Here is a 461,373-nt window from a genome sequence, read left to right on the forward strand (position 1 = left end):
ACACAAATGTGGGTGAAAATGGGACACAGTTATCAACGGGGCAAAGACAGCAATTATTATGTGTCAGAGCACTTCTTGCAAAAAGATCACTCTATATATTTGATGAGGTGACATCTAGTGTGGATTCAGAGACTGAACAAAGTCTTTTAAAAATCATAAAATTAATCTCAAAAAAAGCTATCGTCGTTTTTATCACTCATAAGACTAGACTTATTAAAGAAATGAATCATGTTATTTATTTTGATCCTAATCATTCACAAATTTGTTCGACAGCAAATCAATTATATCGAACACAATCAAGCTTCAGAGATTTGGCAGATTGGCAAGAACGATTGGAGGAGAGTTTAGATGCGAAAACAAACTAACAATTCATTTAAAACAATGTTAAAACAGATTATGGGAATAAAATCCTTAGTTCCTTTCTTAGCTTTGGCAATTTTGTTTGCAATATTGGGATTTATCGTCAGCATCTTTATCCCCTCTTTTCTTGTCATGTTGGGTCTTGATGCTATAAAAGAAAATTCAATCTCTGTCATAAGCCTCTCTATTTTAGTTATTTTAGCTTTTTCAAGAGGTTTGTGTCGTTATGGCGAACATTTTTTGGTCACTATGTTGTTTTTAAAGTTTTGGCTAAATATCGTAGAGATATTTTTTCGGCATTGCGTCGGAAAATACCTGCTATACTTGACACAAAAAATAGTGGTGAGCTTTTTAAAATGATTAGCGAAGATATTGAAGCAATGGAAATCTTTTTTGCGCACACACTGGCTCCAATTTGTACGGCTTTTTTATCAGCTTTACTCATATTTTTGTATTTTGGACAGTTTAGTTTGTTACTTTCTTTTATTAGTCTGTCATCCTATTTTGTAATAGCATTTTTAATTCCAGCACTTATGCTAAACGTCTGACTCCTAAAATAAAAAAACTCCAAAAAGAAAAAGCAGAGTATGTCAATGTGTTTATTGATTCTCTAAATGGGATGTATGATTTAGTGCAATTCCATTGGGAATTAAGAAGATTCTCTGAAATCCTTCAGAAGAGTCAAAAAGTAAATCATTCTGAGAGAGACTTATCAACAATTCATTATATTCAACAAGTTATCACTTATTTTTGTTTAGCTATCTCGTTATTAGTATTCTCAATAGTCGTTTTAATAGGAATCAATACTGGTCATATTAACCTTGAAAATGGTATTATATTAGTAATTGTTTTTACGTCTTCTTTTGCACCATTTTTAGAATTGAGTCGATTACCTTTAGGGTTAAAAAAAGCTTTAAACGCAGCTGAACATATACTAAAAATAGTAGAAGAAGTAATGCCTATCAAAAAAGGACATCACCAACTTGATCAAATGAAATCTATCATTTTTGAAGATGTTACGTTTTCTTATCCTAATAGATCAAGAGATGTGATAAGAAATCTTAATCTTATTGTAGAAAAACCAATTATTATTGGGATAAAAGGACAATCTGGTGCTGGTAAAACCACTATTATGAAACTCATAATGAGATGGTATGATAAGCAAATAGGGAATCTTTATTTAAATGATTTTGAAATAGAAACATTAGATCCTAGAAAGCTTCAAAATAAAATTGCCTTTGTTCCACAAGTCCCTAAATTGTTTCATCAAACCCTTAGAGAAAACCTTGTTTTTGCTAATAATAAAATCAGTGATCAAGCTATTTTTGAGATGGCATCTGATCTTGATTTGACGGACAAATTATTATCTTTACCACATGGTTTAGATACTGTTTTAGATGGTAAAATCGTATTTTCTGATGGTGAAAAGCAACGACTAGAAATCTTAAGAGCCTTGATTAAGGATGCTGATTGTTATCTTTTTGATGAACCAACCGCAAATCTTGATTCTCTAAATGAAGCTAGATTTTTGAAGGTAGTTAATAAATACTGTAAAGGCATAGTTATTATTATTAGTCACAGAGCATCAACTTTATCTGTAGCTGATAAGATTTTAACATTAAATCAAAATAAACTTGAAGAGGTAATACGAGAAAATGAACAAATTGAAAGTTAATGATATTATGACAATTGGAGCACTTTCTGCCTTATATTTTATTTGTGTTGGTATAGGTACATTACTTGGTATTCCTTTCGACAAATCTGGAAATATGTTTTATGCTCCTGCATTTGCAGCACTTCTTTCTGGAACAGTATATTTGCTAATGATAGCAAAAGTTAAAAAATTTGGAGCTATTACAATCTTAGGGACTATTATGGGGATCTTTTTCTTCCTGACAGGACATTTTTTTGCGGCTGTTCTTCCAGCTATTATTTTTGGACTTATAGCTGACTGCATTGCTTTCTTAGGGAAATACCAATCCAAGTGGATTAATTTATTTTCTTTTATTGTCTTTTCATTTGCTAATAGTGGACCTATTATTTTAATGTGGATTTTAAAAGATATCTACATTCAATCACTTCTTGATAAGGGAAAGGATATGTCTTATGTCAATAAAGTCATGTTGGATTTTAACCTTTCAACAATTTCCTGGTTCATCTTTACAGTGGTTGTAGGAGCTCTTCTTGGTGGTTTATTTGGAAACTCATTACTAAAAAAACATTTTCTAAAATCAGGGATGATTTCATGAAATTAGATGTTAGAACAAAATTATTACTTTTAGTATTAGCCAATCTCACATTCTTGTTGAGAACACATTCATTCATTCTTTTGATGATTGGAAGTGTTATGACTGTATTTTTATTTTTAATGGGTAGTCAAAAAACGGCCAAACATTACGCAGAAGCTCTATTGTTTATAGTTCTTACAAGTTTCTTTTGGGATAAATTGCCACTTTTTATGGTTAGACCAATTTCTATTTTTATCGTTGTTGCCACCTATATTTTACCTTGTTGTATAGCAGCCAGTATTTTGATTAAAACTACTAGTGCTTATGAATTAGTTCATGGTCTTCGAAAACTACATTTTCCTGAAACGGTCTTATTAACTTTTGCAGTGATGTTACGATTTTTACCTTCCATAAAAGAAGAAACTAGAATCATTCATCAATCTTTAAAAGTTAGGAGTATTTTTCTACATAAAAGAGATATTCTTTTTCATCCAAAAAGTTATTTTGAATTTTTACTTGTACCTTTGCTGATGTCATTATTGAGAAAAAGTCGTGATTTAACATTGTCTACATTAACAAAAGGCTTAGCCATTAAAAATCAATCAACAAATTATTATCAATCATCATTTAGCTGGAAAGATTGGGGTGTACAGATTTGGATTCTAGTTACAATTATCATGATGCTGACGTTCTCCTAAGTGCTGAAAACTTATCTTTTACATATCAAAGGGAAGATAAGGTATCTTGTCTGATAAATGATATTCAGTTAAATCCAGGAAAAGTATATGTTTTATGTGGAAAGTCAGGTTCAGGTAAATCTACTTTTTTAAAATTAATAAATGGTCTCATTCCAGATTATTTTCAAGGTCAAATTGAAGGTTTTCTCAGAGTTCTCAGTCATAGAATTGGTGAAGATAGTGTCGAGGTGCTTTCTAATGATGTAGCGAGTGTCTTTCAAAACCCCTCTAGTCAATTTTTTTATGAAAGGGTAAAACATGAGCTAGTCTTTCCTTGTGAAAATAAAGGAATGTCAACATATCAGATTGAGAAAAAACTCAATCAACTGTTATCTGAATTTCATATTGAGGATTTATTAAATCGTCAATTACGTTCTTTATCAGGAGGTCAAAGACAATTAGTAGCTATTGCAACAGCAATTATGCAGTCAACAGCCTTAATTATTTTAGATGAACCTACAGCTAATTTAGATCATGATGGCTGTGAGATTGTCAAACAAAAAATTAATTATTTAAAATCTCAAGGGATATCTGTCATAATAGCTGAACATAGACTCAATTATTTAATCGATGTTGCTGATGAATTTCTTTATTTTGAAAATGGTGTTTTAAATCGTCAATTTTCGATAAATGACTTACTTAGCTTAGAAAACAAAGAACGAAAAGAATTAGGTTTAAGAGCATTTAAGATACCAGCGATTTGGGATTATAAAAAGGATAAAATGTGTGCTCAATTTTACTTTAAAGATGATGAGTATGTCATAAGTCAATTAGCAGTTAAAGCCGGACAGGATTTACTTCAAAGCTATCAAAAATTGAGTTTTAAAAAAGGTCAAATCACTTCGATAATTGGTAAAAACGGAATCGGTAAATCAAGATTAGCAAATTATCTCTCTGGTTTGTTAGAAGATAAAAACGCACATTTTATGTTTGACGGAAAGTCCCTGTCACAAAAAGAAAGATTACAAAAGACTGCTTTTGTCATGCAAGAAGTTCAATTACAATTAGTTGCAGATAGTGTTATTAATGAAGTCAATTTAGGGCATAAGCCTCATCCAAATACGGATGCTATCTTGGAAACATTGAATTTACATGCTTTAAAAGAAAAACATCCGATGACTTTATCTGGTGGTGAACAACAAAGACTCATGATTGCTGCAAGTTTATTATCGGATAAAGAGATTTTTATTTTTGATGAACCAAGTTGTGGTTTAGACTTGCTGCAAATGAAGGCAGTTGCTAAATTGTTAATAGATTTAAAACAAGAAGGAAAAATTGTTATCTTAATTTCACATGATGTCGAATTATTATCTTTAGTATCTGATAGGATTTACCAAATCCAATAAAAAAACAGTTAATTAAAACTGTTTTTTTTATTGGATTGTTTCTAATAATTGTTGTGCTGAAGTCGTTGGGAGAATTCTAATTCGTTTTAAAGATAATAAACCATCTGAAACTGAAGCTAATCCTTCATGAGTTGTAACACCAAGTTTATAATTCAAACTTTGAGCAATGTTTAGTGTAGAATCATTATAGCGACCAGAAGGATATGCAACAGCGATTGTATTTTGATGGAGTTGTTCATCCAGATAAACTTTTGAGTCTTTTAATTCGTTTTTTTGAACGGTGTCTGATTGAAGGGATAAATCAGGATGATTAACAGTATGATCTTGAAAAGACATTCCGTCTTTCTTCATTTCTAACATTTGTGTGATTGTTAAATTACCTTTACTCCCAGATTGTGTCAAACCAGTGATAACGTTATTAGTCGCTTTTGCTTTATATTTTTTTAGAATTGGGTAGGCAACATTGTAAAAGTCAATCATACTATCATCAAATGTAAGCCATACATATTTATGACTTGGCTTTTCATTTTTACTAAGAATCCTAAAGGCTTCTTCAGGTGTTAAAAAGTAATAACCATTTTGACTAAGAGCTTTAATTTGGCTTTCAAAAGTGTCTGGAGAAACAATAAGATTTTCATTAGCTTTTTCTTCTTGTCCCATGACATGGACGGCATGATACATTAGTATTGGTACTTTTAAAGGATCACTTGCTTTTTGCCAAACTTGTTTTGGACTAGAGCCCTTCTTATTACTATTTGTTACTTTTTTTGATTCACCTTTGTGAGAACTTTTTTTTGACTGTTTTGTCATAACTTGAGTGAATTCTCTAACAGTATGATTAATGGAGTTACTTTTATAATGATAAATGAGTACTCCAACAAATAGAACACAAAAGACTAATAGAAAGCAGTTTAAGATAGCAAGGCCTTTCCTTTTTTGACGACGATGACTCCTATTTGCCATATTTATCTCCTTATTAATTTATAGTAGTAATATTGTATCATTTTTTTAAACAATATTATCATTATATTAGAAAAAATGTATTACATTTAATGACATATCAAAAAGCAAGAATAAAGAAAATGTTTGGAATTTCTAAAAAAATAGTGTGCTTAAAGAATATAGAATAGTGTTTAATGGTATAATGTTATTAATTATACATTTTTATGATCTGAATATTAATGTTTGTTTAGCCAAGGAGTTATTATGAGTATCAATATTGCAATATTAGGTTATGGAACAGTAGCTAGTGGTTTACCAATTATGATTAACCAACAAAAAAAACAAATGACTCAGTTTGTTGGAGAAGAAATCAAAATTTCAAAAGTTTTGGTGAGACAAAAAAATACCTTTAATGAAAATGCAGCAGAACAATTTGGTTTTACATTAGTTGACAACATCGATTCAATCGTAAATGATCCCACAATACAAATTGTTGTTGAATTAATGGGAAGAATTGATCCTGCCAAATCTTATCTAATGAAAATCTTGAGAGCAAAAAAGCATCTTGTTACTGCAAATAAAGATTTAATTGCACTTCATGGTCAAGAACTTGAAAAATGCGCAAAAGAAAATAATGTTGGTCTCTATTATGAAGCAGCTGTGGCTGGCGGCATTCCAATTTTAAGAACTTTAGCAAGTGCTTATGCCTCAGATCATATTACAAAATTATTAGGTATTTTGAATGGGACATCCAATTTTATGCTAACAAAAATGTTTGAAGAAAATTGGTCATATGATCAAGCACTTTCTAAAGCTCAAGAATTAGGTTATGCGGAAAGTGATCCAACAAATGATGTTGAAGGCATTGATGCGGCTTATAAATTAGCTATTTTATGTCAGTTTGCTTTTGGTATGAGAATTCCATTTAACGAAATAAGTCATCAAGGAATACCGTCAATTACTAAGGAAGATGTTTCTGTTGCAAGACAATTGGGTTATGTAATTAAGTTAGTAGGCCATATAGAAGAAGGTAATAATGGTCTTGAAGCAGAAGTTGTTCCAACTTTTATTTCTGTTAAACATCCATTAGCTAGTGTCGATGATGTTATGAATGCCATTTTTATAGAATCTGATGGTATTGGAAATGCAATGTATTACGGTGCTGGTGCTGGTCAGATGCCTACAGCAACATCAGTATTGTCTGATATCATGACAATTGCAAAACAAGTTCATAATCATTTACCAGTAGATCATTTTAATAGATTAGATCAAACTATTGTTAGTGGAATTGAAAGTCAAACTGAGGTAAAGAAACAGTATTATTTTGCTTTTGAAACACCAGACTTAAGTGGCCAATTTATGAAGATTGCGTCATGGTTTAAAGTTGAAGGCATTTCATTTGAACAAATTTTACAGGAAAAAGGGACTAACCAACTTGCTAGAGTGGTTATCATAACTCATGAAATGTCAAAAAAACAAGTAGAGCAATTAAAAAAACATATCAATGAAAATGAAGATATTCAATTATTAAATGTATTTAATGTGATTGAAGCATAAGAAATAAAAAGAGAAGTGTGAAACAAGATGAAAATAAGAGTTCCTGCAACATCCGCAAATATTGGTCCAGGTTTTGATTCAGTAGGTTTAGCTGTTACTTTATACCTAGAAATTGATGTCATTAAAGAAAGTAAAGAATGGTATATTGAACATGATTTAAAAGGAGTGCCTAATGATGCTACTAATTTATTAATTTCGACTGCACTCCAAATTGAACCCAATTTAAGACCTCATTATTTGAAAATGACGTCATCAATTCCCTTAGCAAGAGGATTGGGCTCGTCTTCTAGTGTCATAGTAGCTGGTATTGAATTAGCAAACCAATTAGGTAATCTTAACTTATCAATTGATGAAAAGTTGAACCTAGCTACAAAGATTGAAGGTCATCCTGATAATGTAGCTCCCGCTTTACTTGGTAATTTAGTCATTTCACAATATTGTAATGAAAGGGTACAATATATCAAAACGGACTTTCCAGAAACCGCATTATTGGCTTATATTCCAAATTATGAATTAAAGACTAGTGACTCTAGACAAGTTTTGCCTCAATCACTTGATTATAAAGAGGCGGTCCTTGCTTCTTCAACAGCAAATGTAGTGGTAGCTGCATTAATGTCTGGTAATATTGTATTAGCTGGTAAAGCAATTGAGCAGGATCAATTTCATCAACCATATCGTTTAAAATTAGTTAAAGAATTTAATACTGTAAGAGATCTTTCTAAAGCTAGTGGAGCCTATGGAATATACCTTTCAGGAGCTGGTCCAACATTAATGATACTTATTGAAAAGTCTAAAGTAGACCAATTAAAAACTAAGATTGAACAGTTAAATTTAAATGGGGATTTAGAAATATTAGATATTGATAAGAAAGGTGTACAAGTTGTCTAAAGAAACAAAAGGGATATTATTTGCGTTATTAAGTTATTTACTTTGGGGATTTTTATCTCTTTATTGGAAATTACTATCACATGTAGAAGCTTATCAATCTTTTTCTTATCGAATTGTTTGGACTCTTGTAACCATGTCATTCTATATATTAATTTCAAACAGGACAAAGTTTTTTAAGAGTCAGATGAAAACATTATCGTCTTCTAAAAAAGCTAGTTTTTCAATTTTATTGGCTGGTATATTTATTTCAATCAATTGGGTAACTTACATCTGGGCAGTTGGACATGGACAAGCTACCGAAGCTAGCTTAGGCTATTATATGATGCCGTTAGCATCTGTTTTGCTCTCTATTATCTTTTTAAAAGAAAAACTTTCTTTGGCAGCAAAATTATCAGTTCTACTGGCCTTTTGTGGTGTTGCTTATCTTGTTTTTCAAACAGGACATGTGCCTTTTGTTTCTTTGATTTTGGCTCTATCTTTTTCAATCTATGGTTTGATTAAAAAAAATGTGACGTTATCTAGCGATGCTTCAATGTTAGTTGAAGCAATCATCATTTTACCATTAGCTTTATTTTATATTTTAGTTATTAGTAAAACTCCTCTTAGTCACTATACTTTTACTGAAAATATTCTCTTGGCTTTTTCTGGAATTGTAACTGCCATTCCCCTATTGCTATTTGCAGAAGGTGTCAAAAGAGCACCTTTAAATAAAATAGGATTTATTCAGTACATCAATCCAACGATACAACTCTGTATTGCAGTTTCTATCTTTAAAGAGCCTTTTGATAAGTCCTCATTTCTTGGCTTTTTACTTATTTGGATAGCTATTTTCTTATTTGCGATTGGTCAATTTTTGGAGGGCAAGTCTATAAAGCAAAATGAACTAATGGAATAATGTCTTGATTAGTTCTATGATATAATAGGTTTATTAATTAAAAGGAAGTGTCAAAGTGACTTATGAAGAAGTCCTAGATTGGATTCATTCGCAATTAAAATTTGGAATAAAGCCAGGTATCGAAAGAGTAAAATGGTTGCTCAATGAACTTGGTAATCCTCATCAACAGTTAACAGCAGTTCATGTTGTCGGTACAAATGGTAAAGGATCGACTGTTAATTACCTTCAAACGATATTTTCTAGTGTAGGATATGAAGTTGGAAGCTTTACTTCTCCATACATTATGGATTTTAGAGAGCGTATTAGTCTTAATGGCAATATGATTTCAAAAGAAGATTTGGTATTTTTAGCTAATCACATTAAACCAATAGTAGAAAGATTACCAATAGAAACCGGCTTTGAACCTGCAACAGAATTTGAAATTATAACGGTTATGATGTGTTATTACTTTGGAAAGGTTCATCCAGTTGATATTGCATTCATAGAAGCTGGTCTTGGAGGTTTATATGATTCTACTAATGTTTTTCATGCAAAGGCAGTCATTTGTCCGTCTATAGGACTTGATCATCAAGATATTTTAGGAAAAACTTACCAAGAAATAGCTCATCAAAAAGTTGGAGTTTTAACAGCTGGAGAGCCATTTATTTTTGCAACCGAAAAACAATCAGTAGAAAAGGTTTTTTTAACTGAAGCAAATGAGAAGTCTTGTCCCACATATCAATTTGATAAAGATTTTTTTATAACAAGTCGTGATAACGGTTTTGATTTTGAATATAAAAATTTTAGAATAACTAATATTGTTCTTGATATGAAAGGAAAACATCAAATGATTAATGCCAGTTTAGTCATTATGACTTGTTTACTTTTAAACAAGGATTTTCCAAAATTATCAGCAGATTTGATTAAACTTGGACTTGAAAAGAGCCATTGGTTGGGACGTACAGAACTACTAAGCAGTCATTTAATGATTGATGGTGCTCATAATCGTGAAAGTGTTGAGGCACTTGTTAAAGTTATGCAAAACGATTATTCTGATAAAAAAATTCATATTCTTTTTTCAGCAATAAATACTAAACCAATTGATGATATGTTAGCAATGCTTGAAGAAATTGGTGAACTGACAGTAACTTCATTTCATTATCCACGAGCAGTTGCCTTAGACCAATACCCACAAAAGTATCGAAAAGTAACTCAGTTTCAAGATTGGTTGAAATCTTACCAAGAGGATTCAGAAACTGATTTTTATCTGATTACAGGATCTTTGTATTTTATATCAGAAGTTAGACAATATTGGTTAAAAAAGAATAATAATTAATGACAATAAAGGAGACTAATGTGGCAGATCAAAAGAAAATGGAAGCTGCAATATATCAATTCTTAGAGGCTTTAGGAGAAGATCCTGAGAGAGAAGGACTGAAAGACACTCCAAAGCGAGTTTCAAACATGTATTTGGAAATGTTTTCTGGCTTACATCAGGATCCTAAAAACGAATTTACGGCCCTTTTTCAAGAAGATTATGAAAATCTGGTTCTTGTCAAGGATATTCCTTTTTATTCCATGTGTGAACACCATTTAGTTCCATTTTATGGGAAGGTCCATATTGCTTATTTGCCACAAGATGGAAAAGTTACAGGTCTTAGCAAATTAGCACGTGCAGTTGAAGTGGCTAGTAAAAGACCTCAATTGCAAGAACGACTTACAGAACAAATAGCCGATGCTCTAGATCAAGCACTAAATCCGCAAGGTGTCTATGTTATGGTTGAAGCTGAACACATGTGTATGACAATGCGTGGCATTAAAAAACCTGGAAGCAAAACGATCACAACAATTGCAAAAGGACTTTACCAATCAAATGATTCATTAAGACAAGAAGTTATGAGTTTAATTAAATAAGGAGTTTATATGTTTATTGGTCGCCACAAAGTTGATGGAAATGCCTGTGTGATGGGAATCTTGAATGTTACACCAGATTCTTTTTCAGATGGAGGGTTTTATCAATCCATTGATGAACAACTTAAACAAGTTGAAAAAATGATTGCCGAAGGTGTTAAAATTATAGACGTTGGTGGGGAATCAACTAGACCTGGTGCAGAATTTGTACCAGCTGAAGTTGAAATTGCAAGGGTTGTTCCAATTATTAGAGCAATCAAAAAACGATTTGATATTTTAATTAGCATTGACACCTATAAAACAATAACTGCAAAAGCAGCATTAGAAGCAGGAGCAGATATTCTAAATGATGTTTGGGCTGGTTTGTATGATGACGATATGTTTGCATTAGCAGCAGAAAAAGATGTTCCTATTATGATAATGCATAACCAAAAACATGAAGGTTATAAAAATGTGACTCAAGACGTTTGTCAGTTTTTAGACAAACGTGCAAAAGTTGCACTAGAAGCTGGTGTCAAAAAAGAAAATATCTGGGTTGATCCAGGATTTGGTTTTGCTAAAAATGAAGAAGATAATATTCAGTTGCTTCGCGAATTGGAAAAAGTTACGAATTTGGGTTATCCTGTGTTGTTTGGTATTTCAAGAAAACGTACGGTTAATTATCTTTTAGGTGGAAATCGTCAGCCATTAGATAGAGATTTGGGAACAGCTGCACTAAGTGCTTATGCCATTTCTAAAGGATGTCAAATTGTACGTGTTCACAATGTTGAACTGAATGTTGACATGGTTAATGTCATTAGCCAAATAATGAAGGAGAAATAATGGACCATATTTTATTAGAAGGATGTCGCTTTTACGGGTATCATGGTGCATTATCTGAGGAAAATAAGCTTGGTCAAATTTTTGTCATTGATTTAGATTTAACTGTTGATTTAAAAGCGGCTTCCATTTCAGATGATGTTGAAGATACTGTTCACTATGGTGAAGTTTTTGAAACCGTTAGACACATTACAGAAGAAAAACAATATCATCTTTTAGAAAAATTAGCAGCAACAATTTGTGATCGCTTATTCTCACAATTTTTAAAAATTGAATCAATAAATATAAAAATTAGAAAAGAAAATCCACCTATTGCAGGACATTATGATAGTGTAGGAATTGCCTTGGAGAGAACAAGATGACGATAGTTTATTTAGGTTTAGGTTCAAATCTTGGTAATAAAGAATATTATTTAAAATCTGCCTTAGACCAAATTGCTGGATTGCCAAAGACCCATTTAAAACTCATTTCCCCCTTTTATGTTACTGAGGCTTGGGGGAAAACGGATCAAGATGATTTTCTCAATTTAGTCTGTCAAATCCAAACAGAATTGAATGCACTAGAGTTACTAGAGTACTGTCAAAAAATTGAAGTTGATCTTGATCGCGTTCGTCATGAAAAGTGGGGTCCTCGTACTATTGATATTGATATCTTACTATTTGGTAATGAACTAATATCTAAACCTACTTTGAAAGTACCACATCCTTTTATGACTGAAAGAGCATTTGTTTTAGTGCCATTATCTGATATTGCACCGCATGATTTACAAATCAAAGGGATTCCTTTATATCAGTTTTTAGAAAAAATTGATTCGTCAACTGTAAAGCGAAAAGAATAAAACCATTACATTTATCTTGTAATGGTTTTTAAGTCGTTTTTATAAGGAATAGTTTGTCGAAAATGGTATTATTCAATACCAAATCTACCATTGAGATACCATGTTGGTAATTTATAAGGTCTTTCCCAAGTATCGTATTTATGATCATAACCATCTTCGTTAATTTGTCCAGAAGGTAATGTTTCATATTGATCATCACTAGCATCATACCAGTTTGGAAGTTTATAAGGTCTTTCCCAGTTATCAAACTGATGATCATAACCCCAGTCATTTTCCTCGGCCTGTGTTGTCTTTGTGGCTAATCCAAGGAAGGCAATAGCAAGTAACCCTGTTGCTACAAGTTTTGATAATGATTTCATTTCATCTCTCCTTTTATAGTAATTTTTTTAATTCTATTGTATTAATCAAATAAAACAAAAGAACAACAATCATTATACGGATTAACCTTTTGTGTGTCAATCCTATTTTTCCTAAAATTTATCATAAATAATATGACAATTTCATAAAATATTTATATATTAATGACAAGTCAAATAGAATGGTCCATATGATGGCTTTTATATGTATTTGTTTTTTCAGAAAATTTTGTATAACTGCAAACTTAAATAAAGATTTTTTCAAAATAATTGTTAAAAAGATGAAGGACTTTATCGTTATTTGTTCTAAATTTTGATATAATATTTACGGCTTTGTGCTAAAACGAAAAGAATAAGAAGAGAAAAAAATGACATACTTAAATGATTCCCTAAATGGTATTGATATCAGGGAAAATGAACCCTTAAAAAATTATACTTATACTAAAGTTGGAGGCCCAGCAGATTTTTTGGCATTTCCAAGAAATCGATTTGAGCTTGTGAGATTAGTAAAATATGCTAATCAAAATGATATTCCTTGGATGGTACTTGGTAATGCAAGTAATCTCATTGTTCGTGATGGTGGCATTCGTGGCTTTGTGATTATGTTTGATAAATTAAATACTGTCAAAGTTAATGGGTATACTATTGAGGCAGAAGCTGGAGCAAATTTAATTGAAACTACCCGTGTTGCCAGATTTAATAGTTTAAGTGGTTTTGAATTTGCATGTGGTATTCCTGGAAGTGTTGGTGGTGCAGTTTACATGAACGCAGGAGCTTACGGTGGGGAAATTGCTCATATTTTGTTATCTGCTCAAGTATTGACACCTGAAGGAGACATAAAAACCATTCAAGCCAGAGATATGGCATTTGGTTATCGTCATTCTGTTATTCAATCCACTGGAGATGTTGTTATTTCAGCAAAATTTGCTCTCAGACCTGGTAATTATGATCAAATTACGCAAGAGATGAAACGCTTAAATCATCTTCGTCAATTAAAACAACCTCTTGAGTATCCTTCATGTGGTTCTGTTTTTAAGAGACCAGTGGGACATTTTGCTGGGCAGTTGATTATGGAATCACAATTAAAAGGCCATCGAATTGGTGGTGTTGAAGTTTCAGAAAAGCATGCTGGCTTTATGATTAATGTCGATAATGGAACAGCAAATGACTATGAACAATTAATTGTACATGTTATAAAAACAGTCGAAACTAACTCTGGAATTCGTCTAGAGCCAGAAGTTAGAATTATTGGTGAAAAATAAGTTGGAGGAAAGCAATAGTGAGCCAACCCATTATTGAATTTAGAAATATTAGTAAGACTTTTGATGATAGCGGTACCAAAGTTTTAAATAATATTAATTTTGAACTAGAAGAAGGAAAATTCTATACATTACTTGGAGCATCAGGTTCTGGGAAATCAACCATTTTAAATATTATTGCGGGTCTCTTAGAAGCGACTTCTGGTGATGTCTTACTAGATGGTAAACGCATCAATGATGTTCCCATTAATAAAAGAGATATTCATACCGTTTTTCAAAATTATGCTCTTTTTCCGCATATGACTGTTTTTGAAAACGTGGCTTTTTCTCTAAAATTGAAAAAAATCAATAAACATGAGATTAAAAATCGAGTTGAAGAAGCCTTGAAAATGGTTCAATTAGAAGGCTATGGGCAACGATCAATTCAAAAACTTTCTGGTGGACAAAGACAACGTGTTGCTATTGCACGAGCCATTATAAATCAACCTAAAGTGGTTCTATTAGATGAACCTCTTTCAGCATTGGATCTAAAATTACGAACAGAAATGCAGTATGAATTAAGAGAACTGCAACAACGTCTTGGAATTACTTTTGTTTTTGTAACACACGATCAAGAAGAAGCATTAGCTATGAGTGATTGGATTTTTGTTATGAATGACGGTGAGATAGTTCAATCAGGAACACCAGTTGATATTTATGATGAACCTATCAATCATTTTGTTGCCAATTTTATTGGAGAGTCAAATATCCTTAATGGCAAAATGATCGAAGATTACTTGGTTGAATTTAATGGCAAACGTTTTGAATCTGTTGATGGTGGAATGAGACCAAATGAAAGTGTTGAAGTTGTTATTAGACCAGAAGATTTGCAGATTACGTTACCAGAAGAAGGTAAACTACAAGTTAAAGTCGATACACAACTTTTTAGAGGGGTACATTATGAAATTATCGCTTATGATGATTTAGGCAATGAATGGATGATTCATTCAACACGCAAAGCCATAGAAGGTGAAGTGATTGGATTAGATTTCACACCTGAAGATATTCATATCATGAGGTTAAATGAAACAGAAGAAGAGTTTGATGCCAGAATTGAGGAATATGTTGATACTGAAGATCATGAAGACGGATTGATCAATTATATAGAGGAGGAAAGAAATGAAGAAAACCTCTAATCTGTTTTCAATTCCTTATATTTTATGGATCTTTTTCTTTGTTGTCGCACCAGTTGCCCTTTTAATTTTTAAATCTTTTTTCAATATTCAAGGACAATTGACATTCAGTAATTATCAGGTGTTCTTTAGTTCATTTACTTATTTAAAAATGAGCTTCAATTCAATATTATATGCCGGCATAATTACTCTTGTGACACTTTGTGTTGCTTATCCAACAGCTTTGTTTTTGAGACAATTAAAGCATAAACAACTTTGGTTAATGTTAATTATTTTACCAACTTGGGTCAATTTACTTTTGAAAGCATATGCTTTTATGGGAATATTTGGTCAAGAAGGAAGTTTTAATCATTTTTTGACATTTATGGGAATTGGTCCAAAACAGCTTTTGTTTACGGATTTCTCTTTCATTTTTGTGGCTGCTTATATTGAGTTGCCTTTTATGATTTTACCTATTTTCAATGCTTTGGATAATATTGATGATAATATTATTAATGCAAGTAGAGATTTAGGTGCTAATGAACTTCAAACATTTTCAAAAGTTATTTTTCCATTATCGATGAATGGGGTTAGAAGTGGTGTTCAGTCAGTTTTTATACCTAGTCTTAGCTTGTTTATGTTAACACGATTAATTGGTGGAAATCGCGTTATTACCTTAGGAACAGCTATTGAACAACATTTTTTGACAACTCAAAACTGGGGAATGGGGTCAACTATCGGTGTCGTTTTAATTCTTGCAATGGTACTAACAATGTGGTTAACAAAGGAGAGAAGTAAATGAAGAAATTTGCCAATATTTATTTAGCCATTGTTTTTGCTCTCCTTTATATCCCTATCTTTTATTTAATTTTTTATTCTTTCAATAAAGGTGGCGATATGAACCACTTTACTGGGGTAACCTTTAGTCATTACAAAAATATGTTTTCGGATAGTCGTTTGATGATTATTCTTATGGAAACATTCATTTTAGCTTTTTTAAGTGCTTTAATTGCTACCATTATTGGAACATTTGGTGCTATATTTATTCATCAATCTAATAAAAAATTTCAAACAGCTGCTTTATCAGCCAATAATGTATTAATGGTTTCACCAGATGTTATGATTGGTGCGTCTTTTCTTATTTTATTCACAATGTTGAAATTTCCTCTTGGCATGTTATCCGTCTTGCTTAGTCATATTGCATTTTCTATTCCCATAGTGGTTCTTATGGTTTTACCAAGATTAAAAGAAATGAACGAGGATATGATTAATGCTGCCTTTGATTTAGGTGCCAATCAATTTCAGATGTTAAAAGAAGTAATGCTACCTTATTTGACTCCAGGAATTATTGCAGGATATTTTATGGCATTTACCTATTCCTTAGATGATTTTGCAGTTACTTTCTTCTTAACAGGTAATGGTTTTACAACGTTATCAGTTGAGATATACTCACGCGCAAGACAAGGTATTTCTTTAGAAATTAATGCACTTTCGACGATAGTATTTTTATTTTCTATTTTATTAGTGATAGGTTATTATTTCATTTCTCAAGATAAGGAGGAACGAAATGCGTAAATTGTATTCTTTTTTTGCAGGGATTACCATAGTTATTCTTTTCTTAACTATGATAACAGTTGTTACGAAAAAACAGTCTGGTAGTTCTGCACAGTCCGATAAACTTGTTATCTATAATTGGGGGGATTATATTGATCCCGACTTATTAACAAAGTTTACAAAAGAAACAGGTATTCAAGTTCAATATGAAACATTTGATTCTAACGAAGCCATGTATACCAAAATAAAACAAGGTGGAACTACCTACGATATTGCAGTTCCAAGTGACTACACCATTGATAAAATGAAAAAAGCCAACTTACTCTATAAATTGGATAAATCAAAAATCAAAGGTCTATCAAATATTAGTCCAGAATTTTTGGGTAAAAGCTTTGACCTTAACAATGACTATTCTATCCCCTACTTTTGGGGAACTGTAGGAATTGTTTACAATGATCAATTAGTCAAAAATCCTCCAAAACATTGGATTGATTTATGGAATAGTGAGTATAAGAATCAAATTATGCTTGTTGATGGTGCTAGAGAAATAATGGGGATTGGTTTAAATACTTATGGCTACAGTTTAAATACCAAGAACCAAGCTGAATTAATCAAAGTTGAAAAACGCCTTCAAGGTTTGACTCCCAATGTTAAAGCAATTGTTGCTGATGAAATGAAAGGTTATATGATTCAAGGAGATGCTGCTATAGGTGTCACCTTCTCTGGCGAAGCAAGTGAAATGCTTTCGTCCAATAAACACCTTCATTATGTTTTACCACAAGAAGGGTCAAATCTATGGTTTGATAATATCGTCATTCCAAAAACAATGAAACATAAAAAAGAAGCATATGCTTTTATTAATTTTATGCTTGATCCAAAGAATGCTGCTCAGAATGCTGAGTATATTGGCTATGCAACACCAAATGAAAAAGCCAAAGAATTGCTTCCAAATGAAGTGAAGCGTGATAAAGCATTTTATCCTGATCAAGAGACAATAAAACACTTAGAAGTATATGATAATCTTGGTGATAAGTGGTTGGGTATATATAATGACCTGTATTTACAATTTAAGATGTATCGAAAATAATAGTTTAAATCTCTATCCTTAAAAGTTAGAGATTTTTAAGTGTCTTTAAAATGTGCTAGAAAGTTACTGATTTCTTTGATACAATGGAAGGTAACAGAAAGTGTGAGGTTAGATGGAAAATCATAGAAATGAATTTACTTTTTCAAGACAAAATATTTTAGGTTTCGTTTGGACAGGACTCTTGGTTGGTCTTGTCTCTGGAACAGTTGTGAGTTTATTTAGGTTATCAATTGAAAAAATATTTGAAAGAGTTGTTGAGATTTATCATCAATCCCATCACAATCATTGGCTTTTATTACTAATCATTTTTGTTAGTTTAATTTTTGCTTTTATTATTGGATTTCTTGTAAAATCAGAACCTGATATAAAAGGATCAGGTATTCCTCATGTTGAAGGGGAATTAAAAGGAATGCTTCATCCAAATTGGTGGAGTGTCTTGTGGAAAAAGTTTATTGCTGGCGTACTTGCTATTTCAATGGGATTTATGCTGGGTCGCGAAGGTCCTAGTATTCAATTAGGTTCTATGTCAGCCAAAGGCTTATCAAAATGGCTTAAATCAAGTAGGGTTGAAAAACGAGTTCTCATTGCAAGTGGTGCTGCGGCAGGACTTTCAGCAGCTTTTAATGCTCCGATAGCAGGACTTTTATTTGTTGTTGAAGAAGTTTATCATCATTTTTCAAGATTGGTATGGATTTCAGCTTTAGTTGCCAGTTTAGTTGCTAATTTTATTTCTTTAAATATTTTTGGTCTCCATCCCGTTTTAGGATTTCCAAATCATTTAACATCTCTTGGTTTATACCAATATTGGATTTTACCAGTTATGGGAATTTTCCTAGGACTTTTGGGATATTATTATGAAGTCATTATTTTAAGAATTCAATGGGTTTATCAAAAACTTGAAGGTATTTTTAGATTACCTCAGTATTTAAATGTTATTTATTTAGTGTTTGCTATTTTACCAATAGGTTATTATGCGCCTCAATTATTAGGTGGTGGTAATGGACTTATCATATCGATGGCTGGAAAATCACCAACTTTACTGGTTGCCCTAACTTATTTTATCATCCGATTTATTTGGAGTATGTTGTGCTACGGTTCTGGTCTTCCTGGTGGTATATTCTTACCTATATTGACCTTAGGCTCATTAGCTGGTTTATGCTTTGGTCTTTTATTTGAAAATCTTCATCTCATTTCACATGATTTGATTCCTCTATTTATCGTTCTAGGTATGTCTGGTTATTTTGGAGCTATTTCCAAAGCTCCTCTTACTGGTATGATTTTAGTCACTGAAATGGTTGGTGATATGAGACAATTAATGAGTATAGGTGTTGTCACTTTATTTGCATATATTATTATGGATTTTCTAAAAGGCGAACCAATTTACGAAGCTATGCTCTCAAAAATGAGTTTATCAAAACCCAAAGAACTTATTGAACCAACACTTATTGAATTAACAGTATCTGATAAAATAGCTGGAAAAAAAGTCAGAGATTTACACTTACCTCATAATGCTCTTATAACAACTCAAATGTCTGGGAAACACTCTGAATTAGTATCTGGTAATACGATTCTTAGGTCTGGTGAAACAATCTTTTTAGTCGTCAATGAACCGGATATTGCTAAAATCAGAGCATATTTTATGGAAACTTAAAAAGACAGAATTTATCATAATAATTTGGCTAACCTCCAATATTTTGATATGATAGAAACAGGTTTTGTTGCAAGAATAGTAGGTATCGATATGATAATTGATAAAGTTTATAACAATAATATTGTTCAATTAATAGGTGAGAACAAAGAAGAAATTATAGCAATGGGAAGAGGTATTGGTTTTCAAAAAAAACCAGGTCAAAGTATTGACGATACACAAGTTGAGAAATGGTTTGTACCTCAAAATCAAAAAGTTTCTGATGATATATCGACAGTATATAGTGATCTTAGTGAGCAAGAAGTCGAAGCTGTTTTAGCCATTATTCAATTGGGTCAAAAAGAACTAGAGATGACATTTGATGCGGCACTTTATATTGCATTAGCTGATCATATTCATTATACAATTGAGAGAATCCAAGATGGTTTTAGTATTAATAACCCTTTATCCTGGGAAATTAGAAAATTTTATCCAAAGGAATACACGGTTGGTCAAAAAGCTCTTGATATTATTAAGGATAAATTGAATATCAATTTACCATCAGATGAAGGTTCTTCTATTGCACTACATCTAATCAATGCCCAAAAAGATTCAGGTATGGTTGAAAAGAATTGAAAAATGGCTAGTTTAGTTATCGCTATTTTAGATATTGTAAGATTGTACTATGGTAAACATTTTGATGAAGATAGTGTGTCTTATAATCGCTTTGTAAAGCATCTTCAGTATTTTGCTCAACGAGTTTTAAATGGACAAGTTCAAGGAAGTAACGATAGTTTTTTATTTGAACAAGTGAAGTTAAATTACCCTGAAGCATATAAATGCACTGAGAAGATTAAGGACTATTTACGTACGACATTTGATTTTAAAATGAGCAGTGATGAACAGGTCTATTTGACTATTCATATTCAACGACTATACAATAGTAATTAAAAAAGTCCCTTTTTAAAGGGACTTTTTTAATTTTTAGGATTTATCAGTGTCATACTCTCTTTAGGCTTTGAATAATTAAGTCGGTATTGACTAGGTGTCATATTGTAGTAGCGTTTAAATTGTCGATTAAAATTGGATAGATTGTTAAATCCAATTTTATTAGCAATTTCTAAAATAGGAGAAGTAGAATTGATGAGAAGTTCACATGCTTTAGATAATCTTACCTTGATAACAAATTCGGTACAAGAAGTGCCAGTGTGTTGTTTAAACACAGTCATAAAGTGCGTTTTACTATAACCAATGAAATCTGCAAGTTTTTCAATAGATAAGTCACTTTCGTAATTATTATTAATAAAATCAATTAATTCTCTGATCTTTTCATTTTTACGATAAACATCTTCAGTACTCTTTTTAATGACGTATTTATAATAATAAAGGTAGTACATCAACTCATTTATCTTGGATTTTAGAAGTAATTCAAAATGCCTACCTTCCTTTTTACTGAGATCAAAAATTTGGAAGAGACACTTTTTAATCTCATCATAGCCCTCCATATCAGACGTAATGCGGTAAATGAACTTGTAATAACTATTTTGTAGAGGTTGTAAATAACGTAAACTAACTTGGTCAATAATTGAAGCCCCAATCATATCAAGATGGAATTGAAACGTTTCCATATGATGCTCTTGACTACCAATCGGATGTATGGAATGCATGCCATTAGGTCTTACGAGAATGATATCGCCTTTTTGACTATTAAAAAAATCATAATCTATATGGAAACGTGCACTCCCTTCATGAATAAAGTTAATTTCTAATTCAGGATGCCAATGAAATAAAATATCTGGACTTCCATTTGAAACAATAGTATTGAAATAATGATATGGTAATAAATGATTATTTTCGTTCAAAACATCTTGTTTAAAAGGATTTTGCTTTAATTTCAAAATAAACCACCTCTACTTATTTTCCTATAATAGTATTATATCAAAGTCCTATTGCTAAAGCTCTCATAAGTTTTTGATTTGACAATATGTAATATAAATGTAACAATTGAAATATAAAAGACATAATTAACTTTAATATGTCACAATGGACTATTACAATTCAGAAGTTTTAGGAAAAGGAGATTACCATGAAACGTTATCACAAACAAATCTTATTGTGTGCTTCAGTTATTGCTGCAGCTTCATTTAGCCATAGTGTTTTTGCTGATCAAGAGAGTGTTTCTACGACACAAGATTCAATTGAGACAAACCAAGCAGATCTAGTAGTTAATTCTAGCCAAGAACTTAATGGTAAAAGTGATGAGTTGACTCAAGAAAGCTCAATGAGTAATGAGGCTATGGAAAATTCTTCAGATCTGACAGCATCATCGATAACAAATAATGATAAAGTGACCGACGAGGTACCAGATGATAACCAAACGACTGATTACAATACAGATGTGGAAAGTCAACCTCAGACAAATACTAATCAAGAAATCAAGACTAATGACTCTAATAGTGAAGTAAACTTAGATAATAAAGTCAAAGTGACTTCTCAAATTACAGGAACTCAAGTTTCTATTAATCAATTTGAGCCAGATAAAGGACAATTTGATGTGACTGTAGATTCTAGCCAATCACACGAAAACATTGAACATATTGCTGTTGCAGTTTGGTCTGAAAATAGTGGTCAAGATGATTTAAAATGGTATCAAACTTCTCAAGTTGAGAACCAAAAAGCTGTCGTCAGCGTTGATACTAAAAACCATCAATATGATATCGGTGTATACAATATCCATGCTTATATTACTTATTTGGACGGCCAAAAAGAAGGTATTGCACTTAAACCAATTGAAATACCTCTTGTAAAACCTGATATTACCATCAATGAGAACACAGTTACCATTAATTATAAAAGACCAGCACCTAATGGATCAAAATATGAAACAGCTATATGGTCAACAGAAAATGACCAAGATGACCTTAGATGGTACAAAACTGACGGTAAGAAGATATTATCTATTGATCGTAGACTGCATAAAGGAAATACTTATAGGATTGATAGTTACATCTCTAAAAACAACACATTAAAAGGATTTGATAGTCAGATTGTATCAGTTAAAAAAGAAGCCGTAAAAGAAGATGTAGCTAAAGAACCTTCAACTGAAGTTATTAGAAATGAAAATAACTACCAAGTTCTCATCAAAGAGGTTAATGATACTTTTGAACCGGTAACATTAGCTCTTAAATCAAGTTCTGATGATTCTGATTTGAAGTGGTATAATGCTTCCAAATTACAAAATGGAAACTATCAAGTTACTATAAATGATTCAGATTTTTCAAATAGTCAAAATCTTGAAGCAACAATTTATGGAATGTCAACTAATGGTAATATGACGAAGTTGAAGACTGTTATGTTAAGAGCTAATTCTGAAAGACCAAAAGAGCCGCAAATAAAGATGGAAAAAGAACAAGATGGCTCATATTTTCTTTCATTTAACAATATTCCTTCAGATTATCAAAAATTAAAAATAGCAGTTTGGTCAGAAAAAAATGGTCAAGATGATTTAAATTGGCTCGATGCAAAGCAAGTCACAGATAATCAATATCAATTATACTTGTCATCGTCATTATTACATGAAGAAGGAAACTACTTTTTACATGTTTATGGACAACAAGCAAACGGTAATATGATTGGACTTTTTGCAAAAGAAATCTCAAAACAAACTGTTAATCGTAATGATATTATTCTGAATCAGTTCTATAATAATGATTTAAATTCAGACGATAAGGCTAAATTACTATTTCCACTTGCGAGTGAAACTTCTAAAACAAAAACATCTACTGGAAATACTTATATAGCAGGATATGATGCTTGGTATATTTATAATCGCTTTTCTGAAACTGGTGAAACCTTATCAACCTCATTAGGAAATGCAAAAGATTGGTTACAAAATGCTCAAAAAGAAGGCTATGAAACAGGAACTATAGCCAAAGTTGACTCTATTGTGACTTTTGATCCTAATGTGGATGGAGCAAGTAGCGATGGTCATGTTGCTTTTGTTGAACATGTCAATAGTGATGGTTCCTTTATTATTAGCGAATTAGCAACACCAAATCGTTACAATTATAATATAAGAATGATTAAGCCAAAATCAGGAATTAACTTCATTTATCGAAAAAATGCAATTGATAAAGTTACTTCTAATGATGATAATCCAATCAAACCAGTTGATTCAAAAAAGGGTGATATCAAATTAAGTCAATTTTACAATAGTCAATTAACTGAAGAACAACAAGCAATCTTAACTTATCAAAGTCCTAGTCAAAAAGCATTAAAAGAAGGTTTTGATGGCAATCAGTATACTAAAGGTTATGCGACATGGTACGTCTATAACCGTGCTGTTGAAACTGGTCATAAAGTACCTTCAAATTTAGGAAATGCTGAAGAATGGGCAAAAAATGCTTCCAATCAAGGAATAAAAGTTGATGATCATCCTCAAGTTGGAGATATGGTCCAATTTGATCCAGGAGTTGCTTATGCTAGTCAGCAAGGTCATGTCGCTTTCGTGGAATATGTCAATAGTGATGGTAGTTTTCTTATCAGTGAAATGGCCACTCCACAAGCATATCAACTCAATTGGAGAGTGTTAAAAGCTCAGTCTGGTATGCATTTTATACACCTTTAATCTATAACCTCTGCCTTTGCAGAGGTTATTTCATATGATAATATTACTTTTTAAAAGGATAAAAGAAGCTATCGTAAAAAAATTTACCTATACTAATTTTAGAAATGTATTATTAATTGAAAAACACTCAGTAAATCTCCATGAGTGTTTTTCAATTTGTCATAATATGATTGATTTCAAAAATTTGGTATACTAAAGGGTAAATAATGGAGGAGTAAGGTATGCTTGAAGTCATTACATCACAATTAGAAGATTACCAAAATCGAAAATTAAAACAATTTCAATTAGCAAATGAAAAAGAAGACAGACATGCTATTGTATTTACGGGTGATTCTATCATTGAGTATTATTTAATCCGTAAATATCTAGGAAGGCATAAACACCTGATTAATCGAGGAATAGCTGGAACATATACGGAATGGCTAATAAATCACATCGATGTACAAGTTACAGATTTGCTGCCTGAAAAAGTTTTTATTCAAATTGGGACTAATGATATTGGTCTTGGCTTCTCGGAAAAAGATATTGTTAATCATATCAAAACAGTAATTGACATAATTAAAGAAAAAATACCAGATACTGAAATTTTTTTGCTATCCTTAGCTCCCGTATCAGAATTAGAAGAATTTTCAAAAACTGTTAAAGTAAGGACAAATACGGTAATTGATCAAATCAATCTTCAATTATCAAGCATTGTTGGTGCAGAATATATTGATGTCAATACCACATTGAAAGACAATTCAAATCAACTAAAAAAAGAATTTACAGTTGATGGTCTCCATTTATCACCTCAAGGTTATCAACAAATTTCCGAAATCATAAAAGAAAAAATAGAATAACAAAACTAAACTTTAGTGTTTCAATACTAAAGTTTTTTATGATTTGATGTAAATCAAAAACATACTATAGTATAAGAAATTCAAATGATTTACAAAGTAAAATAGGTGAAATCATTTTATACTTTTTATGAGACATAAAAAAGTTAAGTGACATTATGTTAACAATAGTCTGATTACTTTTATTGTTAGTATTGTCTAGTTAAAAAAATAGTCTACAAAGATGGTTAAGAGGTAATAATATGATAAAAATGATTGCAGCCGATATGGATGGTAAATCCTTAGATGAGAATGGTGAATTTGACCGTTCACGTTTTATACAATTATTGGACCGACTGGATAAAGAAAATATTAAATTTGTTGTAGCAACAGGAAATGACATGGAACGGTTGGGTATGATGTTTGGTGATTTATGTCAAAGGCTTTATTTTGTTGCTGAAAATGGAACACATCTTTTAGAAGGTTTACAAACCCAAGTTCATCAAATGATTGATGAGCAATTGGTAAAGGACTTTTTGCGCTATTTTCAAAATCAGCATGCTCATTATTGTATTTCCTTATCAACTGAACAATCAACTTATATGCTTGAAGGAGCTCAATTTCCAGTCAGTTCTTTGAGGGCTATTACACCAGAGCAGCAAGAAATGTTTTTAGGTCGTGTCAATCGTGTCAAATCTTTTGAAAATTTTACTGAAAAGATAACAAAAATTTCCATGTTAGTTGAAGAATCAGATTGTAAAACGATTATGACTGATTTCAATCTGCACTTTAATGGTAACTTAACTGCTATTACAAGTGGATTTGGCTCAATTGACATCATTCAAACAGGTTATCACAAAGCATGGGGACTAAGTTATTTTATGGAAAAATACCATGTACTTCCAGAAGAAGTGATGACTTTTGGTGATGTCGGTAATGATATTGAGATGTTAAAATTAGCAGGTTTTTCATTTGCAATGGATAATGCGCCTTTAGAAGTGAAGCAATCTGCAAAATTCATTGCACCAAGTCATACAGATGCTGGTGTATTTCAAGTTGTAGAATCTTATCTTGATAGTTTGAAGGCATAAGTTTCAATAGTAGTCTAGTTCTTTGATACTTCTAGAGTTTAAAAATCATATTATAGTATAAGAATTTCAAATGATTTACAAAGTAAAAGGGTTACAATAAAGATATACTATTAGTGTAATTAATTTAATAATGAATGGAGTTTATAAAATGACAAAAGAATTTCCAAAAGATTTCCTTTTGGGTGGTGCAACGGCCGCTAATCAATTTGAAGGTGGCTTTGGTGAAGGAGACTTGGAAATACTTGAACGTGGAAAAGTAGATATCTATACTTTCTCATATTACATGACAAACAATATCACAACACATCAAGATGTTGAACAAGTTGCTGGGAACTTCTCTTCTGGTGCAAAAAATCCTTATCTAACCTATTCTGATTGGGGATGGGCACAGGACCCTGATGGTTTACAATATTTCCTCGAAAAAATCTATGATCGCTATGAAATTCCACTAATGGTTGTTGAAAACGGCTTAGGTGCTTTTGATACAGTGGGTGAAGATGGCGTTGTTCATGATGATTATTGTATTGATTATCATAGAGAACATGTTAAAGCTATGTCTAGAGCCATTGATAATGGTGTTGACTTAATAGCTTATACAACTTGGGGCTGTATTGATATCGTTTCAGCAGGTACTGGTGAAATGCGTAAACGGTATGGTTTCATTTATGTTGATATGGATGATGAAGGAAATGGAACTTTAGAAAGAACACCAAAAGATTCATTCTACTGGTACCAAAAAGTGATTTCTTCAAATGGTGAAGATTTAGAGTAAATGTAACAAGTTGATTTAAACTCAATAGTTACAAATAGAACAAATTAAGAGGTGTTTTGAATGTCAGAAAATAAAGCTTTCCCTAAAGGATTTTTATGGGGTGGTGCTACTGCAGCAAACCAAGTCGAAGGAGCATATGATGCTGATGGTCGTGGCTTAGCAAATGTTGATGTTGTCCCAATTGGTAAGGATCGTTTTCCAATCATTTCAGGACAAAAGAAAATGTTTGATTTTGAAGAAGGTTATTTCTATCCGGCAAAAGAATCTATTGATTTTTATCATCACTATAAAGAAGATATTGCTTTGTTCGCTGAAATGGGATTTAAGACTTATCGTATGTCAATTGGTTGGACTCGTATTTTCCCTAAAGGAGATGAGTTAGAACCAAATGAAGCAGGACTTCAATTTTACGAAAATGTTTTTAAAGAATGTCGTAAATATGGTATTGAACCTTTAGTAACCATTACACATTTTGATTTCCCAATGCATTTGATTGAAGAATATGGTGGTTGGCGTAATCGTAAGGTGATTAAATTTTACGAACGACTCTGTCAAGTTATCTTTAATCGCTACAAAGGTTTAGTGAAATACTGGCTAACTTTCAATGAAATTAACATGATTCTTCATGCACCATTCATGGGAGCAGGATTGTACTTCGAGGAAGGTGAAAATCAAGAAGAAGTTAAGTATCAAGCAGCTCATCATGAATTAGTCGCCTCAGCGATAGCAACGAAAATTGCTCATGAAGTTGATCCAGAAAATAAAGTAGGCTGTATGTTGGCTGCTGGACAATATTATCCAAATACTTGTCATCCAGATGATTATTGGGCAGCAATGAAAGAAGATAGAGAAAATTATTTCTTTATTGATGTTCAAGCGCGTGGTCAATACCCAAATTATGCTAAAAAGAAATTTGAACGGGAACATTTAAACATTAAAATGACAGAAGAAGACTTGACTTTATTGAAGGAAAACACTGTTGATTTTATTTCATTCTCATACTATTCAAGCCGTGTTGCTTCTGGTGATCCAAAAGTTAATGAACAAACGGAAGGTAATATTTTTGCCTCAATTAAAAATCCGTATTTACCAGCATCTGAATGGGGTTGGCAAATTGATCCATTAGGATTACGCATTACTTTAAATACCATTTGGGACCGTTACCAAAAACCAATGTTTATCGTCGAAAATGGTTTAGGTGCAGTTGATACTCCTGATGAAAATAGCTACGTTGAAGATGATTATCGCATTGACTACCTAAGAGCCCACGTTAAGGCTATGAATGAAGCTATTAATGAAGATGGTGTTGAATTACTAGGTTATACTACCTGGGGACCAATTGACTTAGTGTCAGCTGGCACTGGTGAAATGAAAAAACGTTATGGATTTATCTACGTTGACCGTGATAATGATGGTAATGGGTCACTAAAACGTTCTAAGAAAAAATCATTTGATTGGTACAAAAAAGTTATTGCAAGTAATGGTACTGATATTGATTAACCAAAAAAGCCTAGTTTATTCTAGGATTTTTAGAATTAGATATTCTAAGTATGTTATTTTCATTTTTTAGTGTATAATAAGACAAAAGGAGAAAAAATGAAATTTGAAAAAAGGCAAGTTGCTTTAATTGTGCTTGCATTTGTAATCTGTTATGCCATTCAATCTTATTGGTCATTTGGTTCAGATGTCGTCAGTACTACCTTTCATGCCAGTAAACCCTTTTTAGTGGGTGCTGCTTTGGCATTTATCGTTAATATCGTAATGAATTTATACGAATCTGTTTATACAAGATTTGTTAAGTCAAAAAAGTTACTCAGAGCTAAAAGACCGATTTGTCTGATATTATCTTATTTAACCTTTTTAGCAGTTATTGTTTATATTTTTTCAATTGTTTTACCAGATTTGATTGCAAGTATTACCAGTCTTCTTCAAGTGGATCCAAAAATATTTAGTGATTTTGTTGAAGAATTAAATGATAATAAACAAATCGCAAAACTAATTAATTATTTAGGAAGTAATGCTGATGTGAGTGCTGCAGTTTCCAACTATAGTCATCAAGTTTTAAAGCAAGTCTTATCTGTTCTAACAAATATGTTGACCTCTGTCACAACAATTGCATCAACGGTACTGAATGTTTTTATCAGCTTTGTGTTCTCCATTTATGTCTTAGCTAATAAGGAGCAGCTTGGAAGACAGTTCAATCTTTTAGTAGATACTTATACAGGAAAATACGCTTCAACGATACATTATGTTGTTAATATTTTGAATTTCCGTTTTCACCGATTTTTTATTGGTCAGAGTATGGATGCCATTATATTAGGAACACTTACGGCAGTAGGGATGATGATTTTTAAATTACCATTTGCAGCGACGATTGGTGTCTTAGTTGGTTTTTCAGCATTAATTCCAGTTTTTGGAGCATTCATTGGTGCTTCAATAGGTTTTATATTGATTCTGACGGAATCATTTCCAAAAGCAGTTTTCTTTATTATTTTTATTGTGATATTACAACAATTTGAAGGAAATGTTATCTATCCTAGAGTTGTCGGTAATTCTATTGGTTTACCAGGAATGTGGGTCATTTTAGCTATCACTATTGGTGGTGCCTTGTGGAATATACCTGGTATGTTGGTTGCTGTTCCTTTAGCTGCGAGCCTTTACCAAATTTTGAAAGATCATATTATCAAAAAGAGTTTAAAAACTAATGTTTAAACTCTTTTTTTTTCGAATAATAGTATAAGGAGTTGTATCAATGTATCAATTAAAAGTAAACGAAAGCAATCAACAACCTCGCGAAAGATTAAGACAATTTGGACCAGAAACACTAAGTAATCAAGAACTACTAGCCATTTTACTAAGGACTGGCCTAAAAGATAAACCAGTCCTTGCACTTGCTGATCACATTCTGAAGAAAATACCATCTTTAGGAATTTTTAGTCAATTATCCTTAGCAGAGCTAGAACAACTAACAGGAATAGGTAGTGTTAAAGCTGTCGAAATAAAGGCTATGATTGAATTCTCAAAACGTATTTTTCAATCTCAGTATCAATTTGAGGATAAAATCAAATCAAGTCAACAATTAGCAAAAAGATTAATTTATCAAATTGGTTTTCACAAACAAGAGCATCTATTGGCCATATATTTAGATAGTCAAAATAGAATTATAGAAGAAAAGGTAATATTTAAAGGAACTGTTACTAAATCAATTGCAGAACCACGAGAAATTCTATTTCATGCTTGTAAAAATTTAGCAACATCCTTAATATTAGCACATAATCATCCCTCAAATAATGTTTTTCCAAGTGACTATGATATTCAATTTACTGCTAAAATAAAACGATCATGTGAAGAACTAGGCATAAACTGCCTAGATCACATCATCGTTGGTAAACATCATTATTATAGTTTTAAGGAAAAAAATCAAATTATTTAGAGTTTATTAACAACATAGTCAAATAAATCTTTTTCTTCCTGACGTTTATGGCAAAGCATCTCAGGATGCCATTGAACACCTAAAAATCGGATATCGGGGTTGGTAGAAGTCACAGCTTCAATCGTATCGTCAGTTGGGTCAGATGCGATAACTTCCAGACCACTGCCTAATTGTTTTATTGATTGACGGTGAAAAGTATTGACTTTATTTTTTAGTCCATAAATGGGCTCAAGTATCGAATCCTTTTTATGGTAAATTATTGTGTTATGGTTTCAGAAGGTTCTAATTGCCAGTGATTGGGTATATTTTGATTTAAAGTACCACCCAAAACAACATTCATAAGTTGCATACCACGACAGACAGTAAAGATAGGTTTCTTAAGTTTGATTGCTTCTTTAATTAATGCGATTTCAAAGAAATCTCTTTCAATCATGAAATCATCTTCATAAGCTTGATTGCTTTCTCCATAAAAATTTGGATCTACATTTTGTCCACCAATAAGTATGAGTTTATCCACCATCTGAACATACTGTTTTGCCGTCTTTTCGTCAACAATTGGTAGAAGAAGTGGAGTGCCCCCAGCCTCCTTAACACCTTCTACAAATCCTGTTGGTGCATAAGACCATGGAATATCATCTAAAGATGGATTAAGGCGTTGGTTAGCTGTTATACCGATAATTGGTTTGGACATGTTTTCTCCTCTAATTAGTCATTTTGAGATTGATTCATAAAATAAAGTAAGGTTTGTAATTCACTAGTCAAATCAACATACTGAACAATTACCCCTTTTGGTACTTGTAAATGAACAGGTGAAAAACTTAAGATACCTTTAATTCCAGCATCAATTAGTTCATCTGCGACTTGTTGAGCTTCAGTACTTGGAACAGTGAGGATAGCAGTTTCAATATTGGTTTCTGAGAGTTTTTCTTTGATTGATGAAATACCATAAACTGGAATGCCGTCTTGTGTTTTGCTACCAACTAGTTCATTATCATCTGTATCAAAACCAAGCGCAATTTGCATTTTATTACGATCATGGAATCGATAGTGAAGAAGAGCTCTTCCAATATTACCACAGCCCACTAAAATAACATTAGTAGTAGAATGATCATTTAAAATATCTGCAAAAAAGTTCATTAACTTTTTAACATCATAACCGAATCCACGACGTCCAAGTTCTCCAAAGTAGGAAAAATCACGTCTGACAGTCGCAGAGTCAATCCCCATAGCATCAGCTATTTGTTTTGAACTTGCTTTGTCAATTTCATCTGCATGGAAACGTTTAAAAATTCTATAATAAAGTGAGAGACGTTTTGCAGTCGCTTTAGGAATTGTTTTCTCAATAGTCACGTTTTTTTCTCCTTGTTATTTTTTCAACACTATTGTAACAAATAGCTTGTGAATTCTGCAACAATATAGGTTTTATTTTGCTATAAAAAAAACCTATAGTAGCATAGATTTTTTAAGCTTTAGTTTTTAAACGTTTAGTCAAAAAGAGATAGAGATCACCAATATTTCCAGTGTAATCAATCGTTTCACCATCTAATTCAACTTTTGAAACTTTGTAGTAATCAGCAATATTAATGGCACAAGCAAAGCGAGACAGTTCAAATTCTTCAAAATTGTCATAGGTAAGAACTTTCTCTTGTTTGCTGTCATTTAAGTAATTAATTGTTAGCATAAGATATGCCTTCTCTCTAATATTTATTATAATTATTAAAGCGAAAATATTACTTTTTGTCAAAAATACCGCGCTCAACAAGACTATCCATTAAGAAATAAAACTTATCTTGTAAAATCTTATGTTTATCAGATTTAAAAATATTAACAAGACGAAGACCAGATTTATCAGTTATTGCTAATTTAAAAGCATCTAGTCCTTTATTTATTGTAATCTTTAAAGGAAAGCCTTCTCCAGAATTAGGAACCTCTTCTAGTAATCTGGTTAATTCATAATTTCCAATTTTTGTTTGATTAAAGGTAGTATCTCTTAATGTATAAGCTTTAATATTATTGCTTATACTATAAGTGAATTTACAATCTGTTAAATGAATTTCTTTTTCAAATGCCATTATTATTTCCCTAATATTGTATGTAGTGCTTTACTAAGCTCACTGATATCTTTTTCAGTATTTAATTCAGAAAGACTAATTCTAACGGACTCTTCAAGCCTAGATGAAGAGTCACCATAAATGCTTTCCAAAACATGACTTGGTTCGACTGCACCAGCAGTACAAGCCGATCCTGTTGAAATAGCTATACCCATTAAATCAAGTTGCGTCAATAAAATATCATTTTTCTTACCAGGAAATCCAATGTTAATCACGTATGGTAAGCTATTTTTTGATTCATTTAAATAATAGTTTAAATCAGAAATAGACTCTAAAAAGTATGATTTTAAATGAGTAACTTTTTGCAGATTATCATCTCTATTTTGAATAGCTGTTTTTAATGCTTGAGTCATTCCAGAAATTCCAATTAGATTTTCCGTACTAGCTCGTCTTTTATTTTCTTGGTCACCTCCGTGAAGAAGGCTATCGAATTGTTGTGAACGATGATAAAGAAGACCGATACCTTTTGGTCCATGAAATTTATGTGCAGATAGTGATAGGAAATCAATATTATCTTTTTCAAGATTAATATCCAATTTACCAGCTACTTGGACCGCATCAACATGGAACTTAGCTTTATGATGTTTTAATAAGTCACCAATTTCATGAATTGGTAATATCATTCCGGTTTCATTGTTAGCATACATTGTACTGACTAAAATAGTGTCATCTCTAAGTGCTCTCTTGATAGAATCTACTGTAATTTCACCATCTTCTGGTTTTATATACGTAATTTGAAAACCAAGTCTTTCTTCTAAATATTTCATGGTATTTAGAACTGAATGATGTTCGATTTCAGTAGTGATAATATGTTTTCCATTTTCCTGATTAGCTAAAGCATAACCTTTTATTGCGGTGTTATTACTCTCAGTACCACCTGAAGTAAAAATGATTTCTAATGGAGAAGCATTCAATAATGATGCGATTGTTTCACGACTCTCTCTTAGTTCCTGGCTAGCTTTTCTTCCAAAATGGTGCAGACTTGATGGATTTCCAAAATTTTCCATTGTTTTAGTCATTGCTGAAATAACATCAGGTGTTAGAGCTGTAGTTGCAGCATTATCGAGATAAATCATAAATTATTTTTCTTCCTCTGGATGATATGAAAATAGTGGACTAAGTGGTTTTCTTTCGTGAATACGAATAATAGCTTCAGCAATTAGTTCACTTGCTGAAAGATAGGTAATGGTTTCTGGAACTCGTTCTTTTGTTTTTACTGAATCAGTAACGACAATTTCTTTAATAGGAGAAGCATCCAATACATCGGCAGCACCTCCCGCAAAAATACCATGACTAGCAACAGCAAAAATATCAGTTACTCCACCTCTTTCAAGAATCTTTGCCGCTTCAGCAAATGTTTTTCCAGTATTTAAAATATCATCTATCAAAATGGCTTTTTTACCAGCAACATCACCGATAATATAGCCTTCTTCGCGTTCAGAGTCATCTTGAGCATAGTCAATTATTGCTAATGGTGAATTAAGGTATTCTGCTAAACTACGAGCTCTTTTAATTCCAGAATTTTTTGGACTTACGATAACAGTATCGGTACCAGATAAACCTTTTTTACAATAATAATCTGCAAAGAAAGGAACAGTGAAGAGGTTATCAACAGGAATATCAAAGAAACCTTGAACCTGAACGGCATGTAAATCTAAGGTAACAACACGGTCAACACCAGCTTTACTTAGCATGTTTGCAACAAGTTTTGCTGTAATTGGTTCCCGCTGATTTGCCACACGATCTTGTCTTGAGTATCCAAAGTAAGGAAGAACAACATTAATTGAATTTGCACTTGCACGTTTACAAGCATCAATCATAATAAGAAGTTCCCACAAGTTATCATTGACAGGGAAACTAGTTGATTGAATGATGTAGATGTCATCTCCACGTACGGTCTCTTCGATGTTGATCATAATTTCTCCGTCAGAAAATTGACGTGTTGATAACTTTCCTAATGGAATACCTGAAGCTTTAGAAATTTTTTCAGCAATTTCAATGTTTGAAGTTAACGAAAAAAGTTTAATTTGCTTATCAGCATAACGTTCAGTCATGATTTGAATGTTCTCCTTATTTTTAAACAAAGTATTATCTTATAACTTTTGTCAAAGATACGTAACCATTACTATTTTACCAAAAAATTTAAAATAATTCAGTTAGTTTAACAATTATTATTTTAAGAGTGTCTGACTAAATCTTGCAACCTTACTTTTAGAGTATTTGAATTGAATATTTTCATTGATAAGAAACTGGTTGAAATCTTTTTTTCCTTGATTGCTATCACTAACCTCGAGTTCTAATTCGAAATCTGTCACATTAGAATACTCATTAAAATCAATCGCTAATAGTCCGATAGGAAGTTTAACTTCTCTTCTTTTTGTGGTTAAGTGACCAAAACATTTGATGTCATTTAAAGTAATATTTTCTTGGTTTAGAATTTTTGTAATATCGTTAGAAGGAAAGTTATTCGTTTGGATAATATTATTGGCTTCTTCGAGTGATAACTTGATATTGTACTCTTTATTGCCAACTTCTTGTGGAATTTTGAGTGTTATCTCAGCTTTTTGGCTCAGAATTCGGATTCTAAGAGACATTTTATGAGATTTTAAAGCATAATTGGGAGTATCAAAATAATAATTAGTTTGTTCAAAAATAGGATGTGACTTATATTTTTCCGAAAGTTTGTCATATTCCGTTTTTGTTAATAATGTTTTATATTCAATTTCAAGATTGGTTGCCATGTCTTTTCCTCTTTTTAACTTCAATTATGGTATAATAAATTGTTATGTTAATTTTATAAAAAACTCACATTTTTGACAAGAAAGGAGTCGTTTGATGGTAGTAGATTGGGAACAATTTTTAGATCCTTATATTCAAACAGTGGGCGAGTTAAAGATTAAATTACGTGGGATACGTAAACAATTTAGAAAACAAAATCGCCATTCTCCGATTGAGTTTGTGACTGGTAGAGTAAAATCAGTCGAAAGCATTCAGGAAAAAATGATTAGAAGACACGTTCTTGAAGAGAATATAGCTCAAGATATCCAAGATATTGCTGGTCTTAGAATTATGGTCCAATTCGTAGATGATGTCGACGAAGTGCTATCCATTCTTCGCAAAAGACAAGATATGAAGATTGTTTTCGAAAGAGACTATATTCGTCATATGAAATCTAGTGGCTACCGTTCCTATCATGTTGTCATCGAATATCCTGTTGATACTATTGATGGACAAAAAAAGGTATTGGCTGAGATCCAGATTAGAACTTTAGCAATGAATTTTTGGGCAACGATAGAGCACTCTCTCAATTATAAGTATCAAGGTGAATTTCCAAAGGAGATAAAACGCCGTCTAGAAACAACAGCTAAGATAGCACTTGAACTTGATGAAGAGATGAGAAAAATTAGAGAAGATATCAGAGAAGCGCAGCTTTTATTTGATCCAGCAAACCGTAAATTAAGTGATGGTGTAGGAAATAGTGATGACACAGACGAATTATACAGATAAAGTAACTCGCGTTGCAATCATAGCAAATGGAAAATACCAAAGTAAGCGCGTGGCCTCAAAACTTTTTTCAATATTAAAAGATGATAACGATTTTTATCTATCAAAGAAAAACCCAGATATTGTGATTACAATAGGTGGTGATGGTATGTTATTATCAGCATTTCATATGTACGAAAAAGAGCTAGATACTGTTAGATTTGTTGGTATCCATACAGGTCATCTTGGATTTTATACTGATTACAGAGATTATGAAGTTGATCAGTTAATTGAAAATTTAAGAGCAGATAATGGTCAAAGTGCAGCTTATCCAATATTAAAAGTAACAATTTACTTAGAAAATGGTAAGGTTATTAAGGCAAGAGCTCTAAATGAAGCGACTATTAGACGTATTGAAAAAACAATGGTAGCAGATGTTATCATTAACAAAGTACCTTTTGAGCGCTTTAGAGGAGACGGAATGTTGATTGCAACACCAACTGGCAGCACGGCATATAATAAATCTTTAGGAGGGTCTGTATTACACCCTACAATTGAAGCCCTTCAACTGACTGAGATTTCTAGCCTTAACAATCGTGTCTATCGTGCGTTAGGTTCTTCAGTTATTATCCCCAAAAAAGATAAAATCGAAATCATTCCAAAACGTCTAGGAACCTACACCTTATCAGTTGACAACAAAACATTTCATTATAAAAATGTCACAAAAGTTGACTATTCAATTGACCATCATAAAATTCATTTTGTTGCATCAGAAAGACATACTAGCTTTTGGGAAAGGGTTAAAGATGCTTTTATTGGAGAAAGTGATTCATGATTTTTGAATTTATTGCTGACCGTCAAGTAAAGGTCAAAACATTCTTGAAATCACATGACATATCAAAGGCTTTACTAGCTAAAGTAAAATTTAAAGGTGGCAATATTTGGGTAAATGGCATAGAACAAAATGCCATTTATCTTTTAAATATAGGTGATGTGGTGAGGATTCAAATACCAGATGAAGAATCTCATGGAAGCCTTGAACCAATTGACAAAAACTTAAATATTGTCTATGAGGATGATCATTTTCTTGTTATTAATAAGCCACCTGGAATTGCTAGTATTCCAAGTGCTATTCATTCCAATACAATGGCAAATTTTGTGAAAGCTTATTATCTTCAAAATAAATACGCTAATCAGCAAGTTCATATTGTGACAAGACTTGATAGAGATACAAGTGGTTTGATGTTATTTGCAAAACATGGTTATGCTCATGCAAGACTTGATAAGCAATTACAGCAAAAAGTTATTGAAAAAAGATACTATGCTCTAATTTCTGGAAAAGGAAAACTAGCTAAAAAAGGTGATATTATAGCACCTATTGCTAGACCAACTGATAGTATCATTACACGATGTGTTGATTCTTCAGGCAAATATGCCCATACAAGTTACGAAATTGTAGAAGCATTTGAAAATGATATTTATTTAGTTGACATTAGACTTCATACTGGAAGAACACACCAAATTCGTGTCCACTTTTCTCATATTGGTTTTCCCTTACTAGGAGATGATCTATATGGTGGTAGAATGGATTGTGGTATTGAGAGGCAGGCTTTACATTGTCATTTTCTGAAATTCACTGATCCATTTACAAAAGAGATTCAGGAACATTCATTAGACTTGACAGAAGACTTTGACAGCGTTATCATAGGTTTACAGAAAAAATAGATTGAGGTTAATATTTTATGAGTATTCGTACTTTATTTGGTGGATTAAGAGAAAAAGTTGTTGGAAAAAATATGAAAATTGTTTTCCCAGAAGGTAATGATGAACGTGTCGTTCGTGCTGCGGCTCGTTTAAAATTTGAAGGATTAGTTGAGCCAATCATCTTAGGTGAAGAAAAGGAAATTCTTAACTTATTGACTGAACTTGGATTTGCTGATCAAGTATATACCATCATTAATCCAAATGATTATCCAGAATTTGAAAAAATGAAAGAAAGTTTTGTCGAAATTCGTAAAGGTAAAGTAACAATGGAAGATGCTGACAGACTTTTAAGAGATGTCAATTACTTTGGTGTTATGTTGGTTAAGCTTGGACTTGCTGATGGTATGGTTTCTGGCGCGATTCATTCAACTGCTGATACAGTTCGACCAGCTTTACAAATTATTAAAACAAAACCTGGTATTTCAAGAACCTCTGGTGTTTTCTTGATGAATCGTGAAAATACTGAAGAAAGATTTGTATTCGCTGACTGTGCTATTAATATCGACCCAAATGCACAAGAATTAGCAGAAATTGCCTTAAATACTGCAGAAACAGCTAAAATATTTGATATTGATCCTAAAGTTGCAATGTTAAGCTTTTCTTCTAAAGGATCTGCAAAAGCACCACAAGTTGATAAAGTGCAAGAAGCAACGAAAATTGCTAAAGAATTGAACCCAAATGTTGCATTAGATGGAGAACTACAATTTGATGCTGCATTTGTACCTGCAACAGCTGAAATTAAAGCACCTAGAAGTGATGTAGCTGGTCATGCTAATGTCTTCGTCTTCCCAGATTTACAATCTGGAAATATTGGATATAAAATTGCACAACGTCTTGGAATGTTTGATGCTATTGGACCAATCCTTCAAGGATTAAATATGCCTGTTAATGATTTGTCTCGTGGTTCAAGTGCTGAAGATATCTATAAATTAGCAATAATCACTGCCGCTCAAGCTTTAGATAATGAAAAATAATAAAAAGAGTTGATTTTCAACTCTTTTTGATTAATGTAAAAGAACTTTTTTTAAAAAGGAGAAAGTAATGACTAAAATAGCAGTTGTAACAGGTTCTTCAGCTGGCTTTGGTGAAGCCATTTGTAAAAAATTAGTTGCATCACATTTAAAAGTAATTGGTATTGCAAGAAGAGAAGAAAAATTAGTTACCTTACAAAATGAACTTGGTAAAGATTATTTTTATCCTATTTCAGTTGATATCACAAATCACCTTGAATTAGAAAAGGCATTGAATGAGTTACCTGAAGATTGGAAATCAATTGATATTTTAATTAATAATGCAGGGTTAGCCTTAGGACTTGATAAAGCACAAGAAGCTGATTTTTCAAATTGGACAACTATGATTAATACTAATGTGACAGCCTTGACATTTTTAACAGATCTTTTATTACCTAAAATGGTTCAACAAAATAGTGGATTTATTATTAATTTAGGATCTACGGCGGGAACAATTCCTTATCCAGGCGGAAATGTATATGGAGCAACCAAAGCTTTCGTAAAACAATTCTCACTTAATCTAAGAGCTGACCTTGCGGGAACTAAAATTAGAGTGACAAATATCGAACCTGGTCTTTGTGAGGGGACTGAATTTTCTTATGTTCGTTTCAATAACGATGAAAAACGTGTTAGTCAACTTTATGATGGAGCGCATGCGATTACAGCTGAAGATATTGCTAACACCGTTGATTGGTTGATTCAACAACCTGAACATCTTAATTTTAACAGAATTGAGATGATGCCAGTTTCACAAAGCTATGGTCCACAACCAGTATTTAGAGATTAAAGAAAACCACTTCATTAGAAGTGGTTTTTAAAAATCATTAGAAATAGAAGGTCCTGACGTCACATCTGACCAACCAACTATAGCTTGAGCAGTCTCTTCAAGGTACATTTTTATTAATGGTTTTATATCATAAGTCAAGTCTAATACTTGTTTTAATTGACTTTGGTCATAAAATCCAAAGTAAGATTGCACAAGAATTTGATCAAAAGATTGTTGGGGTACGAGATAATGTTTTGCTTTCTGCGTTTCTTTTAGTTCCTTCAAAGACCAAGATTCCATATCTTCATCGTCATTTAATTGAAAGAAGGGGTCCAATTTTTGATTATGATATTGTAATTTTCCATTTTTATCAAAAAGTCTTGCTTGTAATGGGAAAAAGTCTAAAATGAATTGTCTTTTTTCAAGGTAAAAATTGGTCAAAAATTGAGATAATTCAAGTAATTTTTTGGTATCAGTAAAAATATGATGATTTAAATCAAAATAATAGCGATGTTCTTTTAGGTTGTTAAAATAGATGGTATTTTGCTCATCGTGATTGTCACTGTTATCAAAAACAAAGAAAAAATCACTTTGATCAGCATTTTCATTGGTTTCTGATTCAAATAAAAACAGATGATTAAAGTGTTCTTTTAAAAAAGATGCTAACTCCACATGGTGTTTGTTAGACTGATCAACAATAAAGGTTGTTTTCAATAGATAATTCATACCTGTATGATAAGAAGTTTTGTTTAAAATAGCAATTATTTTGTATTATCAATCTCAGAGGATAGTATCAGAAAATAGTAATATTTGGAGAGCATTTTAACGTAATAACAGATAAACTAAAGCTAATAAAAGGAGGCACAAAATGACTCAAAAAATTATCTTTTTAGATGTAGATGGTACTCTAGTCGATTATCATAACCGTATACCAGAATCAGCAAAAACGGCAATTAAAAAAGCACGCGAAAATGGCCATTTAGTTTATGTTTGTACTGGGCGAAGTCGCGCAGAAATGCCACAAAATATTTTGGATATTGGCCTTGATGGTATGATTGGAGGAAATGGTTCTTATGTGGAACATCATGGTCAAGTTGTCATGCATCAAATGATCTCAAAAGAAGATTCAAAAGCCATTGTTGATTGGCTACATGACCGTGGTCTTGAATTTTATCTTGAATCCAACAATGGTCTGTTTGCAAGTGAACATTTTAGAGATGCTGCACGTCCTGTTTTAAAAACATATGCTCTCAGAAAAGGGAAGTCAGAAGAAGACGTCAAAGATCAAGAAGCTGAAGATGCTTTACATGGTCTGGTTTACAATGGTGAACTCTATCGTGATGATTTAAATAAAGTCTCTTTCATTCTAAATGATTATCAAGATCATTTGGACTCAAAGGAAGCTTTTCCAAATCTTGAAGCTCATACTTGGGGCGGCCGTGGGGAAACAACCCTCTTCGGTGATTTAGGTGTTAAAGATATAACAAAAGCTCATGCAATTGAGGTTTTATTAAAGCATTTAAATGCTTCAAAAGAAAATACGATTGCCTTTGGCGATGCCTCTATAGATATCCCTATGCTAGACTATTGCCAAATCGGTGTTGCTATGGGAAATGGAGGACCAGAAATCCTCAAAATGGCGGATATGATTACAGATGATGTTGAAGAAGATGGTCTTTATCATGCTTTTGAAAAACTTGAGCTCATATAAAGCAATCAATTGCGATTGCTTTTTTTAAAACTATAAAGTCAAAAAATTTGACTTTATTTAATGAAACAGATAGACTTCTTTTATGAGGTGTTAGTTATGAAAGCTGTACAAGTTAAAAAACCAGGTGGTGCTGAAGTATTAGAATTAGTTAACTTACCAAAGCCAGTCCTAAAAAAAGGATGGTCATTAGTAAAAGTATTAGGATTTGGAGTTAATCGATCTGAAGTTTTTACCAGACAAGGTTACTCACCAAGTGTCGTTTTTCCTAGAGTTTTAGGGATTGAATGTGTAGGAATAATCGAAGAAAGCTCTGATGAGAGTTACTTTAAAAAGGGGCAACTAATCATTTCAATCATGGGAGAAATGGGACGGGATTATGATGGGTCATATGCAGAGTATGTTTTAATCCCAAATCAGTCAATTTATCCAATTAAAACTAGTCTCAGTTTGGAAAAATTAGTCTCTTTACCCGAATCTTATTACACTGCTTTTGGTTCTATGAAACAATTACAAATTAAAGAAAATGATCGTATTTTAGTTAGATCTGGTGCTTCTGGTTTAGGAATTGCATTCTTAAAATTGGTGAAAGCATTAGATATCTCGGTTGAAATAACAGCAAGTGTTCGTCATGAAAGGAAAGTCAATCAGTTAAAAGAAGCTGGATTTGATAAGGTTATCTTAGAAAAAAATTGTCAATTAGAGACACAAGAAACTTATGATAAACTATTAGATTTAGTTGGACCTAAAGTCATTGATGACAATTTAAAACATCTCTCTGAAAATGGTATTATCTGTATTGTTGGATTATTAGGGGGACAATGGGATTTAGAAAATTTTGATCCTATTATGAGTTTAAAAAATAGAACTTATTTAACTGCCTTTTATTCGGGAATGGTTACTAAAGCTGAACTTTTAGAAATGTTGACTTTCATAGAAAATCAAAAAGTTGACATACCAAAACCTAAAATTTATTCACTAGATCAGATTCAAGAAGCTCATCAATTTATTGAAGGGACAGATGCTTTTGGTAAAGCAATTGTTTTATTGGAGGATAATAGAGGATAATAATGGATAAAATGGTGAAAGAAAGTAAAAATTATATCAGACTTTTTGATCAACAAATCAGTCTTTATGAACACTATGCTCGAAAAAATGGGTTACAAGGTAAAAGCTTGCAATTACTTTTATGGCTTTATTACAATCCAAATGGTATTACTCAAAGTTTTTTAGTTGAAAAGACACTGTCAACAAAACAAGTTGTCAATGCTACTGTTAAATCGTGGTTAAGTAAAGGATTTGTAACGTTTCAAATCTCTCCTGAGGATAAACGTAAAAAAGTCATTAAACTAACACATCAAGGTTTTGAATTTGCAAAATCAATTTTAAAGCCTCTTGAACAAGCAGAAGGGAATGCACAAGCATTTTTAAAAGAACAAGAACGAAAAACACTCATCAAATTAGTTGATAAGTACACTCAGGCATTAGTTACTGAATTGGAGAAAATATGATTGAATTTAAAAATGTTTCCAAAGCATTTAATGAAACGACGGTTTTAAAAGAACAAAGTTTTACGATTAATGATGGTGAATTAGTCGTTCTGGTTGGACCAAGTGGCTCTGGAAAAACCACACTTTTAAAAATGATTAATCGCTTAATTGACCCTAGCACTGGTCAGATATTAATTGATAAAGTCCCTCAAGATCAAATGAAATATAGAGATATGCGACTTGAAATGGGATATGTTCTACAACAAATTGCTCTCTTTCCAAATCTTACTGTAGCAGAAAATATTGCTTTAATTCCTGAAATGAAAGATTGGTCTAAAAATGAAATTTTAAAAGAATCTAAGAAATTACTTGATATTGTAGGTTTAGAACCTGATCAATACCTCAATTGTTATCCTAAAGATTTGTCAGGTGGTGAGCAACAGCGTGTTGGCATCGTTAGGGCAATCATTGCACGACCTAAGATATTATTAATGGATGAACCTTTTAGTGCGTTAGATCCAATATCTCGCAAACAGTTACAAGATTTAACGTTAAAGATTCATAAAGACTATAAAATGACAATTGTTTTTGTAACCCATGATATTGATGAGTCCATGATTTTAGCTGATCGAATTGCAGTTTTACATCAAGGGGTAATTTGCCAGATGGATGCACCGGAAATTATTCAAAATTCCCCAGCAAATGACTTTGTAAAAGGATTATTTGGAGGTCATGTTAATGTCTAAACTCATATCAACATTCCAAGATCGTTATTCTGAATGGGTAACTGCTTTAGGTCAACATATTCAAATTTCACTTTTAGCATTAATGATGGCGCTCTTTATTGCTATTCCATTTGCTATTTTATTAACCAAAAGTAAACGTTGGTCTGAAATTTTTCTCCAAATAATTGGTGTTTTACAAACTATTCCATCACTAGCTTTATTAGGTTTATTTATTCCTCTCATGGGGATTGGTACTATTCCAGCAGTGACGGCACTTATCATCTATGCTATTTTTCCAATTATGGCTAATACCATTACCGGTTTAAACGGAATTGAACCAAGTCTGCTTGAAGCTGGTACAGCTTTTGGGATGACGCGATGGGAAAAACTGAAAAAATTTGAATTACCATTAGCCATGCCTGTTATTATGTCTGGTGTTAGAACTTCAGCTGTTTTAATCATTGGGACTGCAACTTTGGCAGCTCTAATTGGGGCAGGAGGTCTAGGATCATTTATACTACTTGGGATAGATAGAAACAACACAAGTTTAATATTAATTGGTGCTATTTCATCTGCCATATTAGCAGTCATTTTCAATTTACTCTTGAAGTATCTAGAGCATTCATCTTTGAAAAAAATTGCTATTGCCTTTTTCACAACACTTGCTTTGCTTATTGCATCTTACACTCCAGCACTTTTACATATGACCAATATAATGCAGCCTAAGAAGATAACTGTTGCTGGAAAAATGGGAGCAGAACCAGAAGTACTCATTAATATGTATAAAATATTAATTGAAGATAATACTGATATAGAAGTTGAACTCAAACCTAACTTTGGAAAAACGAGTTTCTTATATGAAGCATTGAAAAATGGAGATATTGATATCTATCCTGAATTTTCGGGAACCATAACTTCTTCCTTGTTAAAGAATCCACCCAAACTTTCAAATGATTCTCAACAAGTCTATCAAGAAGCTAAGAGTGGTATTTTAAAACAAGATGATTTAAGTTTTTTAAAACCCATGGCATATCAAAACACTTATGCTGTAGCTGTTACAAAAAAACTAGCAAATCAGTATCATCTTAAAACAATATCTGATTTAAAACAGGTTGAAAATCAGGTAAAAGCTGGTTTTACTTTAGAATTTGCTGATAGGCAAGATGGGAATAAAGGATTGAAATCTCTTTATGGTCTTAATTTAAATGTATCAACGATGGAACCAGCACTACGTTATCAAGCAATTGGTTCAGGAAATATTCAAGTTACTGATGCTTATTCAACAGATGCCGAAATCATCAAATATAACTTAGTGACCCTAAAAGATAATAAAAAACTCTTTCCACCTTATCAAGGGGCACCACTTATGAAAGCTTCATTACTTAAGAAGTATCCAAAATTAAAACCCGTTCTAAATCAATTAGCTGGCAAAATCACTGAAAAACAAATGAGTCAAATGAATTATCAAGTCAGTGTCAAAGGAAAATCAGCAAATAAAGTGGCACATGACTTTTTGCTAAAAGAAAAATTAATTTCAAAATAAAAGGAACTCTGATATTCAGTTCTTTTTGTTTTTCATAGAATAGTATCATGAAAGCCTTTTATATCATTAGTTATTAAAGACTAAAGGATTTATAATATAAGTATCATAATAAAAGGAGACTGTTTTATGTTACATAAAACCTTAAAGCCATTTCCAAAAGATTTTTTCTGGGGTGCATCTAGTTCTGCCTATCAAGTTGAAGGTGCTGCTTTAGAGGATGGTAAAGGACCATCATGTCAAGACATTAAAGAAATTCCAGAAGGAACTTCTGATTTATCTGTTTCAGTTGACCATTATCATCGTTTTAAAGAAGACATTGCTTTAATGACAGAAATGGGATTCAAATCTTACCGTTTTTCTATTTCGTGGACAAGAGTTTTACCAGAAGGTACTGGAAAAGTAAATCAAAAAGGGATTGATTTTTACAATCAATTAATTGATAAATGTTTGAAATATGATATTGAACCAATTGTAACAATGTTCCATTTTGATATGCCAGCAGCTCTTGATGAAAGAGGATCTTGGTCAAATCGTGAATCAATTGATTGGTTTGCAGAATTTGCAACACTTATTTTTAAAGAATTTGGTGACCGTGTTAAGTATTGGTTAACAATTAATGAACAAAATATGCTCACATTAGTCGGTCCTGTAATTGGAACTTTACATGTACCAGAAGGAACCACAAATCTAACAAAAGAAATTTACCAACAAAATCACCATCAACTTGTAGCACAAGCAAAAGCAATGCAAATCTGTCATGACTTATTGCCTGAAGCTAAAATTGGACCAGCGCCAAACATTTCATTAGTTTATGCAGCGTCTTCAAAACCAGAAGATGTTCTTGCTGCACAAAACTTTAATGCAATTCGTAATTGGCTTTATCTTGATGCGGCTGTTTATGGTGTATATAATAATCTCGTTTGGGCTTATCTTGAAGAGTATGATGCTGTACCAGAAGTAACTGAAGAAGACTTAGCTATTATGAAAGCTGGAAAACCTGATTTTATTGGTTTTAATTATTACAACACTGCTACAGCAAAAGCATCAGATGGTACTGAAACAGAATTTTCAACTCATGCTGATCAACAATCAAAACAAGGTGTTGCTAATGTCTTTCAAACTGTTGATAATCCAAATTTACCAAAAACAGAATTTGGTTGGGAAATTGATCCAATGGGATTCCGTGCAACAATGCGTGAAATGTATAGTCGTTACCGTTTGCCAATGTTGGTAACTGAAAATGGTCTTGGTGCTTATGATACACTAACTGAGGATGGTAAAGTACATGATCCATACCGTATTGAATATTTACGTACTCATATTGAACAAATCCAATTAGCAATTACAGATGGTGTAGACATGATGGGTTATAACCCTTGGTCTGCAATCGATTTGATTTCTACTCATGAAGGTATCAAAAAACGTTACGGCTTTATTTATGTCGATCGTGATGATTTTGATTTAAAAACACTCAATCGTTATCGTAAAGATTCATTCTTCTGGTATCAAAAAGTTATTAAATCAAATGGTCAAGATTTAAGTGACTAAAACTAAATAAGAAGATAAGACTCTGTATTACTATAGAGTCTTTTTCATTTTACAAAATAAATAAGAAATAGGACTTCGTGATAGCTAAGATAGCTAGTCACATCAAGAAAATTTTGTTATAATGAACTGAGTCTTAATAGAGAAAACAATCATTCTATTTTAATAAAGAATGAAAAAGGTGCTTTGGAAGAACTGAGTACCTTTTTTATGCCCTAAAAGGAGGAAATATGAATACTAATAAATGGCGCGTGATGCCTGCAATTATAGCGACTGCAATATTAAGTTTTTGTGGTGTTTTGATAGAAACATCAATGAATGTTACTTTTCCAACATTAATGACGGAATTTAATGTCAAAGCCACATCAATCCAGTGGGTAACAACTGGTAATTTATTAGCGGTAGCAGCTATTGTTCCCTTATCAGCTTATCTTATCAAGAATTTTTCTGAGAAGTTTATTTTTACATTAGCCAATGCTTTTTTTATTGCAGGTGTTATCATTGATAGCTTTGCACCAAGCCTTTTTATTCTTTTAATTGGTCGAATTTCCCAAGGAATTGGGACAGGAATTGCTTTACCATTGTTGTATCATATCATTTTGGAAAAAATTCCATTTGAAAAAAGAGGTTTGGTTATGGGAGTGGCTACAATGACGACTTCTTTAGCTCCAGCACTAGGACCTACTTATGGCGGTTTGGTTTTAGCAAGTCTTGGCTGGAAAATGATTTTTAGTTTATTATTGCCTTTGCTGATAGTATCTACTCTTGTTGGATTATCTTCTATACCTAATAAACACATCCAAAAGACAACGAGTCTTAATGTTTCTGCTTTTATTTTCTTAGGTATAGGTCTTTCATCCCTCTTATTAGCAATTGAAAAATTATCTTTTGTTTGGCTTATTTTATCGCTCTCTAGTTTAGTTATTTTTTATTTTCTAAATAAAAGAAAGGTGTTACTTAATCTTCATGTTTTTAAAAATAAACCTTACTTAATTCTACTGATAGCAGTATTGATTTTTCAGATGGTTCCATTAGCACTTTCTTTTGTATTGCCAAATCATATTCAGTTAGTACTTGAAAAAACGTCTACGCAAGCTGGATTATTTATGTTTCCGGGTTCTATATTAGTTGCTATTTTAGCCCCACTTTCTGGGATTCTACTGGATAAGATTGGACCTTTTAAACCAATTATGATTGGTTTGGGAATTATATTATTTGGTTTGGTTGGGATGAGTTTGTTATTTCCATATGCGCCATTTTTTATCTTGTTACTCTGTGATATTACTGTAAAATTGGGTATGGGATTAAGTGGTAGTAATTTGATTAGTAGTACGTTAACAAAACTTGATAAACATGAAGCAACTGATGGCAATAGTATCCTAAATACTTTGCAACAATTTTCAGGAGCATTTGCAACAGCAGTGGCATCTCAGATTTTTTCTCTTGGGCAAAATTCTGAACTTAAAAATGGAGCTGCTATTGGCGGTAGAAATGCCGTTATCTTTTTAGTAATCATGGTTATTTTAGCGATATCATGTGTCCTCTATCTGAAAAAAGAAAAAGAATTATAGCAATTTGTATTGCTAATTTTTTATGACAAAAGCCGAACAATAAAAAGAAAAATACGTTAAAGTTTGACTATTCTAATAAATATAGACTAAACTATTATAGGAAAGGTAAGTATTTACCTTCCTATGCCTTGGTGGCATAGGAAGGTCATTTGAAAATATAAGGAGAAATGTCTTATGTATAATGACATGCCCGTATTTGATTACGAAGATATTCAATTAGTTCCTAATAAATGTATTATTTCTAGCCGTTCTGAAGCTGATACTTCAGTTAAATTAGGAAACTATACTTTTAAATTACCAGTTATTCCAGCAAATATGCAAACGATTATTGATGAGTCTATTGCAGAAGAATTAGCTGAAAAATGTTATTTTTATATCATGCACCGTTTTGAAGAAGATAAACGACAACCCTTTATCAAAAGAATGCATGATAAAGGTCTCATTGCATCTATTTCAGTTGGGGTAAAACATTATGAATATGATTTTGTTAGTTCATTAAAAAATGATCAACCTGAATTTATTACAATTGATATTGCACATGGACACTCCGATAGTGTTATCAATATGATTAAGCATATTAAAAAAGAATTACCTGAAACATTTGTTATTGCTGGTAATGTAGGGACACCAGAAGCTGTTCGTGAATTAGAAAATGCTGGTGCCGATGCTACAAAAGTCGGCATTGGCCCTGGTAAAGTTTGTATTACTAAAGTTAAAACCGGCTTTGGAACTGGTGGTTGGCAGTTAGCTGCACTTCGCTGGTGTGCTAAAGCTGCACGTAAACCAATTATTGCTGATGGTGGTATTAGGACACATGGTGATATTGCTAAATCTATTAGATTTGGCGCAACGATGGTTATGATCGGTTCATTATTTGCAGGACATATTGAAAGTCCTGGAAAAACAGTGGAAATCGATGGTCAAACCTTTAAAGAATACTATGGTTCAGCATCTGAATACCAAAAAGGTGAACACAAAAACGTTGAAGGTAAAAAAATTCTGTTACCGACAAAAGATCATTTAGAAGATACCTTAATCGAGATGCAACAGGATCTTCAAAGTTCTATCTCCTACGCTGGAGGAAAAGACATAGCAAGTTTAACTCGTGTTAATTATGTGATTGTTAAAAATTCTATTTGGAATGGAGATAGTATCTAAAAAAAGCATTGCTATTTTGATGATTTATGTTAAAATGAGCATAATATAAAATGAATAAATACTTATTTATACTGTGAATTGGCGCAGAGTCTCTACAAGACACCGGAAATGTCTAACAATAAGTGAGCATAGAGCTTGCTTGGTTTATACCTAGCAGTGTCTTTTCTGAATTGAAAAAACACTGTAGCAAGCTCTTTTTCTTTTTGATTTAGGAGGTAATATGAAATTATTGGAAGATCGCATTCTAAAAGACGGTAATATTTTAGGCGACAATATTTTAAAAGTGGATAGCTTTTTAACTCACCAGGTGGATTTTAAACTGATGACTGAAATTGGAAAGGTTTTTGCTAAAACCTTTGAATCTCTAGGTATTACAAAAGTTGTTACAATTGAAGCATCAGGAATTGCTCCAGCTCTATACGTTGCCCAAGAACTTGATGTTCCAATGATTTTTGCTAAAAAACATAAAAATATTACCATGACAGAAGGTATCCTAACAGCAGAAGTATATTCATTTACAAAACAAGTCACTAGCACTGTTTCAATAGCTAGTAAATTTTTATCACAAAATGATAAAGTCTTAATTATTGATGATTTTTTGGCTAATGGACAAGCAGCGAAAGGGTTGATTGATATCATTAATCAGGCTGGTGCAAGTGTCGAAGGAGTCGGTATAGTTATTGAAAAATCATTTCAAGATGGTAGATCTTTATTAGAAAATAGTGGTGTTAAGGTAACATCACTGGCGCGTATTAAAAATTTTGAAAACGGTAGTTTGAATTTCTTGGAGGCCGATGCATAAAATGTCTACACAAAACCAACACACACATTCCCGATCTGCAATTTTAGGAATACAGCATTTATTATCCATGTATGCCGGTTCGATTCTGGTTCCTATCATGATCGCAGGTGCTCTTGGTTATTCTGCAAAAGAGCTAACTTATTTGATTTCTACAGATATTTTTATGTGTGGAGTTGCCACCTTTTTACAATTAAAAGTGACAAAACAAACGGGTATTGGGTTACCAGTAGTTTTAGGGTGTGCCTTCCAATCAGTTGCTCCATTATCTATTATTGGGGCCCATCAAGGTTCAGGAGCAATGTTTGGTGCTTTGATTGCTTCGGGTATCTATGTCATCTTAATTGCAGGGATTTTTTCTAAAGTTGCTAATTTCTTTCCACCAATCGTAACAGGTTCTGTTATTACTACAATTGGTTTAACATTGATTCCCGTTGCAATGGGAAATATGGGAAATAATGTTTCTAAGCCAACTTCTCAAAGTATGATTTTGGCATTATTGACTATATTAATTATTCTTTGTATTCAAAAATTTACAAAAGGATTTATTCGCTCTATATCTATTCTTATTGGTTTAATTGGAGGAACGATAATTGCTGCCTTTATGGGTCTTGTTGACACAAGTGTTGTTACAAATGCACCATGGGTACATGTTCCGACACCATTTTATTTTGGAATGCCAAAATTTGAAATAACGTCCATTGTGATGATGTGTATCATTGCCACCGTTTCAATGGTCGAATCTACTGGTGTTTACTTAGCTCTCTCAGATTTAACACAAGACCCGTTAGATAGTAAACGTTTGCGTAATGGTTACCGTTCAGAAGGTTTGGCTGTATTACTTGGTGGATTATTCAATACTTTCCCTTATACAGGATTTTCACAAAATGTTGGCTTGGTTCAATTATCAGGAATCAAGACAAAAAGACCTATTTACTACACTGCAGTATTTCTTATCGTTATTGGTTTGTTACCTAAATTTGGAGCAATGGCTCAAATGATTCCAAGTCCTGTACTTGGAGGTGCTATGTTAGTTTTATTTGGAATGGTTGCTCTACAGGGTATGCAGATGTTAAATAGAGTAGATTTTAAAAATAATGAGTATAACTTCATTATTGCTGCAGTTTCAATTTCGGCTGGAGTTGGTTTTAATGATACAAACTTCTTTTCAAGTTTACCAACAACTGCTAATATGTTTTTGACAAATGGCATTGTCATAGCAACTATAACATCAGTAGGACTAAACCTCGTTTTTAATGGGTATCAAAAGAAATAAAAAAAATGATGCTTAGCATCATTTTTTATTTTGGTAATAAATAACACTTTTGTTTTAACTCATCACTAATAATAATATCTAATGCTTGGGTGACAATAATTCCTTCAATTCCAGGTGTTGCATTTATTGTTTCTAAAGCTAAATGAATATCTAAACCAAATAAGCGACTTGTCCAAATCTCACAATCACAGGATAGCTTTGCGACTATTGTTAAACTCATCATCTTAGTTTCAATAGGGTAGCCAGTTTTAGTATTAAAAATATGGTGGTAGGTTTTACCATCAGTTGTCTTTAATTGTCTTTCATAAACCCCTGAAGTTACAACAGATTGATTAAGAATTGGAAGAATTGCTAGATTATTTCCTCTTTCTTTATAAGGATTTTGAATTCCCACATTCCAAATGTGATTGTCACGTTTAGGATTTGGTCCAAAAACGAGAATATTCCCCCCTAAATTAATGAGTGCAGATGTGGCACCATTTGCTTTCAAAAAATCGATAATTCTATCAGCAATATATCCTTTTGCAAGAGCGCCCAAATCAATTTTCATACCAGTTTTACTGAGAAAGACGCTTTTTTTATCTGTATTTAAAATAATATTTTCTGGATGACAGTAGCTTAGTTTGTCTTGTATGGTCTGATCATCAGGTTTTTTTGCGTCAGAAAAACCAATTCGCCAGGTCTGAACTAATGGACCTATGGCAATATTTAAATTTGATGGGTCATCTAAGCTGTGTTTTTTTCCAATTGTTATCAATTCAAATAATTCGGGATGAACAATGACTTTTTTTACACCAGCATTTTGATTAACAACAGCTAATTCAGAACTTTCATCATTAGCACTGAATCGTTTGTTATACAGATGAAGCAGTTCAATGACTTCTTGAATCAACTGGTCTGCTTGTTTACTTTCGATTTGAATGTCAATTCGTGTTCCCATTAAAAAAATGGATTGATTTGCTAGCATAATATCTCCTAGTCTTTTTTTAGGATTTCTTTTTCATCTCACCTTGAGGGAAGTAGGTCCCTTCTTTCAAATCATTAATAATGACATGAATGTTTTCTTTTGGTGCTTCAGCAACACGAGAAATGACTTCAGTAACTTCTTTTGCGATTTGATTTTTTTGCTCCTGAGTACGACCTTCAAATAAATCAATATGTACAAATGGCATAAAGATACCTCCTTTTTATAATAGTTTCATTATAACATAGATTGATTTAAAAAAGGCAGTAAGCCCACCTTCGCCAAATGCATAGATTTATGATAAAATAGAGTGATCATAATTGAAGGTAGGTTGTCTTTTGGCACAATTGTATTATAAGTATGGTACCATGAATTCTGGTAAGACCATTGAAATTCTAAAAGTTGCTCATAATTATGAAGAGCAAGGAAAACCAGTTGTTATTATGACTAGTGCACTAGATACAAGAGATGGTTTCGGAATTGTTTCTAGTCGTATTGGGATGAGAAGAGAAGCTGTCGCTATTACGGATGACATGGATGTTTTTTCATTTATTGAAAAGATGCCTGAAAAACCTTATTGTGTATTAATCGATGAATGCCAATTTTTAACTAAAAAACATGTTTATGATTTTTCCAGAGTTGTTGATGAATTAAATGTACCTGTTATGGCATTTGGTCTAAAAAATGATTTCCAAAATGAACTTTTTGAAGGTTCCAAATACTTACTTTTACTGGCAGATAAGATTGATGAGATAAAAACAATATGTCAATTCTGTAGTAAGAAAGCAACAATGGTTTTGAGAACCGAAAATGGAAAACCAGTTTACGAAGGAAACCAAATCCAAATAGGTGGTAATGAAACTTATATACCAGTTTGTCGAAAGCATTATTTTCATCCAACAATTGAAAATAGAAAAGATGAAGAAGGATAGTACAAAAAATGAATATATACGACCAGTTACAAGCTGTCGAAGATCGTTATGAAGAATTAGGGGAACTATTAAGTGATCCAGAAGTCGTTTCAGATACAAAACGCTTCATGTCCCTTTCAAAAGAAGAAGCAAGTATCCGAGATACTGTGACAACTTATCGTGAGTACAAGCAAGTGTTGCAAAACATTTCTGATGCTGAAGACATGCTTAAAGAAACAAGTGGTGATGCTGAACTTGAAGAAATGGCTAAAGAAGAGTTGAAGGACTCAAAACAAACCAAAGATGATTATGAAGAACGACTCAAAATTTTACTTCTTCCAAAAGACCCTAATGATGATAAAAATATCATTCTTGAAATTCGAGGTGCTGCAGGTGGAGATGAAGCCGCACTTTTTGCAGGTGACTTATTGACCATGTATCAAAAATTCGCTGAAAGTCAAGGTTGGAAATTTGAAATCATGGAGGCTTCATATAATGGCGTTGGTGGTATCAAAGAAGTTGTCGCAATGGTTTCAGGTCAATCTGTTTATTCAAAATTAAAATACGAATCAGGTGCCCACCGTGTTCAACGTGTTCCTGTCACAGAAAGCCAAGGTCGTGTCCATACTTCAACTGCCACCGTCTTAGTGATGCCAGAAGTTGAAGAAGTTGAATATGATATTGATCCAAAGGATTTGCGGGTGGACATTTATCATGCATCTGGTGCGGGTGGACAAAACGTCAATAAAGTTGCCACAGCAGTTCGTATGGTTCATATTCCAACTGGCATCAAAGTTGAAATGCAAGAAGAAAGAACCCAACAAAAAAATCGTGATAAAGCAATAAAAATCATTAGAGCTAGAGTTGCTGATCACTTTGCGCAAATTGCTCAAGACGAACAAGATGCGGAACGCAAATCTACAATTGGTACTGGAGATCGTTCCGAACGTATTAGAACCTATAATTTCCCACAAAATCGCGTAACTGATCATCGTATTGGCTTAACACTTCAAAAATTAGACACTATTTTATCTGGAAAAATGGATGAAGTGGTTGATGCCTTGGTACTTTACGATCAAACACAAAAACTTGAAGAACTTAACAAACAATGAATTATGCACAGGCATTCAAAGAAATAGAAATAGCATTAACACAAGTAGGTGAGGATAAAGAAAACCTCACTTATGTTTTTAAAGAATTGAAAAGTTGGACATCTCTTAACTTACTAATGCATTTAAGAGAAGAAATCACGACTGAAGATCAGTTGCTTTTACAAGAAATTAAACAAAAATTATTAGATCATCAGCCACCACAATACATTACTGGAAAAGCTTATTTTAGAGATTTACTATTATCGGTTGATGCTCGTGTTTTGATTCCTAGACCAGAAACCGAAGAACTTGTTGACTTGATTTTAAAAGAGAATCCAGAAAACAGGTGTTCAGTGTTAGACATTGGAACAGGAAGTGGAGCAATTGCTCTGTCATTAAAAAAAGAACGTCCATCATGGTGCGTTCAGTCTTCTGATATTTCTTTGGAAGCACTTCAATTAGCAAAGCAAAATGCTAAACAAAATAACCTTAATATCTCTTTTATTCATTCTGATATTTTTAGTTCTATTTCAGAAAAATATGATATTATTGTTTCTAACCCACCTTATATTTCTTATGATGATAAGGCCGAAGTTGCAAAAAATGTTATTAATCATGAACCACACTTAGCTTTGTTTGCTTCAAATAATGGATATTCCATCTATGAGTCAATTGCTAAAGAGGCATCCTATTATTTGAATGAATCTGGAAAGCTCTATTTTGAGATAGGTTATAAACAAGGAGAAACAATAAAACTCCTATTTGAAAAATATTTTCCAGAAAAACGTGTTCGCATTTTGAGAGACCAATTTGGAAAAGATAGGATGGTGATTGTCAATAATGGATGATTTAATAGAAGATCTAAATCAAAACAAAGCTGTCATTTTACCAACAGAGACTGTTTATGGTATTTTTGCTAAAGCTTTAAATGAGAAAGCTGTTGATTCAGTTTACCAATTAAAACAGAGACCTCGAGATAAGGCTATGAATTTAAATATCTCTAGCTATGAAGACATCGTTCGTTTTTCTAGTGAACAACCAATCTATTTAAAAAAATTAGTGAGTGCTTTTTTACCAGGTCCATTAACCATTATTTTAAAAGCTAATCAAAAAGTACCTGTTTGGATTAATTCAGGACTTAAATCTGTTGGTTTTAGAATGCCAAATCATCCTAAAACATTAGCTATCATAAAAAAATGTGGTCCTTTAATTGGTCCATCGGCTAATATTTCTGGACAAGAAAGTGGTAAATATTTTAAAAAAATTAGAGAAACGTTTGGGGAGCATATCAATGGCCTAGAAGATGACTGCGCTTTAACTGGAAAAGATTCCACTATCCTAGATTTATCTGGAGATAAAGCTCTTATTTTGCGTCAAGGTGCAATTACAAAATCTGAACTTTTAAGAGAAGTTCCTGAATTAGAATTTTAGAGGAAAATAATATGATATTTGATCAAGATGATTTGGAAGTTTTTGACCAAGAATTATGGGATGCTGTTAGAGCTGAAGAAGAAAGACAACAAAATAATATTGAATTAATAGCTTCAGAAAATATTGTCTCAAAAGCTGTTATGAGAGCACAAGGTTCTGTATTAACCAATAAATACGCTGAAGGTTATCCAGGAAAACGTTACTATGGTGGAACACAGTATGTTGATGTTGTTGAAAACTTGGCTATTGAACGAGCTAAAAAACTCTTTGGTGCAAAATTCGCTAATGTTCAACCTCACTCTGGAAGTCAAGCAAATGCTGCGGCATATATGGCTTTAATTGAACCTGGTGACATTGTTTTAGGCATGGATTTAGCTGCTGGCGGTCACTTAACTCATGGCTCTCCTGTTAATTTTTCTGGAAAAACTTATCATTTTGTTGGTTATAGCGTTGATCCCGAAACAGAGTGTTTAGATTATAATCTTATATTAGAACAAGCTAAAGCAGTAAAACCAAAATTAATCGTTGCGGGAGCTTCAGCTTATTCCAAAGCAATTGATTTTAAAGCTTTTAGAGAAATTGCTGATCAAGTAAATGCTTATTTGATGGTTGATATGGCTCATATAGCTGGCTTAGTTGCAGCAGGTCTTCATGAAAATCCTATTCCTTATGCTGATATCACGACTTCAACAACTCATAAAACCTTACGAGGACCAAGAGGTGGACTCATTTTAACCAATAATGAAGATTTGGCTAAAAAAATAAACTCAGCAGTTTTCCCCGGATTACAAGGTGGGCCCTTAGAACATGTGATTGCTGCTAAAGCCGTTTCATTTAAAGAAGCACTTGATCCTGCTTTTAAAGATTATGCTAAGCAAGTTATTGCGAATACAAAAGCAATGGCAGAGGTTTTTAATGACCATCCAAAATTTAGAGTAATTTCAGGCGGTACTGAAAATCATGTCTTTCTTGTAGATGTTACAAAACTTGTTGAAAGTGGTAAATATGCACAAAATCTTTTGGATGATGTTAACATTACCTTAAATAAAAATAGTATTCCTTTTGAAACTCTCTCACCATTTAAAACATCTGGAATTAGAATTGGTGGTGCAGCTATTACCAGTCGTGGTATGACTGAGAAAGAGTCTCAATTGATCGCAAACTTTATCATAAAGGCATTAGAAAACCATGATAATCAAGATATTCTAAATACAATTAAAGAAGATGTTAAACAATTAACCGATCAATTCCCAATATATGAGCATAACTAAATGATGGATTTTTATATTAAACAAATTATTATTCATCAGTTCACGCCAAATGATACTGAACTGATTTTATCTAAGGAAATACTTGAGATTACACCTAGAATTGATGATTATTTTAGAAAAAAGCTAAGTAAAGTCTTTTCTGATGATGCCAAAAGAGGACAATTTGAAAAGGATAATGCCTTTTTAGACTTAATGTCAGATGATTTAAAAGAGACATCCATTAAAATTGCTAAATTATGGAAAGAAGAATTTGTTATTTCTGACAATCAAAAGACTAATGACTTGGTTTTTATCCAATTTGATAAAGAAGGTATCGAACATTTTGCTTTTTTAAGAATAGCATTGAAAGAAAATTTTATTCATCAATATGAAGATGATAAAAATCCTATTGGTCTTTCTCAAAATAATTTACCAAGTGCTGCACAAACACCTGATGAAGCATTAATTATTAATAAAAAATCATTGTCTTATTACTTGATTGAAAAAAGGGTGAAGCACAATGGTTCATTTGCAAATTATTTTTCAGAAAATTTATTAAAAGTTGAACCAGAGCAATCTGTTAAAAAATCTATAAAAATGGTTGAACAGACTGCGCAAAAGATTGCTGGTGATTTCAATCAAGATGATTTTCAATTTCAATCAAAAGTTAAATCTACAATTTATCAAAATTTGGAAGAAAAAAAAGAGCTATCTCCTGAAGCATTAGCCGACCAACTTTTTGATCAAAATTTAACTGCAAGGCTTACGTTTGTTGATCGATTAAAAGAAACGATTCCTCAACCTGTTAAAGTTGATGATATTGATCATTCAAGACAAACCAAAAAATTGGAAAATCAAAAACTGTCACTCTCAAATGGGATTCAATTGCTAGTTCCTAATGCAATCTATCAAGATGCTGACACAGTAGAATTTATTCAAAATCAGGATGGAACCTATTCTATTCTTATTAAAAATATTCAGGATATTAAAAACAATTAAGATGAAAAAATGGTTAAAAAGACTTATCATTATTGGAATCTTGCTGATCATTGGGATACAATGCTATCGGATTCATGAAAATGTTAATTCTGTAATGGCCTATAAGCCATTAGTGGAAAAAACGCTTGCAAGTAATGATTCAAAAGCTAATGTTAATATTGTTTTAGCTATGATTTATACGGAAACTAAAGGAAGCAGTGATGATGTTATGCAATCAAGTGAGTCAAGTTCGGGCGTTGCAAATTCAATAACTGACTCAGAAACTAGTATCGCACAAGGGATCTCTTTGCTTTCAGAAAATTTAACAAAAGCAAAGGAAGCGGGTGTTGATAACTGGACTGCCATTCAGGCTTATAATTTTGGTAGTGCCTATATCACATATATTGCGCAACATGGAGGGAAAACGACTATACCTTTGGCAAAAAAATACTCCAAAACAGTTGTTGCTCCAAGTCTTGGTAATAAAAGTGGAGAAACTTATTTTTATTATCATCCATTAGCTTTGATTTCTGGTGGCAAGCTCTATAAAAATGGTGGTAATATTTATTATGTAAGGCAAGTCCATTTTAATTTATATCTAATTGAATTGATGACTTTGTTTTAGGAAGGAAAGTATGAAACACTTAATGCATTATTTTAAGAGGTATCTCAAAGAAACAATTTTGGGACCTCTTTTTAAATTTTTAGAAGCTTGCTTTGAACTGTTAGTTCCATTAATCATTGCAAGTATTGTTGATCAAGTAATTCCAAAACATCAGATTAATGGCTTAGTTATGCGAATTGGACTTCTCATCTTATTGGCAGTTATTGGTATTACAGTCTCCTTATTAGCTCAGTATTTTTCTTCAAAAGCTGCTGTTGGATTTACAAAAATACTGACACAAGATTTATTTAAAAAGGTTATGACATTATCAAAGGTTGATAGAGATCAATTGACTGGATCTAGTCTTATTAATCGTCTCTCTAATGACACTTATCAAATTTAAACCAGCATTAACCAATTCTTGAGACTCTTTTTGAGAGCACCTATTATTGTTTTTGGCTCAATTGTAATGGCATTTACAATTAATAAACAACTTACGTTTTGGTTTTTAATCATGGTTGTCTTCTTATTTTTAGTGGTCATTTTGCTATCGCGAATACTAGCACCTTTTTATCAAAAGATTAAAGTTAAGTCAGATCAAATTGTGGCCATGACGCGTGAGCAAATTCAAGGTATGCGTGTTATTAGAGCATTTACTCAAACTCAAAGTGCCATTTTAGAATTTGAAAAAAATAATCAAGATTTTACCAATGTTCAATTAAAAGCAGCTTATATTTCCAGTTTGGTAAATCCTTTAACTTTTTTACTGGTTAACATGACCTTAGTGATTATTTTGTGGCGTGGGAATGTCATGATTCACAGGTCTTTATTAACGCAAGGTATGTTGGTTGCTTTGGTTAATTATTTGCTTCAGATATTAACAGAATTACTTAAATTTACGATGTTAGTGACTTCTTTAAATCAAGCATTTATTAGTGCTGATCGTGTATGGCAAATCTTTGAAAGGCCTTCTGAGCCTATTTTTGAGCCTATTTTTGTCCCACAAACGAAATCGAATCATGTGATTGAAACTAATCAGTTAACATTTTCTTATCCTAATAGTTCAGAAGCTTCGTTAAAAGACATTCAATTTGAACTAAAAGAAGGAGAAACACTTGGAATTATTGGGGGAACTGGTTCTGGAAAGACTACTCTTGTCAACCTTATTTCAAGTTTGTATCGTAAGACAACTGGTGATTTAATGATTTTTAATGTAGGTCATCCACCTGAAAATCTTAAAACATGGCGAGATTGGGTAGCATATGTACCGCAAGAAGCTCAATTATTTGAAGGTAGCATTAGATCAAACCTCACTCTAGGGTTGAGTGAAAATCCTAGTGATGAAATGATATGGGAATCACTTGAAATGGCTCAAGCTAAAGATTTTGTTCTTGAAAAAGAAAATCAATTAGACACGACTGTTGAAGCTTTTGGACGTAATTTTTCTGGTGGACAAAAGCAACGCCTAACGATTGCAAGAGCTCTTTTAAAAAGAGCACCAATTTTAATTCTTGATGACTCAACCTCAGCTTTAGATTATTTGACAGAAAGTCGACTGTTAAAAGCTATCAAAACTTCAAAACAAAAAATGACACTTGTTATTGTATCCCAAAGAACAAGGACTTTAACATCTGCTAATCATATTCTAGTCTTAGATAAAGGAAGTCAAGTAGGGTTGGGAAATCATCAGCAACTTTTATCTGAAAATAGCTATTACCAGGCTATTCATCAGTCACAAGAACAAGAGACTGGAGGTTCTCATGAAAAGTAAACATGCTAAAGGAACTCAAAGTCGTTTAGTTTCTGAACTCATGCAAAATAAAACACTGTTCTTCATTGCATTCATTGGAACCATTATCCAAGTTTTCTTAACTGTTTATTTGCCAGTTTTAATTGGGCAAGTTATTGATGCTGTTGTCAATGTTAATAGTGATGAAACACTTTATGGTATTTTGATAATGATGTTGGTTGTTATTGCATTAAATACCATTATCCAATGGATTAATCCAATGATATATAATCGTTTAACTTTAGATTATTGTATGAATTTGCGTCAAAGAGCAATGTCCAATATTCACCATATCGCCATTAGTTATTTGGATAAAAAAAGTATTGGTGATTTAGTTAGTCGCGTGACTACAGATACAGATCAGCTGAATAATGGCTTGTTACTTGTTTTTAATCAATTTTTTGTTGGTATATTAACGATTATTTTTACTATTATTAGTATGGCACGAATTGACATTTTGATGCTCTTATTAGTTTTGGTATTAACCCCATTATCCTTATTTTTTGCTAGATTTATAGCTCAAAAAAGCTATCATCTTTTTCAAGAACAAACAAAATCTCGAGGTCAACAAAGCCAATATGTTGAAGAAATGGTCCGACAAGCAGAATTAGTACAATCGTTTAATGCACAAAATCAGGTAAATAGCGCATTTAATAAAATTAATGAAACCTATGCTAATGTTTCGCAGTCAGCCATTTTTTATTCTTCAACAATCAATCCTTCAACACGATTCATCAATAGTGTCATTTACGCTCTGATTGCAGGTGTCGGTGCTTTGCGCATTTTTTCAAATGCTTTTAGTATTGGTCAATTAGTGACCTTCTTAAACTATGTCAATCAGTACACAAAGCCTTTCAATGATATTTCATCCGTTTTGTCTGAATTACAAAGCGCCCTTGCTTGTGCGGAAAGACTCTATACAATCATTGATGAGCCAGAAGATTTTGATAGAAAAGAAAAGATCATACTCAAAAAGACCATAAAAGGAGAAATCACATTTGAAAATGTTTATTTTGGATATGAAAAAAATAAACCTTTGTTAAAGAATATTAACTTTTCCATACCTGCTGGTTCAAGAGTAGCTATTGTCGGTCCTACTGGTGCAGGCAAATCAACACTTATCAACTTATTAATGCAATTTTATGCTATTGATTCTGGCGATATCAAGCTTGATGGATATTCTATTTATGACTTTAATAAAGAAGAATACCGTCATTATTTTGGGATGGTACTACAAGAAACTTGGCTAAAATCAACAACGATTGCACAAAATATCGCTTACGCTTTTCCTAAAGCTAGTCAAGCAGCTATTGAAGAAGCAGCAAAACTCGCAAATGCCGATTTTTTCATTAAGCAATTACCTAAACAATATCAGACACAAGTAGAAGATAACAGAAGAGATTTGTCACAAGGTCAAAAGCAACTCTTAGCCATCTCTAGAGTATTCTTGAAAAAGCCAAAAATACTTATCTTAGATGAAGCAACATTATCAATTGATACTAGAACTGAGAAATTAGTACAAGGTGCTTTTGATACATTAATGGAAAAAAGAACAAGTTTTATTATCGCTCACCGTCTTTCGACAATTCAAGAAGCTGATTTAATTTTAGTTATGAATAAAGGTAGTATCATTGAACAGGGTACTCATGATAGTCTGATGTCAAGTAAAGGGTTTTACTATAATATGCAAATGAGTCAATACCAATAAAAAAGTTAACAAAAGTGTTATAATACAAAATTGTTTACCACTGAACAAACCTTTTATTATTGCTATATTAAAAAAATCACAAAATAATAAAACTCCCATATATCAATCATGTAAGGGGTTTTATTTTGTTAATAATAATCGTGAAAAAAATAACGAAATTTGAGCAATGTACTTTGTGACTCAAATCACCTATGCTATAATAGTTTTTGTAACAAAATTTATGAAAGAGGTTACTTATTATATGAGTAAAATCGTTGTTGTTGGTGCAAACCACGCTGGTACATCAAGTGTTAATACAATTCTTGATAATTATGGAAGTGAAAATGAAGTTGTTGTTTTTGACCAAAATTCAAATATTTCATTTTTAGGTTGTGGTATGGCACTTTGGATCGGAAAGCAAATTTCTGGTTCGGATGGTCTATTCTATGCAAATAAAGAACTTTTAGAGTCTAAAGGTGCAACAGTTTACATGAAGTCTCCAGTTCAATCAATCGATTATGATGCTAAAACAATTACTGCTTTAGTTGATGGAAAAGAACATGTTGAATCATATGATAAACTCATTTTAGCAACAGGTTCACAACCTATCTTGCCTCCTATTGAAGGTGCAGAAATTAAAGAAGGTAGCTTAGAATTTGAAGCAACGTTGGAAAACTTACAATTTGTAAAATTATTCCAAAATGCACAACAAGTTATTGATAAATTGCAATCAAAATCTGATGAACTCAATAAAGTTGCAGTTGTTGGAGCTGGTTATATTGGCGTTGAATTAGCTGAAGCTTTCAAACGTCTAGGAAAAGAAGTTGTCTTAGTAGATGTTGTTGATACATGTTTAGCAGGTTATTATGACCGTGACCTTTCAGATATGATGCGTAAGAATCTATCTGATAATGGAATCGAACTTGCATTTGGTGAGACTGTTAAAGCCATTGAAGGCAATGGCAAAGTAGAACGAATTGTAACAGATAAGACGAGTCGTGATGTTGATATGGTTGTTTTAGCTGTTGGTTTCCGTCCAAATACGTCATTAGGAAATGGTAAACTTGAAACTTTCCGTAATGGTGCCTTTCTTGTAAATAAAAAACAAGAAACAAGCATTAAAGATGTTTACGCAATCGGAGATTGTGCAACAGTTTATGATAATGCTATCAACGATACAAACTACATTGCTTTAGCTTCAAATGCACTTCGTTCTGGTATGGTTGCTGGACATAACGCAGCAGGTCATGAAATTGATTCTTTAGGTGTTCAAGGATCAAACGGTATTTCAATTTTTGGCTTGAATATGGTTTCAACCGGTCTTACTGAAGAAAAAGCAAAACGTTTTGGTTTTAATCCAGCAGTAACTGAAATTACGGATCAACAAAAAGCAGGTTTCATGGAACATGGTAATTATGATGTAACACTTAAAATCGTCTATGACAAAGATAGCCGACTTGTTTTAGGAGCACAAATGGCTTCTTATGGTGATATCTCAATGGGTATTCACATGTTCTCACTCGCAATTCAAGAAAAAGTAACCATTGATCGTTTAGCACTTCTTGATTTGTTCTTCTTACCTCATTTTAATCAACCATTATCATATATTGCTAAAGCTTCACTAGCAGCAAAATAGAAATAGAAAAAGAAAAGACTTGGTTTATTCCAAGTCTTTTTAATATAAATCAAAAAGCCATCTAGCAAGATAGCTTTTTTTAATCTTTAATTTTTAGCAGCTGCAGCAAATTCTTCATTTTGGAATGCTTGATCAATAATATCTTTTAATTGAGTTGCAGAAGCTTGCATTTTTTGAAGTTCAGCATCATTCAATGGGATATTAACAGGACGGACAATACCATGTGCACCAACTACGGCTGGTTGACCGATGAAACAGTCATTAACACCTTTATATTGACCTTCTTGGAATACTGAAAGTGGAAGAACTGCATTTTCATCATCTAAGATAGCTTTAGTAATACGAGCGAGAGCTACAGCGATACCGTAATAAGTTGCTCCTTTTTTGTTAATAATTGTGTAAGCAGCATCACGGACACCTTCAAACAATTCAACAAGTTCTTCACCGTTAAAGTTTTGAACATCTTTAAGATAATCTTCAAGGTTAACACCAGCAACGTTAGCATGAGACCAAACCGCAAATTCTGAGTCACCGTGTTCACCCATAATGTAAGCATGAACTGAACGAGCATCAACATCTAGTTTTTCAGCAAGTGCTTGACGGAAACGAGCAGAGTCAAGAGAAGTACCTGAACCGATAACGCGTTCTTGTGGGAAACCAGAGAATTTCCAAGTTGAGTAAGTTAAAACATCAACAGGGTTAGCAGCAACTAGGAAAATTCCTTTAAAACCTGATTCTACAACTTGAGTCACGATTGATTTGTTAATAGCAAGATTTTTACCCACTAGATCTAAACGTGTTTCACCTGGTTTTTGAGGAGCACCGGCTGTGATAACTACTAAGTCAGCATCAGCACAATCTTCATATTTTGCAGCATAAACTTTTTTTGGTGACGTAAAAGCAAGTGCATGGCTAAGATCAAGTGCATCTCCAACAGCTTTTTCGAAAAGTTGTGGAATTTCAATAATACCTAATTCTTGAGCAATACCTTGGTTTACAAGTGCAAAAGCATATGATGAACCTACGGCACCATCACCGATTAGGATAACTTTTTTATGTTGTTTAGTTGCAGTCATTTCTGAACATCTCCTTAATTTTTTTCGAAGCTTAATTAGTTCGTACAAATTCATTCTAACGCTTTGTGAAAATTTTGTCAATATTTTGCATGAAAATTTTGTGAAAAAGCTGTCAATTTACAAAACTGATTTTAAATCGGTTTTGGGTATCGCTTACAAGATGAAAAATAAGCCATTTTATGATATAATTGTAGAGAGTTACAGACTAGAAAAGGAGCATTCCTTAAATGCAAGATAGAAATTTAATTGACGTTAATCTAACGAGTGAAATGAAAACAAGTTTCATTGATTACGCCATGAGTGTTATCGTCGCAAGAGCATTGCCAGATGTTCGTGATGGCTTAAAACCGGTTCATCGTCGTATTCTTTATGGGATGAATGAATTAGGTGTGACACCTGATAAACCTCATAAAAAATCAGCACGTATTACTGGTGATGTCATGGGTAAATACCATCCTCACGGGGATTCATCTATTTATGAAGCAATGGTAAGAATGGCTCAGTGGTGGTCATATCGTCACATGTTAGTAGATGGGCACGGTAACTTTGGTTCTATGGATGGTGACGGTGCCGCTGCACAGCGTTATACTGAAGCAAGGATGAGTAAAATTGCACTTGAAATGCTACGTGATATTAATAAAAATACCGTAGATTTTCAAGATAACTATGATGGTTCAGAACGTGAACCACTTGTTTTACCATCACGTTTTCCTAATTTATTAGTTAACGGTGCTACTGGTATTGCTGTAGGTATGGCTACTAACATACCACCACATAATTTAGGTGAGTCAATTGATGCCGTCAAACTTGTCATGGATAATCCTGAAGTCACAACTAAAGAATTGATGGAAGTTATTCCTGGGCCTGATTTTCCAACTGGTGCCCTCGTCATGGGAAAATCTGGTATACATAGAGCTTATGAGACTGGAAAAGGATCAATTGTCTTAAGATCACGCACTGAGATTGAAACAACCAAAAATGGAAAAGAACGTATTATTGTTACTGAGTTTCCTTATGGAGTCAATAAAACAAAAGTCCATGAGCATATTGTAAGATTAGCTCAAGAAAAACGGGTAGAAGGAATCACTGCAGTCCGTGATGAGTCAAGTCGTGAAGGTGTGCGATTTGTCATTGAAGTGAGACGTGATGCATCTGCCAATGTTATTTTAAATAATCTTTTCAAATTAACAAGTCTACAAACTAATTTTAGTTTTAATATGCTTGCCATTGAAAAAGGTGTTCCGAAAATCTTGTCTTTACGACAAATTATTGATAATTATATTGAACACCAAAAAGAAGTCATTGTTAGACGGACACAATTTGATAAAGACAAGGCAGAAGCGAGAGCTCATATTTTAGAAGGCTTGTTAATTGCACTTGATCATTTAGATGAAGTGATTAGTATTATTCGAAATAGTCAAACAGATGTTATCGCTCAAAATGAATTGATGAGTCGCTTTGATTTAACTGATCGCCAAAGTCAAGCTATTTTGGATATGCGTCTTCGTCGCTTAACTGGTTTGGAAAGAGAAAAAATCCAGTCTGAATATGATAATCTGATTGCTTTGATTGCTGATTTAGCTGATATTTTAGCAAAACCTGAAAGAGTTATTTTAATTATCAAAGAAGAAATGGATGAGATTAAGCGGAAATATGCGGATGCCAGACGTACAGAACTTATGGTAGGGGAAGTTATCTCTCTTGAAGATGAAGACTTAATCGAAGAAGAAGATGTTCTTATCACACTTTCTAATAAAGGCTATATTAAACGTTTAGCTCAAGATGAATTCAGAGCTCAAAAACGAGGTGGGCGCGGTGTTCAAGGAACAGGTGTCAATGATGATGACTTTGTTAAAGAGTTATTATCTACTAATACACATGACCATGTCTACTTTATGACTAATAAAGGTCGTGTCTATCGTCTTAAAGGTTATGAAATTCCTGAGTATGGTCGTTCAGCTAAAGGATTACCGATTGTTAATCTCTTAAAATTAGACGAGCATGAAACTATTCAGACAATTATCTCTGAAAAAGCAGATCCTGATAAAGAAAATTATTTCTTCTTTGTGACAAAACATGGTGTTGTTAAACGCACAAAAGAATCTGAATTTAGAAATATTAGACAAAATGGTCTAAAAGCTTTAGGTCTTAAAGAAGGCGATGAATTAATCAATGTTTTCCTAACGAATGGTACTGATGATATTATTATAGGAACAAAACTTGGTTATAGTGTTCGTTTTAATGAGTCTGATGTCAGATCAATGAGTCGATCTGCGACTGGTGTTCGTGGAGTCAAATTGCGTGATGAAGATCAAGTTGTCAGTGCTGCTAGAATTACTGACAGCCAGGAAGTATTAGTCATTACAGAAAATGGCTATGGAAAACGAACAGCAGCGACTGAATACCCAACTAAAGGTCGTGGTGGTAAAGGTATTAAGACTGCCAATATTACAAGTAAAAATGGTCCTTTAGCTGGATTGTTAACAGTGAATGGTGATGAAGACATCATGATTATCACCAATACAGGTGTCATTATCCGGACAAACGTAGCTAATATTTCACAAACTGGAAGAGCTACTCTCGGTGTGAAAGTGATGCGCCTTGATCAAGAATCTAAAATCATGACATTTACACTTGTTGATTCTGAAGCAAAAGAAATTGAAGAATCAGTAGAGGAGGACTAGTCCCTTGAAAAAAAGACAAGTGACAAAATCTAAAGTTTGGAACTTTTTAAGATGGTTACTAGTAGTTATTCTATTAACAATTGGTTTAGCTCTTATTTTTAATAAGTCAATTAGAAATACTATTATTGCACATAATACCAATAAGTACCAAGTCTCAAAGGTATCAAAGAAAACACTCGATAAAAATAAGAAAACAAAAACAACTTATAATTTTTCAAGTGTAAAATCTGTTAGTACAGATTCTGTTCTTGAGGCACAGATGAACTCACAACAGCTACCTGTTATTGGTGGTATAGCAATACCAGAGGTTAACATTAATCTACCAATTTTTAAAGGTTTAGGAAATACAGAACTAACTTATGGCGCTGGAACAATGAAAGAAAATCAAATTATGGGTGGTGAAAACAATTATGCACTAGCTAGCCATCACATTTTTGGTATCACTGGTGCATCAGATATGCTTTTTTCACCATTGGAAAAAGCAAAGGTTGGTATGAAAATCTATCTTACAGATAAAGATAAAGTTTATACTTATGACATCTCAAAAGTTAATGCTGTAACACCTGAGCATGTTGAAGTTATTGATGATACTCCAGGAGTCAGCGAAGTGACTCTAGTTACTTGTACAGATGCTGAAGCTACAGAACGAATTATCGTTCATGGAACCTTAACAAAAACTGAGTCATATACAAAGGCTTCAAAAGAAATCAAAAAAGCGTTTGATACCTCATACAATCAAGTAGAATTATAACCAAAAAAACAATCAGTTGATAGCTGGTTGTTTTATCCCAAAAAAGGAGAAAAATGAATCTAGATACTATCCACCATATTGCTATCATCGTATCTAATTATGAAAAATCAAAGATATTTTATGTTGAAAAATTGGGCTTTGAAATTATCAGAGAAAATTATAGACCTGAAAGAGCCGATTATAAATTAGATTTAAAATGTGGCTCAATAGAACTTGAAATTTTTGGAAGTTCACTTTCAGACAAGAATTATCAAGCACCTCCAAAACGTATTGGTTTACCAGAATGGCCACGAGAAGCTTGTGGTTTAAGACATTTAGCTTTGAAAGTGACAAATATCGAAGAAAAAGTTGAAGAATTAAAAGCGTTAGATATCAATGTAGAACCTATTAGACATGATACTTTTACTGGTGAAAAAATGACATTCTTTTTTGATCCAGACGGACTGCCTTTAGAATTACACGAGTAAACTTTTTGTCATTAGATTTTCATTATTTAATTAGCATATCATGATTTTATTAAAGAAATATGTTATAATATTATTTTAAAAGATTAATGGAAATCTAAGATATGTTTAAAAAGATAAAAAATATATTATCATTGTGCCTTATTCTTTTTCTTACAATTGGGTTTATTGGGTTTATTTCTCAAAAATTAAGACAAAGAAATAGAACAATAGCAATAACTATCAATAATTGGTATGCTTCTTCAAAAACTGACAAAAGATTGACAGGAAGTCATGAAAGGCAAAATCAAAAGGAAGAAGTTGTGGTTAATATTCAAAAAGGTGGCTATGTTACCAAGAAAAATGAAGCCTATTATTATTATGAAGGAAACATTCCTGAAAATAGTTTAATAAGTAATCAGTTATGCCTTCCTAGTACTTATCATTTTAAAAAAAGTGATATCAAAAAAGAGTATGAAGAATACTTTGTTGTTAAAGTTGAAGGAAAATTGTATATTGTTCTAAAGAATCCTCATAATAAAAACAATATTCGAGAAATTGAGTAAGCTTTTTATAGTTTACTTTTTTTCATACACTTCCCTAAAATCATGATATAATACATATCTAAGGGAAAAAGAATAGGAAATTTAATTTTACGAGGTTATTATGTCTTTAAAAAAATGTTTAACGCTATTTACCTTTATTGTAATGGGACTTTTGATTGGACAGACAACAAGTTATGCAGCAAGTTCTTCATCGGTTCAAAAAGCAATCGATGAATCTTATGTTCAACCTGATTATGTTTTAGGCTATTCATTATCAGAGGATCAACGAACACAAACGTTACAGTTATTAGATTATAATGATGGTGTTGATACTCAAATCAAGACACTAACAACTAGTGCTTATGCAAAAATTATGAATGTGGCAGATGATGCTAGTTTACAACTTTATTCTTCAGTAAAGATTCAAAAATTAGGTAATAGTGAAACGCTAAAAGTGTCTATTGCCACACCTGAAAATATCACAAAAGTCACACAAGATATGTATCGAAATGCAGCAGTTACACTTGGTATCGAACATGCTAGTATTATAGTAGCATCTCCAATTGCCGTAACTGGCGAATCTGCTTTAGCCGGAATTTATTATTCACTAGAACAAAATGGTGTGACTGTACCACAAGAGAACAAAGATTTAGCTCAAGAAGAATTAAATGCTCTATCTGATATCAATTCTGAAAACCAAGGAAAAAGTGGTTATGATTCAGATAAGTTAAACGTTGCATTAACAGATATTAAGTCAGCCGTCGCAAAAGGTGGGTCTAACTTATCAAAAGAAGAAGTTCAAAAGATTGTTAATGACACGTTATCGAATTATGGTTTGAAAGATAGCATGACACAAAATCAAATTAATTTAATCATCAATTTTGCACTTAACTTGTCAAATAGTGATGTTATTTCGAATTCAAACTTTAGAAAAACTTTGAAATCATTAAAAAATAGTATTGTCTCAAATGCAAAAGATCATTTCACTAATATCAACCTAAATTTTGATGCTAATAAAGCTATAGAAACTGGCAAAGGTATTTGGGAACAAATAATTGCTTTCTTTAAACAATTTTTTAACTAATAAAAAACCCCTTAAAATAAGGGGTTTTTAGTTTATCAAAAATTAAATAAGATACAAAACAGTTAAGTGTAGAGGGTAAAAAGCGTAGAATCCCCATATAATGACTGGTGAATTAAGTCCACGTTGACCATTATAGTGATTCAGTAAATAAATTACTGGCAACAATCCAAAACTTGAAATGACATCAATCCAGTCAAGTACTGTCAAATCATCTAATGGTTTGGCGCTAATAAATAACCAAATCATGATGAAACAAGCAATAAGGATTGTATTTCTAATAGCTTTTTGATTACCATGATAAAAATAAAAAGCTAAGATAATTGGTATTCCAAAAGGTACCCAGTCAAATAAAAAGGAGCAGAAAAATAGAACTAGTAAAAGAAAACTTTTAAAAAAAGGATTAATTCGAGATGCTATAACTATCATGGATAGAAGACCAAGGAATAAGGTGAATAATATATTGTTTGGTAATAAACTTGAAAAGTGAAAGGTAAGATAGAAAGTAAGGCAAAAATAAATAGTCTTAGGGCGTATTTTTTTACATTTTTAGTATAAATAAAACCTTCTACCAATAAATATGCCATGATTGGAAAGGTAAATAAGCCAATAAACTCAGTCAAAAAATAAAGATAAGGATAGCTATTTGCAACTTGAAAAACATGACCAAAGTGATTGATAAACATGGCAATAATAGCGATGATTTTTAAATGGAATGCATTAAATTTAATGTGCATAAGACTCCTTTATAATTGAAAAATACATGTCTATTGTAACATAAAGAGAATATAAAATAATAAGAATTACTTAAAATAATGAGAAAAAAATGAATTTTTTTGATTGACAATCATTATTTTATGTCATAAACTTAACTGGTTAAGTTTATAATAAGGAGGAAACATTTTAAAAATCCAATTTTTTATTGTTTAGAAGGGAAGTATTATGAAAAATAAAAAAATAATTGGTGCTGCAACTGCTGCGGTTTTACTCTTTAGTGCTTGTTCATATGAATTAGGCAGATATCAGGCTGTTCAAAGTCAAGATAACAGTATTTCTTATGTAAAGCGTCATCACAAACCGATAAAATCTGCAAAAAATTCTGATAAGAGTCCTGATCAAATTAGTAAAGAAGAAGGAATATCTGCAGAACAAATTGTTGTAAAAATTACTGATAAAGGCTATGTAACATCTCATGGGGATCATTTCCATTTTTACAATGGTAAAGTACCTTATGATGCTTTAATAAGCGAAGACTTAATTATGAAAGATCCTAATTATGTGTTTAAGAAATCAGATGTTATCAATGAAGTAAAAGATGGTTACATAATAAAAGTTAATGGTAATTATGACCTTTATTTAAAACCTGGAAGTAAACGTCAAAATGTTCGTACTAAAGAACAAATTGCAGAACAAGCAGCAAAAGGTGCCAAAGAAGCAAAACAAAAGGCACACAATCATAACAAATCATCCTCAGATACTGCTACTGTTAAAGCAATTAATCAAGCCAAAAAAGAAGGTCGCTATACAACTGATGATGGTTATATTTTTAGTCCAACAGATGTGATTGATGATATGGGAGATGCTTTTCTAGTACCACATGGAAATCATTTTCATTATATTCCTAAAAAGGATTTGTCACCAAGTGAACTTTCTGCAGCACAAGCATACTGGAACTCAAAAACTGGAAAATCAAAAGTTAATCATGCTGTAAATCAAAATAATCCAAGAACAGAAAGAATTAACCATTCACATCAACCATCAACTCATGTAAATACACCTATTCCAAATTGGTCAAACCCAATTATTCCATATCAACCTGAAAAACCTGGCCATACTGTCAATCATGACAATTCTATTAAACCAGCTTTACCAAAAAATGATAAAAACCATAAACAACAAGATAATCAATACCAAGAACTTTTAAATTATCTTTATAGTTTACCTAAAGAACAACGACATATTGAAGAGGATGGCTTGATTTTTGATCCAAATCAAGTGACACGCGCAACGACATTTTGATTTGTTGTTCCACATGGTGATCATTGGCACGTTATCCCAAGAGAAAGATTATCTGCTTTAGAAATTCAATTAGCTGAGATGCATTTAGGCATCTATCAACCTAAATCGGATGCTCCAAAGACAGAAGAACCTAACACTAAGAAGTCAGATAAAGATAAAATAGAAAATCCAAATTTAGAAATAAATCATAAAAAGGATTCTCATAAAGCTGATAGTCATGAACATGCTGTGACACCTTTAGAGGAACGTCAAGGAAAACCAAATTCTCAGATTGTCTACAGTCCAGAAGAAATAAAAAAGGCTAAAGCAAATGGTCAAACAACGACAAGTGATGGTTATATTTTTGATGCTAAAGATATCATAAACTTTGATGGTCAAGGATATACAACACCACACATGGACCATATTCATTATACTTTGGCTAAAGATCTATCTAAAGAGGAAAGAAAAGCTGCTCAAGAATTTTGGGAAAAACATAAAGAACAGCTTCTTGCTAAAAAGAAAGAAAATCATAATAAGGCTAATGAGATATTGAGTGATAATCACAAATATAAAGCTAAGAATTTGATTGACTTATATAAAGAAGTTCCCGAAAAATTAGTGGTTCCATTGAATAAAATGTATTATCAATTGCAATACACAACACATATGAAAGGTAATGATACTTTTGTTCAACCACATCATGACCATTTTCATTATGTTAGCTTTGATATGATTGCTCAAATGAAAGCAATTCCTGAGGGATACACAATTGCTGATGTTTTTTCAACTGTTAAATATTTGATTAATCACCCTGAGTCTAGACCTATGAAAGATGGCTGGGAAAGTAAAGAAGGACATATAACACAACCTGAAGAAAATGAATCTCCTGTGCCAACCGAAAGGCCAAAAAATCAACAACTTTTAACAACAGTTAAAGATATAGCATATGCTTATACTTATGACGCTTCTAACTGGCAACAGTTTGAAACAAAATTGAAAAAATGGATGGATGAATATGAAGTTTCCATTGAAGAAATGCAATTCTATGATAATGGTGTTGTAGGTTTCCCACAATGCTTTGGTAGTACCATTTACATTGATGAGTGGACTGAAGAAGAGGTTTCTCTTCCTCAATCAGCTTATATTATTGGTAAGTTAGTCAAAGCAGATTTGTATGAAAATGCTACTTCATCTTATCTTAAAGAACTCTCAACGTTTTACAATGAAAAAACATGGGAAACTCTAGAGGCTAAATTGTTTGAAAAAGAGATTGATTTAAATAATGCTACTTTCTATTCAGACGGAAGTGTTGGTTACAAAGATAGTAAGGGCAAAGAAATCTATATTAATATTAAAGAGTTAAAAACTGTTGCAAACCCTTCTCAAAATGCTAACATTATTGGTCAGAATGGTAAATTTATTGGCAAACAAAATGTTGTTAAGTCAGACGAAAAGCCAAAAAACAATCCATCTGATTCCACACAAGCTAGTCCTAGAGAAAAGAGTAAATCAGAGAAACCTCTAGTCGAAACTAAACCCGAAGAACCCAAAAACAATGAAACCAACATTCAGAATGAGCAAAATGAGGGTCAAGATGTTGATCCAGAAATGTATGCTTACGAGTCAAAAGTAAAATCTTTATCTGCTAAATATGGTATGAATGAGACTGCATTTGAAGATGCTATCACAAAAATTGGTAGTCACTATAGAGTTTCAATGGATCAAATTCAATTTAATGATGTCTTAACATTTACAAGTCAAGGCAAAACTATTCGTTATGACATTGTAAATGGTAAAGAACTATAATTTTTTAATGATTGTTTCCTCTTTTAACAAAAAGCACGTCATCATGACGTGCTTTTTTAGTAGTTTAGGTAAGCAATAAAAGCTGCAAAAATAATGGCAGGTAATAAATTGGCAACTTTAATACGCTTGCCAAAAATCAAATTAAGCCCAACACAGAATATAAGGATGGAGCCAATTAAAGCAATATTTGCAATAGCTTCAGAAGTTAACAATGGTTGGAGTAGTCTAGATAAAATTGCAATACTTCCTTCAAAAAGAAAGACGGGAATTGCAGAGAAGACACAACCTTTTCCAAGAGAAGTGGTCATAACCATGATGATAATAAAATCAAGAACACTTTTTGTAACTAAAAGACTAATGTCACCATTTAAAGCATTTTGGATGGGCCCTAAAATGGCCATGGCACCAATACAAACAGTTAATGATGCTGTAACAAAAGAATTTACAAATTGGTTATCATTAGCATTGCCAGATTTTAATTTTATCCAATCACCAAAGTTCTCAAACCTAGCCTCGATTCCCATTACTTCTCCAAAGAGTGCTCCTAGTGCTAAGCAAGCAACAACAAGCATGCTTTGTCCACTTGAGAGACCATGATGAGAGGATAATTTTAACATTCCAGACATAGCACCTGAAATACCAATGAAAAGAATACTTATTCCTGAAGCCATTGTTAAACCATCTTGATGATCTTGATTAAGGTAATGACCTACAATACCTCCCAAAAGGATTGCAATAGTATTTATTATTGTACCTAGTAAAAACATAACTTTCTCCAACTCAAACTTTCTCTATTATATCGAAAGTAATGACAAAGTACAAGATAATAAAAAGACTAGCAATTGCTAGTCTTTTTATTTGATACCTACCATCAGTTTGTCAATTTTTGGGACATAAAAAAGTAGTAAGAATGCAAATAGAATCGTGATGACACCTACAACGCCGTAATAAGCTACTTCGTGGCCTGTTGTGTAGAATTTTACAATCTGAGCATTTATAGCTTGTGCAGAAGCATTACTTAAAAACCAAATTGACATCATTTGAGCTTGAAATGCTTTTGGTGCTAGTTTACTTGTAACTGATAGACCAATAGGTGAAATTAACATCTCACCAACAATAACGATAGCCCAACTCATAATTAACCAGAATGGACTAACTTTTGTATTAACTCCAAAAAGTAAACCTGGCAACATCATCCATACAAAGGAAAGACCAGCAGCAATCAAACCATAAGCAAATTTTTTAGGTGATGAAGGTTGTTTGTTACCTAATTTACTCCACAAAATAGCAAATAGAGGAACAAACAACATGATGAATAATGGGTTAATACTTTGGAAAAAACTAGATGGAAAATGAATTTGTTGTCCAAAGAAATTAAAGTAAAGTCTTGTTTGTTCATCTGCAAATAGAGCTAATATAACTGAACCTTGCTCTTCAATTGACCAAAATAGGATTGATGCAATAAAGAGTGGCAAATATGCCCAGACTCTTGATCGTTCAATTTTAGAAATTTTTGAACTTCTTAAAATATTAAAAAAGTAACGAATAGGAATGATAATTGCAATAATTGTAAAAATATTAATAATCATTGCTATCGTTAAGAGATGGAACAATTGTAAAACAATTAATACAATTGCAATAATTAAGAAGGCAACAAGAAGATTTTTCTTTAATACCTTTTTCTCTTTTTCAGATAAGGGATCGGTTGGGTAAAGACTTGATTCAGAGAAATAATTTTTTCCGTCTCTGACATATTGAACTAAACCAAAGAACATGCCAATAGCAGCAAGTGAGAAGCCTAAATGAAAATTAATGTTTTGTCCTAAATAACCAACCAAATAAGGTGAGATAAATGCTCCGAGGTTAATTCCGAAAACAAAAATACTAAATCCTGAATCTCGTCTAAGATCATTCTCATCATAAAGACATCCAACCATATCAGATACATTTGGTTTTAATAATCCTGTTCCCAGAACAATTAAAGCAATAGATGTAAAAAGGGCACCTTTACCAAAAGGAGTTGCAAGAGCAATATGCCCAATCATGATAAGGATACCACCATATAAAACTGTTTTGCGACTACCCAACAATCTATCACTAATAAAACCACCTAAGACTGAAGACAAATAAACCAAGGAACCATAGATAGCCATAATGGAAGCAGCAGTAGATTTATCCATCCCTAAGCCACCTTGAGTAACACTATAATACATATAATAAAGTAAAATAGCGCGCATACCATAATAAGAGAATCGTTCCCACATTTCAGTAAAGAAGAGGGTTGACAATCCTCTTGGATGACCAAAAAATGTTTTCTTGTTCATAAATAACTCCTTCTAAAACACAACTACTATAATATAGTAATTATTTTGACATGTCAAATTAAGACTATTATCATTTTATACCTCTAATTTTTAGAATATTATAATTTATGTTTTTTTAATGGTCTTTAAGTGACCTTAATGAAAAAATAGCCTTAGAAGACTATTTTAATGAAAGTATTTTTCTAGAGTTACGAGAACACTATCGTCATTATTTGATGGGCAAACAAAAGTAGCTGCTTGTTTAACATTTTCTAGTGCATTAGCCATGGCATAACTAGTACCACAATAACTTAACATTTTAATATCATTTCCACCATCTCCAAATGCTAAACAATTTTCTGGTTTAATACCCCATCTTTTTACTAGCTTTTCTAGGCCAGAAGCTTTATGGCATCCAGGTAAAATAAGATCAATAGATCCATGACCACTTGTTGTTGGTTCAATAATATGTCCCAAATGTTTTTTGAATAAATTAAAGTAAGTAATTGTTTCTTCTTCAGGTACTGTAGGTGCAAATTTTAGGATTTGGTCATCGACTTTTTTAAAATCATCTACCCATTTTAAATGATGGTAGTAGACACTAGTTTTATCAAAGAAATCTTGATCGACACTTCCTCTTTGGCAATAAGCACTCTCTTTGCCACATAAAACATTCTTAATTTCAGGATAAAGACGACAAAAGTCAATGACTTGCTCGGTGCTATCTTTTGAAAATTGAGCTGTATAGACTGTATCATTATGATCTTTAATAAAAGCACCATTTTCAGCAACAAATGAAATCGCTTGATCAAACTCACTAAAAAGATCTCTTAATTGATAATATTGATTACCACTTGCGACAACAAAATGACAGCCTGATTCAGTCATTTTAGATAAAATTCTTTGAAATCTATCTTTATCACAACTATAATCTGATCTGACAAATGTACCATCAATATCAACTGCAACAAGTTTAATTTTCTGATTGATAGTCATACAATATCCCCCTTAACTATTACAAATAGTTTAACACATTTTGAAAACGTTTCACAAAAAACAAATACCTTTATTTTTTGATTGAAAAAATATAAAAAAATGCTAAAGTGACCATATGGTTTGTATACATGTGGCTTTTAATTAGTCTAGATAAGTTTCAAGTAGAAATGAGGGTTTTTATGGAATACACAAGATTAGGTAAGACAGGTCTGGAAGTTTCTAGAGTTTGTATCGGAGGAATGTGTTTTGGTGATGACAACCGAGGTGGTATGCACCAAGATTGGGTTTTAGATGAAGAAAAGACTAGAGAAGTGATTAAACATGCTCTTGATTTAGGAATCAATTTCTTTGATACAGCAAATGTTTATGCTTACGGGTCAAGTGAAGAGTTTATTGGTAGAGCTATTAAAGAATTCGCTAATAGAGATGAAGTGGTAATAGCTACAAAACTCTTTTTCGGTGATAGTGCCAACCCTGGGCCTAATACAACTGGCTCATCAAGAAAAGCAATTTTTAATCAAGTCAATGCTAGTTTGAAACGACTTGGAACAGACTATATCGATCTCCTTTATGTTCATAGATGGGATTATAATACGCCAATCGAAGAAACCATGTCCGCTTTGAATGATTTAGTAAGAGCTGGAAAAGTTCGCTATATTGGGGCATCAACAATGTATGCTTGGCAATTTCAAAAAGCGCAATACACTGCAGAAAAAAATGGTTGGACACCATTTTCTGTTATGCAAAATCATTATAATTTGCTTTATCGAGAAGATGAAAGAGAAATGATTCCATTTTGTAAAGATTACGGTGTTGGTTTAGCACCGTATAGTCCATTTGCTGCAGGTCGTGTTATTCGTGATTGGGATGCTGATACTGCACGCAGTAAGCACGATCAAGTTGCTGTTTCTAAATATGATAGTACCAAAGAACAAGACCAAGTGATTGTGAAGCGTGTAGCTGAACTAGCAGAGAAGTATCAAGCAAGTCGTCCACAAATTGCTTTAGCTTGGTTGTGGGAAAAAGGTATTGATTCACCAATTGTAGGTGTTACAAAAACAAACTATTTAGATGACTTTATGGGAGCATTTGAAATCACGCTATCCAGTGAAGATATGGATTATTTAAATCAAGCTTATGTTCCACATCAAGTTGTTGGTGCATTATAAAAACTAGGTTTAATAAACCTAGTTTTTATTTTCTTTAAAAGTAATTTTTAATAGGAAGGGAGCTATAAGAGTCGTTAAAATAACAACAATAACAAGTGTTGAATAGGTTGCTTTGGAAATGAGTGATTGACTGAGACCTAACTGAACAATAATGAGTGCCATCTCACCTCGACTTACCATTCCACCACCTATTGTTAATGCATTACGTCTATTGAACTCAAATCCACGAGCAACAAGATAAGACGGAATTAATTTTGTTAGAACAGCTAAAACCGTAAAAAGTACAATTAGCGGTAGATTTTTTAACATACCATCAAGTTGAAGTGGGAGTGCAATAGAAGCAAAAAAGATTGGAATGAAGAAGAGATATGAAAATTGAGCAACTTCATGGGTTAGTTTATCCGCAATTTTTAACTGGCCAATCCCTAATCCTGCAAAAAACGAGCCAATAACTGCACTCATACCAACTTTATCAGCTAGTATTGCCATACTAAAACAGATAATAACCGCTAAGAAACTATTTTTCTCAAAATAATCAAATTTTGAAACAAAACGAAAGATGCCTGGAATCAAATACTTAATTAGAAAATATAAAAAGATGAAGAATAGAACTTGCAATCCAAATTCTAATAGTAGATTTTGATTTTGACCGCCACTAGTACTTGAAACAAAGAAACTAAGAAGAAGGACAGCTAAAATATCGTCTGCGACAGCGGCATCTAAGATAACAGCACCAGTATCTGATTTCACTTTATTGTATTCCTGTAAAACTTCAACAGTAATAGAAACACTGGTAGCCGCAAAAACAATACCATAAAAAAAACGAAGTTTTCATTTCATAACCAAATAGTTGAGTTGTTCCATAAAAAATCAATAATGGGACTAGAACACCTGTAATGGCAACTAATAGACTTGGCTTAATGTATTTTTTTAATAAAGATAGATTAGCTTCTAGCCCCGCCAGAAACATTAATAAAATGACACCAATTTCCGAAAGAAATGAAACAATGTCATCGCTTTTAACCCAGTTTAAAAGGGCTGGACCAATAAAAATACCAACTAAAAGTTGACCAACAACGGCCGGAATACCAATACGACTGGAAAGCTGTATCGCTACTAAACTACTAAAAAGAATAATGGTTAAATTAATAAGTTCGTGCATTTTTCTTCCAAAAAAACAATAATGTTAGTATTATACCATTTTTATGTCGATAATTTTAGTAATATAACTTTTTCTTATATCATTATCAAATGTCGATTGTCTTGTTTCTAAATAATCTTATTGAAAATATTGTAAAAATATCTTATAATTCAATAGAAAACATGAATGATTAAGGAGAATAAATGAACAAGATTCGTTTTTGGGCTTATTTACCAACCTTATTATTATTGCTATTATTTGTATTAATACCTTTAGTAAATCTATTAATACCAACTTTATTTTCAAAAGATGGCTTTATATCTGGTTATATTGATTTTTTTAGTTCACTTTATAATTTAAAAATTCTTTGGAGAACTCTCAAAATTTCTTTTGTTGTGACTCTTATCTGTGCCCTTTTAGGGGTTCCAACAGCTTATTTTATTTCTGGCGTATCTTCAAAAGTAAAAGGATTACTGATGGCCTTAACTTTATTTCCGATGTTAACTAATTCTGTTATTAGAGCTTTTGCGTGGATTACTATTTTGGGTAAAAATGGTGTTATTAATAACTTACTAACATCGTTAAAATTTATAAACCAACCATTCTCTTTGCTTTATACTGAAGGCTCCATCATTGTTGGGTCGGTTTATTTATTTTTGCCTACTATGATTATTACATTGGTTGGTGTAATGGAACAAATTGAAGATGATATTTTAGAAGCAGCATCTACTTTAGGAGCTAGTCAGTGGAAAATTATTTCAAGCATCATTATTCCTTTAAGCCTACCTGGTACAATTGTTGGTAGTATTTTAGTCTTTACTGGAACTTTAACGGCATATACAACACCTCAATTACTTGGTGGTAATAAAAATATGATGTTAGCAACCTTTTTGCAACAAAAAGCAGTTACTCTAGGTGATTGGTCAAGCGCAAGTGTCATCGCTTTTATCATGATTGTAATCACTTTACTCGTAATGAAAAGCTTAAATCTGGTGGCTAAACGGGTAGACAAACGAAATCAAATAGGAGAAGTAACAAGTTGAAAAAGAATAAAAGCATAACGGTCATTTCATATTTAGTTTTTGGATTCTTATTTATTCCCCTTTTAATTATTGTCATAACATCTTTTGGTACACAAGCAAGCATTCAATTTCCAATAAAAGGTTTTACACTTGATTGGTATAGTGTTGTATTTCACTCAGCCTCCTTCATAGCTAGTTTTAAAATATCTTTAATAACAGGTGTATTGGCTACTTTAATTGCTGCTTTAGTTGGTGTTCCAGCTGCTTATGCCTTAAATAGAGATCATTTTAAATATAAAGAATCGTTAAATTCATTTTTTCTTTCTCCATCTCTCATTCCAGGAATGGTGATAGGTTACATGATTTACAATATGATTATTATTCAATTACATCTACCTGTCATTCCAGCCTTAATTATAGGTCATATGCTTATTAGTCTTCCCTATATTATTAGAGTTGTTGGTTCAAATATTCAAAATTTAGATGAATCTATTGAAGAAGCATCATGGACATTAGGCTATACCCAGACGCAAACTTTTTTTAAAATAGTTTTACCTAATATCACATCTGGGATTTTTGCAGGTTCTTTATTGTCTTTTGTTAATTCCTTTAATAATATTCCAGTAAGTATGTTTTTAACTGGTCCTGGAGTTACGACTTTACCAATCACTTTATTGAGCTATTTAGAATATAACTATAATCCAGCAGTTTCAGCAATTTCAACATTACTAATGTTATTAACCATTGTTTTAATGTATCTTATTGATAAAACTTTAGGTTTATCATCAATTATGTAATTACAAAAGGAGAATAAATTTTGTCAATTGTAGAATTAAACGATATCAGAGTGTCTTATGATAAACAAAATGATATCTTAAAAAACTTATCGTTATCCATTAAAAATGGTGAGTTGGTTTCATTGCTAGGACCAAGTGGATGTGGAAAAACGACGACATTAAGAGTATTAGCTGGATTAATCAAGCCAAATGATGGACAAGTCATTGTCAACAATGAAGACATTACAAAAGTACCAGTGCATAAAAGACATTTTGGGATGGTATTTCAAAGTTACGCTTTATTTCCACATATGACGATTTACGATAATATTGCTTTTGGGTTAAAAAGATTGAAATTAACTAATGACCAAATTGAAAAGAAAATCAAGGAAATTGTTAAGATTTGTGGTCTAGAAGGATTTGAGAAAAGACTACCCAAACAACTATCAGGTGGTCAAAGGCAAAGAGTTGCTTTAGCACGTGCTCTTGTTATTGAACCGAAAGTGTTATTACTAGATGAGCCATTAAGTAATTTAGATGCTAAATTAAGACTAGCAATGCGTCTTGAAATTAGAAGAATTCAACAAGAATTAAATATGACAACTTTATTTGTGACACACGATCAAGAAGAATGTTTCTCAATATCAGATAAAGTTGCCATCATGAATGAAGGTGTTATAGAGCAATTTGACACCCCTGAAAATATATATCGAAGACCAATCACAAAATTTGTTGCAGAATTTATAGGATTTGAAAATTTTATACCGATTACAAAAAATCAAAATACTTTAGTCTATACTGATAAATCAGGTAGTCATTATGATTTTTTGATTGAAAATAAGACAAATAGTACAAATGGTCTTTTAACTATACGTCCAGAAGACATCATTATTAATCGAGGAGGTGAGATTGATAGCGTTAATCAAAAAGTTGGAAAAATTAGAGTAAGAACCTTTTTAGGAAAGCAATATCAGTATGAAGTCAAAACTGATATCGGCAGCATTCTTGTTACTTCTGATGATTCTCAAAAATTTGAAGTTAGTCAAGAAGTCACATTGACATTTAAAAAAGAAAAATTAGTCTTTTTAGTTAAGTAATTGGAGGAATAGAAAATGAAAAAGAAAAAGTGGTTATCTAGTATCTTGATTTTAGGAGCAGTTGTCTCTTTAGCAGCTTGTGGTAACTCAGAAGCAAATGTCTCAAAATCATCTTCAGGTAGTGATTCAAAATCATCAAAAACAACGACAATGAATCTTTCAACATTTGCTTTAAATCAAGATATTGTTGAATCTACCGTTATTTCACCTTTTGAAAAGGATAAAAATGTTGACGTAACTTTAGATGTTGGTACAGCTGAAGAACGACTTACAAAATTGGAATCAGGAACAACAGAAGTTGATGCTATTGAACTTTCACAAATTAATGCATCTGAAGGAAAAACAAAAGATTTATTTACAAAAATCTCAAAATCAGAAGTTCCCAATATCTCAAATTTATCTGACGGAGCTAAGGCTATTTGGAAAAAAGGACTTGGGGTGCCTTATGCAGTAAATAGTATCGGAATTATCTATGACGAAAAAGCTGTTGGTTTCAAAATTAACTCATGGGATGATTTATGGAAAGCATCATTAAAAGGTAAAATTTCAATTCCTGATATTTCAACAACTTTCGGTCCTGCTATGTTATATGTTGCTAGTGATCATGCCGGTAAAGATATTACATCTGATAAAGGAAAAGCAGCATTCAATGCCTTAGAAGAACTTTCTCCTAATGTTGTAAAAACTTACTCTAAATCATCTGATTTAGCCAATATGTTTTCTTCTGGGGAAATAAGCGTTGCCGTTATTGCGGATTATGCTTATTCTACAGTTGACGCAGCAAAATCTGGTCTTACTTACAAGGTTCCAAGTACAACTTATGCCAACTACAATACAATCAATGTACCAAGTAGTGCTAAAAATAAAAAACAAGCTTATCAGTACATAAATTGGAGAATAAGCAAATCACTTGAAAAAGAAACTGCAGTTAAATTAAATGAAGCTCCAGTAAATACTACTGTAAAATTATCTTCTGATGTTGCTAAAAATAAAACTTATGGAAAAGTAGCCAAGAAAGCAAAAAGTATTGATACAACTTTCGTCAATAAACAACTTTCTGATTGGGTAACACAGTGGAATGAAATATTAAATCAATAATATTCTGTTCAAAAAGTCATGTATTTGTACATGACTTTTTATGGCACATGATTAAAGGAGACAATTAGTGAAAACAGCACTGATAAATGGATGGATTTTAAGCCTGGATGATGATTTCAATGAATATAATCCAGGCTATATCATAATAGAAGATGACATCATTCTTGATGTAGGTCATCTTGATGACTTTAAGAATGATGGTATAGAATCAATTATTGATGTTAATGAAAATATTATTATCCCAGGAATGATTAATGCCCATACACATGTAGGTATGATTCCATTTAGAAGTCTTGGAGATGATATGAAAGACAGACTAAGAAAGTTATTATTCCCACTTGAAGAGAATCTGTCTGAAGAATTAGTACGAGCAAGTACAAACTATGCTATGGCAGAAATGTTATTAGCTGGAATAACTACTTTTGCAGATATGTATTATTTTGAAAATGCAATTGCTGAAGAAGTTGATAAAATGGGAATGAGAGCATTACTTGGTGAAACGATTCTTAACATTCCTACCTGTGATGGAGATGATCAACCTTATTATGGTCTAACGTATGCCAAAAATTATATTCCAAAGTGGAAAAACCATCCACTAATTAAACCAATGTTAGCACCACACGCACCTAACACTAATTCAAAACACATTCTTGAAGAGATAAAAACAGTCTCTAAAACTAATGGTGTACCTATTATGATGCATGTTTCTGAAATGGACTATGAGATTGATTACTTTAAAAAAGAATATAATCTAACTCCTGTTGAATTTTTGAATGCTATTGGCCTATTAAGTAACGATTTTTTAGCAGTTCATTGTATTCATCTTAGTCAGAATGATATTAAATTGCTCAAAAAACACGATGTCAACGTTATTCATTGTATTGATGCTAATATGAAATCAGCCAAAGGGATTATGCCATTAAAAGAGGTATTAGAAGCAGATATTACTGTTGGTTTAGGAACTGATGGTCCAAGTAGTGGAAACACATTAGATCTTTTTACAGTTATGAAGACAATTGCTTATGCTCAAAAAACCTATAACAAAGATAGAAGTATTTTCCCATCAAGAGAGATCTTTTACTTAGCAACGAGAGGCGGTGCTAAAGCTATAAGAGAAGATAATCACATTGGACAATTAAAAGCAAATTATCAAGCTGATATTGTGGTTATTGAAAGAGAATCTGTTAATATGTTTCCGATTTTTGACCCGTACAGCGCATTAGTCTATAGTGCAAATAGTTCTAATGTTAAAGATGTTTGGGTTGCAGGAGTACAGTTAGTTAAGAATAAACAATTAGTAAGACGTGATTTCCAAACCATTCGAAATAATCTTGACTTAGAAATGAATTCCTTTAGAAAAAAAGTAAGTGAATTACAAAATAATAAATAACAATCATGAGCCTATCTTTAATTTTTTGTGTAAAGAATGGATAGATTATCATTATAAAAAAACACTTTTCATTTTTTCATTTCAAAGTCATTACTGTTCCAATTATTCACAAGATGATACAATAGAAATGAATTTGATATTAGTAGTTAAAAGATTTCTTTTATGGAAGGAGATTGTGTTGACACATCGTATTTATCAGATGTCTTTCAAGAGTGTTTTTGAAGCACTTATTGCAAAAGCTGAACGAAAAGAGAGAACAGCTCAGGAAGTTTTTCAATTAACATCATGGTTAACGGGTTATAGTCTTCAAGAAATAAAAGACATTCAGAATTCTAATATGAGCTATGGTGATTTTTTTAAGAATGCACCAGAATTAAACCCGAAGCGGGTTAACGTCACAGGAAAAATTTGTGGTGTTCAAATAGAGACTATCGAGAATCCGATAATGCAAGATATCAGATGCCTTGATCGTTTAGTTGATTGGTTAGCTAGAGGTAAAAGCTTAAAAGATATTTTTGAGAAGTATGATTTTTAAGGAGATATGATGCTAGAAATTACATATTTAGATGCAGGAAAACGTGAACAAGTTGTAATTTTTGATACTTATAACGAATTTGTACGGTCTGAGCAAGCTTGTTGGCATGACATACATGATTATTTTAAAGCGTTAAAAGTTGTCTATAATGGACATGACTTAAATTTTCAAGGACCTTATGGTGATATTTATCAATTCTTGTTAAAACTTGCTTTAACCCAATTTGAAGCCTAAAAAAAGGAAAAGACAAAATATTGTCTTTTCCTTTTTATTATTTATTATGTCTATTCCCATTCCACAGTAGCTGGTGGTTTACTTGTAATATCATAAACAATTCGGTTGACGTGATCAACTTCATTTACAATACGTGTTGAGACTTTTTTCAAGACATCCCATGGTAATTGAGCAAAATCTGCCGTCATTCCATCGATTGATGTGATCGCACGGATGGCGATTGTATAATCATAAGTCCGACCATCACCCATAACTCCAACTGAACGAACACCAGTATTAACAGTAAAATATTGCCAAACATCACGATCTAAGCCGGCTTTTGCAATTTCTTCACGCAATATAGCATCAGATTCACGAACAGTTTCTAATTTTTCTTCAGTAATTGCTCCCATGACACGTATAGCTAACCCTGGACCTGGGAAAGGTTGACGCCATACAATTTCTTCAGGCATCCCAAGTGCGATACCAAGTGCTCTAACTTCATCTTTAAACAATGTATTTAAAGGTTCAATCAGTTGAAATTGCATGTCTTCTGGAAGACCACCAACATTATGATGAGACTTAATCGTTTGAGCAGTTTCAGTTCCTGATTCAATAATATCGGTATATAGAGTTCCTTGAGCTAAGAAATCCACACCTTTTAATTTACTTGCTTCATCATCAAAAACATAAACAAATTCATTACCAATAATTTTACGTTTTTTCTCAGGATCTTCAACATCAGCCAGTAAATCAAGGAAACGTTTCGACGCGTCAACTCGTATAATATTCAGTCCAAATTTACCGCCAAGCATACCCATAACTTGATCGCCTTCGTCTTTACGTAGAAGTCCATGATCAACAAAAATACAAGTTAATTGATCACCTAGGGCACGTTGAAGTAGAACTCCAACAACTGACGAATCGACACCACCAGAAAGGCCAAGTAGAACTTTTCGATCACCAACTTGTTGACGTATCGTTTCAACTTGCATGTCAATGAAGTTATCCATTGACCAATCACCACGCGCACCACAAATAGTAACCGCAAAGTTTCTTAGAATATCATTGCCATATTCAGAGTGACGTACTTCTGGATGAAATTGGATACCGTAAAATTGTTTTTTAGTATTTTGCATAGCTGCAAAAGGACAGTCAACTGAATCCCCTATTAATTCAAAGCCTTCAGGAATTTCAGTAACCGCATCACCATGACTCATTAAAACCAATTGTTCTTCAGGTGTATTGGCAAATAAATCAGATTTTGTTTTTAAACGTAGTGTTGATTGCCCATATTCGCGATTGCCAGCTTGACCAGCAGGTAGGACTTTCCCACCTAGTTTATAGGTGATTAATTGCATTCCGTAACAAATACCAAGAATAGGAATACCAAGATCAAAGATAGCTTCATCAATACCGAAAGCATTTTCTGCATATACAGAGTTAGGACCACCTGATAGGACAATCCCAATAGGGTTTATCTCTTTAATTTCTTGAGCAGAAATTTTATGGCTTTTTAATTCTGAAAAAACACCAAATTCACGTATACGACGTGCAATCAACTGATTGTATTGGCTACCATAGTCTAAAACAATGATTTTTTGAACATCATTAAGTGTCGTTATGTCAGTCATTACTATCCTTTCTTTTCTCCTAATCATTTTTGACCAAGAGTTATCCCTATTATTATAGCATAATTTAACTGATTTAGCATTAGAAATTCTCTCAAAAAAGCTTAATGAAACTTTCTTTTTATGATACAATGACAACTGAGTCATTTTAAGTATAGAAAATGTGGAGAAAGTAGTAGTGACAAGTAAGTCAAAAAAAAGAAAGGGGCTTTTTAGATTAAGAGAACTAGTAGTGATTGGGGTATTAATTTTAATGACACTCTCATTAGTAGTCTCTTCAGGAGGCCTTAAAAATATCATAGATACTGTTGATTTTTCATCCTTTTTTACAAAACAAGAACCGTCACTTTACAAAAAAGACCAAGAAATTCAAATAAAGTCTTCAGCTACAAAAACCTTTGCCAATACTTCTATATCAAAGAAAAGAAAGTGGATCGGTTATGTGAAATCAGTAGATTTGTACTCTCCCAATAAAGCTTCCAAAGAAAAGTATTACCTTTATCAAATTTCTTTTGGAAAGAAATTTAAAACGATAACCGTTAGAGAGACTGATTTACAATTGCCAGAAAAACCTCTCTATCAAGTTGGCAATGTTATCCAAATTGCAAAGTCAGCCCAAAAAGATTTAAACCAATCAGATATTAGTTCCTATCATAGTCAATTAGCAACTATTTCTAAAGTTTCTTTTAACCATAAAAATGCTGATGGTGGTTACCAGTACAATCTCACTCTAATGGATCAAGAGAAACAATTATCACATATTGCTGAACAAGATTTAACAAGTGTTTATCATGTTCCTTTAAAAGAAAACAATAGCGCAAAAACAAACAATGCTATCTTAAGAAAAGCTTTTAAAGATGCTAAGATACATCCTGGTAGGGTTCTTTATTTTCCAAAAGGCGAATTTAAAATTGGTAGTCATGTACCATTTAAAGATTATCAAATTTTACCGTCAAATACAGAATTACGAGGTAGTAAAACAACTTTTAAAGTTGAGGGGACAGCGTATTGGTTTGGTCTAGCAACTGGGTCCAAGGCAAATGACGGATTGAAAAATTTCACAATGAAAAACCTCCATTTTACAGCAAATGATATGGTAAATGGAGATCAATTTATGTTAATGGCCAATCATGGTGATAATTGGTCTATTATTGGCAATAGTTTTACAATGGTTCACAAAAAAGGAAGTCATGTTTTTGATTTAGGAGGTGTTCAGAATGCAACTTTTGATAGTAATATGTTTGTCGGTTATGCCCCAGATTTAACATCTGTTGAAACCATACCGCCTCAGCAAAATTTACATGATTATTATGCTGAGGCTATACAATTTGATGCATCCAGTATGGCCCTTTGGGATGGTGGGATTATCAGAAAAGTTGATTCTAATTATTATAAAAATAATCAAGAACAACATCTAACGAATAATGTTACCGTATCAAATAATAGCTTTCTACCTTATACCGATCAAAATGGAATCATAATTGCCTATGGGGCAACTATTGGTCAGCATTCTTCACTTGTCGGAAAAGCAATTATTACAGGAAATATTTTCAATAATACTCTAGTATCACGCTACTCACAAAGTAAAAATCTTTGGGTTATGAAGCCAATTCACTTTCCAAAAAAATCAGGAGAAATTCTTTCCAATAATTTTATCAATTAGAACTAAAATCAATCAAAATGTGCTAAACTATTCTTATCAGTACCTAGGAGGGGTTTATGTTACCAGCTTATCTCAAAATTCATGATGCTATAAAAAAAGATATCGATCAAGGTCTTTGGAAAATCGGTGTAAGGCTCCCTAGTGAACGGGATCTTGCTGACCAATTTCAGGTAAGTCGCATGACTTTGAGGCAAGCTGTTACTTTATTAGTTGATGAAGGTATCCTTGAAAGACGTGTTGGAAGTGGTACATACGTCGCTAGTCAAAGAGTTCAAGAAAAAATGAGAGGAACGACTAGTTTTACAGAAATTGTTAACTCACAAGGTAAAAAACCTTCAACAAAGCTCATTTCTTATCAACGTCAGCTTGCCAGCGACACAGAACGTAAGCAATTGCAATTATCAGAAAAAGAATATGTTATTCGTATGGAAAGAGTTCGTTATGCTGACCAAGTGCCCTTAGTTTATGAAGTCGCTTCAATTCCTGAGAAAGTAATCTCTGGTTTTAAGAAGGCTGATGTGACAGAACATTTTTTTAAAACGTTAACTGAAAATGGACGTATCATTGGAAAAAGTCAACAAACCATTTATGCAAAAACAGCAAGTGAACGCGTAGCAAATTATCTAAGTATTGCAAGAGGGCATGCCCTATTAGCTCTTACACAAGTGACTTACTTTGATAATGGACAAGCTTTTGAATATGTTCGAAGTCAATATGTCGGTGACCGTTTTGAGTTTTATTTTGAAAATAACTAAAGTATTGGTCAGAGTCAGTAATCTCTGGCTTTTTTTAAAAGAATTCTACTGTTAAAGTTATTTGTATTGTGGTAAAATATAGCTTATGGAAATTGAAAAAACAAATCGTATGAATGCGCTTTTTGAGTTTTATGCAGCTCTTTTGACTGATAAGCAAATGAATTATATTGAATTATATTACGCTGATGATTATAGCTTAGCAGAGATTGCAGAGGAATTTGGAGTTAGTCGTCAAGCGGTTTATGACAATATCAAAAGAACTGAAAAAATATTAGAAGACTATGAAATGAAGTTACATATGTATTCTGATTACATTGTTCGTAGTGAAATATGTGATCAATTATTAGAAAAATATGCAAAAGATAGTTTTTTAACCGAACAAATTTCCATTTTAACAAGTATTGATAATAGAGAATAAAAAAACTTATTAGTCACATAAACGTGAAAGTCTAACGGAGGAAATAGATAAACAATGGCATTTGAGAGCTTAACGGAACGCCTACAAGGCGTCTTCAAAAATATTCGTGGTAAGAAAAAATTATCTGAAAAAGATGTTCAAGATGTTACCAAAGAAATTAGACTAGCATTATTAGAAGCTGACGTTGCACTACCTGTTGTCAAAACTTTCATCAAACGTGTTAGAGAAAGAGCAGTTGGTCATGAAATCATTGACACACTTGATCCAACACAACAAATAGTTAAAATTGTCAATGAAGAATTAACAGGTATTTTAGGTTCAGAAACCGCTGAAATTGAAAAAAGTCCAAAAATACCAACAATTATTATGATGGTTGGTCTTCAAGGTGCTGGTAAAACTACTTTTGCTGGTAAATTAGCCAATAAATTAATCAAAGAAGAAAATGCTCGACCAATGATGATTGCTGCCGATATCTATAGACCAGCGGCAATTGATCAATTAAAAACACTTGGACAACAAATACAAGTTCCTGTTTTTGATATGGGGACTGATCATTCAGCAGTAGAAATCGTTACTAAGGGTTTAGAAAAAGCAAGAGAAGACCGTAATGATTATGTTTTAATTGATACTGCTGGTCGACTTCAGATTGATGAAACATTAATGGCTGAATTACATGATGTTAAATCGATTGCTCAACCAAATGAAATCCTATTAGTCGTTGATAGTATGATTGGTCAAGAAGCGGCCAACGTCGCGCGTGAGTTTAACAATCAACTTGATATTACAGGAGTTGTTCTTACCAAAATTGACGGTGATACACGTGGTGGTGCAGCGCTATCCATCCGTGAAATTACAGGAAAACCAATTAAATTCACTGGTACTGGCGAAAAAATCACTGATATTGAAACATTCCATCCAGATCGTATGTCAAGTCGTATTCTTGGTATGGGAGATTTATTAACACTCATTGAAAAAGCTAGTCAAGAATATGATGAAAAAAGATCTCTTGAATTGGCTGAGAAAATGCGTGAAAATACCTTTGATTTCAACGATTTCATTGACCAGTTAGATCAAGTCCAAAATATGGGACCAATGGAAGATCTTTTAAAAATGATTCCTGGTATGGCTGGTAACCCAGCATTATCAAATATTAAAGTTGATGAAAAACAAGTTGCAAGAAAAAGAGCCATTGTATCATCAATGACACCTGCTGAACGTGAAAATCCTGAATTGTTAACACCTAGTCGTCGTAGACGTATCGCCAATGGATCTGGAAATAGTTTTGTTGATGTCAATAAATTTATTAAAGACTTTAATCAAGCTAAGCAAATGATGCAAGGTGTGATGTCTGGGGACATGAATAAAATGATGAAACAAATGGGAATCAATCCTAACCAAATGCCAAAAAATATGCCTAATGGAATACCTAATATGGATAACATGGATATGTCCGCATTAGAAGGTATGATGGGACAAAACGGTATGCCTGATATGAGTTCAATGTTTGGTAGTGGTTTAAAAGGTAAAGTTGGGCAATTTGCTATGAACCAAGCAATGAAACGACAAGCAAATAAGATTAAAAAAGCTAAGAAAAAACGTAAAAAATAAAGTTATAAATACTGCTTTAACAAGTAGTATTTTTTATACAAGAATAAAGGGGTATGATGAACATTAAAAAGAAAAAATCGAAAGGTGTCTTTAGAAAAGTAAAACGAATAAAATCAGACTTACCTGCTGTTTTTTTATCATTAAAAGATAATAGAACACCATTCATAGCAAAAATAATAGCAGGAGTTCTTGTTATCTATGCGCTCTCACCAATTGACTTTATTCCTGATTTTATACCATTTATTGGTTATCTAGATGATATCCTTATATTGCCAGGTTTAATGTTTATTCTTATAAAGCTTATCCCTGAAGATGTCTGGAAAGATGCACAAATGAAGTCAAAAAAACTGTGGTTAAATGGACGACCAAAACATTGGTATTATGCCATTCCAATTATCTTATTTTGGATAATTATCGTGATTTGGTTGATTCATATTTGGAAGACAAATTTAAAAAATACATAAATTTATTTATGTATTTTTTATAGTTTATCCAGTGCATTTTTTTGCTCATCATTGACAATATGGGTATATAGATCTGTAACCTGTGTAGAAGCATGACCAAGTTGATGACTTACCATTACTTGTGATTTAGTTGCATCATATAATCTTGTAGCTAGAGTATGTCGTAATTTATGCGGTGTCACTCTGATTTTAAAGTCCTGAGAGTATTTAGCAACCATTTTTTCAATACTTGATGCATCAATACGATTAGGCAGTCCTCTATATTCAGTTAAAAAGAGTGCCAGGTCTTGTTTTTCAGCATGATATCGAGATTTTCTAATTTTTAAATAGTTTTCAATATAGGGTTTAGCAAAGTTAGCAACATTAACTGAATCTCGTTTACCACCTTTTCGAGTGACATCTATAACCATTAAGTTTAAGTTTAAATCTTTCATATCGAGATTGACTGCCTCAGATAAACGCACACCAGAAGCTAATAATAAGGCAATTATTGCTAAATCTCTCTCTTTATTTTTCTTAAAGGATGATTTAGCACGATTTGATAATTTTACCTCATAGTCATGATCTACATAATCTAAAAAAGCCATGGTTTCATCACCTAAAAATAACTTTTGTTTAATATTTTCAGCTCTTGCTGCCAAAGTCTCTTTCTTTTTCTTAGTAGCAACCTTCTTCATGACATTCCGATAGAAGTAGGGCTCACCATTTTTATCTTCAACCTCTTCTGTTAAATATTTATACAAACTTGATAATGCAGAAAGTGTCCGATTAATTGTTGTTTGTGAGACACCCTGTTTAGTTGAATAAGTATTTAAGGATGGTCTTTCTCTAAGATATAATATAAAAGATTCCATATCTTTTTTGGTCAGATGTTCCAAAGTAGATAAATCAATGTCAGCAATTTTTGAAGCCTTTGATATATCAGCATCAATTAACCACTCAAAAAAGCGTCTGTATTCTTTTAGATATTCATATAGGGTTGTAAAACTATAAGGAACAGTTAATTTTGATTGATAATAATCTAGGACAAACCATGGCATTATTGTCTTTAAATCTTCAATTTTTTCCAGTAATAGGTCACGTCTCATCGTATAATTGTTACTTTCTTTATTTTTTATATTAATATAAGTGTATCATACACTTATATGTTTTTCAAGAAAATTACAGTTTTTCGGAAAGATGTTTGGAGGTTTCCTTTTAAAGACTTAACTTTAATTAATGACTAACTATACAAAACTATACAAAAAACCAATCCATTATGACTAGAAAAGATCAATGCAATGGATTGGTTTTATTTTTTATTCTATTTATCACTTAACTGTCTAGCATCGTATTTCATTTTATTATTACGATAACTATTTATAATGGTTGGTATTGCACCAATCGCTGTAAAGATATAAACCTTGAATAATTCAGCATAGTAAACATTCCCTTTAATATAGCCTTCTTTAATAAGTTGAGATATTGATTGGAAAGCTCTGAAAAATCCAACTTTATAGTAATTTGCTACAGAAATGGCAAAGCTCGTTTTATGTCCAATATAGGTCATAATAATCATCATAATGATTGAGATCACAATTCCTTTGAAACTGAGTTTTTTAGCCAGCAATTCATAACCTTTAACAGTACAAATTCCCATAATAATACCGGATATTGCTGCTACAAAACCTAATTGACCGATTATGACAATACTAATTGCGCCAATTAAAGAACCAACGAATGCACCAACTAATCCTAGGCCAATAATTTCATTAACCATTTCATTTTTTTCAGCTAATAATTGTGAAGAAAATTGTTCAAAATTGGCTTCTGTCGTAAGTAATAAACGGTTTGAAAGTTGATAAACACTTGTTTGACTAACTTGACCAGATACTTCATCAGTATTTTGGTAGCCATTCTCAGCTAAAAAATCACTGGCAGCAATCAAAGCTTCTTCTACTCTGGTATTGATTTTAGGACCAATTCCAGGTGCCTTGATATCGAAAGAAAGATGATATCCAGAAACCAATGCACTACCAAGGGCCTTTGTTGATTTACTTAACGTTTTAAAATCTTCGCGTTTTGGCTCTTGATTGTCTTTAGAAACTGCGAAATGAAGTGTCATATAGCCACCACTATGCATTACATCTTGAACGTAAAAGCTAAAACCATTTCGTGTCCCATGTACTAATTTTAATTTTTCGTCAAATTCACTTGAAATGATTGTGCGATATCAGCCATCTTTTTCTTTGTTACCATAGTTAAAATCCTCCCTGAAATTATGGCAACAAATGATTTTTTTATTTTCCAACAATTTAACTTTATTAAAAAATACTAATTATTAATAAATTATGGTTTAGGCGGTTTTAAGCTGTGCCCAAGGTATTCATAAACTCTAATTATTTTATTTTCCTTTATATCTTTTAATTTAAAATAAAAATAATGATCTTGTTTATCACTTGCATATTCTTTATTTAGGCGAAAATAAGATCTTTGAGCCATTGCCATAGATGTTAAGATATCATTACCAATAAAGGTTAAAGGGATATCATAAGTAGTTAATCTATAGTAATCTCTTTCAAACTTTAAATAATTTGCTGAAAAATAGTCAAATTGTAAGGCATTTTGGCTTAATTCCCAATAATTCATCAGCACCCTCCTATTCTTCAATATCAATATTCAAAATATCTCTATAAGCGATATTTTGATAAGATTTATCGTTTTTTTGTAAACTAAAATCATCTATCCCTAATCTTTTTACTCTACCTATAACCTTATTTACTGTATTTGACTGGTCATCTTTTAAATGAAAAATAACCATCAATTGATTAGCGTAGAGTTGACTTATATAAAGATAACGTTCTTGATCCGTCAAGCTTGTTTGAAATGAAATACTGGTTAAATGATCATCCATAGCGCTGGTATGCTCTGATAAAAAAAATCCCATCCATTTTGCCATACCTCGATCTTGAAAATATCTTGCTGATTCAAAAGGTAAATAATAACGATCAATCATTTTAATCCATCTAATCCCCCTGCAGAATGTCCACCAATCAGTTTACTACGTTCAATCCTTCTAGAACCTTCTAATAGAACATTGGCTTTTTGAAGTGACAAATAACCAAATTGGTCTCTGACAGCATCTATAGCACCTTGTAAATTCTCAATTTTCTCTGTTTTTTCGACATCTTCGAATAATGAAATGAGTTTATAATTCTCATCAACAAAATGACTATAACGAACTGCAATTTGTCGAACAGCCCCACCTGAATACTTTTGTCGAAATAAGAATAAGGCTTTATCAATTAGTGTATCAGTAAGATGTGTTGGCTCCAGTTTCATCTGAGCTCGAATAGGCTGTTTGCCAGACTCTGTTTTAGAGTAGCCAATATAAATACTGATATTACAAGTTTGTTTTTTTAATCTTCTTAAACGGATAGCGACCTGTTCAGCCATTTCTGAAAGAACTAATTCAATCTCACTTTGCATCACATAATCTCTAGGCAAAATTTGAGAGTTTCCAATTCCTTTTGAATGAGTCTTATAAGGTTTGTGAACATTACTTTCATCAACACCATTTGCATGAAACCATAATTGAACACCCATGATTCCAAACTCTTTTTTCAAATTATCAGGATTACTATTTGCTAATTCTCTAATGCTATAAATCCCCATTTTTTGAAGACGCTTTTCCATTGCTTTTCCAATTCCCCAAAAATCAGTCAATGATTTGATTGACCAAACCTTGGTTTCAACATCTTCATAAGACCAATTGGCTTGTAATTTGGGTGTTTTTTTTGCTTCATTGTCTAAAGCAAGTTTAGCCAAGAGAGGATTCGCATTAGACAATCCTGCTGCTGCGTAGATTCCTGTCTTTTGAAAAATGTCATTCTGAATCCGTTCTACAATTGCACTTAATTTTTGTTTTCGATTAACTTTTGGATTATCATAAAAGTAATTTAAAGAAGAGGTTAAATCAATAAAACCTTCATCAATGGAATAAGGTAAAATATCTTTAACTGAAGCATAATCTTGAAAAATAGTTTGAATTTCAAGATTTTTCTTAATGTAAAGGTCCATACGCGGAGCAACTATTAAGGTTCTTTTTGCCCATAGCTCTAAGAGGTCGCATTCTTTTTGACTTAATGTATGTCCAGATAAAAATTGATGTGTTAATCGCCTTGTTTTTAAATCAAAAGGTAAATCGTAAGCACGACCGACATTTTTTCGCCCAAATACTTGTTTAAACATAGGAGAACTGGCTAGAATTAAGCCATTAGAGTTTTCCCCACGAGACATAACACACAAGGATGTTCTTAGAGGATTTAAGCCCCTTTCAATACATTCTACGCTTGCATAAAAAGATTTCATATCAATAAATGCAATATCACTGCGAGGCTCTCTTGAATAGTCAATAAAACCCATAAACTATTACGATTCTAGTGGTTTGAAGTTTCCGACAATAAGCCCGATAATTCTTGGGTCTTCAGAAAATGGAGCAAATTTATCAGGATAACGTTTATTTAAAGAAACCAAACGTAAGCCATCTTCTTCGCGATAAACTTTTTTAATATAAGTTTGACCATCCCAATCAACAGCATATATAGCACCATCATAATCAAATCCTGTTTGTTTTATAAGAACAACTTCACCATTTAAATAAACCGGTTCCATGGAATCTCCAAAAACCCAAGAAGCAAAATCATGATCAATTTCTTCATCGTAAAAGACAGTATCAAAATTCCCATCACCAAAATAAGTATAACCTGTACCAGCAGACAATTTTTCAAAGACTTTATACTCAAAGCGATTTTTTTCTTTAAAGTCACTAACAACCTTTTGCTGATTTAAAAGTTCTTTAGAGTAAGTAAGCGTCTTAGATTGATTAATCTCATTTAATTGACTATAAACTTCCACAATTTCATATTCTGATTCAAAATAAGCATCATCTACTTTCAAAATATGAGCTAATAATGTTCTGTTTTTTTGATTAGGTTGTGTTTTGCCACTTTCCCAATTAAAATAAGAAGGCCTTGATATTCCCAATAAGTTTGCTAATTTTGCTTGACTATAACCGAGTTCTTCTCGTCTTTTTTTTAATTTAGTATCTGAAAACATAGAGCACCTCTTTTGTTAGTTTATAAAATAATATTATTCTAAAATTTAACAATTGTCAATCTAAAAAACTGCATATGCAGTTTTTTAGAGATCTTTATCTTTGAAAAACAGTTACAGTTGTTCCTTTATCAACTTGACTAGTAATTAAAATACTTAGGCCAAGTTTATCAGCAATTTGTTTAGCCATATATAATCCTAATCCAGTTGCTTTTTGATGTTCATGTCCGTTAAATCCAGTAAAACCTTCTTCAAATAAACGCGGAATATCTTCATCTAGTATTCCAATACCTTTATCTTGTATTGAAATACTTTTATTCTCTATCTTTATGATAATATCACTACTTCTTATACTATATTTAATAGCGTTATCGATAATTTGATTTAAAATAAAAGTCATCCATTTACGATCTGAAGTAATTAGCCAATCACCATCAATGGAAATACTCAGTGACTTGGTAATACAGATTGTGGCATATTTTTTAACAATTTCTTTTGTAATAGAGTTAATTGAAAACTGTTCAAAACGATAATCATCTTGATTTTGATTGAATTTTAAGTAGGAAAGTAGGTTATTCAAATGATTATCTAATTGTAACAATTGTTGTTGAACATTTTTACTCGTTAAATGCTCAGTTTGAGCCATCAACGATAGAGCTGAAAGTGGTATTTTCATTTGATGAGACCACATCTTGATTAAATCATTAATTTGAGACTCTTGTGTCTTATACTCAAGAATAGTATTTCCCTGTTCTTGAGACAACTGCTGAATAATTGTAAAGTATGCTATTTCAGATGGTAAAGTAAAAGACTCTAATTCATAAACATAAATAAAATGTTGTAACGTTTTAAGTTTCTTTTGAAACCTGAGAAATTGAATAATTGAGAAGACTGTCAAGCTAAATCCATTACATAAAAAACTAATTATCAAAAAGTAAACTGGTACATGAAATAACTCAAATATGATCCAAAAAGATAAAAATAAGAGACCATATAAAAAATACCAAATACGATACTCTTTAAAATACATTCGCATCATTTAATAAGATACCCCACTCCTCTAACTGTATGAATACGATTGAAGCCAATTGTTTGTAGTTTTTTACGTAATCTAGTCATATTAACATTCAAAGTATTATGATCGATAAAGTTGTCGTTTTCCCAGAGTCGTTGTAAAATATCTTCTTTAGAAACAACCTGCTCTTTACGACTGATTAAAAAGGCTAAAATCTTAGTTTCAGTAGGTGATAAAGTGACTGTTTCTTCTTGATTTTTAAAGATACCGTCTAGACTTAAATGATAACCACCAATTTGTAAATCATCACTAGCAAATTGGTGGCTTCTCCTCAATAATGCTGCAATTTTAGCTTCCAAAATCATTAATGAAAAAGGTTTTGAAATAAAATCATCACCACCCATATTAAGAGCCATAACAGCATCCATATCATCATTACTACTAGAAATAAAAATAATAGGCACTGTTAATGATTTTCTAATTTCACTTGTCCAATAAAAACCATTAAAATAAGGCAATCCAATATCCATTAAGATAATATCTGGAGAAAGTGATTCTACTTCATTTTTAATATCTCTAAAATTTAAAACCGTATAAACATCATAATTTTCCTTTAGATGTGATTTTAGTAAACTAACTATTGTTTGATCGTCTTCAATAATATAGATTTTTTCTTTTTTAATCATATTCTTATTTTAACAAAAAAGTGGCTAAAAATCGCCACTTCTTCTACCTTTCGATAATAGAGTAATAGGTTTTACCTGTTAACCTATAAATTAAGAAATAAATACCAATAATAACTAATATAGTTATTGCACTAACTAGATAAATCATACTACTATTAAGAACTCCAAAAATTAATAGCATTTGTTTAAGCATAGTAAGAGCTATAACAAAGTGGATAATCGCTAAGGCAATTGGCATGAAAAATACCATCAAAATTTGAGAGTTAATCGTTTGTTTAACTTGTTTTTGACTCATTCCAACTTCTTGTAGAATGTGATAGGCCTTTTTATCTTCAATTCCTTCTGAGTATTGCTTATAGTAAATAATCAGAGCAGTTCCTAAAATAAAACTTAGTCCAAGTAAAAATCCTGTGAAAAGAAAACCGCCAGTCATTGCATAAGTACTTGATAAATAATCAGATTTGTAAGATAAATGACCAATGACTTTTTTATTTTTGTCATAAATAACCTGGTTCTTGTCAGAAATAAGTTGTCTTTGCTTTTGTGTCAGGTTAGCATAGGCTTTGTATGTACCTGTGCTATCCTGATTGAGGTCACTAACTGAGGTTACTTTATGATAAATTTTTGCTAATACTGCTTCATCACTAACTACTAAAATACCAGGGTTATAAGTATTAGTCACTTCTGGAAGTTTAGCTTCTTGAAGATTTTTGATGTTGTCAAAGGACATTCCTAATAAATTAAAATGTTTAACAATACTATCTCCTTTTTGAGTGTAAAAAGCTGTTTGATTCTTTGAAAGATGTGGTATTTTGTTACCTAGAGCTTTAAAATCTTTTTGTGTCATAAGATAAACATACCCAATCTTACTATACTTAGGTTTTAGGAGATCATCTTTAGTAATAAGAACCTCTTTTTGTCGAGTAATTGGAATCGAAATCAATTCACTACGATAAAATAAATAATCTTTTTGAGTTAAATTAAGCTGATTAAAAACATGCTCTTGATAGTATGCTTTAGGATCCACCTTATCAGGAATATTTAGTTCTAATGTAGTATTTTTGGGATATAATTGTCTCGCCATATTATTAGTATTATAATAAAGTGCGGTTGTTGTTGCGATTGTTACAAATGTCATAATGGACAAAATAGTAATATTTGCCAGACCAACGGCATTTTGTTTCATTCTAAAAATCATTTGTGATGTAGACACGAAGTGTTCCGGTTTATAAAAATAAGCTTTATTTTGACGTCTTTTTTTAAGATACCAAGTCATGAATGAAATGTAAAACAGATATGTTCCAATAATAACAAGAACAACAGCAATAAAGAAGCGGTAAAGAACAGCAAGGGCTGCTATATGTTTCGATGAGAGTGATAAGTAATAGCCAACAGACAAGGCCACAATAGATAGTAAAGCTAATAAACCATTTCCTTTTGGCTCTTTCTCCCCTTTTTCTTGTTCTTGAAAAAGCATTAATGGTGACGTTTTTCTGATCTTAATTAAACCTACTATCTCACAAATTAAGAAAATAAAAGCAAAACTGAGAATTGTTATGATAAATGCTGATGGACTTAAAGTAAGTCTTAGTTGATCATAATGAATTAGATTGACAAAAATAAGGTAAAAGACATGAGAAAAGATGGCTGAAACAAGACTACCAATCACAATTGTAAAAAAATAGATAATGACTAATTCTAATGTTGATATGAGACCTACTTGTTTTTTGGTCATTCCCAAAATATTATAAAGGCCAAATTCTTTTGTTCGCTGATTAAGTAAAAAACGATAGCTGTACACTTCCATAATTAAACTAAAAATGGATAATACAGCGACACTGAGTCCGAGTAATATTTTACCATCTTGCATTGATTTAGAGATTGGACTAAATAGAATAATCAGTACAATAGCATTAAGTGAAAATAAAATAACACTTGATAAAACAAAAGGTAGCGTTACTGAAATAGAATTTTTACAATTTCGCCAAGCAATTTTGAGGTAGAACATCTTATTCACCTCCTAACAAAGCAGACATTGTTAATGAAATTTCTTTACTAAACTCTTGATTTTGTCGGTTTCCACGATAAATTTGATGAAAAATACGACCATCCTTAATAAATAAAACACGATGGGCATGACTAGCCGCATTCGCAGAATGGGTTACCATTAAAATGGTTTGACCATCCAAATTGATCGTTTCAAATAAATTTAATAAATCTTCAGAATTACGATAATCTAATGCTGCTGTTGGCTCATCAGCTAACAATAATTGAGGGTAAGTGATGAGACTTCTAGCAATTGCGACACGTTGTTTTTGGCCACCAGAAAGTTCAAAGGGTCTTTTGTCTAACAAGTTTTCAATTCGCAATTTTTCAGCAATCTCAACAAGTCTTTTTTCCATAGTATTTATACCTTTACGATCCAAAACTAATGGTAAGAAAATGTTATCACGAACAGACAATGTGTCCAAAAGGTTAAATTCTTGAAAGACGAATCCTAAATTCTTTAAACGAAATTGTGCTAATTCACTCTCTTTAATTTTTGTGATATCAATATTATTTAAATATACAGAACCATTATTTGGTTTATCCAAGGTAGCAAGAATATTTAATAAGGTGGTTTTCCCAGATCCAGATTCACCCATTATGGCTATGAACTCACCCTTTTCAACTTTAAAATCAACATCTTGTAGAGCTTTAGTGACTTCCTTAGAAAAACGAGTCCTAAATTCTTTTTCTAAATGATTTATTTCTAAAAACATAAAATCTCCTTATCTATATTATATCTTATTTAATAACCAAAAAAATAATATGACAGAATTAAAAAATCAGCACAATCTATTAGTATTAAAACACTAAAATATTGTATGATGATATTTACATCGTTATTTCTTCAATTAGCTATATATTTATTATAAAAGAGTACTAAATGATTAATCTTACAACTAACGATTTAAACCTTACAAGTTTGTAAGTTTTAAAAATTAAAAATTATTCATTTTCTGATATAATAAAGAAAAACAAAAGACTGGGAGAAAAGTCATGGCAAGCAGTAAAGGAAAACTAAAAAAGTTTTAGGACCAGTATCAAAAGTAATATCAGTTATTCCTGATACTACTGAAATCATAAATAAGACTATTGACAATACCAGACCCATTATTGAAAAACATATGGATCAACGACATGAAAAACAAATGAATCTTGTTAAACTTGATGATGTGGTTAACTTACCAGTTGATGAAGCTAAAGCTCATCTTGAAACGTTAGGATTTGTCGTTTCTCGAATTTTAGTTAAACCAGAAGCAAAGTACCATAATGCACAATTAAATGAAGTTGTTAGAATGAGTCCAACATCCAGTAAAGAACCCAAAGGCTCTTTAGTCAAACTTTATTAAGTTGATCTATCTGTCATTGAACAAAGTCAATTATTAGCCGATGAAAAGACTTTAAAGAATGTTGAACGAAATCAAAAAATTGCAGATACTCTATCATCTGTTAAACATATTAAGTTACCATTTGGAACTAAAAAGTAGCTCTCACGAGCTACTTTTTTAATAGTTTAGATAAGGTTGAAGAGCCTCTAAAGAACGTTTCGCAACTGCTTCGTAGCGTTCCTTTTTATCTCTAATACGAGGACCTTCAAGTTCTTTGATGATTCCAAAATTAACATTCATCGGTTGAAAATGTTTACTCTCAGTATGTGTGACATAGTAAGGTAAGCTTCCTATTGCCGTTGTTTCTGGAAATATGACTTCTTCTTCACCTTTAAAAAGTCTAACAGCGTTAATTCCAGCCACTAGTCCTGACGCAGCGGATTCAACATAACCTTCAACGCCAGTCATCTGACCTGCAAAGAAAAGATTTTTATTTGCGCGTGATTGGAAAGTTTGTGTTAAGAGATTTGGTGAATCCATATAGGAATTACGGTGCATAACGCCGTAACGAACAAATTCAGCATTTTCCAAACCAGGAATCATTTGAAAAACCCGTTTTTGTTCACCCCATTTTAAATGAGTTTGGAAACCAACAATATTATATAAACTTCCAGCAGCATTATCTTGACGAAGTTGAACAACTGCATATGGTGTTTTATAGTCGCCATCACGAGGGCCTTGATAATCATCAGGGTATTCAAGACCAACTGGTTTCATCGGACCATACAACATTGTTTTTATGCCTCTTTTAGCCATTACTTCAATTGGCATACAACCTTCAAAATACTTTTCTTTTTCAAAGGAATTTAATGGTGCTTCTTCTGCTGTTATCAATGCTTCATGAAAATTCATAAATTCTTCTTTTGTCATCGGACAATTAAGATAGGCTGCTTCACCTTTATCATAACGAGATTTAAGATAAACCTTTGTCATATCAATCGTTGATTTATCAATAATTGGTGCGGCAGCATCATAAAAGTAGAAACCATCTCCACCATTTAGTTGATGAATTTTTTCAGCTAAAGCATCTGATGTTAATGGTCCTGTTGCAATAATAGTGATGGCATCTGTTGGAACTTCTGTTATTTCATCTCTAATAACTTCTATTAAAGGATTTTTTTCAAGTTCATCAGTAACAGCCTGTGAGTAGCCCTCTCTATCAACTGCCATTGCACCACCTGCAGGAACACGGTGGGCCTCACCAGATCTCATGATAATTGAATCTAATCGACGCATTTCTTCTTTTAGTAAGCCGACAGCATTGGTCAAACTATCACCACGAAATGAATTTGAACAAACTAATTCTGCAAAATTGGCTGTTTTATGTTGAGGTGTTCCTTTAACACCACGCATTTCATATAACTTCACGGGAATACCACGTTTGGCAATTTGATAAGCTGCTTCAGAACCAGCTAAACCAGCACCTATAACATTGATATAAGATTGAGACATGCACTAATACCTCTTTGACCAAACAACACATTCAGTCACAAATCTTTCTATTTTTACTTTATTTTGTTCATTATACCAAATTTAGAATTAAAGGAAAACAAAAACAATGTTACATAATTATAATTATGTAAAACTTATAAGAAACATATCCAATAACTAGTAAAAACTATCAAAATACTAAAGAGTGATCCAATCAAATAGTATTCTGCAAAAGATGGACTTTCAGCAATTTTATTGTAACGAGCAATTGATTTTGCAGTGAAGACCAGACCAATTGAAGAAAATTGACCAATAGCAATGCAAATGCCAATAATCATACGTTCTAAAATGCCAATTATTGCTCCTGCTCCCAAGATTGTATCCATTTTTTCAAATTGATCAGGTTGGAACTTACCAAATAAAATTTTAAAACTGATATTGGAAGGTTTTGTAATCAATACTAGGAATAATATAATTGTTAGACTATGTGTTGAGATTGGAAGTTGAAAAGCATCTTCAATATCAAAATGACTAACTATGACAATAACAAATAAATGAAGAAACTGATCAATTAAAAAACTAAGATTTTGAGTCAATTGAAACCACTTAATCAAATATGGCTTCAAAAAGTCAATAAGCGCATGACTTAGAAAAATAATCACAAAAATGATCCAAAACTTAGGATTAAATAGCATTAATATTAGTAAAGGAAATGCAACACCATACATATGTTTGATAAAAAATGACCAGTCTTTATTTTTAAAATCAGCAATCTTTTGAGATTGCAACTGATAGTCAGACAAAAAATGACAAATTAATAAAGCTGTTAATAAAGGATGTGAATATAAATGTAGTGACGATAGTTCTGTCATTCGTAAACTCCTTCTTTTAGGACACAGCAAAATTTTGAGCTAATTTTCGACTTCTGAGATAAACTTTTAAATGGCTACTTTTAAGTCGCTTAGAAAGAGCACTTGGATTTATAGAAAGTTTATTAGCCAATTGTTGATGATCAAAATGTTCATCGTAGATACCAAGTTCTAATAAACCATTAAAGACTTCCATTTGGCTCGCTCTCCAACTTGCCTTTATTGCATCTCCAGAGGAAATCAAGGCATTCATAACTTGATTTTTTTTCATATTTTCCGATTTAAAAGTTAGAAGTGTATCCCCATAATCATTTTTTTGATGTAATTCTACTATGGCTTCTCTAGCGTACCAAAATGCAGGGCCATCGGCACCAATACTCATTTCAGGGTTGATACTAGTTTTAATATCACCAAATCCTAAACCAAAACGAACTGATATTGGAGACAAACGACTTATTAAGACATCAATAATTTGGAAAACTGGTGCTGTTCTATGTAGAATAGCTTGAAATTCATCCCCAAGAGTTATAAAAAATTGGGAAGCAATGACATCTCGATAATCTGTATTTAGTTGATCTAAAACATCATTTAATCGCTGTTGAAAAGCTTCTCTATCCTGTATCTTTTTAGAATTAATGATATCACCTATAATAGCAAAGTACATAAAGTAAACCAATCCTTTTTGTTTTTTCTATTATAACAGAAAAAACAAAAAAAGTCTATTATAATAGACAATTTACGAATATGTATTTATAATAGACTTTTTATTTTTAGTTTACTCGTGTGTCTGTAGTTCCAGTATTGATCACATCAACAGAAGCATTCAAAGCACTTTCAATTAGATTTTTTACTGCTTCATCAGTATAATAAGCAATATGATTGGTATAAATAACTTTGGGATGATCTAACAAAGCTTTGAATACGGGATCGTTGAGCTTTTGATCAGAAAGATTTTTAGGAATATAAGGGCCTTCAAATTCGTAAGTATCAATTCCTGCTCCAGCTAACTGATCCTTATCAAGAGCAGATAATAAAGCTTCCGTATCAATTAGAGCACCTCTAGCCATATTAAGTAAAATAGCATCTTTCTTCAATAGAGAAAATGTTTTTTCATTCAAAAGATGATAATTATCAGCAGAAGGTGGCATATGAAGTGAGATCACATCTGATTGTTTTAAAATATCTTCAACAGAATCTTGATATTCAAGAACCCCATCCATCAAAGAAGAGGGATAAAGGTCAAAACCAATAACACGACAGCCAAATCCTTTAAATATTTTTGCAGTTGCTTGACCGATTCTACCTGTGCCAATGATACCCACTGTCATATCTCCAAGGACACGACCACGAATAGGAAGTGTCCAAGAAAAATTGTGTTTTTCAATTTGTTCTTGGATTTCCCTAACCTTTCGAATTAAATTTAAAGCAATTGTGACAGTAAATTCAGCAATTGATTCTGGAGAATAACTAGGGACATTTGAAATAACAATATGATGTTTTGAAGCTTCTTCTAAATCATACATATCCACTCCTGCACTTCGTTGTGCAATTTGTTTTATACCTAGATTTTCTAACTCAGCATACACTGCTTTATCCAGTGGTCCCACTTGAGAATTGACAATACCATCACAATCCGCTAAATCAGAAAGAGTATCAAGGGTTAATGCTTCAGGTGTCATAATAACATCAATATTATTTTGACTTGACCAATGATTAATTAACTCAACTTCTTCATCTCTTACATTATATACTTTTAATTTCAAAAAACTCACAACTTTCTAGACATCTAATTTATAATCTGTCGTATCAATCAATTTAAAAACATGAATAAACAAATAATTAAAAATGGCATTCAGAACAATTGGTGCTAGCACAAAAAGTACTATAATAATGATAATATTACCAAATGACCAACCACCTTTAGCCAAATTTAAAGCGTTAATTGGTCCAATTAAACCACTAATGCCAAAACCTGCACTAGCTGGTGTTCCTTGAATATTGAAAAGAGCACCTAGAATTCCCATGATACTAGCAGAACAAAGCATAGGTAGCATTATTTTTGGTTTTGAAAGAACATTAGCCATCGAAATTTTTGGAGAACCTAAGACATGAGCTAACGAAGTTCCTTTTGAATTAACAGACCAACCTGCCATACAAAGACCAAAACTGGCTGCACATATTCCTAAATTAGCAGCACCTGAACCTACACCTGAAAGACTGATGGCTAAAGCAATACCTACTGTTGTAATTGGTGAAACAATTAAGAAACAGAAAATCACAGCAATCAACAAGGACATTAAAATAGGTTGTAATCCAAGCAATGATGCGATTCCTTGACCAATCATTGTTGTAATCATTTTTACATATGGTAAAATAAATCGTCCAACACCTCCAACGAGTAAAAGTGTTACTGTTGGTATCACAATTAATGTGAATGATTTTGTTTTATCAGCTAAAAATTGAATCAACAATACACCAAGTGCTGCAGTAAGTCCCATATTGATAATATCACCAGTACCTTGCATGCTGATAGTACCATTATGAAATAAAGGTGACCCGCCTGCAAACATAACAGCTAACCCTAATGATGCAGCTTGAATAGGATTAAATTTAAAGTTTTGACCAATAAAAATTCCGATAACAAGTCCCATCATTGTATTTGCAATGGATGTTGCCGCAATTAAAGTCCCAAAACCACTCCACATTGGTAAGAGTGCTTTCATTAATTCACCTAAAATAGCACCAGGTATTAAAACAACAACTGTTCCCATCGCTAAACCATTTAAAATATTCATGATAAAGCTTTTGGGACTTTGTTTGATATTTGTATCTGACATAAAAAACTCCTTAATATTTTGTTTGTGATTTCACTAACTATATAGACTATACCATAATCATTTTCAAATGAAAAATTGTTAAAATTTATAGTAGTATAAAAAATGATAATAGTTTGAAGTTTTTTTCACAATATTGACCTTTAAGTTAATCTTTTTTATGCTATACTATCTATATAGTAAAGGAAATTAGAGATGGATATCAGACAATTAAATTATTTCTTAGCTGTTGCAGACACAAAAAACTACTCCCATGCTGCGAAAAGTCTTTTTGTGACACAACCCACTTTGTCACAAAGTATTAAAAAGTTAGAAATGGAACTGAATACTACTTTGTTTAATCAAAATGGGCGTCAGCTTATTTTAACTGAAGCCGGAGATATCTTGTATTCAAGAGGAAGCCAGTTGGTTTCTGACTTTAACCAAATCGTTTCTGAGATACAAAAGATAAATCATGAAGATAAAGAAGTTATTAGACTTGGCTTAACATCTCTTTTTGCGATTCAATTCATGACTCAAATATCAGCATTTATTGCAACTCATGCAAATGTTGAAGTTACCTTGATTCAAGAAGGTTCACGAAAATTACAAGACCTTTTATCAGAAGGAAAAATTGATATCGGATTACTCTCATTTCCCATTATCAATCCCAATATCAAAATTGAACCTCTAAATACCTCAACAAATGGTTATCAAGTTAGTGTCGTTGCCCCTAGTGACCATCCATTATCTAGTAAAGAGTCCATTCATTTAGCTAATCTTAAAGGAACAAAGATTGCTTCTTTAACAGAGCACTATATGTTAGGAGAAATGCTTCCAAGACGATGTCGAGCATTGGGTTTTGAACCTAACATTGTTTTCAAGCACAGCGATTGGGAGATACTACTGCATAGTTTAACTAACCTTGGAGCAGTCACATTATTACCAAAGGAATTTCAAACTTTAAGTAAAGTTGACGGATTAACTTGGATTGATTTACAAGATAAAAATGATTTTTACCCAATAGGGATAGCTTATCGTCATGACACAATTTTTACACCAGTTGTAGAAGATTTATTACAATTAATCAAAACTAATTAAAAAGTAGGTTATGACCTACTTTTTTTATGACGTTTCTTCTGTTCGTTTTTCTCAAAAATAATAATAAAGGATACAACTAAGATAATAAAAAGAGAGAAAATAACGGGAAACTTCTTTTCTTTCAATAACATCCAATGAAAAAAATGAGAATTTCTTTTTGGTAACTTTTTATTGTCTTTTACTAACCTTACTTTAACATGATTTTTTATGATTGGTGAGATAAGATCTGGTGCATTTATCACTTTAAGATAATCATTTTTAATTTCGTATTGCGGTTTTTGACCATTTTTAATACTAAAAAAATAATCTTGATGAACGAGATAGGTTTTTCCATTAATAATGTGTTTACCTTTAGGAATCCAATTTTTAAATTGGTAATTTTGAAGACTGTATTCAAATAATGCATTTCCTATCGGATGTCTTAAAAATTCTCCCTCATCATCATCCCAATTGCTTACACCTAATACAACTTCGATTAACCTATGTGGTCCACGTTTAATAGTCGCAACATAGTTATATGCAGCATGAGGACTAGAACCTGTTTTTAAACCATCAATCCCTATCATTCCATACTTGTCACCAGGCAGTGAATGATTATAACCATGAAATGTTTCTTGAAAAGCTGTACCAGGTAAAACCGTTACACTTGTATTTTTGGTATATGTTATGATATCAGGAAAATTTTTAAGTAAGTGAAATGATAAAATTGCCAAGTCTTTTGCTGTTGTTTCATTAAAAGCATTTTTGTCATATCTTTTTGGATTATATAAACCTTCAAAAGAGCTAGCTTCTGCTCCACTTGCATTAAACCATTTCGTTTTTGTCATGCCCAAATCTTTAGATTTCTGATTCATTTTGTCAAGAAACTGATCAGGATTATCAGGTGATATTAAATTTGCTAACATTATTGTGGCAACATTGGAAGATGGAACCAATGCCATTGTTATCAAATCAGAAATAGTGTAAGAATGTCCCACTACAATACGATTATTACTTAAAGCATGGATTGAAGCTATTTTCTGATCATTTGTACTGGCGATTACTTGAGTTTGTGTACTGATTTTTCTTGTTTTATCGCTTCCATAACCAAATAGATTGTCATCAATTTACTAATACTTGCAGGATCATGCTTTATATTACTTTGATAATCATATAAAATCTGACCAGTATCAGCATCAATTACAAGAGCCGATTTTGGTCTGTACTGCTCTACTACAGGAAAAGCATAATGACTTGTAATAGACATAACATCATCTGCATGAACACTATCTGAAAAGAAGATAAGTGATAAAAAAATACAACTAAAAAATCGTTTTATAATCATTACTATTACCTTTATATGAGTTTATTATTGATTTTATGAGATTAAAATAATAATAACAAAAGTATAGCATATATGATCCTATTTTACTTTAAAAAAAAATAACCTATAAAAATAGATTATTTTTTATTTTATTTTTTCTTCTTCGTAGTCACAATTTTCATTGCTACATACAACTTGTTTACCACCACCACGAATTTTTTTCTCGACAAGATAATCACCTGATTTTGGACAATTTCGCCCAATAGGGATATCCCAAGATGTAAAATCACATTCTGGATAGCGATCACAACCATAAAACACACGATTTTTCTTGGTTTTACGTTCTATTACCTGTCCTTTTTTACATTTTGGACAGGTAACACCGATTTCTTTTGTGATAGCTTTTGTATTGTGACATTCTGGAAAATTACTGCATGCATAGAATTTTCCGTAACGTCCTAATTTTATAACCATAGGGTGACCACAAACATCACAGTCAAAGCCAGCAGGTTCATCTTTTATTTGAATCTTCTCAATTTCGACTTCTGCTTTTTCCAGTTCATTAATAAATGGTTTGTAGAACGAATCAATAACGTGCTGCCACTGCTCTTTCCCAAGCTCTACTTCATCTAATCGTTTTTCCATCTCAGCTGTAAATGTCACATCTACGATATCTGGGAAAAACTCTATTATAAGATTATTTACAATTTTACCTAATTCTGTTGGTTCAAAACGTTTTGCTACTAATTTTACATAATAGCGTCTTTGAATAACTTCTAATGTAGGTGCATAAGTTGATGGCCGTCCAACACCATTTTCTTCTAATGTCTTTATTAATGTTGCTTCTGAATAGCGTGCAGGTGGTTGTGTAAAATGTTGTTCTGGACTTGTGGAATCCTTTTTAACAACATCTCCTGATACCATTTCTGGCAGTGTCTTATTCTTATCAGAATCATTATAGACTGCCATATAGCCTTTAAATTTAACTTGACTACCATTAGCAATAAATAAAACACCATTTTGCTCAATATTAACTTTTACAGTATCAAATACGGCAGCAGTCATCTGACTAGCAATGAATCGATTCCAAATTAAAGTATATAATTTTAATTGGTCTTTATTTAAGAATTTTGCTATTGATTCTGGTGTATAAAAAACATTTGAAGGTCTAATAGCCTCATGAGCGTCTTGAGCACCACTAGCATTCTTAACTTTATTGCCATGCTTAGAATAATTAGCTCCAAAAGTTGAGGTAATATATTTAGCTGCATCGTTTTGAGCAACAGGACTGATACGTGTAGAATCAGTACGCATATAAGTAATCAACCCTTGCGTTCCATTTGTACCAAGATTAATTCCTTCATAGAGCTGTTGAGCAACCATCATGGTTTTACGTGTTCTAAAATTTATTTTATTTGCAGCATCTTGTTGTAATGAAGATGTTGTATAAGGTAACGGAGCATTTCTCTTTCTTTCTTTCTTTTCAACTTTAGAAATATCGAAATGAGTTGAATTAAGAAGGCTCATAACTTTCTGAACATCATCATTCGTTTTTAATGGATATTTTTTTCCATTTATTCCATAAAAAGATGCTTTAAATTTTTTATTTCCTTTTTTAAACGTCCCATCAATTGTCCAGTATTCTTCAGGCTTAAATTGTTTAATTTCATTTTCACGGTCAATAATTAATTTTAAAGCAACTGATTGAACACGACCAGCTGATAATCCTTTTTTCACCTTCTTCCATAGTAATGGTGAAATAGAATAACCGACAATACGATCAAGTACACGTCTTGCTTGTTGTGAATCGACTAGATCCATATCAATTTGACGCGGTTCATTAAATGCATTTTTAACGGCATCTTTTGTAATTTCGTTAAATACTACACGATTTTGATCTGCTAAATCAAGATTAAGAATATGTGCTAAATGCCAAGAAATGGCTTCTCCCTCTCTATCCGGGTCACTTGCCAGATAAACTTTTTTTGCATTTTTAGCATCTTTTTTTAAAGCATTAATAAGAGGTCCTTTACCTCTTATATTAATATATTCTGGTTCGTAATTATTATCAAAATCAATTGACATTGTTGATTTCTTTAAATCTCTAATATGGCCAACCGAAGCTACAACTTTATAATTACTACCAAGGTATTTCTCAATCGTCTTAGCTTTTGCTGGGGATTCAACAATAACCAAATTTTTTTTTGCCGTTGTCGACTTTTTCTTCTTTGTGGTTTTTTTAGCTGTTTTGCTAGTTGATTTTGTTTTTGTTACCAATATTTCCACTTCCTATAAGTATTAAACTTATAGAATAATATACCATTTTAATTAAACTGTCAATAAAAAATATTTGTTCAATCAAAGAAACCTTTTAGTCAGCACTGATAATGTAATAATATATCTTGACCGCTTGTAACGCAATAAGCACCTTCTTTGATCAACTGATGACAACCCTCTGAATAACCTGATAGTGTGGATCCTGGTACAGCAAAAATATCTCTTCCTTCTTCTAATCCTCTTTCGCAAGTAATCAAACTTCCAGATCTTAATTTTGCTTCTATTATTAAAATTCCTTTTGATAAACCTGCAATAATACGATTCCTTTCAGGAAAATGGAATTTTAATGGTGATTGGTTAGGACCGTATTCACTTAACACTAAATGATTTTTTGACAAATAATTTTGTAAAACTTTATTTTCTTTGGGATAAAAATAATCTAAACCATTTCCAATAACAGCTATAGTTGAACCTCCAAATTTTAAAGAAGACATATGAGCTGATGTATCTATCCCTCTAGCAAGACCAGAAACTATAATATATTGATTTCCCAATTCCTTTATGATTTTCTCTAATACTTTTGTTCCTTCTTGACTACAATCACGAGAGCCGACGACGGCTATTTTAGGAAGTTCTAAAATATCAAGATTTCCCTGATAAAAAAGTAACACAGGTGGATTATAAATTTGCTTTAAAGACTCAGGATAAATAGAATCTAAAATAGAAAAACTAGGAAATTTTAAAAATTCTTTTCGTAATTCTTTTGAATCAATTTTCTTATAATTTTCTATAAAAGAAACTGGATCTTTAGTTTGTGAAACTACCGCTATATCACGAATTGATAGTGATTTTTGATTTTTCTCTTGATATGACAATACATTTAAAATAGCTTTGTTTGCTAAACCTGATTTTTTTAATTTATATAATTCAAAGTTATTCATAATTACCTCTCATTATATAGATTCGAAATAAAATAAAAAAACCAAATTAATTGGCTTTTTATTTTATTTCTTTAATTATTTTTGCAGGATTTCCAGCTATAACAACATTATCTTTATAGGATTTAGTAACGACACTTCCTGCTCCAACTACTACATTATCTCCCAAAGTAACTCCAGGTAAAATAGTAACTCCTGCTGCCAACCAAACATTATTTCCTATGGTAATTGGCAAGCCATATTCTAAACCTGAAAGCCTTTCTTTAGGGTCTAGAGGATGAATGGGTGTCACTAATTGACAATTTGGACCCATCATAACATTGTCACCGATATAAATTGGAGCAACATCTAAAAATGTATCATTAAAATTAGCATAAAAATTTTCACCAAGAAAGATATTGGATCCATAATCACAAGAAAAATAGGGTTTTACGGTTACATTCTCTCCTGTTTTGCCAAACCATTCTTTAATCAAAACTTGTCTCTTCATTTTGTCAGGCTCATTATTAAACTGATAGATATATTGATTTGAAATTCGTCTCATTTCTGTTAATTCTGGATCTTTACAATCATATAATTCTCCAGATAACATTTTTTCTTTTTCAGTCTTCATTTAATCTCCTAAAAAATTGTGTTGTCATTATAAGACTTAATAGGTTCAAAAGATTTACGGTGTATTGGTGTTATACCATATGTTTTTATTCCTGCTAAATGGTTTTTAGTACCGTAACCAGCATTATGATCAAAGTCGTAATTAGGATAAATTTTTGCAAAATCAGTCATGATATCATCTCTAGTGACTTTTGCCACAATTGAAGCTGATGCTATAGAAAGTGAGTTTGCATCTCCTTTAATCATTGATTTTTGAGGTATTTGTGTATCCAATGTCATTGCATCTATTAATAGCAAATCAGGAATTAAAGTCTTGGACAAATTGGAAACTGCTTCAAGCATCGCTAGTTTTGTTGCTTCATAAATATTTACCTGATCAATAATTGTATTATCTTTAATCCCCACTCCAACAGCTAAAGCGCGATTTAGGATATCTTGATAAATAGCCCTGTGTTTTGATTTTGGTATTTTCTTTGAATCATTCAATCCTTTAATTTTACAGTTTTTAGGTAGAATAACCGCAGCTGCAACCACTGGACCTGCTAGCGGACCACGTCCTACCTCATCAATCCCTGCAATTTGACAATAACCTTCTTGATAAGCTTGTTTTTCATGAATAAGCATTTTATCTAGTCTTTCAGATTCTGCTAAATCTGATAAAATAGCTTTTTGGCGTCTCGTAATAGCTACTGAAACACCTTTTCGATTATCTTTAAGGTATTCTTCCCATCTAGGATCATCTATCTTATCTATTAAATTGAGTTCCTCTGTAATTTTTTTAATTGTTTTCATTTAATTCTACATCATCTACAAGGTCTAAAGTGTAAGTTCCTAATTTTCCTTCTCTCACTTCCTTCACAAACAGTTGATAAAAACGATCATATTCTTCTTTAAACCCTAGTTTTGAAGTTAAAGACATAATTATCTCTGGAGCTTCTTCTTCCAAGTCTATATCTTTAAATCGTTTTTTTAATCTCTCCGGATAATTATTTTTAAAGAAATTTAAACCAAATATTGTGACATCATCCATTGGTAACAGTTGATCTTTAATTGCACCTGTCAAGGCTAATTTTAAGCCAACTTGCTCGTCTTCAAACTTTGGCCATAAAATTCCTGGAGTATCTAATATTTCTAAATCTTTATTTGATTTTAACCACTGTTGCCCTTTAGTAACGCCAGGTTTATTTCCTACAACTGCTATTTTCTTACCTGCTAGCCTATTCATTAATGTTGTCTTTCCAGCATTTGGGATACCAATAATCATAGTCCTTAAAGTTTGTTTTTGAATCCCCCTATCTTCCAATTTTTTTAATTTATCAGTCATTAATGCTTTGGCAGCATCAGTTACTTTTTTGACGGTAGATTGTTCTTTTGAGTTGATAGAAAGTGTTTTTATACCTTTTTTCTCATAAAAATCACGCCATTGTTTTGTTCGTTGTGAATCAGCTAAATCAGCTTTATTTAAGATCATTAATTTTGGTTTATCACCAACTATCTTTGTTAGCATCGGGTTAAGGCTTGATAATGGTAATCTTGCATCAACTAAAATCGTCACAAAGTCAACATGTTTTATATTTTCTTGTACCTGACGTCTTGCTTTAGACATATGTCCAGGAAACCATTGAATAGTAGCCATAGAGTTTAAATTCCTTTCGTAGCAAGGTTTTTTGCATGTAAAACCTGCCTGTTTTCTGCTAGGCACCAAGCAGGCACCAAGATTTTGTATTCACCAAGTTAGTCTATAACCAACAACTTTTTGTTTCCCTTCTCTTATCTTAAATAAGAAATATCAAATGACTTGTAATATTTTGACAGATCTTTCTTGAGTTTAGGAATTATATTTGCTGTTATATGTGAAGGTGTATAAGTTGATTTTAGACCAAGTTTTTCTCTAAAATCAGCTAAAGTAAATTCAAGTATTTTTGAATCAAAATTATTTTCTATTTCATCATTTAATATTTTAGAATATTTACTAGACCAAGCTTTCAATGCTTCAAATCTAAAATGATTACTATTAATAAAATTATCTAATGCTTTAATTGTTTGATCTTGAGATGCTCCTTGACTATGAGTATACGACATTGTTGTTTCATAGTTAGCATGCCCAACACGTTCCATAATTTCTTTTATAGCGACTGACATACCCTCACTTTGTAAATAAGTGATATGCATATGCCTAAATGAGTGTGGAGTTACATGCTTTGTCCATTTGAAACCGTATCTCTCTTCGCAGTTCTTGGTAAGTTCAGTTTCAACACGAGCGAGAACTTCTCGGAAAGAGTGCGAAGTGATTGGTGAACCGTATTCTGTTCGAAAAACACTCTCAGAGAATGTAAATGCTTCACAAGGGTTTGCATTCGCATAACAATCAAAATCCTCACTGCGCCTTATAGCTCTTAAAATAGCATCACACGCCACTTTAGGTAACGCAACATCTCGATCAGCATTTATAGTTTTAGTATCATCAAAGTAAAATTCCGAAACTTTCAAATCATGGTATTGCAAAGCTTTATCAATATGTAATACTCCTCTCTCAGCATCAAAATCATCCTTTGTGAAAGCAGCTTCCCCGATTCGAAGTCCTGAAAATAGTAAAACTATAGCTAAGTCATAGTAATTTGGATTTCTTCTTCGACTTAGAGTTTCAAAAAAAGCTCTAATTTCATGAATTTCCAAAAACTTAGCGTCACGTTTTTTCTTGGCTTCACGCTTTTTCTCAAGGGATGTTTCTAGTTTAATTACAGACATCGGTGAAAAGGGAATGACATTGTAAAGGACACCATGATTAAAAATTTTATTACAGGTGCTTTTTATATGTGTCATCGTAGATTGTGATGCATTGTATTTCTCCATATAGGTAGTCAAACACTTTTTCATCAACAATGGTGTTAAACGTTCGAGTAAATAATCATCACCAATAATTTCACCAAGACGTTCTAGCACAAAAGCTTCTCGTTTCACTGTCTGAGACTTGACAGATACAGACCATGTTTCTAGCCAATTCTTCTTCAGCTCTCCGAAAGTTCTTATCAACTGAGGATTGAATTGGGCTTCACTACCATTTATTAATAACTCAATTTTATCTTCGAGCTCTCGTTGTGCTTGTTTTCGAGCGCGACTTGTGTTTTTATGATAACTGACAACAGCTGTCTTCCATTTTCCAGTAAGTGGATCCTTATATTTATCTACAACCTCATATCGTGTAATTCCTTTTGAATTAGTTTTTGTTCTATAGTACATTTTCTTTTCCTTAAACTTGAAATGAAAAATCAATCATAGAAATATAACCATCCTATATTATACCATGATTCTCCTTATTTTACCGCCCTTTGTTTCCATCTTAAAAACTCTTCAAAGCCTTCCAAATTAATAAAGACCAATTTATGAGTTGGGTTTATCACATATTCTTTAAACTGTTTATTATCTCTCATTTCACCCAACCATCTATTTAGTGTATATTGATTAAGACCTTCCCATCTCCTTAATATAGCTTTTTTATCTGCCCACTCAGCTATACTATTCTCAACCGATACAAATTTAATTTTCATAATAACTTCTCTCTTTTTTATTATTTTCCTCAGTGGGTATGACTGGTTAAATCACTCATGGGTATTTCACTCGCTGTCCTTTTACGCTGGCAGCCTGAACGGTCAGAAGTATCATTGTCCTTATTTGTAGTCATGGCAGATAGAGGACCATTCTATTTTATAGCTGATTGTTATCGCTCCTATCCCTGCGAATCAAACTAAAATGCTCGACAAATAAGAAAGTCCCACCTCGGTTTATTCAATTGTCAATGAACAAATCAAGGAGAGACTATTTTTTTGATGGATACCTATAAGGAAAATCTGTAAGTCCTAATAGATAATCAATATTAACACCATAAATATTTAAAATTTTTATAAAGACTTCTGCAGACAATATTCTTTCCCCCCTTTCTATTTTCGCATAAGCAGAATGAGTAAAGGAAAGAATAGTAGCAACTTCTTTTTGAGTTAGGTCATTATCCTCTCTCAAATCTCTTATACGTTGGTACATCTAGCTTTCTCCTATGAAAAAGTATAGGATACTTTTAGACGTATTCTTTGAAATTGTCCTATTTGGACAGTGGTGATTAATTTGTAAACTTTTAAATTAAAATCACAACTATTTTCCAGTAAATCAAATGAAGAAGAGGTTAGTATATTGTTGCATAAAACTGAATTAACATAAATTTTCAGATTATTTATAACAAAAAAATAATACTCAACATATCTTCTTAATTGTGGATTTACAAACGTGATTAACTAGAATAGCTTTTAGACTATCATCCAAACATAATACTGACATTAGCATGAATCAAACACCTTCTCTATAAAATAATTCAAAAGACAATACTGCCTTTTGAATTAAAAACTCTTCATAATTATCAACTATAATATTGTAATATCAAAACATTTCACTGCTGTTTCTCCAGGATTAACAAAACTTACTAATCGCTTATCCTCCACCGTGTCGTTTTCTTCCAATGATGTCGATAGACCACTCCATGGTTCTAAGGCAATAAACGAACTTTTATTTATTGTTGACCAGAGAATTAAATTCGGAAAATCAGAGAAATCTAATGTCAATCCTTTATCGTGTTTTTTTGAACGAAGTGATACACTTCTTGATTGAATATCATCTAAGGTAATAGCATCATAATCAAAAAGCGAATAGTCTAAATCGATAGTTTTTTGTTGGTTTAGGAAAGCAGTACGGTTCTGCACATCTAACAAGCCTGTTTCAGGAAATGCTTTAGGAACTTCACAGGTCTCCTCTTTTTCAAACTCCAGATAGTAATCTTCATACTGTTCACCATCAAATAGTGGGCAATTAAATCCAGGGTGGCCACCAATAAAGAAAGGCATTTTTTTATTATCTTCGTGATTTGTCACTTGATACTCTGTTCGAATTGTGTTGTCATTCAAAGTGTAGATAATTTTTAATTCAAACTGATAAGGAAAATTTTCTAACATGTTTTCATTTGGTGTGATTGTAAATGAAACACTATTTTCTGAGATTTGTTCAAAAGTAAAGTTTTCTTTTCGGACTAAACCATGACGAGGAATTTGTCCTTTATGAAAAGATCCATCTTCATTTTTGAAAAAGCCAATATCATTTCTTAAACTACCACAAATCGGAAAGAGGACAGGAGCTTGTCCGCTCCAGTATTCTGGATTACCTTGCCATAAATATTCTATCCCGTCACTGTCTTTAATAGAAGAAAGTGCGCCACCAAATTCTTTAAATTGTACTGTTAACTCTTCATTTGTTAATTCAATTACCATTTTATTCTCCCTATAAACAAAACAAGAGCGTTAGTGCGCTCACCAACACTCTTATTTTGTGTAAAAATGTATTAAAGAAGTATTTATAAAATTATTCAATCACTTGAGTTTCTGCTACTTTTTTATACCAGTAGGCACTCTTCTTAGGATAACGTTCTTGTGTCTCAAAATCAACATAGAAGAGACCGTAACGTTTCTCATATCCATTTGACCATGAAAAAACATCCATCAGAGACCAGATAAAGTATCCTTTAACGTTAGCACCATCTGAAATCGCATCAGAAATCACTTCCAAATGTTTTTTCACGTAGTCAATACGACCATCATCATAAACTGTTCCGTCTACAAATTCATCCTTATAACCAAGACCATTTTCAGTAATGTAAATCTTTTTATAATTAGGATAGTCTGCTTTTACCCGCATAATTTGATCATATAGACCTTGAGGATAAATAATCCAATCCCAATCTGTTTTCGGAACATTTACTGGTGCTTCTCTTCTACCAACACCTTTAATTTGGTATTTGGAACTTCCTTTTTCACCTTTACCGTTATGAATGATTTCAGTCTCGCCATCAAAAACTTGCATCCAATCACTCATATAGTAGTTAATACCAAGGAAATCATTTAAATCTTTTGCAGCATCCAGTGCTACAAAATCTTCTTCACGAAGATCAAGTTCACCACCATTCACCTCAAGGATATGGTTAACACCTTCCATTGTTTTATCTGAATACTTACCAAGATAAGTTGCATCAAGAATAAATTTATTATGGATAATATCTTCAAGTTCAGCCGCTCTAACATCGTCAGGATTGTTAGCATCAAATGGATACTTAGTTGGAAGAGCATGTACAACACCGATTTCACCTGAATAGCCACCGTCTTTAAAGAGTTTCACGGCACGAGCATGAGAAACCACCATATTATGATGAGATTGAAAAACTTTTGCCAAATCATATTGGATACCTGGAGGGAACTTACCAACCAAGTATTGACCATCACCAATAGGCCCAATTTCGTTAAATGTTGTCCAATAGTTAACTTCTGAGAATTCTTTAAAACAGAATTCTGCATAATTTACAAAATGTTCAATGTTCTCACGATTGAGGAAATCACCATCCGAGTGGAGAGCTTCTGGTGTATCAAAATGGTGAAGTGTAACAAAAGGCTCAACATGACGCTTATGACACTCTGCAAAGAGATTATGGTAGTATTCTACTCCTTTAGGGTTAACTTCTCCTTTTCCTGTTGGGAAAATACGAGACCAGGCAATAGAGATACGGATGCCGTTGACACCAAATTCTTCACTAAGTTTCAAATCAACAGGGTAACGATTATAAAAATCACTTGCTGGTTCAGCAGTGTACCAATAGTTGTCTTCTAAGTATTTATCCCAAGCTACTGGTCCTTTGCCATCTGTGTGGGTAGCTCCTTCAGCTTGGTAAGCAGCTGTAGCACCACCAAAAATAAAATCTTTAGGTAATGTTTTAGTCATGATATACCTCTTCTAAATTTTCATTTCACTATAAAGGAAGATTGAGTTCCCCCAACCTTCCCTTGCGAAATATTATTTTTCCATTTGTTCTTTAACGAAGTCCAATGCACCTTGACCATCGCGAGTCAATTTGATGTATTGAGCCCCTTCTGTTTTAGCTAATTTAATATCAAGTTTATCAGTTTCCACTTTCATATCTTCATAGTTAGAAGCTACTTGAGGTGCAAGGATAACAAGTTGATATTGTGGTAAGATTTCACGGTGAGCACCATAGCTTCCTGCTGCTGCAGTGACAGGTGCACCATATTCTTTAGCTGCTTTATTTAAAGCATTTGCTAGTAGTCCACTTGTACCACCACCGGCACAAAGAACGAGCACATTAGTTTGATCAGTGATTACTTTAGTTTCTTTAGCTGCTGATTTTTCAAGAATAGCATCAGCTTTCTTAGTGTCAAAGTTTGCTGCTACTTTTTCTTTTAGCGCATCAGATGAATTCGTACCTGCTGCTTCTTCAGCAAGAATTTGCTCATCGTATACTTTCAAGAATGGGTAGTAGATAATGACATCAACAACGATTAACAAAGCTGCCAAAATGAATGCTAGCACTTGGAAGTTTGTCCCAAGAATAAGACCTAATGGAGCTGGTGTTGTCCAAGGCAAGTTTGCAGTAAAACTGTTCATTCCAAGTGTATCAATAAAGAATTTGAAAATCCATACATTGACAATTGGTGCCAAAATAAATGGAATAAAGAAAATTGGGTTCAAAACAAGTGGAGCACCGAACAAGATTGGTTCGTTAACTCCGAAGAATGTTGGAACAACAGATGCACGTCCAATGGCTTTGTTACGTTTTGATTTTGTTAACCACATGAACATGAATGGAACGACGAGAGTTGCACCAGTACCACCCATGGTAACGATGAACATTTGAGTCCCTGAAGTCAAAATCTTGTCCGCATGTTCACCAGCCTGAAGTAATTGAAGGTTGGTTTCAGCATTTGCGTAAGTAATCGCTGCAATGGCTGGTTCAACAATAGAAGGACCGTGGATACCAACAAACCAGAAGAAAGCAAATGCACCGAAGATAATAGTGATTCCAACATAGCCATCTGCTGCTTGGAACAATGGTGCAAGAAGTTTACCAATTGATTCTGCAACGTTAACGCCTAAAGTAGTATGAACAATCAATTCAATCACATAAAGAAGTACAACTGATAACGTGAATGGAATCAAATCCTTAAATACTTGAGAGATATTTGGTGGAACCTCTTCAGGCATGCGAATAGTGACATTGTTTTTCACACAGACTTTATAGACATTTACGGTAATAAATGCTGCGATGAAGGCTGTCAACAAACCTTTTGTTCCCATAAATCCAGTTAAGAAACTACCGTCTTTTGCTGGATTAGCCGCCATTAGTAGAAAACCTACAATAGCAGCAAGCATGGTTGAAATAAAGTTGATTTGGTTCGTGCTAGGCAATGAGCGGTTCATTGAATCGGTTAATGCTTTCGCAGTCGTACCAGCTACAAACAAACCTAAAATACCCATTGAGTAGTTGTATGGTGTCATCAAAAGATTCTCAATATCTTTACTCCAATGGAAGCCCCATGCATTTGGAACATAGGCAATCAAGATAAAGATACTTGAGAACAAGATGACTGGCATACCAGCGATAAAACCATCACGAATAGCACGAAGATAGATATTTCGAGAAATTTTCTCGAAGAAAGGTTTCCCTTTCTCAATCTGAGCAATTAATCCATTCATTATTTTGCTCCTCTCTTATAAAGTTCAATTATGTGTTTCATTAAATCTTGCAATAAAATGGTAGTCATTAAATGATCTTGACCATGCATAAGAGTAACACTATATGCCAAATCTTCTCCCGCAGCTTCTTTTTGTAGTAGACTTGTTTGAGCATTATGAGCATCGTTCAAGCATTCACTACCTGCTGCGATTAATTCTTCTGCTTTAGCATAATTCCCCTCTTGCGCTGCTTTAAGAGCTTCTAAGAATTTAGAGCGGGCATCACCAGCATAGGCTACGATTTCAAAACCTAAAAGAGTAGTTTCTTCTCTATTCATTGTAGTTTCCTCCGAAAATAATGTTAAATTTTTTCAGTCCAAGGACTTGCAGTTTTATCTAGTACTTTGTTTAATTCGTCAATATTTTTGAAACCTTCTGTACGCAACCATTCACGAGCTGCTTTAGGTCCTTCTTCAATATAGACTTTTACAGATCCTGCCCAAGTAGCACGTCCACACAATACACCATTGAATTTTGCGCCTGATTCTGCTGCAAATTCCAAAGTATCTTGGAACAACTTGGCTGAAACACCTGCACTCAAGTAAATGTATGGTAAATCAGTAGAAGCTTCTTGATCACGGAAAGCTTGAGCTGCTTCTTCTTTTGTAAAGAGAACTTCACCTTCTGCAAAGCCTTCTACAAATTTCATGTTTACTGGAACTTCAACTTTCAACACGTCAACACCAAAGCGTTCTTCTGAGAATACTTTCATTGCTTCGTTAACTTTATGAGCTTTAACTTTTGCAAACTCAGGACTAGCATTGTCAGAGATTTTCTCATCATAAGTTAGAATTTCTAGGTAGAATGGAATATCTTCTGCTTGGCATTCAGAACCAATACGTTCAATGTAAGCTTTTTTCTGCTCATTGACATCTTTATCTCCATCAACATCATAGTAAAGAAGGAATTTAACTGCTTCTGCACCAGCTTCTTTAATACGTTTCGCAGACCAAACATCTAAACAATCAGGTAAGCGACTAGTTGTTGTTGCATCGTATCCTGTTTTTTCATATGCCAACAACAAGCCTGCTTCTTCTGAACGAACACGACTTGCTGGCAAGCCATATTCAGGATCAAGTAAAATTGATGATGCAAATGGTGTAAGTTCTTCAGAAACTAAACTTTTAAGCTCTTCAATTTGTTCTACTGTTGGTTCTTCTGTTTGATGTTGGGCCATCATACGTTTGAGAGCTCCACGTTGGTCGAAGGCTAAGGCAGAAATAACACCATCTACACTTAGTTTCTCCATGCTTTTACGTTTGTTTTCAGTTAAAGTAATTGTCATTTTTTATACCTCTTTGACTTTAATAGATTGATATAACTTATCGTAATTTTCCATGTTAACATGCCCAGTTGTTTTTTCTTGCGCATTTAACATACCTAAGACATTTGCTTTTGTTAATAAAGCTCGATCATCTTCATCATTCGCTAAACCCGAAGCGATACCTGCTACTGTAGAATCACCAGAACCTACAGCGCTTACAATTTCGATTTTAGGGATGTCAACTTTATAAAACGTGTCCTTGTGTTTTGCAAATACACCATTAGCACCAAGAGAAACGATTATCCATTCAATTCCTTCAAATAGTTCATCTTGTAAGACTTCTTTTAAGGATTCAAAATCATTTGTCATTTCTTTACCTAGAAGTTGAGAAAGTTCTTCAAGATTAGGTTTGATAACTGTTGGTTTACTATCACCTTTCAATACTGCTTCTAGAGCATTTCCAGAACAATCCAGAACCGTTTTCTTTCCATTAAGGTTGGCAATAGTAATCAATTTCTGATAGTAATCATCTGGCATTCCCGCAGGAAGACTACCTGACATTGTCACTACGTCAACATCATTCAATAAATATTTAAAATGATTAGTAAATCCATCAATTTCATCTACACTTAACATCGGTCCTTTTTCTAAAATCTCAGTTTGATTACCTTCGTGTAATAAAGCTATACAAGTTCTGGTATCGCCTGAAATTTTATAGAAGCGACTTAAAATCGAATCAGGAAGATGATTAATGATAAAATCACCACTTTCTCCACCTATACAACCAGTAGCTTTGACTGTTTCACCGAATTCATTAAGAACTCGGGAAACATTCAAGCCTTTACCACCAGGTGTCTTTGTAACATCTACAACTCGATTTACGGTATCGAATTGTAGCTCATCCAAAGGGTAGGAGACATCAATAGCTGGATTTAAAGTAACTGTTAAAATCACAATAGCTCCTTTTTTTATATTTATCCCTATATTAGTATATTCAAATATTAGTCGTGATATTCACCACGGTCCCATTTTTCTAAGAATTCATCAAAGAAGTGTGGGTTATTTTGATCCTGACTAGCATGTTGTAAGCTATCAATTTTTTCAATCAATTTTTTATTTTCTTCAGTTGGTTTGTATTCAGCAGCTAAGAAAGCATCGATAATATCATTCATCAGCAAACCACCGATAATTTTTCCACCAAAACCAATAACGTTTGCGTTAAGTTCTTCTTTTGAGTAGATAGCAGATGTCATGTCTCTGACGAGTGCTGAACGAATTCCAGGAACTTTATTTACGGCATTTGTAATACCAACACCAGTACCACAGATAACAACACCTAGTTCTGCTTCACCACTTGCTACTGCTTCACCAACTTTTTTACCAAAAATTGGATAGTGTGTGCGGACATTATCGTATGTACCGCAATCAATGATTTCATGACCTTGTGATTTCAAATAATCAACAACAGCGATTTTTTCATAAGTAACAATATGGTCACAACCTACAGCAATTTTCATTTTTGTTCTCCTTGTTTTAACCTATTTCAATCAATTAGCACATTTTATTAAGCATGTCGACACGAACTTGATGACGTCCACCATCATATTCACCTTCAACAAAGCCTTTGACAATGTTTTTTGCAATTCCTGGTGCACTAATTTCAGAACCAAGCGTAATGATTCGAGAGTTATTGTGACCTCTTGTCATGTATGCTGAGCGCTCATCTGATACTTCAGCTGCCACCATTCCTTTAATTTTAGTAGCCACCATGAAAGAACCAACACCATACGCATCAATTACAATACCCAAGTTATCTTCGGATGCATTAACTTCTTTTGCGACAGCGAGAGTTGTATCAACGAAGTCACGAACTTCATTTTCACTGACATCAATGACTTCGTATTTACCTTCTTTAAGGTAATCTTTGATAACATCTTTAAGTTCTGTACCTGCTTTGTCAGCACCGATAATAATTGCCATTTTATTTCTCCTATGATTTAGAATAAGTAAATGTGGAAAACCTACGTAGATAGTTAATTAACGATTTGCAAAATCTTTTGAAATAACGCTTACATTATTTCTATGACCTTATAATACACCTAACCAACATAAAAGTCAACACTTTTATGTTTATTTTTTAAAAAAATAAACATTATATGTTTATTTTGGTTGGTTTTATGTCTCAAAAATGATGTTTTGTGTGTTTTCAAAACTTTCATAAACCTTTAACAACAATAACTATTCTATTAATCAGTATTAAATCATTCTTTCTTATTTTTTAGTAAGCGTTTCATATAAAACATTTTTATGTTTTGTTAGTCTCCTTTTTAAAAATATTTTTGTTTGTTTTGTTTGATTTTTTGGTTGTTATTATGTTATGATACCTTTAATAGTTATATTATAAGAAACTGATAGGAGGTAAGAATGAAGAAGAAAGAACGTCATGAAAAAATTCTCGATATCTTAAAAGTTGACGGTTTTATAAAAGTAAAAGATATTATCGATGAAATGAACGTCTCAGATATGACCGCTAGGCGAGATCTTGATACATTAGCAGATGAAGGATTACTTATCAGGACTCATGGTGGAGCTCAATACTTAGATAACCCTTCAACAAATGACGAAGGCCACGAGAAAACGCACACCGAAAAGAAAGTCTTACAAACTAACGAAAAGAAACAAATCGCACAAAGAGCTAACGATATTATTAAAGATGGTGAAACTGTCTTTATAGGTCCAGGAACAACTTTAGAGCATCTAGCTGTCGAATTGAAAAATAGAAATATAAGAGTTATTACAAATAGCCTTCCTGTTTTTCTGATTTTACATCCGAGCACTACTATTGACTTGATTTTAATTGGTGGTGAGTGTCGTGAAATTACTGGTGCTTTTGTTGGGGCTATTGCAATTAATAACCTAGAATCATTAACATTTTCAAAAGCTTTTGTCAGTGCAAATGCTGTTTATAATAATTCGATTGCTACCTACAGTGACCTCGAAGGAGAGGTTCAAAGAGTTGCCTTGAATAATGCTGTTGAGAAAATCCTTCTAGTTGATAGTACCAAGTTTGAAAGTTATGATTTCTATAACTTCTACCAGCTAGAACGAATGGATTTAATTGTGACTGATAAAAATGTGACAACTGAAATGATAGAAAAGTATGAGAAATTTTCTAAAATAATTATTGCTGATAAGTAATAATAGCTTTCAAAAAGGATAATCTAGATACTTCTTAATTTATTATTAAGGAGTGTCTTTTTCTATCGAATTTTTTAGTACACCTTATTTATGTTAGTTTTTTCTAACGTAATAATGAACATTCTTAGCAAAAGTCAAAGTAGTAATAATCGTGAGTGATTCTCGTGTTGATACTGTAGTTGAAGCTATCATTTCGGCAGTTCAAACTGGAGAAATTGGAGATAGTAAAATTTTTATTATTCCAATTGAAGATGCTATTAGAATTCGAACTGGACAAAATAGAGATGAGGCTTTGTAACATCATTAAGGTAAATACTTAAAGGCTATTCAAAAATTATTACTATTTATATTAAAAATCCCTCTGTGACGATGGACATCAAGAATTAAACTTTGATTTTAATTCTTGACGTCATCAGTCTATTTGCAGAGGGGTTTTATAGCGTTTAATACATGTTTAAAGCTCTAAGTACTTATTAAAGACTGTCTCAATTTCTTCGATCTCATGTGCTTCTTTAAAATCATTTTTAAAGTCATTTTTCATAAGAATTCTAGCAATTTTTGAGAGATAAGTCAGATGAGTTGAACCAACTTCTGTCTCTGGAATAAATAAGGCTATAACAGAATCAATGAGTTTACCGTCCATAGACTCCCACTCAACTCCATTTTTTAGTTTTAAAACAGCAATACCTGGTTTTATGACCGCTTGACTTTTAGCATGTGGAATAGCAAATCCATCCATCATGCCTGTTGTTCCTTCTTCTTCACGAGATAACAAACTTTTATAGACTTGATCAGTATCATCTGCATAATCGTTTTCGACAACAAGACCTGCAAGATAAGCGAACACATCTTTTTTTAGTGGCATATCAACATCCACCCGAATTAAATTTTTATCAATCATTCTTTAAACCCCTTTATTTATTTTAGACTTTTGTAAAAGTCCCATAAGGAGACCGGATATAACCGCCCCGATAAAAATTGCTAAGACCCATAGAGCTGCGTGAGTCACAACAGGCAGTACCAAGAAGCCACCGTGTGGCGCAGGGACTTGAACTTTCCAAAGATATGTTAGTACAGCTCCAATTGAAGAGCCAATCATTAAGATAGGGAGATTACGTAATGGATCTTTAGCAGCAAATGGAATAGCCCCTTCAGTTATATGAGTTGATCCAAGAATCAAGTTAGCAAGACCAGCGTTTTTATCTTCTTCGCTGTAATATTTACGGAAGAACAAAGTTGCAAAGAATGTTGTCAGTGGTGGTACGATACAAGCAGCTGATACACCTGCCATAAATGTTGTGTTACCTTGACCAAGAAGAACAGTACCTGTTACGTAGGCAGCCTTATTGATAGGTCCACCCATGTCAAAAGCACTCATGCAACCAATAATAATTCCAAGAAGGAGAGGATTCGCATTTTCAAAACCTGCTAACCATAACATCATGGATTCATTAACCCAAGCCATTGGTGCATTTATCAGTGCCATAAAACATCCGGTTAGAAAAACTCCTATAACGGGATATAAAAAGATTGCTTTCAAACCATCTAGTGATTTAGGGAGACCCTTAAGAAGTTTAATTAAACCAAGAACGATATACCCCGCTGCAAAACCGCCTAAAATACCTCCTAAGAAGCCCGATCCTCCATTCGCTGCCATGAGACCAGCTACTAGACCGGCAACAAAACCTGGTCTTTTAGCAATAGATTCAGCAATAAAAGCCGCCAAAACAGGTGTCATCATTCCCATTGCAACACCACCGATATCATTTTTTAGCATAGCCGCAAACCAGTTATATTGGTCACTTTTAGGGTCAAATGAAAAAATACCAAACAAGAAAGATACAGCGACAAGCACTCCACCAGCTACCACAAAAGGTAACATGTGAGAAACACCATTCATCAAATGTTTATAAATTTGACGACCGAAATTTTCACGATGTTCTTGCTTTTCTTCAACAACATCTTCTTTAATATCGCCTTTTTGAATAAAACCTTTGCCATCTATTGCATCTTGCACTAGTTTTTCAGCATTTTTGATACCTTCTCCTACAGATACATTGATAACTCTTTTACCAGCAAAGCGTTCTGCTTGAACATCCTTATCTGCTGCTATAATAACGGCATCTGCATTCGCAATTTCTTCTTGTGTCAGTTGATTTTCCACACCAATTTGACCGTGCGTCTCAACTTTGATTGAGACATTCTTATCTTTGGCAGCCTGTTCAAGAGCTTCTTGAGCCATGTACGTGTGAGCAATACCTGTTGGACAGCCTGTTGCTGCTATAATTTTATAAACCATCTGTAATCTCCTTAATTTTGATTTGTTTTTTTAATAATTCAACATCAGTAAAATCTGTAAGTCCTGGTCGAAAGGCCGTTGATGAGCCTGCTGCTACTGCTTGAGCAAGACATTCCACTTCGGAGTGTCCTTTCAATTTATTGGCAAGAAATGTTCCCAAAAGTGTATCTCCCGCACAAGCTGTGTTAACAACTGTTCCGCTTGGTGCGTTTGCAAAATAGACCGAGTCACTTATGAGTAAACAGCCTTCTCCCCCCAATGAAATGAGAACATTTTTCGCTCCTTTTTCCTGAAGTAATTTTCCTTTTTCGACTAAATCATTTAATGAAGGATTTTCTAGTTGAAACCATTCTGATATTTCTTCGTCATTTGGCTTAATTAAATATGGTTTAAATACTAAACACTCAATTAGTTTTGAATCGCTGATATCATAAATGAGATTTATCCCTCTTTTTTGGCAAATTTGGCCAATTTTTAAAAAAATTTCTGTGGAGATCCCCCTTGGCAAGCTTCCTGATACAATCAAGAAGTCATCTTGGTTTAAGGATTCAAATTGCTTTAATAGCTCTTCCTGGGATTCTTTTGATATAATCGGTCCCTTGTTAACCAATTTAAATTCCTGATTTTTCGACATGACCTGAGTGAATACATTTATCCTAGTCGTTCCATCTACTTTGACAAAATTTGCCAAAATAGCTTGTTTTTTTAACTCATCTTCGATAAAATCACCTGTAAAACCAGCTTTAAATCCTAAAGGTGTACTATCAATACCGAGTTTTTTTAAAATAATTGAAACGTTAACCCCTTTACCATTTGCTTGTAACTCATCATAGATGGTCCTATTAACTTTTTTATCCTCTATATCTTCTGTCTGAATAAACATATCTATCGCAAGATTCATTGTGCAAGTATAGACCGACATAAAATCACCACTCTTTTATTTTTTTTATTATCATTAAAATAACACAAATAGCTTGTAAGGGTTTTCTGATATTCAAGCAATATTGAAATGCTTTACATTACTTTCGGAGAATATATGACGACATCAAAAAAACAACTAACACAAACCGAGACTTACACTTGGGATTATTTAAATGAGCATTTTCAAGAAATTATCAACCTCAATATTTCCGAAGTCGGAGAGATTATCAGTGTTTCTACCGCTACTATTACCAGAACGCTTCAAAAAAAGGGGTATCGTGGCTTTGTAGATTTTAAACACAGTATGGCCAATAATGCTCAGGATGAATTAAATATCCTAACAGAACCTCTATTGAATGACGAAACTAAGATTTCAATTTTAAAAAGTTACCAGGAAGTCACTCGAACATTGAATATGCTAGATTTAAAAACTCTCAATAACGTGGTGGATCTCTTACTAGATACAGAAAAAGTCATCATTTTTGCACGTGGTTTTTCAGAATTATTGGGAACAGAAATGCAAACTAAATTGTTGCTCTTAGGCATCTATACTGAACTCTATACCGATCCCAATATCATTCGTACCATTAGTAAACGTTTAGATACAAAAACGTGTGTCATCTTTATTTCACTAAATGGTGAAACGCACTCTTTACAAAATGCTGCTAGCAACTGTCAAGAACGACTGATACCCAGTGTTTTAATTAGTTCCAATCAAGCTGGAAATCTCGGAAAGCTAACGGATTATCAATTATATGGGTTTAAGACAGAATTAACCTATTTCCCTGATTTCGAGGTCCATTCAAGATTGCCACTTTATATTATTATGAGGCTACTTTTAGATACTTTAGCAGTAAATATGAAAGCGTAAATGCTAACCATTCTAAAACACCTACGCTCCTGCACAGGTGTTTTAAAATTTTTATTGAAGTGGACTTAATCTTCTTTCCAAACGTCATCAATGATTTCTTTCACTAAAGCTAGTTTCTTCCATTGATCTTCCTCAGTTAGGATATTACCTTCTTCAGTTGATGCAAATCCACATTGCGTTGATAGCCATAAGTTTTCTAGTGGCAGATACTTTTTAGCTTCTTGGATTCGTTTGATAACAGCTTCTTTTTCCTCCAATTTTCCATTTTTTGAAGTAATAAGTCCTAAAACTGCAACTTTTTCCTTTGGTAAGTGACTTAATGGCTCAAAACCCCCAGAACGTTCATCATCAAATTCCAAGAAATAAGTCTCTGCATTTTCTCGAGCAAAGAAGGCTTCCGCAACATCATCATATGGCCCTTTAGAAGCATATGTTGAATGGTAATTTCCTCTACATACATGTGTATTGATCATCAAATCATTTGGTAGATCTTTGATGGCATTGTTATTAACAAAAAGGTAATCTTCAATAACATCTTGCTTACTCAATCCTTCTCTTTGTCTTGTTTGCCAGTAATCTTCATCAATTAACATGCCCCATGTACAATCATCCAGTTGAATTGTTCTAGCACCAGCTTCGTAAAGTGCTAAAATTTCTTCCCTGTAAACTCTCGCTATATCCGTTAAAAATGAGCCTCTATCTTGATAAAAATCACCGATAGAATTGACATTCTTACCTCGTTCCAATTCCGCCAAAAATTGTGCTGGAGCTGGAATGGTAATTTTGGCTTCAACTCCTTTATCATCGGCTATTTTCTTGTAAAACTCAAAATGAGAGATAAAAGGATGTTTTTCTTTTGTAAACCCTAATGTCCCACGCAAAACAGCGGTATCATCTCGAGTTTCTTCATCGTGAAATAGGTAACCACGACCAAAATGCTCATGTGATACACCATTTAATCCCCAAAAATTATCTAAATGCCAGTAAGAACGACGAAATTCACCATCAGTAATTTTATCAAGACCTGCCGCAACCTGTTTATTCACCAACTCTATAATAGCTTTATCTTCAACTTCTTTTAATGCTTCCTTGGAAATATCACCATTATCAAATTGTTGTCTCGCTACCTTTAATTCTTCAGGACGTAAAAAGGAACCAACATGCTCAAAATACTTCTTAACCATAGACATCACCTCATATAAATTTTTAAATAGTTTACCAAACAATACTATAAGAGTAAATTATATATTTCTAATGATTTGATATAGTTATTGGTTATATCTTTTTAACTAGGATAACGACCTATGGTATGAATTTATTCCTTAAAAAATGAATCATACCAAAGAAATATCATCCCGATTTTCTCTCTCAAGTGTATTTCCTTTATTTAACAAGCTCACAAACATCTCCAATTTTCTAGCTAATCCTTCGTACTCATCAAGATAATGTCCTAATTCCTCTTGCAGCACTCTTATTTCGTCATTCACCTGTTCTAGTGTGATTGATTCTGTTAAATTAAATTTTGAAAAGTCATACTTTGCTAGTTTTCGACTGATCGGTTCATCACTCTTCAAATTGATAAGCACTTCCGCCATCTTGTTTAAGGTGGCGATTTTTTCGTTGGTTTGAGTCAGTTTTATATCCAACTCTGCTATTTCCGCGACGAGGTTATCTTTTATTTCCTGGTATTTCTTATCTGTCTCGGTTAACTCGATCAAAAAATTAATTTCAGAAATTTTTTCCTGAAGTCTTGCAACTGTTGGTCTTCTGTAAGGTATCATCTGACTATCATTAGTTAACTGCCTAATTAAAGTTCGACCTTTAATAAACTGATTCTTATCCGAGTAGTTTTTGTTATAGATAAAGTATGAGGTTGTCTCACGGATATAGACTTTATATTTTTTCTGATTCTCTTCTTCCATAATATCCAATTGATAGTTGGGAATGAAAACAAGACCACTCTGCTTAATACCAAAAGACACCTTGATATAAATTCCCCCATCAACTAACTTCTCAATTTGGTGTTCTGCAAGCTCCACTTCAAATTCATGAACAGAATCTCTCTTTTTCTTAAATTCTTCAAAGGCTTCCTCAATTTCTTCAGTGGCTACCTTCTCCTTATCACGTTCTTCGTGAAAAGCATGATATTGTTCTTGAAGACTTTCAACTGCCTCTGAGAAAACAAATACCTTATCTTCAAAATAATTCTGAAAAAAAGCAACATCATATAACTTTTTCTCACTTATTTTTTTATGACTCAGACTTATCTGCTTGCCATTTTCTTCAAGAGTAAAGGTCACATTTTTTTGTTTTAAGTCAATGGATAGATTCAATTCTTTTGCTTTTGTCAGTAACTCTTCTAAAGAATTAACGAGGGGCAACAGAAATTCTAGCTGACTTTCAATTTCTATCTTGGCAAAATGAGTATGGAAAAAGTCTTCATCATATAAATCTCGTTTACTGAGTTGACGGCCTCGGATTGGTTTAGTCATTGCTCTATCGGTCATCATGAATCGACTATGCTTCTGACTAAAATCAATATGAACATGTAACTGCTCTGCTTTTTCTAAAAAATCATCAAAGGACTTTGACTGATGCATCAAAAAATAAAGGCGCTGCTTCAGCTCAAACTTATGGCTCGACTCCCTATATCTTTGATACTCTCGATACGAAGAGCGCTTCTCGATAATTTTTGTCCCCGCCATTTTAGAAATGCGGTCTGAAATCATACGGAGATTTCGTTCCAAGGCATAATTCCATATCAATTTTTTATCTGAATTTTGATCTATAGAATTGATTAGGATATGGTTGTGGATATGGTCTTTGTCTGTATGGGTTACCACGATAAACTTAAAGCGACCTCCAGTCAATTCCATCATAGTCTCGTAACCAATGCGGTTAATTTCTTCAGGGGTTAAATTATCTTCAGGAGAAAAAGATTGGATGAGATGATGGGCATGAATATTTTGCTGGTGTTTTTCCTGTCGATCATTTCTAGATTCATACAACTTGTCATTATTGGTAAAGTTAACATTGTACATTTCAACCATTTCTTCATAACTAGGAAAATCTAAGTAATTGCTCATGCCAAAATCAGATACCAATTTTAAATTGTTCGTTTTATCGGGATTGAGGATATATTTTATCAGGCGTCTACGATATTTTTTACCATGTGTCGCAAAATGTTTAGTGACTACCATGAAACTCCTTCAGTCTTTTCACTTCTACTTGGAATTCTTTGTCTACTTCCTTAATTAACTCTCCTACTCCTTTACTCAAGTCTTGTAATTGTTCCTGAGAAATCAAATGACTTTGGTTAATAGCACGCGCAATTTGATTGATATTATTTCCAATCCGTCTCAATTCAAAAACCAACTGGTCATAAGCATCCGTGTTAATTGTGACGAAAGACATATTGGGATTAAGCAACACTTTCCTAGCATAGACTGAGAAATTTTGACAATTACTCTTAGCAATTCGCTCATTCAATTGATGTAACTCTGAATCTGTTAGAAATACTTTTTTGAGATTGGTACGATAACGATAAACCATAGTAGCCTCCTATCTCATGTATTTTTCACAAAACTCACGACTGAGTGGCTGTGCTTGATTGACTTCCGCAATCAATTCTTGAACACAGGTCAATAAGATTGACACATGTTCTTGAGTCACTTGGTGATTCTCTCTTGCTATAATCAAAACCTCATGCACATCTCGACTAATCTGCTCAAATTTTTGAGATTGCCAAAGAGAGAACCACTCTTTGGCAGCTAACTGTTTGTCATCAATCATCAAAATTTTAGCTCTCACAAAGGGAGAAAAGTGACGATAGTTATCAACCTTCATCATATTTTCAATTTGATTTAGCTCATCTGCCGTTAGATTTACCTCTTTTCGAATGTCACGATACTGTTCAGACATCTCTTTCCCTCACTTTCATCCTTTCTCGGGTAAAACCCGCCCCCGTGTATTATACGGGAAATTTCCTAAAGACCTTGTTCGGTCTTTGCGAGCTCAGGCATTGTGGTCACAATAACCCAAAATCTAATCGCCAGCTGAACTAAACCTTACAGGTTAGTCAGCCGACGATAAGAAAATATGGTGGCTTCGCCCCCAAACCCCCAATAGAAAATCAAACCTTGATTTTTTTAGGAATGATATAAGGATAACAGGGATGATTTGGAAAAGGTATCACAACGTAGAAATGGAGGTAAGAAAAAAGAGAGCTAGATGCTCTCGGAAAAATCACATTTTTTATTTAAAAATTATTTGTGGAGTAGTAGTCACATTGGAAGATATTTCTTCAAACACTTCAGCTTCAACTGGTATTGGAAATAGTTCCCCAACAAGAAAAGCTGTTCCAGTTGGTAAATAAGAGAATCTAGATAACTGATTTTTATTAATGTAAGGGATTGTTTGTAAAAGATACTCTAGATCAATATTATTTTTTATTCGATGTATAATATAATTGTTACACTGTGATAAAACTGTTGATGAAAGTTCACTCGGTCTCTGACTAGACAGCAATAAGAAACAACCAAACTTTCTCCCCTCTCGCGCGATTTTCTTAAATACTTCTACTTCATGAAACTGACTGTTCTCTTTTATTTTTGATATATAACGATGTGCTTCCTCCAAAATAAATACATTTACCGTTCTTTGCTTTAATGTTAAAATTTTATTCTTAGAAAATTCTTTCTTTAGGACATAGGTTGTAAAGAATAAAAGTAAATCATCGTCCATTTCAGATACTGAATATACAACAGTTTTCGAATCAATAGATATTTCACCATTTTCAAAAAGTTTAGAGTACCGTGTCTGTATATTTTTTATACGAGTTTCAAGTGTTCCTGAATATGCACGTGCTTGACTATTCCCTTTACTTTCTTCAAGAAGAAATACATAATTTAAAGCGATTAGTAAATTTTCAAAGCTATCCACCTGATAATTGGCTTTTTCAATTTTTCGACTTAAATAACTATACTCAACTTCTCTATTTGTAGCTTGTAGTAAATCATTTAGGAACTTTTTCTCACCTCCTTGAGGAAAACTCCCATATTGTGAGCTATACTTTGAAGTGTCTATGCCAGTACCATCTAGAATACCAACTATTTTAGTACGTTTTGTCACAGCATCAGTTTGCTGATTAGTATAAAGATTATAAGCAATGAAACATTTCAACCAAGATTCGTCAATCGATTTTGTCAATAAACAGTTAGCAATTTTTAAGGCCATCTCAATAACAGGTAATTGAACTAATTCAGAAGGCTTAACCAAATTCAACCAATCCTGATGATCCAAATTTAATATATCTATACCATAGTCTTCCAAGACATTAATAATTTTAACGCCTGGTAGTTGACCATATTCATCATGAACATCAAAAATATGTAGTTTTAAATTGTCTGAGTCTATCTTATTTATTTCTGAAATAATTTTACGTACAGTAGTAGACTTTCCTGAGCCTGTGTTACCTAATATAGCACTATGATGTGTCAACAGTTTATTAGGATCAATTTTAGCAACATATCTTTCTTCAATCAAGCCAAGCGAAAGACTGTGTTTTAGTTTATTCTCATTGAAAATAATATTAAATTCTTCAAGAGTTGTTAAATAAACTTTATCTTGCAGAAATGGATATTTCTTTAAATTAAACTCAACAAAATCATTCTTTATCATACCAATCGGAACACATTCAAAGTTTCCTGAATAACTAAACTTTGCAGATTCATCAGCCGATAATGGCTGTTCTTTATCGGAAACCTTTACAACCTGATAAATAAATCTTTCATCGAAACGATTTTTTATTGTTACATAATCAATAACTCCCTTAGCAAGATAAATTTGCCCTTTGAAATTATAATTTAATTTTTTAAAATCACTAACTTCAAAAATCAATCTGTCATAAGAAACACTGACAACCTTACCAATACTATTCATTATTATCCTCTTCTACATCACTTGAAACTTGTTTTTGATAATTCAAGAATTCTTCCGATATCACATTGAAGTGGTGAGCATTTTTATTATCAAATTGCCCACCAATTAGATGTAAGTCTCTATTTTTAAATTCTTCATAAAAATCGTTTAACTTACTTTCATTTTTATTTCCAAAAATTATCAGATTAAAATCTTGATTCTTTAAATTTTGTGAAATAATTGTATTAATGTGTTCATCTGGAAAACCATATCCCATAACAATCAAAGTTGTATTTTTCTTTTGCAAACAGTTCGAGAATTCTCTAAATAATTCAGAATAAGGAGCTTGAGCTGTCTCTTTGTGTTTCAACATTGTAGGATAAATAACCACGACATCATCATCCGTTACCATAGAATTTGACTGATATAAAAATCCATCTTCCCCACTAATCCAATTTATCGATCCGTGAATCTTATATAAATTCGCTTCTTTAAAGACCGGTTGCCATTTGTCTTTGTATCTGTTAGTATCATCTACTAGCCTATATTTAAATTGATTTATATCAAATCTCTTAGCTAAAGTAGAGGGGAAACCTGTTGTATAGACTATATTGTTGGCTTCCAAACTGTATTCATTAAAAAGGTCATAATTCGTTGTGAAAATCGAAATTTTTGAGCTTTCTTCAGTACGATTTGAAAAAACAAATTTATAGAAATCAGCGTAAGTTTGAAAAACATCTCCCTTATATGAATCCGAATCTAATTTAGGAATAGAAGCTATAAATTCATCTTTTAAAATTTGAAAAGCATTTAATAATTGTTCGTTATTTGGACTAAAGTTTAAGCCATTCTGTATCCAGTTTAAAAGAGATTCTATATCGGAGAAAGAACTACAAAAATTTTCATAAATCTCTAACAATTGTTCCTTATCCCACAGTTGACTCCGAATAATATGGTTATATAAATCTGCAATTGTTTCCAAACTATGGCTTTCACATAATCGTACAATCACTCCCTTAAGAATCTCTTTATCATCAAGACTATTTATTAATAAGTTGACGTTCTTCGTATCCAAAAATTTTTTTATTACGCATAATATATCATCATATTTTCCAATTATAGTTTTCATAGTCTGTGACATAAGCGGGATTGCTGGTACAGAACAACCTGAACCAATAAAAAATACCAAATTTTCAGCGGAAAATTGTGTTTTGATAAAACTAGAAATATTTTGTTTTTGTTGATCTAAATCTAGTCCTTCGTTTTCATCTTTTCCTTGATAAAAGTGATATATTGACATAAATGTGACCTCCGATTAAATTAGTAACTACTTAAGTATTGTTATAAATCTACTTCAATTCTTGCATCTCCCTCAACCGTTCCTGCCCCACTTTAAGCATCTCCTCCTCCACCGTACTCCATTTTCCAAATAGGCATTCTTGTAGGACATCAGCAGCTGAGCCTTCATCCATTCCAGAATCATAAACACAGGTTCTATCCCTCTGATAAATTTGAATCTGTTCAAAGAGTTTATCAGTTTCTAATTCTCGTAAGTTATCAAGTAAATGCTCTACAATACCATCGTGATGTTCTTTAGGAGTTGCTCTAGCCTGACTTGGATTAACTGCATAAACTTCTTCATAACGGATTAAGGTGCTGAGATAGGACAATTCAGGCTTGGTTGCTATCAAAGCTAATGAGACTTGATAGCCTCGTGATTTCAATAGCCGAGCAGTTTTTCGCGGGACTTCTGTCGTTCTCAAAGTTCCTTCGATTAACAAATGATACCCCTGCTTACTTAGCTCATCTACAAGATGTTCCACCATTTTTCTTGCAAAACCTTTGGTATAATCCACGCTATTTTTACCGTATTCATCTTGTAAAGCTAGATAATTCGGGTGTAAAGAACGATAGCTGTCACCGTCAATAATAATGATATTGCCTTGGAACTCTTTCTGCTTGATACGGTGTATCGTTGTCTTACCCACTCCGCTTTGCCCACCAATTAAGATGGCTTTGGGGTTAACTGATGTCGTTTTACCACGAGTTAAGGAACGAAGGGGCCGTTTTAAGGCTAAGTCAAAGTCATCTTTGCTAAATTCTTCTAACCGCATTAAGCCACCACCTGATGATGAGCAAGCTCCAACATGCGCTCAATACCATCCAAATAACCATTGTAACGCTCCACTTCATCAAACGTATTAACAAGGTAAATCTTGGTATTGATAAGGTCTGACAAGTCATCACTCATTAAAATCCAAGGATTGGTCTCATCGTCAAAAGCGATTCCTTGACTATCTTGATAGCGATATAGTTGAGATAAAATCGCTGCGCCACGCTCTTTGATGACTTCTATTTTTAGCGTCAATTGATAATCTTCTACTGGTGTTAACATCTTCTCTTCTCCTACAATATCAACATAAGAAACATTGAATTTCTGACAAATGCAGTCTATAAGTTCTGTTGTGACTGAACTCGTACCATTTTCATAACGGCTAAGGCTATTTCGTGAAATTCCAACAATCTTTGCGAATTCTGGTTGTGTTAAATCATGGGTTTTACGTAACGATTTGATATTCTCTCCAATCATAGATGATCGCCTCCTATTTAGTTACTTTCATTATAACAAAAAAAAGCGAATAATGCACCATTTTTGGTGCGCTATTCGCTTTTCGGTTTCTTCGCCTGCCTAAACTGCTCTATCCGCTTTTCAAGTTGCTCAGTCTTCAATATATTCTTAGCTCCAGTAATGGTCTCATCTAGGATAGGTTCTATTGGCAAAGTTTCAGGAGACATTTTTTCATCTCTGTTAGTTTGACTTGTAGCGTCAAAAACGACATCTAATAATTGGTTGACCTTATGTAAGTCCGATTCAGACATTCCTGATAACCGATGAATAAGACGCTTAAAACTATCTTGATGTTGTGTTCGTTTTTTGAATAACTTCATCTTCTCTCCCCATAAAAAGCAGCCCTTGTAAGGACTGCCTCACTTACAAGTCATCAATAGCTGCTGAAATGGCTTGTAATTTCTTATTTTGCTTATTTTTGTCATCAATCAACTGGTGCAGCTCTTCAATTTTCTTCTGACTTTGACGAATATCCCCATTGTTTTGATCCATCACATCAGCTAGATATTGCTTGTAGTCGTTTGTAATGGTTGAGGAGTGCTTATCTTCTGGTATGCATTGCTCTTGAGTCTTTTGCTGTGGAACCATCTGATTTTTAGACTTTTGTTGTTCCATTTCAAAGGTTGCCACATAATCAACGTCTTCAGCGCCCTCTTGGTTTTCTTTATGAAATAGTGCCGCAATCTTCGCACGTTCTTCTGATGAAGACGTTGGTGTGTTATCATCTAGTGGTTGGTCAAAGGTCCAATCTTTTGTCATGTGTTATTCCTCATTTCTAGTGTCTGATAGTTTGAGTTCTTGTTCTTCTTGGCCAAAAGCCTGCGTCAATGCTTCATCAAAAGTCCAGGGACTATTTTGTTGCCGTTTGATAAATGTACTGTACATAGCCGTTTGTAATTGACTGCGATAAGTTTCTAAGTTTTCCGTTTCTTTCGCAACCTTTTCCTCTTGCCTAGCTACTCTTTCGGCTAGGCGTTCAATCACACTCATAGGGTGTCCTCCTTATCACTTTCTAGATTAAGCTAAGAAACTTGATTTTGTTATCACAACTCTAAAGCGGTATTTTTTCTAGGTGGAGGGTTACTTCTTAAAACTTGTAACTTGGCCGATTGTATCACATCTTTTAGAGAATGATTACTATGACCTTTCACAATATCGTTCCAATCTGCTTTAGTTTCTAGTTCCTGTAATGGTGGTAAGTCTGTTTCAATGGGAAGTCCTTTCTCAGATAATTTCTGACAAAAGTCTCGCCCTGCTTCATCATTATCAACAGCTAATGTTATCAAACCTGGGTGGTTCTGAAAAAAGATAGTTGTTTCTTGTATGATACGAAGAAAATGCGCTAATTTACTTGGCTTGATATTATCTAAAAAATTGAGCTTGTCATGTTCCTCTGCTGTTAACCTTAGTGTCTGATAAGCAATCACAGAGAGTTTTAAGCCTTCCATAGAAACCAAACGCACATCTGATAACTGCTTCTGATGGAGTTGATAATAACTCATCATATCAATTACCGATTCACAAAAGATAAGGCGTTTCGGTTTTCCAATATCAAAGCTCATTCCCACATATCCATGAGACCCTTTCATGATTTTCTTGAGGTAATCTCGATCATGTCTCTGAGCATTTTTGACAAGCCCTTGAAGACTTGCCCCCTCTAGTTGTCCATGATGATTGTAACTCTTAAAGACAAGGACTGATTCTTGAAAGGTCTTTGTCTGGTAATGAGCCTGTGCTAATAGACCTTGTCTGCCAAAAGCATTTATAGTCTCGTCACTTAAACCACGAATATCATTCAGGTATATCCGTGCTTGGTCAAATGGTTCTTCCCTTAGATAATAACGAAAGGGTTGGTAGGTCTCTTCGACTACCTTAGCTTGTTCAAAGTCTCCAGTTTCAAGGTAAGACAGAGCTTCTTTAAAAGACACTCCTGTCATTAACTGAACGAAATCAATCACATCTTCCTGGATGTCACGTGAAAACCATTTAAAAGTATTGGTATCCGCAAAAATCCTAAAGGAATCATGTTCTGGATGTTCATAGACTTGCCCTGATAGTCGTTTAAAAGAATAACCTAGACTTTCTGCCACCTCTAAAATTGCCTTTTGTTTTACTCTTTCAATTCTTGTCATGCCATCTCCTTATTAAAAAAAGCAGAAGATAAACTCCTGCTAGTTGGTCTCACTTGTAGTAGTGCCTTGAATCTTTGGAATGCTTGAATTTACTTCATCAGAAGACTCTTTTAAGTCCTCTAGCTTCCCATTCCAAATGGTTACCTGATTGACAAGGAGTTTATCTGACAATTTGGCATAAGATAATTTAAGAGAGGTCGTTTCTGTCTGTGTGCTTTTCTGAGCCTTATCGCTGATATCAGACACGTAAACAACCTGATAAGATACTTCCGCAAAAGCTTCATTTTCTTCTGTATTGACATAGATATTGGCAGACTCAAAGCGATAATCCAACATATAGTCTTTATAGACTTGGTTGATGGAATCTTCTTGACGAGCTACCTCTTCCTTAAAGACAGAATCTGTCATATAGGGCTTGATACGGTTGTTGTTCTCACCCAGCTTTTCCTTAGTATAGTATTGGGTGAGGAATTCCTTGACTAGCTCATCAGAGAGAACACTCGCCTTCCCTTTTTCTTTCTCTTTGATCAGTAGTTTATGAGCTTCAGTCTGAATCTGTTTCTGCGTGTGATTGGTTACAGACTGAGAACCAATAGTGTAGCCTATCATCACGATAAAGCTAGTCACAGCTAAACCACCGAGACCAATTAGAAGCCTAGCTTTCATTTTATTTAACATAGACAGTGCCATCTCCTTTTTTAATAAGATAGCCCCATCATAACAAGATTGACTTGGAAAAATTATCACAAAAAAGAAAAGGACTACCTAACTAGGTAATCCAATAATTATTATGAAGTCTATATTTTATAATAGTAACTATTCAAATGATAAATAATTTTCAAAAATTATTTTTTCTACCTCTTTTTTAATTAATTCTTTTTCATAAATACCAATCATTACACTATCATAATTTTTAAGTTCATCAGCAATCCCATCTAAATACGTATCTAGTGTCAATTGATTTCTTTTAAGATAATTAAGTAAAGCAAACTTAAAATCCTCTTTATAATCTTTATCATTAACAATTCTTAAATATTGATTCCCTTGACCTTCTGTCAATTTTAAAGTAAAAAATTTCAATAAAGACCCATCGAGGCTATATTTATAACCACTCAATCTATATTCAGCTTTTTCTTTAATAATATTAACCATAAATTCTTTTTCATCATGCTTTTCATCCCTCCACCATTTCCAATGTAAAAGTTTTTCAAGCAACAAAATTGAACTTAAAGGTAACTTTCCAAAATCATAAGAAGTTAGTAATTCCATATTATTTAGTAAAAAGTTACTCATAGATGAATTCAAAGTTTTATAGTCATCAGTGTAGCTAGGAAATAAATTAGGGGTTTGAGACAGACCTATTAGGTATTGTTCAACTAAATCTTGTTTTTCCCATCTTTCTTGCAACTCCACTCTTCTAAAACCATGTGTATTGGTAGACAATATACTTTGAACTACTATGAGTTTTAATTTAGGAATCCCTTTGAAATCTTTCAAAAACTCATCATCAAATAGTTCAATATCTCTTGTCTTAAATACCTTTCCAAGAACTTTCGAACCAAGACTCTTACCATATTTAATCTCATTGATTATTGAAACCATATCATTATAGATTTTTTCTCTTTCTTCTTTTATTGGTGGTAAAACTTCTGATAGAATCTCTATGTAACTTTCAACACTCGAATCCCAATTCGAATTTTCTGGATAAAGCAATTGGTACAAAGCAAATGCTCCACGATAATTAGCAGACATGGTTTTTACTATTTCTAACAAATTCGTAAATTGTGAGTTATTGTTATCGATATATTCAAAGTGATCAGTTAGGTACTTGAAGCAAGTTTTGGAATAACCAATCTTATTATCATAGTCTCGGATGATTACTTCATCACTATCTCCAAAAGAATCTAATATAATTTCAGGTTCTCTTAAATTAGGAAGAAATACATCTGATAGATTATCCGAACTTCTATATTTATCAAAAAGAATATTCCAAACATTTTCTTCATATTCATCATAATAGTCTCTAATCTCATTACGTTTAATATAATACTGTCTTCCGTCTTTACAATGGAATTCAATTTTAAGTATATTTGGATACAAAGAAATATATATATTATTACTATCAGATTTATATTTAATCTCGGAATAGTATGATGAATAAAATACATCTATCTTTTCGATTTCCTCATAATAACTTTTAGAAATTCTAAGATTAGAAGTAGAGATTGTTTTTTCAAAAATAAATTCACCGCCTGGGTTATCCGTTTCCCAATAATTTTCCCTAATATTATTTTGAGAAATCTTTTCCTGAATTAGGTATACCATCTGAGAAATTGATTGTTTATTTTTAGCCATTTTCGCTATTTTTTTAAACATATAAATATGTATATTATTAATCTCACTAAATTCATACGAATTAAGTGATAATCGTTTGATTTTATGGTTACACTCTACATCTAAAATAGGTTTCTTATTAAAAATACCCCCCCTGGATTCAAAGATACATTCACTCTCTATCCAGCGTGTATCCTTTTTAATCAATTTATCAAATATTTGAGCATCTAATTTAAATAAAGTAATAGCAAAAGAAATCAATTTGTCATCTTTAAAATCAATATTAGATATTAAATCGTATTTCTCTTTTATAAAGTACTTATAATTGACTATATCTCTATCTTCAAATTTGTCAAGAAGTTCAGTATCTATAATTTTTAAGTAAATAACTTTTAAAAATATAATTTTGTCTATGTTATTGTCAATATTAGACAAATCCATCTTGACTTGTCTAAAATAACTCTCCCTTGCTCCGTAGGAAAATTTTTGCTTGATTAATTTATTAAAGTATTTATTATATCTATTTTCAATATCCGATTTAATAACTTCTTTCAGACCTCCATCTGTTTTTTTGTTAATAAATATGGTTATTTTTGCGACTTTTAAACTAAACTTCAAAAGAAAAATAAATAAAATCAGTAGGAACCCAACTACAGACTGCCAAATATATTGATAGTGAATAGCAACTGATAAGTTGACTTTAACCATGAGAGGAAGAACAATCGATAGTAATAATGAACCAAAGAATTCCCAACTATTTGTTACATGGTACCAAACATTGCTTTTTGTCAAAAAATCCATTTTTTGATAGCCTAAGTAGGTTCCATTCTCTTTATTATCATACCCAACCATGAATTGTAGAAAACCGACATAAACTCCAAAACTTGCCCATATTGTCAAGACTAGAGAAAATAGTGATAATAAATCTAAATTGTTATCGCTAGTTTGAAATAATAAAATCTCATATTGATTGCATACCCAATAAATATAACTCACAATTGACCAAAATAATATATGGGAAAAAATTTTGATTTTAACACCTGAAATTAATTCATCCATAAAAATTGAAAATCTAAGCCAAAAAAACTTCATTATATAGGACAGTACAAAAATAGGACAGTACAAAAATAATTATTGGGAAATATAGGATTAATTTTTCAAGCAAACAAAACACCTCTTCTTTTTTCTAATCATTAATGATTATACCTGATATATATAAGGCACACAATCACTATTACGAGTTCGTTTCAAAAATAATCTATAGAAAAGGACTACCTAACTTAGGTAATCCCATTACGTTATGCCATCCGACTTCTAACAACTTTTCTAACAAGTCCAAAGACAAGTAAAAGATTAAAAATAATATAGAAAGTGGTAAAGCTCAAAATACCATTGGTGGCTAAATCTTCCACATAGAGGTATCGTTCTGTAAAAAAGAGGTAAATTCCATAGACTTCTGTGAAAGCTAAAAATCCGATTAAACCAATGACAAATAAGCTTCCAAGCATCTTCGCAATCTGGTAAAGGACAAGCAAAATAAGCCCTGTTGCTGCGATAATGAAAAGACTTTGAATAATTTGTTCAATCATATCTGTACCTCTTTCTACGCTAATTGCTTACAATAATAATCTGCCTGTCCCTTGTCTAGGTCATCCAGTTGTGCCACTAGGTTAAGATACTCTTCTTTGGTGACCTCATCTAAGTCTGGAAAGTCATTCTCACGAGTCATGATAATTACCTCTAATTGACCAATGATTTCTCGCTTTGAAAAGCTGTAATCAAGGGTTTCATCTTCATATTGTTCCTTTAGGACTTGATAGTTAGCTCGGTCTTCGGAGCTTGTAAAACCTTGTGCTAACCATTCTTCTAATTGGTAACGTATATCTTCTACTGTCTGGGTCATAATCAATTCTCCTTTGATGATTTCTTAATGTCATTTTACCGCGCTCATTATTTTTTGTCAGCCTTTTTCTTAAAAATCAAGCGAAAGTTGTTGGTCCTGTTGCGGTTGGATCGCTTCATTGAACTTAGCTAGGGCTGCATCAATTTCCTCAACCTCTGCTTCTTGTTCAACCAAAGGGGCAAGGATGTCATATCTGGCTTTAACCAGCTGATAATCCTCTTCTTTAGGAAAGACCTTTTCCACTTCAACCCTTGCGACTGATAGCTTATCTTTCAAATTGTTAGCCATTTCTTCTGTCTTTTCTTGGTCTTCTAGGATATGGTCAATGGCATTAGTAATGTGTTGGATGGTTCCCACATCTGATTTCAAGTCTAAAGAGACAGAATACTGGTTGCTTCCTGAAATGGTTAAAGACACCATATCTGGCAAGGGCTCACTAGGACTTCTGGTTGCCATTTTAAGCTCAAACCCTCTAAAGGTTGCAAGCGTTCTTACTTCTTTGGTTTCAGAACGGTTATAGGTAATGAGTTTACGTAGATAGTCTCCAGCTTCTGCACGGTTATCCATCATCTGATTATCAAATCGCATGGCAAAATCTTGTGACTTAGTTTCTAAGGATTGGGCAATATCTCGGTCATATTGACTAAGGCGTTTCTCTAATACAGGGAGGTTCTGCTCACAGTAAGAAATGGTATGGCGATACTCATCTTTGGAGCGATTAAAGGCACGCTTTTGATTGTCCAATACCGTCAACTCATTCTCTAGTTCCATTTTTAGTTTGAGATAAGGATTACCTGTCGCTAAAGCCTTAAAGTCTGAAGCAGTCATGGTTTGTTCATCAATGTCTTCTGCCGACCGTACTGGGTCTTTAGAGGTCATGATTTGCGTGATATATTTGAGTTTATTCTCCTGAGTTTGCCAGAGGTAGTTGTCGAAGCTCCCTTTCGTAATGTAATGGTAAATATCTACCTCTTGGTGCATATTGCCTTGACGAATTAACCTACCATTGCGTTGTAGGCTAAGTATCCAGCGCCTTACCGTATTACTACGGCAGGTTTCCAAATACTCGCCCCCGAACCGTACGTACACCTCTCAATGTATACGGCTCTCCATTTATAAACTCAATCTAACTTGCCATGATGTAATTTCTTATGGCAATCTTTACACAGTGCTATTGTTTTCCGTTGTCTAGAAATCATCAAACGTTCCCAAAAAGTTTTCCCTTTTAAATCCTTGAGTTTTCTCACATGATGGATTTCTAGGGAACTGTCGGTTGCTTGACAATATTCACAACGATTTGCTTTTAATCTATCAATTAGATTTGTACGACTGAAATATTTTGCCGTATTTGGCAAATTATCGTTTTCAAGGAAAGATTTCTTTTGACGTCTAAAACCTCCGTTATAGAAATAACGGGTCATTGTATCTCCTTTACGTCCAATATACTGTACCCTGAATTGACCATCCTTTTTATATTTACGGATGATGTGAGATTTAGTCGTACGATACTTGGTCGCATAGGTTTTATACATGCTATATTCCATAATATACTTAAAGCGATGGAGGATAGAACTGTTGTTAGCGATACAATAATAGTTATAAAAACCTCTTATTTCCGCATTGTAGCGTTCTAAAATCTCTAAATCATCACAGTCTTTCATAAAATAACGAGCTGTTGGTTTCCAAACTTCGTGACCTCTATGATAAGTCATTTTCATAGCCCCATAGGACAGTAATCTATCTCGAATCGTTTCAATAGAAACCTCTAAAACCAATCTACCTGTATAATTTCTGACCAATCGCCCTACCGAATCACGTTTGGCTAAATTGGATTGGCGAATGTACAGATGATAACCCAGAAACCTCGCTTTATCTCTTGCATTGGTAATCAGGGTTTTCTCTTCAGAGAGTTCCAATTTGAGAACCGTTTCCAAATAGTCCTTAATGTCTGCTTTAATACGACGAGCGTCCTCTTTACTTCCAATCACACCACAGATAAAATCATCTGCATATCGGGTATAGGTTAGACGCTTAAAACTACTATCCATAGGGTCGCTATGAGGAATCAATACTCTTTCCTTTTCTAATTGACGAATACGTTGAATGGCTTCTTGGCGTTGGTTTTCCGTCGAAGTACACTCTAGTGTTCTTCTTGCTTTTCCCAGTGCAATCTCATTTTGGCGATATTCTGGGGTGCGTTTACGGTATTTCCCTTCACAGAAGTTCTTCACATAATCTGTCATATATTTATCAAACTTATCCAAATAGATATTGGCTAGAATTGGACTGATTATTCCTCCTTGTGGAGTTTCTGAGTAGGTTTTGTAGAATTTCCAATCTTCCACATATCCTGCATTGAGAAATTTACGAATCAGGCGTAAGAAACGCTCATCCGTAATTCTTTCTCGTAGAATTTGAATCATCACATCGTGGTTGATATTATCAAAAAACGATTTGATATCTCCTTCAATAAACCACTTTACTCCTGTATAGGTTTTCTGAATTTGAGTAAGTGCTGAATGACAGCTTTTATTCGGACGAAAACCATGGGAAGAGGATTCAAATTGTCCCTCGTAGATGGATTCCAAAATCATTTTGATAACCTGTTGTAAGAGCTTATCATCAAATGATGGAATACCTAGTGGACGTGGCTTCCCATTCTTTTTAGGAATATAGGTTCGTCTTGATGGATGTGGCTGATAAGATTCATCTTTCAGGGAATCAATCAATTGGTCAATTCTAGCCATACTCATACCATCAATCGTCAACTCATCTACTCCAGGTGTCATGTGTCCTGGGTTAGCGTAAATCGTTTGATAGGCAACTAAGTACATTTCTTTGTTGTAAAGTAAGCGATAAAGTCGCTCAAATTGATAGTTTTTATCTTTACTGTGTTTTGTTAGATTGTTTAACACATTTTGAGGATTTCTCATGGTGTCTCACACACCTTCCTTTCCATAATGTTAATGTTATAAACTGTTCCCCTTCGCCATGTACGTGCCATTAACACGCTCGGACTACTATGTGAACTCCGTTACCTTATCAAATATTCATAAACCTGATGTTTAATAGCTTTTACAAGCGTTTTGACTTAGGTAATCTCCGTTTAGCTGGTATAGTAACATAGCTTGATAATTTCTTCGGATAGGACGTTCATCTGTTTTCATTTACTATGAATACGCTATGGAATCCCTTTGCTTCATTATCTTATCCAGTGATAGTGAAGTTCCATAGTATGAGGGTTTTAGTTATCTTACCTCACAGTCCCGACACAGACCGTTTAGACTATCCTTCAATCAGTTTAGATTTTATCCTTATAATTATCTCAGTAACATCTGTTACATTGTCATCTCCTCATTCAGTCGTGATGTGATAACTCATCAACTTATGAGTTTCCCAACGTGCTTTGTTCCCTGATATTTGGTTTCCCTCACAGGTTAGTTGGGTGATGATAGGCATTAAGGTCACGCCTACTACTTTGCCAAAAGTAGATTGACTATACCGCCTTTACGGACGCACGAACAATATCAGAGGGACGCCAGGGAACGTCTAAATGGTGGACTGCTTTCATACGAGACTGCACGTTTAATCCTGTTCCACCTTTTTCCGTAGAAGTCATGAGAATCCTGACTTCCCCACTATTGATCTTGCGTGACAGAGAGTTTTTCTTGTCATCCGTATTAGCGTCATGGACAAAGGCAATTGCTTCTTTGGGAATCCCTCTATCCACTAAGAGGTCTTTCAATTCATTGTAAACGTCAAAGCCCTCTTCCTTATTCTTAGGCGTTCCAATATCTGAGAAAATCATCTGGGTAGCTTTATCATCTTCTCCCTCACGGTAAATGCGTTCCACATTGTCCACTACTTGAAGAATCTTCTGATTGTCCGATAAGGTATAGGCTGGGTCAATGAGGCGCATATCAATAGCTAGTTTTCTAGCTTCCCCAGTTATCTTTAACATGTTATCGACACTAGGGTCAACGCTGCCTGACTTGATAGCGTCTGAACGGTCAACCAACTCTTCAAGGTAGTATTTCTGAGCTTCTGTCAATTCGCTCTCCACCGCAATAACTTTAGCTTCAGGTACAGGTAAATCAAGCATATCTGAGGTCTGAATATCAGCTGTTTCCTTATAAATCCGCATGAGTTCAGGCAGGTTCACAAACTTCTTAAAGCGTTTCTTAGGTTGGTATTTATCACCTGTCGGTGCTAGTTCCATAGCGTTTTCGATATTCCCAAAAGTTCCAACCCATGAGTCAAAGTTTGAGACTTGATACCGTTCTAAGACATCTGGTTGAATATAGCTCATCATGGTATAGAGTTCACTAATAGAGTTAGAGACTGGAGTTCCTGTCGCAAAAACCACGTTACGATAATCATGTTCTCCTTGAACCTGTCTGACCTTCATTTCCATATCCACGTTCTTTTTAGAAGTCGTGTTGGTAATTCCAGCCACATTCCCAAGGCCTGTAATGGGTCTGATATTCTTAAAATGGTGAGCCTCGTCCACAAAGAGAAAGTCAATGCCTAGATTTTCAAATTCAATAAAGGTATCACGTTCCAGTTTTTGGAGTTCTTCTAATTGGTGTTCCAAACCTTTGATGGAACGCTCTGCTTCTTTGACCGTATAATCACTATCACTGCCTTGCTTGATGTCACGGAGTTGTTGTAGCTTATCTTGGATATAAGTCACCTGCTTTTCATGGCTCATAGGGATTTTTTCAAACTGGGAATCCCCAATGACAATAGCATCGTAGTCCCCTGTGATGATCCGTGACACAAATTGCTTGCGTTTAGCTTTCGCAAAATCTTTCATGGTCGTCACATAAACATTCTTCGTTGGGAAGAACTTCATGATTTCTTGGCCAAACTGAGCGGTCAGACTTGATGGCACCACATAAAGAGGCTTATGCACCATACCCAATTCTTTCAGTTTGAATCCTGCCCCAAGCATGGTTAAGGTCTTACCTGAACCCACTTCATGAGCTAAAAGCGCTCGTTTTTCTTCCACAATCCGTTGAATAGCATTCTTTTGGTGAGGGCGTAAGGAAATATTCTGGGCAAGCCCATCAATGGTTAAATGGCTGCCATCATAAACTTTTGAGACTGTACGATTATAAAGGCTATTATAGGTCTCTTCAATCATCTGTTGCACCTCTAGGTAACTAGCCACAAAATCTTGGAAGAGTTCTTGAAGTTGTGTTTCCTTAGCACGAAGAACCGTTGTCTTCTCCACGTCTGTCACATGCTTTTTCTTATCCCCGTCTTCCACTTGTTTGGTGATGGTTGGTTGATTGGAATTAAGCAGGTTTTCAAAGATTTTTCGGCCACTATCATAGCGTGAACCAGGCACACCTAAACTTCTATCCGTTGCGGTAGAATACCTAAAGGCAAACTTGGATTGGTAGGACATCGTCCCATCAATCGGACTGACTTCAAGAACAGTTGATACTTCTTGATCAGTCGGGTCAAATGTTTGTCCCATAAAGATTTCTTGGGCAAATTTCCCATAAACGACTAGAGGAATCCAGCGTGAGCCAATCCGATAATCAATATCAGCTAAGGTCACACGTCGTGGTTTCACATCTTCTAAGAGACCTTGATAATAGACCCAAGGAAAATCAGAGTTGTCTTCTTTAATGAGTAAGTCCACAACCTCTAACTTAGTCACCACATCCCCTGATAAGAAATCCTGCCGAGATACATAGACCACTTCCCTATCGTTTAGATAGCGTTCTGGGTCTGGAACAATAGCGTCTCCTAATTCCTCAATCAAAGTCGTTTTAGAGTCTGTTTGATAAATAGACATCATGTAATCCAAATCTACCCCACGACCATCTGCTAGACTAGAATTGAGAGCGTCAAGGGCAGAAGAAACTGCCGTTACTTCCTTTTCAGGACGAACTAGGGCTTTCTCAAAAGCCAGAGACTTGGTATAAATAACTGTCTTCCCACTCGGGTCAAGGCTTTCATCTTCTAAACTCGCAAGAAGGGAATACTTATCATCACTGTCAAAAAGGTTATGATTCACAGCACTATTGACATAACCAAAGCGTTTCACAAAACTATCATAGGCTTGATTGAGTTTTCCAAGTAAGTGTGCAAACTCTTCCTTGTCATAATCATAGTAACGTTGAATGGCGATGACCTCTTGGTAAGCATTTCGAATATCAACCATCCCTTTAATCCGTGCTACTTCTTTCTCTGACAAGGGAGCTTCATAGAAAACCGTCTTTTTGAAGTAGCCCTTAAATCGCCCACGTTTGGTGGCTTCTTCTGTCACATACACATCAAGAGCAGTGCTATCGGTGACTTCGAGGTCATTAAAGCGGTCAATCTGTTTTTGCGAATGCTTGGTATCCCAAGCCTTAAAGGTCCCCTCCTCGTCCACATAGTAGCTAATCTCCTCGGTCTTAGTCCCAACACGGATTCCCTTATTATCTCGGTAGTAAACCGTCGAATCCTTATAACCAAAACTATAACGATCTAAGCTTTCTCTGATGTCAGGTGGAATCGAGGTATCAACGACCTGTTTTTTCATCACATCAGGAGTGATGAAGATGTCAAAGTTATCCACCACTCTAGGGACTTTAACCTGTTTAAGAGCAGTCTGAACAACTGCTAGCAAATTATCAGAAGTTCCTTTAACAGACAGTGTCCTACCGTTAAAGTTTCTAACCTCATAGGTCCCAAGAACCTGACTGTTGTATTCCCCATCAAAGTAAGGATTCAGCCAAATACGATCATCCTTGTCATAGCGAATAGAACCTGAAAAAGCTAAATCATCTGCCACATATCCCTTATCCATATGTTTCTGGAAGAACAACATATCTGTTGTGACACTCGTTCCTGCAATGGCCTTAAAGGCGCTATCTGGTAAACGCACACCACCAAGAAAATCAGTCGTCTCACGAATGTCCTGGAGAATATTTTCTGTTCGTTTGTCCATGGTTCCTGTGGAGGAAATGATAGCTACTTGCCCACCATCATGCACCAAATCAAGGGATTTTTTAACAAAGTAATCATGAATCATATAGGGTTTGTCATAGCGATTATCCGCAATCCTGATATTGGCAAAAGGCACATTTGAGAGAACCAAATCAAAGCTATTGTCATTAAATGCAATAGTCTCAAAGCCCTTTACTTCAATGTGGCTATTCGGATGAAGGTGTTTGGCAATAGCACCTGTAATCGTGTCTAACTCTATACCATACAACTCACTGTTTTCTCTCAGGTGTTTAGGCATTGCCGCAAAGAAATTCCCCGTTCCCATAGACGGGTCTAGTATTTTACCACCAGTAAAGCCATCACGTTCTAACTTCTCCCACATCTGACGAATCAAGTGAGGGTCTGTGTAATAAGCTGTCAAAGAAGATTGTTTCATGTCCGAATACTCTTTATCAGTGACTAGCGTTTTTAATGCCTCACGTTCCTTAGAAAACTTTGGGTTATACTCGTCAAAGAACTCGTTAGCTAAGCCTCCCCAACCTACGTATTTGGCAAGGAGTTCTTGTTCACTAGGTGTGGGTTGACGGTGTTCAGATTCAAGAGCTTTTACAAGACGAATAGCAGCAACATTCATTTCAACCTTATCCCTTGTTGTCTTAGGGTAAAAGTCTGTTAGATCTTCTGGGAAGTGAAAATCAGTGGCAGGAACTGTTTCAGTGATATCCGAATCCATCTCCAACTCATCTTCTGACAATGCTTCTTCTTGTTTAGCCTCTCTCTTATTTGATGATAGAGATGTTATCACTTGAGAAACCGGCTCATTTTGTTCTTCCATATCCATAAAGGAAAACAGGTCTAATTCTTGGCTAGGTTCCTCCACTTCCTCTTTTTCTTCGATAGAAATAACTTGAAGAGCCTGAGTGATGTCCTCTAAGGTCCGTAAGAAAAGAACGGGGTTTTGTTCAATCACATCGGTGAAATCATTTTGTAATTCAATCCGAATCAGGTTATTAACGCCTGAGTCCTCAATGGCCATTACCTGAAACTCTTGCCCCTTATAAATCACTCTAGAATCAATCGGGTAGCGTTTAAGGGCTTCTTCTACGATGGGATTTGGTAGTTTTTCTTGAGTCACAATGGTTTCAGGTTTTGTTTGTGAGAGGTGTTCTCGCCATTCTCTAAAGGATAGGTCTGATTGGGACAGTTTGTCCCTTTCAAAGGTTCTCGCTTCCTCAAGAGTGAGTTCTTCATGTAAGAAGGCGTAGGCAATGGGTCTTGCTTCTTCTAAATCTAGCTGACTAGTCAAGAAAAATTCAGCCTTGTCATGGGTAAGTCCCATCTGAAGCAATTCTGTTGCAAGGGCTAATTGAGTGACAGTTGCTTTAGGATAGCCCCTTAATAAGGCGAGGTCGGCATTCTTCAAATGAAAACGCCCTGCAGCATCTATCAGTATCCCACCTTGTTGCTCGTCAACGTCAGCTAAGTCTATTCCTAAACGAGTCAGTTTTTCGGTATTTTCACCCAAAATGGTTTGACCCATTTCAGTTAAGATCACTTCTTCTTGAGGTGTTAAAGGACGTTGTAAGTCATAGACGGTCCCATCAGCTTCTAAATAGGTTAATAGCTCATTGTCCGCATAGATTGGCGTCATTTCCATCTCATGGTGAACCTCCCCACGTCTCAGGTTTGGTAGCTTTGGACGGCTATTTCTCACTTGGTCAAAGTGACTTAGTATCTCAAATTTTTGGGACAAGTTTAGATGTTCATAGGCTGGTAAATGTTCTGTTTGCCCTGTTCGTAAATCTAGTTGTGATAAATCTTCCTCAAGACTTGCAATGACGATACCCCCTTCTTCACGAAAGGTGATGTCTTGAGGAGGTTCTGGAACTACTTTTTCTTCAGCTGCACCCTCTCTTTCCTCTACCGTTTCCTGGGTGCTTATTAGTTCAGGTTCATAAGTGAGAAGAAATTGTTCAATATCACGGCTAATACGGTCAGACAAATTATTGGCCACTCGGTAGACATTAACCAAATTAGCAGCTTTTCCTTTATCCAAAAGAGAAGCTACCGAAATGGACTGATAGGCGCCTTCTTGGTCTAAGAGCTGAAAGCGAGTGGCTAGGTTAAAGAGGGCTACTTCAATCACCAAGGCTTTCTCATCATTGTTTAACTGAGGTAACTTCTTTAAGCCAGCCTGACCAAAGGTCTGCGTGTAGGTGCTTAGGTCAGTCACTCCATCAAAGGGGCTTGCCTCTACAAAAGCAGAAACTTCGGTTTCAAAGCGAGCCACTTGAACAGGTGAGGTGACTACTCCTCTTTGGGTTGTAAAATTTTGGATAAGGCTATCCCAATCCTCATCAAAATGGACTGCTTGATAGCGTAAAAAGGATTCCAAAAGAATCTGGTCACGTGGCAATCTTGCCCGCAACATTTCAAGTAATTGTTCTTGAGTCATATGTTCCTCCAATTAAAAAGGGGCTGAGAGGTATTCTCAGCCCACTGCTTTAGTCTAGGACCAAGGCGCTTTGGTCTTTTTCTTGTGGTAACTTATCCATTAAAGTTGTCACATACTGTTGTAAGAAATGGCTTTTCTGGTCTAACAAATCTTTCTGCAGGGCGAGATAGGTCACATCTCCAAAATAATCTTGACTCGTTAAAGACAACTCCTTTTGGATAATGTCCTGCAAGGTCTCTAAGGTGAGAGGCGAATAATCCTCCTCATTCAAAGCCTCATACTGAGAAAGGGTCTCAGAAATATTGTTGGACACAATCACTTCCATAATGAAACTAGCTCCCTCACCTGTTCGATAGAGTTTATCCAAGAGGTCCGTCACTTCTTCTTGAAGCTGTTCCTGATAACCGTCTGCTCTTAGGCGCAGGTCTTCACTGACTAAAGATAAGTCATCAATGCTCCTAAAGTCTTGATAAAGCCTGTCAAGAAGTGACTTGTTTTGAATGTTTAGCTCCATGGTTAAAAAGGCTTTGACCATGTCTTCATAGTTTTCTCGTGCCATCTCAGAAAGGGTTCTAGAAATTGTGTCATAATTCCAAGCCATAGCTTCTCTCCTTACGCTGTTGAATTGGATTCAAGCCTTGTTGGACTTCTTCAAGATCTGTCAGTCCGTCACTATCCGTATCACTGCTAAAAGGATTAGTCCCTAGAGCTAACTCTTGAGCATCCGTTAAGCCATCTTGGTCTGAATCCATTGTGTAAATGTTTTTGGGTTCCATTTAGTTGTCCTCCATTTTGCGTTTAGAAAGTCCGTAAGCTAGGCCTAAAAGAAGTCCTCCACCAACCAGTGCCAAGAGGGATTGACTCTCTCCTGTATTTGGTAAGACACTTGCTGGAACTGGTGGTTCTTGTGTTGGAATAGGTGGTTGGGGTGGGGTTGGTTGAGTCGGAGTTGGTGGCTCTGGTTCAGGAGTAGTTGTTTTAACCGTGTTTGAACTGATGGTGTAGCCATTGACAGTATGTAATACGGTATTTTCTACTTCACCTGAAGCGATTCGTTTCATTTGCACGTAAACATCTGCCTGAAACTCAGATTCTTCTGCTAGTTTTTCAAGGAATTCCTGATCAAAACTAATGGTAACTGTCCCTTTTGACGTGTCGACATGTTGTAGCGTGTACTTGGTCACTTCTGTCCCTTTTGGTAAAACCATTCCATCTTTTAGAGTCACATCTACTAAGGTATAAGCCTTGTAAACACCATTATAGTCGTCATGGCTTTCATCGTAATCATCGTCAAAGCGGTATTCGATGAGTGGTGTCGCACGATTACCTGGAATGAGTGCTCCCACCAAACGGTAGTTAAAGACCTGATTCAAGGCAACTTCTTTTCCATCAAGACTGTTCTCCTTTTGTGGCAAATCAATCACCACATCTTTTTGTGGGTCTAGTTTTGGCACATTATTAACCACAGTCTCTGTCACATAAGCCAAACCAAAGTCAATCTGATAAGCGGTGTTTTCATACTTCCCACCAGTTTTCGTCAGCTCATTCTTAATAGTCATTGGAAGGGTCACCACTAAGGTTTGACCAGTTTTAACATAAGCCTCATAGAACGCTTTTGGATCATCAGCGCTTAAAACTAGAATGGCTCCTTTTGGTGTGAACTGACGTTTGGCCATAGCGTCTTGAACCACTTTAGGCGCTTCTGACAATGAGGCATAGGCTTTCACCGAAATCCCTTTGACAAGATTTCCTGCCTTATCCATCACTTGGATACCATCTGCATTGAGGCTAAGCGCTTCTTCAGGGTAATCATCCACCATGTAAAAACCTTTGGCAAGAACATCCTCCGTCACCACCAAGTCCTTGTACTGACTGTAATCCAGAACAATTTTGTAGTAATTAACGGTATTTGGAAGAACGGTCTTCCCATCAATAGACACGCCTTCTTTATTGGTATTAGTTTTATGTGGTGTTACTTTTGGCACGTGATTGGTTACCGTATTGGTTTCATAGGCTTGTCCAAAGTCTACTTGATAAGCTACATTGTCATAAGACTTTCCTGAATTAAGCATAGACTCACGGACAGTCATAGGGGTGATGATGGTGATGTTTTGACCTTGCGTGACATAAGAATCGTAGAAGGCTTGCGGATCTTCTGCCATAAAGACTTGGAAGGCTCCTTTAGGCACAATCTTGCGTTTTGAAAGGGCTGCTTGTAGGGGTTTAGGGGCTTCTGATAAGCTCGTATAAGTTTTTACCGTCACACCTGACACTGCTTTACCATCAATTGTCACAAGTTGAATACTTGTTTCATCTGGTAATAGAGCTTCTTCGGGATAATCATCCACAAAGTAAAACCCTTGTGCAATTTGAGCCTTATCGGCTTTAATGCCACGGTATTGGTCCAAGTCCCATGACAAGGTATAGTGGTTTTGTGAACCGACTACCATAGGTTTGCCATTGATATCCACCTTACCCTTATTTAGGTTTTGTTTTTTTGGTGTTGGGCTCACAAGGGTATTCGTCACCTCATCGGTTTCATAGCCATTGCCAAAATCCACTTGGTAGGCTTTGTTTCGATAAGTCTTCGTCTGACCATAAAGACTATCTTTGACCGTCATTTTGGTGACAAGGTTCAAAGAGGTTCCTGTTATAACATACTGGTCATAAAAAGCCTGATTGTCATTAGGCATAAAGACTTGGAAAGCTCCTTTAGGAGAAATCTTGGCATGAGCGAGTTTATCTTGAAGGTCTTTAGGAGCTTCTGACAGCGACGCATAAGCCTTGACAGTAATCCCTGATACGTCTTTGCCTTCAGGAGTGGTGATACTTGTTCCCTGGTCTACTAAATTCAACACTTCCTCTGGGTAATCATCTACAAAGAAGAAACCACGAGCAATCGTCTCTTTAGAAGACCTATCGCCTTTATATTGATCTAAATCCCAGGTCAAACGGTAATGATTAGTTGTTCCTAGAGCCACTACCGTATCGTTAATAACCACACCGTCTTCATTTTCATTTTTCTTCTGCGGCTCAATACGGCTAGTGGTCGTTCCATCACCAGGCGTTCGCACCGTCACGACATTGGAAGTCACTGTATAGGCATTTGGAGTTCCCTTATTGATGAGAAGCTTATAACTGTTGGAATAGGTTGCTCCATCATTTTGAAGGCTACCATAAAGTTTAGGAGCCTCCAGTTGATAAGATTTGGTAAGGTCTTGGTTGACCTCTTGAAGCAAGGCTTCCTTTGCGGTCAAGGTCACAAAGTTCTTAGCAGCATCAAAGGTAAGGGTATAATTTCCGTTTTCTGCCTGCGTTTTTTCTTTATCAAAGGCATAACCTGCCGGAAGGTAATCTTCAAAGGTGAGGCTAGTGGTTTTGGCTCGATTTGGAGAAAAAGCATCTACGGTTAAGGGATAAATGACCGTTGAATCTTTTGCGACCGTTTTGTCATGAAGGTTCACTTGGTCGGTATTGATAACTTCCTTAACAATTTCAGGAGTCGTTGTCAGACGATAGTCGTGGTAATGAATCGTTGGCACTTGTGGTGCTTTTGGTAACGGCTCTGGCGTAGGGTCTTTAGGCAAGGTGACCTTGGTAAGTGTTAGGCTAGGCTGAGTAACTTTCTCTAATGGTTTTTCCTTAAAGCTCACAGGTGGCTCTGGGGTAAAAGTCTTTGGGGTAAAGGTTTTTGGCACAACCTTAATCGGTTCTGGAATTGGCTCTAACTTTGGTGTCACATGAGGTTTTGGACTATAAGGTTTAACCGTCCGTGCAACTGGTAGGGTGTTTAAGGCAAACCAATAAGAGAGACCAACATTTTGGGGCATATCTCCTTGACCAAAGGTCACCGTATAGGTGTTGCCTGATGTAACCGTTGAGACAATTGCTCCCTTATAGGCATAATTACTATATGACGTATCCCATTCTTCAGGAAGCTTCAAATCACTGGCACGGTTTGACCCGAGTGAACGAGCCAAACCTTCGTTAGTCACTTGAATGGTTGAGCCATTGATAGGGACAAACTTGCCTGATGAGTCTTTCACATACTCTAAACCGATGTCATTGTGGTTGAGTGAGGAATGAGTAAAGACACCTGGTTTTTCCTTGGTGAAGCTGACTTGTGAGCCATCTTCTAAGAAATACTTGGCCTTGACACGAAACTCCATCTTGTCTGTTCGCCAATTGCCTGTCCCATCATTACGGTAGGCGATAAAGCCTTCTGTTGGGTCATTTGGCACGACTAACTGCACGGCATTAGTTCCAGTTGGAGAAACAAGGTTTGTAATGTCATAGGCTACTTTTGTGATTTTCTTACCATCAAAGCGAGCATTTTGAAGATTTTGATAGGTAAAGGAAAGGGTTTCTCCTGTTTTAAAGGTGTCATAGACAAAGAATCCTGTCGAATCAAGGATTTTAGAATACCCACCAAGCATAGCGTCACCCTTAGCAACGATACGATTAGGATTTCTGGTATCAGCTGAATGGCGTGCTTGTGGTTCTCCATTATTCAAATTTAAAGCCTGAGCAAGAGCTTGTGAGATGTAGCCTTCCTCACCTTTTGAAATCTCAGCTAAGTCACGTTTATAGCGCTCCATTTCCTTGGTGTTATAGGCATCAATGGCAGCATTTTCTTTCTTGGCTGCTTCTTCTTTTTCCTTATTGCTTTTCGTGATAGCAGCAATCTCAGCTTCACGGTCTGTCACCAATTTCTGTTGGTCTTTATTGTAGGCATCAACAGCAGCTTGACCTGCCTTGTTTTCATCATCCACTGCTTTTTGTCCAGCTTGATTGCGTTTATCAATTGCTTCAGTATCAGCCTTTGCCTTGGCAACCCCGTCCTCATTTGCCTTTTGGATTAAGAGATTCTTTGCGACAATGGCATCTGCATCTTTTTTCTTTGATTCGTATTCAGATAGATTGTCCTTATTTTGCTTATCAATAGCAGCTACCGCAGAGGTATAATCCTGATAGCCTGAAACCGTTGAACCATCTCCTGATGTTACGGTTTGAGTTGTAACGGTCACATTAGCCGACTGATCTTGGTCTTTGATTTTTGAAACTGTGCTATCCACTGAATGATTCAAGGCTTTTCCTGCTTGAGTGGCGTCTTTATGACTAGCAGCCAACGCAGCATTCCCTTGTTCAACACGTGTTTTATCTTGTTCATAAGTCGCTTTGTCAGCTTTATAGGTATTGGTTAGCTGAGTAATGGCTTCAGCCTGCCTAGCAGCATCCGCTTCCGCTTTATCTAATTGCTTACTGGTCTCACTCGCAGAAGTTGTATTTCCCAAGTCCATAGGTTGGTCTTGAACAGTAGTAACTCCTTCAGCAGTTGCTTGATTGACAGCCTGTGTCACAACATCATGAGGAACGGTGACTGTAATAGCCCCATCTGATTGACCAGTTGACGCAAGACTATTCGTTTGTTCAGCAACTGGAGTTGGCTGAGCTTCTGGTAAATTTGTCGCAGGATTTTCTGTCAACTGAACGGTTTTACCTTGTGAGGATGTTACCACTTCGTCAGCTTGTGCTACTTGGCCACCCCAAGCGACAACAGCTGTCACCATGGTTACAAGAGCTACCGAACAAAGTGTCCGATACTTCTTACTTTTACGGAAGACATGCTTTTCTGCTTTTTCCTGATTAACTAAAAAGTGATGATGACATTGTTTGGTCATAAAAAAGTCCTTCTTTTCTTTTGATAAGTAGCAACAATCTGTCACTCTCTCCTCATCATAAAAAAGAAGGCTTGATTTTGGTATAACATCAAAAATGGATAAAGAAAAAAGCTATCGGTAGCACTACCGATAGCTTCTGAAAATCCCTATAAAAAGGGGGAGGACTGACGCTTCAGACCCTCCCAGACGTGACTAGCACGACCCAATTCGATATGACCATGTTACCACTAACTTTGTTTTTCATCAATAAGTTTACTTATTTGTCGAATCGACGGTTTTATATCGATATATATCGTTACAAAACTATTATAAAGCAATGAATCCAAGGCCTACAAAATCAGTAATTCTAAACTTTTGGATTATACTATTTTTTAGCCACTCTATAACATCAAATTATTTGTTTCATTTGTCCGGCCATAAAGAATATCTTCTTCTACGAATTTGGCTTCTCCTGGCCAAACATGCACTACTAAATCCCTAAGTGTTTTAAAATAATTGCCACCACTTCCACTGATTCCTCAAAACTAATTTCACTGGCATATCTAAATGATTTTTGATAGCGAGACCAAAGCTGATTCTGATAGTCAGAACTACGGATTTCCTCTAGTTGACTTTCCCAATTTGTCAAAACATCTAAGCTTTCTCTTTTCTTAGCAGTATTGTTTAGAGCAGTTTTCAATATTGGGATATCAATCTCATCTTTTCGAAAATGATATAATGTGAAGAGGTCATAGCGGTCACGAGGTCTAGTTGAAGCAGCTCCTCGACGAATAACCGTTTCTAATTTTTCAGCAATAACAGTTTCTAAATTATAAGTCCAAACTTCTAGTTTATTCTCTGAAAAAACAGACTGCAATTGATAAGTAATTTCTCGTGGCGTTATCCGATCACCTGTTGTTATATCAATAAAGACAACTTCACGTAGGGTATCGAATGTCGCCTTGAGTTTGAGGGTAAAGCCCCCATATTCATCATCTTGTCGAATTGGCTCTAACATATCAACTTCAAATTGGAAACCTTCAGAAGGTTGACTTACAATTTCTTTGAAGATTGTTTGAATATTCTCCTCACTAAGAGGTTGACCTTTCAAAGTAACATCTAAATCCATAGTTGTTCGTTTATCTAAGCCAATCATCTGTCCGATAAGGAATCCACCTTTCACAATGAAAGAATCTTTATACCGACTTTCAGAGATGAGTTTTAAGATTTTCTCAATCAAATAGTTCTGCTGAACTTGTTGAGCAGGTATCCCTTTTTCTCTTGCAATATTCTTGATTTTTGCTTTGAAACTATTGGCATTTGAAAATTTCACGACAAGACCTCCACATAAGATTGTAGCTTTTCAGTGACTTTAAATAGTTGTGCATAGTGGTACAACTTGGCATAATTCACAGCTCCTTTTTTAAAGTAAGCTTGAAACGCTGGAGCAATGACTTGAACATCAACATGATAAGCTGTTCGCAAACACTCTACCAAAGTTCGTTCCATATCATATACTGAGATAAACTGTCCAGCCTGTCGCTCTAGTTTTATAATACCGATTTCATGATGTTTTCTAGCAACAATCGGCTTAACACCAGCTTCTTTCATTAGCCTCGTGTTCGTTCCAAAAGGAAAAGTCATCACAGGTTCAAATGGAACAGTGAGGGAAAGGCCATGTAACCATAGTGCTGTTTCTAAGGAATAAATTCCTTTTGGAAAACGATACTGTAAACTAAAGAAATCATCAATATAGGTATCAGGCAGATGATAAATGCCTCTTTCAATTGATTCCAATTTACCTTTTGAGACCAATTGATTCAGTTGTTGGTAAGAAAAGTTAAGCTCTTCTATATCACGAAAAGTTATAAGGCCATGATTTTTTTTTATGTAATTATAGACAGGTTTCTCTAACAAATCCACATTACCACCTCCTAAATAATATGCTAACATTTCACTACAACGTTAGCATATTATTTAGAAAAAATCAATCACAAATAAAATAATATGCTAACAAACCAATGATTTGTTAGCATATCATTTTATATTTCGTCGTAAAGATGACTTGATTTTGGAATCACATCAAAGAAGGACAAAGAAAAAAAGCCACCCACAAAAAGTGGATGACCCAATGATTATCATATCAATATTTCCATTAAGACGGCCAATTAACCTTTCTAGCTTTAGCAGTCTTAAAGCGTTTCTTATCAACAAGTTTCAACTCTATTTCTCTACAATTTGTAATTAAGGTGTCGTTGATTTTAAGACTTCTTGGAAAGTATTGGTTCCCTTGTTCACGCGATAATTCAACTGTATAACTAATACCATTACTTAATTTGAAGACCACAAAATAAATATTATCTCTTCTAAATCGTTTGCCAACTTTTCTATTCAAAATACCATCCGTTGTGTAGAATTTACATTCCATCACATATAACATTTGATAAAGTAATAATGTGCCAACGATTTTGAATTTATTTTCGTTAAACCAACCATTATCAGCCTTATTTAGACGCTCCAATGTCCAATCATCCTTTAATCCTTCAAAAATACTCCCTGCGTTATTAGTTGGTAAATTAACATGATGATCTCTTGATAATCCTAATAAATGGGGAATAGAGGAATTTGGGACAGAAAGAACAATTTCAGGATAGTTCTCCATATTTGTCTGATAAAAGTATTTGTACTGAGAAACATATTTCTCAATAGTATTGGCTAGACAAGACATATCGACATTGAGAATATCAATTTCTCCATCAAAGGTCTCGAGCCATTCCAAAGTATATGTCATTCTATTTTTCTCCTAAAAAAGAGAAGGAAGCAGGTGCTTCCTTCTCTTCCACGTATTGAGTTTCACCTCACGCTAGATATGCCCTATCTATTCCTCAAGGGTAGGCAGTCCTGCTATTCTTTTTCTCAACAAACAGTTTGAACTGAGTGCGGAGCCCACAGGCGGGTGCAGACCATATCCACTAGCCCACAAGTAATTTATAATCTTTATTTACTATTATTATACGGGATAAGTCCTTATTTGTCAACACCTACGTTCACGCTTAAAGTTTAGATGAGATGATTACTTTGTCCCAAATATCATACAACATTTGGGACAAGAAGACAAGTATTCCAATATTTTTTTATTTCGTTGTATAGGCAAAGCTAATTGTACTATCGACTCCTGATAACTTACGGAAGGTATAGTTAGGGTTGCCATTATAGTTGGTTTCTGAGATAAGGAAAGACCCATCTGGGTAAACCTTCTCCACAAACGACACGTGACCATAAGCGGCAGGTGTTCCATGAGCGCCTCCCGCAAAGGAAATAATCGCTCCTGCTTTTGGTAGCTTACCTGTTTCACCACCAAGACGTGCTGCTGTCGCCACCCAATCTTGACCATTCCCCATGGTACTAATGATTGGGATTTTCTCACCGTTTCGTCCTTTGAGTTTCAAGCCCAATTGGTTGATACGAGCGGCCACTCCCCACGTACATTGCCCATAGGCATAACCCATACCGTCACCCCCACCTGGAACGGAGTTGTTATAAAGGTCTCCTCGAACCGCTTCCAGCGCTTTTGGATCACTTTGGGCTGTTCCACCATTTGGTTGGCTAAAGCCTTTCTCAATTTGGTAATACCACTCGGTGGCTCTGGTTTGACGATCTAAGAGCTTATCACCACTATTTCCTTCCCAATAAATGAGAAAGAGTTGGGCAAGACTGGCTGGACTTCCTGAGTTTTTGAAGAAATCTTTTAACCAGTTGGTATAGTAAGGATTGTCCCCATTGAGCATAAAATCCAGTTGTAATCCTAAGTCATACCACTTCTGCTTTTTTCGGTTAGCACACTCTAATAACAAGGTATGTCTGCGTGACCCATCTGCTGTATCTGTCCATTGCCCTAAGCCCAAGCCACGTCTTAGAATATTTGGGTACCTGCCATTATAGATAGCTGGGCCATTAAGAGACAACCAGCCCTCATCGTCCCAAGAACTGGCACTTGCCCCAACAGGAGGCGATAAGTAGTCCCCTTCAGCTCGTTTGGGATTAATGGATGATTCTACTGACCAGTTTCCTAAAATGGCTGCGATAGCTTGATTGGTCGCACCTTTACTTTTGAGATAGTCATAAATCGCCTTTGCTCTCTCGAACTCATCGCCTCCAAATTGACCAATGGTAGGTAGAATGGTCGTTTGGAGTTGAATGACTTTAGGAAAGTAAAAGGCTGGATTGACGTAAACCAGTTTCTCTGAATCATCGTCTACCTTTTGATAGGTCACTTTAAGACCAGCACCATCCTTAGTTTGACCAATCACTTCCCCTGCTTGGACTTTCTGACCGTCTGTCACTCGACCAGTATGGATATTAAACAAGGTCAATTGAGACTTGTTTAGTCCCTTACCTGACGTGATGATAATGTTCTCTCCCTCTAGGGAAACCTTACCATCCATAGGAGCCACAATTACTTGATTCTCTTTGGCTTCTAGAATGATATGATGATGAAGCGTTGGCTTGTCATCAATCACATCATAGCCATAGCGGACTGTCATGGTTAGCGCGTCATCTTCAGTCTGATTTTGAAAAGGATTATCCAATTCTTGGAGGGCAAGGTAGGTGCCTTCCTCACTTAATTCCTTTAAGTCTTCTCGATCCTCATCAGAGAGTTTGTAGGCAGGCTCCTTGGTCAACTCAAGCATGGATTTTAAAGAATCCCCACCGTTTAAGTCCTGCCAAAGCTGACTGAGATAGGCTTGATAAGTCTTATCACCATTTTCCATGACTTCTTCTAAAGCATAATCTTGATACTTGAGATTCATAAAGCCCATGACGTCATCAATCTTGGTGTAGTAGGTAATGCCAGTGGGATTGGTTCGAGTGTTTTCCGCATCTTCCCACGTCATGTGCGTATAGGCTTTTGTCAGTTCACTCTCATCCTGTTGAATGAGAGTAGTTCCTGAAATTCCTATAACAAAAATCATCATCAAAAGAAAGAAAAACAAGAGGCCTGACACGACCCAAGTCATAGGATTAAGGGCAATCGATGAAAAGAAGGTCAGGCTATTCTTAATCGCTTGAATAACCCCTCTGATTCCTGACACACTGTGCCTTCTGGCTTGCTTGAGAAAGGTGTGGTATCTCCTTTTGGGCTTTAAGGGCTTCTGACGGGTGAACCCTTTCCCCTTTTTAAAGTTCTGATACCGCTCCCTACTATGAGCGGCTTTCGTCTTAGTAAACCGAAGACCTGTCTGCCCACTTTTGACAAGGAGTTTTCCTGACTGATAAGTAAATCTCCCATAGCGTCTTCCTTTAATCACAGACTCTTTTAGGGTTCTAATTCCCTCCAAGTCATCATCTTGAGCGACTACATCCAGTGATTCTGAGGCGACATAGCGTAAGCCTCGTTTGACCTTGGTCGAGGGGTTCTTAAACTGATGTGCTTTTTTCAGTTGTTTCACGTCACGCTTAGCTGATTTCACCTCTTTTTCTGCCTGAAGGCGTTCAAGAGGTTTTTCTTTTTGAAACTGAAACCGTGACGTTTTTGATTCTGTTGGCTTTTTCTGATAGGTAAACTTAGAGGTAACAGCCTCCTCTTTTTCGGCCATCTTGACCTCTGCCAAGTGTTTTCTCGCTACTACTAGGCGCTGTCTGGCTTGAGGAAGCCGATACTTCTTAATTTCCTTACTTTTTAGCCATCTGGGAGACACATAGGAAATCGCTTCCTTAAAGGTATCTGTCGCTAGGTCTTTTTCCTCCTGATAGGTTTGCTTCAGAGTCTGTCGTTGTTCCCTTGTTTCAGCTTTCTCAGCTCGGCGCATGATAAAGCGTCGTTTAGGAAGTGAGCGTTTTAACCCCTTCTTCTCCCTACGGTAATGGATACGACTAGCCTTTAAACTACTCTGAAAGGTTTTACGGGCAACCTTGACCTTCTGTTGCTCTCTTGTCATGATTCACCCCTCATCTTTTCTGGATCGGTACTCATGATGTCAAAGAGTTGGGTTTGAAGTGGGATTTTATTCCTAAAGGGAACAACCGTTGAGCCTGCCTTAATCAATCCAGCTCCCTTTTCTGGGTTAACCAAATATTTCTCAAGCTCCTTAGATAAGCCCAAAAGATGAACCAACTCTTCTCGGTCACTTTTAGCTTGTTTTAGAAGTATCATGAATTCGCTATTAGCGATAATACGTCTGCCGTTGGCATCAAGAAGTAAGGTTTCCACGTTCTGGGTAATCCCTGTTGGAATGGCTCCATACTTACGGACACGGCTCCATAATTTGAAGAAGAAATCAGAAGCGTACTTATCCAACAACAGAAGCTGCATTTCATCAAAGTAAATCCAGGTCTTCTTGCCAAGTTTTTGGTTTTTAACCACACGATTCCAAATCTGGTCAAAAATCACCATGAGGGCAATCTGCTTTAATTCATCCCCCAACTTTTTGACATTGTAAATGAGGAAATGGCTATCCGTTTTAATATTAGTGCGGTGTGAGAAAATGTCGAGTGAGCCTTCCACATAAAGTTCCATATCAAGGGCTAAGTCCTTAGCTTCTTGTTCAGGTTGTTTAGAGAGAACAAAGACCCATTCCACGAGAGATGGTGTCTCAAAATGCTTATAGGTCAACCTTGTCACACGGTCAATCAATGACTTTTCTCGACCATCCATTTTCCGGTCTAAGAGTTTCCCAATCCAAGACAATAGAAATTCAGATTTGACCTTAATTGGGTCTTCATCCATATTGTCATCGGATAAGTCTAAAACGTTTAAGAAAGTAGTAGAGTCAGGCGCGATATCAATGCTTTCCCCACCAAAGGCTTGACCAATGATACTGTACTCATTTTCAGGGTCTACAATGATGATTTCGGTATCACTCTCTGCTTCTTTTAACTTGGTTGAGATGATTTCATGCTTAGTCGCCATCCCCTTACCTGCACCTGATGTCCCTAGAATCAATCCTGATGGGGTATTGAGTTTCCCCCGGTCAATGGTGATGATATTACTTGAAATCTGGTTTATCCCATAAAATTTCCCTCCCTTATCTTGAAGGTCTACAGATGTCCACGGGGAATTCACGGCAATGTTTGAGGTCAAAAGAGACCGAGACACACCCTCAAGGTAGTTCTTGCCAAATGGCAATAAGCTATTAAAGGCAGCTTCTTGCATATAGGTCAGATTATCAATCACAAGGTCATTAGAACCTGCCACTTGTTTGATAATATCAAGGGAGTGCTTCAATTGATCTTCGTTATCCGCAAAGACCCCAATCACAAAAAGGGTGTCAAAGAGCTTATCGCCTGTTTGCGTCATGGTTTTAATCAACTCATCGGCTTCATCAATATTACTTTCTAGAACCTGACTAACCTTTTCAAGATAAACGCCAGATCGTGCCATCTTTTGTTGTTCCCCGATTTTTTGCGATTCCATCAAAGTCTTCTTGGTGCGGAGCTTGGTCATGGCTTCTGACTTGGCTGCCCCTTTAGCATGAAGACTAATCATCACTTCTAAATCCGACTGCATGAGTTCTCGTAAGAACTTATCCCCCAACTCCATCCCATAGTCACGAACATAGACAATCTGAAGCAGTTTATCATCCATTTCAATATGATTTTTGTGCTTAAAGGACAGACTGGTTGGGGCAATAAAGTGCTTAGTTGTTTGTCCTGAACGCACCAGGTCTTGATAAGTAAAGGACAAATGATTTTCCCCTCGCAACATATCAGCTAAGTGATTCACACGGCTTTCTCCACTGAGGAGAGTAAAGTTCGCATCTATTTCCGAAAAACCACTCTTGAAGTATTCTCCAATCTGAGACAGGGAGCGATAAGCGAGTTTCGGATTTTGGTCTGATTTCCCAAAAGAGATGAATTTAACAGCTGAAAAGTTATTTTCTCCAGCTTCAAGGTTATTTTCCATGATACGGTTGAGTTCTTCCCGATAGGTATCATACCCATCCTCATGTAAGGGGTACAAGACACCCTTTCTAAACTTATCCAAGTTGACCCTTTGGTTAAAAATAGTAAGTTGGAAATTGGTCTTGTCATCCAAACTGTTAATCAAATCCGAATAGTTTTCCATAATCGCTCCCTTATCTTCAAGTCCCACCGTCTGGTAATTGACATCCCCTAAAAGATAGGACTGGGAAAAATAACCTGGGGTAACCTGCATGAGACCATTAGGAAAAAGGCCTTGGTAAAGAAGCGTATTAACAGTTGTTGGTAGCACTTCTTCTTTTGGTTTACGTGTCTTCTTGTGTTTAGAAGAGGTCTTTGGTTTCATTGAGCGATTTGTTTTTTTCACGTTGTATTCCTTTCTGTCCAGTTAGTGTACGGTCTGGTATGGTCATTTCATAATGCCATCTATAATTAAGATACGTTTCAAAGGGCAAATCATTAGGGCGATAGACCCCAAAAAGCATAAGAGGAATGGTAAAGGTAAAGATAAGTCCGTAGACAAACCAATCCCCAAATTGCCAATAAAAGAGGTTTAACCCTAAAATCAGGATGGTAATGGCAATGGCTGGCAAGACAAAGATAACTTGTCGTGTGGTAAGGCCTAGCCAAGCCCTATGTTGGACTTTTGTGATGTCCTTAAAAACACGTGTATTCATAAGTACTATCTCCTTCTTTGATAAAAGGACTAAGATGGGAATCTCAGTCCAGTTTGAATGGTTTAATGAATTTGACGCAGTAGACGTCTGAACTCTCTACGCTAGTTCCTAGCTATGACAGTTCTAGTCGTCCTTGCGGAGGTAGGACGACGTAATCGACTGCAAAGCAGTACCGATTCCTGTCCTACTCTCACATGCCTAGGATACTTCTGGCAGTCCGTTGACTGCCCACCAAGGCAATGATCAATAAAATAGCCTGAACTAAACCACCAAAGGCAGTCGCTAGCGTCTCCATCACTCCCGCACCACTTGAGAGTGCTAATTTCCCAGCAGATTCAAAGAGGGGAACAAGGGAGATGATTAAGAAAATTAAGACCCCTTGAAGAGCATAGACCATGATATTTTTCAGGTAGCCAATCCCAACGCTTCGCCAGTCATCACTGAGAAATGTCGGAATCGTTAGGGGCGCAAATGGAATCATGAGATAGAGTTGGATAAAGCGAATGGTAATGAGAAGATTCACCACCATCACACTCACTAATCGCACCAACCATATCAGAATGGCAAAAAAGCCAACAATGAGTTTTCCAATAATTCCTGACCCTTTAAGTCCTGAAATGGTCTCATAAGTTGTTCCCCTATGAGAAACGACACCAGCTACGCCTTCAATGATGTGAGAAGCAACGGCTAAGATGGCTTCTACAATAACGGTGGTATTTGTAATGACCACAGCCACCATGATATAAGAGACAATCATAGGAGCAATAGCTTCAAAGGTCATAGCACCACCTGAGTTGGCGATTTTCTTAGCCATCTTCGAGAACTCAAGGACTAAAACGACTGCTAAAATAGCCACTCCCAAGGGCTGCATCACTCCTTTTGTGATCGCTGACATATAAGACCAAACGGTTGGGTTATAATCCGCAAGGGATTTGACCAAGTTAGCCGTCGATTCCAAGTCCACGTTAAAGCCTTCAAATAGGCTATCGCTTGAAATTTTCTCCGAGGCTAGAAAGACAAAAGATGAAGGTAATGTGTTGTTCATGTCATACCTAGCCCTCCTAAATGGTAATTTGGGTGATAAAGGCACCAGCGGCACCTACCATAACACCACCCACAATTTCTAAGATGGCATTGCGGACACCAGGTCCACCATCCTTGATATTGATTGATAGGTTAATAATACCCATGATGACAAGAAAAGCGCCTGTCGCAACCATTCCTTTTTGTAAGAGCGCCATGGCTTGGGCAAACATGGAACTAGCGTCCACGCCATAAACAAAGCCTGTTAATTTTTGGTTCATACGATTCCTCTTTTCTATTAGTGTAGTGTGTTTTCTGTACTTAAATCTCTGACCTTATGGTCAGAGGGTTCAAACGGAACTTCCTCTGTTTTGAGGGGGTCAATGTGGTAATGCCACCAACGCTCATCCGTCTCATTGTCCGCCAGGTATTGCCAGTTCTTATGTTTCAAGGGGAAATACTTCTTTTCCTTAAAGACTGGAACCCCTGCAATTCTCACCAAGCATTCATCACGTTTCATGTTTCCGACTTCATCAGGAGTCATGAGATCCCTTGCAATTTTCTGATGAGACGTTGACCCAGACCCTGTTTGGCCATACGACCGACTGGTACTTCTCACATCAATGGTTTGTTTGCCTAAGAGACCACTCATGAACTTGAAGGTCTCTTCATCATTTCCTCCAAGATAAAGCAAACTGTCACAGTTTCCTAGAATGGTTTTCCAAGCCTCCTTCTCCTTATAAAGCCCTTGAAGTTGGGCAATGTTTTGAAGAATGGGTACGAGACTCATATTTCGTGAGCGAACTGTTGAGGTTTGTTCCGCAAAGTCTGGAATTTCGCCGACATTGGCAAATTCATCTAAATAACTTCTGACATGTATAGGCAGTTGTCCCTTAAAGTCCACATCAGCTTGTCTCGTTAAGGTTGAAAAGACAGTGGAGAAAAAAAGGGCTGAGAGAAAGCGAAAGGTGGTGTCATTATCTGGAATAACGAGATAGACCATGGTTTTCTGCGTTCCCCATGTTTTTAAGTCCAAGGTGTCACGTTTGGTTAAATCAATGACAGATTGGATATTAAAGAGGGCAAACTTAGCCGTTGTTACGGCAATTACTGAATCCAAGGTCTTATCCTTGTAGTTTTGGAAGTCTGCCCAGTTACGCATGGTGAAGTTTTCTGTCCCATATGTCTTGGCATAGGTCTCAAACATCACTTCTAAGACACTCTTATCTTGATTTTCTCCTTTGGATAAGAGCTTGATGAGTTTTCCAATTTCAGAAAAAGAGGGGTAACGCCCTCGTTTACGACGACTGTCTGCTTCTTCCTTGGTGCTACCTGGAGGATTGTAAAAATCCACCAAGTAAGAGGCAATCGCACGGACTAAGGTCATGGACGCCTCATCCCAAAAGGGATCACTGCGACTGCCATTACCTTTGGTATTATTGAAATAGACCGTTAACATTCTATTCAAGTCGTTTTCCGTCTCCACATAGCGAAAAGGGTTAAAACCATCTGAGTTAATCATGTTTACGAGGTCTAAGACCTTGACCTGATAGCCATTTTCTAAAAAGAGCTTCCCTGTCTTTTCAGCTAAGTGATCCTTAGGGTCAACGACAATATTTGAACAGTTGAGCTGAATCAGATTGGGTTTCACAAACCGAAAGGTCTTCCCGCTACCAGACCCACCAATGACCACAAGGTTCTTGTTTCGGTCAAACTGTGGGGCTTTCTTTTCTAACAGGGTTAGCCTAACGTTTTGTGACAAAATCGTGTCATTAAAGGGATTTTTACTGAGAAAGGCTTTGCGTTCGTGACTGTTTCCAAAACGGGCAGAGCCATACTCAGCCCCCTCTCGGTAAACCTTTTGACCAGTTGAAACATAAAGATAGACTAGGCCCATCGTCACAAGCCCAAAGCAAAAGCCTAAAACCGATCTACCAGTAAAATGACCATTCCACAAGGGACTTAAGACCTGATTCTGTCCTTCGCCTAAGAGATAGGCAAGGCGTTCCAAGGGCGGTTGATTAGGTAGGCTATCGTAAAGCAAGACTAGCCGATGGCAGAAATAGCCAAGAGTAAGCCCTAAAATACCAAAGATAAAAACTTTTTTCCCTGAGACCATTAGAGAATGACCTCCTTTGTTTTCACAGCAGAGGGTTCTGACATCACAATCTGTTCCTTGGCTTGTGCGATTTCCTCATCAAGAGTTTTATCCATAGTTAGCCCTTTCAGTTTTTCTGGATTGGAAACCAACTTCTGAAGCAACTCATCTAAGTGCTTGTCTAAGAGCGACTTATCCTTAGCATAGAAATGAAGGTAATCTCCATGCCAACTAATGGCAATAGGAAGGTTTTCTGATTCCACCAATTCCTTGAATTTCTCGACATCAACGGGTTTATCCAAGATGTCTTTTGAGATGTTAAGCGACTCAATGGCATATGGACTTTGAAGGAGTTCTTCTAACTTTTGAACCCCAACTTTATAAGCCGAGTCTTGTGCTAGGGCGTGTCTGGCTGACCACTCTAAGAGTTTGAGAAGGACCTTTACCGTAAACATAGTACTACGTTCCGCATATTGAATCGCTTGACGTTCCTGTTGTTCGGATGACATCATTTCCTCCTTTATGTGATTCCCCATCAAAACAATAGGGTGCTTTCATGATACGAAAGCACCCTTGATTTTGGTATCACAATAAAGATAAGAAAAAGACGATTCCATTCCAAGACAGATGAACGAGAGTTGAGTTCAAGCAGTCCGTTTGCCATCGCACTATACCAAGTGTGAGACCTAAACTCCCATAAATCACCCAAGTGAATAGACTAGAGGGGTGGTGGGCTAAGGCAAAGAGGAAACTCGTTAACAACACTTGAATCACTGGTTGAGACAAGACTCCCCACAACACTTCACGGTAAAAGACTTCTTCCACGACACTAGCATTAAGGAGAAAAAGAATAAAGGACAGAACAGGAATCTGATTTTGAACAGTCACTAACGTTTCTTGGTTTGGTTCGCTTCCTGAAAATAGAGCACTCATGATAAGAGCCATACTTGCCATCACACCTAGACTACCAAGTAACCAAAGCCCTCTCTCCTTCAAGGATAGGTTTCTTTTAGGGAACTTAAACCTTTTCCAGCTCCACAATAGCAGGGCTAAAAATGTCACTTGTAAAACGGGTAACCATGCCCCATTTAGCCAACCAACCAGGTAAAAACTCACTAGGAGTACATTGACATGAATGGCTCCGTACATCACTGCTAGTCGTTTCATCGCTATCTCCTAAACAACTCTTCATAGTCAATCTCTAAAACACTCACTATTTTCTCCACCCATTTGCTTTGTGGCATGAGACGATGGGATTTGTAGTGGCGAAAGGTTTGGTAGAGGCGCTTAAACTCACTAGGGTAGACGTATTGGCCCTTAAACATCTGTCGAGCAAGGTCAGCCCATGACAGTCCTTTTTCCATAACGATAATTTCTAAATTTTCCCAAAAACGATCGTTCATAACTCCTCCTTATGTCACCAGATCCTTAAAAAGATGTTCACGAAAGGAAACCACTTTTTGACTTCTCGGAAGAAAGGTCCTTGCTTCTTCTAAACTCATATCGGGATACACGTTGTCCTCACAAACCACAATTGGGAGACGAAGATTCTGGTCAGGTTTCCGTAGAACTAACGTCACTAACTCACTCAATTTCATCTCTCTATGACCTTTAAATCGTTGTAGCGAGGGGGATAAGAGCGTAAAACAATCACTGCTTTTGGTAAACAAGCACAATAAGTCTTCACGTGACAGGTTACTTACTTCTTTACTGGAGTAGGAAATACCATGCGAGTCACAAAAAGAAAGAAGTTTTTGATTCCGACTGGTGTTTCGACTTAAATAGATTTCTAACATCGTATCCTCCTACACAGATAGCTCCTTCTCTAATGCTTGAGTTGGTGGGGTAAACACCTTACTCATATCAATAGGCGACCTGCCTTCACCAAAGCACTTCACTGTTATTAATGTGGTGACGACATCATTCTTATCATTCCAAGAATAGCCTTGCCCATATGCCCTAAAGGCGAGATTGTTCTCATCCGTTAGATAAGTATCAACACCTTTTTTGATGTCTTGGGTTTCAATAAATTCAAAAATACGATGTAAGTTGGACTCATAAGCTAACAGATAATTCATTTCTTTGTGGTAGTCATCTTCAAAAGTGACATCAATGTCACAATCATAATTGGGTAAAGAAGCAATCATCTCCGAAAATCTCTCCACTTCTGCTTGATGTATGGCTTCTTCTAGCTCCGTGCAGTTCCTAATACTTTTACTATGTAATAATTTCATGTTCTTCCTCTTCAATCTTTCTAAATTCTCTAGCAATGGCCTCGATAACGGTAACGGTCACGCTATTGCCTGCTTGTTTATACAACTGACTTTTACTGGATACGTTCTAAGCTCTGTCATAAGCCCAATCAGGAAATCCCTGAAGTCTAAAACACTCTCTAGGTGTTAGGCGTCTGATTCTCAACCGATACAGTTTTCCATCTAGGATTATTCCAGTCACTTCATACCACTTGTCCTTACGGTATTCCAAAGCAGCAACTACCACTCCCATATTGTCAGAAGTGGTTAAGGTATTTGAAATCCCCTTTCCCACTCGTCCTCTGCGTTTGTTAGACTATGGGTAAGCAAGGTTGACAGAATCTCCCACTATTGCCTTGGCATACCCTAGTTTAGTCGCTTCCCTAATTTTCAAATGTGGCGCTTCTTCACGACAGAGAATCTTAGGAACTTTATCCCCTCCTTGCATGGTTGTCAACGTTGGAGAAAGCCCTGAAAGGTCATAAACTCGTCCAGTTTGGATAAAAGAAGTTGGTAAAGTTCCTGCGACAACTACACCATGCCGATCTTGGCTAGTTAAAGTAAACATCGGATCATCGTTCCCTTTAAAGCGTCTCCCATGTTGGCGTTTTTCTAGCCTATCAGGGGTTAAAACTGGAATGGCAATTTTAGTTCCCTCACCTTTTCCTCTGGTTAAGGTTGGTGCTATCCCACGTGATAAATAGACTTCTCCATTCATCCCTTTGCTTGACGGATTAACATTGCCTAATCGTTCAAGACCAGCTGAGCTGTTTTCTCCTCTGAGAGGAAATAGGAATCGGGGACGGTATCTTCTAGAATGTCCGATAATAAAAATTCTTTCACGGTTTTGCGGCACTTGGAAATCTTTACTGTTAAGCACCTGCCATTCGACATCATACCCCAACTCATCCAATGTGGTGAGAATTGTTCGAAATGTCTCTCCCTTGTCGTGACTGAGTAAGCCCTTGACATTTTCGAGGAATAAAAAACGTGGTTGGATCTGTTTGGCCGCTCGAGCAATCTCGAAGAACAAAGTTCCCCTAGTATCCTCAAATCCCAATCGTCTGCCTGCGAGTGAAAATGCCTGGCAAGGGAATCCCCCACAGATGATGTCCACTTGCCCTCTAAGTTGTCTAAAGTCTTGGTCTGTGACTTGTCTAATATCATGAAATTCTATTTCTCCTTTGGTCTCATAGATGGCCTTGTAAGATTTCCTCGCAAACTTGTCAATCTCACAAAAGCCAATACACTCATGGCCTTCACGAGTTAACCCCAGTCGAAAGCCTCCAATTCCTGCAAACAAATCTAAAAACTTCATGTCTCTCATTCCTTTCTGACAAAATTAAAAAGGACCTTACTTCTTGCGTAACGTCCTTTCTTAACAATGATCTTCCATTTCTGGGGCAGTAATAAGTTCAAAAATAAACCAAATCATTCCTAATCTCCAAATACCTAATAATATCCACCAAAACATCTTACTCATCCCCCTTTTAGTTCTTTTAAGCGTTGTACCTTGGTCCATTCGGATAAGACACCATTAAAGACGTATTCCGCTATCGTTTCTGATCTATCCGCAAACCTCATATTCTCTAAAGCGTACTGATAACGATGATCAAAATAAATCATGGCATAATCACTAGCGGCACGTGATAGACCAACTTGTCTCAACTGATCATGTACCAAGCCCCAAATGTAATCTCTGTCGTATCTTGTGACTCGGTCTACTTTACGTTGAAAATTGTCATTGTCACATTTCTTACTTGTTAGACTTTCTTTCTCCTCCTCGTCCTCAATGATTGACTCACTCTCTTTAGTTTCACTCATATCAGTCTCACTAACTTCAGTCTCACTAGTGGCTGAATTTAAGACTGGCCCCGGCTGATTTTGATACCCCCCTAGTGTTTTTTGAACACCACCCCCGTCTGAATTTGAGACTGGGGTAGGTTCATGTTCCAACTCACCTAAGTAAATTTTATTCGCCAAACGTCCTTTTTCACTGGAAGATTGTTGGACTTCATCTATCAAACCATACTCTCGTAAGGTTTTCTTAATCGTCAATAATTTTGACTTGGAACAGCCAAGCAGTGACATGAGTTTGGAGTTGGAATAGACCAAATAAATAGCTCCATCTTCATCTATCCACCCTCTACTTAATGACAATTCCAAACGGTCTTTTAGAACAGCATAAGCAACCTTAACTTCTAGTTTCATATCCTTGTAGCGTTCGCTCTCAAATAAGAGTTTAGGGAGCTTATAGTAACGTTCTGACGTTTGATAGTGATTTGCGGTGATACGTTTCATGATTGTCCCTCCAGCACTAACAGACCAACATTCCCCATGTCATCAAACTGGATTAAGCCAGACTCTTCCATCTCACCAACTATCCATGTCGCTTTCTCAATATCGATTCCCATGATAGCCATGAGATGACACATCACAATTTGTCGTGATGACTGTTCATTCTTTTGCATGATTTTCCTCCTGAGAATAAAAAAAGCGAGAACACTTATTAAAATGTTCTCGTAAAATTCTAGGCACCAAACTAGGCACCAAAAATTGATTATTTTTGCGTATTATTGCTAAACACTACAATTACTTACCAAAGAAAAAAATAGTAAAAGCCCTGATAAATCAAGGCTTTTGGGCTATATTTCCTATTTTTTGATTTTGCAATTTCACATGACTCCCATTCAACCATTGAATTGTCGGCATTATCTTACATTCCTTTTCTATTTTTGGTTCAAATCATTTCTTCCTATTATAACAAAATTTATCTAAGGAAAAAACTTAGACAATTTCTACTAAAACCTAATCTAATCTAATCATTCTATGTTATAATAAGTCTATTAGAAAGAGGAGTACATGAAAACTGTTACCATTTTTTATAATCCAAAATCTGGCCAAAAACACGAAGAATTAGCTAAAGAAGTTAAAAGCTTTTTTATCGAAAATCATTTTAATGAAAAAGATATTAATATCATAACCCCCAAAAGTGCTGAAGAATCATTTCAACTAGCCAAAAAAGCTTCACAAAATAAAGTTGATATCGTAATTCCACTTGGAGGAGATGGAACTATCAATAAAGTTTGTGCTGGTGTTTACGAAGGTGGTTCTTTTTCAAAAATTGGTTTAGTTCCTGCAGGTACCGTAAATAATTTTGCAAAAGCATTAGATATTCCATTAAATACACAAGAGGCACTAGAGAGTCTACTTGATGGCTACACACAAACAGTTGATATGTGTAAAGTTAATCAGTCTTATATGATTAGTAGTCTAACACTAGGAATTATGGCTGATATTGCTTCTCATGTAACCCCTGAAGTAAAACGCAAATACGGTCCTCTTGCCTTTATCAAGGATGGTTATCGAATCATTAGAAGAAACAGGTCTTATGTCATTAAACTAGAATATGATCAAGTTATTAAGATTATTAAGACTAAGTTTTTGCTGATTACAATGACAAATTCAATTGCAGGAAGGCCAGCATTCTCGCCTGATGCTAAAGTAGATGATGGGCTATTTAGAGTCTATTCATTAAAAGATATTCATTTCTTCAAATTACTGTTTCATCTTAAAGAATTCCGAAAGGGTAAATTTGACATGGTTCCAGAAATGGACCATTTTAATACAGATCATTTAGTTATTTCACCTATTTCTAGAAAGAAACGGGCAAATCCTTTTACTAGAATTGATGGCGATAAGAGTGATCCTTTACCAGTTGATATCAAAATCATAAATAAGGCAATAAACGTTATTGTTCCAAAAAAGTAATTTAGTAAGTAGATTGAGTACCAAAAAAGTCCTTTTACGACATAGTAAAAGGACTTTTAAATTAGTCATTTTCATGAATATCATAGTTACTAAGTAACCAGTCACCGACACCTGGAGCATCTGGGTCATGAGAAGTTTTACCAGTATCGAGATTACGGACTTCTTCAAGTTCTTCAGATGTTAATTCAAAATCAAAAATATTAAGGTTTGATATGATACGCTCTTTATGTGTTGATTTTGGAAGAACAACAATTCCTTCTTGGTTTTCAAATCGTAGAATAATTTGTCCAACATCTTTACCATACTTTTCAGCCAGCTTAAGGATTATAGGATGAGTTAAAAGATCTTTATTACCTTGTTCAAGTGGTCCCCATGCTTCAATGACAACATTATCATTGGAGCAAAGCTCACGCAACTCTCTTTGTTGAGCAAAGGGATGTAATTCTACTTGGTTTACTGCTGGAAGTGTCTCAAATTGAGGAATAAATTTTTTCCAAATTTTTGGAGTCATATTAGAAACACCAATTGATTTGATTTTACCCTCTTTTTTGAAATCTTCTAAAGCATGCCAAGCTTCAAGTACTTCTCCATATGGCTGATGTAGTAACACAAGATCAATATAATCTAATCCAAGTTTTTCAAAGAAGTATTTAATCCTTTAACTGCTAAATCATAAGCATAATCTTGTAACCAAAGTTTAGTCGTAACAAAAATATCTTCACGTGGAATGCCTGAGTCAGCAATGGCTTTCCCCACTTCTTCTTCATTAAAGTAAGCTTGTGCAGTATCAATATGACGATAACCCGCTTCTAAAGCTTCTTTAACGGCATTATAAGTTAACCCATCGGCTGGAATTAGAAAGACTCCAAATCCAATAGCTGGGATACTGTTACCATCGTTTAACTTAAATGATTGTGACATAGTAGACCTCCAAATTTCTCTTTATTACTATTAATTATTTGATTTAATCAGACTTTGACTATGGAATAATAAGCATTTAAAGAAAAAGAGAAAAACACTCATCAATTTAACTATCATATCAAATCTGAATGTTTTTCTTATTTTATTCATTAAACACAGTTAAATCTAATCGTCATTACTTATGTTGTGAAATATTATCAACTAGTGATTGTAAGCCTTTAACTGCCTGATTTAATGCATCAAGGGCTTTATCTCCATATTCACTGGACGTATCTTTTGCCGTAGATAACCCTTTTTCAAAAACTTTTGAAGCTTTTTGACCATAATCATCAACAACATCTTTTGTATCTTTCCATTTTTCAGAAAGCGTATTTTGATATTTATGTGATTGGTCATGGAAAAGATCATTGAAATGGTCAATATTAAAACTTTTATTTTTTTCTTCCTTTTTGGTTGATACTAGATAATAGGTAAGACCAGCAACACCGCCGACTGTCAATCCGACTAATAAGCCTTTGTTTTCTTTTTTCATCTTAATACCTCTTTTGTTTTTTGAGATTTGGTGTTTTACTATCCTTAATAATTTTCTTAAGTAGTTTAACCGCTGGTGCAGCTAGTAAAACCAATTGTACTAAATCTAAAATTTTAACATTATTTTTTTTCATTTAAATTCCTCAACCTCATCTTTCTTTTTGCTATTCCAAATTGACCATATAATTTTATAAATATATAGTCTGTACGGAAAACTACCAAGATAAACAGCCTTTGCTACTAAAATTTATAGTGACAACACTATTTATCTTTTATATTGTTATTATAGAATGATTTGGAAAAAGAGTCAAGTAATTAACATTATTCCAAATAAAAAAAGACTTTAGTAAGTCCTTTTTTATTAAATTAAATGATTGAAATCCCAAATTTCATTTACCCAGCCCTCATAAAAATCTGGTTCATGACAAACCATCAAAATAGAACCTTTGAAAGCTTGCAATGCTCTTTTTAATTCATCCTTAGCATCAACATCTAAGTGATTTGTTGGTTCATCAAGCACTAATATATTGTGTTCTTGATTCATTAAGAGGCAAAGTCTCACTTTAGCCTGCTCTCCACCTGATAAGACTTGTATTTGACTTTCAATATGTTTAGTGGTCAATCCACATTTTGCAAGAGCAGCTCTAACTTCAGCTTGATTCAAAGATGGAAAAGCATCCCAAACAGTTTCCAAAGGTGTTTTACGATTGCCTCCAGCCACTTCTTGTTCAAAGTAGCCAATCTCAAGAAAATCGCCTTTTTCAACAGTTCCACTAATGGGTTTTATAAGACCTAATAAACTTTTTAAAAGAGTTGATTTACCAATACCATTTGCACCAATTATAGCTATTTTTTGATTTCTTTCAAAGGTTAAATGAAGTGGTTCTTTTGTTAAAGAGTGATCATAACCAATCATTAAATCATGGGTTTGGAAAATAAATCGACTAGGTGTTCTTGCATCTTTAAACTCAAAGGTTGGTTTTGGTTTTTCAGATTGAAGCTCGATAATATCCATTTTATCCAGTTTTTTCTGACGAGACATTGCCATATTTCGAGTAGCAACTCTGGCTTTATTTCGATTAACAAATTCTTTCAAATCTGCAATCTCTTTTTGCTGTCTATCATAGGCAGCCTCTAGTTGTGACTTTTTCATTGCATAGACATCTTTAAATTGATAATAATCACCTGTATAACGAACCAAATCTTGATTTTCAACATGGTAAACAATATTAATAACATCATTTAAAAATGGAATATCATGAGAAATCAGCACAAAAGCATTTTCATAATTTTGAAGATAACGTTTTAACCATTCAATATGCTCAGCATCTAAATAATTAGTTGGTTCGTCTAAAAGTAAAATATCTGGTTTTTCAAGTAACAATTTAGCCAATAACACTTTTGTCCGTTGACCACCTGAAAGAGCTGTCATATCTGAATCCATTCCAAAATCCATTACACCCAAAGCACGCGCAACTTCATCTATTTTTGCATCTAAGGTATAAAAATCACGTGTCTCCAGTCGATCTTGTAATTCACCAACTTCTTCCATCAATGCATCAATATTAACCCCGTCATTAGCCATATCAGCATAAATCTGATTAATGCGTTCTTCCGTTTTAAATAGATCATCAAATGCCGTCCTTAAAACGTCTCGAACAGTTTGACCAGCCTCTAGAACTGTATGCTGATCTAAGTAACCAGCTGTGACATATTTAGACCATTCAATTTTTCCTTCATCTGGTTGCAAAAGGCCTGTCACAATACTCATAAAAGTAGACTTACCTTCACCATTTGCTCCAACTAAACCGATATGTTCTCCTTTTAGCAAACGAAACGAGACATTCTCAAAAATAGCTCTGTCTCCAAAGCCGTGACTTAAGTTTTTAACTTCTAAAATTGACATGATTTAATTGTTAATCAGAGAGGTTGAGCTCTAATTAATTTCCTTTCAATACTTAACTAAAAAAACCGATTTTATCGGCTCTTAACTGAAATCATTATGTCAAAAATAGTTTCTTTTGTCAATTTGTTCAAGAGACTGTTGACCTATTAATTGTTTTAAGATTGTCAGTTAAGACTTTGTAAGTTACAATAGTTAACAAATAAATGTGTATGGGTACAAACATAATGACTAAATATGAACAACTTTTTAATTGGATAATTAATCAAATCAAGTCTAATCACTTACAAAGAGGAGATAAATTACCATCAATTCGTCACTTGGCACAGCAATTTTCAGTTAGTAAAGATACTGTTCAGAGAGCTTTAAAAGATCTTGTTCGAGAAAATTACATTTATACAGTTCCAAAAAGTGGCTACTATGTTTTAAATTCAAAAAATAAGGAGAGTTACCAGCTTCCATTTACCATAGAAGACTTTCATAATCATGCTTTTGATGATTTTCACCGCTGTATTAATGATACTTTAAGTAATCGAGAAGAGTTTTTATTTAATTACTACCATAACAGCGCAGGGCTTGATGAGTTATTAACTGCTTTACATCATTACTTTTTTGAACAAAATATTTACCAACGTATGGAAGATATCATTATTACTTCTGGTACTCAACAGGCATTATATATTTTAAGTCAAATGTCGTTCCCAAATCAAAAAACAACTATTCTTTTGGAAGAACCAACCTATTCAAGAATGATTGATTTAGTCATAAATCTTAATTTACCTGTAATGACTATAAAAAGAGAATTTGGCAAACTAAACTTAAATCATCTTGAAAATCATTTTAAAAATGACAACATAAAATTTTTCTATACCATACCTAACTTATCAAATCCCTTAGGACTAAGTTATACAAGTGAAGAAAAACAACAAATTGCTAAATTAGCAAGTAAATATGATGTTTACATTGTTGAAGATGACTACTTAAGTGACTTTGCAAGAACTGATCAATTACCCCTTCATTATTACGATACTTCGTCTCATATTATTTACCTAAAATCGTTCTCAGCTATTTTATTTCCCACTTTACGAATTGGTGCCACTGTCTTACCTCATCTTCTTTATCCCAATTTTTTAAAAACCAAAAAATTAATGGATTACGATTCTAACCTTATCATGCAAAAAGCCTTATCACTTTACTTAGAAAATGGAATGTTTGACAGTAATAAGAAACACTTGCAAACAACAACATATGAAAGGCAATTGATTTATGAAGCTTGGCTAAAAGAATTACGAATAACGGATTATAGGATAACACCAAATTTTATTACGTTTAAACAAGATTCAGAAGTTGATTTTGCAACTTTAAAAACAATCACCAAACCTTTAGAACTCAAAAATGCCTACCTAAAGTCAAAAAAAAGACAGTACTTACAAATACCTCTGACAAGTCAATTATATGAACAATTAAAAAAAGCTACTCCAAAATAGAGTAGCTTTTTATTTAGTTTGTTCAAAACGTAAATGAACAATGATACTATCACCGTAACCATTTCGTTCCAGATCTCTTTGAAGACGATATGAAATATAATGCTCTGCAATATTAATATAGCCTGCATCCATTAATCGATTTTCGACAAGTGATTGAATCATATTAATGGTTGGTCTTTCAACTTTAGCATCTTCTAAATCGATGACAACTTTTTTTGTGACATTTGCTAAGTTCTGTCTCCAAGTTTCATCAATGACATAAACAGTCTGAGCAGCTTTAATAATAGCTTGAAAAATCTTTTCAGGATCAAACTCAGCAACTTGACCATCACGTTTAATGATTTGCATAGGGCACCTCTTTTCAATGCATTTCTTACTTTCTATTATGCAAATGTTTTCATAAAATGTCAAGTGAAAAGCTAATGAAAGCTTGCTGTACTTGAAAACATCTCATGTTAATGTATTACAGAAATCGTCTCAAATGTAATGAAAGTCTAGAAATATCATGTATCACTTTTTCTTTACAATAAAATTCTTTGATCACTTCTTCGATATAGGTTGAAGGGTACAAATTATGATAAGTAACTCGCCAACCGGAACTACAAATACTTATTATATCTGCAGCATCTTTCGTTTCTGCTCTTCTCATATAGATCATATTTCTTACCTCTTAGAACGGTATTTCAAATGACTATCCAGATACTAATAATTTGGTCTAAGTACCCCTTTAACTGTCTCTTTCGTAGCGGTCGCATCGCCTTCTAAAACAACATCAATTATTGTTTTGGCTTCTTGAGATGAACATGCTACGAGAGGTAAACGTAATGGAACAACATCAAATCCCATATAATTGAGTACCGCTTTTACTGGAGCTGGACTTGGATATGAAAAGAGTGCATTCACTTTCGGAATAAATTGACGTTGAATAGCTGCTGCTCCTTTTAAATCATTTTCTGCAATTTTAGTTAACATGTCGTGCATTTCATCACCATTGGTGTGTGATGCAACGGAAATAACACCGTCTGCTCCAAGATTCATTGCATGAAAAGCATCCCCATCTTCACCTGTATAAATCAAAAAATCATCTGGTTTATGTTCGATGAGATAAGCCATATTAGCAAGACTTGTACACTCCTTTACCCCGATAATATTTGGATGTTGCGCTAATTTTAAGAGAGTCTCAGGTTCCATTTCGACAACCACACGACCTGGAATATTATAAATAATAATAGGTAAATCACTAGCTTCTGCAATTGCCAAAAAGTGTTGGTACATACCTTCTTGTGATGGTTTATTATAATAAGGAACAATAGCTAATCCTGCATCAATACCACCAAAATTAGCAACTTCTTTAGCAAATTCAACAGAATCTCTTGTATCATTTGTACCGATACCAGCAATTAAAGGAACTCTTCCATTTACAATATTTTTAACATGTTCGAATAAATGTAATTCCTCCTCATGGGTTAAGGTTGGACTTTCAGCTGTTGTCCCTGCCAAAAGTAGTCCTTGCGTATGGTGAGCTAATAAATGCTCAATTAATTTTGGCAATGCTTCATAATTAATTGTGCCATCTTCATGAAAAGGTGTAATTAAGGCTGTAATAATTTTGGCTTGTTTTAAACTTTCAATAGACATATGATGCTCCACAATTTTATGCTAAAAATATATTTTCAGTAGTTGGTCTGACGAGATTTCTTTTATGCAATTCTTCAGCTATTTGAACGGAGTTCCAGGCAGCACCTTTCAAGAGATTATCAGACACAACCCAAAGATGAATACCATTTTCTTGATCTAAATCTTTTCTTACACGTCCGACAAAAGTCTCTTTTTTCCCAACTGCATTAACGGCTTGAGGATATACTTGTTTACTAGGATCATCCTCTAAGATAGCACCTGGGAATTTAGAGATAGCGTCTTTTACAGCTGTAATTTCAGCAATTTCTTTTGTTTCAATATAAACTGATTCTGAGTGAGATGAAATAACTGGAATACGAACACAGGTAGCAGAGACTTTTAGTTGCTCATCTCCCATAATCTTTTTGGTTTCTTTTGTCATTTTCATTTCTTCATAAGTATAATCATTATCAGTAAAAACATCTATTTGAGCTAAAGCATTGAAGGCTATTGGATAATGCTTTTTATCTTCAGAACTTGGAAGAATCTCAGCTTTAACATCTTTTGGATTGATTTGATCATTGATAACTTGAGATAATTGATGAATGGTCTCATTGATGGCAGATTGACCTGCTCCAGAAACAGCTTGATAAGTTGAAACAATAACTCTTTCTAAGCCCCATTGTTGACGAATTGGCTCTAATGCCACCATCATCTGAATTGTAGAACAGTTAGGACATGATATAATACCTTGATGTTGTTCTAAAGCCTCATCATTTACTTCAGGAACAACTAAAGGTACCTGTGGATGTTGTCGATAGAAAGAAGTATTATCAACAACTACTGCACCTGCAGCAACTGCAAAAGGCGCAAATTTTGCTGAAGTAGATCCACCTGCTGAAAAAAGTGCGATATCAATACCATCAAAAGAATTCTCTGTCGTTTCCTCTACTTTAATCCCTTTTCCTTTAAAAGTGAGTGTCTTTCCTGCAGAACATTTTGATGCCAAAAGTTTAAGGTTATTTATCGGTAAAATTGATTCTTCTAGCATTTTTAACATTTGAGTTCCAACTGCTCCAGTTGCTCCAACAACGGCAATATTATAAGTCATATCAATACCTCACTGATAGTCTGTATTATTCTAAATTTTCCAAAAATTAGTATTATTAATATTATACTCTTTTTTAACTCTTTTGCAATGACAAAGAAAAAAACCCTCTATTAAAAATAGAGGGTTGAGGCATCTCGAAAGATGTGATAAAAAGGTTCACACAATTTATCAAAATCGGCTTCCTGCCTTAATGACTTCCTCAGCGCAAATGTGGTAAAACCACAATCGACTCATCGCATAAAGTAATTATAGCAAATTATTTTTAAAATGAAAACCCTAAAGCAAAGGAGCTATGGTTTTAACTAGCAACCCAATAATTTTTTGGGTTATAGGACGATTTTTTACCATTTCTTTTGTAATGAGTTGAGAATCTTTGAAGGTAGCACTAAAATCATTATCGATTGATGCAATAACATCTGAACGATAGAGGTATGTCGCACATTCAAAATGATGATACAAACTACGATAATCAAGATTAATAGTCCCAACAACAGCTTTAGAATGGTCACTTACAAAAACTTTTGAATGAATAAAACCTGGCAAATAGCGATATATCTTAACTCCTGACCTCATTAACGATTTATAGTAGGTTTTTGCCAAGGCAAAAGCAATTTTTTTATCTGGAATATTTGGCATAATAATGCGAACATCTACACCACGCTCAGCAGCAAAACGAATAGCATGCTCCATTTCACCATCTAAAATAAGATAAGGTGACATAATGTAGACATAGTCCTTGGCATGATTCAAAATATCAATATAGACATTTTCACCAACTTTGTCTGTATCTAAAGGTGAATCTCCATAAGGAATGACATAACCATCATCAGAAATATTATTTTCGTGATTAGATAAATAGGGCTTCACGATAAACTCACTCTCCGTAATAGACCACATTTGTAAAAATAATATCAAGAAACTATCAACAGCTTGCCCTTTCAACATTAAGCCAGCATCTTTCCAGTGGCCAAAACGTTCTAACTGATTAATATATTCATCTGCTAAATTAATCCCACCAGTAAAAGCAACTTCACCATCGATAACCACAATCTTGCGGTGATCACGATAATTATAATAAGTCGAAATAAATGGTGAAATCGGTGAAAATGATTTAGCTTTGATTCCAATTTTTTCTAACCTTTGTGTGTAATCTGGTGATAAGGTCGAAAGCTCAAGCATCCCATCATATAAAACTCTTACTTCGACACCTTCATTGACTTTTTTTTCTAATATTGAAAGGATTTCTCCCCACATTTGTCCTTCTGCAATAATGAAAAACTCTAGGAAAATATATTTTTTAGCTTTTAATAATTCTTCTTTTAATGATTCGAAAAATGGTTCTCCAGATGGGAAATAAGTTGCCTTAGTGTTTTGGTATACGGGAAAATTCCCATGTATTCTTTGTAAATATTGAACTAAATGATATGTCGTTGACGTATTACTTTTAAGCGCATCAACGATAGATTGATCTTCTTTTAAATAAGCTTCACTTTCCTCAACTAAATGAGACAGATTTTGTTTGAGACCTCTGTAACCCCAATCTAACTTTGTGTAAATTAAAAAGATAGAACCCAATAACGGGGCGACCATTACCAAAATGAGCCAAGTAACACGAGAAATCGCATCCATTTCACTGTTTACCAAATATAGAACAATCACAACGGCCAAAATCCGCTCGACGACGTCTAACCAAATGCGGTATTGCTCAAGCCAAACATATGAAGATGCCAAAAATAGTAACTGTACAAGAATTAATATAAAAATGATACTTGTACGGCTAAAAAGACCTCTAAGAATACCTTTTTTACCTTTCTTCATCAGGTATTTTACTTTTGTCTTCTTTTTTGTCTTACTTTTACTCAATATGATCTAATCCCCCTTGGTATATCATCAAATATTATACCACATAAAGAAGTTAAATAAGACAAAGAAATCTCACAAATGTGAGATTTCTTTAATTTAAATATTAAAAACATCATTTAAGTTTTCAGCCATCGTTGGATGAGTGAAAATTTGGTCACGTAAATAAGTATAAGGTACTTTATTATCCATTGCCATAGTAATGATATTGATTGTTTCTTGAGCTTCAGCTGCAAACAAGGTAGCTCCTAAAATAAGATCCGTATCAGCATCAACAACAACTTTGTAAATACCTCTTAAGTCGTTATTAACGTGTCCTCTAGGCATATTTGCAACTAGCAATTGATTAGCTTTATAGTGTAAGCCTTTTTCTTTTGCTGTAGCTTCATCTATCCCTACTCTTGAAAGTGGTGGATTGATGAAAGTAGTATTTGGAATGTTTTTTCTAACTTTTTCTGAATAAGATTTATCGCCAACAAGATAAGACATCACAATTCTGTAATCATCTAATGAAACATAAGTGAATTGCAATCCACCATTAACATCTCCAACAGCAAAGACATTTTTAACACTTGTTTGTTTGAATTCATCTACTTGGATAGCACCACGATCATTTACTTTAATATCAGTATTTTCAAGACCTAAATCTGCTGTATTCGGTTTGCGTCCAGTTGCATATAAAACAGCATCAAAAGTGTAGTCACCTCTTTGAGTTGTGATAACAACTTCTTCACCTTGATTTTTTACATTCGCAATTTGACTTTCAAGTTCAAACGAAATTCCCTCTTCTTCAAGATATTGTGTCGCTAATTCTGCAACATCTTCTTCCTCACGCATTAGAATACGACTTGTTGTATCAAAAACAGTAACTTGGCTACCTAATTTTGCATAAAGACCACCAAATTCTAGACCAATATTACCACCACCAATAATACCTAGTCGTTTTGGTTGTTCTTTAACCGTTTGAATTTCAGTACTATCATAAACATGCTTACTTTCTTTTAAACCAGGAATTGGCAATACATTTGAAATTGCACCAGTATTAATGATAATAATTTCTGAAGTTAATTCCTTTTCTTCAGTCTCAGAAGATAATTTAATAACTTTATTTGAAACAAAGCTAGCCTTCGCAGTATAAACATCAACCGTATCAGCATTGGCTAACATATTATAATTTTTAGTACGCAATTTTGAAGTCACTGAATCTCTTTCAGCCATTGCTGTGCTATAATCCTGACCTGTTTCAGCTGCATGTATTAATGTTTTTGTTGGAATACATCCGATATTGATACATGTTCCTCCATACATACCTGAGTCTTACTCAATCATCGCAACTTTTTTTCCTTTAGCAGCTAATTTTGCAGCTAACGTTTTCCCGGCTTTACCAAAACCAAGGACAATAACATCATAGTTATTCATATTTTTCTCCATTCTAGACTTTCTATATAGAAAGTTACCTTGTGATTACTTTTTTTGTAATCCTTCCTAAATAATAGTCTAGCAAAGCTTTTTTGTTTGTCATAATTCCGCTAAGCAAAAAAAGTTACCTTAACAGGCAACTTTTTACTTTAGTTTTTTTAATTTTATTTTTTTAATAAATGTCAATGATAATAACGACATCAAAATACCAGAAATTTTCAATAAACTATCTTGTCTATCACCTGATTTTGGTAATACTTGTTTATCAGTCCTCATAAGTTTTGTTTCAATAGAAGTTTTGAAATCATTATTGTTGTGTGATGCTTTCCTTCTATGTGAATCATTTGCTTTAGGTGAAACAAAAACCGTTTGTGATGGGATTATGTCAGGATTCAGTTGTCGTAAATACTTTTGTGACCTTTCTTTTTCAGATATTGTTTCTTTTATTTGATTGTAACTTACTTCATTTTTCGTCATTTTAGTGATCATAGTCATAGACATCAATTTTTGTGGACTTTCTACATCTTGTTTTTGTTTGTCAATGAGAGACTGTAAAGACTGTGATTGATAATTACCAGATAGGTCCTCTGTAATTAATAATAATTGAGAAAGTTCAACTTGATATACTTTTTCATCTTGTTTCAATACTTTAGGCACCTTAATTTTACCATTTTTGTCTGCATAGAAATAACGACTTTCTTTATAAATTAACCCTTCCTCATCGACATCATAATGAAAAGCTAATGCGTTACGATAGTATGGTTGTGCATTTTCTACTGTCACGATATAAGCTTCTTTTGTTACTTCAATTGCCTTTAATTGTGCCAATTTTGGAGCTTCATTATGCACCCTAATCCAAAAGCTTAATTTCTGAACTTGGGCATCAGGACTAACTGGACGATAACTTACCTGATAGTTATACAAGCCATTTTTAACGTCATTTCCATTAAAATCTTTGCCATCCCAAGTCGAAAATGAAAAATCATAATGTCCAAGTCCAGATCTCAAATCAGCATTGAAATTTTTTCGATACTGTTTCTCTTTTGAACTGGATTCCCAAACAAGATTTTTTTGCTCATCCAATATTGAAATAGTAAGATCTTTAATATTTCTGAATAAAGTTGCCTGCAAACTCACACTATCTCTATTACCATCATTATTTGGAGATATCGAAAAATAAACTTATTTTTGGTTATCCCATTTGATTTGATAATTTTCTTCTTTATAGTGATCAAATGCTCCTAAAACGATTTTCCTTGGAGCTTCACTAATAAAAGATGATTCTTCAGGTAAAATTCCATTTTTATAGTCTTGAGATAAGAAATAGGGAACTTCATGACTTGTTAAAACAGTGTAATGATTTCCATTTGATTCATCTAAAGAATGGTTAAAGTTTAATTGATTGTCTATAATCTTCGTTTTGTAAAAACTTTCTTTATTTTTCAAATAATAAATAGGTTCTTCCAACGCTGGTAAATTTGTAAAGTCACCTTTAAACCCACTAAATGGAATTGAAAATGCTTCTTGATCATTAAGATTTTCTTTAAAGTGAACAAAGCCATCGATAAAATAGCCATTGGGGCGAGTTGCATCCAAATGCTTTGTGAATCTTTCCAAATCAAGTTGAATTGGTACTTGTAAAGTATCTCCTGTCATGACCAAAGATTGCCATTTACTGTCGTAAATTTTTTCGGATTGGTGCGTGAAGTGACTGCCATCTACTTTATCAGTACTTGTTGTGATTTGGTAGTATAAGGTTTTAGGTGACTTAGTTGGTCTTAATGACTGAACATTAACTGAAAATGATAACTGAGTTGACTTTAAAGATTGTAAATTTATTTTTGATTGGCCATTCTTATCCGTAACTATATATTTTGCATTTAAAGCTTTATCTGCATTAATAGCCCCTACACCTTGTTGTCTTGGAGAATAATAAGTATTGGAAGTTTTATCTACTAGGGGACTTGCAGAACTTAACATAATTTGTTTTGCAAGTTCTAGTCGCTGAACTTTTGTTAAACTTGGGTGTATTTTTTGCAAATGGTCTATCAGTAAATTCATAATACCAGCAACCTGTGGTACAGACATTGATGTGCCAGACAGATAGGTATACTTATTCTTTTCACCAGCTGAAAAAATATCATAGCCAGGTGCTACTATATCTGGTTTAATATGTCCTTCAGCAGTTACACCCCAACTAGATTCTGGTAACATTTGACTTCCGTTAGGATCTTTATACAAACGATAGTTAGCATTAAAAGTTAAATGGATTTTACCATTGTTTAATAATAGTTGGCTATGCTTCTTCGAAATCAAACCAACAGGAAAATCCGAGTAAGGATAATGGAAATTTCTTTGAGATTCCCTGTTATTAATAATTAGAATTGCTTTAACAGTCACTTTTTTGGCATTCTCAATGAGTTGTTTTATATTTTGGGGGATTTCTTTAACTAAAACAATGCTATTTGCCATATCAGCTGTAAAAGAATTAGTATCAGTTAATACCTTTAAAGGAATTGTTTTATCTAAACCACTTGTTGTAGACATGGTCACTGGTATATTACCACTATAAGTCTCTCCAGAATAATCAAAAGACTGACTCAAATAGTCTTCTGGTAGATAAGCACCTACACTAAAGACATCTGGATGTAAAGAAGGAGAATTAATGGTGCCATAATCTGGATTTTCAATTAAAGGAGCAAGTGCTTGACCATAACGCCCTTCATTTCCAACCGCTTAGACAAGTAAGACACCTCGTTTTTTAGCATATAGAAGTGCCTCTTCGACCTTTTTATCAAGATTAGAATAGTTATCTGCCGTTTTCCCAAGACTCATACTGATAACGTGAACTCCTAAATTTACAGCATCCACGATAGCCTTTGAGTATGCTTTTGTAAAATCTGGATCATTTAATTTAGAGGGTACTTTTAATAGTAATAATTGCGCATTTGGCGAAATACTTTTTAATCTTTCTTCATATTTTTCACCCGCTAATATTCCTGAAACATGATTTCCATGAGTTGCATCGCCTTTTTCAGAGTGACTATAATCAATCAACAATGGTACTTTAGTACTAATCCATTTAGCATTTTGTAACTTTTGATTTTGAATCATTTGGTCTGCTTGGTCTTTTGATTTAGTGACCAAGTCGTCCATCGTTTTTACTTGTGACTTATATATTTCATGATTAGTATCAAATTGAGTATCAATAACAGCAATTAAGCTATTTGAACCAGATTTAGTTATTTCTTGTAATTTAGTAACTTGATTAGGATCATATGATTCTATATCAGATTTACCCTTATCTGCTTCATTTTTCAAGTCCTGAGAGATATTTTTTGCTATGTCAGATGGGTGGTTATTTTGTAATGTATTGTTATCTTCTAGAAGTTCCGAACTCAGAATTTCTTGTTGATCAGTTGAAATATCATTAAGTTGATCAGCAGAAATTGTTTGCTGATGACAAATTAAAAAAGCTGATGTTAGTAGTGTTATTCCTAAAATGTGATAATGGTATTGTGTTTTATTCAAAAAATCTCCTTTTTATTGTACCCAATCAATAATACAATAATTTAATCAAAAACACAATATTCTTTTTAAAATCTTATTTTATGAGATAAAAAAAAGAGCAATTAAGCTCTTTAAAATAGTCCAACAGCACTTCCATTGGATGTCACATCCATATTTAAGGCCGCTGGTTTTTTAGGGAGACCTGGCATTGTCATAACATCTCCAGTGAGAGCCACGATAAATCCAGCTCCTGTTTTTGGAACAAATTCTCTGATTGTAATTTCAAAGTCACTTGGTGCACCAAGAAGACTTGGGTTATCAGAAAAACTATATTGTGTTTTTGCCATACAAACAGGTAATTTATCCCATCCAAATGTTTCAAATTGTTTTAGCTGATTCAATGCTTTACTTGAAAATTGAACTGATTTACCTCCGTAAATAGTTTGAACAATTTTTTCAATTTTCTTTTGGATACTATCATTATCTTGATACAGTTTTTGATAGGTTGCAGGCGTTTGTTCAATAGTTTGAACAATTGTCTTAGCTAAGTCTAAACCACCATCAGCTCCATTTTCCCAGACACTGGCTAATTCTACTGGAACATTGATTGATTGACATAATTCTTTCAAAGTCTCAATTTCATTGTCAGTATCAGCTGTAAATTGATTTATAGCTACAACAACTGGTGCACCATATTGACGCATATTTTTCACATGACGTTCTAGATTTACAAAGCCTTTTTTCACAGCTTCAACATTTTCTATATTTAAGTCAGTTTTGACAACACCACCATGCATTTTTAAAGCTCTTAAAGTTGCCACAACAACAATCGCATCAGGACTCGTCGGTAAGTTAGGTGTTTTGATGTCTAGGAATTTTTCAGCTCCAAGATCAGCTCCAAAACCTGCTTCAGTAACCGTATAATCTGCTAATCTTAATGCAGTTGTTGTCGCGATTACTGAATTACAACCATGTGCGATATTGGCAAAAGGTCCACCATGTACTAAAGCTGGCGTTCCATAGATTGTCTGTACTAGATTTGGTTTAATAGCATCTTTTAGTAATAAGGTTAGAGCACCTTCGACTTTCAAATCACGAACATAAACTGGAGATTTATCGTAACGATAAGCTACAACAATATTTGAAAGTCTTTCTTTCAAATCAGATAGATCCGTAGCTAAACATAAAATAGCCATAATTTCAGAAGCCACAGTAATGTCAAAACCATCTTCTCTTGGAACACCATTTACCGGACTTCCTAACCCGATAATAACTTGTCTTAAAGCACGATCATTTAAATCTAAGACTCTTTTCCAGATGATTCGTCTTGGATCAATATTAAGTTCATTACCTTGTTGTAGGTGATTATCTATCAATGCAGCTAAAGCATTGTTGGCCGATGTAATAGCATGCATGTCACCAGTAAAGTGAAGGTTAATATCTTCCATTGGTAAAACTTGTGCATAACCACCACCTGCTGCACCACCTTTTATTCCCATTACGGGACCAAGTGATGGTTCACGTAAGGCAATCATTGTTTTTTTACCAATTTTATTCAAAGCATCAGCTAAACCAATTGACATGGTCGATTTCCCCTCACCAGCTGGTGTAGGATTTATAGCTGTTACTAAAATCAATTTCCCTGGTTTTTGTGATTTTAACTTGTTAATTTTTTCAAATGAAAGTTTTGCTTTGTATTTACCATAAAGTTCTAAATCATCAGAATCAATACCAACTTGATTGACAATCTCAGTAATGGGTTTTAATTCAACACGTTGCGCTATTTCAATATCACTAGACATTTTATACCTCACCTATTTCTTTTTTATTAGTCTACAATATCAACCCTTAAAAAACAAACTATAATATACAATTAGTTAAAAAACGTTCGTTTTTAACCGAACAGTAATTCTACTAATTCTTCTTGTTTTAATGAACCAAAATAGTCTTTTAAATCAAAGGCTTGTAGTTTATTTCTAACAACTTCTTCTTTCATTTTTGTTCCGACTAAGGCATTTTCTATTTGTGACAAATCTGATTTTCCAAAAAAATCACCATAAAACTTGCAATTGGTAATGTGTCCTTTTTTTATTTCAAGCTGGACTTCTACTGTACCTGCAGCAAAACGACCATCTCTTTTATAGGAATATTGTGGTGAATTACCATAATTCCAATCCCAATTTTTATATTTTTGTTCCGCTAGTAAATCAATAGCTTGCCAGTCTTCTTCTGTTAATTCATATCTTTTTGCCTGATTAATAGACTCAATATCCAATAATTGGCAAACAATTAAATTTTTAAATTCTTCAATTGAAACTGACTGATAGGAATCTGATAAGTAATCTCTAATATTTCCCACTCGACTACGTACAGACTTAATTCCCTTTGATTCAATTTTCTTAATGTTTGGTCTCAAAACATTTTCCATAGCATCATAATCGACATCAAGTAATAATGAATAACCACCATAAATGCGATCATTAACTTTTGTCATCGCCGCACCAGACACTTTTTTATCATTGATAACCAGGTCGTTTCGACCAGACATTTTAATCTCGCTCACTCCCAAATGTTGTAAAGCTTTCATAGCAGGTTTGTAGGTTCTTGCAAAGTCTCCAAAAATACCATTATCATTAATCAAATAACAAATATTAACGGCACCTGAATCAACATAAACAGCACCACCACCAGTATCTCGTCTGACCACAGGAATATTATGTTTTTTTAAATAATCTTGATTAACTTCAATAATTGCATTTTGGTATTTTCCAATCTCAACTTTTGGATCACAATAATAAGGAAATAAAATATCATCATCTAAAAAAATAGTCTGTTGAACATAAACTTGCATAGCTAAGGCCACAGCACCATCTGTTATTCTTTTTCCATGACGGATAGGTTCTATCAAATACATTCCAACTCCCTTTTTGTTTCCGTTATTAAACTTGCAATATCCTGATCCAAGCATAAAAATTGTTTTTTAATCGTTTTTGGAATTCGGTAACTTTTATGATTTAAAGAAATCATTAAGGAGTCAGGGTTCTCAGCTATCTTTTTCCAAAATGGGTGTTTTATGAATTGTGGTGTTGTATTACCTACTCCTATTTCCAAATAGAGAATTTTACCTGAGTGATGATGATCTAAAAATTGCTGGTATCTTTTTTTCTGCTTGTAAAAATCATCGTCTTCAACCATACCTTTCACTTCATTGCGTTTGTTAATTTCGAAAGGGGCATGGCATTTGGGACATTTAGGAACCAAATTTTGAGGTATTTTCATATCAGACTGCATAGCAACCATTTTCCGAATAGCATTGTCATCACGATAAGTTTGTTGATGACAATGTTGACTACATTGCCAAAGGGCATATTCACCCTGTATATGAAAAACTTTTTTCATATCATATCCAGCAATATCAAAAGCGTTGTCGGCATTAGTTGTGATAATGTGATAATCTTTTCTTGCTAAAATCGACTTTAAATCAAGGTAAGATTGGCCAACAGGTTGATCAAGATAGTTTAAGACAACAAAACGACTTTGAAAAGCCCAATATTCTTCCCAACTTTCAAAATCAAATAAACTGGCTTGAAGCATATCAAAAAATCCATATTTTTTAATAAAATCCGGAAAAGCTTCCTCAAAACGGGGTCCAACATATGTAAAACCATCAGAAGCAGACATTCCAGCTCCAATTCCAACCACAATAGCATCTGCTTCTTTCATTAATCGACCTAATAATTCTGATTGCTTTTGGTAATCTTTTTCAAAAGATTTCCATATTGACATCCTAATTCTCCTTAATTCCTAATTTTTTACGATACAGTTCCCAATCTGTATCTGTATAAAGGACAAAAATAACTTTCATTTCTTGATGTCCCTCTAACCAATTTAATACGGTTTTTATTGCTATTTCTGAAGCTATTTCACTAGAAAAACCAAATTCTCCAGTTGAAATACATGGAAATGCAATTTCATGTATCTGATTTTCGAAGGCCTTTTCTAAACAAGATTGGTAAGCCTTAGCTAAGAGTACTTTTCTTATTTCAGTAACTTTTCCATTTGGAGAAACACCTGGGCCAACTGTATGAAGGATATAATCAGCAGGTAATTGAAAAGCTGGTGTTAATTTAGCCTTTCCTGCACCTTCTTTCATTTTTTGATTAAGCATTAATTGTTTGCAATAAAGTCTCAAACGAAAACCTGAAAAGGTGTGAAGGGTATTATCAATACAAGTATGATTAGGTATAAAACAACCTAATAAATCACTATTTGCTGCATTCACGACAGATTCTACTTGTAATTGAATCACATCCCCTTTGAATAAATAACAGTTTTTATAATTCGTTTGATAACAATTCTTAATACTATATAAAGCAATTGACTCATAATAAGACTTTAAAAATGCGTCTTCTAATTTTAAATACTGTTCAGAAATTGGCTTTGCTGGTCTTTGGTTAATGAGACCACGCCATAAATGAAACATACCTTCAAAATCATCAGGTATTGTAACCGTTTTTTTGTGATTTTCATTTAATAAAAAGGCAATCAAATTGCCTAATAACTTTTTTTGATTATGCATCTTCTAAGGCTTCAAAAGCTTGTTCATCAACATCTACTAATTTGACAATCCAATTTTCCTCTGATTTTTCTGAATTAAGTAATGTTGGAGTTAAAGTTGCTGCTTCATTTTTTTCAATGATTTTTCCCGCTAATGGACTTTGAACCCCCATAACAGTTTTAGATGCTTCTAAATTTAAAATAGTGTCATCAACTTCTACAGCTTGTTCATCTGTAAATTCAACAAATCCAATCGTACCAATATCATCTTGAAGTTCAGGAGTCATACGGATTGTATAGACAGTGTTACTTTTTTCAATTTGTAAATAATTTGCGATTTTTTTCATGGAATCCTCTTTCTCATTTATATGATACTTCTATTATAATAAAAATCTTACTTTCATGTTTAATACAAGTTTGCTAATAATTCTAAAGCTCTTATTCTACTTTCTATTCCTGGTAATAATGGAATCATCAGTAACTCATCAGCTTGCGTTGCCTCAATTAAAGGAGTTAGTTGCTCTTTGACTTTTTCAGGGCTACCAACTATCATTCTTTTTCTATTTTTAGAAATTTGTTTACGGTCTTCATCTGTTTTTTGATATTCTGTAGCTGTCTCATAAGAAGGATAATGATTAAATTCATTAAAATCATTTTTACCTAACATCCAAATATCTAATGATTTTGCATACTCCTGTGCTTTTTCATCGGTATCTGCAATACAAATAAATACAGCTAGTATGAGATGTGGTTGTTTCAAAAATTCAGAAGGTTGAAAATGGTCATAATAAACACTTGATACTTTTTTCCCTTCTAAAAGAGGATCTTTAGGTATATATGGAAATACACCAAATGTATATCCCAAACCAAGTTCAGCAGTCTTTTCTGCCGTAACAGTACTATTACTCAAAGTCCATAGTTGAGGTTTAGTCGAAATGGTTGGTTGAACATTTATCGCAGAATGGTTTTTTTGAAACCAATTTTTGATATCTTGAAGCATTTGAAAATAATCCGCTTTTTGGTGAATACTGTTTAAAGCTTGATGTACCTTTTTTGTTCCTAGAGAATTTCCCATGCCCAGATCTATCCTATTTGGGTAAAGTGCTTCTAAAGTATTTATGTTTTCAGCTATTTTATAATCGCTGTAATGCAACACCATGATACCACCTGAACCAACTCTTATCTTTTGGGTTTGACTAGCAATTTGCATCATTAACAATTCTGGACTACTGATAGCAAAAGCATTGACGTTATGATGTTCTGCTACCCAGAAACGGCTATATCCCAAAGAATCTGCTATTTTTGCTAATTTCACAGATTCTTGCAATGCTTGTTTTGCAGATTTGCCTTCATCAATTTGACCATAATCTAATACACTAAGTTTCATTTATTACCTTCTTTTTGATATAAACCTCTAAAGAGATCTCTTGATTCTTTTGGTAAAGACTCTCCATAATCCATAAGAGGAACAATATCTTTAAAAGCTGCACTTGGTATAGCTAAAGAAGAAAGTTCTTCCGGTGCAATCTTTAATCTAATCTGTTTATCATTTCCAATTTTTATTTTTTCAACAAATTCTGGATCAACAATAAAAGGTGTTGAAGCACCAATCAAATCAGAATTTTCAAGTGCTTCTAAAGCTTTTTCTGATGTATTTATACCACCAGTTGCCATTATAGGAAGTCTGTCTCTAAAGTTTTGATGTATGACTTGAGTTATCAATTGACCTTGATACTGACCTGCTGCTCTTACTTTATTTTTATAAACATCATGACCCCAACTGGCAATGGCTAAATAATCAATATTAGCTTGATCTAAAGCACAATCTAAAAAATCCATAAATTCTTCAATTTGATATCCAATTTGTGATCCTCTAGTTTCTTCTGGTGTTGCTCTGAACCCTAATATAAACTGATTATTAGCGTATTTATAAATGACATTTTGAATGGCTTCAAAGATTTCTAAACCAAATCGAGAACGATTCACTAAATTCTGACATCCATAATCATCTTGACGTTGATTTGAAAATGTTGAGAAGAATGTTTGTATCAAGAGTCGTTGAGCAGATGATATTTCAATACCATCAAAACCAGCTAGTATTGCTCTTTTAGTCGCTAGAGCGTAATCATTTACAATAGATTTTATCTGATCAATCGTCAATGCCTTGACCTTATGTCGAAAAGGTGATTGTAAAATCATCTCACTTGGACCATAAACATAACCAAAATGATTTAAAGCATGCGTTGAAAATCGTCCTGCGTGAGTTAATTGTAAAATAGCTTTTGCCCCTTCAGATTTCATTACTTTAGCTAACTTTGCTAATCCAGGAATATCTTCATCTTTACAAGCACTAAAACCAAATTCAAATAATTGACCATGCCGATTAACATAAGCAGCACCAGTAATTTGTAAAGGTGCAGAGTGACTTCTTCTCGCAGCATATTTTAAATCATCATCAGTTATAAATCCATCTGATGTTGATGAATTGGTCACCATAGGAGATAATACAAAACGATTATTTAATGTTAAACCATTTGCCAATTTAACAGGTGAAAACAAAGGGTTATATTTTTCTTTCAAAACAAGACCTCTTCTATGGATTACTTTTTGATAAAAGCTTTTGATAATCACTCATCATCTCTTGGCTTGGTAACCAAGCTTCTTCTTCAATATTAAATTGTCTCAAGGTTAGGAATATCCTTTCGATAACATCATCAACAGAAAAATGATGGTCTAGCAATTCATCCAAATTTGACATGCAATTTGGATCCACCTCAGGATAATGAACCTTAGTTTGGGTATCACCTAATCCAACCTGATAAAAGTTTTTTATCATCTCTCCGCGTTCAAATTGATCACCACAAATACTTAGATATATCGACACCACAATACCTTTTTTGATACGTCTTTGCGCAATACCAGCAAATTTTTTTCCATTTATACTAAGGTCATAATTACCAGGACAATAAGACTCTGTCACTTCATAATAATCAATAAATTGATAAAAATCAGAGAAAACAGCTCTAATAAAGTCTACCATTAACAAATAGGCATTGGTAATTGATATTTTGTCATCAAAATGATCAGGAATAATAAATGAAAAGTTTAGAATACCATCATCAGAAACAACTGCTAATCCACCAATATTACGTACAACGGGTTGGTAGCGATAAGACTCAATTACTGATTTTGCTTTTTGAAAATGTGGTAATTGTCGATCTAGCATTCCTAGTATAACACGATTATCCATTGGCCAAATATGTAATATAATTTGATTAGGATTTCGATTTATCTCTTTCAAAAATATTTCAGTCCACAAAAAAGGTCTTAGAGATTCTTGCTCAGCAGAAACAGAATCAATAAAATGGTGTAATGGAATACCTCTAAAATCTTGCCAGTCTATCAATTACTTTCCTCTTTCCATAGTTAAAAGTCACTGTTTTTATTTTAGAATAATATAACAAATTTTTCCAGTCTGTATCTTTAATTTAATTGCTTAACTATTTACTAATGCTGCTTTTTCGTGTAAAATATGCCTATGAAAATCTTGATAACATCGGGTGGTACAACTGAGGCTATAGACTCAGTTAGAGCTATCACCAACCACTCAACTGGAAAACTTGGAAAAGAAATTGCAACTACTTTTCTTAAAAATGGTCACCAAGTTACATTGGTGACTACTAAAAATGCTGTAAAACCTACCAAACATCAAAATCTGACCATTCATATTGTTAGCGATGTCGCTAGTTTAAAACGAAAACTTGAAAAATTGGTTCCAATCCATGATGTTTGTATTCATAGTATTGCAGTTTCGGACTATACACCAGTCTACATGACTGATATTTCTGAATTAAAAAATACATCAAATCCTGAGACCTTACTTACCAAACAAAATACTGAATCTAAAATTTCTTCTCAGTCTGAATATCAAGTTCTATTTCTAAAAAAAACACCAAAAATAATTCAACTGATAAAAAAATGGAATCCGTCAATTATTCTATTTGGTTTTAAATTATTAGTTGATGTTTCAAAAGATGAACTCATACACGTAGCAAGAGTAAATCTTAGAAAAAATCACGCAGATTATATCTTAGCGAACGACTTAAATCACATTTCTAAAGACAAGCATAAGGCCTATCTTGTCAATCAGACAGAAGTCTATGAAGCTAATAGTAAAAATGAAATTGCAATGTTAATTTATGAAAAGGTTACAAAAGATGAATAAACAAATCACATTAGCTGTGACAGGTAGTATTGCAGCATACAAAAGTGCAGATCTTGTCAGTTTACTAACTAAACATGGGTATGATGTTCATGTCATAATGACAAAGGCAGCTACCCAATTTATAACACCACTAACACTGCAAGTCCTTTCAAAACATCCTGTTTCAATAGATGTAATGGAAGAATTGGAAGCAGATAAAATCAATCATATTGCTTTAGGAAAAAGTACAGATTTATTTATTGTAGCTCCTGCTTCAGCAAATACCATTGCTCATCTAGCTAATGGCTTTGCTAATAATATGGTTACAAGCTTTGCTCTTGCTTTACCCCAATCAACTCCTAAGTTTTTTGCACCAGCTATGAATACCAATATGTACTTAAACCCTATTACTCAAGAAAATCTTAATAAACTTAAAACCTATGGGTATCAAGAGATTGAACCAAAATCAAGCTTATTAGCTTGTGGCGATATCGGAAAAGGTGCACTAGCAACTATTGACGATATTGTAAGTACTGTAAATCACTATTTTGAAAACTAAAACTTGTCTATTTTTTGGGAAAACATTATAATATTTAGGATTAACAATTAGGAGAAATTATGAAGAAAAACAAAGCCTCTAATGTTGCCATATTGTCCATTTTTATTGCCATCATGGTAGTTATTCATGTTGTCAGTAACTTAGTATTTAGTTTCTTACCTGTTCCCATTAAACCAACTTTATTACAGATTCCTGTTATTATTGCATCTATCATGTATGGTCCAAAAATTGGTAGTTTGTTAGGTGGCTTTATGGGAATTATTAGTGTCATAAATAGTTCAATTGTACTCTTACCAACCAGTTATTTATTTTCTCCATTCGTAGAAAATGGTAATTTTTATTCCCTTATTGTTGCCATAGTACCTCGAATTTTAATCGGCATTATTCCTTTTTATAGTTACAAATTAATTTCCAATAAATTTGGTTTATTAATTTCTGGAGCTATTGGCTCTTTAACAAATACAGTCTTTGTCTTAAGCGGAATCTTTATTTTCTTTTCTTCCGTTTATGGTGGGGACATAAAACTATTGTTGACAGGAATCATTTCGACAAATGCTATTGCTGAAATGATAATTGCTTCATTAGTTACAGTAATGGTAATACCAGCACTGAAAAAAATAAGATAAGATTAAAGAAACATGAACTTTCATACTTCTTTTTTTTGAAATATTTTGAGAACCAACTGAAAATGAGTGATTTTTCTCGTCCAAAATGTTATAATGAAAGCGTTTAAAACTATTTTACAAAATTTAAAGCAATTTTTTAAAATAGTTTAATCAATAAGGTGTGATAAATCAACTATCACAATGATTAAAATTCAAAAGGAGAGACAAATGTCTTACAAAGAAAATTTTCAAAAATGGTTAGACTTTGATGAGTTACCTGATTACCTTAAAGAAGAACTTATTCATATGGATGAAAAGACTAAAGAAGATGCTTTTTATACTAATCTAGAATTTGGTACTGCTGGAATGCGTGGTATTATTGGGGCTGGTACTAATAGAATCAATATTTATGTTGTTCGTCAAGCTACTGAAGGTTTAGCTAAACTTGTTGAATCTAAGGGAGACGAAGCTAAAAAACGTGGTGTTGCAATTGCTTACGATTCTCGTCACTTCTCTTCTGAATTTGCCTTTGAATCTGCTCAAGTCCTTGCGCAACACGGTATTCAATCTTATGTCTTTGAAAGTTTAAGACCAACACCTGAATTATCGTTTGCAGTACGTCACCTTAATGCTTTTGCAGGTATTATGGTTACTGCTAGTCATAATCCTGCACCATTTAATGGTTACAAAGTATATGGTCAAGATGGTGGACAAATGCCTCCACAAGATGCTGATGCTCTTACAGAATACATACGTGCTATTGAGCAGCCATTTACAATTGAATTAGCTGACTTGGAGGAATCAAAATCTTCTGGTTTAATTCAAGTGATTGGTGAAGATGTTGACAAAGAATACCTAAAAGAAGTTAGAGAAGTCAACATTAATCAAGATTTGATTAACGAGTATGGCAAAAACATGAAAATTGTTTACACGCCACTTCATGGAACAGGTGAAATGTTAACAAGACGAGCTTTAGCACAAGCTGGTTTTGATTCAGTAGTTGTTGTTGAAAAACAAGCTAATCCTGATCCTGATTTTTCTACTGTAAAATCTCCAAATCCAGAAAGTCAAGAAGCATTTGCTTTAGCTGAAGAAATTGGGAAAGATATTGACGCGGATGTTTTAGTTGCTACAGACCCCGATGCTGATAGATTAGGTGTCGAAATTCGTCAAGAAGATGGGTCTTATAAAAACTTATCTGGAAACCAAATTGGAGCTATCATTGCTAAGTATATCTTAGAAGCACATAAGACTGCAGCAACTTTACCAGAAAATCCTGCATTAGCTAAATCAATTGTGTCTACCGAACTAGTTACAAAAATAGCTGAAAGTTACGGTGCTACAATGTTTAATGTCTTAACAGGCTTTAAATTTATCGCTGAAAAAATCCAAGAATTCGAAGAAAAGCACAATTACACCTATATGTTCGGATTTGAAGAAAGTTTTGGCTACCTTATAAAACCATTTGTAAGAGATAAAGATGCCATTCAAGCAGTATTAATTGTAGCTGAAATTGCTGCTTACTATCGTTCTCGTGGTTTGACATTGGCTGATGGAATTGATGAAATCTATAAAGAATATGGCTACTTTGCTGAGAAAACAATTTCTGTGACACTGTCTGGAGTCGATGGCGCAGCTGAAATTAAAAAAATTATGGATAAATTCCGTAATCAAACACCAAAATTATTTAATAATACCGAAATCACAAAAACGGAAGATTTCTTAACACAAACCGTTACCACTTCTGCTGGACTTGGAAATTTAACAACACCACCAAGCAATGTTCTAAAATATACCTTGAGTGACGATTCATGGCTAGCTGTTAGACCATCAGGTACTGAACCAAAAATCAAATTCTATATTGCTACAGTTGGAAACTCATTGAAAGATGCTGAAGACAAAATTTCAGCAATTGAAAGCGAAATAAATGGCTATATCAACTAATAAAAAAAGGAAGTCCCGAAGGACTCCTTTTTTTATGTTATTTAGATTTAATATAATTGATACCATCAGCTTTTGGAGCAACTGCTTGACCAAAGAATGCAGACAATACAATAATGGTAAAGACATAAGGTGCAATCTGAAGATAAACCGCAGGAATATCTTGAAGAAGAGGTAATTGACTACCAATAACTGCTAAACTTTGTGATAAACCAAAGAATAAACTTGATAACATTGCTCCTACTGGATTCCATTTACCAAAAATCATAGCTGCTAAAGAAATAAAACCAGGACCTAAGATTGTTGTTGCTGCAAAGTTAACAGAGATTGATTGTGCATAGATAGCACCACCTATACCACCTAAAAATCCTGAAATCATTACACCATAATATTTCAAATGATAAACTTTGATACCAAGCGTATCAGCAGCTTGCGGATGTTCCCCGACAGATCTCAATTGTAAACCAAATCTCGTCTTATAAAGGATGAACCAAGCTAAAAATGAAAACGCAACTGCTAGATAACCAATCAAGGTCGTATTAGAAAAGAATATTTTACCAATGATTGGAATATGTGATAACAAAGGAAAATCAAATTTACCAAATGACTGCTGAATGTTATCAGTCTGTCCCTTGCCATAGAATGCCTTTACAAGAAAGACAGCTAAAGAAGGAGCCAATAAATTAAGTACTGTACCACTAACAATGTGATCAGCTCTAAAATTGATTGTTGCAACTGCATGTATCAACGAAAAAATTAAACCAACAATACCACCTACGAGAACAGAAATCCAAGGTGTTGCTTGACCAAAAGTTTCTGCAAATTCTAAGTTGAAAACAATGGCAGAAAATGCACCCATAACCATAATTCCTTCAAGCCCAACATTTACAACACCAGCTCTTTCAGAGAATGTTCCACCAATACTTGTAAAAATAAGTGGTGTGGCATAAATCAACATTGAAGACATTAATAAGGCTAAAATCGTTGTAACACTCATCTTATTTACCGCCTTTCAATTGCTTTTTTGGTTTGATAAATCGTTCAATGATATAGTGAGCTCCAACAAAGAAAATAATCGAAGCCGTTACGACTTTAACTAATTCTGGCGGAATACCAGCAATATTCATTCCTGGAGAACCAATATTTAAAACAGCAAATAAGAATGCAGAGAAAAATATCCCAATAGGATTATTTGCGGCTAATAAACTGACCGCCATTCCATCAAAACCAATTGCTAAAGATGACGGTTGCACAAAGACATTTTGGAAAGTTCCTAGTCCTTCAACGACACCACCTAAACCAGCAAGTGCACCTGAAATAATCATTGATAGAATAATTGTTCGTTTAGCAGACATTCCGGCATATTCACTAGCATGTGGATTTAATCCCACTGAACGAATTTCAAAGCCAAGTGTTGTTTTATTTAGCAAGAACCAAATAAGTACAATTGCAGCAAGCGCAAAGAAGATACCAATATTAATTCTCGAATTATTTGTTAATGATGCAAGCCACTCTGTTTGATAGGAAGCATTCTTACTGACTTGTATAGTCGAGTCGATACTTTGCTTATATTGCTGTGGTAATCCTTTTTGAACAATAGCGTTACCAACATATAAGATGATGTAATTCATCATGATCGTAACAATAACTTCACTGGTTCCCAAGAAAGCTCTGAGAATACCAGGTACTGCTCCTGCAATACCACCTGCAATCATACCAATGATAACTGTAAGGACAACTAATAATGGTTTAGGCATATTTGGATTAGCTAAAGCAAACCAAACAGAAGCAATCCAGCCAGAAAGTGCTTGTCCAGAAAGCCCAATATTGAAAAATCCAGCACGACTTGCAACTGTAAACCCAAGAGCAATCAAGATAAGTGGTCCCATAGCTCTTAAAATTTCACTAATATTTTTAACACTACCAAATGCAATTTGAAATAGGCCTTCATAACCCCAAACAGGATCATAGCCAAAAATTAACATGACAATCGCACCTAAAATAAATCCAAGTAAAACTGAGATCAAAGGTACTGCTATTTGTTGTGCCTTTTTAGACATGAGTTTCCTCCTTATTAACAGTTCCACCAGCCATTAGAATACCTAATTCTTGTTTATTAGTATTTCCTGGTTGAACTATTCCTTGAATTTTTCCATCATGGATAACTGCGATTCTATCAGATAAGTTTAAGATTTCATCTAATTCAAAACTAACCACCAATACAGCTTTCCCTTTGTCTCTTTCTTCTATGAGACGTTTGTGAATATATTCAATAGCACCAACGTCTAATCCGCGAGTTGGTTGGCTGACAATTAATAAGTCGGGATCTCGATCAACTTCACGAGCAATAATTGCTTTTTGTTGATTTCCACCAGAGAAACCTTTAGCTGGCACTAATTCATTTGCTCCACGTACATCAAATTCTTGCATTAATTTTCTAGCATAGGCATTAATTTTATTGTAGTTTAAAATGCCATTTTTACTCAATGGTTCTTTATAATAAGTTTGTAAGGCAGTATTTTCTGCAAGTGTTAAATCTAAAATTAAACCATCTCTGTGTCTGTCTTCAGGTACATGACCAACACTTAATTCCGTAATTTGACGAGAAGAAAGATGTTTGATTTCTTTTCCTTTAATTTTAATAGAACCAGATTTTACTTTGCGAAGACCTGTTATGGCCTGGACAAGTTCACTTTGTCCATTACCATCGATTCCAGCAATACCAACAATCTCACCAGCTCTGACATCCAAAGACAAGCCCTTGACTGCTAAAACCCCACGATTTTCGTCAACTTCAAGATTATTAATTTCTAAGACAGTTTCTTTAGGTTGTGATGCAGACTTTTCAGTAACAAATGAAACCGATCTCCCTACCATCATTTCAGCTAATTCTTGAGAAGTCGCACCTGCGACATCAACAGTTTCAATACTTTTACCACGACGGATAACTGTAACTCTATCTGCAACTGTTCTAATCTCATCTAATTTGTGAGTAATTAATACTATTGATTTTCCTTCTTTAACAAGGTTTTTCATAATAGACATTAACTCTTTAATTTCAGCAGGTGTTAGAACTGCTGTGGGCTCATCAAATATTAAAATGTCTGCCCCTCTATACAGTGTTTTAAGAATTTCAACACGTTGTTGTGCACCTACTGAAATATCAGCAATTTTTGCTGATGGATTAACAGATAAGCCATATTTTTCAGACAGTTCTGTGATTTCTTTACTAGCTGTCTTAATATCGAGAACGCCATTTTTGACAGTCTCATTCCCTAAAATAATATTTTCGGCAACAGTAAATGCTTCAACCAACATAAAATGTTGATGGACCATCCCAATGCCTAGATGTGCTGACTTAGATGGCGAATCAATTGAAACTTCTTTTCCGTTAATAACAATTTTTCCACTAGTTGGTTCCAATAACCCTGCTAACATATTCATCAAAGTTGATTTTCCTGCTCCATTTTCTCCTAAGAGAGCAAGAATTTCACCTTTTCTGACATTAAGGTTAATGTGGTCATTTGCCACAAAATCACCAAATTTTTTAGTGATTTCTTTCATTTCTATGACATGTTGTGTCATGCGGTGCTTCCTTTCAGTATAACCTTTTTTTCAGTAAAACTCACCAATTATGGCAAGCTTTACTGAGATAAAGCATATCTCAGTGTCAAAAAGGGCGACCGACGAAGGTCGCTCCATTTTGACAATTAACCTTTTTTATTTTTCAGGTACTGTAATATCACCTGATTTAATTTTAGATTTTGCTTCATTTACAGCTTTAACAACATCACTTGAAAGATTGTCATTAGCGATATTTACACCACCGTCTTTAAGTCCATAAACTGTTGTTTTACCACCTGGGAATTTTTTGTCTTCAATTTTTTTGTTAATCAATTGGACTGATTTTCCTACTTCTTTAATAGTAGAAGCTAGAACGAAGTTTGATTTTTTACCGTCTTTTGAAGTGTAATTACCTTCATCTTTTTGGTCACGGTCAACACCTAGAACCCAAACTTTTTCAGATTCTTTTTTAGTTTCGTTGATAGATTTTGCTTCATTGAAAACACCAGCTCCAGTACCACCAGCAACTTGATAAACGACATCAGCACCTGCGGCATATTGTGCTGCAGCAATTGTCTTACCTTTAGCAGCATCTCCAAAAGATCCAGCATAATCAACTTTCACTTTAATTGTTTTATCTACAGATTCCACTCCTGCTTTGAAACCTTTTTCAAAACGAGTAAGAACTGTACCTTCCATACCACCTACGAAACCAATAACTTTTGATTTGGTAGTTTTTGCAGCTGCAATACCAGCTAAGTAAGCTGCTTCATTGTCAGCAAAAGTAACACTAGCTACATTATCTTTACCTGTAATCACGTCATCAATAATAACAAATTTATTATCTTTATTGTCATCTGCAGCTTTAGATAAAGCGTCTTTTAGTGAGAAACCAACACCATAAACAACGTTATAACCACTTGAAACTGCTGTATCGATATTAGTTGCGTATTCTGATTCACTTTGAGATTGGAAGTAATCATAACCAGAACCTTTTGAAAGGCCATTTTCTTTACCCCAAGCTTTTAAACCTTCCCAAGCTGATTGGTTAAATGATTTATCATCAACACCACCTGTATCAGTAACGATAGCTGCTTTCAAATCTGTTTTACTTTTACCAGAATTTGAAGCACCACGGTGACCACATGCAGCAAGACTAAGTAAGGCAACTGAAGCCAAACTAACACCAATAATTTTCTTGTTCATTGATATGAACCCTCCTAAAAAACATATAAACAACAAGTGTTGCTACTAAATTAATTTAAGTCGAAATGACTTAAAGGACAATAGAAAGTACAGATAACTTTTAATTTAAATCTGTAAAAGAATAGGGAAGTAACCCTCCGACCGTCATCTCGACCGTCTCACCTTTTTTGGATATAAGTGTAACCTTAGCTGATGGCTCAAAAAATTCAGCCATAACTTGACGACAAGCTCCACAAGGAGAGACTGGTTCTTCAGCCTCACCATAAATGGCAATTTCAGAAAAATTAGTATAACCTTCAGAAACTGCTTTAAAAATTGCGGTACGTTCTCCACAATTAGTTAAACCAAAACTGGCATTCTCAATATTACAACCTGTAAATATTTTTCCATCTTTTGTTTTAACAGCTGCTCCTATCGGAAAGTGTGAATAGGGGACATAAGCATTTTTACTTGCATTTTTAGCAAGTGATACTAAGTCATTCTCAACCAATCAATTAATCTCCTTAACCTTTATTTTGTTTAAAATTGGGCCAGAGAATTAATTTTTTCAACTCATATTTTAGCATTTTTTTAGAATTCTGTAAGCCCTTTATGAAAATGAAATTATTCACTATTTATAACTTCTGAGAATATAGTAACCTTTATCTTTCTTAATAATTTCACAGTTACCAAAAACCATTTGCATTTTTTCTTTGGCGCTAGGTGCACCTTGCTTTTTTTGGATAACAATTGTTAAATCACCATTATTAGATAAATGTTCTTTGCTTTTTTCAATTATTTGATGCACTACTTTTTTACCAGCTCTTATCGGCGGATTACTAATTATATGGTTAAATTGTCCTTGAACATTTTCGTATAAGTTTGACTGTTTAATTGAAGCTTTAACGCCATTTCGAGCTGCATTTTTTTGTGCTAAATTTATCGCTCTTTCATTAATATCAACCATAGTAACACCTAATTGAAATACCTTTGCTAAAGCAATTCCTAATGGACCGTAACCACATCCGACATCTAACAAGCTATCATTTGTATTTATATCTAAATTATTCAACAAAACTTGACTTCCATAGTCAATCATTTTTTTTGAAAAAACACCAGAATCCGAATAAAACTTGAATTTTTCTCCTAAAAGAGTAACATTTAAGTCATGAATGTCATGTTCGCTATTTGGATTTTGGGTAAAATACATATTATTCATTATTTCACCTGACTCTTAAGTTGCTTTTTCATTTTACCACACTTCATTCCCCTTGACAATACTGCAATCGCTTACAAATCGATTCTAAAAATAGAGAAAAGCTTTTAATATTCGCTTTTTACGAACAATACTTCATGTGAATGATTTCATTTAATCTACTTCTTAATTTTCTATGATTGAATTTACCATTTTGGTTTGACAAAACAAATTATAAATTTTTTAAAAATGTTTATCTTAAAATAAAATGTTATAATAAGTTATTGTATTTTGAGGAGATTATCATGACAAACGATTTAATGACTTTTGAAGCTGTTTCTAGAGATTTTTGGAAAGGCTTACATGAAACCAAGAAACCTCTACTTTCTGAAGCGGAATTAGAATCTATAAAAAGTCTTAATGATAATATTAATATCCAAGATGTTATTGATATTTATCTCCCTCTAATATCACTCATCCAAATTTATAAAAATAACCAAGAAAATCTTTTATTTTCTAAAAGCCTTTTTTTAAAAAGAGAAATTTCTAAACGTCCTTTTATTATCGGAATTTCAGGATCAGTTGCAGTAGGAAAATCTACAACGAGTCGACTATTGCAATTACTCTTATCACGATCCTTCAAAGAGAGTAAAGTTGAAATGGTAACTACCGATGGCTTTTTATATCCCAATCAATATCTCATTCAACATAACATTTTAAATCGTAAAGGTTTTCCAGAATCTTACAATATGGAATTACTTTTAAACTTTTTAGATACTATGAGAGATGGCGGTAATGCTACTATCCCTGTTTATTCTCACGAAATTTACGATATCATTCCTAATCAAGAGCAAGACATTTCTTGTCCCGATTTTTTAATTATTGAAGGCATTAATATTTTCCAAAATCTACAAAATAACAATCTCTATATGACTGATTATTTTGATTTCTCAATTTACATTGATGCTAATAGTCAACTTATTGAAAGCTGGTATTTAGAAAGATTTGAAAGTTTACTAAACATTGCTCAATTAGAACCCGAAAATTATTATCATCGTTTCTTAGAGATGGGGCATGATAAAGCTATGCAACTAGCTAAGGATACTTGGAAAACTATTAATTTAGTAAATCTTGAAAATTACATCGCACCAACTCGTCATAGAGCAGATCTTATCATGCACAAAACCAGTCAACACAAAATTGATGAAATTTATCTCAAAAAGTGATAAAGACTTGCCAAAAAGCTTATTATTCTATATAATGATATAGTTAGATTAATTTGGAGGTGAAAACATTGGCAAATATTAAATCAGCTATCAAACGTGCTGAACTTAACGTTAAGAGTAATGAAAAAAACTCAGCACAAAAATCAGCTATGCGTTCTGCAATCAAAGCATTTGAAGCAAATCCAACTGAAGAGCTTTTCCGCGCTGCTTCTTCAAGCATCGACAGAGCTGAATCAAAAGGATTGATTCATCAAAATAAAGCTAGTCGCGATAAAGCACGCCTTGCTGCAAAATTGGCTAAATAATAAACCAATGAAAACTCCAAATGGAGTTTTTTCTTTTTCTTAAAAAAAAAAGAACTTCTATAAACCGAAGTTCTTTTAAATTCTCACTTCAAAAACAGTTCCTTTGGGTTTATTATCTTTGACTTCAATTGTTCCTTTAAGCGATTCTACAATTTGATATGCTAAAGAAAGGCCTAGTCCAAAACCACCTTTTTGACGTGTTCTAGCTTTATCAACCCTATAAAAACGATCAAATATCTTTTTCTTATCTGCTTCATTAATGCCTGGTCCATCATCTTTAATAGTAAAATAGAACAACTTGTCACTTGCATCTATTGTAATACTAATATGGCCATCTTCTTCCGTGTATTTCATTGCGTTATCAAACAAAATAGTCATTAATTGTTTTAATAGTGTTTTATCAGATTTGATTGATTTGGATAACAAATTTGTAACTGTTAAATGTTTGCCATTATCTTCAGCTATTAACTCATAATTTTTAAAAATATCATCAAAGAAAGTAGGATTAATTTGTGCTAATTCAGGTTTTAAACCATCGTCTCTTCGCGCTAAGTTTAATAAATTAGTTGTTAAAATCCGCATATTTCTTACTTCTTCTAAACTTGAAGCAATGCTTTCACTATTATCAATAATAGTCGTCTCGGGTTTTCTAAAAAGAGACTCTAGGCGGTTTTGCAAGACAGCTAATGGTGTCCTTAACTCATGACTAGCATTTTCAACAAATTCTTTTTGTTTTTCATAACTTTCTAATATTGGTTTTCGACTCCAGTTTGCTAAATATATACTAGCACCAATTGAAATTAGCCAGAAAATCACCATGATAATGATAATAATTTTTTCATATCTTGTATTTGCCTCTTCTAGTTGTTCTACGTTTACAACAACCATCATGTAAGCAATTTCAGGATAGTTTGGGCTCTTAATTTTTAGGGTTATGGTATGGTATGTTTCCTCATGCCCATATAAATTAGTCGAGCTTGTCGTGACAATTTCATTTAAAACACGTCTATGCAAACTAAATGAATGAAAGGCACTGAAGGTATCAAATGGATTTAAAACGGTACCGTCTTTAGAAAAAAGAACAATATCCATATTAGCAGTCAAATCATTTAAAGGTTTTGCTTTTTCATTACTTGAGGTATTTGGCTTATCAGAACTACCGTAAAGTGATATCATTCTTTCCATTGTTTTTTCAGCATAATCTGTGGCATTATTTGATACTGATTTCAAACTAGAATCTGCACTTGAATAAACACCAAACTTCATTATTTGTAAAATGAGAATCGTCATTACTAAAAAGATACCTGTGAAGACAGTAAAAAAATGAAAAAAATGACTAAATGTACCTGATTTTAGATTTTTTGAAACTTTAGTCAGCATTTTTTAGCATATACCCCACACTGCGTAATGTTTGTAAATCATTCCCAAATTTAGTGCCTTTTAGTTTTTTACGAATTTTTGAAACATAAACTTCAACTACAGAAATTGTTGTGTCACTATCAAATCCCCAGATTCTATCAAAAATTTGAGATTTAGGCAAAATGACATTTTGATTTTGTAAAAAATAGACTAGTAGATCAAATTCTTTTCCTAGAAATTCAATTTCATTGCCATCAACTAAGGCTAGTTTCCTAGAAGTATCAATTACCAAATCTCCATAAGTTAGATTGGAATCGTTATACTTACCTGAACGTTTCAGTAATGCTTGAATTCTCATTTTTAGTTCTTCAAGATAAAATGGTTTGGTCAAATAATCATCAGCGCCAAGCTCAAAACCGTGACCTTTATCGTCTAATGCTTCTTTGGCAGTCATAATAAGAACAGGTGTTGAAATTCCTTTTTCGCGAAGTTCTTTTAGTACTTGAAAACCATTTTTTTCAGGCAACATCAAATCTAAAAGTATGAGGTCGTAAACACCACTTTCAGCTTCGTAAAGACCTTCTTCACCGTCAAACACTTGTAAAACATCAGCAAAATCATCTAAAAAGTCAAAAACAGAATTAGATAAACTTAAATCGTCTTCAATTAATAATATCTTTATCATATCAGTCTCTCCTATACACACTATTATATCATTTTTACTTACAATATCGCATTTACCTTAACTTAACCTAAAAAACTACTAGGCATGCCTAGTAGTTTTTTTCTTAATATTGTCTAAGAGAATACTCCACAGTATCTTTTTGCTGGTTCATGAGTTTAAGTTTTGCAGTAATTTCATTGATTCCCATAACGATATTTCTACTGATAGCCATATCATCTAATTGAGGTTGGAAGAAGTCTTTAAATTCTGTTAATCTCACTTTTGTTTTGAAATGTGAAGCTGGATAAATGACAAATTTATCAAAACTCATATCTCCTCCAAGTGAATCTTTAATCCATTCCCAATTAGTTCGTGCCCAATCCCAAACATAATCTTGAGTAAAATCATGACTTAATAATGCATTATACCAAGAAGACAAATCTTGAGGTTTAATAATATCTTTATCCTTCAAGCTAACTAAAATACGACTGATAGTTTCATGTGATTTCGTATAAGCTAAAGCCATTGTGATATCAATTCTAATATTATTGTCTTTTGTATTAACATAGTTTTCAAAATAAGTTTGAATTAATGCATCACTTTCATGATGTTTGATTTGATTAATCAATACAAACCGTCTAAGAGCAGCAGGAATCTCATTAAATGAATTTTGATACTCTGTATAGATGTTATCAAGAAACTGGCTGGTTTCCAGATGATCTGTAAATAAGAGTTGCGATAACATAATCCGACGAATCATTTCATCTTCATCAGATTCATCGGCATGTTTTTCAAATCCTAATCTCTTAAGATCAGATAAGAAAATAGCATTAACGATATGTTTCAACGACTGTTCTTCTGCCGAACCGTCATCAACGAAATCTTTCAGTGCTGAAATAATTTGACTAATAGCTGATGCTTCCAAATAAGATTTAGCTTCAGTTAATTCTGCAACGACAGGTATTAGATCCGCATAAACTTCTCTACCACTCTCTGAAAGGAGTCTTCTTTCTTGTAAGACTTGTGCTTTAGATGTTTTGTCAAGTTGAGAAAATTCTTTCAGAATTTCAAGGAACAATGGCCCTTTATAATTAGAAATAAAGTGCGCTGTATTTTCAGTATTGAAACGTAAAGCACCTTTATACTTTTTTAATAATTGATCAAAATTTGGAATAATGATTTCTTTTTGGTTCAATGTTTCAGGAATTTCTTCCCATGTTGCATTTAATGGAATTGGCCAAACTCTGTCTTTATTTTCACCTTCTCCAATAAAGAACTGTTCTTGACTAATAACAAGATTATTGTCAACCACTTCAGCTGTAACAACTGGATAACCAGGTTGTTCTAACCATGCATCCATAAAGCTTGAAACGTCTTTTCCTGAAGTTTCACTTAAGGCACGCCATAAGTCTTGTCCAATAGTATTATGGTACTGATGACGTTCAAAATACACTTTTAAGCCAGCTGCAAAGTCTTTATCACCAAGCCAACGTCTTAACATATGCATTAAACGACTACCTTTGGCATATACGATAGCAGGGTCAAATAAAGTATTGATTTCATCAGGATGGTTAACAGTAACATGTACAGATTGAACACCATCAGTAGCATCACGTTTTAATGCTAATGGTACACCACTCGTTTGGAAATCTTCAAAGATATTCCAATCAGGTTCAATAGCATCTACAGAAACATATTCCATCATATTGGCAAAACTTTCGTTTAACCATAGATCATCCCACCATTTCATTGTAACTAAGTTACCGAACCATTGATGCGCAATTTCATGTGCTACAACTAATGCTACTTGTTGACGACTTGATACTGTCGAATTTTTGTCAACTAATAAATAGATTTCTCTATAGGTGATCAATCCCCAATTCTCCATAGCTCCAGCAGAAAAATCTGGTAAACCGACATGGAAAGAATGTGGAATAGGGTATTTGACCCCAAAATAATTTTCGTAAAAATCAATAACTCTGACAGCGATGTCAAGTGAGAAATCAACTGAAGTCAATGGATGTGATGTTGTTGCATATACACCAACACTAGTTCCGTTTTTTGTTTTAGCTACTTTACCGTGTAATTCTCCAAAAGCAAAGGCCAAAAGGTAAGAAGACATTCGTGGAGTCGTTTCAAACGTCCAAAGACCCGTTTCTTCACGAAGTGAAACATTACTTTCAGGCATATTAGAAAGACAAACTTCACCTTCTTTTTGATCAAATTTTAGACTTAAATCAAATGTTGCTTTAGCTTCAGGCTCATCAATACATGGAAAAGCTTCACGGGCAAAATGACTTTCAAACTGTGTTGAAATAATTTCTTTTCGTTGTCCATCAATTTGATAGTAAGAAGGATAAATCCCAGTCATATTATCAGTAATATGACCAGAGAATTCAATAACAAGCGTCATCATGCCCGTATCAGGTAAATCAACGTGGATTGAATCATTTTCATCATCTACTGAAAATTGTAGTTCTTCGTTATCAAGCAATATAGAAGTAACTATCAAGTCTTTTTGGTGAAGTGAAATATGATAATCCAATGCTTCTCCATTAATAGCAACATTACCTAAAAAAGATTTTGTTTCACGATTAATATCCAAGAAGATATTGTAATTTTCAGGTACAAATTTTTGGACATAATGTTCTACAGATTTCATAAAACTCCTTTATAATTCGATGATTTTTCCGGTTTTTAAGTAAACTACCCATTCACATATATTTTTAGCATAATCACCAATTCGTTCTAAAAACATTAAAACTTGGAAGTATTCTTTACCAGCAAAAGCTGCATCTGGTGTTTTTCGAATTTCTTCTACTGCTAAATTTTGAATATCCCTAAAGTAATTATCAATAATTTCATCAGAAGCTGCAATTTCATAAGCTTTGTCAACATCTGCTGTGATATAGACATTTAAAGCATCTTCTACCATGACTTTTACTGCTTTACCCATTTCATTGATTTTTTCTTCAACAACAGGGATTCTTTCTTCACCTTTCATACGAATGGTAGCTTTTGCTATTGAAGCAGCATGGTCTCCCATTCTTTCAACATCACTTGAAGCTTTCAAAACAGTAATAACTTTTCGTAAATCAATTGATACCGGTTGTTGCAGTGCGATAATTTCTAGTGATTTTTTTTCAAGTTTAGTTTCGTCAGTATTAATAACTTCATCGTTTTCAATAACATTTTTGGCTAAATCTCTGTCATGGCTAACAAAAGCTCGAACTGAACGATTAATCTGGCCAAGGACTTCTGTACCCATTGAATAAAATTGATTATGCAATTTATCCAATTCTTCTTCAAATTTTGTTCTTAACATATTAGGTATCTCTTTCTTTCAAAATACTTTTTAATTTTTAACCAAACTTACCAGAAATATAGTCTTCTGTTTCTTTTCGTTTAGGGTTCATAAACATTGATTTCGTATTGCCAAATTCTAACAAATCGCCACCTAAGAAGAAGCCTGTTTTATCAGAAATACGTGAAGCTTGTTGCATTGATCTTGTCACGACAACCATCGTATAATCTTTTTTCAAGGTAAATAAGGTATCTTCAATTTTTCCTGCAGAAATAGGATCAAGTGCCGATGTCGGTTCATCTAGTAAAATAATTTTTGGACTGGTAGCAAGAACACGAGCAATACAAACACGTTGCTGCTGTCCACCTGACAAACCTAATGCTGAGTCATGAAGTCGATCTTTAACTTCATCCCAAATTGATGCACCAATCAAAGATGACTCTACTGCCTCATCTAATACTTTTTTATCATTAATGCCTTTTAATCTTAAGCCATAAACAACATTTTCATAAATGGTCATTGGAAAAGGATTTGGTTGTTGAAAAACCATTCCAATTTCTTTTCTAAGATCAACAGTATCTGTTCTAGGACTATATATATTATGACCATTATAAACAATGGAACCAGTCGTTGTTACTTCAGGATTTAAATCGTTCATACGGTTAATAGAACGTAAAAGCGTTGATTTACCTGATCCTGAAGGTCCAATTAAAGCCGTTATTTCATTTTCAATAAAATCTACAGAAACCTTATTAAGGACTTTCTTCTTGTTATAGTAAACAGATAAATCATTTACTTTTAGAATAGGTTCTGACATGAATGATTTTCCTTTCTAACCAAAATGTCCAGAGACATAGTCATTTGTTGTTTGACAACGTGCATTTTGGAAAACATTTTTAGTTTTATCGTATTCAATTAAATCGCCTAAATAGAAAAAGGCAGTATAATCACTTGCACGAGCTGCTTGTTGCATGTTATGCGTTACAATAATAATGGTATAGTTCTTTTTAAGTTCAAACATCGTTTCTTCGAGTTGCATTGTTGCAATTGGGTCTAAGGCTGAAGCAGGCTCATCCATAAGAAGAATATCAGGTTTAACTGCAATAGCTCTAGCAATACAAAGACGTTGTTGTTGACCACCTGATAAAGTGAATGCAGATTTGTGCAAATCGTCTTTGACCTGTTCCCAAAGAGCAGCTTGTTTTAAAGAAGTTTCAACAATCTCATCCAAGACTTTTTTATCTTTGATACCAGCTCTTTCATATGCAAAAGTAATATTACGATAGATTGACTTAGCAAATGGATTTGGTCTTTGAAATACCATACCGATATGTTTACGAATCTCATAAACATTCATATCTTTGCTATTAACATCAATTCCTTCATATAAAATTTGACCAGTAACATTAGCAATATCAATGGTGTCATTCATGCGGTTTAGACTTCGTAAATAGGTTGACTTACCACAACCTGATGGTCCAATTAAAGCAGTAATTTTATTTTTTTCAAACTGCATATCGATTCCTTTGATAGCTTCTTTACCACCATAATAAACATGTAAATCTTTTGTAGCTAAAGCTATGTTATCGTCAGGAAAAGTAAGGATATGCCTTTCGTTCCAGTTATATTCTGTCATGAGTAAATTATCTCCTAGATTACTTTGCAGCCGTCATTTTAGAGTGAATTTGTTTTCCAATAAATCGAGCTGATAAGTTGAAAATTAATATAAAAATTAATAAAACAGCTGCACTTCCGGCTGAAACTAATGTTCCATCAGGAATTGTTCCTTCACTGTTAACCTTCCAAATATGAACAGCTAATGTTTCAGATTGACGGAAAATTGAAATTGGACTTGTGACACTTAATGGGTTCCAGTTTGACCAATCAAGCGCAGGAGCTGATTGTCCTGCAGTGTAGATTAAGGCAGCTGCTTCACCAAAAATACGACCTGATGCCAGTACAATACCTGTAACAATTCCAGGCAAGGCTTCTGGGATAACGACATGTAAAACAGTTTCCCATCTTGAAATTCCAAGAGCTAAACCAGCTTCACGTTGTGTATGATGAACATTTCTTAAACTGTCTTCTACGTTTCTTGTCATTTGTGGCAGATTAAATACGGTTAGGGCTAATGCACCAGAAATGATTGAAAATCCATATTGAAATTGGACAACAAAAATAAGATAACCAAATAGTCCGACAACAACTGAAGGAAGGGATGACAAAATTTCAATACAGGTTCTTATAAAATCAGTAAGTCGACCTTTTTTAGCATACTCAGATAAATAAACACCAGCACCTAAAGAAAGTGGAATTGAAATAATGAGGGTAATTACTAGAAGGAAGAATGAATTGTAAAGCTGAATTCCAATTCCTCCACCTGCTTCATAAGAAGATGATTGTCCAGTTAAAAAATGCCAACTAATATGAGGCAAACCTCTCACAAGAATATAAAGGATAAGAGAAGCTAAGATAGCAACGATGATAGCTGCAATTGTATAAAGCAGACCAGTTGCTAATTTATCCATTTTTTTAGCGTTCATAATTTCTCTTTCTCTCTTTCGTAATTAATTTAACAAGTGAATTAAAGGCTAAACTCATTAATAATAGAACCAAGGCTAAAGACCAAAGAACATTATTTTGAACAGTTCCCATAACAGTATTACCAATACCCATGGTCAAAACAGACGTTAGAGTTGCTGCTGGCGTTGTCAAAGACGTTGGCATGACTGCAGAGTTACCGACAACCATTTGAATAGCAAGTGCTTCACCAAAAGCACGAGCCATACCAAAAATGATGGCAGTAAAAATTCCAGGTCTTGCAGCATTTAAGATAACACGCCAAATAGTTTGCCATCTTGTAGCTCCCATTGCTAAACTAGCCTCACGATAGTGTCTTGGAACTGCTCTCAAACTATCTGTTGTCATAAAAGTAACTGTCGGAAGTATCATGACAAATAAAACACAGACCCCTGATAAAATACCAAATCCTGTACCACCAAAAATAGACCTCACCAATGGTACTATGACTTGCAAACCAATAAATCCATAAACAACAGAAGGTATACCAACCAGAAGTTCAACTGCTGGTTGTAGAATTTTGGCACCATATTTAGGTGAAATTTCTGTCATAAACACTGCTGCTCCTATTGCAAAAGGTGTTGCGATTAAAGCTGATAATATAGTAACAATGAATGAGCCTGTGATCATTGGTAGTGCACCAAGCATTGGTTTTCCATTTGAACCTTTAACACTTGGTTGCCACTCTTTTCCAAACAGAAAATCAAAAATATTAATTTTATCAACAAAGAAAGTAGATAACCCTTTTTGTGCGACAAAAATTAAAATCATTGCAACAATAAACACGATTAAACCTAAACAAAGAAAAGTTATGGTACGACCAAATGTTTCTAATCTTGAATTTTTAGAAGGTGAAGCTAATTCTTTAGCTAAATCTTGATTTTTCATAATTCCCTCTCTACTTTGCTGACACTTTTCCATCAGCTGATTTTTTAACTTTCATATCATTGATTGAAATATATCCCATATTATGGACAATTTTCGTTTGAACTTCATCTGATTCCATGAATGTTAAAAATTCTTTAGTTAACCCTTTTGGTTGGCCTTTCGTGTACATATGTTCATAAGACCAAATTGGCCAATCATTTGTTGTTACATTTTTTGAAGTTGGCTTAAAACCATTCAATTTTGGTGTTTTCACACTGGAATCAACATAAGCAAAGGCTAAGTAAGAAATTGCTCCTGGTGTTTGAGAAACAATTGATTTTACCATTCCATTTGAATCTTGTTCTTGACTTTGCTTAGCATTTTTTCCGTCCATAACGACTGCATCAAAAGTCGCACGTGAACCAGAACTAGCAGCTCTATTAATCACTGTGATATCAATATCTTTTCCACCTAATTGTTTCCAATTAGTGTATTCACCAGTAAAAATTTTACGAAGTTGATCAGTCGTTATATTATTCACATCAACTTTTTTATTAACAATGATTGCCATCCCAGCAACTGCAACTTGATGATCAACTAATTTTGAGGCATCTATTCCGTCTTTTTCTTCAGCAAAAAGATCACTATTCCCAATTTGAACGGCTCCAGACTGAATTTGTGAAAGACCAGTACCTGACCCACCACCTTGAACATTAATGGACTTACCAATATGATTATGCCCAAATTCATCAGCTGCTGCTTCTACCAGAGGTTGAAGTGCTGTTGAGCCAACAGAGGTTATCGTTTCACCTTTATCAATCCACTTAGAACAAGCTGATAAACTAACCGCTGCAAATGTGGCTAATGCTAATACCAAAAAACGTTTCTTGAGTTTCATTTTTATTTTCCTATTCATTTTTAAACGTAAAAATTAATAATGAGAATTTTTAATTCCCATATTGAAATAGTAACATATCATAAAGCTCTTTTAAAGCATATTTTCACTTTTAAACTTTAAAAATTGTTCAATAACAGATTAAGCTTGAAAACGTAATCCTTTAGGATAATAATTCTTCAATACATTTCCAACAACCTTTGCAAATCCTAATCCATTACCATTTACAGTCACTTGATACCATCCATTACTATATGTTTTAGATAAGGTTATGGTGCGACCTTGAACATAATCTTTATACTGTTCTATATCAATTTCAATAAACTGTACTACATCATCTGTTGTTAAAGCTAACCCTAAAGCAAATGAGGGCTCGAATCGATTTTTCTTAAATGTTCCAAGATGTAATCCATTTCTAGCAATTTTTAAGCGACTCATATCTGGGAGTCCTTTAGGCACAAGGTAAAGTTCTTGCCCAAAAACATCAAATTGACCTTCTAGAGTTATCGAAAGTGATTCCTTTTGAAAAGCCTGCCATAACTTCGCTTGATCTTTTTTTAAGTTATTTTGACTATTTTTTTTATTTTTTAAAGTTATTCTTGCGTCGGATATGGGACGATTATCTCTTAATACTGCTACAAACTGACCTTCGCCACGAAAATGATGAGGGTACATCCGTGCCACTTCTTCTAGCTCTATCCCTGAAACCATTCCATTTAGCTTTTTAACATTCATTACCTCAAGATAAGGATAGTTCTCTAACAACCAATTGACCACATCTTCATTTTCTTCAAGGGACCAGGTACAAGTTGAATATACTAATTTTCCTCCAGGTTTTAGCATTTTTAAGGTATCTTTTAAAATGTCTTTTTGTAACAATGAACACTCAGTTGGATATTGTTCACTCCAATAAGAAATGGCATTTGGATCTTTACGAAACATCCCTTCTCCAGAACATGGGCCATCAAACACAATTAAATCAAAATAATCGTTAAAAACTCTAGAAAGATTAGCTGCACTTTCATTAGTAACAACAACATTTCTAGCTCCAAACCGCTCAATATTCTCAACAAGAACTTTAGAGCGTTTTGTTGAAATTTCATTTGAAACTAATAGTCCCGTATTTTCAAGATAGGATAACAAATGGGTTGATTTTCCACCTGGTGCAGCAGCTAAATCTAGTATCTTCATATTTTTTTGTGGTGAAGCTACTTGAACGACCATCTGTGCCGCAGGTTCTTGTGAATATACTAAGCCAGTTGCATGTTCTGGTGACTTCCCACTAATTTTCCCATAATAACCCCATCTCGTATTATGTATGGGATTATCAAATGTTTTTTGCACTTTTTTTAAAGGATTAACACGAAAAGCAGACACTGGCTCTTGATCAAAACTTTGAAAAAAAGCTGGCGCCTCTTTAGCTAATATATTACTGTATTTTTCAGTGAATTCTTCTGGAAACAACATATCTCTATTATACTATATATTTTTTGTTTTGAACCTTGAAAAAGCCTATTTCTTTTAGAAATAAGCTTTATAAATGAATATATTTTTGTATGAAGTCTATTTTTGATGTCGGAACAAACATGATCTTTTGCCTTTCACAAAATGTTAAAGGGCTACCATCTATACCAATCAATGTATAACCAAGTTTTTCACCCATGATTAAAGCTGCTGCATAATCCCATGGTTGGATGTATGAAAAGTAAGCTAGAAGATGTCCTTTCATAACTGATGTCATTGAAATTCCAGAGCCACCATAAACACGAATCCCTAACGTTTTATTAGCCAGATCTTTTATACCATAAGCATTTTCAGCAAACATTAAGGCATTTGTCCCTATCAAGGTCCTATTTAATGGTTTATCTTGATAATTTGGAAGTAATTTGTCATTTGCATAGACATTAAATTGACCACCCCCACTATAAAGCGTATCTTCCATAACATCATATATAAGTCCAAATTGACCTACACCATTTTCAAAATAAGCAATCATGACAGCGAAATTTTCTTTTTGGACAATAAAATTTACAGTACCATCAATTGGATCAATTACCCATACATTACCATCAGAAATAGGATGAAAACAATCATTTTCTTCTGCCATAATGTGATCATTAGGGTAATGGTTTTTTAGTTTTTCAATAATAAGGTCTTGTGTTGATTTATCAATATCTGTAACCAAATCAGAAAAATGACTCTTTTCTTCAATTGAAACTTGATTAAACATCTGTGACTTGATATAAGAACCAGCTTCTCTAATCACTTCTTTTGCAAAGTTAAATTTATTTATCAAGAGAAATAAATCCTTCCCTTTTTTCTTTTGCAGCCTTGACAACGTGATAAGTTGAGTAACCGCTGACTTTTTCAAAATCCCGATCGATTTGTTTTTCTTGAGCCTTACTCTTAACAATACTTTTATAAGTATTGTAAGCCTTCAAGATATCTTGAGCTTTAACCTTTGTTTCATAGGCTTTTTCAACTTGATTCAAAAAATAAAGCACTGATGATATTTCTTCAGTGCTCCAAGTTAAATCAAGCGGATAACTATATTTTTGTGACATTACCCTTCAATCTCCGCTCTAATAGTAGCCTGACGTAATTCTTGTTTACGATAATCTCTAGAAAGGAAAGCCCTAATTTCATCCTCGTTAAAACCAATTTGCATCCTCTTATCATCCATAATGATTGGACGACGTAATAGACTAGGATTATCAGCTATTAATTGAATTAAATCAGATATTGTCAACTCTTCAACGTCTATAGCTAATTTTTGAAAGACTTTTGAACGTGTCGAAATAATATCTTCTGTTCCATTTTCTGTAAACGATAAAATAGACATTAATTCGTCTTGTGAAAGTGGACTTGTAATAATATTATGTTCTTCAAAATCAACTTCATAATTTAATAGCCAAGACCGTGCTTTACGGCAACTTGTACAGCTCGGTGATAAAAATAAGGTAATCATTCTTTTTCCTCTAAAAAAACTTATTGTCCTTATTATATAAAAATTTAATCTATTTGGCTATCTTTTTCCCAACTTTGTGCGATTTTTTTATCAGCTTCAAGTTGCGTCACTAAATCCTCAATACCAGCAAACTTAACCATATCTCTGATTTTTTCTAGCCAAATGATTGTGATGGATTCTCCATAAATGTCACCTGAAAAATCAAAAATGTTCGCTTCTAGCCTCAATTCTTTTCCGCCAAAAGTCACATTTTTGCCAACACTTGTCATTGAACGATAGCGTTCTCCATTTATAATGACATCTGTTACATAAACACCGTCACCTGGAATATAAGTTCTATCTATTGGTGCTAAATTAGCTGTTGGAAAACCAATCGTTCTTCCTCGTGCATCCCCATGAACAACCAAGCCTCTTGTTTCATACTGATAACCAAGTAATTGATTGGCTTCTAGCACATTTCCTTCTAATAATAATTGTCTAATTCGAGTTGAACTTATTTTATGACCTGCAAACTGAACTTCGTCAATTGTAATAACTTGACCGTCAAAATTTCTAGCCAAGTAATCTGAGTCCGTTCTATTATGACCAAATTTGTAATCAAATCCAACAATAACATATTTAGCATTCAATCTCTTAATATATTGTGAGATAAAATCATCAGATGATGTCAAAGAAAATTGCGTCGTGAAATCTGTCAAATATAATTTATCAACACCATACTCTTTAAATTTTTCATATCTTTTTTCCGGATAAGTTATATGAAGTAATAAATCAGGGGTATACTTAGCAAATGCTAATTTAGGTGATTCATTAAATGTTAAGGTAATGATTGGTAAATTTTCTTTTTTTGAAATTTCCTTTGCTTTATCAAACAGGGCTTTATGACCAAGGTGAAGAGCATCAAAGTATCCTAAAACTAAAGTAGTTTCAGCATTATCGATTGCTTTTATGTGATTATTAAATTGAATTATTTCCATTATTTCCTCAAATTAAAACTTTTTTTGGCTTATAAAAATTTTCTTGTCTCAACGTTAAAATTGCAATTAGTTTTTCATCTGAAAATGCTGCTAACACAGGTTGATTTGATGCCAGTCTAATAGTTCTACCAAAACTAATTTCAGTTACTTGCTCATCAGTCAACTGAACTTTCTCCAAATCAGATACACCATACTCTATTGGTAACAAAAAAGAATAATCTTTATCTTCGACATATTTTTTTACATTCTCTAATGTTAATGCCGAATCTAAAGTAAGTCCTGCAGACTCTGTTCTAATGAGTTTTGACATATGACTTGGGAAGCCACATTTTCGTCCTAAATCAACAGAAAGCGTTCTAATATAAGTTCCCTTGCTACATTTAACTGAAAATGAAAATCGACAAGTTTTTGTTTCCTCATCAAATTCTAAACCACTTGTGCGTTTAAAGTCAAATATCCTAACTTGACGACTAGGTCTTTCAATCTCAATTCCTTCACGCGCATATTCATACAATTTTTTTCCATTAACTTTGACCGCAGAATACATAGGAGGGACTTGTGTAATGTCGCCAATAAATGATGTCATTGCATGATCAATCTTAGATTCATCAATCATCTCAGGACTGACAAATTTTTGCTCAATAATATCACCACTAACATCTTCAGTGCTAGTTGAATAACCTAATGTTATTTGTCCTTCATAAGCTTTTCCAGCCTCAGTCATAAATTCAATGACACGAGTTGCTTTACCTACTGCAATAGGTAAAACTCCTTCAACATCTGGATCAAGAGTTCCACCATGACCAATCTTTTTTTCTTTAAGTATTTTTCGTAATTGAAAAACAGCATCATGAGAAGTCATTCCAACTTCTTTTTTCAAATTTATTATCCCATTAATCATAATTGCTATTATATCACATCCTTTGTGTCTTAAAAATATTTTAATATTAAAAGCACTAGCTTTTTTGCTAGTGCTATTACCCTTATAATGCTGTTTTTGATAATTCTTGCATTTTTGCAATATCATAAGTAATCATATTACCTTCAGTATCATAGAAAGTTAAGGAATCATCATTATAAATGACTTTCTCTAGTGAGATATTGTATTTTTTAGCTAATTCATTTAAATGAGCTTGCAAAGTAGGTTTATCTAAACCATAGGTTGGAATAGAATCAATTAAAGCAGGTTTTTCTTCTTTATTTGATGCGGATTCTTCACTATTATTTTTATCATTTACCTTATCATTATTTTCTTCAATATTAGAATTAGATTCTGATTTTTTTGAATCATCACTTATAGAACTATTCTCTTTTGGCGTTTGTGTCATAACTTTTTCAACTTCTTGACGTTCAGCTTCTGATAAATCATTCATAGAAATGGAAAGACGTTTTTCAATAGTGAATTTAGGAATTGTATAAGAACCATCTTTCCATTTAATGGTAGAAGGATCTAATAGATCTTCTGCACTGAAAATATATCCATCATTTGTAGTAAAACGACCCTCTGACATTGCTTTTTTCACTTCATCTGCCGTATGGATAATTTGCCAATTCTTCAAACCTTGACGTTTATTTTCTGGAGTGGCATTCATTATGACAACATCGACTTGTTCATGACCTGGATTTGACCAAATATCAGGTCTTGCTTCAGGATGTTGCATAACATATTTTATCGTAGCAATTTGTTTATCTGTTAACCAAGAATAAGGCAAAACATGAATATGATCAATATGTGGAATAACAAAGGAACTCCCTGTATCATAAGAGGCATTTCCAGCATGCATTGGAAGACTAGTTACAGATACAAGTGCTGCAGGTTTGATATCATTATCCACAATATCATATTTATAGTTTGTTTTATCTTTTAACATTAATTCTTGTTCAGCAAATGCGATTTGAGTTAAATCGAGTTGCTCTCTTGCATAGAATACTGATTTACCATCAACTAACATTGTGTAACCCACTTTTCCTGATTTCATTTCTTTTGAAAGTACTTTATGTGGATCAAATACAGTCTTACTTTGTTTAGTTAATTTTTCTTTATCAATTGAGATATCGTGTGATGCAATCCATTTTTCAACTGCTTTCAACTCATCTTGTTCTAATTCACCAAATCCAAAGTAATGGAAATGAGTATCATGTTTTGCTGTGACACCATTTTGATCAACTTCAACAATTGACTCTGGTGAAAAAACGTAACCATCATTTGTATCATATGGTTTCCCATCTAAACCTTTGCCATAAGCTTGAATCGTTTTCCCCATAAATTGATGTGTAACGGTACTTGATTTAGGAGATTTTTCTTCTTTAATAGTAATATTACTTTTACCATAAAGATGAATATCAGCCAACATCTTTTCTAAATCAGATAATTGATTACGAGGAATAATATGATAGTGATCACCATGGGGCATGACATAGCCAAAATCATTTGCTCTTGTGACTTTTTCTGGATCAAAAACGAGTCCATCTTCTTCAACGTGACGCTTTGATTTAGGAAGCTTATACAGTTTATTCAATAAAGCTTTATATTCAGCATTACTAGGTGCTGGGAAAGTTGTCCGTATGTCATTGTTATCATGATGTTGTTTACGATTTTCAAAAGGATTTGTAATGACATGACCTTTATTTGGTCTAAAACCATAATAATTTCCGCTAGCTTCATTATATTGAGCCGGATTATGGTGTCTGCCAATACCTTTATTAGAATTGGCTACAACAGTTGTCTTATTTCCTTTTTTACTGTTCCAATAGGCTTGCGCTTCAGATAATTCTCTTGGAGAAAGGTCTTTTTTGGGAATATAATGGAAGTGATTGCCATGCGGTACTAAAAAAGCATCTCCCATGTCGTCAATGACATCTGTTGGATTAAAGATATAACCATCATCTGTAGTATACCTACCTTGACTCTTGGCTTTTTGGACTGCTTTTTCTTGAGATTTACTTAAATGATGCCCACCATGTCCATGCTTATTAGCCTTTGCCTCTTTGGCACCTTTTTCAGCTTGTTCTGCAATTTGAGCTTTAGTTCTGATATTTTCACGTTTACTACCTGGTTTTAAGTAAAGATAATATTGTCCCTTAACTTTGATGATATAACCATCTTTAACTGCATTGATGACATCTGATTTATTAAAGACATAATTTGGATCTTTTATAATCAATTCCTCACTAATAAGGGCATTGTAAGGTACTTTACCATTGTAGAAATGGAAGTGGTCTCCATGAGAGGTCACATAACCTTGGTCCGTTATTTTGACAACAATTTGTTCTGCAGTAATACCTTCTTCTGAACTAATTTGATCAGGTGTTTTCTGATTTTTATGAGTTGTCTTTATTTTTTTTCCTTTATTAGGAACATAAGCAACTTGATTTTCACTGGCTTCTTTTTGACCAGAATATTTTCCTAAAGCATATGTTCCAATATTAGCAGCTAATAAAATGCCAACTGCTGAACTAATAAAGATATATTTCTTTTTCATGAGTGCTCCTCTATTTAAGTTGTTGATATAATTTTTCAAGATTTAACTGTAAATTTTCTAAGTAAGATCTATCATTTTTAGGTACAGATTCAAGTGGACTTAATGTATCCATTTTGGCACCTGTAGCTTTTGCAATTGTTTTTGCAATCTTTGGATTAACATTATCTTCTGCAAAAATAGTTTTTACTTTATAATGTCTAACAAAGTCTTCTATTTCAGTTAATTGTCTTGGTGATGGTTCTCTATCATTTGATATTCCAGAAATCCCTAATTGTTTTAGACCAAAACGTTTTGCTAAATAAGAAAATGCAGTATGTTGAGTTACAAATGTTTTCGCCTTAGTATTTGCAAATTTAGATTTGTATTCCTTTGTCAAAGCCATAGACTTATCTTTGAATTTTTGAGCATTTCCCATATATATCTTTTTATGTTTGGGATCTTTTTTAGCTAGTTTTTTAGCAATATTATGAGCTTCTTCAGAAGCTAGAACTGGATCCGTCCAAGTATGCGGATCGTATAATGTTGCTGGATCGATTCCTGGTGTTTCAGGAACATCTTCTAAACCACTTACTCTATCTAATTTTAGACTTGCAGAGGCTTCGAAGACATCTACTTTTGATTTTTTTAAATTTGGATGTAAATTTTTAGCCCAAGATTCTAATGTATGAGAATGATAAATAAATAAGTCCGCATCATAAATAGCAGAGACATCATTTACAGAAGGCTCAAAAGAGTGTATCCCAGCACTTGATTGAATCATCCTAACATCATTTAGTTCTCCAGAAATAGCTTTTGTCATAGCATACATTGGATAAAAACTAGTCACAATTGACATCCCTTTATTCTCATTTTGTGAATTTGTTTTTAATCCACATGAAACTAAAAAACAAGAAAGTAATATCACTAAACTTATCCTAAATTGACGTTTCATAAACCCTCCTTTGTTTGCATTTAACTGGTTAAGTTTATCATTGTTTGTTAGTATTGTCAAATTTATATTTAATCAATGTCTCTCTTAAAATCAGACGTAATATCTCGATAAGGTTGAATATCTTGAACATACTCTAATACACCTTGAAATTCATTATTTTGATCATGAACGGCTTTATAGGTGACATGCACAAATTTATTAAGACGTTCTGATTTAAACCACATCGTGACTTCTTCTTTTTGTCCACTTCTTAGTTGTTCAATAACTGATTTAACTTTTTCTAAAACCTTAGGAGGATGACATAATTCCACTTGTCTTCCCACTTGACTTGGTGTCCGTTTAAAGATCATTTCTTCAGTAGGTGCAAAATCATTATAGTATTGAAATAGATTATCTTTATTAACAAATGTAATTTCCATAGGTAAATGATTGTTAAAATCTTCTTGAACACTTTCAGGACTTGCTCCTAAATGTAATTTTAGAAGAATTTCTTTTAAAATTTGAATCCTTTCATTCTTCATTCCTCTTCTCCAATCACCTCATAGCCATGGCATTCTAGCATTGTCTTAATATCATTCAAAGGAACTTTAGCCAACTTAGATCCCGCCTTTAAACTGGTAACTTTTCCTAAAGTATTTAACATAGCAGGATTTGCTAATGGTTTAAAGCCTATTTCAACAAGTAATTCTTTTAATTCAGGATGTTCTTTAATCAATTGAGCAACGGGAATATTTAAATCAATTTCATTCATAACAACTCTCCTTCTTAGGATTTTAGGGCATCAAATTTCTCACGCATGGTTGGATTTCTTCTTGTTAATTTTTTGACAGAAACATCATCAAGTTTATTATTTGCTAACCTTAACTGATTTTCACTGGTGGTTAAGAAACGTTTGACTTCTTCCATTCTTCTAATTGATTTATCAATCTCATCAATTGCTTTTTTAAAGTTTTGACTTGCTGAATTGTAATTCTTTGCAAATGCTGTTTTAAAAGTATCGAGATCAGATTCAAAATGAGTAATATCGATATTTTGTTCTTTGACAACAGCTAATTCTTGCTTGTATTTCATAGCATTTAATGATGCATTTCGCAAAATACCTATTAATTGAATAAACAATTGTGGCCTCACAACATACATTTTTTCATATTCATGACTAACATCAACGATTCCGGTATTATAGTAATCATTATCAGATTCAAGCATTGAAACTAATACTGCATATTCGCATTTTTTCTCACGTCTGTCTTTATCTAATTCTTTGAAGAAGTCACTGTTTTTATGTTTTGTTTTCGTCATATCTGCTTCATTTTTCATTTCAAACATAATTGACAGTAATTCAACACCATTCTCATCGGCTTCTCTGTAAATATAGTCTCCCTTTGAACCTGTGGAAGAAACAGTATTATCTTTTCCAAAATGAGCATTAGGAAAAGCATAGCTTCTTACTTTGTTAAACTCATTTTCAGCAAATAGTTCCAGACTCTCGCCAATTGCTTTTGTTGATTGTTGCGCTTTGAAATTTTTATAAAATTCAACTTGTTCGTTAGCAGCTTTCAACTGAGATTCATAGTCTTTTGTAATTGCATGAATAGCCAAATCATTCTCTTTTTCTTGAACCAATAATTGAGTTTGAATGGCATCTTTTTCTTTTTCTAAAATAGCTGTTTTTTCTGCTATTTGATTTTTGTTTTCTAAAATTGTTTTTTCAAGCTGATTTTGTAACTGATCAATTTCACGTTCTTTTTGAGAAAGGTGCTTAGCTAATTCATATTCATTTTTAGATTGAATCGTTTCTAAGGCAGATTTTAATTGGTCAATTTCTTTTTCTTTTTCAGCTAATGCTTCTTGCTTTTTATACGTTTCTTCTTGTTTTATTTGATTTAGTTGATTTTGTAACTGCGTCATTTCAATCTCGTGGGTAGCTGATTTCTCTTGCAGTTGATTCTTTGTCTTTTCTTCCAAAATGACAATTTCTTTTTCCAATCTCAATTGTAATTCATGATCAAATTCTTGACTCCTCACTTGCTCTAACAATTGACTATATTCTGACTCATTAATTGTAAAAACTTGGTGACAATGGGGACATTTAATTTCATTCATAACACTATAAATCCTTCTTCATTCTTAGCACTATTATAGCAAAAAAAGACAAGAAATTTTAATCTTGACTTTTTTACTCAGACTCAAAATAATAACCATAAAAATCAACCTTTAGTTCAATAAATCTTTCTAATTCATGCAACAATTGATATAATAAGGCCCTTTGCTCAAATTCTTCTCGAGTTTTAGGTAGCTCACGACTTCGATAAGTCTCTAGTAATTCTTCAATTTGATCAATCAGTGATTTTCCCGAATTTTTTTCACTTAATTGATGCCCCGTTTCATGAAATAATTCTCCCAATAATTTACTTTCTTTTGATTTTAAATTTAATTTTTCAAGTTTGGGAGTCATTTGTTTCAAAAGATTATTTTGGTTACGTCGCATTTCAAAATAATGAACTTGATAGTTAGTTAAATTGAATAGTTGATTATGCTGTTCTTTATAGACTAACTTAATAGCTGATTCAACTTCACTTTCTAAATCTATTAGCAATTTTTCATCAATTTGTCATTCACCTTTAGTCAAGATAGATTCAAAATGAAAAAAAACTGTTTGAGATATTGTTCGACATCAATATGCTTTTCTTGAATTTCTTTTTCAAAAGACGACATATAAGTATTACAGCATAATGCTGCACTAACACCAATGAAAAATAATAAAAACTCATTTCCAATTAGATCAAGTGAAACTTGCTTAATACCATATATATGGGTTACCAATACTGTAATTGGAGCAACCCCAGTTTCTAGATTAAATTGATATGCAAAAGGAATATAGATAAGTAAAAAAATTCCAAAAACAATTAAGGTGTAACCAAAGTAGCTAAATAATAAGCTAGCAATTGAAAAAGCTAGTATAAAAGCCAAAAGCCTCTGTAAAGCTACTTTTAGAGTAGATTGTTTGGTTTCTAAAACACTTAAAATGGCTATAATACCAGCTGAACTAGCATTATTGAGATGTAAATAACTGGCTATCACAATAGCTACTAGAGTGGCTATTGTGATTTTTATTGTTCTTTCAATTTTGTTCATCTTTTTAAATTAAACTTTTTCTCACTTCTTTTTGAATATGTTGCCACTCCATTTCAGCTCTAGCTAACTTACGTTTATAGTCAGCCAAACCTCTTAAATATTGGCCAATTAAATAGTCTTGTTTTACCAAGGGAATTACAGGAATTGGAATTTCTAATAATTCTTTTGTTGAGAGATTGATAACATTTTTACCATGGTCTGCTTCTTCCAATAAAGCTTTACCAACTTCTGTCTCTAGAAAAAATTTTATATAATGGCCACGAATCTTGTCTGTTGGTCGTAAAATAGTAATATTAGAGGATGCAATCATTTGCTTATCTTGTTGGTTAAAAACAGCAATTTTCTTTACTGTTCCTTTAGATGCAATCAACACATCATCTTCTTCTAGAAAATATCTTAACAATTGTCGATGAGGCAAATTAACGGTTCTTAAACGATCATACGAAATACCTAAGGCATCTATATCAACCAAGTTTATCAATCCATAATTACCTTCCTCAACTTTACTTGAAATAGCCTTTCCTTTGAAACAATCGACGACATCCCCAAGTGGTATTTTTTCAAGATCATTATTCAAATATTCTTTCAAAAGTTGATTCATAATAGTATTCCTTTATTAAAATATGGTATTTTAATACTATTATAACACATTTTTAAATGAAATAAAAAAACCTAGTTTAACTAGGCTTTTTTTACATTAATTCATTCACTTTATCAATAACTTCTTGATAATTTGGTTCGGAATTCACATTCTCAACATATTGCGTATATAAGACGTTGAGCTCATCATCTAAAATTAAAACTGCACGAGCAAGTAGTTGCCATTCTTGCATTAAGAGTCCATAGTTTTTTCCAAAATCATGGTCTTTGTAATCTGATAAAATTAGAGCATTTTCTATGCCTTCATTAGCACACCATTTCTTTTGGGCAAAAGGTAAATCTTCTGAGACAGTAATAATTGATACATTATCTTTCTCAGCTAATTCTTTGTTAAATGTTCTTGTCTGAGTAGAGCAAATACCTGTATCAATTGATGGGATTACACTGATTACTTTTAATCCTTTAAAGTCACTTAATGATTTTGTTTCTAAATCTGTATTTAAAAGTTTTGCATCACTTGCTTTATCACCAACTTCAAATAGATGACCTAAAGTCACAGGGTTGTTTAAAAATGTTGTCATTTGACTACCTCCTATTAAAATTATTGTATCTCAAAAATAGTTTTATTGAAATTAATCTGATTAAAAAAACTGATCACATAATGATCAGTTTATAAGCCCATAGTTAAATTAAAGAAAGTTTTCATTCTAGAATACACATCATCATCACCGACAAAATAGATATGATCTCCTTTTTCAATAACTGCATAAGGCCCAGGAGACTTAAGTAATTCCCCATTATGTTCGATAGCAACAACCGTTGCACCAGTTTGTTGCCAAAGATTTAACTCACCTATTGATTTTCCAAATATTTCAGTTGGTTTACTCGCAATGATTTCATAAGTCATCAAAGGATATTGTTTGGAAATAGATTGACTTTGCATTAAGAAATCATTTACTAATAGCTCTAATGCGTTTAGATCTTTTTGTTGTTGACGAATATTATCTCTAATATTTTCTTTGATGACGGCAATGGAATGTATTGATTCATACTGATCAATAAAATCCATTGCTTTCTCTTTAGATAACACAATAGCTCCGCTACCATGCTTTAAAGTTAATATATTTAGGTCTGCCAGAATATTTAAACCTTTTCTAGCTGTTTCCGGAGAAACATTAAAAGTAGAAGCAATTGTTGTTCTAGACTTTAATTTTTCTCCGACAACATAATCGCCATCAGCTATTCTTTGGGCGACTGCAACAGCAATTTTTTGATATTTTGAGCTTTTAACTTCTTTCGTTACATCACTCATAAGCAAAATTCCTCTAATTATTTTTCTCTAAATATTAAATCATAATTTCTCTAAAATGACAACTTAATGAGAAAATTAAATTGTCATTTCAAAAAAGAGAACTGGATTGTCAGTTCTCAATCCTATCAAACAGGATATATCCTATTATTAATGAGCTGCTTCTTCTTGATTTGAAGCTACTGCATCTTTAACTTTTTCAGTTCCATTTGAAATAGCATCTCTAGCTTTACCAGATTGTTCTGATATAAACTTACCAGTTGCTTGTGAAGCACTCGTTACACGATCTTGTAATGTTACTGAGTCAGATTCATGTTCTTCTTTTGTTTTGATATCAACAACATTCGCATTCAATTCAACAACTTTCAAGTGAGTCATAACATCAACATTTTGACTAACAATTGCTTTGATACTTTCTACAATTGAAGGAATATCTTTACCATATTCTACAACAATATCTAAGTCAACAGCTACTTCTTTAGTACCAACTTCAACATTAACACCATCTGTAACTGAATCAGAATTAACGACATTGTTTTTTAGGTTTGAGAAGAATCCTCCACTGACTTGAAGTAAGCCATCAACATTTTCCAATGCATGTCCTACAATTTTTTCGATTACTTTATCATTATATGTTAGTGAACTTTTAATGTTATCTGTTGTCATAATTATTTCACGTCCTTATCTTCTTTATTTTTTAGTCCGTTAATCGCACCTTTTACAGTGTCTTTAGCATCAGCTAAACCTTCTTTAACTTTACCTGAGCCTTTTTCAACTTTACCTTCAGTTTCAACTTCTTTATCGCCAGTAACTTTACCAACAGTTTCTTTAAGGCTACCAAAAACTTTATCTAATTTTGCATCAAATTTTTCTTCTGACATATTAATTTCCTCCAATTAGAAATTCGAGATATTATTTTACACGTGGTTCAGACTGCATATCTTGAACTTTATCTACTCCAGATCCTATAGCTGATTTAACATTATTGACTTGGTTTGAAGTAAATTTTCCAGTAGCTTGAGCTGCATTTGATAATTGATCTTGAACAGTCACTGAGTCAGCTTCATGTTGTTCACGAGTTTTAATATCAACAACATTTACATTCACTTCTACAACATCTAAATCAGTCATGCGTTTAACTTCTTTTTCAACGACTTCTTTAACTTTTTTATAGATTGTTGGGATATGTTTTTGATATTCAACAACAACATCCAAGTCAACGGCAACTTGTTTTTTACCAACTTCAACATTTACACCATCTGTTACAGAGTCAGAGTTAACCAGTTTATCTTTAATACTTGAGAAAAATCCTCCACTAACTGCTAACAAACCATCTACATTTGCAAGTGCAATTCCGATAATTTTTTGAATAACTTTATCTTCATAAGTTAATTCACCACGAATAGCCTCTGGTTTTGTAGTTGTTGCTGTGTTTTTAATGTATGTGTTTGAGTTTGTCATAATAATACCTCTTCTATAATTGTTGTGTTAAAAAAATTATTTACGATTTCTAAATAGATTATCTAAAATCCCCGTTCTTTGGGCATAAAGTCCAAGATATGATCCTAATCCGATAAAGATTAACACTAAAATTGTTTTCCAAAAACCAAAGGAAACAAACATAATAGCTAAGATTAATCCGGCAACTCCACCTAAAATGGGATATTTAAAACGTTCAAAAAATTCCATTTTATTTCTCCTATTCTACTCTTTGACGACTTTCAGATTGATTTCCAAAGTATTCAGAGTCATCAATATCTTTTACGTAGACTTTAAAGTCGACTGGTTTATCCAAACCAAAGAATTCATTAAAACCAGTTGTAATGCCTTCTTCAAGCCCTTTAACTTGATCTGAAACACCAACTCTTGAACTTAAACGACCTTTCACATCAACTTTAAATTTCTTTTTGTAAAGTTTTGCAGTAACACTTGGATTTTCCATTAGTCCTGTTGTTTTTATTGCAGAACGTACATAACCTTCAATTGCTGATTTTTTAAGCAATAGAGAACCCTTATTCTTTTCTAAACGAACTTCAGTATAAGTTCTTGGATAGAATATGATGACGAGAACTGCAAAGAGAATAATTAGGAAAAGAACAATTGCACCCCAGAAAAGGTAATTGTACATGCCAAGATCCATTGTTCTCGGCATGTCCCAATTCCAATCCAACCACTTAAATGAATTTGGTAAATTCAAATGAGTTTGAGATGTCACAATGACAAAATATAGGAGTGTTAAGAGTACTATTCCCAAAAGGCTATAAAGTGTTTTTAATCCTTTTGACATAAAGCACCTCTCTTATTTATTAATTTTTGCAAGTACAAAGAATGTTACAAGAACAACAATAACCGCTCCTATGATTGAAGGAATTAATGCCATACCTGCTAACGATGGTCCCCATGTTCCTAACAAAGCTTGACCTAACCAAGCACCAACTAAACCTGCTACAATGTTTGCGATCCATCCCATTGAGCCACCTTTTTTCGTTAAAGCTCCTGCGATAAGACCAATTAAACCACCAATAATAAGTGTCCATAATAATGACATAATAGTTACCTAAACTTTCTAATGAATCAAGTATTTAATTTAAAATTTTATTTATTAATTTTTGCAAGTACAAAGAATGTTACGAGAACAACAATAACCGCTCCTATGATTGAAGGAATTAATGCCATACCTGCTAATGATGGTCCCCATGTTCCTAACAAGGCTTGACCTAACCAAGCACCAACTAAACCTGCTACAATGTTTGCGATCCATCCCATTGAGCCACCTTTTTTCGTTAAAGCTCCTGCGATAAGACCAATTAAACCACCAATAATAAGTGTCCATAATAATGACATAATAGTTACCTAAACTTTCTAATGAATCAAGTATTTAATTTAAAATTTATTTATTAATTTTTGCAAGTACAAAGAATGTTACAAGAACAACAATAACCGCTCCTATGATTGAAGGAATTAATGCCATACCTGCTAACGATGGTCCCCATGTTCCTAACAAGGCTTGACCTAACCAAGCACCAACTAAACCTGCTACAATGTTTGCGATCCATCCCATTGAGCCACCTTTTTTCGTTAAAACTCCTGCAATAAGACCAATTAAACCACCAATAATAAGTGTCCATAATAATGACATAATAATTACCTAAAACTTTCTAAGCACATAGTGCCAAATACTTAAAGTTCCTATTAGAACTAAGTAGACTTAAAACAACTTTTCTCGAGAATAATCTAGTGACCATTTATAAATTATCTAAAAATGTGAATCAAAGTTTTTATCTAGCATTTGTAAACAGAAAACGTTTCCCGTGCCTTAATAACAACTTTATATTAAGTGACCGCACTTTATTTAATTTATATTGTTATTATACTACTTTATTTTTGTTTTGCAAGTGATATGCTTTATTTTTATAAAATTGTCTCTTTTTTTAAAATTATCTATAAAGCCTGATTTAGAGGCATTTAAAATAGAAAATATGTTAAACGATTCTTTAGTTTTTCATTTAAAAATAAAAAAACAATCTAAAAACCACTGGTTAAATTTTTAGATTGTCACTTTTATTCTGTTTTAAGTAGTCACTTTTTCAATTGGAGCAACAGAAGCTAATAATTTTTTTAGACCAACTTCAGGAAACTTGATTTTTAATTCCTGTGTTTGACCACTGCCACTCACTTCGAGAACCGTACCATCTCCCCATTTTTTGTGACGAGCAATATTACCAATTTCCCAATTAACAACTGCTTTTTCTTTAACCTGAGAATGAAGCAGTTGATTATGGTTTATTGTTTTGGGTTGAACTACTGCTTTACGTTTTTGAAGGGCTTCTTGCAAACTCATGCCTTGTGCAAATTGATTTTCGGTTGATTGACTAAATCTCACTCCAAATGATGAATTTGCTGGTCTTGCTAAACCTTGATAGCTAAGCAATTCATCTGAGATTTCTCTTAAGAAACGTGTTGGTCTATTATAGGAAGTTTTACCAAACAAGGTTCTGGTATTAGCATTGGTCATAACTAACTCTTCTTCAGCTCTAGTCATACCAACATATGCTAGTCTTCTTTCTTCTTCTAATTCATCAGGATCTTCTGAAGCTCTAGATAAAGGAAAGACACCTTCTTCCATTCCTATTAAGAAAACAACTGGAAACTCAAGTCCTTTCGCCGCGTGGAGCGTCATTAATGTCACTTCAGCTGACTCTGAATCTGCATCATCAGTATCAGCTATTAGAGCCAAATCATTCAGGAAACGACCAAGTCTATCAACTCCTGTTTCAGATTCTTCCACTGGATTAGAATCATCGAAGTTTTTTGTTACTGATAGAAACTCTTCAATATTTTCAATACGAGCTTGACTTTCAAGAGTATTTTGGAGTTGTAAATTTTCTAAATACCCACTTTCTTCTAAAATCTCTTCCGTTATTTCAGTAATTGTAAGATCTGAACTCTTTTCTTTTACACTTATCAAACAATTAGCTAAATGTAAAATAGCTTGTGCCGTTTTACCTTTAATAGAAGAAAGTAAAATATTTGCTGAGGCATCAAGTAAACTCATATCTGTATCTAGAGCAAATTGTCTCATTTTTTCTAGTGTTCCTGGTCCAATACCTCTTTTAGGCTCGTTAACAATGCGTTCAAAGCTAATATTGTCAGAACTATTTGCGATTAGGTTAAGGTAGGCGATAAGATCTCTAATTTCTTTTCGACTATAGAATTTTGTTCCGCCAACCATTGTGTACGGAATATTAGACTTTAAAAAGGCTTCTTCAATTGTACGAGATTGTGCATTTGTTCTATATAATACTGCAAAATCTTTGAAATTACGACCATTATCAGAAATCATATGATCTATTGTTGAAGCAACAAAAATAGCCTCATCTCGCTCATCATTAGCCCTATAATAAACTAATTGCTCACCTTTGGTATTTTGCGTCCAAAGCTTTTTAGGTTTACGATTTCTATTGTTTTTAATAACCTCATTTGCAGCTTGTAGAATAGTTTGTGTGGAACGATAATTTTCTTCTAGTAGAACAACCTTAGCATCTGGATAATCCTTTTCAAAGTCTAGAATATTTTGCATATCAGCACCACGCCAGCCATAAATAGATTGATCAGCATCACCAACAACACAAATATTTCTAAATCGTGAAGCTAGTAAGGTTACTAATTGATATTGTGCATGATTGGTATCTTGATACTCATCAACGTGAATATACTGATACCGCTGTTGATAATAGGCTAAAATATCAGGATTTTTATCAAATAAACGAATGGTCATCATAATCAAATCATCAAAATCAAGTGCTTCACTTCGACGTAATTCTTTTTGATATAACTTATAACATTTTGCAACCATCTTTGTATACATATCAGATGCTTGTAATTCATAAGCATCTTCATCAATTAAAGCATTCTTAGCATTTGATATGGTACCTAAAATGGCTCTTTCATTCCATTTTTTAAGATCTACATTTAATGATTTTAAAATCCGTTTCATTAATGTTCGCTGTTCACCGGGATCAACGATAGTAAAGTTTTTACTATAACCAATAGAATCCGCTTCTCTTCTTAAAATACGAACACACATTGAATGAAAAGTAGCAATTAAAGTATCTTGAGTAGCTGGATTTAAAGCAAGTGCCCTTTCTTTCATCTCACGCGCAGCTTTATTTGTAAAAGTAATAGCCAATATATTCCATGGATTGACAAATTTTTCATCAATTAAATAAGCGATACGGTGGGTCAGTACTCTTGTTTTTCCAGAACCAGCACCAGCCATTATTAATAAAGGACCATCTGTAGTTTCAACTGCTTGAGCTTGTCTTGGATTCATTCCAACTAAAAGTGGATTCATGTTTTCTCCTTTATTTTCAATCATGATTTTGATTACTAACTTTAAAATTATATCACGATAGGTCTTAAATTAAAAATAGAATTCCATAATTTAATAGGTGATTTTATTGAAAGTCAATTATATTTCGTAAATTATTAAAATATTCTTTTAATTCAGAATATTTGTGATATACTAGAAAGTAATTTAATTAAAGGAGATATTAATATGGAATTTCAAAGTGTTGTCCGCGGTGAAGCCTCTCAGTATTATGCTGAAATAGGTGCAGTTAATAAGTTAGAAGAAAAAGTTACACTCTTTAAAACACCTATTATTATCACCGGTGAGAAGTCCTATCAAGCTTTTTTAGACGTCCGTGAAAAAGAGCCAGAATTTCCAGTCTTACGCTATGACCGTACAGCTAGTCATGAAAATATGGATTTATTAGCTTCTCAAGCAAAAGAATTAGGCGCAGATCTTTTAATAGGTATTGGCGGTGGTAAAGTCTTAGATACTACAAAAGGTACGGCAGAACGATTAAACGTTGATTTTGTCTTAATACCAACTGTTGCCGGAACTTGTGCCTGTGCGACCCCAGTAGCTGCCGTCTATAACCCTGATCATTCCTTTAAATGTGTTGATTATTATCAACGCTCTGGCTTTTTAACGCTAGTTGATTATGATTTATTGGTCAAATCACCAAGAGAATATTTGATTGGCGGTATTTGTGATACACTAGCTAAATGGTATGAATCAGAAATTATTAATCGACAAAAAGATAAACAAGAATTACCAGCTATGGTGCAATTAGGTCTTGCTGCAGCTAAAGTTTCGATTGATGTTTTGTTAAAAGATACCAAAGCATCACTTCAATCTCATTCAAAAGAGGAAGTAACACCTGCATTTGAACGTGTGGTAGATACTGTATTTGCTGTTTCAGCTTATGTTGGTTGCCTTGCCTGTGAAGCTGGTCGTATGGCCGGAGCTCACGCAATTCATAATGGTCTGACTCAATATTCTGAAACAAATACTATACAACATGGCGTTAAAGTTGCCTATGGAATCTTAGTTCAACTTTGTGCAACCAATGATATTGATGAAGTGAAAAAATTAGTTCCATTTTATCAAGAAAATGGCTTTATTTATTCATGGGATCAACTTCATATTACTAGTGCAAGCTTTGAAGAAGCTGCTCATAAAGTTGCTAAATTTGCAGCTTCAGATAGAGAAACATTCAATTTAGCAGTTAAAAATGTAACAACCGAAGAAGTTTACCAAGCAATGGTGACTTTAGAGGACACCATAAATTCTCTTTAAGCTCAGTTGACAAAATGAATAAGTTTCGTTATGATAAAAAAATCAATTAAATAAAATCCGAATGATATTATACAGGAGAAGAAAGTTTCACTTTCGCCGAAGGAGTTATACTCTCAGGTATCTCAATTGAGATGGGACTGTTTAATGGACGGGCTTCTGGAGAGACCTTGAGAATTTTTAATTCTCACCTTTTTAAAAGGACGGCGCCGAAGGGGCAAGGCTAATAAGTACAAGCTCAATCTCTCAGGCAAAAGGACAGAAGGTAAGTAAGTATTATTTTGTAATGCCTTGATAGAAATCACGACAGTCTATTTACTTATCCATTCAGAAGTTATCTAGTCATAGATAACTTTTTTTGTATAGCATTTCGGTAAGGAGAATAGGGTGTATACACTTTTAAAAATGATTGACAACTTCATTTGGGGACTTCCTTTATTACTATTATTAGTAGGAACTGGATGTTACTTAAGTTGTCGATTAAAACTTATCCAAATCATACGATTAAAATTAGCATTCACAATGATTTTTAAAAAGAGTAACGATACAGGTGATATCACAAGTTTTGCTGCATTAGCAACAGCACTTGCAGCAACAGTCGGAACGGGAAATATCGTTGGTGTCGCAACTGCTATCAAATCTGGAGGTCCTGGTGCTCTTTTTTGGATGTGGGTTGCAGCTTTTTTTGGTATGGCGACAAAATATTCAGAAGGATTTTTAGCTATAAAATACCGAATTAAAGACAGTAACCACCAAATATCTGGTGGACCAATGTACTATATCACTAATGGTATGGGTAAACAGTGGAAACCGTTAGCTTTCATGTTTGCCATTTCAGGACTTTTGGTTGCTTTGTTTGGAATTGGTACCTTTACTCAAGTAAATGCAATAACTTCTGCTCTACACCATAGTTTTGGTATGTCTTCCAAATTAATAAGTATCATTCTTGCTCTATTTGTGGCTATTATCATTTTTGGTGGTATACAGTCTATTTCAACTTTATCAGGAAAAATTGTGCCTCTCATGGCGATTTTCTACATTGGCTCTTCTTTGATCATTATTATTGTCAATATCAAGCTTTTACTACCAAGTCTTATCTTAATTCTTAAATCAGCTTTTACACCAACAGCAGCTATTGGAGGTTTTTCTGGTAGCCTTGTAAAAGATGCTATACAAAAAGGAATTGCTAGAGGTATTTTTTCAAATGAATCAGGCCTGGGATCAGCTCCTATTGCAGCTGCTGCTGCTAAAACAAATGAACCTGTTGAGCAGGGTCTTGTATCAATGATTGGTACTTTCATTGATACATTAATTATTTGTAGTTTAACCGGATTATCTATAATCATAACAGGTCAATGGCAAAGTTCACTTGAAGGTGCACCCTTAACACAATCTGCGTTTGTAAGTGTTTTTGGACAAATTGGTGGTCTTATTATTAGTCTATCATTAGTTTTATTTGCTTTTACAACAATCTTAGGATGGTCATACTATGGAGAAAAATGTTTTACCTTTTTATTTCGTGTTGAATGGATTAACTATTATAGACTTATTTTTATTTGTATGATTGCATTAGGAGGCTTTTTAAATTTAAATGTTATTTGGTATCTTGCTGATATTGTTAATGGACTTATGGCATTACCAAATTTAATTGCAATCAACTTTTTAGCACCAATTATTATTAAGGAAACAAATCACTATTTTAAAACTCTAAACTCAAAAACATAAGAGTCACCTCAAGTCTTTAAAATCAACTTTATGATATAATAAATCAATATGGAGGGTAATATGTCAACACCTACAGAAGATTTAAAAATAGCTAAAAGAGGACCAATTGTCAGCATTTTTGTCTATTTAGTATTAGCTATTGCAAAGTTATTAGTTGGTTTCTTTTTAAATGCTAGTTCGCTGATAGCAGATGGATTTAATAACCTATCAGATATCGTTGGAAATGTCACTCTTTTGATTGGACTACAATTAGCAAGTCGTCCAGCTGATCAAGATCACCGATTTGGTCACTGGAAGATTGAAGATTTATCTAGTCTTCTTACTTCGATTATTATGTTTATAGTAGGTATTCAAGTACTAATAGAAACTATTCAAAAAATTTTTTCAAATGAGAAAGTTACGATTGACAGACTTGGTGCCATAGTTGGTATAATCTCTGCAATTGCTTTATTTTTGGTTTATCTTTATAATAAACACCTCTCAAAAAAAGTAAGATCAAGTGCTCTAGTAGCAGCTTCAAAAGATAATTTATCCGATGCTGTCACCTCATTAGGAACTTCTATTGCTATTATTGCTGCTTCACTCCATTTGCCAATTATTGATAGAATTGCTGCAATTATCATCACTTATTTTATTTTAAAAACAGCCTATGACATTTTTATGGAAAGTGCCTTTAGTTTATCAGATGGCTTTGATGAACGGCAGCTTAAAAAATATGAAAAAGCCATTCTAGAAATTCCCAAAATTTCTGCAGTTAAATCTCAACGCGGTAGAACTTATGGGAGTAATATTTTTCTTGATATTGTGCTAGAGATGAACCCCGATCTTTCTGTTTATGAGAGTCATGCTATTACTGAGCAAGTTGAGGAATTATTAAGTGAGCGTTTCTCAGTCTATGATATTGATGTTCATGTTGAACCCGCACCAATTCCTGAAGATGAAATCTTTGAAAATGTATTTCAAAATATATACCGTAATGAAAAGATGATTTTAGCAAAAGTTCCTGGTTATGAAACTTATATATCAAGTCATTTTTACTATATCAATGCCTCAGGTGAATGGCTTAGTGCTGAGCAATTCTTGAACCTTAAAGAATCTTTTGCTCCAAATTTCAAGTCATTCAAAATTGATTCTATCAGTCAAAAGACTAAATTAGTGACTTATATCTTAGATGGACAACGGCATTCTAGTATTTGGCGAAGAAACGAAACTTGGTTTATACTCTTTCATCAGGTAACTGAAAGTTCAAAACCTCATATAACAAAACATTATCAGATTAGAAGATTAAACAAAAAAGAATGATTCAATTAAATCATTCTTTTATTTTATGTTTGAAGTTGCCACATCCTCACCAAACCACTTTTTCGAAATTTCTTGAAATTTTCCAGTCTTATGGAGTTTAACTAAGGCAGCATTAACTTTTTTAACAAGTGTTTTATCAGATTTTCGCATTCCTATTGCAAAATCCTCACCCTTAAATTTACTATTAACAATATTATAGCGATCTAATTGGCCTTCTTGTTTCAGGTAATAATTTGCATAAACCTTGTCAATCAGTAAAACATCAATTCGATTATTTTTCAAATCAATAAAAGCTTGTGTAAAGGTTTCATACTGTGTTGCGTCTTTATCCTTAAAATTATCCTTTAAAATACTTGGGTTAGCTGTTAAGGCATCGTAACCCGATGATCCTGATTGTGCACCAAGTACTTTACCTTTCATTGCAGAAAATGACGTAATCTGTGATGATTTTTTAGTTACTAATACTTGCTCATTTTTCATATAAGGTTTTGAAAAAGCAACCTTAGCTTTTCTTTCTTTTGTAATGGAATAGCCATTCCAAATCAAATCATTTTACCGTTTTTGAGTTCAGTCTCTTTCAAATCCCAATTAATTGGCTGAAATTTAACTTTTATACCATATTGTTTAAATACAGCCTTTGCAAGATCAACATCAAAACCACTATTTTTACCATGAACATCTTTAAAACCCATCGGTACAAAAGTATTATCAAAACCTAATGTTATCGTTTTTTTTGAAGTATAAGTCTTCCATTGATCAGATTGTGCTTTTTTGGCTTCAGAACTTGAACATGCTGTTAAAAAACTTAATAATGCTATGAATACCGTTATTTTTATAAAACCTTTAAATTTCTTCATAAATCATACCTACTTTAATCTTTTATTTAGGATTAAATTTTACTATACTATCAGAAATAGTTTCTGCAAATTTTAGATCATGAGTGACAACAATTTGTGTCATACCAGAAGCTTTATTTTGTAAAATTAATCGTTCAACTTCTTGTCGCAATTCTGGGTCCAAAGCACTAGTTGGTTCATCATAACCTATTATTTGTGGGTCAATCATCATTGCTCTAGCCAAAGCTACACGCTGTTTTTGTCCTCCTGAAAGAGAATGAGGATAAGCATGAATATGTTCCGTTAAACCTAGCGGTGTCAATAAATCAATTGCTTTTTGCTTTGCAACTTCTTTTGAAATTCCCATAGTTTTTGTGGGTGACAAAATCATATTTTCCAAAACAGTTAAATGTGGAAATAATTGAAAATCTTGAAAAACAAACCCTAATAAATTGAGTTGTTCTAAGTGATCAATTGAAACTTGATTTCCGTTATAAAAGATTTCACCAGAGTCAATACTCTCTAAACCTGCTAGCATACGAAGTAGCGTTGTTTTACCACCACCAGAAGGACCAACTAAGGACACTATTTTTCCTTTTTTTTATATCTAAATCAAATTGATTAAAAATATATTTTTGACCAAATTGTTTGGAAATATTTCTTAATTCTAACATATATGGGACTCCTTACTTGTAATAGTTAAATTTCTTCTCAATCTGTTTAGAAAGAATGGTAACCAAACCAATCAAAAGTAAATATATGGCCCCAGCAATAAACATTGGTGCTAATGTCGCATCTCTGTTGGCAGCAGTTTTACTAGCAAGTAACAGATCACCAACCCCAAGCACATAAACCAGAGATGAATCTTTAACTAAGTTAATGACTTCATTGAAAACACTTGGCAAAACCTCTAAAATATATGACATACTTTCTCCAATACAAATAAATTATTATTATAACAAAATTTTGAGTAAAATTGCATAAATTTTATAAAAATACACAATCTTGTGTATTTTTATTTTATATTTTTTTGACGAATTCAGATTTAAGAGCCATAGCACCAAATCCAGCAATTTTACAATCTATATTGTGATCGCCATTAACCAATCTAATATTTTTTACTTTTGTTCCTTGTTTCAAGTCTTTTGATACCCCTTTAACTTTTAAATCTTTAATAGTCATTATGGTATCGCCATCTTGCAATAAATTACCATTGGCATCTCTCACCTTAAGACCATCCTCAGAATGATCTTCATGATTATTTGGTGACTATTCAAATGAACAAATTAGGCAAATTAATAATAACCCATTCTCATAAACATAGTCTGAATTACACTTTAAACAATTTGGAAGTGACATTTTTATCTCCTTATTAATCCTAAAAAAATGATATTTTTCTATTTTACTGTAGTTTCTAAACTTTGGCAAGATAAAATAAAAAAAAGCTCTTTTAAGAGCTCTTTTTTTATTCTACAGTGACAGCTTTTGCTAGATTTCTAGGTTTATCAACATCAAGTCCACGTTGTAAAGAAGCATAGTAAGCAATTAGTTGAGTTGGAACAACCATTGCAATAGTGGACAATAATGGGTGAACTTTATTAACAACAAAGTCATCACCTTCACGCTCAAGTCCTTCCTCAACTACTGTTAAAACATTTGCTCCACGTGCTGCTACTTCTTGAATATTACCACGAGTATGAGAGGCAACTACTTCACTTGCTGAAATTAAGCCAATAACTGGTGTCCTATCTTCTATTAGTGAAATCGTGCCGTGTTTTAATTCTCCAGCTGCAAATCCTTCACATTGAATATAAGAAATTTCTTTTAATTTAAGCGAAGCTTCCATCGCGACATAATAATCATTTCCACGACCAATATAAAAAGCATTTCTGGTTGTTGCTAAAAGGTTTTCTACTTTTGAAGCAATTAATTCTTTTTCTGATAAAGTAGACTCAATAGCTTGTGCTACAATGGAGAGTTCATGTACTAAATCAAAGGATTTTGCTAAAACATTTTGGTTAGCTTCACCAACAGCTTTAGCTAAAAATGCTAAAGCAGCAACTTGTGCTGTATATGCTTTAGTTGATGCAACAGCTATTTCTGGTCCGGCATGTAATAGCATTGTATAAGTTGCTTCACGAGATAAGGTTGATCCTGGAACATTTGTTACGGTTAGACTAGGAATTCCCATTTCGTTTGCTTTAACTAAAACTTGTCTGCTATCTGCGGTTTCACCTGATTGACTAAGCAAGATAAACATCGGTTTTTTACTTAAGAGTGGCATATTGTAACCCCATTCAGAAGATACACCTAATTCTACAGGCTTATCCGTTAATTTTTCGAGCATTGATTTTGAAGCGAAGCCTGCATGATAAGAAGTTCCTGCTGCCAAAATATATAATCTGTCAGCTTCTTGAATGGATTTGATAATTTCTGGGTCAATCATCATATTGCCATCTTTATCTGTATATTTTGAAATGAGTCGACGCATCACTGTTGGTTGTTCATCAATTTCTTTTAACATATAAAAAGGATAAGTTCCTTTACCAATGTCTGATAAATCTAATTCAGCAGTATAGGATTCTCTTTCAACAGCATTTCCGTCGTAATCAAAAACTTCTACGCTTTCTTTTTTTAAAACAACTAATTCCTTATCTTGAATTTCCATAAATTCAGATGTTTCACGAATCATTGCCATTGCATCAGAACAGACCATATTGTAACCTTGACCTAAACCAATCAATAAAGGAGACTTGTTTTTAGCAACATAGACTGTATCTGGATTTTCAGAATCAACTAAAGCAAATGCATAAGAACCTTCGATAAGATGTAAAGCTTTTTTGAAGGCTTCAAGTACTGATAAACCGTCTGAAACAAATTGTCCAATTAAGTGAACAACAATCTCAGTATCTGTTTCACCATTGAGAACATGACCATTTAAATACTCATTTTTAAGTTGTAAATAATTTTCAATAACGCCATTATGAACAAGAACTAAGCGATCATTTTGTGAAGTATGAGGATGAGCATTATTTTCAGTAGCTTGACCATGTGTTGCCCAACGCGTATGACCAATACCTGTTGATCCTGCAACGTCAATTCCAATCTTAGCTCTTAAATCAGCAATACGACCTACAGACTTAACTAGTGAAGAAGTCTTTTCGTTACATACAAAAATACCTGCTGAATCATAACCACGGTATTCAAGTTTTTCAAGTCCTTGCATTAATATATCTGTAGCATTACGATTTCCGACAACACCAACAATTCCACACATTTTGACACCTATATCAGTATTAAACTATCTTTCTTAATTTTACATAATTGGTATAGTGCAATAATAATCGCAAAAACCAAGCATAGATAGTATATAATTAATATTTTAGAAAGTCAAATAAAATATTGGTATAGTTCATTTTTGTAACAAAAAAAGTAGAGTAATTACTCTACTTTTACAAACCCAAATTGTTTTAATGGTAATAATCTAAATGTCACGACTCCTTTTATCTGATCTTTTTTAATAAAACCAAATTCACGACTATCTTGTTTATTTTGACGATTATCATTTAAAACCAGGTAATAATCTTTTGGTATTTTATCATATTTCCCTTTTGTAATTGTTGATACTGTAAAATCATTTGTAAATAAGCTCCCCATTGGAGCACTGGAAATATAATCAGATTTAAGTTTATCAATATACGGTTGTTCTTCTATTTTATTATTTAAATAGAAAATATCATCCATAAACGTTACGGTGTCGCCTTCTTTGGCAATGACACGGCTAAGGTATTTTTTATTGTTTACTTTATATACGATAAAGTCTTTTCGTTTTGGTTCAACACTCTTTTTTATCGTAACGACATCTTTTTCATGTAAAAAACTACTGCTTGCCTCATTCGTAACACGATAAGTTGAAAAAACAAAAATCCTTAACAATATAAAAATAACTATTGCTAATAATACTAATAAAATATTTCTAATAAAGTCGCGTTTTACCATAAGCTCCCCACATTCTTTATCATATTATACCATTTGTTTGGTTATAAAAAAAGAAAAGCTTATTTAAAAACAAAAAAACTATCACTGAAATACAGTAATAGTTTTTTATAAAATTATTTTACAGTACGAACACGCATTGTATTAGTTCCACCAGTACCAACTGGTACTCCTGCAACGATAACAATGTTGTCTCCAGATTGAACTAATCCAGATTGTAATGCAACACGTTCTGCAACTTCGAACATATCATCTGTTGATGCTGGTCTCTCAGAAAGAACTGGAATAACACCCCAGTTAATCATCAAAGCTTTTTGAACTTTTTCATCAAAAGTAACAGCTAAAATGTCAGATTCTGGACGGAATTTAGAAATAGCACGTGCTGTATTACCAGTTTCAGTAATAGTAACGACTAATTTGATATCCATAGATTGAGTAGCGTCTTTAACAGCTGATGCAATAACATCAGTTTTATTGTTACGTGGGAATTTAGAAGAATCTAAACGTCCATATTCACTTAACAATGTTTGAGCATTTTTATCAATTGTAGCCATTGTACGAACTGATTCTAATGGGTATTTACCATTAGCTGACTCACCAGATAGCATTGTTGCATCTGTACCGTCAATAACAGCATTGAAGACATCTGAAACTTCTGAACGTGTAGCACGAGGTTTTTCAGTCATTGTTTCAAGCATGTTTGTTGCAGTGATGACAGCTTTACCAGCAGCATTAACTTTAGTAATAATCATTTTTTGGAATACTGGAACCATTTCAAATGGAACTTCGATACCCATGTCACCACGAGCAATCATGATACCATCTGCAGCTTCAATAATTTCATCAATATTGTCAATACCTTGTTGGTTTTCAATTTTTGCAAATAATTGTACATGTTCGTTTCCAGTTTCTTTACAAATGTCACGAACTTCTTGAACATCTTTTGCAGTACGAACAAATGAGATCGCAATAAAGTTCAAACCTTGTTCAAGACCAAAACGAATATCAGCGTTATCACGTTCAGCTAAAGCTGGGAAAGGAATTTTTGTATTTGGAATATTAACACCTTTTTGTTTTGCGATAATGCCATCATTTTCAACTTCAACAACAAACTCACGAGTAGCAATATCTTTTTCAATAACACGTAAACCAAGTTTACCATCATCGATAAGAATTGTATGACCTACTAATACTTCATCATAAATATCAAGTGAACCTGCAACATTAAGAGCAATAACATCACGTGTTGATTTAATACCTTGCTCAGTAGCAACTCTAATGCGTTCGCCAGTTACATATGAATATTCTTTAGCATCATCTTCAAATAATTCTGTACGCATTTCAGGTCCTTTAGTATCTAATAGGAAACCTACTTTTTGGCGAGCCATTTCTTCAGCACGACGTACAGTTGCCATACGATCACCTTGTTCTTGGTGATCACCATGTGAAAAGTTAAAACGGAAAACATTAGCTCCTGCTTCAATCAATGAAGCGATTTTTTTAGCTGAGCTTTCAACGTCTAAACTTTCACCCCAATAACCATCATCACCGAATTTTTTACCACCACGGATTTCAACAGCTGGGCCAAGTGTTGCAACGATTTTTACGCGTTTATTCATTTTTATGAAACTCCTTTTTTATTGTCATTAACTGACAGTTATAACGATGTAAACTTAATTATAAAGATAAATCTCTGTTTAATTCAGCAAAATCTAAACGTGCTTTATGCGGATTATTAACAATGATTTTTCCATCATCTGATAAAGTAAATAAAGCATTTTCTTCTGCTGTACCAAGAATTGGGCTTTCAACTAATTCTTCATTGTGAATACCAATTGCAAGACCTCCACGGCCTGCTTTTAGTAATTCAACAGCATGTGATCCCATCCATGAAGCAATAACACGATCTCTAGCAGTTGGTGAACCGCCACGAAGAATATGACCCAAGTTTGTTACACGAAGATCACTATTATCACCTGCAGCTTTAAGTTCTTGAGCAAATTTTTCACCACTCATAACACCTTCTGCAACAATGATAATATGATGATTTTTTCCTTTTTGTTCAAAGTCATCCTTAATATTGGCAGCAACTTTGTTGATATCAAACTCTTCTTCAGGTACGATAATTTGATCTGCACCACTAGCAATACCAGCCCAAAGTGCAATATCACCAGCATTTCGACCCATAACTTCAACAACAAATGTACGACCATGACTTGAAGACGTGTCACGTAATTTATCGATAGCTTCTACGGCAGTATTAACTGCTGTGTCAAAACCAATAGTATAATCTGTACCTGCAATATCATTATCTATCGTGCCTGGGATACCTACTGCTGGAAATCCATGCTCAGTAAGACGCATAGCACCATGGTAAGAACCATCTCCACCGATAACAACGACACCTTCAATACCATTTTTCTTAAGTTGCTCAATCCCAGCAAGTTGACCTTCTAATGTTGCAAATTCTGGATAACGAGCTGAGTATAAGAAAGTCCCACCACGTGAAATTTTATCGCCAACATTTTTTGAATCTAATGGGAAAATATCCCCTTCAACCATACCAGCGTAACCATGGTTAATACCGTAAACTTCCATTCCTTCTGAAATTGCTTTACGAACAACTGCACGAATAGCAGCATTCATACCAGGGGCATCTCCACCACTGGTTAAAACAGCAATACGTTTCATTTTTTGGTACTCCTTTTATTAATTTAACAAGCTTATTATAGCACAATACTTTGTAATTTTCTGCATTATTGAAGCAATTTTACTGAAAAACCGTTTTCAATGTAAATTGTTTTAATTTTTTCTGTAAATACTCCGATTTTTCAATAAAATGCACCTGACTTTGGATTGTTTCTTTGGTATCTTGATAATGAATAATAACTGGTATATTGCCTTTATAATTCTCTAAAATACTAGAAATTTTATTATCATTAAGATGCGATTCAGCAAGAATCCAGAAGGTTTCACTTGTGGCAATAGATGCTTTATTTAGAATCATTTGGAGACGTCCATCTCTTTCTTGAATTTTTCCTTCTAAATAGTAATATTGTCCTTCTTTTAAAAGATGTTTTACTTGATAATAGGTTTCTGGAAAAATAGTTACATCACATTTATTTTTTAAATCACTAACTGATAAAAAGGCCATTTGTTGTCCATTTGTCTTAGTTCGGATTAATCGTATGGATTGAATTTCTACCAAAATTGTTTCAACTTTATTAACTGTCAATTGGGAAATAGAAGTTGCTTTATTTCCTTTTAAACTAGCAATCTTTAGTAAAGGATGAGGACTAACTCCTACGCCTAAGACTTCTACTTCTGCTTGAAATTTTTCAGCTTCGTTATAATCTTGACATTCCACCCAACTAAACGAAGAATCTGCAAATAAACTACCTAATTCTTGTACAAAAATAATCAAGCCATTTAGGTTTTCTTCAATTTTTCGACGATTTTTTTCAAATTGATCAAAAAGACCAATTTTTACTAATGGTAGAATAAGTTCTTTTTGTTGGTATTTTTCAGGTAAACGTGTCAAGAAATCTTCAATATGTCGAAAAGGTCTATTTTCTATAATCCAATATGAAAAATCTCTAGGTTGATTTTTTATTTGTTTTAATCCTAAATAGATTTGGTTATGCTTAATTTTATCTGTAAATGGAATCGTATTAATATTCATTTTTGCAATCTTAAAACCTGAATTAATAGCATCTGTTAGGTAATCACCATTAGCATAATTAAGCATGATATCATAAAAAATATCAGGATAATGTGCTTTGAAATAAGTCATTTGAAAAGCTAAAGCAGAATAAGCAAAGGCATGACTCCTGTTAAACCCATAACCGGCAAATTTAACCATTCTATCAAATAAATCAATAGCTTTGGCTTCATCATGGTGATTAGCAATTGCACCTTTAATAAAGGAATCTTCCATTTTTTTCATTTCTGCTAGATTCTTTTTAGACATTGCTCTTCTTAGCAAATCTGCTTTACCTAAAGTAAAACCAGCAAATACCTGTGCAATCTGCATCACTTGCTCTTGATAAAGCATAATGCCATAGGTCGACTCTAAAATACTTGCAATAGACGGATCAAGTAAATCAATTTTTTCGTGACCAAATTTACGATTAACAAAATTATCAATATAATCACTAGCACCTGGTCTATTTAAACTTGTTGTAGCGACAACTTCCTCAAAACTAGAAGGTTTAATACGTTTCAAAAGTTGTATTGCTCCGTTTTGTTCGAATTGAAAAATTCCTCTTGTATCACCATTTGCAAACATGGTTAATGTTTCTTTGTCTTCTAAATTGATATCTTCAATCTTTATTGAAATGCCTTTGTCATCTAAAAGCTTTTCTTTCATCTTTTGAATCAATGTCAGGTTTCTAAGACCTAAAAAATCCATTTTCAAAAGCCCAACTGCTTCAACTGCTGGAGCATCATATTGAGTGATCATCATTTCATCACCCATTTTTAGAGGAATATGATCTGTCAAATTATCATCTGACATGACAATACCTGCAGCATGAATCGAGGTCTGTCTAGGATTACCTTCAATTCTTTTAGCAACTTGAAATGCTTTTTGATATTCTAATTTTGAATTTATTAATTGTTTAAAGGCAATGTTTTTTTCATAAACTTGGTTTAAATCATCTTTAAAGCCAATTTTTTTGGTAAATTGAGACAATTCATATTCTGGAATACCAAATCGTTTCAAAACATCTCTTAAAGCTTGTTTGGCACCAAAAGTAGAAAAAGTAACAATTTGAGCAGCATGTTGACTACCATATTTATCTCTCACATAATGAAGAAAATCACTTCGATAAATATCAGGAAGGTCAATATCAATATCTGGCATTGTAAAACGTTCTTCATTTAAAAAGCGTTCAAAAAGCAAATCATTTTTGACGGGATCAATTCCTGTGATATCTAGTGAAAAAGCTACTAAACTTCCTGCGGCAGATCCACGTCCCATCCCCATATAATAACCTTTTTCACGGCCAAATCTTAGTAAATCCCAAACAATCAAAAAATAATCATCAAAACCCATTTTTGAAATGATTCCAAGTTCTTCGCTAAGTCTTTCTTGGTAATCTTTTTGCCATAAGTTTTTTTGTTTTAAGCCTTTTTCAGTTAACTGACGCAATTGGTCTTTTGCTGGAATTTCTCTATTAAATCTCGGTAATTTTAAAGACTTATCAAACTGATAATTAATAGTTGCTACTAACGTATTTAAAGTCTCAAGAGCATTTGGGAATTTCTGTTCAAACTTAGCTTGCAAATTAGCCTTGGATAAAAGAAATTGATGATTATCAATAGAACTAGTTTCTCTTAGTAAAGTATTTTCTTTGATAGCTTTTAAAACTTGTAGACTTTCAGTATCATCTTGATTGAAATACCTTACAGTGTGAATAGGTATTAATTTCTTTTGAGTCTGAAGTATCGGAGAGTCTTCGCAAACACCAATATAAAAATCAAAAGGAAGTGTCAATTCTTCAATACCAGAATAATAGTTAATAATAATAGCTAGATTTTCTTTAAAATCAAGAAACTTTTCAAAAGTTAAAGCATTAGACATCTGTAAACTAGAAAGTTTTAAGAGATTTTGGTAGCCATTAGTATTTAAAGCAATCAGATAAAGGTCATAAGTCTGATCACGATAGGTTAATCCTAGTTCTAAACCAAGAATGGGTTTTAAATTTGCCGCATTTGCTTTTTCGATAAAATGATATGCTGCGTAAAGATTGTCTTTATCCATGATACCAATAGCTTCATAACCAAGCTTCTTTGATTCTAATATATAATGATCAATATCAATCAAACTTTCCATAAACGAATAAACCGTTTTAGTATCTAATTGGGCAATCATAAACAGCTCCTTTGTCTTTTTTACTATTATACTATGAATTAACTATTTCTGGTATTCTTTACTTTTTTGACTTTGCATTGTCTTGACATTTCAAATGATTTTCTGTACTATTTTTTTAGTACAAACTTTTTTTAAAAGTTAAAGGAAGGGGTACTATATGTCTTGGAATTTTGATGAAAAATCTCCAATATACTCGCAAATTGCACAGCATATTAAGCTACAAATAATCAGTCAGGAAATTAAAGCTGGTCAACAATTACCAACTGTAAGAGAATTAGCTGAAACTGCTGGAGTCAATCCAAATACTATGCAACGTGCATTTAGTGAATTAGAACGAGAAGGAATCGTTTATTCACAAAGGACGTCTGGTCGATTTGTGACAGATGACCAATCATTGATTTCGCAAAAGCGTCATGAACTTGCTAAGGAAGAATTAAAAACTTTTGTTGAAACGATGAATCAAATGGGATTTGAAACTGAAGAAATCATACCTGCATTAGAATTGTATTTAAAGGAGAAACTATAGATGTCGCAATTAATACAGTTTCATCATGTGTCTAAAAACTACAAAAATAAGACTGCCATTGATGACATTACTTTAGCAATTCCACCTGGTAAAATTATTGGCTTATTAGGTCCAAATGGTAGCGGAAAAACAACTTTTATCAAATTACTAAATGGTCTTTTACAACCTAGTTGTGGTGAAATTGTTATTGATGGGTACCATCCATCAGTTAAAACCAAAAAAATAATTTCTTACTTGCCTGATACCAGTTATCTTCAAGAGAATCTTAAAATTCGAGATACACTTGCTTTTTTCAAGGACTTTTATGAAGATTTTAATCTAGAAAAAGCCAATCGTTTGTTAAAAGATTTAAAATTAGATTGTAATCAAACTTTGAGTAGTTTGTCTAAAGGTGACAAAGAAAAGATTCAACTTTTGCTCGTTATGAGTCGTCAGGCAAAACTTTATATTTTGGATGAACCTATTGGGGGGGTTGATCCTGCTGCAAGAGACTATATTTTAAGAACTATTATCAATAATTACTCAGAAGACGCTTCTGTTCTTCTTGCAACTCATCTTATTTCTGATGTTGAACCAATCTTAGATGAGGTCATTTTACTTAATAATGGTCAAATGATTTTGCAGGGAAATTGTGATGACCTCCGCGAAAAACATAGTAAATCTATCGATCGTCTTTTTAGGGATATTTATAAAATTACAAGGGAGGCGTAATGTTTAGGAAATTAATGAAATATGAATTTAAATCAATTGGGAAGTGGTATTTTGGTTTAAATATTGCGGTTTTGACACTTTCAGTCATTTTAGGATTAACCATAAATTCAATTATTCAGTTTGTTGATTCGGAATCAGATATTGGAGATGCACTAACATCAAGAGCACTTCCACTAGCATTGATTCTAACATTAGCAGTTTTAGTTGCTGGTAGTTGGATTTCAACTTTATTTATTATTATTAATCGTTTTCATCGAAATATCTTTCAAAGAGAAGGCTACTTAACGCTAACCTTACCCGTTTCAACACATCAGATACTCTTTTCAAAGTTATTTGCTTCTGTTATTTTAAATGTCATTAATCTTATTGTCCTTATCTTAGGAGTTGAGTTTCTCCTTATACCAATTTTAGGATTTCAAGATGCAACAAGTAGCTTATCACATTTCTTTTTTGATATGAAATTTTTGTCAGAAGATGCAACAATATTGTTTTACTTATTTCTTGCTTCTATCACCAATATTTTGCTAATTTATTTATCAATTACAATAGGACAACAGTTTGAAAGAAGAAAAGGTTTAATTGGCTTTTTTGCCTATTTCTGTATAAGTCTTCTTTTGATTTTCACAGGCGATATTTTCTTACCAACTAATAATATTACTGGTATAGGATTTTATGTATACTATATAGTAGAATTTTGTACAGAATCACTTATTCTTTACCTGATAACGCATTATCTCATAAAATATAAAACAAATTTAAATTAAAAAGGTTGAGTCTTACTCAACCTTTTTATTATGGTAAAAATCGTTTTAATATACTACCGCCAAATATCCACAAATAACTATAAGCCACAATTGAGATTGGTTTAGTCACTGAAATAATAGCCAAGAAGCGTTTAAATGTCATATTACTCAATCCAGTGATCATAACTATAATATCGGCTGGTGAAAATGGAGCAGCCATACAAAAAATAAAAAATTTTTCATAGCCTTTTGTCTCCAACTTTGCTTCGTATTTATAAAACGTCTTTTCATTGACAAACAAAAGAATAAATCGGCGACCAAATCGTCTAACTATTAAAAAGAGAATAGCACTACCGATAATAATACCTATATAATTATAAACAAAACCTAACCAAGGTCCAAAAATAAGAAAACCTGCTACAGTAGTAACTCCCCCAGGAATAACAGGAAAAACAATTTGGAAAATTTGCACCAAAATAAAAATCAAAGGGCCCCAAACATCATGACGTTTAACAAGATCTTTAAGCGCATTATTATCATTTAGAATACCTAAACGATAAAACCAAACAACCAATACGAAGGATCCAATTAATGCTAAAAATCCCAAAAATTGAATCAATCGCTGAAAAAAAATATATCTTCTTGACTTTTGTAATATCATAATTTAATCATATCATAACCCTTGTTATTTTGCTATTTGAAACTTTATTTGGTATAATAATATTTGTTGAAAGTACCTATTTTGACGGGGTCGTTACGGATTCGACAGGCATTATGAGGTATATTCTGCGACTCATCGGCAGATGTAAAATGCCAGTTAAATATAACTGCAAAAAATACAAATTCTTACGCTCTAGCTGCCTAAAAAACAGCTGACGTGACTTTCTTAAGATTGCTTGTGTCTTAACGAAAGTCTTAAAATAGCAAGCTACGATTAATTAGTTTCTAGATAATTAATAAGAGATTTATAGAATCGCATGATATTGATTTGAGTTATGTATCGATAGCCATGTTAAATAAAGACATAACCTATAGTTGTAGACGAATATATTAGCAGATGTTTGGACGTGGGTTCGACTCCCACCGGCTCCATAATAGAAAAAACCTTGAAAACAAGGTTTTTTCTATTATCATATCATTCTTAATAGTTATGATATAATAATCATAGATTTTATTTTTAGGAGATCAATTGTGAAAAAAACTTTAGTCGTTTTATCAGTAGTCATGGGATTTACAATTCTATGTGCTTGTGATAATCATAAAACCAACTCTACCACATCGGACGTTTCTAGTAGTCAAACAGAATTAAAGCAAAAAGAAAAAGCTCCTCACGAAGAGCAAAGACTACTCTTTAATAATATTCAACTTGGAAATAAAGATAATGATTTTCAAGGTGGAACAAGTTTGGAAGAGTTAGAAAAGCAATTTGGTAAAGCAAGTTCTAACGAACAAGTTCCAGCTGGAAATGTGACACTAGATGTTTATTATTGGAATTTTGATAATGTCAAAATGACGATTCAACTTTATCAGAATTCAACAATAGCAAAATCATTTTCAAATTTCTCATTTAACAGAGATCAGAGTATAACTCAAAAAGATTTTGCAAAAATTAATATTGGAATGACTTATACCCAAGTTAGAGATATTTTAGCAGAACCTGATGTTCTTTCTCAATCAGTCTCATCTGATGGCGAACAAATTCAAGCCATTTGGGTCAGTAATTTAAAATCAAACCAAAAAGCATCTATAACCATTAAATTTAATAATAACAGTCTTGTCTCTAAAGAAGAAAGTCAGTTAAGTAAAACATAAAAAAAGTCCTATTTTAGGACTTTTTTTCCACTCTAAGGGAATCGAACCCCTATTTTAAGAACCGGAATCTTATGTGATATCCATTACACTAAGAGTGGACAACATCACTATTATATCACAAATACACCAAAAGAAAAAGCTCGATTAGCGAGCTTTTTTTAATTATAATTCAATATCACCGAAGAGATCAGCCATAGAGAATCCAGTTTGTGTTTCTGGAAGTTCATAATCACGTTTTGAATCACGTTTTTGACGACGTGGACGTGATTGACGTTTTTCATCTTTTTCGCCTTCAGCTTGTGCTGGACGTTCTTCCAAAGCTTTAATTGAAAGAGAAACACGTTCGTCAGCAGCATTAACATCAAGAACTTTAACTTGAACTTCTTGACCTACTGAAAGAACATCTTTTGGATTTTCAACACGTTTATGAGAAATTTGTGAGATGTGAACCAAACCATCAATACCAGGTAAGACTTCAACAAATGCACCAAAATCAGTTAAACGTTTTACTTTACCATCAACAACATCACCTTGAGCAAGTTTTTGTTTAACACCATCCCATGGTCCAGGTGTTGTTGCTTTAAGTGATAGTGAAACACGTCCTGCTTCTTCATCAATTGAAAGTACTTTAACTTCAACTTCTTCACCAACTGAAACAACAGATTTTGGTGAAACATTACGTTCATGTGAAAGTTCAGTAACATGAACAAGCCCGTCCACACCACCTAAATCAATAAAGGCACCAAAACTAGTTAAGCGTGCAACTTTACCAGTTACAATTTCACCTTCAGAAAGTTTTGAGAAAACTTCTTTACGTGCTTCAGCTGCTGCTGCTTCAACAACTTCACGACGTGAAAGGATGAAACGATTTTCTGCTGGGTCAACTTCTTTGATTTTTGCGTCAAATTCTTGACCAACAAATTTTTCAGTATTACGTACAAAGCGAGTATCAATCATAGATGCGGGAATAAATCCACGTAATCCTTCAAATTCTACTGAAAGTCCACCTTTAACGGCGCGAGTACCTTTAACAGTTACAACTTCACCTTCACGACCAACTAATTTGTCCCATGCTTTGCGAGCTTCCAAGCGTTTTTTAGATACTAGGAAAGTTACTGTATCAGTATCTTTACCTACAACTTGACGAAGAACAAGTACTTCAACAGTATCACCAGCTTTAACAAAGTCATTAATATCAGCTTCACGATCGTTAGTTAGTTCACGAAGTGTTAGAACACCTTCAACACCTGTACCTTCAATAACAACGTTTGCTTGACCGTTATCAACAGTTAAAACTTCCGCAGTGACAACATCACCAGGGTTCACTTCGCTAACACTGTTTAGCAAATCTTCAAATTCATTCATTCTAAAAAATCCTCCAACAAAAGCTAGCTTAAGCTAGCTTTTGATAACAATATAATATTTTCAAGGTAACCCGCAACGACAACAACTCTTATCTTTGACGGTCTCAGAATTACTCTGATACCTCTAACTGGGGTAGCTGGATTCGAACCAACGCATGAGGGAGTCAAAGTCCCTTGCCTTACCGCTTGGCTATACCCCATTTATTCTAAATCAATGAACTGTATTGACATTAGAAATGGAAAGAGAGGGATTCGAACCCCCGAACCCGAAGGAGCGGATTTACAGTCCGCCGCGTTTAGCCTCTTCGCTATCTTTCCGTAACAACAAAAACTATTCTAACATAGTTTTCAGTGATGTGCAAGAGTATTTTACCAGTTTTTAGTTATTCAAATTGTAGTTTTCAATAATTGTTTCAACTGCTTGTTCCAATGTTTTATGAAAAGAGTCAACCTCTGTATCTTTAATAACAGCAAATTTATTGTCTAATTCAACTATCTCTCCAATAATTTTTTTTCCATTTATCAAAGCATAGCCTTCAACATTATTTTGATTGACTTTTACTTGGGCATCAGATAATTGGATTTCAATTTTTTTATCTTTTTTTGACATGTTTTTACCTCACTTTTTACATTTTACACAAAATCAAAAAAGCTTGCAAGAGCAAGCTTTAAAATAATTAATCGACTTTTACTATCCAACCTTCTGGTGCTTCAACATCTCCAAATTGAATTCCAACAAGTTCATTATATAATCTCTTTGTAACTGGACCAACTTCTGTTTCACTATAGAAAACATGACGTTTTCCTTTATATTGTATTCCTCCGATTGGTGAAATGATTGCTGCAGTTCCACAAGCACCAGCTTCAACGAAACGATCAAGCTGTTCAACTGGAACATCTCCCTCGACAGGTTTCAATCCAAGTCTTTCTTCCGCTAATTGAAGTAAAGAATATTTTGTGATTGAAGGTAAAATAGATGGGCTTAATGGAGTTACAAATTCATTATCTTTTGAAATACCAAAGAAATTTGCTGAACCTACTTCTTCAATCTTAGTATGAGTTGCAGGATCCAAATAAATAACATCTGAGTAACCTTCTGAATGTGCAGTTTGGCCAGGTAATAAACTACCAGCATAGTTGCCACCTACTTTAGCAGCACCAGTTCCATAAGGAGCAGCACGGTCATAATCTTCAGAAACAATGAAGTTGGTTGGAGCTAGTCCACCCTTAAAGTAATTTCCAACGGGCATAGCAAAAACTGTAAAAATATACTCAGTTGCTGGTTTAACACCTATAACATCGCCTACACCAATTAACAATGGTCTTAGGTATAAAGTTGCCCCAGTACCATATGGTGGTACAAAATCAGCATTTGCCTTAACAACTTTTTTTACTGCATCAATAAATTTTTCAGTTGATACTTTTGGCATTAACAAGCGTTCTGCTGTTTTTTGAAGCCTTTGTGCATTCTTGTCAGGTCTAAATAATTGAATCTCATTAGTTTTGGTTCGATAAGCTTTTAAACCTTCAAATGCTTGTTGTCCATAATGAAGTGCAGGTGAACTTTCAGAAATATGTAATGTTGCATCTTCTGTTAATTGCCCTTCATCCCATTGTCCATTTTTAAAATATGAAATATAACGGAAGGGAAGTTTATGATATGAAAATCCAAGGTTTTCCCAATCTAAGTCTACTGTCATTGCTTATCTCCTTTTTCATTTTTTCCTATTCTAACCTTTTTAGGAAAAATTAACAAGGATTTTTTCAAAAAATTCTGAAAACTTCTATCTATTTACAGATTTATTTTGTTTTAACTTTACTTGAAAAGACTTCTTGAGTTGAAATGCTATCTGAAATAAATGAACCATTACTAGTTCTTTCTGACAATGGCAACTGATTTAATTCAACTTGATAGATTTGACCTGTCTTAGATGTTATTTCTAAAACTTGCTTATCTTTTTCAGAATCAACATTTGAGCTAAATAAGTTTAAATCTTCCTGATTCTCGGTCTCATTTATGATACCTGAATCAAAAACCCTGTGAGGTTTTGATTTTAATTCTCTTAGGACTAATAACCCTCTATTAGCTCTTGACGTAGGCGGAATGTCTGATAAAGAAATCCGTTTTAAACTTCCTCTTTGTGTTAAGATGTAAATCATTTGACTTGTCATTGGATAAGCTGCAACTAATTGGTCATCTTTTTTCAAATTAATGGCTTTTACACCAGCTGCTTTTGAGCCTAAAATTGGAATCTCGTCACTTGAAAATCTAAGAGCATAACCAAATTCTGTTATTAATACCATATCTTCAAATTGTATTGGGCTTAGGCAAATTACAGAATCATCTTCGCCTTTTAATTTCATAAATTTGGTTGATTTTGTTTTATAACTACGCCATGGTGACACTTCTTTACGTTCAAAGCGTTTAATTTGGCCTTTTTTAGTAACCGAAACATATAATTGATTCCCAAATTCTTCTACGATTTCAACATGAATAATGGTTTCTTCAGTGGTGAAGTTTGTTATCGTTTGAGATAAGTGTTCGCCGATATCTTTCCATCTAATATCCGTCAATTCATGAATAGGTCGATAGATGACATTTCCTTGATTTGTAAATAAGACTAACTGTTGGGTTGTTTTAGAAGGTTTAACAAAGATCAAATCATCATCATCTCGTTTTCCAATTTCATCATTTGAAGAAGAATTGTACGATCTGGGACTTGTTCTCTTGATATAGCCACCTGATGTCACACTGACAATAGTATCTTCTTCCACAATTAAACTTGCCGTATCAATCTCAATTGTTTGTGTTTCAGCTTGAAGTTCGGTCGATCTTGGTTTTGAGAATTTCTTTTTCACTTCACGAAGTTCTCTTTTCATGACATTGAAAAGAGTTGCTTCGTCACCAATAATTGCATTTAAAGTTGTTATCAGTTCTCTCAACTCATTTTCTTCATTTTCAAGTGTAACAATATCTGTATTGGTTAAACGGTAAAGTTGTAAAGTTACTATTGCTTCAGCTTGTTCTTCTGAAAACTCATAACTAACTTTTAAGTTTTCTTTGGCATCTGCTTTATTTTCAGATGCTCTAATCAATGCAATAACTTCATCGAGAATAGATAAAACTCGAATCAACCCTTCTACGATGTGCAGACGTTTTTCAGCTTTTTGCTTATCAAAACGCGACCTTTGCAAAATAATTTCTTGTCGGTGTGAAATATAGCTTGATAGCATGGTCATGAGACCAACTTGTTTTGGAGTATAGTGGTCAATTGCTACCATATTGAAATTATAGTTTACTTGTAGATCAGTGTATTTTAAAAGATAATTTAAAATAGTTTCTTGATTAGCGTCTTTTTTTAATTCAATCGCAATTCGTAGCCCATCTCTATCAGATTCATCTCTAACTTCTGCAATACCAGGTACTTTATTATTCACTCTAACGTCATCAATTTTTTTAACTAATTGAGCCTTATTCACTTCATAAGGAATTTCAGTTACAATAATCTGTTTTTTGCCACCTTTTAGGGTTTCAATGTCCGTTTTAGATCTGACTACAACACGACCTTTACCCGTTTCATAAGCTTTCTTGATTTCTGCTTTCCCTTGAATAATAGCTCCAGTAGGAAAATCAGGTCCTGGTAAGAATGTCATAATCTTATCGAGATTTGTTTTTGGGTGATCAATCAAGTATACAACAGCATCAATCACTTCTGCCAAATTATGAGTTGGAATATCAGTTGCATAACCAGCTGAAATTCCTGTAGCACCATTTACTAATAGATTTGGAAATGCTGCTGGTAAAACTGTTGGCTCTTTTTCAGTATCATCGAAATTCCAAGCAAAAGACACTGTTTCTTTGTCAATGTCTTGCAACATGTAGCCCGCAATCTCAGAGAGTCTGGCTTCAGTATAACGCATTGCAGCTGGTGGATCTCCATCCATCGATCCATTATTACCATGCATTTCAATCAGTGTTTCACCATTTTTCCAATACTGACTCATCCTGACCATAGCGTCATAAATTGAACTATCTCCATGAGGATGAAAATTCCCCATGACGTTACCTACTGATTTTGCGGATTTCCTAAATCCTTTTTCAAAAGTGTTTCCATCTTTATTCATAGAATAAAGAATACGACGTTGAACAGGTTTTAAGCCATCACGAATATCTGGTAGGGCACGTTCTTGAATAATATATTTTGAGTAACGACCAAATCGTTCACCCATAATGTCTTCTAAGGACATATTTTGAACATTTGACATGTAAATCCTCTTAATTTATGTATCTATTTTTTTCTAAAAAACTGTATTTTCTTCTAACGTGAAGGTAACATTATCTTCAATCCATTGCCTGCGAGGTTCAACTTTATCTCCCATTAAAACATTTACGCGTCTCTCAGCTCGTGCTAAGTCTTCAATAGTAACGCGAATAAGTGTTCTACTTTCAGGATTCATTGTTGTTTCCCAAAGTTGATCGGCATTCATTTCACCAAGTCCTTTATAACGTTGAAGTAGAGCACCTTTCCCAAATTTTTGGCGCAACTCTTCAAGTTCACCATCTGTCCATGCGTATTCAACAACTTGCTTTGAGCCTTTTCCTTTTGACATTTTATACAATGGTGGTAAAGCAATGTAAACATGTCCTGCTTCAATAAGTGGACGCATGTAACGATAAAAGAAGGTTAATAATAATGTTTGAATATGGGCACCATCTGTATCAGCATCGGTCATAATGATAATTTTGTCATAATTTGAATCTTCGACTTTAAATTCAGGACCGACACCTGCACCTATAGTATAAATCATGGTATTGATTTCTTCATTTTTGACAATATCAGACATTTTAGCTTTTGCAGTATTAAGTACTTTTCCTCTCAATGGTAATATTGCTTGAAATTTACGGTCCCTACCTTGTTTTGCTGAGCCTCCTGCAGAATCTCCTTCGACAAGGTATAGTTCATTCTTACTTGGATTTTTAGACTGTGCTGGGGTTAATTTTCCTGATAATAAACCTTTATCTTTTTTATTCTTTTTACCATTACGTGATTCATCACGCGCTTTACGAGCAGCTTCCCTTGCATCTCTTGCTTTAATTGCTTTACGAACTAATGAAGATGCTGTTTCTCCATTTTCTAGTAAAAAGTAAGTTAATTTCTCAAGAACAATGCCTTCAACCAATGGTCTAGCTAAAGGACTCCCAAGCTTATCTTTAGTTTGTCCTTCAAATTGAAGATGTTCTTCTGGGACTAAAATAGATAAGATTGCAGATAATCCTTCTCTAAAATCTGACCCATCTAGATTTTTATCTTTTTCTTTTAATAGACCAGACTTTCGAGCATAATCATTCATAGCTTTTGTTAGCGCTGACTTTAATCCAGTTTCGTGTGTTCCACCATCTTTAGTACGAACATTATTTACAAACGATAAAATATTGTCAGAAAAGCCATCATTATATTGTAAAGCTACTTGAACTTGAAATTCTTGATCTTCACCTTCTATATAGATAACTGGTGTTAACGTTTCTTTATCTTCGTTAAGGTATTCAACAAAATCTTGAACTCCATTTTCATAATGGAAAGACTGATGTAGTTCTTCTTCAGGTCTTAGATCCGTTAGAGTCATTGTCACTTCTTTTAGTAGAAAAGCTGACTCATTTAATCGTTCGGCAATCGTATTGAATTTAAAATCAATCGTAGAAAAGATTTTTGAATCTGGTAAGAAAGTAACTTTAGTACCTGATTGTGATTTAGGAGCTGTTCCAACTTTTTTTAAAGTGGTAACAGGTTTACCACCATTTTCAAAACGTTGTTTATAGATAGATCCTTCTCTAGTGATCTCAACTTCTAACCAAGCCGATAAGGCGTTAACAACAGAAGAACCCACACCGTGAAGTCCTCCAGAAGTTTTATAGCCACCTTGACCAAATTTACCACCAGCATGTAGAACTGTAAAAATAACTTCAACAGTTGGAATTCCCATAGCATGTTTTCCAACAGGCATACCACGACCATGGTCGCTGACAGTTACACTACCATCTTTATTAAGAATGACATCAATTTGATTCCCAAAACCAGATAAAGCCTCATCAACTGCATTATCAACAATTTCCCATACTAAGTGATGTAGTCCTGTTGCATCGGTAGAACCAATGTACATACCTGGTCTTTTTCTTACTGCGTCTAATCCTTCTAATACTTGAATAGCATCATCATTGTAATTATTTATATTAATATCTTTCTTTGCCAAAGGAACCCTCCAAATTGTTCATCTGTTTAATATTACAAGTTTTTTTTATTTTTTGCAAAAAATTCTTTTAAGTCTATTGAAAACTTTATATAGTCACTTGATGAATTATGATATAATACCAATATGACAACTTTGATTTTAATTATTATTGCTTATTTATTAGGCTCAATTCCAACCGGCTTATGGATTGGTCAAAAATTTTATCACCTTAATTTGAGAGAGCACGGTAGTGGAAACACAGGAACAACTAATACTTTTCGTATATTAGGCGTAAAAGCAGGAATACTAACTTTAGTTATTGATATTTTAAAAGGTACACTTGCGGTGTTAATACCAATTTTAATTGGTTATTCTACTATTTCACCAATAGCTATTGGATTTTTTGCTATTTTAGGTCATACATTTCCGGTATTTGCAAAATTTAAAGGCGGAAAAGCTGTCGCAACAAGTGCTGGTGTTCTACTAGGTTTTTCACCATTATTTTTATTCTATTTATTAGTCATATTCTTAGTAACGCTATTTTTATTTAGCATGATTTCGTTATCAAGTATCACTGTGGCTATCTTAGGAATAGTCGGTGTTCTTTTCTTCCCACTATTTCATTTTATTTTCATAGGTTATGACTGGTTATTTACATTTATTGTCTGTCTAATGGCTAGTATTATTCTTATCCGTCACAAAGATAATATCAAACGCATCAAAAAAAGAAGAGAAAATCTTGTTCCTTGGGGACTCAACTTAAGTCGACAAAGAAAATAAAAAGGCAACTGCCTTTTTATTTTTCTTTATAGACTATTTTACCATTACAAATTGTGTATTTTATAACACCAGACAATTCTTCACCAATAAAAGGAGAATTACTTGCTTTAGAATTAAAATTTTTAGTGATAACACGCTTTTCTTTATCTGAAAAAATAACCAAGTCTGCAGGACCATTCTCTCTAATATAGCCACAATCAAAACCATACAAATTAGCTGGATTAATGGTCATCTTTTCAAGAAGTTCCATTAAACTTAATTGTTTCGTTTCTACTAAATTGGTCAGTCCTAATGAAAGTGATGTTTCTAATCCTGTCATTCCAGAAGGTACTTTTTTGATATCTTTTTTATTTTTTTCATCTTGGTGATGGGGAGCATGATCCGTTGCAATGACAGAAATAACTCCAGATTTTAAACCTTCAATAACTGCTTTACGATCACTTTCTAGTCTTAATGGAGGATTCATCTTTGCATTATTACCAGCAGTCAATAGTAAATCTTGAGTCTTTGAAAAATGTTGAGGTGACACTTCTGCTGTCACTTTAGCTCCTAATGATTGCGCAAAAGAAACGACTTTTACAGATTCTGCCTTTGAAAGGTGTTGGATATGTAATTTGGATTGACAATCATAAGCAATCATAACGTCTCTAGCAATCATAGAATACTCTGCTACACCACTTGCACCACAAAAATGAAAATGTGACTTGGCAATATCTTCATTAATTCCTAAGATACCATTCAAAGATGGATCTTCCTCATGAAGTGAAATAAGAGCATTATATTTTTTGGCTTCCAATAAAGCTTCTTTTAAAACACCGGCATCCCTTAATGGAATACCATCATCAGAGAAGCCTACTGCACCTTTGTTTAATAAATTTTCAAAATCAGTTACGTTTTTGCCGTCAAAATTTTGAGTAACACTTGCAACAGTCTTGATTTTTATTTTTTCTTTTTTTGCGCTCTCTAAGACTTCTTCAAGGACATTTGGTGTAGATATAACAGGATTAGTATTAGCCATCATCACAACACTTGTAAAGCCTCCAGCGGCAGCTGCCAGTGCTCCAGTATGTATATCTTCTTTATGTGTTTGACCTGGTTCTCTAAAATGCACATGCACGTCAATTAGACCTGGTGCTACAATTAGCCCATTAGCATCAATAACTTCACTAGTTTGTTCTTCAATAGTTTCGGCAATTTTGATAATTCTGTCATTATTAACTAAAATATCACAAACTTGATCATAATTTGTTTTAGGATCAATAACCCTACCATTTTTGATTAATAGCATATTTTCCTCTATTGTTTTAAGCTAACCAATTAATAGGTTCTTGGTTGGTTGATTGTAAAAATTGATTTGTTTTTGAGAAGGGTTTACTTCCAAAAAAACCACGATAGGCTGATAAAGGGCTTGGATGTGGCCCTTCAATAATATAATGAATTGGACTTGTAATGAGTCCTTTTTTCTTCCTAGCAAAACCTCCCCATAGTATGAAAACAACAGGCACTGTTTTATCATTAACTAACTTGATAACAGCATCCGTAAAAGGCTCCCAAATAAGGCCTTGATGGGCGTTTGCTTGATGTTCTGGGACAGTTAAACAAGCATTTAATAATAGTACACCTTGTTGTGCCCAAGATGTTAAATCATGAGTTTTCTTCATACCAATATCTTCGTTTAATTCTTTTAATATATTTTGCAGAGACGGTGGTGCTTGTAAATCATCTGGCACTGAGAACGATAGCCCTTGTGCCTGATTTGGACCATGATAAGGGTCTTGTCCAAGAATGACGACTTTGGTATCTTTTAGGCTTGTTTCTTGCAAAGCTTTAAAAATATTTTCTTTTTTGGGATAAATAATATCTTCTTCATAAACTTTTTGTATAAACTGTTTTATTTTTTGAAAATAGTGATCTGGTAATTCTTTTTTTAACTGATCATGCCAGTCGGAATGAAGCATATAAACTGGTTCCTTTCTCCCTATTTTTCATTATTTTATCATAGTTTCAACACAAAAACCCTAGAAAACAAGATTTCTAGAGTTAATATTCGTTTTATACTAATTTTAAATAAATTTCTAAACGATTTTGACATTTTTCAAATAGAAAACAAAGTAACCAATAGATAAATGCAACTAAAATATACATCGACATGTAGTCCCATTCTCTACCACCTACAATTTTTGCATTTTGAAAAATATCTGGAACTGTAATCATAGCTGCTAAAGATGAACTTTTAATGAGATCTAAAATGACATTTCCAAGTGGAGGAACTGCAATTCTAATAGCTTGAGGAAGAATAATATGCCTTAGTATTTTCCTATTTGGTAAACCAAGTGCTCTTGCTGCTTCCCACTGCCCACTATCCACAGCGTCAATTGAAGATCTGAAAATCTCTGAAATATAAGCGGCACTGACTAGACTAAAACCGATATAAGCACATAAGAGTGCTGGTAATTGGACGTCAAAATAAGGCAATCCAAAATAAAGCATAAATAAAACAACAATCATTGGTATGCCACGCATCATAGAAATATAAGCTTTTACTAACTTTACTAGTAATTTTGATGTTGAACGTCTTAGTACTGCTAATAAAATACCTATAACAGTCGCTGTCATAAATGATAAAAGAGAGATTCCTAGAGTATAAGGAAGTCCCTTTAACACAAATCCTAAGCTCTGTATCATTAAGTGGAAATCTATAAAGCGCATTGTTTTACTTTCTATTATTCTACATTTTTAGTGTTAATTACCGGAACGGATTTATCTTTAGCAAATGATTTTGTCAAATCTTGACCAGCATAATATTTTTTAGAGATTTTTGCTAAGCTACCATCTTTTTTCATTGCTTTAATTTCTTTGTCAATTTTTTTCTTTAAGGAATCATCTTTTTTACTCATGATAATCCCTTGTTTTGTAGGATTATATTTAACACTACTCATTTTGACATTAATTTTTGGATTTTTTGATTTCATATAATCAACAAATAATTTTTGTGCTGGATAATCATTTGGAATAAAATCAATTCTTCCATTAGCAACATCATTTAAGTAAACATCTCCAGTTACATTATCATAAGTAACTAATTCTGCTCCTTGTTTTTTGGCAACTTTCATGTACTCAGTACCCGCTGCACCACCAGCTTTTTTACCTTTCCAATCACTTAAATCTTTTTTGGTCATGTGTGATGAACCGTCTGCACGAACAATCATTCCACCAATACCATATTTATAAGGTGTTGAAATATTATATTTTTTCTCACGTTTTGCAGTGATATCAAAGTTGTTTAGTGATAAATCAACTTGACCATTATCAACTGTGGTAAAAGCTTGATCAAATCCAGTCTCGACAAATTTAACTTTAACATTGAGACGTTTCCCAATTTCTTTCATCATATCAACTTCATAACCAACGAGTTTGTTTTTATCATTGTAGTATGATGTTGGTTGATAGGTTCCTGGAGTAGCTACTTTAAGCACACCTCTTGATTCAATTTTATCCCAAACTGTTTTTTGTGCACTCTTTTGATTGCTACAAGCTGTTAGTACTAGGCCAGATAAAGCAATGGAAATAAGAGTTAATTGTTTTTTCATTAGAAATCTCCTTAGAATAATGTTAAAAATAGTATAACATTTCTAAGAAGACAAAATATTGATAATGCTTACTATATCATAAAATGTACCCTATAATAATAGTTTCTGTTCTATAACATCCGTTCTTATTTAAACAAACCATTTTCTTCAAATAATTGCGCAACTTGAAGTAACAAAGCTTCTTTTCCTTTTGGAGAAATAAATTGTAGCCCCATTGCTAGTCCACTTTCATCACGATATGTTGGTAAACTTATTGCTGGTTGACCTGTCAAGTTTGCTTGTGAGGTATAGGGATTGACAGCCAAACTTTTTTCAAACATCTGCCAAATCAATTCTTCTTGTTCAGTTGGGTTGAAGGTTTCTGCGTTTTGTAGTTTTGCCAATAATTTTGGTTCTGGATCAAGACTATGTTGCTTTGGAGCCACCGTATTTGTTGTAATAGTTAAAAGTAAGTCATAATCGTGATAGAAGTCAGACATTTCTTGATGAAAAATATCCCATTGATCTAAGAGTTGAGAGTAGGTCTTGGCTTTTATCTGTTGACCACATTGATAGATAGCCCAGGTCATAATCTCCATATCATCTTTTGTCATTTCTCTTCCTAAAGCTAAAGAAATCTGATCAAACATTGCAGCTGTCTCAACACCATTCATTTGATAATAATTTTTTATCAGTGCAATATTGTCAACTGGTGCTTTATCAAGTATTGAGACTTTATGCCCATTTCTTTCCAAAAAATGTTTTGCTTCTTCTAAAGCTTTTTGCGCATCTTTTGGAATGGAACTTCCATCAGGATTGACATTTACCATTCCAATTTTCAAATAGCGATCTAAAGGTGAAAAGAGTTCCTCATATGAAATTTTAGGAAGTGTATAAGGACTTAGATACTGACAGTCTTGCAAATAATATAATAAATTTTTAGTATCTCTAACTGATTTTGTTAGGGCAAAATGAACCGATGCCCCTTGCCAAGCCCTATAAGAATCTGGACCAGTTGGAATTCTTCCTCGACTTGGTTTTAATCCAATCAAACCATTAAACGATGCAGGGATTCTGATAGAGCCCCCACCATCACTGGCAGCTGAAATTGGTAAACAACCCGAAGAAACGAGTGCAGCTGCTCCTCCTGAGGAACCACCTGCATTTCGAGTCACATCATCTGGTAGATTTACTAAACCATTTAGCTGACTATCCGAAATATTTTTGAAACCAAATTCAGGGGTATTTGTTCTACCGAGAAATAGAAAACCCAGTTCTTCAAGTCTTTTAACATAATGATCAGTTTTTGTAGCCAAATGATCTTTAAATAATTGAGAACCAGATGTTAAGTGATCACCTTTTAAATTTTGACCAAGGTCTTTCAAGAAAATTGGAACACCTGCAAAAGGTTGATCTGTATAGACCCTTTTTCGCGATTCAGCTATTGCTTTTTCATATCTTTCAGATGTTATAGCATTTATTTTGGAATTGACTTTTTCCACTTTTGAAATAACATCATAAACCAATTCTGTTGCAGACACTTGGTGAGTTCGGACTGCTTCAGCCATTTCTGTCGCATCTTTAAAATTCATTTTAGCACCTACCAATAACTTCAATGCTTGCTTGATCTACAACATGATTTTTGATTTGTTGATATAGCTCATTTAAATAAAAACCATTCTCAAGTTGCAATTCTTGATCCAGTGCATAGACGGTCAAAATATACTTATGATCTTTATCTGGTGGTTTTGGACCAATATATTGTTGGTCAATAATTTTAACGTCATCCGATAAAAATTTACTCGTTAAACTATTCTTTCCTTCAATATGATGATTGTCAAATCTTGAAAAATCAGCTTCAAATTCAGTAGTCTCTCGATTAACATTAGCTACTAACCAATGAATATATGGAAAACCGCAAACCAGAACAGCATCATAATCTAGAAATGTCCAAGCAAGTGTTTGACAATTCTCAGGGATTTCCGTTACTTGAAATGGGAATGAAATTATTGGCATCCCAAATTCCTGATCTTTAGAATATTTTGCAAATTGATCTGGGATTACTTTATTTTCAAATGTTGTTACGATGTTCATGAGTCTACCCCTTTTCTACTTGTAAAGCTGCCCAATAATAAGCAACTTCTTGATAACCTTGGTGTTCATACATTTGTCTATTTTCTTCTTCTGAGATTAAAATAAGATCACTATCATTTTGGCTAGCTCTTTTTTGCAATTGCGATCCGATGCCTTTACCACGCTCTTTTTCAATTACTGAGAAATCATCTATTTCTATATAATTACCATAACGCCAAGCAGTCACATCACCAATAATTTTACCATTTTTTAAAGCAATATACACAAAAGCATTGTCTTCAAAAAAATGATTTTATCTCCACTTTTTCATCATATCGGCAAAGCCTTTTCCAAAAGCAATATCACTCTGATATTTGTAATTAATAAAAGAATCCTTATCTTCTATTTCTAATGGTTTAACAGTTACTTGACTATCCTTACTTTCTGAAAAGTGAAGATTTTGACGTTTGTTTGTGAAAATGATATGTTTTTCAAGTTGAAATTGTCTTTGTTTCAATAAATCTAAAACTTCCTCAGGGATTTCTTCTTTTTCTGGAAATTTTATAAAAACAAAAGGTTCAGGATAATCTCTTTGCTCTTCAGTAATCATTTTTAAATCAGCTAAAAATACTTCTTGATTAGGCATCATATGATAGCTAAGAAAGTTTGAATAGTAGCGACGATTTAAACTACTATTTTTATAATAATACCTATTCTCAATCTTATAAGGAGTTTCAGTTGAATCTAACAAGTCTTTGTAATTCAAAGTAGTGTCACCTCCATAAGTTTTTTATTTTTATCGTATCAAAAAATTAAAAAAAGAGCAGACTTCAAAAGATTACCTGAAGTCTGCTTTTAGATTAGTTTTGCCAAGTTTCTTGATTTTCTTTGAATTTTTTAAGCAAAATTAGATCTTCATCACTGATATATGCTTGTTCTTTGGCAACTTTTATAAGCTCTGAATAATTACTCAAAGTCACTAAAGGAATACCTGATTTTGAAAAGGCCTCTGACGCTTTAGGAAGTTGATATGTAAATATGGCTGCAACACCTTGAACATCTGCACCTTCTTTTTTTGCTGCTTTTGCAGCATCCAATACGGAACCTCCAGTTGAGATAAGGTCTTCAATAATAACCATTTTTTGATTTTCTTCTAGACGTCCCTCAATCTGATTCCCAACACCATGATCTTTAGCTTTACTTCTGATATAAACAAATGGAAGCCCCATTTTATCAGCAATAATTGCTCCATGTGGAATACCTGCTGTTGCAGTTCCTGCGATAACTTCAACTTCTGGAAAATGGTGTTTAATGGTTTCTACAAAGCCATTCTCGATTATTGTTCTGGTTTGAGGATATGATAAGGTCACACGATTATCTGTATAAATAGGTGATTTTATTCCAGAAGCCCAAGTAAAAGGTTCTTGTGGTTTTAAGTAAACAGCTTTAATTTTCAATAATTCTGAGGCGACTTGATTTGCTAAAGACATCTTTTCTCCTTTATTCACTTTAATGATTTTCATTCCATTCTTTGTAAATAGCTTTATAAGCTTCTACTGGATTTTGAGACTGTGTTATGGGACGACCAACAACGATAAAATCTGAACCAATGATTTGCGCTTCACTTGGTGTCATAACTCTTTTTTGATCTCCTACTTCAGACGATTTTGGTCTTATACCAGGTGTAATGCACAAAAAGTCTTCTGAAGTAGCTTTTTTAATTTCAGAAACTTCTTGAGCTGAACAAACAACACCGTCTAATCCTGAGTCTTGAGTTTTCTTGGCATAATGACAAACGGATTGTATGAGACTCGTTTGTATATTTTGATCTTCTCTCATACTTTCTTGAGATGTTGATGTTAATTGAGTTACTGCGATTAGTTTGACATTTTTTCCTAGTCCTTGCCTTGCTGCTTTCATCATTTCAACACCACCAGCAGCGTGGACATTTGTCATATCAACACCTAGATTTGCAATAACTGACATTGCTGATTTAACAGTGTTTGGAATATCATGGAGTTTTAAATCTAAAAAGACGCTATGACCTTTTTCTTTTAAGTAAGTAATGATTTGTGGTCCTATTGAAAAATACAGTTCCATACCTACTTTTAGATATAGCTTTTCATCACTTGGAAATTGGGCTAAAAAATGTTTGACATGGTCAAAACTAGGAAAATCTAAAGCAATTATTGGTCGTTTTTCTTTCATTATATCCTCTTTAACAATCTAAAAATGTAATAGGGTGGTTTAAACTTTTCATTAATTTATCAAAGTCTTTAAATGATATCATCCACGTTTTTGTATTAATAAATGGGTGAAAGCCTAATGTAACGTTTTGATCAATATCTTTATCAAGAATTAAACTGACTTTTAAATCTTGATCGTATAGAAGTGCAAAAGGTGTCACGGTACCAGCAGGTACCTTCAGTACTTCTTCTAATCTCTCTGAACTTGCAAAAGAAAGCCTTTTCTCGCCAATTTGTTCTGCAATTCTATTGATATCTGCCATTTTTTCATCCAATAGAATAATCAAATAGTAATGTTTTCCTTTCTTATTCTTCAAAAATAAGTTTTTAACTTGTTGACCAGGTAAAACAATATCTGTGTCTCTTACAGATGTAATAGCATGATGTTTTAGCTCTTCATAAGGAATGTGATATTGTTCTAAAAGAACTTTTGCATCTTCTTCTTTAGCATATACCATAATGCTTTCCTTTCAATAAAAAAACCTCACTATTCATCATAGCAAGGTTACAGACAATTCTTTCTGATTGATCTAAGAGTTACTTAAATCTTTTATTTCTGTATTTGGTAATCCGCAGATTACCACCTTCCTTGCCTCACTGGACCTGATTAAAGGTTAATTTTTTTCATTATAATGTATTTTTCTAATTTTGTCAAAGATGTTCATTTTGATCATCTATATCAACAAATTCTTGATTTAAATTTTTTTCTTCTAGTTTCATTTGTTTAATTTGTTCATAAAGGAATGGATGAACGGATTCTTCTTTCAAAGATAAATTAATAATCTTTAAAGAGGCAAAAATATCTGTTAACACCCCAAAAGCTTGTGTTTGATTTTGACCTAAAATCGACTTAAATATCAAATTATCTTGGCAAGTTCTCACAAGTTGGTCAATACCTTTTATCCAATTATCTACAATTTCTAGAGTTTTATTCATTAATTTAAATGAAGCCTCATCATACCAATAAGTTGACTCAATTAAACGTCTTTGTTTATCTAAGTGGTCAATTATATCGATTATTTCTTTCAACCCATTTTGAACTCTTTGAAAAGAATAGGATTCTCCAAGTACTGAAGGTGTCTTTTCAACCAATAAAATTTCATCTTTAAAAAGACTGATATAATGGACACTCACCAATAATTTTTGAATAAGTTGTCGGTGTTGTCTACTACTTTCAAGATTACTCAAAAAATCCCCTCTTTTCTATTCTTTCATCATTGCAAAAGCTCTATTAATAACGTGCTGAACGTGATAATGAACCCCTTAATTGAGGATGAGCATATTTACTTTCAGTAGCGTTGTCTACATTTATCATCACTATTCCCAAAAGCTTTTGCCCAAGCTCTTCTTTTAATTTATTAATTTCTTTTATATCACATTGATCAGAATCAACTATAACTAGAGTCCTATCGATTAATTGACAGTAATCATAACTTAACTCTTTATGTGAAAAGTTAGGAATATTGATAATAATATTATCAAATTTTGGCTCAATTTCATGTATCAAATGCTTAAATCTACTAATGGTTTTATGGTTCAATCCGTTTCCCTTTATATTTCCCACAGGGATATATTTCAAAAGTGATATTTCTGTACTTTTTATTAAATAAGAACCATCTCTATGGTCAAATAAGAAATCTGAAAAACCAATGTAATCTTTAACTTCAGAATCAAGCAATTTGGAAGACATGTCTGAATATTCATCAGTATCAATAAATAAAGTTAACTGACCAGATTTAGCATAAGAAAGCGCTAATTGAAATGCACATGTTGTTTTATCATTATTGATATTAAAAGATGAAACACCAATTGTTTTGGATTTTTTTGATTTTTCATCAATATTTTGCCTAATAGTTTGATAATAATGTTCTTGACTTTTTGATAATAATCGTTGATTCTGTGCTAAACGAAAATCGATCACTTAATACTCCTGTTCTTGAGGTGGCAAAACGCCTAAAATTGGCAAACCAGTCTTTTTTTCAATCATTTCAGGTTGAAGAGCTGATTTTTTAATATTTCTCGTCAGCAAAGTTAATAAACAGGCTGTTACAAAACCAACACAAAAACATACTATCAAAGCATAATTAACTAATTTTGAACGTACGGTTTGTGCTGTCTTTGCTTCTTCAATTGAAACATCTGAAATTCCCATAGTTTTCAGCTTCTTCTGAGCTTCTTTAGCAACTTGATTTGCCAATTGACTAGAGTGATTTGCTTGAGAAGTCTGCGTTGTAATCGTTAAATTATCATTTGAATTAAGCTCTGAAATCGTTATAGTTTCTCTTAAGGATTGCTCGCTTTGTTTTAAATTATTTTCAATGATGAGTCTATGGTAAAAATCTGAAGTTGAAAATACTTTTTTATAGTCAATTTGAGTTAAATTAACAGTCTGACTTTCTATATGTAACTGGCTTTGTGACTGATAATCTGGTTCATTCCAAATCGAATAAATGGTCACTGTCCCAACAAGAGTTACTAATAAGCTAAAAAATAAAATAAAAAATTTGTGTTGCCAGAGCGTTTTGACCATAATCACCTTTCAAAATAGATTAGTATTTAAATACTAAACAAGAATGTTCCGCCTTCATTTTGAGAACTTCTTATTGAAAATTGTAACGTATTTTAGATAATAATGCAATGAAAGGAATAGTCAAATCTAATAAAAATTCCATTATTTTTTCAATTGTCAGAAATTTATTACACTTTTAATAAGTGAATGTGATACAATGGAATTATGAGAATCCAACAATTACAATATATCATCAAAATTGTCGAAACTGGTAGCATGAATGAAGCTGCCAAACAACTTTATATCACTCAACCTAGCTTATCAAATGCTGTTAGAGACCTTGAAAACGAAATGGGGATTTCAATTTTTATTCGTAATCCTAAGGGAATAACGTTAACAAAAGATGGTGTCGAATTTTTATCTTATGCTCGACAAGTTATCGAGCAAACAACACTTCTAGAAGATCGTTATAAAAATAATAATTCTAATAGAGAACTTTTTAGTGTTTCATCCCAACACTATGCTTTCGTTGTGAATGCTTTTGTGTCACTCTTAAAAAACACTGATATGACACAATACGAGTTATTCTTAAGAGAAACGAGAACATGGGAAATTATAGATGACGTTAAAAATTTTCGTTCAGAAATTGGTGTTTTGTTTTTAAACCATTATAATCGAGATGTCCTAACTAAGCTTTTAGATGATAGTCATCTTAATTATAAAGTCTTATTTAAGACACACCCTCATATCTTCGTTAGTAAAGATAACCCTCTAGCAAAAAAAGACTTGATTTCGATGGATGATTTAGAAGATTTTCCTTATTTAAGTTATGATCAAGGAATCCATAACTCTTTCTATTTCTCAGAAGAATTAATGTCACAAATGCCTCATTCCAAATCAATTGTTGTTAGTGACCGTGCGACACTTTTTAACTTAATGATTGGCTTAAATGGTTATACAGTAGCAACTGGTGTTTTAAATAGCAATTTAAATGGAGATCATATTGTTTCTGTCCCGCTAGATGTCGAAGATGAAATTGAAATTGTTTACTTAAAACATGAAAAAGCTAATCTTTCCAAAATGGGAGAAACTTTTATTGATTATTTACTAGAAGAAGTAAAATTTTAAAAGACTAGTCTGATCTATCAGACTAGTCTTTTTTTAATTCCTTTTTGAGGATTTCATTAACTTCATCAAAATAAAATGGTTGACTTTGATAACGAACACCAGTATAAAGAGCAAGTTTAATGATTTTTTCTAGAAAGAGTTGAGATGAAAAATGCGTTGTACGATAAAGTTCTTCTTCATCAAACGGCTTGATTAAATGGGCAAGTGGATTTCGAACTGATTTTTCAAATCCTCTTAAGTCTTTAACCAAATCCATGATTTCCTTTGAAAACTCTAAACCTTCAATTAAATCTAATAGACTACTTGTCGTAACATTTCTATCTCTTTTTTCAGATAAGAAATGTTGAAAAATACGATTTTGGTTATCTTTCATCTTATGAAAAAGCCAAGTATCATACTGATCATTCTTATTATCTTCTATAAAATAATTCAGATTAGGTATCTGGGTCTTGGCTAAACGCATAAAAAGACGGTATAAGATTGGAGAAACCGACCGTACAAAATCAATCGTTTGACCTGTTCTTATTTTTGCCTCTAAATCCATAATATAATTAGCAATTTGTTCTTCTTCTAATGTTTGATTAACACATAAATCAAAATCATACTTTTCTTCAAGACGTTTATTATCTTCTTTATGTTCTGATAAGAAAGTAACATTCAATTCACGTCTTTCTTTTAACATCTCAACAAGGTATAAAACATCTTGAGAAAAAGTTGTTGAAGAACTTATGAGTTTATGGATAATATGATAAGCATAAACATCCAATAGAATATCAATCTCATCAATCAAAGTCTGTTTTTCCATATAATCAGTCAGCAATTAATGTTTCAAGACCAACTTTCATCATATCTGTGAAAGTTGTTTGACGTTCTTCAGCAGTTGTATTTTCATCAGGATTTACCAAGCTATCAGAAATGGTCATAATTCCTAGTGCTTGTACATGATGTTGAGCTGCTAAATAATAAAGTGCTGCAGCTTCCATCTCTACTGCTTTAACACCTAATTTTCCTAAAGCCATATTTCGCTCTGGCATATTAGAATAAAAGACATCAGAAGATAGAACATTTCCCACATGTGTAGTCATGCCTAATTCTTTGGCAATGTGATAAGCTTTATCTAGCATTTTGAAGTCTGCAATTTGTGGAAAATCAAATTCAGGAAAATCATTTCGAATAATATTAGAATTTGTTGCAGCAGCCTGTGCTAAAACCAATTCACGGACATGAACATCTGGATCCATTGTTCCTGCGGTTCCAACACGTATTAATTTTTTAACACCATAATCAACAATTAATTCGTGAGCATAGATAGAGATAGAAGGCATCCCCATACCAGTCCCCATGACAGACACGCGGTGTCCTTTATAAGTTCCAGTATAACCAAACATATTACGAACTTCATTAAAACAAACAGCATCTTCTAAGAAATTTTCAGCAATAAATTTGGCACGGAGTGGATCTCCTGGAAGTAGAATTTTATCTGCAATTTCTCCTGGTTTTGCAGAAATATGTATTGACATAAATAAGTTACCAAGCCCTTTTTATATTAACTCAATTATCTTGAAGTCAATTCGGATAGGCTTTTCCTTTCATAATTTTAGTATTTGTATAAATCTGTTTTAAAGCTCTGCCAAAATAGCCTTAACCAAGCCTTTAAAATCTTCTTTAATTTGTTCTGTGACAGCTACTACTTCAGCATGGTTTAGCTCAGATTGGAAACCAGCTGCATGATTTGTTATTGCAGATATCCCTAGTACCTTTAAACCGGAATGAACAGCGACGATAACTTCTGGAACTGTAGACATGCCAACAGCATCAGCACCAAGAGTTTTAAACGCTCTAATTTCTGCAGGTGTTTCATAAGTTGGCCCAGAACAACCCAAATAAACACCGTCTTTTAAAGAAATAGACAAATTGTCTGCTACTGAATGGGCAGTCTTACGATAGTCTTCGTTATAAGCATTTGACATATCGGGAAACCTTGGTCCAAAATCATACAAATTGTCACCAATTAGAGGATTAGTGCCTGTCATATTGATATGATCATTAATCAACATCAATGTTCCAGGTCCAAAACCAATTCCTCCTGCCGCATTTGTAACCATTAAACTGTGACAACCTAAAGATTTCATAACACGAACTGGAAAGGTAACAACTTCCATTGGATTACCTTCATAAAAATGAAATCTTCCTTGTAAAGCTAATACACTTCGTCCTGATAACTGACCATATATAAGTTTTCCTGCATGACCCATTACTGTTGATTTTCCCCAATTTGGGATTTCCGCATAATCAACGACAATTGGATTTTCAATTTCTTCTGCCAATTCACCCAATCCTGAACCTAAAATCAAACCGAATTCTGGTGATGTGATTCCTTTTGATTGCAGAAAGAGTTGTGTTTCTTTAATTTTTTCAAGTAATGTCATTTTCATACCTTTTTCATTTAAATAAGTTTATCAAGGAAACTTTCACCAATCATGGCTTTGTCAACACCAAAGTTTTCAGCAATAGTTGCCGAAATGTCTGCAAAATGACCAACAGGTAAAAGCCCATTTCCCTTAAATGATGGACTGTAAGCTAATAATGGAATGTATTCACGGGTATGGTCTGTTCCAGCATAGGTTGGATCATTTCCATGGTCAGCTGTTATTAAAAGAAGATCATTTTCACGCATACCATCAACAATTTCAGGTAGGCGACCATCAAATTCATGCAAACAATCACGGTATCCATGTGCATCACGACGGTGACCATATAATGCATCAAAGTCAACTAGATTTGTAAATGAGAATCCTTTTTCAAATTCTGGTAAAGCAATTGTTTTGATCAAGGTGTCAATGCCATGACTGTTTGATTTGTTGTGACCCATATCATGGTTAATTCCAGATGTATTGAAAATATCACTAATTTTACCAACTGAATACGTATCAATGCCTGCTTCATCTAATTTATTTAGAACTGTTGGTTCAAAAGGAGATACTGCTAAATCACGTCTATTAGCAGTACGTGTAAAGTTTCCAGGTTGACCAACATATGGGCGAGCAATAATTCGACCAAGTAGTGCAGGTCGCTTTAAAGTAATGGAACGTGCATATTCACAAATTTTGTAGAGTTCATCAAGTGGGATGATATCTTCATGAGCAGCAATTTGAAGAACAGGATCCGCAGAAGTATAGATAATTAATTCTCCTGTTTCCATTTGTCTTGGTCCAAAGTCTTCAATAACAGCAGTTCCTGAATAAGGTTTGTTAGCTTCACGAATGACTTTACGACCTGAAAAGTCTTCTATTTTCGTAATTATTTCTTCAGGAAAGCCATTCCAAAAGGTATCAAATGGTTCTGTAATATTCAATCCCATGATTTCCCAATGGCCAGTCATAGTATCTTTACCAAGAGAAACTTCCTGTAATTTTGTTGCATAACCACTTGGATTTTCTTCAGTTGGAACTGTTTTAATGGCTTGGGGACGAGGAATATTACCAAGACCAATTTTTGCCATGTTTGGCACATCTAAACCAACTGTTTTTGAAATATGACCTAATGTATCTGATGCTCCATCTGGTACTCCAGCATTAACAAAGTTATTGGCATCTGGAGCGGCTCCAATACCAACTGAGTCTAGGACGACTAGGTGAATACGATCAAATTTTGACATGTGTTCTACTTTCTAGGGAGGTTACGGTTTGCTCCCAAAACCTGAATGTGATTATTTTGCTTCCAAGACATTGACACCATCTTTTCCAGCGACAATGACTTTATTTACCATTTGATTGAAAAGTCCATGTTCAACAACACCAACTGTATGATCAAGTTCATTTGCAAAAGCGATAGGATCTTCAATCTTTCCAAGATCTAAGTCAATAATATAATTATCCATGTCAGTGATAAAACGCTTATCATCTTGTTCTCTAAATTGAGGCTTATAACCAGCTTTTTCAAATTGTCGATAAAGACGTTTTGCTCCATATTGAACCACTTCAACAGGTAATTTAAATGCTCCTAAATGCTCAACCATTTTAGACTCATCAACTACCCAAATATATTCTTTAGTTGGTGTAGCCACAATTTTTTCCATTAAAAGGGCTCCGCCACCACCTTTAATACCATTGAATGCTTTATCAACTTCATCTGCGCCATCAACTGTGACATCTATACTATCAATATCATCTACGGATTTCAAAGGAATTCCTAGACTTTTTGCTTGTCTAGTTGTACGACTAGAAGTGGTTACCCCCACAACTTCTAGTCCTTCTTCATTAACACGACGACCTATTTCCTCAACAAAATAGTAGGCCGTTGAACCAGTACCAAGACCAATGGTCATACCGTTTTTTACAAATTGCGCAGCTTTAACACCAGCAATTTTTTTTAGTTCTTCCATGACTCTCCTTCCTTCTTTATGATAAGTGACAACAATTAATTATAACATGAAAGCGCCCACTTGTTAATGCTAGTAGCCTGTTTTTCCAAGATTAATTAAGGATTCCTATAATGATAAAATCTTGCAATATTAGACGCCTTATCTTAAAATAGGAATTATGAATATTACAAAAGAATTTGACACGATTACAGCCATTTCCACACCTCTTGGCGAAGGGGCTATTGGTATTGTTCGTCTCTCAGGAACAAATGCCTTAGACATTGCACAACGTGTCTTTAAAGGCAAAAATTTAAAAACAGTTGATTCACATACTATTAATTATGGACATGTTATTGATCCAAAAACGAACGAAATTTTAGATGAAGTAATGGTTACTGTCATGTTGGCTCCCAAAACCTTTACAAGAGAAGATGTTATTGAAATAAACACACATGGTGGAATTGCTGTTACCAACGAAATCCTTCAATTATTGATCAAAAATGGTGCTCGGATGGCTGAGCCTGGTGAATTTACTAAAAGAGCTTTTTTAAATGGCCGCGTTGACTTAACACAAGCTGAAGCTATCATGGATATTATTAGAGCAAAAACTGATAAAGCCATGAATGTCGCTGTTAAGCAATTGGATGGGTCACTATATCAACTTATAAATGACACTAGACAAGAGATTCTTAATACTTTAGCTCAAGTTGAAGTCAATATTGATTATCCTGAATATGATGATGTCGAAGAAATGACAACTCAACTTCTAAAAGAAAAGACACTAGAATTTCAAAATCTACTTGAAAATCTTTTAAAAACAGCTAAAAGAGGAAAAATATTACGAGAAGGACTCTCGACTGCTATTATTGGACGACCTAATGTCGGTAAATCCAGCCTCTTAAATAATCTTTTAAGAGAGGATAAAGCTATCGTCACTGACATCGAAGGAACGACACGCGATGTCATAGAAGAATATGTCAATATCAAGGGAGTCCCACTAAAATTAGTTGATACTGCTGGTATTCGTGATACAGATGACCTTGTTGAAAAAATTGGTGTCGAACGCTCTAAAAAAGCACTCATGGATGCAGATCTTGTATTATTAGTTTTAAACGCTTCTGAAAAATTGACAAAACAAGATAAAGAATTACTAGAACTAAGTAAAGACAGTAATCGCATTATCCTTTTGAATAAAACAGATCTTCCACAAGTTATTGAAAAAGAATTATTACCAGATGATCTTATTCCAATATCAGTATTAAAAAATGAAAACATTAATCTGATAGAAGAGAACATTAACCAACTTTTCTTTGATAATGCAGAAATGATCGAAAAAGATGCTACTTATCTTTCAAATGCAAGACATATTTCTCTCATTGAGCAAGCACTTGATAGTCTTTCAGCTGTTAATGAAGGCTTAGCGATGGGAATGCCAGTCGATCTCCTTCAGGTTGATTTAACGAGAACTTGGGAAATTTTAGGAGAAATTACTGGAGATGCTGCACCTGATGAATTAATCACCAAACTCTTTAGTCAATTTTGTCTTGGAAAATAAAAAACCTTGAAATTATCAAGGTTTTTTTATTATTTGATTAGTTCATAAATAGCTTCTGCATAAATAGCTGCTGAACGGAAGATATTATCAAGTGGCATGTATTCATTGGCTTGATGCATTGTGTTCTCATCTCCTGGGAACATCGCTCCAAAAGCAACTCCACGTTTTAATAGTCGACCAAATGTGCCACCACCAATGATTTGTTCGTGGCCTTCTAAACCAGTTTGTTTTTCATAAACAGACAGTAATGTTTTAACCAGTTCATCTTCCATAGGCACATAATGCGGTGTGTGTTCATGTTGAGAAAGGGTTACTTTTGTTAATCCATTAATCTTTTCCAAACCTGATTTAATTGTATCTGCATCTGTACCTTGAGGATATCTGAAATTCAATGCAATGGTATTATCATTAGACTCTTTGTCAAATTGGAATACCCCAGCATTCATGCTTAATGCACCCATTTTCGCATCTTCATAAGCGACACCTAAGTTTTTACCAGCAAAGTCTTCATGAATAAGATTTCCAGCAGTGTTAAGATATTGTTTTGCTGGTCCACTAAAAGCAAATTGACTTAAGAACTTAGCTAAGAAAGTGGCACCATTGATACCTTCTTCTGGTGTTGAACCATGTGCTGATTTCCCATTGATTGTAATGGTAAATTGATCATTTTCAAAATTGACTTCACTAGTCAAATGGTTTTGATTACAAAAATCTGTTAGTGCTTCTTGTAACTCTTTTAATTCAATCTGAGCCTTAATTACTGCTGTTGCAGATTCTGGAACCATATTTTCACGAAGACCACCTTTAAATGATACTAATGTATATTGACCTTCATTTTTACCTTCAAAGTGTAAGTACTCTGTAATATTACCTTTTTCACCATTAATAATTGGAAATTCTGCATCTGGTGAGAAACCAAAATCTGGATCTTTTAGACCATTATGTGCAAAATAATAGTCCATATCACCCCATCCAGATTCTTCATCTGTTCCAACAATGAATCTTACTTTTTTAGAGACAGGCAATTCTAATTCTTTGATGATTTTCAAAGCATAGTAGCAGGCTAAAGTTGGTCCTTTATCATCAGATGAACCTCGAGCATAAATTTTATTATCTTTGATTACGGGTTCGTAAGGATCTGTATCCCAACCACTTCCTGCAGGAACAACATCTAAATGCCCAAAAATACCTAGAACTTCATCACCTTGACCAAATTCAAAATCACCAGCATAATTTTCAATATTTCGTGTTTGATAGCCATCTCTTTTTGCCATCTCTAGGAAATGTTCTAATGCTTTCACTGGACCAGGTCCAAAAGGATGTTCTTTATCTGCTTTTGAAGCATCTCTTTCAGAATTAATACGTAAAATACTTTTTAAATCTTCAAGTAAATCATCTTGTCTTTTGGCTACTTCTGCTTTAAAATCAATTGTCATTTTTTTCTCCTTTTTATCTCAATTCAATAATATCATCAACAGGTAATCGATAACTTGGTTCTGGTATATCATCAGAGTAACCAACTGTTATCAAGAGTTCTGGACGAAAACGCTCATCAATAGCTAAAACACTGTTTGGTTTTGACTTATCAAAGCTTAAAATAATATTGGAACTTATCTTTTGATCAGTCAAAGCTAGAACCAAATTCATAGCTACAATACCAGAATTAAGTGCCAAATACTCTCCTTTTGTTTGCTGATCAAAGGCAGCAAAACGTGGAGGTAGTGTCTCCATATAGTAGCCAATCAAATCATCTGGTAAAGACTTACTACCAATTCTTGCAATTTTTCGAGATCTTTGACTGAGATCTGTATCTGAAAAAAGAGCAATGACATACTGTGCTTTTTCAAGTTGCAACTTGTTTGAAGCTGGTAAGCCTTCAGAAAGTGCTTCTTTCTTATCTTTAACAATCACAAATTTCCAAGGTTGGATGTTATTGGCACTTGGAGCCAAAGTTGCAATTTCAATTGCTGTTCTAATATCTTTGATATCAACTTCTTTGTCATTAAAGTCTTTAACAGCATGTCTTTTTTTATTTAACTCTAGAAATTTCATATAAAACTTCCTTACTAAATTTTATTTACTTCTCTATTTTACCATAAAACAAATAAGTTATTAGCCTAGACCTTTAAGATATTTTAATTTTGAGACAATGTTAACTGCACTAACCTTCTAATTTGAATGAATACGAAAAATAGGTCTTTCTGCTTCTTCAGCTATTTTCTCAAGATTAAACCATTTTTCAAATGCTTTTGTTAGATAAGATGATATTGAAAAAGCTATAAAAACCAAAATGAGAAATAGAATAACTTTTAGTATCATACTATGACCATTAAACAAAGGTAAAAAGTGACTATAAACCATTATTCCCATGGCAAATATAATCATCTGGCAAATATAATCATCCAGTAACAAATCATCATAAGATAATAAAGAAACTGAAAAAGAATACTACGACTTTTATATAATTTCTTGTATTCTGGAGTTATTTTAGTAAAAAGAGGAAACATGATGACTTTTCCACCACCGCCAAATGATCCCATTCTAGGCAAAGCATGATAACCAAGTAACCGACATAACTCAAGAGCAAGCTGTCTGACTATCCAATATTGCGGTACGATTAATACTAACCACCAAACATTGTCAATACTTGGACCTGCAAAAATAAGTAACATACCAAAACAGTTAATGATTTGGAAGATAAGATACAAGATAAGTATCAAGAAAGACATTAATTTACTCCTTTATTTCAGTTGTTTTATGATTTAATACCGTAAGAACCTTTTGACCTACTTTTTCTGGAATACCTAAAGCTTTAATATCTTCAATACTTGCAGCTTGAATGGCAGGTATCGATTTGTAATGTCGCATTAAGGCTTGCTTGCGTTTTGGTCCTAAACCATCAATACCATCCAATTTTGAACTAAATGAATTTTTACTTCTTACTTGTCTATGAAAGGTAATGGCAAAGCGATGGACCTCATCTTGAATACGATGAAGCAAAAAGAATGCTTGTGAATTTCTAGCTAATTCGACAACTTCTAATGGGTCTCCAAATAATAACTCATGAGTTTGGTGTTTGTCATTCTTTTGAAGCCCGGCAATAGGAATGGACAAGCCTAATTGTTTATGGATAACATCTTTTGCAATATTAACTTGACCAAGTCCACCATCAATGATAATTAAATCAGGCGGTGTCAATTGGTCATTGATGACTCTGCTATACCTCCGATGAAGGACTTCTCGCATACTAGCATAATCATCTGGTCCGATAACTGTTTTTATTTTATATTTGCGATATTCTTTTTTATTGGGTTTCCCATTTTCAAAGACTACCATAGCAGCGACTGGACTTGTCCCTTGTATATTGGAGTTATCGAAAGCTTCAATTCTAACCGGTTTTTCAATGTCTAGGAATTGCCCAAGCTGATCAATGGCACCTTCTGTTTTGGCTATATCTTTTTCAAGGAGATCAAATTTTTGTTGCAAACTAACTCTAGCATTTTTAGTAGCCAGCGCAACCAATTGTTTCTTTTCCCCTCTCTGTGGTTTTACAATTTTACTGCTAACAAGTGCACTCATTAAGGATGCATCAATATCACTTGGAATAAATATTTCTTTTGGAATAAAATGCTTTGGATCTTGATAAAACTGTCCAACGTAAGTTAGAAAGTCTTCTTCTGCTTCATTATAATATGGAAATAAATTGACATCTCTTTGAATCAGCTTACCTTGTCTGACAAAAAAGACTTGAACACACATCCAACCCTTATCAACTGCATAACCGAAGATATCACGGTCACTCATATCTTGACTCATCACTCGTTGTTTGGTTCTTAAAGTTGAGATGGCTTCTAATAAGTCTCTGTATTCAGAAGCGCGCTCAAAGGCCATTTCTTCAGAAGCTTTATACATTTTTTCTTTTAATTCATTGATAATATGATTATCATGCCCATTTAAAAAATGTTTAACATCTTGAGCCATATTGACAAAATAATCATGATCCACATGACAAATAGTGTGTGCTTTACATTGTCCTAAATGATAATAGAAACACACTTTATTTGCAGGATTTGTACACTTTTTAAATGGAAAGATACGGTCTAGTAGTTTTTTAATATCATTGGCAGCATAAACATCTGGATAAGGTCCAAAATACATGTTGCCATCTTTTTTGATTTGTCTAGTGATAAAAAGTCTTGGATAATGTTCTTTCGTTGTGATTTTGATAAAGGGGTAAGACTTATCATCTTTTAGCCTAATATTATACTTAGGCATATTTTTTTGAATCAGGTTAATTTCTAATAACAGTGCTTCTGTATTAGAACTTGTCACAATGAATTCAAAATCTTCGATTTCTGATACTAATAATTCTGTTTTGGTATCATGGCTTCCTCTAAAATAACTTCTTACCCTATTCTTTAAATTTTTGGCTTTTCCAACATAGATAATCTTGCCGTTTTTATCTTTATGAAGATAACAACCAGGACTATCTGGAAGTAGCTCTAACTTATGTTTTATCAGTTCGTTCATAGTCATATTTTACCAAAAAATCTCTTTAGGATACAAAAAGAACTATGACTAGTTCTTTTTAACATGTATTTTAATCACCTTTTCATGCATAACAATCATTAGAATAAGAATAAATCCTAAATAATATGGAAAAATACTTAATGAAATAGCCTTCCCAAGAATCCCAAACAATGGAGGCATCAATGTTGTTCCCAGATAAGCACTTGCCATTTGAACCCCAATAATTGCTTGAGATTTATCTTTTCCAAAATGATCAGGCGTTGAATGTATAATACAAGGATAGATGGGAGCACAGCCTAAACCAATCAATATTATGGAAACACTAACAAGTGATGTGAAATCTATTGGTATGAAAAGTCCGAGAATGCCAATAAATATTAAAATTTGACCCAGTCTAATTAATTGTGAATCATTAAAAGTCATGGCTAAAAAACCATTGATAGCTCTGCCAATTGTAATTCCTAGATAAAATAAACTGGCTAGACCTGCCGCTTTTGTAATATTTAAGCCATGCTGACTAACAAGGTAACTACTCACCCAGAAACCTGTTGTTGATTCTAAGGCACAGTAACAAAAGAAACAAATCATTATTTCTTTAGCACCATTAATAGATAGGACTGATTTTAATAACAGTGACTGTGAGTTTTGAGTATCTGTCTCTTCATGTTGATCATTATGCCATTGTGAAAGAGTGGAAAACAGTAAAATGGTCAACACGAGTTGAATCAATCCAACCAAAAGATAGCCAATTTGCCATTTATTTGTGAATCCTAAAGCAAAACTCATGACATATGGTCCTGCAGATGCACCAATACCCCACATGCAATGCAACCAACTCATATGTTTACTAGAATAATGAAGAGCGACATAATTGTTTAATGCTGCATCAACACTACCAGCTCCTAATCCATAAGGTATGGCAAAAAGACATAACAAGACAAAATGATGGCTGATAGCAAAACCAAATAAGGCAAAAGCTGTGAGTGCTACACTGTATGCTGTCACTTTACCTGTTCCAAAAGTTTTATTCAGTCTATCACTTTGTAAGCTTGAAATAATTGTTCCAACTGAGATAATTATTGTGATAATCCCCATATAAGAAATTGGAAGATTTAAGTCACCTCTTATAGCAGGCCAAGCAGAACCAAGCAAACCATCTGGCAAACCCAAACTGATAAAAGCTAAATAGATAATGAGTAATAAAAACTGAAACATAGCAATACCTCAAATTTATTTATTAAAAGTCATTTAATAAATAAATTCTAAACTTTCTCAATTTTTAAGTCAACAAAAAGAGTAATAGTTATTAACTATTACTCTTTTAAAAGGCAAACTGCATCCAATAAAAATGAGTTGCTGTAACAGCCATGCCTTTAAAATAATCATTTAGATATTCTTTTTTTAAAAACAGTTGAGGCATAAAGTTTGCTGGTAAATACTGATGACAAATTGATTTTATCTTAATCAGATCCTTTTGATGTAATTGCTGACTCACTAAAACAACTTGGCTTGGATTCATTAAAGCTGACAAGCTGACAATGGTTTTAGCAATAATATCTTCAGTATAGGTAACATTTTGACTTTTTAAGAAGTTAAAAAAGGGTAGGTAAATAACTTCTCCTGCAATTTGATTACGACCTTCTAATAATTTGCCGTTGATCACTGTACCACAACCCGGACCATCATGTTCTGGTAACCACATATAGGAAATATCTTCTTTTGAATCAAGCTGTTCGTAATAACCAAGTGCACATAAATTCATATCATTTTTGACAATAATCGGAAGATTAAATAAGGCTTCAAACCATGTCTTAATAGATTTCCCTTTAAAAGCACTAATATCAGATTCGATAACGCTATCTTCAGAGATGAGAGCTGGTAAACCAACAACAATCAGTTGAATGTCTGGATCATCCTTCAAAATAGGTAGCAGTTTCGTTTTAAGTGTTGATTCATCTAACTCAGTCATTTTTTGTTCATCTTGGAACAAACAGTCTGATTTTGCATTGTGAACTTCAATAGCGAGAAAATTTTCGGATTCTTTTTTATAAAAAATTAAATTCAGGTAATGAAAAAAATCTGGATTTAGTTGGTATTGAACTGTTGGACGTCCTTTTTGATTAAGCCGTTTACTTTTTTCTTTGATAATTTCTTTTTCACGAAAGACATTCAAAATAGTCCCGACAGTGGCAACAGTCAAATTGGTTTTTTCAGCAACCTGTTTTTTATCCACAATATTATCTTGTTGAATCACTTCAATTACCTTTCGATAATTGTCAAGTCTCATTTGTCCTGTTCCAAGCTTACTCAAAGTGTCACTTCCTTTATTTTTGCTCTAATTGTAATGAAGCAAATTCTGTTTGTCAAGAAAAGAGAGAAATCTAAGATTCCTCTCTTCTTATCATGGTCATTGTCTATTTTGGAGTGTATACAAGATGTTCATTCACAAATGCTGTGAAACCAAGTTCACTTAATTCACGTCCATAACCAGAATTTTTGATACCTCCAAATGGTAATTCTGGAAGACTTGCCCAACCTGAATTGATAAAGCTCATTCCTGTTTCAACTTTAGCAGATACAGCTTCAGCATGTTCTGGATTACTACTAAAAACAGTACCACCTAAACCATAGTTAGAATTGTTAGCAAGTGCAATTGCTTCTTCTTCAGAGGCTACTTTGTAAACAGAAGCGACAGGTCCAAAAATCTCTTGATGGAAAATAGGATTGTCTTCTTTAATGTCTGTTAAAATTGTTGGCATGACAAAATTACCTGGATGATCAATCGTTTCATTACCATAAACTAATCTTGCACCATTATCCAAAGCAAGTTGAATTTGATCTAAAATATCTTGTTTAGCTTGTGCTGATGATAAAGGTGCTAAGGTTGTTTCTGGATCCATAGGGTCACCCCATTTAGCTGTCTTAAAAATTTTGGTAATCAATTCTAAGAAACGGTCATAATCTTTTTCAAGTACTATAAATCGTTTTGAAGAAGTACAAACTTGACCAGCATTGTATAATCTTGCGTAGAATAATACAGATTCTAATTTGTCCCAATCAGCATCATCCAAAATGATGAAAGCATCATTACCACCTAATTCAAGTGTCGTTTTTTTCAATTGTTTTCCGGCTTCTTGAGCGATGCTTGCGCCACCACGTTCAGAACCAGTCAAACAAACGCCAGCAACACGTTTGTCAGCAATAACAGTTGATACTTGATCATAAGAAACAAACAAATTAGTGAATGCTCCTTTTTCAGCGCCTGCTTCTAAAACTAATTCTTCAAAAGCTTGTGCTGATGCTGGACAAATAGAAGCGTGTTTCAAGACCATTGGATTACCAACAATAAAGTTTGGCGCAAAGACACGCATGATTTGGTAATAAGGGAAATTCCATGGCTCAACAGCTAAGATAACACCAGTTGATTGTTTCAAATAATAGGCTTGTCCACTATCCGTTTCTAGTGGAACTGATTTTAGGAATTTTTCAGCATTATCAGCATAATAATCTGCGATGTCTGCACATAAATCAACTTCGCCTTGGGCTTCTGTGAAGAGTTTTCCCATGTCTTTTGTCATCAGCTCTGCATATTTGTCACGGTCTCGTCTAAGTAGACTAGCTACTTGATGAAGTTGTTCTTGACGTTCTGCTAAGTGGTCTTCTTGACGCCATTTTTTATAGAGTTGGTGGCTAGCTTCTAATACTGTTTCTAATGTTTCATCTGAAGTATTTTCAAATTCGTGTAAGACTTCATTCGTATAAGGGTAAATTGTTTTATAAGCCATATTAAGCCTCCTTTATCTTGTAATTATAGTTTACCACCTTTAGAAACCGATTACAAAAAATCACTACAAAAAAACTAATTTAACAATTGTTAAATTAGCGTTCGACAATTTCAATTAATTCTTCAAAAGTAGAAAAAAGATAAGTTGGTTTTGCATTTGTTTTGTTCTCTTTTAATGTCGGATTATACCAAGCTGTATCAATTCCTGCATTATTTCCTCCAGCAATATCAGCCGTTAAACTATCTCCAATCATTAACGTTTCTTCTAATGAGTAGTCTTCTATCTGTTGACCAATCCAGTCATAAAAAGCTTTATCGGGTTTTTGACTTCCTGATTGTTCAGAAATAAAGACTTTTTCAAAGTAAGGTTTGATTGGAGAAGCCTCAAGTCGTCCATTTTGGATTTCAGTGATCCCATTTTTAGCAGCAAACAGCCTAAACCCTTGATTTTTAAAATGGTCTAATAAATCAACGACGCCTGGGTAAACTTGTCCTTGATGCTTAAGATGTTCTTGATAGCGTCCTGCCATGTATTGACCATCTACTTCAATGCCAAAATGATCAAATAATTTTGCAAAACGTGTATTGACCAATTCTTGCTTACTAATTTTTTTTAATTCTAAATCACGCCACATTTGCTGATTCATAGGCTTGTAGTAGGCTTTATAGCCTTCAATATCAGACACTTTTTGTTCAATAAGTAACTCCGTTACGTTAAAGCTAATTCTTCTGCTAATTCAAAATCAAGAAGTGTGTGATCGAGGTCGAATAATAGAAATTTGTATGACATTTTGGAAGATTTCCTTTCTAGGGAGAGATTCAAGAGTTCAAAAAGGGGTGCATCTCTTGCACAGTGGCATGTTGAAAAAACACTAAATTTTAGAAATGAACATTTAGAAGAAAAACAGTCAATTGCTCGTTATGCTATGCAAATGATAGAAGGTAATCACAGCCTCATTTTAGATAATGGAACCACTACTCTAGCTACTTGTAAGTATTTAAACACTATGCCATCTATGGATATCTTTACCACATCACTAGACATCACAAATCATCTTAATGGTGATTTACATCAAGTTTTTTTGACTGGTGGTCGAAAAAGGGAAAAAAATATGGCAATGATTGGACATTGGACACAGCAAATTTTAAAATCCATACATGTTGATGTCTGTCTTTTAGGAACAACTGGTATACTTGATGCAAATGGTCCAACCTCACATTCATATCAGGAGTTAACCATTAAACAAACCATAATGGAGCAAAGTGATTTAGTTTATCTTTTAGCTGATAGCTCAAAGTTTCAAGAAAAAGGTTTACATGAATATGCTAAATGGAGTAATATTGATGCAATCATCACAGACCAGCAATTACCTTCAGAAATTTACCAAAAATTAGTCCAAAAGGTCCCAATTTATATTGTAGGAGATATTTAAATAATAATAGCTTATTAATAGACAGACAATCATTAATAATGTTGTGACATAAAAGGGGGTTATCAATAATTCACTCTGTAAGCTAACTAATAATTTTGTTAAGATTAAAGGTGTCAAAATAACACCAATATTTCCTGCAGTTAATAGAATACTGGTTGCAAAATTAATAGCTTCTTGGTTTACTTTTTGTGAGATTAACCAAAAGCAAGCCGACATGATTCCCACAAAACTTATTCCTACTAGTATTGCAGCAAGTAAAAATAACAATACATGATAAGGTAAAGTCATTAAGAAACTTCCTAAAATCATCAATGCAATCATCACAATTAAAGTCCAATTTTTGAACTGTTTCATCAAATAACCAAACAAAATTCCCGAGAAAATACCACTAAATGCTAAGAGTGTAAGTAATTTAGTGGCTACTTGAGCATCCAAGTGATATTTTTGCGTTAATAAAGTCGGCAGCTTGATCGTAACACCAATATAAGAAATACCAACTAGAAACGTAATAAAACTCAAAATAATGACATCCCTAGACAAATGATAGGAGCATTTTGGTTTTTCGTGTTGTGTTTTTAGTTCAGGGATAGTTGTTTTAAATAGAAACAATATTGGAAGTGCTAGCAAATAAACCAAAAAAATAAATTTTATAGAATAACTGGCTAAAAATCCTGATAAAAGCGTCGTAAGAGCCTTACCTATATTAAGAGTTGCTGTTCGAAATCCTATTAAATTGGCTCTTTCTTGATTTTCATAAAAATCACTTATCATACTAATTGATAAAGCATTAAAAAGGCCAATACCAATACCGACTAAAATACTACTTATAAAAACCACAGTATAAGCTGTGCTTATCATTGGTAATAAACCAGAGAAACCAATAAGACTTAATCCTAATAAAATGGTTTTTTTTCTTACCCAATGAAGAAACAAAAAGATTACTTATCAAAATGAAGATAGTTATGAATAGTGCAGGTATGGTAACTAAGGTTTCAATTTGTGCCAAACTAATAGTTGCTTGTTGATTATAAAAATCATAAAGTTTTGGGATACTTGGCGCTATAGCCAAATGCGACATCAAGAATAAAGACACACTAAGTAAAGAAACTTTTCTGAGTGTATTAGATTTCATATCATCTCCTTTTCTACATTTTATCATTTTACACTAATCATATTAAAAGAACAAGAAAAATGAACAGCCCAATAGATGACTGTTCATTTAACTTTCAAGCTTCTTTTGTAATTTTTCAACAAATAAATATGATGCTGGACAAAATAAAGTATTTTTAATTGTCAGATGGTTAATCTGGTAAATTTTTTTACGATCAGTATGTGGAAAAGCACGACAGGCTTTAGGTCTGATATCATATATAGAACAGAGGTTATCTTCTCCCAAAAAAGGACAAGGCATCGCTTTAAAAACTTTATCACCATCTTCATCCGTTTTTAGATACATCTCTTCAAATGCAGGTAATTTCATATGAAATTGTTTGGCTATTCTCGTGATGTCTGCTTCTGTAAAATCTGGTCCAAGAGTTCTACAACAATTAGCGCATTTGGTACAATCAATTTCTTGAAAAACGTCATGATGAATTTCTTGAACTATCTTATCCAATTGTTTAGGTGCTTTTTTCTTTAAACTTGCTAAAAATTTACGGTGTTCTTTTTGTTTTTGAAGAGCTAGTTGATGATAATGCTCAATATCTATTTCTTGTGTCATAAAGTATCTTTCTTTGTTATAATGCTTAGGTATTCATTATCTTGATAAAACGTTTTTGTATTTTATCAGATTTGTAACCAATTGACTCATAGAAAGCATGAGCTTGTTTTCGATGAGATGCTGAATTCAGCCTAATGTAAGCAAAGGAAGATTCCTTTGCAATTCTTTCAAGTTCAGCCATGAGTTTTTTTCCAATACCTTTGCCTTGAGCTTCTTCTAAGACAGCTAAGCCTAGGATATTTAACCCTTTTTCACTGTATAGAGCTTGGTAGATTTCTGCTTCCACATAAGCTAGAACATCATTTGTATCATCGTCGACATAAACACGTATGATATGTGATTTATCATCTTTTAAATGTCTTATTTGATTTTCTATCAATTCAATAGAAACAGGATAGCCTAAGGACTTATCACTAATAATCTGAATGCTTGAAGCATCTTCTACTCTAACTTCTCTAATCATAAATTGCTCCTATTGTTACCAAATTCCTAAACATTTTTGAATCAATAAACTCATTAGTGTAATACCAGCCCAGCAACTTGCACCAACTAATATGGCTTGTCCACCAGTTTTGATTAATCTAACAAAATTTGTATTGAGACCAATTGCTGCCATTGCCATCACAATAAAAAATTTAGAGAGTTCTTTTAATTGGTCAAATATGCCTGGGTGTATGCCAAAAGCAGAAACTAGTGTTGTCACAATAGATGCTACTAAAAAATAGAAAATAAATTGTGGAAATGCTTTTTTAATTGAAAATTGATGACTACCATCTTGTTTACTTTTGGTTTGCTTATAAGATAAAAATAAGGTTATTGGAATTATGGCCAAAGTCCTTGTTAATTTGACAATAGTCGCACCATTTAAAGTATTAGAATGATGAATGGCATCCCATGAAGCTGCAGTTGCAGTCACTGAAGAAGTATCATTGACTGCCGTTCCAGCAAAAATTGCAAATCCGTGATTAGTCAGACCTAATAGTTGACCCAGAGTCGGAAAGAATAAAGCAGCTATGATATTAAAAAGAAAAATAACTGAAATAGCTTTTGCGACTTCTTCATCTTTGGCATTTATGACTGGAGCTGTTGCTGCAATAGCTGACCCACCACAAATAGAAGAACCAACACCTACTAATGTTGTGGTATTAACATCAATTGTTAACCATTTATGTAAAAAGTAGGCAATAACTAATGAGATGGTTATGGTTGAAATGATAACTGGTAGTGATTCTAAACCAACCTTAAAAACTTGACTCAAATTGAGACCAAAACCCAGCAAGACTACTGCTGTCTGCAAGATGTATTTAGATGTAAATGCAATACCTGCTTGCCCTTTTTGTCTATCTTGGTAAAAATAGGCTATTAACATTCCAATAAAAATAGCAAATACTGGTGCACCAATTAATGGTAAACTTTTTCCTAAAAACCATGCTGGTAAAGAAATGATCAAACAGATGAGGATACCATGAACTTTTTTTAACATAAAATCTCCTTTGCAATACTAATATTATAGCCCTTTTCAAAAGTCTTGTAAAACTAGAAAAAAAGACCTCAATTTGAGGTCTTTTTTTATTTCCAAATATCTTTTGCTTTATTAAATGCTGACCAAGCTTTTGGCCAACCCACATAGAAAGCTAAATGGGTAATAATATCAGCAACTTCCTCTTTTGTGACACCATTTTGTTTAGCAAATTGAAGATGATGATCTAGTTGTTCTAGATTCCCACCACTAATTAAAGAAGAAATGGTAACAATAGAACGTGTTTTATCAGTCAAATTATCTTCTTTTGCCTAAACTTCACCAAATAAAACATCATCATTATATTTAGCAAATTCTGGTGCAAATTCTTCTAATTGACGACGTCCAGCTGTTTGTTTTTCTTTCATAATGAATTCCTCCTTAGTTAAATTTAACCTAGTTTTGAGTATTCTTCATCACTAACGGCTTCGTAAAATTCACTTTTGCCTGCTGTGATTGCAATATGAACAAACTCTGAATCTTTCTTAGCACCATGCCAATGTTTGATTCCTTTATCAGTTACAATCACGTCACCAGGCTCTAAAGAAACTGCTTCTTTACCTTCTTCTTGGTACCAGCCTGATCCTTCTGTGACAAGTAAGATTTGATAACCATCTAAATGAACATGCCAATTGTTACGACAACCTGGTTCAAAGGTAACATTACCAACTGAAACATTACCGTCTGGAGATTTTGCTAAGGCTGCTAGATAAGATTGGCCAATAAAGAATTCGCCATATGGATTTTTGTCACCTTTGGGAAAAATTGATGTTCTTGTTTCTTGCATATTAATACCTCATTTCTTTGAAGGATCAAAAAGTTCTTGCTCTCTAGGAACAACTTTATTTTGATAGTTTTCTATTTTATGATTGAGTCGATCAAATGCTTCTTGAAGTCCTTGAACTCTTTCTTCAAGACTATCTCGTTCCTCCTTTAAGATATCTAATCTGGCTGTAATCGTAGCATCACCCTTTTCAACCAGATGAATATAATCAATCAGACTCTCAACAGAAACACCTGCTTTTTTAAAATAACGAACAAATTCTAATATATCAATATCATTTTGTGTAAAGTCTCGAATACCAGACTCATTACGATGAACAGGGGGGATGAGATGGATTCTTTCATAATACCTTATGGTATCGGCTGTAATGCCAGTCTTCTCACTAACTTCTTTGATATGCATAATAACCTCTATTATGATTCAACGATAACTAAAGATTTTATCGCTTCACGTTTATCCATTGCTTCATATGCCTTTTGAATATCATCTAAGGCAAAAGACTTAGTAAAAACAAGACCTGGATTAATCTCATGATTTAATACAGCTTCTAAGAGAACCGTTTTATCAAAAGTTGTAACTGATGCAACGCCTCCGCGAAGACCAATATTTTTCCAGAATAAATTATTAGTATTCATTTCTGGATTTTGAGGTATCCAAACACGTCCAACAACTGCACCAGGTCTAGCAATTTGAACAGCAGTTTCAACAGACTGCTCAGTACCAACACATTCTAAAATAGCGTCTGCTCCTGCTTGATTGGTTAAATCTAAAACACGTTTTACAGCTTCATCTCCACGTTCTTCTACAATATCTGTTGCACCAAAAGTTAAAGCTAATTCTTGTCTATCCTTATGACGACTCATAGCAATAATACGCTTAGCACCTAACATTTTAGCTGCAATAACGCCACAAAGACCAACTGCTCCATCACCCATGACAACTACAGCATCACCCTCTTTAACTTCTGCTGTTGAAGCAGCGTGGTAACCTGTCGCCATTACATCTGATAATGTGAGTAGAGAGTTTAGTGTCTCATCATCATATTCAGAAGGTTGACCAGGAATTTTGACTAAAGCCCAATTGGCATTAGTACAGCGAAGGTATTGACCTTGATAGCCTACATTTTTCGCAGCTTGATGATTTTTGTACAATTACCATCAAACCCAGCCTTACAAGATGGGCATTGTCCGCAACCATGTGTAAAAGGAACAATAACAAAGTCACCTTTTGAAACTTCAGTTACCTTAGAACCAACTTCTTCTACAATACCAATAGCTTCATGACCCGCGAAAGAACCACTTTCACGCTTTGAAATACCACGATACCACCATAAATCTGAACCACAGACACAAGCTCTAACTATCTTGATAATAGCATCTGTTTCTTGCTCAATAACTGGCATCGGTGCATCAGTTATAACCATTTTTCCTGGTTCAATAAATGTAGCAACTTTCATAACCATACCTCTTTTCTATAACTTTATTATAACTCTTAGAGTTCACTTCAAGTCAAGAAAAAACTTAAAATTTTTGAAAATTAAACACTTACTAAAATTTAGGCAAAATGCTTATTATTTTCCACTAAAAACTGGAAGATTAGAAAATTCACCATAATCTTCGAATACAAGTGATTTTAGTGTTGACATGTCTTCATCACTAATAACAAAATCAAATTCTAAATTAGAATTTAAATGTTCTTTACTAGAAGCTTTTGGTAAAACAATCAAATCTAATTGGAGCAAATATTGAATGCATAACTGGGCAACACTGAATCCATATTTTTCAGCCATCTTTTGGATACCATCTGATTTCAATGCTTGTCCATGTGCAATTGGTGAATAAGCTTCAACTTGGATATCCTTACTTTGGCAGTAGTCAATTAAGTCAAAAGGTGTGTTTCCGATATGAGCTAAAATCTGATTAACAGCAGGCTTAACATGACCATTTTTCAAAATATTATCTAAGTCTTTTTCAAAAAAGTTTGAAACGCCAATCGATTTGACCTTTCCAGCTTTTTGTGCATCTTCTAAAGCTTTCCAAGCTTCTAGATTTCCTTGATCAAAATTTTTATCTGTTTCACGCCATTCATTCCATGGTTGTGGACTATGAATAATCATTAAGTCAAGGTATTCAAGTCCTAAGTCTTCTAAAGATTGATCAATTGATTTTGCAGCACTTTCGTAATCTTTATGTTCAGCAGCAATTTTTGTCGTAACAAATAATGACTCACGCGCAATACCAGATTCTTTGATACCCTTACCAACACCTTTTTCATTGCCATAAGCTTGTGCCGTATCAATATGACGATACCCCAATTCGATAGCATCTTTGACAACTTGAACTACCTTATCATTATCAATCATCCATGTTCCCAAACCTAAAGTTGGTATTTTATGACTGTCATTTAAAGTTTTGATATCTGTCATGATTATTTCCTTCTTTCATTAATACTAGCTTTATCTTAACACTTAAAGTTAACTATAAGTCAAGAAAAAAGTAAAAACTAACATTACTTTGTTAGTTTTCGACGACTTTGAAATAATTTTTCTTTTAAACCTTGTAAACGACGTCCTGTAAAAGCAAACAGTAACTGTTGAAGACAATCTTTCATAATAGCTTTTTTGACAGGTTCAATGTGGTTAAAAGAATAGATAATTCTCACTAATTTTAAATAGGAATCCTCATCGACATAAAAACCATTTAAAGAGGTAAGACCACCTTTTTCTAGAACATCAAAAAAGTATCAACAATCAATTTTAATTCTTGTTTTGATAATACCTTTATCCACTCACTAAATGTGTACTCTAAATTCAAACTAAGTGAAGATAATTGACTAGCTTTTGAAAAATAAGCATTTGTCGTCACTAACCAATTGGTCATGGCATGTTGCATAATTCCCGATGATAAAGAAGCAACAATCTTTGGTGTCACATCATGATAGAGCATGACACCCACAATAGACTCTTGTGGTATATAACGGTATATTTTATGCCTTATTCGGAGATAAGCTTCGCTATGAATTGCTGTTTCACTTATCCCTGGTGAATCATATAAATAAAGTGATGAAATTTGGTTTTGCTCTGATTTACTTAAACGAGTCATAGTATATAAAGCAAGATTACCACCTTTTGAATGACCACTCAATACAAAATGAGAATTCGTCTCACTCGCGAGAATTGTTTTTACAAATCCTATTGCTGAGCGATGTGATGCAATTTCTGTTTGATAGGTTAGCTGAAAATCTTCTTTCCAACCAATTATTGTATCGTCAGTTCCTCTAAATACAATTTGTTGATGTGATAGTCTAGGGATACTGAAAACCATTGCAGCAAATTGTTTATCATATTCAGGATTTGTTTCACTGACATAGTGTGATAAGGTCAAATCTTCAAATCTAATTGAATCTCTAAACTGTTCTAATAAAATTTGCCTTTCTTTAGTCACTAGAAAGTGATTGGAAAATACCAATTGCTTATCCTGTGAGATAATTGCCTTTAAGGTAGTTGTAAAAGAGTCATTTAACCCTTCAATATTGAGTAACTCAAAAGGTATGTAGCCTAGTTCGTTTAAACAAGCGATATCTAATTCATTAAATCTTAACTCTGAGAACGATTTATGTTTATTCTCTTTAAGGTAATCTAAAATTGTTGCCATATCTTTTATTAATCTTGAAGAAGCAATTCCATTTGTGTTTGCTGTGGTTTAAAACCTAAATGATCATAAAAATCATAAGCCGAAGTATTATCATTCCAAACATTAAGAGTCAGTGAACTACATTCCCATTCTCTAGCAAGATTTTTAGCAAAATTACACAATTGTTGTCCAATTCGTTGTCCTCTTGCTGAGCTATCAACACACAAATCTTCGATAAAGAGGCGCTTACTTGGATAGCGAACAGGACTATCTGATACTTTTATTAATAAGAAAAGATGCCCTAATACTTGGTCATTTTCATCGACATAAACATATATTGGCTCTTCTTGTTTGACAATTATTTCTTTTAATTCTTCATGTGTAAACTTAGTAGCATAATCTTTAAAGATATCAGGTCTAACTTGGTGATGGACATGACATACCTGTCTTAATAATTGCAAAATGGCTTTTGTATCTTTTTCTTGAGCTAAACGAATCATAATAGTATCACCTCTATTTTTTTCCTTCCCATTCTAAATAAAATTCTTCTAAATAGCTTTCCATAAATTGATGCCTACGATTAGCTAATAACTTGGCATAGTCCGTGTTCATTAAATCTTTTAATTTAAGAAGTTTTTCATAAAAATGCATGATGGCAGTATCTTGACCATTACGATATTCCTCAAACGTCAGATTTTCACGAGCATGTTTTGTAGGGTCATGAATTAATCTCCCTTTATATCCAGAGTATGCCATACATCTTGCTATACCTATTGCACCAATAGCATCTAATCTATCGGCATCTTGCACAACTTTTGATTCTAAGGAAGTTATCGGATTGCCATGACCTCCTTTGTAAGAAATGCTTGTGATTATAGATATTATTGCATCTTCTTGATTTTTTTCAAGCTGACAAAGGCTTAGCCAATTCTTAACATCTTGAAGAGCTTGTGAAGTATCACTAACTAATTTATCATCAATCATATCATGCAAAAGTGCAGCCATTTCACAAATAAATAAATCAGCGTCTTCCTTAATTGCAATTACCTTTGCTAATTTAGCAACTCGTTCAATATGAAACCAATCATGTCCACTAGTGTCATTTGACAGTTCCTGTCTTACCCAGTTACTCGTTTTAGCAATAATCTCTTCTTGATTGTGCATTCGTCTCTACCCTCTTTTAATCAAATAATGTTAGATACTCTTGATACCCTTTTTCTGCCATTTCTTCATAAGGAACAAAGGTTAGAGCCGCAGAATTTATACAATAACGTAAACCACCTTTATCACTTGGACCATCATTAAAAACATGACCTAAATGTGAGTCAGCTTGACGACTTCTTACTTCTACACGTCTCATACCATAGGAGCTATCATCATGATTTGTGACCATTCGATTGTCAATGGGTTTTGTGAAAGCAGGCCATCCACATCCTGATTGAAATTTATCAATAGATGAAAACAATACTTCTCCACTCACTTTATCAACATAAATGCCTTTTTCAAAGAAATTGTCATATTGACCTGAAAACGCGGGTTCTGTTGCCGCATTTTGGGTTACTTGATAAGATAAATCACCAATACGTTTTTTTAAATCTTCTTTTGATTCCATCTTTTACTCCTTATTCTTTTTTCTTATTGTACCAAATTCTTTTTCAGAAGACAGAAAATGGCATAAAAAAAGAGCTTAGATTAGCTAAACTCTTTATTTTTTAGGTTCCTCATCCATTGATAAAACACTTAAGAAAGCTTCTTGAGGAACTTCTACAGACCCAATGGCTTTCATTCGTTTCTTACCAGCTTTTTGTTTTTCAAGTAGCTTACGCTTACGTGATACATCACCACCATAACATTTTGCCAAAACATTTTTGCGTAAGGCTTTGATATCAGATCTGGCAACAATTTTTTGACCAATTGCTGCTTGTATTGGAACTTCAAATTGCTGACGTGGAATAATTTTTTTCAATTTATCGACAATTAATTTTCCACGTTCATAGGCAAATTCCTTATGTACAATAAAACTCAAAGCATCAACTTTATCGCCATTTAATAGGATATCCATTTTAACTAATTGGGAACGACGATACTCAGAGATTTCATAATCAAAGCTAGCATAACCTCTTGTTGATGATTTTAATTTATCGAAGAAATCAAAAACAATTTCAGCGAGTGGAATGTGATAGATAACATTGACACGATTATCATCTATATAATCCATAGTGACAAAATCACCACGTTTGCGCTGTGCTAATTCCATAACAGCTCCCACAAATTCTTGAGGGACCATTATTTGAGCTTTAACATATGGTTCTTCAATATAATCAACTCTTGTTGGGTCTGGAAATTCAGATGGATTTGAGACTTCTAGCATCTCACCATCAGTTGTATTGACATGATAAACAACAGAAGGTGCTGTCATGATCAAGTCAATATTAAATTCACGCTCCAAACGTTCTTGGATAACATCCATGTGTAATAAGCCTAAAAAACCACATCTAAACCCAAAACCTAAAGCTTGTGATGTCTCAGGTTCAAACTGTAAGCTGGCATCATTTAATTGTAATTTTTCAAGAGCTTCTCTTAAATCATTGTATTTATTTGATTCAATTGGATATAGGCCAGCAAAAACCATAGGATTCATCTGCTTATAACCATCAAGTGCTTCTTTAGCAGGATTATCAGCCAGAGTGATTGTGTCACCAACACGAGTATCAGCAACGGTCTTGATTGAAGCAGCAATATAACCGACATCCCCTGTTGCTAAGAAATCACGTCCAATTGCTTTTGGAGTAAAAATACCAACTTCAGTGACAATAAATGTTTTACCATTTGACATCATTTGAATCGTATCACCAGGTTTGACCATACCATTTACGATACGAACTTGAAGAATAACACCACGATAAGCATCATAGACAGAGTCAAAAATCAATGCTTGTAATGGAGCATCAATGTCACCAGTTGGTGCCGGTACTTTTTCAACAATCTGCTCTAAAATCTCTTCTATTCCGATACCCGCTTTAGCTGAAGCTAATACTGCTTCTGAGGCATCTAGACCGATAACATCTTCAACTTCAGTTCGAACACGTTCTGGATCTGCTGCTGGTAAATCAATCTTATTGATAACAGGAAGAATCTCTAAGTCATTATCTAAGGCTAAATAAACATTAGCTAGTGTTTGAGCTTCTATGCCCTGTGCAGCATCCACAACTAAAACAGCACCTTCACATGCGGCAAGTGAGCGAGATACCTCATAAGTAAAATCAACATGCCCTGGCGTGTCAATTAGATGAAAGATATAAGTTTCTCCATCTTTTGCTTTATAATTGAGTTCGATAGCATTAAGCTTGATTGTAATACCACGTTCTCTCTCAAGATCCATAGAATCAAGTAATTGAGCCTGCATTTCACGACTTGAAACAGTTTCTGTTTTTTCTAAAATTCTGTCCGCCAAGGTTGATTTTCCGTGATCAATATGAGCAATAATGGAGAAATTTCTGATTTTCTCTTGGCGTTTTTTCAATTCTGCACTATTCATTAGTTTTTCCTATACTTTTTTGTCTTAGTTTTTATTATATCAAAAAAAATAGGCCTTTGCCTATCTTTTCATTGATAAAATCAGCTAAATGCAAGCTTACTCTTGAGATTCCGTTTGATCTTTTTGGCTTTCTTCTTTACCAAACCAAAGCTCTATCTCATTTTTGGCAGATTCTCTAGAATCCGAACCATGAACAATATTAAAGATACCACCAGTGTCACCAGGTGCTTGTCCAAAATCACCACGGATAGTTCCTGGTAAAGCATCTTTAGGATTGGTAACGCCCATCATTGTTCTCCATGAATCAACCACACGATTACCTTTAATAATACCAATAACAACAGGTCCACTTGTCATATAAGCAACAAGTTCAGGGAAAAATGATTTTTTCACTAAAGCACTATAATGTTTTTTGAGCTGTTCTGGTGTAGCTTCTAACATATCCAATTTCTCAATAGTAAAACCGCGTCTTTCTATACGATGGATCACTTCCCCAATAAGACCACGTTTAACACCATCAGGTTTTATCATAAAAAATGTACGTTCCATAAGTAAACCTCTCGTTTTTTCTTACATTATAGCATTATTCAAAAATATTCTAATGAAAAAACCTTTAAAGTTAGTCTAAAACTTAACATTTTTCTTCTTTAAATAGGCTAAAAATCCAAAAATGATTTCATAAAAAAGGAAAAATAACATAAAGCAATGACTAAAGAATCTTTCAGGTAATATCCAAATAACAGGATCTTTTAAAGGATCAAATAACCAAGTGGAATCCCCAGGAAATAGGAATTGATGAAAAATAGTAAAAAATTGATCAAAACCAACTCCAAGTGCTATGATTCCGATAACAATTGGAAGTAAAATTGCATACCACATTTCTTTCAAGCTTATATCAAAAAGAAATTGTTTTTTTAGTTTAAGTAACCAAGAAGTATTCATTATGGTCAAGATAAGAAAAACTACCTGTGTTAAATGAAACAGATGTTTAACATCTTTAAAGTGTTTCAGTCCATTTGCTGAAGACTTAAAATTTGCCATTATCAAGTATTGATGAAATGGATTAGTCAAATAGGACATCAATTGGTTAAAATTATACCCAATAGTGTCTTTTTCCAAGTAAACGACAGATTCTAACTTCAGAAAACTGATTTCAAAAGGATAGATTAGCCAAGCTAAATAAATGGTTAGCAAGATAGCTAAAGATAGACCCCACAACCATATACTTAGACCTTTAAAAATCTTTATCATAGTTGCCACTCATCTAAGCTAGCAATAACATGACTTGGCTTAATAGGTAAATTTGGAACTTCTTCAGGACTTGTAAAACCAGTTGTCACTAAGATAGTATCAATATCATTTTGAATTCCTGCCATTATATCTGTCAAATAGTTATCACCAACCATCACAGCTCTTTCTCTTTTGACATCTAATATTTCTAAAGATTTATTCATAATGATAGCATTAGGTTTTCCGATATAAACTGGCTTCACTCTAGTAGCTGCTTCTATTAATGCATTGATCGAACCAGCACCTGGAAGTAACCCTCTTTCAGTTGGGATATTTAAATCTGGATTTGTCCCAATAAATAAAGCACCTTTTTGAATTGCTAGAGTCGCGATTGCAAGCATTTCATAAGTCACTTGACTATCTAGTCCAACAACGACGTAAGCAGGTGATTCCGTATCTTCGACATAACCTGCTTCCATAATTGCTGATTTTAAACCTGTTTCTCCAATAACATAAACTGTTTTTCCACGTTTCATATCATTCATGTAATCAACTGTTGCCATTGTCGCTGTATAAATCGTTTCTAACGGTGTTTCAATATTAAATTGATCAGAAAGCATGTCTTTTACCATTTTAGGTGTTCTCGTTGTATTATTTGTCACCAAAAGGTATGGTATGTTCGCTTTTTGTAATCTCTCAATAAATCGTTCGCCAGCTGGAATTCTATTTTTTCCCTTATAGATAGTTCCATCCAAATCAATTAAATATCCTGAATAGGTCACCTTATTCCTCGCTTTTTTCTATTTCTTGCCACTTAATTAATGCTTGAGCATTGACTTGTCCATTAGAAATAATATCATGATGACTGACATTATCTTCAAATACACATCGTGATGTCACATCTCCACCTGGTGCTACTTCTTTGACATATTTTAAAGTAATTGATTTTGGAATATGATGACATAAAAAATCAAAATTCAAAACATCAAACATCCAATCTAAATATTTACTATTATTAACATGACCATTATGATCAATATCATAATAGCGGACATGATAATCTTTTGTCATGATATCACCATTAAGAGCATGTAATTTAGGTGCTCTTTTGATTTTTTTAACAAATTCTGATTGATAAGGTGCTACTAAGTCATCAGGAATTTGAGCTAACTTTCTCGATTCAGGATTTAATAGAGCAAAATAGGACAATATAGAGATTAATAATTCACTGTCTAAGTCTCTTATTTCAAATTGACGGTAACAAAAGAAACGATTGTAAGTCATTGCTTCAGTTTTTATCGTTACTTCTTCTTTGAATTTAGGTAGCCTATTAATTTCTATCTCATAATCTGTTACAATCCAAACCAAATGGTAATGATCAAAAAGATATTGATCAGAACGGCCTAACATTGTTGAATGTTTCCCAGAAATAGAAATACAATAGGAAATAAGCTGTGGTAAATTGACATCATGTTTGATATCACTTAGTTCAAATGGAATGATATAATTTTCTTGGTAACTCAAACCCATATTTTTTTCCTCTAATCTAATATAAACTTCTCAGCAACCGTATCTCCTAAAAAGAGGCCTTTTTTGGTCATTCTAATATGCTGATTTGTCATTTGTAACATATTATCTTTAATCAATGCATCCACAATTTTTCCATATCTCTCTTGAAAGGAAATTCCAAATTTTTCTTCAAAGCCTAGTATTGATACGCCTGATTTTTTTCGAAGACCTAAGAAAAATTCTTCTTCCATCATTTCTTTCTCAGTCAAAAATTCTTCTTGTAGTCTTGCATTATGATCTTCATTAATCCCTTTTAAATAATGTTGAATTGGTCCTCTGTTGCGATAGCGCACACCATCCAAATATCCTGATGCACCAGCACCACAACCATAATAAGGAACGTTATCCCAATACATCAAATTATGTTGACTTTCTTTACCTGGTTTTGAAAAATTTGAGATTTCATAGTGTTCAAAACCATTTTTCTCAAGTTCATTTATGATGTATTCAAACATTTCAGTTTCCAAATCTTCTGTAGGAAGATTAAGTTTTCCACGTCGCATCTTATTCATAAAGACAGTATGATGTTCGAGAATAAGACTGTACAGACTTAAGTGTGGAATATCAAGAGATAACGCTTTGGCAACATTTTCTTCAACATCTTTCATTGTCTGACCAGGAAGTGCGTAAATAAGGTCAATCGAGATATTTTCAAATCCTGCTTCTTTCAATTGAGAAATTGACTCATAAATTTGTGCCTCATTATGGCTTCTCCCAATTTGTCTGAGATGTTTATCATTGAAAGTCTGAACACCTAAAGAGACACGATTGACAGCTGAGTTTTTTAAAACTTCAATTTTTTCAGGACTTAAATCACCAGGATTAGCTTCAATTGTAAATTCTTTTAATTGACTTAAATCTAAATTCTTTTGTAAATTTCTAAGTAAATAGTCTAATTGCGGGGCTGTAATTGCTGTTGGTGTTCCACCCCCGATATAAAGGGTATTGAGACTTTTTATTTGATAGGAATCAAATTCTTTAATTAAAGCTTCTAAATAAGCATCAACTGGTTGATTTTTAATAAAAACCTTTGAAAAATCACAATAGTAACATATTTGTGTGCAAAAGGGAATGTGAACATAGGCAGATCTTGGTTGATTAAACATGTTTTTATTATACCACTTTACCTTAAAAAAATTATGACTCTATTGCTTTTTTCATCTCTACTAAATGATAAGATTTACCAGAGATAATTTTCTCTGTTGTCGATTTTTCGGTATAGCCTAAATCTTTAAAAAGATGAATAGCTTTTTCATCAAAAGAGAAAATACTGACAAACAATTCTAGAACGTCAAATTCAGAAACGACAAAATCTTCAATTGTCTTGATAAAATCTTTTCCTAGACCTTTACCCATTTCACTTGTCTTCATTTGTAATTTAACTTTGACATGATTCTTATTTTTTTCCAACGAGGTCCATCCAAACAATGCACCATTCCGGATAACTTGAAAATACTTACCTTCTCTTTGATCTTCATTCTTTATTTGCTCTTCTAATTTTAAGTTATCAGCAACATTGTAGAGATTAAATGGCTTTTGAAATTTCCAATTTTCAATAATGTCTAAAGCAGAATGTTGACTCATGGGCATGACATAAAAATAGGGGTTCCCCTCAAGTCGTCTAAAATTTTTTGCTAAATTTTTGATCCGTCTTTTTTGAATATCTTCTTTATCAGTTTGAAACACGTAGTTCAAATACCCTTCTTTATATTCGGGAATCATATTCAAAAAAATAGTTGAAGCAAGACTGTCCATTTCGTTTGCAATTGCTTTAATTGTTTTTTCCATAATAACCTCATACTTACTTTTTATTGTTATTTGTAATATTAAAAGTGCCGTAATTACGACACTTTTTTGATACTAATCTAATCCAATTTCATTTTTAACAACTTCAGCAATAGTATCTACATAGTAGTCAACTTGATCATGACTTGGTGCTTCTGCCATAACTCTCAACAATGGCTCTGTTCCACTTGGTCTTACAAGAATTCTTCCATTGCCTTCCATTTCCGCTTCCATTTTAGAAATGATTTGTGCTATAGCTGGAACTTCCATTGCTTTGTCTTTCATCGTATTTTCAACACGAATATTAACTAATTTTTGAGGGTAAATGGTCACTTCGCTAGCTAATTCAGAAAGACTCTTACCAGTTTCTTTCATTACTTTTGTTAATTGAATAGCTGTTAATTGACCGTCACCAGTAGTGTTGTAATCCATGATAATGACATGTCCTGATTGTTCTCCACCAAGATTGTAACCCGATTTTCGCATTTCTTCCACTACATATCGGTCTCCAACTGCAGTTACCGATTTTTCAATGCCTTCACGCTCCAATGCTTTGTGAAAACCTAAATTTGACATAACAGTTGTAACAATCGTATTTTTGGCTAGATGTCCGTTTTCAGAAAGGTATTTACCTATGATATACATAATTTTATCACCATCGACAATGTCACCATTCTCATCAACAGCAATTAGACGGTCACTATCACCATCAAAAGCTAGACCAATTTCGGCTTGTGTTTCTCTAACCTTCTCTTGTAACTGTTCTGGATGAGTGGATCCGACACCGTCATTAATATTTAAACCATCTGGATTTTCTCCAATAACAGCAATATTAGCATTCAAATCTAAGAAAATATCACGAGCAGAAACTGATGCCGCACCATTTGCGCAATCTAAAATAATATTCATTCCTTCAAGATCTAAGCCTGTCGAAACTAAGAATTTTTCATATTTACGAAGACCTTCAGGATAATCAACTAAATTTCCTAAACCTTCTGCACTTGGTCTTGGCAAATCATCATTTTCAGCATCTAAAAGTGCTTCAATTTCTAATTCCTGGTCATCGGCCAATTTAAAACCATCACTACCAAAAAACTTAATCCCATTATCAAGTGCAGGATTATGACTGGCAGAAATCATAACACCAGCACTTGCTTGTTCTGTCCGTACAAGGTAAGAAACACCCGGAGTGGCTAAAACACCTAAGTTATAGACTTCAATTCCTACTGATAAAAGACCAGCAATTAAAGCAGATTCAAGCATTTGTCCAGAAATTCTTGTATCTCTTGCAACAAAAACTTTAGGTTGACCTGTTTCGTGTTGGCTTAAAACATAGCCACCAAAACGTCCTAGTTTAAAAACTAATTCTGGTGTTAATTCAACATTAGCTTCACCTCTAACACCATCTGTTCCAAAATATTTACCCATAATTAATTAGCGTTTCCGCTTCCTCCAATTTATCTTAATTTTTCTTAGTTTTAATCTGTACAGTAACTGATGAAGGATCAACAGATACTTTATCAGCTTTCAAATTAACAGTCTTAGAAGTATTTTTTGTAATATCAGAAATATCAACGTGAGCCACTACCTCATTGATGGCATTGACAGCAGATTGAGTTCCAGAAATAACGACTGAATCTTGACTCATTTTATATTCAAGATCACTAACTTTATCTGACATTTGGCCACTCGTTTCAATTCTGATAGGGACTGATTTTGTTATCTTTTTAACGGAAACTTCTAAAGTAGTTTTAGCAGGATCAATAATACTTGCTAGAATTGTTCCATCTGAAGCAACTGCTTGCAAGGTAACTTGACCAGAATAATCCTTATTAATAATCTTATCATCAGGCAACTTAGCGACAACGTGATCAATTCTTTCGATAGTTGATTCATCACTAGTAACATCAGCTTGAGAAATTTCTGTAGATAGTTTTTTCAATTGATAACCTGAAGCAATTTGACTTGAATCAACTCTACCTTGGATATTAAAAGTTTTAGTTACCTTCTTACCAATAGTTACCGAAATAGTACTTGGAACAACTGTTGCTGTTACTCCTGAAGGTAAATTCGTAACTTTTAATTTAGCATTTGTTGAGCCAACTGCCTTTGAACCTGATAAATCAGCAACTACTTTAAAATTTCTTGTGTCTGGATTGATCTCTTTATCTAATTTTACACGGTTGGTGGAAGAAAGATAAACTTCAGCTTCGTATGAATAACCCGAAATAAAATATTTATCACTGTTATACTTAATATCAATTGGAACATTACTCAACGTATGTGTATAAGTTTCAAGAGAACTGGTTGATTGCGTTGCATTTGAATAATTTGTTGATGCTGCAGTAATAAATAGAATTAAAGCAAAGAATAGAGAGACGCAAATGGTCCAAAATTTACTGGTAAAAAATTTTTTCATTCTTCTTTACCTCCCAAAAATCTCTTGTACCATGCTTTCTTTTGATCGTTTTCCGAAATAAGTTGTTTTCTAAGAAAATCTTCAAACTCCTCACTTGATAGGTCATGTAAAAAATGACTTTTAGAGGCAACTGACACAGCTCCTGTTTCTTCTGAAACAATAACAGTAATGGCATCTGATTTTTCAGATAATCCAATAGCTGCTCTATGCCTTGTCCCAAATTCTTTAGAAATATTTTGAGATTCTGATAATGGAAGATAAGCACAAGAGACAGCAATTTTATTTTCAGAAATAATAACGGCCCCATCATGCAAGGGAGTGTTAGGTATGAAAATATTAATCAATAACTGATTTGAAATATCAGCATCTAATGGAATTCCAGTAGAAATATACTCTTGTAAGGTTTGTGTTTGCTCAATAGCAATGAGAGCACCAATTTTTCTGGGACTCATATAAGCTACTGATTTGACCAATGCATTAATCAAGATTTCTTCTGAACTCATTTTTTGTGGTTGTAAAAAAACCTGCGTTGTTCGTCCAAAACGCTCAAGTCCTGACCTAATTTCTGGTTCAAAAATAATAACTCCTGCAATGACACCATAGGTAATCACTTGGTTCATCAAAAATGAGATCGTAGTGAAACCAATCCATTCAGCAAAAAACTTAACCAGAACAAAGAGAATCACTCCTTGAACCAATGACATAATCTTGGTTCCAGCCAAAGATTTTATAAATTTATAAATTAACCATGTCACAATTAAAATATCAAGGATATGTACTATTATGAGCCATGGATTTTCAAAAAGACTTGCCAAAAATTTGGCATCTATACCTGTTAAATTACCCATACTATAAACTTTTTTTCACTTTCATTCACTATGTCTTCTATTATAGCATTTTTCTGAAAGATTTTCTGTATCTACATTTCATGTTTTTATGATAAAATAAAATCATGAAAATGAACACACTTATGGGTATTGCTGTTGGGAAAACAAGCCAATTTATTTTGCAGAAAATGGGTAGGGGGTCTACTTTACCTGGCAAATTAGCTTTAAAATGTGACCCACATTTATTAGATAGTTTAGCAAAAGATTATGAAATTATCGTTATTACAGGTACAAATGGAAAGACACTCACAACTGCACTCACTGTCGGTATCTTAAAAGAAGCTTATGGTGAAGTGGTTACAAATACTAGTGGTGCTAATATGATTACTGGTATTACATCTACTTTTTTGTCAGCAAAGAAAACAAAATCAGGTAAAAAAATTGCTGTTTTAGAAATAGATGAAGCCAGTCTACCTAAAATTACTAAGTTTATTAAACCTAGTCTTTTTGTTTTCACAAATATCTTCAGAGACCAAATGGACCGTTATGGTGAGATCTACACCACTTACCAAATGATTTTAGATGGTGCAGCAAACGCACCCAAAGCAACGATTTTAGCTAATGGAGACAGTCCATTATTTCATTCAAAAACCGTTATTAATCCAGTACAATATTATGGCTTTGCAACACCAAGCCATAAACCTGAACTTGCTCATTATAATACTGAGGGGGTTCTTTGTCCAAATTGTCAGAAGATCCTTACTTATCATTTAAATACCTATGCTAATTTAGGTGATTATGTTTGTCAAAATTGTGGTTTTAAACGACCTCCATTAGATTATAGTTTGACAGAACTAACTGAAATTACCAACACTTCATCCGAATTTACAATTGACGGACAAAGTTATCGCATTAATGTTGGTGGCCTTTATAATATTTATAACGCATTAGCTGCCGTTTCTGTTGCATCTTATCTTGGTGTTAATCCAAGTCAGATTAAGGCTGGTTTTGATAAGAGCAAAGCAGTTTTTGGTCGTCAAGAAACATTTAAGATTGGTGAAAAATCTTGCACTTTAGTCTTAATCAAAAATCCAGTAGGTGCTAGTCAAGCCTTAGAAATGATTAAACTTGCCGATTATCCTTTTAGTTTATCAGTTTTACTGAATGCTAATTATGCTGATGGTATTGATACTAGCTGGATATGGGATGCTGATTTTGAATTAATCACAGACATGCCAATTACCAATATAAATGCTGGTGGTGTTCGTCATTCTGAGATTGCGAGACGACTCCGTGTTACTGGATTTGATGATAAAGCAATTCGCCAGAATGAAAGTTTGGAAAGTATTTTTGAAGCCATTGAAACACAAGAGACTGAACATGCCTATATTTTGGCAACTTACACTGCTATGTTAGAATTCAGAGATATTTTAGCAAGTCATGGCGCTGTTAGAAAGGAGATGAACTAATGACTTATACTTCACTACTTTCTAAAGAATCTACAGAATATCAATTTGATATCAAAATAGCTCATCTATATGGTAATCTTATGAATACTTATGGTGATAATGGTAATGTCCTAATGTTAAAATATGTTGCCGAAAAATTAGGAGCAAAGGTACAAGTTGATATTGTTTCTATAGATGACCAATTAAATCCAGATGAGTATGACATTATCTTTTTCGGAGGTGGTCAAGACTTTGAGCAAACTGTCGTTGCCAAAGATTTACCTTCAAAAAAAGAGGCCATTGCACACTATATTGATGATCAAAAGGTTATCCTAGCTATTTGTGGTGGTTTTCAATTGCTTGGTCAGTATTATATCCAAGCTAATGGTGAAAAGATAAATGGGATTGGTGTGATGGGGCATTACACATTAAATCAAGATAATAATCGCTACATTGGTGATATTAAGATTCACAATAAAGAATTTAACGAAACCTATTATGGATTTGAAAATCACCAAGGAAGAACATTTTTATCATCTGATGAAAAACCATTAGGTAATGTTATTTATGGAAATGGCAACAATAAAGAAGATCAAACTGAAGGCGTTCACTACAAAAATGTATTTGGCTCTTACTTTCATGGTCCAATTCTATCACGTAATGTCAATTTGGCATATAGACTTGTTACTACTGCTCTTCATCTTAAATATGGTGAAAATATTAAGCTTGCAGCTTACGAAGATATTCTCTCTCAAGAAAAACCTGAAGAATATCGTGATATTAAACAAAAGGCTGAATTTGAATAATTAAAAGAAGCATCACTGCTTCTTTTATTACGTCATTTCACATCCATTAGATACAGGAAAAAAATCACAAAAGTGTAATAATTTGACTGTAATAAGTGCAATTTTCTATAATTTTTTATAGAAATTCACTAAACTTGCACGATATTTCTATTATGTTATAGTATTTAAGCAAGCTATAGCATACTACTATTAAAAAAGGAGAAAAATCAAATGCCGTCTGATAATTTCTGGCTAGATTTACCAAAACCATTTTTTATCTTAGCACCAATGGAAGATGTAACTGATGTTGCATTTAGACATGTGGTAGCAAAGGCAGGAAGACCTGATGTCTTCTTTACAGAATTTACAAATTCAGCATCTTATTGCCACCCTGATGGCAAAGAATCTGTAAAAGGCCGTTTAACCTTCACTGAAGATGAACAACCACTTGTCGCTCATATTTGGGGAGATGTTCCTGAAAATTTCGCTGAAATGGCAAAAGGAATGAAAGAAATGGGTTTTGTTGGTGTCGATATTAACATGGGTTGTCCAGCTCCAAATGTCTTTAAACATGGTCGTGGTTCAGGGCTCATTTTAAGACCTGAAGTTGCTGCTCAAATCATTCAAGCCACTAAAGAAGGTGGCCTACCCGTTTCAGTCAAAACACGACTTGGACATGCTAAACCTGAAGAATACAAGGTTTGGCTAAAACATGTCTTGGAACAAGGCATTGCTAATTTATCAATCCATCTTAGAACCAAAACTGAAATGTCTAAAGTTGATGCTCACTGGGAAATGATTGGTGATATTAAAGCCTTGCGCGATCGCATCGCTCCAGATACCCTATTAACAATTAATGGAGATATCCCAAATCGTCAAGTTGGTATGGAGTTAGTTGAAAAATATGGTGTTGATGGTGTCATGATTGGACGTGGTATTTTCCATGATCCATATGCATTTGAAAAAGAGCCTCGTGAACACAGTCCAAAAGAACTTATTGAACTCTTTCGCTATCACTTAGACCAATTTGATAAATACCAGCTTCGTCCATTTCCATCAATGAAACGCTCCTTTAAAATCTACATTCGTGGTTTTAAAGGAGCAAATGATCTTCGAATTGCTTTAATGGATGCCAAAAATACAGATGACTGTCGACAATTATTAGATGAATTTGAAGCAGAACAATTAACAGATTAATAAAAAAAATCACTATAAAAGTGATTTTTTTATTAATCTATCTCATCACAACCAGCCTTTTAACTGTGCTTTATGAACTGCTTCAGTTCTATTATCTGCATCTAACTTCTGCATAATTTGACTCATATAATTACGAACAGTTCCGTTAGATAAGAAAAGTTGATTTGCTATCTCTTTATTACTAAAACCCTGACTGACTTTTTCTAAAATTCTTTCTTCTTGAGTACTTAATGGCGTTCCTTCATATATCATTTGCTCAATCAATTCAGGAGAATACTCTTTTTTTCCAGCTAGTACTTGATTTATAGTTTTCATTAATTCAGCTATCGATCGATCTTTTAAAACATATCCATCTACACCAGATTTAATAGCTCTACCAAAATACCCTGACCTTTTAAAAGTAGTAACAATAATCACTTTCGTTTCTAACTTCTCTTTTTTAATCCATTCTAAAATATCTAAACCTGAAAATTCCGGCATTTCAATGTCTAATATTGCTACATCAATAATTTCTTTTTTTAAAATTAATTGGGCTTCCTTACCATTTTCAGCTTGAAAGACATCAGTAACATCCTCTTGAAATTGAAGTAATTGACATAAAGCATCACGTAGCATGCTCTGGTCTTCTGCTACTAAAAGTCTCATATTTCAACCTCCATTGGAATTCTTATTTGAATATTTGTTGGATTTGACTTGGAAATAATAGTCATTTGTCCTTGGATTGGAATTAATCTCTCTTTTATAGAGTGCAACTCATGCCCATTGACTTCTTCAAAACCGACACCATCATCTTCATAATCAATTAACAAGTCCGTTTTCTTTTTGTTAAAAATAATTTTGCAAGTCTCAGCATGACTATGCTTCACAATATTTGTAGCTAATTCCCGCAATATCATGGTTATTTTTGCTTGTAGACTAGATGGCAAATGCTGAATTAATTCATCATTTATGACATTAAATCTTATACCAGCTAGTTCCAACATATTCTTCAAAATGAGTAATTCTTCATTAAGATTATGATCTTTTAATGACTGAACAATCTGTCGAACATTGGCCATAGAATCTTTACTAATCATCTGAAGATCTGTTATTTCTTTTTTAGCTGACTCAATTTGACCCATTTCTAAAAGAGTTTGTGCTAATTCTGTCTTTACAGTCATCATAGCAAAGACATGACCTAGAGTATCATGAAGATCTTGACCAATTCAATTGCGTTCATTTTCTGCCAAAAGAAGGTTAATAGATTCATTTTTTTCTAGTAACAGTTGTTTCTGACGATCACTTTCAGCTTCTTTACGCCAAAAATAAAGCATGGAAAAATTAAGTATTGGGACAAGAAATATCATCATCAGACTATCCATATTATCTGTCCAAATTATACCATAAATGATCATAGCTATATTAAGTAAGATGAAAGTTTCCATTTTAAAAGAAAAAATTTTATCTTGAAAACGAAAAGCTAATAAATTAGTAATATAAAAGTTAAACCAAACCATACCACCATCAATTGAAAAAGTCATATAAAAAATATATACCAACATATACAACCAAGCTATATTGATTATTATTATTTTTTGTTCAAAATGAAGAACATACAAATATGCAATTACATAAATAGTGGTTAAAATTAGGGTCCAAGCTGGATAATTAAAATAAAAAACTCCTAACACTGGAAAAGATATAAAAATTAGGGGTATATAATGAAGTGGATGTTGCCATTTTATCAAACGCAATTAAGAAACCTCGGATTTTTGTTTTATTAGTAGTGCAATAGTTAATACTATTATGGCATAGCTAAGTATAATCATCAATGATTTTCCTAAAAAGTGACCATTACTGGCTAATTGTGTTATTAGTAAGTTCACATGATAACTTGGTGTTACTTTTGAAATACTTTGAATCCATTTTGGAAACATACTGATGGGCCACCATGACCCACCAATAATAGCTAAGCCCATAAAGACTATATTAGCAACAATAGACATTGTTTGTAAATTCTTAATTTGAGCTATTAGAAGACCAAAAGCTAAGTAAGTAAAACTGCTTAGGATAAGAAAGAAAGCAGTTATCAACCATCTGTCCTAAACTAAATCTATGCCACGAAAAAAATGACCAACTGAAAAGACAACAATGATAGAGATAACAAAGTAAACCAACACACGAAAAATCTTAGCCATATAATAAGTCCAAACAGGCAAAGATGAGTGTTCAATAAAAGCTAAATAGTGATTCTCAAAGTCTTGTTTTAACATATTGGGAAAGGAAAATAGCGAAAAAGAAGACATGGAAAAAGAGGTCATGGTCACCATATAAGTTCTAATAAATTCTTTATTTCCACTAGCTGATCCTGTTTTGATAGTAGCGGAGAAAAAGAGAAAAAATAAGACAGGCATTAGGATAGCTAATATAAACATTTGCCAATTTCTCCAAATACGAATCCATTCAATTTTTAGCAATGCTCTCATTTTATTTCCTCCTTAGTAGTATCAAATAAAGAATCAAGTAGAGTCTTATTGCTTATTTCTATTTCTGATATCATACAACCTTGCTTTTGAAGATCTTGCCACACCTGATCAATAGCGTTAGTTTGAAATTGAATAGCATCGATTCTTTTTTTTACTTCAAAAATATTTGTTAAATTTTCAACATAGCTTTTATACTTAATTGGTAACGTGATTTGTTTACTATTTTCTTCAAGTCGCATAGCATAAGGTGTTGTATCTCTAATTAGTTTTCCTTTATTCAAGACAATAATACGATCTGCTGTGTGTTCCACTTCTTCAATATAATGACTAGAATAAATAATTGTTTTACCAGATTTTTTAAGATGACTGATAATCTCCCAAAAGCGTTGTCTAGTCGATGTATCCATTCCTGCTGTTGGTTCATCTAAAAATAATATTTCAGGTTTACTAATTAAACAAAGTGAAAAGGCAAATAAGCGTTTTTGTCCACCTGACAGTTTTCCAGCTAATTGATTGAGTTGTTCTTTCTTAAATCCTAATAAACTAACAACTTCCTTCAATGTTAAATGTTCTGAATAAATTCCTTGAAATAAGTTAATCAATTCTTTGACCTTTAGATCCTCTGGAATTGTATTTTCTTGTTTTAAAAAAGCTATTATTTTCTTATTACAAGTAGCTTTTGGTGATTTCCCATTAATTAAAACTCTTCCACCAGATAAAGAATAATCCCTTTAAAGACTTAACATTAAGCTAGTTTTCCCAGCTCCATTAGGTCCAATAATGGCTAAACAATCACCTGGTTTTACTGAAAAATTAATATCATTCAGTATTTTTTGGTTATTGACAACTTTTGTGAGTTTTTCGACACTGATCATTTTTTAACCTTTCATCTATATTAAATAGTATAGAAATATTATAGGTAAATAATGTTCTAGATAATAGTCACCAAAGTCATTTATCATTATGACATTTGTCACTTTATAAATTATTCATTTAATTTTTATAATACATTTTTAAGCAACAATTGCTTTTGCCACTTCTTCTTTTGTCATACCAGCAAAATAGTCACTTGTATCAACCGTAGAAAGTTTTTCTAAAATGTGTTGATAATCATATGGCACGCCAACTAGCATTTCTTCAATATCTGTTGCATCTTTAACACCAAAGAAATCTCCATATAACTTAATTGATTTGATGATAGATTTATCAACATTTGCATAAGTAGTGATTTTTCCGGCTGGATATCTCATAAAACGAGAAATAGTGTATTCTGGTGATGAGCCAAATGTCCATTCCCAAGTACCAAATTGTGTATCTCTTGACTCTTGGATTGCTTTTAACTCTTCATCTGAGAAAACATATTCTGTCATATCAGGGTATGTTTTTTTCATGTGGTCTAATAGAGCATCTCTGAATTCAATAACTGTCATTTTTTCTGGCAATTCATCATTAATGTTCGTCACACGAGCACGAACTGATTTGATTCCTTTTGACTCAATCTTATCTTTGCTAACTTTTAAAGCATCTCCTAGGACTGTCATATCAACATCAAATAAAAGACAACCATGATGCATCATGCGACCCTTATAATATGCTTGGGCATTACCACAGAATTTTTTTCCGTCAATTTCTAAGTCATTTCGGCCAGTAAATTCTGCCTTTACTCCAAGGTCGGCTAATGTATCAATTACTGGTTGTGAAAATGTTTCAAAGTCAAAAGCACCTTCACTCGTTTTATTTGAAATAATAGTGTAGTTTAAATTATTCAAATCATGATAAACAGCACCACCACCAGATAGACGACGACAAATATGAATACCATGAGCATCTGTATATTCTTTGTTAATTTCTTCAATTGCATTTTGATGACGTCCAATGATGATAGCAGGTTCATTAATCCAAAGAATGAAAATTTCATCTTCTTGTGTTAATTCTCTAAAAGCATAGGCTTCTAATGCAATATTATAAGCTGGATCATTTGAGGTATTCACGATATATTTCATTTTTTTCTCCTTTTAAATAGGTCTATAGTAAGTCCATTATACCTATACAATCCTTAAAAAACAAGCCGATTAAGGCTTGTTTCCTAAGGATGTCACAACAAATGAATGTTGATCATTATTTTTTGCGTTTTGGTGGATTATGAATAGCTTCACCTAAGACATCAGCAAATGCTTCATACATTACTTCTGAGAATGTTGGGTGTCCATGAATTGAAAGTAACAATTCATCAACTGTCAATTCTGTTTCCATGATTGTGGCAGCTTCGTTAATCATTTCTGCAGCAGCTGGACCAACAATATGAACACCAAGGATTTCATGGTATTTAGTATCTGCAATAACTTTTACAAAACCATGGGCTTCATTTGAAGCAATCGCACGACCATTACCTGAGAAACTATTTTTACCAATTAAGATATTATCGTATTTTTCACGTGCTTGCTCTTCAGTTAAACCAACCATTGCTACTTCAGGATGTGTGTAAACAGCAGCAGGTGTAAATCTTAAGTCTGCTTTGCGTACGTTACCCCAGATTGCATTTTCAGCGGCAACTTCACCCATACGGAAGGCAGCATGTGCAAGCATCTTAGTTCCATTCACATCACCAGGAGCGTAGATACCAGGAATTGAAGTTTCTTGATATTCATTAACTTTGATACGGTTACGTTCCATTTCAAGGTTAAGATTTTCAAGACCACTCATTTGAGGTACACGACCAATTGAAAGTAATGCTTTTTCAGCAACTAATTCTTCACCATTATTAAGTTTCAAGGTTAATTGGTTGTTTGCTTCAACAATTTCAGAAACACCAACTGAAGTCATGATCTTCATACCTTTTTTAGTAAGAATTTTTTGAAGTTCAAGCGATATTTCTTTATCCATCGCAGGAATGATACGGTCTGCCATTTCAACTACCGTAACATCGACACCATAAGATGCCCAAACTAGACCTAGCTCGATTCCGACAACACCACCACCCATAACAACAAGTGATTTTGGCATTTCACGTAAATCTAAGATATCATCAGAAGTTAAAACAAGTTTAGAGTCAATACCAGGAATATTGATACGTGATACTTTAGAACCTGTTGCTAAGATAATGTTGCGACCTTTGATTGTTTCAGAACCAATTGTAACTGTTTTATCTGGATTTACAGTAGCAAGACCATTAAAGATCGTAACTTTGTTTGCACGCAAGAGACCTTTAACACCACCAGTCAATTGTTTAACAACTGAGTTTTTGAAATCAACTGTTTTATCCATATCGATAGTATAGTTAGTTGAAACTAAGTTAATACCACGACCAGCAGCAACTTTCAAACCATCAAGGATTTCAGCATTCTTGAGGTAAGTTTTAGTTGGGATACATCCAACATTTAAACATGTACCACCAAATTCAGATTTTTCAACAATGGCAATTTTACCACCAAGTTGTGCAGCACGAATTGCAGAGTAATAACCAGCAGGTCCACCACCAACAACTACAATATCAAATTCATTGTCAGCAAGTGGTTCTTTATCAGCTTGTTTTGATTCTGCAGCTTGAGTTGGTTGACTTGGAACTTCTAAACCTGCAGCTTTTAAATCTTCAGTTGTGCGTTCTACTGTTGTGTCAGAAGCTGCACTTGAACCTTCTTCTACCACTTCACCAGCTTCACCAATGTATCCAATAACTTCTGTTACAGGTACCGTTTCACCAGCTTGACGAGTGATTTTAATTAATGTACCTGAATCTTCAGCTTCAAGTTCCATGTTAGTTTTATCAGACATGATTTCAAGAAGGACATCACCTTCAGCAACAGTATCACCTTCTTGTTTTTTCCACTCGATGATTTCACCTTCTTGCATGTCAACACCAAGTTTAGGCATAATAATTTCAACAGCCATTAGTTTCTCCTTTTAGCTAATTTCTGAAGGATAAATAACGTTATCTATCCCTCTTTAAAATACTTTCTACTCTTTTAGATTGGATCAGATTAACAGTTCAAATGGATTTTCCATTAATTTCTTAAGGTCAACCATAAACTTAGCACCGTTCATACCATCTACAAGACGATGGTCAATGGTTAAGCACATTGCCATAATTGGGCGAGCAACAATTTCACCATCCACAACTGTTGGTGTTGGAATAGTTGCACCAACCCCAAGAATAGCAGAGTTTGGTTGATTAATGATTGGATTAAATGTTTTTGTACCAAACATTCCTAAGTTAGTTATTGAGAATGTTGAACCTGACATTTCAGCAGCTTTTAATTTTCCACCTTGAGCTTTTTTAATCACATCTTTTGATGCTAAGACAAAATCTGAAAGACTCATCTTATCAGCACCATGTACAACTGGTACCACAAGTCCATCATCTAGACCAACGGCAATACCTAAGTTGACGAAACGATGTAGTTCAATGTCATTTGCATCATTAATAAGTGAAGCATTCATATACTCATGCTCAGGTTTCATCAATGTTTTAACAACTGCCATACCAATCAAATCAGTAAAGCTGACTTTAAGACCCGTTTTATTCATAATTGGATCAATTAATTTCTTACGAAGGGCCATCATTTCAGTCATATCAATGTCATAATTGAGTGTGAAAGTTGGAGCTGTTAAGTATGAGTTTGTCATACCTTTTGAAATTGCCTTACGCATAGCAGACATTTTCTTAACTTCAACACCTTCTGGTAAGTCAACTTTTTCTTCTTTAAGAGTAGCAGCTTTACTTGTTGATTCTTGAGCAGGTTTAGATGCAGCCATTGCAGCAAGAACATCTTCCTTCATAATCTTACCACGGAATCCTGTACCAGTTATTGATGCTAAATCAATTTCTTGGTCATGAGCAATCTTACGTGCAAGTGGAGAGGCTTTTGGTTGTGCCCCTTTGAAATCTTCAACATCTTCTTTATGAACACGCCCTTTTGGTCCAGTTCCAGGTACTTGACCTAAATCAATTCCTAATTCATTAGCAGTTTTTCGTGCTGCTGGAGTGGCACGAACTTTTTCGCCATCACCTTGTGGAATAGCCGTTTTAGCAACCTGTGGGCTTGGAGCATCTGTTTCAACTTTTTCAGCAACTTTAGGAGCCGCATCAGCTGAATTTGGTGCAGGAACTTCTGTTGCTTTTTCACTTGAAGCAATGTTATCAACAGATTCACCTTCTTCACCAATGTATCCAATGACTTCCGTTACTGGTACCGTATCACCAGCTTGACGAACAATCTTTAATAAGACTCCGGAATCTTCTGCTTCTAATTCCATATTTGTCTTATCTGACATAATTTCAAGAAGAACGTCACCTTCTGAAACAGTGTCACCTTCTTGTTTTTTCCACTCGATGATTTCGCCTTCTTGCATATCAACACCGAGTTTCGGCATAATAATTTCGACAGCCATATTATTCCTTTCTTAGAATATAACGTGTAAAAAGAGTGGAAACTCCATCTCTTTTTACTCTTTAACCTGTTCTTTTCAGATAAAGATTAAATTAGTTACCTTTATTTGCCATTTTACGAATTGCTGTTTTAATTTTTTCAACATCTGGTAAGATAGCTTGCTCAAGAACACGTGCATATGGTACAGGAACATCTTCACTTGCTAAACGAACAATTGGATGATCTAAGTAATCAAATGCTTCACTTTCAGTAATCATTGAAGCAATCTCTGCAGTATAACCACCTGTTTTATAGGCATCATTTACTAACATCACTTTACCTGTTTTCTTAATTGAATCAATAATCAATTCTTTATCAAGTGGTACAAGTGTACGTGGGTCAACAACTTCAACTTTGATTCCTTCTTCAGCAACTTCATCAGCAGCTTGAAGTACACGTTCTAACATACGTCCATAAGAAACGATTGTCAAATCGCTACCTTCACGTTTAATTTCACCTTTACCAAGTGGAATATAGAAGTCTGGATCTTGATTAACTTCTTCTTTTTTACCATAAAGTGCTTTTGGTTCCATAAAGACAACAATATTGTTATCTTGAATTGCTGATTTCAAAAGGCCTTTTGCATCATTTGCGTTTCCTGGTGCGACAACTTTAATACCTGGGATATGAGTCATCCAAGCTTCAAGTGATTGTGAGTGTTGCGCAGCAGAACCGATACCTGAACCTGATGCTACACGGAATGTAACAGGTGTTTTAAGTCCGCCACCAAACATATAGTTATTTTTTGCACCATTATTGACAATTGCATCCATCATGATTGTCAAGAAATCCATGAAAGTAACGTCAACAATTGGACGAAGTCCTGTGATTGCAGAACCAATTGCTGCACCAGAGATAGCAGCTTCAGAAATTGGTGTGTCTCTAACACGTTTTGCACCAAATTCTTCAAACATACCTACAGAAGTACCGAAGTCACCACCATAAATACCTACATCTTCACCCATAAGGTAAATTTTGTCATCTTTGCGCATTTCTTCAGTCATGGCAAGATTGACAGCTTCACGTAAAGCCATTAATTTTGTTTCAGTCATTATTCTCTCCTAATTATAAATCGTAATTTTTGTCAGTGGATAAGCTATAAAGTTTAAAAAACTTATTAGTCAACCCACACATCTTCAAAAGCAACTGAAATATCAGGATCTGGACTATTTTGAGCAAATTCGTAAGCATCATCAATTTCTTGTTTTACTTGTGCTTGAATGTTATCTAGCTCTTCATCAGTTGCAATTCCTTCTTCTGTAAGGAATTTACGATATTTGATAAGTGGATCTTTAGCTTTCCAAGAATCAACTTCCTCTTTTGAACGGTATTTACCAGCATCAGCTGTTGAATGACCAAACCAACGGTAAGATTCAACCTCAACAATAGCAGGTCCGTTACCACCACGTACATGTTCAACAGCTTTGTCCATTGTTTCATAAACGGCTAATACATCATTACCATCTTCACAGTAGAAACCAGGAATACCATATGCTTCAGCACGAGTGTAAAGATGTGGCGTATTTGTTGCATGAGTGATATCCATTGAAATACCATATTTATTATTAATAATAAAGAAGATTACTGGTAATTTCCATGTTGCAGCCATATTAACAGATTCGTGGAAAGAACCTTCATTTGTGGCACCATCACCAGAAAACGCAACAACAATGTTATTTGTTTCGTTATATTGTTGAGTTAATGCCGCACCAACAGCTAAAGCATAACCACCACCAACAATACCGTTAGTACCATAATTACCTTTTTCAAAATCAGCTAAGTGCATTGATCCACCACGACCTTTAGAAACACCAGTCGCTTTACCAGCAAGCTCAGCCATCATTTTATTTAAGTCCATATCTTTGGCAATTGATTGTCCATGACCACGGTGATTAGAAAAGATAATATCATCATATGTCAAGTGTGAAACAGCACCAACGTTAGCTGCTTCTTCTCCTACTGAAAAGTGAGTCATCCCTTGGACAAATCCACGACGGACAAGTTTATTAATACGTGAATCAAATTCACGAATACGTTCCATTTTAAGGAACATATCTAAATGTTTTTCTTTAGAAACTGTAACCATTTTGGCCTCCATTAAATCATATTACACTATTCATGATAGACCATTTTTTCACAAAGTGCAAGTTTTTTAACCGCTTTCCTATATTGATTTTATCGATTTTTACCTAAGATAAGTTAGTTATTTCACAAACTTATTTTAATATATTTTTCTGAAAAAATAAGAAAAACACCAATTGTCATTGATGTTTTATTCTTCAATTTGAAGTGATAAACCTTCCCATTCTTCCATTAGAATTTCTTGTTCACCTTGTAAATGGTCCATTTCACTTTGAAGTTCAATCAATTGTGAGGCATCATTTGTTTGTAACATAGCTGCTTCTTTTTCTGAAATCAGACCATCTATTTCCTCAACTTTTTGTTCGATTTCAGAAATACGACGTGTTAGTTTTCGATATTCTTTTTGATTCGCTTTTTGTTGTTGATAATCAGATGTCTCTTTTACTTGAGCTAAATCATGAGTTTCCTCTTGTTGATTTGCTATTTTGAGAGCTTCTAACTCAGCTTTTTTTTCCATAAAATAATCGTAATCACCAAGGTATAAAGTTGACCCATTTGGTTCAATTTCTATTACTTTTGTAGCAATTCTGTTAATAAAATACCGGTCATGACTGACAAAAAGTAGCGTTCCATCAAAATCAATTAGGGTATTTTCGAGTACTTCTTTACTGTCAATATCTAAATGGTTTGTTGGCTCATCTAGCAGTAAAACGTTGTTATTTTCAAAGGATAATTTTGCTAATAGAAGTCTTGCTTTTTCACCACCTGAAAGCATACTAACTGATTTTTTGACATCATCTCCTGAGAACAAGAAAGCACCCAATCGATTTCTGATTTCAAGTTCAGATGTCGTTGGAAAATCATTCCAAAGTTCATCTAAAACAGTATTTTTAGGATTCAAATCTTCTTGGGTTTGGTCGTAATAGCCAATTTCAACATTAGCACCAAAATGAAATTGACCATCAATAAGTGGAATTTCTTCCATTAGTGATTTTATTAATGTTGACTTGCCAACACCATTTGGTCCAACAATAGCAATTGCATCTAATCTTGAAACTTCTAAATTAACAGGACTGGATAATATTTGCCCGTCGTATCCGATAGCTAAGTCATTTGCTGTTAGCACAACATTTCCTGACGGTTTATTCGCTTTAAATGTCATATTAGCTGATTTTTCTGATGACACTGGTTTGTCTAATCGTGTTATTTTTTCAAGTTGTTTACGACGTGATTGAGCTCTTTTTGTTGTAGAAGCTCGAACAATATTTTTTTGAACAAAATCCTCTAGCTTAGCAATTTCTTTTTGTTGCTTATCATAATTTTTTTCTTCTTGTGCTATTTTGTCAGCTTTTTGTGTCATAAATTGAGAATAATTACCAACATAACGATCAAGTGAGTGTTGTCTCAAATCATAAGTAACTGTTGCTACTTTATCCAAGAAATACCTATCATGACTGACAATAATAAGTGCTCCTTGATAATTTATCAAGTAATTTTCTAGCCAAGCAATTGTTTCAATATCTAAATGGTTTGTGGGTTCATCAAGAACCAGTAAATCTGGCTTTTCTAACAACATTTTTGCCAAAGCTAATCGCGTATTTTGACCCCCAGACAAATCAGAAATAGGCATCTGCCACATGCTTTCATCAAATTTAAAACCATTTAAAATGGAACGAATATCTGATTCATAAGTAAATCCACCATTTTGTCTAAATTGTTCTGAAAGTCTATCATAATCAGTCATCAATTTTTCTAATTCTGCATCACTTTTATGACCCATTTCTTCTTCCATTTGCCGTAAAGTGACTTCGGTTTTGCGGAGATTGTCAAAAACATTTAACATTTCTTGATAGATTGTATTAGATGAATCAAAACGACTATTTTGTGCTAAATAAGACAAAGATAAATCTTTTTTAGTATTAATTTCACCATTTGTCGGTTCTTCTTCTCCGACAAGAATTTTTAATAAGGTAGACTTTCCTGCCCCATTTTTTCCTACTAAAGCAATTCTATCTTTTTCATCAACTTGAATTGTTATATTATCAAAAAGGACATCTCCAGAAAATGATCTTTCTATTTTATTTCCCTGAAGTATTATCATGATTTCCTAAATTATCTCCTATTTTTTACTGATTAAATGTATTTTCAAAATGAACTAGATTAATTACTGTTTGTTTGATATTTGAAATCGTGTTTGCAAATGGTGTCGATGAATGATCTGCATAATATAACAACCCAAAAGCCAAAAGTCCAATAACAACAATAGTTTGTAAAAAGCCTAGAACAAACCGCCAAATAGCTCTAATGATAAATTTAGGTAACCATAAAATGGCTCTAAATAGTGATCTCATCAAGATAGCCTTTCTTCTTTAATATACTCAATAGGTAACCATTCAAATAAAACGTCCAATTGTTTATTCCAATAATACCATTCATGTTTACCGTGATCAGTTTTGTATTCAATGTCTAAGCCTAAAGCTTTTAAATCAGAAATAGCTTGCTCATTTGCAGAATATAGAAAGTCTTCATAGCCACACCATGCATAGAATTTTGTCTTTTTATCTGATTCACTGACCATATTTGTTAAAAAGTGTTTTTCAACATCTTTATCATCAAGTGGGCCAAAGATACCTTCCCAATAAGATAGGCTTTCTTCATTGCCATTTACTAAAGATTCTTTTGAAAAACTTAAGGCTCCTGAAAATGAAGCGGCATATGAAAACTGATTTGATTTTAAGGCTAATTTAAATGCACCATAACCACCCATTGAGAGTCCGGCGATAAATGTATTTTCCCGTTTTGTTGTCATATTTGGGAAAATACGATGCAAAACTTGCGGTAACTCCTCTATGATAGATGTATAATACTTCATACCATATGTGGTATTTGTATACCATCCTAAATCTGTAGATGGCATAACAACAATAAGATTAGTATAACGTAGGAGTCTCTCTATGTTAGTTCGTTTTTGCCATGAATTCTCATTACCACCCATTCCATGTAATAAATAAAGAACCGGAATATCGTGGTCATCAATATCTTTTTTTGCAACTTCAAATCCATCAGGATAAATAATGTTGACGCTTCTTTCCATCTCTAAACAATCTGATTGATATTCTATTTTTATTGTAGCCATGTGATTTCCCCCTTTGAAATGTTTATCATCATTATAACAAATATTCTTAAACTTCTTTAAACCCAACTGTTACTACTTAAAAAGACTGGCTAATGCCAATCTCAAATTAACGAACTTCCATAACAACTGGTAAAATTGCAGGTCTGCGTTTTGTTTGTTCAAATAAAAATTTATTTAATTCATCTCTAACGGAGCCTTTTAATTCACCCCAGTCAAATGTATCCTGAGCCAAATAATTTTCAACAGTGGTATTTACTAACTCAGCACTTTCACGTAAAATATCTCTACTTTTTTTGACATATACAAAGCCACGTGTGTTTACTTTTGCTTTAGAAACAATTTTTTTCTCTTTTTTATTAACAGTGATGGCAACTATAAAGATGCCATCCTCAGAAAGTACTTTACGATCTCTTAAAACGATATTTCCAACATCACCAATAGCATTACCATCAATCATCACATCACTTGCTGGAACTGCACCTTGATGGAAGAAACCATCTTTTTCAAAATGCATTATATCGCCGCGCTTCATAATATAGATATTTTCTGGAAGAATTCCGATTTCTTGAGCTAATTCAGCATGGGCTGCTAATTCACGATATTCTCCTTGAACAGGGAAAAGATAACTTGGTTTTAAAAGATTCATTAGCAATTGTAAATCGCGACCATTGGCATGTCCAGAGACACGAAGGTTTTGTGTTATCAGTTTAACAGAACCCCCTGCTTTGTAGATAAGATTTTCAACTCTGGCTACAACTGCTTCTTTAGCCACACTTGGTGTTGTAACAATATAAACCAAATCACCATCTTTAATTTCAATATAACGATGTCGACCATTGGCCATTTTTTGCAAGCTATTAATAGGTTCGCCCATACGTCCAGCTTCTAAAATGATTAATTCGTGGTCTTCAAATTTTGACATGTCTTTTGGTTTGATAATTAAGCGCTCGTCAGATACGGTTAATTTTTTAAGTCTAATAGCAGTACGAACAATATTTTCCACATCGTAGCCAGTTAAAACAACACGTCGACCATGTTCTGCAGCTGAGTCAAATACTTGTTGAATGCGTACTAAGTTTGAAGCTACCGCAGCAACAATGACACGTCCTTCAGCATCTCCAATAACACTGTCCATTTCTAGACCAACTTCTGATTCACTAGCTACTTGTTTGGTACTTGTTGCATTTGCTGAATCAGCTAATAAAGCTAAAACACCTTGACTGCCGATTTCAGCAAGCCTTGCTAAATCAGTTTGATAGAACTCACGCGCAGCTTGGTCGAATTTAAAGTCACCGGTATAAACAATTTGTCCTTGTTCAGTCTTGACAACAATACCTAAACTTTCCGGAATAGAATGTGTTGTTTTAAAGAAAGAAATTAATGCATCTTCAAATTCAATCTCTGTTTCGCTGTCAACCACATGAAAATTATTGAATTTTTTAGGACCATTTTTCTTAACAAATAATTTTGCCAATTCAATCGTTAGCTCTGAACCAAATACTGGTGCTTTGACTTCTGAAATTAAATAAGGCAACGCACCAATAGCATCAGCATGTCCATGGGTAAGGAAAATACCTTGAACACGATCTTTATTCTCAATTAGATAATCAAGATTTGGGATGACAACATCGACACCCAATTGTTCATTTTCTGGGTATTTTAAGCCGGTATCTAGGACAAAAATAGAGTCGTTTATTTCAACAATATAAAAGTTTTTCCCATTTTCACGAACTCCACCTAAGGCAATAATTTTTATATCACTCATGATATTCCTCTTTTAATATTATTTTTATACATACGGTCCTTATCCATAGATAAGTCGAATTACTGTTTTTGTAGTCAAAAAACTACTCATCATTATTATACCATAACTGTAGGTCTTTTTAAAAAATGGACAATTTAAAAACAAACAAAAAACTTTCCAATATGGAAAGTTTGACTCAATCAAAAAATTGATAATAATCAGCAATGGACATATTTTCTTTTGCTTCTTTATTTAAATCATTAATGATTTGCCCATTTTTCATGAGAATAACTCTGTTGCCATAAGTTAAAGCATCTTCCATATGATGTGTAATCATCAAAGCTGTCAATGCTTGTTTTGTAACAAACTCATCAGTTAGTTTCATTAAAGAAACACTTGTTTTAGGATCTAAAGCTGCTGTATGCTCATCAAGTAATAATAAATCTGGACGTTTCAAAGTTGCCATTAAAAGGCTCAATGATTGCCTCTGACCACCTGAGAGTAAACCAGTTGGTGTATTTAAGTGTGTTTCCAAACCATTTCCAACTCGTGAAATGAGAGACTTATATTCCCCTTCAAATTTTGTTAACTGTCTTGATTTAAACAGTCTTTTTTGACCTCTTTGTTGTGCAACTAATAAATTTTCAGCTACTGTCATTCGAGGAGCAGTTCCCATTTTAGGATCTTGAAAGACACTTGACAAATATTTAGCTCTTTTTTCAGCTGGTAGATGAGTCACATCTTCACCTAAAATTTGGATAGTACCACTAGTCAATAGCAACGTACCAGAAATCACATTGAATAAAGTTGACTTCCCAGCTCCATTACCTCCTAGAATTGTAATAAAATCATGTTCATATATTGTTAAATTAACATGATCAAGAATTAATTTCACTTCATTATAGCCATTGTTGACAGCAACTGTTGCGTCAATGAGTTCTACTATTTTTTTCTTTGTCATTTTGTTAATTGCACTCCTTCATTTTGTTAATTGCACTCCTTTAAATATCTTTTTCTTAAAGACTGGTACCATTAAGCAAATTGCTAAGACGATGGCACTGAACAATTTAAGGTAGTTGGTATTAAATCCTAAACTAATAACAGCTGTAATCAAGAATTGATATAATATTGAACCTACTACTATAGCAATAAGACGTTCAAGTAAAGTAAGATCAATTGAGTAAAGAACTTCACCAATAATAATACTAGCTAAACCAATGACGATAACACCGATTCCTTTTGAAACATCAGCATAGCCATCTTGTTGACTAACTAATGCACCAGAAAGTGCAATTAAACCATTTGAAATAACAAGTCCCATAACTTCCATCTTGTCCGTTGAAATCCCAAAACTTTTTGCCATATCGTGATTATCACCTGTTGCAATGTAAGCTTGTCCTAAATTTGTGTATAAGAAGAAAATAAGACTAGCTATGACAAGTACAACTACAATTAATCCAAGAATGAGTAAATTCAGATCAGATTGAAATGGGAAAAAGTCTTTTAATGTTTTAATATCAACCAGTCCTAAGTTTGGTCTTTTCATAACCATGAGCATAATCGAATTACAAGAAGTCATGACTAAAATTCCTGCCAAAATAGTTGGAATTTTTCCTTTGGTATAAAGTAATCCTGTTACCAAACCAGCCAAACAACCAGAAAGCATACCAGCAATAGTTGCTAAAACTGGATTTATGCCATGATTCATCAGTGTCACAGCGACCGCACCACCTAATGGGAAGGAGCCTTCCGTTGTTAAATCTGGGAAATTGAGGATTCTAAAAGTTAAGTATATCCCCAACCCTAAAATTCCCCATAATAAACCTTGTGATACTGCAGAAATTACCATTTTTTCTCCTCTTTCTATCCTACTTCACCGCAATATCAGCTTTTTTAGCTAATTTTTCAGGTATATCAATGCCTAATTCTCTAGCAACTTTTAGATTTAATGTTGGTGTCCCTCTGTCCACAACTTTTACAGGAACTTGAGAAACCTTTTTACCAGATAAGATTTTTATAGCGACTTTTGCGGTTTCAACACCTAATTGGTATTGATTTTGTGCGATTGAAGCAATGCTTCCTTCTTTAACCATGGTATCTACACTTGAATAGATAGGTATTGATTTTGCTTTAGCAGCTGTCACTACTGTCGAAAATGCACTAGCAATGGTATTATCCTGAGGAACAAAAACAGCATCCACGCGACTTGTCATGACTGACATGGTTGTTGCAATTTCATTTGTTGATGGAACTGCAAATTTTTCAACTTTTAAACCAACTGTTTTGGCTTCTTTTTCAAATTGTGCTACTTGAGATACAGAATTATCTTCATTACTAGCATAGAGAACACCAACTGTTTTGACATTAGGTGTCAATTCTTGAATGAGAGAGACTTCTTGCTTTATAGGAAGTGAATTTGATAACCCTGTCACATTACTGGTTGGTTTCTTCAAATTTTTGACAAGTTTTGCACCAATTGGATCCGAAACAGCTCCCATCACTACTGGAATATCTTTTGTAACAGATGCTAACCCTTGAGCAGCTGGTGTTGCAATACCAATGAGTAAATCATTTTTATCTTGAACCAATTGTTTACTCATGGTTTGGATTTTACTTTGATCAGCTTGCGCATTCATTAATGTCATTTTGACTTTTTTTCCAAAATAACCACCATCGGCCAAGCCATCTTCGACACCTTTTTTAATCTGGTCTAAAGCCTCGTGTGTCACATACTGCAAAATACCGATTTTAACAACTTGATTTTTAGAACCTCTTTGGATTTGATTTTTATTTTCTGAAATAATTGATCCTATTACTAGAAGCGTTAATACAATCAAAGTCCCAATTAAACTTTTATTTTTCATGGATTTCCTTTACTCTTTTCTTTTAAAATTCATACAAAAAAGCACCTAGTATTTCTACTACGCGCCTTTTTTTATTAACTAAGAAACTGCGCATAGATACTTTTTAGATGTACTCTAAAAGTCGTATCTATGCAAAATTCATAAACACAACTTTATCTATACCAGCTTTGCCAAGATTGTAAGTGTTTTTGAGTCATTTCTTAGTCTTCCTTTCATTTTTTTAATTATTATAAAATAAATTCAGAATATTGCAAGTGTTTTTAAAAAATAATCTCAATTTTCTTATGGTATAATAGGTATTATTTACATAGGAAGGAAGAAACCATGTCATTTGACGGATTTTTCTTGCACCACTTAACAAAAGAACTTAAAGAAGCTTTACTTTATGGACGTATTCAAAAAGTCAACCAACCATTTGAGCAAGAATTAGTTCTCACTATAAGAAATAAGCGCAAAAATCATAAATTACTATTATCAGCTCATCCAGTCTTTGGACGATTACAGCTAACAGAAACTGACTTTAAAAATCCACAATTTCCAAATACCTTTACGATGATTATGCGAAAATATCTACAAGGTGCAACGATAGAACAAATCGAACAAATTGAAAATGATCGGATTATTGAATTTACTGTCTCCAATAAAAATGAAATTGGGGATGCTATCAAGGTTACCTTGATAGCTGAGATTATGGGGAAACATAGTAACATTATTTTGGTAGATAAAAATGAATCTAAAATCATAGAATCTATCAAACATGTTGGATTTTCTCAAAACTCATACCGTACTATTTTGCCCGGTTCACTTTATATTTACCCACCAAAAACAAATGCGGTCAATCCATTTACAGTTTCTGAATCAAAATTATTTGAAATACTACAAACTCAAGAATTGAGTCCCAAAAACCTTCAGCAACAATTTCAGGGATTAGGAAGGGATACTGCTACATTCTTGTCGTCCCAATTAACCAATGATAAATTAAATCAATTTAATCAGTTTTTCCATCAGCAAACAAATCCCAATGTCACTGAAAAATCGTTTTCTTGTGTCTCATTTGGACAAGCAAAAAGATACTTTAACACATTATCAGAGCTTTTAGATTATTTTTACAAAGACAAGGCTGAGAGGGATAGGGTTAGTCAGCAAGCTAGTGATTTGATTCACCGTGTCCAAAATGAACTGGAAAAAAATAAAAATAAGCTCAAAAAACAAATAGCAGAATTAGAAGCAACTGAAAATGCTGAAGAATTTAGACAAAAAGGTGAGTTACTAACAACCTACCTGAATCAAGTCCCAAATAATCAAGATACGGTAACTTTAGATAATTATTATACAAATAAACCTCTAACCATTAAACTGGATTTAGCATTAACACCAAATCAAAATGCCCAACGTTATTTCAAACGCTATCAGAAATTGAAAGAGGCTGTAAAACATCTAAGTAGTTTGATTGAAGAGACAAAACAAGTCATTCAATACTTAGAAAGTGTTGATTACAATCTTTCTCAAGCAAATCTTGAAGAAATTGAAGAAATCAGGGAAGAATTAATTCAATCTGGTTTTATAAGACGTCGTTCTGGTGATAAACGCCAGAAACGTAAAAAGCCTGAATCCTATTTAGCCAGTGATGGTAAAACCATTATTATGGTTGGACGCAATAATCTTCAGAATGAAGAATTAACCTTTAAAATGGCCAAAAAAGGGGAACTTTGGTTTCATGCTAAAGACATACCAGGTAGTCATGTTATTATAAAAGATAATTTAGACCCAAGTGATGAAGTTAAAACAGATGCGGCCGAGCTAGCTGCCTATTTTTCAAAAGCAAGACTATCAAATCTTGTCCAGGTCGATATGATAGAAGCTAAAAAACTTCATAAGCCTAGTGGTGCTAAACCTGGGTTTGTCACTTATACTGGGCAAAAAACATTAAGAGTAACTGCCAATAAAGAAAAAATTGATAGTATAAAAATTCAACTAAAAAAATAAAACTGAGCTAACTCAGTTTTATTTTTTTATTCGACATTATTAATATCTTCTTTTAAAGCTTCAACATCAAATGAAGTTGCTTTAAAAATGTCATTATCACTGGGAAAATCTTGTTCTAAAGCATCTACTTGGCCAATTTCAGCTTGACCTTTTGTTAATACAAAGTCCATCACATGACCACCAAAAGTATGATCATCTGAAAGAAAGTGAAGATGATACCCTGCAACTGTTACACCATGAAAGAGTTCAGGTGCCCAGAAACCAACTAATGTACCGGACACTGACTCTTTTGTAAACTCAGGCTGACAACTTGCTACTTCTGCAAAACCCTTTCCAAGTGGTGATTTTGGTATCATGCGAATATGCATTTTTTCAAATTGACCAGATACTTTTATAGACTGAAATAAATTAGCACTTGAAAAATGGGATTCTAGAAATCTCATTAAGTCAATGTCTGTCATTGACTGTTCAATTGCAACTTTTTGATCAGCATGATGGTTTAGAACGGCACCATAAGGAATCGTTTCATCTCCTTTGAGCTCAATAACTTCTGCTTCTTTTCCAGTACCAATGCATTGATATGCCTTATTATCTAAAACAATCAACTCACCATCGATACTATCCAAAGTTCCAATGCCAAAGTCCCCATGTGATAATAGTTCATTAATGGTCATTGTTCCTTGGTAAAGACCAGCCATCAAAGCTGCTAATGTATTATGTTGGTATAGAATTGTTTTATTTGACATATGACACCTTCTTATTCAAATTCATCAGGTAAAATAGTTTCACCTAATTTCACATTATCTTTATAATCAATTGGAACATCTATTAAAACAGGTCCATTTTGAGATTCTTGGATAGCCTTTCTTAGCGTTTCTTCAAATTCTTCTTTGCTATTAACTTGGTACCCTTTTGCTCCAAAAGCTTCTGCATATTTTGCAAAATTAACATCACCAAGTTGAATTCCTGCTGAACGACCATATTTCATTTCTTCTTGGAACTCAACCATATTATAACGGCCATCATTCCAAATAATATGGACAATTGGTAATTTCAAGCGAACGGCTACTTCTAATTCTTGCGCAGTGAACAAGAAACCACCATCACCTGAAACAGAAATAACTGTTTTATTAGGTCTTACTAAAGCTGCAGAAATAGCCCATGGTAAAGCAACACCAAGTGTTTGCATACCATTTGAGAATAAGAGATGACGAGCTTCATAAGATTTGAAGTAACGAGCCATCCAAATGTAGTGACTACCAACATCAACCGTAACTGTCATATCATCTTTTGTTTGTTCTTGAAGAATATCAATCACGTCAAGAGGATGAACCAATCCTTCAGCTGAATTACGATCAAACTTAATATCGCCATCCAGGTTTTTCTTTAGGTTTTGGAGATAATCAACTGAACCCTCTGGTAATTTATAACCGTTTACCGCAGGTAAAAGAAGGTCCATTGTATCTGAAATGGATCCAATCAATTCGCGCTCTGGTTGGAAATAGGTGTCAATTTCAGCCTCAGCTACATCAATTACGATAATTCTAGCTGAAATTTCAGCATTCCAATTTCGAGCTTCATACTCAATTGGATCATAACCTATTGCGATAACAAGATCAGCTTTTTTTAGTAGCATGTCCCCTGGTTGGTTACGGAATAAACCAACACGACCAAAGAAGGTTTCTTCTTCTAAATCTCTTGAAACGATACCAGCTCCTTGGAAGGTTTCAACAACTGGAATTTTCACTGAATCTAGTAAACGTCTGATAGAAGCAGTAACTTTTTCTCCAGAAGCACCATTACCTAAAAGTAAAACAGGTAATACGGCATTACGTATAGCTTGTGCTAAATAATTGACATCTTCGACAGAAGCCGAACCTAATTTTGGTTCTGTAAGTGGTTTGATTGCATTTACGCTAACTGGGCTATCAGTAACATCTTGAGGAATTGAAATAAAGCTCGCACCTGGTTTCCCAGATTTTGATTTACGATAAGCATTTGCAATTGTTTCTGATAAGGTATTGGCATCATGAACTTCTGCTGAATATTTTGTAATGGGTTCTAGCATAGCAACATTATTCATTGATTGATGTGATCGTTTCAACAAATCCCCACGTTTGACTTGTCCACCAATAGCAAGAACTGGATCACCTTCTGCTGTTGCAGTTACAAGACCAGTTGCAAGGTTTGAAATACCAGGACCACTCGTTGCGATAACAACACCAGGTTCTCCAGTGATTCGTCCAATCCCTTGTGCCATAAAGGCAGCATTTTGTTCATGTCTAGAGACAATCAGTTGTGGCCCTTTATCTTCTAAAGTATCAAAAATTCGGTCAATTTTTGCACCTGGAATACCAAATACATATTTGACATCATGATTAATGAGGCTATCTACTACTAAATCAGCCCCATATGTATTATTTGAATCTGTCATTACATTTCCCCTCATATTAGAATACTCTTCTATTATAGCACTAACTATCTTAAACTTTGTGAAATTAAATTGTGAAATTTTTCATCAAAATTTCACAATTGTTTTTATTCATCCAACTGATCAAGAAAGTCTTGCATATTGATGTCGTCAGGAACTATGCTTAAGTAATGTTGGATCATTTGTTTAGCTTCCTCTATATAACCATATTCTCTTAATAAGATAGCATATTCTTGAAGAAATTCTGGATTATCTGCCAAATCATCTTTAATCGTTTGATATGCATTAAAAGCTTCTTCCTCTCGGTCTAATGCTTTAAAAGATTTAGCGATATTCCACTTTGTCAATACAGTTTCGATCTCTTCAGTTTCTAGTTTGAGTACATCATCAAAACGTTCTTGCTCCACATAAAGATTGGTTAACCTCAACAGAACTTCTTCTTGATCCTCAGCAATTTCATAAGCCCTTAAAAGATATGTTTCTGAATCCTTTTTATGATGATTTTCATAACTCAATTGTGATGCTAACAAAAGTAATTGCAAGTCATACTCATTTTTTCGGATACCTTGTTGCGTTACTTTGAGTGCATCTTCTATTTGATTATCAGCATGTAAAGAAAGTGCATAACCATACTCGTAACCTTCAAAATCAGGATTCATAGTATCTAATTGTTTGAAATATAAGTTAGCTTTTTGATATGCTTCTTGTTCGTATAGGATAGTTGCTAATTCAAAAACTGTCTCATCATCATAAGAAATGGTCAATGATTTTTCTAAAAACTCAATAGCTACTTCAAACTTTCCTAGTGCCGCATAGGCTCTTCCAATTCTTTGATAAGTTGAAATGCCTGTCTGGGCGAGTATTTCTCTATTGTCTAATTTTGCATATTCTTTGATAGCCTCATCGAAGTGACCTAAAGATAATTCAATCTCTGCTAAACCAAAAATGACAATAGGATCCTGCGATAGTTGACTTGCCAAGATTAATTTTTCTCTAGCCACATCTGTTAAACCCTCAAGATCATATAAATCAGCCATAACTAATAATGCAGACAAATAAGAATCATCATCAGGAGCAATTTGATCTAAATATAAGAAGGCTTCCTCAATATTCCCATCTTCGGCAGCAATTTGAGCAAGATTAATGTTTACATCTGGAAATAATTCTTTTTTAGACAAATAAATTTTTTTAGCGTGATCCAAAAAACCGATACCTTCTAAGTATTGAGCTAGTGATAACAAAACATCATCAGGATCATTTTTCAGTGCTTTGAGAAAGTATTTCTCAGCATGCTCTAAATCTTGATTATCAATAGATGTAATCATTTTTTCACTATTTAACATCTAATTTTACTTCCTTTTTCTTTTCTTTTTTCTTTACAATGATTATTTTTTCCTCAGGGTAAAGACCACTAACTTTTTTATACCAATCAAATACTTCTTTGGCAATTACTTTGATTGAAGCATAAATCGGAATGGCTAAAAATACTCCCCAAACACCAAACATAGAACCAGCTACTAAAAGTAAAAACATAATGGTAATCGGATGGATTTTTAGTTTATTTCCAAGAACTAAAGGAGTAACAAACCGTCCTTCAATGGTCTGTTCAATCATAAAAATGAGTAAAACTTTTACAAGCATCAAAGGACCTTGCACAATCCCCATTATGACAACAGGAACCATCGCTAAAAAGCTACCTAGATAAGGTACCATATTTAAGACACCTGCTATCACTCCAAATGTTACAGCATAACGTAATCCAACAATACTAAACATAATGGAAAACATAATACCTACTAGGACAGCAACAGTTACTTGTCCCTGAACGTAACCTGATAATTGTTTATTAATATCTCCTAAAACGCGAGCAATTGGTTGTCTCCATTTTGTTGGTAAAACAGCAACAAGACCATCTTTCATTCTGCCACTATCTCTTAAAAAGTAAAATAAAATAAATGGTGAAATAATAATAGCTATCGTAACACGTGCAATAGCACCTGCAAAATCACCTGCCCAAGTAATGGCATTTTTTGAAAAACTCTCTGCGTAACTAATTGCTTTAGCACTGATATTATTAATCATTGATTGTACTTCTGATTTGTAATTTACCAGCCCATTATCTTTAAGAAATGCAGCCGTTTTTGTATTCACTTTTTCAACATAATCTGGCAAATTTTTAACAAAAGTGGTTAATTGATTCTGAATGGTAGGAAATACTCCTGAAATTGCCCAAATTAAAAAAAGAACAATTATGGCAAAAACAATTAGAATAGAAAGGGTTCTTTTAACACCACGAGATTCAATAAAATCTATTAAAGGTTTTGTTAAATAATATAAAATGGTAGAAATCACCAAAGGTAACATGATAATTTCTAAGAATGTTAGAATGGGTTTAAATAGAAAAGCAATTTTCATAAAAACAAAAATCGTTAAAAAAACGAACAATGTTATGATGATGGAAACCACTGCTTGATTATTTAAAATCCACTTATAAAATAATGTGTCTTTAAAAGAGGTCTTCTCTTTATCTGTCATTAACGACTCCTTTTCATTTTTAGTCAAAAAATAAGTATCTGGTTAATTATATCATCTTATATGGACAATTTCATATGAAAACTAGAGAGAATCATTTGCTACCAGTTGAAAATGCTTAACCTGACCATTCCATTTTGGTAATTCTTCCGCTAAAAAATGAGGGGTGATTTTGACTTTTTCTAATTCATCAAGCGTGAACCAAACAATTTTTCTTTCTTTTAAATCATCACCAATCACTTTTTCAGCATGAATGTCCTCTGTTAAGGTAACAAAATAAAGAAACTCAATTTGATGAAAATTTCGACCATCAATATTAAATTGATTCTCAAGAACATAAGCTAAATTCTTTACTTGACAAGTTACTCCCATCTCTTCTAATAGTTCTCTTTTAACACCATCTTGTGTTAATTCATTGACCAGAATAGCTCCTCCTGGCAAATAATAGTGATCAGCATACTCTGAAAAGTAGGTTAATAATTTATTATCTTTAATAATAATAGCTGATGCTCTGACACCATATGTTTGTTGATCGTCAATAACTCTAAAATCCTGATTAGTCATAGAATGTCACATCCTTTTCAATTAATTCTTGATTGCTGTCATATGTGAATTTTGCTGAAAAAAATGGTTTATCTTCTAAAATCCATTTAAAGATTTCATAATCACCTTTCCAGGTAGGCTTGTTTAAAACTTGATTATAGGGCACCCACTCTAGTGTTCCTTCTCTTGATTCTTCATCAGAAATTAATTCCCCTTCAAAATCAGTTACTTTAAAAACATAGGTATACCAATCGTGACCCGGTGTGAATTCAGGAAACGTAATCACCCCCTTAAAATCCATTTTTTTGACCTTCAAGTGTGTTTCTTCGAATATTTCTCGAATAGCACACTGATCAGGAGTTTCACCAGCTTCAAGTTTTCCTCCAACGGAAATCCATTTGCCTTCATGCACGTCATTTTCTTTTTTATTACGGTGTAAAAGTAATAACGATTTTCCATTGTCTATGTAACAAATCGTTGCTAATTTTGTCATGATTTATCTCCTTACTTTTTTTATATTATATCATGAAAAAGTGCTATAATTTCAGTAAAGACTTGGAGGATAAAAATGTCAGAAAACTTATACTTTGGAACCTATACCAAACGAAAATCAAAAGGCGTTTATAAAGCACAATTTGATGCTAATAGTGAAAAATTTACTTCTATTGAACTTTTTTTTGAGTAAGAAAACCCTAGTTATCTTGCAGTATCAAAAGATGGAGATATCTTTACAGTATCCAATCAAGACGGTAAAGGAGGTATAGCATACTACACTAATGATGGTAAACTCGTCAATAGAATTTTAGAAGACGGTCCAGGATTGTGTTACATTGGTTTCGATGCTGACCGCCAATTGGTCTTTGGTGCCAATTATCATAAAGGTCAAGTATTAGCTTATCACTATTCTAAAACAAGTGGCCTTAGACTGACAGATAAAATACAATTTAAAGGAAGTGGTCCTCATCCAAACCAAGAAAAATCTCATTTGCACTTCTGTGATTTAACTCCAGATGCTTATCTGGTAACATGTGATTTAGGGACTGATATGGTTAGAACTTTCGATATCAGTAGTGGTGGAAAGTTAAAACAAATTGCTGAGTATCATGCACATAGTGGCTCTGGTAGTCGGCATATCGTTTTTCATCCTCATAATAACAAAGCCTATTTACTTGGTGAACTAGACGCCAGTGTTGAAGTTCTTGATTACTTAGGCAAAGGTCAGTTTCAACACTGTCAAACAATCTCAAGTCTTCCTCATGATTATTCTGGTTTTAATGCTTCTGCTGCAATTCGTCTAACATCTGATGGCCGTTTTTTTTACGTTAGTAATCGTGGTCATGATTCAATTGCTTCCTTTGAAGTTGGAGAAAATGGAAAACTGACTTTATTAGCTATTTCCTCTAGTTTTGGTAAGACACCAAGAGATTTTAATTTCAGTATGAATGAAGATTATGTTATAGTCAGACATCAAGATTCGGATAATGTTTCCATTTTTAAAAGAGATCAAACAAATGGAAAACTTGATTTAATTTCAAAAGAGACTATCATTCTCGAAGCCATTTGCGTAGCAAAAAGCCAATAAGTTGATTATAGATTTGCTTTGTGATTAAATAAAAGAAAAATGATAAGAGGTATTTCAAATGAAACCACAAGAACTATTTGACCAAGTCAAAGAAATGATTGCAAAAAAAGACTTTTCATCAGCAAAAGATTTTATTGAAGACCATAAAGAAGACCTTGGTGAATACTTTGATAAAGCTAAAGACCTAGTTGAAAATTCTGATGCTGTTAGCGGAGTGATTGATAAGGTAAAAGGAATTTTCGGTAAATAAAAAAACATACCAATTGGTATGTTTTTTTATTTTGAAAGCACTTCTTGCGTTTTAGCGTAATTTGCTTCAACGGCTTCTTTTTCTGATTTCCACCAATCTTCATGATCTGTATACCATTTAATAGTGTCTTCTAAACCTTGTTCAAAGTTTGTAAATTCAGGTGACCAGCCCAATTCTTCACGTAGCTTAGTAGAATCAATGGCATAGCGCAAATCATGACCTGCCCGGTCTGTAACATGGTCATAGGCATCTTTAGGTTGACCCATTTTTTCTAAAATTAATTCAAGAACTTCTTTATTATTCTTTTCGCCATCAGCACCTATAAGGTAAGTTTCGCCAATACGGCCTTTCGTTAGGATTGCCCAAACACCAGTTGAATGATCATTTGTATGAATCCAGTCACGAACATTTTTACCTTCACCGTATAATTTTGGTTTAATTCCAGAAAGAATATTAGTGATTTGACGTGGAATGAATTTTTCAATATGTTGATATGGTCCATAGTTATTAGAGCAATTTGAAATGGTTGCTTTAACACCAAAAGAACGTACCCAAGCTTTAACAATCAAATCAGATGCAGCTTTCGTTGAAGAATAAGGTGATGACGGGTTATATTTTGTTTCAGCTGTGAATTTTTCACCCTCACCTTCACCATGTCCTGGTAAATCTTCACGAAGAGGTAAATCTCCGTATACTTCATCAGTTGAAACATGATGAAAACGAATATCATATTTACGAGCTGCTTCAAGCAATGTGTAAGTACCAATAAAGTTAGTATGAATAAATGGACTTGGGTCTTTTAATGAGTTATCATTATGACTTTCTGCAGCATAGTGAACAATAGCATCAGCTTTTGAAGCTAGTTTATCAACCAATTCAGCATCTGCAATGTCACCAACAACTAACTCAACGCGATCTCCAAGAATTTCTTCAAGATTTGCACGATTTCCAGCATAAGTTAATTTATCAAGTACTGTGACATGTACTTCTGGATGATTATTATAGACATAATGCACAAAGTTAGAACCGATAAATCCAGCTCCACCTGTTACAATAATATTTTTATATTCTGACATGATTTTTCCTTATCATTTTAATACTAAAAGTAAATTATAGTTTATAAGTCTTCTTTTTTCAATGGTTTTACATCTTTGAGTAATGGATGATTTTTATCAGCTTCAGAAACCTCAGCTTCTCCGAGATTTTCCCAAGTGATCCCTAGACTTGGATCAGCATAATTTACAAAGGCATACTTTGGTTTTAACTCTAATGCCCAGTAATCATTTACTAGATAACTATAGGAAACTTTATCTGATAAAACTTGAAAACCATTAGCAACACCACGGGGGACAAAAATACCCTTAGAAGCATCAATAATCGTTTGGTAAACTTGACCAAATGAATCTCCTTCACGAAGATCAACCCATGTTCCTAACACTTTTCCTTCATCTGCAACGGAAATGTATTTATCCCATGGTTCGGCATGAAGTCCTCGTAAAACATTTTTTCTAGAAAAAGAGACATTATTTTGTAGCTTTCCTTCAGCAAAAAAACTTTCTGGAAAACCAAGAGGAATCATTTTTTCTTTTTGAAAATTTTCTTTAAACCATCCACGATTATCTCCATGAATCGGAATATCAAACTCTAATAATCCTGGAATAGCTTCAATGTGACGTACTGCTAATTCCTTACCAAAAAATTCTTCTGACATTAAGCTTCTCCAATCAAACGGAGCAAATATTGCCCGTATTCATTTTTCTTAAGTGGTTGTGCTAATTCTAAAACTTGTTCTTTTGTGATATATCCCATACGATAGGCAATTTCTTCAAGATTTGCAACTTGTGCATTTTGAAGTCTTTGAACAGTTTCAATATATTGTGCAGCTTCTAGTAAACTTTCATGTGTCCCAGTATCCAACCAGGCAAAACCACGTCCCATTAATTCAACAGAAAGGTCGCCACGATCAAGATAAGCTTTATTGACATCCGTAATTTCTAATTCACCTCTAGGAGATGGTTTAATATTTTTTGCAATGTCAACAACATCATTATCATAGAAATATAAACCAGTTACAGCAAAGTTTGATTTTGGATGTTCAGGTTTTTCTTCGATAGAGATAGCATTCATCTGCTCGTCAAATTCAACAACACCAAAACGTTCTGGATCTTTCACTTGGTAGCCAAAAACAGTAGCGCCTTTTTCTTTGGATGCAGCATTTTGCAACATTTTAGTTAAACCATTTCCATGATAAATATTGTCACCTAAAATAAGTGCAACATTATCATCACCAATAAAATCTTCACCTATAATAAATGCTTGTGCAAGTCCATCTGGGCTAGGTTGTTCAGCATATGATAAATTGATACCAAATTCTGAGCCATCACCAAGTAAGTCTTCAAAACGAGGAAGATCTTGAGGTGTTGAGATGATGAGTATGTCTTTAATACCAGCCAACATTAAGGTAGACAATGGATAATAAATCATTGGTTTGTCATAAATTGGCATAAGTTGTTTTGATGCAGCTCTAGTCAATGGATATAAACGCGTTCCAGAACCGCCTGCAAGGATAATACCTTTCATATTTAATCTCCTACTTCATTTCATTCTTACTTATTTTAACACTTTTTGAAAGTGCTGTCACTTCTGACCATATTTTACATAAGGTTTGGGGTCATAGTCAGTGATTGAAAAACTGGTTTCTTGTCCACAAACCATAAGTGAAAGTTCTTTTCCAATTAATGGACCTATAGTTAAACCAGTCGATCCTAACCCTGATGCAACAAAAACGCCTGGCAACTCTTCAATTTCACCAAAAAATGGTGAAAAATCACTGGTATATGCTCTAGTCCCTACGCGATATTGAACATTTTCAGAATTTGCAATATCAGGAACATAGTAAGATGCCTCATCTTTATGCCGCTTAAGAATATCTTGGTCGATATTAATATTAAAGCCTTTTTCATTTTCATGACTTGCTCCAATAGTGAGTCTGCCATCTGAAAAAGGAATAATATCAATTTCACCTTCGGGCATAATGACAGGATAACGATCAAAGGAATATTCCTTTAAGTAAAAATCACTCAATTGACCCTTCTGCGGTCTTATATCAACATCAAATCCAAGAGGTTCTAATAACTCTTTTGTCCAAGCGCCAGCAGCTATAATAACTTTATCAAAGATTTGCCCATTAATAACATATTGATTAGATTTCGTTTTTGATATATTGACTTTTTCATTAATAAGCTTAAATTGACTAGCTTTAATTAATGTTTTTGTCAGTAAAGCACCATCTACTTTTGCACCACCAGAAGCAAATAAAACAGGCTTATGATAGTTCAATAATGGGATAATAGTTTTTAGTTCCTGAGGTTCGATAATTCTTAAATCACCAATAATAGGGGATTCTATCTGTCGTTTAAGAGCAATTTGATATAATTCTTCTAATTTATCTTGATCTTTTTTTAAAACAATGACACCTGTTTGATGATAAAAATCAGTATTAATGGTATTTTTTTGTAAATCATTCACTAAATCAAGGTAAAAATCAGCTCCTTTTCGAGCAAGAAAATACCAGCTTTTATTTCGTCTCTTTGAAAACCAGGGACTTATAATACCTGCAGCTGCTTTAGTTGCTTGACCGTTACCGTCATCAAAAATAGTAACATCATGTTGATTTAATTGTGACAAATAGTATGCTGCACTTGCACCTACGATACCAGCTCCAATTATTGCAATTTTTGACATCTTTACCTCTTTTTCTCAAACTAGATGACTAAAGGGATTTGTATCAGATTGGCTCTCTAAAATAGTAACATCCCAGTTATGTTTAACTTTCCATTCTTGACATTTTTCTGCAATCTTAGAAATAAATAATGCTTCAATATGATGTCCAGGATCAATTGCATAAAGATTATTTGTAAGCATTTCCTGAGCTGTATGATAATAAATATCACCAGTTATATACACATCAGCTCCTTTTTCCAGTGCAGATTTATAAAAATCATCACCACTACCACCACAAATAGCAACCCTTGAAACAGATGGATTTTCTTGGTTATATCTCACTAAACGAATAGCATCTAAATGGAATACCCTTTTTACTGTTAAGGCAAAATCTTCTAAGGTCTGGGTTTTAACATTACCTATCCGTCCAATGCCAATATTCAACTCTTGATTAGTTATGGATAATGGACTTGTTTCTTTTATTTCCAACAAATCACAAAACCAATCATTTAAACCACCATCAATGATATCAATATTAGTGTGACTAACATAAACTGCTATATCATTTTTCACTAATGCTAATAAAATATCAGACTGAGGAGATGATACCAAATCTTTAATACTTTTAAATATTGGTGCGTGTTTTGTAATAATGAGATCAACATTTTTTTGAATAGCTTCTTTAACTGTTGTTTCTCTCACATCAAGTGTAATCATCACCCTTTTTATCTCTTTATCGAGTGTCCCTATTTGTAATCCAACCACATCACCAGACATAGAATAATTTTGTGGACAAAAAGATTCATATTGATTGATAAGGTCAAAAGCTTTCATGTTATATGACTCCTTTAATTGTAATTAATTTATCTTGAATCACCTTTTTAGCCTCTTGATTACTCTCAGGTATGGATCGTAAGGCATATTCTAACTTTTCCATTTCTTTTAACCATTTTTGTTTAAAGATATCAGATGGTTTTTCAAGTAATTTTGGCCCAAATCTTAGCTCGATGTTATTAAGTTTTTGACTTCCTTTTTCAGCAATAATGATTTCATAGAATTTATCATTTTCACTTAAAATAGTTTCATCAATAATTTTAAAATGATTGTGGATTAGCCAATTTCTCAAGTCATCTTCTCTATTATTGGGCTGAAGAATTAGTCGATCAATATTAGCTAATTTAGATTTACCATTCTCTAAAATCTCAACTATGAGTCTACCACCCATACCACATATCGTTATGACATTTACAGAGTCATTTTCATTAAAGGCATCCAATCCGTTTGCCAATCTTGCATTTATTTTATCATTTAGTTGATTCATATTAATATTGGAAAGAGCTGATTGATAAGGACCCGCTACAACTTCCCCAGCTATTGCTGAATTAATTTGATTTTGTGATACCAAATAAATTGGCAAATAAGCATGATCACTACCTACATCTAATAATACTGCTCCTTTAGGAACAAATTCAGCAACTTTACTTAATCGTTTTGATAATTTTTCCATTCATTTTCCTTCGTTACTATTCAATACTTATTTATTATATCAAAAAATGACCTCTACATGTAGGAGATCATTTCCTTGTTTTAACGACTTGTGTTTGATAGTAACGACAATAAGATTGCAATGGGCAAATATCACATTTGGGTTTTTTTGCCAGACAATGATACCTTCCAAAAAAGATTAATCGGTGATGTGTTGCTATCCAATCTTTTTTGGGTATCTTTGCCATCAAATCTTTTTCAATTTGTGTTACATCTGCTGATTCTTCAGAGATATTTAGACGTTTTGAAACTCTTGCCACATGAGTATCAACAGCGATAACAGGAACACCATAGACTTCTGCAAGAACAACATTCGCAGTTTTTCTACCAACACCAGGCAAAGACTCTAAATCTTTATGATTATTTGGAACTTGACCATCAAATGCAATCAAAACGCGTTGTGCGGTTTTGATAATGTTTTTTGATTTATTTTTATATAAACCAATCGTTCGCAAAATAGACTCAACATCTGTTAAATTAGCATCAGCCAAATCCTCAATCTCAGGATATTTGGCCCAAAGTGAAGGTGTTAGTTTATTGACCGCTTTATCAGTTGTTTGTGCTGATAGGATGACTGCAACTAATAATTGAAAAGGTGTTTCCCAATTTAATTCACCACGCGCATCAGGAAACATTTCTGATATTATAGCTAATACTTTTTTTAAACGGGTCCTTCCAATTGTCATTAATCACTCCATAGATTCATAGCTGATAAGAAATCATCTGAAACAGAAACTTGACTCTGTTGGTTTTCCTCTCTAGACTGTCGTCTTTCTTCAACTTGTCTGAGATTAATAATGCCTTCTTTTCGCCAGTTTCTTAAAATAGCTTGAATATACTTCCAATTTGTCTTTCCATTAAAAACAGCTTCTTTCAGTGCTTCTCTAATTAGATCTGGATCTGTATTATCTTCTAAGACAAGCTTTTGTAAGTCCTCAAGTTCAAATGGACTTAAAAGACGGCCTAATTCCCTTTCAAAATCCTCAGCTAATGATTTTAGATCACTTATATTTACTTTAGGTTTGATACTAGTATTTTGAGTTTCTTTTGCTATAAGTTGATCTAATTTTGATAGAACTGGACTAGCATCAAATAAGATTTGAATCTCTCCTGAAAGTTCAATCGTTTTCATGTCTAATAAATTTTGCCTAGTCAAGTCTGAAATAATTTGATTTACTTCAGCAACTGTTTTTCCTATTGCTGAGGCAATTTGACTGGGTACTAATTCATCCAAATGAATAGTATTTTGCATGTAAATAAATTGCCACACTAAAAATTCATCAGCATTTTGAAAAATATCTTTATAGTGAAATAATAATGCTTCTGGGATAACCAAATTACCATTCTTGTAATGTTGTAAATAAGTCATAAATCCTCTATGTCGTTTTATTCTAATGATTTTAGATCAAAAGGAGTTGCTTGATAAACAGCATAATTTATCCAATTGTTAAAAAATGTAGTTGCAGCCAAGCCCCATGAAAAATAGGGTTGCTTTTTAGGATCATCTCCTGGAAAATAATGAATAGGTTTGGGAGTATCTAAATCCTTTTGATAATCTCTAAGGTATTCTTTTTGAAGCGTCCACCGATCATATTCCAAATGACCAAAGCTGAACACTTGCCGTAAATCCTTACTTGCAAGTAAGGAAATGCCAACTTCATCACCCTGAGCTAAAATATCTAGAGAGTTTACCTTTTTAATCTTTTCTTCATCAATTGTTGTGTATCTCGAATGAGGTGCTAAAAAACTATCATTGAAACCTCTTAAAAGTAAATGGTCATTAAGTAAATTTTTCTGGTTATAAATGCCACTTAACTTGTAATCCAATACTTTTTTATGAATGTCATAGTGATAATAAAGTGCAGCTTGAGCTCCTCAACAAATATGAAGAGTTGAAAAAACATGTGATTTTGACCACTCAAACACCTCTACCAATTCATCCCAATAATCCACTTCTTCAAAATTTAATTGTTCTATTGGTGCACCAGTGACAATAAAACCATCATAATAATGTAATTTGACTTCAGAAAAAGAGGAATAAAATGATTCTAAATGATGTAGCGATGTATTTTTTTGTTGGTGACTTTCTAAATACAAAAAGGTAACATTAATTTGTAAAGGTGTATTGGAAAGTAACCGAAGCAATTGAAGTTCCGTATCTTCCTTAGTTGGCATCAAATTTAATATGAGAATATTTAGTGGTCTGATATCCTGACTTTCAGCTCTAGTTTGACTTATAGCAAAGATATTTTCTCTTGAGAGCTCCTCTAATATTGGCAATTTTTTTCTAAATTAATAGGCATTAAAACTATATCTCCCTGTTCTCATTATAATAACTATTATAAAACAAGGAGATATAGTTTTCTATTATATATTTTTTCTAACTAAATATAGTTTAATCCTATATTATTTCTAGCCAGGGAAATTCATCAAAATTTTTGTATCGTAACCTTCTATAGCATCACGACCATTAAGTCCATCTAATTCAATTAAAAAGGCACATCCAGCAACAATACCACCAAGTTTTTCAATCATTTCGATGGTTGCCTTCACAGTTCCACCAGTTGCTAATAAATCATCAACAATGAGAACTCTTTGACCTGGTTTAATAGCATCAGAATGCATGCATAAAGTATCAATCCCATATTCTTTTTCGTAGTCAGCAGTAATGACTTCACGAGGTAATTTACCTGGTTTGCGAACTGGTGCAAAACCAATTCCTAACTCAAAAGCAACTGGACAACCGACGATAAAGCCACGAGCTTCAGGTCCGACAATCATATCAATTTTTTTATCTTGAGCATATTGAACAATCTCACGAATAGCATAGCTATAAGCATTACCATCAGCCATAAGTGGACTAATGTCGCGGAAGGTTACTCCTTCTTGTGGGTAGTTTTCAATAGATGCAATATACTTTGTTAAATCCATAATAATAAAAAACTTTCTAGTGGCATTTTGCCAAAAATTAAAATACTCTTCATTATAGCATAAAATAAACATTTTGGTAAATCTTTATGATAATTAAATGACCTCAAAAGATGTAACCTATTTTCTATTGTTCTTAGGAGGTTAACCACTCATAGATCTCTCGTGGTGATCCTAAAGCCATTAATTCTTGATACGCCACAGTTTCTTTTAATCTTTGATAAATTTGACTTTCAGAAATTTTCTTTTTTGTAGCCTCTTTGTTTACCGTCATTAAACCATTTGTAATAGATACAAATTGAAGTTCTTCAAAAATTTGAATCATTTTGATCAAGAGTAAGTGATCAATTTTTAAATAGTGTGCTAAATCGCCTATCTTATAACGAATATCAAATTCTGGAAATTGATAAATGGTCTTGTATAATTTTGCATATTGCTCTCTTGTGCCATAACCTGTTAAATAGTAGGCATCTATAATTCTATTTTTGAAATAGACAGATTGAAATTTGTTATTCAAAAACAGTGACCTAAGTTCTTCTGGTTTATCTGGGATTTCAGTAATAATAACTTCACTTGTCTCTTCCGTTACTTCAAAAATATCTGTAACCCCTTCTGGTATTTGCGCATTACGATGTCTTAAATCGATCAATTGTACTCCATTTACTCTTGCATCTTCTAACATCAGTTGAAGACTAGTATTACCATTCCATTGGTTAACACTCATAGTCACAATAAGTTCAAGTTGAGTTGCTTGTTGAAACTCTTGATTGAGAAAGCCTTGATTAAAAGCAACAACATCCCCTTCAAATTGACCTTTTTTAATTTTTAGTTTTAGATGTTTATTGTCTTGACCCATAGTTCTTGCTGTTAATACTTCAAAATCTTTCATGTAAAAGAGAGGTTTAGGGTTTGACATTCCAAATGGTGCTAACTGATCTAATATTTTTATTGTCTTAAGGTTTAATATCTCTTCTATTAATTCATAATCTACCTTTAGTGGTGATTTTTGACGAGTATCTATATTATTTTCAAGAACATACTGACATAATATATCTGATAATGATTGTATATGCTCAACAGCTATGGTCATTCCAGCCGCGCCCGCATGTCCACCTACAGCTTCAAATAAATGCCTATTTTGATTTAAAACTTCAAAGATATTTAAGGATTCAATACTTCTAGCTGATCCTTTTGCAAAGCCATCTTTAATATCTAGAACAATTATGGTCTGACCTAAGTCTTCCATAAGTCTTCCAGCGACAATCCCTAAAACTCCTGGGTGCCAATTCTCTTTAGCTAAAACTTGAACAGGTTTTTCTTTATCAACTAAAGTTATTGCTTCTTGGTAAATCGTATCAACAAGCGCTTTTCGTTCATCATTTTTTGAGGATACTAATTGTGCAATCTCAGTTACAATGTCATCATCAAATCCTGTCAATAATTCTATTGCTGGATTTGGATCATCTAGACGACCAAGTGCATTTAATTGTGGAGCAATTTTAAAACCAATCGTATCTGAATCAATTGATTGACTAGAAACATTTTCTATATTAAGAAGTTCTTGCAATCCTAGTCTATCAGTCATCTTAAACATTTCTAGACCCAGACGAACCATTATCCGATTTTCGCCTTCAAGATTTACCATATCAGCTATAGTTCCGATAGCAACTAAATCAAGCATTTCATCTGGGATAGATTCTAACAAAGCACAGGCTAATTTAAAAGCTACTCCACAACCTGCTAAGTAAGGAAAAGGATAATTACCTTCTGGATGCTCAGGATGAATAATAGCAAAAGCCTCAGGTAAAGTTTCAGGTAAACCATGATGATCCGTAACAATCACATCAACATTATTTTCCTGTGCAAAATGAATAGCCTCATGACCAGATACGCCATTATCCACAGTGACTATTAGTGAAACTGCTTCTTGTTCAATGTAGTATTTATAAACACTTAAGTTAGGACCATAACCATCGGTAAAACGATTTGGAAGATAAATAATAGCTTGAGCGCCTAACATTTCAAATGTTTCTTTCATAATAGAAGCTGATGTCATACCATCTGCATCGTAATCACCATAAACTAAAATTTTCTCATTTCTAGAGAGGGCAAGACGAATACGCTCTACTGATTTTTCCATATCATGAAGTAAAAAGGGATCATGTAAATCTGATAAATTATCATTTAAAAAATGCGATAAAGATGCTTCCGATTGAATTCCTCTTTGGTAAGCAATTGATGCTGTTAAATCATCTAATCCAAGTTTTTTTGCTGCTTTTAAAAATTTTTCGTCAGTTTTAGTCTCAGAAATAATCCAATCATATTTTGACTTTATCATTTAAAATTAAATACCTTTCTTGCCAAAAAGTCAGCTATCTTAGGAAACAGATTATACATTTTGCTAGCAAAAGCCAAACTAAATGGTAAATTAAGTTCTCGTTTATTTTTTCCAATAATTTTTACAATTTTTTGTGCAACATCATTTGGTTCTAAAGCATATTTTTCAACACTCTTTAAGTAATCTCCGGATGGATCAGCCTTATCAAAAAAATTCGTTTTAATAGGTCCTGGATTCACCGTTGTTACTTTCACATGATGGTCAGCTAACTCTAAACGTAGCGCATTTGAAAAACCAATAACAGCAAATTTTGTCGCAGAATAAATAGATGATTTTGGTGATGCAATTAATCCAGCCATTGAAGCAATATTAATAATATGACCTTTTTGCTGTAATTTCATTTGTTTACCAACAAGGCGCGAAAAATGTATCGTCGCAACGGTATTAACATCAAACATTTTTGAAATAGAATGATCATCAAATTGATCAAACTCTTTAAACTCACCAAAACCAGCATTATTAATTAACACATCAATTTTTCCATATTGTAAGATAATTTGATTAACGACTTTTTGAATTGCCGTTGGATCACTAATGTCGATTTCAATACAATTTTTATTTGCAGTATGTCTGTATAGTTCTTCAAGCTTAGCTTTATTTCTACCAAGTAATACCAGACCATCTTCAGCAGGCAATCGTTTAATGATTTCTTGAGCAATACCACCTGAAGCTCCAGTAATTAAAATTATTCTTTGAGACATTTAAATCACCTCTTCTTCAAAATCTCTTACGATGTGAACATTTTCAAAAATACTTGCAGCATCTAGTTCCAATTTTTTACAATCTCTGCCAATAAACCTTGCTGAAATGTGATTTAATAACAAACGTTTTGCATTTGCTTCTTTTGCGATTTGTGCTGCCTGCATATTTGTTGAATGCGCGTGACGTTTCGCAATCTTATCATCACCTTTTCCATAAGTTGATTCGTGAACTAAAATATCCGCACCTAAAGCAAGTCTCACACTAGCATTAGTTTTTCTGGTATCACCTATAATTGTTACAATTTTTCCTTTTTTAGGAGCTGATATAAAGTCTTTTGCAATAATAATATTGCCATCTTCTAAAGTCACATCTTGTCCATTTTTCACTTTTCCAAACAAAGGACCAAATGGTACCCCAGCTTGCTTTAAAGCTTCAGCATCTAATGTACCTTCTAAATCTTTTTGTACTACCCTATAGCCCATACAAAAAACACCATGATCAAGCTTTTCAGAATAAACAACAAATTTATCTGTTTCCATTATTTTTCCAAGTTGTTTATCATCAAATTCAAAAAAATTAATATGATATGGAAGTCTTGAACCAGTTAATTTTAAGCTTGTCATTACATATGACTTAATCCCTACAGGACCATAGATATCGAGATCTGTTTGTTCCTCATTAGCTTGAAAAGCTCGGCTAGACAAAAAACCAGGTAATCCAAAAATGTGATCACCATGTAAATGGGTAATAAATATTTTTCTTACTTTTCGAGGTTTGATAGTCGTATTTAATATTTGTCTTTGAGTTCCTTCCCCACAATCAAACATCCAGATTTCATTGATTTCATCTAATAATTTTAGAACTAAACTAGAAACATTTCGTTGCTTACTTGGTTGTCCAGCTCCAGTCCCTAAAAATTGAATTTCCATTTTTTATATAAATCATTTCAGACAATCCAATTATTGCCTTAATGCTTCCTTTCACTTTTTCTTAACAAATATTGTTGCTTTTCTATCTTTTGAGTGGTAATAAAGTTCACCTTCAAAATCTTTCTTGAGTGTCACTAGATCTTCTTGATTAAAACTTGAAAGCTTCACAACGTTATCTGTTAATTTTTCTACTTCTGCTAATTCACTGACATTTTGTTCTAAAGTTTCAACAACCTCTAAATGAATATCAAAAGGTTTCATTTTAATAATATCATTTTCAATATAAATTAAATAATTTGGAAACACACTTGCTAATTCAAATAAAATACTATCTGTGATGATTTCTTTTTTTTCAGAAAAAACAATTGCTTCTTCGTCTTCATTTTTATAACAATATCCAAATGATTTTCCCAGCAAATTGAGCCTGACAAAAGGTTTTTCTTCTTGAAAACTTGGATTCTCATTTAAGATGCTTAAAGATTTAGACAAATCAAAATAGTATTGAGTAGCCTTTTCTGGAGACTTTTTCTGATATATCTCTGCAAAATAAGCATTTAAAACACTGGGTGGTGGTGTAATAAATTGAAGTTTTTGTTGATCTGTTAACTGTTTAAGAATATTTGTCAGATAAACAGTATCAAGACTTGTAAAACCACCGTATGTTTTTGCTAATTGAATAAAATCAGTCATAAAATGCCTCCAAATACCATCTATTTTTTTCAGAAATATAACCACTAATTTCTTCGACTTCATTTTCAAACTGGTAAGGTTCTATTAATGCTATTTTATTGAGTTCATATAATTTATATAAATCTTTTTGATGAACTTTAATCGAAAAAGGGATAAAAATATCTCTAATTTCATCTATTATTAACTTTCTCAATCTATCTGTACTATCACTTTTATAAGCTGATAACCTAACATTAGGGAATGCTGTGGCAGTTAATTGTTCTACTTTATCCATTTTATTATAAATAGCCAATTTAGGAATATCATTCATGCCTAAATCTTCTAGAATATCATTCACAACCTTTTCATGTTCCGTATGGCTTGGGTCACTTGCATCAATAACATGTAAAAGCAAATCAACATGTCGACTTTCTTCTAAGGTTGATCGAAAAGCAGCTATTAACTCTGTCGGTAAATCTTGTATAAAGCCTACAGTATCAGTCAAAGTTGCTTGAAATTGATTTTGTAAATAAATTTGTTTTGTTGTCGCATTAAGGGTAGCAAATAATTCATCTGCTTCATACTGAAAATCATCTACTAATAAATTCATGATAGTTGATTTACCAGCATTGGTGTAACCAATCAAACCAATTTTAAACGTTTTTGCATCTAATCTTTTTTCTCTAATGGTCTGCCTGTTTTTCTCAACTATTTTTAGTTGTCTTTCAATGTCATTGATTTGATTTCTAATTGATCTTCTATTTAGCTCAAGTTGACTTTCTCCTGGTCCTCTACTACCAATCCCCCCTGCTTGACGACTTAACATAACACCTTGTCCAACAAGTCGAGGCAGCATGTATTTTAATTGAGCCAGGTGAACTTGCAATTTTCCTTCATGACTTCTCGCCCTCAAGGCAAAAATATCCAATATTAACTGCATTCTGTCGATCACTTTAACTTCTAATAGATTTTCTAAATTAGAATTTTGTCGAGGTGTTAATCGATTATTAACAATAACAGAATCAATTTCATCAGCATCAATCATGTTTTTTAATTCAGTCAATTTTCCTGAACCGATAAAAGTTTTACTATCATATTTTTCTCTATTTTGATAATAAGTTGCAACAACATTTGCACCTGCTGTTTTAGCTAAATTTGCTAACTCTTGCATTGACATTTCAAAATTTTGCGTGTTTTGCAGAGATACTCCCAACAATATTACACGCTCTTCTTTTTGGCTTGTATCAATCATTTTTGTACCTCGCTTCATTATTGCGTACCCTCTATTATAACATAAAAATCACGGGAAACCCGTGATTTTCTTTAGCATTAAATACTAGCGTAATATTTTTGAATCCCTGAAACAATACCGTTTGCTAACTGTTCTTGGTAGGCAGATTGAGTAAGTTTTGTCATCTCTGAATAGTTAGAAATAAAACCTAGTTCAGCTAAAATTGCTGGAGCAGTCGTCTCTCTTAATACTGAGAAAGCTTCTCTTTTGACACCATTGTTTTGAGCACCGGTATTAGCAATTAATGCACTTTGAACGGCATTGGCTAAAATAGCACTTTTGGCAAGCCTTTCAGGATTTTCATCAAATACATCATTTATTTGTGATGGATAATCTGAATAATATTGATAATAATATGTTTCTATACCATTTGCAGCAGAACTTGTAGACGCATTAATATGGATGCTCACAAAAATATCTGCATTTGTTGCATTGACCTCTTTTGAACGGTCCAATAAATCAATAAAAACATCAGACTGACGGGTGGCAAGAACAGTATAACCCAAAGCCTGTAATTTTGATTGAACCAATTTTTGAATTTGTAGATTTAATGTTTTTTCATATTGATTGTAATATGAGGCTCCTGAATCATAACCACCATGTCCAGCATCAAGGTATATTACTTTATTAATAGCTTTATAATTGCCTTGCGATGCTGAAGTTGCTGTTGGTCCATTTAAAAGAAATTGACCTAGATTAGTTCCAGATGATGTACCATCACTATAATCTAAATAAGTATGTATTGTATAATTTCCTTGAATTCCATAATGATTAGCTTGATTAACAGTAATCACTACCTTGCCAGATTGATTAACACTAGAGGTATACCAATAAAGGTTACTCTGCTTTTCTTCTGACCATGCAGCCACTCTGACTTTATTTATGGTTTTATCGTTTTCTCCTTGTAAAACGACAACATCAATTGTCCCATCAGATTTCTGATAATTTTGAGTTGTTACTTTATTTTTTAAGTTTATAGTTGCATCTTGGGGTACATTTCTAGTCACTGTACTACTCTTTAAGCCATGGCTACCATTTTCAAAACTATAGGTATCAATGCGATAATCGCCATAACCTTTATGATTGGTAAATGGAATGAAAGCCTTACCTGTCGCATCTGCCTGATACCACTTAAGATCATCCTGACCGTTGACAACTGACCACACGGCAAATTTAACCTTTTGATAATTGGTGACCATATTCGAAGTGACCTTAACATTTATTCCACTATCAGTCATTTGTGTATCCACTTCAGTCTTAAGACTTGGTTTTGTGATTTGGTAGGCACCTAGATTTGTTCCTACTTGACTACCATCACTGTACTGCGTATAGACATGAACACGATAAAGATCTGTAGTATTACTCAAATCTGCTATATTAATAACTTGACTAGCTTGATTATTCTTAAGAACTGGTGTGTACCATTTAAGATCATCTTGACCATCAGTCTCTGACCAAGCTGCGATACTCACTTTGGTAATTGTTTTGGTACTACTTGTTCCTGTGACTTGGACGGTAAAGCTCGTCTTATCTTGTGCATAGTCAACAATGCTAACTTGTGCATTTGGTCGTGTATCCACATTATCATAACCAGTTACGGTTAAACCAACTTGACTGCCTGTTATCGTACTTTGGCCATAGATATGAATATTGTAATGACCCATTTCATTATGATGATCAGCAGTATTGACTGTTACTTGGTAATGGCCACTAGCTACTTGTATCGCTTGATACCATTTGAGGTCATCTTGATTATTTTGACTTGTCCAAACAGGGATACGGACTGCTGTGATAGTAGAAGGAACTTGAGTGACATCAATTTGAAATTGGGTGTCAGATAGTTTCGTCACCTCTGCACTGACTTGTGGTTTGGGAAAACTAAGTGTCAAGGCACTGACACCTGTCATTTGACCATTGGTCCTTGTATAAGTATTAACATGATAAAGACCGTATTCTCTATGCTTAGTTAAATCAACATAAGCTGCGCCTAAATCTGAGGCTTTATACCAAACCAAATCATTTTGAGCATTTTGGTCTCCCCAAACTGCAAAAATAACGTCGGTTCCTGCAGTCATTTCCTTTTGGTAGGTGATGTGTAGTGTCTTATCACCTTCTATGGTTGCCGTCACTGGAGCTTGAACTGGTTCTGTCGCTTGTGCTTGAGGACTTGTCGCTAAGACACGAGCTTTCACAAAACTTTGCGTTTGACTATTAATAGCACTAGAACTAGCTGTTTCTGAAGTGACTGTGTTAGCTCCTAAATTAACCTTGTCATCATTAGCCGTTTCGGAATCAGTAAGAGTTTGAGATTGACTCTCAGCACTACTCGTAGACGTTTCCCTACTATCAGAAGTGACACTCGCCATTTCTTCAGAACTTGTTGTCACTTCAGAAGAATGATCTGTCGTCACAGCTGTTTCATCACTTTGACTTGATGAAATCGTTGAAGTCTGCTCGCTACTTGGTGTACTTGCACTGGATTCTGTAGTTGTGGGATTAATCATCGTAGTATCACTACTGTCAGCTAAAATAGTAGCTTGGTGTGTTCCTAATATCGCAACCGTTGCAACACTGGCAATCACCCAGTGTTTTTTTGACTTATACATTTTCTTTTTCAACTAGTCTCTCTCGAAATTATAATTTTCTTACTATTTTAGCATTATTATAAATTACTTTCAAGAAAGCATATTTAAAAATCAGTTATTGTAGATGTAGTAAACTTCTCCTCCCCAATAGTGTAAATAAGGATTAAACCATTTTCTAAAATTACCAATATATTTTTTACCATCATAATTTGATTCTTTAACTTGAATTTTGGTATTTGATGAAACATGAGTCACAACGGCAACATGTCCTAGACCACCGGCATCTTTAGGCCAAACAGCTATGGCTCCAACTTTTGGTTCCGTACCTACTTTAAAGCCATATTGTTTTGCTTTCTTTGCCCAAACCGTTGCATTCCCCAAATTATTAGGTATCCACTTTGCAATTTCTTTCACTCCCCAAGTACATTGCCCATGAGGATAAGTGTTCGTTTCAGAAATGTATTTCGTAATGATTTGTTGCTTTTTTGTGAAATTTGAAATGTTATTTCCTTTACTTTCTTGCATTTGGTTTTCTAATGAGATATTACCTAAATCAAAAGTTTCTTTTTGATTATCAGAATAGGTTACTACTGCTTCTACCTGATAGCTTTTTATATGATCACTAGAATCAAAAAGATTAAATAGTGCCTTTGCTTTTCCAAATTGATTTGCTGCAACAGTAACTGTTTTTTCAATTTCATTTGTATTTAATGAACGAACTCGTACATTTAAATGTGTCACTTTTCTAGAAAGTAGTGTTTCATTAACTGTCACTGAATACTTTCCATTCTTATAGTCTTCCATCTGAACTTTTGGTTTTTCTAAACCCGAAATAGAAGTAATTTGAAATCCTCCAGTATCGAGTAAATTCTTTTGTTCTCCGGTTTTAGAATGAATACCATAAATATGAGCCTGATATTGTCCCATTTCAAAACCATGATTTGATAAAGGAATCATAAGCTGAAAACTACCTTTACCCGTTTTTTTAGCCTGATACCACTTAATATCATCTTGTCCATTTTCTTTCGTCCAGACTGGAACCTTTAATTCAGAATAATTATCTGAAACATTTGATATTTGCAGTGTAACATTTTGAGAATTTAAATTGGTAAACTGTGTCATCAACTTTTCTGAAGCATTCTTGGTTTCTAATAAGCCACTTGTTCTATTATCATGCTCTTCGGACATATTAGTTGCTTTTTCTTCAGATTCAATTCTAGAAATGGTTTGTGCAGAGATACCATTTAAGTTATCCTCTTCTTCTAAATAACTATGGATATTAAGTAAAGCACCTTTATGTTTTGAAAGATTAATCTTGATAGGTCTACTTGGATCTACAGTATACCATTCTAAGTCATCTTGACCTTTTTCTTCTGACCAAATTGCTACTTTTAATTGACTATCTTGTGGTTTATCAAAGGGATAAGATAAAAATAGATCGTTACCTTTTATAGTTATTTCTGGCTTTTCCATAGTGACATTCAAAGTTGGAAAAGATTTGCCCATTTCTTTACCATTATTAAAATGCGTATAGACATGTGTCTCATAGGCACCTACTCTATTGCCGTGATTTGATAGAGGTATAACAGCTTTAAAACTGCTATCATTTTCTTTTATTGCTTTATACCAATGTAAATCATCTTGACCTTTTTCCTGAGACCACACAGCAATATCTACAGAAGAAATCGCAGATTCACTTGGCAATTTTTTACTCGTTACATGTACTTCAAATTGCTTTTGTGATTTATCTAATTCCGTACGGGTGACCTCTACTACTTCATTTGCATATGCTGATGACGTTGCTAGAATAGTACCTAATATAGTTGTTGCGAATAAAAATGTTTTGATTTTTTTCAAATAATAACTCCTTTTCTTTTATTCACTGTAACTATTCGAAATTAAACTAAAAAAACAATCTGTGATAGATTGTTTTTTATCGATTATCTTGAAAAATAAATAACTTACTAAAGACGTAATTGAGAACAATGATTAAAACCTGACCGATAATCGTTTCAATGGCATTAATCATATCAATATTTTGATTGACAAATTGTCCTATAATTCCTGGAAATTTTTCAACTAAGAAGTAAGCTAATAATAAATCCAATACTAATGTAAAGATCCTAGCAATAACAAATTTAACAAATCGTTGGAACCAACCTTTTTTAGCCTGATTAAAAACGTATTTGTCATTTGTAAAAAATGCAAAAATAATGGCACAAATATTGGCAATCGTTGCTGAAACAGTCGCTTCCCTCAATAATGAAAATGAAATGAACCTAACTGTCATATAAACAATTGTTGCCAGCACTCCAAAGAATAAGTACTTGAAAACTTCAGTATGCATAAATCTATTAATTGATTTTATCATCTTAATCTCCGTCATTATTTTGTATATTGGTAAATACTATTACCATCTTTATCTGGACCATAAATCAGTTTAAAATCATTTCCAAATTCTTTATTTAAGTCTCTATAACTCAATATATATTTGACTTTTGTTTTACTTAAACCTGACTCATTTAAATGAATCGTCAAAACGTCTGGTACTGGTGAGTCCATGGTTAGGTTATCTTTAGTTAAGAAAACTTGCATATGGGAATAACGATTCCAATATTTTTCCATTTTATGATTTGGATCTAATTGATTCATCAATTTAACATCTGGATAAAATCTAACACTATTGATTGTCTTGGCACCAAACATTTGTGGGTAATTATATAAACTACCTTCTGTAACCCATCTTGCTTCTTTATCTGCCTTAACTAGTTTTGAAATTTCAGTTGAAACCTTTTTGTCAGTAATCACCGACATTCCTTTAACAACGGGATTAACCGTAAAACCACTGATGATTATAGCCCCCATAATTAAAATAGTAAAGACGAGACGCTGCCTAAATATTGCCATTGCAACAATAACAATATATAAAAGAGCAAGTGCTATTAAATATTTTTTTCCAATATAACCAATGACATTAAGGTCTTTAGATGTTAACCAAGTTAAGCCAACCATTAATAGGGTTGAAGTTGTCAATAAAAGCCATTTATAGATTCTATTTTTCTCCCGCCACAGATATGAAATCAACCAAATTGATGCAAATACACTAATAACAGAGAGAGCTTGCCAAGAACGTGCTGAAGTGACATAAGTAAATAAGGTTACTTTAGCAAGTATTTTTGGCACACCAACAAATGTATAAATGAAAAGGAAAAAAGTGTAAATGCTCATAAAGATTCCAAAATAATTCTCTTTTAAATTTTTCATGAAGAATAGAAAAGGGATAAGAACTAGAATTGGAATCAATAATCCTATAGATGAAGATGCTTCAACTTGGTTTATAAATGATGGAATTTTAAATGGAATGATAAATGATAAAAATAAATCAGAAAAATGCGAAATTGGAAAATTGCCACCGAAAGACTCTCTATGACCGGGGTACAAGGTATTCAAAGTAAGCTTCAACGCATCGGAACTTCTGTATAAAGTCCATCCAATAACACCTAATGATGCAATAAGAGTTGTTGTTATTAGTGTAAAATCTATTAAATGAAACTTCTTTTTCTTTAAATAGTTTACAAATTCAATAATGAAAAATCCTAAAATTAGATAAGCAAAAGGAACTTGAAAAGCTGGGTAAATAACCAATACAAATCCTATTATTGATGCTACCAATAAACTTACCAATCCTATTTTTTTAATTACAGACTTTGTATTAAAAAAGTGATGTATCAAAACCATAATGGCTAATGAATAAAAGACTACATCCCCGAGATGTTGCATACACCACCACTGTATTGCTGGTGTATAAGTAATCCAAAAGCTACCTATAGTAGATAATAATTTATTTTTTTTCGTTATAATCATAGAAAACTCGAATGCTAACAAAAGCATAAGAATTATCTTACTACACCAATACCAAGATAAGCCTTTGGTTGGTCCTAAAAATAGAAACCCCCAATTAAATGGTTTACCAATGACAGAAATATCCTTAACAGGTGCATTATAACTGATAACCATATTTTGTCCTGATAAACCGTAAGACTTATTGACTAATTTAGCTCCAGTATTTGCTTGTGAAATAAAGAAAGGTGTTTGTACTAGCCACTCATCAGTTCTAATCATTCTAGGGTATCCAATTATTGTACCATCTGACTTAGGAGGATAAGATACCCAATGTTTTAATTCAGACAGAATATTTATTTGGTCACCTTTAGAATACTGATTAACTGTTTTCATTTGTTGACCATTTGTCAATTCAGTCACACCATAGTTGTTCCAATTTGAAATGGAACTACCATGCAAATTAAGACTTAATCCAACAATAAATGCGATTAAACCCCATAAATAACGCCATTTCAGAAAAAAATCAATACATTTTGAAAAGGAATTTTTGACCATAATTATTTATTTCTTTCGTAATAATTATAAACTTGTAATTCATACTGCATTCTATTTTGTCTAACTATGGTATCTAAAATAAATCCAGAAACAAAGGATAAAGCTGCTAAAATCATGAAACCAGTCGCTAAAATAGCTGATGGCATTTTATGAATTAAACCAGTATGCGCAAACTCACTAATAACTGGAATGCCAATTAATAAACCAATTATAAATAATACCAGACTTACTAGACTAAAGAATAGTAATGGTTTGTAGTCCTTAAAGAGGTTAAAAATCATTTTCAATACTTTAAAGCCATCTGAAAATGTATTTAATTTTGACTCACTACCTTCTGGTCGATCTTGATAAGTAATCGGTACTTCTACTAGTTTAAAACGTTTATCTAAAGAATGAATGGATAATTCTGTTTCAATTTCAAATCCTGGTGATAAAACTGGAAATGTTTTGACAAACAAACGATTAAAACCACGATAGCCTGTCATGATGTCTTCATAGTTACCCTTGTATAGTTTATTAATCAATTGTTTTACAAGATTATTACCAAATCCGTGGAAACCACGTTTATTTTCTTTGGCATATGTTCCATTTGATAAACGATCTCCAATAGTCATATCGGCCATACCAGTTCGTAATGGCTCTAATAATTTTTCAACTTCAGCAGCAGGATAGGTATCATCTGCATCAATCATAATATAATAATCAGCATCAATTTCACGGAACATTGAACGAACAACATTTCCTTTCCCTTGTCGGGGTTCAAAACGAACAATGGCTCCTGCTTCTCTAGCTAATTCATTTGTTCGATCCTTAGAATTATTATCGTAGACATAAATATCAGCCTGTGGTAAATAGGTCTGAAAATCTTTGATCACTTTTTGAATGGTTACTTCTTCATTGTATGCTGGTAAAAGAACTGCTATTTTCTCAGCCATCTTAATCTCCTATGTTAAAAAATTTTTTATGTTTTCCAATATAATCTTTCCCAAGAGTAATATCATATTGTATCATTTTAAGGTCATTAGCTATTTCTTTTTGAGATTTAGATAATGTTGTTTTGTCAACACTAGCATTTTCTAATACTTGTGTGAGTAAAGCATAATAAGGTGACACTTTAGAATTAGTGTGTTCCAATAATTCTGCTGTGAAATCACTAGAGTTCACCAATGGGTGATTAAGTTTTTTCGTTTGATGATTACTCCAGATAAAATAGTCTGTCTCATGTTTCTCATTTACTGCTTCTTTAAAAGCACTGTCAGGATAAAATCCTGGCAAATGGTCTCCATAAAAGACGACTGTTATATTTTTATTAATTTTTGAAAGATTATCTAAAAATTCCTTAGTATAAGTATCTGTATGAGTGAGTAATCTTGAATAACTCGTTAGATAATCATTTGATTCTTGAGGAAATCCTTCTCCAGTTACAACCAGATCTGATGGATCACCTATTGACCATAAGGCATGATTTTGCATTGTAATAACTGAGAAAAATTGATTTTCTTTCGTATTTATATTATCAATAACATTATTATAAACAGTCTGATCACTTGGATAAATACCCGTGTTTTCAACATTTTTCAATTTTTCAGTACCACCAGTTTCAAATATCAATTTATCAAAATTAAGTCTATTATAGATATATTTTCTACTGTAACTACTTGCACTTGCAGGATGAATTACTATTCTATTTTTAGAAGAAAACTGATCACTAATTGATGGGAAATAAGACATTTTAGGAACAACTTCTGTATATAAAGTTGATACAGAAGATGAATAATTGTAAAAAGGTAAACCTGTTAATGTTTGGAATTCCATATTAGCAGTGCCACCACCAAAACCATCTGATTGCATCAATCCACTAGTTGTTTGTTCTTTTATGGCATCAATATTCGGAAGTAAATCTTCTTGTAAAGAAACTGCAGGTATTCTATTTGGATTTGACAAGCTTTCGCTAAGTACATAGATTACTGTTTGATTTTTTATATTGTTTGATCTTGTTTTGTTAATTTCTTTCGATAATTTGTCATATTTTTTATAGATAGACGAAATTTTTTGTTGAGAATAACCAGAAGGCTCTTCAATTACAGACATGGTAAGTTGTTTTGACCACACAAACATCACAGATTTATATTTTGCATTAACATTAAATCCCATCCACTCAATACTTGCCCAATTGTTTAAACTGGAAATAACTGGAATATGACTAGTTTCTTTATGTTTTGAAACATATTTAAATGATGTAAAAATCGTTACAAAAGAAAGAATAAGTAAGAAAACAGTGCTAACTCTTAATTTCCAACTTTTTACAATTGGTTGAACTTCAGTAAATTTTCTAAGAACAAAGTAAATAATGATTGGTAAAACAATAGCTAGAATAATATAAATAATGATTTTTGAATTAACAAATGATAATACGGTATTTATCTCTTGAATCCAAGTAAAATCCGTAATTAATAATGGTTCACTCCTCATTGACTCTTTTAGAATATTTGCAATAGAAATAGCAATTCCTAAAACAGTCAAAAATAATGTTGTTGCGATATATCTATTTATCAACACATAACAAAGAAAAGAAAAGAGTGTGATAATGACAATCTGGTAAACCGTTCCACCTGGAACAATATATTTTCCTGCTAAATCAGAATTTCCTCTAACCCCATACTGAAGGGTGTAATTAAAGAGAATACCGAATGCCAAACTTGTTGTAAAAGCTAACGATAATGACGTTTTAATATGCTTAATATGACTTAATGCGTTTAAGATAAGCAGATTGATAATAGAAAAAATAAATAGTAATTCGATTACCGTAACCAGAGCATTTCTCGTGTAAGTACTGTAATTTGTTAAGGTTGTAAAATCGGGTAAATGATCAGCAATTGCAGTAACAAATGAAGTATCATTTAATATAAAAAAACTTACAAGCAATGCAATAATATACTGATTACTATTATTACTCTCAATTAAATTATTTTTTTGGTTTAAAATAGGAATTTTTGGTAATACAAAATAATAAATAAGTGAAATAACAAGTAATATAGCAACTATCAATAATCCTTTCCATTGAAAAAAATTATTTTTTTGAAGTTGCCAGATATCAAAATCTTTATTATTTAAATTCCTCGTTATGATGATAAAATAACTGGTTAAAAGGTAGGCAATATATGAAATACCTAATTTAATAAATAAATTTTTACTTAGATTTCTCATCACATAATAAGAGAGACCAACACCTGAAATTAAACAAGCAATCAAACTAAAAGATAGTAAGTGTTGAAATGGTGAATCACTAGAACTTTTAGTTAATATAGCACTGTTAATTGAATAAAAGTTAATATAGAATGCAAAAATAAAAGCAAGTATATTTTCTAAAATCAAGTGCTGGTTAAATTTTTTAAGAAAATTCATTTCGATTTCAATTTCTCCAGACTACGTTTAATAATGTATTTAACAGCTCGTGCTGGACCAATAAATATATATTTTATGGCACCTTTAATACCACCTAAATGATTGAAATCAACGTAAGTGTGTGGTGCACTATCTCCACGTTCGTTCAATAATTTATTATCAACAAAAGCAGTTAAATCTACTGGATTTTTTGAAATTCTAAAATCCATGTGTTGATCCCATGCAATGTAGATTAATAATCTCTCAATAGCATGTAAGATCGAATTTTGTGGTAATGGTTCTCTTGGTACATCTTGATCATTAAGTTCCAAATCAAAGAGTGGTTTTAAAGCATCATATTTAAACCAAACAAATGTACCATAACTCATTACAAAACTATGAAATTGGTTAAAATCAATGGTTTTATGTAAATGCATTTTTTGCCATAGGTCATTCATGACAGGTGCAATTTTATTTTCATTCCAAGCATCGACAATTTTATTATATCTAAAAAAGGTTGGAATATCAGCAATCACTAAACCTATAGTCTCATTTTCAAGATTAGCTAAAATAGTGTCAGCTGGTTTTACCATCATATCAATTAATTCATTTCGCCAAGATTCACCAGCCCAAAAATCTGCTTCTTTAGATTTTTTCGTATGAAAATGCCCAATATAATCATAAGCTGCTAGCTTTTCCTTTAATTTAAGCATTGGCAATACATCCCGGCCAATATTACCAGTCACATAAACAGTAGCTGGTGCATTAAATTCTGTTAGAACCTCATCTATTTCTTGCTTTTTAGACTCACTATCTGTGGTGATAAATAAATCATATTTAAAGTGGAATGATGAAAATGCATCTAAAAATTCAGGTAAGAGGTCTACATAAAATACATGTAGATGTATTGCTACTTTTTTAGTGATTGGTTGATGCAAAGATTTATCAAGGTATTTATGTCCTAATAAATATTTAAAATCAGGATAATTAATATCAGACATGTGTGAAACAATTAAATCAATTGGATATGTGCTTGTTCTTTCAATCTCATCAATAATATAGGGTGTTATCCCTTGATGTGCATCAATAGCCTTTACCTTTATAAAAGGTACACGATTTTTGAGAATGGCTGTAGGATTATAATAGGAAAAATCAGGATGTAACATGCCAGTCATATCGGCATCAATAGTATCAAAGACAGTCTTATACCTGAATCCTTCTTTTACAAATTTACTAGTTGCTTGGGTCTCATAACTATTAATAACATCTTGTACATTTGTAAAGTCCTGAATATTTTCCCAAAAGTCTCTAAATACGTTAGATTCTAAAACAGGCTTTTTAAATGAGATAAAATAGCTTTGAATATGTTCTGGATAACCTTGACTTTTTTTTGATTTTTTAGTCTCTCTATTATTAGTAAGGCCCCAAAAGTCAACTGAATCATCCAATTCAAATTTTGAATAATAGTCTTTAATATCCCATAAAGGTCCGAAACAAGTATCATTCATAACTGTAACTGAATCAAAATGAGAAATATTTTCAAAACCGACAGACTTCATTCCATCTCGCCATGCAGCAAAATCAAAACCTATATTTTCCCTTTGAATGATATCATTTACCAAATGTTTTTCTTGTAAAAAATTAAGGTGGTTTTCATCTACTAAGCTATTTGAAATAAAAATAATATTTGAAAACAATGGACGCATCTGACTCAATTGATATATGACATGATTAGAGACTCTATTAAATTTATTAAAATGAACATATAAAAGTAGACGTTTCATTTTTTTCTCCTAAATATATTTATTATTTTAGTTGGAATAATCCATCGTCTAGAATGAGTAACTGAATTATAGCGGTCTACCATTTCTTCTAACTGTGATTTATAGGCTTCTCTAATTTTTTCAGATTGAAAATACATTGCTTTATAGGGTGAATAATGCATTAATTGATCATAGGTATCGGCGAGTTCCTTGCTCAACTGTTTTGCCACATAATCTGAAGCAAACAAATCATCTTCATCAAACATTTGATAACGTAATGTAAAATCAGTGCTTGTTATACCAGAGATATCATAGTAAAGCTGTGGATCTGGATCTGCAAATAAAACATGATTTTGAACAACTTTGCCATTCAAGCAAGTTGGAATTAACTCTGTTTGGAAGTCATTATCAAGCAATGAGACCTTTTTAAAATAAGAAGGTAACTCGGAGATATCAACTCTTAATGCTGTCGTATTATTTGGGACTGAAAAAGAGATTTGGTTATCTGACTTAAATCGAAATTCTAAAACATCTTTTTGATTAAAGCCTTTATTATCAATAGACAAATAAATAGTGACTTTTTGATGTAATGCCCTATCTAAAGCAAAATTCCTTTTAAAATGAATAGATTCAGCTTTTTCTACGTAGTAAGGTAAATCTTTTTTGTACTTGAGAAGAATATAGGTGTATGCTCTATAAAAGCTTGCCTGATCACCTCGAGAAGAACGTGAGGTTTCTAAGATTCTATAACGTAAGAAAACATCATTATTCGGAGATGCTTTAGCCTTTTCTTTTATAATTAATTGTAGGAAAAAATCATAGTCTTCAATTTGATCTAAATTATTGTCAAAACGACATTCTTTAACAATTGATTTATTGATTAAAGCACTAACTTGAATATAATTCCCTAATAGTAATTGTTCCAGACTAAACGGCCTTGCTTCTAAAACTAAATCTTCAGTTTCAATATTTTTCATACCACAGTAAACGATGTCTGAGGCATTTTCAATAGCTGAACTAACTAATGAACTAATATAATTATAAGGTAAAGCATCATCACTATCGACAAAAAGAAGATAGTCACCTTTTGCTAACTCAATTCCTTTATTTCTTGTATAAACAACACCTTGATTAGAATGAGAATATAAATAGGTTCTCTGAAAAGGAGAATTAACAATGGATTGGTTTATCTGATTTATCGAACTATCAGTAGAGCCGTCATTCAAAATCAACAATTCAATATTGGAATAATTTTGTTTATAAATGCTGTTCAAACATTCCTTTATATAATCTTCGTGATTATAGCAGGTTACAATTATTGAAACTAATGGTTCAATCATTGAATAGTCCATTCTCCGTTTCTCCGTAATAATCCAGTTGCTGAATCCATTTCTGATTTATCATCTTGATCAATATCAACACGATTTTGAAGTATAACGGGTGTTTGGGTAGAATCAGAAAAAGCAAGCATATTCCCATCTTCATCTCGAACAGATGTTTCTAATTTCACTTTTATATCATTAACATTTGGAAAATGACAGGAATAAATAATTTCTTTATGTCCCTTACCATGAATCAATGTATCCATTGTATTATCATTATAAATCCAAATTCCTCGATCAATATCTGTAAATGACAAAGCCAAATATGTATTGATATCTTCTAACACATCAAAAGAGGCTTTGAAGCTTAGTCTATCTTCTGGAGTCATTTTTTGCGGTGTTAATAATTGAATTTTCAAATTATCAACTAAGACTTTTGAGGTTTCTTCTTCAAATATATCTTCTTCAGTAACATCTGCTTGAATTGAGGTTGCTGTAGTGTTATCTAAACTATATTGGTTAGCAACATCATTTGGCTCCCCATAAGCTTTAACAAGCCCATTCTCAATTAATACAGCACGATTGCAATATTTTTTAACAGCTCCCATATCGTGTGTCACTAAAATAGTTGTTTTGCCGCTTTCTTTTCTTTCCATAAAATAGTCATTACATTTACGTTGAAAAGCTTCGTCACCAACAGCCAAAACTTCATCTAGTATAAGGACATCGCCTTCGGCTTTAATAGCAACTGAAAATGCTAAACGAACTTGCATACCACTAGAGTAATTTTTTAATTTTTGATTCATGAAATCATGAAGTTCAGCAAAATTAACAATATCATCATACATGGCATCCACTTCTTCAGTTGTAAAGCCGAGCATTGCTCCATTCATATAAACGTTTTCACGTCCAGTCAATTCTGGGTTAAAACCGACTCCAAGTTCAATGAAAGAAACCATTTTCCCTTCAACCTGAACATTCCCTTTTTCAGGAGTGTAAATTTGTGAAATAATTTTTAATAGGGTTGATTTTCCCGAACCGTTTCGACCAACTATACCAAAGAAGTCACCTTTATAAACATCAAAATCAATATCTTTTAGGACTTGTTGTTCGGTAAAACCTTTAATTCCTCTAAAACGATTAACTAGGGCAGTCCTAAAACTTTTAGTCGCCTCTGTTGGAAGTTTAAAGGACTTACTAACATGTTCTACTTTTACTGCAACATCTTTTTCTAACATTATATAATCTCCGCAAATTTCTTAGCATTTCTATTAAAAATAAGGATACCAAAACCTAAAATGACAAAAGGAATGATATAAGGAATAGCTATGTAATACCAGTGATTTGACATTTGCCAGATAGTAACATTGGCTCTATCTATTAAGAGGTATCTGAAATCTTGGATCATTTGTGCCAAAGGATTCAACATCAATATTTTAGCTGCTAACAAATGCTGATCAGACAAAAAGGTAATAGGATAAATGATTGGAGTAGCATACATACCAGCTTGCATCAACACTTCCCATACTTGTGCTAAATCCCTGTAGTAAACATATGCTGTCGATAAAATAAGTGCGATACCGACAGCTAAAACCAGTAGTTCAATAAACAAGAAAACTGACATATAAGCATAAGGTGATATCGATACACCATTTATGATTGAGAAGATTAAGACAACTACAAGGTTGATTATAAAGTTAATTAGCGCCCCTAAAACTGCCGATAAAACTATCGTATTTTTGGAGAAATTTAACTTACGTAGTAAGTCCCCTCGCATAACAATGGATACCATCCCCATACCTGTTGCCTCTGAAAAGAAAGACCAAATCACATTGGCTAAAAGCAAAGCAACTGGAAAGTGAGGGACTGTACCACCAAGTCTTAAAAAGCGGATAAATACCATGTACATAATGGTAAACATTAACAATGGCTTTAAAATTGACCAAAGATATCCAATGGCACTGCCTTGATATCGTAATTTAAAATCTGTTTTAACTAATTCTTTCAAAAGAATACGATTCTTTTTACTGAAAAGTTCCATTATTTCTCTCTCCTATAACCAAATTTGGTAATCACTAATGTTTTAAATACAAAGGTATGAAACTGACGGTTTTTTCTAAAACCGTATCTTTTTAGTATATTCATTCTTTGTTTTAAACCTTGTTCCAGTAGATTCACATAATTTTCCACTAGTGTTTTCTCATTTTCATCAAGGTTCATTTCAAGCAAATAACTTGCTTGTTTCTGACTTGATTGAATCAACCACCAATATTTACGAATTAATTGGTGTGGTCTTATCCAGTGTTGCATCCTTTTTTTTAGTGTTCTGGCGCCTAAAACATTATTGGCATGCTGTCTATACAGTTCCGTAGGAACTTGCAAAAAAATCAGTTCACCCTTAGCGGCTGCAATGATGGCTAAAAACCAGTCATGCATGAGGATATTTGGCTGATTTTCCCATAATTTCGCTAGGGCATGATTTATCATCATCGTGCCACCCGTAACGGTGTTTTCAGTTAATTCTTCAACTAAATGTGTATTTGCATGATCAGATTGTGTTTTTATCATACTTTCATGTAAAACATTAAGGTTTTGATCAACAACTTTCAAATCGGTATAAACTAATACCGGTTTATCTTGAACCTGATTCCTTATTGCTTCCAATGTCAATTGAACTTTTTCTGGCAGCCAAATATCATCTTGATCACTAAAAAAATAAAAGTCCGCTTTATCATATTTTAATAGTGTGTAAAAATTATCAATCACACCTAAGTTTTTATCTGAATCAGAATTGATGCACTTAATTCGATGATCTTGCTTTACAAATCTATTAATGATCTGTCGTGTTTGATCAGTTGAGCCGTCATCACGAATATAGAGTGTCCAATCAGTAAACGTTTGGTTTTGAATACTTTCAATCTGTTCTTCCAGAAATTGTTGACCATTATATGTGGACATCAAGATATTAATTTTCATTTAAGAATAAATCCTCATACTCTCCAACAATTTTTTGCCAAGTATAATTTGACTGAATAATAGCTTTTGCCTTTTGGCTATACAATTCATGATTGGTAGTTTTTTCGCATTCGTCAATCATTCTAGACAAATTATTTTGTTCCTTTGTCCAATAAAGTACCGAGTCTTGAGCAACACTTTGATTGAAAGAGACACCTAATACAAGATTTAATCTTGTATGTGCCAAAGCTTCTAGTAAACCTGGATTGGTACCACCAACCTCATGACCATGAATATAAGCAAAGGCATTTTCACGTATGTAATTCAGAAGTTCACGGTCATATACTGTACCAACAAACTTGACACGATGATCATTCTCAAAATGTGTTCTTTCTTTTAACTCTTCAAAAAAACTGTTGCCATCATGATTTGTAATGATAACTAAATCTTTATCAGTCTTCGCTTTCATAAATTCTCTAATAGCAGTTTCATAGTTATTTTCAGGAACAAATCTTCCTAAAATTAAATAATAATTATTTTCACTAAGTTGGAATTTAGTGAAATAATCTCTCACTCTATTTGAAGCAACTGAAAGAGTAGAGGGTATGGTATCAGTCCCGTAAGCAATAAAAGTTGTCTTAGCACTGGGATAAGTACTTTTTATATAATCCTCGATACCTTTATTGTCAGATATCACTAAATCAGCATGTTGTGCCATCATTTTTTCAGATAACTTTAAATAAGATTGGACTGGTTTCGACCATTTAGATCTTTTCCACTCTAATCCATCTGGATTAATGAAGAGTTTGCCATCTAGAGACTTTATTTTTGTCATAAAAGGCTTCACAAAGGCACCAATCGTATTTCCTAACACATAAAATATAGGAGATTTAATTCCTTCTTTTTTGACCATTTCTAAACCATAGCTAATCGCCATCATATCATAGGCAATAACTCTAGCTGGACCTAATTTTGGTGGATTTATTGTGAAACAATCTGCACCGCAATAGTCAAAATGTTCGTGATTTCTATCGTCGCTTAAACAAGCAACATGATATTGAATCTTTGGATTTGTTTGATGTTTGACTAATTCCTCAACAAAAGTTTCAAATCCACCATATTTTGCTGGTAAACCCCTACTTCCGATGATGAATACATGTTGCATAACACACTGCCCCATTCTAAATATAATCTATGTCATTATAGCATAATTTAATCCATTATGCGATAAATAAGAGAACAGCAAAAAAGAAGGACCTGTGCCCTTCTTATTAACTTATTTTTTTTGACCTTGTTTGTAAAATTCCTCAAGAGCTTCTTGCCAAGTAGGAATAACAAATCCAGTTGCTTTCGTTTTTTCCAAACTCATTGTTGAATTAAGTGGACGTTTTGCTTTTGCTGGGAATTGACTAGAGTCAACAGGTGTAACTTCAACATCTGTATCTTTTAAAATTTCCACAGCAAAATCATACCAAGTTGTATCTTCACTAGCATCATTTGAAAGATGATAGTAACCATATTCTTTTTGATTTTCAGTCAGATAAGTCATGAACTCAGCCAAAGTACGTGTCCAAGTTGGTCTTCCGTGTTGGTCATTGACAACTGTCAATTTTGAATGGGTTTTGGCTAAGTTTTGCATGGTGAAAACAAAATTTTTACCATAATTACCAAATACCCAAGCAGTTCTAATAATATAAAATTGTTTAGCATATTTTTCAACTGCTTCTTCACCTAAACGTTTGGTACGACCATATTCTGTTTTAGGATCAGGTGTATCAGTCTCCAACCATTCTTGTCCGACAGGTTTTTCACCATCAAATACATAATCGGTTGAAATATAAACTAAAGTTGCATCATACTTAGCTGCAGCTTTTGCAATATTTTCAGTACCAACAACGTTTATGGCATAATCTAATTCTTTACCTTCGTCTTCTGCGGCATCAACAGCAGTATAAGCTGCACAATGATAGACAAGTGTTGGTTTCACTTGTTCAAAAACTTCATCTACTTTTTTTGAATCGGTAATGTCCATTTCTGCTACATCAACAGCAACATAATCAACATTTCTTTCATCTAAAAGATAACGAAGTTCAGTCCCTAATTGACCATTACTACCTGTGATTAGTATCATCTCAAAATACTCCTTTTTGTCTTCTTATTATTAACGCTAAAGGCATTAAATTAACTTACAGACGTTTTTAACATTACTATTGTACACTAAAAAAAGGGATATTTCATCCCTTTTGAATTACTTAACGGATTCCCAATGCAATTCTAGCGTAGCGACTCATTTTATCAACTGTCCATGCTGGATACCATACTAATTTGACCTCTGTTGATGTCACTTCTGGAATATCTCGCATCACATCATAAATTTGATCAGTCAATAAATCCGCTAGCGGACAACCCATCGTGGTTAATGTCATATCTATTTGTGTGTGACCATCATCTTTAAAATGAATTTCATAAACGAGGCCTAAGTTGACAATATCAATACCAAGTTCTGGGTCAATAACCATTTCTAAAGCTTCTAAAATACGATCTTTTATTTTTGTTACTTCTTCTTCAGAATAAGTTTTTGTTTCTGACATTAGATTTTCCTCAATTAGTTCCTTTATTAATCTTCAATAAAATCACGAAGTTGTTTGCTTCGGCTTGGATGACGTAATTTACGAAGTGCTTTTGCTTCAATTTGTCTAATACGTTCACGTGTGACATTAAAGACTTTGCCTACATCCTCTAATGTACGCATTTTCCCATCATCAAGTCCAAATCTAAGACGAAGCACATTTTCTTCTCTATCAGTAAGAGTATCCAAAACTTCATCTAGCTGTTCACGCAAAACAACACGTGTTGTGTAGTCTACCGGATTTTCAATCACTTCATCTTCAATAAAATCACCTAAATGACTATCATCTTCTTCACCAATCGGTGTCTCAAGAGATACAGGTTCTTGAGCAATTTTTAAAATTTCACGAACCTTATCTGGTGTCATATCCATGCGTTCAGCAATTTGTTCTGGAGTTGGATCTTGTCCAAGCTCTTGAAGGAGATTACGTTGTTCACGGACTAATTTATTGATTGTTTCAACCATATGAACTGGAATACGAATAGTTCTTGCTTGGTCAGCAATAGCGCGTGTGATTGCTTGACGAATCCACCATGTTGCATATGTAGAAAACTTAAAACCTTTTGAATAATCAAATTTATCAACTGCCTTCATCAAGCCCATATTACCTTCTTGAATCAAATCAAGAAATTGCATTCCACGACCCACATAACGTTTAGCAATAGAAACCACTAAACGAAGATTAGCTTCTGCTAAACGTTGTTTAGCTTCTAAATCACCTTCTGCAACAGCTACTGCTAACTCTTTTTCTTCTTCGTTTGTCAAAAGTGGAACAACACCAATTTCTTTTAGATACATTCTAACTGGGTCATTAACTTTAGCTGAATTGCTACCTAATAATTCTTCGTCAGTTAGTTCTTCTGGTTTTGGACCTTCAACAACATACTTGGTAGAAGGATTTCCTTCACTATCGGTAATGGAAATACCACCATCCGTAAGTCTTTCAAGTAAGTCATCAATTTGATCAGCATCCAAAGTAAATGGAATAACTAATTTCTCAGTGACATCATTATCAATAGCAGTTCCTTCTTTTTTATGATTGCGAATGAATTCTGCAACTTGTACATTAAAAGTCGTAATTTCTTTTTCTTTTGCCATTATTTCCTCTATTCCATTTTTCGTTTTTGTGCAATAAGGTTTTCTAAAAGTTCCGTGGCTAAATCAACATCACCATTATGACTTGACTCTCTCACCTGTTTTCCTTGGTTTTTCAAATCACGTTCTTGTTTATAGTGAGCTATTCGCCGTTCAATCTCTTCTATTTCTCCATTATGAATATCATCAGGTAAATTTTCTTCCATTGATTGATAATAAACACGTCTCACGTCATCATCAAACTGAGCTAGATCATAAGCAGTAATATCCCCACTAGATTTTAGCAAGGAATACAGAGTCTGTAATTCCTTGGTATCAAAATAAAAATCAGCTTTATTTCGATATTCATTCAAAAGAAATTCATGATTCAATAACCTTTGAAATAATTGTAACTCTGCTTTAAGTAAGCCGGTCACAGTGTTATTTCTTGGTAGTTCAACAACTATTTTTTCTTGTTTTAATTGAGTTTGTCTTTCACTTCTATTCTTTAATCTTATTTGATTAACAGCATTTTCAACTTGCAAATAATCAAAATCAGGTAATAAATCTGCTACTTTTGAAATATAAAGATTTTGAGCTGTTATTGAAGGTGTTTGAGCAATGATTGGACTTAATTTTTCAACATATGCAATTTCAGCTTGTAAGTTATCCAAATTTTCCGGTTTAAAATAATCTATATAAAACTCAGTGCTACTAATTCTTGAATGTGTCAATAAACTAACTAAGGCTTCAATTGAATTCTTTTGAATATACTCATCTGGATCCATATTGTTGGGAATTTTGACAATCTCAACATCTAATCCTTTTAAAATATCAATAGCTTTAGCAATGGCATTTTGCCCCGCACTATCACCGTCATAAGTTATGATAACTTTATTTGTAATTTTTCTGAGATGATTTACATGTTCAACTGTCAGAGCAGTCCCCATAGAAGCAACTGCATTCTCAATACCAGAACGATAAGCAGCAATAACATCCATAAATCCTTCCATCAGAAAAATTTCTTTTTGCTTTCTAGCAACTTGCTTTGCCCTATCCAGATGGTAAAACTCATAAGACTTATTAAATATAGATGTCGATCTTGAATTTTTATATTTTGCTAATTTAGCATCTTGGTCTTCTAATGTCCATATTCTACCGGAAAAGGCAATAACATCGCCAGTATCATTTGTTAAAGGGAACATTATTCTATTTTTAAAAGCATCATAAATCTGATTAGATTGTTCTGACAAATTAAACAAACCAGATTTTAGAAGATCTGTTTGATCATACTTTTTAGATAGACTTTGATACAAAAAATCATTTTCTTTAGGAGATAAGCCTATACCAAAATGAGTAATGACATCATCTGTTAGTCCTCTAGAATACAAATATTGCTTAGCTTTTTGTCCTTCTTTAGTTGTTGTTAATACCGCTTGATAAAATTTTGCAGCATCCTTATGGATGTCTATAAGATTTTGATTTGGATTAGATTTTTTTACAGGACTAATTATAGTTGGAATATCCGCTGTCATCCCAGCTTTATTAGCAATAATTCGAACACTTTCTAAAAAAGGAACTTGACGATATTCTTCAATAAATTTGAAAACATCACCAGACCTACCACAACCAAAACAATGATAAAACTGTTTATCTTCGATGACATTGAAGGACGGCGTTTTTTCATTATGAAACGGACACAAACCAAGGTAATGTTTCCCAGCTTTTGAAAGATCCACTACCTCTCCAATAACATCAACAATATTAACATTTTGTTTGATTTGAGATATGGTTTCTTTATCTATTGCCAAAAGTCCACCTCCCCACAATACACCCATTTTAGTTTTACATTTTATTATATCACTAGAGAATTTATTTGTAAATTTAAAAATATAGGACTTTATTATTGCTATTCTGCTTTATTTTATCTATAATTATTAAGAAATTAAAAATTTAAGGAGACTTCTAATGATTAAAGAATTAAAAGAGTTTTTGTTTAAAGGTAATGTCTTAGACCTTGCTGTTGCGGTTGTTATGGGGGCTGCATTTAATGCTATCATTACGTCACTTGTTTCTGATGTGATTACACCACTTTTCTTAAACCCAGCTTTAAAAGCCGCTAATGTTGAAAACATTTCACAACTAGCTTGGAATGGTGTTAAATATGGTAGTTTCTTAAGTGCCATTATCAACTTCCTAATTATCGGTATTACATTATTCTTCGTGGTTAAAGCTGCTAATAAAATAATGAAATCTGAAAAAGAAGAAGATACTGAAGAAGAAGTTGTTGTTACTGCTGCTCCTACTCAAGAAGAATTACTTGCTGAAATTCGTGATTTACTTGCAAAACAATAATAAAAAAGGCTTAGGCCTTTTTTATTATGTTTCATTTTAGTCATAATAAAAAGTATCCCACGGGATACTTTTTTTGTCTTTAGAATTTTTTACGTTTGCGAGCTGCTTCTGATTTGCGTTTACGTTTTACTGAAGGTTTTTCGTAGAATTCACGTTTACGTGATTCTTGAAGAGTCCCAGCTTTAGTCACAGAACGTTTAAAACGACGAAGTGCATCATCTAAAGATTCGTTTTTACGTACGACTGTTTTTGACATGTGTTTCACCTCCTCAAGATATTGTAACATTTTACATGTTCCATAATAGGATACCTTTTTATTTTAAAAATGTCAATATCAATAGAGGCAAAATCATTTTTTATTCTGTTGCTTTACCTGTCAATTGAGCAGCATCTTTTATGTAAGTTTGATACTTATCTGATTTTTTAAGTTTTGTAATAACTTTATCTATACTTTTCTTTAATTTTTTATTCCCTTTTGGGATTGCAATTGCTTTGGCATCCCCATCACTTACTTTTAAATGAAATGAAGCTTTAGTAATATCACTGTTTTGTGCAATATAGCCTTCAGCTACTGGTCCTTCCAAATCTACTGCTTGAACATGACCAGTCTTAAGTTCATTTATTGCTTCGCCCATATTAGTAAGTGAAACAATGTTAGCTCCCTTAAATTGTTCTTTTGATAAGGTTTCTTCGATTGTTCCTTTCAAGACGGCTACTTTCTTACCTTTTAAGCTATCTTTATTGGTATAAGTTGCGCTATCTTTTTTTAGAATTAAAACTGCATTTTCTGTTTCATAGTATGGTTTTGAAAAATCATAAACTTTTGCACGTTCTTTTGTGTAAGATAATCCTGAAATTGCAATATCTGACTTTTTGGTTTGTAAACTAGATAAGACATTATTGAAACTCATTGAAGAAAGTTCTAATTTAACACCTAACTCATCCGCAATATTTTGAGCAAGTTCAATATCTGATCCCACAATTTTATCTTTTCCATTAACTAATGCTTTAAATTCAAAAGGTGCATAGTCTGGACTAACCGCAACTACTATTTTTCCTTTGTCTTTTATTTTATCTTGTAAATCTGTACTCTTACTTCCACAAGCTGACAATGTGACTAATGTAACTAAAGATACCGCCAATATTATTTTCTTTTTCATATTTATAATTATTCCTTTTTATTGATAAAAATAATATCAATGTATTTTTATTCATATGTCAACCTTTTTTGTATAAAAAAACTTGATTAAATTTAATCAAGTTTTCTTTTCGTTAGTTTGAATGCCAGATTTCATCATTATATTGTTCAATAGTACGGTCAGATGAGAAGAAGCCAGATTTTGCAATATTATTAACGACTTTAGTCATCCATTTTTCTTGGTCTTCATAGTCTGCTAACATTTGTTCTTTTATAGCTACGTATTCATCAAGGTCAATCAATGTCATAAACCAGTCTTTATTAATTAACTCTTGATAGAGACGTTCTAAACGTTCTTTATTTCCAAGTGATACCAAATCATCACTAACAATAAAGTCAACTGCTTCTTTTATAAGTTCATTGTTTTCATAATAATCTCTTGAGACATATGAACCATTTGCATAAAGATCGATAATGGTATCAGAATCTTTACCAAATGTATAAATATTATATCGTCCTGCAAGTTCTGCAATTTCAACGTTAGCACCATCCATTGTTCCCAATGTTAGAGCACCATTTAGCATAAATTTCATATTACCTGTTCCAGATGCCTCCTTAGAAGCAAGAGAAATTTGTTCTGAAATGTCTGTTGCAGGAATTAAGTGTTCAGCGACTGTCACATTATAATTTTCAACTAGATGAACATTTAAGTATGGGCTAACTTGTGGATCATTGTTAATCAATTCAGATAAGCATAAAATAAGATGAATGATATCTTGTGCAATGATATATGCCGGAGCTGCTTTACCACCAAAAATCACAGTAATTTTACGTTTTGGTAAGTTTCCTTTTTTAATATCAAGGTATTTATGAATAACATACAAGGCATTCATTTGTTGGCGTTTGTATTCATGGAAACGTTTGATTTGTGTATCAATAATTGAGTTTTCATCTAGATCAATACCCTTATTATCTTTCAAATAACGTTTTAAGGCTAATTTATTTTGATGCTTAATAGCTGATAAGTGTTGATGAACGGATTGATCATCTGCAAAAGCTAATAATTTTTCCAATTTTGTTGCATCGGTTAAGTAGTCATCACCAATCAATTCTTTAATATAATCTGCTAAATCTTGGTTAGCAAATTCCAACCAACGACGGAAAGTAATTCCGTTTGTTTTATTATTAAATTTATCTGGGTAAATGTCATAAAAAGCCTTTAATTCACTATTTTTCAAAATATCAGTGTGCAAAGCAGCTACACCATTGACGCTTGTTGCAAAGTGAATATCCATATGAGCCATATGAACTCTTCCAGACTCATCAATGATTTGAACACGAGAATCGTTATACTTAGCTTTTATCAATTCATTTAATTTTTCAATAATGAGAACTAAGTGTGGAACAACTTCATTCAAGTAATCTAATGGCCATTTTTCTAGTGCTTCCGCTAAGATCGTATGATTAGTGTAACCAATCATTTGTTCCACGATAGATACTGCTTCTTCAAAGGAAATGGTATGTTTCTCAGTCAATAAGCGAATCAATTCTGGAATAACCATTGATGGATGTGTATCATTAATTTGAACATAGGCATATTCAGCTAAATCATGTAGGTTTGAACCTCTTTCAATTGCCTCGTCAATCAGTAATTGCGCAGCATTTGAAACCATAAAATACTGTTGATAAATACGTAACAATTCACCATTAAGGTCTGAATCATCAGGATACAAGAAAAGTGTTAAATTCTTTTTGATTTCAGTTTTATCAAAGGAAATACCATCTTTAATAAGACCATAATCAACACCTTCTATATCAAAAAGATTTAAATAATTTTTAGTGTTTCGGTTATAGCCTAAGACATCAATGCGATCTAGACGTGATTTTAAGATGAAGTTTTTAAATGGAACATCATACGAAATATCAGTTGGTACTAACCAAGAATCTGATTCAATCCAATAGTTTGGTTCAGCATCTTGTTGATTATTTTTAAAAACTTGTTTAAATAACCCACAGTGGTAATTTAAGCCAACGCCTTCACCATTAATTCCTAAAGTTGACATTGAATCAATGAAACAAGATGCGAGACGGCCCAAGCCACCATTACCTAAAGATGGTTCTAATTCAACATCTTCAATTTCAGAAATGGATTTTCCTGCCTCTTCAAGTTCTTTTTTGATGTCTTTGTAAATACCCAAATTAATAAGATTATTTGATAATAATTTTCCTATTAAAAATTCAGCAGAAATATAATAAACTTTACGTTTAGCAGTATTTTTTTCTTTATGACTTGCTTCTTCTTTTACAAAATCTAATAATGAAAGATAAATTTCTTCATTACTTGCCTCTTTTAATGTTTTACCTAGTTTTGTTTCAGCAAATGTTGTAAAGGTTGACATGATTTCCTCTTTCTTGTTTTCCTATTTATTTTCTGTTGCAATTCTACCATATAGTGCTGTAATCTCTTTTAAAAATGATTTTGTTTCACTTGAAATATCTTCTGAAAGCATGCGCCACTGCCAATTACCACCAACTGTAGATGGTCTGTTCATGCGGCTTTCTTCTGGTTTATCAAGGAGGTCTTGCATTGAGATTATAGCTGTGTTACTTGCTGTTGAAAATAATAATTTCAACATAACTTGATTTATAGCTTGGTCTTTTCGTCTATTAGTATAATTATTGACAAAATCCTGTTGTTCTTTGTCAAGATTATTATACCAACCATTAATAACTTCATTATCATGTGTTCCAAGATAAGCTACACTATTTGGAACACATCTAAAAGCAATATCAATACTCTTAGCTTTGACATCAAAGTAACCAAATTGGAGCACTTTCATTCCTGGAAATCCAGTATCATATAAAAGTTGTCTTGCTTTTTCATCAATATTTCCTAAATCCTCAGCAATTATTGGTAAATCACCTAGTTCTTCTTTAATAACTTTAAAAAGTTCATAACCTGGTCCAGGTAGCCACTGTCCAACTTTTGCTATCTCAGCATCTCCTGCAACTTCCCAAAAGTCTGAGAAGCCTTTGAAGTGATCAATTCTCAAGATATCATAAAGTTTGAAACTTTCTTTGATACGGTAAACCCACCATTGGTAGTTACTTTCTTTGTGGTTTTGCCAATCATAGATTGGATTACCCCAAAGCTGTCCTGTATCACTAAAATCATCTGCAGGAACACCTGCTACAAATAATGGGTTTTTATTTTCATCAACTTTAAACAATTCTGGCATGGTCCAAACTTCAACACTATCCGCTGACACATATATTGGCATATCTCCGATGATTTCAATACCATTTTCATTTGCATAAGTCTTTAAAGCCAACCATTGCTTGTTAAAGAAATATTGAACGACTTTGTGATAAGTGATTTCTTTTTTTAATTTTTGACGATAAGTGGCCAATGCAAGCTCTGAGCGATTAACAAGATTTAAATCATCCCATTCTTGCAAGGATTTATTGCCAAAAAATTCTTTAAATGCCATAAATTCAGCATAATCAGCTAACCAAGTTGCTTCTTCTTCAAAAGCTTCAAGTAAGGTTCTATTTTTAGCAATAGTCAAAAAGTTTGAGACAGCCTTCTCAAGAATAGGTCTTCTTGCTTCAAATATCAATTCATAATCGACACTTTCAATATCACTACCAAAATCAACATCTTGAAAGTCACTTTTCACTAATAAACCATCCTTAACTAGCAAATCAAAATCAATAAAATGAGTATTTCCAGCTACAGCAGAAAAAGATTGATAAGGAGAATCTCCATAACTAGTGGGTGATAAAGGCAAAATTTGCCAATAAGACTGTTTTGTTTCCTTTAAAAAATCAACAAATTGATAGGCTTCTTTCCCAAAAGTTCCAATTCCAAATTGACCAGGCAAAGAACTGATGTGCATCAAGATACCACTTGCACGTTTTTCCATCATACACTCCTTAAATTTCAAATATCTGAAGAAATTATAACGCAACCGCTTGCGTAAGTCAATCATTTTTCCAAAAAAATAGAAAGACTAGATTTTTCTAGACTTTCTATTCAGCATGATTAATATCTCTGACACTTTCTCTTTCTTTCAAGGTAAATGGGACAAAGATTTTTTGATTGAGACTTTCTTTTGGCTTTTTGATAATTTCAATTAATCGACTAAAACTTGTTCTACCAAGATTATCAACATTGATATCAAAAGTCGTTAAATAGGGATGAATTAGTTTTGAGTAAGTGGAATTATTAAAAGTAATGATTGAGATGTCACCTGGAACTTTTAATTGGTAGAAGGATAGTAATTGCATTATCCTAACGGATATAACATCACCAATCACAATGAGTGCCGTTGCTTTAGTTTCTTGTATTGTTTGAAGTAATTCTTCAATTAAAATAGGATCTTTTCGATCAAAAAGTAACATTGGCATACTCTCTAAGCCTAATTTCAGCGTTCCTTTTAAATAGCCAATATACCTTTCTGAGGCCACCTCAGAATTTAAATCATCTGTAATAAATAAAATACGATGATGACCTTTTTCGTAGAGAAAATCCACTGCTGTTTTAGCCATTAGTTGATTATCATTATCAATATAGGTAATTTTATTTTCATCACCTTCAGGTGCACCTACAATGACAAAAGGAATCTCGTTAGACATGAGATACTGCCTAACCGGATCTTTTTGATCGGAATATAATATGATAAAGCCATCAACACGTTTTTGCCGATACATTAACTTTACCTGATCTTCTAAATCTTGAAGTGACATACCAGTGGCGATAGATACTGTAAAATCTTGCTTTTTAGCTTCATCAGTAATGGTAGATAAAATTTCCATAAAAAAAGGTTCACTTAAACGGTCCGAAAAGATAATAGGTGGAAAGACAATTCCAATATTATGAGTTAATCCGCTTGCAAGCATTTGCGCAGCAGCATTAGGAACATAGCCTAATTCTTCCATTGCTTTTCGAACAGTTTCTTTTGTTTTTTGAGAGATAGAATGATTATCTTTTAATACCCGACTAACAGTTGACGGATTCACGCCAGCTCTTGCCGCAACATCTTTAATGGTTACCATCTAATTACCTAGTTTTTTCTATTTTTATGTGTTTTTTTCATTATACAGCTTCTCCTTTTATTTGCCAACTTTAAATAAAATTTTCTTTTTTTTAAAAAAAGCTTGACATTTTCTGCAAGCGATTGCATAATATAGTTGTAAGTAATACAACTTAGGAGGAAATTAGCTATGAAATCATGGCAAAAATTTATCGCTAGCAGTGCAAGTGTAGTCCTTGCTAGTACGCTTTTAGTCACTTATGGATCTGAACAAGTCAAAGCAGAATCATCATCTTCTAAAACGATTAAACTTTGGGTACCAACAGGTGCCAAATCGTCTTACAAAAAAACAGTTAAGAAATTTGAAAAAGATTCTGGTTATAAAGTAAAAATAGTTGAATCTGAAGATCCAAAAGCACAAGAAAAAATTAAAAAAGATGCTTCAACTGCTGCTGATGTTTTCTCTCTACCACATGATCAATTAGGTCAATTAGTAGAATCTGGTACGATCCAAGAAGTTCCTTCAAAATTTACAAAAGAAATTAAAGCCAATGATACAGAACAAGCTGTTCTTGGTGCTCAATACAAAGGTAAAACTTATGGATTCCCATTTGGTATTGAATCTCAAGTTCTTTACTATAATAAATCAAAATTATCTGCTGAAGACTTAGCAACATATGAGACAATTACATCAAAATCAACATTTGGTGGAACATTTAAACAAGCTAATGCTTACGCTACTGGTCCATTATTCTTATCAGTTGGTGATACTCTTTTTGGTAAAGACGGTGAAGACGCAAAAGGAACTAACTGGGGTAATGATAAAGGCGTTGCGGTTCTTAAATGGATTGCAGATCAAAAAAATAATAAAGGATTCGTTAGCTTAGATGCCAACAATGTAATGTCTAAATTTGGCGATGGGTCAGTTGCTTCATTTGAATCAGGTCCTTGGGACTACTCAGCTGCTGAAAAAGCTGTTGGTAAAGACAACTTAGGTGTTGCGGTATATCCAAAAATCACTATTGGTGGTGAAAGTGTTCAACAAAAAGCATTCTTAGGTGTAAAATTATATGCCGTTAACCAAGCTCCTGCAAAAGGGAATACAAAACGTATTGCTGCTAGCTACAAATTAGCTTCATACTTAACAAATGCTGACAGTCAAAAGAACCAATTCAAAACACGTAACATCGTTCCTGCCAATAAAGAAGTCCAATCTTCAAGTGATGTTCAATCTAATGAACTCGCAAAAACAGTTATTAAAATGGGTTCTTCTTCAGACTATACAGTTGTTATGCCAAAACTTAGTCAAATGGGAACATTCTGGACAGAAAGTGCTGCTATCTTAAGTGATGCTTACAATGGTAAAATAAAAGAATCTGACTATCTCTCTAAATTAAAACAATTTGATAAGGATATTGCAGAAGCAAAATAATTTCTTAAAATCATTGATAAGAAATTAGTAGTCTTATATGTACTCATTTACTGGGAGTGAACTTAGCTCTATCATCAAAAATGATTTGGGTTAGGGCACTCCCACTTATTTTAGAAGTGGCTCTGTGTTACTTAAGTTCTTATGTTACTAAAAATTTACGTAACATATAGCTCTCATCGAATTTATATAAAAAGGGGATTATTTATGACTCAACAAGTCACTGTACCAGAAGCTTTTAAAAAAGGTGGTATGGACATTAAATTATCAGCTCTCATTATGGGGTTCGCAAACTTCGCCAATAAGCAATTTACAAAAGGTTTTCTTTTTTTAGCTAGTGAAATTATCTTTCTCATTGCCTTTGTTACTCAAGTTATCCCATCATTGCATGGACTAATCACACTTGGTACCCATACACAAGGTATGGTCAATAAAAAAGTCGATGGTATCACTATTCAAGTCGCTGTTGATGGTGACAATTCAATGTTGATGCTTATTTTTGGCTTAGCATCTATCATTTTTTGTTTAGTTTTTGCTTACATTTATTGGTGTAATCTAAAAAGTGCTCGGCATCTATATGAGCTCAAAGAAAATGGTGAAAAAATTCCAACTTTTAAGGAAGATTTCATGACATTAACTAATGGCCGTTTTCATATGACACTCATGGCTGTTCCTTTAATTGGTGTTCTTTTATTTACTATACTACCTTTAGTTTATATGATTTGTATAGCCTTCACGAGCTTTGATCATAACCATCTACCACCTAAGTCACTTTTTGATTGGGTCGGATTGAAAAACTTTACTAATATTTTTAGTGGTCGTATGGCTGGAACTTTCTTTCCAGTTTTCTCCTGGACACTGATTTGGGCAATATTTGCAACAGCTACAACCTTTTTCTTTGGTATTGTCTTAGCATTGCTAATTAATACCAAAGGTTTAAAATTAAAAAAATTATGGCGTACTATTTTTGTTATTACAATTGCTGTACCACAGTTTATCTCATTATTAATTATGAGAAACTTGCTTAATGATGAAGGTCCTGTAAATGCACTCTTAATGAAAACTGGATTATTACATCATCCAATGCCATTCTTATCAGACCCACTTTGGGCAAAATTCTCAATTATTTTTGTCAATATGTGGATTGGTATCCCATTCACAATGCTTGTAGCTACTGGTATCATTATGAATCTACCAAGTGAGCAAATTGAAGCTGCAGAAATTGATGGCGCAAGTAAATTCCAAGTTTTCAAATCAATCACTTTCCCTCAAATTTTATTGATTATGACACCAAATCTAATCCAACAATTTATTGGAAATATCAATAACTTCAATGTTATTTACCTACTTACAGGTGGTGGTCCTACTAATTCTCACTATTATCAAGCAGGAACAACTGACCTATTGGTAACTTGGTTGTATAAATTAACACTTACTGCTGCTGACTACAATCTTGCATCAGTCATTGGTATTCTTATCTTCGCTGTTTCAGCTATCTTTAGTTTATTAGCCTATACTCGTACAGCATCATACAAGGAAGGAGCTGCAAAATAATGAAAAACAAAAAACGTTTACAACTTGGTTTTGTCTATACTCTTCTGATTGTGTTGTCTGTAATTTGGCTTTTTCCAATAGCTTGGGTTATCTTGACAAGCTTCCGTGGTGAAGGTACTGCATATGTCAATTATTTCATTCCTAAGACATTCACTCTAGACAACTACACCAAATTATTTACAAATCATTCTTTCCCATTCGGACAATGGTTCTTAAATACTTTTATTGTAGCTACTTTTACATGTATTATTTCAACATTTATTACTGTTGCAATGGCTTATTCATTAAGTCGAATTAAATTTAAGTTTCGTAATCGCTTTTTAAAACTAGCACTTGTTCTAAATATGTTCCCTGGTTTCATGAGTATGATTGCTGTTTATTATATTCTAAAAGCATTAGGTTTAACACAAACATTAACTGCTTTGGTACTTGTTTATTCAGCTGGTGCGGCACTTGGATTTTATATCGCTAAAGGATTCTTTGATACTATCCCCTATTCTTTAGATGAATCTGCAATGATTGATGGCGCTACACGAATGGATATTTTCTTTAAGATAACGTTACCACTATCAAAACCAATTATCGTCTATACTGCTCTTCTTGCCTTTATGGGACCTTGGGTGGACTTTATCTTTGCACAAGTCATTTTAGGTGATGCGACAAGCAAATACACAGTTGCAATTGGCCTATTTTCAATGTTACAACCAGATACTATTAACGATTGGTTTATGGCATTCACTGCTGGTTCCGTCCTTATTGCCATTCCTATTACTATTCTATTCATGTTTATGCAAAAATATTATGTTGAAGGAATCACTGGTGGATCAGTTAAATAAAAAAAAGCTTGTTTGCAAGCTTTTTTTATTTAAAAGCACCCCATTTGTGGGTGCAAATTTTATTTTTGAACAGTTTTGAACAGTATTATAATTAGCATTTGCCCAAGTTTTTGATAAAAAATCATTATTGATATGGTACTGGGGTTTGTTTTGATTAGTTTCTAAGAAAGGTTGTACAGCTTTATCAAAGGCTAGCCAGCCATTCCATCCCATATGAATAGTATCTTGCATAAAGTAAGGATTTCCACCATCTTTTGAGAAATCGGCAATATTTGTAAATCCTTGAGATTCTAATTGGTATTTGATTTTTGCAACTGCTTGTTGATATCTACTCTGACTTAGTCCGGTAAATTTTGCCCATCTATCGTTGACTGGAGGTATAATAAACATCACATTCGTATTATTTTTAGCTAATTGAGATAATGCTAGCTGTAAATCATTATACTCAGGTGATTTTACATAATTATCATTAGCTTGAAAGTTCCGTAATCGTCTTAATTCTGGAGCAATCCTATTTTTGTAGAAACCATTACTAATATGAAATCGATTATTTGAAGTTGCTACTGCTCCTCGTTTTGTCGCTAGTTGTCCTAAGCGGTCATAAGAAAATTGTCTTGGTAAACCTAATACTCTAGGTTTAATGCGCAATTCATAGTTCTTAGATTTACCTAAATGACGAAACATGGATTCTTCTCTTAAGTTTAATTGGTAATTAAACTTTAATACTAGTTTATCCCATGAATTCAAGCGCTGACCATTCGCAACTTTTTTTAATAAGGATTGATAAGAAACCCCTGGATTAACTTTCATAATACGATTTGCAGCGTACCGGCTCACTTTTCCTTTATCGGCATGTAATAAAAATGAGATTAATTGTGAATTTGAAAGGTACTGTTGAACAGCACCTGGCATTGTCCCTTGAGGTGTGAACCATTGTGGAGATATCACGTAAACTGCCTTTTTATTTTTCAATTCATGGTTTATTTGTTGCATTCCATAAAACTGAGATAAATTTGCAGTACCTCTTTTGCCAATTAAAAATGGTCTATATGATCTATGATATTTCTCAGCTAAAACAGATGGATGCATACTATCCATCCTATTCCATTCACTTGATCCAAAAAAAGGGACAAAATACTGCTTGGAATCTGATAAAGCTTGCCTTTTTAAAACGCCATTTTTGAATGAGGTATTGGTCAGAGCCACAGCATCCTCTTTTTCTTGACGTAAATTGTGCTTTATTTTAGGTGAGAAATTTAATATTGTTACTACAACTAGTAGAAAAGCTATCAAAATCGGGCCTAAAATATGCCACAATCGTTTAAGCATTTTTGAGTTCCTCTACCCCTTCAACAATTTTGTTAACTGTATTCCAATCTTCTCGACCAAACTCTGAAATAGGTACTTTAATATTAAATGTATTTTCCAATTCCACGATTAATTCAACCGTTCCTAAACTATCTAATACACCTGCATCAAATAAATCTTCATCTTTAATGTCAGAAACATCTTCCATAAAAAGACGATCAAATAATTCAATAATGGTTTCTTCTGTAGACATAAACATTCCTCTTTTCATTAATAACGCTTAAACCATAAATGGTTTAAAAATCCTGAGAATATAAGTAACGAAAACATGACAACATGAAATGTTACAAATATTGCAAAATAGTGGTACACTTTTCCTTCAAATAATGGTGGTAATTCTTTCTTTTTCCGATTACGGTTGATTTCTTTTTTCTTCCGTAGCCAAGCATCATTAATTACCAATCCCAAACCATGAAATAAACCATAAACAATATAATACCATGTTAAACCATGCCAAAATCCCATTAAAAGCATATTAGCTAAGTAAGCAACACTTGAAGTCGTGTTTCTATTTTTAAAGACCTTCTTTTTTATTAACAAATGAACAAGTCTCATAAAAACAAAATCTCTAAACCAAAATGATAGACTCATATGCCATCTATTCCAAAATTCTTTTAAACTAGATGACAAGAATGGCATATTAAAGTTTTCAGGTGTTTTTATTCCCATCAAGTAAGAAATGGCAATAGCAAACATAGAGTACCCAGCAAAGTCAAAAAATAAATTGAAACCATAACAATACATTACCAAGAGTGTTTCTTTGTTAAAGAGACCACCAATAGCAATGGCTTTCATTTCAATATTTGGTAATAATAAAGTTCCTAAACAATAGGAAATAATATGTTTATAGAGAAAGCCTAACATAATATATTTAACAGCTTTCTCAAGCATATTCAAAAGTTCATCTCTTTCTGGAATATGGTGATAATCTTCTTCAAATCTTCTATAGCGATCTATCGGTCCACTTGAAAAAGTGGGTAAAAAAATCATAAACCGAACAAATGAGAACAGACTCACATTACTTAAAGTCCCATCTCTTAGTTCAATAATCATACCAACACTTTTAAATGTCAGATAAGAAATACCTAAAAAACTAAAGAGACTTATTGATTCACCTCTTGATAACAAGGGTGTGAATTTTACAATGACTAAAGGTACAATGGTTAGTATTGTTGTTAAATAAAAGATACTAGACTGATTCGCGTTTCGACGGTAAATTTGATAGCACATAACACAAATAGTTTGCCAAATTAAGTAAAGTAAAAAAGCAAACAATTGTGGATACTTATTACCACCGAACATAAATAAAATAAATAATAAACTGACTACCGTTTCATAAACCACAAATCTCTTTTTATAGAATAATCCAATGAAGATGGGTAAGATAGCAATTACTAAATAGACAAAATAGATAGGATTACCATAGGGTTCCAAGTAAGGAATATGATTAAAAAATGATATCATTTTTGATTAACCTCATTTATGAGAGATTTAATATCAATTTTACCATTTGGTGTCAATGGTAGACTATCACGATAAATAAACTTAGATGGCATCATATATGACATCATGGTATCTTTAACAGATTCTTTAATTGCTTTAGTCAGATCCAATTCTCGATCAAACTGATCACCTACACCCGGTTTTAAAACAATGTAGGCTAATAGATTTTGAACCTTGTGTTCTTTATTGTATCTTGGTACTGCAACAGCTGATTCTACATATGGAGAGTGGTTTAAATGCTGTGAAACATCTTCTAGTTCAATCCGATAGCCACCATATTTAATTTGAAAGTCTAAACGTCCGCCATATAGAAGTAAGCCATCATTATTAAATGAACCAAGATCACCAGTGTGATAAGCTGGTTTTCCATTAAACTGGAAAAATGCTTCTTTTGTTTTTTCAGGATTATTAATATACCCCTTTGAAACTGCTGGACCAGTAACTATGACTTCTCCTTGTTGGCCATTTGATAGTTCATTACCATTCTCATCAATAATAAAGGTTGGAGAATCAGATTTTGGATAGCCTATTGGTAAGCGTTTATAAGTTTCAAGCATTTCTTTTGTAATAGATACAGCAGATAATGCCACTGTAGCTTCCGTTGGTCCATAAGCATTAACGATAGTCACATCTGGAAAACGGTCAAATAATTTACGAGCAGTTGAATTGGTTAATTCTTCACCATCAAAGTAAAAATGACTTAATTGAGGCATTTTTTCTTGACAAAAATCATCACTCAACATGGCAAGTTCGGCAAATGACGGCGTTGAGGTCCAAATCCCAATGGGTAATTCAGCAATTTTAGTAAACAATACTCTAAAATCTGAAACTAATTCTTTAGGTAGTGCAAACAAAGTTCCACCAAGTGCTAATGTAGGAGCCCAGTACATAACTGATAAATCAAATGAATATGGTGGCTGTGCAAGCATTTGTGGTTGACTTGGTATATTAAATTCTTTATCCTCTATCATCCAATTTGTGAAACTTAGTAAATTATCATGAGAGATTTGAACCCCTTTTGGCATACCAGTCGTCCCAGACGTAAAGATAATATAGTAAGTATCATCACCGACAACAGAGTGATCTATGTTATAAGTTAGTGCAGCTTTTTTAGCATTATTTATTTCAGTTATGGTAACTGTTTTGGTTTGTCCAAAATCAAAATCAATGTCTTCAATCAAGATTACTAAACTTGGTTGCGCAATAGCAATAATATTTTTTAGACGTTCAGGTGCCGTATGAACATCAACTGGAATATAAGCATGACCAGATTTTGTGAGGGCTACAAATGTCGCCAACATATCGTAGGTTTGAGCTCCAAAAACTAAAACGGGACTTTTGTATTTTAAACCTAAACTATCAATATAATTTGCAATAGCATCAGAATCACGTTTTAAATCAGCATAGGTTTGCTCTACTCCTAGGCAGTGATAAACTGGAAATTGTGGTTGTGTTTTTGCAAACCCTTCAATGGTTGCAATCATATCTGCAATCATATGATTCTCCTTTAAAACTCATTATAGATAAATGTCGCTTGTCCATGACCAGCATAGCCAAAAAAGTACAGTAATAATAGAAAAATAACATAAAATAAGATCACTTTTCCTATAAAGACAGTATATTTTGAATTCTTTATTTTTTTTAACATGACACCATACTTTCTTAATAAAAATATAATTACTAGTGAAATTTTACTTGAAAAACTTTAATAAGACAAGCTAAAATGACAATTATTAAATAAAAAGATTATTTAACATTTTATTTTCTTAAATTTTTCTTTAAATTTATTTTTCTAACGATAGTTAACTCCTAAAAGCTTAAGGAAATCTTAACTGAAAAAATTCCTAAAAAAAAGCATGGAAAAATTGTTTCCAATTAATCCATAGCTTTCAATTCTAAAATCATATCTCTTATTTGTGTAGCCAACTCAAAATCAAGTAATTCAGCTGCTTCATGCATCTCTTTCTGGAATTTTTTAATGGTTTTTTGACGCTCTGATTTCGTTAAAGTATTGAAATCAACAACTTCTTTTTCTTCACCGGATTCATCACGTTTAGAGATTGTAATCAAGTCTCTAATTTCCTTCTTAATTGTCTGAGGAACAATATGATGTTCATCATTGTAAGCCATTTGAATTTGACGACGCCTTGCAGTTTCATCGATAGCTTTTTGCATGGAATCAGTCATTTTGTCTGCGTACATAATAACATGACCTTCAGAATTTCGTGCTGCTCGACCAATTGTTTGAATTAGTCCACGTTCATTTCTCAAAAATCCTTCTTTATCAGCATCTAAAATAGCAACTAAGCTGACCTCAGGAACATCAATACCTTCTCTAAGCAAATTAATCCCGATTAAGACATCAAATACTCCCAATCTTAAGTCTCTAATGATTTCAGTTCTTTCAAGAGTTTTGATATCAGAATGCATGTACTTGACTTTTACACCCATTTCTTTCAAATAGTCCGTTAAATCTTCAGCCATTTTTTTAGTTAAAGTTGTAATAAAAGTTCGTTCACCTTTATCAGCACGTTTGGTGATTTCTCCCAGTAAGTCATCCATCTGTCCCATACTTGGTCTTACTTCAACTTCTGGATCAAGTAGCCCTGTCGGACGTATTATTTGTTCAATAACTGTATCAGTTTGCTCCATTTCGTAATCACCTGGAGTAGCTGAGACGTAAACGATCTGATGAACATGACTTTCAAATTCTTCTCGTCTTAATGGTCGATTGTCCAAAGCTGAAGGTAATCTAAAGCCATAATCAACAAGCATTTGTTTCCGAGCTTTGTCTCCATTATACATCCCTTTTATTTGTCCCATAGTCATATGACTTTCATCAATCATAATGAGAAAGTCTTCTGGGAAAAAGTCCAATAATGTATAGGGAGGTTCCCCTTTTTGACGACCATCCATATGTCTTGAATAATTTTCAACACCACTGGTGTAACCTATTTCTCTTAACATTTCAATGTCATATTCTGTTCTTTGTTTAAGTCGTTGGGCCTCTAACAATTTTCCTTCAGATTCAAACAAAGCTAGTTGTTCTTCTAATTCCTTTTGAATGAGTGAAATTGAATGTTCCATATGTTCATCGTTTGTCACAAAGTGAGTCGCTGGGAATAAAACCAGATGGTCCACTTCACCTAAACTTTTACCAGTTAGACTTTCAATTTCTCTAATACGGTCAATTTCGTCTCCAAAAAATTCTACTCTAAAGGCATGCTCATCTCTTGAGGCTGGAAAAATCTCAACAATATCTCCCCTAACCCTAAATCTTCCACGTTGAAAATCAATATCATTTCGTTCAAACTGAATGTCAACTAATTGGTTTAGAAGTTGGTCTCTTGAGATTTCTTGGCCTGGGCGTAGACTTACAGCTGAATCAGCATATTCTTTTGGTGAACCAAGACCATAAATGCAGGACACAGACGCCACAACAATAACATCATTTCGCTCAAGTAAGGCTGAAGTCGCTGAATGTCGTAATTTATCAATTTCATCATTGACAGAACTGTCTTTTTCGATATAAGTGTCACTTGAAGGTACATAAGCTTCAGGTTGATAATAATCATAATAGGACACAAAATATTCAACAGCATTGTTAGGAAAAAATTCCTTAAATTCACTATACAATTGTCCCGCCAAAGTTTTATTGTGGGCAATAACTAGCGTTGGTTTGTTCACTTTGCTGATGACTTGACTCATGGTATAGGTTTTACCAGTACCAGTAGCTCCTAGTAATATCTGAGCCTTTTCACCACCTTCAATATTGTCTACAAGTTCTTCTATTGCTTGAGGTTGATCTCCTGAAGGTGCATACTTTGAGATTAACTCAAATTGATTGGTTTCATTTCTATCTATCATAGTTCTATTTTATCACAGTATGATTGAAATGAACTTATATTACTATAGCAATTAAGAAGATAACTAAGTTATTTAAGTCTATTCTATGTCATAAAACCTAACATGATAATTAAAATCATATTGCTTTTCCTTTTAAATTTTGCTATAATTAGGAATATTTTTTTAAAGGAGAATGACATGAAGAAGAAAATAAAGCATAGTCTACTGCTTTTGTTATCCCTTTTCTTTATGATAGGTGGTGTAGCAAAAGCTGAAACAATTGATATTGTTTCAGATACTGCATATGCACCTTTTGAATTTAAGGATTCTGACCAAGTATATAAAGGAATTGATGTTGATATCGTAAATGAAGTAGCAAAACGTAGTGGTTGGGATATCAATATGACTTTTCCGGGTTTTGATGCCGCTGTCAATGCGGTTCAATCTGGACAGGCAGATGCTTTAATGGCTGGAACAACGATTACAAGTGCTCGTAAAAAAGTACTAACATTTTCAAAGCCATACTATGACACAAAAATTGTTTTATATACTAGTAAAAATAAAAAGGTAACTAAATACAGCCAATTAAAAGGCAAAACAGTTGGTGTTAAAAATGGCACTGCTGCTCAATCTTTCCTTGAAAAGAAACAATCAAAATATGGTTACAAAGTAAAAACCTTTGATACCGGAGATTTAATGAATAATAGCTTGGATTCAGGCTCAATTGATGCAGCGATGGATGATCAACCAGTTGTCCAATATGCGATTAATCAAGGTAAGAAATATGCCATTAATATGGCTGGTGAAGCAGTCGGTAGTTTTGGTTTTTCTGTCAAAAAAGGTAGTAAATACGAATACCTCATTCCTCAATTTAACAAAGCCTTAAAGGCAATGAAGTCTGATGGTACCTATGAACAAATCATGTCAAAATGGCTTGGTTCAGAAGGAAAATCATCAGGAAATGCTGATGCAAAAGCAACACCTAAGAAAAGTACCTATAAAGTTGTGGCTGACTCTTCTTTTGCTCCTTTTGAATTCCAAAATGGAAATGGAAAATATGTCGGAATTGACATGGAATTAATTAAAGCTATTGCAAAACAGCAAGGCTTTACAATTCAAATTTCAAATCCTGGATTTGATGCTGCTTTAAATGCCGTTCAATCTGGACAAGCTGATGGTGTTATTGCTGGGATGTCAATTACTGATGAACGCAAAAAAACATTTGACTTTTCTGATTCTTACTACTCATCTAATATTCTATTAGGTGTTAAAAAAGATTCACCAATCAAATCATATTCAGATTTGAAAGGTAAAACAGTTGGAGCGAAAAAAGGAACTGCTTCCTATGATTTCTTAGATCAACATAAATCAAAATATGGTTATCATTTAAAAGCGTTTGACGATGCCTCATCAATGTATGATAGTTTAAATTCAGGTTCTATTGAAGCACTAATGGATGATGAATCAATCCTTAAGTATTCTATTAAACAAGGTCGTCAATTCAAGACACCAATTAAAGGTGAACCATCTGGAGAATATGGCTTTGCTGTTAAAAAAGGTTCTAATCCAGAATTGATTGAAATGTTTAATAATGGACTAGCTTCACTCAAAGCTTCTGGTAAATATGAAAAAACTATCAATAAGTATTTAAGTAATGAAAAAACAAGCAAATCAACTAATAAAGAAGCTGATGAATCCACAATTTCTGGACTCATTTCAAACAATTATAAACAATTGTTATCTGGTCTTGGTACTACCATTAGTTTAACACTTATTTCATTTGCTATCGCCATGGTAATTGGTATCTTGTTTGGTATGATGGCTGTTTCACCAAGTAAAAGCTTAAAGGTAATTTCTTCAGTGTTTGTTGATGTTGTCCGTGGTATTCCATTGATGATTGTAGCTGCATTTATTTTCTGGGGTATTCCAAATCTAATTGAAAGTATGACAGGTCATCAATCACCAATTAATGACTTCCTCGCAGCAACTATTGCCCTTTCATTAAACGGTGGAGCTTATATTGCTGAAATTGTCAGAGGTGGAATTGAAGCTGTTCCTGTTGGTCAAATGGAAGCAAGTCGAAGCTTGGGTATCCCATATCGTAAGACAATGCAAAAAGTCATCTTACCACAAGCGGTTAAATTGATGTTACCAAACTTTATTAACCAATTTGTTATTTCACTTAAAGATACAACTATTGTTTCAGCGATTGGTTTAGTTGAACTCTTCCAAACAGGAAAAATTATTATCGCTCGTAACTATCAATCGTTCCGTATGTATGCTATTTTAGCAATTATCTATCTTGTCATCATTACATTATTAACAAAATTAGCAAAACGTTTAGAAAAGAGGCTTAACTAATGGCAGAATTAAAAATTGATATTCAAGATTTGCATAAGTCATATGGTCAAAATGAAGTTCTAAAAGGTATTGATGCAAAATTTTATGAAGGTGATGTTGTCTGTATCATCGGTCCATCTGGTTCTGGAAAGTCAACTTTTTTAAGAACTCTAAATTTATTAGAAGACATTACCAGTGGTAAAGTTGTTGTTGATGGTTTTGAACTTTCAGACAAAAAAACAAATATAGATAAAGCAAGGGAAAACATTGGAATGGTATTTCAACATTTCAACTTGTTCCCTCATATGTCTGTTATAGATAATATTACATTTGCACCAGTAGAATTAGGTAAAGAATCTAAGGAATTAGCAAAAAAACATGGTCTCGAACTACTTGAAAAAGTTGGACTTTCAGATAAAGCTGATGCGCTACCAAGTAGTCTATCTGGAGGACAAAAACAACGTGTTGCCATTGCGCGTGCTCTAGCAATGAATCCAGATATTATGTTATTTGATGAGCCAACTTCTGCCCTTGATCCTGAAATGGTTGGCGATGTTCTTAATGTAATGAAAGACCTAGCTGAACAAGGAATGACAATGCTGATTGTCACTCATGAAATGGGATTTGCTAGACAAGTTGCAAATCGTGTTATCTTTACTGATGGTGGCCAGTTCTTAGAAGATGGAACGCCAGAAGATATTTTTGATCATCCTAAACATCCACGTTTGATTGAATTTCTTGATAAAGTCTTAAATGTCTAAAAAAGAGCTTTTCAGCTCTTTTTTGATTTTTCAGTTTGATTGTGTTAGACTTAGATTAGAAAATCTTTGAAGGTATAGAAGTATGATAAACTAAAAAATCAATTCTTGTTTACTCATTTTAACGTTTGATTTTTTAGTTTACTTCTATATTTAAGACTATCATTTTTATTATGTTATTAAATAATAATCACTATACATGACTTAGCTAGAGTATTTTTTATAAAAAGAGCTGATAATTCTGTTTATAAAAATTGGTTACACAAACCCTTATTCATTTTTGATAGTAATATTCTTTTAAAAATGATAGGTCATCTATCTATCTTAAAATCTATACAAAAAAGAAGACCAAGTATTACTGGTCTTCTTTTTTATACATTGCTTCTTTTTTTTCCCTTTCTAATCGTAACTTACGATTAGGGTTTAATTGATTAAATAATTCTTCTAACTTCTTTTTATTCCAAACATCAGCTGCAGAAACAAAATGACCATCTTTATCACGGAATGATATCGGTTTATCTCCCATAATATTCCTCCATTAGTCGACAAATTCAAATTCAAAATGACCAATCCTGACAATATCACCATCTTTTGCACCACGTTCACGAAGAGCTTCATCAACACCCATTCCACGCAATTGTCTTGCAAATTTCATGATTGATTCATCACGTTCCATATTTGTCATGACAAATAATTTTTCTAATTTCTCACCTGACAAGACCCAAGCTGCATCATCATCACGACTAATCTCAAATGGTCGTTCATCCTCATTAAAGCCATAATAAACTTCATCTTGAGCCAATTCACTTTCATCATAAAGAAGAAATTCACCAGTTTTATCCAATAATTCAGCCGTCGCATCTAAAAGATTTTCCAAACCTTGATGAGCTAAACTTGAAATTGGAAAAATCATTGGTAAGTCTTCAAATTCATCATAATTTGCTTTTAATTTTGATTTAAATTCAGCTAGGTTCTCTTCAGATTCTGCCATATCCATCTTATTTGCAACGATAATTTGAGGTCTTTCTAACAATCGAAGATTGTAGGTTTCCAATTCATTATTAATGGCTAAATAATCTTCATATGGATCTCTTCCTTCACTTGCTGACATATCAATAACATGTAAAATAACTCTGGTTCTTTCGATATGTCTTAAAAATTGTGTTCCTAGTCCAATACCTTGGCTTGCACCTTCAATCAATCCTGGTAAATCAGCCATTGCAAAACTCTCACCAGATTTCGTTCTAACCATTCCTAAATTGGGAACAATAGTTGTAAAATGATAGGCACCAATTTTGGGTTTAGCCGCAGAAACAACACTTAGTAAGGTAGATTTTCCAACAGACGGAAAACCTACTAGTCCTACATCTGCTAAAATTTTGAGTTCTAACTCAAGTTGTTTTTCTTCTCCTGGCTCACCATTTTCAGCAATTTCAGGCGCTGGATTTCGTGGTGTGGCAAATCTAATATTACCACGGCCACCTCGACCACCACGCGCAATAACAAATTCTTGTCCGTTCTCAACTAAGTCTGTGATAACTTTTCCAGTCTCAGCATCTCTAACAGTAGTTCCTTGAGGTACTTCAACAATTAGGTCTTCTGCACCACGTCCGTGCATACCTTTTGTCATCCCTTTTTCACCTGCTTTTGCTTTGAATTTTCGATTATAACGAAAATCCATCAGTGTTCTAAGGCCCTCTTCTACTCTAAAAATAACCGAGCCACCTTTACCACCATCTCCGCCCCACGGGCCACCATTAGGAACATACTTCTCCCGACGGAAAGCAACCATTCCATCTCCACCTCGACCAGCTTGAACACTAATCTTAGCAGTATCTAAAAACATACTCATTCTTTTACTACTCTCTTTTCAAATCTAGTTTAAAAAAACGCCTTTTCGGCGTTTCTTTACATGATGCCTGCAAGTGCACCTGCAATTAAGCCACCTACAGTGACAAGAACCATTAAAATGACGACAACTAATGTAATTTTTTCAAATGTCGTTTTTTTACGAGGTCCATTTTCTCCAAATGCCAAAATACATACCTCTTCTTATTGAATCTTCCTAACTATTTTATCATGAATTACTATATTTATCAACTTGTAGATGATGACAAGACACCAAAGAGTCAGCCTTGAGCTTTTCTTCTTTTTATGCTAAATTTAAGAAAGAATGAAAAGAAAATAGGAGATAACAATGGTACTACCACGTTTTAATGAACTTTTAGAAAAATATGCTGATCTTTTGATCAAAAAAGGGGTCAACATTCAAAAAGGACACACACTTTTATTGACAATTTCTGTTGAACATTATGACTTTGCTCGCTTAATTACAAAGAAAGCTTACGAATCTGGAGCAGCTGAAGTTGTTGTGGATTATATTGATGACAGTATCACAAAAGATAAGCTTCTTTATGCAGATCATGACAGACTTATTAATGTACCTCAATATATTGTTGAAAAATCACATTATTTTTTAGATAAAAAAGCAAGTCGCTTGTTTGTTCGTTCTTCAGATCCAAATGCTTTTTCTGGAGTCGATCAAGAGCGTCTATCAGAATCAACCAAAGCAACAGCGATTGCACTTGAAGAACAAAGAGCGGCTACACAAGCCAACAAAGTTAGTTGGAATTTAGTGTCTGCTGCTAGTCCTTCTTGGGCAAAAATGGTATTTCCTCATTTGAAGACTGAAGAAGAGCAAGTTGATGCACTTTGGGATGCCATTTTTAAAATGAATCGTATTTATGAAGAAAATCCAATTAAAGCTTGGGATCTTCACCAAGAGAAGTTATTATCAAAAGCAGAACAATTAAATAAATACCAATTCGATGCCCTTCACTACATGGCACCAGGAACAGACTTAACCTTAGGAATGCCTGAGAATCATTATTGGGAAGCTGCTGGTTCTACTAATGCTCAAGGTGAAACCTTTATTGCTAATATGCCTACGGAAGAAGTTTTTTCTGCACCAGATTATCGAAGGGCAGATGGCTATGTATCTTCTACCAAACCATTAAGCTATGCAGGTGTCGTTATAGAAAATATGACCTTTACATTCAAAGATGGGCAGATTGTTGATGTTAAAGCTGAAAAAGGTCAAGAGACCTTGGAAAGATTAATTTCTGAAAATGAGGGTGCCAGATCACTTGGTGAGGTTGCTTTGGTTCCTCACAAAACACCTATTTCACTTTCTGGTTTAACATTCTTTAATACTCTTTTTGATGAAAATGCATCCAATCATTTAGCTATTGGTTCTGCCTATGCTTTCTCTGTAAAAGGGGGGACTGAAATGACTCAAGAGCAATTAAAAGAAGCTGGACTCAATAGATCTAGCGCTCATGTTGACTTTATGATAGGATCAGATCAGATGGACATTGATGGTATAACTAAAGATGGACAAGTTATTCCTATTTTTAGAAAAGGTGAATGGGCCATATAATAACAAAGTCAGTTTTGTACTGGCTTTTTTTCTTGCAATGTTTATAATAGAATTATGTTTTATAAGGTATCAGAAAAGTTAGAAAAGACTTCATTAGAAGAGTGTTTAGATAACCATTTTAGCTATATAGCCATTCTTTCAACAAATGAATGGATTACATTCAAAGAAAAAAGTCATCTTCATCTTGAAATTGAATTTCCAAAATCACATATCAAGACCAGTCATATTTATCACTATCAAGATAAACTCATTGGTCAATTTAGCACTCCTGATAGAAAAGTTATTTTGAACCAAAATCATCATTTTTCATTTCTCATCCAAAAAAATACCCTCATCTTTATTGATGATAGTCAATTTTGCCAATCAATTTTTAATGATTTAAGAAAAGATAACCATTGGAAAGACCCCGATTTAGGAAGAATATTATTTGATTTTTTAGATAAATTGATTCAAGATGATGTTTCTTTACTAGAAAAGTTTGGTATGACCTTAACCGATATGGAAGGTGAACTTTTGGAAGGAAAAGATCATATTAATTCTAATCAACTTAGTCAAATCAGGCATAAAATTGTTAAATTGGATTTTAATTACAGTCAATTTGCGACTTTGACTGAGGAACTGAGTCACGATACAGACCATCTTTTTACCAATCAAAACCTCAACAATTTTCGACTTTTATCTATTAAAATCGACCATCTTCAGCATATGATTGAAAGTTTAAAAGATGATATCTCACAAATAAAAGGGATGCAGCAATCAATCGTTGATGAAAAACAAAATCATATCATGACTGTATTGACGATTGTGACCACATGTTGCACACCAATCACTATTATTGTTGGTTGGTATGGTATGAATTTTGATTTTATGCCAGAATTAAACAGTCCATTAGGTTATCCTATTGTTATTATTGTTTCTATTCTAATATTAATTATTAATATCTCTTATTTTAAACACAAAAAATGGCTATAAAAAAGACTATCACTTGATAGTCTTTTATGATTTTTTTAATAACTCTAATTCTTCAGAGGTTAATCGTCTATAAGAACCTTCCTTTAATGTTTTATCTAATAGAAGGTTACCCATTTTTATTCTTTTTAGATCACTAACTTCTTTGCCACAGGCTAGTACCATTCGTTTTACTTGATGGAACTTCCCTTCTTTTAGTGTAATTTTAACTCGACTAGTTTCCTTTTCTTGATTAATAGCTATTATCTCCAATCTTGCAGGTAAACAGGTGAAATCTTTCAAAACAATTCCTTGCTCAAAACTGTTTTTATCTGCTTCAGTCATGATACCTTTAACTTCAGCGATGTATTCTTTTTCAACATGCTTTTTGGGAGATAACATATTATGAGCTAATGCTCCATCATTGGTTAGAATTAATAAGCCTCTAGTATCTTTGTCTAGCCGTCCCACTGGAAAAATACCGTTTTTGTAATCTTCATTTGATAGTAAATCAATGACTGTCTTATGCTCTTTATCTTCTGTAGCTGAAATGACACCTTTAGGTTTATTTAGCATGAAATAAGTGAATTTTTCATAGACTAATTGGTTACCATCTAAACTTATAATATCTTTGTTTTCATTTATTTGTGCTTTTGCAGAGGTTACCGTTTTTTGATTTACAGAAATTCTTTTTTGCTTTATGAGTTCTTTTACTTGGCTTCTACTACCGATAGACATTTCTACTAAAAATTTATCAAGTCTCATTTTCTTCTACTTTCTTACCTTGCCATTGTAACATTTCAATCAGAATATCTCGAGGTAATTCTTGATTATAGTAACATTGTAATCCTCTTTTAGTGAATGATAACTGAGGGTATTTTTTAGAAAATTGACCAATTAATTGAGGTGCTAAGTAAAAATAAACATTCACGTGGTCTTTATAGGCATCAAAATGCGCTTAATAGTGTTTATCCCAATAAGATGGCATTGACCAAGATAAGCCTTCAATAGTTGAGGGGAGTTCAGACAATATGAGATTTCTAAGTTGACTTAAAAAATCTCTCACAGATTCAGATTGCTCATTAATATAGTGATTTACAGCTACTTTATCTTCTTTCATTTTTCAATCCTTTTAAAAAATAGTATACCATAAAAATATTTTTCTAAGACTGAAAACGCTTAATATATTATAATAAAGAAAAAGGAGGACTTAACATGTCTATCACACGTCAAACTTTTCATACAACACCTAAACATTCAGCAAAATTCTTGGGTTCTGGCACTTTAGAAGTACTTGCAACACCAGCCTTGGTAACATTTATGGAAAACACTGCTTCAACTTTTATCCAAAAACAACTTGAAGAAGGTAAGACATCAGTTGGAAGCGAAATGGCAATCCAACACTTGAAAGCTTCTAAAATTGGCGAAGATATTGATATTGTCATTACTGCACTTAAAGAAGAAAGTCACAGATATGATTTTCGTTTAGAAGCATTTGCTAAGAATGAACTGATCGCAAAAGCATGTCATACTAGAGTTCGTATCGATACACAACGTTTTTTAAAGTCACTTGAACAATAAAAACCTGCTAAGCAGGTTTTTTTAGATTTCTTTTAATTTTAAATAATTCTCAGCTTTTAAATTTTTTATTGAAAGCATCGCAATGAAACTAATAAGGTATAAGCCTGCAAGGAAAAGCATTACCATTGAGACACTAGACACATCCAAAATTTTACCAATAATAACTGATGAGAAACCACCAATGGCACGACCAACATTTAAAATGACATTATTAGCTGTAGAACGAATATGATGTGGATATAGTTGTGTGATCATAGCACCATAACCAGCAAACATACCATTAACAAAGAATCCAACGATTGCACCACCAATTAACATAGTTGGCATTGAGTTAGCAAATTGGAAGAGATAAACACATACAGCTGATGCAATTAAAAAGACAGAATAGACTAGTCTTGGTCCAAATTTATCTAGGATTTGGCCAAATGTTAGCATCCCTAAACACATACCTAAAATTGTTGAAACCATCCAAAGAGAAGAATCCTTAACAGAGATATGTAAACTTGTTTGAATAATAGTTGGTAACCAGTTCATCATACCAAAGTATCCCGCAATCTGAACTGTAGTCATAACCATTAAAGCAAGTGTTTGAGCAACCAATGCTGGTGTTTCAAATAATTGGGAAATTTTTACAGGTTGGCTTGACTCTTCATGACTTTGATGATCAGCACCATTATCCCAAATGTTATGATCATCAATAGCAAATTGCATCCAAAGGACGAGAATAATTGGCGCTAGTCCAAATAAGAATAAACCTCTCCATCCTAATGCTGGTGCTAACCAACCTGCTAAAAGAGCTGAACTGATTGAACCAATTTGTCCTGCAATTCCATTGAGTGATGAAATTCGTCCCATTTTGTCTGAAGGGACAATTCCGGCCATGATAGCAATCGCTACACCATATTCACCACCGACACCAATACCAGCAATAAAACGCATAAGGTACAAATAATTAATAGAATGTGTAAAATAGATTAAACCTGTCGCAATTGAAAAAAGTAAAATCGTCCATTTAAAGACTTTAAATTTATGATATCGGTCTGCTAATAGTCCAAAAATCAAGCCACCGACTAGCATCCCTAAATTGGTAATGGTTGCAATCCATCCACCTTGAACTCCATTGATGCCTAAATCAGCAATAATAGATGACATTGAAAATGATAGGAACATCACGTTTAAGTCATCTGTCCCTGATGCTACAATTGCTGAGACAAGTGCACGCTTATTATTTTTATCCAATGATAATGACGACATGGGTTTCTCCTTTTAATAATGGCTCACTGACCATTTTAATTAATTGACCAATCTTTTTTTGCAAATCAAAAAGACTCACAGCATGCCGTGAGTCCACTAAAGTACACTAAAATGGCAGTCGTCGCAACGACCATTAGATAGAATCTTCTTTCTATCATTCGACTTTCATGTTTCACGGAACATGTTTAAAGTTGTATCAAATTTTATTTAGTATAACGGAAAAAATAAGAATTGTCAAGTCAATTAGAAATTATTTTAGTCATCACACATCTATACAAAATACTTGAACTCTCCCTTTAATTTGTTAAACTTAAACTATGAATATCTATAAAATTGTCAATCCCATAGCTGTTGAAAATACTTATATTTTAGAGAATGATAACTCACTTCTTGTTATTGATCCAGGAAGTGATGGCCAAAAAGTTCTATCTAAAATAATTGAGTTGGAAAAACCTGTCGTTGCTATTTTACTAACTCATACTCATTATGATCACATTATGAGTTTAGATTTAGTGAGAGAAACATTTAATAACCCACCAGTATATGTTGCTGAAGCCGAAGCAAGCTGGCTTGAATCACCTGAGGATAATTTATCAGGAATGCCTAGGCATGCAGAATTACCAAATGTTATCGCAAAACCAGCTGATTTTTACTTTCAATACGATGAAATCTATGATTTAGAAGGATTTCATTTTAAAGTTGTACCAACGCCAGGTCACTCAATTGGCGGTGTTTCATTTATTTTTTCAGAATCTGAATTAGTCATTACTGGTGATGCTCTCTTTAAAGAAACAATTGGTCGAACTGACTTACCAACTGGAAATCTCGATCAGTTACTTGAATGTATCAAGAATCAACTTTTCACACTCCCAAACCATTTCAGTGTTTATCCAGGTCATGGTATGAACACAACTATTGCTCATGAGAAAAATTTTAATCCTTATTTTCAAAATTAAAAAAAACAAGCTGTAGCTTGTTTTTTTATATTTTTAGATAGCGTCTCATTGAGAATACAGAACCAATAGAACCAATAATAATTCCAATAATGAACAATCCACCAATCAATGCTGGTAAAAATAAACTTGGTTGGTATAAAGAAAGTCCTTGTGGTTGCAATTGACGACTATATTCACTATAAACAAAATGATAGAGATAGAACATTAATACTGAAGGAATAATAGCACCAAATAAACCGATCCAAGCACCTTCAAAGAAGAATGGTCCTCTGATATAAGAATTTTTTGCACCGACCAAACGCATAATTTCAATATCGCGTTTTCGATTCATGATGGTCATACGAATTGTATTTGAAATGAGGAAAATAGCCATTAGTATAAAGATAGCTGCTCCTACCACACCCCAAGTACGGATAAATTTGGTAATCTTAAAGAGTTTATCAGATTGGATACCACCATAATTGACGGATTCAACGCCTTCTAAAGATTTAATCTTTTTAGCAACTTTCTTAACTTGACTTGGTGATTTTGTTTCAACGATATAAATGTCTTGAAGTGGGTTGGAATCATTATCGTACATACTCCAAACATCACCATAAGTTTCTTTAAGTTTTTTCAATTCGTTTTCTTTACTAGAAAAATCAATAGATTTAACACCAGAAATTTTTAAAATGTCTTTGTAAACTTTGTGGTAATCAGCATTCACTACTGTCTCACCAGCTTCATTTTGAATAGTTTCAGAACTATCTTTAGAATCTACCGCTAAGTAGGTATTAATTCTGACATTGTTTTCCACATCACTAGCTAATTTTTCAGTATTTAACAAAACTGAAACAAAAAGTCCTAATAAAGCTAATGTTACTGTTACTGAAGTAATGGAAGCAAAAGTCATCCATCCATTTCGTTTTAAATTTTTAATTGATTCCCATAGGTGACGGAAGAAATTTCTAATCATCGTAACCATATTCTCCTTTCTCCTCATCACGTACAATTTTACCATCCTCAATGGCAATTACACGGTGGCGTAAGGCATTTACAATGTGACTGTTATGTGTTGCCATTAATACAGTAGTTCCTTGAATATTAATGCGTTCAAGTAATTGCATGATTTCCCATGAAATTTCAGGGTCCAAGTTTCCTGTAGGTTCATCGGCAATTAATAATTTTGGATTATTGACGATTGCACGAGCAATTGCCACACGTTGTTGCTCCCCACCAGATAACTGATCTGGGAAAGAACGCATTTTGTATTTTAACCCTACTAACTCTAAGACTTCAGGCACACGTTTTTTGATGTCACGACGTTTGGCACCAATAACTTCCATAGCATAAGCAACATTTTCAAATACAGTTTTACGAGGTAATAATTTGTAATCTTGGAAAACAACACCAATATTACGACGTAAAATGGGAACGTCTTTTTTCTTTAGTTTGTTTAAATTAAATTCACCAACGCGAAGTGTTCCGTTTGAAACCTTCTCTTCACGATATAGTAATTTAATAAAGCTTGATTTACCAGCACCTGAAGGGCCAACTAAATACACAAATTCACCTTGATTCACAGATATTGTCATATCTCTTAAGGCAGTTGTTGAGCGATGATACTTTTTCGTAACATCTTTCATTTCAATTAATGCCATTTTTTATTTCCTTTTTATTTTAGTAAAGTAGTTTCTTCTTTAATCCTCAATACGCCATTTCAAATATGCATCAATAAAACCATCAATTTCACCATCCATGACTTTATCAACTTGCGCAACTTCATAACTAGTTCGGTGATCTTTTACCATAGTGTATGGTGTGAAAACATAAGACCTTATCTGACTGCCCCAAGTTATTTCTTTTTTATCACCTTTTAGCGCATCAACTTCTTGAGCTTTCTTTTCTTGTTCTAATTGATAAAGTTTTGATTGAAGCATTTTCATAGCACGATCACGATTTCCATATTGTGTTCGATCAACAGTAGATGCAACCACAATGCCTGTTGGAATATGGGTTAGTCGAACACCTGTAGAAACTTTGTTAACGTTTTGTCCACCAGCACCACCTGATCGGAAAGTATCCATCTTAATATCGTCATCTTTGATATCAACTTCAATAGTATCATCTAACTCTGGCATGACTTCTACAGAGACAAATGAAGTATGTCTTCTTTTAGCTGAATCAAATGGAGAAATACGAACTAAGCGATGAACACCCATTTCAGATTTTAGCAAGCCATAAGCATGCGGTCCCTCAAAGGAAAGGGTTACAGATTTGATTCCTGCTTCATCACCTGCTTGATAATCTAGGGTTTCTACTTTAAAACCTTTTGCATTACCGTAGCGAGTATACATTCTAAAAAGCATTTCGGCCCAATCTTGTGCTTCTGTTCCTCCTGAACCGGGATGAATTTCTAAAATGGCATTATTGTTATCATAGGGTTCTGAAAGCAGTAATGTCATTTCATAATTTTGCATCAACACATCAAGTTTAGACAAGGTCTCTTCTAAATCTGATTGAATAGACGCATCTTCATCAAGCATTTCTAAATATAATTCTGACTCCTCTGATAATTCTTGCATTGTCTGGAAATTATCATAAGTTGCTTTCAAATCATTTAGAGTTTGGGAAGTTTTTTGAGCAGCAATATTATCATTCCAAAAATCTGGATCTGTCATTTGATGCTCTAATTGTGCAATCTCTTCTTCAAGATGCTCTAAGTCAAAGAGACCTCCTGAAGCTAGTCAACTTCTCTTTATTTTCTACTATTTTTTGGCGAATTTCAGCCACTTCCATAGTTTACTCCTTTTTTCTATAAGTTTTCTTAAGTATATGATAGTTACGCTTCAACAGAATAAATATCAATGATATTCATCAATATTTTAACACAAGACTACTAGAATTGCCATTTTGTAACCAGTTCATTTAATTCATTTTGACAATTATTATTCTCAAATGATAAGTTTGTCATAAAATCAATTAAGTCCTGTTCAGGTTTTTTAACAATCTCACCAATTGCCCAAATTGCAGTTGCCGTATGAATTGGATTATTATTTTTATCGATAATTTCTAACAAATAAACGACCGCATTCTTATCATGTGCGTTTGCTAAAGCAATAATAGCATTACGCTGTAGAATATTTTTTCCTCGCCAAGAACCAGCTATTTTTCCAAATTTCTCTTTAAATCCTTTGTTGGACAATTGTAAAAATGGGATTAATTCAGGTTGTGCTAATTCTGGATCAATCTCGGTGGCTAAAGGATTTGAAATACCTTTATTATAAGGACAACAGATTTGACAGATATCACAACCATAGATAACCGTTTTGATTTTTTTACGAAATTCAAGATCCATCATGCCTTTGTCTTGCGTTTGGAATGATAAACATCTTTTGGCATTCATGGTGCCATCACCAATCAGGCAAGAGGTCGGACAGGCATCAAGACATCTCCGACAATCGCCACAATCATAATCAACAGGTTGATCAGGTTCAATTTCAAGATTGGTAATTAATTCGCCAAGAAACATGTATGAGCCAAATTCTTTTGAAATGACAAGACCATTTTTACCGATAAAGCCAATACCAGCTCTCCTAGCAACAGCTGTATCAACTAATGCCCCTGTATCTACCATACCTTTATATTCGAAGTTCTCAGTTAACTTTTCGATACCTTTAGCTAATTTATCAAGTTTTTCTTGTAAAACATAATGATAATCTAATCCCCAAGAATTGGGTGTTATTTTACCTCTTTTAAATTGTGTTTCAGGTGGTTGTACTGGTAATTTATGAGGATATGCTACAGCAATTGAAATGATCGTCTTAGCCGAATCTAATGAAAGTTTAGGCTTAATTCTTTCTTCAATAATTTTGTGTTCAAAACCTGAATTACGACCTTCTTCAACACCTAAACGTAATGACTTTTCTAAATAGTCAAAATCATCTGCTGTTGTGAAGCCAATTTTGGAGATTCCTATTGATTTTGCTAGCTCTTGAATTTCTGCTTTTATATCCATGATAATATCATATAGGAAAATAATAAAGAACTCAATACTGAATGATGACGAATTGTAACTTTTATTAAAATTTTATGACAATAGAAAGCTTTCAAGTAGTCCAAAGGCTGCTATTTTGCTAGAATATTACCATGACTAAATTAGCAATTATGAGTGATTTGCATATTGATATTAATCATTTTGGTGATTTTGAAGTAAAAACATTACTAAAGGTTTTAACAAAAAATCAAATTGATCATTTACATATCGCTGGCGATATTTCAAATCACTATTTTGATCAGAGTCTTCCCTTTTTAAAGGAACTTTCGGACCATTTAACAGTTACATATAATCTAGGTAACCATGATATGTTAGATCTTGATGAAAAACTCATCAATCAACTAGATTTCAAAACTTATTCATTAACAGATAAAACAACACTACTTGCTTTTCATGGGTGGTATGATTATAGCTTCTTCCCAGAAAAAACCATATCTGAAAATAAACATTTTAAAAACCAATTTTGGTTCGACCGTCGTTTAAGACGTGGTGAAAGTGATCCTAATATTACTAAACAAATTATTCAAAAGCTAGAAGATAAACTGTCAACTCTTAAAAGAGATGATGTTATTGTGTCTATGCATTTTTGGGGAGTTCCGCTTTTCATTCTGCTTTTCAAAAATTTTCGATTAAACACGTTGTTTTTGGCCATAATCATCATTCGTTTTGTAATCATATGATTGATGGTGTTAACTATCATTCCAATCCACTTGGTTACGTTAAAGAATGGAACTTAACACATCAATTTATCGCAGAAAATCCTCAACTGAATTTAAATCATGTGTATAATCCTAATAAACGTTTGCATAAAATAAAATCACTTCCTGAATTTGAAAACTATTACCGAACTCACTTAGCAGAAGAATTTGAAAAAGCAATGACTCTTTTTGAATTAAACTAAAACAGCAATCATCAATTATGATCGCTGTTTTTCATTTCTAATTTTGACTGCTAATTCTGGATTATCTGTCATGAATCCAACTATCTTTTGATCGAAAGTTTGTGATATTTGTTTTCGTTTATTTAGTGTCCAAGGTCTGATATTTTTTCCAAAAAATGGAACCTTGGTAACTCTTTTGAAAAACCATAATTTATTAGGATGTAAAGCACCAATGAATTTAGCTTTACGACCAATAAAAATTTTAAAAGGGTTTCTTTTAACTAAATAAGCCAGTTCGATTTCTGGATCTTCTTCGTGCATTATTTTCAAACTATTAAAAGAAAAACTACAATAAAGGTATTTAAAAGGCCATTGTCTCATTTGCATCACTTGTGCAATTTCTCGTTCGATATGCGGATAATGGAATTTATTTGTTTTGATTTCGATGTTTAAAAAACCTTGAAAATTTTTTTCTTCTAAAAATTCAAGGACTTCAATAAAAGTCGGAATTTTTTCTCTAAAATAGTCAACTGAGAACCAAGAACCAGCATCTAACTCTTTTAGTTCAGCAAGTGTTAAATCTCGGACTAACCCTACACCATTTGTTGTACGGTCAACACTTTCATCATGAATCACTACTAAATGATTATCTTTAGTTCGATGAACATCCAATTCAATTCCATCAGACCCTACACGCAATGCTTCATCAAATGCTGCAATCGTATTTTCAGGTCGGTTCCATTTACTTCCACGGTGGGCAAAAATGACAGTCATTATTATTTCAAACCTTTCTTTTATACAGTTTATCATAAACTGACTTCAAGCCTAAATGCTTTGCTCAACAAAAAAATAGCAGATTTAACTGCTATTTTTTTATTATTAAATTGCTTTTTTATCTTGACCAGTCATTCGTTGAACTGCTTTTACAAGTTCAACTAAAACGATCATCAATAAACTTCCGATAATAACTACTAACCATTGTGTGATTGATAAGTGTGACACATGAAAGACACTATTAAATCCAGGAACAACTACAGTAACCATCAAAATGACAAATGCAATGGGAATAGAGTAATTGAAGAGTCTATTTCTAAAGGCACCAACTGTAAATATTGATTGATAAACAGATTTTACGTTGAAGGCATGAACCAATTGTATAAGACCTAGTGTCACGTATGCCATAGTTAGAGCATCTTCATGCATTAGATGATTTTGAGAGTGTTCTGGGAAAAGAAGTGCAAAACCATAAACACCTAGTACAAGTGCTGTTTGGAAGAAACCTTGGTATAAAATAGCTTCTTTGACACCACCATCAAAGAAATTAGATTTGCGACCACGGGGTTTATGTTTCATAACATTTGGCTCAGCAGGTTCAACACCTAAAGCAATAGCTGGTAGCGTATCTGTTACTAAATTTATCCAAAGCAGATGAACTGGTTGCAAGACATCCCAACCAAATAAAGTTGCTAGGAAAATGGTAAAGACTTCAGCCATATTTGCTGACAAGAGATATTGAATTGTTTTTTGAATATTTGAGAAAACTTTTCGTCCTTCTTCGACAGCGACGATAATAGTGGCAAAGTTATCATCTGCAAGAACCATATCAGATGCGCCTTTTGATACTTCTGTACCAGTGATACCCATTCCAATACCAATATCAGCAGTTTTTAGTGACGGTGCATCATTGACACCATCACCAGTCATAGCAACAACTTTACCTTCATTTTGCCATGCTTTTACAATGCGTACTTTATGTTCTGGAGATACACGCGCATAAACTGAGTATTTTGTAAATACCTTTTGGAACTCTTCGTCACTTAATTCATTTAACTCAGCTCCTGTAAAGACATGATCTTCAGTATCATTAGGATCGATGATTCCAAGTCTTTTTGCAATAGCTTCAGCAGTATCTTGATGGTCTCCAGTTATCATGATAGGACGAATACCAGCTTCACACGCAACTTTAACTGCTTCAGCAGCTTCAGGACGTTCTGGGTCAATCATACCAACAAGTCCACTAAAGACTAAGTCAGATTCAACAACTTCAGATTCCAAAGTTGGAATAGCATCTACAACCTTATAAGCCATCATTAAAACGCGCAATGCTTGTTTGGCTAAATCTTTATTTGTTTTTAAGATAGCTTCTTTATCAGCATCCGTCAAAGGTCTAATTTGACTATTGTCTTCAATATGTGTAACGCGTTTTAAAAGTTGATCTGGTGCCCCTTTAACAGCAACAAAGTAATGTCCATCAGCTTGTTTATGAATCGTAGACATTAATTTACGATCAGAATCAAATGGTAACTCAGCGACACGAGGTTCCGCCTTCAAAATTTCTCTAACATCAAAATTTTGATCTAACCCAAACTGGACAAGTGCTGTCTCTGTTGGATCACCAATTAATTTACCAGATGGATCAATTTTCGTATCATTAGCAAAATTCATGATACGAAGCGTATTGTTTATAGGTGCTACTTCTACTGATGAATTTTGAAGTTGACTGTTTGTATATATTTTTTCAACAGTCATTTGGTTCATTGTTAATGTCCCAGTTTTATCTGAAGCAATAATTTCAGTTGAGCCAAGTGTTTCAACAGCTGGTAACTTACGAATAATCGCATGGCGTTTTGCCAAAACTTGTGTTCCAAGTGAGAGCACGACTGTTACGATTGCAGGTAAGCCTTCTGGAATAGCTGCTACAGCTAAAGCTACGGCGGTCATCAAACCTTCCAATGGTTGTTCGCCCCTGAAGAAAACACCTACTACAAATGTGATGGCAGCAATAACTAGAATTGAATAAGTTAAAATTTTTGATAGATTATCAAGATTTTGCTTAAGTGGAGTATCTGTTTCATCTGCATTAGCTAGCATACCAGCAATGTTACCAACTTCAGTATACATACCGGTGTTTGTAACAACACCTTGCCCACGGCCATAAGTAACATTTGAATTTTGATAAGCCATATTTAGACGGTCACCAATTCCAGCATTAGCTTTAACCTCAGTTGTTAAGTCTTTTTCAACTGGTACTGATTCACCTGTCAATGCTGATTCTTCAATTTTTAAGGAATTAGCTTCAAAAAGGCGAATGTCAGCAGGAACAACATCACCGGCTTCTAAAAGAACAATATCTCCTGGTACAAGTTCTTTTGAGTCCACTTCAATCACATGTCCATCACGGCGAACCCGTGCTAATGGGCTAGACATTGACTTTAAAGCATCAATCGCTGCTTCTGCTTGTCCTTCTTGATAAACACCAAACGCTGCATTAAGGATAACTACTGCTAAGATGATAACAGCATCTGTAAGCCCTTTTGAACCTTCTGTAATCACTGATAAAAAGGCTGATATAATTAAAATGATAATCATCAAATCTTTAAATTGATCGATGAATTTCATAAAGAGACTGCGTTTTTCTCCCTCTTCCAACTCATTGCGGCCAAATTCATTAAGACGCTTATCAGCTTCTTGACTACTTAAACCTTCTTGCGTTGACTCTAATTGAGCGAGAACTTTTTCCTCCGACTGTGTGTAGAACACACCTTTTTTTTGTTCTTTCAACAAAAATTTCCTCCCTTTTTTAGTCTCTTTTTGATTTTTAAGATACAAAAAGAGACTTGTTTTTAAAAACAAGTCTCGCCGTTTAAGCCAATGCCGGAAATTTCTTTCGTAATGACGACATTAACACGATTTAAAATGAAATAAACTTTAACTCGTTTAAATCAATAAATTCGTCCGCTACTCCCTTGATATACCACTTTATTATATAAAATTATCTCACAATTAGCAAGTTTAGGACTTATAATTCTCTTGATAAGTATCTGTTTCAATATAAATAAAAATACGGTATTGAGGAAGTGAATTTCTAATCTTTAATTCTATTTGATTAATAATCTTTGAAGCATCTGCAATATAATTTGTGTTTAATTCAATTTTTGCTGTGACCAATAAATCTGTTGCACTTAAATGAATCGTTTTTAAATCTATTAAATGATCCAACTCAGGACCTACAAAAGATGCTTTGATAATAGCAAGATCTTTTTCAGTTGCACTTTCACCAATAATTAAGCTGTAGAATTCTTTAGCTAAAAATAATGCTGCTAGGCAAAGCATTATACCAATCAACAAGCCTGAGATAGCATCATAAACAGCATTACCCGTAAGATAAGACAAAATTGTTCCTAAAAGAGCTAATACTAAACCAATTACTGCACATGAATCTTCTGCAAAGATGATTAAAATCTCACTATGACGACTTTCTTTTAAAAATTGAAATAATGGAAGGTTTTCTTGATTTAATGCTTTTATTTCTTTAAAAGCAACTCTAAGACTTGAACCTTCAACAAGCATTCCAAAAATTAATATTGCAATAACAATAACAACATTTTCAATTTCATGAGAAGGACTTGTTAATTTTTCGATTGCTTCCATAATACCCAAGGCTCCACCACCAAAAAAGAGCATCATAGCTACAATAGTACTATAAAAATATTTTGCTCGTGCTTCACCAAAAGGGTGTTTCGAGCTTACTTGCCGACTAGCTTTTTTATCACCTACAATTAATAATAATTGATTGCCACAATCAACTATACTATGAATTGACTCATTCATCATAGCTGTTGATCCCGATAATAAAAATCCAATTAATTTAGAAATTGCGACTAAGACATTAGCTGACAGTGCTGCTATAACACTAGTCATTCCTTCTTTCTTTTTTTCAGCCATATTAATGCCACTCTACTTTCATTTGGTAATTTGCCATTAGATTACCATTCGCTGCTTGTTTGAGTTGATAATGTAATGATAAGGATTGGGTATCTTTTGAAAACTCAAAGAAATCCGTTTTTGTCAAAAATACTTGCCTTCCAAGGGGTGTTGGAATCATCATTTCTTTAACTTCATTTTTATGAAATTGCATAATTGTTTTTGGATTTGTATATCTTGTCATTGTTAATTCTTCGTTGTTAAATTTTAATATGACTTTTTCGTTTTCTTCATTTTGATAAACGAGAAAACAATAACCATTTTTTTTTATCAATTCAACTGGGTATGATTCTTTTATTGTTTCTTGATAATCTGGCATTGAGATTTTGTTATTAATATAAATGTGCATTTTAGTGACTAAAATCCTAACTTTTCATGATATGACTTATTGTATGGTAAATTATGAGTTTTGTAAACTTATACTTATTCAATTTAAGGTAGGAAATTATTTTTTTGTTATAATAGGCTTATGAATGAAAAAGTTTTTCGTGATCCCGTTCACAATTATATCCATGTTAATCAAAAAGTCATTTATGATCTTATAAATACACCTGAATTTCAACGACTAAGAAGAATTAAACAAGTCCCAACAACTTCTTTTACCTTTCACGGGGCTGAACATAGTCGTTTTTCACATTGTCTCGGAGTTTATGAGATAGCTCGTCGAGTCACCGAAATTTTCGAACAAAAATACACTGATATTTGGGATACAAAAGAATCCCTGTTAACCATGACAGCTGCTCTATTACACGATATTGGTCATGGTGCTTATTCTCATACATTTGAACGTCTTTTTGAAACAGATCATGAAGCATTTACTCAGGAAATCATTACTAATCCGACTACTGAGATTAATCAAATTCTTTCTAAAGTATCACCAGACTTTCCCTCAAAAGTAGCCAGTGTTATTAATCACACTTATCCAAATAAGCAGGTCGTTCAGCTCATCTCTAGTCAAATCGACTGTGATCGTATGGATTATCTTTTAAGAGACTCCTATTATTCAGCTGCCAATTATGGACAATTTGACCTCATGAGGATCTTACGAGTTATTAGACCAACTACTGATGGCATCGTATTTGACTATAGTGGTATGCATTCAGTAGAAGATTATATTGTTAGTCGATATCAAATGTACATGCAAGTTTATTTTCATCCTGCAAGTCGAGGAATGGAGATGTTACTACAAAATTTATTTAAAAGGGCAAAGTATTTATACCAAAGGACCCATTCTTATTTTGAAAAATCATCACCATTGTTAATTCCATTTTTTGAAAATCATTATAATCTTCAAGACTACTTAGCTTTAGATGATGGTGTGATGACTACTTATTTTCAGTCCTGGATGTCAAGTCCAGATAATATCTTGTCAGATTTAGCAAAACGATTTATTAATAGGGTTGTGCCAAAATCCGTAACTTTTGAAGCTAAATCTGAACCTTCTTTAGATAGATTAAAAGACATTGTTGCTTCAGTTGGATTTGATCCAGAATATTATACAGGTGTGCATGTCAATTTTGATCTCCCTTATGATATTTATCGTCCTGAACGAGAAAATCCAAGAATGCAAATTGAAATCATCCAAAAAGATGGCAATCGCCAAGAATTATCTAAATTATCACCAATTGTCAAAACTTTGACTGGTACTACTTTTGGTGATCGACGTTTCTACTTTCCTAAAGAAATGTTACAAACAGATGATCTGTTTTCCGCAAATAAAGAAGTTTTTATCAGTTATTTATCAAATGAACATTTTACATTTGATCACTAAAAAGTAATCATACGATTACTTTTTTTATGTAAACGATAACATTATTCAGCTTTTTAAATACTAAAGGTATACCATGACAAAAACTGCCTTTTTTAGTAAGATATAAGGTAGAGATTTTTTGCAAATTTCAAAAGGAGTTAACTATGTCTATAAAACTTGTTGCTGTCGATATCGATGGTACTTTAATCAATGACGACCGAAAAATAACTGATGACGTTTTATCAGCTGTTAAAGATGCCAAAAAAGCAGGGGTCAAAGTTATGCTGGCTACAGGAAGACCGATTGCTGGTGTTGAACAATTACTTTACGAACTTGATTTAAAAGATGAAGGTGACTATGTTATCACTTTTAATGGTAGTTTGGTTCAAGACACTGCTACAGGTGAAGAAATTGTTAAAGAAACTATGACTTATGAAGATTATTTAGATATCGAATTTTTGAGTCGCAAACTTGGATTACATATGCATGCCATTACTAAAGAAGGTATCTACACAGCTAATCGCGATATTGGTAAATACACCATTCATGAAGCAACACTAGTCAATATGCCAGTTTATTATAGAACACCAGAAGAAATGGCATCTAAAGATATTGTTAAAATGATGATGATTGATGAACCAGATGTTTTAGATAAAGCCATAAAACTCATTCCTAAAGAATTTTATGATAAATACAATATTGTCAAATCCACACCTTTTTATCTAGAATTCATGGCAAAACAGGTTAGTAAAGGCAATGCAATAAAGCACTTGGCAGAGAGACTATCTATTGATATGTCAGAAACTATGGCTATTGGCGATGCCGAAAATGACCGGGCTATGCTTGAAGTTGTTGGTAATCCTGTAGTAATGGAAAATGGTACTCCAGAAATAAAGGAAATTGCAAAATATATTACAAAATCTAATAATGAAAGTGGCGTAGCTTATGCTATTCGCAAATGGGTATTAAACTAATGTACACCTATAAAACAGGCATTTCAAAATCAGAACATGACAATTTTGTCAAAAAAAGCCCATTAAAAAATGTCTTGCAAAGTGCAAATTGGGCTAAAGTAAAAGATAATTGGAAACATGAACGTGTTGGTTTTTATAAAAATCATGAACTAGCTGCAGTTGCAGCCATCTTAATACAACCTCTACCACTTGGTTTTACCATGTTGTATATTCCAAGAGGACCTATTATGAACTATGACGATAAAGAATTACTACGCTTTGTTGTTAAATCATTAAAAGAAATTGGAAAAAAACAGAAAGCATTATTTGTAAAATTTGATCCTGCATTAATTTACCGTGTGCACAATCAAGAGAACTATCACGAAATCAATGAAAAGACAAAAGCAGTTTTAAATACATTAACTTCTTTAGGAGTTGAATGGACTGGTCTAACTACAGAATTAGGGACTAATATTCAACCGCGTTTTCAAGCAAATATTTATGCAGATCAATTTTCTTTTGATAAATTGTCAAAAACGATGAAACGGAAAATCAAAACAGCCCGAAACAAAAATGTTGATGTCGTCTTTGGTGGCGTAGAACTTGTTGAAGAATTTGCAACAGTCATGAAAAAAACAGAAGAACGAAAGAATATCAATTTAAGAGGGGCAGACTATTATCAAAAATTATTAGAAACTTATCCTGATAGTTCTTTTATCGGAGTGGCTAGATTACATATTTCAGACAGATTAGAGGCAATTGAAAAAGAATTAGATAAACAAGAAAAAATTGCGGCTAAGTTCAATGATAAAACAAAAGAATCAAAACGAACAGAAAATGTAAATGCCATAAAACGTCTTACTGAAGAAAAAGAGTTTTTAGAAGAAAGACAAGTCAAAGAAAATATGGCAGATATTATTCCTATCGGGGGCACACTTAATCTTCAATTTGGTGATATCTCTGATAACCTATATGCTGGTACAGATACTATTTATAGTCAGTACCAACCATCTGTAGCAGTCTGGTATGAAACGATTGAGTATCTATTTTCAAATGGATTTATATCACAAAATATGGGTGGGTTAGAAAATGACTTAGATGGTGGTCTTTATAAATTTAAAATTCAATTTTTACCAACAGTTGAAGAGTTTGTAGGTGAATTTAATATTCCAGTAGGACTTTTGTCAAAACCTGCTATGTTAGCCTATAAAATCCGTAAAAAACATCATGAATAACGGAGGGATTATGTTAAACATCAAAGAAGTCGACTGGGAAACATTCACAAAGAGTCAAGAAAATTTTCCACAACAAAATTTTCTACAAACTGGGCAAATGGCAAGATTACAAGCCTTACGAGGTAGAGATGTCTCTTGTCTACTTGTTTTTGAAGATGAAACAATTGTTGGACAGTTGCTTGTTCAATATCGAAAAATCAAACGTTTTTTTAAAGAAGCTCTCATTTTACACGGTCCAATATACTCAAATCAAGATCAAGCACTGATAAGCCAATTAATAGCTTCATTGGAGTCCTACTTCAAAAAACAAAAGGTTGCAAAAATAAGCTATTTCCCTTATGTTATAGAAACAATAAAGGATAACCAACTACAGACGGTTCAATCACAATTAAACGGTGAACTCATTAAATCATTTTCAACTGCTGGATATCAAAGGGCTTTTGATAAAGAACAAGAAATGATAATAAATACTCAATTTGTGAAACCTCTGGAGACTATTCATACAAAAGAGGAACTTCTTGAGAATTTAATCCCTTCTGTAAAAAGAGATATCAAAAAATCTCAGGCCATGCAGGTTAAAATTGAGGAACTAAATGTTGAAAATTTAGATGAATTTTATCATATTCTCCAAATGACTGGAGAACGAAAAGGATTTTCAATACAAGAATTTGACTACTTTAAATCAATCAAGGAACAATTCAAAGAACATGCAAAATTTATGCTAGCATATCTTGATTGTGAGGCTTACCAGAACTATTTAAATCAAAATATCTCGTCTTTTGAAACAAAAATAAAAGAACTGGAAGATAGACCTCAGAAAAAAAGAACAAAAGGTCAAATTGCAGATGCAAAAGATCAATTAAGATCATATTATAAACGTCAAGAAGAATTTGATCACATGTCAATCCAAGGGAATAAATTACCATTGTCATCATATCTATTTATGTGCTATGGAAATGAAATAGTAAGTTTCCAAGGTGGAAACGATGAACGATATATGAACTTTTGTGCAGCTACTCTCATTCATTGGGAAATGTTGCAGTATGCTATTAATAATCAATACCAACTTTTTAATTTTTATGGTACGACTGAAACTGAAATGGCTAATGCTGGAAAAGGTAATTTTAAATTCAAAAGTCAGTTTGGTGGACAACTTGATATTTTAGTTGGCGAGTTTTATAAAATATTGAATCCCGTTTTAAAAATAATAAACTAAAAAAAGCCTTCCTTAAGAAGGCTTTTTTTAATTTATTGTACAAAATCTAATAAAGCTAGGAAACTTTCTGCTTCTAGTGAAGCACCACCAACAAGAGCACCGTCAACATCTGGACATGCCATGTATGATGCAACATTTTCAGGTTTAACTGAACCACCATATTGAACACGTACTTTGTCAGCAACGTCTTGACCAAAATCAGCAGCTATAACATCACGAACAGCTTTACACATGTTTTGTGCATCATCTTGAGTAGCAGATTTACCAGTACCAATAGCCCAGATTGGTTCATAAGCAATTACTAAAGAAGAAACTTGTTCTGCAGTTAAATCTTTTAATGCAGCTGAAACTTGTGCACCAACAAATTCTACTGCTTTACCAGCTTCGTAAGTTTCAAGTGATTCACCACAACAAATGATTGGTAGCAAACCATTTGCAAAAATTGCTTTTGCTTTTTTATTGATATCTTCATCAGTTTCATGGAAGTAATCACGACGTTCTGAGTGACCAATTACAATGTAATCAGCTCCCATTTCTGCAATGACTTTGGGACTATTTTCACCAGTAAAAGCACCTGAATTTTCAAAATAAGAATTTTGAGCAGCTACTTTCAATTCTGAACCTTTAGCAACTTCTAATACACTTGATAAAGTCAATGCAGGAGCTGCAATACCAGCTTCAACAAGATCTGATGATGGTAATTTAGATGCTACAGCTTCGATAAATGCTTTAGCTTCTTCTGGGTTTTTGTTCATTTTCCAGTTACCAGCGATAAATGGTTTACGTGACATTTCACATACCTCTTCTTCTATATATTTTACTACTCCATTTTACCATAAAAGACATTATTATTAAAGAAATTGGTAATAATTTACTATATTTTTCACAAAGATAGCAATTTTTTTCAGAAAATAAAAAAGAGTCTCGAATGAGACTCTTAACTATTTGTTGTCTGACAAATAACTGTTAATTCTGGGAACTTAATAAAAATTAAGCTTCAATTTCTGAAACGATACCTGAACCAACAGTACGTCCACCTTCACGAATTGAGAAAGTAGTACCTTGTTCAACGGCGATTGGGTGAATCAATTCAACATCGATTGTTACGTTATCACCAGGCATAACCATTTCTGTACCTGCTGGAAGTTCGATTGAACCTGTTACGTCAGTTGTACGGAAATAGAATTGTGGACGATAGTTGTTGAAGAATGGAGTATGACGTCCACCTTCTTCTTTAGAAAGGATGTAAACTTCACCTTTGAATTTAGTATGTGGATGAATTGAACCTGGTTTAGCAAGAACTTGTCCACGTTCGATTTCGTCACGTTGGATACCACGTAAAAGCACACCAACGTTATCACCAGCAAGACCTTCATCAAGTTGTTTACGGAACATTTCTACACCAGTAACAACAGCTTTCTTGATGTCTTCTTTGATACCAACGATTTCAACTTCGTCATTGACTTTAACAGTACCACGGTCGATACGTCCTGAAGCAACAGTACCACGTCCAGTGATTGAGAATACGTCTTCGACTGGAAGAAGTAAAGGTTTATCAGTATCACGTTCTGGTTCTGGAATATAGTCATCAACAACATTCATCAATTCCATGATGATGTCTTCGTATTTTGAATCACCTTCAAGAGCTTTAAGAGCTGAACCTTGGATAACTGGTAGATCATCACCTGGGAAATCGTATTCTGAAAGAAGGTCACGAATTTCCATTTCAACTAATTCTAACAATTCTTCATCATCAACAAGGTCAACTTTGTTCATGAAAACGATAAGGTTTTTAACACCAACTTGACGTGAAAGAAGGATATGTTCACGAGTTTGTGGCATTGGTCCGTCAGTTGAAGCAACTACAAGGATAGCTCCGTCCATTTGAGCGGCACCAGTGATCATATTTTTAACGTAGTCCGCGTGTCCTGGAGCGTCGATGTGAGCATAGTGACGTTTTTCAGTTTCGTACTCAACGTGTGCAGTGTTGATTGTGATTCCGCGTTCGCGCTCTTCTGGAGCAGCATCGATAGAAGCATAATCTTTTGGTTGGTTAACTGCAGTTGGTAAGCGACGTGCTAAAACAGTTGTAATTGCAGCTGTTAAAGTAGTTTTACCATGGTCAACGTGTCCGATTGTACCAATGTTAACGTGTGGTTTACTACGATCGTATTTTTCTTTTGCCATTTTGGGAAAAGCCTCCAATAAAATATATTTTATAGATAGACGGTAGGCAATACAGTCTAACTTTACCTTACTATTATAGCAAATTATAGCGAAATTGCAAGTATTTTATGCTTTTTATATGGATTTTAACGTGTTAATTGATGATAAGGTTGAATATCGACACTAGTTCCAATATTTGAGGCATAAATCCATGATTTGCCTGTTAAAGTTGAGAAGTTTTCTGATTTACCTGTTAAAATAACACCTGAAAATTTAGCTGTTTTTAACGATTGATTTGCTTTTAAAAATTCTTTAGCGTCACTTGATAGATTAAACGATGAACTTGTCATTTTTGTCGTATCTGTTCCATACTCACTCTTCAAATAGTTTTTGTCTAAGGCAGATTTTAAATTTTCTCTGAATAATGTTAAATCATACTGACTCATCTTCTTACTATCTTGTAGTGAAATACCTAACTGATTATCAGGTGTTAAACCTGATAAATCATAATGACTTTTCGAACCAATCCAGTACCAATTAATTAACAAATTATTGGGAACCATTTTTGAAATTTGATCAACCGTATAGGGTTTATCAAAAGTAACAGCTACTTCTACTGCTTTACCTGACATTTTTGAGAGTAATGAAATATCGTTTGTCTTTTTCTTATTATTAGGATTCTTTTGGTTGACATTTGGATTGTAAAAGACAGGAGATTTGATATTGGTTGATTGGGTGTACTCAGATTTGTCATTGTCACCAGTCTTAAGCCAAACATTTGTATCTGTTAAATCCGATTTTGTCAGAGAATAATTAGCTTCCATCTTTTCGTAGGGTACTGAAATACCATCTATATTTTTAAAACGATCTGCTTTAAACTGTCCAGTAAAAATGGATAATGGTTGAAACGTCCAATTACTTGACGTGATATTGGGATATGCAATTTCAGACATTAATAAATAATGACTTTTAACCTTATTGCCATTCTCACTCGTCATATAGCTCATTGCTTTTACTAACAAACCTATGATAACAATTGAAACTAGACTACTGATAATAATCGTCTTAACTAAACTTCTTCTTTTACTTTTCTTTGCAATTTCTTCAAAATTAGTTGAAATCTTCATAAATGTAAGCTTCCTTTTCAAGTTCTCGTTTTAATTTTTTTCGTGCTCTCATTAAATCAACTTTTACTTTACTTGTTGAATAGTGGAGTATTGTACTGATCTCTTTTACAGAGAAATTTTGGAAATAATAGAGATCTAAAACCATTTGATCATGTTTTTTGAGACTTTCTATTGCTTTATAAACTGGAGTATAGTAATTAAAATCAAATTTATTTGGTGTCTTATCATTAAAAAAATGGTTTTGTAGTATATCCTGATATTTTTGTTGTCTTCTATAATGATCAATATATTGTCTTACAGCAGTTCGATACATCCAAGCTCTTATCTTATTTAAGGGTAAAATCAGATCACTTTCTAACATTTTTAAAAGCACGTCTTGACTGACATCATCAGCCTCTTCTTTAAAAGCACCCGATTTTTGAAGATAAAAACTGATTTCTCTTGCATAGACAACAAGTTCTTTTTCATAATCATCAAGTTTTATGTCTCTCACCTCCCCCTTTCATAAATAAAACGAATGACTTTTGATTTGGTTACAAAAAAATCTCCATTTTGGAGATTTTATTGAAATTGATTAATATTAATTACATTTGTATCATTTGAATAAGATTCAGAAAAATAATTATCATCTTGTTCTACTTCCCTTAGAATCTCTTCACGTTTCTCATTAGCATCAATATTTAATACAAATCCTATAGCTACCGACAAGACTAGCAAACTATTACCACCCTGTGATAAAAAAGGAAATGTGACACCGGTTGAAGGAATCAGTCCTGATATACCTCCAATATTGACAAATATTTGCATCAAAATCATGCCACCAACTCCCAGAGCCATCATAGCGTTAAATGGATCTTTAGCTTTTATTCCCACATGTAAAATTCTTAATATCAAAAAGAATACTAGAGCTAAGATTAATGCTGCCCCAATTAAACCAAGTTCTTCGATTACAATAGAAAAAACAAAGTCTGTTTGTGCTTCAGGTAGATAGCCTCTTTTTTCAATTGAATTACCTAGTCCCAGTCCAAACCAACCACCATTACTCATAGCATAGTATGAATTAGCTAGTTGGTGACCCGCACCAGATAAGTCATGAAATGGATTAAAGAAAGCACTAAACCGTTTAGCAACATAACCAAACAATGGCACCTTAGCCATCTTATCAACACCAACAATGGCGGTTAAGCCAATAAAGAAAGCCGAAACACTAACAATAACTGTTAATATGGCTGAAAACCAACGGTAACCTATCCCACTAACTGAATACATTAATAATAATGTTAAAACAATAATAGCTGCATTTCCTAAATCTGGTTGTGCTGCAACTAATAAAATCATAAAGAGAGAATAAAATCGCCAGTCCTTTAAGTCAGAAGTCGATCTTGGGATCCACTTATTTTTTGTCAGAGCTTGATAATCGTATTTTTGGATGTCTGTCTGCCTACGCTGAAAAGTTAATGCTAAAAACCAAACCATTAAAACTTTTAAGTATTCTGCAGGTTGAAAACTGATTGGGCCTAAAACAATCCAGCCATGAGCACCATTTACTTCTTTAGTGAAGAAACGTGCTATAAAAAGAAGGATTACTTCTACCAATAATGCAACAGTAAGTACTTTTGAATTTTTTAGGAAGTTTAACTTTAATTTGTAAATAAAGGTAATAGCAATCAAACTAACTAGCCAAAACATTCCTTGGTTAATTACTGACCTAAAAGGATTTAAGTGGTATTGAATTAAGGTTGCACTCGTTGTAGAGTATACAATTATTAGTCCAATGACCGATAAAATTAAATAAGGCAACAATATCGAGTAATTAAGCAAATGCCTTTTATCAATCTTCATAGTTTCTCCAATTCAGAAATAATCATCTAGCATTATATCATCTTTCAAGTCTAATAAAAAGAAAAAGAGAGAAGAAAACGACTTCTCTCTAAATCAATTAACCAGAATTTCTTAGTCCAGTAGCAACACCATTAATGGTAGTATGAATGATTTTTTCTTCTGTTTCAGATAATTTGCCATCTCGAAGTCGTTTAATCAGTTCAATTTGAATGTAATTTAACACGTCAAAATAAGGGAGACGGTACTCCAAACTATGTTTAAGTGTTGGACTATCTTCTAAGAGATCATCATGTTGTTCAATTTGTAATATCATTTTTTTAGTTAGTTGCCACTCAGTTTCAATAATATCAAAAACGTTTCTGACTTCCGAATTTTTTGCTAATTTTGAATATTGTTTTGCAATATTCATATTTGATTTTGATAAGACCATGTCCACATTTGATAATAATGAATGGAAAAATGGCCATTTCTGATACATCTGTTGTAATTTAGCAAGATTTTGGGAATCTTGATCTATATAATCTTTGAATGCTGACCCAACACCATACCAACCAGGAAACATGATACGATTTTGTGACCAAGAAAAGACCCATGGGATAGCTCTCAAGCCAGTAATCTCTGTAATGGTTTTACGAGCTGCTGGTCTTGAACCAATGTTTAAACTTGAAACTTCTTTAATTGGACTAGCTTCAAAGAAATAATCATAAAAATTGGGATTATCAAAAACGAGTTGTCGATAAACAAGATTACTTTTAGCGACAATTCCGTCCATAACGTCACGGAAATGATCAATATCATCTGGATTAGTAATCATTCGTGTGACCATTCTATCAACCGTTGCAGATATTAACATTTCAAGATTATAGTAAGCAGCATCCTTGTTACCATATTTATTTTCAATGATTTCGCCCTGCTCCGTTAATCTGATTTTATCCTTTATTGAACCAAATGGTTGTGACGTGATTGCTTCATAAGATGGACCTCCACCACGGCCAACTGTACCACCACGACCATGGAAGAATGTAATTTTAATGCCAAATTCTTGTCCAATTTCAGTTAATTCATTTTGAGCTTTATAGAGCGTCCAGCCTGAAGATAAATAACCTCCATCTTTATTTGAATCTGAATAACCAAGCATAATTTCTTGATAATTATTATTGGATGATATCCATCTTTTAACAACATCATACTGTAAATATTCTCGCATGATTGTTGAAGCATTCTCTAAATCTTCAATGGTTTCAAATAGTGGTACTATTTGAATTCTTGCTTTTTCTTTATCAATCAACCCAACTTCTTTTAACATAATTGCAAGTTCAAACATATCTGAAACACTTTCAGTATGAGAAATAATATGTTGCTTGATAACATCCTCGCCAAGTCTGTCTTTTAAGTCACGCGCAACTTGATAAATAGCAAGTTCTTTTTTCAAAAGGTCTGATTTAGGATAATTCGTAGAGGATAGTGTTCTAGGATCTTCAGTAATTTCTTTTATAAGGACAGCACATTTCTCAGACTCTGAGAGACTACTATAATTTGAAACAATATTGGCAGAGGCTAACAATTCATGAACACAAGCTTCTTGTATACTTGAATCTTGTCTCATATCAATTGTTGCTAAGTAAAAACCAAATAAACGAACTGCTTGAATTAGTTCTTCAAGCTCACTACTCACCATGGCTTGATTACCATTTTCTAACAGCGAGTCTTTAATCATTGTTAAATCATTTAATAAGGCTTCAGCTGTTTGATAATAGTGACTATTTTGAGCATCGAACTCTGAAGTCTCTTTAAATGAACTAATAGTTAGTTCAAGCTTTTCTTGAATTAAATGAAAGGCTTTACGATAGGGTTCATTTTCACGATAAATTGATTTGTCATTTGAAGCATCTGCTAATGCTAAAACTGCTTCACTTACCGTTGTTTGTGTTGTTGATAAAGAGAATGTACGATAAAGTTTTGATACTTTTGCAATGTAGTAACGAAGAATAACTTCACTTTGAACTGTTGCAGATAAAGCAAGTGTTGCAGAAGTGACATAAGGATTACCGTCTCTATCACCACCAATCCACATTCCCATCTGGATTGGTTTTGGATTGTCTAGAGAAATTCCTTTCTCAGTTGCTAATGCTTTATATTGACTTGTTAATTTAGAGATAGCTGGAATTAGAGAAGTTGGATAGTAAGCCATAACATTAGTAATCTCATTTTTGACTTTCAATTTTTTCTCTCTAATAATATCAGTCTGCATGATGATTTCAATGAGACGACGTAAATCTTCAGTCCATTTCTTTCTACTAATCACACCTGACTTAACATCACGATACTGACGCAACAACTGGTGGATATTACTGGTTAACTCTAAAACCGTCTTACGTTGTACTTGAGTAGGGTGAGCTGTTAAAACAGGAACTACGGTAACATTTTCTAAAATTTCTTTGGGATTTTCTTTTTCAGAAACTAAGTCTATGGTCAAATCCAATTTACCCAAATAATCTTGGCCCATATTATTTTGGTAATTAACTTCATAGGCTAAATCAACATCTTCAGAAATATTAATTAGTAAAGGTAAAATTGAAAAGTAACGAGACATAACATCCATCTCTTTTGTTGTCAAATTTGAGATAGCCATTTCTAATTTGTCATACTCTTGAGATGTTGATAAGGCTACAATATCTTCAATTTGTTTAAACGTTTCGTTACCAATGAGTTGTTTAGTTGTCTCATCCAATAAACCTTTTAAGAGTTTCACTTCTTCAGCGACAATCTGTAAGTGATTACTACTTTCTAACTTCTTAAGACTCAATTTACATTCTCCTTTTGCAAGTTGTCCCTTTTATCATACCACTTTTCATTTGAAAATAAAGTTAATTTCAAGCTTTTCTTTTTTCTATGAGAAAGATTCTCCACATTTTATTTCATTTCTTTTTATCACTTATAACTGATTTTTGGTATACTTAACAAGATAAGTATTTTATTTAAGGAGATGGTTATGAAACTAAAGAAACGTTCTGAATTCCCAGAAACAGAATTATGGGATTTAACAGCTCTATACAAAGACCGTAATGATTTTTTACTAGCCATTGAAAAGGCTCTTGAAGACGTCAACAGTTTCAAAAGAAACTATAAAAATCATTTAAACACAAAAAAAGATTTTGAGATGGCCTTATTTGAAATTGAGCAAATCTATATTCAAATAAGTCATATTGAAACTTATTCATTTATGCCACAAACAACTGATTTCTCAAGTGATGAATTTGCTCAAATCGCTAAAGCTGGTGATGACTTTGTTACAAAAGCATCCGTTGAATTAAGTTTTTTTGATACTGCTTTGGCAAATGCGGATACCGACATTTTGGATGCCTTAGAGAAAAACGACTATTTCAAAGCAATAATCCGGCAAGCTAAAATTCAAAAGGCACATTTATTAACCCCTGAAGTTGAGGAAACTATTACAAACTTTAGAGAAATTCTAAATGCGCCGTATGACATTTATACAAAAATGAGAGCTGGCGACTTTGAAATGGAAAATTTTACTGTTAATGGCAAACAATATGAAAATAGTTTTGTGAGTTATGAAAACTTCTATCAAAACCATGAAGATGCTGACGTTCGTGAAAAAGCTTTCCGCTCTTTTTCAAAAGGCCTAAGAAAACATCAGAATACTGCTGCTGCAGCTTATCTGTCAAAAGTAAAATCTGAAAAGTTAATCGCCGATATGAAGGGTTATGCTTCAGTTTTTGACTATCTCTTAGCTGAACAAGAAGTTGATAAAAGCATGTTTGATAGACAAATTGACCTTATAATGACAAAATTTGGACCTGTTGCTCAAAAATTTGTAAAACATGTTGCACAAGTAAATGGCCTTGAGAAAATGACATTTGCAGATTGGAAACTAGATATTGATAACGAACTCAATCCCGAAGTCACTATTGATGATGCCTATAAGCTTGTTATGGATTCCTTAAAACCTTTAGGTCAAGAATACCTAACTGAAATAGAACGTTATCAAACAGAACGTTGGGTTGACTTTGCAGCTAATGAAAACAAAGATTCTGGTGGCTATGCTGCAGATCCTTACAAAGTTCATCCTTATGTCCTTATGAGTTGGACTGGTAGAATGTCAGATGTTTATACGCTAATTCATGAAATTGGTCATTCAGGGCAATTTATTTTTTCTGACAATGCTCAGAGTTACTTTAATACACACATGTCTACTTATTATGTCGAAGCTCCTTCAACTTTTAATGAACTGATGTTAAGTGACTATCTGGAAAATCAATTTGATCAACCACGTCAAAAACGTTTTGCTTTAGCTCACCGTTTGACTGATACTTATTTCCATAATTTTATAACACATCTCCTAGAAGCTGCTTTCCAACGAAAAGTTTACAATCTTATTGAAGATGGTGGAACTTTTGGGGCAGAGCAATTAAATCACATTATGAAGGATGTGTTAACCGAATTCTGGGGTGATGCCATTGAAATTGATGATGATGCAGCTTTAACTTGGATGAGACAGTCTCATTATTACATGGGATTATACAGCTATACTTATTCTGCTGGACTAGTCATTTCTACTACAGGTTATCTCCATTTGAAATCTCATCCCAATGGTGCAAAAGATTGGTTAGCTTTCTTAAAATCTGGAGGCAGTCGCACTCCTATTGAAACAGCAAAATTAATTGGTGCAGATATTTCAACAGATAAACCTATACTGGATACTATTGATTTTCTTGATAAAACAGTTGAACAAATCATAACTTATACAAACGAGATTAATTAAAAAGCAACCTAATGGTTGCTTTTTTTAGTCTAAACTTGCGAAATAATGTATGGGTTTTTGATCATTAAACAAGAAAGCATCTGAACTTACTGTTCTTAACTGCTTTTGTCCGGACTGCCAAAACAAGAAGAGTAATCCCACAGTAATCAAGGTTGAAACAAGATAAGTTATTAAGTTTAATCCCATATTAAAACCGATTTTTTGACTTAATATATAGGCTACTACTGCATAGAGCATAAATGAAGCAGGTATCAGAGTAACAAAATAGTTTCGACGTTTTAGAACTAAATACCTTGTCGCTACTAAAAGACCTATAACGGCTGTCACTTGATTTGCCCAGTTAAAATAACGCCATAAGAGGTTGAAATCAACATGCGTCAAAACAAAGGATATAACATAAAGTGGTATAGTAACTGCAAAGATTTTCGGTAACGTATCTTGTTTAACATGAATATAATCTGCAACAATCGTTCTGAGGCTTCGGAAGGCAGATAAACCTGAAGAAACTGGTAAAACAATCACACCTATAATAGCAATAGTTCCTAATGTACCGCCAAGAAGCATTACCATCACTTGATTCACAACAGCTGATGGTGTCCCTGAGGCAATCATTTGATTTAAGGTTTGACCTTTAAATAAACTCATTGATGCAGCTGCCCAAATCATAGCAATAACACCTTCAGCAATCATCATACCATAGAAAGTAAAGCGACCTTCACGCTCATTTACAGTTGTTCTTGAAACCATAGGCGCTTGAGTGGCATGAAATCCAGAAATAGCACCACAAGAAATGGTAAAGAATAATGCTGGGAAAATATGTAATCCTGTTGGATGCATATTCCTAAAAGTAGATACTGTCAAATTAGGCATATCAAATCCACCCGTTACTAATCGAAATCCTACCGCTGCAGTACTAATCATTAAAATAACACAAAATGCTGGATATACTTTTCCTAAGGCTTTATCAATAGGTAAAACTGTAGAAATTAAATAATAAACAAAGATAATGGCAATAATCCAAGGAAGTGCTAGAAATCCTTTTGGTAAGATACTTAAAATCAAATTTGCTGGTGTTACTACAAATACAGTAGCAACTAATAACAACAGAAGCATTGAAAAAATATTAATGACATGTTTCATGGATTTGCCTAAGTAGCGACTTGCTAGTTCAGGAAGATAAGCACCGTTATTACGAAGTGAAATCATACCAATCATATAATCATGAACTGCACCTGCAAAAATACAACCAAAGATAATCCATAAATAAGCTACCGGTCCATATAATGCACCCATGATTGGTCCAAAAATAGGACCAGTACCCGCTATGTTTAGCAATTCAATCATTGCGTTTTTCCATTTTGGCATTGGAACAAAATCATAGCCATCTTTTAAGACCTCTGCAGGTGTCTGCCTGTTAGCATCTATTTGAAAATTTTTCTCTATGTATTTGCCATAAGTAAAATAGCCAAGAACTAACAAAAAAATACCACCTAAAAATGTTACCATAACTGACCTCCTAAAATTTCTCACGCGTAATAAAACGCTTTCATTAATAATATTTTAGCAAGTTTTCAATGATAACATTTTTATTATTTATGAATTAACTATTTTGAAGGGCGAAATAGCTATGATCTGATTTAAATAACTAAAACAATTAAAAATCAAGTTTAGATTTTAACATTTTGACATGAGAACGACTAACTGGAATTGCTTGATGGTTTGACATATGAAGTCGAAGAGTCTGATTAAACCATGGTTCAATTGTTTTAATTTCTCTAATATTTATGATATATGAGCGATGAACTTTTAAAAATTGATCCTTTGGAAGTTTTGATAACCACTTTTGAAGTGTTTGGTCTGAATAAAATGATGTTTTTGGAGTGTATAAAATCGTCTTACCTTGCATAGCCTCAATAGAGATAATTTCTTGCTTTTTAACCATTACCACTTTTTCGTCATAACAGACAGAGAAAACTTGTCTTGATTCCTGATGAGACTTACTTTTTTGGATGTGATTCGTGACTTTTTCTAAAGACTTGCACAAACGGTCATAATCATAAGGTTTCAAAAGATAATCTTGTGCATTTTGTTCAAATGCTTCCAATGCATATTGGTCATAAGCTGTTGCAAATATAATTTTTGGGGGCTTTTTCATTTGATTCATTATCTTAGCTAATGTCATACCAGACTCTTTACCTAAATGAATGTCAATAAAAACAAGGTCATACTGCTCTTGTAACAAACATGACTGAGCCTCTCTGATATTACTAGCTTCATTGATTTGATTTTTGGAAGAAAATCGTTTTAAAAGAAAAGTTAATTCATTACGTGCTAATGGTTCATCATCAACTATTAGTATGTTCATATCTTCACATCTCCTCCAGTGGTATTTTAACCGTTACTTGGGTTCCTTTTGAGCTAGACTCAAAATGAAGTTTTGCCTTCGTTCCATATAAAAAATGCAATCTTTTATTTAAATTTTCAATTGCTGAGCCATTTCCTTTTGATTTTACTTTTTGTTTTCCAAGAAGCTTTAGCTTATCCTTTGGTATTCCAATACCATTGTCAGTAACTACCAATAATAAATCATTTCTTTTTATACTAATATCAACACAGAGTTTATTGCCATTCTCTTGTTTATCAAAGGCATGTTTATAAGCATTTTCTACCAATATTTGTAAGGTAAATGGCGGAAGGGAAACTTTTTGATTAACAGGAATGTTATTATGCATTTCAAATTGAACATTATCTGGAAATCTTGCATTTTCTAAGGCAAGAAAAGCATTAACTTGTTCAATTTCATTTTCTAAAGGTATGATGTTATTTCTCGTTCCTTGTAAATTTGAACGAATAAATTTGCTAAATTCACCAACTAGATATCTGGCTTTCTCACTATCCATACGTATCAATGCAGAAATGGTGTTTAGAGCATTAAATAAAAAATGAGGATTAACTTGAGCTTGTAATGACTTTAGTTCGGCATCACTTAAAAGTCTTGCTGCTTCTTCAGCTTGTCCTAAGGCTAATTGTGTTGAAAATATATTTCCTAAACCCATTGCCATTTGTTGATCAGCATAAGTCATTTTTTCCTCGTTAGAAAAATACAACTTTAAGGTACCGATGGTTTCTTCATGCCATTTTAGTGGAATAACAATAGCAGATGTTAACGGGCAATTAGGATGATGACATTCTATCTCACTTTTAGTCCTTCCTATAGTTAATTTACCAGTTGCAATGGCTCTTTTTGCCAATTCTGTTAATAATGCTGTGTTTGGTAGATGATGATCAGACCCCATACCTACAAAAGCTAAAATCGTTGTTGTATTGGTTAGACTAACTGCACTGACATTCATATGTTGGTAAATAATTTTAGCCACAGGTTGACATGATTCTATAGATAAACCTTGTCTTAAATAGGGCAATGTAAGATTGGTTAATTCTAACACTTGATGGGTCTGGACTGCTTTTGCTTGATCTTCCAATTTTTTTGTGGCCGTAATAATAGAAATAAAAATTCCTACACCTAATGTATTACTTAGTATCATCGGTAAACTAATAAATGCAACCAATCGCCATGCTTGCTCAAATTTTGGACTCAACAATAAAATGCAGACCATTTGTAGCACTTCCATTAAAAAACCAATCAACATGCCTTGTCTAACAGTAATTTCACCTGATGATTTTCTAAAATAATGACCTGAAATACCTGAGAATAGCCCAATCAGCAATGAAGACACCACATAGATATAGGGTGATAAACCACCTTGTAAATATCTGAAAAATACTGAAATTAAACCTACTACGATCCCAATAAATGGTCCCCCTATAAGTCCAGCCATACCGATTGTTAATACTCTAGTATTTGCAACAGATGATTGATCAGCAATATGGCTTAAAGTTTGATTAACAATAGATAGGTCAGCTTTAATCTCAACACCAGTAAAATTAGAAATAGTTGCAAACACACTAAAGAGACAGAGTAAAATAAATTGGTTTTTTGCTTTTTTGGGATAGTTTAAAGTCTCTTTAATCATAGGAATATGAACAAAACCATAGGATAGGAGAATGATTAAACCCGCTCTTTCCATCATGATTAAAAAAAGTGTCATTTCTTTATCCTTTTACCATTTTTTTATCATTATTATATCATAATAACAAGTGATTTAAAAAATGACAAAAAATAAAAAGGCATATTTATGCCTTTTCATTTATAAACTTTTTGATAAAACGTAATAACATCTCCTGATTTAACTTTGATTTGATTTGCAGCTTTTGGAGCAACTTTACCATTTATGTCAAACATCCAATATTTCTTAGCTACTTGATCTTGTTTTAGACCATCAATTTCTGTGATAAACCCATTATTTTCGACCACTTTATAATGTTTCTTTAGCACTGCCATAACAGTTTGACCTTTTTTGAAAGTTACTTTTTTATCCAAAACAGACTTATCTTTTTTCAAAATGAGTCTCACCTTAGGTCTTGTATTTTGATTACTACTCTTGCTATGAGATGAATGAGAACATGCCGAAAGAAAAAGAAATAGGGACACTATTAACAGTAATTTAATATATTTTTTCATTTTTAAATCTCCTAAAAATTGAAACTAATATGGGATAAAAAAGACCCGTTGACAAAGCATGACCAATATTATAAATAAAACCAGCTAGTACATAAGACCACCAAGGCATACTATAGATGTAAGCAAAGAAGGAATCTATCAACAATCCATAACAAAAGGCTAATAATGCTAAAATAAGAGATTGGAGTAATAACTTAATGACTCTCTCAAACTTAAATTTAGAAAAAAGTGGTACAATAAGTATCTTCCAAATCATTAAGATGATACTAAAAGATAGTATTTGCCAGAAAATCCAAGGACCAAATCCTAATAAAAAAGAACTTGTAAACATTGTAATTGTCATCACTAATATCGCTTCTGATAAACCAAAATATAAAGAAATAACAAAGAATAATGCTGTTATTGGCTGAATATTTGGAAGGCTAGAGAAAGCTATTCGTAGAACGACACATAAAGCCGAAAAAATAGCTATTCTTGTCATCTGTTTTATTGCCATTCGATACCTCACCTAATTGTAATCAATTTATTATGACAAATTCATTTATCAATTGCAAACCTTTTTAAAATAGAAACCCTAATTTTTACTTATCTAATAGAAACATTGATATTGTTTGATATTTTAATGTTATTCTTTTTTCCTAACACTATCTCTTTTACAGTAGTTTTTATCTTCATTTTTGGAAAAAATGAGTCATTTTGTTCAAAAATCCACTAAAAATCAGCTAAAACATAAGAAATTAGTTAGGAAATTTTGATTTTTTTAGTCTTTTAGGTTACAATATGGATAATGAGAAGAAGAATAAAACCCCTAGTGGTTGCCGTTTTTTTTGCATTAATTGCACTCATGCTGATTGTTGGAAAAATACATGCTAATTACTTACAAAAACAAACTTTAAATAAAGCAAGAGCAAGTATTCCTACTACAACAAAGCAGAGTTCAAAAACGACTACTAGTTCCACAGAAAAAAAAGAGTTTGTCCTTAATCCAATCATCGATGTTTCTGGCTGGCAACTACCAAGTGAGATCGATTACGATACCTTATCTAAAAATATTTCCGGTGCAATTGTTCGTGTTTATGGAGGATCACAAATAACTGCACATAATAATGCTGCTTATACTACCGGAATTGATAAATCATTTAAAAAGCATATTAAAGAGTTTCAAAAACGCAATGTTCCTGTTGCTGTTTATAGTTATGCTCTAGGTTCTAACACTTCAGAAATGAAGGCAGAAGCAAAAGCTTTTTACAAAAATGCATCTCCTTATAAACCAACGTTTTATTGGATTGACGTTGAAGAGGCTACAATGAAAAATATGAATAAAGGTGTAAAAGCATTTCGTGATGAGTTGAAAAAACTTGGTGCTAAAAATGTTGGTATTTATATTGGTACTTATTTCATGCAAGAACAAAATATTTCTACTAAAGGATTTGATGCTGTGTGGATTCCAACTTATGGTACAGACTCAGGCTATTATGAAGCTGCCCCTGATACTTCCCTTGATTATGATTTACACCAATATACATCTCAAGGTTACTTAAATGGCTTTTCAAATCCTCTTGATTTAAATCAAATTGCTGTAACAAAGGACAAGCAAAAAACATACAAAAAATTATTTGGTAAACAATAAAAAGTTGATAATTATCAGCTTTTTTATTATCTTGACAAGTAAGTACTTTCATTTTATAATGGAAAAAAATAAATACTCACAAAGGAGTGCTTTGGCTGAGATCGCAGATTTGCGAAATCCTAAGGACCTGATCTCGTTAATACGAGCGTAGGGATTGTGAAAAGTCATTTTGACAAAACACCGTCTCCTTTTGTGTTGTTCATAAGGAGTTTTTTTATGTCACCAAAATCTAACGTTACTTGTTTAATTGAAGCAGCTATTTTTGCTGCGTTAGCTATGGTATTATCTTATATACCAGACTTTGCCAGTTGGTTCACACCTTCATTTGGAGCTATCCCTATTGTTCTTTACGCATTACGACGTGGACTTAAGTATGGATTATTAGCTAGTCTTATTTGGGGATTACTACATTTTATTTTGGGAAAAGTTTATTATCTCAGTTTATCTCAAGTCTTAATTGAATATATTTTAGCTTTTGTATCTATGGGATTAGCTGGTTTATTTGCTAATCAAGTTCAAGCTGCTATCAAACAAAAGAAAATGAAATCAGCTATTTCTTCTGCTTTTCAAGGTGCAACTTTGGCAGTTCTTGTTCGTTATATTTGGCATTATATTGCCGGTGTCATTTTTTGGGGTAGTTATGCACCAAAAGGCATGTCAGCATTTTGGTATTCATTTACTGTAAACGGTACTGCAGGCCTACTAACTTTGATTTTTGTCTTAATCTCTGTCTATATTTTACTTGAAACACAATCAAAATTCTTTATTCCTTCAAAGCGTTAATCTTCTTTTAATAATTGATATAAAGTGGTATAATTAAGTTTGTACCACTTTTTTGTATGTGAGGAATTTATGTCCAAAAAATCGAAACAGAAAAAAACACTTGTCGATCAAATTTTAGATAAAGCTGGCATAGAGCATGACAGTTTATCACTTAATGCCTTAAAAGATGATTTACCTGATCATATTAATAAATCAGATATCTATAAAACATTAGCTTTAATTGGTGATAAAACTGGTCCCATTATTGGAATTGTTCCAATAACTGAACATCTTTCCGAAAAAAAGCTAGCTAAAATATCAAAAAATAAAAAAGTTAGTATGATTCCACAAAAGAATTTACAAAAAACAACAGGTTATGTTCACGGTGCTAACAATCCAGTCGGTATCCGTCAAAAACATTCTTATCCAATTATTATTGACCAATCTGCTCTTGATAAAGGTACAATGATTGTATCAGCTGGAGAAATTGGTCGTTCAATCAAAATTAATAGTCAGTTATTAGCTCAATTTGTTGAAGCATCTTTTGCTGATATTATTGTTTAGGAGTCTTATGAAAATTTTAGGTAATATAATATGGTTTATTTTTTCAGGATTATGGGCTTGGCTTGCCTGGTCCATTATTGGTCTAATCCTTTGTTTTACAGTAATTGGCATACCAGTTGGTATCCAATGCTTTAAAATTGGACAATTTGGATTATTCCCATTTGGAAAAACCATCGAACCAGGTCAAAGTGGGGGTCATCTCATTTTGAACTTAATTTGGATTGTCTTAGTTGGATGGGAACTTGCTCTAATGCATCTTAGTTCAGCTATTCTTCTTTGTGTCACCATTGTTGGAATACCATTTGCCTGGCAATCTGTTAAATTAGCATATGTAAGTATAATCCCATTTGGGGCTAAAATCGTACCAATTTAATAAAGGAGGAAAAAGAAGATTTATGAAACTTTATTTTGTTAGACATGGGAAAACAAAATGGAATCTGGAAGGAAGATTTCAAGGAGCTAATGGTGATTCACCACTCTTAGAAGAAGCTAAAGAAGAATTAAAAGAACTTGGTTATTACCTAAAAGATATTGCCTTTGATGCTGTTTTTTCTAGTGATTTAAAAAGAGCTCAAAACAGTGCAGAGATCCTTATGTCAGAAAATCGTTATCCAAAGGAGATTTCGTGTCATAAAGAACTGAGAGAATGGCAATTAGGAAGATTAGAAGGTGCCAAAATCTCAACAATTTCAGCAATTTATCCACATCAAATGGATGCATTTAGGCATAATTTAGCTAAGTTTGATGCCAGTATGTTTGAAGCTGAAACGATTTACGAAACAACGCATCGTGTACGCCGTTTTATAGAAAGTCTTCAAGGTAAGGACTACGATAAGGTCTTAATTGTTGGACATGGTGCTAATTTGACAGCAGCTATTCAATCACTCCTTAGTTTTGAGCCAGCTTTATTACGTTCTCGAGGTGGACTTGATAATGCCAGTTTAACAGTTCTTGAAACAAATGACTTTAAAGATTTTGATTGTCTAGTCTGGAATGATAAATCTTATTTGGCAGAAGTTGTCAAACAAAAATAAAAAAGCAGATAATCTGCTTTTTTATTTTGCATATTTCATGCGTAGTATTCTTTCTTGTTGTTTATTGAGTCTTAATAAAATAACAACTTTATCGATACTCATATTACTTTCAAGAAGGCGTTCTGCTGCCATCATAAGGCCATTGTTGATTCCCATTTCTAAAACAGGATTTTTCTTGTCATTTAGATCAAATATCACTTTATTATCTGGTAAATCAAAAAGTACTTTGACCGCTCCAAATAATTGTTCAAAACTATCAATGGCTACATCATAGACTGGCTTTGTTCCTGCTTTTAGTGATCTACCACGATGATTAAACCACATGGCATTCCAACCACCATTTTTTGCTCCCATTATATCATTATCATAAGAGTCACCAACGTAGAGAGTTGTTGAGGGATTCATGTCAAACTGTTCCGCAGCTAAGTTGAAAATTTCTTTTTCAGGTTTTTGAAAACCTGTAGCTTGACTGACAATAACTCGTTTTGGTTCAACATAATCATATAAACCAAGTTTTTTGACTTTTTTGAGTTGATGCTCAGTTGGTCCATTGGTGATAATTCCCATCGGTACCTGCTTTGATTTTAGAAAATCTAAGGTCATACGCATTTCATCAAGCATTGTAATGTGTTCTAACTCATACTCATAAATCTCTTGAAATGCTTTACCAGTTTCAAGATTGATTTCAGGATAATCAAATTCTAGGAGTGTTTCTTTGCAACGCCAGAATCTGAAATACTCAGTTGTCCATTCACCAGCCATTACTCTTGGAAAGCCAATATCTGAATAATGACGAAAGCGAATATAAGCTTTATTGATATGGTTCATATCAAAATCTGGAAAGCATTTTTCCATAGCTTTTCGATATGGTGCTTGTTGGTCATAGATAGTATCGTCAACATCAAAGACAATTGAAGTAATCATGATTAAATTTTATTCCCCTTTTCAAACTATCTGCTATTATACTATTTTTAAAAAACCTTTTCAATTTTTTCAAAATCTCTTTTAGACTTTAAGCCCAAGCTTACGCCTTTTTCCAAAGAAAATAGGATGAATTATCTATTTTTTTATGTTACAATAAAAAAGAATACTTATTGGAGGAAATCATGTCGAACGAACATATCGAAGAATTAAATGATCAACAGATTGTCCGTCGTGAAAAAATGACGGCTTTGGCAGAACAAGGAATCGACCCATTTGGTAAGCGTTTTGAACGTAGTGCTAATTCTGCCCAATTAAAAGAACAATATGCCGATAAATCAAAAGAAGACTTGCACGATTTAAATGAAACAGCTATTATTGCAGGTCGATTAATGACTAAACGTGGTAAAGGAAAAGTTGGCTTTGCACATATCCAAGACCGTGAAGGTCAAATCCAAATTTATGTCCGTCAAGACACTGTTGGGGAAGAAAATTACGGCATTTTTAAAAAAGCAGACCTTGGTGACTTTTTAGGTGTTGAGGGTGAAGTGATGCGTACGGATATGGGAGAATTATCGATTAAAGCAACAAAAATCACTCATTTATCTAAAGCACTTCGTCCACTTCCAGAGAAATTTCACGGTTTGAACGACATTGAAACTATTTACCGCAAACGTCATCTTGACTTGATTGCTAATCGGGAAAGCTTTGATCGTTTTGTAATGCGTTCAAAAATCATTTCAGAAATTCGTCGTTATTTAGATGGTCTAGGTTTCTTAGAAGTTGAAACACCTGTTCTTCATAATGAAGCTGGTGGTGCTGCAGCAAGACCATTTGTAACACATCACAACGCTCAAAATATTGACATGGTTCTTCGTATTGCGACTGAATTGCATTTAAAACGTTTGATTGTTGGTGGTATGGAACGTGTTTATGAAATCGGTCGTATCTTCCGGAACGAAGGTATGGATGCAACACATAACCCAGAGTTCACATCTATTGAAGTATATCAAGCTTATGCTGATTATCAAGATATCATGAATTTAACTGAAGGCATTATTCAACATGCTGCTAAAGCTGTTAAAGGAGATGATTCCGTACTTTATCAAGATACTGAAATCAAAATCAATCAACCATTTAAACGAGTTCACATCGTTGATGCTATCAAAGAAGTTACAGGTGTTGATTTCTGGCCAGAAATGACTTTTGAAGAGGCTGTTCAATTAGCAGAAGATAAAAAGGTCCCTCTTGAAAAACATTTTACCAGTGTTGGTCACATTATCAATGCTTTCTTCGAAGAGTTTGTTGAAGAAACACTTGTTCAACCAACTTTTGTCTATGGACATCCTGTAGAAGTTTCACCACTAGCTAAGAAGAATCCAGAAGACCCTCGTTTTACTGATAGATTTGAACTCTTTATCATGACTAAGGAATATGCTAATGCCTTCACAGAGTTAAATGATCCTATTGACCAACTATCTCGCTTTGAAGCACAAGCTAAGGCTAAAGAATTAGGTGATGATGAAGCAACTGGTATTGATTACGATTATGTGGAAGCACTTGAATATGGTATGCCACCAACTGGCGGATTAGGTATTGGCATTGATCGTCTCTGCATGCTCCTAACTGATTCAACTACTATTCGTGATGTACTTTTATTCCCTACAATGAAATAAAATGTTTCAGAAACGCTGTTATATCAACATTTCTAAAGGGTGAATGGCACAACTTACCAAAAATTTACCACAAGAATACAAACAGTTATAAGAACTTATAACGAAAAAAACTTCTCTTGGATTATTCCAAGGGAAGTTTTTTTCGTTTCTGGATAGCAAAAATGACAGCAGAATTTCTACTGTCATTTATGTATTTCCGAAAAAGATATATTTATCAGAATTACATCAAGTTATTTACAATTGTTGTATCATTGATTGTAGGAAATTCTATCCATCCAGCTTTCTGCAGATTACTCAAAAAATCACTGTCTCTTTCAATTAATTGAGCCGGAATACCTATACAAACTAGATGAGTCGGTCTACTGAGTGCCACATATGCAAGTTTAAGAGCTTTTTCCGTTTCCTTCTCCTCATCATTTTTATCTTCCGGTAGTTCTACATAATTATTACTCAAATATTTTTCAAGCAATTGAAGTATAGAGTAGCTAGGTGAGGTATCCGCATACCCATTAGTAAATTTTGAATTCAACATCAGTAAAGTTGCTTTGTGAGTTTCCCCTTTTACCGAATGGATAGTCCCCAATCTTATGTCTTTACCTGCATTATCTACCGACACATTAGTTTGAATTTGTATGTTTTTAGAAAAATTATTTTGCAACTTATCTTTAATCTCATTACATAAGGTATTTTTATTTTGCAATAATCCCTCATCATCTATGAGTTCATCAAGAAGTGCACTCAATCCATCGATTATTTTCTCATCATCTTCATTTCTCAGATTTTTAATAATTTTAAATATCTTTATTCTAAAACCATCTTCTTTCAATCTATCTTCAAAGTTATTTTCAAAATTTCTTGATAATTCTTTTAAGCATATATCCAAAAATAAGTCTAAATCACTCCTGTAATTTAGATCCTTTACAACAACACGTTGGTATCTTTCACCAAAAGTATTTTCCAAGTCCTTGTGCTGTGCTGAGACAATAACTTTAGACTTTGATGAGTTCTTAAAAGTTTCATTTCCTTTTTCTAATCTATCAATCAGTGAACAATATTTATTAATTAAATCATCGCCATTATCATAGACAATAAAATATGGAGGGAAGGAATTATTCTTAGAATCTGATTCCAAATCATCATACTTCTTCACACAAACATTTTTCACTATATTTACAATAGACTCGCCGAATCGCGATGTTTTTGAAATACGCTTCTCCATAGAGTCATCAATTTCCCAAGCTAATTCCGTATCCCCACCCCAAATATTATATATTGCTTGATATGGATCACCAAACTTTTGAATGATTACAGAAGTTTTATCAAATAACGATTGAATTAATTCAAATTGAAATTGACTAGTATCTTGCACTTCGTCCAACAATAAATAATCAAATCTTTTTGAAATTATATTTCTAAACATCTCGTTATGCTGTTCAATATACCATTTTGACAATTCTAGACAACAATTATTTGTAATAATACCTGATTTAAATAAATTCTCCATACTTGTATTAAATGCGTTATTATATTGCTTATTTCGTCCACCCACCTTAGATTCTACTCTCACTGGTTTAGCCTCTTGACTAAAATTCCATTTATCTATTTTTCCAGCTGGATTGGGTAAATACTTCAGAACTGAAACATCTAAGAATTGATAATATCCAACAAACTGCTTATTAAATCTTTCACGAAATATATCATCATCAAGTACTCGCATTTTTTTATCGCCAAGAATTAAATGAAACGCTTTCTTAGCAAAAAATGTATTGAAAAAATCTTGAATAGTTCCAATAAAGTGAGGAGTTTTTATGTCTTCAATCCCGAGTTTTCTTAAACTTGATTTTATTTCATCCACAGCAACATTAGTGTGAGTAAGTACACAAATTCCTTGTCCTGAATCCTTCAATTGTTCAAGTAATATTTTAACACGTGCAGTTAGTACTGTTGTTTTTCCAGTTCCAGGTCCAGCGACAACGTCCATTGTATCGTTGTGTAAAATGACATCCTTTTGTTCCTCGGAAAAATGACATCCAGACGGGAGTAAACTTTTCTCAATTGATGCTATTAATTCATTCATCAGTCCCTCCCTCTTCTTCATTGATTTGAGCAGCATATTTAATCGCCTTCACTAGATATTGAGTGTAGTCATTGGAAAGCACTTCTGTTTTAAGTTGCTCTTTATTCTCACTAGCTAACTTTCCAATTTCAATCGCCAACTTTTGAGCAACAATCGCTTTAGAGACCTTCTTATCGTTTAAAGGTTTAAAGATATCATAAGCTAGTTCGGAACTGATTGTATCATCACTAGTGGTAAGCTGATTATTTATCTCATCAAACTTATTTTGATTAACAGGACTGTAAGGGTTCTTGTATCTTGTTTCATGAATTGATTTCCAGAGTAATTTTACTAACGGACTTCTCGCTAAACTATATTCTAAAGTCCATGCTGGTGCGACAAATGTTTTAGAATTCGCATTATAGTCCTTGTATTTTTGTATAATATTATTCTTTTTTACTCCTATAAGAATATTAATATAATCTTTAGTCAATTCTTTAGCAACTTTTTTATTGAATTCATTTTCATCTAAAGTTTCACTAATCTCGAATTCATCTTTAAGTTTATTTCTTGTAGAGAATATTGTACCGTAGGGACGGTCTTCATCAGTTAAATCAGATTCTAATCCCAATTCGCTTAAAATCTGTTGAAATTCATTTTGACTTTCTATTACGTATACTTCGCCAGTCGTACCTTTATCATTGTAATATTCCAGAGGTCTGACATCTACATCAGTTACAATAGAAACAGGTAATTCAATTCTATCATCTCCTCTTCTTGAAAATAATTTGATGTAGCGTTCAAATGCTGTATTTCCTATATTAACTATAGAAACACCATATTCATGTAACGGATATCCTATTAGCTCAGCAAATGCAGGAAGCAGCAAATTTTCAGCATCACCTTCTACAAATATCAATCCTTTGGCAAAAAATAAATTGCTTTTGGTCGCATCTAAAAACCTTTCCAAAAACTCATAATCTTCTTTTCCTAGCAAAGTTTCTGATTCTGCCATTGAGAATGCTTGATTGTTGTATAGTAAAATTAGGTTCTTAGGATTGATAGAAGAGGCTAAGTTGGTGCTGTGAGTAGTTAGAATAAATTGGGTAGAAGAATTATTCTCCATATGCTTAATCAACCGAATTTGGGCTTGTGTGTGTAAATGAGCTTCTATTTCTTCGATTAATGCAATTCTAGGACCGATATAATCACTATCATCATGCATCAAAAGCAATTCAACTGCAATATATAAAATATTGGAATTGCCTAACCCTAAATTAACACTTTCAGTATCTAAACTTAGTCTCGATAGTATAGAATAAATATTAGCCTCTGAAACATTAAATGCAATCTTACTTTTTTCAAAATCATTTTTATCATAAAAAGTTGCTAATTGATCCATAATTAACTGAACCACATTATGTTCATCCTTAGAGAAAAATTCTTTTACCTCTCCGTTCGCCTTACCCACAATATCCAAAAGTTCTTGTTTTCCACCTTCGCCAATCTGAGGATGGGCAGAAAGAATGTTAGATAATCTAGAATAAGGACCTGGACGTAATTCCCTCTGAGCATCCCTTAATGGTCTCAAATAGATAGCTTTTAAGAGTTGCTTTGCCTCGCTATCTATGATTGTCTCGGAATGGTTGTCCCCACCATATATTTTACGATCAAAATACTCTTTTCCATTAGGGTTTTTCTTTTTAACAACTTTTAATGTAATTTTCAATTGAGGATTATTTCCCTCATCAAATGAAATCCACTCTAAAAATTTAGCAGCTTCTTCATCTGAAAGCCCCTTAAATAATCCAATGATTTTAAACTCCTCATTGAATATCTTTCCATCCATTGTGTAAAAATCTGTATCTACAATTCTATCGTAGTCATCGCTCAAAGTACCTAATAATAATTTGATTCCATCAATAATTGCTGTTTTTCCAGCATCGTTCTCACCAACTATCAAATTCATTCCTCTTTGAAATTTAACAGTCAATCCGGGAGAATCATCAGTTGATTTATATTTTCGAAAATCCCAATATTCTACTTTTTCTAGAAACACTTCACTCACTCCTCCACTTCAAACTTAGGCAGGCTATTAACCAAGTCAACTGTCTGCATTGAAATGTTGATAATCCGTAGCAAGAGATTAAAGATATACTTTTCATCTGTACTGTAGTCATTTGGGTTATCAGTGATGCCAGATTTTTTATCCGTCTTAACTTGGTACTGGTCCATAATCCACTCAATAGCCGAGCGACCATTGACCACATACTCATAAGCTTTCTCAGGAATATTCTTGATAGTGATATCGTTATTATAGACAATCGCAGAGCGATCCCCTTTTTTGATGAATTTCATCTTCGTAACCTTGTAAGAAGGCTGAGCGGATAACTGAATATCCACATCTTCATAGACAGGCACTTCTTCATAGTTGAGGTGCAAGTCCATCAAAGCCTTGCCGACTTCAACATACTTTTCTTTATGCTTAGCTATCGGAATCCGAGCCAAATCTTTCTTCAAATCATTGGCATACTTTTCTTGATAATCACGAGAATTAAGCAGACCATAGACATAGGCAAAGGTGTCATCCAAACTCAGTCCCAACTTGTCCGCAAAAGCCTGATTCATATTATCATGCGATTGGAAAAGTGCTGTTTCATCCACTTCATTATCATAGCGCATGAAACTTTGAGCTTTTTCCAGACTATCCATGTTAGGTATTAAATTTGTTATCAATGGAGAAAAATCACGAGATACACCTCTACCTGTTGTTAAGATAACAAGATTTCCTTCACCAAATTTCTTATACCATTGACCAGGACGTTCTACGACATCATTACCGTAATAGAGATTTTTCTTTGTAAATGGACGATATAATGACTTAATAATCTTATCCTTATTAAATTGGATTTTTTTAGATTTCAAAATTGAATCTTCCAGTTTTACAGACCACTTTATAAAATTATCATCTCGATTCAATAGCGATTTCCGTTCATCAATTTGTACCGAATTTAATCTCTCTAATTCAGAATTATAATTAGAGATTAGCTTATGGCTATTTTGCTCTACATTTTGTTTTGAAAAATTATATACCCAACTATCACGATTAGTTGAAACTCCTATGATATTTTGAATAAACACCGAATCCTGCTCTCCAGCCATGACAGCATACTTCTTGATAATTTGGGTCTCGTTGATTGAGCCAGTCATTGTTATCATCAGGCTGGATGGTCTGCCAGTCAATGGCTGACATATCCCCAAAGTCTTCAATAATACGGAGCTTTTCTTTCTGCGAGAGATAGTCTCCAATGTCATGATAGTGGAGTTCATGACTGTCTGAACCGTCTTTGACAAGGATAGAAATGGCTACTGGTGTTCGACTACCTGAGCCAAAGATTTTCCCACCTTCTCTACGTGATTGTTCCCCAAGGGTACGTTGGTCTCCACGCAGATTAAAAATATAAAGATGGTTAAATTCTTCATAAAGTCCAGCTCGAAGTCCGTCAGCTGAGTTGGTATTGAGGTAGTTTCCGTTCGTCACAAAGCCAATGCCCCCCTGACCCTTGAGACGGTCAGATGCCCAACGGAAAGCTTTTATGTAGCTGTCATATAGTCCTTTTGTCAGTCCTGCATTTGATTTTGCCACATAGGTATCCGCCAAGCGTTTATCTAGTTTAGGATAGGAGATGTTTTGGTTGTTATCATTTTGGCTACCTTGACCGATAGAGTACGGTGGATTACCGATAATGGCTGTTATCGGTTTTTCCTGCTGACGTTTGAGGCGTTGGTCATTTGTCCCAAAGAAAGAGTCATCCAGTGTGTCCTCAGTCTCTGTGGATTCAAAGGTATCTGTCAGGACAATGCCTTCAAAAAGGCTTGTAAGGCTTATCGCCATTGATGTCATCAAAGACTGCCTCGATATTGATGGCAGCGATATAGTAGCTCAGGAGGACGATTTCATTAGCATGAAGTTCCTGCGTGTACTTTCTGACTAGGTCTGTATAGGAGATTTCTCCCTTATCCATGAGGGATTTGAGGTAGTTAAGGGTTCGTGTGATAAAAGTACCTGTCCCTGTGAAGGGGTCTAGGATATGGACATTCTCACTGGCAAGGGTCTTGCCAAAATGCCTTCTCAAGACCACGTCAACCGACCGCACGATAAAGTCTACCACTTCTACTGGTGTAAAGACGATACCTAGCCGTTCTGTGGTTGACTTGAAACCAGTTGCGAAAAACTTGTCGTAAAGCGTGATGATGATTTTCTGTTTGGCTTGGGCGTTGTCGATACCTTCCGCACGCAAACGCACGGAATCATAGAAAGGTTGCAGCTCCTTCTGCTCCTTTTCAAAGCCGTATTGAGACAGTTCTGCAATGATTTGTTCCATAGCAGAGCTGACAGGGTTATTTTTGACAAACCCATAGTCTCCGAAAAGGGCATCAAAGATAGGCAGAGTAATCAAGTGCTGTGCCAACATCTCAATAGCTTGCCTGTCATCAATAGACTCGTTGATATTGTGCTGCAAGCTGTGAAGGAACTTCTCAAAGGCTGACTTGCTGTCAGGGTTCTGCTCAAGGATAATCTCAATCCCTTGAATGTGTCGTCTGGCAATATCTGCCACATCTTTTGACCAGTCTTCAAGGTAGCGTCTGTCTCCGACTTTCTGAACGATTTTACCGTAGATAGCCCCTTCGACAGCCTCCCATTCCAGTTCAAGCTCTGTTTGATAAGGTCGCATAGGTTCTTCGACATCTGTGCCAGTATTTTTGTTGAAATCTGGGTCATCTGGTGCAGTACCTACACCGATGACTTGGATGTTTTTAGGTTTTTTCTTATTGAGTTCTAGTTTATTGATGGTCGCCTCAAAGCGTTCATCGACGGAACGCAGCGCATTTAGCACCTGCCAGACCACATCATAGGACTTGTTATTGTCAAGGATGGTCTCAGCCGTCTCTCCTGCTGGAACAACGATTGGCAAGATGATATAGCCGTACTCTTTCCCTTCAAACTTACGGATAATCCGACCTACCGCTTGGACGATGTCCACCTGTGATTTCCGTGGCGAAAGAAAGACGATGGCATCAAGGTTTGGCACGTCAATCCCTTCAGTCAAGAAACGGACATTGGATAAGATGCGAGCTGAATTTTCAGGGATGTCATCACTGGCCAGCCAGTCCAGTGCTTCGTTCTTTTCAAGAGCATTCATGCCCCCATCAACGTGACGGACATTGACAGAGTAACCATCCTCACTATCTAGGTAGTCATTAACCACACTTTCAAATTGCTCTGATAAGCGTTGGCTGTCTTTGATGGTTCTTGAAAAGGCAATGGCTCGTTTCATCGGTTCACCAGACACCTTATCCGCAAAGCTCTCACGCTTAATCATCCCATTCCAGACACCAATGATGCGACCGACATCATCAATATTGAGACCATTTTCAGGGTCAGACAGGGATTTTTGCATATCCTTTTGAACCACGGTCTCATCCACTGCCAAGACCATGAGCTTGTAGTCTGTCAAAATATCGTGGCTGATGGCATCGCCAAAGCCGAGACGATAAAAGACCTTACCGTAGAGGCTTTCATCATCCATACTTGAAATGACAATGGAGTTCGCTTGTGACTTCTTTTTAGCATCGACACCATAAAGTTTTGGGGTGGCTGTTTGGTAGAGACGTTTGACACCTTTGACATTTAAGTCACTGTGTACCATGGTAAAGGCTGAGTCATCTGAACCAAGTGCTTTTGCCCCAGTTGTTCGGTGAGCCTCATCAGCGATGATGAAGTCAAAAACTGGAAAGCCGTTTTTCTGAGCTTTTCCCAAAACCTCGATAGATTGGTAAGTGCCAAAGACAACCAAGAGTTCCTTTTTAGGATAACTCATCAACTCTTCATAGTTTTCAACGACCTTTTTAGCTGACGTTGTGGCTGGGTAGCCAATGTCACTGGCTTTGATTTGAATGTTGGTTTCCTCTTGATTGACACTACCGCGGCTGGCATTTCTATCACTGGTCACTGCCATAGAGGACATGGTCATGTCAGTGTCGTTATTCCAACCACGCAAGGTTTGGGTCAAGAGTTGAATGCTTGGCACAAGATAGAGAACCACATATTGTTCCTTACCTGCCTCTTTCGCCATCGCCTCTGCGACTTTTAAGCTAGTAAAGGTCTTACCTGTACCAGGTGCCATGATGAGCTGACCACGGTCATGGTCTTTGAAATACTCCAAAGCCTTGGAAATGACTTCCTTTTGATAATAGCGTGGTTGCTTTTTAGCCTTGACGGTAACTTCTTCTGGACGTTCAAAGGAGAATTGTTCCCAGTCAATTCGTGAATTTCTCAAATCTGATAGACCGATACGAACAACGTCACTCCTATCAGCCAAAGCCTGCTCTGCATTTTTCCCCCACTTATCTGTAGAGGCTACAATGATGCCTGAATCGTAGTATTCTTTCCCAAGCTCACCAAGGAAAGAATCGATGTTGGCTTTCTGAATGGCATGATTGTAAAACTTAGCTTGGATAGCCACTAATTCTCCTGTGTGCTTTTCAGCCACAAGGTCAACACCGATATCCGATTTGGGAATGCGGTAGTCATTTGGCACATCAGCTAACATCCAGACATGCTTGAACTCATTTTGATAAGTTGGCTCATGTTGTAAATAAGCACGGACAAGGTATTCAAAGTAGGTTCCCCTGTCACGCTGTGTTTCTGCTAATTCGTTGATTTGATTGACAAGATGTTCAAACGACATAAAAACTCCTCCAAGCCAAGAAGACCCAGAGGTGTTAGTTAAGTACTTACATACTTAACTAAGGGGTACCCTTAGCAGATTATTGTTAGAACTATTATAACCTTTTTGAGCTCAAAAAAATAGCATCCACCGCATAGCGATGCTATTTTGAACCTGCATACCAGTATTTTCTGACTAAGTTATTATTTTTTCAATTTCTATTTGAAAATAGAAATAATGGTCTCGTCCATCTTTGCTATTGTGTTTGTTGAGCTTGAAGTAGTTTTTCTGGCTCATTGCCATTTCTCTGAGGATATCATCCGTTAAGAAAGTCAATGGTACATCCATAGCTGAATAGCGGTAGAAATCTTCCTCAAATTTGAGATAGGAGTCTGAAAAATAGTCAATTTGTAGTTTGTTTTGGTATATTTCTTTTCTACTCAACATCCGTTTCCTCCGTCATACTGATGGATAATATGTCCTCGACTTGAAGCAGCTGATAGCCGTCAGCTGTTTTTACTGTGATTTCTTTAGGACTTAGTTCTGTCACTTGCCCAAGGCAAGTAGCTTTTCGTTTATCCTCTTTGACGATGAAAAGACCTTGTAGCTGACTAGCATAGAGCTGACTGATGAGGACAAGTTTTTCTTCCTTGGTCAAGTCGCTTTTCAAGTCAACCTTTTTCTTATCATCAGACAATGATGCGGTGTGTTCTGATAAGAAAAAGCCCATCCATTTCATCATGCCCCTATCCTGATGTTCTCTTGCTAACTGAAAGGGGAGATAACTTCTATCAATCATTTTAGTCCGTCTAATCCACCAGCTGAATGTCCACCTATCAACTTACTTCTGACAATACTACGTGAGGCTTCTTGTAAAGAATTTGCTTTTTGTATCATGGTAAACCCAAATTGATTTCGGATGGTGTCAATCGCTGTCTGGAGCCTTTCTTCTTTCTCATGGAACAATCACCTCAGACTCCTCTGTTGCTTTCTCAGGCGATACAGGGCTTTCTACTGGTACTCTCACGTCTACCTTTGACTTACCACCAGAGTATCTTGGAAAACTCAAATACGGAGTTCCTAGTGAGAACTCGGTCACAACTCAGGGAAACAATACCTATCCAGCTGGACAATGTACCTGGTATGTTTGCAATCGCCTGATTGAGACAGGCATCTGTACCAACTCAGCTATCTACAATTACAACGGAAATGGTCAAGATTGGTTTGCTAGTCTTGTCTCTCGTGGTTGGAAACAAGTATCAGAGCCTCAAGTTGGCTCTGTCATGTCCGTTCAAGGTGGTTACGGAGGCACCTATGCTGAATATGGTCACGTCGCATTTGTGGAAGCTGTCAATCAAGATGGAACCTTCCTCATCTCAGAATATAATGTCGGTGGCGTTCAAAACAAACCACACTATGCCGTTCTCAGCAACCAAAGCTATTACAGTTTTGCGGTTGCACAATAAGATTTACGAATTTTTACGATTCTTTATAGTTTTTACGATTGTTAAGTGTTGCGTATATACGACAAAAGAGTTACAATTGTAGTATAAACATAACAAAGGAGGAGAGTTCGTATGTCTAATAAAGAAACCGTTCTGAATTATCTCAAACAGAATAACGGTATCATTACATATAAAGACTGTAAAGAGCTTGGGGTTCCAGCTGTCTATCTCTCACGACTTGAAAATGAAGAGAAAATATTCCGAGTGGACAAGGGCATCTATCTTTCTACCGATGGTGACTATGACGAGTACTACTTCTTCCAATACAGATTTTCAAGAGCTATTTACTCCTATGTTTCCGCTCTTTATCTTCAGGGGTTCACGGATGAAATCCCTCAATATTTTGAAGTCACCGTACCAAGAGGGTATCGTTTCAATAATCCGCCTCAAAACCTTGCGGTTCATACCGTCCCAAAGGAAATTGTTGACCTTGGTGTTATCTCTGTAAAGACACCCTGGGGACAGACCGTTAAGACCTACGACTTTGAGCGTATCATCTGTGACTTTATTCAAAATCGTAAAAAAATTGATAATGAACTTTTCGTCAAAACTCTTAAGGCTTATGTCAACTATCCAAATAAAAACCTGACAAACCTTTACCAATACGCTGAAAAAATGAAAATTATCAATCAAATAAAACAAACACTTGAGGTGCTAATGTGAACAAAGCAAAATTAACGGCACTCTGCCATAAAGTTTCAAAAGAAACAGGATTAACGTTTAATTCTGTGATGACCTACTACTTCCTGGAAATTATTCTGAAAAAATTGAGCCAAAGCGCTTATGCTCAAAATTACATTTTCAAAGGAGGTTTTCTGCTCTCAAATGTCGTCGGGGTTGCTTCCCGTAGTACCGTTGACATTGACTTTCTCTTTAGTAAAATGAATCTATCAGAAGAGACCGTGCACCAGCAATTGGAGGATATCCTTGGAAAATCTGATGAAGATATTTCTTTCACTATTCAGTCGGTCACAGCAATTAAGGAAAGTGATGATTACGGAGGTTATCGTGCAAGTATCCTTTGCCAGCTTGAGAACATCAGACAGGTCATCCACCTAGATATTGCGACTGGGGACATTGTCACTCCGCAGCCCATCACTTACGACTACAAGCCAATCTTCACATCAGAACAGTTTCCTATCATTGCCTACACGATTGAGACTATCTTAGCAGAGAAACTACAAACTATTTATTCTCGCAGCTTCTTGAATAGTCGAAGCAAAGACTTCTATGACGTCTATATCTTGTCAAAATTGAAGATATCAGATATTGATTCGCAACAACTTCTCACTGCTTGTCAGCGTACCTTCGATTATCGAGGTACTGAATTAGACTTCGATAAATTCATCAATCTGCTAGAAACATTCAAAACAGATTCAACCCAAAACCATCAGTGGGAAAACTACTCTAAAAAGTATAGTTACACTAAAGGTATTACATTTAACGATGTTCTGACAGAGATGACTGATTTGCTTGTAACTATCAAAAATCTCTAAGAAGAGTCATGGCAATCAAATATAAATTAGTTACTATTGATTATGAAGAACAGTTAAGATTACTTTATGGATTACTAGTTATACTATAACCATCCTAAATAACTTTTCTTTTTCATAATCTCCTTGGAAGCAAGCTCAGAAATGGGCTTGTTTTCGTTTTATCAAAAATAACGGAGGAAAACACATGAAAAAAGAAATTCCATTCTGGGAAAAATCAAACCTAACTGTTGAGGAAGCTGCCTCATATTTCAGTATCGGAGTCAATAAACTTCGTGAAATCAGCAATGAAGATGATTGCGATTTCGTCCTCTGGTGCGGCAGCAAACGACTAATCAAACGAGCAAAATTTGAGAAATTCCTAGAAAACCAATATTCAATTTAATAATCACTCAGAGGGCATAGGCTAATCAAATAGCTTATGCCCTCTTTTTTTATGGAGGAAATCTATGATAAACAAAAAACGGAAAGACAATAAAAATCGCATCCTCAAAGACGGAGAATATCAACGTCCAAATGGTAGTTACGAATACCGCTGGCGTGATAAGCGAAGAAAGATGAATAGTATCTATGCCAAGTCATTAGTTGAGCTACGAGAAAAAGAAAAGCAAATTATAAAAGATTCTCTCAACGGATTAAACGTTACCAAAAAAGTTTCTGTAGATGACTTATACCAAAAGTGGAAACTCTTGAAACGAGGTCTCAAGGATAATACCTTCAAAAACTATCAGTACCTATACGAATATTTCGTGTCTGGTCAATTAGGAAATGTCATCATTACAAACCTCAAGAAAAGTGAGGTTCGCTCCTTTTACAATTACTTAGCCGAAGAACGACACGTCAAGGTAAGTACCATTGATAGCATCCATACCGTACTCCATCAAGTTCTTCAAGTTGCTGTCGATGATGAGTATATTTTCAACAATCCCTCAGACAATGCTTTGAAGGAGCTAAAGCAGTCTCGTACTTCTGGGAAAAAAGGACACAGAGCTTTGACACTCAAGGAACAGCAGCTCTTTGAAAATTTTTTAGAGAATACGAGCCGTTATAAAGGTTGGTACCCAGTATTTATTACGATGTTATGGACTGGACTTCGAGTCGGTGAAGTAACAGGCTTACGTTGGGAAGACATTGATTTTGAAAGCAATACTATTAGTGTCAACCATACACTTGTTTATTATGATACAAGAACGAATCGTGGTGTCACTTTTACAATCAACACTCCAAAGACAAAGGCAGGGGAGCGTACTGTCCCACTACTACCAAGAGTTAAGGAGGCGCTGATTTTAGAAAAGAAACGTCAAGAAGAGCTTGAAATCGTCTGCAAGAGTAAGATTGACGGCTATACCAATTTTATCTTTCTCAATCGTTTTGGTAATGTCTTCCATCAAGGAACACTCAATAAAGCACTGAAACGAATTATTCGTGATTGCAATTTTGCTGTCCTTGATGGTAAAATACAAAGTGAGGTAGCACTTCCGAATTTCAGCAACCACTCTCTCCGTCATACCTTCACTACCCGTATGGTAGAAGCTGGAACTAATATGAAGGCGATGCAAGAAATTCTTGGACACTCTGATATTTCAACCACTATGAATATCTACGCCGAAGCTACAAAAGAACTCAAAGAAAAAGAGATGGAAAAGTTCGGAGAAAACCTTCAAAATAGCCTATCAAACCTTGAAGAAACTTACCAATAACTTACCACTGATTTACCACTGATTTACCAATTTTGTACAAAGTTAGGGAAAAATATAAAACCTAGCTAAGTTTCTAAACCTTGGTATAATGGGCTTTAGAGACTTGCGTGAAATAACGTAGAACCAGGTTTCTTTTTCCTACAATGAAATAACACTAAAAAAACTTCTGAAAATTATTCAGAAGTTTTTTTACTACCCAAATTGATTAACAATAAAATGAAATAATGCTTGATCAGCTTTATTTTTTTTTGCAGAGTCAGTTCTGGATGCCATTGAACGCCTAATATGGGCAAATCTTTCCCTTCTACTGCTTCAATAATACCGTATTCGCTATCTCTACTGATCCATTCTAATTCTGGTGCTAATGAATCAATTGCCTGTCTATGAAATGAATTAACACGCGTTTTATGGCCATAAAAAGAAGCTAATATAGAATCTTTCTTAATCGAAATATCGTGACACGCAACGTCGTTAGCTTCTCGTTGCCAATGACCTTTTACCTCTTGTTTTATCGTTCCTCCTAAGGTAACATTAATAATTTGTAGACCACGACAAATTCCAAAAATAGTTTTTTTTTGTTTGATTGCTTCTTTGATCAATGCTATTTCAAATTGATCTCTATTTTCGTGGTAATCACTACTGATAATTTCTTTAGCTTTACCATAATAGCGAAGTTCTACATTTTGTCCACCTGTAATCAATAATTTATCAATACGTGAAACATAATCTCTTACTAACGATTGATCCGAAATGGGTAAAACAAATGGTAATCCTCCAGCGTCAATAATAACATCACTAAAAATTTTTGAAGCAAACGTGCGTTTGACACGTGACTCTAAAAAAGTAAGATCATTTTGTTGAGATTCATTTTCTGTAATTCCAATAACTTGTTTCATAGCCTTCATTCCTTTTTTATATTTTACAATCAGTCTAGGCATTTGTGAAATAGTTATTTATTATTACAATGATAAGGAAAAACTAATATGATGTTAGATACCATCTCCCGAAGTTGGATTATAAATCCCTTCAGATTCACGCTTTTCACCAAACAAATCTGCTAAAGTAAATCGTACATATTTAATACATAACCGATTACGATAAGCATATACTAAGTGTAAGTCTCCATTTTGAGATTGGTAAAGTGTTGGGTATTCATATTGTTTATTATTCGTACGGTTTTCCGCACCGATAAAATTTTCTGCCTGCTCAAAAACGCGTCCGATTGGCCAAGTTTTTCCAAAATCTTCGGTAATTGATACAGCAACCGGATTACGTAGTCCAGGCCAAGCAACTTTTCCGAATTCTGGATTTTCAATAGCATTATCATTGTAAGCTAAGGCAATTTCACCTGTTTGCAATTTGATAGCAGAGATACTTGCATTGTTATTTGATAAGACAGTTTTTTCCGGTACAGACCAAGAATCACCATAGTCAAATGACTCTGAAATATAAACATTGTCTGCAAAACGGCTACGCATAAAGGCAACGAGGTGACCAGGCTCTACCTCAATCAAGTTAGCATGCACACGTCCAGCTGAATCTGGCATGCGAACAATTTTCCAAGTTTGACCTGTATCATCTGAAACACGGAATTCTGTTGGGTCATTTGTCAATCCTTCTGGAGAATCCTCACAAATCCATGTCGCAAAAATCCAACGTCCATTACTTAGAATCTGAATTGCTTGACGTGAAAACGTACCTTCTTCTGGAAAGAGAACTTCTGGATCGCCCCACGTTACACCTTCATCAGATGATTTTTGAACCATGATAATAGAGGTGAATTGCATGTTATCTTTACCTTCTTGACGACTTAATTGAGACGTATAAATCAACCAAATTTCGCCATCTGGTGAACGGAAGAAAGCTGGGTTTTGTTCAGAACGATTTTCGCCTTTTGAGACAATTTCTGCTTCAGACCACACTTGTGTTTCAGGATCTAATTTTGAAACAGCTATAGAAATATCGCCTGAGCCTTCAAATGATCCAGCAAACCAAGCACATAGTAAGCCTCCATCTTTTGTTTCAATGAGAGTTGTAGCATGAGCAGTTGCTTTCCCCCTGTTGGAATCAATCCAAAATCAATTCCTAAAAAATCATCTCTATAAACAACACCATTTGGTAGAGATTCACGAACGATAGG

The 461,373-nt window shown here is 33.5% G+C and carries 417 protein-coding genes, 3 tRNA genes, 1 other RNA gene, 36 pseudogenes and 3 riboswitches (2 of these 460 cut by a window edge); of the genes and pseudogenes, 133 read left to right on the forward strand and 324 right to left on the reverse strand.

What is annotated here, in order from left to right; genetic code table 11:
• Positions 1–365 (forward strand): annotated as a pseudogene (locus STRUR_RS04940) (ABC transporter ATP-binding protein/permease); it begins 1,361 nt to the left of the window's first position.
• Here the strand turns inward: STRUR_RS04940 and STRUR_RS12100 are convergent.
• The gene (locus tag STRUR_RS12100) at positions 345–536 is read right to left on the reverse strand and encodes a hypothetical protein (protein WP_037595585.1); all 192 of its coding nucleotides are present in this window, start codon (positions 534–536) and stop codon (positions 345–347) included. The pseudogene STRUR_RS04940 and the gene STRUR_RS12100 overlap by 21 nt on opposite strands.
• Before the next feature lie 42 nt (positions 537–578).
• Here STRUR_RS12100 and STRUR_RS12105 point away from each other — a divergent pair, with 42 nt between their 5' ends.
• From STRUR_RS12105 to STRUR_RS04970, 5 genes are read left to right on the forward strand one after another with little or no spacing between them, the layout of a single operon-like run.
• Positions 579–908 carry a hypothetical protein gene (locus STRUR_RS12105; protein WP_037595587.1) on the forward strand — a complete coding sequence of 110 codons (330 nt, stop codon included), beginning with the start codon at positions 579–581 and terminating at the stop codon, positions 906–908.
• 47 nt (positions 909–955) lie between these two features.
• Positions 956–2,035 carry an ATP-binding cassette domain-containing protein gene (locus tag STRUR_RS04955; protein WP_006740252.1) on the forward strand — a complete coding sequence of 360 codons (1,080 nt, stop codon included), beginning with the start codon at positions 956–958 and terminating at the stop codon, positions 2,033–2,035.
• A complete protein-coding gene (locus STRUR_RS04960; RefSeq protein ID WP_006738468.1) occupies positions 2,016–2,609 on the forward strand; it encodes an MptD family putative ECF transporter S component in 594 nt (197 codons plus the stop codon). The genes STRUR_RS04955 and STRUR_RS04960 overlap by 20 nt, the downstream gene beginning before the upstream one ends.
• Positions 2,606–3,286: an energy-coupling factor transporter transmembrane component T family protein gene (locus STRUR_RS04965; protein WP_006738479.1), complete on the forward strand. Its 681-nt coding sequence runs from the start codon at positions 2,606–2,608 to the stop codon at positions 3,284–3,286. Before STRUR_RS04960 ends, STRUR_RS04965 begins: the two co-directional genes overlap by 4 nt.
• Positions 3,220–4,671 carry an ABC transporter ATP-binding protein gene (locus STRUR_RS04970; RefSeq protein WP_037595590.1) on the forward strand — a complete coding sequence of 484 codons (1,452 nt, stop codon included), beginning with the start codon at positions 3,220–3,222 and terminating at the stop codon, positions 4,669–4,671. Before STRUR_RS04965 ends, STRUR_RS04970 begins: the two co-directional genes overlap by 67 nt.
• A gap of 27 nt (positions 4,672–4,698) precedes the next feature.
• On the opposite strand, the gene STRUR_RS04975 is transcribed toward STRUR_RS04970, so the two are convergent.
• Complete coding sequence (locus STRUR_RS04975; protein ID WP_006739966.1) at positions 4,699–5,634, reverse strand: polysaccharide deacetylase family protein; 936 nt, start codon at positions 5,632–5,634, stop codon at positions 4,699–4,701.
• Between the two features lie 243 nt (positions 5,635–5,877).
• Between STRUR_RS04975 and STRUR_RS04980 the strand changes: the two genes are divergently transcribed.
• The 8 genes from STRUR_RS04980 to folK are packed head-to-tail and all read left to right on the forward strand — an operon-like array spanning position 5,878 to position 12,500.
• Positions 5,878–7,170 (forward strand): homoserine dehydrogenase, encoded by a 1,293-nt coding sequence (locus STRUR_RS04980; protein WP_006740444.1) that lies wholly within the window; start codon positions 5,878–5,880, stop codon positions 7,168–7,170.
• Positions 7,171–7,197: 27 nt separating this feature from the next.
• Positions 7,198–8,058: a homoserine kinase gene (thrB, locus tag STRUR_RS04985; protein WP_006738776.1), complete on the forward strand. Its 861-nt coding sequence runs from the start codon at positions 7,198–7,200 to the stop codon at positions 8,056–8,058.
• The gene (rarD, locus tag STRUR_RS04990; protein WP_006739434.1) at positions 8,051–8,953 is read left to right on the forward strand and encodes an EamA family transporter RarD; all 903 of its coding nucleotides are present in this window, start codon (positions 8,051–8,053) and stop codon (positions 8,951–8,953) included. The genes thrB and rarD overlap by 8 nt, the downstream gene beginning before the upstream one ends.
• 55 nt (positions 8,954–9,008) lie before the next feature.
• Positions 9,009–10,268, forward strand: a complete 1,260-nt coding sequence (locus STRUR_RS04995; protein WP_006739960.1) for a bifunctional folylpolyglutamate synthase/dihydrofolate synthase — start codon at positions 9,009–9,011, stop codon at positions 10,266–10,268.
• Positions 10,269–10,288: 20 nt separating this feature from the next.
• On the forward strand, positions 10,289–10,846 hold the full coding sequence (gene folE / locus STRUR_RS05000) for a GTP cyclohydrolase I FolE (protein WP_006739203.1): 558 nt from the start codon (positions 10,289–10,291) through the stop codon (positions 10,844–10,846).
• Positions 10,847–10,855: 9 nt separating this feature from the next.
• Positions 10,856–11,665 (forward strand): dihydropteroate synthase, encoded by an 810-nt coding sequence (gene folP, locus STRUR_RS05005; protein ID WP_006740275.1) that lies wholly within the window; start codon positions 10,856–10,858, stop codon positions 11,663–11,665.
• A complete protein-coding gene (gene folB / locus STRUR_RS05010; RefSeq protein WP_006738608.1) occupies positions 11,665–12,024 on the forward strand; it encodes a dihydroneopterin aldolase in 360 nt (119 codons plus the stop codon). The genes folP and folB overlap by 1 nt, the downstream gene beginning before the upstream one ends.
• Positions 12,021–12,500: a 2-amino-4-hydroxy-6-hydroxymethyldihydropteridine diphosphokinase gene (folK, locus tag STRUR_RS05015; protein WP_006739025.1), complete on the forward strand. Its 480-nt coding sequence runs from the start codon at positions 12,021–12,023 to the stop codon at positions 12,498–12,500. The genes folB and folK overlap by 4 nt, the downstream gene beginning before the upstream one ends.
• A 68-nt stretch (positions 12,501–12,568) precedes the next feature.
• Here folK and STRUR_RS05020 read toward each other — a convergent pair whose 3' ends face one another.
• Positions 12,569–12,859, reverse strand: a complete 291-nt coding sequence (locus STRUR_RS05020; RefSeq protein ID WP_006739489.1) for a hypothetical protein — start codon at positions 12,857–12,859, stop codon at positions 12,569–12,571.
• A gap of 365 nt (positions 12,860–13,224) precedes the next feature.
• On the opposite strand from STRUR_RS05020, the gene murB reads away from it, so the two are divergent.
• The 7 genes and pseudogenes from murB (at position 13,225) to licT (ending at position 20,485) form a co-directional block, all read left to right on the forward strand.
• The gene (murB, locus tag STRUR_RS05025) at positions 13,225–14,118 is read left to right on the forward strand and encodes a UDP-N-acetylmuramate dehydrogenase (protein WP_006739669.1); all 894 of its coding nucleotides are present in this window, start codon (positions 13,225–13,227) and stop codon (positions 14,116–14,118) included.
• Positions 14,119–14,135: 17 nt separating this feature from the next.
• On the forward strand, positions 14,136–15,290 hold the full coding sequence (locus STRUR_RS05030) for an ABC transporter ATP-binding protein (protein ID WP_006740133.1): 1,155 nt from the start codon (positions 14,136–14,138) through the stop codon (positions 15,288–15,290).
• Positions 15,274–16,068: an ABC transporter permease gene (locus STRUR_RS05035; RefSeq protein ID WP_006740459.1), complete on the forward strand. Its 795-nt coding sequence runs from the start codon at positions 15,274–15,276 to the stop codon at positions 16,066–16,068. Before STRUR_RS05030 ends, STRUR_RS05035 begins: the two co-directional genes overlap by 17 nt.
• Positions 16,065–16,841: an ABC transporter permease gene (locus tag STRUR_RS05040; RefSeq protein ID WP_006740023.1), complete on the forward strand. Its 777-nt coding sequence runs from the start codon at positions 16,065–16,067 to the stop codon at positions 16,839–16,841. Before STRUR_RS05035 ends, STRUR_RS05040 begins: the two co-directional genes overlap by 4 nt.
• On the forward strand, positions 16,834–17,907 hold the full coding sequence (locus tag STRUR_RS05045) for an ABC transporter substrate-binding protein (protein WP_006739987.1): 1,074 nt from the start codon (positions 16,834–16,836) through the stop codon (positions 17,905–17,907). Before STRUR_RS05040 ends, STRUR_RS05045 begins: the two co-directional genes overlap by 8 nt.
• Positions 17,908–18,019: 112 nt before the next feature.
• Positions 18,020–19,558: a ClC family H(+)/Cl(-) exchange transporter gene (locus STRUR_RS05050; RefSeq protein ID WP_006740111.1), complete on the forward strand. Its 1,539-nt coding sequence runs from the start codon at positions 18,020–18,022 to the stop codon at positions 19,556–19,558.
• 90 nt (positions 19,559–19,648) lie between these two features.
• Positions 19,649–20,485 (forward strand): annotated as a pseudogene (gene licT, locus STRUR_RS05055) (BglG family transcription antiterminator LicT).
• 26 nt (positions 20,486–20,511) lie between these two features.
• Here licT and STRUR_RS05060 read toward each other — a convergent pair.
• Positions 20,512–21,432 (reverse strand): helix-turn-helix transcriptional regulator, encoded by a 921-nt coding sequence (locus tag STRUR_RS05060; RefSeq protein WP_006738428.1) that lies wholly within the window; start codon positions 21,430–21,432, stop codon positions 20,512–20,514.
• A gap of 188 nt (positions 21,433–21,620) precedes the next feature.
• Here STRUR_RS05060 and STRUR_RS05065 point away from each other — a divergent pair, with 188 nt between their 5' ends.
• The 7 genes and pseudogenes from STRUR_RS05065 to radC all read left to right on the forward strand — a co-directional run bounded on the left by STRUR_RS05065 (position 21,621) and on the right by radC (position 30,272).
• Positions 21,621–24,161, forward strand: coding sequence for a GBS Bsp-like repeat-containing protein (locus STRUR_RS05065; RefSeq protein ID WP_006740263.1), 2,541 nt, complete (start codon positions 21,621–21,623; stop codon positions 24,159–24,161).
• Positions 24,162–24,382: 221 nt separating this feature from the next.
• Positions 24,383–25,000 carry an SGNH/GDSL hydrolase family protein gene (locus STRUR_RS05070; protein WP_006739824.1) on the forward strand — a complete coding sequence of 206 codons (618 nt, stop codon included), beginning with the start codon at positions 24,383–24,385 and terminating at the stop codon, positions 24,998–25,000.
• A gap of 239 nt (positions 25,001–25,239) precedes the next feature.
• The gene (locus STRUR_RS05075) at positions 25,240–26,067 is read left to right on the forward strand and encodes a Cof-type HAD-IIB family hydrolase (RefSeq protein WP_006738695.1); all 828 of its coding nucleotides are present in this window, start codon (positions 25,240–25,242) and stop codon (positions 26,065–26,067) included.
• Positions 26,068–26,290: 223 nt separating this feature from the next.
• Positions 26,291–26,839: pseudogene (locus STRUR_RS05080) on the forward strand (family 1 glycosylhydrolase); the annotation flags it as partial.
• Positions 26,840–26,899: 60 nt separating this feature from the next.
• Positions 26,900–28,339 (forward strand): 6-phospho-beta-glucosidase, encoded by a 1,440-nt coding sequence (locus STRUR_RS05085; RefSeq protein WP_006739535.1) that lies wholly within the window; start codon positions 26,900–26,902, stop codon positions 28,337–28,339.
• A gap of 96 nt (positions 28,340–28,435) precedes the next feature.
• Positions 28,436–29,551 carry an AI-2E family transporter gene (locus tag STRUR_RS05090; RefSeq protein WP_006740396.1) on the forward strand — a complete coding sequence of 372 codons (1,116 nt, stop codon included), beginning with the start codon at positions 28,436–28,438 and terminating at the stop codon, positions 29,549–29,551.
• 40 nt (positions 29,552–29,591) lie between these two features.
• Positions 29,592–30,272, forward strand: a complete 681-nt coding sequence (gene radC / locus STRUR_RS05095; RefSeq protein WP_006738472.1) for a RadC family protein — start codon at positions 29,592–29,594, stop codon at positions 30,270–30,272.
• On the opposite strand, the pseudogene STRUR_RS11885 reads toward radC, so the two are convergent.
• The 7 genes and pseudogenes from STRUR_RS11885 to STRUR_RS05130 all read right to left on the reverse strand — a co-directional run bounded on the left by STRUR_RS11885 (position 30,269) and on the right by STRUR_RS05130 (position 35,124).
• A pseudogene (locus STRUR_RS11885) lies at positions 30,269–30,963 on the reverse strand (gamma-glutamyl-gamma-aminobutyrate hydrolase family protein). The gene radC and the pseudogene STRUR_RS11885 sit on opposite strands and share 4 nt — an antisense overlap.
• Positions 30,964–30,977: 14 nt before the next feature.
• Positions 30,978–31,622 (reverse strand): redox-sensing transcriptional repressor Rex, encoded by a 645-nt coding sequence (locus STRUR_RS05105; protein WP_006739418.1) that lies wholly within the window; start codon positions 31,620–31,622, stop codon positions 30,978–30,980.
• Between the two features lie 112 nt (positions 31,623–31,734).
• A complete protein-coding gene (locus tag STRUR_RS05110; RefSeq protein WP_006739313.1) occupies positions 31,735–31,953 on the reverse strand; it encodes a DUF4649 family protein in 219 nt (72 codons plus the stop codon).
• Positions 31,954–32,002: 49 nt separating this feature from the next.
• Positions 32,003–32,344 (reverse strand): DUF1831 domain-containing protein, encoded by a 342-nt coding sequence (locus STRUR_RS05115; RefSeq protein WP_006738857.1) that lies wholly within the window; start codon positions 32,342–32,344, stop codon positions 32,003–32,005.
• A gap of 2 nt (positions 32,345–32,346) precedes the next feature.
• Positions 32,347–33,459 carry a cysteine desulfurase family protein gene (locus STRUR_RS05120; RefSeq protein ID WP_006740255.1) on the reverse strand — a complete coding sequence of 371 codons (1,113 nt, stop codon included), beginning with the start codon at positions 33,457–33,459 and terminating at the stop codon, positions 32,347–32,349.
• Positions 33,460–33,462: 3 nt separating this feature from the next.
• Positions 33,463–34,437: a ribose-phosphate diphosphokinase gene (locus STRUR_RS05125; RefSeq protein WP_006739656.1), complete on the reverse strand. Its 975-nt coding sequence runs from the start codon at positions 34,435–34,437 to the stop codon at positions 33,463–33,465.
• Positions 34,438–34,554: 117 nt separating this feature from the next.
• Entirely contained in the window at positions 34,555–35,124 is a 570-nt protein-coding gene (locus tag STRUR_RS05130) for a CYTH domain-containing protein (protein WP_006739517.1), read from the reverse strand.
• Between the two features lie 94 nt (positions 35,125–35,218).
• On the opposite strand from STRUR_RS05130, the gene yjbM reads away from it, so the two are divergent.
• From yjbM to STRUR_RS05155, 5 genes are all read left to right on the forward strand, one after another.
• Positions 35,219–35,890: a GTP diphosphokinase gene (gene yjbM, locus STRUR_RS05135; protein WP_006739188.1), complete on the forward strand. Its 672-nt coding sequence runs from the start codon at positions 35,219–35,221 to the stop codon at positions 35,888–35,890.
• On the forward strand, positions 35,865–36,701 hold the full coding sequence (locus STRUR_RS05140; protein ID WP_006738876.1) for an NAD kinase: 837 nt from the start codon (positions 35,865–35,867) through the stop codon (positions 36,699–36,701). The genes yjbM and STRUR_RS05140 overlap by 26 nt, the downstream gene beginning before the upstream one ends.
• On the forward strand, positions 36,698–37,591 hold the full coding sequence (locus tag STRUR_RS05145) for an RluA family pseudouridine synthase (RefSeq protein ID WP_006739372.1): 894 nt from the start codon (positions 36,698–36,700) through the stop codon (positions 37,589–37,591). The genes STRUR_RS05140 and STRUR_RS05145 overlap by 4 nt, the downstream gene beginning before the upstream one ends.
• Positions 37,592–37,608: 17 nt before the next feature.
• On the forward strand, positions 37,609–38,604 hold the full coding sequence (gene pta / locus STRUR_RS05150; RefSeq protein WP_006739740.1) for a phosphate acetyltransferase: 996 nt from the start codon (positions 37,609–37,611) through the stop codon (positions 38,602–38,604).
• 67 nt (positions 38,605–38,671) lie between these two features.
• Positions 38,672–39,427 (forward strand): SDR family NAD(P)-dependent oxidoreductase, encoded by a 756-nt coding sequence (locus STRUR_RS05155; protein ID WP_006739662.1) that lies wholly within the window; start codon positions 38,672–38,674, stop codon positions 39,425–39,427.
• Positions 39,428–39,454: 27 nt separating this feature from the next.
• Here STRUR_RS05155 and STRUR_RS05160 read toward each other — a convergent pair whose 3' ends face one another.
• Positions 39,455–40,120, reverse strand: a complete 666-nt coding sequence (locus STRUR_RS05160; protein ID WP_006740235.1) for a hypothetical protein — start codon at positions 40,118–40,120, stop codon at positions 39,455–39,457.
• Between the two features lie 154 nt (positions 40,121–40,274).
• Between STRUR_RS05160 and STRUR_RS05165 the strand changes: the two genes are divergently transcribed.
• The 10 genes from STRUR_RS05165 (at position 40,275) to STRUR_RS05210 (ending at position 51,221) form a co-directional block, all read left to right on the forward strand.
• Positions 40,275–41,117 carry a Cof-type HAD-IIB family hydrolase gene (locus tag STRUR_RS05165; protein ID WP_006738430.1) on the forward strand — a complete coding sequence of 281 codons (843 nt, stop codon included), beginning with the start codon at positions 40,275–40,277 and terminating at the stop codon, positions 41,115–41,117.
• A 96-nt stretch (positions 41,118–41,213) separates the two neighbouring features.
• Entirely contained in the window at positions 41,214–42,182 is a 969-nt protein-coding gene (locus STRUR_RS05170) for a zinc-binding dehydrogenase (RefSeq protein ID WP_006739019.1), read from the forward strand.
• Positions 42,183–42,184: 2 nt separating this feature from the next.
• Entirely contained in the window at positions 42,185–42,625 is a 441-nt protein-coding gene (locus tag STRUR_RS05175; RefSeq protein ID WP_006739976.1) for a MarR family winged helix-turn-helix transcriptional regulator, read from the forward strand.
• Positions 42,622–43,350 carry an ATP-binding cassette domain-containing protein gene (locus STRUR_RS05180; RefSeq protein ID WP_006740347.1) on the forward strand — a complete coding sequence of 243 codons (729 nt, stop codon included), beginning with the start codon at positions 42,622–42,624 and terminating at the stop codon, positions 43,348–43,350. Before STRUR_RS05175 ends, STRUR_RS05180 begins: the two co-directional genes overlap by 4 nt.
• Positions 43,343–44,872: an ABC transporter permease/substrate-binding protein gene (locus STRUR_RS05185; protein WP_006738688.1), complete on the forward strand. Its 1,530-nt coding sequence runs from the start codon at positions 43,343–43,345 to the stop codon at positions 44,870–44,872. The genes STRUR_RS05180 and STRUR_RS05185 overlap by 8 nt, the downstream gene beginning before the upstream one ends.
• A 126-nt stretch (positions 44,873–44,998) precedes the next feature.
• Positions 44,999–46,420: a glycoside hydrolase family 1 protein gene (locus tag STRUR_RS05190; RefSeq protein WP_006740389.1), complete on the forward strand. Its 1,422-nt coding sequence runs from the start codon at positions 44,999–45,001 to the stop codon at positions 46,418–46,420.
• A gap of 227 nt (positions 46,421–46,647) precedes the next feature.
• The gene (locus STRUR_RS05195; protein WP_006739780.1) at positions 46,648–47,988 is read left to right on the forward strand and encodes an MFS transporter; all 1,341 of its coding nucleotides are present in this window, start codon (positions 46,648–46,650) and stop codon (positions 47,986–47,988) included.
• A gap of 174 nt (positions 47,989–48,162) precedes the next feature.
• Positions 48,163–49,146: a GMP reductase gene (gene guaC / locus STRUR_RS05200; protein ID WP_006739172.1), complete on the forward strand. Its 984-nt coding sequence runs from the start codon at positions 48,163–48,165 to the stop codon at positions 49,144–49,146.
• 42 nt (positions 49,147–49,188) lie between these two features.
• Positions 49,189–49,285: riboswitch (purine riboswitch) on the forward strand.
• 81 nt (positions 49,286–49,366) lie between these two features.
• A complete protein-coding gene (locus STRUR_RS05205; protein WP_006740358.1) occupies positions 49,367–49,948 on the forward strand; it encodes a xanthine phosphoribosyltransferase in 582 nt (193 codons plus the stop codon).
• A 1-nt stretch (position 49,949) separates the two neighbouring features.
• A complete protein-coding gene (locus STRUR_RS05210) occupies positions 49,950–51,221 on the forward strand; it encodes a nucleobase:cation symporter-2 family protein (protein ID WP_006740532.1) in 1,272 nt (423 codons plus the stop codon).
• A gap of 25 nt (positions 51,222–51,246) precedes the next feature.
• On the opposite strand, the gene STRUR_RS05215 is transcribed toward STRUR_RS05210, so the two are convergent.
• Complete coding sequence (locus STRUR_RS05215; protein WP_006739424.1) at positions 51,247–52,188, reverse strand: FAD:protein FMN transferase; 942 nt, start codon at positions 52,186–52,188, stop codon at positions 51,247–51,249.
• A gap of 19 nt (positions 52,189–52,207) precedes the next feature.
• On the reverse strand, positions 52,208–52,393 hold the full coding sequence (locus STRUR_RS05220; RefSeq protein WP_006740102.1) for a 4-oxalocrotonate tautomerase: 186 nt from the start codon (positions 52,391–52,393) through the stop codon (positions 52,208–52,210).
• Positions 52,394–52,523: 130 nt separating this feature from the next.
• On the opposite strand from STRUR_RS05220, the gene STRUR_RS05225 reads away from it, so the two are divergent.
• From STRUR_RS05225 to nox, 10 genes and pseudogenes are all read left to right on the forward strand, one after another.
• Entirely contained in the window at positions 52,524–53,117 is a 594-nt protein-coding gene (locus STRUR_RS05225) for a thymidine kinase (protein ID WP_006738584.1), read from the forward strand.
• Between the two features lie 8 nt (positions 53,118–53,125).
• The gene (gene prfA, locus STRUR_RS05230) at positions 53,126–54,208 is read left to right on the forward strand and encodes a peptide chain release factor 1 (protein WP_006739151.1); all 1,083 of its coding nucleotides are present in this window, start codon (positions 53,126–53,128) and stop codon (positions 54,206–54,208) included.
• Entirely contained in the window at positions 54,205–55,035 is an 831-nt protein-coding gene (prmC, locus tag STRUR_RS05235; protein WP_006739623.1) for a peptide chain release factor N(5)-glutamine methyltransferase, read from the forward strand. Before prfA ends, prmC begins: the two co-directional genes overlap by 4 nt.
• Positions 55,028–55,618: an L-threonylcarbamoyladenylate synthase gene (locus STRUR_RS05240; protein WP_006739103.1), complete on the forward strand. Its 591-nt coding sequence runs from the start codon at positions 55,028–55,030 to the stop codon at positions 55,616–55,618. The genes prmC and STRUR_RS05240 overlap by 8 nt, the downstream gene beginning before the upstream one ends.
• Before the next feature lie 11 nt (positions 55,619–55,629).
• Entirely contained in the window at positions 55,630–56,889 is a 1,260-nt protein-coding gene (gene glyA, locus STRUR_RS05245; protein ID WP_006739456.1) for a serine hydroxymethyltransferase, read from the forward strand.
• Positions 56,890–57,867, forward strand: a complete 978-nt coding sequence (locus STRUR_RS05250; protein ID WP_006740052.1) for a nucleoid-associated protein — start codon at positions 56,890–56,892, stop codon at positions 57,865–57,867.
• A gap of 1 nt (position 57,868) precedes the next feature.
• Entirely contained in the window at positions 57,869–58,471 is a 603-nt protein-coding gene (locus tag STRUR_RS05255) for a lysozyme family protein (protein WP_006738788.1), read from the forward strand.
• A gap of 10 nt (positions 58,472–58,481) precedes the next feature.
• Positions 58,482–60,221, forward strand: a pseudogene (locus STRUR_RS05265) (ABC transporter ATP-binding protein).
• Positions 60,211–61,947, forward strand: coding sequence for an ABC transporter ATP-binding protein (locus STRUR_RS05270; RefSeq protein WP_006740339.1), 1,737 nt, complete (start codon positions 60,211–60,213; stop codon positions 61,945–61,947). Before STRUR_RS05265 ends, STRUR_RS05270 begins: the two are co-directional and overlap by 11 nt.
• 241 nt (positions 61,948–62,188) lie before the next feature.
• Positions 62,189–63,562, forward strand: a complete 1,374-nt coding sequence (nox, locus tag STRUR_RS05275; protein WP_006739952.1) for a H2O-forming NADH oxidase — start codon at positions 62,189–62,191, stop codon at positions 63,560–63,562.
• Between the two features lie 86 nt (positions 63,563–63,648).
• Here the strand turns inward: nox and STRUR_RS05280 are convergent, their stop codons facing one another.
• Entirely contained in the window at positions 63,649–64,638 is a 990-nt protein-coding gene (locus tag STRUR_RS05280; RefSeq protein WP_006739071.1) for an L-lactate dehydrogenase, read from the reverse strand.
• Between the two features lie 227 nt (positions 64,639–64,865).
• Between STRUR_RS05280 and gyrA the strand changes: the two genes are divergently transcribed.
• From gyrA to STRUR_RS05305, 5 genes are all read left to right on the forward strand, one after another.
• Positions 64,866–67,322: a DNA gyrase subunit A gene (gyrA, locus tag STRUR_RS05285; RefSeq protein ID WP_006740209.1), complete on the forward strand. Its 2,457-nt coding sequence runs from the start codon at positions 64,866–64,868 to the stop codon at positions 67,320–67,322.
• A gap of 4 nt (positions 67,323–67,326) precedes the next feature.
• A complete protein-coding gene (locus tag STRUR_RS05290) occupies positions 67,327–68,073 on the forward strand; it encodes a class A sortase (protein WP_006738745.1) in 747 nt (248 codons plus the stop codon).
• A gap of 53 nt (positions 68,074–68,126) precedes the next feature.
• Positions 68,127–68,540, forward strand: a complete 414-nt coding sequence (gene gloA2 / locus STRUR_RS05295; RefSeq protein ID WP_006739208.1) for an SMU1112c/YaeR family gloxylase I-like metalloprotein — start codon at positions 68,127–68,129, stop codon at positions 68,538–68,540.
• Between the two features lie 101 nt (positions 68,541–68,641).
• On the forward strand, positions 68,642–69,082 hold the full coding sequence (locus STRUR_RS05300; RefSeq protein ID WP_006739969.1) for a pneumococcal-type histidine triad protein: 441 nt from the start codon (positions 68,642–68,644) through the stop codon (positions 69,080–69,082).
• A gap of 100 nt (positions 69,083–69,182) precedes the next feature.
• A complete protein-coding gene (locus STRUR_RS05305; RefSeq protein ID WP_006740103.1) occupies positions 69,183–70,145 on the forward strand; it encodes a DUF1002 domain-containing protein in 963 nt (320 codons plus the stop codon).
• Between the two features lie 42 nt (positions 70,146–70,187).
• Here the strand turns inward: STRUR_RS05305 and STRUR_RS05310 are convergent.
• Positions 70,188–70,879: pseudogene (locus STRUR_RS05310) on the reverse strand (TraX family protein).
• Positions 70,880–71,084: 205 nt separating this feature from the next.
• Between STRUR_RS05310 and STRUR_RS12110 the strand changes: the two are divergent.
• The 3 genes and pseudogenes from STRUR_RS12110 to STRUR_RS12115 all read left to right on the forward strand — a co-directional run bounded on the left by STRUR_RS12110 (position 71,085) and on the right by STRUR_RS12115 (position 73,949).
• Positions 71,085–72,161 carry a pneumococcal-type histidine triad protein gene (locus STRUR_RS12110; RefSeq protein WP_006739243.1) on the forward strand — a complete coding sequence of 359 codons (1,077 nt, stop codon included), beginning with the start codon at positions 71,085–71,087 and terminating at the stop codon, positions 72,159–72,161.
• Between the two features lie 12 nt (positions 72,162–72,173).
• Positions 72,174–72,236 (forward strand): annotated as a pseudogene (locus STRUR_RS12155) (pneumococcal-type histidine triad protein); the annotation flags it as partial.
• A gap of 3 nt (positions 72,237–72,239) precedes the next feature.
• Complete coding sequence (locus tag STRUR_RS12115; RefSeq protein WP_006738764.1) at positions 72,240–73,949, forward strand: pneumococcal-type histidine triad protein; 1,710 nt, start codon at positions 72,240–72,242, stop codon at positions 73,947–73,949.
• Positions 73,950–74,005: 56 nt separating this feature from the next.
• On the opposite strand, the gene STRUR_RS05330 is transcribed toward STRUR_RS12115, so the two are convergent.
• The 3 genes from STRUR_RS05330 to STRUR_RS05340 form a co-directional block, all read right to left on the reverse strand.
• Positions 74,006–74,716, reverse strand: a complete 711-nt coding sequence (locus STRUR_RS05330; protein WP_006740134.1) for a DUF554 domain-containing protein — start codon at positions 74,714–74,716, stop codon at positions 74,006–74,008.
• 87 nt (positions 74,717–74,803) lie between these two features.
• Positions 74,804–76,273, reverse strand: a complete 1,470-nt coding sequence (locus tag STRUR_RS05335; protein ID WP_006738477.1) for a peptide MFS transporter — start codon at positions 76,271–76,273, stop codon at positions 74,804–74,806.
• 165 nt (positions 76,274–76,438) lie between these two features.
• Positions 76,439–77,248: a Cof-type HAD-IIB family hydrolase gene (locus tag STRUR_RS05340; RefSeq protein WP_006738945.1), complete on the reverse strand. Its 810-nt coding sequence runs from the start codon at positions 77,246–77,248 to the stop codon at positions 76,439–76,441.
• 179 nt (positions 77,249–77,427) lie between these two features.
• On the opposite strand from STRUR_RS05340, the gene STRUR_RS05345 reads away from it, so the two are divergent.
• Complete coding sequence (locus STRUR_RS05345) at positions 77,428–78,417, forward strand: aldo/keto reductase (protein ID WP_006739664.1); 990 nt, start codon at positions 77,428–77,430, stop codon at positions 78,415–78,417.
• 18 nt (positions 78,418–78,435) lie between these two features.
• Here STRUR_RS05345 and STRUR_RS05350 read toward each other — a convergent pair.
• Positions 78,436–79,579, reverse strand: a pseudogene (locus STRUR_RS05350) (cation:proton antiporter).
• Between the two features lie 182 nt (positions 79,580–79,761).
• Between STRUR_RS05350 and STRUR_RS05360 the strand changes: the two are divergent.
• The 7 genes from STRUR_RS05360 (at position 79,762) to STRUR_RS05390 (ending at position 85,710) form a co-directional block, all read left to right on the forward strand.
• Positions 79,762–80,601: an ABC transporter permease gene (locus tag STRUR_RS05360; protein ID WP_006739819.1), complete on the forward strand. Its 840-nt coding sequence runs from the start codon at positions 79,762–79,764 to the stop codon at positions 80,599–80,601.
• Positions 80,598–81,377 carry an ABC transporter permease gene (locus STRUR_RS05365; protein ID WP_006740284.1) on the forward strand — a complete coding sequence of 260 codons (780 nt, stop codon included), beginning with the start codon at positions 80,598–80,600 and terminating at the stop codon, positions 81,375–81,377. Before STRUR_RS05360 ends, STRUR_RS05365 begins: the two co-directional genes overlap by 4 nt.
• A 20-nt stretch (positions 81,378–81,397) precedes the next feature.
• A complete protein-coding gene (locus tag STRUR_RS05370) occupies positions 81,398–82,453 on the forward strand; it encodes an ABC transporter ATP-binding protein (protein ID WP_006739263.1) in 1,056 nt (351 codons plus the stop codon).
• Between the two features lie 15 nt (positions 82,454–82,468).
• Positions 82,469–83,551, forward strand: coding sequence for an ABC transporter substrate-binding protein (locus tag STRUR_RS05375; protein WP_006739930.1), 1,083 nt, complete (start codon positions 82,469–82,471; stop codon positions 83,549–83,551).
• 67 nt (positions 83,552–83,618) lie between these two features.
• Positions 83,619–84,941 carry an amidohydrolase gene (locus tag STRUR_RS05380; protein ID WP_006739579.1) on the forward strand — a complete coding sequence of 441 codons (1,323 nt, stop codon included), beginning with the start codon at positions 83,619–83,621 and terminating at the stop codon, positions 84,939–84,941.
• 178 nt (positions 84,942–85,119) lie between these two features.
• Positions 85,120–85,476, forward strand: a complete 357-nt coding sequence (locus tag STRUR_RS05385; RefSeq protein ID WP_006740215.1) for a DUF2200 family protein — start codon at positions 85,120–85,122, stop codon at positions 85,474–85,476.
• A 9-nt stretch (positions 85,477–85,485) separates the two neighbouring features.
• Entirely contained in the window at positions 85,486–85,710 is a 225-nt protein-coding gene (locus STRUR_RS05390) for a DUF4649 family protein (RefSeq protein ID WP_006738552.1), read from the forward strand.
• A 50-nt stretch (positions 85,711–85,760) separates the two neighbouring features.
• On the opposite strand, the gene guaA is transcribed toward STRUR_RS05390, so the two are convergent.
• On the reverse strand, positions 85,761–87,323 hold the full coding sequence (gene guaA / locus STRUR_RS05395) for a glutamine-hydrolyzing GMP synthase (RefSeq protein WP_006738965.1): 1,563 nt from the start codon (positions 87,321–87,323) through the stop codon (positions 85,761–85,763).
• A gap of 175 nt (positions 87,324–87,498) precedes the next feature.
• Here guaA and STRUR_RS05400 point away from each other — a divergent pair, with 175 nt between their 5' ends.
• The 5 genes from STRUR_RS05400 to STRUR_RS05420 all read left to right on the forward strand — a co-directional run bounded on the left by STRUR_RS05400 (position 87,499) and on the right by STRUR_RS05420 (position 92,228).
• The gene (locus STRUR_RS05400; RefSeq protein ID WP_006740535.1) at positions 87,499–88,983 is read left to right on the forward strand and encodes a hypothetical protein; all 1,485 of its coding nucleotides are present in this window, start codon (positions 87,499–87,501) and stop codon (positions 88,981–88,983) included.
• Positions 88,984–89,039: 56 nt separating this feature from the next.
• Entirely contained in the window at positions 89,040–89,738 is a 699-nt protein-coding gene (locus STRUR_RS05405; RefSeq protein WP_006738877.1) for a GntR family transcriptional regulator, read from the forward strand.
• 85 nt (positions 89,739–89,823) lie between these two features.
• Positions 89,824–90,156 carry a putative DNA-binding protein gene (locus STRUR_RS05410; protein WP_006739357.1) on the forward strand — a complete coding sequence of 111 codons (333 nt, stop codon included), beginning with the start codon at positions 89,824–89,826 and terminating at the stop codon, positions 90,154–90,156.
• 54 nt (positions 90,157–90,210) lie between these two features.
• Positions 90,211–91,764, forward strand: a complete 1,554-nt coding sequence (gene ffh, locus STRUR_RS05415) for a signal recognition particle protein (RefSeq protein WP_006740281.1) — start codon at positions 90,211–90,213, stop codon at positions 91,762–91,764.
• 53 nt (positions 91,765–91,817) lie between these two features.
• On the forward strand, positions 91,818–92,228 hold the full coding sequence (locus STRUR_RS05420; protein WP_233417806.1) for a YkvA family protein: 411 nt from the start codon (positions 91,818–91,820) through the stop codon (positions 92,226–92,228).
• Between the two features lie 17 nt (positions 92,229–92,245).
• Here STRUR_RS05420 and xerS read toward each other — a convergent pair whose 3' ends face one another.
• The 10 genes from xerS to STRUR_RS05470 form a co-directional block, all read right to left on the reverse strand.
• On the reverse strand, positions 92,246–93,316 hold the full coding sequence (gene xerS, locus STRUR_RS05425; RefSeq protein WP_006739652.1) for a tyrosine recombinase XerS: 1,071 nt from the start codon (positions 93,314–93,316) through the stop codon (positions 92,246–92,248).
• A 215-nt stretch (positions 93,317–93,531) separates the two neighbouring features.
• Positions 93,532–94,332 (reverse strand): hypothetical protein, encoded by an 801-nt coding sequence (locus tag STRUR_RS05430; protein WP_006739144.1) that lies wholly within the window; start codon positions 94,330–94,332, stop codon positions 93,532–93,534.
• A gap of 224 nt (positions 94,333–94,556) precedes the next feature.
• Entirely contained in the window at positions 94,557–94,856 is a 300-nt protein-coding gene (locus STRUR_RS05435) for a DUF5960 family protein (RefSeq protein WP_006739359.1), read from the reverse strand.
• A 10-nt stretch (positions 94,857–94,866) separates the two neighbouring features.
• Positions 94,867–95,223, reverse strand: coding sequence for a hypothetical protein (locus STRUR_RS05440; protein WP_006738864.1), 357 nt, complete (start codon positions 95,221–95,223; stop codon positions 94,867–94,869).
• Positions 95,220–96,632, reverse strand: a complete 1,413-nt coding sequence (locus STRUR_RS05445; RefSeq protein WP_006740019.1) for a Y-family DNA polymerase — start codon at positions 96,630–96,632, stop codon at positions 95,220–95,222. Before STRUR_RS05445 ends, STRUR_RS05440 begins: the two co-directional genes overlap by 4 nt.
• Before the next feature lie 6 nt (positions 96,633–96,638).
• Entirely contained in the window at positions 96,639–97,325 is a 687-nt protein-coding gene (locus tag STRUR_RS05450) for a LexA family transcriptional regulator (RefSeq protein WP_006739575.1), read from the reverse strand.
• A gap of 94 nt (positions 97,326–97,419) precedes the next feature.
• Positions 97,420–98,361 (reverse strand): sensor histidine kinase, encoded by a 942-nt coding sequence (locus STRUR_RS05455; RefSeq protein WP_006740537.1) that lies wholly within the window; start codon positions 98,359–98,361, stop codon positions 97,420–97,422.
• Positions 98,358–99,023: a response regulator transcription factor gene (locus STRUR_RS05460; RefSeq protein ID WP_006740080.1), complete on the reverse strand. Its 666-nt coding sequence runs from the start codon at positions 99,021–99,023 to the stop codon at positions 98,358–98,360. The genes STRUR_RS05455 and STRUR_RS05460 overlap by 4 nt, the downstream gene beginning before the upstream one ends.
• A 43-nt stretch (positions 99,024–99,066) precedes the next feature.
• Positions 99,067–101,031: an ABC transporter permease gene (locus STRUR_RS05465; RefSeq protein ID WP_006738775.1), complete on the reverse strand. Its 1,965-nt coding sequence runs from the start codon at positions 101,029–101,031 to the stop codon at positions 99,067–99,069.
• Position 101,032: 1 nt separating this feature from the next.
• Positions 101,033–101,785, reverse strand: a complete 753-nt coding sequence (locus tag STRUR_RS05470; protein ID WP_006739081.1) for an ABC transporter ATP-binding protein — start codon at positions 101,783–101,785, stop codon at positions 101,033–101,035.
• Between the two features lie 333 nt (positions 101,786–102,118).
• Between STRUR_RS05470 and STRUR_RS05475 the strand changes: the two are divergent.
• A pseudogene (locus STRUR_RS05475) lies at positions 102,119–102,556 on the forward strand (PASTA domain-containing protein).
• Between the two features lie 18 nt (positions 102,557–102,574).
• Here the strand turns inward: STRUR_RS05475 and trmFO are convergent.
• The 5 genes from trmFO to STRUR_RS05500 all read right to left on the reverse strand — a co-directional run bounded on the left by trmFO (position 102,575) and on the right by STRUR_RS05500 (position 107,594).
• Positions 102,575–103,909, reverse strand: coding sequence for a methylenetetrahydrofolate--tRNA-(uracil(54)-C(5))-methyltransferase (FADH(2)-oxidizing) TrmFO (trmFO, locus tag STRUR_RS05480; RefSeq protein WP_006740113.1), 1,335 nt, complete (start codon positions 103,907–103,909; stop codon positions 102,575–102,577).
• A gap of 134 nt (positions 103,910–104,043) precedes the next feature.
• Entirely contained in the window at positions 104,044–104,760 is a 717-nt protein-coding gene (locus STRUR_RS05485) for a DUF3307 domain-containing protein (RefSeq protein WP_006739733.1), read from the reverse strand.
• A gap of 16 nt (positions 104,761–104,776) precedes the next feature.
• Positions 104,777–105,421, reverse strand: a complete 645-nt coding sequence (locus STRUR_RS05490) for a SatD family protein (protein ID WP_006739296.1) — start codon at positions 105,419–105,421, stop codon at positions 104,777–104,779.
• Positions 105,422–105,527: 106 nt separating this feature from the next.
• Positions 105,528–106,520 (reverse strand): D-2-hydroxyacid dehydrogenase, encoded by a 993-nt coding sequence (locus STRUR_RS05495; RefSeq protein ID WP_006739063.1) that lies wholly within the window; start codon positions 106,518–106,520, stop codon positions 105,528–105,530.
• Positions 106,521–106,535: 15 nt separating this feature from the next.
• Positions 106,536–107,594: a PTS sugar transporter subunit IIC gene (locus STRUR_RS05500; RefSeq protein ID WP_006738657.1), complete on the reverse strand. Its 1,059-nt coding sequence runs from the start codon at positions 107,592–107,594 to the stop codon at positions 106,536–106,538.
• Between the two features lie 192 nt (positions 107,595–107,786).
• Here STRUR_RS05500 and STRUR_RS05505 point away from each other — a divergent pair, with 192 nt between their 5' ends.
• Positions 107,787–108,671, forward strand: coding sequence for a LysR family transcriptional regulator (locus tag STRUR_RS05505; RefSeq protein ID WP_006740070.1), 885 nt, complete (start codon positions 107,787–107,789; stop codon positions 108,669–108,671).
• Between the two features lie 8 nt (positions 108,672–108,679).
• On the opposite strand, the gene STRUR_RS12180 is transcribed toward STRUR_RS05505, so the two are convergent.
• The 18 genes and pseudogenes from STRUR_RS12180 to lacA form a co-directional block, all read right to left on the reverse strand.
• Entirely contained in the window at positions 108,680–109,171 is a 492-nt protein-coding gene (locus tag STRUR_RS12180; RefSeq protein WP_502620579.1) for a DUF1958 domain-containing protein, read from the reverse strand.
• Between the two features lie 12 nt (positions 109,172–109,183).
• Positions 109,184–109,995: pseudogene (locus STRUR_RS12185) on the reverse strand (serine hydrolase); the annotation flags it as partial.
• A gap of 123 nt (positions 109,996–110,118) precedes the next feature.
• Positions 110,119–112,251, reverse strand: coding sequence for a type I DNA topoisomerase (topA, locus tag STRUR_RS05520; protein WP_006738721.1), 2,133 nt, complete (start codon positions 112,249–112,251; stop codon positions 110,119–110,121).
• Positions 112,252–112,349: 98 nt separating this feature from the next.
• The gene (dprA, locus tag STRUR_RS05525; RefSeq protein ID WP_006740428.1) at positions 112,350–113,192 is read right to left on the reverse strand and encodes a DNA-processing protein DprA; all 843 of its coding nucleotides are present in this window, start codon (positions 113,190–113,192) and stop codon (positions 112,350–112,352) included.
• A 58-nt stretch (positions 113,193–113,250) separates the two neighbouring features.
• Positions 113,251–113,802, reverse strand: a complete 552-nt coding sequence (locus STRUR_RS05530) for a sugar O-acetyltransferase (RefSeq protein WP_006739988.1) — start codon at positions 113,800–113,802, stop codon at positions 113,251–113,253.
• Positions 113,803–113,810: 8 nt separating this feature from the next.
• Positions 113,811–114,593, reverse strand: coding sequence for a ribonuclease HII (gene rnhB / locus STRUR_RS05535; RefSeq protein ID WP_006740161.1), 783 nt, complete (start codon positions 114,591–114,593; stop codon positions 113,811–113,813).
• The gene (ylqF, locus tag STRUR_RS05540; RefSeq protein ID WP_006738547.1) at positions 114,580–115,437 is read right to left on the reverse strand and encodes a ribosome biogenesis GTPase YlqF; all 858 of its coding nucleotides are present in this window, start codon (positions 115,435–115,437) and stop codon (positions 114,580–114,582) included. Before ylqF ends, rnhB begins: the two co-directional genes overlap by 14 nt.
• 90 nt (positions 115,438–115,527) lie before the next feature.
• A pseudogene (locus STRUR_RS05545) lies at positions 115,528–117,041 on the reverse strand (site-specific integrase).
• A 74-nt stretch (positions 117,042–117,115) separates the two neighbouring features.
• Positions 117,116–117,349, reverse strand: coding sequence for a hypothetical protein (locus STRUR_RS05550; RefSeq protein WP_000693749.1), 234 nt, complete (start codon positions 117,347–117,349; stop codon positions 117,116–117,118).
• A 268-nt stretch (positions 117,350–117,617) separates the two neighbouring features.
• A complete protein-coding gene (locus STRUR_RS05555; protein WP_006739042.1) occupies positions 117,618–117,839 on the reverse strand; it encodes a helix-turn-helix domain-containing protein in 222 nt (73 codons plus the stop codon).
• A gap of 374 nt (positions 117,840–118,213) precedes the next feature.
• A complete protein-coding gene (locus STRUR_RS05560; RefSeq protein WP_000234210.1) occupies positions 118,214–119,110 on the reverse strand; it encodes an aldose 1-epimerase family protein in 897 nt (298 codons plus the stop codon).
• 91 nt (positions 119,111–119,201) lie between these two features.
• The gene (gene lacG / locus STRUR_RS05565) at positions 119,202–120,608 is read right to left on the reverse strand and encodes a 6-phospho-beta-galactosidase (protein WP_006739816.1); all 1,407 of its coding nucleotides are present in this window, start codon (positions 120,606–120,608) and stop codon (positions 119,202–119,204) included.
• A gap of 72 nt (positions 120,609–120,680) precedes the next feature.
• Positions 120,681–122,378, reverse strand: a complete 1,698-nt coding sequence (locus STRUR_RS05570; RefSeq protein ID WP_006740310.1) for a lactose-specific PTS transporter subunit EIIC — start codon at positions 122,376–122,378, stop codon at positions 120,681–120,683.
• Positions 122,378–122,695, reverse strand: coding sequence for a PTS lactose/cellobiose transporter subunit IIA (locus tag STRUR_RS05575; RefSeq protein WP_006739201.1), 318 nt, complete (start codon positions 122,693–122,695; stop codon positions 122,378–122,380). The genes STRUR_RS05570 and STRUR_RS05575 overlap by 1 nt, the downstream gene beginning before the upstream one ends.
• Before the next feature lie 23 nt (positions 122,696–122,718).
• The gene (lacD, locus tag STRUR_RS05580) at positions 122,719–123,702 is read right to left on the reverse strand and encodes a tagatose-bisphosphate aldolase (protein ID WP_006739895.1); all 984 of its coding nucleotides are present in this window, start codon (positions 123,700–123,702) and stop codon (positions 122,719–122,721) included.
• Positions 123,703–123,705: 3 nt separating this feature from the next.
• The gene (locus STRUR_RS05585; RefSeq protein ID WP_000604235.1) at positions 123,706–124,635 is read right to left on the reverse strand and encodes a tagatose-6-phosphate kinase; all 930 of its coding nucleotides are present in this window, start codon (positions 124,633–124,635) and stop codon (positions 123,706–123,708) included.
• 47 nt (positions 124,636–124,682) lie between these two features.
• Complete coding sequence (lacB, locus tag STRUR_RS05590; RefSeq protein WP_000686159.1) at positions 124,683–125,198, reverse strand: galactose-6-phosphate isomerase subunit LacB; 516 nt, start codon at positions 125,196–125,198, stop codon at positions 124,683–124,685.
• Between the two features lie 34 nt (positions 125,199–125,232).
• Entirely contained in the window at positions 125,233–125,661 is a 429-nt protein-coding gene (lacA, locus tag STRUR_RS05595) for a galactose-6-phosphate isomerase subunit LacA (RefSeq protein WP_000974604.1), read from the reverse strand.
• 444 nt (positions 125,662–126,105) lie between these two features.
• Here lacA and STRUR_RS05600 point away from each other — a divergent pair, with 444 nt between their 5' ends.
• Together STRUR_RS05600 and STRUR_RS05605 are read left to right on the forward strand one after the other, a co-directional pair.
• On the forward strand, positions 126,106–126,879 hold the full coding sequence (locus STRUR_RS05600) for a DeoR/GlpR family DNA-binding transcription regulator (RefSeq protein WP_000726049.1): 774 nt from the start codon (positions 126,106–126,108) through the stop codon (positions 126,877–126,879).
• A 133-nt stretch (positions 126,880–127,012) separates the two neighbouring features.
• Positions 127,013–127,177, forward strand: a pseudogene (locus STRUR_RS05605) (P-II family nitrogen regulator); the annotation flags it as partial.
• A 156-nt stretch (positions 127,178–127,333) separates the two neighbouring features.
• Here STRUR_RS05605 and STRUR_RS05610 read toward each other — a convergent pair.
• Genes STRUR_RS05610 through pfkB form a run of 3 tightly spaced genes read right to left on the reverse strand, consistent with a single transcriptional unit; the run spans position 127,334 to position 130,100 of the window.
• Positions 127,334–127,780 (reverse strand): PTS sugar transporter subunit IIA, encoded by a 447-nt coding sequence (locus STRUR_RS05610; protein WP_000565917.1) that lies wholly within the window; start codon positions 127,778–127,780, stop codon positions 127,334–127,336.
• Between the two features lie 3 nt (positions 127,781–127,783).
• The gene (locus STRUR_RS05615) at positions 127,784–129,178 is read right to left on the reverse strand and encodes a PTS fructose transporter subunit IIC (RefSeq protein WP_006739068.1); all 1,395 of its coding nucleotides are present in this window, start codon (positions 129,176–129,178) and stop codon (positions 127,784–127,786) included.
• Entirely contained in the window at positions 129,168–130,100 is a 933-nt protein-coding gene (gene pfkB, locus STRUR_RS05620; protein ID WP_006739594.1) for a 1-phosphofructokinase, read from the reverse strand. The genes STRUR_RS05615 and pfkB overlap by 11 nt, the downstream gene beginning before the upstream one ends.
• A gap of 114 nt (positions 130,101–130,214) precedes the next feature.
• Here pfkB and STRUR_RS05625 point away from each other — a divergent pair, with 114 nt between their 5' ends.
• Complete coding sequence (locus STRUR_RS05625; protein WP_000213558.1) at positions 130,215–130,970, forward strand: MurR/RpiR family transcriptional regulator; 756 nt, start codon at positions 130,215–130,217, stop codon at positions 130,968–130,970.
• A gap of 65 nt (positions 130,971–131,035) precedes the next feature.
• Here STRUR_RS05625 and STRUR_RS05630 read toward each other — a convergent pair whose 3' ends face one another.
• The 39 genes and pseudogenes from STRUR_RS05630 to STRUR_RS11495 all read right to left on the reverse strand — a co-directional run bounded on the left by STRUR_RS05630 (position 131,036) and on the right by STRUR_RS11495 (position 177,391).
• Positions 131,036–132,154, reverse strand: a complete 1,119-nt coding sequence (locus STRUR_RS05630; RefSeq protein ID WP_006740443.1) for a 5-methyltetrahydropteroyltriglutamate--homocysteine S-methyltransferase — start codon at positions 132,152–132,154, stop codon at positions 131,036–131,038.
• A 150-nt stretch (positions 132,155–132,304) separates the two neighbouring features.
• A complete protein-coding gene (locus STRUR_RS05635; protein ID WP_006738898.1) occupies positions 132,305–134,170 on the reverse strand; it encodes an SAG1250 family conjugative relaxase in 1,866 nt (621 codons plus the stop codon).
• The gene (gene mobC / locus STRUR_RS05640; RefSeq protein ID WP_003050778.1) at positions 134,157–134,522 is read right to left on the reverse strand and encodes a plasmid mobilization relaxosome protein MobC; all 366 of its coding nucleotides are present in this window, start codon (positions 134,520–134,522) and stop codon (positions 134,157–134,159) included. The genes STRUR_RS05635 and mobC overlap by 14 nt, the downstream gene beginning before the upstream one ends.
• 9 nt (positions 134,523–134,531) lie before the next feature.
• Entirely contained in the window at positions 134,532–134,891 is a 360-nt protein-coding gene (locus tag STRUR_RS05645) for an SAG1252 family conjugative relaxosome accessory protein (RefSeq protein WP_003050781.1), read from the reverse strand.
• Between the two features lie 333 nt (positions 134,892–135,224).
• The gene (locus tag STRUR_RS05650) at positions 135,225–136,910 is read right to left on the reverse strand and encodes an ATP-binding protein (RefSeq protein ID WP_006739047.1); all 1,686 of its coding nucleotides are present in this window, start codon (positions 136,908–136,910) and stop codon (positions 135,225–135,227) included.
• A complete protein-coding gene (locus STRUR_RS05655) occupies positions 136,903–138,189 on the reverse strand; it encodes an SIR2 family protein (protein WP_006739494.1) in 1,287 nt (428 codons plus the stop codon). Before STRUR_RS05655 ends, STRUR_RS05650 begins: the two co-directional genes overlap by 8 nt.
• Before the next feature lie 49 nt (positions 138,190–138,238).
• The gene (pezT, locus tag STRUR_RS05660) at positions 138,239–139,003 is read right to left on the reverse strand and encodes a type II toxin-antitoxin system toxin PezT (protein WP_006740290.1); all 765 of its coding nucleotides are present in this window, start codon (positions 139,001–139,003) and stop codon (positions 138,239–138,241) included.
• Entirely contained in the window at positions 139,003–139,479 is a 477-nt protein-coding gene (pezA, locus tag STRUR_RS05665; protein ID WP_006738614.1) for a type II toxin-antitoxin system antitoxin PezA, read from the reverse strand. Before pezA ends, pezT begins: the two co-directional genes overlap by 1 nt.
• Positions 139,480–139,550: 71 nt before the next feature.
• Positions 139,551–139,838, reverse strand: a complete 288-nt coding sequence (locus STRUR_RS05670) for a hypothetical protein (protein WP_006738783.1) — start codon at positions 139,836–139,838, stop codon at positions 139,551–139,553.
• Between the two features lie 43 nt (positions 139,839–139,881).
• Positions 139,882–140,277, reverse strand: a complete 396-nt coding sequence (locus STRUR_RS05675) for a DUF5945 family protein (RefSeq protein ID WP_006739198.1) — start codon at positions 140,275–140,277, stop codon at positions 139,882–139,884.
• 3 nt (positions 140,278–140,280) lie between these two features.
• Positions 140,281–140,508, reverse strand: a complete 228-nt coding sequence (locus STRUR_RS05680; protein ID WP_006740484.1) for a DUF5965 family protein — start codon at positions 140,506–140,508, stop codon at positions 140,281–140,283.
• Between the two features lie 53 nt (positions 140,509–140,561).
• Positions 140,562–141,650: a toprim domain-containing protein gene (locus tag STRUR_RS05685; RefSeq protein ID WP_006739884.1), complete on the reverse strand. Its 1,089-nt coding sequence runs from the start codon at positions 141,648–141,650 to the stop codon at positions 140,562–140,564.
• A gap of 39 nt (positions 141,651–141,689) precedes the next feature.
• A complete protein-coding gene (locus STRUR_RS05690; RefSeq protein WP_006739854.1) occupies positions 141,690–142,328 on the reverse strand; it encodes a hypothetical protein in 639 nt (212 codons plus the stop codon).
• 138 nt (positions 142,329–142,466) lie between these two features.
• Positions 142,467–145,043 carry a hypothetical protein gene (locus STRUR_RS05695; protein ID WP_006740540.1) on the reverse strand — a complete coding sequence of 859 codons (2,577 nt, stop codon included), beginning with the start codon at positions 145,041–145,043 and terminating at the stop codon, positions 142,467–142,469.
• 239 nt (positions 145,044–145,282) lie between these two features.
• Positions 145,283–145,573, reverse strand: a complete 291-nt coding sequence (locus STRUR_RS05700) for a DUF5966 family protein (protein WP_006738782.1) — start codon at positions 145,571–145,573, stop codon at positions 145,283–145,285.
• Positions 145,574–145,587: 14 nt separating this feature from the next.
• Positions 145,588–145,887 carry a DUF5962 family protein gene (locus STRUR_RS05705; RefSeq protein ID WP_006739654.1) on the reverse strand — a complete coding sequence of 100 codons (300 nt, stop codon included), beginning with the start codon at positions 145,885–145,887 and terminating at the stop codon, positions 145,588–145,590.
• A 69-nt stretch (positions 145,888–145,956) separates the two neighbouring features.
• Positions 145,957–146,904, reverse strand: a pseudogene (locus tag STRUR_RS05710) (hypothetical protein); the annotation flags it as partial.
• A 104-nt stretch (positions 146,905–147,008) separates the two neighbouring features.
• Entirely contained in the window at positions 147,009–148,820 is a 1,812-nt protein-coding gene (locus STRUR_RS05715) for a reverse transcriptase domain-containing protein (protein WP_006740042.1), read from the reverse strand.
• A gap of 563 nt (positions 148,821–149,383) precedes the next feature.
• The gene (locus tag STRUR_RS05720; protein WP_006739903.1) at positions 149,384–155,290 is read right to left on the reverse strand and encodes a helicase-like domain-containing protein; all 5,907 of its coding nucleotides are present in this window, start codon (positions 155,288–155,290) and stop codon (positions 149,384–149,386) included.
• Positions 155,291–155,339: 49 nt separating this feature from the next.
• Entirely contained in the window at positions 155,340–155,891 is a 552-nt protein-coding gene (locus STRUR_RS05725) for a hypothetical protein (RefSeq protein ID WP_006739286.1), read from the reverse strand.
• Positions 155,875–156,066 carry a thrombospondin type 3 repeat-containing protein gene (locus STRUR_RS05730; RefSeq protein ID WP_006739948.1) on the reverse strand — a complete coding sequence of 64 codons (192 nt, stop codon included), beginning with the start codon at positions 156,064–156,066 and terminating at the stop codon, positions 155,875–155,877. Before STRUR_RS05730 ends, STRUR_RS05725 begins: the two co-directional genes overlap by 17 nt.
• Positions 156,067–160,971 (reverse strand): SspB-related isopeptide-forming adhesin, encoded by a 4,905-nt coding sequence (locus tag STRUR_RS05735; RefSeq protein ID WP_006739811.1) that lies wholly within the window; start codon positions 160,969–160,971, stop codon positions 156,067–156,069.
• Between the two features lie 469 nt (positions 160,972–161,440).
• Positions 161,441–162,283, reverse strand: coding sequence for a nucleotidyl transferase AbiEii/AbiGii toxin family protein (locus tag STRUR_RS05740; protein WP_006739214.1), 843 nt, complete (start codon positions 162,281–162,283; stop codon positions 161,441–161,443).
• The gene (locus STRUR_RS05745) at positions 162,280–162,873 is read right to left on the reverse strand and encodes a type IV toxin-antitoxin system AbiEi family antitoxin domain-containing protein (protein ID WP_006740202.1); all 594 of its coding nucleotides are present in this window, start codon (positions 162,871–162,873) and stop codon (positions 162,280–162,282) included. Before STRUR_RS05745 ends, STRUR_RS05740 begins: the two co-directional genes overlap by 4 nt.
• Positions 162,874–163,105: 232 nt before the next feature.
• Positions 163,106–163,741 (reverse strand): hypothetical protein, encoded by a 636-nt coding sequence (locus STRUR_RS05750; RefSeq protein WP_006740387.1) that lies wholly within the window; start codon positions 163,739–163,741, stop codon positions 163,106–163,108.
• Positions 163,742–164,084: 343 nt separating this feature from the next.
• The gene (locus STRUR_RS05755) at positions 164,085–166,889 is read right to left on the reverse strand and encodes a phage tail tip lysozyme (protein WP_006740073.1); all 2,805 of its coding nucleotides are present in this window, start codon (positions 166,887–166,889) and stop codon (positions 164,085–164,087) included.
• Positions 166,886–169,237, reverse strand: coding sequence for a VirB4-like conjugal transfer ATPase, CD1110 family (locus STRUR_RS05760; RefSeq protein ID WP_006738651.1), 2,352 nt, complete (start codon positions 169,235–169,237; stop codon positions 166,886–166,888). Before STRUR_RS05760 ends, STRUR_RS05755 begins: the two co-directional genes overlap by 4 nt.
• Positions 169,194–169,547 carry a PrgI family protein gene (locus STRUR_RS05765; protein ID WP_006739146.1) on the reverse strand — a complete coding sequence of 118 codons (354 nt, stop codon included), beginning with the start codon at positions 169,545–169,547 and terminating at the stop codon, positions 169,194–169,196. Before STRUR_RS05765 ends, STRUR_RS05760 begins: the two co-directional genes overlap by 44 nt.
• A gap of 190 nt (positions 169,548–169,737) precedes the next feature.
• Positions 169,738–170,592, reverse strand: a complete 855-nt coding sequence (locus tag STRUR_RS05770; protein WP_006739866.1) for a VirB6/TrbL-like conjugal transfer protein, CD1112 family — start codon at positions 170,590–170,592, stop codon at positions 169,738–169,740.
• Between the two features lie 16 nt (positions 170,593–170,608).
• Positions 170,609–170,851 (reverse strand): hypothetical protein, encoded by a 243-nt coding sequence (locus tag STRUR_RS05775; protein WP_006740308.1) that lies wholly within the window; start codon positions 170,849–170,851, stop codon positions 170,609–170,611.
• 17 nt (positions 170,852–170,868) lie between these two features.
• Positions 170,869–172,689 carry a VirD4-like conjugal transfer protein, CD1115 family gene (locus STRUR_RS05780; RefSeq protein ID WP_006739316.1) on the reverse strand — a complete coding sequence of 607 codons (1,821 nt, stop codon included), beginning with the start codon at positions 172,687–172,689 and terminating at the stop codon, positions 170,869–170,871.
• A complete protein-coding gene (locus tag STRUR_RS05785; protein WP_006739791.1) occupies positions 172,689–173,177 on the reverse strand; it encodes a hypothetical protein in 489 nt (162 codons plus the stop codon). Before STRUR_RS05785 ends, STRUR_RS05780 begins: the two co-directional genes overlap by 1 nt.
• A 76-nt stretch (positions 173,178–173,253) precedes the next feature.
• Complete coding sequence (locus STRUR_RS05790) at positions 173,254–173,835, reverse strand: CPBP family intramembrane glutamic endopeptidase (RefSeq protein WP_006740120.1); 582 nt, start codon at positions 173,833–173,835, stop codon at positions 173,254–173,256.
• A 2-nt stretch (positions 173,836–173,837) separates the two neighbouring features.
• Entirely contained in the window at positions 173,838–174,071 is a 234-nt protein-coding gene (locus tag STRUR_RS05795) for a hypothetical protein (protein ID WP_006738851.1), read from the reverse strand.
• Positions 174,072–174,080: 9 nt separating this feature from the next.
• Entirely contained in the window at positions 174,081–174,464 is a 384-nt protein-coding gene (locus STRUR_RS05800; RefSeq protein ID WP_006739184.1) for a thioredoxin domain-containing protein, read from the reverse strand.
• A gap of 9 nt (positions 174,465–174,473) precedes the next feature.
• Positions 174,474–174,902 (reverse strand): hypothetical protein, encoded by a 429-nt coding sequence (locus STRUR_RS05805; protein WP_006740546.1) that lies wholly within the window; start codon positions 174,900–174,902, stop codon positions 174,474–174,476.
• Positions 174,886–176,238 (reverse strand): annotated as a pseudogene (gene dcm / locus STRUR_RS05815) (DNA (cytosine-5-)-methyltransferase). The gene STRUR_RS05805 and the pseudogene dcm overlap by 17 nt, the downstream one beginning before the upstream one ends.
• Positions 176,239–176,399: 161 nt before the next feature.
• The gene (locus tag STRUR_RS05820; RefSeq protein WP_006738611.1) at positions 176,400–177,221 is read right to left on the reverse strand and encodes a replication initiator protein A; all 822 of its coding nucleotides are present in this window, start codon (positions 177,219–177,221) and stop codon (positions 176,400–176,402) included.
• The gene (locus STRUR_RS11495) at positions 177,218–177,391 is read right to left on the reverse strand and encodes a hypothetical protein (RefSeq protein WP_006738653.1); all 174 of its coding nucleotides are present in this window, start codon (positions 177,389–177,391) and stop codon (positions 177,218–177,220) included. Before STRUR_RS11495 ends, STRUR_RS05820 begins: the two co-directional genes overlap by 4 nt.
• A 391-nt stretch (positions 177,392–177,782) precedes the next feature.
• Here STRUR_RS11495 and STRUR_RS05825 point away from each other — a divergent pair, with 391 nt between their 5' ends.
• Positions 177,783–178,691 (forward strand): diacylglycerol/lipid kinase family protein, encoded by a 909-nt coding sequence (locus STRUR_RS05825; protein WP_006739137.1) that lies wholly within the window; start codon positions 177,783–177,785, stop codon positions 178,689–178,691.
• 61 nt (positions 178,692–178,752) lie between these two features.
• Here the strand turns inward: STRUR_RS05825 and STRUR_RS05830 are convergent.
• The 4 genes and pseudogenes from STRUR_RS05830 to STRUR_RS05840 all read right to left on the reverse strand — a co-directional run bounded on the left by STRUR_RS05830 (position 178,753) and on the right by STRUR_RS05840 (position 182,049).
• Positions 178,753–179,612 (reverse strand): annotated as a pseudogene (locus STRUR_RS05830) (aldo/keto reductase).
• Between the two features lie 175 nt (positions 179,613–179,787).
• Positions 179,788–180,144, reverse strand: a complete 357-nt coding sequence (locus tag STRUR_RS05835) for a hypothetical protein (RefSeq protein ID WP_006739033.1) — start codon at positions 180,142–180,144, stop codon at positions 179,788–179,790.
• Position 180,145: 1 nt separating this feature from the next.
• Entirely contained in the window at positions 180,146–180,277 is a 132-nt protein-coding gene (locus tag STRUR_RS12020) for a hypothetical protein (RefSeq protein ID WP_006739653.1), read from the reverse strand.
• 227 nt (positions 180,278–180,504) lie between these two features.
• Positions 180,505–182,049, reverse strand: a complete 1,545-nt coding sequence (locus tag STRUR_RS05840; RefSeq protein ID WP_006740494.1) for an ABC-F family ATP-binding cassette domain-containing protein — start codon at positions 182,047–182,049, stop codon at positions 180,505–180,507.
• A 221-nt stretch (positions 182,050–182,270) separates the two neighbouring features.
• Here STRUR_RS05840 and STRUR_RS05845 point away from each other — a divergent pair, with 221 nt between their 5' ends.
• Positions 182,271–183,533 carry an aminotransferase-like domain-containing protein gene (locus tag STRUR_RS05845; RefSeq protein WP_406874638.1) on the forward strand — a complete coding sequence of 421 codons (1,263 nt, stop codon included), beginning with the start codon at positions 182,271–182,273 and terminating at the stop codon, positions 183,531–183,533.
• Positions 183,534–183,542: 9 nt separating this feature from the next.
• Here the strand turns inward: STRUR_RS05845 and STRUR_RS05850 are convergent, their stop codons facing one another.
• The 15 genes and pseudogenes from STRUR_RS05850 to STRUR_RS05935 form a co-directional block, all read right to left on the reverse strand.
• Positions 183,543–183,881 carry an ATP cone domain-containing protein gene (locus STRUR_RS05850; protein WP_006738787.1) on the reverse strand — a complete coding sequence of 113 codons (339 nt, stop codon included), beginning with the start codon at positions 183,879–183,881 and terminating at the stop codon, positions 183,543–183,545.
• Positions 183,882–184,235: 354 nt separating this feature from the next.
• The gene (dapA, locus tag STRUR_RS05860) at positions 184,236–185,171 is read right to left on the reverse strand and encodes a 4-hydroxy-tetrahydrodipicolinate synthase (RefSeq protein WP_006739107.1); all 936 of its coding nucleotides are present in this window, start codon (positions 185,169–185,171) and stop codon (positions 184,236–184,238) included.
• Between the two features lie 16 nt (positions 185,172–185,187).
• The gene (locus STRUR_RS05865; RefSeq protein WP_006739668.1) at positions 185,188–186,261 is read right to left on the reverse strand and encodes an aspartate-semialdehyde dehydrogenase; all 1,074 of its coding nucleotides are present in this window, start codon (positions 186,259–186,261) and stop codon (positions 185,188–185,190) included.
• Positions 186,262–186,537: 276 nt separating this feature from the next.
• On the reverse strand, positions 186,538–188,079 hold the full coding sequence (gene cls, locus STRUR_RS05870) for a cardiolipin synthase (RefSeq protein WP_050934195.1): 1,542 nt from the start codon (positions 188,077–188,079) through the stop codon (positions 186,538–186,540).
• 141 nt (positions 188,080–188,220) lie between these two features.
• Positions 188,221–189,540, reverse strand: a pseudogene (locus STRUR_RS05875) (FAD-containing oxidoreductase).
• A gap of 144 nt (positions 189,541–189,684) precedes the next feature.
• Complete coding sequence (locus STRUR_RS05885; RefSeq protein ID WP_006740550.1) at positions 189,685–190,677, reverse strand: flagellar hook assembly protein FlgD; 993 nt, start codon at positions 190,675–190,677, stop codon at positions 189,685–189,687.
• A 45-nt stretch (positions 190,678–190,722) separates the two neighbouring features.
• Positions 190,723–193,071 (reverse strand): annotated as a pseudogene (locus STRUR_RS05890) (S8 family serine peptidase).
• A 110-nt stretch (positions 193,072–193,181) separates the two neighbouring features.
• The gene (locus STRUR_RS05900; RefSeq protein ID WP_006739638.1) at positions 193,182–194,852 is read right to left on the reverse strand and encodes a formate--tetrahydrofolate ligase; all 1,671 of its coding nucleotides are present in this window, start codon (positions 194,850–194,852) and stop codon (positions 193,182–193,184) included.
• A 92-nt stretch (positions 194,853–194,944) separates the two neighbouring features.
• A complete protein-coding gene (gene lplA, locus STRUR_RS05905) occupies positions 194,945–195,964 on the reverse strand; it encodes a lipoate--protein ligase (protein ID WP_006740183.1) in 1,020 nt (339 codons plus the stop codon).
• A complete protein-coding gene (locus STRUR_RS05910; protein WP_006739133.1) occupies positions 195,955–196,836 on the reverse strand; it encodes an SIR2 family NAD-dependent protein deacylase in 882 nt (293 codons plus the stop codon). Before STRUR_RS05910 ends, lplA (STRUR_RS05905) begins: the two co-directional genes overlap by 10 nt.
• A gap of 1 nt (position 196,837) precedes the next feature.
• Positions 196,838–197,629 (reverse strand): protein-ADP-ribose hydrolase, encoded by a 792-nt coding sequence (locus STRUR_RS05915; protein WP_006740268.1) that lies wholly within the window; start codon positions 197,627–197,629, stop codon positions 196,838–196,840.
• Positions 197,622–197,954, reverse strand: coding sequence for a glycine cleavage system H family protein (locus tag STRUR_RS05920; RefSeq protein WP_006739573.1), 333 nt, complete (start codon positions 197,952–197,954; stop codon positions 197,622–197,624). The genes STRUR_RS05915 and STRUR_RS05920 overlap by 8 nt, the downstream gene beginning before the upstream one ends.
• 59 nt (positions 197,955–198,013) lie before the next feature.
• Positions 198,014–198,994: an LLM class flavin-dependent oxidoreductase gene (locus STRUR_RS05925; RefSeq protein WP_006739072.1), complete on the reverse strand. Its 981-nt coding sequence runs from the start codon at positions 198,992–198,994 to the stop codon at positions 198,014–198,016.
• Positions 198,991–200,187: an NADH-dependent flavin oxidoreductase gene (locus STRUR_RS05930; RefSeq protein ID WP_006738886.1), complete on the reverse strand. Its 1,197-nt coding sequence runs from the start codon at positions 200,185–200,187 to the stop codon at positions 198,991–198,993. The genes STRUR_RS05925 and STRUR_RS05930 overlap by 4 nt, the downstream gene beginning before the upstream one ends.
• 13 nt (positions 200,188–200,200) lie before the next feature.
• Complete coding sequence (locus tag STRUR_RS05935; protein WP_231288878.1) at positions 200,201–201,010, reverse strand: lipoate--protein ligase family protein; 810 nt, start codon at positions 201,008–201,010, stop codon at positions 200,201–200,203.
• A gap of 135 nt (positions 201,011–201,145) precedes the next feature.
• Here STRUR_RS05935 and STRUR_RS05940 point away from each other — a divergent pair, with 135 nt between their 5' ends.
• The 4 genes from STRUR_RS05940 to STRUR_RS05955 all read left to right on the forward strand — a co-directional run bounded on the left by STRUR_RS05940 (position 201,146) and on the right by STRUR_RS05955 (position 204,919).
• Positions 201,146–201,832: a phosphopantothenate--cysteine ligase gene (locus STRUR_RS05940; protein ID WP_196792564.1), complete on the forward strand. Its 687-nt coding sequence runs from the start codon at positions 201,146–201,148 to the stop codon at positions 201,830–201,832.
• Positions 201,825–202,370 carry a phosphopantothenoylcysteine decarboxylase gene (coaC, locus tag STRUR_RS05945; protein ID WP_006738899.1) on the forward strand — a complete coding sequence of 182 codons (546 nt, stop codon included), beginning with the start codon at positions 201,825–201,827 and terminating at the stop codon, positions 202,368–202,370. The genes STRUR_RS05940 and coaC overlap by 8 nt, the downstream gene beginning before the upstream one ends.
• A gap of 56 nt (positions 202,371–202,426) precedes the next feature.
• The gene (locus tag STRUR_RS05950) at positions 202,427–202,996 is read left to right on the forward strand and encodes an ECF transporter S component (RefSeq protein WP_196792570.1); all 570 of its coding nucleotides are present in this window, start codon (positions 202,427–202,429) and stop codon (positions 202,994–202,996) included.
• A gap of 207 nt (positions 202,997–203,203) precedes the next feature.
• Entirely contained in the window at positions 203,204–204,919 is a 1,716-nt protein-coding gene (locus tag STRUR_RS05955; protein ID WP_006739860.1) for a phospho-sugar mutase, read from the forward strand.
• Positions 204,920–204,956: 37 nt separating this feature from the next.
• Here STRUR_RS05955 and STRUR_RS05960 read toward each other — a convergent pair whose 3' ends face one another.
• From STRUR_RS05960 to STRUR_RS05985, 6 genes are all read right to left on the reverse strand, one after another.
• A complete protein-coding gene (locus tag STRUR_RS05960) occupies positions 204,957–205,913 on the reverse strand; it encodes an ABC transporter permease (RefSeq protein ID WP_006739686.1) in 957 nt (318 codons plus the stop codon).
• A gap of 1 nt (position 205,914) precedes the next feature.
• Positions 205,915–206,976, reverse strand: coding sequence for an ABC transporter permease (locus STRUR_RS05965; RefSeq protein ID WP_006739196.1), 1,062 nt, complete (start codon positions 206,974–206,976; stop codon positions 205,915–205,917).
• Positions 206,969–208,501 carry an ABC transporter ATP-binding protein gene (locus tag STRUR_RS05970; protein WP_006740159.1) on the reverse strand — a complete coding sequence of 511 codons (1,533 nt, stop codon included), beginning with the start codon at positions 208,499–208,501 and terminating at the stop codon, positions 206,969–206,971. Before STRUR_RS05970 ends, STRUR_RS05965 begins: the two co-directional genes overlap by 8 nt.
• A 135-nt stretch (positions 208,502–208,636) precedes the next feature.
• On the reverse strand, positions 208,637–209,686 hold the full coding sequence (locus STRUR_RS05975) for a BMP family lipoprotein (protein WP_006739707.1): 1,050 nt from the start codon (positions 209,684–209,686) through the stop codon (positions 208,637–208,639).
• 100 nt (positions 209,687–209,786) lie between these two features.
• Complete coding sequence (locus tag STRUR_RS05980) at positions 209,787–210,176, reverse strand: cytidine deaminase (protein ID WP_006739964.1); 390 nt, start codon at positions 210,174–210,176, stop codon at positions 209,787–209,789.
• Between the two features lie 120 nt (positions 210,177–210,296).
• Complete coding sequence (locus tag STRUR_RS05985; RefSeq protein ID WP_006738483.1) at positions 210,297–210,884, reverse strand: class I SAM-dependent methyltransferase; 588 nt, start codon at positions 210,882–210,884, stop codon at positions 210,297–210,299.
• A 281-nt stretch (positions 210,885–211,165) separates the two neighbouring features.
• Between STRUR_RS05985 and coaA the strand changes: the two genes are divergently transcribed.
• On the forward strand, positions 211,166–212,086 hold the full coding sequence (gene coaA, locus STRUR_RS05990) for a type I pantothenate kinase (protein ID WP_006740427.1): 921 nt from the start codon (positions 211,166–211,168) through the stop codon (positions 212,084–212,086).
• 53 nt (positions 212,087–212,139) lie between these two features.
• Entirely contained in the window at positions 212,140–212,391 is a 252-nt protein-coding gene (gene rpsT, locus STRUR_RS05995) for a 30S ribosomal protein S20 (RefSeq protein ID WP_081479441.1), read from the forward strand.
• A 75-nt stretch (positions 212,392–212,466) separates the two neighbouring features.
• On the opposite strand, the gene STRUR_RS06000 is transcribed toward rpsT, so the two are convergent.
• The 33 genes and pseudogenes from STRUR_RS06000 to pcrA all read right to left on the reverse strand — a co-directional run bounded on the left by STRUR_RS06000 (position 212,467) and on the right by pcrA (position 241,316).
• Positions 212,467–213,768, reverse strand: a complete 1,302-nt coding sequence (locus STRUR_RS06000; RefSeq protein ID WP_269208134.1) for a sensor histidine kinase — start codon at positions 213,766–213,768, stop codon at positions 212,467–212,469.
• Positions 213,761–214,435, reverse strand: a complete 675-nt coding sequence (locus STRUR_RS06005) for a response regulator transcription factor (protein ID WP_006738882.1) — start codon at positions 214,433–214,435, stop codon at positions 213,761–213,763. Before STRUR_RS06005 ends, STRUR_RS06000 begins: the two co-directional genes overlap by 8 nt.
• Positions 214,436–214,538: 103 nt before the next feature.
• A complete protein-coding gene (locus STRUR_RS06010; RefSeq protein ID WP_006738772.1) occupies positions 214,539–217,076 on the reverse strand; it encodes a M1 family metallopeptidase in 2,538 nt (845 codons plus the stop codon).
• Between the two features lie 9 nt (positions 217,077–217,085).
• The gene (phoU, locus tag STRUR_RS06015) at positions 217,086–217,739 is read right to left on the reverse strand and encodes a phosphate signaling complex protein PhoU (RefSeq protein ID WP_006739252.1); all 654 of its coding nucleotides are present in this window, start codon (positions 217,737–217,739) and stop codon (positions 217,086–217,088) included.
• Positions 217,740–217,776: 37 nt separating this feature from the next.
• A complete protein-coding gene (gene pstB / locus STRUR_RS06020; protein ID WP_006738781.1) occupies positions 217,777–218,535 on the reverse strand; it encodes a phosphate ABC transporter ATP-binding protein PstB in 759 nt (252 codons plus the stop codon).
• A 15-nt stretch (positions 218,536–218,550) separates the two neighbouring features.
• The gene (pstB, locus tag STRUR_RS06025) at positions 218,551–219,354 is read right to left on the reverse strand and encodes a phosphate ABC transporter ATP-binding protein PstB (RefSeq protein ID WP_006740422.1); all 804 of its coding nucleotides are present in this window, start codon (positions 219,352–219,354) and stop codon (positions 218,551–218,553) included.
• Between the two features lie 19 nt (positions 219,355–219,373).
• Positions 219,374–220,261: a phosphate ABC transporter permease PstA gene (gene pstA, locus STRUR_RS06030; RefSeq protein ID WP_006739946.1), complete on the reverse strand. Its 888-nt coding sequence runs from the start codon at positions 220,259–220,261 to the stop codon at positions 219,374–219,376.
• Positions 220,251–221,186, reverse strand: coding sequence for a phosphate ABC transporter permease subunit PstC (gene pstC / locus STRUR_RS06035; protein WP_006739049.1), 936 nt, complete (start codon positions 221,184–221,186; stop codon positions 220,251–220,253). The genes pstA and pstC overlap by 11 nt, the downstream gene beginning before the upstream one ends.
• Positions 221,187–221,196: 10 nt before the next feature.
• Positions 221,197–222,063, reverse strand: a complete 867-nt coding sequence (locus STRUR_RS06040) for a phosphate ABC transporter substrate-binding protein PstS family protein (RefSeq protein WP_006738464.1) — start codon at positions 222,061–222,063, stop codon at positions 221,197–221,199.
• Positions 222,064–222,201: 138 nt separating this feature from the next.
• Positions 222,202–223,527, reverse strand: a complete 1,326-nt coding sequence (locus STRUR_RS06045) for an RsmF rRNA methyltransferase first C-terminal domain-containing protein (RefSeq protein WP_006740551.1) — start codon at positions 223,525–223,527, stop codon at positions 222,202–222,204.
• A gap of 67 nt (positions 223,528–223,594) precedes the next feature.
• The gene (locus tag STRUR_RS06050; RefSeq protein ID WP_006739634.1) at positions 223,595–224,356 is read right to left on the reverse strand and encodes an inositol monophosphatase family protein; all 762 of its coding nucleotides are present in this window, start codon (positions 224,354–224,356) and stop codon (positions 223,595–223,597) included.
• The gene (locus tag STRUR_RS06055) at positions 224,346–224,624 is read right to left on the reverse strand and encodes a UPF0223 family protein (RefSeq protein WP_006738452.1); all 279 of its coding nucleotides are present in this window, start codon (positions 224,622–224,624) and stop codon (positions 224,346–224,348) included. Before STRUR_RS06055 ends, STRUR_RS06050 begins: the two co-directional genes overlap by 11 nt.
• Positions 224,624–225,028: a Spx/MgsR family RNA polymerase-binding regulatory protein gene (locus tag STRUR_RS06060; RefSeq protein WP_006738916.1), complete on the reverse strand. Its 405-nt coding sequence runs from the start codon at positions 225,026–225,028 to the stop codon at positions 224,624–224,626. The genes STRUR_RS06055 and STRUR_RS06060 overlap by 1 nt, the downstream gene beginning before the upstream one ends.
• A 44-nt stretch (positions 225,029–225,072) precedes the next feature.
• Entirely contained in the window at positions 225,073–226,005 is a 933-nt protein-coding gene (locus STRUR_RS06065; protein WP_006740438.1) for a bifunctional riboflavin kinase/FAD synthetase, read from the reverse strand.
• A gap of 7 nt (positions 226,006–226,012) precedes the next feature.
• Positions 226,013–226,906, reverse strand: a complete 894-nt coding sequence (gene truB, locus STRUR_RS06070) for a tRNA pseudouridine(55) synthase TruB (RefSeq protein ID WP_006739586.1) — start codon at positions 226,904–226,906, stop codon at positions 226,013–226,015.
• An 82-nt stretch (positions 226,907–226,988) separates the two neighbouring features.
• Positions 226,989–229,487: a pneumococcal-type histidine triad protein gene (locus STRUR_RS06075; protein ID WP_006738982.1), complete on the reverse strand. Its 2,499-nt coding sequence runs from the start codon at positions 229,485–229,487 to the stop codon at positions 226,989–226,991.
• Positions 229,488–229,497: 10 nt separating this feature from the next.
• Complete coding sequence (locus STRUR_RS06080) at positions 229,498–230,418, reverse strand: metal ABC transporter solute-binding protein, Zn/Mn family (RefSeq protein ID WP_006738630.1); 921 nt, start codon at positions 230,416–230,418, stop codon at positions 229,498–229,500.
• 68 nt (positions 230,419–230,486) lie between these two features.
• A pseudogene (locus tag STRUR_RS06085) lies at positions 230,487–230,849 on the reverse strand (PAS domain-containing protein); the annotation flags it as partial.
• 86 nt (positions 230,850–230,935) lie between these two features.
• Positions 230,936–231,169, reverse strand: coding sequence for a DUF1858 domain-containing protein (locus STRUR_RS06090; RefSeq protein ID WP_006739232.1), 234 nt, complete (start codon positions 231,167–231,169; stop codon positions 230,936–230,938).
• 14 nt (positions 231,170–231,183) lie between these two features.
• A complete protein-coding gene (locus STRUR_RS06095; protein ID WP_006739572.1) occupies positions 231,184–232,521 on the reverse strand; it encodes a DUF2130 domain-containing protein in 1,338 nt (445 codons plus the stop codon).
• Positions 232,522–232,594: 73 nt separating this feature from the next.
• Positions 232,595–233,553 (reverse strand): annotated as a pseudogene (locus STRUR_RS11895) (aromatic acid exporter family protein).
• A 4-nt stretch (positions 233,554–233,557) separates the two neighbouring features.
• Positions 233,558–234,154: a restriction endonuclease subunit S gene (locus tag STRUR_RS06110; RefSeq protein WP_006738997.1), complete on the reverse strand. Its 597-nt coding sequence runs from the start codon at positions 234,152–234,154 to the stop codon at positions 233,558–233,560.
• Positions 234,155–234,245: 91 nt separating this feature from the next.
• On the reverse strand, positions 234,246–234,734 hold the full coding sequence (tpx, locus tag STRUR_RS06115) for a thiol peroxidase (RefSeq protein ID WP_006738784.1): 489 nt from the start codon (positions 234,732–234,734) through the stop codon (positions 234,246–234,248).
• Positions 234,735–234,823: 89 nt separating this feature from the next.
• Complete coding sequence (locus STRUR_RS06120; RefSeq protein WP_006739230.1) at positions 234,824–235,465, reverse strand: GntR family transcriptional regulator; 642 nt, start codon at positions 235,463–235,465, stop codon at positions 234,824–234,826.
• A 147-nt stretch (positions 235,466–235,612) separates the two neighbouring features.
• Positions 235,613–236,128, reverse strand: a complete 516-nt coding sequence (locus STRUR_RS06125; protein ID WP_006739992.1) for an Asp23/Gls24 family envelope stress response protein — start codon at positions 236,126–236,128, stop codon at positions 235,613–235,615.
• A 2-nt stretch (positions 236,129–236,130) separates the two neighbouring features.
• A complete protein-coding gene (locus STRUR_RS06130) occupies positions 236,131–236,343 on the reverse strand; it encodes a CsbD family protein (RefSeq protein ID WP_006740432.1) in 213 nt (70 codons plus the stop codon).
• A gap of 31 nt (positions 236,344–236,374) precedes the next feature.
• Positions 236,375–236,923 (reverse strand): Asp23/Gls24 family envelope stress response protein, encoded by a 549-nt coding sequence (locus tag STRUR_RS06135; RefSeq protein ID WP_006738970.1) that lies wholly within the window; start codon positions 236,921–236,923, stop codon positions 236,375–236,377.
• A 36-nt stretch (positions 236,924–236,959) separates the two neighbouring features.
• On the reverse strand, positions 236,960–237,151 hold the full coding sequence (locus tag STRUR_RS06140) for a DUF2273 domain-containing protein (protein ID WP_006739499.1): 192 nt from the start codon (positions 237,149–237,151) through the stop codon (positions 236,960–236,962).
• Between the two features lie 10 nt (positions 237,152–237,161).
• Positions 237,162–237,749 (reverse strand): alkaline shock response membrane anchor protein AmaP, encoded by a 588-nt coding sequence (gene amaP / locus STRUR_RS06145; protein WP_006740107.1) that lies wholly within the window; start codon positions 237,747–237,749, stop codon positions 237,162–237,164.
• Positions 237,750–237,761: 12 nt separating this feature from the next.
• Complete coding sequence (locus tag STRUR_RS06150) at positions 237,762–238,010, reverse strand: GlsB/YeaQ/YmgE family stress response membrane protein (protein ID WP_006738521.1); 249 nt, start codon at positions 238,008–238,010, stop codon at positions 237,762–237,764.
• A 47-nt stretch (positions 238,011–238,057) separates the two neighbouring features.
• Complete coding sequence (locus tag STRUR_RS06155; RefSeq protein WP_006738521.1) at positions 238,058–238,306, reverse strand: GlsB/YeaQ/YmgE family stress response membrane protein; 249 nt, start codon at positions 238,304–238,306, stop codon at positions 238,058–238,060.
• 46 nt (positions 238,307–238,352) lie between these two features.
• Complete coding sequence (locus STRUR_RS06160; protein ID WP_006740226.1) at positions 238,353–238,601, reverse strand: GlsB/YeaQ/YmgE family stress response membrane protein; 249 nt, start codon at positions 238,599–238,601, stop codon at positions 238,353–238,355.
• A 432-nt stretch (positions 238,602–239,033) separates the two neighbouring features.
• Positions 239,034–241,316: a DNA helicase PcrA gene (gene pcrA, locus STRUR_RS06165; protein ID WP_006738903.1), complete on the reverse strand. Its 2,283-nt coding sequence runs from the start codon at positions 241,314–241,316 to the stop codon at positions 239,034–239,036.
• A gap of 204 nt (positions 241,317–241,520) precedes the next feature.
• Here pcrA and STRUR_RS06170 point away from each other — a divergent pair, with 204 nt between their 5' ends.
• The 3 genes from STRUR_RS06170 to STRUR_RS06180 all read left to right on the forward strand — a co-directional run bounded on the left by STRUR_RS06170 (position 241,521) and on the right by STRUR_RS06180 (position 245,633).
• Entirely contained in the window at positions 241,521–242,609 is a 1,089-nt protein-coding gene (locus STRUR_RS06170; RefSeq protein WP_006739366.1) for an iron-containing alcohol dehydrogenase family protein, read from the forward strand.
• Between the two features lie 146 nt (positions 242,610–242,755).
• Positions 242,756–242,878: riboswitch (glycine riboswitch) on the forward strand.
• Positions 242,879–242,993: 115 nt separating this feature from the next.
• Positions 242,994–244,331 carry an alanine/glycine:cation symporter family protein gene (locus tag STRUR_RS06175; RefSeq protein ID WP_006739156.1) on the forward strand — a complete coding sequence of 446 codons (1,338 nt, stop codon included), beginning with the start codon at positions 242,994–242,996 and terminating at the stop codon, positions 244,329–244,331.
• A 60-nt stretch (positions 244,332–244,391) separates the two neighbouring features.
• Positions 244,392–245,633: a cation diffusion facilitator family transporter gene (locus STRUR_RS06180; protein WP_006739506.1), complete on the forward strand. Its 1,242-nt coding sequence runs from the start codon at positions 244,392–244,394 to the stop codon at positions 245,631–245,633.
• 18 nt (positions 245,634–245,651) lie between these two features.
• Here STRUR_RS06180 and STRUR_RS11740 read toward each other — a convergent pair.
• The 9 genes and pseudogenes from STRUR_RS11740 to STRUR_RS06225 form a co-directional block, all read right to left on the reverse strand.
• Positions 245,652–246,490: pseudogene (locus STRUR_RS11740) on the reverse strand (amino acid ABC transporter substrate-binding protein).
• A 22-nt stretch (positions 246,491–246,512) separates the two neighbouring features.
• Positions 246,513–247,143: pseudogene (locus tag STRUR_RS06190) on the reverse strand (amino acid ABC transporter ATP-binding protein).
• A gap of 12 nt (positions 247,144–247,155) precedes the next feature.
• Positions 247,156–247,377, reverse strand: a pseudogene (locus tag STRUR_RS06195) (ABC transporter permease subunit); the annotation flags it as partial.
• A 112-nt stretch (positions 247,378–247,489) separates the two neighbouring features.
• Positions 247,490–247,828 (reverse strand): annotated as a pseudogene (locus tag STRUR_RS06200) (zinc ribbon domain-containing protein YjdM).
• Positions 247,829–247,934: 106 nt separating this feature from the next.
• A complete protein-coding gene (gene glmS, locus STRUR_RS06205; RefSeq protein WP_006740074.1) occupies positions 247,935–249,746 on the reverse strand; it encodes a glutamine--fructose-6-phosphate transaminase (isomerizing) in 1,812 nt (603 codons plus the stop codon).
• Between the two features lie 164 nt (positions 249,747–249,910).
• Positions 249,911–250,468: a signal peptidase I gene (gene lepB / locus STRUR_RS06210; RefSeq protein WP_006738662.1), complete on the reverse strand. Its 558-nt coding sequence runs from the start codon at positions 250,466–250,468 to the stop codon at positions 249,911–249,913.
• Between the two features lie 113 nt (positions 250,469–250,581).
• Positions 250,582–252,084 (reverse strand): pyruvate kinase, encoded by a 1,503-nt coding sequence (gene pyk, locus STRUR_RS06215; protein WP_006739778.1) that lies wholly within the window; start codon positions 252,082–252,084, stop codon positions 250,582–250,584.
• A gap of 58 nt (positions 252,085–252,142) precedes the next feature.
• Positions 252,143–253,156: a 6-phosphofructokinase gene (gene pfkA, locus STRUR_RS06220; protein ID WP_006740296.1), complete on the reverse strand. Its 1,014-nt coding sequence runs from the start codon at positions 253,154–253,156 to the stop codon at positions 252,143–252,145.
• 79 nt (positions 253,157–253,235) lie between these two features.
• On the reverse strand, positions 253,236–256,340 hold the full coding sequence (locus STRUR_RS06225; RefSeq protein ID WP_006740399.1) for a DNA polymerase III subunit alpha: 3,105 nt from the start codon (positions 256,338–256,340) through the stop codon (positions 253,236–253,238).
• A gap of 157 nt (positions 256,341–256,497) precedes the next feature.
• On the opposite strand from STRUR_RS06225, the gene STRUR_RS06230 reads away from it, so the two are divergent.
• From STRUR_RS06230 to STRUR_RS06240, 3 genes are read left to right on the forward strand one after another with little or no spacing between them, the layout of a single operon-like run.
• Positions 256,498–256,866 (forward strand): GntR family transcriptional regulator, encoded by a 369-nt coding sequence (locus STRUR_RS06230; RefSeq protein ID WP_006738709.1) that lies wholly within the window; start codon positions 256,498–256,500, stop codon positions 256,864–256,866.
• Positions 256,867–257,577, forward strand: coding sequence for an ABC transporter ATP-binding protein (locus STRUR_RS06235; RefSeq protein WP_006738930.1), 711 nt, complete (start codon positions 256,867–256,869; stop codon positions 257,575–257,577).
• Entirely contained in the window at positions 257,577–258,341 is a 765-nt protein-coding gene (locus tag STRUR_RS06240) for a hypothetical protein (RefSeq protein WP_006739538.1), read from the forward strand. Before STRUR_RS06235 ends, STRUR_RS06240 begins: the two co-directional genes overlap by 1 nt.
• 28 nt (positions 258,342–258,369) lie before the next feature.
• Here the strand turns inward: STRUR_RS06240 and STRUR_RS06245 are convergent, their stop codons facing one another.
• On the reverse strand, positions 258,370–258,981 hold the full coding sequence (locus STRUR_RS06245) for a TVP38/TMEM64 family protein (protein WP_006740554.1): 612 nt from the start codon (positions 258,979–258,981) through the stop codon (positions 258,370–258,372).
• A gap of 86 nt (positions 258,982–259,067) precedes the next feature.
• Here STRUR_RS06245 and ssrA point away from each other — a divergent pair.
• Positions 259,068–259,415: a transfer-messenger RNA gene (gene ssrA / locus STRUR_RS11310) on the forward strand.
• Positions 259,416–259,511: 96 nt separating this feature from the next.
• A complete protein-coding gene (locus STRUR_RS06250; RefSeq protein WP_006740237.1) occupies positions 259,512–260,132 on the forward strand; it encodes a DUF3862 domain-containing protein in 621 nt (206 codons plus the stop codon).
• A gap of 26 nt (positions 260,133–260,158) precedes the next feature.
• Here the strand turns inward: STRUR_RS06250 and STRUR_RS06255 are convergent.
• From STRUR_RS06255 to parE, 8 genes and pseudogenes are all read right to left on the reverse strand, one after another.
• Positions 260,159–260,230: transfer RNA gene (locus STRUR_RS06255), tRNA-Arg, on the reverse strand.
• Positions 260,231–260,294: 64 nt separating this feature from the next.
• Complete coding sequence (gene rpsA / locus STRUR_RS06260; RefSeq protein WP_006738689.1) at positions 260,295–261,497, reverse strand: 30S ribosomal protein S1; 1,203 nt, start codon at positions 261,495–261,497, stop codon at positions 260,295–260,297.
• Between the two features lie 127 nt (positions 261,498–261,624).
• A tRNA-Gln gene (locus STRUR_RS06265) sits at positions 261,625–261,696 on the reverse strand.
• A gap of 37 nt (positions 261,697–261,733) precedes the next feature.
• Positions 261,734–261,814, reverse strand: a tRNA-Tyr gene (locus STRUR_RS06270).
• A 61-nt stretch (positions 261,815–261,875) separates the two neighbouring features.
• Positions 261,876–262,106 carry a DUF2969 domain-containing protein gene (locus STRUR_RS06275; RefSeq protein ID WP_006739289.1) on the reverse strand — a complete coding sequence of 77 codons (231 nt, stop codon included), beginning with the start codon at positions 262,104–262,106 and terminating at the stop codon, positions 261,876–261,878.
• Between the two features lie 67 nt (positions 262,107–262,173).
• Positions 262,174–263,196: a branched-chain amino acid aminotransferase gene (locus tag STRUR_RS06280; RefSeq protein ID WP_006739321.1), complete on the reverse strand. Its 1,023-nt coding sequence runs from the start codon at positions 263,194–263,196 to the stop codon at positions 262,174–262,176.
• A gap of 321 nt (positions 263,197–263,517) precedes the next feature.
• Positions 263,518–265,762, reverse strand: a pseudogene (parC, locus tag STRUR_RS06285) (DNA topoisomerase IV subunit A); the annotation flags it as partial.
• A 33-nt stretch (positions 265,763–265,795) separates the two neighbouring features.
• Positions 265,796–267,745: a DNA topoisomerase IV subunit B gene (gene parE / locus STRUR_RS06290; RefSeq protein WP_006738399.1), complete on the reverse strand. Its 1,950-nt coding sequence runs from the start codon at positions 267,743–267,745 to the stop codon at positions 265,796–265,798.
• Positions 267,746–267,868: 123 nt separating this feature from the next.
• On the opposite strand from parE, the gene plsY reads away from it, so the two are divergent.
• The gene (plsY, locus tag STRUR_RS06295; protein WP_006738989.1) at positions 267,869–268,504 is read left to right on the forward strand and encodes a glycerol-3-phosphate 1-O-acyltransferase PlsY; all 636 of its coding nucleotides are present in this window, start codon (positions 267,869–267,871) and stop codon (positions 268,502–268,504) included.
• Between the two features lie 16 nt (positions 268,505–268,520).
• Here plsY and STRUR_RS06300 read toward each other — a convergent pair whose 3' ends face one another.
• The 14 genes and pseudogenes from STRUR_RS06300 to STRUR_RS06365 all read right to left on the reverse strand — a co-directional run bounded on the left by STRUR_RS06300 (position 268,521) and on the right by STRUR_RS06365 (position 278,922).
• On the reverse strand, positions 268,521–269,792 hold the full coding sequence (locus STRUR_RS06300; RefSeq protein WP_006739841.1) for a dihydroorotase: 1,272 nt from the start codon (positions 269,790–269,792) through the stop codon (positions 268,521–268,523).
• Between the two features lie 16 nt (positions 269,793–269,808).
• Positions 269,809–270,462 carry a uracil-DNA glycosylase gene (locus STRUR_RS06305; RefSeq protein ID WP_006740418.1) on the reverse strand — a complete coding sequence of 218 codons (654 nt, stop codon included), beginning with the start codon at positions 270,460–270,462 and terminating at the stop codon, positions 269,809–269,811.
• Positions 270,463–270,556: 94 nt separating this feature from the next.
• Positions 270,557–271,213 (reverse strand): amino acid ABC transporter permease, encoded by a 657-nt coding sequence (locus tag STRUR_RS06310; protein ID WP_006738835.1) that lies wholly within the window; start codon positions 271,211–271,213, stop codon positions 270,557–270,559.
• 14 nt (positions 271,214–271,227) lie between these two features.
• The gene (locus tag STRUR_RS06315) at positions 271,228–272,094 is read right to left on the reverse strand and encodes a transporter substrate-binding domain-containing protein (RefSeq protein ID WP_006739096.1); all 867 of its coding nucleotides are present in this window, start codon (positions 272,092–272,094) and stop codon (positions 271,228–271,230) included.
• Positions 272,095–272,219: 125 nt separating this feature from the next.
• Complete coding sequence (locus STRUR_RS06320; protein ID WP_006738593.1) at positions 272,220–273,665, reverse strand: amidase; 1,446 nt, start codon at positions 273,663–273,665, stop codon at positions 272,220–272,222.
• A gap of 1 nt (position 273,666) precedes the next feature.
• Positions 273,667–274,167: a YbhB/YbcL family Raf kinase inhibitor-like protein gene (locus tag STRUR_RS06325; RefSeq protein WP_006739163.1), complete on the reverse strand. Its 501-nt coding sequence runs from the start codon at positions 274,165–274,167 to the stop codon at positions 273,667–273,669.
• A 4-nt stretch (positions 274,168–274,171) separates the two neighbouring features.
• Positions 274,172–274,435 (reverse strand): annotated as a pseudogene (locus tag STRUR_RS06330) (GNAT family N-acetyltransferase); the annotation flags it as partial.
• Positions 274,436–274,459: 24 nt separating this feature from the next.
• Positions 274,460–274,912: a DUF5613 domain-containing protein gene (locus tag STRUR_RS06335; protein ID WP_006740353.1), complete on the reverse strand. Its 453-nt coding sequence runs from the start codon at positions 274,910–274,912 to the stop codon at positions 274,460–274,462.
• A 94-nt stretch (positions 274,913–275,006) separates the two neighbouring features.
• Entirely contained in the window at positions 275,007–275,636 is a 630-nt protein-coding gene (gene pyrE / locus STRUR_RS06340; RefSeq protein WP_006738804.1) for an orotate phosphoribosyltransferase, read from the reverse strand.
• A gap of 19 nt (positions 275,637–275,655) precedes the next feature.
• Positions 275,656–276,354, reverse strand: a complete 699-nt coding sequence (gene pyrF / locus STRUR_RS06345; protein WP_006739427.1) for an orotidine-5'-phosphate decarboxylase — start codon at positions 276,352–276,354, stop codon at positions 275,656–275,658.
• A gap of 10 nt (positions 276,355–276,364) precedes the next feature.
• Entirely contained in the window at positions 276,365–276,850 is a 486-nt protein-coding gene (locus tag STRUR_RS06350) for a YbaK/EbsC family protein (RefSeq protein WP_006740105.1), read from the reverse strand.
• A 193-nt stretch (positions 276,851–277,043) separates the two neighbouring features.
• A complete protein-coding gene (locus STRUR_RS06355) occupies positions 277,044–277,580 on the reverse strand; it encodes a hypothetical protein (protein ID WP_006738482.1) in 537 nt (178 codons plus the stop codon).
• A 43-nt stretch (positions 277,581–277,623) separates the two neighbouring features.
• Positions 277,624–278,313: a P-loop NTPase family protein gene (locus STRUR_RS06360; protein ID WP_006740040.1), complete on the reverse strand. Its 690-nt coding sequence runs from the start codon at positions 278,311–278,313 to the stop codon at positions 277,624–277,626.
• A complete protein-coding gene (locus tag STRUR_RS06365) occupies positions 278,314–278,922 on the reverse strand; it encodes a YveK family protein (RefSeq protein ID WP_006740150.1) in 609 nt (202 codons plus the stop codon). It lies immediately after the preceding gene.
• 204 nt (positions 278,923–279,126) lie between these two features.
• On the opposite strand from STRUR_RS06365, the gene STRUR_RS06370 reads away from it, so the two are divergent.
• Complete coding sequence (locus STRUR_RS06370; protein ID WP_006739711.1) at positions 279,127–280,029, forward strand: LysR family transcriptional regulator; 903 nt, start codon at positions 279,127–279,129, stop codon at positions 280,027–280,029.
• 22 nt (positions 280,030–280,051) lie between these two features.
• Here STRUR_RS06370 and STRUR_RS06375 read toward each other — a convergent pair whose 3' ends face one another.
• From STRUR_RS06375 to rpiA, 5 genes are all read right to left on the reverse strand, one after another.
• A complete protein-coding gene (locus STRUR_RS06375; protein ID WP_006739469.1) occupies positions 280,052–280,834 on the reverse strand; it encodes a Gbs1250 family HEPN protein in 783 nt (260 codons plus the stop codon).
• Between the two features lie 4 nt (positions 280,835–280,838).
• Positions 280,839–281,549, reverse strand: a complete 711-nt coding sequence (deoD, locus tag STRUR_RS06380) for a purine-nucleoside phosphorylase (RefSeq protein ID WP_006739162.1) — start codon at positions 281,547–281,549, stop codon at positions 280,839–280,841.
• A gap of 99 nt (positions 281,550–281,648) precedes the next feature.
• Positions 281,649–282,458, reverse strand: coding sequence for a purine-nucleoside phosphorylase (locus tag STRUR_RS06385; RefSeq protein WP_006740556.1), 810 nt, complete (start codon positions 282,456–282,458; stop codon positions 281,649–281,651).
• Positions 282,459–282,475: 17 nt separating this feature from the next.
• Positions 282,476–283,687 (reverse strand): phosphopentomutase, encoded by a 1,212-nt coding sequence (locus STRUR_RS06390; RefSeq protein ID WP_006739798.1) that lies wholly within the window; start codon positions 283,685–283,687, stop codon positions 282,476–282,478.
• A 51-nt stretch (positions 283,688–283,738) separates the two neighbouring features.
• On the reverse strand, positions 283,739–284,413 hold the full coding sequence (gene rpiA / locus STRUR_RS06395) for a ribose-5-phosphate isomerase RpiA (protein ID WP_006738961.1): 675 nt from the start codon (positions 284,411–284,413) through the stop codon (positions 283,739–283,741).
• A gap of 157 nt (positions 284,414–284,570) precedes the next feature.
• On the opposite strand from rpiA, the gene mnmE reads away from it, so the two are divergent.
• Complete coding sequence (gene mnmE, locus STRUR_RS06400; RefSeq protein ID WP_006738501.1) at positions 284,571–285,947, forward strand: tRNA uridine-5-carboxymethylaminomethyl(34) synthesis GTPase MnmE; 1,377 nt, start codon at positions 284,571–284,573, stop codon at positions 285,945–285,947.
• A 29-nt stretch (positions 285,948–285,976) separates the two neighbouring features.
• On the opposite strand, the gene pepV is transcribed toward mnmE, so the two are convergent.
• The 9 genes and pseudogenes from pepV to pynA form a co-directional block, all read right to left on the reverse strand.
• Positions 285,977–287,383, reverse strand: a complete 1,407-nt coding sequence (gene pepV / locus STRUR_RS06405; RefSeq protein WP_006739907.1) for a dipeptidase PepV — start codon at positions 287,381–287,383, stop codon at positions 285,977–285,979.
• Positions 287,384–287,396: 13 nt separating this feature from the next.
• Entirely contained in the window at positions 287,397–287,999 is a 603-nt protein-coding gene (locus STRUR_RS06410; RefSeq protein WP_006739226.1) for a nitroreductase family protein, read from the reverse strand.
• 117 nt (positions 288,000–288,116) lie between these two features.
• Positions 288,117–288,332, reverse strand: a complete 216-nt coding sequence (locus STRUR_RS06415; RefSeq protein WP_006740558.1) for a hypothetical protein — start codon at positions 288,330–288,332, stop codon at positions 288,117–288,119.
• Positions 288,329–288,676: a hypothetical protein gene (locus STRUR_RS06420; RefSeq protein ID WP_006738836.1), complete on the reverse strand. Its 348-nt coding sequence runs from the start codon at positions 288,674–288,676 to the stop codon at positions 288,329–288,331. Before STRUR_RS06420 ends, STRUR_RS06415 begins: the two co-directional genes overlap by 4 nt.
• Positions 288,677–288,680: 4 nt before the next feature.
• Complete coding sequence (gene uvrC / locus STRUR_RS06425) at positions 288,681–290,477, reverse strand: excinuclease ABC subunit UvrC (RefSeq protein WP_006739170.1); 1,797 nt, start codon at positions 290,475–290,477, stop codon at positions 288,681–288,683.
• A 48-nt stretch (positions 290,478–290,525) separates the two neighbouring features.
• Positions 290,526–291,692: an MFS transporter gene (locus STRUR_RS06430; RefSeq protein ID WP_006739820.1), complete on the reverse strand. Its 1,167-nt coding sequence runs from the start codon at positions 291,690–291,692 to the stop codon at positions 290,526–290,528.
• Positions 291,693–291,798: 106 nt separating this feature from the next.
• The gene (locus STRUR_RS06435; protein ID WP_006739621.1) at positions 291,799–292,788 is read right to left on the reverse strand and encodes an ROK family protein; all 990 of its coding nucleotides are present in this window, start codon (positions 292,786–292,788) and stop codon (positions 291,799–291,801) included.
• 103 nt (positions 292,789–292,891) lie between these two features.
• Positions 292,892–294,262 carry an NAD-dependent succinate-semialdehyde dehydrogenase gene (locus tag STRUR_RS06440; RefSeq protein WP_006740229.1) on the reverse strand — a complete coding sequence of 457 codons (1,371 nt, stop codon included), beginning with the start codon at positions 294,260–294,262 and terminating at the stop codon, positions 292,892–292,894.
• 94 nt (positions 294,263–294,356) lie between these two features.
• Positions 294,357–295,051: pseudogene (gene pynA / locus STRUR_RS06445) on the reverse strand (pyrimidine 5'-nucleotidase PynA).
• 1 nt (position 295,052) lies between these two features.
• Between pynA and STRUR_RS06450 the strand changes: the two are divergent.
• Positions 295,053–295,694 (forward strand): DeoR/GlpR family DNA-binding transcription regulator, encoded by a 642-nt coding sequence (locus STRUR_RS06450; protein ID WP_231288867.1) that lies wholly within the window; start codon positions 295,053–295,055, stop codon positions 295,692–295,694.
• On the opposite strand, the gene STRUR_RS06455 is transcribed toward STRUR_RS06450, so the two are convergent.
• From STRUR_RS06455 to cdaA, 24 genes and pseudogenes are all read right to left on the reverse strand, one after another.
• The gene (locus tag STRUR_RS06455; protein ID WP_006739002.1) at positions 295,653–296,627 is read right to left on the reverse strand and encodes an MFS transporter; all 975 of its coding nucleotides are present in this window, start codon (positions 296,625–296,627) and stop codon (positions 295,653–295,655) included. The two genes, STRUR_RS06450 and STRUR_RS06455, sit on opposite strands and share 42 nt — an antisense overlap.
• 286 nt (positions 296,628–296,913) lie before the next feature.
• Positions 296,914–297,414: a YkgJ family cysteine cluster protein gene (locus tag STRUR_RS06460; protein WP_006740333.1), complete on the reverse strand. Its 501-nt coding sequence runs from the start codon at positions 297,412–297,414 to the stop codon at positions 296,914–296,916.
• 25 nt (positions 297,415–297,439) lie between these two features.
• Entirely contained in the window at positions 297,440–297,877 is a 438-nt protein-coding gene (locus STRUR_RS06465) for a GNAT family N-acetyltransferase (RefSeq protein ID WP_006739706.1), read from the reverse strand.
• A 15-nt stretch (positions 297,878–297,892) separates the two neighbouring features.
• On the reverse strand, positions 297,893–298,897 hold the full coding sequence (locus STRUR_RS06470; protein WP_006740212.1) for a YeiH family protein: 1,005 nt from the start codon (positions 298,895–298,897) through the stop codon (positions 297,893–297,895).
• A gap of 86 nt (positions 298,898–298,983) precedes the next feature.
• Positions 298,984–299,301 (reverse strand): annotated as a pseudogene (locus STRUR_RS06475) (carboxymuconolactone decarboxylase family protein).
• 23 nt (positions 299,302–299,324) lie between these two features.
• The gene (locus STRUR_RS06480) at positions 299,325–299,720 is read right to left on the reverse strand and encodes a cupin domain-containing protein (RefSeq protein WP_006738991.1); all 396 of its coding nucleotides are present in this window, start codon (positions 299,718–299,720) and stop codon (positions 299,325–299,327) included.
• A 9-nt stretch (positions 299,721–299,729) separates the two neighbouring features.
• On the reverse strand, positions 299,730–300,119 hold the full coding sequence (nmlR, locus tag STRUR_RS06485; protein ID WP_006739909.1) for a stress response transcriptional regulator NmlR: 390 nt from the start codon (positions 300,117–300,119) through the stop codon (positions 299,730–299,732).
• 11 nt (positions 300,120–300,130) lie between these two features.
• Positions 300,131–301,173, reverse strand: a pseudogene (locus STRUR_RS06490) (zinc-dependent alcohol dehydrogenase family protein).
• Positions 301,174–301,287: 114 nt separating this feature from the next.
• Entirely contained in the window at positions 301,288–302,142 is an 855-nt protein-coding gene (locus STRUR_RS06500; RefSeq protein ID WP_006738891.1) for an aldo/keto reductase, read from the reverse strand.
• Positions 302,143–302,225: 83 nt separating this feature from the next.
• Positions 302,226–302,378 (reverse strand): hypothetical protein, encoded by a 153-nt coding sequence (locus STRUR_RS11500; protein WP_006740197.1) that lies wholly within the window; start codon positions 302,376–302,378, stop codon positions 302,226–302,228.
• A gap of 62 nt (positions 302,379–302,440) precedes the next feature.
• Positions 302,441–303,370, reverse strand: coding sequence for an Mbeg1-like protein (locus STRUR_RS06505; RefSeq protein ID WP_006739902.1), 930 nt, complete (start codon positions 303,368–303,370; stop codon positions 302,441–302,443).
• Positions 303,371–303,378: 8 nt separating this feature from the next.
• The gene (locus tag STRUR_RS06510) at positions 303,379–303,849 is read right to left on the reverse strand and encodes a GNAT family N-acetyltransferase (protein ID WP_006738759.1); all 471 of its coding nucleotides are present in this window, start codon (positions 303,847–303,849) and stop codon (positions 303,379–303,381) included.
• A 13-nt stretch (positions 303,850–303,862) separates the two neighbouring features.
• Positions 303,863–304,513 carry an HD domain-containing protein gene (locus tag STRUR_RS06515; RefSeq protein WP_006738935.1) on the reverse strand — a complete coding sequence of 217 codons (651 nt, stop codon included), beginning with the start codon at positions 304,511–304,513 and terminating at the stop codon, positions 303,863–303,865.
• Between the two features lie 16 nt (positions 304,514–304,529).
• Positions 304,530–304,961, reverse strand: a complete 432-nt coding sequence (gene msrB, locus STRUR_RS06520; RefSeq protein ID WP_006739729.1) for a peptide-methionine (R)-S-oxide reductase MsrB — start codon at positions 304,959–304,961, stop codon at positions 304,530–304,532.
• A 93-nt stretch (positions 304,962–305,054) separates the two neighbouring features.
• Entirely contained in the window at positions 305,055–306,887 is a 1,833-nt protein-coding gene (gene lepA, locus STRUR_RS06525) for a translation elongation factor 4 (RefSeq protein ID WP_006740442.1), read from the reverse strand.
• Between the two features lie 96 nt (positions 306,888–306,983).
• On the reverse strand, positions 306,984–307,436 hold the full coding sequence (gene ndk / locus STRUR_RS06530; RefSeq protein WP_006738940.1) for a nucleoside-diphosphate kinase: 453 nt from the start codon (positions 307,434–307,436) through the stop codon (positions 306,984–306,986).
• A gap of 75 nt (positions 307,437–307,511) precedes the next feature.
• Entirely contained in the window at positions 307,512–308,138 is a 627-nt protein-coding gene (locus STRUR_RS06535) for a TIGR01906 family membrane protein (RefSeq protein ID WP_006739236.1), read from the reverse strand.
• Positions 308,135–308,899 (reverse strand): TIGR01457 family HAD-type hydrolase, encoded by a 765-nt coding sequence (locus STRUR_RS06540; RefSeq protein WP_006739989.1) that lies wholly within the window; start codon positions 308,897–308,899, stop codon positions 308,135–308,137. The genes STRUR_RS06535 and STRUR_RS06540 overlap by 4 nt, the downstream gene beginning before the upstream one ends.
• A 1-nt stretch (position 308,900) precedes the next feature.
• Complete coding sequence (locus STRUR_RS06545) at positions 308,901–309,647, reverse strand: acyl-ACP thioesterase domain-containing protein (RefSeq protein WP_006740114.1); 747 nt, start codon at positions 309,645–309,647, stop codon at positions 308,901–308,903.
• 11 nt (positions 309,648–309,658) lie between these two features.
• The gene (gene hemW / locus STRUR_RS06550) at positions 309,659–310,792 is read right to left on the reverse strand and encodes a radical SAM family heme chaperone HemW (protein WP_006739414.1); all 1,134 of its coding nucleotides are present in this window, start codon (positions 310,790–310,792) and stop codon (positions 309,659–309,661) included.
• 31 nt (positions 310,793–310,823) lie between these two features.
• Positions 310,824–311,474 carry a GNAT family N-acetyltransferase gene (locus STRUR_RS06555; protein ID WP_006739181.1) on the reverse strand — a complete coding sequence of 217 codons (651 nt, stop codon included), beginning with the start codon at positions 311,472–311,474 and terminating at the stop codon, positions 310,824–310,826.
• A gap of 72 nt (positions 311,475–311,546) precedes the next feature.
• Entirely contained in the window at positions 311,547–312,899 is a 1,353-nt protein-coding gene (gene glmM / locus STRUR_RS06560; RefSeq protein WP_006738537.1) for a phosphoglucosamine mutase, read from the reverse strand.
• A 34-nt stretch (positions 312,900–312,933) separates the two neighbouring features.
• Positions 312,934–313,890: a CdaR family protein gene (locus STRUR_RS06565; RefSeq protein WP_006738871.1), complete on the reverse strand. Its 957-nt coding sequence runs from the start codon at positions 313,888–313,890 to the stop codon at positions 312,934–312,936.
• The gene (gene cdaA / locus STRUR_RS06570; RefSeq protein ID WP_006739205.1) at positions 313,887–314,738 is read right to left on the reverse strand and encodes a diadenylate cyclase CdaA; all 852 of its coding nucleotides are present in this window, start codon (positions 314,736–314,738) and stop codon (positions 313,887–313,889) included. The genes STRUR_RS06565 and cdaA overlap by 4 nt, the downstream gene beginning before the upstream one ends.
• 104 nt (positions 314,739–314,842) lie before the next feature.
• Between cdaA and murT the strand changes: the two genes are divergently transcribed.
• From murT to STRUR_RS06585, 3 genes are all read left to right on the forward strand, one after another.
• Positions 314,843–316,186, forward strand: coding sequence for a lipid II isoglutaminyl synthase subunit MurT (gene murT, locus STRUR_RS06575; RefSeq protein ID WP_037595614.1), 1,344 nt, complete (start codon positions 314,843–314,845; stop codon positions 316,184–316,186).
• On the forward strand, positions 316,186–316,971 hold the full coding sequence (gene gatD / locus STRUR_RS06580; protein WP_006740430.1) for a lipid II isoglutaminyl synthase subunit GatD: 786 nt from the start codon (positions 316,186–316,188) through the stop codon (positions 316,969–316,971). Before murT ends, gatD begins: the two co-directional genes overlap by 1 nt.
• Positions 316,972–317,181: 210 nt before the next feature.
• Positions 317,182–318,147: a tRNA dihydrouridine synthase gene (locus STRUR_RS06585; RefSeq protein WP_006738549.1), complete on the forward strand. Its 966-nt coding sequence runs from the start codon at positions 317,182–317,184 to the stop codon at positions 318,145–318,147.
• Positions 318,148–318,192: 45 nt separating this feature from the next.
• Here STRUR_RS06585 and STRUR_RS06590 read toward each other — a convergent pair whose 3' ends face one another.
• From STRUR_RS06590 to trpX, 17 genes and pseudogenes are all read right to left on the reverse strand, one after another.
• Positions 318,193–318,792 (reverse strand): response regulator transcription factor, encoded by a 600-nt coding sequence (locus STRUR_RS06590; protein WP_006738956.1) that lies wholly within the window; start codon positions 318,790–318,792, stop codon positions 318,193–318,195.
• Positions 318,789–319,352, reverse strand: a complete 564-nt coding sequence (locus STRUR_RS06595; protein WP_265092861.1) for a sensor histidine kinase — start codon at positions 319,350–319,352, stop codon at positions 318,789–318,791. The genes STRUR_RS06590 and STRUR_RS06595 overlap by 4 nt, the downstream gene beginning before the upstream one ends.
• Positions 319,353–319,667 carry a hypothetical protein gene (locus STRUR_RS11505; protein WP_006740236.1) on the reverse strand — a complete coding sequence of 105 codons (315 nt, stop codon included), beginning with the start codon at positions 319,665–319,667 and terminating at the stop codon, positions 319,353–319,355.
• A 213-nt stretch (positions 319,668–319,880) separates the two neighbouring features.
• Positions 319,881–320,612, reverse strand: a pseudogene (locus STRUR_RS11510) (ABC transporter permease).
• Positions 320,609–321,487: pseudogene (locus STRUR_RS06615) on the reverse strand (ABC transporter ATP-binding protein). Before STRUR_RS06615 ends, STRUR_RS11510 begins: the two co-directional pseudogenes overlap by 4 nt.
• Before the next feature lie 138 nt (positions 321,488–321,625).
• Complete coding sequence (lplA, locus tag STRUR_RS06620; RefSeq protein ID WP_006738518.1) at positions 321,626–322,615, reverse strand: lipoate--protein ligase; 990 nt, start codon at positions 322,613–322,615, stop codon at positions 321,626–321,628.
• 115 nt (positions 322,616–322,730) lie between these two features.
• Positions 322,731–324,500: a dihydrolipoyl dehydrogenase gene (gene lpdA, locus STRUR_RS06625; RefSeq protein WP_006738854.1), complete on the reverse strand. Its 1,770-nt coding sequence runs from the start codon at positions 324,498–324,500 to the stop codon at positions 322,731–322,733.
• Between the two features lie 84 nt (positions 324,501–324,584).
• Complete coding sequence (locus STRUR_RS06630; protein WP_006739061.1) at positions 324,585–326,000, reverse strand: dihydrolipoamide acetyltransferase; 1,416 nt, start codon at positions 325,998–326,000, stop codon at positions 324,585–324,587.
• Between the two features lie 91 nt (positions 326,001–326,091).
• A complete protein-coding gene (locus STRUR_RS06635) occupies positions 326,092–327,090 on the reverse strand; it encodes an alpha-ketoacid dehydrogenase subunit beta (protein WP_006739821.1) in 999 nt (332 codons plus the stop codon).
• A 65-nt stretch (positions 327,091–327,155) separates the two neighbouring features.
• Positions 327,156–328,124 (reverse strand): thiamine pyrophosphate-dependent dehydrogenase E1 component subunit alpha, encoded by a 969-nt coding sequence (locus STRUR_RS06640; RefSeq protein ID WP_006739340.1) that lies wholly within the window; start codon positions 328,122–328,124, stop codon positions 327,156–327,158.
• Between the two features lie 186 nt (positions 328,125–328,310).
• The gene (locus STRUR_RS06645; protein ID WP_006739531.1) at positions 328,311–330,221 is read right to left on the reverse strand and encodes an ABC-F family ATP-binding cassette domain-containing protein; all 1,911 of its coding nucleotides are present in this window, start codon (positions 330,219–330,221) and stop codon (positions 328,311–328,313) included.
• Positions 330,222–330,246: 25 nt separating this feature from the next.
• Positions 330,247–330,471 (reverse strand): hypothetical protein, encoded by a 225-nt coding sequence (locus tag STRUR_RS06650; RefSeq protein WP_006740069.1) that lies wholly within the window; start codon positions 330,469–330,471, stop codon positions 330,247–330,249.
• Complete coding sequence (locus STRUR_RS06655; RefSeq protein ID WP_006740143.1) at positions 330,471–331,256, reverse strand: alpha/beta hydrolase; 786 nt, start codon at positions 331,254–331,256, stop codon at positions 330,471–330,473. Before STRUR_RS06655 ends, STRUR_RS06650 begins: the two co-directional genes overlap by 1 nt.
• 106 nt (positions 331,257–331,362) lie before the next feature.
• Positions 331,363–333,021, reverse strand: coding sequence for a ribonuclease J (locus STRUR_RS06660; protein ID WP_006738720.1), 1,659 nt, complete (start codon positions 333,019–333,021; stop codon positions 331,363–331,365).
• A 175-nt stretch (positions 333,022–333,196) separates the two neighbouring features.
• The gene (locus STRUR_RS06665; RefSeq protein ID WP_006739452.1) at positions 333,197–333,961 is read right to left on the reverse strand and encodes an ABC transporter ATP-binding protein; all 765 of its coding nucleotides are present in this window, start codon (positions 333,959–333,961) and stop codon (positions 333,197–333,199) included.
• 18 nt (positions 333,962–333,979) lie between these two features.
• Entirely contained in the window at positions 333,980–334,849 is an 870-nt protein-coding gene (locus STRUR_RS06670) for an ABC transporter permease (protein WP_006739926.1), read from the reverse strand.
• Positions 334,850–334,868: 19 nt separating this feature from the next.
• A complete protein-coding gene (trpX, locus tag STRUR_RS06675; protein WP_006739576.1) occupies positions 334,869–335,864 on the reverse strand; it encodes a tryptophan ABC transporter substrate-binding protein in 996 nt (331 codons plus the stop codon).
• Positions 335,865–336,188: 324 nt separating this feature from the next.
• On the opposite strand from trpX, the gene STRUR_RS06680 reads away from it, so the two are divergent.
• Positions 336,189–337,850: an Rqc2 family fibronectin-binding protein gene (locus tag STRUR_RS06680; protein WP_006740058.1), complete on the forward strand. Its 1,662-nt coding sequence runs from the start codon at positions 336,189–336,191 to the stop codon at positions 337,848–337,850.
• Positions 337,851–337,876: 26 nt separating this feature from the next.
• Here STRUR_RS06680 and budA read toward each other — a convergent pair whose 3' ends face one another.
• From budA to STRUR_RS06710, 6 genes are all read right to left on the reverse strand, one after another.
• Positions 337,877–338,596 (reverse strand): acetolactate decarboxylase, encoded by a 720-nt coding sequence (gene budA / locus STRUR_RS06685; protein ID WP_006738427.1) that lies wholly within the window; start codon positions 338,594–338,596, stop codon positions 337,877–337,879.
• A gap of 11 nt (positions 338,597–338,607) precedes the next feature.
• Entirely contained in the window at positions 338,608–340,284 is a 1,677-nt protein-coding gene (alsS, locus tag STRUR_RS06690; RefSeq protein ID WP_006740253.1) for an acetolactate synthase AlsS, read from the reverse strand.
• 104 nt (positions 340,285–340,388) lie between these two features.
• Complete coding sequence (locus STRUR_RS06695; protein WP_006738402.1) at positions 340,389–341,624, reverse strand: tetratricopeptide repeat protein; 1,236 nt, start codon at positions 341,622–341,624, stop codon at positions 340,389–340,391.
• Positions 341,614–342,816: an AI-2E family transporter gene (locus STRUR_RS06700; protein ID WP_006739275.1), complete on the reverse strand. Its 1,203-nt coding sequence runs from the start codon at positions 342,814–342,816 to the stop codon at positions 341,614–341,616. Before STRUR_RS06700 ends, STRUR_RS06695 begins: the two co-directional genes overlap by 11 nt.
• 81 nt (positions 342,817–342,897) lie before the next feature.
• Positions 342,898–343,377, reverse strand: a complete 480-nt coding sequence (locus STRUR_RS06705; RefSeq protein ID WP_006739038.1) for an NUDIX hydrolase — start codon at positions 343,375–343,377, stop codon at positions 342,898–342,900.
• Positions 343,370–343,849, reverse strand: a complete 480-nt coding sequence (locus STRUR_RS06710; RefSeq protein WP_006739658.1) for an NUDIX hydrolase — start codon at positions 343,847–343,849, stop codon at positions 343,370–343,372. Before STRUR_RS06710 ends, STRUR_RS06705 begins: the two co-directional genes overlap by 8 nt.
• Before the next feature lie 75 nt (positions 343,850–343,924).
• Between STRUR_RS06710 and STRUR_RS06720 the strand changes: the two are divergent.
• Together STRUR_RS06720 and STRUR_RS06725 are read left to right on the forward strand one after the other, a co-directional pair.
• A pseudogene (locus tag STRUR_RS06720) lies at positions 343,925–344,938 on the forward strand (lactonase family protein).
• Between the two features lie 58 nt (positions 344,939–344,996).
• The gene (locus STRUR_RS06725) at positions 344,997–345,188 is read left to right on the forward strand and encodes a hypothetical protein (protein ID WP_006738436.1); all 192 of its coding nucleotides are present in this window, start codon (positions 344,997–344,999) and stop codon (positions 345,186–345,188) included.
• 26 nt (positions 345,189–345,214) lie between these two features.
• Here the strand turns inward: STRUR_RS06725 and rfbB are convergent, their stop codons facing one another.
• The 31 genes and pseudogenes from rfbB to dnaG all read right to left on the reverse strand — a co-directional run bounded on the left by rfbB (position 345,215) and on the right by dnaG (position 381,321).
• Positions 345,215–346,264 carry a dTDP-glucose 4,6-dehydratase gene (gene rfbB / locus STRUR_RS06730; protein WP_006739859.1) on the reverse strand — a complete coding sequence of 350 codons (1,050 nt, stop codon included), beginning with the start codon at positions 346,262–346,264 and terminating at the stop codon, positions 345,215–345,217.
• A gap of 41 nt (positions 346,265–346,305) precedes the next feature.
• Positions 346,306–346,899: a dTDP-4-dehydrorhamnose 3,5-epimerase family protein gene (locus STRUR_RS06735; RefSeq protein ID WP_006740322.1), complete on the reverse strand. Its 594-nt coding sequence runs from the start codon at positions 346,897–346,899 to the stop codon at positions 346,306–346,308.
• Entirely contained in the window at positions 346,899–347,768 is an 870-nt protein-coding gene (gene rfbA / locus STRUR_RS06740) for a glucose-1-phosphate thymidylyltransferase RfbA (RefSeq protein ID WP_006739385.1), read from the reverse strand. Before rfbA ends, STRUR_RS06735 begins: the two co-directional genes overlap by 1 nt.
• A gap of 57 nt (positions 347,769–347,825) precedes the next feature.
• Entirely contained in the window at positions 347,826–348,932 is a 1,107-nt protein-coding gene (locus tag STRUR_RS06745) for an NAD(P)/FAD-dependent oxidoreductase (RefSeq protein WP_006738725.1), read from the reverse strand.
• Positions 348,933–348,947: 15 nt separating this feature from the next.
• A complete protein-coding gene (locus tag STRUR_RS06750; RefSeq protein WP_006739510.1) occupies positions 348,948–349,745 on the reverse strand; it encodes a Nif3-like dinuclear metal center hexameric protein in 798 nt (265 codons plus the stop codon).
• A gap of 1 nt (position 349,746) precedes the next feature.
• Entirely contained in the window at positions 349,747–350,418 is a 672-nt protein-coding gene (locus STRUR_RS06755; protein WP_006740123.1) for a tRNA (adenine(22)-N(1))-methyltransferase, read from the reverse strand.
• A 67-nt stretch (positions 350,419–350,485) separates the two neighbouring features.
• Positions 350,486–351,142, reverse strand: a complete 657-nt coding sequence (gene nth / locus STRUR_RS06760) for an endonuclease III (RefSeq protein WP_006739111.1) — start codon at positions 351,140–351,142, stop codon at positions 350,486–350,488.
• Entirely contained in the window at positions 351,142–351,825 is a 684-nt protein-coding gene (locus STRUR_RS06765; protein WP_006738646.1) for a DnaD domain-containing protein, read from the reverse strand. The genes nth and STRUR_RS06765 overlap by 1 nt, the downstream gene beginning before the upstream one ends.
• Positions 351,826–351,842: 17 nt before the next feature.
• Positions 351,843–352,759 (reverse strand): annotated as a pseudogene (locus STRUR_RS11315) (homoserine O-succinyltransferase).
• Positions 352,760–352,868: 109 nt separating this feature from the next.
• A complete protein-coding gene (locus STRUR_RS06780; protein ID WP_006739995.1) occupies positions 352,869–353,387 on the reverse strand; it encodes an adenine phosphoribosyltransferase in 519 nt (172 codons plus the stop codon).
• A 133-nt stretch (positions 353,388–353,520) separates the two neighbouring features.
• Positions 353,521–355,722 (reverse strand): single-stranded-DNA-specific exonuclease RecJ, encoded by a 2,202-nt coding sequence (gene recJ, locus STRUR_RS06785; RefSeq protein WP_006738994.1) that lies wholly within the window; start codon positions 355,720–355,722, stop codon positions 353,521–353,523.
• Positions 355,719–356,483: an SDR family NAD(P)-dependent oxidoreductase gene (locus tag STRUR_RS06790; RefSeq protein WP_006740196.1), complete on the reverse strand. Its 765-nt coding sequence runs from the start codon at positions 356,481–356,483 to the stop codon at positions 355,719–355,721. Before STRUR_RS06790 ends, recJ begins: the two co-directional genes overlap by 4 nt.
• Positions 356,484–357,413 (reverse strand): ribonuclease Z, encoded by a 930-nt coding sequence (gene rnz / locus STRUR_RS06795; protein WP_006739250.1) that lies wholly within the window; start codon positions 357,411–357,413, stop codon positions 356,484–356,486.
• Between the two features lie 51 nt (positions 357,414–357,464).
• Positions 357,465–358,103, reverse strand: a complete 639-nt coding sequence (locus tag STRUR_RS06800) for a hypothetical protein (RefSeq protein ID WP_006738758.1) — start codon at positions 358,101–358,103, stop codon at positions 357,465–357,467.
• A complete protein-coding gene (gene hflX / locus STRUR_RS06805) occupies positions 358,096–359,334 on the reverse strand; it encodes a GTPase HflX (protein ID WP_126430506.1) in 1,239 nt (412 codons plus the stop codon). Before hflX ends, STRUR_RS06800 begins: the two co-directional genes overlap by 8 nt.
• A gap of 77 nt (positions 359,335–359,411) precedes the next feature.
• A complete protein-coding gene (locus STRUR_RS06810) occupies positions 359,412–361,991 on the reverse strand; it encodes a GBS Bsp-like repeat-containing protein (RefSeq protein WP_006738421.1) in 2,580 nt (859 codons plus the stop codon).
• 78 nt (positions 361,992–362,069) lie between these two features.
• Positions 362,070–363,815 (reverse strand): GBS Bsp-like repeat-containing protein, encoded by a 1,746-nt coding sequence (locus STRUR_RS06815; RefSeq protein WP_006739013.1) that lies wholly within the window; start codon positions 363,813–363,815, stop codon positions 362,070–362,072.
• A 76-nt stretch (positions 363,816–363,891) separates the two neighbouring features.
• Positions 363,892–364,329 (reverse strand): GtrA family protein, encoded by a 438-nt coding sequence (locus tag STRUR_RS06820; RefSeq protein ID WP_006740112.1) that lies wholly within the window; start codon positions 364,327–364,329, stop codon positions 363,892–363,894.
• Between the two features lie 14 nt (positions 364,330–364,343).
• Positions 364,344–366,356: a DUF7657 domain-containing protein gene (locus tag STRUR_RS06825; protein ID WP_006738536.1), complete on the reverse strand. Its 2,013-nt coding sequence runs from the start codon at positions 366,354–366,356 to the stop codon at positions 364,344–364,346.
• 2 nt (positions 366,357–366,358) lie between these two features.
• Complete coding sequence (locus STRUR_RS06830; protein ID WP_006739189.1) at positions 366,359–367,291, reverse strand: glycosyltransferase family 2 protein; 933 nt, start codon at positions 367,289–367,291, stop codon at positions 366,359–366,361.
• 1 nt (position 367,292) lies between these two features.
• Positions 367,293–369,761: an LTA synthase family protein gene (locus STRUR_RS06835; RefSeq protein ID WP_006739260.1), complete on the reverse strand. Its 2,469-nt coding sequence runs from the start codon at positions 369,759–369,761 to the stop codon at positions 367,293–367,295.
• Positions 369,758–371,524: a rhamnan synthesis F family protein gene (locus STRUR_RS06840; protein WP_006739186.1), complete on the reverse strand. Its 1,767-nt coding sequence runs from the start codon at positions 371,522–371,524 to the stop codon at positions 369,758–369,760. The genes STRUR_RS06835 and STRUR_RS06840 overlap by 4 nt, the downstream gene beginning before the upstream one ends.
• A complete protein-coding gene (locus STRUR_RS06845; protein ID WP_006740568.1) occupies positions 371,521–372,855 on the reverse strand; it encodes a glycosyltransferase family 2 protein in 1,335 nt (444 codons plus the stop codon). The genes STRUR_RS06840 and STRUR_RS06845 overlap by 4 nt, the downstream gene beginning before the upstream one ends.
• Complete coding sequence (locus STRUR_RS06850) at positions 372,840–374,063, reverse strand: ABC transporter ATP-binding protein (RefSeq protein WP_006739745.1); 1,224 nt, start codon at positions 374,061–374,063, stop codon at positions 372,840–372,842. Before STRUR_RS06850 ends, STRUR_RS06845 begins: the two co-directional genes overlap by 16 nt.
• On the reverse strand, positions 374,063–374,866 hold the full coding sequence (locus STRUR_RS06855) for an ABC transporter permease (protein ID WP_006738943.1): 804 nt from the start codon (positions 374,864–374,866) through the stop codon (positions 374,063–374,065). Before STRUR_RS06855 ends, STRUR_RS06850 begins: the two co-directional genes overlap by 1 nt.
• Positions 374,866–375,801, reverse strand: coding sequence for a glycosyltransferase family 2 protein (locus STRUR_RS06860; protein WP_006739904.1), 936 nt, complete (start codon positions 375,799–375,801; stop codon positions 374,866–374,868). The genes STRUR_RS06855 and STRUR_RS06860 overlap by 1 nt, the downstream gene beginning before the upstream one ends.
• Positions 375,791–376,945 carry a beta 1-4 rhamnosyltransferase Cps2T gene (gene cps2T / locus STRUR_RS06865; RefSeq protein WP_006740487.1) on the reverse strand — a complete coding sequence of 385 codons (1,155 nt, stop codon included), beginning with the start codon at positions 376,943–376,945 and terminating at the stop codon, positions 375,791–375,793. The genes STRUR_RS06860 and cps2T overlap by 11 nt, the downstream gene beginning before the upstream one ends.
• Before the next feature lie 111 nt (positions 376,946–377,056).
• Positions 377,057–377,911, reverse strand: coding sequence for a dTDP-4-dehydrorhamnose reductase (rfbD, locus tag STRUR_RS06870; RefSeq protein ID WP_006738718.1), 855 nt, complete (start codon positions 377,909–377,911; stop codon positions 377,057–377,059).
• Positions 377,912–378,032: 121 nt separating this feature from the next.
• Positions 378,033–378,371 (reverse strand): metal-sulfur cluster assembly factor, encoded by a 339-nt coding sequence (locus STRUR_RS06875; protein ID WP_006740158.1) that lies wholly within the window; start codon positions 378,369–378,371, stop codon positions 378,033–378,035.
• 26 nt (positions 378,372–378,397) lie between these two features.
• Positions 378,398–379,507 carry an RNA polymerase sigma factor RpoD gene (gene rpoD / locus STRUR_RS06880; RefSeq protein ID WP_006740340.1) on the reverse strand — a complete coding sequence of 370 codons (1,110 nt, stop codon included), beginning with the start codon at positions 379,505–379,507 and terminating at the stop codon, positions 378,398–378,400.
• An 8-nt stretch (positions 379,508–379,515) separates the two neighbouring features.
• A complete protein-coding gene (dnaG, locus tag STRUR_RS06885; protein WP_006740569.1) occupies positions 379,516–381,321 on the reverse strand; it encodes a DNA primase in 1,806 nt (601 codons plus the stop codon).
• A 130-nt stretch (positions 381,322–381,451) separates the two neighbouring features.
• Here dnaG and mscL point away from each other — a divergent pair, with 130 nt between their 5' ends.
• Entirely contained in the window at positions 381,452–381,838 is a 387-nt protein-coding gene (gene mscL, locus STRUR_RS06890; protein ID WP_006739394.1) for a large conductance mechanosensitive channel protein MscL, read from the forward strand.
• A gap of 79 nt (positions 381,839–381,917) precedes the next feature.
• On the opposite strand, the gene rpsU is transcribed toward mscL, so the two are convergent.
• The 5 genes from rpsU to STRUR_RS06915 form a co-directional block, all read right to left on the reverse strand.
• Positions 381,918–382,094 (reverse strand): 30S ribosomal protein S21, encoded by a 177-nt coding sequence (rpsU, locus tag STRUR_RS06895; RefSeq protein WP_000048058.1) that lies wholly within the window; start codon positions 382,092–382,094, stop codon positions 381,918–381,920.
• Between the two features lie 100 nt (positions 382,095–382,194).
• Entirely contained in the window at positions 382,195–382,998 is an 804-nt protein-coding gene (locus STRUR_RS06900) for a transporter substrate-binding domain-containing protein (protein ID WP_006740570.1), read from the reverse strand.
• A 112-nt stretch (positions 382,999–383,110) separates the two neighbouring features.
• The gene (glgP, locus tag STRUR_RS06905) at positions 383,111–385,375 is read right to left on the reverse strand and encodes a glycogen/starch/alpha-glucan family phosphorylase (RefSeq protein WP_006740475.1); all 2,265 of its coding nucleotides are present in this window, start codon (positions 385,373–385,375) and stop codon (positions 383,111–383,113) included.
• A gap of 21 nt (positions 385,376–385,396) precedes the next feature.
• The gene (gene malQ / locus STRUR_RS06910) at positions 385,397–386,968 is read right to left on the reverse strand and encodes a 4-alpha-glucanotransferase (RefSeq protein ID WP_081479443.1); all 1,572 of its coding nucleotides are present in this window, start codon (positions 386,966–386,968) and stop codon (positions 385,397–385,399) included.
• A gap of 40 nt (positions 386,969–387,008) precedes the next feature.
• Positions 387,009–388,034: a LacI family DNA-binding transcriptional regulator gene (locus tag STRUR_RS06915; protein ID WP_006739335.1), complete on the reverse strand. Its 1,026-nt coding sequence runs from the start codon at positions 388,032–388,034 to the stop codon at positions 387,009–387,011.
• A 168-nt stretch (positions 388,035–388,202) separates the two neighbouring features.
• Here STRUR_RS06915 and STRUR_RS06920 point away from each other — a divergent pair, with 168 nt between their 5' ends.
• From STRUR_RS06920 to STRUR_RS06930, 3 genes are all read left to right on the forward strand, one after another.
• Positions 388,203–389,444, forward strand: a complete 1,242-nt coding sequence (locus STRUR_RS06920) for an extracellular solute-binding protein (protein ID WP_006738564.1) — start codon at positions 388,203–388,205, stop codon at positions 389,442–389,444.
• A gap of 204 nt (positions 389,445–389,648) precedes the next feature.
• Complete coding sequence (locus STRUR_RS06925; RefSeq protein ID WP_006740288.1) at positions 389,649–390,995, forward strand: carbohydrate ABC transporter permease; 1,347 nt, start codon at positions 389,649–389,651, stop codon at positions 390,993–390,995.
• The gene (locus STRUR_RS06930) at positions 390,995–391,831 is read left to right on the forward strand and encodes a sugar ABC transporter permease (RefSeq protein WP_006738995.1); all 837 of its coding nucleotides are present in this window, start codon (positions 390,995–390,997) and stop codon (positions 391,829–391,831) included. Before STRUR_RS06925 ends, STRUR_RS06930 begins: the two co-directional genes overlap by 1 nt.
• Here the strand turns inward: STRUR_RS06930 and dltD are convergent.
• From dltD to uvrB, 6 genes are all read right to left on the reverse strand, one after another.
• Complete coding sequence (dltD, locus tag STRUR_RS06935) at positions 391,820–393,160, reverse strand: D-alanyl-lipoteichoic acid biosynthesis protein DltD (RefSeq protein WP_006739518.1); 1,341 nt, start codon at positions 393,158–393,160, stop codon at positions 391,820–391,822. The two genes, STRUR_RS06930 and dltD, sit on opposite strands and share 12 nt — an antisense overlap.
• Entirely contained in the window at positions 393,153–393,392 is a 240-nt protein-coding gene (gene dltC / locus STRUR_RS06940) for a D-alanine--poly(phosphoribitol) ligase subunit DltC (RefSeq protein ID WP_006739375.1), read from the reverse strand. The genes dltD and dltC overlap by 8 nt, the downstream gene beginning before the upstream one ends.
• Before the next feature lie 17 nt (positions 393,393–393,409).
• A complete protein-coding gene (gene dltB, locus STRUR_RS06945; protein WP_006738911.1) occupies positions 393,410–394,663 on the reverse strand; it encodes a D-alanyl-lipoteichoic acid biosynthesis protein DltB in 1,254 nt (417 codons plus the stop codon).
• Positions 394,660–396,198 (reverse strand): D-alanine--poly(phosphoribitol) ligase subunit DltA, encoded by a 1,539-nt coding sequence (gene dltA, locus STRUR_RS06950; protein ID WP_006740027.1) that lies wholly within the window; start codon positions 396,196–396,198, stop codon positions 394,660–394,662. The genes dltB and dltA overlap by 4 nt, the downstream gene beginning before the upstream one ends.
• A gap of 11 nt (positions 396,199–396,209) precedes the next feature.
• Positions 396,210–396,350 (reverse strand): teichoic acid D-Ala incorporation-associated protein DltX, encoded by a 141-nt coding sequence (locus STRUR_RS06955; RefSeq protein ID WP_006739578.1) that lies wholly within the window; start codon positions 396,348–396,350, stop codon positions 396,210–396,212.
• Between the two features lie 227 nt (positions 396,351–396,577).
• Entirely contained in the window at positions 396,578–398,569 is a 1,992-nt protein-coding gene (uvrB, locus tag STRUR_RS06960; protein WP_006739018.1) for an excinuclease ABC subunit UvrB, read from the reverse strand.
• A 177-nt stretch (positions 398,570–398,746) separates the two neighbouring features.
• Here uvrB and STRUR_RS06965 point away from each other — a divergent pair, with 177 nt between their 5' ends.
• Together STRUR_RS06965 and STRUR_RS06970 are read left to right on the forward strand one after the other, a co-directional pair.
• Positions 398,747–400,909 carry an ABC transporter substrate-binding protein/permease gene (locus STRUR_RS06965; RefSeq protein ID WP_006738419.1) on the forward strand — a complete coding sequence of 721 codons (2,163 nt, stop codon included), beginning with the start codon at positions 398,747–398,749 and terminating at the stop codon, positions 400,907–400,909.
• Positions 400,909–401,649, forward strand: a complete 741-nt coding sequence (locus STRUR_RS06970) for an amino acid ABC transporter ATP-binding protein (RefSeq protein ID WP_006739039.1) — start codon at positions 400,909–400,911, stop codon at positions 401,647–401,649. Before STRUR_RS06965 ends, STRUR_RS06970 begins: the two co-directional genes overlap by 1 nt.
• 352 nt (positions 401,650–402,001) lie before the next feature.
• On the opposite strand, the gene STRUR_RS11745 is transcribed toward STRUR_RS06970, so the two are convergent.
• From STRUR_RS11745 to STRUR_RS11320, 3 genes are read right to left on the reverse strand one after another with little or no spacing between them, the layout of a single operon-like run.
• Positions 402,002–402,172 (reverse strand): hypothetical protein, encoded by a 171-nt coding sequence (locus tag STRUR_RS11745; RefSeq protein WP_006738441.1) that lies wholly within the window; start codon positions 402,170–402,172, stop codon positions 402,002–402,004.
• Between the two features lie 12 nt (positions 402,173–402,184).
• On the reverse strand, positions 402,185–403,498 hold the full coding sequence (gene obgE / locus STRUR_RS06980) for a GTPase ObgE (protein WP_006740456.1): 1,314 nt from the start codon (positions 403,496–403,498) through the stop codon (positions 402,185–402,187).
• Positions 403,499–403,554: 56 nt separating this feature from the next.
• Entirely contained in the window at positions 403,555–403,683 is a 129-nt protein-coding gene (locus STRUR_RS11320) for a DUF4044 domain-containing protein (protein WP_006739873.1), read from the reverse strand.
• 160 nt (positions 403,684–403,843) lie between these two features.
• Between STRUR_RS11320 and STRUR_RS06985 the strand changes: the two genes are divergently transcribed.
• Together STRUR_RS06985 and STRUR_RS06990 are read left to right on the forward strand one after the other, a co-directional pair.
• Positions 403,844–405,085 (forward strand): aminopeptidase, encoded by a 1,242-nt coding sequence (locus tag STRUR_RS06985; RefSeq protein WP_006739315.1) that lies wholly within the window; start codon positions 403,844–403,846, stop codon positions 405,083–405,085.
• A 54-nt stretch (positions 405,086–405,139) separates the two neighbouring features.
• On the forward strand, positions 405,140–406,057 hold the full coding sequence (locus STRUR_RS06990; RefSeq protein ID WP_006738675.1) for a magnesium transporter CorA family protein: 918 nt from the start codon (positions 405,140–405,142) through the stop codon (positions 406,055–406,057).
• Between the two features lie 24 nt (positions 406,058–406,081).
• On the opposite strand, the gene STRUR_RS06995 is transcribed toward STRUR_RS06990, so the two are convergent.
• The 3 genes from STRUR_RS06995 to STRUR_RS11625 are packed head-to-tail and all read right to left on the reverse strand — an operon-like array spanning position 406,082 to position 407,153.
• Positions 406,082–406,798 carry a pseudouridine synthase gene (locus STRUR_RS06995; protein ID WP_006738694.1) on the reverse strand — a complete coding sequence of 239 codons (717 nt, stop codon included), beginning with the start codon at positions 406,796–406,798 and terminating at the stop codon, positions 406,082–406,084.
• Positions 406,788–406,964 (reverse strand): hypothetical protein, encoded by a 177-nt coding sequence (locus STRUR_RS11520; RefSeq protein WP_006739213.1) that lies wholly within the window; start codon positions 406,962–406,964, stop codon positions 406,788–406,790. The genes STRUR_RS06995 and STRUR_RS11520 overlap by 11 nt, the downstream gene beginning before the upstream one ends.
• 27 nt (positions 406,965–406,991) lie before the next feature.
• Positions 406,992–407,153 (reverse strand): hypothetical protein, encoded by a 162-nt coding sequence (locus tag STRUR_RS11625; protein WP_006738780.1) that lies wholly within the window; start codon positions 407,151–407,153, stop codon positions 406,992–406,994.
• Positions 407,154–407,248: 95 nt separating this feature from the next.
• Here STRUR_RS11625 and STRUR_RS07000 point away from each other — a divergent pair, with 95 nt between their 5' ends.
• Complete coding sequence (locus STRUR_RS07000) at positions 407,249–407,614, forward strand: thioesterase family protein (protein ID WP_006739262.1); 366 nt, start codon at positions 407,249–407,251, stop codon at positions 407,612–407,614.
• A 21-nt stretch (positions 407,615–407,635) separates the two neighbouring features.
• Here the strand turns inward: STRUR_RS07000 and STRUR_RS07005 are convergent, their stop codons facing one another.
• Entirely contained in the window at positions 407,636–408,868 is a 1,233-nt protein-coding gene (locus tag STRUR_RS07005; protein WP_006739982.1) for an MFS transporter, read from the reverse strand.
• Positions 408,869–409,185: 317 nt separating this feature from the next.
• Here STRUR_RS07005 and STRUR_RS07010 point away from each other — a divergent pair, with 317 nt between their 5' ends.
• Positions 409,186–409,824: an MBL fold metallo-hydrolase gene (locus tag STRUR_RS07010; RefSeq protein ID WP_006738500.1), complete on the forward strand. Its 639-nt coding sequence runs from the start codon at positions 409,186–409,188 to the stop codon at positions 409,822–409,824.
• A gap of 25 nt (positions 409,825–409,849) precedes the next feature.
• Here STRUR_RS07010 and ftsX read toward each other — a convergent pair whose 3' ends face one another.
• The 4 genes from ftsX to queG all read right to left on the reverse strand — a co-directional run bounded on the left by ftsX (position 409,850) and on the right by queG (position 413,821).
• Positions 409,850–410,779: a permease-like cell division protein FtsX gene (gene ftsX, locus STRUR_RS07015; RefSeq protein WP_006738974.1), complete on the reverse strand. Its 930-nt coding sequence runs from the start codon at positions 410,777–410,779 to the stop codon at positions 409,850–409,852.
• Entirely contained in the window at positions 410,772–411,464 is a 693-nt protein-coding gene (gene ftsE / locus STRUR_RS07020; protein ID WP_006739704.1) for a cell division ATP-binding protein FtsE, read from the reverse strand. Before ftsE ends, ftsX begins: the two co-directional genes overlap by 8 nt.
• A 39-nt stretch (positions 411,465–411,503) precedes the next feature.
• A protein-coding gene (gene prfB, locus STRUR_RS07025) for a peptide chain release factor 2 (RefSeq protein WP_126430494.1) occupies positions 411,504–412,602 on the reverse strand; the annotation gives its coding sequence in 2 pieces (ribosomal slippage) (positions 411,504–412,529 and positions 412,531–412,602; 1,098 coding nt in all).
• A 100-nt stretch (positions 412,603–412,702) separates the two neighbouring features.
• Positions 412,703–413,821, reverse strand: coding sequence for a tRNA epoxyqueuosine(34) reductase QueG (gene queG, locus STRUR_RS07030; protein ID WP_006740104.1), 1,119 nt, complete (start codon positions 413,819–413,821; stop codon positions 412,703–412,705).
• A 131-nt stretch (positions 413,822–413,952) separates the two neighbouring features.
• Between queG and STRUR_RS07035 the strand changes: the two genes are divergently transcribed.
• Together STRUR_RS07035 and STRUR_RS12120 are read left to right on the forward strand one after the other, a co-directional pair.
• Positions 413,953–414,540 (forward strand): metallophosphoesterase, encoded by a 588-nt coding sequence (locus STRUR_RS07035; RefSeq protein WP_006739523.1) that lies wholly within the window; start codon positions 413,953–413,955, stop codon positions 414,538–414,540.
• A complete protein-coding gene (locus STRUR_RS12120) occupies positions 414,537–414,761 on the forward strand; it encodes a hypothetical protein (protein WP_006739069.1) in 225 nt (74 codons plus the stop codon). The genes STRUR_RS07035 and STRUR_RS12120 overlap by 4 nt, the downstream gene beginning before the upstream one ends.
• Before the next feature lie 15 nt (positions 414,762–414,776).
• Here the strand turns inward: STRUR_RS12120 and STRUR_RS07045 are convergent, their stop codons facing one another.
• The 4 genes from STRUR_RS07045 to STRUR_RS07060 all read right to left on the reverse strand — a co-directional run bounded on the left by STRUR_RS07045 (position 414,777) and on the right by STRUR_RS07060 (position 419,853).
• A complete protein-coding gene (locus tag STRUR_RS07045) occupies positions 414,777–415,514 on the reverse strand; it encodes a glycerophosphodiester phosphodiesterase (RefSeq protein WP_006738737.1) in 738 nt (245 codons plus the stop codon).
• Between the two features lie 105 nt (positions 415,515–415,619).
• A complete protein-coding gene (locus STRUR_RS07050; protein WP_040832761.1) occupies positions 415,620–418,304 on the reverse strand; it encodes a cation-translocating P-type ATPase in 2,685 nt (894 codons plus the stop codon).
• Positions 418,305–418,532: 228 nt separating this feature from the next.
• Complete coding sequence (locus STRUR_RS07055; protein WP_006739443.1) at positions 418,533–419,465, reverse strand: cation diffusion facilitator family transporter; 933 nt, start codon at positions 419,463–419,465, stop codon at positions 418,533–418,535.
• A 1-nt stretch (position 419,466) separates the two neighbouring features.
• Entirely contained in the window at positions 419,467–419,853 is a 387-nt protein-coding gene (locus STRUR_RS07060) for a YwiB family protein (protein ID WP_006740011.1), read from the reverse strand.
• Between the two features lie 120 nt (positions 419,854–419,973).
• Between STRUR_RS07060 and STRUR_RS07065 the strand changes: the two genes are divergently transcribed.
• The 4 genes from STRUR_RS07065 to STRUR_RS07080 all read left to right on the forward strand — a co-directional run bounded on the left by STRUR_RS07065 (position 419,974) and on the right by STRUR_RS07080 (position 424,658).
• Complete coding sequence (locus STRUR_RS07065; protein ID WP_006739536.1) at positions 419,974–421,275, forward strand: HD domain-containing protein; 1,302 nt, start codon at positions 419,974–419,976, stop codon at positions 421,273–421,275.
• 143 nt (positions 421,276–421,418) lie between these two features.
• Positions 421,419–422,228, forward strand: coding sequence for a sugar-phosphatase (yidA, locus tag STRUR_RS07070; protein WP_006739591.1), 810 nt, complete (start codon positions 421,419–421,421; stop codon positions 422,226–422,228).
• The gene (locus STRUR_RS07075; RefSeq protein WP_006739114.1) at positions 422,228–423,442 is read left to right on the forward strand and encodes an aminoacyltransferase; all 1,215 of its coding nucleotides are present in this window, start codon (positions 422,228–422,230) and stop codon (positions 423,440–423,442) included. The genes yidA and STRUR_RS07075 overlap by 1 nt, the downstream gene beginning before the upstream one ends.
• 10 nt (positions 423,443–423,452) lie before the next feature.
• Positions 423,453–424,658, forward strand: a complete 1,206-nt coding sequence (locus tag STRUR_RS07080; protein WP_006738652.1) for a peptidoglycan bridge formation glycyltransferase FemA/FemB family protein — start codon at positions 423,453–423,455, stop codon at positions 424,656–424,658.
• 32 nt (positions 424,659–424,690) lie between these two features.
• On the opposite strand, the gene tpiA is transcribed toward STRUR_RS07080, so the two are convergent.
• From tpiA to ppc, 6 genes are all read right to left on the reverse strand, one after another.
• Positions 424,691–425,449: a triose-phosphate isomerase gene (gene tpiA / locus STRUR_RS07085; protein ID WP_006740304.1), complete on the reverse strand. Its 759-nt coding sequence runs from the start codon at positions 425,447–425,449 to the stop codon at positions 424,691–424,693.
• Positions 425,450–425,648: 199 nt separating this feature from the next.
• A complete protein-coding gene (tuf, locus tag STRUR_RS07090; protein ID WP_006739206.1) occupies positions 425,649–426,845 on the reverse strand; it encodes an elongation factor Tu in 1,197 nt (398 codons plus the stop codon).
• Positions 426,846–426,970: 125 nt separating this feature from the next.
• Entirely contained in the window at positions 426,971–427,951 is a 981-nt protein-coding gene (locus STRUR_RS07095) for an anti sigma factor C-terminal domain-containing protein (RefSeq protein WP_006738733.1), read from the reverse strand.
• On the reverse strand, positions 427,935–428,444 hold the full coding sequence (locus STRUR_RS07100; RefSeq protein ID WP_006740393.1) for an RNA polymerase sigma factor: 510 nt from the start codon (positions 428,442–428,444) through the stop codon (positions 427,935–427,937). The genes STRUR_RS07095 and STRUR_RS07100 overlap by 17 nt, the downstream gene beginning before the upstream one ends.
• A 68-nt stretch (positions 428,445–428,512) precedes the next feature.
• Positions 428,513–429,793 carry a cell division peptidoglycan polymerase FtsW gene (gene ftsW, locus STRUR_RS07105; protein WP_006740059.1) on the reverse strand — a complete coding sequence of 427 codons (1,281 nt, stop codon included), beginning with the start codon at positions 429,791–429,793 and terminating at the stop codon, positions 428,513–428,515.
• A gap of 97 nt (positions 429,794–429,890) precedes the next feature.
• The gene (gene ppc / locus STRUR_RS07110; protein WP_406874640.1) at positions 429,891–432,545 is read right to left on the reverse strand and encodes a phosphoenolpyruvate carboxylase; all 2,655 of its coding nucleotides are present in this window, start codon (positions 432,543–432,545) and stop codon (positions 429,891–429,893) included.
• A gap of 240 nt (positions 432,546–432,785) precedes the next feature.
• Between ppc and pepF the strand changes: the two genes are divergently transcribed.
• The gene (pepF, locus tag STRUR_RS07115) at positions 432,786–434,579 is read left to right on the forward strand and encodes an oligoendopeptidase F (protein ID WP_006738559.1); all 1,794 of its coding nucleotides are present in this window, start codon (positions 432,786–432,788) and stop codon (positions 434,577–434,579) included.
• A gap of 24 nt (positions 434,580–434,603) precedes the next feature.
• Here pepF and STRUR_RS07120 read toward each other — a convergent pair whose 3' ends face one another.
• The 5 genes from STRUR_RS07120 to STRUR_RS07140 all read right to left on the reverse strand — a co-directional run bounded on the left by STRUR_RS07120 (position 434,604) and on the right by STRUR_RS07140 (position 439,657).
• Positions 434,604–436,085: a carbon starvation CstA family protein gene (locus tag STRUR_RS07120; protein ID WP_006740258.1), complete on the reverse strand. Its 1,482-nt coding sequence runs from the start codon at positions 436,083–436,085 to the stop codon at positions 434,604–434,606.
• A 148-nt stretch (positions 436,086–436,233) separates the two neighbouring features.
• On the reverse strand, positions 436,234–436,944 hold the full coding sequence (locus STRUR_RS07125; RefSeq protein WP_006739792.1) for a LytR/AlgR family response regulator transcription factor: 711 nt from the start codon (positions 436,942–436,944) through the stop codon (positions 436,234–436,236).
• Between the two features lie 4 nt (positions 436,945–436,948).
• Positions 436,949–438,688 (reverse strand): sensor histidine kinase, encoded by a 1,740-nt coding sequence (locus STRUR_RS07130; protein ID WP_006738496.1) that lies wholly within the window; start codon positions 438,686–438,688, stop codon positions 436,949–436,951.
• Positions 438,689–438,783: 95 nt separating this feature from the next.
• Positions 438,784–439,161: a DUF4430 domain-containing protein gene (locus STRUR_RS07135; protein ID WP_006740573.1), complete on the reverse strand. Its 378-nt coding sequence runs from the start codon at positions 439,159–439,161 to the stop codon at positions 438,784–438,786.
• On the reverse strand, positions 439,145–439,657 hold the full coding sequence (locus STRUR_RS07140) for an ECF transporter S component (protein WP_006739980.1): 513 nt from the start codon (positions 439,655–439,657) through the stop codon (positions 439,145–439,147). The genes STRUR_RS07135 and STRUR_RS07140 overlap by 17 nt, the downstream gene beginning before the upstream one ends.
• Before the next feature lie 291 nt (positions 439,658–439,948).
• On the opposite strand from STRUR_RS07140, the gene STRUR_RS07145 reads away from it, so the two are divergent.
• From STRUR_RS07145 to STRUR_RS07165, 5 genes are all read left to right on the forward strand, one after another.
• Positions 439,949–440,791, forward strand: coding sequence for a glycoside hydrolase family 25 protein (locus tag STRUR_RS07145; RefSeq protein ID WP_006740574.1), 843 nt, complete (start codon positions 439,949–439,951; stop codon positions 440,789–440,791).
• Between the two features lie 72 nt (positions 440,792–440,863).
• A riboswitch (TPP riboswitch) is annotated at positions 440,864–440,962 on the forward strand.
• Positions 440,963–441,007: 45 nt separating this feature from the next.
• Positions 441,008–441,574 (forward strand): energy-coupled thiamine transporter ThiT, encoded by a 567-nt coding sequence (thiT, locus tag STRUR_RS07150; RefSeq protein ID WP_006739636.1) that lies wholly within the window; start codon positions 441,008–441,010, stop codon positions 441,572–441,574.
• 69 nt (positions 441,575–441,643) lie between these two features.
• The gene (locus STRUR_RS07155; RefSeq protein WP_006738734.1) at positions 441,644–442,117 is read left to right on the forward strand and encodes an aminoacyl-tRNA deacylase; all 474 of its coding nucleotides are present in this window, start codon (positions 441,644–441,646) and stop codon (positions 442,115–442,117) included.
• Between the two features lie 7 nt (positions 442,118–442,124).
• On the forward strand, positions 442,125–442,490 hold the full coding sequence (locus STRUR_RS07160) for a YccF domain-containing protein (RefSeq protein ID WP_006738488.1): 366 nt from the start codon (positions 442,125–442,127) through the stop codon (positions 442,488–442,490).
• 22 nt (positions 442,491–442,512) lie between these two features.
• Positions 442,513–443,151: a histidine phosphatase family protein gene (locus STRUR_RS07165; protein WP_006738929.1), complete on the forward strand. Its 639-nt coding sequence runs from the start codon at positions 442,513–442,515 to the stop codon at positions 443,149–443,151.
• 21 nt (positions 443,152–443,172) lie between these two features.
• Here the strand turns inward: STRUR_RS07165 and STRUR_RS07170 are convergent, their stop codons facing one another.
• Entirely contained in the window at positions 443,173–444,075 is a 903-nt protein-coding gene (locus tag STRUR_RS07170; RefSeq protein WP_006740464.1) for an HAD family hydrolase, read from the reverse strand.
• A 182-nt stretch (positions 444,076–444,257) separates the two neighbouring features.
• On the opposite strand from STRUR_RS07170, the gene lysS reads away from it, so the two are divergent.
• Positions 444,258–445,748: a lysine--tRNA ligase gene (gene lysS, locus STRUR_RS07175; protein WP_006738806.1), complete on the forward strand. Its 1,491-nt coding sequence runs from the start codon at positions 444,258–444,260 to the stop codon at positions 445,746–445,748.
• 220 nt (positions 445,749–445,968) lie between these two features.
• On the opposite strand, the gene STRUR_RS07180 is transcribed toward lysS, so the two are convergent.
• The 6 genes and pseudogenes from STRUR_RS07180 to STRUR_RS11525 form a co-directional block, all read right to left on the reverse strand.
• Positions 445,969–447,825: a UvrD-helicase domain-containing protein gene (locus STRUR_RS07180; protein ID WP_006738957.1), complete on the reverse strand. Its 1,857-nt coding sequence runs from the start codon at positions 447,823–447,825 to the stop codon at positions 445,969–445,971.
• Positions 447,818–449,863, reverse strand: coding sequence for an ATP-dependent nuclease (locus tag STRUR_RS07185; protein WP_006738506.1), 2,046 nt, complete (start codon positions 449,861–449,863; stop codon positions 447,818–447,820). The genes STRUR_RS07180 and STRUR_RS07185 overlap by 8 nt, the downstream gene beginning before the upstream one ends.
• 5 nt (positions 449,864–449,868) lie before the next feature.
• Positions 449,869–454,556: pseudogene (locus STRUR_RS11325) on the reverse strand (DEAD/DEAH box helicase).
• Between the two features lie 142 nt (positions 454,557–454,698).
• A pseudogene (locus STRUR_RS07205) lies at positions 454,699–454,979 on the reverse strand (DUF5960 family protein).
• Entirely contained in the window at positions 454,972–455,334 is a 363-nt protein-coding gene (locus STRUR_RS07210) for a hypothetical protein (RefSeq protein ID WP_006740608.1), read from the reverse strand. Before STRUR_RS07210 ends, STRUR_RS07205 begins: the two are co-directional and overlap by 8 nt.
• Positions 455,331–455,501 (reverse strand): hypothetical protein, encoded by a 171-nt coding sequence (locus tag STRUR_RS11525; RefSeq protein WP_006738681.1) that lies wholly within the window; start codon positions 455,499–455,501, stop codon positions 455,331–455,333. The genes STRUR_RS07210 and STRUR_RS11525 overlap by 4 nt, the downstream gene beginning before the upstream one ends.
• Positions 455,502–455,506: 5 nt before the next feature.
• On the opposite strand from STRUR_RS11525, the pseudogene STRUR_RS07215 reads away from it, so the two are divergent.
• The 5 genes and pseudogenes from STRUR_RS07215 to STRUR_RS07235 form a co-directional block, all read left to right on the forward strand.
• Positions 455,507–456,001, forward strand: a pseudogene (locus STRUR_RS07215) (CHAP domain-containing protein); the annotation flags it as partial.
• A gap of 111 nt (positions 456,002–456,112) precedes the next feature.
• Positions 456,113–456,703 carry a type IV toxin-antitoxin system AbiEi family antitoxin domain-containing protein gene (locus STRUR_RS07220; protein ID WP_006740461.1) on the forward strand — a complete coding sequence of 197 codons (591 nt, stop codon included), beginning with the start codon at positions 456,113–456,115 and terminating at the stop codon, positions 456,701–456,703.
• Positions 456,700–457,536: a nucleotidyl transferase AbiEii/AbiGii toxin family protein gene (locus tag STRUR_RS07225; RefSeq protein WP_006738822.1), complete on the forward strand. Its 837-nt coding sequence runs from the start codon at positions 456,700–456,702 to the stop codon at positions 457,534–457,536. Before STRUR_RS07220 ends, STRUR_RS07225 begins: the two co-directional genes overlap by 4 nt.
• Before the next feature lie 184 nt (positions 457,537–457,720).
• Positions 457,721–457,918: an excisionase gene (locus tag STRUR_RS07230; RefSeq protein WP_006738512.1), complete on the forward strand. Its 198-nt coding sequence runs from the start codon at positions 457,721–457,723 to the stop codon at positions 457,916–457,918.
• A 64-nt stretch (positions 457,919–457,982) separates the two neighbouring features.
• On the forward strand, positions 457,983–459,233 hold the full coding sequence (locus STRUR_RS07235; protein ID WP_006738960.1) for a site-specific integrase: 1,251 nt from the start codon (positions 457,983–457,985) through the stop codon (positions 459,231–459,233).
• Positions 459,234–459,406: 173 nt separating this feature from the next.
• Here the strand turns inward: STRUR_RS07235 and STRUR_RS07240 are convergent, their stop codons facing one another.
• Complete coding sequence (locus STRUR_RS07240) at positions 459,407–460,129, reverse strand: gamma-glutamyl-gamma-aminobutyrate hydrolase family protein (RefSeq protein WP_006738458.1); 723 nt, start codon at positions 460,127–460,129, stop codon at positions 459,407–459,409.
• A gap of 93 nt (positions 460,130–460,222) precedes the next feature.
• A pseudogene (locus tag STRUR_RS07245) lies at positions 460,223–461,373 on the reverse strand (sialidase family protein); it runs 12 nt beyond the window's last position.

Source organism: Streptococcus urinalis 2285-97 (assembly GCF_000188055.2).
In the GTDB taxonomy this organism is placed as follows: domain Bacteria; phylum Bacillota; class Bacilli; order Lactobacillales; family Streptococcaceae; genus Streptococcus; species Streptococcus urinalis.

Excerpts from the sequence above, each read along its gene's own strand:
- STRUR_RS05130 (WP_006739517.1), bottom strand. The coding sequence starts at position 35,124 with ATGGCAACCAATCTTGAAATTGAATATAAAACATTATTAACAAAAACG.
- queG (WP_006740104.1), bottom strand. The coding sequence starts at position 413,821 with ATGGATATAAAAGCAGAAATTCAAGAGCTAGCAAAATCAATAGGAATC.
- STRUR_RS05610 (WP_000565917.1), bottom strand. The coding sequence starts at position 127,780 with ATGATTGATAAAAATTTAATTCGGGTGGATGTTGATATGCCACTAAAA.
- msrB (WP_006739729.1), bottom strand. The coding sequence starts at position 304,961 with ATGGAATCAAAAGAAGATTTAAAAAAACGTATTGGTGATTTATCTTAT.
- STRUR_RS06825 (WP_006738536.1), bottom strand. The coding sequence starts at position 366,356 with ATGGTCAAAAATTCCTTTTCAAAATGTATTGATTTTTTTCTGAAATGG.
- STRUR_RS07240 (WP_006738458.1), bottom strand. The coding sequence starts at position 460,129 with ATGAAACAAGTTATTGGAATTACAGAAAATGAATCTCAACAAAATGAT.
- STRUR_RS06385 (WP_006740556.1), bottom strand. The coding sequence starts at position 282,458 with ATGACATTACTTGAAAAAATTAAAGAAACACAACTCTTTCTGCAATCA.
- glgP (WP_006740475.1), bottom strand. The coding sequence starts at position 385,375 with ATGTCAACCTTTACAACATTTGCTGAAACAAAACTAGGTAAAACATTA.
- STRUR_RS06305 (WP_006740418.1), bottom strand. The coding sequence starts at position 270,462 with ATGCTTCATTCCGACTGGCATGATCAGTTAAAAAAAGAATTACCAGAT.
- STRUR_RS06065 (WP_006740438.1), bottom strand. The coding sequence starts at position 226,005 with ATGGAAATAATTCAATTTAATAATCACATAAAAGCAATCGATAATGCT.
- STRUR_RS05215 (WP_006739424.1), bottom strand. The coding sequence starts at position 52,188 with ATGCTAGCAAATCAATCCATTTTTTTAATGGGAACACGAATTGACATT.
- STRUR_RS06040 (WP_006738464.1), bottom strand. The coding sequence starts at position 222,063 with ATGAAACTCAAGAAACGTTTTTTGGTATTAGCATTAGCCACATTTGCA.
- ftsE (WP_006739704.1), bottom strand. The coding sequence starts at position 411,464 with ATGGCATTAATTGAAATGAAAGATGTTACGAAAAAGTATCATCGCTCA.
- STRUR_RS05430 (WP_006739144.1), bottom strand. The coding sequence starts at position 94,332 with ATGACACTTCATTTCGCAGTTTCTAAAGACAATCAAGAGCCAAAACGC.
- rfbB (WP_006739859.1), bottom strand. The coding sequence starts at position 346,264 with ATGTCAGAATATAAAAATATTATTGTAACAGGTGGAGCTGGATTTATC.
- STRUR_RS05195 (WP_006739780.1), top strand. The coding sequence starts at position 46,648 with ATGAATACTAATAAATGGCGCGTGATGCCTGCAATTATAGCGACTGCA.
- STRUR_RS05785 (WP_006739791.1), bottom strand. The coding sequence starts at position 173,177 with ATGTCATCCGAACAACAGGAACGTCAAGCGATTCAATATGCGGAACGT.
- STRUR_RS07125 (WP_006739792.1), bottom strand. The coding sequence starts at position 436,944 with ATGAACATACTAATAGTTGATGATGAACCATTAGCACGTAATGAATTA.
- pezT (WP_006740290.1), bottom strand. The coding sequence starts at position 139,003 with ATGCGGTTAGAAGAATTTAGCAAAGATGACTTTGACTTAGCCTTAAAA.
- STRUR_RS06180 (WP_006739506.1), top strand. The coding sequence starts at position 244,392 with ATGTCAACACCTACAGAAGATTTAAAAATAGCTAAAAGAGGACCAATT.
- ffh (WP_006740281.1), top strand. The coding sequence starts at position 90,211 with ATGGCATTTGAGAGCTTAACGGAACGCCTACAAGGCGTCTTCAAAAAT.
- pepF (WP_006738559.1), top strand. The coding sequence starts at position 432,786 with ATGAAACTAAAGAAACGTTCTGAATTCCCAGAAACAGAATTATGGGAT.
- STRUR_RS05070 (WP_006739824.1), top strand. The coding sequence starts at position 24,383 with ATGCTTGAAGTCATTACATCACAATTAGAAGATTACCAAAATCGAAAA.
- STRUR_RS06440 (WP_006740229.1), bottom strand. The coding sequence starts at position 294,262 with ATGGCTTATAAAACAATTTACCCTTATACGAATGAAGTCTTACACGAA.
- STRUR_RS05795 (WP_006738851.1), bottom strand. The coding sequence starts at position 174,071 with ATGAACGATCGTTTTTGGGAAAATTTAGAAATTATCGTTATGGAAAAA.
- prfA (WP_006739151.1), top strand. The coding sequence starts at position 53,126 with ATGAATATATACGACCAGTTACAAGCTGTCGAAGATCGTTATGAAGAA.
- STRUR_RS05645 (WP_003050781.1), bottom strand. The coding sequence starts at position 134,891 with ATGTCTGAACAGTATCGTGACATTCGAAAAGAGGTAAATCTAACGGCA.
- STRUR_RS04975 (WP_006739966.1), bottom strand. The coding sequence starts at position 5,634 with ATGGCAAATAGGAGTCATCGTCGTCAAAAAAGGAAAGGCCTTGCTATC.
- STRUR_RS05615 (WP_006739068.1), bottom strand. The coding sequence starts at position 129,178 with ATGGTTTATAAAATTATAGCAGCAACAGGCTGTCCAACAGGTATTGCT.
- STRUR_RS06845 (WP_006740568.1), bottom strand. The coding sequence starts at position 372,855 with ATGGACTATTCAATGATTGAACCATTAGTTTCAATAATTGTAACCTGC.
- thiT (WP_006739636.1), top strand. The coding sequence starts at position 441,008 with ATGTCACCAAAATCTAACGTTACTTGTTTAATTGAAGCAGCTATTTTT.
- STRUR_RS05755 (WP_006740073.1), bottom strand. The coding sequence starts at position 166,889 with ATGACAAGAGAGCAACAGAAGGTCAAGGTTGCCCGTAAAACCTTTCAG.
- STRUR_RS05170 (WP_006739019.1), top strand. The coding sequence starts at position 41,214 with ATGAAAGCTGTACAAGTTAAAAAACCAGGTGGTGCTGAAGTATTAGAA.
- rfbA (WP_006739385.1), bottom strand. The coding sequence starts at position 347,768 with ATGAAAGGTATTATCCTTGCAGGCGGTTCTGGAACGCGTTTATATCCA.
- STRUR_RS07065 (WP_006739536.1), top strand. The coding sequence starts at position 419,974 with ATGAATGAAAAAGTTTTTCGTGATCCCGTTCACAATTATATCCATGTT.
- STRUR_RS05975 (WP_006739707.1), bottom strand. The coding sequence starts at position 209,686 with ATGAACAAGAAAATTATTGGTGTTAGTTTGGCTTCAGTTGCCTTACTT.
- STRUR_RS07055 (WP_006739443.1), bottom strand. The coding sequence starts at position 419,465 with ATGGCTGAAAAAAAGAAAGAAGGAATGACTAGTGTTATAGCAGCACTG.
- STRUR_RS06705 (WP_006739038.1), bottom strand. The coding sequence starts at position 343,377 with ATGACTAATCAGGATTTTAGAGTTATTGACGATCAACAAACATATGGT.
- STRUR_RS05410 (WP_006739357.1), top strand. The coding sequence starts at position 89,824 with ATGGAAATTGAAAAAACAAATCGTATGAATGCGCTTTTTGAGTTTTAT.
- STRUR_RS05340 (WP_006738945.1), bottom strand. The coding sequence starts at position 77,248 with ATGACTATCAATCAGAAAATTAAACTTGTTGCAGTTGATATTGATGGT.
- yidA (WP_006739591.1), top strand. The coding sequence starts at position 421,419 with ATGTCTATAAAACTTGTTGCTGTCGATATCGATGGTACTTTAATCAAT.
- nth (WP_006739111.1), bottom strand. The coding sequence starts at position 351,142 with ATGACAATTGGAAGGACCCGTTTAAAAAAAGTATTAGCTATAATATCA.
- STRUR_RS05550 (WP_000693749.1), bottom strand. The coding sequence starts at position 117,349 with ATGAAAATTAAATTTGTATCGGTTGAGAATAGTATAGCTGAGTGGGCA.
- STRUR_RS06790 (WP_006740196.1), bottom strand. The coding sequence starts at position 356,483 with ATGTCTCAAAGAATAATTTTAATTACTGGAGCTTCAGGTGGTATTGCT.
- STRUR_RS06460 (WP_006740333.1), bottom strand. The coding sequence starts at position 297,414 with ATGACACAAGAAATAGATATTGAGCATTATCATCAACTAGCTCTTCAA.
- STRUR_RS05680 (WP_006740484.1), bottom strand. The coding sequence starts at position 140,508 with ATGAGTGTGATTGAACGCCTAGCCGAAAGAGTAGCTAGGCAAGAGGAA.
- dprA (WP_006740428.1), bottom strand. The coding sequence starts at position 113,192 with ATGAATAACTTTGAATTATATAAATTAAAAAAATCAGGTTTAGCAAAC.
- STRUR_RS06545 (WP_006740114.1), bottom strand. The coding sequence starts at position 309,647 with ATGGGTTTGAGTTACCAAGAAAATTATATCATTCCATTTGAACTAAGT.
- STRUR_RS05240 (WP_006739103.1), top strand. The coding sequence starts at position 55,028 with ATGGATGATTTAATAGAAGATCTAAATCAAAACAAAGCTGTCATTTTA.
- budA (WP_006738427.1), bottom strand. The coding sequence starts at position 338,596 with ATGTCAAATAAAACAATTCTATACCAACATAATACATTAGCAGCTTTG.
- STRUR_RS05635 (WP_006738898.1), bottom strand. The coding sequence starts at position 134,170 with ATGGTAGTCACTAAACATTTTGCGACACATGGTAAAAAATATCGTAGA.
- STRUR_RS05280 (WP_006739071.1), bottom strand. The coding sequence starts at position 64,638 with ATGACTGCAACTAAACAACATAAAAAAGTTATCCTAATCGGTGATGGT.
- STRUR_RS05050 (WP_006740111.1), top strand. The coding sequence starts at position 18,020 with ATGGAAAATCATAGAAATGAATTTACTTTTTCAAGACAAAATATTTTA.
- STRUR_RS06150 (WP_006738521.1), bottom strand. The coding sequence starts at position 238,010 with ATGTCATTATTATGGACACTTATTATTGGTGGTTTAATTGGTCTTATC.
- STRUR_RS05960 (WP_006739686.1), bottom strand. The coding sequence starts at position 205,913 with ATGAGTGTTACAACGATTTTAGCCTTATTAATGTCTTCAATGTTGATT.
- pyrF (WP_006739427.1), bottom strand. The coding sequence starts at position 276,354 with ATGAAAGAAAAACGACCAATAATTGCTTTAGATTTTCCTAGTTTTGAC.
- pta (WP_006739740.1), top strand. The coding sequence starts at position 37,609 with ATGAGTATTCGTACTTTATTTGGTGGATTAAGAGAAAAAGTTGTTGGA.
- STRUR_RS06315 (WP_006739096.1), bottom strand. The coding sequence starts at position 272,094 with ATGAAAAAACAATTAACTCTTATTTCCATTGCTTTATCTGGCCTAGTA.
- STRUR_RS06640 (WP_006739340.1), bottom strand. The coding sequence starts at position 328,124 with ATGGTTACAGTTTCTAAAGAAAAACATTTAGATATGTTCCTTAAAATG.
- STRUR_RS05685 (WP_006739884.1), bottom strand. The coding sequence starts at position 141,650 with ATGACAAGAATTGAAAGAGTAAAACAAAAGGCAATTTTAGAGGTGGCA.
- STRUR_RS06840 (WP_006739186.1), bottom strand. The coding sequence starts at position 371,524 with ATGAAACGTCTACTTTTATATGTTCATTTTAATAAATTTAATAGAGTC.
- STRUR_RS05185 (WP_006738688.1), top strand. The coding sequence starts at position 43,343 with ATGTCTAAACTCATATCAACATTCCAAGATCGTTATTCTGAATGGGTA.
- STRUR_RS06120 (WP_006739230.1), bottom strand. The coding sequence starts at position 235,465 with ATGAGTGATGTAACGAAAGAAGTTAAAAGCTCAAAATATCAAAAAATT.
- rnhB (WP_006740161.1), bottom strand. The coding sequence starts at position 114,593 with ATGAAAACAATTAAAAAAATTACAGAGGAACTCAATTTAATAGATAAG.
- STRUR_RS05970 (WP_006740159.1), bottom strand. The coding sequence starts at position 208,501 with ATGACACAACATGTCATAGAAATGAAAGAAATCACTAAAAAATTTGGT.
- STRUR_RS05555 (WP_006739042.1), bottom strand. The coding sequence starts at position 117,839 with ATGTACCAACGTATAAGAGATTTGAGAGAGGATAATGACCTAACTCAA.
- uvrB (WP_006739018.1), bottom strand. The coding sequence starts at position 398,569 with ATGATAGATAGAAATGAAACCAATCAATTTGAGTTAATCTCAAAGTAT.
- STRUR_RS05805 (WP_006740546.1), bottom strand. The coding sequence starts at position 174,902 with ATGAAATTATTACATAGTAAAAGTATTAGGAACTGCACGGAGCTAGAA.
- STRUR_RS05705 (WP_006739654.1), bottom strand. The coding sequence starts at position 145,887 with ATGACCCAGACAGTAGAAGATATACGTTACCAATTAGAAGAATGGTTA.
- gatD (WP_006740430.1), top strand. The coding sequence starts at position 316,186 with ATGACTTATACTTCACTACTTTCTAAAGAATCTACAGAATATCAATTT.
- pezA (WP_006738614.1), bottom strand. The coding sequence starts at position 139,479 with ATGATTGGAGAGAATATCAAATCGTTACGTAAAACCCATGATTTAACA.
- STRUR_RS06710 (WP_006739658.1), bottom strand. The coding sequence starts at position 343,849 with ATGACAAAATTAGCAACGATTTGTTACATAGACAATGGAAAATCGTTA.
- STRUR_RS05065 (WP_006740263.1), top strand. The coding sequence starts at position 21,621 with ATGAAACGTTATCACAAACAAATCTTATTGTGTGCTTCAGTTATTGCT.
- STRUR_RS07005 (WP_006739982.1), bottom strand. The coding sequence starts at position 408,868 with ATGTCGTCATTATCATTGGATAAAAATAATAAGCGTGCACTTGTCTCA.
- ftsX (WP_006738974.1), bottom strand. The coding sequence starts at position 410,779 with ATGATTAGAAATTTCTTCCGTCACCTATGGGAATCAATTAAAAATTTA.
- STRUR_RS06480 (WP_006738991.1), bottom strand. The coding sequence starts at position 299,720 with ATGCAAGAAACAAGAACATCAATTTTTCCCAAAGGTGACAAAAATCCA.
- STRUR_RS06280 (WP_006739321.1), bottom strand. The coding sequence starts at position 263,196 with ATGACAGTAGACTTAGATTGGGAAAACCTTGGATTTTCATATCATAAA.
- STRUR_RS05505 (WP_006740070.1), top strand. The coding sequence starts at position 107,787 with ATGGATATCAGACAATTAAATTATTTCTTAGCTGTTGCAGACACAAAA.
- lacB (WP_000686159.1), bottom strand. The coding sequence starts at position 125,198 with ATGAAAATTGCTGTAGGTTGTGACCATATTGTTACTTATGAAAAAATC.
- STRUR_RS06095 (WP_006739572.1), bottom strand. The coding sequence starts at position 232,521 with ATGAATGAAATTAAATGTCCCCATTGTCACCAAGTTTTTACAATTAAT.
- STRUR_RS06565 (WP_006738871.1), bottom strand. The coding sequence starts at position 313,890 with ATGAAAAAATTTTTTACCAGTAAATTTTGGACCATTTGCGTCTCTCTA.
- phoU (WP_006739252.1), bottom strand. The coding sequence starts at position 217,739 with ATGTTAAGAACAAAATTTGAAGAAGAATTGGATAAATTGCATAATCAA.
- STRUR_RS06655 (WP_006740143.1), bottom strand. The coding sequence starts at position 331,256 with ATGGCTACAATAAAAATAGAATATCAATCAGATTGTTTAGAGATGGAA.
- glmS (WP_006740074.1), bottom strand. The coding sequence starts at position 249,746 with ATGTGTGGAATTGTTGGTGTTGTCGGAAATCGTAATGCTACAGATATA.
- STRUR_RS06170 (WP_006739366.1), top strand. The coding sequence starts at position 241,521 with ATGGAATTTCAAAGTGTTGTCCGCGGTGAAGCCTCTCAGTATTATGCT.
- STRUR_RS05920 (WP_006739573.1), bottom strand. The coding sequence starts at position 197,954 with ATGAAAAAAATCGCAAATTATTTACAAATTGAAAAAAGTAACACTGTC.
- mscL (WP_006739394.1), top strand. The coding sequence starts at position 381,452 with ATGATTAAAGAATTAAAAGAGTTTTTGTTTAAAGGTAATGTCTTAGAC.
- STRUR_RS06430 (WP_006739820.1), bottom strand. The coding sequence starts at position 291,692 with ATGTTTCAGTTTTTATTACTCATTATCTATTTAGCTTTTATCAGTTTG.
- amaP (WP_006740107.1), bottom strand. The coding sequence starts at position 237,749 with ATGTCAAAAGGATTAAAAACACTTTATAGCCTTTTGGGAATAGTACTC.
- rpsA (WP_006738689.1), bottom strand. The coding sequence starts at position 261,497 with ATGAATGAATTTGAAGATTTGCTAAACAGTGTTAGCGAAGTGAACCCT.
- STRUR_RS06875 (WP_006740158.1), bottom strand. The coding sequence starts at position 378,371 with ATGTCAGAAACAAAAACTTATTCTGAAGAAGAAGTAACAAAAATAAAA.
- STRUR_RS07170 (WP_006740464.1), bottom strand. The coding sequence starts at position 444,075 with ATGATTACTTCAATTGTCTTTGATGTTGACGATACTATCTATGACCAA.
- hflX (WP_126430506.1), bottom strand. The coding sequence starts at position 359,334 with ATGATTGATACAAGCCAAAAAGAAGAGCGTGTAATATTGTTGGGAGTA.
- STRUR_RS05125 (WP_006739656.1), bottom strand. The coding sequence starts at position 34,437 with ATGACTGAACGTTATGCTGATAAGCAAATTAAACTTTTTTCGTTAACT.
- deoD (WP_006739162.1), bottom strand. The coding sequence starts at position 281,549 with ATGTCAATACATATTTCTGCAAAACCAGGAGAAATTGCAGATAAAATT.
- STRUR_RS05180 (WP_006740347.1), top strand. The coding sequence starts at position 42,622 with ATGATTGAATTTAAAAATGTTTCCAAAGCATTTAATGAAACGACGGTT.
- STRUR_RS05690 (WP_006739854.1), bottom strand. The coding sequence starts at position 142,328 with ATGTTAAATAAAATGAAAGCTAGGCTTCTAATTGGTCTCGGTGGTTTA.
- STRUR_RS07220 (WP_006740461.1), top strand. The coding sequence starts at position 456,113 with ATGTCTAATAAAGAAACCGTTCTGAATTATCTCAAACAGAATAACGGT.
- STRUR_RS04965 (WP_006738479.1), top strand. The coding sequence starts at position 2,606 with ATGAAATTAGATGTTAGAACAAAATTATTACTTTTAGTATTAGCCAAT.
- STRUR_RS05165 (WP_006738430.1), top strand. The coding sequence starts at position 40,275 with ATGACTCAAAAAATTATCTTTTTAGATGTAGATGGTACTCTAGTCGAT.
- STRUR_RS06930 (WP_006738995.1), top strand. The coding sequence starts at position 390,995 with ATGAAAAACAAAAAACGTTTACAACTTGGTTTTGTCTATACTCTTCTG.
- STRUR_RS06465 (WP_006739706.1), bottom strand. The coding sequence starts at position 297,877 with ATGATTAGAGAAGTTAGAGTAGAAGATGCTTCAAGCATTCAGATTATT.
- STRUR_RS05770 (WP_006739866.1), bottom strand. The coding sequence starts at position 170,592 with ATGAACAACACATTACCTTCATCTTTTGTCTTTCTAGCCTCGGAGAAA.
- STRUR_RS05865 (WP_006739668.1), bottom strand. The coding sequence starts at position 186,261 with ATGACTTATAATATTGCCGTTGTTGGAGCAACTGGAGCAGTTGGAACT.
- STRUR_RS07180 (WP_006738957.1), bottom strand. The coding sequence starts at position 447,825 with ATGAATGAATTAATAGCATCAATTGAGAAAAGTTTACTCCCGTCTGGA.
- dapA (WP_006739107.1), bottom strand. The coding sequence starts at position 185,171 with ATGTCTATTGAAAGTTTAAAACAAGCCAAAATTATTACAGCCTTAATT.
- STRUR_RS06300 (WP_006739841.1), bottom strand. The coding sequence starts at position 269,792 with ATGCTATTAATCAAAAATGGTAGGGTTATTGATCCTAAAACAAATTAT.
- STRUR_RS05220 (WP_006740102.1), bottom strand. The coding sequence starts at position 52,393 with ATGCCATTTGTACATATTGATTTATTTGAAGGTCGTACTCAGGAGCAA.
- STRUR_RS06800 (WP_006738758.1), bottom strand. The coding sequence starts at position 358,103 with ATGACTGATTTTATTCAATTAGCAAAAACATACGGTGGTTTTACAAGT.
- STRUR_RS06900 (WP_006740570.1), bottom strand. The coding sequence starts at position 382,998 with ATGAAAAAGAAAATAATATTGGCGGTATCTTTAGTTACATTAGTCACA.
- STRUR_RS06310 (WP_006738835.1), bottom strand. The coding sequence starts at position 271,213 with ATGCGCTTTATAGATTTCCACTTAATGATACAGAGCTTAGGATTTGTG.
- yjbM (WP_006739188.1), top strand. The coding sequence starts at position 35,219 with ATGGTAGTAGATTGGGAACAATTTTTAGATCCTTATATTCAAACAGTG.
- STRUR_RS05965 (WP_006739196.1), bottom strand. The coding sequence starts at position 206,976 with ATGTCTAAAAAGGCACAACAAATAGCAGTACCTTTGATCTCAGTTTTA.
- STRUR_RS05305 (WP_006740103.1), top strand. The coding sequence starts at position 69,183 with ATGTCTTTAAAAAAATGTTTAACGCTATTTACCTTTATTGTAATGGGA.
- STRUR_RS06535 (WP_006739236.1), bottom strand. The coding sequence starts at position 308,138 with ATGATAAAGATTTTTAAAGGTCTAAGTATATGGTTGTGGGGTCTATCT.
- pcrA (WP_006738903.1), bottom strand. The coding sequence starts at position 241,316 with ATGAATCCACTTTTAGTTGGAATGAATCCAAGACAAGCTCAAGCAGTT.
- STRUR_RS05360 (WP_006739819.1), top strand. The coding sequence starts at position 79,762 with ATGAACAAGATTCGTTTTTGGGCTTATTTACCAACCTTATTATTATTG.
- coaC (WP_006738899.1), top strand. The coding sequence starts at position 201,825 with ATGAATAAACAAATCACATTAGCTGTGACAGGTAGTATTGCAGCATAC.
- STRUR_RS05075 (WP_006738695.1), top strand. The coding sequence starts at position 25,240 with ATGATAAAAATGATTGCAGCCGATATGGATGGTAAATCCTTAGATGAG.
- STRUR_RS05910 (WP_006739133.1), bottom strand. The coding sequence starts at position 196,836 with ATGTCAATATGGAAATCTTTTGAAAAAGATTACCAAAAGCAATCAGAA.
- lplA (WP_006738518.1), bottom strand. The coding sequence starts at position 322,615 with ATGAAATATATCGTGAATACCTCAAATGATCCAGCTTATAATATTGCA.
- STRUR_RS05750 (WP_006740387.1), bottom strand. The coding sequence starts at position 163,741 with ATGACATATACTTTGGAATGGCTCGAGACCTTTGATGGAGAAATTGAT.
- uvrC (WP_006739170.1), bottom strand. The coding sequence starts at position 290,477 with ATGAACGAACTGATAAAACATAAGTTAGAGCTACTTCCAGATAGTCCT.
- STRUR_RS05625 (WP_000213558.1), top strand. The coding sequence starts at position 130,215 with ATGACGACATCAAAAAAACAACTAACACAAACCGAGACTTACACTTGG.
- STRUR_RS05530 (WP_006739988.1), bottom strand. The coding sequence starts at position 113,802 with ATGAAGACTGAAAAAGAAAAAATGTTATCTGGAGAATTATATGATTGT.
- prmC (WP_006739623.1), top strand. The coding sequence starts at position 54,205 with ATGAATTATGCACAGGCATTCAAAGAAATAGAAATAGCATTAACACAA.
- STRUR_RS06985 (WP_006739315.1), top strand. The coding sequence starts at position 403,844 with ATGGTACTACCACGTTTTAATGAACTTTTAGAAAAATATGCTGATCTT.
- cdaA (WP_006739205.1), bottom strand. The coding sequence starts at position 314,738 with ATGGGTAATTTAACAGGTATAGATGCCAAATTTTTGGCAAGTCTTTTT.
- STRUR_RS07000 (WP_006739262.1), top strand. The coding sequence starts at position 407,249 with ATGTCTATCACACGTCAAACTTTTCATACAACACCTAAACATTCAGCA.
- STRUR_RS05445 (WP_006740019.1), bottom strand. The coding sequence starts at position 96,632 with ATGGGTTTTATTGACTATTCAAGAGAGCCTCGCAGTGATATTGCATTT.
- STRUR_RS06850 (WP_006739745.1), bottom strand. The coding sequence starts at position 374,063 with ATGTTAGAAAAAGATGTTGCAGTAAAAGTAGAACATGTTAGTAAGTCC.
- STRUR_RS06515 (WP_006738935.1), bottom strand. The coding sequence starts at position 304,513 with ATGCACAATCAAGAAGAGATTATTGCTAAAACGAGTAACTGGGTAAGA.
- STRUR_RS06745 (WP_006738725.1), bottom strand. The coding sequence starts at position 348,932 with ATGTCAAAAATTGCAATAATTGGAGCTGGTATCGTAGGTGCAAGTGCA.
- murB (WP_006739669.1), top strand. The coding sequence starts at position 13,225 with ATGACATACTTAAATGATTCCCTAAATGGTATTGATATCAGGGAAAAT.
- STRUR_RS05775 (WP_006740308.1), bottom strand. The coding sequence starts at position 170,851 with ATGAACCAAAAATTAACAGGCTTTGTTTATGGCGTGGACGCTAGTTCC.
- pyk (WP_006739778.1), bottom strand. The coding sequence starts at position 252,084 with ATGAATAAACGCGTAAAAATCGTTGCAACACTTGGCCCAGCTGTTGAA.
- STRUR_RS05045 (WP_006739987.1), top strand. The coding sequence starts at position 16,834 with ATGCGTAAATTGTATTCTTTTTTTGCAGGGATTACCATAGTTATTCTT.
- STRUR_RS05925 (WP_006739072.1), bottom strand. The coding sequence starts at position 198,994 with ATGAAACTTAGTGTATTAGATTATGGTCAAATTGATGAAGGCAAATCT.
- lepB (WP_006738662.1), bottom strand. The coding sequence starts at position 250,468 with ATGGTAAAACGCGACTTTATTAGAAATATTTTATTAGTATTATTAGCA.
- STRUR_RS05420 (WP_233417806.1), top strand. The coding sequence starts at position 91,818 with ATGATGAACATTAAAAAGAAAAAATCGAAAGGTGTCTTTAGAAAAGTA.
- STRUR_RS12120 (WP_006739069.1), top strand. The coding sequence starts at position 414,537 with ATGATTGATGGTGTTAACTATCATTCCAATCCACTTGGTTACGTTAAA.
- STRUR_RS12110 (WP_006739243.1), top strand. The coding sequence starts at position 71,085 with ATGAAAAATAAAAAAATAATTGGTGCTGCAACTGCTGCGGTTTTACTC.
- STRUR_RS05205 (WP_006740358.1), top strand. The coding sequence starts at position 49,367 with ATGAAATTATTGGAAGATCGCATTCTAAAAGACGGTAATATTTTAGGC.
- STRUR_RS05250 (WP_006740052.1), top strand. The coding sequence starts at position 56,890 with ATGATGGATTTTTATATTAAACAAATTATTATTCATCAGTTCACGCCA.
- STRUR_RS05780 (WP_006739316.1), bottom strand. The coding sequence starts at position 172,689 with ATGGTCTCAGGGAAAAAAGTTTTTATCTTTGGTATTTTAGGGCTTACT.
- cls (WP_050934195.1), bottom strand. The coding sequence starts at position 188,079 with ATGAAGAAAGGTAAAAAAGGTATTCTTAGAGGTCTTTTTAGCCGTACA.
- hemW (WP_006739414.1), bottom strand. The coding sequence starts at position 310,792 with ATGTTTAATCAACCAAGATCTGCCTATGTTCACATTCCCTTTTGCACA.
- STRUR_RS06780 (WP_006739995.1), bottom strand. The coding sequence starts at position 353,387 with ATGGATTTAACAAAGTATATTGCATCTATTGAAAACTACCCACAAGAA.
- STRUR_RS05270 (WP_006740339.1), top strand. The coding sequence starts at position 60,211 with ATGAAAAGTAAACATGCTAAAGGAACTCAAAGTCGTTTAGTTTCTGAA.
- glyA (WP_006739456.1), top strand. The coding sequence starts at position 55,630 with ATGATATTTGATCAAGATGATTTGGAAGTTTTTGACCAAGAATTATGG.
- pfkA (WP_006740296.1), bottom strand. The coding sequence starts at position 253,156 with ATGAAACGTATTGCTGTTTTAACCAGTGGTGGAGATGCCCCTGGTATG.
- STRUR_RS06140 (WP_006739499.1), bottom strand. The coding sequence starts at position 237,151 with ATGGAATTTTTTGAACGTTTTAAATATCCCATTTTAGGTGGAGTTGCC.
- STRUR_RS07080 (WP_006738652.1), top strand. The coding sequence starts at position 423,453 with ATGTTAAACATCAAAGAAGTCGACTGGGAAACATTCACAAAGAGTCAA.
- guaC (WP_006739172.1), top strand. The coding sequence starts at position 48,163 with ATGTATAATGACATGCCCGTATTTGATTACGAAGATATTCAATTAGTT.
- mobC (WP_003050778.1), bottom strand. The coding sequence starts at position 134,522 with ATGGTTTATCGTTATCGTACCAATCTCAAAAAAGTATTTCTAACAGAT.
- STRUR_RS06125 (WP_006739992.1), bottom strand. The coding sequence starts at position 236,128 with ATGACAACAGATAACATTAAAAGTTCACTAACATATAATGATAAAGTA.
- STRUR_RS05110 (WP_006739313.1), bottom strand. The coding sequence starts at position 31,953 with ATGCTAACAATTAATTACTTAAATGACAGCAAACAAGAGAAAGTTCTT.
- guaA (WP_006738965.1), bottom strand. The coding sequence starts at position 87,323 with ATGACTGACATAACGACACTTAATGATGTTCAAAAAATCATTGTTTTA.
- STRUR_RS05255 (WP_006738788.1), top strand. The coding sequence starts at position 57,869 with ATGAAAAAATGGTTAAAAAGACTTATCATTATTGGAATCTTGCTGATC.
- tuf (WP_006739206.1), bottom strand. The coding sequence starts at position 426,845 with ATGGCAAAAGAAAAATACGATCGTAGTAAACCACACGTTAACATTGGT.
- STRUR_RS05405 (WP_006738877.1), top strand. The coding sequence starts at position 89,040 with ATGTTACCAGCTTATCTCAAAATTCATGATGCTATAAAAAAAGATATC.
- STRUR_RS05375 (WP_006739930.1), top strand. The coding sequence starts at position 82,469 with ATGAAAAAGAAAAAGTGGTTATCTAGTATCTTGATTTTAGGAGCAGTT.
- tpiA (WP_006740304.1), bottom strand. The coding sequence starts at position 425,449 with ATGTCACGTAAACCATTTATCGCTGGTAACTGGAAAATGAACAAAAAC.
- STRUR_RS05455 (WP_006740537.1), bottom strand. The coding sequence starts at position 98,361 with ATGATGCGAATGTATTTTAAAGAGTATCGTATTTGGTATTTTTTATAT.
- STRUR_RS06555 (WP_006739181.1), bottom strand. The coding sequence starts at position 311,474 with ATGGAAAAAACAATTAAAGCAATTGCAAACGAAATGGACAGTCTTGCT.
- STRUR_RS07230 (WP_006738512.1), top strand. The coding sequence starts at position 457,721 with ATGAAAAAAGAAATTCCATTCTGGGAAAAATCAAACCTAACTGTTGAG.
- STRUR_RS06665 (WP_006739452.1), bottom strand. The coding sequence starts at position 333,961 with ATGACAAAGAAAAAAATAGTAGAACTCATTGACGCAACAGTTGCTGTC.
- STRUR_RS05600 (WP_000726049.1), top strand. The coding sequence starts at position 126,106 with ATGAAGAAGAAAGAACGTCATGAAAAAATTCTCGATATCTTAAAAGTT.
- STRUR_RS06735 (WP_006740322.1), bottom strand. The coding sequence starts at position 346,899 with ATGTCAGAAGAATTTTTTGGTAAGGAATTAGCAGTACGTCACATTGAA.
- STRUR_RS06915 (WP_006739335.1), bottom strand. The coding sequence starts at position 388,034 with ATGGTAACCATTAAAGATGTTGCGGCAAGAGCTGGCGTGAATCCGTCA.
- STRUR_RS05435 (WP_006739359.1), bottom strand. The coding sequence starts at position 94,856 with ATGAATTATTGGGAATTAAGCCAAAATGCCTTACAATTTGACTATTTT.
- STRUR_RS06725 (WP_006738436.1), top strand. The coding sequence starts at position 344,997 with ATGAAACCACAAGAACTATTTGACCAAGTCAAAGAAATGATTGCAAAA.
- STRUR_RS07010 (WP_006738500.1), top strand. The coding sequence starts at position 409,186 with ATGAATATCTATAAAATTGTCAATCCCATAGCTGTTGAAAATACTTAT.
- STRUR_RS06415 (WP_006740558.1), bottom strand. The coding sequence starts at position 288,332 with ATGATTATATTTGCCATGGGAATAATGGTTTATAGTCACTTTTTACCT.
- STRUR_RS05835 (WP_006739033.1), bottom strand. The coding sequence starts at position 180,144 with ATGAAAAAAGAAAACAAAGGCTTATTAGTCGGATTGACAGTCGGCGGT.
- STRUR_RS06135 (WP_006738970.1), bottom strand. The coding sequence starts at position 236,923 with ATGACAAACTCAAACACATACATTAAAAACACAGCAACAACTACAAAA.
- STRUR_RS06755 (WP_006740123.1), bottom strand. The coding sequence starts at position 350,418 with ATGGAAAAATTATCAAAACGATTAAGTAAAGTTGCTGAATTTGTTCCT.
- STRUR_RS05675 (WP_006739198.1), bottom strand. The coding sequence starts at position 140,277 with ATGACAAAAGATTGGACCTTTGACCAACCACTAGATGATAACACACCA.
- STRUR_RS05655 (WP_006739494.1), bottom strand. The coding sequence starts at position 138,189 with ATGTCAATATATCACTTTTATCAAGGAAAAGATGAAAACGAAGGACTA.
- STRUR_RS06965 (WP_006738419.1), top strand. The coding sequence starts at position 398,747 with ATGAAGAAGAAAATAAAGCATAGTCTACTGCTTTTGTTATCCCTTTTC.
- STRUR_RS06670 (WP_006739926.1), bottom strand. The coding sequence starts at position 334,849 with ATGGTAATTTCTGCAGTATCACAAGGTTTATTATGGGGAATTTTAGGG.
- STRUR_RS06375 (WP_006739469.1), bottom strand. The coding sequence starts at position 280,834 with ATGGAAAAACAGACTTTGATTGATGAGATTGATATTCTATTGGATGTT.
- ndk (WP_006738940.1), bottom strand. The coding sequence starts at position 307,436 with ATGGAACGTACATTTTTTATGATAAAACCTGATGGTGTTAAACGTGGT.
- STRUR_RS07045 (WP_006738737.1), bottom strand. The coding sequence starts at position 415,514 with ATGACTGTCATTTTTGCCCACCGTGGAAGTAAATGGAACCGACCTGAA.
- STRUR_RS05940 (WP_196792564.1), top strand. The coding sequence starts at position 201,146 with ATGAAAATCTTGATAACATCGGGTGGTACAACTGAGGCTATAGACTCA.
- STRUR_RS05825 (WP_006739137.1), top strand. The coding sequence starts at position 177,783 with ATGAAAACTGTTACCATTTTTTATAATCCAAAATCTGGCCAAAAACAC.
- STRUR_RS05190 (WP_006740389.1), top strand. The coding sequence starts at position 44,999 with ATGTTACATAAAACCTTAAAGCCATTTCCAAAAGATTTTTTCTGGGGT.
- gyrA (WP_006740209.1), top strand. The coding sequence starts at position 64,866 with ATGCAAGATAGAAATTTAATTGACGTTAATCTAACGAGTGAAATGAAA.
- folK (WP_006739025.1), top strand. The coding sequence starts at position 12,021 with ATGACGATAGTTTATTTAGGTTTAGGTTCAAATCTTGGTAATAAAGAA.
- STRUR_RS05720 (WP_006739903.1), bottom strand. The coding sequence starts at position 155,290 with ATGACTCAAGAACAATTACTTGAAATGTTGCGGGCAAGATTGCCACGT.
- STRUR_RS06245 (WP_006740554.1), bottom strand. The coding sequence starts at position 258,981 with ATGATATTACAAAAGTCAAGAAGATATATTTTTTTTCAGCGATTGATT.
- trpX (WP_006739576.1), bottom strand. The coding sequence starts at position 335,864 with ATGAAAAATAAAAGTTTAATTGGGACTTTGATTGTATTAACGCTTCTA.
- STRUR_RS05985 (WP_006738483.1), bottom strand. The coding sequence starts at position 210,884 with ATGAATAATATGTATTTTACCCAAAATCCAAATAGCGAACATGACATT.
- malQ (WP_081479443.1), bottom strand. The coding sequence starts at position 386,968 with ATGATTGACTTACGCAAGCGGTTGCGTTATAATTTCTTCAGATATTTG.
- dltB (WP_006738911.1), bottom strand. The coding sequence starts at position 394,663 with ATGATATCATTTTTTAATCATATTCCTTACTTGGAACCCTATGGTAAT.
- STRUR_RS06090 (WP_006739232.1), bottom strand. The coding sequence starts at position 231,169 with ATGAATGAAATTGATTTAAATATTCCCGTTGCTCAATTGATTAAAGAA.
- STRUR_RS05115 (WP_006738857.1), bottom strand. The coding sequence starts at position 32,344 with ATGGCATTTGAAAAAGAAATTCATTTAACAGATTGTAAATTCACTTAT.
- STRUR_RS07160 (WP_006738488.1), top strand. The coding sequence starts at position 442,125 with ATGAAAATTTTAGGTAATATAATATGGTTTATTTTTTCAGGATTATGG.
- rpiA (WP_006738961.1), bottom strand. The coding sequence starts at position 284,413 with ATGGAAGAACTAAAAAAAATTGCTGGTGTTAAAGCTGCGCAATTTGTA.
- STRUR_RS06225 (WP_006740399.1), bottom strand. The coding sequence starts at position 256,340 with ATGATTGCCCAATTAGATACTAAAACGGTTTATTCGTTTATGGAAAGT.
- STRUR_RS06920 (WP_006738564.1), top strand. The coding sequence starts at position 388,203 with ATGAAATCATGGCAAAAATTTATCGCTAGCAGTGCAAGTGTAGTCCTT.
- STRUR_RS06970 (WP_006739039.1), top strand. The coding sequence starts at position 400,909 with ATGGCAGAATTAAAAATTGATATTCAAGATTTGCATAAGTCATATGGT.
- STRUR_RS06500 (WP_006738891.1), bottom strand. The coding sequence starts at position 302,142 with ATGACAGATATCAAAACTTTAAATGACAGTCATAAAATACCAACTTTA.
- STRUR_RS06990 (WP_006738675.1), top strand. The coding sequence starts at position 405,140 with ATGTTTTATAAGGTATCAGAAAAGTTAGAAAAGACTTCATTAGAAGAG.
- nmlR (WP_006739909.1), bottom strand. The coding sequence starts at position 300,119 with ATGCATATCAAAGAAGTTAGTGAGAAGACTGGCATTACAGCCGATACC.
- STRUR_RS07035 (WP_006739523.1), top strand. The coding sequence starts at position 413,953 with ATGACTAAATTAGCAATTATGAGTGATTTGCATATTGATATTAATCAT.
- STRUR_RS06325 (WP_006739163.1), bottom strand. The coding sequence starts at position 274,167 with ATGAACATCGTAACAACATTTGAAAATAAAGTAATCCCAGATCAATTT.
- STRUR_RS07095 (WP_006738733.1), bottom strand. The coding sequence starts at position 427,951 with ATGAAGATTTCAACTAATTTTGAAGAAATTGCAAAGAAAAGTAAAAGA.
- STRUR_RS06765 (WP_006738646.1), bottom strand. The coding sequence starts at position 351,825 with ATGACTTATTTACAACATTACAAGAATGGTAATTTGGTTATCCCAGAA.
- STRUR_RS05460 (WP_006740080.1), bottom strand. The coding sequence starts at position 99,023 with ATGATTAAAAAAGAAAAAATCTATATTATTGAAGACGATCAAACAATA.
- folB (WP_006738608.1), top strand. The coding sequence starts at position 11,665 with ATGGACCATATTTTATTAGAAGGATGTCGCTTTTACGGGTATCATGGT.
- STRUR_RS05915 (WP_006740268.1), bottom strand. The coding sequence starts at position 197,629 with ATGCATAATCAAAAAAAGTTATTAGGCAATTTGATTGCCTTTTTATTA.
- STRUR_RS05440 (WP_006738864.1), bottom strand. The coding sequence starts at position 95,223 with ATGATTGATCGTTATTATTTACCTTTTGAATCAGCAAGATATTTTCAA.
- STRUR_RS05840 (WP_006740494.1), bottom strand. The coding sequence starts at position 182,049 with ATGTCAATTTTAGAAGTTAAAAACTTAAGTCACGGCTTTGGAGACAGA.
- pstB (WP_006738781.1), bottom strand. The coding sequence starts at position 218,535 with ATGTCAGAACCTATTCTAAAAGTAAATGATTTATCTGTTTACTATAAC.
- STRUR_RS06240 (WP_006739538.1), top strand. The coding sequence starts at position 257,577 with ATGTTTAGGAAATTAATGAAATATGAATTTAAATCAATTGGGAAGTGG.
- pstC (WP_006739049.1), bottom strand. The coding sequence starts at position 221,186 with ATGAAAAATCAAGATTTAGCTAAAGAATTAGCTTCACCTTCTAAAAAT.
- STRUR_RS06230 (WP_006738709.1), top strand. The coding sequence starts at position 256,498 with ATGTCTTGGAATTTTGATGAAAAATCTCCAATATACTCGCAAATTGCA.
- STRUR_RS06695 (WP_006738402.1), bottom strand. The coding sequence starts at position 341,624 with ATGTTAAATAGTGAAAAAATGATTACATCTATTGATAATCAAGATTTA.
- STRUR_RS06630 (WP_006739061.1), bottom strand. The coding sequence starts at position 326,000 with ATGGCTGTCGAAATTATTATGCCGAAACTCGGTGTTGATATGCAAGAA.
- STRUR_RS05035 (WP_006740459.1), top strand. The coding sequence starts at position 15,274 with ATGAAGAAAACCTCTAATCTGTTTTCAATTCCTTATATTTTATGGATC.
- STRUR_RS05330 (WP_006740134.1), bottom strand. The coding sequence starts at position 74,716 with ATGTTTTTACTAGGTACAATAATAAATACTATTGCAATCCTTTTGGGA.
- lysS (WP_006738806.1), top strand. The coding sequence starts at position 444,258 with ATGTCGAACGAACATATCGAAGAATTAAATGATCAACAGATTGTCCGT.
- lacD (WP_006739895.1), bottom strand. The coding sequence starts at position 123,702 with ATGACAATTACTTTAACTGAAAACAAACGTAAAAGCATGGAGAAACTA.
- STRUR_RS05700 (WP_006738782.1), bottom strand. The coding sequence starts at position 145,573 with ATGATTGAACAAATTATTCAAAGTCTTTTCATTATCGCAGCAACAGGG.
- STRUR_RS06510 (WP_006738759.1), bottom strand. The coding sequence starts at position 303,849 with ATGATTCGTTTAGCTCAAGAAAAAGATACAAAAGCCATTTTGCAATTA.
- STRUR_RS11505 (WP_006740236.1), bottom strand. The coding sequence starts at position 319,667 with ATGACTTTTTCAATTGATGGTGGTATGGTTTGGTTTAACTTTTATATT.
- radC (WP_006738472.1), top strand. The coding sequence starts at position 29,592 with ATGTATCAATTAAAAGTAAACGAAAGCAATCAACAACCTCGCGAAAGA.
- STRUR_RS06390 (WP_006739798.1), bottom strand. The coding sequence starts at position 283,687 with ATGTCAAAATTTGATCGTATTCACCTAGTCGTCCTAGACTCAGTTGGT.
- dltA (WP_006740027.1), bottom strand. The coding sequence starts at position 396,198 with ATGATTGCAGATATGATTGCAACCATTGAAGGGTTTGCAAAAACACAA.
- STRUR_RS05210 (WP_006740532.1), top strand. The coding sequence starts at position 49,950 with ATGTCTACACAAAACCAACACACACATTCCCGATCTGCAATTTTAGGA.
- STRUR_RS05490 (WP_006739296.1), bottom strand. The coding sequence starts at position 105,421 with ATGTACTTTGCTATTATAGGTGATATCATTAATTCTAAAAAGATACAG.
- recJ (WP_006738994.1), bottom strand. The coding sequence starts at position 355,722 with ATGATAAAGTCAAAATATGATTGGATTATTTCTGAGACTAAAACTGAC.
- pfkB (WP_006739594.1), bottom strand. The coding sequence starts at position 130,100 with ATGTCGGTCTATACTTGCACAATGAATCTTGCGATAGATATGTTTATT.
- STRUR_RS06645 (WP_006739531.1), bottom strand. The coding sequence starts at position 330,221 with ATGATAATACTTCAGGGAAATAAAATAGAAAGATCATTTTCTGGAGAT.
- STRUR_RS06650 (WP_006740069.1), bottom strand. The coding sequence starts at position 330,471 with ATGAGATCACTATTTAGAGCCATTTTATGGTTACCTAAATTTATCATT.
- STRUR_RS05955 (WP_006739860.1), top strand. The coding sequence starts at position 203,204 with ATGTCTTACAAAGAAAATTTTCAAAAATGGTTAGACTTTGATGAGTTA.
- lacG (WP_006739816.1), bottom strand. The coding sequence starts at position 120,608 with ATGACTAAAACATTACCTAAAGATTTTATTTTTGGTGGTGCTACAGCT.
- STRUR_RS05090 (WP_006740396.1), top strand. The coding sequence starts at position 28,436 with ATGAAATTTGAAAAAAGGCAAGTTGCTTTAATTGTGCTTGCATTTGTA.
- pstB (WP_006740422.1), bottom strand. The coding sequence starts at position 219,354 with ATGACAGAATATAACTGGAACGAAAGGCATATCCTTACTTTTCCTGAC.
- STRUR_RS06590 (WP_006738956.1), bottom strand. The coding sequence starts at position 318,792 with ATGAGACTTTTAGTAGCAGAAGACCAGAGCATGCTACGTGATGCTTTA.
- STRUR_RS07135 (WP_006740573.1), bottom strand. The coding sequence starts at position 439,161 with ATGAAAAAATATATTAAATTACTGTTAATAGTGTCCCTATTTCTTTTT.
- dltC (WP_006739375.1), bottom strand. The coding sequence starts at position 393,392 with ATGTCTACAGAAGAAACCATTATTGAATTATTTGATCGTCTTTTTATG.
- STRUR_RS06830 (WP_006739189.1), bottom strand. The coding sequence starts at position 367,291 with ATGGCTGAGAAAATAGCAGTTCTTTTACCAGCATACAATGAAGAAGTA.
- rnz (WP_006739250.1), bottom strand. The coding sequence starts at position 357,413 with ATGGAAATTCAATTTTTAGGGACTGGAGCTGGACAACCAAGTAAGCAA.
- STRUR_RS05790 (WP_006740120.1), bottom strand. The coding sequence starts at position 173,835 with ATGAAACGACTAGCAGTGATGTACGGAGCCATTCATGTCAATGTACTC.
- STRUR_RS07120 (WP_006740258.1), bottom strand. The coding sequence starts at position 436,085 with ATGGTAACATTTTTAGGTGGTATTTTTTTGTTAGTTCTTGGCTATTTT.
- STRUR_RS07165 (WP_006738929.1), top strand. The coding sequence starts at position 442,513 with ATGAAACTTTATTTTGTTAGACATGGGAAAACAAAATGGAATCTGGAA.
- STRUR_RS07210 (WP_006740608.1), bottom strand. The coding sequence starts at position 455,334 with ATGATTGATAGAAGTTATCTCCCCTTTCAGTTAGCAAGAGAACATCAG.
- STRUR_RS05450 (WP_006739575.1), bottom strand. The coding sequence starts at position 97,325 with ATGTTTTCAGATACTAAATTAAAAAAAAGACGAGAAGAACTCGGTTAT.
- lacA (WP_000974604.1), bottom strand. The coding sequence starts at position 125,661 with ATGGCAATTATTATCGGTGCTGACAAAGCAGGTACAGAACTTAAAGAT.
- STRUR_RS05040 (WP_006740023.1), top strand. The coding sequence starts at position 16,065 with ATGAAGAAATTTGCCAATATTTATTTAGCCATTGTTTTTGCTCTCCTT.
- STRUR_RS05570 (WP_006740310.1), bottom strand. The coding sequence starts at position 122,378 with ATGAATGGATTAATTGCTCAGATTGAGAAAGGGAAACCTTTCTTCGAG.
- STRUR_RS11625 (WP_006738780.1), bottom strand. The coding sequence starts at position 407,153 with ATGAAAGAAGATAAAGTAGCTGTAAATCACTATATTAATGAGCAATCT.
- STRUR_RS05670 (WP_006738783.1), bottom strand. The coding sequence starts at position 139,838 with ATGAAGTTATTCAAAAAACGAACACAACATCAAGATAGTTTTAAGCGT.
- STRUR_RS06700 (WP_006739275.1), bottom strand. The coding sequence starts at position 342,816 with ATGACAGATAAAGAGAAGACCTCTTTTAAAGACACATTATTTTATAAG.
- STRUR_RS05730 (WP_006739948.1), bottom strand. The coding sequence starts at position 156,066 with ATGGAACCCAAAAACATTTACACAATGGATTCAGACCAAGATGGCTTA.
- ylqF (WP_006738547.1), bottom strand. The coding sequence starts at position 115,437 with ATGGCTACTATTCAATGGTTTCCTGGACATATGTCTAAAGCAAGACGT.
- ftsW (WP_006740059.1), bottom strand. The coding sequence starts at position 429,793 with ATGAAGATTGATAAAAGGCATTTGCTTAATTACTCGATATTGTTGCCT.
- STRUR_RS05820 (WP_006738611.1), bottom strand. The coding sequence starts at position 177,221 with ATGAAACGTATCACCGCAAATCACTATCAAACGTCAGAACGTTACTAT.
- STRUR_RS05735 (WP_006739811.1), bottom strand. The coding sequence starts at position 160,971 with ATGACCAAACAATGTCATCATCACTTTTTAGTTAATCAGGAAAAAGCA.
- STRUR_RS05175 (WP_006739976.1), top strand. The coding sequence starts at position 42,185 with ATGGATAAAATGGTGAAAGAAAGTAAAAATTATATCAGACTTTTTGAT.
- pyrE (WP_006738804.1), bottom strand. The coding sequence starts at position 275,636 with ATGTCTTTAGCAAATCAAGTCGCCTCAGAATTATTGAAAATTAAAGCT.
- plsY (WP_006738989.1), top strand. The coding sequence starts at position 267,869 with ATGACAACTTTGATTTTAATTATTATTGCTTATTTATTAGGCTCAATT.
- STRUR_RS05800 (WP_006739184.1), bottom strand. The coding sequence starts at position 174,464 with ATGTTAGAAATCTATTTAAGTCGAAACACCAGTCGGAATCAAAAACTT.
- STRUR_RS05020 (WP_006739489.1), bottom strand. The coding sequence starts at position 12,859 with ATGAAATCATTATCAAAACTTGTAGCAACAGGGTTACTTGCTATTGCC.
- glmM (WP_006738537.1), bottom strand. The coding sequence starts at position 312,899 with ATGGGTAAATATTTTGGAACAGATGGTGTTAGAGGTGAAGCTAATGTT.
- STRUR_RS06005 (WP_006738882.1), bottom strand. The coding sequence starts at position 214,435 with ATGATAAAGATATTATTAATTGAAGACGATTTAAGTTTATCTAATTCT.
- STRUR_RS05335 (WP_006738477.1), bottom strand. The coding sequence starts at position 76,273 with ATGAACAAGAAAACATTTTTTGGTCATCCAAGAGGATTGTCAACCCTC.
- mnmE (WP_006738501.1), top strand. The coding sequence starts at position 284,571 with ATGAATATTACAAAAGAATTTGACACGATTACAGCCATTTCCACACCT.
- STRUR_RS05300 (WP_006739969.1), top strand. The coding sequence starts at position 68,642 with ATGTTTAAAAAGATAAAAAATATATTATCATTGTGCCTTATTCTTTTT.
- STRUR_RS06820 (WP_006740112.1), bottom strand. The coding sequence starts at position 364,329 with ATGATAAAATCAATTAATAGATTTATGCATACTGAAGTTTTCAAGTAC.
- STRUR_RS12020 (WP_006739653.1), bottom strand. The coding sequence starts at position 180,277 with ATGAAAAAAAATAATGTTAAAATTTTAGATTTAGTACAATTGGTTTTA.
- STRUR_RS05900 (WP_006739638.1), bottom strand. The coding sequence starts at position 194,852 with ATGTCTAGTGATATTGAAATAGCGCAACGTGTTGAATTAAAACCCATT.
- nox (WP_006739952.1), top strand. The coding sequence starts at position 62,189 with ATGAGTAAAATCGTTGTTGTTGGTGCAAACCACGCTGGTACATCAAGT.
- tpx (WP_006738784.1), bottom strand. The coding sequence starts at position 234,734 with ATGACAACATTTTTAAACAACCCTGTGACTTTAGGTCATCTATTTGAA.
- STRUR_RS06235 (WP_006738930.1), top strand. The coding sequence starts at position 256,867 with ATGTCGCAATTAATACAGTTTCATCATGTGTCTAAAAACTACAAAAAT.
- STRUR_RS12115 (WP_006738764.1), top strand. The coding sequence starts at position 72,240 with ATGCATTTAGGCATCTATCAACCTAAATCGGATGCTCCAAAGACAGAA.
- obgE (WP_006740456.1), bottom strand. The coding sequence starts at position 403,498 with ATGAGTATGTTTTTAGATACTGCTAAGATTAGTGTTCAAGCTGGTCGA.
- STRUR_RS06055 (WP_006738452.1), bottom strand. The coding sequence starts at position 224,624 with ATGTCACAAAAATATAGTTATCCGCTTGATTTAACTTGGAGCACTGAA.
- STRUR_RS05345 (WP_006739664.1), top strand. The coding sequence starts at position 77,428 with ATGGAATACACAAGATTAGGTAAGACAGGTCTGGAAGTTTCTAGAGTT.
- STRUR_RS06855 (WP_006738943.1), bottom strand. The coding sequence starts at position 374,866 with ATGGAACTTTTCAGTAAAAAGAATCGTATTCTTTTGAAAGAATTAGTT.
- STRUR_RS05145 (WP_006739372.1), top strand. The coding sequence starts at position 36,698 with ATGATTTTTGAATTTATTGCTGACCGTCAAGTAAAGGTCAAAACATTC.
- STRUR_RS05715 (WP_006740042.1), bottom strand. The coding sequence starts at position 148,820 with ATGAGAAATCCTCAAAATGTGTTAAACAATCTAACAAAACACAGTAAA.
- STRUR_RS05765 (WP_006739146.1), bottom strand. The coding sequence starts at position 169,547 with ATGAATACACGTGTTTTTAAGGACATCACAAAAGTCCAACATAGGGCT.
- STRUR_RS05465 (WP_006738775.1), bottom strand. The coding sequence starts at position 101,031 with ATGTTCTACCTCAAAATTGCTTGGCGAAATTGTAAAAATTCTATTTCA.
- STRUR_RS07155 (WP_006738734.1), top strand. The coding sequence starts at position 441,644 with ATGTCCAAAAAATCGAAACAGAAAAAAACACTTGTCGATCAAATTTTA.
- STRUR_RS05850 (WP_006738787.1), bottom strand. The coding sequence starts at position 183,881 with ATGCAAATCATTAAACGTGATGGTCAAGTTGCTGAGTTTGATCCTGAA.
- STRUR_RS06635 (WP_006739821.1), bottom strand. The coding sequence starts at position 327,090 with ATGACTGAAACAAAATTAATGGCTTTACGTGAAGCTGTCAATCTTGCC.
- STRUR_RS05470 (WP_006739081.1), bottom strand. The coding sequence starts at position 101,785 with ATGTTTTTAGAAATAAATCATTTAGAAAAAGAATTTAGGACTCGTTTT.
- STRUR_RS06080 (WP_006738630.1), bottom strand. The coding sequence starts at position 230,418 with ATGAAACGTCAATTTAGGATAAGTTTAGTGATATTACTTTCTTGTTTT.
- dnaG (WP_006740569.1), bottom strand. The coding sequence starts at position 381,321 with ATGGGTGTATTGTGGGGAGGTGGACTTTTGGCAATAGATAAAGAAACC.
- STRUR_RS05695 (WP_006740540.1), bottom strand. The coding sequence starts at position 145,043 with ATGGATGAATTAATTTCAGGTGTTAAAATCAAAATTTTTTCCCATATA.
- STRUR_RS06660 (WP_006738720.1), bottom strand. The coding sequence starts at position 333,021 with ATGAGTGATATAAAAATTATTGCCTTAGGTGGAGTTCGTGAAAATGGG.
- STRUR_RS05630 (WP_006740443.1), bottom strand. The coding sequence starts at position 132,154 with ATGGTTAAGAAGTATTTTGAGCATGTTGGTTCCTTTTTACGTCCTGAA.
- STRUR_RS06420 (WP_006738836.1), bottom strand. The coding sequence starts at position 288,676 with ATGTCTTTCTTGATACTTATCTTGTATCTTATCTTCCAAATCATTAAC.
- STRUR_RS06835 (WP_006739260.1), bottom strand. The coding sequence starts at position 369,761 with ATGAATTTTCTTAAAAAATTTAACCAGCACTTGATTTTAGAAAATATA.
- STRUR_RS06680 (WP_006740058.1), top strand. The coding sequence starts at position 336,189 with ATGTCATTTGACGGATTTTTCTTGCACCACTTAACAAAAGAACTTAAA.
- pstA (WP_006739946.1), bottom strand. The coding sequence starts at position 220,261 with ATGAACGCTAAAAAAATGGATAAATTAGCAACTGGTCTGCTTTATACA.
- STRUR_RS07075 (WP_006739114.1), top strand. The coding sequence starts at position 422,228 with ATGTACACCTATAAAACAGGCATTTCAAAATCAGAACATGACAATTTT.
- STRUR_RS07140 (WP_006739980.1), bottom strand. The coding sequence starts at position 439,657 with ATGGCAATAAAACAGATGACAAGAATAGCTATTTTTTCGGCTTTATGT.
- rpsU (WP_000048058.1), bottom strand. The coding sequence starts at position 382,094 with ATGTCAAAAACAGTCGTACGTAAAAACGAATCTTTAGATGATGCACTT.
- STRUR_RS06750 (WP_006739510.1), bottom strand. The coding sequence starts at position 349,745 with ATGAAAGCTTTTGACCTTATCAATCAATATGAATCTTTTTGTCCACAA.
- cps2T (WP_006740487.1), bottom strand. The coding sequence starts at position 376,945 with ATGCAACATGTATTCATCATCGGAAGTAGGGGTTTACCAGCAAAATAT.
- STRUR_RS06925 (WP_006740288.1), top strand. The coding sequence starts at position 389,649 with ATGACTCAACAAGTCACTGTACCAGAAGCTTTTAAAAAAGGTGGTATG.
- STRUR_RS07145 (WP_006740574.1), top strand. The coding sequence starts at position 439,949 with ATGAGAAGAAGAATAAAACCCCTAGTGGTTGCCGTTTTTTTTGCATTA.
- STRUR_RS06365 (WP_006740150.1), bottom strand. The coding sequence starts at position 278,922 with ATGGTCAAAACGCTCTGGCAACACAAATTTTTTATTTTATTTTTTAGC.
- STRUR_RS06505 (WP_006739902.1), bottom strand. The coding sequence starts at position 303,370 with ATGGCAACAATTTTAGATTACCTTAAAGAGAATAAACATAAATCGTTC.
- STRUR_RS05120 (WP_006740255.1), bottom strand. The coding sequence starts at position 33,459 with ATGATTTATCTCGATAATGCTGCAACTACAGCTCTAACACCTGATGTT.
- STRUR_RS05485 (WP_006739733.1), bottom strand. The coding sequence starts at position 104,760 with ATGACAGAACTATCGTCACTACATTTATATTCACATCCTTTATTAACA.
- STRUR_RS12100 (WP_037595585.1), bottom strand. The coding sequence starts at position 536 with ATGACAGAGATTGAATTTTCTTTTATAGCATCAAGACCCAACATGACA.
- STRUR_RS06060 (WP_006738916.1), bottom strand. The coding sequence starts at position 225,028 with ATGATTACCTTATTTTTATCACCGAGCTGTACAAGTTGCCGTAAAGCA.
- alsS (WP_006740253.1), bottom strand. The coding sequence starts at position 340,284 with ATGACAGATTCAAATAATACATATGGGGCTGATTTAGTAGTAGATAGC.
- STRUR_RS07235 (WP_006738960.1), top strand. The coding sequence starts at position 457,983 with ATGATAAACAAAAAACGGAAAGACAATAAAAATCGCATCCTCAAAGAC.
- gloA2 (WP_006739208.1), top strand. The coding sequence starts at position 68,127 with ATGAATCTAGATACTATCCACCATATTGCTATCATCGTATCTAATTAT.
- truB (WP_006739586.1), bottom strand. The coding sequence starts at position 226,906 with ATGATTAATGGGATAATAAATTTGAAAAAAGAAGTTGGAATGACTTCT.
- STRUR_RS06110 (WP_006738997.1), bottom strand. The coding sequence starts at position 234,154 with ATGAATCAACTTTTGAAAGAATATTTGAATAATGATCTTGAAAAAATA.
- lepA (WP_006740442.1), bottom strand. The coding sequence starts at position 306,887 with ATGAATAGTGCAGAATTGAAAAAACGCCAAGAGAAAATCAGAAATTTC.
- lplA (WP_006740183.1), bottom strand. The coding sequence starts at position 195,964 with ATGTATTTGATAGAACCTATCCGTCATGGAAAAAGAATAACAGATGGT.
- murT (WP_037595614.1), top strand. The coding sequence starts at position 314,843 with ATGAAAATGAACACACTTATGGGTATTGCTGTTGGGAAAACAAGCCAA.
- STRUR_RS04980 (WP_006740444.1), top strand. The coding sequence starts at position 5,878 with ATGAGTATCAATATTGCAATATTAGGTTATGGAACAGTAGCTAGTGGT.
- lpdA (WP_006738854.1), bottom strand. The coding sequence starts at position 324,500 with ATGGCTGTTGAAATTATTATGCCTAAACTTGGTGTTGACATGCAAGAA.
- STRUR_RS07130 (WP_006738496.1), bottom strand. The coding sequence starts at position 438,688 with ATGACACTTTTTTTAATCATGATGGAAAGAGCGGGTTTAATCATTCTC.
- STRUR_RS06860 (WP_006739904.1), bottom strand. The coding sequence starts at position 375,801 with ATGAAAATTAATATCTTGATGTCCACATATAATGGTCAACAATTTCTG.
- folP (WP_006740275.1), top strand. The coding sequence starts at position 10,856 with ATGTTTATTGGTCGCCACAAAGTTGATGGAAATGCCTGTGTGATGGGA.
- dltD (WP_006739518.1), bottom strand. The coding sequence starts at position 393,160 with ATGCTTAAACGATTGTGGCATATTTTAGGCCCGATTTTGATAGCTTTT.
- STRUR_RS05650 (WP_006739047.1), bottom strand. The coding sequence starts at position 136,910 with ATGAATAGTATTGGTAAGGTTGTCAGTGTTTCTTATGACAGATTGATT.
- xerS (WP_006739652.1), bottom strand. The coding sequence starts at position 93,316 with ATGAGACGTGACCTATTACTGGAAAAAATTGAAGATTTAAAGACAATA.
- STRUR_RS05725 (WP_006739286.1), bottom strand. The coding sequence starts at position 155,891 with ATGGCTTGGAATTATGACACAATTTCTAGAACCCTTTCTGAGATGGCA.
- STRUR_RS06130 (WP_006740432.1), bottom strand. The coding sequence starts at position 236,343 with ATGTCAGAAGAAAAATTTGATGCAAAATTAGATAAAGTTTTTGGTAGC.
- STRUR_RS06955 (WP_006739578.1), bottom strand. The coding sequence starts at position 396,350 with ATGTTAAAAAAAATAAAGAATTCAAAATATACTGTCTTTATAGGAAAA.
- STRUR_RS06160 (WP_006740226.1), bottom strand. The coding sequence starts at position 238,601 with ATGTCATTATTATGGACACTTATTATTGGTGGTTTAATTGGTCTTATT.
- STRUR_RS06010 (WP_006738772.1), bottom strand. The coding sequence starts at position 217,076 with ATGAAATCTGTAGAACATTATGTCCAAAAATTTGTACCTGAAAATTAC.
- rfbD (WP_006738718.1), bottom strand. The coding sequence starts at position 377,911 with ATGATACTAATCACAGGTAGTAATGGTCAATTAGGGACTGAACTTCGT.
- STRUR_RS06370 (WP_006739711.1), top strand. The coding sequence starts at position 279,127 with ATGAGAATCCAACAATTACAATATATCATCAAAATTGTCGAAACTGGT.
- thrB (WP_006738776.1), top strand. The coding sequence starts at position 7,198 with ATGAAAATAAGAGTTCCTGCAACATCCGCAAATATTGGTCCAGGTTTT.
- STRUR_RS06350 (WP_006740105.1), bottom strand. The coding sequence starts at position 276,850 with ATGGTATATGCTAAAGAAGAAGATGCAAAAGTTCTTTTAGAACAATAT.
- STRUR_RS06320 (WP_006738593.1), bottom strand. The coding sequence starts at position 273,665 with ATGAATTTTAAAGATGCGACAGAAATGGCTGAAGCAGTCCGAACTCAC.
- STRUR_RS04960 (WP_006738468.1), top strand. The coding sequence starts at position 2,016 with ATGAACAAATTGAAAGTTAATGATATTATGACAATTGGAGCACTTTCT.
- STRUR_RS06995 (WP_006738694.1), bottom strand. The coding sequence starts at position 406,798 with ATGAGACTTGATAAATTTTTAGTAGAAATGTCTATCGGTAGTAGAAGC.
- pepV (WP_006739907.1), bottom strand. The coding sequence starts at position 287,383 with ATGACAATTGATTTTAAAGCAGAAGTAGCCAAAAGACAAGATGATTTA.
- STRUR_RS11745 (WP_006738441.1), bottom strand. The coding sequence starts at position 402,172 with ATGGGAGATAAACCGATATCATTCCGTGATAAAGATGGTCATTTTGTT.
- STRUR_RS05560 (WP_000234210.1), bottom strand. The coding sequence starts at position 119,110 with ATGGTAATTGAATTAACAAATGAAGAGTTAACAGTACAATTTAAAGAA.
- STRUR_RS11495 (WP_006738653.1), bottom strand. The coding sequence starts at position 177,391 with ATGCAAAAGAATGAACAGTCATCACGACAAATTGTGATGTGTCATCTC.
- trmFO (WP_006740113.1), bottom strand. The coding sequence starts at position 103,909 with ATGTCTCAATCTTATATCAATGTTATAGGTGCTGGTTTAGCTGGTTCT.
- STRUR_RS06075 (WP_006738982.1), bottom strand. The coding sequence starts at position 229,487 with ATGAAAAAGAAATATATCTTTATTAGTTCAGCAGTTGGCATTTTATTA.
- STRUR_RS06155 (WP_006738521.1), bottom strand. The coding sequence starts at position 238,306 with ATGTCATTATTATGGACACTTATTATTGGTGGTTTAATTGGTCTTATC.
- STRUR_RS05085 (WP_006739535.1), top strand. The coding sequence starts at position 26,900 with ATGTCAGAAAATAAAGCTTTCCCTAAAGGATTTTTATGGGGTGGTGCT.
- STRUR_RS07060 (WP_006740011.1), bottom strand. The coding sequence starts at position 419,853 with ATGCACATTTATATTAATAACAAAATCTCAATGCCAGATTATCAAGAA.
- STRUR_RS05390 (WP_006738552.1), top strand. The coding sequence starts at position 85,486 with ATGCTAGAAATTACATATTTAGATGCAGGAAAACGTGAACAAGTTGTA.
- STRUR_RS06470 (WP_006740212.1), bottom strand. The coding sequence starts at position 298,897 with ATGTTAAAAAAAGTTCATGGTATCCTCATCTGTTTGATCATTTCTTTA.
- rpoD (WP_006740340.1), bottom strand. The coding sequence starts at position 379,507 with ATGGCAAAAGAAAAAGAAATTACGACTTTTAATGTACAAGTTGCAGAA.
- coaA (WP_006740427.1), top strand. The coding sequence starts at position 211,166 with ATGACAAACGATTTAATGACTTTTGAAGCTGTTTCTAGAGATTTTTGG.
- STRUR_RS06410 (WP_006739226.1), bottom strand. The coding sequence starts at position 287,999 with ATGAAATTTCTAGAGTTAAATAAAAAAAGACATGCTGTTAAAGACTTT.
- STRUR_RS06585 (WP_006738549.1), top strand. The coding sequence starts at position 317,182 with ATGCCGTCTGATAATTTCTGGCTAGATTTACCAAAACCATTTTTTATC.
- STRUR_RS05500 (WP_006738657.1), bottom strand. The coding sequence starts at position 107,594 with ATGTCAGATACAAATATCAAACAAAGTCCCAAAAGCTTTATCATGAAT.
- STRUR_RS06275 (WP_006739289.1), bottom strand. The coding sequence starts at position 262,106 with ATGTCAAAAAAAGATAAAAAAATTGAAATCCAATTATCTGATGCCCAA.
- STRUR_RS05155 (WP_006739662.1), top strand. The coding sequence starts at position 38,672 with ATGACTAAAATAGCAGTTGTAACAGGTTCTTCAGCTGGCTTTGGTGAA.
- STRUR_RS05575 (WP_006739201.1), bottom strand. The coding sequence starts at position 122,695 with ATGAATAGAGAAGAAACTACTCTTTTAGGTTTTGAAATCGTAGCCTAT.
- STRUR_RS06045 (WP_006740551.1), bottom strand. The coding sequence starts at position 223,527 with ATGTTGTTTCCAGAAGAATTCACTGAAAAATACAGTAATATATTAGCT.
- STRUR_RS05140 (WP_006738876.1), top strand. The coding sequence starts at position 35,865 with ATGACACAGACGAATTATACAGATAAAGTAACTCGCGTTGCAATCATA.